This is a genomic window from Paenibacillus sp. FSL K6-0276 (genome assembly GCF_037977235.1).
Lineage (GTDB): Bacteria > Bacillota > Bacilli > Paenibacillales > Paenibacillaceae > Paenibacillus_AQ.
Genome location: NZ_CP150276.1, coordinates 5241566 through 5702938, shown reverse-complemented (window position 1 = coordinate 5702938; position 461373 = coordinate 5241566). Strand labels below are relative to the sequence as shown.

At 44.2% G+C, this 461373-nt stretch carries 407 protein-coding genes, 31 tRNA genes, 9 rRNA genes, 6 pseudogenes, 3 riboswitches and 2 other annotated features (2 of these 458 only partly in view); of the genes and pseudogenes, 391 read left to right on the top strand and 62 right to left on the bottom strand.

The annotated features are described in order from the left end of the window. From MHH52_RS26920 to MHH52_RS26655, 54 genes are all read left to right on the top strand, one after another. Positions 1–205, top strand: the 3' portion of a protein-coding gene (locus tag MHH52_RS26920; protein ID WP_042131350.1) for a hypothetical protein. 137 nt of this gene lie to the left of the window's left edge; the window shows 205 of its 342 coding nt (coding positions 138–342); its start codon lies beyond the left edge, outside the window; its stop codon occupies positions 203–205. A gap of 574 nt (positions 206–779) precedes the next feature. Continuing rightward, entirely contained in the window at positions 780–3554 is a 2775-nt protein-coding gene (locus MHH52_RS26915; RefSeq protein WP_340005414.1) for an Ig-like domain-containing protein, read from the top strand. Positions 3555–3641: 87 nt separating this feature from the next. After that, the gene (locus MHH52_RS26910) at positions 3642–4178 is read left to right on the top strand and encodes a hypothetical protein (RefSeq protein WP_340005413.1); all 537 of its coding nucleotides are present in this window, start codon (positions 3642–3644) and stop codon (positions 4176–4178) included. Positions 4179–4332: 154 nt separating this feature from the next. Continuing rightward, the gene (locus MHH52_RS26905) at positions 4333–4599 is read left to right on the top strand and encodes an alpha/beta-type small acid-soluble spore protein (RefSeq protein WP_340005412.1); all 267 of its coding nucleotides are present in this window, start codon (positions 4333–4335) and stop codon (positions 4597–4599) included. A 267-nt stretch (positions 4600–4866) separates the two neighbouring features. After that, positions 4867–6069 (top strand): methionine adenosyltransferase, encoded by a 1203-nt coding sequence (gene metK, locus MHH52_RS26900; RefSeq protein WP_313638577.1) that lies wholly within the window; start codon positions 4867–4869, stop codon positions 6067–6069. Positions 6070–6270: 201 nt separating this feature from the next. Further along, entirely contained in the window at positions 6271–10311 is a 4041-nt protein-coding gene (locus MHH52_RS26895; protein ID WP_340005410.1) for an Ig-like domain-containing protein, read from the top strand. 326 nt (positions 10312–10637) lie between these two features. After that, entirely contained in the window at positions 10638–13370 is a 2733-nt protein-coding gene (locus MHH52_RS26890; protein WP_340005408.1) for a stalk domain-containing protein, read from the top strand. 57 nt (positions 13371–13427) lie between these two features. Next, on the top strand, positions 13428–14588 hold the full coding sequence (locus tag MHH52_RS26885; RefSeq protein WP_340005406.1) for a histidine kinase: 1161 nt from the start codon (positions 13428–13430) through the stop codon (positions 14586–14588). 4 nt (positions 14589–14592) lie between these two features. Next, positions 14593–15315, top strand: coding sequence for a response regulator transcription factor (locus tag MHH52_RS26880; RefSeq protein ID WP_340005405.1), 723 nt, complete (start codon positions 14593–14595; stop codon positions 15313–15315). Between the two features lie 237 nt (positions 15316–15552). Beyond that, positions 15553–15999 carry a glycosyltransferase family A protein gene (locus MHH52_RS26875; protein WP_340005403.1) on the top strand — a complete coding sequence of 149 codons (447 nt, stop codon included), beginning with the start codon at positions 15553–15555 and terminating at the stop codon, positions 15997–15999. Between the two features lie 137 nt (positions 16000–16136). Next, a complete protein-coding gene (locus MHH52_RS26870; RefSeq protein WP_340005402.1) occupies positions 16137–18140 on the top strand; it encodes a helicase-related protein in 2004 nt (667 codons plus the stop codon). A 257-nt stretch (positions 18141–18397) separates the two neighbouring features. Then, on the top strand, positions 18398–18955 hold the full coding sequence (locus MHH52_RS26865; protein WP_340005401.1) for a ComF family protein: 558 nt from the start codon (positions 18398–18400) through the stop codon (positions 18953–18955). A gap of 168 nt (positions 18956–19123) precedes the next feature. Continuing rightward, positions 19124–19534, top strand: coding sequence for a TIGR03826 family flagellar region protein (locus tag MHH52_RS26860; protein ID WP_340005400.1), 411 nt, complete (start codon positions 19124–19126; stop codon positions 19532–19534). A 103-nt stretch (positions 19535–19637) separates the two neighbouring features. Next, positions 19638–19925, top strand: a complete 288-nt coding sequence (flgM, locus tag MHH52_RS26855; protein WP_340005399.1) for a flagellar biosynthesis anti-sigma factor FlgM — start codon at positions 19638–19640, stop codon at positions 19923–19925. Positions 19926–19937: 12 nt separating this feature from the next. Then, a complete protein-coding gene (locus MHH52_RS26850; RefSeq protein ID WP_340005397.1) occupies positions 19938–20447 on the top strand; it encodes a flagellar protein FlgN in 510 nt (169 codons plus the stop codon). A 35-nt stretch (positions 20448–20482) separates the two neighbouring features. Further along, positions 20483–22063, top strand: coding sequence for a flagellar hook-associated protein FlgK (flgK, locus tag MHH52_RS26845; RefSeq protein ID WP_340005395.1), 1581 nt, complete (start codon positions 20483–20485; stop codon positions 22061–22063). 19 nt (positions 22064–22082) lie between these two features. Further along, a complete protein-coding gene (flgL, locus tag MHH52_RS26840; protein WP_340005393.1) occupies positions 22083–22970 on the top strand; it encodes a flagellar hook-associated protein FlgL in 888 nt (295 codons plus the stop codon). A 38-nt stretch (positions 22971–23008) separates the two neighbouring features. After that, the gene (locus MHH52_RS26835) at positions 23009–23404 is read left to right on the top strand and encodes a DUF6470 family protein (protein WP_340005391.1); all 396 of its coding nucleotides are present in this window, start codon (positions 23009–23011) and stop codon (positions 23402–23404) included. Then, positions 23401–23826: a flagellar assembly protein FliW gene (gene fliW, locus MHH52_RS26830; protein ID WP_340005390.1), complete on the top strand. Its 426-nt coding sequence runs from the start codon at positions 23401–23403 to the stop codon at positions 23824–23826. The genes MHH52_RS26835 and fliW overlap by 4 nt, the downstream gene beginning before the upstream one ends. Beyond that, positions 23827–24066 (top strand): carbon storage regulator CsrA, encoded by a 240-nt coding sequence (csrA, locus tag MHH52_RS26825; RefSeq protein ID WP_340005389.1) that lies wholly within the window; start codon positions 23827–23829, stop codon positions 24064–24066. It begins immediately after the preceding gene. A 28-nt stretch (positions 24067–24094) separates the two neighbouring features. Beyond that, the gene (locus MHH52_RS26820; protein ID WP_340005388.1) at positions 24095–24469 is read left to right on the top strand and encodes a flagellar protein FlaG; all 375 of its coding nucleotides are present in this window, start codon (positions 24095–24097) and stop codon (positions 24467–24469) included. Positions 24470–24488: 19 nt separating this feature from the next. Further along, positions 24489–25913, top strand: coding sequence for a flagellar filament capping protein FliD (gene fliD, locus MHH52_RS26815; RefSeq protein ID WP_340009841.1), 1425 nt, complete (start codon positions 24489–24491; stop codon positions 25911–25913). Positions 25914–25930: 17 nt separating this feature from the next. Further along, positions 25931–26320, top strand: coding sequence for a flagellar export chaperone FliS (gene fliS / locus MHH52_RS26810; protein ID WP_340005386.1), 390 nt, complete (start codon positions 25931–25933; stop codon positions 26318–26320). Further along, positions 26313–26732, top strand: coding sequence for a hypothetical protein (locus MHH52_RS26805; protein WP_340005384.1), 420 nt, complete (start codon positions 26313–26315; stop codon positions 26730–26732). Before fliS ends, MHH52_RS26805 begins: the two co-directional genes overlap by 8 nt. Positions 26733–26846: 114 nt before the next feature. Beyond that, a complete protein-coding gene (locus tag MHH52_RS26800) occupies positions 26847–27662 on the top strand; it encodes a flagellin (protein ID WP_340005383.1) in 816 nt (271 codons plus the stop codon). A 162-nt stretch (positions 27663–27824) separates the two neighbouring features. Continuing rightward, the gene (locus MHH52_RS26795) at positions 27825–28640 is read left to right on the top strand and encodes a flagellin (protein WP_340005382.1); all 816 of its coding nucleotides are present in this window, start codon (positions 27825–27827) and stop codon (positions 28638–28640) included. 219 nt (positions 28641–28859) lie between these two features. After that, a complete protein-coding gene (locus MHH52_RS26790; protein ID WP_340005381.1) occupies positions 28860–29675 on the top strand; it encodes a flagellin in 816 nt (271 codons plus the stop codon). A gap of 129 nt (positions 29676–29804) precedes the next feature. After that, entirely contained in the window at positions 29805–30401 is a 597-nt protein-coding gene (locus tag MHH52_RS26785; protein WP_340005379.1) for a hypothetical protein, read from the top strand. After that, on the top strand, positions 30398–32290 hold the full coding sequence (locus MHH52_RS26780; RefSeq protein ID WP_340005377.1) for a 6-hydroxymethylpterin diphosphokinase MptE-like protein: 1893 nt from the start codon (positions 30398–30400) through the stop codon (positions 32288–32290). The genes MHH52_RS26785 and MHH52_RS26780 overlap by 4 nt, the downstream gene beginning before the upstream one ends. Continuing rightward, on the top strand, positions 32274–33293 hold the full coding sequence (locus tag MHH52_RS26775; RefSeq protein ID WP_340005375.1) for a UDP-N-acetylglucosamine 4,6-dehydratase family protein: 1020 nt from the start codon (positions 32274–32276) through the stop codon (positions 33291–33293). Before MHH52_RS26780 ends, MHH52_RS26775 begins: the two co-directional genes overlap by 17 nt. Before the next feature lie 16 nt (positions 33294–33309). Continuing rightward, a complete protein-coding gene (gene pseG / locus MHH52_RS26770) occupies positions 33310–34353 on the top strand; it encodes a UDP-2,4-diacetamido-2,4,6-trideoxy-beta-L-altropyranose hydrolase (RefSeq protein ID WP_340005373.1) in 1044 nt (347 codons plus the stop codon). A 13-nt stretch (positions 34354–34366) separates the two neighbouring features. Continuing rightward, positions 34367–34852, top strand: coding sequence for a hypothetical protein (locus MHH52_RS26765; protein WP_340005371.1), 486 nt, complete (start codon positions 34367–34369; stop codon positions 34850–34852). Next, on the top strand, positions 34833–35894 hold the full coding sequence (gene pseI / locus MHH52_RS26760) for a pseudaminic acid synthase (protein WP_340005369.1): 1062 nt from the start codon (positions 34833–34835) through the stop codon (positions 35892–35894). The genes MHH52_RS26765 and pseI overlap by 20 nt, the downstream gene beginning before the upstream one ends. Before the next feature lie 21 nt (positions 35895–35915). Next, on the top strand, positions 35916–36641 hold the full coding sequence (locus MHH52_RS26755; protein ID WP_340009839.1) for a glycosyltransferase family protein: 726 nt from the start codon (positions 35916–35918) through the stop codon (positions 36639–36641). Positions 36642–36685: 44 nt separating this feature from the next. Continuing rightward, positions 36686–37633, top strand: coding sequence for a GDP-mannose 4,6-dehydratase (locus MHH52_RS26750; protein WP_340005367.1), 948 nt, complete (start codon positions 36686–36688; stop codon positions 37631–37633). A 32-nt stretch (positions 37634–37665) separates the two neighbouring features. Then, on the top strand, positions 37666–38850 hold the full coding sequence (pseC, locus tag MHH52_RS26745; RefSeq protein ID WP_340005365.1) for a UDP-4-amino-4,6-dideoxy-N-acetyl-beta-L-altrosamine transaminase: 1185 nt from the start codon (positions 37666–37668) through the stop codon (positions 38848–38850). A gap of 32 nt (positions 38851–38882) precedes the next feature. Continuing rightward, positions 38883–40124: a flagellin lysine-N-methylase gene (gene fliB / locus MHH52_RS26740; RefSeq protein WP_340005363.1), complete on the top strand. Its 1242-nt coding sequence runs from the start codon at positions 38883–38885 to the stop codon at positions 40122–40124. An 11-nt stretch (positions 40125–40135) separates the two neighbouring features. Next, positions 40136–41200: a glycosyltransferase gene (locus MHH52_RS26735; RefSeq protein ID WP_340005362.1), complete on the top strand. Its 1065-nt coding sequence runs from the start codon at positions 40136–40138 to the stop codon at positions 41198–41200. A gap of 274 nt (positions 41201–41474) precedes the next feature. After that, complete coding sequence (locus MHH52_RS26730) at positions 41475–41672, top strand: cold-shock protein (RefSeq protein ID WP_340005361.1); 198 nt, start codon at positions 41475–41477, stop codon at positions 41670–41672. A gap of 319 nt (positions 41673–41991) precedes the next feature. Continuing rightward, the gene (locus tag MHH52_RS26725; protein ID WP_340005360.1) at positions 41992–43428 is read left to right on the top strand and encodes an S-layer homology domain-containing protein; all 1437 of its coding nucleotides are present in this window, start codon (positions 41992–41994) and stop codon (positions 43426–43428) included. 228 nt (positions 43429–43656) lie between these two features. After that, the gene (gene raiA, locus MHH52_RS26720; RefSeq protein ID WP_042131328.1) at positions 43657–44205 is read left to right on the top strand and encodes a ribosome-associated translation inhibitor RaiA; all 549 of its coding nucleotides are present in this window, start codon (positions 43657–43659) and stop codon (positions 44203–44205) included. Positions 44206–44487: 282 nt separating this feature from the next. After that, positions 44488–46995 carry a preprotein translocase subunit SecA gene (gene secA, locus MHH52_RS26715; protein ID WP_340005359.1) on the top strand — a complete coding sequence of 836 codons (2508 nt, stop codon included), beginning with the start codon at positions 44488–44490 and terminating at the stop codon, positions 46993–46995. Between the two features lie 418 nt (positions 46996–47413). Next, positions 47414–48527 (top strand): peptide chain release factor 2 gene (prfB, locus tag MHH52_RS26710; protein ID WP_313639238.1). Its coding sequence is split into 2 segments (ribosomal slippage): positions 47414–47485 and positions 47487–48527, totalling 1113 coding nucleotides; the frame shifts between segments, so codons are not numbered across the junction. A gap of 98 nt (positions 48528–48625) precedes the next feature. Next, the gene (locus MHH52_RS26705) at positions 48626–49510 is read left to right on the top strand and encodes a YitT family protein (RefSeq protein WP_340005356.1); all 885 of its coding nucleotides are present in this window, start codon (positions 48626–48628) and stop codon (positions 49508–49510) included. 182 nt (positions 49511–49692) lie between these two features. After that, positions 49693–50742: an N-acetyl-gamma-glutamyl-phosphate reductase gene (gene argC, locus MHH52_RS26700; RefSeq protein ID WP_340009838.1), complete on the top strand. Its 1050-nt coding sequence runs from the start codon at positions 49693–49695 to the stop codon at positions 50740–50742. Positions 50743–50762: 20 nt separating this feature from the next. Beyond that, positions 50763–51995 carry a bifunctional ornithine acetyltransferase/N-acetylglutamate synthase gene (argJ, locus tag MHH52_RS26695; protein WP_340005354.1) on the top strand — a complete coding sequence of 411 codons (1233 nt, stop codon included), beginning with the start codon at positions 50763–50765 and terminating at the stop codon, positions 51993–51995. Between the two features lie 42 nt (positions 51996–52037). Beyond that, positions 52038–52868, top strand: a complete 831-nt coding sequence (gene argB, locus MHH52_RS26690) for an acetylglutamate kinase (RefSeq protein WP_313639241.1) — start codon at positions 52038–52040, stop codon at positions 52866–52868. A 69-nt stretch (positions 52869–52937) separates the two neighbouring features. After that, on the top strand, positions 52938–54203 hold the full coding sequence (locus tag MHH52_RS26685; RefSeq protein ID WP_340005352.1) for an acetylornithine transaminase: 1266 nt from the start codon (positions 52938–52940) through the stop codon (positions 54201–54203). Then, positions 54200–55168 carry an ornithine carbamoyltransferase gene (argF, locus tag MHH52_RS26680; protein ID WP_313639244.1) on the top strand — a complete coding sequence of 323 codons (969 nt, stop codon included), beginning with the start codon at positions 54200–54202 and terminating at the stop codon, positions 55166–55168. Before MHH52_RS26685 ends, argF begins: the two co-directional genes overlap by 4 nt. Before the next feature lie 294 nt (positions 55169–55462). Next, positions 55463–56698 carry an argininosuccinate synthase gene (locus MHH52_RS26675; protein WP_340005350.1) on the top strand — a complete coding sequence of 412 codons (1236 nt, stop codon included), beginning with the start codon at positions 55463–55465 and terminating at the stop codon, positions 56696–56698. Between the two features lie 94 nt (positions 56699–56792). After that, a complete protein-coding gene (gene argH, locus MHH52_RS26670) occupies positions 56793–58208 on the top strand; it encodes an argininosuccinate lyase (RefSeq protein WP_340005348.1) in 1416 nt (471 codons plus the stop codon). 157 nt (positions 58209–58365) lie between these two features. Next, positions 58366–59565, top strand: a complete 1200-nt coding sequence (locus MHH52_RS26665; RefSeq protein WP_340005346.1) for a phosphoenolpyruvate hydrolase family protein — start codon at positions 58366–58368, stop codon at positions 59563–59565. Between the two features lie 199 nt (positions 59566–59764). Beyond that, positions 59765–60973, top strand: a complete 1209-nt coding sequence (locus tag MHH52_RS26660) for a Tm-1-like ATP-binding domain-containing protein (protein ID WP_340005344.1) — start codon at positions 59765–59767, stop codon at positions 60971–60973. A 42-nt stretch (positions 60974–61015) separates the two neighbouring features. Beyond that, entirely contained in the window at positions 61016–61846 is an 831-nt protein-coding gene (locus tag MHH52_RS26655) for a phosphoenolpyruvate hydrolase family protein (RefSeq protein WP_340005342.1), read from the top strand. An 88-nt stretch (positions 61847–61934) separates the two neighbouring features. Here the strand turns inward: MHH52_RS26655 and MHH52_RS26650 are convergent, their stop codons facing one another. Next, complete coding sequence (locus tag MHH52_RS26650) at positions 61935–62723, bottom strand: alpha/beta hydrolase family protein (RefSeq protein ID WP_340005341.1); 789 nt, start codon at positions 62721–62723, stop codon at positions 61935–61937. A 194-nt stretch (positions 62724–62917) separates the two neighbouring features. Between MHH52_RS26650 and MHH52_RS26645 the strand changes: the two genes are divergently transcribed. Continuing rightward, a complete protein-coding gene (locus MHH52_RS26645; protein WP_340005339.1) occupies positions 62918–63520 on the top strand; it encodes a DL-endopeptidase inhibitor IseA family protein in 603 nt (200 codons plus the stop codon). Between the two features lie 45 nt (positions 63521–63565). Here the strand turns inward: MHH52_RS26645 and MHH52_RS26640 are convergent, their stop codons facing one another. Together MHH52_RS26640 and MHH52_RS26635 are read right to left on the bottom strand one after the other, a co-directional pair. After that, positions 63566–63967 (bottom strand): CBS domain-containing protein, encoded by a 402-nt coding sequence (locus tag MHH52_RS26640; protein ID WP_340005337.1) that lies wholly within the window; start codon positions 63965–63967, stop codon positions 63566–63568. 150 nt (positions 63968–64117) lie between these two features. Continuing rightward, the gene (locus tag MHH52_RS26635; protein WP_340005335.1) at positions 64118–65545 is read right to left on the bottom strand and encodes a VanW family protein; all 1428 of its coding nucleotides are present in this window, start codon (positions 65543–65545) and stop codon (positions 64118–64120) included. A gap of 230 nt (positions 65546–65775) precedes the next feature. Here MHH52_RS26635 and ftsE point away from each other — a divergent pair, with 230 nt between their 5' ends. The 5 genes from ftsE to MHH52_RS26610 all read left to right on the top strand — a co-directional run bounded on the left by ftsE (position 65776) and on the right by MHH52_RS26610 (position 71885). Next, on the top strand, positions 65776–66462 hold the full coding sequence (gene ftsE, locus MHH52_RS26630) for a cell division ATP-binding protein FtsE (RefSeq protein WP_340005334.1): 687 nt from the start codon (positions 65776–65778) through the stop codon (positions 66460–66462). Further along, positions 66452–67366, top strand: coding sequence for a permease-like cell division protein FtsX (gene ftsX, locus MHH52_RS26625; protein WP_340005332.1), 915 nt, complete (start codon positions 66452–66454; stop codon positions 67364–67366). Before ftsE ends, ftsX begins: the two co-directional genes overlap by 11 nt. Before the next feature lie 30 nt (positions 67367–67396). Further along, entirely contained in the window at positions 67397–68704 is a 1308-nt protein-coding gene (locus MHH52_RS26620) for a peptidoglycan DD-metalloendopeptidase family protein (RefSeq protein WP_340005330.1), read from the top strand. Positions 68705–68829: 125 nt separating this feature from the next. Next, the gene (locus MHH52_RS26615) at positions 68830–70296 is read left to right on the top strand and encodes a S41 family peptidase (RefSeq protein WP_340005328.1); all 1467 of its coding nucleotides are present in this window, start codon (positions 68830–68832) and stop codon (positions 70294–70296) included. Positions 70297–70997: 701 nt separating this feature from the next. Further along, positions 70998–71885, top strand: coding sequence for a PDZ domain-containing protein (locus tag MHH52_RS26610; protein WP_340005327.1), 888 nt, complete (start codon positions 70998–71000; stop codon positions 71883–71885). A 67-nt stretch (positions 71886–71952) separates the two neighbouring features. Here MHH52_RS26610 and MHH52_RS26605 read toward each other — a convergent pair whose 3' ends face one another. Next, a complete protein-coding gene (locus MHH52_RS26605; protein WP_340005326.1) occupies positions 71953–72606 on the bottom strand; it encodes a response regulator transcription factor in 654 nt (217 codons plus the stop codon). A gap of 57 nt (positions 72607–72663) precedes the next feature. Then, positions 72664–73821, bottom strand: coding sequence for a sensor histidine kinase (locus tag MHH52_RS26600; RefSeq protein ID WP_340005325.1), 1158 nt, complete (start codon positions 73819–73821; stop codon positions 72664–72666). Positions 73822–73986: 165 nt separating this feature from the next. Here MHH52_RS26600 and MHH52_RS26595 point away from each other — a divergent pair, with 165 nt between their 5' ends. The 5 genes from MHH52_RS26595 to MHH52_RS26575 all read left to right on the top strand — a co-directional run bounded on the left by MHH52_RS26595 (position 73987) and on the right by MHH52_RS26575 (position 79080). Then, the gene (locus MHH52_RS26595) at positions 73987–74922 is read left to right on the top strand and encodes an ABC transporter ATP-binding protein (protein ID WP_340005323.1); all 936 of its coding nucleotides are present in this window, start codon (positions 73987–73989) and stop codon (positions 74920–74922) included. A 20-nt stretch (positions 74923–74942) separates the two neighbouring features. Then, the gene (locus tag MHH52_RS26590; RefSeq protein ID WP_340005322.1) at positions 74943–76112 is read left to right on the top strand and encodes an ABC transporter permease; all 1170 of its coding nucleotides are present in this window, start codon (positions 74943–74945) and stop codon (positions 76110–76112) included. Then, positions 76105–77265 (top strand): ABC transporter permease, encoded by a 1161-nt coding sequence (locus MHH52_RS26585; protein WP_340005320.1) that lies wholly within the window; start codon positions 76105–76107, stop codon positions 77263–77265. The genes MHH52_RS26590 and MHH52_RS26585 overlap by 8 nt, the downstream gene beginning before the upstream one ends. Positions 77266–77379: 114 nt before the next feature. Beyond that, complete coding sequence (locus tag MHH52_RS26580) at positions 77380–77703, top strand: L-rhamnose mutarotase (protein ID WP_340005318.1); 324 nt, start codon at positions 77380–77382, stop codon at positions 77701–77703. Between the two features lie 222 nt (positions 77704–77925). Beyond that, entirely contained in the window at positions 77926–79080 is a 1155-nt protein-coding gene (locus MHH52_RS26575; protein WP_340005316.1) for a cation:proton antiporter, read from the top strand. 63 nt (positions 79081–79143) lie between these two features. On the opposite strand, the gene MHH52_RS26570 is transcribed toward MHH52_RS26575, so the two are convergent. From MHH52_RS26570 to MHH52_RS26560, 3 genes are read right to left on the bottom strand one after another with little or no spacing between them, the layout of a single operon-like run. Beyond that, positions 79144–79941 carry an ABC-2 family transporter protein gene (locus MHH52_RS26570; protein WP_340005315.1) on the bottom strand — a complete coding sequence of 266 codons (798 nt, stop codon included), beginning with the start codon at positions 79939–79941 and terminating at the stop codon, positions 79144–79146. Positions 79942–79959: 18 nt separating this feature from the next. Then, a complete protein-coding gene (locus tag MHH52_RS26565) occupies positions 79960–80760 on the bottom strand; it encodes an ABC-2 family transporter protein (RefSeq protein WP_340005314.1) in 801 nt (266 codons plus the stop codon). Then, positions 80751–81797, bottom strand: a complete 1047-nt coding sequence (locus MHH52_RS26560) for an ATP-binding cassette domain-containing protein (protein WP_340005313.1) — start codon at positions 81795–81797, stop codon at positions 80751–80753. Before MHH52_RS26560 ends, MHH52_RS26565 begins: the two co-directional genes overlap by 10 nt. A gap of 339 nt (positions 81798–82136) precedes the next feature. On the opposite strand from MHH52_RS26560, the gene MHH52_RS26555 reads away from it, so the two are divergent. Continuing rightward, complete coding sequence (locus MHH52_RS26555; protein ID WP_340005311.1) at positions 82137–85184, top strand: efflux RND transporter permease subunit; 3048 nt, start codon at positions 82137–82139, stop codon at positions 85182–85184. A 314-nt stretch (positions 85185–85498) separates the two neighbouring features. On the opposite strand, the gene gcvPB is transcribed toward MHH52_RS26555, so the two are convergent. From gcvPB to gcvT, 3 genes are read right to left on the bottom strand one after another with little or no spacing between them, the layout of a single operon-like run. After that, complete coding sequence (gene gcvPB, locus MHH52_RS26550) at positions 85499–86959, bottom strand: aminomethyl-transferring glycine dehydrogenase subunit GcvPB (RefSeq protein WP_340005309.1); 1461 nt, start codon at positions 86957–86959, stop codon at positions 85499–85501. Further along, a complete protein-coding gene (gene gcvPA / locus MHH52_RS26545) occupies positions 86956–88308 on the bottom strand; it encodes an aminomethyl-transferring glycine dehydrogenase subunit GcvPA (RefSeq protein ID WP_340005308.1) in 1353 nt (450 codons plus the stop codon). Before gcvPA ends, gcvPB begins: the two co-directional genes overlap by 4 nt. Further along, on the bottom strand, positions 88308–89429 hold the full coding sequence (gcvT, locus tag MHH52_RS26540) for a glycine cleavage system aminomethyltransferase GcvT (RefSeq protein WP_340005306.1): 1122 nt from the start codon (positions 89427–89429) through the stop codon (positions 88308–88310). The genes gcvPA and gcvT overlap by 1 nt, the downstream gene beginning before the upstream one ends. Positions 89430–89613: 184 nt before the next feature. Then, a riboswitch (glycine riboswitch) is annotated at positions 89614–89712 on the bottom strand. Between the two features lie 179 nt (positions 89713–89891). Between gcvT and gcvH the strand changes: the two genes are divergently transcribed. Both gcvH and MHH52_RS26530 read left to right on the top strand, forming a co-directional pair. Beyond that, positions 89892–90284 (top strand): glycine cleavage system protein GcvH, encoded by a 393-nt coding sequence (gene gcvH / locus MHH52_RS26535; protein ID WP_340005304.1) that lies wholly within the window; start codon positions 89892–89894, stop codon positions 90282–90284. Between the two features lie 246 nt (positions 90285–90530). Continuing rightward, a complete protein-coding gene (locus MHH52_RS26530) occupies positions 90531–91646 on the top strand; it encodes an IS110 family transposase (protein WP_340005302.1) in 1116 nt (371 codons plus the stop codon). Positions 91647–92209: 563 nt separating this feature from the next. On the opposite strand, the gene MHH52_RS26525 is transcribed toward MHH52_RS26530, so the two are convergent. Together MHH52_RS26525 and MHH52_RS26520 are read right to left on the bottom strand one after the other, a co-directional pair. Continuing rightward, positions 92210–93040, bottom strand: coding sequence for a flagellar motor protein MotB (locus MHH52_RS26525; protein WP_340005300.1), 831 nt, complete (start codon positions 93038–93040; stop codon positions 92210–92212). Continuing rightward, complete coding sequence (locus MHH52_RS26520; protein ID WP_340005298.1) at positions 93037–93819, bottom strand: flagellar motor protein; 783 nt, start codon at positions 93817–93819, stop codon at positions 93037–93039. The genes MHH52_RS26525 and MHH52_RS26520 overlap by 4 nt, the downstream gene beginning before the upstream one ends. 179 nt (positions 93820–93998) lie before the next feature. On the opposite strand from MHH52_RS26520, the gene uvrB reads away from it, so the two are divergent. The 7 genes from uvrB (at position 93999) to galU (ending at position 107330) form a co-directional block, all read left to right on the top strand. Continuing rightward, entirely contained in the window at positions 93999–95990 is a 1992-nt protein-coding gene (uvrB, locus tag MHH52_RS26515; protein WP_340005296.1) for an excinuclease ABC subunit UvrB, read from the top strand. Between the two features lie 381 nt (positions 95991–96371). Further along, positions 96372–99245 (top strand): excinuclease ABC subunit UvrA, encoded by a 2874-nt coding sequence (uvrA, locus tag MHH52_RS26510; RefSeq protein WP_340005295.1) that lies wholly within the window; start codon positions 96372–96374, stop codon positions 99243–99245. A gap of 733 nt (positions 99246–99978) precedes the next feature. Then, positions 99979–100188 carry a hypothetical protein gene (locus MHH52_RS26505; RefSeq protein ID WP_313639467.1) on the top strand — a complete coding sequence of 70 codons (210 nt, stop codon included), beginning with the start codon at positions 99979–99981 and terminating at the stop codon, positions 100186–100188. A 152-nt stretch (positions 100189–100340) separates the two neighbouring features. Next, positions 100341–101450: a trypsin-like peptidase domain-containing protein gene (locus tag MHH52_RS26500; RefSeq protein ID WP_340005293.1), complete on the top strand. Its 1110-nt coding sequence runs from the start codon at positions 100341–100343 to the stop codon at positions 101448–101450. Between the two features lie 26 nt (positions 101451–101476). After that, the gene (locus MHH52_RS26495; protein WP_340005291.1) at positions 101477–103390 is read left to right on the top strand and encodes a stalk domain-containing protein; all 1914 of its coding nucleotides are present in this window, start codon (positions 101477–101479) and stop codon (positions 103388–103390) included. 214 nt (positions 103391–103604) lie between these two features. Further along, entirely contained in the window at positions 103605–106127 is a 2523-nt protein-coding gene (locus MHH52_RS26490) for a U32 family peptidase (protein ID WP_340005289.1), read from the top strand. 315 nt (positions 106128–106442) lie between these two features. After that, positions 106443–107330, top strand: a complete 888-nt coding sequence (galU, locus tag MHH52_RS26485; protein WP_340005287.1) for a UTP--glucose-1-phosphate uridylyltransferase GalU — start codon at positions 106443–106445, stop codon at positions 107328–107330. 73 nt (positions 107331–107403) lie between these two features. Here the strand turns inward: galU and MHH52_RS26480 are convergent, their stop codons facing one another. Next, positions 107404–110181, bottom strand: coding sequence for an O-antigen ligase family protein (locus MHH52_RS26480; RefSeq protein ID WP_340005286.1), 2778 nt, complete (start codon positions 110179–110181; stop codon positions 107404–107406). 142 nt (positions 110182–110323) lie between these two features. Here MHH52_RS26480 and MHH52_RS26475 point away from each other — a divergent pair, with 142 nt between their 5' ends. The 23 genes from MHH52_RS26475 to MHH52_RS26365 all read left to right on the top strand — a co-directional run bounded on the left by MHH52_RS26475 (position 110324) and on the right by MHH52_RS26365 (position 138524). Continuing rightward, positions 110324–111127, top strand: a complete 804-nt coding sequence (locus MHH52_RS26475) for an ABC transporter permease (RefSeq protein WP_340005285.1) — start codon at positions 110324–110326, stop codon at positions 111125–111127. 19 nt (positions 111128–111146) lie between these two features. Beyond that, on the top strand, positions 111147–112457 hold the full coding sequence (locus tag MHH52_RS26470) for an ABC transporter ATP-binding protein (protein ID WP_340005284.1): 1311 nt from the start codon (positions 111147–111149) through the stop codon (positions 112455–112457). Positions 112458–112472: 15 nt separating this feature from the next. Further along, a complete protein-coding gene (locus tag MHH52_RS26465) occupies positions 112473–114071 on the top strand; it encodes a methyltransferase domain-containing protein (RefSeq protein WP_340005282.1) in 1599 nt (532 codons plus the stop codon). Then, positions 114068–114979, top strand: a complete 912-nt coding sequence (locus MHH52_RS26460) for a glycosyltransferase (protein WP_340005281.1) — start codon at positions 114068–114070, stop codon at positions 114977–114979. Before MHH52_RS26465 ends, MHH52_RS26460 begins: the two co-directional genes overlap by 4 nt. A gap of 14 nt (positions 114980–114993) precedes the next feature. Continuing rightward, positions 114994–116100, top strand: a complete 1107-nt coding sequence (locus tag MHH52_RS26455) for a glycosyltransferase (protein WP_340005280.1) — start codon at positions 114994–114996, stop codon at positions 116098–116100. A 12-nt stretch (positions 116101–116112) separates the two neighbouring features. Further along, positions 116113–116799 carry a hypothetical protein gene (locus MHH52_RS26450; protein WP_340005279.1) on the top strand — a complete coding sequence of 229 codons (687 nt, stop codon included), beginning with the start codon at positions 116113–116115 and terminating at the stop codon, positions 116797–116799. A gap of 24 nt (positions 116800–116823) precedes the next feature. Further along, entirely contained in the window at positions 116824–117963 is a 1140-nt protein-coding gene (locus MHH52_RS26445; protein WP_340005278.1) for a DegT/DnrJ/EryC1/StrS family aminotransferase, read from the top strand. Continuing rightward, entirely contained in the window at positions 117960–118703 is a 744-nt protein-coding gene (locus MHH52_RS26440) for a sugar phosphate nucleotidyltransferase (RefSeq protein WP_340005276.1), read from the top strand. Before MHH52_RS26445 ends, MHH52_RS26440 begins: the two co-directional genes overlap by 4 nt. Positions 118704–118722: 19 nt before the next feature. Then, positions 118723–119274, top strand: a complete 552-nt coding sequence (gene rfbC / locus MHH52_RS26435) for a dTDP-4-dehydrorhamnose 3,5-epimerase (RefSeq protein ID WP_340005274.1) — start codon at positions 118723–118725, stop codon at positions 119272–119274. A gap of 30 nt (positions 119275–119304) precedes the next feature. Beyond that, positions 119305–120327 (top strand): dTDP-glucose 4,6-dehydratase, encoded by a 1023-nt coding sequence (rfbB, locus tag MHH52_RS26430; RefSeq protein WP_340005272.1) that lies wholly within the window; start codon positions 119305–119307, stop codon positions 120325–120327. 103 nt (positions 120328–120430) lie between these two features. Continuing rightward, positions 120431–121294: a dTDP-4-dehydrorhamnose reductase gene (gene rfbD, locus MHH52_RS26425; protein ID WP_340005270.1), complete on the top strand. Its 864-nt coding sequence runs from the start codon at positions 120431–120433 to the stop codon at positions 121292–121294. Between the two features lie 429 nt (positions 121295–121723). Continuing rightward, entirely contained in the window at positions 121724–122650 is a 927-nt protein-coding gene (locus MHH52_RS26420) for a glycosyltransferase family 2 protein (RefSeq protein WP_340005268.1), read from the top strand. Positions 122651–123165: 515 nt separating this feature from the next. Next, positions 123166–124593 carry a DUF6056 family protein gene (locus tag MHH52_RS26415; RefSeq protein ID WP_340005266.1) on the top strand — a complete coding sequence of 476 codons (1428 nt, stop codon included), beginning with the start codon at positions 123166–123168 and terminating at the stop codon, positions 124591–124593. Between the two features lie 58 nt (positions 124594–124651). Beyond that, positions 124652–125686, top strand: a complete 1035-nt coding sequence (locus MHH52_RS26410; RefSeq protein ID WP_340005265.1) for a glycosyltransferase family 2 protein — start codon at positions 124652–124654, stop codon at positions 125684–125686. Between the two features lie 103 nt (positions 125687–125789). Beyond that, a complete protein-coding gene (locus MHH52_RS26405) occupies positions 125790–126743 on the top strand; it encodes a glycosyltransferase family 2 protein (RefSeq protein WP_340005263.1) in 954 nt (317 codons plus the stop codon). Next, positions 126740–128146, top strand: a complete 1407-nt coding sequence (locus MHH52_RS26400; protein WP_340005261.1) for an undecaprenyl-phosphate glucose phosphotransferase — start codon at positions 126740–126742, stop codon at positions 128144–128146. Before MHH52_RS26405 ends, MHH52_RS26400 begins: the two co-directional genes overlap by 4 nt. Before the next feature lie 345 nt (positions 128147–128491). Beyond that, entirely contained in the window at positions 128492–129211 is a 720-nt protein-coding gene (locus MHH52_RS26395; protein WP_340005259.1) for a heptaprenylglyceryl phosphate synthase, read from the top strand. Between the two features lie 284 nt (positions 129212–129495). Continuing rightward, positions 129496–131835, top strand: a complete 2340-nt coding sequence (gene pcrA, locus MHH52_RS26390) for a DNA helicase PcrA (RefSeq protein ID WP_340005258.1) — start codon at positions 129496–129498, stop codon at positions 131833–131835. 77 nt (positions 131836–131912) lie between these two features. Next, a complete protein-coding gene (gene ligA / locus MHH52_RS26385; protein ID WP_340005256.1) occupies positions 131913–133925 on the top strand; it encodes an NAD-dependent DNA ligase LigA in 2013 nt (670 codons plus the stop codon). Between the two features lie 194 nt (positions 133926–134119). Further along, positions 134120–134824, top strand: a complete 705-nt coding sequence (locus MHH52_RS26380; RefSeq protein ID WP_313641820.1) for a response regulator transcription factor — start codon at positions 134120–134122, stop codon at positions 134822–134824. Between the two features lie 19 nt (positions 134825–134843). Next, positions 134844–135956, top strand: a complete 1113-nt coding sequence (locus MHH52_RS26375; RefSeq protein WP_340005253.1) for a HAMP domain-containing sensor histidine kinase — start codon at positions 134844–134846, stop codon at positions 135954–135956. A 64-nt stretch (positions 135957–136020) separates the two neighbouring features. After that, positions 136021–136620, top strand: a complete 600-nt coding sequence (locus MHH52_RS26370; protein WP_340005251.1) for a hypothetical protein — start codon at positions 136021–136023, stop codon at positions 136618–136620. Continuing rightward, entirely contained in the window at positions 136617–138524 is a 1908-nt protein-coding gene (locus MHH52_RS26365; protein WP_340005250.1) for a PBP1A family penicillin-binding protein, read from the top strand. The genes MHH52_RS26370 and MHH52_RS26365 overlap by 4 nt, the downstream gene beginning before the upstream one ends. A gap of 11 nt (positions 138525–138535) precedes the next feature. Here MHH52_RS26365 and MHH52_RS26360 read toward each other — a convergent pair whose 3' ends face one another. Continuing rightward, positions 138536–139792 carry an MFS transporter gene (locus MHH52_RS26360; protein ID WP_340005248.1) on the bottom strand — a complete coding sequence of 419 codons (1257 nt, stop codon included), beginning with the start codon at positions 139790–139792 and terminating at the stop codon, positions 138536–138538. A gap of 404 nt (positions 139793–140196) precedes the next feature. Here MHH52_RS26360 and MHH52_RS26355 point away from each other — a divergent pair. The 77 genes from MHH52_RS26355 (at position 140197) to MHH52_RS25975 (ending at position 205267) form a co-directional block, all read left to right on the top strand. After that, positions 140197–141752 (top strand): 16S ribosomal RNA (locus MHH52_RS26355). 101 nt (positions 141753–141853) lie between these two features. Then, positions 141854–141929 (top strand) — tRNA-Ala (locus tag MHH52_RS26350). 180 nt (positions 141930–142109) lie between these two features. Further along, a 23S ribosomal RNA gene (locus MHH52_RS26345) occupies positions 142110–145034 on the top strand. A gap of 129 nt (positions 145035–145163) precedes the next feature. Next, positions 145164–145280: ribosomal RNA gene (rrf, locus tag MHH52_RS26340) — 5S ribosomal RNA — on the top strand. The 16S, 23S and 5S rRNA genes sit together here with 1 tRNA gene alongside, the layout of an rRNA operon. Before the next feature lie 420 nt (positions 145281–145700). Next, positions 145701–146873, top strand: coding sequence for a GNAT family N-acetyltransferase (locus tag MHH52_RS26335; RefSeq protein WP_340005246.1), 1173 nt, complete (start codon positions 145701–145703; stop codon positions 146871–146873). Between the two features lie 384 nt (positions 146874–147257). Further along, complete coding sequence (locus tag MHH52_RS26330; protein ID WP_042131251.1) at positions 147258–147719, top strand: CtsR family transcriptional regulator; 462 nt, start codon at positions 147258–147260, stop codon at positions 147717–147719. A gap of 30 nt (positions 147720–147749) precedes the next feature. Further along, positions 147750–148274: a UvrB/UvrC motif-containing protein gene (locus MHH52_RS26325; RefSeq protein WP_340005244.1), complete on the top strand. Its 525-nt coding sequence runs from the start codon at positions 147750–147752 to the stop codon at positions 148272–148274. A gap of 28 nt (positions 148275–148302) precedes the next feature. Beyond that, on the top strand, positions 148303–149367 hold the full coding sequence (locus MHH52_RS26320; protein WP_313642061.1) for a protein arginine kinase: 1065 nt from the start codon (positions 148303–148305) through the stop codon (positions 149365–149367). Positions 149368–149402: 35 nt separating this feature from the next. Next, positions 149403–151871, top strand: coding sequence for an ATP-dependent protease ATP-binding subunit ClpC (clpC, locus tag MHH52_RS26315; protein WP_340005242.1), 2469 nt, complete (start codon positions 149403–149405; stop codon positions 151869–151871). A gap of 291 nt (positions 151872–152162) precedes the next feature. After that, a complete protein-coding gene (gene radA, locus MHH52_RS26310; RefSeq protein ID WP_060625849.1) occupies positions 152163–153530 on the top strand; it encodes a DNA repair protein RadA in 1368 nt (455 codons plus the stop codon). Between the two features lie 14 nt (positions 153531–153544). Then, a complete protein-coding gene (gene disA, locus MHH52_RS26305) occupies positions 153545–154621 on the top strand; it encodes a DNA integrity scanning diadenylate cyclase DisA (protein ID WP_340005240.1) in 1077 nt (358 codons plus the stop codon). A gap of 64 nt (positions 154622–154685) precedes the next feature. Further along, positions 154686–155423: a CDP-diacylglycerol--serine O-phosphatidyltransferase gene (gene pssA, locus MHH52_RS26300; protein WP_340005238.1), complete on the top strand. Its 738-nt coding sequence runs from the start codon at positions 154686–154688 to the stop codon at positions 155421–155423. Between the two features lie 181 nt (positions 155424–155604). Continuing rightward, positions 155605–156693 (top strand): PIN/TRAM domain-containing protein, encoded by a 1089-nt coding sequence (locus MHH52_RS26295; RefSeq protein ID WP_340005236.1) that lies wholly within the window; start codon positions 155605–155607, stop codon positions 156691–156693. 95 nt (positions 156694–156788) lie between these two features. Further along, on the top strand, positions 156789–157487 hold the full coding sequence (gene ispD / locus MHH52_RS26290; protein WP_340005234.1) for a 2-C-methyl-D-erythritol 4-phosphate cytidylyltransferase: 699 nt from the start codon (positions 156789–156791) through the stop codon (positions 157485–157487). Further along, on the top strand, positions 157484–157972 hold the full coding sequence (gene ispF / locus MHH52_RS26285) for a 2-C-methyl-D-erythritol 2,4-cyclodiphosphate synthase (protein ID WP_340005232.1): 489 nt from the start codon (positions 157484–157486) through the stop codon (positions 157970–157972). Before ispD ends, ispF begins: the two co-directional genes overlap by 4 nt. 53 nt (positions 157973–158025) lie before the next feature. Beyond that, positions 158026–159489, top strand: coding sequence for a glutamate--tRNA ligase (gltX, locus tag MHH52_RS26280; RefSeq protein WP_340005230.1), 1464 nt, complete (start codon positions 158026–158028; stop codon positions 159487–159489). A gap of 258 nt (positions 159490–159747) precedes the next feature. Further along, on the top strand, positions 159748–159903 hold the full coding sequence (locus MHH52_RS26275) for a hypothetical protein (protein WP_340005228.1): 156 nt from the start codon (positions 159748–159750) through the stop codon (positions 159901–159903). 81 nt (positions 159904–159984) lie between these two features. After that, a complete protein-coding gene (cysE, locus tag MHH52_RS26270) occupies positions 159985–160677 on the top strand; it encodes a serine O-acetyltransferase (RefSeq protein WP_042192199.1) in 693 nt (230 codons plus the stop codon). 52 nt (positions 160678–160729) lie between these two features. Beyond that, on the top strand, positions 160730–162136 hold the full coding sequence (gene cysS / locus MHH52_RS26265; protein WP_313641339.1) for a cysteine--tRNA ligase: 1407 nt from the start codon (positions 160730–160732) through the stop codon (positions 162134–162136). Continuing rightward, positions 162133–162567, top strand: coding sequence for a Mini-ribonuclease 3 (locus tag MHH52_RS26260; protein ID WP_340005225.1), 435 nt, complete (start codon positions 162133–162135; stop codon positions 162565–162567). The genes cysS and MHH52_RS26260 overlap by 4 nt, the downstream gene beginning before the upstream one ends. A 37-nt stretch (positions 162568–162604) precedes the next feature. Beyond that, positions 162605–163369 (top strand): 23S rRNA (guanosine(2251)-2'-O)-methyltransferase RlmB, encoded by a 765-nt coding sequence (gene rlmB / locus MHH52_RS26255; protein WP_042131237.1) that lies wholly within the window; start codon positions 162605–162607, stop codon positions 163367–163369. 2 nt (positions 163370–163371) lie between these two features. After that, positions 163372–163893 (top strand): NYN domain-containing protein, encoded by a 522-nt coding sequence (locus tag MHH52_RS26250; RefSeq protein ID WP_313641337.1) that lies wholly within the window; start codon positions 163372–163374, stop codon positions 163891–163893. A 158-nt stretch (positions 163894–164051) separates the two neighbouring features. Continuing rightward, a complete protein-coding gene (sigH, locus tag MHH52_RS26245; RefSeq protein WP_036680496.1) occupies positions 164052–164696 on the top strand; it encodes an RNA polymerase sporulation sigma factor SigH in 645 nt (214 codons plus the stop codon). Between the two features lie 391 nt (positions 164697–165087). Then, the gene (rpmG, locus tag MHH52_RS26240) at positions 165088–165237 is read left to right on the top strand and encodes a 50S ribosomal protein L33 (RefSeq protein ID WP_076099620.1); all 150 of its coding nucleotides are present in this window, start codon (positions 165088–165090) and stop codon (positions 165235–165237) included. A 20-nt stretch (positions 165238–165257) separates the two neighbouring features. Then, entirely contained in the window at positions 165258–165449 is a 192-nt protein-coding gene (gene secE, locus MHH52_RS26235) for a preprotein translocase subunit SecE (RefSeq protein ID WP_036680497.1), read from the top strand. Positions 165450–165470: 21 nt separating this feature from the next. Then, entirely contained in the window at positions 165471–166004 is a 534-nt protein-coding gene (nusG, locus tag MHH52_RS26230) for a transcription termination/antitermination protein NusG (RefSeq protein ID WP_036680499.1), read from the top strand. A gap of 75 nt (positions 166005–166079) precedes the next feature. Then, positions 166080–166505, top strand: coding sequence for a 50S ribosomal protein L11 (rplK, locus tag MHH52_RS26225; protein WP_313641336.1), 426 nt, complete (start codon positions 166080–166082; stop codon positions 166503–166505). Positions 166506–166587: 82 nt separating this feature from the next. Continuing rightward, the gene (rplA, locus tag MHH52_RS26220; RefSeq protein ID WP_313641335.1) at positions 166588–167280 is read left to right on the top strand and encodes a 50S ribosomal protein L1; all 693 of its coding nucleotides are present in this window, start codon (positions 166588–166590) and stop codon (positions 167278–167280) included. A gap of 67 nt (positions 167281–167347) precedes the next feature. Beyond that, positions 167348–167500, top strand: a sequence feature (ribosomal protein L10 leader region). A gap of 64 nt (positions 167501–167564) precedes the next feature. After that, a complete protein-coding gene (gene rplJ / locus MHH52_RS26215; protein ID WP_313641334.1) occupies positions 167565–168068 on the top strand; it encodes a 50S ribosomal protein L10 in 504 nt (167 codons plus the stop codon). A gap of 65 nt (positions 168069–168133) precedes the next feature. Then, the gene (gene rplL, locus MHH52_RS26210) at positions 168134–168493 is read left to right on the top strand and encodes a 50S ribosomal protein L7/L12 (protein WP_042131233.1); all 360 of its coding nucleotides are present in this window, start codon (positions 168134–168136) and stop codon (positions 168491–168493) included. A gap of 212 nt (positions 168494–168705) precedes the next feature. Further along, entirely contained in the window at positions 168706–169305 is a 600-nt protein-coding gene (locus MHH52_RS26205) for a class I SAM-dependent methyltransferase (protein WP_340005224.1), read from the top strand. Between the two features lie 423 nt (positions 169306–169728). Beyond that, positions 169729–173274, top strand: a complete 3546-nt coding sequence (gene rpoB / locus MHH52_RS26200; protein WP_340005223.1) for a DNA-directed RNA polymerase subunit beta — start codon at positions 169729–169731, stop codon at positions 173272–173274. Positions 173275–173389: 115 nt separating this feature from the next. Next, entirely contained in the window at positions 173390–177001 is a 3612-nt protein-coding gene (rpoC, locus tag MHH52_RS26195; protein WP_313639622.1) for a DNA-directed RNA polymerase subunit beta', read from the top strand. A 180-nt stretch (positions 177002–177181) separates the two neighbouring features. Next, entirely contained in the window at positions 177182–177433 is a 252-nt protein-coding gene (locus MHH52_RS26190) for a ribosomal L7Ae/L30e/S12e/Gadd45 family protein (protein ID WP_313639621.1), read from the top strand. A gap of 133 nt (positions 177434–177566) precedes the next feature. Next, a complete protein-coding gene (gene rpsL, locus MHH52_RS26185; RefSeq protein ID WP_036680518.1) occupies positions 177567–177986 on the top strand; it encodes a 30S ribosomal protein S12 in 420 nt (139 codons plus the stop codon). Positions 177987–178030: 44 nt separating this feature from the next. Beyond that, positions 178031–178501 (top strand): 30S ribosomal protein S7, encoded by a 471-nt coding sequence (gene rpsG / locus MHH52_RS26180; RefSeq protein ID WP_036680520.1) that lies wholly within the window; start codon positions 178031–178033, stop codon positions 178499–178501. Positions 178502–178548: 47 nt separating this feature from the next. Continuing rightward, positions 178549–180627 carry an elongation factor G gene (fusA, locus tag MHH52_RS26175; protein ID WP_234540263.1) on the top strand — a complete coding sequence of 693 codons (2079 nt, stop codon included), beginning with the start codon at positions 178549–178551 and terminating at the stop codon, positions 180625–180627. Between the two features lie 109 nt (positions 180628–180736). Beyond that, positions 180737–181927 (top strand): elongation factor Tu, encoded by a 1191-nt coding sequence (gene tuf / locus MHH52_RS26170; RefSeq protein ID WP_060625835.1) that lies wholly within the window; start codon positions 180737–180739, stop codon positions 181925–181927. 385 nt (positions 181928–182312) lie between these two features. After that, positions 182313–183572 (top strand): globin-coupled sensor protein, encoded by a 1260-nt coding sequence (locus MHH52_RS26165; RefSeq protein ID WP_340005220.1) that lies wholly within the window; start codon positions 182313–182315, stop codon positions 183570–183572. A 226-nt stretch (positions 183573–183798) separates the two neighbouring features. Next, entirely contained in the window at positions 183799–184107 is a 309-nt protein-coding gene (gene rpsJ / locus MHH52_RS26160) for a 30S ribosomal protein S10 (protein WP_017692074.1), read from the top strand. Positions 184108–184149: 42 nt separating this feature from the next. After that, on the top strand, positions 184150–184773 hold the full coding sequence (gene rplC / locus MHH52_RS26155; protein WP_076286852.1) for a 50S ribosomal protein L3: 624 nt from the start codon (positions 184150–184152) through the stop codon (positions 184771–184773). 25 nt (positions 184774–184798) lie between these two features. Beyond that, positions 184799–185422, top strand: coding sequence for a 50S ribosomal protein L4 (gene rplD / locus MHH52_RS26150; protein ID WP_036680536.1), 624 nt, complete (start codon positions 184799–184801; stop codon positions 185420–185422). Then, positions 185422–185715: a 50S ribosomal protein L23 gene (gene rplW, locus MHH52_RS26145; protein ID WP_036680537.1), complete on the top strand. Its 294-nt coding sequence runs from the start codon at positions 185422–185424 to the stop codon at positions 185713–185715. The genes rplD and rplW overlap by 1 nt, the downstream gene beginning before the upstream one ends. 27 nt (positions 185716–185742) lie before the next feature. Beyond that, positions 185743–186573: a 50S ribosomal protein L2 gene (gene rplB, locus MHH52_RS26140; protein ID WP_042192171.1), complete on the top strand. Its 831-nt coding sequence runs from the start codon at positions 185743–185745 to the stop codon at positions 186571–186573. Between the two features lie 76 nt (positions 186574–186649). Beyond that, a complete protein-coding gene (gene rpsS, locus MHH52_RS26135; RefSeq protein ID WP_036652940.1) occupies positions 186650–186928 on the top strand; it encodes a 30S ribosomal protein S19 in 279 nt (92 codons plus the stop codon). A gap of 33 nt (positions 186929–186961) precedes the next feature. After that, positions 186962–187294 (top strand): 50S ribosomal protein L22, encoded by a 333-nt coding sequence (gene rplV / locus MHH52_RS26130; RefSeq protein ID WP_036680546.1) that lies wholly within the window; start codon positions 186962–186964, stop codon positions 187292–187294. A gap of 13 nt (positions 187295–187307) precedes the next feature. Continuing rightward, complete coding sequence (gene rpsC / locus MHH52_RS26125) at positions 187308–187973, top strand: 30S ribosomal protein S3 (protein ID WP_042192169.1); 666 nt, start codon at positions 187308–187310, stop codon at positions 187971–187973. A 2-nt stretch (positions 187974–187975) separates the two neighbouring features. Beyond that, complete coding sequence (gene rplP, locus MHH52_RS26120) at positions 187976–188410, top strand: 50S ribosomal protein L16 (protein ID WP_036680552.1); 435 nt, start codon at positions 187976–187978, stop codon at positions 188408–188410. Continuing rightward, entirely contained in the window at positions 188400–188597 is a 198-nt protein-coding gene (gene rpmC, locus MHH52_RS26115) for a 50S ribosomal protein L29 (protein WP_019908232.1), read from the top strand. The genes rplP and rpmC overlap by 11 nt, the downstream gene beginning before the upstream one ends. Before the next feature lie 43 nt (positions 188598–188640). Then, positions 188641–188907 (top strand): 30S ribosomal protein S17, encoded by a 267-nt coding sequence (gene rpsQ, locus MHH52_RS26110; protein ID WP_042131223.1) that lies wholly within the window; start codon positions 188641–188643, stop codon positions 188905–188907. A gap of 38 nt (positions 188908–188945) precedes the next feature. Further along, positions 188946–189314, top strand: a complete 369-nt coding sequence (gene rplN / locus MHH52_RS26105) for a 50S ribosomal protein L14 (protein ID WP_036680556.1) — start codon at positions 188946–188948, stop codon at positions 189312–189314. A gap of 49 nt (positions 189315–189363) precedes the next feature. Beyond that, on the top strand, positions 189364–189717 hold the full coding sequence (rplX, locus tag MHH52_RS26100) for a 50S ribosomal protein L24 (protein ID WP_313639619.1): 354 nt from the start codon (positions 189364–189366) through the stop codon (positions 189715–189717). A gap of 31 nt (positions 189718–189748) precedes the next feature. Beyond that, positions 189749–190291 (top strand): 50S ribosomal protein L5, encoded by a 543-nt coding sequence (gene rplE, locus MHH52_RS26095; RefSeq protein ID WP_340005218.1) that lies wholly within the window; start codon positions 189749–189751, stop codon positions 190289–190291. A 49-nt stretch (positions 190292–190340) separates the two neighbouring features. Continuing rightward, positions 190341–190526: a type Z 30S ribosomal protein S14 gene (locus MHH52_RS26090; protein ID WP_013312154.1), complete on the top strand. Its 186-nt coding sequence runs from the start codon at positions 190341–190343 to the stop codon at positions 190524–190526. Between the two features lie 32 nt (positions 190527–190558). Then, positions 190559–190957, top strand: a complete 399-nt coding sequence (gene rpsH, locus MHH52_RS26085) for a 30S ribosomal protein S8 (protein WP_036680560.1) — start codon at positions 190559–190561, stop codon at positions 190955–190957. Between the two features lie 30 nt (positions 190958–190987). After that, complete coding sequence (gene rplF, locus MHH52_RS26080; RefSeq protein ID WP_036680562.1) at positions 190988–191530, top strand: 50S ribosomal protein L6; 543 nt, start codon at positions 190988–190990, stop codon at positions 191528–191530. Positions 191531–191614: 84 nt separating this feature from the next. After that, positions 191615–191983 (top strand): 50S ribosomal protein L18, encoded by a 369-nt coding sequence (gene rplR / locus MHH52_RS26075; RefSeq protein ID WP_042131220.1) that lies wholly within the window; start codon positions 191615–191617, stop codon positions 191981–191983. A gap of 27 nt (positions 191984–192010) precedes the next feature. After that, complete coding sequence (rpsE, locus tag MHH52_RS26070; RefSeq protein ID WP_036652980.1) at positions 192011–192508, top strand: 30S ribosomal protein S5; 498 nt, start codon at positions 192011–192013, stop codon at positions 192506–192508. A 14-nt stretch (positions 192509–192522) separates the two neighbouring features. Continuing rightward, positions 192523–192708 carry a 50S ribosomal protein L30 gene (rpmD, locus tag MHH52_RS26065; RefSeq protein ID WP_036680567.1) on the top strand — a complete coding sequence of 62 codons (186 nt, stop codon included), beginning with the start codon at positions 192523–192525 and terminating at the stop codon, positions 192706–192708. A gap of 40 nt (positions 192709–192748) precedes the next feature. Further along, positions 192749–193189 carry a 50S ribosomal protein L15 gene (gene rplO / locus MHH52_RS26060; protein ID WP_060625830.1) on the top strand — a complete coding sequence of 147 codons (441 nt, stop codon included), beginning with the start codon at positions 192749–192751 and terminating at the stop codon, positions 193187–193189. Beyond that, positions 193189–194487: a preprotein translocase subunit SecY gene (secY, locus tag MHH52_RS26055; protein ID WP_313639617.1), complete on the top strand. Its 1299-nt coding sequence runs from the start codon at positions 193189–193191 to the stop codon at positions 194485–194487. Before rplO ends, secY begins: the two co-directional genes overlap by 1 nt. Positions 194488–194583: 96 nt before the next feature. After that, positions 194584–195228, top strand: a complete 645-nt coding sequence (locus tag MHH52_RS26050) for an adenylate kinase (protein ID WP_313639616.1) — start codon at positions 194584–194586, stop codon at positions 195226–195228. A 4-nt stretch (positions 195229–195232) separates the two neighbouring features. Further along, a complete protein-coding gene (gene map, locus MHH52_RS26045) occupies positions 195233–195985 on the top strand; it encodes a type I methionyl aminopeptidase (RefSeq protein ID WP_313639615.1) in 753 nt (250 codons plus the stop codon). A gap of 11 nt (positions 195986–195996) precedes the next feature. Next, positions 195997–196305 (top strand): KOW domain-containing RNA-binding protein, encoded by a 309-nt coding sequence (locus MHH52_RS26040; protein ID WP_313639614.1) that lies wholly within the window; start codon positions 195997–195999, stop codon positions 196303–196305. 2 nt (positions 196306–196307) lie between these two features. Further along, positions 196308–196523 carry a translation initiation factor IF-1 gene (infA, locus tag MHH52_RS26035; RefSeq protein WP_036652996.1) on the top strand — a complete coding sequence of 72 codons (216 nt, stop codon included), beginning with the start codon at positions 196308–196310 and terminating at the stop codon, positions 196521–196523. A gap of 53 nt (positions 196524–196576) precedes the next feature. Continuing rightward, the gene (gene rpmJ / locus MHH52_RS26030; RefSeq protein ID WP_003322638.1) at positions 196577–196690 is read left to right on the top strand and encodes a 50S ribosomal protein L36; all 114 of its coding nucleotides are present in this window, start codon (positions 196577–196579) and stop codon (positions 196688–196690) included. A gap of 19 nt (positions 196691–196709) precedes the next feature. After that, positions 196710–197078, top strand: coding sequence for a 30S ribosomal protein S13 (gene rpsM, locus MHH52_RS26025; protein WP_036680583.1), 369 nt, complete (start codon positions 196710–196712; stop codon positions 197076–197078). Positions 197079–197097: 19 nt separating this feature from the next. Further along, positions 197098–197493, top strand: a complete 396-nt coding sequence (rpsK, locus tag MHH52_RS26020; RefSeq protein WP_019908251.1) for a 30S ribosomal protein S11 — start codon at positions 197098–197100, stop codon at positions 197491–197493. 130 nt (positions 197494–197623) lie between these two features. Continuing rightward, the gene (locus MHH52_RS26015) at positions 197624–198568 is read left to right on the top strand and encodes a DNA-directed RNA polymerase subunit alpha (RefSeq protein ID WP_036680585.1); all 945 of its coding nucleotides are present in this window, start codon (positions 197624–197626) and stop codon (positions 198566–198568) included. Positions 198569–198601: 33 nt separating this feature from the next. Next, complete coding sequence (rplQ, locus tag MHH52_RS26010; protein WP_019908254.1) at positions 198602–198967, top strand: 50S ribosomal protein L17; 366 nt, start codon at positions 198602–198604, stop codon at positions 198965–198967. A gap of 295 nt (positions 198968–199262) precedes the next feature. Further along, positions 199263–200057 carry a tRNA pseudouridine(38-40) synthase TruA gene (gene truA / locus MHH52_RS26005; protein WP_340009836.1) on the top strand — a complete coding sequence of 265 codons (795 nt, stop codon included), beginning with the start codon at positions 199263–199265 and terminating at the stop codon, positions 200055–200057. A gap of 217 nt (positions 200058–200274) precedes the next feature. Next, entirely contained in the window at positions 200275–200712 is a 438-nt protein-coding gene (gene rplM, locus MHH52_RS26000) for a 50S ribosomal protein L13 (protein ID WP_340005215.1), read from the top strand. A gap of 20 nt (positions 200713–200732) precedes the next feature. Continuing rightward, positions 200733–201125 carry a 30S ribosomal protein S9 gene (gene rpsI, locus MHH52_RS25995; RefSeq protein ID WP_020427048.1) on the top strand — a complete coding sequence of 131 codons (393 nt, stop codon included), beginning with the start codon at positions 200733–200735 and terminating at the stop codon, positions 201123–201125. A gap of 232 nt (positions 201126–201357) precedes the next feature. After that, positions 201358–202050 (top strand): phosphoadenylyl-sulfate reductase, encoded by a 693-nt coding sequence (locus MHH52_RS25990; protein ID WP_340005213.1) that lies wholly within the window; start codon positions 201358–201360, stop codon positions 202048–202050. A 37-nt stretch (positions 202051–202087) separates the two neighbouring features. After that, positions 202088–203257, top strand: a complete 1170-nt coding sequence (gene sat, locus MHH52_RS25985) for a sulfate adenylyltransferase (protein ID WP_340005212.1) — start codon at positions 202088–202090, stop codon at positions 203255–203257. Positions 203258–203335: 78 nt separating this feature from the next. Continuing rightward, positions 203336–204076: an N-acetylmuramoyl-L-alanine amidase CwlD gene (gene cwlD, locus MHH52_RS25980; RefSeq protein ID WP_340005211.1), complete on the top strand. Its 741-nt coding sequence runs from the start codon at positions 203336–203338 to the stop codon at positions 204074–204076. A gap of 90 nt (positions 204077–204166) precedes the next feature. Further along, complete coding sequence (locus tag MHH52_RS25975; RefSeq protein WP_340005209.1) at positions 204167–205267, top strand: Mrp/NBP35 family ATP-binding protein; 1101 nt, start codon at positions 204167–204169, stop codon at positions 205265–205267. Between the two features lie 58 nt (positions 205268–205325). Here the strand turns inward: MHH52_RS25975 and gerD are convergent, their stop codons facing one another. Next, on the bottom strand, positions 205326–205997 hold the full coding sequence (gerD, locus tag MHH52_RS25970; RefSeq protein WP_340005207.1) for a spore germination lipoprotein GerD: 672 nt from the start codon (positions 205995–205997) through the stop codon (positions 205326–205328). 129 nt (positions 205998–206126) lie between these two features. Between gerD and MHH52_RS25965 the strand changes: the two genes are divergently transcribed. Both MHH52_RS25965 and MHH52_RS25960 read left to right on the top strand, forming a co-directional pair. After that, positions 206127–206717 (top strand): KinB-signaling pathway activation protein, encoded by a 591-nt coding sequence (locus MHH52_RS25965; protein WP_340009835.1) that lies wholly within the window; start codon positions 206127–206129, stop codon positions 206715–206717. A 214-nt stretch (positions 206718–206931) separates the two neighbouring features. Further along, on the top strand, positions 206932–207753 hold the full coding sequence (locus tag MHH52_RS25960; RefSeq protein WP_340005205.1) for a PPK2 family polyphosphate kinase: 822 nt from the start codon (positions 206932–206934) through the stop codon (positions 207751–207753). Positions 207754–207802: 49 nt separating this feature from the next. Here MHH52_RS25960 and pdaB read toward each other — a convergent pair whose 3' ends face one another. Further along, positions 207803–208606, bottom strand: a complete 804-nt coding sequence (gene pdaB / locus MHH52_RS25955; protein WP_042192142.1) for a polysaccharide deacetylase family sporulation protein PdaB — start codon at positions 208604–208606, stop codon at positions 207803–207805. A 108-nt stretch (positions 208607–208714) separates the two neighbouring features. Here pdaB and MHH52_RS25950 point away from each other — a divergent pair, with 108 nt between their 5' ends. From MHH52_RS25950 to MHH52_RS25855, 20 genes are all read left to right on the top strand, one after another. After that, entirely contained in the window at positions 208715–209326 is a 612-nt protein-coding gene (locus MHH52_RS25950) for a stage II sporulation protein M (RefSeq protein ID WP_313639605.1), read from the top strand. A 252-nt stretch (positions 209327–209578) separates the two neighbouring features. Then, positions 209579–209809, top strand: a complete 231-nt coding sequence (locus MHH52_RS25945; RefSeq protein WP_036680631.1) for a hypothetical protein — start codon at positions 209579–209581, stop codon at positions 209807–209809. Between the two features lie 400 nt (positions 209810–210209). Further along, a 16S ribosomal RNA gene (locus MHH52_RS25940) occupies positions 210210–211768 on the top strand. Positions 211769–211892: 124 nt separating this feature from the next. Then, positions 211893–212009 (top strand): 5S ribosomal RNA (gene rrf, locus MHH52_RS25935). A gap of 37 nt (positions 212010–212046) precedes the next feature. Next, a tRNA-Ile gene (locus tag MHH52_RS25930) sits at positions 212047–212123 on the top strand. Positions 212124–212207: 84 nt separating this feature from the next. After that, positions 212208–212283, top strand: a tRNA-Ala gene (locus MHH52_RS25925). 171 nt (positions 212284–212454) lie between these two features. Further along, positions 212455–215383: ribosomal RNA gene (locus MHH52_RS25920) — 23S ribosomal RNA — on the top strand. A gap of 74 nt (positions 215384–215457) precedes the next feature. Beyond that, a 5S ribosomal RNA gene (rrf, locus tag MHH52_RS25915) occupies positions 215458–215574 on the top strand. A 6-nt stretch (positions 215575–215580) separates the two neighbouring features. Further along, positions 215581–215656 (top strand) — tRNA-Asn (locus tag MHH52_RS25910). Between the two features lies 1 nt (position 215657). Continuing rightward, positions 215658–215733 (top strand) — tRNA-Thr (locus tag MHH52_RS25905). A gap of 11 nt (positions 215734–215744) precedes the next feature. Then, a tRNA-Glu gene (locus MHH52_RS25900) sits at positions 215745–215819 on the top strand. 40 nt (positions 215820–215859) lie between these two features. Further along, positions 215860–215935: transfer RNA gene (locus MHH52_RS25895), tRNA-Val, on the top strand. A gap of 52 nt (positions 215936–215987) precedes the next feature. Further along, positions 215988–216062 (top strand) — tRNA-Gln (locus MHH52_RS25890). Between the two features lie 5 nt (positions 216063–216067). Beyond that, a tRNA-Lys gene (locus MHH52_RS25885) sits at positions 216068–216140 on the top strand. Positions 216141–216155: 15 nt separating this feature from the next. After that, positions 216156–216239 (top strand) — tRNA-Leu (locus tag MHH52_RS25880). A gap of 6 nt (positions 216240–216245) precedes the next feature. Continuing rightward, positions 216246–216320 (top strand) — tRNA-Gly (locus tag MHH52_RS25875). Positions 216321–216328: 8 nt separating this feature from the next. Beyond that, positions 216329–216405: transfer RNA gene (locus tag MHH52_RS25870), tRNA-Arg, on the top strand. Between the two features lie 31 nt (positions 216406–216436). Further along, positions 216437–216510, top strand: a tRNA-Pro gene (locus MHH52_RS25865). An 11-nt stretch (positions 216511–216521) separates the two neighbouring features. After that, positions 216522–216595: transfer RNA gene (locus MHH52_RS25860), tRNA-Gly, on the top strand. Between the two features lie 14 nt (positions 216596–216609). Continuing rightward, positions 216610–216683, top strand: a tRNA-Pro gene (locus tag MHH52_RS25855). Between the two features lie 101 nt (positions 216684–216784). Here MHH52_RS25855 and MHH52_RS25850 read toward each other — a convergent pair. After that, positions 216785–217198 carry an ImmA/IrrE family metallo-endopeptidase gene (locus MHH52_RS25850; protein WP_340009833.1) on the bottom strand — a complete coding sequence of 138 codons (414 nt, stop codon included), beginning with the start codon at positions 217196–217198 and terminating at the stop codon, positions 216785–216787. A 31-nt stretch (positions 217199–217229) separates the two neighbouring features. Continuing rightward, positions 217230–217658, bottom strand: a complete 429-nt coding sequence (locus tag MHH52_RS25845) for a helix-turn-helix domain-containing protein (protein ID WP_313637801.1) — start codon at positions 217656–217658, stop codon at positions 217230–217232. 284 nt (positions 217659–217942) lie between these two features. On the opposite strand from MHH52_RS25845, the gene MHH52_RS25840 reads away from it, so the two are divergent. From MHH52_RS25840 to MHH52_RS25725, 24 genes are all read left to right on the top strand, one after another. Further along, entirely contained in the window at positions 217943–218443 is a 501-nt protein-coding gene (locus tag MHH52_RS25840) for an ArpU family phage packaging/lysis transcriptional regulator (protein ID WP_340005204.1), read from the top strand. Between the two features lie 165 nt (positions 218444–218608). After that, entirely contained in the window at positions 218609–218869 is a 261-nt protein-coding gene (locus MHH52_RS25835; protein WP_340005203.1) for a hypothetical protein, read from the top strand. Then, positions 218869–219282: a DUF6838 family protein gene (locus MHH52_RS25830; protein WP_340005201.1), complete on the top strand. Its 414-nt coding sequence runs from the start codon at positions 218869–218871 to the stop codon at positions 219280–219282. Before MHH52_RS25835 ends, MHH52_RS25830 begins: the two co-directional genes overlap by 1 nt. After that, positions 219279–219458 carry a hypothetical protein gene (locus MHH52_RS25825; protein WP_340005199.1) on the top strand — a complete coding sequence of 60 codons (180 nt, stop codon included), beginning with the start codon at positions 219279–219281 and terminating at the stop codon, positions 219456–219458. The genes MHH52_RS25830 and MHH52_RS25825 overlap by 4 nt, the downstream gene beginning before the upstream one ends. After that, on the top strand, positions 219458–220780 hold the full coding sequence (locus MHH52_RS25820; protein ID WP_340005197.1) for a phage tail sheath family protein: 1323 nt from the start codon (positions 219458–219460) through the stop codon (positions 220778–220780). The genes MHH52_RS25825 and MHH52_RS25820 overlap by 1 nt, the downstream gene beginning before the upstream one ends. Before the next feature lies 1 nt (position 220781). Continuing rightward, complete coding sequence (locus MHH52_RS25815; RefSeq protein WP_283909203.1) at positions 220782–221252, top strand: phage tail tube protein; 471 nt, start codon at positions 220782–220784, stop codon at positions 221250–221252. Between the two features lie 119 nt (positions 221253–221371). Further along, positions 221372–221794, top strand: a complete 423-nt coding sequence (locus MHH52_RS25810; RefSeq protein ID WP_042131197.1) for a phage portal protein — start codon at positions 221372–221374, stop codon at positions 221792–221794. Positions 221795–221820: 26 nt separating this feature from the next. Next, positions 221821–221973 (top strand): hypothetical protein, encoded by a 153-nt coding sequence (locus tag MHH52_RS25805; protein ID WP_197071250.1) that lies wholly within the window; start codon positions 221821–221823, stop codon positions 221971–221973. Positions 221974–221984: 11 nt separating this feature from the next. Then, positions 221985–224018 (top strand): hypothetical protein, encoded by a 2034-nt coding sequence (locus tag MHH52_RS25800; RefSeq protein ID WP_340005196.1) that lies wholly within the window; start codon positions 221985–221987, stop codon positions 224016–224018. Position 224019: 1 nt separating this feature from the next. Further along, a complete protein-coding gene (locus MHH52_RS25795) occupies positions 224020–224772 on the top strand; it encodes a LysM peptidoglycan-binding domain-containing protein (protein ID WP_340005194.1) in 753 nt (250 codons plus the stop codon). 9 nt (positions 224773–224781) lie between these two features. Beyond that, positions 224782–225744 (top strand): hypothetical protein, encoded by a 963-nt coding sequence (locus MHH52_RS25790; protein ID WP_340005192.1) that lies wholly within the window; start codon positions 224782–224784, stop codon positions 225742–225744. A 5-nt stretch (positions 225745–225749) separates the two neighbouring features. Continuing rightward, positions 225750–226046 carry a DUF2577 domain-containing protein gene (locus MHH52_RS25785; RefSeq protein ID WP_340009831.1) on the top strand — a complete coding sequence of 99 codons (297 nt, stop codon included), beginning with the start codon at positions 225750–225752 and terminating at the stop codon, positions 226044–226046. Further along, complete coding sequence (locus MHH52_RS25780; RefSeq protein ID WP_340005190.1) at positions 226043–226474, top strand: DUF2634 domain-containing protein; 432 nt, start codon at positions 226043–226045, stop codon at positions 226472–226474. Before MHH52_RS25785 ends, MHH52_RS25780 begins: the two co-directional genes overlap by 4 nt. Then, positions 226467–227525: a baseplate J/gp47 family protein gene (locus MHH52_RS25775; protein WP_340005188.1), complete on the top strand. Its 1059-nt coding sequence runs from the start codon at positions 226467–226469 to the stop codon at positions 227523–227525. The genes MHH52_RS25780 and MHH52_RS25775 overlap by 8 nt, the downstream gene beginning before the upstream one ends. Position 227526: 1 nt before the next feature. Next, a complete protein-coding gene (locus MHH52_RS25770) occupies positions 227527–227940 on the top strand; it encodes a phosphoglucomutase (RefSeq protein ID WP_340005186.1) in 414 nt (137 codons plus the stop codon). Between the two features lies 1 nt (position 227941). Beyond that, positions 227942–228964, top strand: coding sequence for a DUF2793 domain-containing protein (locus MHH52_RS25765; RefSeq protein WP_340005184.1), 1023 nt, complete (start codon positions 227942–227944; stop codon positions 228962–228964). An 11-nt stretch (positions 228965–228975) separates the two neighbouring features. After that, complete coding sequence (locus MHH52_RS25760) at positions 228976–229311, top strand: phage tail protein (protein ID WP_340005182.1); 336 nt, start codon at positions 228976–228978, stop codon at positions 229309–229311. A 3-nt stretch (positions 229312–229314) separates the two neighbouring features. Continuing rightward, on the top strand, positions 229315–229926 hold the full coding sequence (locus tag MHH52_RS25755) for a putative phage tail protein (RefSeq protein WP_340005180.1): 612 nt from the start codon (positions 229315–229317) through the stop codon (positions 229924–229926). A gap of 11 nt (positions 229927–229937) precedes the next feature. Next, positions 229938–231299 (top strand): hypothetical protein, encoded by a 1362-nt coding sequence (locus MHH52_RS25750; RefSeq protein ID WP_340005178.1) that lies wholly within the window; start codon positions 229938–229940, stop codon positions 231297–231299. A gap of 18 nt (positions 231300–231317) precedes the next feature. Next, positions 231318–231707, top strand: a complete 390-nt coding sequence (locus MHH52_RS25745; RefSeq protein WP_340005176.1) for a hypothetical protein — start codon at positions 231318–231320, stop codon at positions 231705–231707. Next, on the top strand, positions 231707–231850 hold the full coding sequence (locus tag MHH52_RS25740) for a hypothetical protein (RefSeq protein ID WP_340005174.1): 144 nt from the start codon (positions 231707–231709) through the stop codon (positions 231848–231850). Before MHH52_RS25745 ends, MHH52_RS25740 begins: the two co-directional genes overlap by 1 nt. A 94-nt stretch (positions 231851–231944) precedes the next feature. Beyond that, entirely contained in the window at positions 231945–232349 is a 405-nt protein-coding gene (locus tag MHH52_RS25735; protein WP_094871759.1) for a hypothetical protein, read from the top strand. Further along, positions 232350–233039 carry a M15 family metallopeptidase gene (locus MHH52_RS25730; protein WP_340005172.1) on the top strand — a complete coding sequence of 230 codons (690 nt, stop codon included), beginning with the start codon at positions 232350–232352 and terminating at the stop codon, positions 233037–233039. Between the two features lie 10 nt (positions 233040–233049). Continuing rightward, complete coding sequence (locus tag MHH52_RS25725) at positions 233050–233334, top strand: holin (RefSeq protein ID WP_340005170.1); 285 nt, start codon at positions 233050–233052, stop codon at positions 233332–233334. Positions 233335–233437: 103 nt separating this feature from the next. Here MHH52_RS25725 and MHH52_RS25720 read toward each other — a convergent pair whose 3' ends face one another. The 4 genes from MHH52_RS25720 to MHH52_RS25705 all read right to left on the bottom strand — a co-directional run bounded on the left by MHH52_RS25720 (position 233438) and on the right by MHH52_RS25705 (position 238568). Next, the gene (locus MHH52_RS25720) at positions 233438–234748 is read right to left on the bottom strand and encodes an MBL fold metallo-hydrolase (RefSeq protein ID WP_340005168.1); all 1311 of its coding nucleotides are present in this window, start codon (positions 234746–234748) and stop codon (positions 233438–233440) included. After that, complete coding sequence (locus tag MHH52_RS25715; RefSeq protein WP_340005166.1) at positions 234745–236424, bottom strand: iron ABC transporter permease; 1680 nt, start codon at positions 236422–236424, stop codon at positions 234745–234747. The genes MHH52_RS25720 and MHH52_RS25715 overlap by 4 nt, the downstream gene beginning before the upstream one ends. Before the next feature lie 5 nt (positions 236425–236429). Further along, positions 236430–237509, bottom strand: a complete 1080-nt coding sequence (locus tag MHH52_RS25710; RefSeq protein ID WP_340009829.1) for an ABC transporter substrate-binding protein — start codon at positions 237507–237509, stop codon at positions 236430–236432. Positions 237510–237599: 90 nt separating this feature from the next. After that, the gene (locus tag MHH52_RS25705; RefSeq protein WP_340005165.1) at positions 237600–238568 is read right to left on the bottom strand and encodes an ABC transporter ATP-binding protein; all 969 of its coding nucleotides are present in this window, start codon (positions 238566–238568) and stop codon (positions 237600–237602) included. 166 nt (positions 238569–238734) lie between these two features. On the opposite strand from MHH52_RS25705, the gene MHH52_RS25700 reads away from it, so the two are divergent. The 16 genes and pseudogenes from MHH52_RS25700 to MHH52_RS25625 all read left to right on the top strand — a co-directional run. Next, positions 238735–239628, top strand: coding sequence for a LysR family transcriptional regulator (locus MHH52_RS25700; RefSeq protein WP_340005163.1), 894 nt, complete (start codon positions 238735–238737; stop codon positions 239626–239628). A gap of 236 nt (positions 239629–239864) precedes the next feature. Further along, on the top strand, positions 239865–242657 hold the full coding sequence (gene ppc / locus MHH52_RS25695; protein WP_340005162.1) for a phosphoenolpyruvate carboxylase: 2793 nt from the start codon (positions 239865–239867) through the stop codon (positions 242655–242657). A gap of 1267 nt (positions 242658–243924) precedes the next feature. Continuing rightward, the gene (gene sigW, locus MHH52_RS25690) at positions 243925–244491 is read left to right on the top strand and encodes an RNA polymerase sigma factor SigW (protein ID WP_036681288.1); all 567 of its coding nucleotides are present in this window, start codon (positions 243925–243927) and stop codon (positions 244489–244491) included. A 121-nt stretch (positions 244492–244612) separates the two neighbouring features. Then, positions 244613–245227, top strand: coding sequence for a zf-HC2 domain-containing protein (locus MHH52_RS25685; RefSeq protein ID WP_313637827.1), 615 nt, complete (start codon positions 244613–244615; stop codon positions 245225–245227). A gap of 214 nt (positions 245228–245441) precedes the next feature. Next, positions 245442–246272: a diadenylate cyclase CdaA gene (gene cdaA, locus MHH52_RS25680; RefSeq protein ID WP_340005160.1), complete on the top strand. Its 831-nt coding sequence runs from the start codon at positions 245442–245444 to the stop codon at positions 246270–246272. After that, positions 246265–247722, top strand: coding sequence for a CdaR family protein (locus tag MHH52_RS25675; RefSeq protein ID WP_313637828.1), 1458 nt, complete (start codon positions 246265–246267; stop codon positions 247720–247722). Before cdaA ends, MHH52_RS25675 begins: the two co-directional genes overlap by 8 nt. Positions 247723–247826: 104 nt before the next feature. Next, complete coding sequence (glmM, locus tag MHH52_RS25670; RefSeq protein WP_313637829.1) at positions 247827–249167, top strand: phosphoglucosamine mutase; 1341 nt, start codon at positions 247827–247829, stop codon at positions 249165–249167. 639 nt (positions 249168–249806) lie between these two features. Then, a complete protein-coding gene (gene glmS, locus MHH52_RS25665; protein WP_340005158.1) occupies positions 249807–251639 on the top strand; it encodes a glutamine--fructose-6-phosphate transaminase (isomerizing) in 1833 nt (610 codons plus the stop codon). Positions 251640–251798: 159 nt separating this feature from the next. Continuing rightward, positions 251799–252170, top strand: coding sequence for an iron chaperone (locus tag MHH52_RS25660; RefSeq protein WP_313637831.1), 372 nt, complete (start codon positions 251799–251801; stop codon positions 252168–252170). Positions 252171–253083: 913 nt separating this feature from the next. After that, positions 253084–253761, top strand: coding sequence for a hypothetical protein (locus tag MHH52_RS25655; protein ID WP_340005157.1), 678 nt, complete (start codon positions 253084–253086; stop codon positions 253759–253761). Between the two features lie 179 nt (positions 253762–253940). Beyond that, complete coding sequence (locus MHH52_RS25650) at positions 253941–254918, top strand: phosphotransferase (protein WP_313637833.1); 978 nt, start codon at positions 253941–253943, stop codon at positions 254916–254918. Between the two features lie 141 nt (positions 254919–255059). Beyond that, positions 255060–255308, top strand: a complete 249-nt coding sequence (locus tag MHH52_RS25645) for a hypothetical protein (RefSeq protein WP_340005155.1) — start codon at positions 255060–255062, stop codon at positions 255306–255308. A 243-nt stretch (positions 255309–255551) separates the two neighbouring features. Beyond that, positions 255552–256457: an NAD(P)/FAD-dependent oxidoreductase gene (locus MHH52_RS25640; protein ID WP_340005153.1), complete on the top strand. Its 906-nt coding sequence runs from the start codon at positions 255552–255554 to the stop codon at positions 256455–256457. A 100-nt stretch (positions 256458–256557) separates the two neighbouring features. Then, complete coding sequence (locus MHH52_RS25635; RefSeq protein ID WP_340009827.1) at positions 256558–257058, top strand: isochorismatase family protein; 501 nt, start codon at positions 256558–256560, stop codon at positions 257056–257058. A 402-nt stretch (positions 257059–257460) separates the two neighbouring features. Then, positions 257461–257649 (top strand): annotated as a pseudogene (locus MHH52_RS25630) (hypothetical protein); the annotation flags it as partial. Positions 257650–257802: 153 nt separating this feature from the next. Next, positions 257803–260977 (top strand): annotated as a pseudogene (locus MHH52_RS25625) (alpha-amylase family glycosyl hydrolase); the annotation flags it as partial. Between the two features lie 89 nt (positions 260978–261066). Here the strand turns inward: MHH52_RS25625 and MHH52_RS25620 are convergent. Then, entirely contained in the window at positions 261067–261528 is a 462-nt protein-coding gene (locus MHH52_RS25620) for a YdeI/OmpD-associated family protein (RefSeq protein ID WP_340009825.1), read from the bottom strand. Between the two features lie 76 nt (positions 261529–261604). Between MHH52_RS25620 and MHH52_RS25615 the strand changes: the two genes are divergently transcribed. From MHH52_RS25615 to MHH52_RS25570, 10 genes are all read left to right on the top strand, one after another. Further along, positions 261605–262486 (top strand): aminoglycoside phosphotransferase family protein, encoded by an 882-nt coding sequence (locus MHH52_RS25615; protein WP_340005152.1) that lies wholly within the window; start codon positions 261605–261607, stop codon positions 262484–262486. Between the two features lie 277 nt (positions 262487–262763). Next, positions 262764–263327, top strand: a complete 564-nt coding sequence (gene ahpC / locus MHH52_RS25610) for an alkyl hydroperoxide reductase subunit C (protein ID WP_313637839.1) — start codon at positions 262764–262766, stop codon at positions 263325–263327. A gap of 14 nt (positions 263328–263341) precedes the next feature. Continuing rightward, on the top strand, positions 263342–264871 hold the full coding sequence (gene ahpF / locus MHH52_RS25605) for an alkyl hydroperoxide reductase subunit F (RefSeq protein ID WP_340005150.1): 1530 nt from the start codon (positions 263342–263344) through the stop codon (positions 264869–264871). Positions 264872–266037: 1166 nt separating this feature from the next. After that, a complete protein-coding gene (locus MHH52_RS25600; protein ID WP_340005149.1) occupies positions 266038–266271 on the top strand; it encodes a hypothetical protein in 234 nt (77 codons plus the stop codon). Positions 266272–266418: 147 nt separating this feature from the next. Further along, on the top strand, positions 266419–267135 hold the full coding sequence (gene deoD / locus MHH52_RS25595) for a purine-nucleoside phosphorylase (RefSeq protein WP_340005148.1): 717 nt from the start codon (positions 266419–266421) through the stop codon (positions 267133–267135). A gap of 258 nt (positions 267136–267393) precedes the next feature. Beyond that, positions 267394–268404, top strand: coding sequence for a cation diffusion facilitator family transporter (locus MHH52_RS25590; protein WP_340005146.1), 1011 nt, complete (start codon positions 267394–267396; stop codon positions 268402–268404). Between the two features lie 74 nt (positions 268405–268478). Continuing rightward, positions 268479–268799, top strand: coding sequence for a metal-sensitive transcriptional regulator (locus MHH52_RS25585; protein WP_313637844.1), 321 nt, complete (start codon positions 268479–268481; stop codon positions 268797–268799). A 402-nt stretch (positions 268800–269201) separates the two neighbouring features. Beyond that, positions 269202–271634: a heavy metal translocating P-type ATPase gene (locus tag MHH52_RS25580; RefSeq protein ID WP_340005144.1), complete on the top strand. Its 2433-nt coding sequence runs from the start codon at positions 269202–269204 to the stop codon at positions 271632–271634. Between the two features lie 499 nt (positions 271635–272133). Continuing rightward, positions 272134–273132 carry a globin-coupled sensor protein gene (locus MHH52_RS25575; RefSeq protein WP_340005143.1) on the top strand — a complete coding sequence of 333 codons (999 nt, stop codon included), beginning with the start codon at positions 272134–272136 and terminating at the stop codon, positions 273130–273132. 67 nt (positions 273133–273199) lie between these two features. Continuing rightward, positions 273200–273784, top strand: a complete 585-nt coding sequence (locus MHH52_RS25570; protein WP_313637847.1) for a dihydrofolate reductase family protein — start codon at positions 273200–273202, stop codon at positions 273782–273784. A 56-nt stretch (positions 273785–273840) separates the two neighbouring features. Here MHH52_RS25570 and MHH52_RS25565 read toward each other — a convergent pair whose 3' ends face one another. Next, positions 273841–274011, bottom strand: a complete 171-nt coding sequence (locus MHH52_RS25565; protein ID WP_313637848.1) for a hypothetical protein — start codon at positions 274009–274011, stop codon at positions 273841–273843. Between the two features lie 137 nt (positions 274012–274148). On the opposite strand from MHH52_RS25565, the gene MHH52_RS25560 reads away from it, so the two are divergent. The 8 genes from MHH52_RS25560 to MHH52_RS25525 all read left to right on the top strand — a co-directional run bounded on the left by MHH52_RS25560 (position 274149) and on the right by MHH52_RS25525 (position 280704). Further along, complete coding sequence (locus MHH52_RS25560) at positions 274149–274475, top strand: PadR family transcriptional regulator (RefSeq protein WP_313637849.1); 327 nt, start codon at positions 274149–274151, stop codon at positions 274473–274475. A gap of 15 nt (positions 274476–274490) precedes the next feature. After that, positions 274491–275027, top strand: coding sequence for a DUF2812 domain-containing protein (locus tag MHH52_RS25555; protein WP_313637850.1), 537 nt, complete (start codon positions 274491–274493; stop codon positions 275025–275027). Between the two features lie 297 nt (positions 275028–275324). After that, positions 275325–275528, top strand: a complete 204-nt coding sequence (locus tag MHH52_RS25550) for a class I SAM-dependent methyltransferase (protein WP_313637851.1) — start codon at positions 275325–275327, stop codon at positions 275526–275528. A gap of 134 nt (positions 275529–275662) precedes the next feature. After that, positions 275663–276190: a DUF664 domain-containing protein gene (locus tag MHH52_RS25545; RefSeq protein WP_340005142.1), complete on the top strand. Its 528-nt coding sequence runs from the start codon at positions 275663–275665 to the stop codon at positions 276188–276190. A 17-nt stretch (positions 276191–276207) separates the two neighbouring features. Continuing rightward, the gene (locus tag MHH52_RS25540) at positions 276208–276351 is read left to right on the top strand and encodes a hypothetical protein (RefSeq protein ID WP_340005140.1); all 144 of its coding nucleotides are present in this window, start codon (positions 276208–276210) and stop codon (positions 276349–276351) included. 369 nt (positions 276352–276720) lie between these two features. Beyond that, positions 276721–278682, top strand: coding sequence for an ATP-binding cassette domain-containing protein (locus tag MHH52_RS25535; protein ID WP_340005139.1), 1962 nt, complete (start codon positions 276721–276723; stop codon positions 278680–278682). A 27-nt stretch (positions 278683–278709) separates the two neighbouring features. After that, complete coding sequence (locus MHH52_RS25530) at positions 278710–279378, top strand: response regulator transcription factor (protein WP_340005137.1); 669 nt, start codon at positions 278710–278712, stop codon at positions 279376–279378. Further along, positions 279379–280704 carry a HAMP domain-containing sensor histidine kinase gene (locus MHH52_RS25525; RefSeq protein WP_340005135.1) on the top strand — a complete coding sequence of 442 codons (1326 nt, stop codon included), beginning with the start codon at positions 279379–279381 and terminating at the stop codon, positions 280702–280704. 182 nt (positions 280705–280886) lie between these two features. Here the strand turns inward: MHH52_RS25525 and MHH52_RS25520 are convergent. Beyond that, positions 280887–281459, bottom strand: a pseudogene (locus MHH52_RS25520) (cupin domain-containing protein); the annotation flags it as partial. Between the two features lie 243 nt (positions 281460–281702). On the opposite strand from MHH52_RS25520, the gene MHH52_RS25515 reads away from it, so the two are divergent. The 5 genes from MHH52_RS25515 to MHH52_RS25495 all read left to right on the top strand — a co-directional run bounded on the left by MHH52_RS25515 (position 281703) and on the right by MHH52_RS25495 (position 288089). Further along, positions 281703–282485, top strand: coding sequence for a copper amine oxidase N-terminal domain-containing protein (locus MHH52_RS25515; protein WP_340005133.1), 783 nt, complete (start codon positions 281703–281705; stop codon positions 282483–282485). Between the two features lie 50 nt (positions 282486–282535). Further along, the gene (locus MHH52_RS25510) at positions 282536–284092 is read left to right on the top strand and encodes an SAM-dependent methyltransferase (protein WP_340005131.1); all 1557 of its coding nucleotides are present in this window, start codon (positions 282536–282538) and stop codon (positions 284090–284092) included. Between the two features lie 70 nt (positions 284093–284162). After that, positions 284163–284423: a binding site (T-box leader), on the top strand. Between the two features lie 180 nt (positions 284424–284603). Next, positions 284604–286283: a glutamine--tRNA ligase/YqeY domain fusion protein gene (locus MHH52_RS25505; protein ID WP_340005129.1), complete on the top strand. Its 1680-nt coding sequence runs from the start codon at positions 284604–284606 to the stop codon at positions 286281–286283. A 74-nt stretch (positions 286284–286357) separates the two neighbouring features. Continuing rightward, positions 286358–286558, top strand: a complete 201-nt coding sequence (locus MHH52_RS25500) for a DUF2933 domain-containing protein (protein WP_340005127.1) — start codon at positions 286358–286360, stop codon at positions 286556–286558. A gap of 223 nt (positions 286559–286781) precedes the next feature. After that, the gene (locus tag MHH52_RS25495; protein ID WP_340005125.1) at positions 286782–288089 is read left to right on the top strand and encodes an Nramp family divalent metal transporter; all 1308 of its coding nucleotides are present in this window, start codon (positions 286782–286784) and stop codon (positions 288087–288089) included. Between the two features lie 189 nt (positions 288090–288278). Here MHH52_RS25495 and MHH52_RS25490 read toward each other — a convergent pair whose 3' ends face one another. Continuing rightward, complete coding sequence (locus MHH52_RS25490) at positions 288279–289418, bottom strand: N-acetylmuramoyl-L-alanine amidase (protein WP_340005124.1); 1140 nt, start codon at positions 289416–289418, stop codon at positions 288279–288281. Positions 289419–289564: 146 nt separating this feature from the next. Between MHH52_RS25490 and MHH52_RS25485 the strand changes: the two genes are divergently transcribed. The 3 genes from MHH52_RS25485 to MHH52_RS25475 all read left to right on the top strand — a co-directional run bounded on the left by MHH52_RS25485 (position 289565) and on the right by MHH52_RS25475 (position 292188). After that, positions 289565–290572 carry a TIR domain-containing protein gene (locus MHH52_RS25485; RefSeq protein WP_340005122.1) on the top strand — a complete coding sequence of 336 codons (1008 nt, stop codon included), beginning with the start codon at positions 289565–289567 and terminating at the stop codon, positions 290570–290572. After that, positions 290569–290802 (top strand): hypothetical protein, encoded by a 234-nt coding sequence (locus MHH52_RS25480; protein WP_340005121.1) that lies wholly within the window; start codon positions 290569–290571, stop codon positions 290800–290802. The genes MHH52_RS25485 and MHH52_RS25480 overlap by 4 nt, the downstream gene beginning before the upstream one ends. A 270-nt stretch (positions 290803–291072) precedes the next feature. Further along, the gene (locus MHH52_RS25475) at positions 291073–292188 is read left to right on the top strand and encodes an IS110 family transposase (RefSeq protein ID WP_340005119.1); all 1116 of its coding nucleotides are present in this window, start codon (positions 291073–291075) and stop codon (positions 292186–292188) included. 648 nt (positions 292189–292836) lie between these two features. Here the strand turns inward: MHH52_RS25475 and MHH52_RS25470 are convergent. Continuing rightward, the gene (locus MHH52_RS25470) at positions 292837–293922 is read right to left on the bottom strand and encodes an LLM class flavin-dependent oxidoreductase (RefSeq protein ID WP_340005117.1); all 1086 of its coding nucleotides are present in this window, start codon (positions 293920–293922) and stop codon (positions 292837–292839) included. A 440-nt stretch (positions 293923–294362) separates the two neighbouring features. Here MHH52_RS25470 and MHH52_RS25465 point away from each other — a divergent pair, with 440 nt between their 5' ends. Next, positions 294363–295646, top strand: a complete 1284-nt coding sequence (locus MHH52_RS25465; RefSeq protein ID WP_340005116.1) for an ArsB/NhaD family transporter — start codon at positions 294363–294365, stop codon at positions 295644–295646. Between the two features lie 277 nt (positions 295647–295923). After that, entirely contained in the window at positions 295924–296067 is a 144-nt protein-coding gene (locus tag MHH52_RS25460; protein WP_340005115.1) for a hypothetical protein, read from the top strand. 110 nt (positions 296068–296177) lie between these two features. Here MHH52_RS25460 and MHH52_RS25455 read toward each other — a convergent pair whose 3' ends face one another. Next, positions 296178–296723, bottom strand: a complete 546-nt coding sequence (locus tag MHH52_RS25455; protein WP_340005114.1) for a glutathione peroxidase — start codon at positions 296721–296723, stop codon at positions 296178–296180. 342 nt (positions 296724–297065) lie between these two features. On the opposite strand from MHH52_RS25455, the gene MHH52_RS25450 reads away from it, so the two are divergent. The 12 genes from MHH52_RS25450 to MHH52_RS25395 all read left to right on the top strand — a co-directional run bounded on the left by MHH52_RS25450 (position 297066) and on the right by MHH52_RS25395 (position 311469). Further along, positions 297066–297260 (top strand): hypothetical protein, encoded by a 195-nt coding sequence (locus tag MHH52_RS25450; RefSeq protein WP_340005112.1) that lies wholly within the window; start codon positions 297066–297068, stop codon positions 297258–297260. A 142-nt stretch (positions 297261–297402) separates the two neighbouring features. Then, complete coding sequence (locus tag MHH52_RS25445) at positions 297403–298479, top strand: bifunctional 3-deoxy-7-phosphoheptulonate synthase/chorismate mutase (protein ID WP_060625754.1); 1077 nt, start codon at positions 297403–297405, stop codon at positions 298477–298479. An 87-nt stretch (positions 298480–298566) separates the two neighbouring features. Then, positions 298567–298896, top strand: a complete 330-nt coding sequence (locus MHH52_RS25440; RefSeq protein ID WP_340005110.1) for a hypothetical protein — start codon at positions 298567–298569, stop codon at positions 298894–298896. Between the two features lie 572 nt (positions 298897–299468). Beyond that, a complete protein-coding gene (locus tag MHH52_RS25435; protein WP_340005109.1) occupies positions 299469–300302 on the top strand; it encodes a prohibitin family protein in 834 nt (277 codons plus the stop codon). 485 nt (positions 300303–300787) lie between these two features. Then, a complete protein-coding gene (deoC, locus tag MHH52_RS25430) occupies positions 300788–301465 on the top strand; it encodes a deoxyribose-phosphate aldolase (protein WP_340005107.1) in 678 nt (225 codons plus the stop codon). Between the two features lie 299 nt (positions 301466–301764). Further along, on the top strand, positions 301765–303057 hold the full coding sequence (locus MHH52_RS25425; protein WP_313641700.1) for a homocysteine synthase: 1293 nt from the start codon (positions 301765–301767) through the stop codon (positions 303055–303057). A 392-nt stretch (positions 303058–303449) separates the two neighbouring features. After that, positions 303450–304901: an IS1182 family transposase gene (locus MHH52_RS25420; RefSeq protein ID WP_340005105.1), complete on the top strand. Its 1452-nt coding sequence runs from the start codon at positions 303450–303452 to the stop codon at positions 304899–304901. Positions 304902–305204: 303 nt separating this feature from the next. Then, the gene (locus tag MHH52_RS25415; RefSeq protein ID WP_340005103.1) at positions 305205–306272 is read left to right on the top strand and encodes a hypothetical protein; all 1068 of its coding nucleotides are present in this window, start codon (positions 305205–305207) and stop codon (positions 306270–306272) included. A gap of 351 nt (positions 306273–306623) precedes the next feature. After that, positions 306624–307673: a 3-dehydroquinate synthase gene (aroB, locus tag MHH52_RS25410; protein WP_340005101.1), complete on the top strand. Its 1050-nt coding sequence runs from the start codon at positions 306624–306626 to the stop codon at positions 307671–307673. A gap of 430 nt (positions 307674–308103) precedes the next feature. Beyond that, positions 308104–310068 (top strand): heavy metal translocating P-type ATPase, encoded by a 1965-nt coding sequence (locus tag MHH52_RS25405; protein ID WP_340005100.1) that lies wholly within the window; start codon positions 308104–308106, stop codon positions 310066–310068. Positions 310069–310224: 156 nt separating this feature from the next. After that, entirely contained in the window at positions 310225–311166 is a 942-nt protein-coding gene (gene trxB, locus MHH52_RS25400) for a thioredoxin-disulfide reductase (RefSeq protein ID WP_313641695.1), read from the top strand. Positions 311167–311235: 69 nt separating this feature from the next. Next, on the top strand, positions 311236–311469 hold the full coding sequence (locus MHH52_RS25395; protein ID WP_313641694.1) for a glutaredoxin family protein: 234 nt from the start codon (positions 311236–311238) through the stop codon (positions 311467–311469). Between the two features lie 145 nt (positions 311470–311614). On the opposite strand, the gene MHH52_RS25390 is transcribed toward MHH52_RS25395, so the two are convergent. Together MHH52_RS25390 and MHH52_RS25385 are read right to left on the bottom strand one after the other, a co-directional pair. Continuing rightward, on the bottom strand, positions 311615–311815 hold the full coding sequence (locus MHH52_RS25390) for a hypothetical protein (RefSeq protein WP_313641693.1): 201 nt from the start codon (positions 311813–311815) through the stop codon (positions 311615–311617). Positions 311816–312116: 301 nt separating this feature from the next. Then, positions 312117–313277: an ROK family transcriptional regulator gene (locus MHH52_RS25385; RefSeq protein ID WP_340005098.1), complete on the bottom strand. Its 1161-nt coding sequence runs from the start codon at positions 313275–313277 to the stop codon at positions 312117–312119. A gap of 277 nt (positions 313278–313554) precedes the next feature. On the opposite strand from MHH52_RS25385, the gene xylA reads away from it, so the two are divergent. The 6 genes from xylA to MHH52_RS25355 all read left to right on the top strand — a co-directional run bounded on the left by xylA (position 313555) and on the right by MHH52_RS25355 (position 319361). Next, positions 313555–314871 carry a xylose isomerase gene (gene xylA, locus MHH52_RS25380; protein ID WP_042131068.1) on the top strand — a complete coding sequence of 439 codons (1317 nt, stop codon included), beginning with the start codon at positions 313555–313557 and terminating at the stop codon, positions 314869–314871. Between the two features lie 417 nt (positions 314872–315288). Further along, a complete protein-coding gene (gene xylB, locus MHH52_RS25375; RefSeq protein WP_340005096.1) occupies positions 315289–316785 on the top strand; it encodes a xylulokinase in 1497 nt (498 codons plus the stop codon). A gap of 305 nt (positions 316786–317090) precedes the next feature. Then, a complete protein-coding gene (locus tag MHH52_RS25370; RefSeq protein ID WP_340005094.1) occupies positions 317091–317363 on the top strand; it encodes a hypothetical protein in 273 nt (90 codons plus the stop codon). Then, positions 317360–317533: a hypothetical protein gene (locus tag MHH52_RS25365; RefSeq protein ID WP_340005092.1), complete on the top strand. Its 174-nt coding sequence runs from the start codon at positions 317360–317362 to the stop codon at positions 317531–317533. Before MHH52_RS25370 ends, MHH52_RS25365 begins: the two co-directional genes overlap by 4 nt. Before the next feature lie 59 nt (positions 317534–317592). Continuing rightward, on the top strand, positions 317593–318081 hold the full coding sequence (locus MHH52_RS25360) for a glycoside hydrolase family 95-like protein (RefSeq protein ID WP_340005090.1): 489 nt from the start codon (positions 317593–317595) through the stop codon (positions 318079–318081). A 140-nt stretch (positions 318082–318221) separates the two neighbouring features. Then, positions 318222–319361, top strand: a complete 1140-nt coding sequence (locus MHH52_RS25355) for a transglutaminase domain-containing protein (protein ID WP_313640950.1) — start codon at positions 318222–318224, stop codon at positions 319359–319361. A gap of 76 nt (positions 319362–319437) precedes the next feature. Here the strand turns inward: MHH52_RS25355 and MHH52_RS25350 are convergent, their stop codons facing one another. Both MHH52_RS25350 and MHH52_RS25345 read right to left on the bottom strand, forming a co-directional pair. Beyond that, positions 319438–320883: an amino acid permease gene (locus MHH52_RS25350; protein ID WP_313640961.1), complete on the bottom strand. Its 1446-nt coding sequence runs from the start codon at positions 320881–320883 to the stop codon at positions 319438–319440. A gap of 235 nt (positions 320884–321118) precedes the next feature. Continuing rightward, positions 321119–321330: riboswitch (Lysine riboswitch) on the bottom strand. 103 nt (positions 321331–321433) lie between these two features. Further along, complete coding sequence (locus tag MHH52_RS25345; protein WP_340005088.1) at positions 321434–322570, bottom strand: virulence factor; 1137 nt, start codon at positions 322568–322570, stop codon at positions 321434–321436. A 243-nt stretch (positions 322571–322813) separates the two neighbouring features. Here MHH52_RS25345 and MHH52_RS25340 point away from each other — a divergent pair, with 243 nt between their 5' ends. Both MHH52_RS25340 and MHH52_RS25335 read left to right on the top strand, forming a co-directional pair. Further along, on the top strand, positions 322814–323779 hold the full coding sequence (locus tag MHH52_RS25340) for an MBL fold metallo-hydrolase (RefSeq protein WP_340005086.1): 966 nt from the start codon (positions 322814–322816) through the stop codon (positions 323777–323779). A 155-nt stretch (positions 323780–323934) separates the two neighbouring features. Next, positions 323935–325560, top strand: a complete 1626-nt coding sequence (locus MHH52_RS25335) for an ATP-binding cassette domain-containing protein (RefSeq protein ID WP_340005085.1) — start codon at positions 323935–323937, stop codon at positions 325558–325560. A 212-nt stretch (positions 325561–325772) separates the two neighbouring features. Here MHH52_RS25335 and MHH52_RS25330 read toward each other — a convergent pair whose 3' ends face one another. Next, entirely contained in the window at positions 325773–325958 is a 186-nt protein-coding gene (locus tag MHH52_RS25330) for a hypothetical protein (RefSeq protein WP_042131054.1), read from the bottom strand. Between the two features lie 226 nt (positions 325959–326184). Here MHH52_RS25330 and MHH52_RS25325 point away from each other — a divergent pair, with 226 nt between their 5' ends. Both MHH52_RS25325 and MHH52_RS25320 read left to right on the top strand, forming a co-directional pair. Continuing rightward, positions 326185–327054, top strand: coding sequence for a cation diffusion facilitator family transporter (locus MHH52_RS25325; RefSeq protein ID WP_340005083.1), 870 nt, complete (start codon positions 326185–326187; stop codon positions 327052–327054). A gap of 199 nt (positions 327055–327253) precedes the next feature. Next, positions 327254–328324, top strand: coding sequence for an SH3 domain-containing C40 family peptidase (locus MHH52_RS25320; RefSeq protein ID WP_340005081.1), 1071 nt, complete (start codon positions 327254–327256; stop codon positions 328322–328324). Between the two features lie 479 nt (positions 328325–328803). Here the strand turns inward: MHH52_RS25320 and MHH52_RS25315 are convergent, their stop codons facing one another. After that, positions 328804–328971, bottom strand: a complete 168-nt coding sequence (locus MHH52_RS25315) for a DUF1328 family protein (RefSeq protein ID WP_042131050.1) — start codon at positions 328969–328971, stop codon at positions 328804–328806. A gap of 189 nt (positions 328972–329160) precedes the next feature. Between MHH52_RS25315 and MHH52_RS25310 the strand changes: the two genes are divergently transcribed. The 9 genes from MHH52_RS25310 (at position 329161) to MHH52_RS25270 (ending at position 339646) form a co-directional block, all read left to right on the top strand. Continuing rightward, positions 329161–329667 carry a DUF948 domain-containing protein gene (locus MHH52_RS25310; RefSeq protein ID WP_340005079.1) on the top strand — a complete coding sequence of 169 codons (507 nt, stop codon included), beginning with the start codon at positions 329161–329163 and terminating at the stop codon, positions 329665–329667. A gap of 60 nt (positions 329668–329727) precedes the next feature. Next, the gene (locus MHH52_RS25305; protein ID WP_313640957.1) at positions 329728–330252 is read left to right on the top strand and encodes a hypothetical protein; all 525 of its coding nucleotides are present in this window, start codon (positions 329728–329730) and stop codon (positions 330250–330252) included. A 235-nt stretch (positions 330253–330487) separates the two neighbouring features. Beyond that, the gene (locus MHH52_RS25300) at positions 330488–331660 is read left to right on the top strand and encodes a fused response regulator/phosphatase (protein WP_340009824.1); all 1173 of its coding nucleotides are present in this window, start codon (positions 330488–330490) and stop codon (positions 331658–331660) included. Next, positions 331657–335325: a response regulator gene (locus MHH52_RS25295; RefSeq protein ID WP_340005077.1), complete on the top strand. Its 3669-nt coding sequence runs from the start codon at positions 331657–331659 to the stop codon at positions 335323–335325. The genes MHH52_RS25300 and MHH52_RS25295 overlap by 4 nt, the downstream gene beginning before the upstream one ends. A gap of 87 nt (positions 335326–335412) precedes the next feature. Continuing rightward, entirely contained in the window at positions 335413–336279 is an 867-nt protein-coding gene (locus MHH52_RS25290; RefSeq protein WP_313640959.1) for a protein-glutamate O-methyltransferase CheR, read from the top strand. A 21-nt stretch (positions 336280–336300) separates the two neighbouring features. Continuing rightward, a complete protein-coding gene (locus tag MHH52_RS25285) occupies positions 336301–337971 on the top strand; it encodes a response regulator (RefSeq protein ID WP_340005075.1) in 1671 nt (556 codons plus the stop codon). Positions 337972–338069: 98 nt separating this feature from the next. Beyond that, entirely contained in the window at positions 338070–338408 is a 339-nt protein-coding gene (locus MHH52_RS25280) for an STAS domain-containing protein (protein WP_340005074.1), read from the top strand. An 18-nt stretch (positions 338409–338426) separates the two neighbouring features. Next, positions 338427–338879 (top strand): anti-sigma B factor RsbW, encoded by a 453-nt coding sequence (rsbW, locus tag MHH52_RS25275; protein WP_340005073.1) that lies wholly within the window; start codon positions 338427–338429, stop codon positions 338877–338879. Continuing rightward, complete coding sequence (locus MHH52_RS25270) at positions 338876–339646, top strand: sigma-70 family RNA polymerase sigma factor (protein ID WP_340005072.1); 771 nt, start codon at positions 338876–338878, stop codon at positions 339644–339646. Before rsbW ends, MHH52_RS25270 begins: the two co-directional genes overlap by 4 nt. Positions 339647–339759: 113 nt before the next feature. Here MHH52_RS25270 and MHH52_RS25265 read toward each other — a convergent pair whose 3' ends face one another. From MHH52_RS25265 to MHH52_RS25255, 3 genes are all read right to left on the bottom strand, one after another. Beyond that, complete coding sequence (locus MHH52_RS25265; RefSeq protein WP_340005071.1) at positions 339760–340092, bottom strand: DUF5665 domain-containing protein; 333 nt, start codon at positions 340090–340092, stop codon at positions 339760–339762. A 151-nt stretch (positions 340093–340243) separates the two neighbouring features. After that, the gene (locus tag MHH52_RS25260; protein WP_340005070.1) at positions 340244–340765 is read right to left on the bottom strand and encodes a YtxH domain-containing protein; all 522 of its coding nucleotides are present in this window, start codon (positions 340763–340765) and stop codon (positions 340244–340246) included. A gap of 106 nt (positions 340766–340871) precedes the next feature. Beyond that, complete coding sequence (locus MHH52_RS25255) at positions 340872–342632, bottom strand: glycoside hydrolase family 13 protein (protein ID WP_340005069.1); 1761 nt, start codon at positions 342630–342632, stop codon at positions 340872–340874. 456 nt (positions 342633–343088) lie between these two features. On the opposite strand from MHH52_RS25255, the pseudogene MHH52_RS25250 reads away from it, so the two are divergent. Continuing rightward, positions 343089–343178, top strand: a pseudogene (locus MHH52_RS25250) (sugar ABC transporter permease); the annotation flags it as partial. A 386-nt stretch (positions 343179–343564) separates the two neighbouring features. Then, positions 343565–344569: an asparaginase gene (locus MHH52_RS25245; RefSeq protein ID WP_340005068.1), complete on the top strand. Its 1005-nt coding sequence runs from the start codon at positions 343565–343567 to the stop codon at positions 344567–344569. A 114-nt stretch (positions 344570–344683) separates the two neighbouring features. On the opposite strand, the gene MHH52_RS25240 is transcribed toward MHH52_RS25245, so the two are convergent. Beyond that, the gene (locus tag MHH52_RS25240; protein WP_042191840.1) at positions 344684–344908 is read right to left on the bottom strand and encodes a DUF1128 domain-containing protein; all 225 of its coding nucleotides are present in this window, start codon (positions 344906–344908) and stop codon (positions 344684–344686) included. A 144-nt stretch (positions 344909–345052) separates the two neighbouring features. On the opposite strand from MHH52_RS25240, the gene yyaC reads away from it, so the two are divergent. Further along, positions 345053–345580, top strand: coding sequence for a spore protease YyaC (gene yyaC / locus MHH52_RS25235; protein WP_313640729.1), 528 nt, complete (start codon positions 345053–345055; stop codon positions 345578–345580). A 90-nt stretch (positions 345581–345670) separates the two neighbouring features. Next, positions 345671–346477 carry an alpha/beta hydrolase gene (locus tag MHH52_RS25230; RefSeq protein WP_340005067.1) on the top strand — a complete coding sequence of 269 codons (807 nt, stop codon included), beginning with the start codon at positions 345671–345673 and terminating at the stop codon, positions 346475–346477. A 77-nt stretch (positions 346478–346554) separates the two neighbouring features. Here the strand turns inward: MHH52_RS25230 and MHH52_RS25225 are convergent. Then, positions 346555–347299: pseudogene (locus tag MHH52_RS25225) on the bottom strand (MFS transporter); the annotation flags it as partial. A 360-nt stretch (positions 347300–347659) separates the two neighbouring features. Between MHH52_RS25225 and MHH52_RS25220 the strand changes: the two are divergent. The 6 genes from MHH52_RS25220 (at position 347660) to MHH52_RS25195 (ending at position 354898) form a co-directional block, all read left to right on the top strand. After that, positions 347660–348331 (top strand): DUF6483 family protein, encoded by a 672-nt coding sequence (locus MHH52_RS25220; protein ID WP_340005066.1) that lies wholly within the window; start codon positions 347660–347662, stop codon positions 348329–348331. Then, complete coding sequence (locus tag MHH52_RS25215; RefSeq protein ID WP_340005064.1) at positions 348331–349140, top strand: PhzF family phenazine biosynthesis protein; 810 nt, start codon at positions 348331–348333, stop codon at positions 349138–349140. Before MHH52_RS25220 ends, MHH52_RS25215 begins: the two co-directional genes overlap by 1 nt. 82 nt (positions 349141–349222) lie before the next feature. Then, on the top strand, positions 349223–350413 hold the full coding sequence (locus MHH52_RS25210) for an SAM-dependent methyltransferase (protein ID WP_340009823.1): 1191 nt from the start codon (positions 349223–349225) through the stop codon (positions 350411–350413). Positions 350414–350778: 365 nt separating this feature from the next. Further along, positions 350779–351984, top strand: a complete 1206-nt coding sequence (locus tag MHH52_RS25205) for an IS4 family transposase (RefSeq protein ID WP_340004457.1) — start codon at positions 350779–350781, stop codon at positions 351982–351984. Positions 351985–352275: 291 nt separating this feature from the next. Then, positions 352276–352632 (top strand): hypothetical protein, encoded by a 357-nt coding sequence (locus tag MHH52_RS25200; RefSeq protein WP_340005063.1) that lies wholly within the window; start codon positions 352276–352278, stop codon positions 352630–352632. Then, positions 352604–354898 (top strand): O-antigen ligase family protein, encoded by a 2295-nt coding sequence (locus MHH52_RS25195; RefSeq protein WP_340005062.1) that lies wholly within the window; start codon positions 352604–352606, stop codon positions 354896–354898. Before MHH52_RS25200 ends, MHH52_RS25195 begins: the two co-directional genes overlap by 29 nt. Here MHH52_RS25195 and MHH52_RS25190 read toward each other — a convergent pair. Beyond that, positions 354887–355540: an SdpI family protein gene (locus MHH52_RS25190; RefSeq protein WP_340005061.1), complete on the bottom strand. Its 654-nt coding sequence runs from the start codon at positions 355538–355540 to the stop codon at positions 354887–354889. The genes MHH52_RS25195 and MHH52_RS25190 overlap by 12 nt on opposite strands. Positions 355541–355542: 2 nt before the next feature. Continuing rightward, positions 355543–355881 (bottom strand): autorepressor SdpR family transcription factor, encoded by a 339-nt coding sequence (locus MHH52_RS25185; protein WP_340005059.1) that lies wholly within the window; start codon positions 355879–355881, stop codon positions 355543–355545. 217 nt (positions 355882–356098) lie between these two features. Here MHH52_RS25185 and MHH52_RS25180 point away from each other — a divergent pair, with 217 nt between their 5' ends. The 19 genes from MHH52_RS25180 to MHH52_RS25090 all read left to right on the top strand — a co-directional run bounded on the left by MHH52_RS25180 (position 356099) and on the right by MHH52_RS25090 (position 371853). Continuing rightward, positions 356099–356857 (top strand): glucose 1-dehydrogenase, encoded by a 759-nt coding sequence (locus MHH52_RS25180; protein WP_340005058.1) that lies wholly within the window; start codon positions 356099–356101, stop codon positions 356855–356857. Positions 356858–357247: 390 nt separating this feature from the next. After that, positions 357248–357862 (top strand): DedA family protein, encoded by a 615-nt coding sequence (locus tag MHH52_RS25175; RefSeq protein WP_313641302.1) that lies wholly within the window; start codon positions 357248–357250, stop codon positions 357860–357862. Next, positions 357859–358425 (top strand): thioredoxin family protein, encoded by a 567-nt coding sequence (locus MHH52_RS25170; protein WP_340005057.1) that lies wholly within the window; start codon positions 357859–357861, stop codon positions 358423–358425. Before MHH52_RS25175 ends, MHH52_RS25170 begins: the two co-directional genes overlap by 4 nt. A 4-nt stretch (positions 358426–358429) precedes the next feature. Then, the gene (locus MHH52_RS25165; protein ID WP_313641300.1) at positions 358430–359059 is read left to right on the top strand and encodes an MBL fold metallo-hydrolase; all 630 of its coding nucleotides are present in this window, start codon (positions 358430–358432) and stop codon (positions 359057–359059) included. A 287-nt stretch (positions 359060–359346) separates the two neighbouring features. Next, complete coding sequence (locus MHH52_RS25160) at positions 359347–359562, top strand: hypothetical protein (RefSeq protein WP_340005056.1); 216 nt, start codon at positions 359347–359349, stop codon at positions 359560–359562. A 74-nt stretch (positions 359563–359636) separates the two neighbouring features. After that, positions 359637–360182, top strand: a complete 546-nt coding sequence (gene sigY, locus MHH52_RS25155) for an RNA polymerase sigma factor SigY (protein WP_313641297.1) — start codon at positions 359637–359639, stop codon at positions 360180–360182. Further along, positions 360169–360504 (top strand): YxlC family protein, encoded by a 336-nt coding sequence (locus tag MHH52_RS25150; protein WP_340005054.1) that lies wholly within the window; start codon positions 360169–360171, stop codon positions 360502–360504. The genes sigY and MHH52_RS25150 overlap by 14 nt, the downstream gene beginning before the upstream one ends. Continuing rightward, entirely contained in the window at positions 360501–360713 is a 213-nt protein-coding gene (locus MHH52_RS25145) for a hypothetical protein (RefSeq protein ID WP_313641295.1), read from the top strand. The genes MHH52_RS25150 and MHH52_RS25145 overlap by 4 nt, the downstream gene beginning before the upstream one ends. Before the next feature lie 52 nt (positions 360714–360765). Further along, a complete protein-coding gene (locus MHH52_RS25140) occupies positions 360766–360957 on the top strand; it encodes a PLD nuclease N-terminal domain-containing protein (RefSeq protein WP_042131020.1) in 192 nt (63 codons plus the stop codon). After that, positions 360957–361871, top strand: coding sequence for an ABC transporter ATP-binding protein (locus tag MHH52_RS25135; protein ID WP_340005053.1), 915 nt, complete (start codon positions 360957–360959; stop codon positions 361869–361871). Before MHH52_RS25140 ends, MHH52_RS25135 begins: the two co-directional genes overlap by 1 nt. Beyond that, positions 361868–362638 (top strand): ABC transporter permease subunit, encoded by a 771-nt coding sequence (locus MHH52_RS25130; RefSeq protein ID WP_340005051.1) that lies wholly within the window; start codon positions 361868–361870, stop codon positions 362636–362638. The genes MHH52_RS25135 and MHH52_RS25130 overlap by 4 nt, the downstream gene beginning before the upstream one ends. A 146-nt stretch (positions 362639–362784) precedes the next feature. After that, positions 362785–363168: an ATPase gene (locus MHH52_RS25125; protein ID WP_313641291.1), complete on the top strand. Its 384-nt coding sequence runs from the start codon at positions 362785–362787 to the stop codon at positions 363166–363168. Between the two features lie 150 nt (positions 363169–363318). Further along, positions 363319–363606 (top strand): Asp-tRNA(Asn)/Glu-tRNA(Gln) amidotransferase subunit GatC, encoded by a 288-nt coding sequence (gene gatC, locus MHH52_RS25120; protein WP_042131015.1) that lies wholly within the window; start codon positions 363319–363321, stop codon positions 363604–363606. 27 nt (positions 363607–363633) lie between these two features. After that, positions 363634–365091 carry an Asp-tRNA(Asn)/Glu-tRNA(Gln) amidotransferase subunit GatA gene (gene gatA / locus MHH52_RS25115; RefSeq protein ID WP_340005050.1) on the top strand — a complete coding sequence of 486 codons (1458 nt, stop codon included), beginning with the start codon at positions 363634–363636 and terminating at the stop codon, positions 365089–365091. Positions 365092–365114: 23 nt separating this feature from the next. Beyond that, on the top strand, positions 365115–366548 hold the full coding sequence (gene gatB / locus MHH52_RS25110) for an Asp-tRNA(Asn)/Glu-tRNA(Gln) amidotransferase subunit GatB (RefSeq protein ID WP_313641288.1): 1434 nt from the start codon (positions 365115–365117) through the stop codon (positions 366546–366548). 293 nt (positions 366549–366841) lie between these two features. Beyond that, complete coding sequence (locus MHH52_RS25105; RefSeq protein WP_313641307.1) at positions 366842–367306, top strand: GNAT family N-acetyltransferase; 465 nt, start codon at positions 366842–366844, stop codon at positions 367304–367306. A 46-nt stretch (positions 367307–367352) separates the two neighbouring features. Continuing rightward, positions 367353–369263, top strand: a complete 1911-nt coding sequence (locus MHH52_RS25100; RefSeq protein WP_340005048.1) for a DUF4097 family beta strand repeat-containing protein — start codon at positions 367353–367355, stop codon at positions 369261–369263. Positions 369264–369389: 126 nt separating this feature from the next. After that, entirely contained in the window at positions 369390–369821 is a 432-nt protein-coding gene (locus tag MHH52_RS25095; protein ID WP_313641286.1) for a Fur family transcriptional regulator, read from the top strand. Positions 369822–370131: 310 nt separating this feature from the next. Then, on the top strand, positions 370132–371853 hold the full coding sequence (locus tag MHH52_RS25090) for a glycosyl hydrolase family 18 protein (protein ID WP_340005047.1): 1722 nt from the start codon (positions 370132–370134) through the stop codon (positions 371851–371853). Positions 371854–371983: 130 nt separating this feature from the next. Here MHH52_RS25090 and MHH52_RS25085 read toward each other — a convergent pair whose 3' ends face one another. Continuing rightward, positions 371984–372349, bottom strand: coding sequence for a DUF2614 family zinc ribbon-containing protein (locus tag MHH52_RS25085; RefSeq protein WP_313641283.1), 366 nt, complete (start codon positions 372347–372349; stop codon positions 371984–371986). Between the two features lie 127 nt (positions 372350–372476). Here MHH52_RS25085 and MHH52_RS25080 point away from each other — a divergent pair, with 127 nt between their 5' ends. The 19 genes from MHH52_RS25080 (at position 372477) to MHH52_RS24990 (ending at position 380127) form a co-directional block, all read left to right on the top strand. Continuing rightward, entirely contained in the window at positions 372477–373355 is an 879-nt protein-coding gene (locus MHH52_RS25080) for a nucleotidyltransferase-like protein (RefSeq protein ID WP_340005045.1), read from the top strand. A 427-nt stretch (positions 373356–373782) separates the two neighbouring features. Beyond that, positions 373783–375340, top strand: a 16S ribosomal RNA gene (locus MHH52_RS25075). 270 nt (positions 375341–375610) lie between these two features. Beyond that, positions 375611–378539: ribosomal RNA gene (locus tag MHH52_RS25070) — 23S ribosomal RNA — on the top strand. A 61-nt stretch (positions 378540–378600) separates the two neighbouring features. Then, a tRNA-Asn gene (locus MHH52_RS25065) sits at positions 378601–378676 on the top strand. Positions 378677–378679: 3 nt separating this feature from the next. Further along, positions 378680–378772, top strand: a tRNA-Ser gene (locus MHH52_RS25060). An 18-nt stretch (positions 378773–378790) separates the two neighbouring features. Continuing rightward, positions 378791–378865, top strand: a tRNA-Glu gene (locus tag MHH52_RS25055). Positions 378866–378920: 55 nt separating this feature from the next. Continuing rightward, positions 378921–378996, top strand: a tRNA-Val gene (locus MHH52_RS25050). Between the two features lie 17 nt (positions 378997–379013). Then, positions 379014–379090: transfer RNA gene (locus MHH52_RS25045), tRNA-Met, on the top strand. Between the two features lie 26 nt (positions 379091–379116). Continuing rightward, a tRNA-Asp gene (locus tag MHH52_RS25040) sits at positions 379117–379194 on the top strand. 10 nt (positions 379195–379204) lie between these two features. Beyond that, positions 379205–379280: transfer RNA gene (locus MHH52_RS25035), tRNA-Phe, on the top strand. 27 nt (positions 379281–379307) lie between these two features. Next, positions 379308–379383: transfer RNA gene (locus tag MHH52_RS25030), tRNA-Thr, on the top strand. Positions 379384–379388: 5 nt separating this feature from the next. Further along, positions 379389–379474 (top strand) — tRNA-Tyr (locus tag MHH52_RS25025). Between the two features lie 6 nt (positions 379475–379480). Next, positions 379481–379554, top strand: a tRNA-Trp gene (locus MHH52_RS25020). Between the two features lie 24 nt (positions 379555–379578). Continuing rightward, positions 379579–379654 (top strand) — tRNA-His (locus MHH52_RS25015). Between the two features lie 45 nt (positions 379655–379699). Then, positions 379700–379775, top strand: a tRNA-His gene (locus MHH52_RS25010). Between the two features lie 19 nt (positions 379776–379794). Continuing rightward, positions 379795–379869, top strand: a tRNA-Gln gene (locus MHH52_RS25005). Positions 379870–379875: 6 nt separating this feature from the next. Next, positions 379876–379950: transfer RNA gene (locus MHH52_RS25000), tRNA-Gly, on the top strand. 10 nt (positions 379951–379960) lie between these two features. After that, positions 379961–380034 (top strand) — tRNA-Cys (locus tag MHH52_RS24995). Between the two features lie 14 nt (positions 380035–380048). Continuing rightward, a tRNA-Leu gene (locus MHH52_RS24990) sits at positions 380049–380127 on the top strand. A gap of 145 nt (positions 380128–380272) precedes the next feature. Here the strand turns inward: MHH52_RS24990 and MHH52_RS24985 are convergent. After that, the gene (locus MHH52_RS24985; RefSeq protein ID WP_313640638.1) at positions 380273–381022 is read right to left on the bottom strand and encodes an AraC family transcriptional regulator; all 750 of its coding nucleotides are present in this window, start codon (positions 381020–381022) and stop codon (positions 380273–380275) included. Positions 381023–381348: 326 nt separating this feature from the next. Between MHH52_RS24985 and MHH52_RS24980 the strand changes: the two genes are divergently transcribed. The 9 genes from MHH52_RS24980 (at position 381349) to MHH52_RS24940 (ending at position 391218) form a co-directional block, all read left to right on the top strand. Then, complete coding sequence (locus MHH52_RS24980) at positions 381349–382488, top strand: BMP family ABC transporter substrate-binding protein (protein WP_340005044.1); 1140 nt, start codon at positions 381349–381351, stop codon at positions 382486–382488. A 76-nt stretch (positions 382489–382564) separates the two neighbouring features. Further along, complete coding sequence (locus MHH52_RS24975) at positions 382565–384160, top strand: ABC transporter ATP-binding protein (RefSeq protein WP_340005042.1); 1596 nt, start codon at positions 382565–382567, stop codon at positions 384158–384160. After that, the gene (locus MHH52_RS24970) at positions 384153–385199 is read left to right on the top strand and encodes an ABC transporter permease (RefSeq protein ID WP_042131006.1); all 1047 of its coding nucleotides are present in this window, start codon (positions 384153–384155) and stop codon (positions 385197–385199) included. Before MHH52_RS24975 ends, MHH52_RS24970 begins: the two co-directional genes overlap by 8 nt. Continuing rightward, the gene (locus MHH52_RS24965) at positions 385196–386134 is read left to right on the top strand and encodes an ABC transporter permease (protein WP_313640641.1); all 939 of its coding nucleotides are present in this window, start codon (positions 385196–385198) and stop codon (positions 386132–386134) included. The genes MHH52_RS24970 and MHH52_RS24965 overlap by 4 nt, the downstream gene beginning before the upstream one ends. Positions 386135–386178: 44 nt before the next feature. After that, positions 386179–387135 (top strand): nucleoside hydrolase, encoded by a 957-nt coding sequence (locus tag MHH52_RS24960; protein WP_313640642.1) that lies wholly within the window; start codon positions 386179–386181, stop codon positions 387133–387135. Between the two features lie 3 nt (positions 387136–387138). Beyond that, positions 387139–388536: an ADP-ribosylglycohydrolase family protein gene (locus MHH52_RS24955; protein ID WP_340005039.1), complete on the top strand. Its 1398-nt coding sequence runs from the start codon at positions 387139–387141 to the stop codon at positions 388534–388536. Positions 388537–388908: 372 nt separating this feature from the next. Then, positions 388909–389670, top strand: coding sequence for an ATP-binding cassette domain-containing protein (locus MHH52_RS24950; RefSeq protein WP_340009822.1), 762 nt, complete (start codon positions 388909–388911; stop codon positions 389668–389670). Further along, positions 389663–390325 carry a methionine ABC transporter permease gene (locus MHH52_RS24945; RefSeq protein WP_313640644.1) on the top strand — a complete coding sequence of 221 codons (663 nt, stop codon included), beginning with the start codon at positions 389663–389665 and terminating at the stop codon, positions 390323–390325. The genes MHH52_RS24950 and MHH52_RS24945 overlap by 8 nt, the downstream gene beginning before the upstream one ends. 65 nt (positions 390326–390390) lie before the next feature. Further along, positions 390391–391218, top strand: coding sequence for a MetQ/NlpA family ABC transporter substrate-binding protein (locus MHH52_RS24940; RefSeq protein ID WP_313640645.1), 828 nt, complete (start codon positions 390391–390393; stop codon positions 391216–391218). 262 nt (positions 391219–391480) lie between these two features. Here the strand turns inward: MHH52_RS24940 and MHH52_RS24935 are convergent, their stop codons facing one another. The 4 genes from MHH52_RS24935 to MHH52_RS24920 form a co-directional block, all read right to left on the bottom strand. Further along, complete coding sequence (locus MHH52_RS24935; RefSeq protein WP_340005036.1) at positions 391481–394018, bottom strand: FtsX-like permease family protein; 2538 nt, start codon at positions 394016–394018, stop codon at positions 391481–391483. Further along, the gene (locus MHH52_RS24930) at positions 394015–394713 is read right to left on the bottom strand and encodes an ABC transporter ATP-binding protein (protein ID WP_340005034.1); all 699 of its coding nucleotides are present in this window, start codon (positions 394711–394713) and stop codon (positions 394015–394017) included. Before MHH52_RS24930 ends, MHH52_RS24935 begins: the two co-directional genes overlap by 4 nt. Positions 394714–394815: 102 nt before the next feature. Next, a complete protein-coding gene (locus MHH52_RS24925; protein ID WP_340005032.1) occupies positions 394816–395853 on the bottom strand; it encodes a HAMP domain-containing sensor histidine kinase in 1038 nt (345 codons plus the stop codon). After that, entirely contained in the window at positions 395850–396533 is a 684-nt protein-coding gene (locus MHH52_RS24920; protein ID WP_340005030.1) for a response regulator transcription factor, read from the bottom strand. The genes MHH52_RS24925 and MHH52_RS24920 overlap by 4 nt, the downstream gene beginning before the upstream one ends. Before the next feature lie 468 nt (positions 396534–397001). Here MHH52_RS24920 and MHH52_RS24915 point away from each other — a divergent pair, with 468 nt between their 5' ends. The 9 genes from MHH52_RS24915 to zwf all read left to right on the top strand — a co-directional run bounded on the left by MHH52_RS24915 (position 397002) and on the right by zwf (position 404520). After that, a complete protein-coding gene (locus MHH52_RS24915; protein ID WP_313640650.1) occupies positions 397002–397304 on the top strand; it encodes a hypothetical protein in 303 nt (100 codons plus the stop codon). 44 nt (positions 397305–397348) lie between these two features. Next, positions 397349–398026, top strand: coding sequence for a PspA/IM30 family protein (locus tag MHH52_RS24910; protein WP_313640651.1), 678 nt, complete (start codon positions 397349–397351; stop codon positions 398024–398026). A gap of 4 nt (positions 398027–398030) precedes the next feature. Then, positions 398031–398498, top strand: coding sequence for a PspC domain-containing protein (locus MHH52_RS24905; RefSeq protein WP_340005027.1), 468 nt, complete (start codon positions 398031–398033; stop codon positions 398496–398498). A gap of 3 nt (positions 398499–398501) precedes the next feature. Continuing rightward, positions 398502–399206 (top strand): PspA/IM30 family protein, encoded by a 705-nt coding sequence (locus tag MHH52_RS24900; protein WP_042191765.1) that lies wholly within the window; start codon positions 398502–398504, stop codon positions 399204–399206. Between the two features lie 157 nt (positions 399207–399363). Beyond that, positions 399364–400011 carry a cell wall-active antibiotics response protein LiaF gene (liaF, locus tag MHH52_RS24895; protein WP_313640652.1) on the top strand — a complete coding sequence of 216 codons (648 nt, stop codon included), beginning with the start codon at positions 399364–399366 and terminating at the stop codon, positions 400009–400011. Positions 400012–400041: 30 nt separating this feature from the next. Beyond that, the gene (locus MHH52_RS24890; protein ID WP_340005024.1) at positions 400042–401076 is read left to right on the top strand and encodes a sensor histidine kinase; all 1035 of its coding nucleotides are present in this window, start codon (positions 400042–400044) and stop codon (positions 401074–401076) included. Between the two features lie 18 nt (positions 401077–401094). After that, positions 401095–401748, top strand: a complete 654-nt coding sequence (locus MHH52_RS24885) for a response regulator transcription factor (protein ID WP_036685532.1) — start codon at positions 401095–401097, stop codon at positions 401746–401748. A gap of 199 nt (positions 401749–401947) precedes the next feature. Continuing rightward, the gene (locus MHH52_RS24880; protein WP_340005022.1) at positions 401948–402763 is read left to right on the top strand and encodes a YwmB family TATA-box binding protein; all 816 of its coding nucleotides are present in this window, start codon (positions 401948–401950) and stop codon (positions 402761–402763) included. 206 nt (positions 402764–402969) lie between these two features. Continuing rightward, positions 402970–404520, top strand: coding sequence for a glucose-6-phosphate dehydrogenase (gene zwf, locus MHH52_RS24875; RefSeq protein ID WP_313640655.1), 1551 nt, complete (start codon positions 402970–402972; stop codon positions 404518–404520). Between the two features lie 1218 nt (positions 404521–405738). Here zwf and MHH52_RS24870 read toward each other — a convergent pair. Next, positions 405739–406845, bottom strand: coding sequence for a transposase (locus MHH52_RS24870; RefSeq protein ID WP_340005020.1), 1107 nt, complete (start codon positions 406843–406845; stop codon positions 405739–405741). Between the two features lie 179 nt (positions 406846–407024). Here MHH52_RS24870 and MHH52_RS24865 point away from each other — a divergent pair, with 179 nt between their 5' ends. Further along, a complete protein-coding gene (locus tag MHH52_RS24865; RefSeq protein WP_340005018.1) occupies positions 407025–408623 on the top strand; it encodes a peptide chain release factor 3 in 1599 nt (532 codons plus the stop codon). 99 nt (positions 408624–408722) lie between these two features. Here the strand turns inward: MHH52_RS24865 and MHH52_RS24860 are convergent, their stop codons facing one another. Beyond that, on the bottom strand, positions 408723–408959 hold the full coding sequence (locus MHH52_RS24860) for a small acid-soluble spore protein SspI (RefSeq protein ID WP_340005016.1): 237 nt from the start codon (positions 408957–408959) through the stop codon (positions 408723–408725). Between the two features lie 235 nt (positions 408960–409194). Here MHH52_RS24860 and MHH52_RS24855 point away from each other — a divergent pair, with 235 nt between their 5' ends. Further along, complete coding sequence (locus MHH52_RS24855) at positions 409195–409854, top strand: TrkA family potassium uptake protein (protein WP_313641800.1); 660 nt, start codon at positions 409195–409197, stop codon at positions 409852–409854. A 305-nt stretch (positions 409855–410159) separates the two neighbouring features. Beyond that, positions 410160–410981 (top strand): RNA methyltransferase, encoded by an 822-nt coding sequence (locus tag MHH52_RS24850; RefSeq protein ID WP_340005013.1) that lies wholly within the window; start codon positions 410160–410162, stop codon positions 410979–410981. 893 nt (positions 410982–411874) lie between these two features. On the opposite strand, the pseudogene MHH52_RS24845 reads toward MHH52_RS24850, so the two are convergent. Continuing rightward, a pseudogene (locus tag MHH52_RS24845) lies at positions 411875–412045 on the bottom strand (IS5/IS1182 family transposase); the annotation flags it as partial. Positions 412046–412552: 507 nt separating this feature from the next. Here MHH52_RS24845 and MHH52_RS24840 point away from each other — a divergent pair. The 8 genes from MHH52_RS24840 to MHH52_RS24805 all read left to right on the top strand — a co-directional run bounded on the left by MHH52_RS24840 (position 412553) and on the right by MHH52_RS24805 (position 422855). Then, positions 412553–415210, top strand: coding sequence for a copper amine oxidase N-terminal domain-containing protein (locus MHH52_RS24840; RefSeq protein ID WP_340005011.1), 2658 nt, complete (start codon positions 412553–412555; stop codon positions 415208–415210). A 245-nt stretch (positions 415211–415455) separates the two neighbouring features. Beyond that, positions 415456–416382 (top strand): DMT family transporter, encoded by a 927-nt coding sequence (locus MHH52_RS24835; RefSeq protein ID WP_340009821.1) that lies wholly within the window; start codon positions 415456–415458, stop codon positions 416380–416382. Between the two features lie 220 nt (positions 416383–416602). Beyond that, positions 416603–417421, top strand: coding sequence for a Nif3-like dinuclear metal center hexameric protein (locus MHH52_RS24830; protein WP_340005009.1), 819 nt, complete (start codon positions 416603–416605; stop codon positions 417419–417421). A gap of 84 nt (positions 417422–417505) precedes the next feature. Further along, positions 417506–417679, top strand: coding sequence for a hypothetical protein (locus tag MHH52_RS24825; RefSeq protein WP_170880375.1), 174 nt, complete (start codon positions 417506–417508; stop codon positions 417677–417679). Between the two features lie 297 nt (positions 417680–417976). Then, positions 417977–418163: riboswitch (cyclic di-AMP (ydaO/yuaA leader) on the top strand. Between the two features lie 106 nt (positions 418164–418269). Continuing rightward, positions 418270–419079, top strand: a complete 810-nt coding sequence (locus MHH52_RS24820; protein ID WP_340005007.1) for an alpha/beta hydrolase — start codon at positions 418270–418272, stop codon at positions 419077–419079. A 481-nt stretch (positions 419080–419560) separates the two neighbouring features. Continuing rightward, on the top strand, positions 419561–420619 hold the full coding sequence (gene selD, locus MHH52_RS24815; protein ID WP_340009819.1) for a selenide, water dikinase SelD: 1059 nt from the start codon (positions 419561–419563) through the stop codon (positions 420617–420619). Positions 420620–420676: 57 nt separating this feature from the next. Then, on the top strand, positions 420677–421714 hold the full coding sequence (gene mnmH, locus MHH52_RS24810) for a tRNA 2-selenouridine(34) synthase MnmH (RefSeq protein ID WP_340005005.1): 1038 nt from the start codon (positions 420677–420679) through the stop codon (positions 421712–421714). Positions 421715–421742: 28 nt separating this feature from the next. Further along, entirely contained in the window at positions 421743–422855 is a 1113-nt protein-coding gene (locus MHH52_RS24805) for a cysteine desulfurase family protein (RefSeq protein ID WP_340005003.1), read from the top strand. Between the two features lie 148 nt (positions 422856–423003). Here the strand turns inward: MHH52_RS24805 and MHH52_RS24800 are convergent, their stop codons facing one another. Then, positions 423004–423885, bottom strand: coding sequence for an AraC family transcriptional regulator (locus MHH52_RS24800; protein ID WP_340005001.1), 882 nt, complete (start codon positions 423883–423885; stop codon positions 423004–423006). Positions 423886–424047: 162 nt separating this feature from the next. On the opposite strand from MHH52_RS24800, the gene MHH52_RS24795 reads away from it, so the two are divergent. The 4 genes from MHH52_RS24795 to MHH52_RS24780 all read left to right on the top strand — a co-directional run bounded on the left by MHH52_RS24795 (position 424048) and on the right by MHH52_RS24780 (position 430523). After that, positions 424048–425445 carry an MATE family efflux transporter gene (locus MHH52_RS24795; RefSeq protein WP_340004999.1) on the top strand — a complete coding sequence of 466 codons (1398 nt, stop codon included), beginning with the start codon at positions 424048–424050 and terminating at the stop codon, positions 425443–425445. 198 nt (positions 425446–425643) lie between these two features. Continuing rightward, positions 425644–426357 (top strand): hypothetical protein, encoded by a 714-nt coding sequence (locus tag MHH52_RS24790; RefSeq protein WP_340004997.1) that lies wholly within the window; start codon positions 425644–425646, stop codon positions 426355–426357. 132 nt (positions 426358–426489) lie between these two features. Then, positions 426490–427500, top strand: coding sequence for a ketoacyl-ACP synthase III (locus MHH52_RS24785; protein WP_340004995.1), 1011 nt, complete (start codon positions 426490–426492; stop codon positions 427498–427500). A gap of 227 nt (positions 427501–427727) precedes the next feature. After that, complete coding sequence (locus MHH52_RS24780) at positions 427728–430523, top strand: glycosyl hydrolase (protein ID WP_340009818.1); 2796 nt, start codon at positions 427728–427730, stop codon at positions 430521–430523. 86 nt (positions 430524–430609) lie between these two features. On the opposite strand, the gene MHH52_RS24775 is transcribed toward MHH52_RS24780, so the two are convergent. Continuing rightward, positions 430610–431626: a LacI family DNA-binding transcriptional regulator gene (locus MHH52_RS24775; RefSeq protein ID WP_340004993.1), complete on the bottom strand. Its 1017-nt coding sequence runs from the start codon at positions 431624–431626 to the stop codon at positions 430610–430612. A gap of 308 nt (positions 431627–431934) precedes the next feature. Here MHH52_RS24775 and MHH52_RS24770 point away from each other — a divergent pair, with 308 nt between their 5' ends. Next, positions 431935–436803, top strand: coding sequence for a carbohydrate binding domain-containing protein (locus MHH52_RS24770; RefSeq protein ID WP_340004991.1), 4869 nt, complete (start codon positions 431935–431937; stop codon positions 436801–436803). Between the two features lie 60 nt (positions 436804–436863). On the opposite strand, the gene MHH52_RS24765 is transcribed toward MHH52_RS24770, so the two are convergent. Then, on the bottom strand, positions 436864–437424 hold the full coding sequence (locus MHH52_RS24765; protein ID WP_340004989.1) for a GbsR/MarR family transcriptional regulator: 561 nt from the start codon (positions 437422–437424) through the stop codon (positions 436864–436866). Positions 437425–437683: 259 nt separating this feature from the next. Here MHH52_RS24765 and MHH52_RS24760 point away from each other — a divergent pair, with 259 nt between their 5' ends. The 7 genes from MHH52_RS24760 to MHH52_RS24730 all read left to right on the top strand — a co-directional run bounded on the left by MHH52_RS24760 (position 437684) and on the right by MHH52_RS24730 (position 446879). After that, complete coding sequence (locus tag MHH52_RS24760) at positions 437684–438880, top strand: glycine betaine/L-proline ABC transporter ATP-binding protein (RefSeq protein WP_340004988.1); 1197 nt, start codon at positions 437684–437686, stop codon at positions 438878–438880. Beyond that, on the top strand, positions 438880–439713 hold the full coding sequence (locus MHH52_RS24755; protein ID WP_340004986.1) for a proline/glycine betaine ABC transporter permease: 834 nt from the start codon (positions 438880–438882) through the stop codon (positions 439711–439713). Before MHH52_RS24760 ends, MHH52_RS24755 begins: the two co-directional genes overlap by 1 nt. Positions 439714–439728: 15 nt before the next feature. Continuing rightward, complete coding sequence (locus MHH52_RS24750) at positions 439729–440598, top strand: glycine betaine ABC transporter substrate-binding protein (RefSeq protein WP_340004984.1); 870 nt, start codon at positions 439729–439731, stop codon at positions 440596–440598. A gap of 263 nt (positions 440599–440861) precedes the next feature. After that, a complete protein-coding gene (locus tag MHH52_RS24745; RefSeq protein ID WP_340004982.1) occupies positions 440862–441473 on the top strand; it encodes a VTT domain-containing protein in 612 nt (203 codons plus the stop codon). Positions 441474–441817: 344 nt separating this feature from the next. Then, the gene (gene yunB, locus MHH52_RS24740) at positions 441818–442708 is read left to right on the top strand and encodes a sporulation protein YunB (RefSeq protein WP_340009816.1); all 891 of its coding nucleotides are present in this window, start codon (positions 441818–441820) and stop codon (positions 442706–442708) included. Between the two features lie 274 nt (positions 442709–442982). Further along, the gene (locus MHH52_RS24735) at positions 442983–443648 is read left to right on the top strand and encodes an alpha/beta fold hydrolase (RefSeq protein ID WP_313639432.1); all 666 of its coding nucleotides are present in this window, start codon (positions 442983–442985) and stop codon (positions 443646–443648) included. Between the two features lie 243 nt (positions 443649–443891). After that, positions 443892–446879, top strand: coding sequence for an alpha-amylase family glycosyl hydrolase (locus tag MHH52_RS24730; RefSeq protein ID WP_340004979.1), 2988 nt, complete (start codon positions 443892–443894; stop codon positions 446877–446879). Positions 446880–447201: 322 nt separating this feature from the next. Here MHH52_RS24730 and MHH52_RS24725 read toward each other — a convergent pair whose 3' ends face one another. Next, on the bottom strand, positions 447202–448233 hold the full coding sequence (locus MHH52_RS24725) for a LacI family DNA-binding transcriptional regulator (RefSeq protein WP_340004977.1): 1032 nt from the start codon (positions 448231–448233) through the stop codon (positions 447202–447204). Positions 448234–448354: 121 nt separating this feature from the next. Here MHH52_RS24725 and MHH52_RS24720 point away from each other — a divergent pair, with 121 nt between their 5' ends. Then, positions 448355–450055: an alpha amylase N-terminal ig-like domain-containing protein gene (locus tag MHH52_RS24720; protein ID WP_340004975.1), complete on the top strand. Its 1701-nt coding sequence runs from the start codon at positions 448355–448357 to the stop codon at positions 450053–450055. Between the two features lie 163 nt (positions 450056–450218). On the opposite strand, the gene MHH52_RS24715 is transcribed toward MHH52_RS24720, so the two are convergent. Next, entirely contained in the window at positions 450219–451529 is a 1311-nt protein-coding gene (locus MHH52_RS24715) for a M23 family metallopeptidase (RefSeq protein WP_340004973.1), read from the bottom strand. A gap of 66 nt (positions 451530–451595) precedes the next feature. Here MHH52_RS24715 and lipA point away from each other — a divergent pair, with 66 nt between their 5' ends. Together lipA and MHH52_RS24705 are read left to right on the top strand one after the other, a co-directional pair. Next, the gene (lipA, locus tag MHH52_RS24710; RefSeq protein ID WP_340004971.1) at positions 451596–452501 is read left to right on the top strand and encodes a lipoyl synthase; all 906 of its coding nucleotides are present in this window, start codon (positions 451596–451598) and stop codon (positions 452499–452501) included. Between the two features lie 277 nt (positions 452502–452778). Then, the gene (locus tag MHH52_RS24705) at positions 452779–453420 is read left to right on the top strand and encodes a YutD family protein (RefSeq protein WP_340004969.1); all 642 of its coding nucleotides are present in this window, start codon (positions 452779–452781) and stop codon (positions 453418–453420) included. Positions 453421–453654: 234 nt separating this feature from the next. Here MHH52_RS24705 and MHH52_RS24700 read toward each other — a convergent pair whose 3' ends face one another. The 4 genes from MHH52_RS24700 to ylbJ form a co-directional block, all read right to left on the bottom strand. Next, positions 453655–455094 (bottom strand): S41 family peptidase, encoded by a 1440-nt coding sequence (locus MHH52_RS24700; RefSeq protein WP_340004967.1) that lies wholly within the window; start codon positions 455092–455094, stop codon positions 453655–453657. 20 nt (positions 455095–455114) lie between these two features. Beyond that, positions 455115–456299, bottom strand: a complete 1185-nt coding sequence (locus MHH52_RS24695; protein WP_340004965.1) for a copper amine oxidase N-terminal domain-containing protein — start codon at positions 456297–456299, stop codon at positions 455115–455117. A gap of 157 nt (positions 456300–456456) precedes the next feature. Then, on the bottom strand, positions 456457–457260 hold the full coding sequence (locus MHH52_RS24690; RefSeq protein ID WP_313639423.1) for an NAD kinase: 804 nt from the start codon (positions 457258–457260) through the stop codon (positions 456457–456459). A 76-nt stretch (positions 457261–457336) separates the two neighbouring features. Next, positions 457337–458599, bottom strand: coding sequence for a sporulation integral membrane protein YlbJ (gene ylbJ, locus MHH52_RS24685; RefSeq protein WP_340004963.1), 1263 nt, complete (start codon positions 458597–458599; stop codon positions 457337–457339). 412 nt (positions 458600–459011) lie between these two features. On the opposite strand from ylbJ, the gene MHH52_RS24680 reads away from it, so the two are divergent. Together MHH52_RS24680 and MHH52_RS24675 are read left to right on the top strand one after the other, a co-directional pair. Beyond that, on the top strand, positions 459012–459395 hold the full coding sequence (locus tag MHH52_RS24680) for a globin (protein WP_313639421.1): 384 nt from the start codon (positions 459012–459014) through the stop codon (positions 459393–459395). Positions 459396–459431: 36 nt separating this feature from the next. Further along, positions 459432–460142 carry a DUF2225 domain-containing protein gene (locus tag MHH52_RS24675; RefSeq protein WP_340004961.1) on the top strand — a complete coding sequence of 237 codons (711 nt, stop codon included), beginning with the start codon at positions 459432–459434 and terminating at the stop codon, positions 460140–460142. 92 nt (positions 460143–460234) lie between these two features. Here the strand turns inward: MHH52_RS24675 and MHH52_RS24670 are convergent, their stop codons facing one another. After that, positions 460235–460465, bottom strand: coding sequence for a hypothetical protein (locus MHH52_RS24670; RefSeq protein WP_042130921.1), 231 nt, complete (start codon positions 460463–460465; stop codon positions 460235–460237). Beyond that, a complete protein-coding gene (locus MHH52_RS24665) occupies positions 460462–460653 on the bottom strand; it encodes a YycC family protein (RefSeq protein WP_340004959.1) in 192 nt (63 codons plus the stop codon). Before MHH52_RS24665 ends, MHH52_RS24670 begins: the two co-directional genes overlap by 4 nt. A 118-nt stretch (positions 460654–460771) precedes the next feature. Here MHH52_RS24665 and MHH52_RS24660 point away from each other — a divergent pair, with 118 nt between their 5' ends. Further along, positions 460772–461373, top strand: the start of a protein-coding gene (locus tag MHH52_RS24660) for a M3 family oligoendopeptidase (protein WP_340004957.1). It continues 1198 nt past the right edge of the window; only the first 602 of its 1800 coding nucleotides appear in the window; its start codon is at positions 460772–460774; its stop codon lies off the right edge, out of view.

Genomic DNA, 461373 nt, shown 5'->3' with positions numbered 1-461373 from the left:
GCTTGTGCAGGCTACAGGATTCCATGATTCATACAACGAACTTGTTGTTGCTGAGAACGCTCTGATCGAATGGTCTCATACTACAATTAAGCATGAGAAGAGCTACCGCGAGAACCGTGCGGCTATTGATGCAATGTATGACAATGTAAACTCCAGTCCTGAGAAGCGTCAGGAATTGATCCAGTTATCAATGAAGATTCGTTAGACCTTCTGTAATAGAAGCAAGCGCCGGTAACGGCGCTTTTTTGTTGTTGTAATAATGTTTGATTATCATGAAGTAGTGTTAATGATGCTTAGTAAATATTGCATAATGACGATTAGAAAGCGACTATGGTATACTGTTTTCCGTAGCGACCCATGATTAACAATAGTTAGTAGAATATACATATGTATCTTCTATTGGGATTGTACCGGAAAAAAATAAAAGAATAAATTATTTTTTGAAAAACCGCAACTTTTCCAAATCTTCTGCGTTTAAGGTGTAGAGTCATTTACACAGGCAGTTGAAATTAACCGGTGGTAAAGCAAATTTAACAAAATGGAAAAATTAGCTTTACGTGACTTGAGGCACATTGTATAATACTTAGGTATAATTAGGAATCTAGTATTGTCATGTCCTGATCATTGTTTACCAGTTTCTGTGATACCCGTCACAGACATTATTTATACTTAATTTGCTCAACTCTGGAAAGGGGGTGCATCGGCTAATGAGTGACACGAGCTACTCAACTAAAGAAAAATCTCAGTTTATGAACGTCCAAGGAGGAGAAAAAAAGGTTATGAAGAAAATTTTATCCGTAGCATTATCTACAGCAATGGCATTCTCGATGTTTGCCTCTGTAGCGTTTGGTGACGCAGCAACAACTCCGCAACAAAAATTTGATGCTTTGGCAGCGAAAGGTATTCTCAATGGGTACCCAGATGGTAAAGCTCACCTTGAAAAAGATCTTACTCGCGCTGAATTCGCGAAGATCGTTACTAAATTGTTCGATCTTACTGAAGTAACTAACAAATTGTCTTACAAAGACAAAGGTTACAACGCTAAGAACTGGGCAGTTCCTTACATCGAAGCTGTTACTGCAGCTAACTTGATGCAAGGTAAAGATACTGTTAAAGGTATCTTTGACTACAATGGTAAAGTAACAGTTGAAGAAGTAGCGGCTGTATTGTTCCGCGCTTTGAAACTTGAAACACCAGCTACAACTGACAACACTGCATCTGCATGGGCTAAAGGTTATGCTCAAGCGGTAATCAATGCTGGTCTGATTGCTAAAGACACTAACTTCAAAGCTAACGCTAGCCGTTCTTTGGTAGTTGAAACAGCTTATGCAGTTGATCAATTGACTGTAGCTCCTACTGTAGCTTCTGCAGACGCAGTAAGCCCAACTAAAGTAGTTGTTACTTTCTCTGATAAAACTACTACAACTGTTGAATTGACTACTGCTCTTGTAGCAGGCGTTGAAACTACAATTAACTTCAAACACAACAACCACGATTACACTACAAAAGTAACATTGGCAGCTCCTAAGGTTGTTTCTGTAGAAGCTCCAAATGCTAAGCAAGTGGTTGTTAAATTCAACCGTTCAATCGATACTGGTACTTTGGCTGAATCCAGCAAAGTTATCGATGGTGTTGTAAAAGTAACTAAGGTTGGCAACAAAGATGATGAAGCTGCTAATGCAAATGTTTCTTTCAACGCAGATAACACTGAAGCTGTAATCACTTTGCCAGGCGTTAAAGCTCTTAAAGGTAACTACACAGTTGTTGTAAGTGATGCTGTGACTACTACTGCTGGTGAAAAGATTCCTGCTTTCACTTCGTTGTTGACTGTAGCTGATACTGTTGCACCGACTGTTGCATCTGTTAGTTCTACAGCTAAAGCAACGACTAAAGATGTTTATGTTAAATTCAGCGAGCCGGTTAAAACAACTGGTATTATTGCTACCGTAAATGGTAAGAGTGCTTCTGTATCTGTTCAAAATGACACTTACACTGAGTTCAAATTGACTGCAGATACTTTGGAAAGTGGTAAGACTTATGACGTATCGCTTACAAACGTTACTGACTATGCTGGTAATGTAGCTAACCCTAACCCAATCAAAACTACAGTTACTGTAGTGTCTGATGTAGCTGCTCCAGTAATCAAGAGCGTAACAGCTATCAGCGACAAATTTGTCGAAGTTGAATTCGATAAAAACGTTGAGCGTGCTTCCCTAGTAGGTAATGTTCGTTTGCTTAACGCTGTAGGTGAAAGCCAAGGTACTTTCCGTGTAGTTACTTCTGACAATGGTAAGAAGTTCACTTTGGAAACTCCTTTGAGCAGCTTCCCTAGCTCTGGTACATTTACTGGATCAGTTCTTTTCGGAGCAACAGTTAAGGATACTCTGGGTAACATCCTAGGTACTGAAACTAAAAAAGATATCACCTTTACTAAGGATACAGTAGCTCCTACAGTAACTACTGCTACTTACACAACTACTGCAACTAATAAAGGTCTTGTTCTTAAATTCTCCGAAGATGTCGTTTATCTTGGTAAAGGTGATGTATACCTGATCAACGATAAAAATGGTAATTCCACTAAATTGACACACAGCGCTAGTAGCGTAGTGGGAAGCGGCAAAACATTTACATTGACTGGCGTGAATGTTCCTGCTGGATCGTACTCTGTACGTTTGCCACAAGGACTATTCAAAGATAAGTCCTTCTCGGGTAATGAGTCCACTGCAACTGTATTGACTGTTTCTATCGGTAGTGCTTCGAATGATACTACTGTACCAGCATTGTACAGCTTCAATGCTGATAATAGTGGCATCGTGTTCAAAGATAGCCAACTGACTGTAGGAACATCAACTTATAGCGATATCACAATCGAAGTCAATCTGTATGATGCAGGTGGCTTGAATAGTGCTTCTATGCAAGATATCAATAGTTACACATTAGGTAACAAAGGTCTACCTGCAGGATCTTTCGTAACAATCGATACGTTAAATGCTGCTGGTGTAAGAATCGAAAGTGCAACTAATCCAACTTATGCTCGTGCATATGTACACATTCCAAGCTCCAGTGTTGAGAAGACTGATAACTATGAATTCGTAGTTAATGGTGTTACTGATGTAGCGGGCAACCCAATCGATGGTTCCGCTTCTAAGAAAACAGGTAAGTTGACTAGCAGAATTGCTCCAGTCTTCACTTCTGCTGTAGTATCCAGCGGTAGTTCTACTGAACTGATCCTCGGATTCACTAAGGATCTGAACGATAAGACTACTGATGTTGATATGAAGAGAGATCTGAAATTCTTCATCAACTCCGATACAACTGCTGTTGATCAAAATGATATCTATTCAATCACTAAGATTGAGTATGGTTCTGACAAAGGCAAATGGTCTGTTAAGTTTAAGAAACATGCCATCGACAACAAAGTAACTACAGGTGAAGTACTTGATCTTAACAGTAATGATGTTAACAGAATCGTAATTAAAGTCGTAAAAGACGCTAAACTTACTGATACTGACAACAACGTTATCAAAGGTGAAACAGAAATCTCCGCTAAGTAATCTCCGATTACCGAAGCACAGAATAGCCTCTTCGGAGGCTATTCTTTTTTTATAGGCTTTTATCCCCACTCAGGAGGAGGAACTTCATTGAAATCGGTATGGAAAGTAACAACAGCTGCTGTATTGCTGGCTGGTGGCGTATGGGCTGGATCACTCCTAAATGTTACTGCTGAAGGTGCAGGTGTGGGTTCACAACCTGGAACAGCAGATGACCCAGTAGTTACCAAAAGCTACGTTGATCAGCAAATTCAGAAAGCACTCTCAGGTGGTGCAGTTACAACTCCAGTAGCTACAGCAACTCCGAGTCCAAGCTCAGCTCCAACAGCAACAACAAGTCCAACTACTAGCAGTAATGAATCCGTAATTGTCGATGTAAAACCAGGTCAAACCTTAATTGCTTCCGCAGGTGCTGAGTTTATTGTTCGCGCGGGTAAAGCAGTTATCTTCTCACAAGATGCAAATGGCGTTGCTGATTTAACTGACGGTAAAGATCTTCTTAATGGTGTAGCTGCACCGACTAACCATTTATTATCCTTCCCTCGTAATGGCCGTGGTATAACGGTTCAAGAGGGACAAACCCTTGGCCTTGTTGTCATGGTTCGCGGTGGATATACCCTAAAATAAGGTGTAATGATTTATATTCATAATGCCCTTAGAAGTGAATAATCATACCTACAAACTGAATTTCCAAAGTTACAAATCATTGGCGCGATTGAAGAGTGGATGTTGAACGCACAATATTCCTGTAATCTTACAAATTCACAGGAGGTGCTGTAACATGGCACGTAACAATCGTACAGTGGTACCGGAAAGTCGGGCAATGCTGAAGCAAATGCAATATGAAATTGCAGCTGAATTTGGTTTATATGGAGCTCATTATGGAGGCGGAGCAGACACGGAGTTTGCTTCTGAATTGGGAGCAATCGGAGGTAGTAGTTCTGGCCGTAGCCAGTATCTTGGACATCTTAGTTCAAGAGATAATGGCTCTGTTGGCGGAGAAATCACGAAGAGACTCATTAAGCAAGCCGAACAGTCTCTTCTTTAATAATATCGGGTGAAGGAACTCTTATTACTCCTATCTGATATTGCTTTTTAATACCGTGGAATCAATATTTATACTGTGATGGAGGGGTTTCGGAGCAATTGACACCACCTCCCAAATAAGATAATATGACTTTTGAGGAAAGCCTTAGACCTTTTCCATATGGGAAAGGTTCATTTTTTGCATTTATAGTTTTTTATTAATTTGGCCTGTGATTATTAAGGAACTCCTTATACATCGTCAGACTAACCATAAGGGAGGTTGTTATACTTGTCTATTAAAGGACGTCATTTGTTTACTTCCGAGTCCGTGACTGAAGGGCATCCGGATAAAATCTGTGACCAGATTTCCGATGCGGTATTGGATGCGTTTTTAGCTAATGATCCAAATGCACGTGTAGCCTGCGAAGTAGCAGTAGCAACTGGTCTTGTTTTGGTGATCGGGGAAATCAGTACCAAATCTGAGTATGTAGATATTCCTGCCATCGTACGCAATACCATTAAAGAAATTGGCTACACACGTGCAAAATATGGTTTTGATTATAATACCTGTGCAGTTTTGAGCTCGCTTAATGAGCAGTCGGCTGATATTGCTCAAGGTGTAAACTCTGCTCTGGAGCACCGTGATCCAGCTCAAATGGCTGAAGAAACGGCAAATATTGGTGCGGGTGATCAAGGGTTAATGTTCGGTTTTGCTACGAATGAGACACCTGAACTGATGCCGCTTCCGATCGCTTTATCACACCGTATTGCTCGTCGCTTATCTGAAGTTCGTAAGAACGGAACTTTGGAATATCTGCGTCCAGACGGGAAGACACAAGTTACGATTGAGTATCAGGATGAGAAGCCTGTACGCGTAGACGCTATTGTAGTATCTACACAGCATGCAGAGGAAATTTCTCTTGAACAAATTCAGGCTGATATTAAAGAGCATGTTATTTTGCCTGTTGTTCCTGCGGAGCTGCTTGATGCTGAAACCAAATACTTTATTAACCCAACAGGACGTTTTGTTATTGGTGGTCCTCAAGGGGATGCCGGTCTGACTGGACGTAAGATTATCGTTGATACGTACGGCGGATATGCTCGTCATGGCGGCGGCGCATTCTCTGGTAAGGATCCAACGAAAGTGGACCGTTCTGCGGCTTATGCTGCTCGTTATGTAGCGAAGAATCTTGTAGCTGCAGGTCTAGCTGATAAATGTGAGATCCAGCTTGCTTATGCCATCGGTGTGGCTACTCCTGTCTCGATTAATGTAGATACATACGGAACAGGTAAAATCAGTGAGGAAAAGATGGTTCAACTGATTAGCAACAACTTTGATCTTCGCCCTGCGGGTATCATCTCCATGCTTGATTTGCGTAAACCGATCTATAGACAGACTGCGGCATACGGCCATTTCGGACGTACTGATGTAGATCTTCCTTGGGAACGCGTAGACAAAGCAGAATTGCTAAGAGGTCAAGCAGAACTTTAATTTAATTATAGCTCTTATTATAGGTTAGCCCGCTAGTTGGCACTTGGTGTCAGCTCTGCGGGCTATTTTTCGTGTAATGGGCAGTAATGCTAGTGATTCTAAACCTAGAGAAGTAGACTACTAAACTTTGTAAGCCCTTTAACCGAAATATAAGAATATACATAAAGACGTTAGTATGGTTTGAGAGGAGTCTATTACGGCATGAAAAGAAAAATTTCAATATGGACGGCACTTATTCTAGCAGGAGAGCTGGTACTTGGATCGGGTTATCCTGCGATCGGAATAGGGAATTCAGCAGTGTACGCTGCATCAGAGTTTGGTATAACGGTCTCGCCAGCACCCGGAGCAACCTATGTAAATATAGGATCATCTCTTAAACTAAGCTTCGATCGTCAAGTAAACCCACAGGCTGGAGAAATTACCATCACAGGTCAGGGTGATAGTACACCTTTTGTGACGATTCCTATTGGTAGTTATGGTTTAATTGGTAGTTCAAAAGAATACGAGCTTAAGTTAGGGGCAAACCAACAATTCACTCCGAATAAAGCATACACGGTGACAATTCCAAAAGGATTATTCAAAGATAATGAGGGTAATGAATCAGGACTTACTTCATGGGCATTTACCACCGCTCCTGAGAGTAATACGGCTATCACGGCAGGCAACTTTACACCGGCTAGTAATGCAAGAGTGGATGCCGGGAGTTTAAAGGAACTTAGTCTGACACTAAATAAGCAGCTGTTAAAAGGTGGAGGCTCTATCCGAATCCTATCCTCAGCAGATAATACAACAGTGCAAGAGTTCAAAATCAAAGATGATGATACTAGAGTTAACGTTCTAACTGATGCTAACTCTACTACAGTTAAATTAACGTTAGAGAAAGCGTTGGCAGCTGGAGGAAATTATTATGTTCTTATCGATTCCTACGCTTTTAAGGATGTTGATAATCGAACGTTTTCTGGTATTTCTAGCGGGAATGTATGGAGTTTCTCTACGAAAGGTGTAGCTGAAATTCCGATGACCCCATCACCGGCTAACGGTGCAGGTGGTATATCTACCACAGGAGCGCTACAGCTCACTTTTGACCGTCCTATGATGCCTGCATCAGGTGTAATTACGGTGTCCCCAGGGGCGGCTAACGATGCTAGAACAAGATGGCTTAATGTGAACTCCCCAGCCGTTACTGGAGGAAGTAGCAGAACCATAACATTGAATCCAGCCTCAACAGCCTCACCGCTGCTAAACGGTACGCAATATACGGTTACGATCCCCCAAGGTGCTTTTTATGATCAAGACGGAAATATATTTCCTGCCTCGGGCCCGTACACTTGGACATTTACAACAGTATCTTTGACTGGACTAAGCATAAGTGCTTTGAATCCATCTGATCGAAGTGAATCTATAGCTAACAACAGATCCTTTTCGATCGCGTTTAATCGGGATGTGAATTACAACAGTGCATTGGCAAATGGTGTGGCTCTTTATAAAAGTGGAGGATCTCAGGTACCGGTTACCGTTACTCGGAGTACCACTACAGCTAAAGAGTATATAATCACACCTTCCGTAGCGTTAGATAGTGATTCAACTTATTACATTGACATCGCCAAAGGGTCTTTTGTAGATGCAAGTGATGCCAACGTTCTATATGACGGACTCAGTGGTAAAAATTCATGGAGCTTCAAGACCTTGTCTCTGGACAAAACAGCTCCACAGCTCACATCTGCACAGCTTGAGAATAACCGAACGATTCGTCTGAAATATAATGAGTCTCTCAATTCATCCATAGCGCTGTTGACCTCAAGCTTTGGAGTTACGGTGAATGACGAGAATCGAGCGATTGAAAGTGTCTATATTCAGGGAGACAGCGCCTATGTGGTGCTGAGTACAGGAGTTGCTGTTGGGCAGATTGTAAAGGTCAGCTATAATGGCGGACTGCGGACGATTCAGGATCCAAGCGGAAATGCGGCTAGCACTTTTAGCTCTAAACAGATCACGAATTCCATCGAGTCCTCCATGCCGACACCTAAAGACGGGAGAATCACGGGAAGATCCGTAGTATTAAATTTTAACGACACACTAAAGCCGGTTTCCTATTACGCTCATAACCAGTTCTCAGTGACTTCAGATGGAAGCTCACTTGGGGTCAACTCGATAAGTTCCAGTGGCAATACAGTATATTTAACATTGAGTAGTGAAGCTTCGAATGGGCAGAACGTTCGGGTGTCCTACTATGCAGGTTCTTATCCTTTGCAAAATTCTTATGGACAAAATATTGCGGACTTTACTGATTTTAATATCCGTAACAGTAACGATACGATTGCGCCAGTGTTTCAAAGTGCAACCGGAGGCGGCACTAAAATCATTCTGAATTATAATGAAGGCTTGTCTACAACAAATCTCCCGCTGAATAGCCAATTCTCTGTGTTAGTGGGCAGCACACCTAATTATGTGACTAATGTATCGGTCAGCGGCACTCAGGTTACTTTAACTCTTCAAACTGCGCTGAAAGTTAATCAGAATGTGAGCTTATCTTATGTGCCAGGTTCTGTCGGGTTAAGCGATCTGAATGGAAACCGTGCGGCATATATTAATCTGCAGCCTGTATCGATCTCGGAAAACAGCGGTACTACCATACCGGAGATTAATTCGGCGACCGTTTCAGGTGACGAGCTAACAGTTACCTTTGCCAAGAATATGCAGGCATCCGGTTCCCTCTACGCCAATCAGTTCGGAGTTAGAGTAGATGGCAGTAGCTTGGGAGTGCAATCCTACTATCTCTCAGGCAATATTCTAAAAATAACGTTATCCTCGGTTGTAAAGACCGGGCAAACTGTCGACCTGTCCTATATGTCTGGTACCGGTACTATTAAGGATTTGAGTGGTAATATACTGTCCTCATTCTCTGCACTATCCGTTCAGAATCTAACCGGCGTGACCACCGGATCTGGAAGTCGTCCATCTTATCTAGGAACACTTGCAACGAGTGAGTTTGGAAAAGAGTATGCACTACTAAAGAGCGATTCCTCACAAATTGTGGATGACCGTTCTTTATATAATCAATCTGTAAAAAGATATACTTTAAACGCAGACCGAATAGCTGCCAGTTATGAATATCTGTATAAGATGAACAATGATATATTAACCTTTGAGGTTCCTTCCACTGAGCAAGCAGCTTTTGTGACCGTTCCGCTAAAACCATTGCTTGACGCGGTAAATCGTAATAAAAATACTAAGTTTATGATTCGTCATGGAGATAATCTATTTAGCGTAGGGCTCGATGATATTGATATGAACGGGCTTGCGAGCAGCCTGATCTCAGACAGTAAAAATATTTCACTCGTGCTTCGCTTAGATAAAGTTCCAGCAGGTACATTTACACCTTTCGAGCAAAAGCTACAAACGATGGGTATGCGAACCATTACTAGTCTTATGGATGTCCGGGTGACGGCGATCGTTAGCGGTAATTATTCGAATGCTAAAGCATTGACTGTACCAGGAGAATATACCGTACGTACTACCTCTTCGTTAAATAGTGCGCAGACCTCTGCAGCTAGGTTAGACCTTTCCTATTACGATGCGGCTTATCTACCTACAAAAATCAGTACGGTAGGCAACTATACGATTATCCGTGCTCGTACCGCAGGCAATCAGGTGTTAGGGACCTTCTTGTCCACCCGAGCCTTTACGGATATGAGTAAGCATTGGAGCAATGCGATTGTAGCTGAGCTTAGCGCTAAGAATATTATCGATAATAGCTATGGTAGTGCGTTTAATCCGGAGAAAAAAATTACCCGTGCTGAGTTTGCTGTAATGCTTAGTCGCGGTCTGGGTTTGCTAGGAGATCGTGAGACAGCACAACGTTTCCGGGATGTGCAGCCTTCCACACAAACTGGAGACTACATTGGCGCAGCGGCAAAGGCTGGTATTATTACAGGGAATACGGATGGTACCTTCCGTCCAAATGACAATATAACACGTGAGCAGATGGCGATTATGATGATTCGTGCGATGGAATATACCAATCATCCTATTACGTTAAGCGGTAACTCTGCTTCCACACTAGCACGATTTAAGGATAAATCGAAAATTCAGAATCAAAGCGCTGAGTTCGTAGCGAAGGCAGTGCAATCAGGGATTATTTTGGGCATGACAGTAAGTGAATTTCAACCTCAAGGAAATGCCACCCGTGCTCAAGCTGCCGTGATGCTGCAGCGGATGCTGAAACAGGCAGAATACTTGTAAACAACTCTAGTAAACAATGAAGAAATTGGTAAAGTCCGGCAAATATGCCGGGCTTTTTTTGTCGAAATATAAGAATTTAAATGCTTACGCTATAAATTATCCTTCTATTTTTCGCAGAAACGATCATCGTCCCTGAGAGGACGCCGAAGGCGTTTCTTCTTATTTAATTATGACAGTTTTGACTCTATAAAGCTTGAAATCTCTCAATTTCGCAACTTTTTGGCATATTTTCAGTCTATTAAAAGAGTACTAGAAAAATAGGAACCAGTTTCCAGACTTTGATAATGACTTGAAGAGTACAAAAGAGATGGGAGAGTTACGTTGAAATGAATGAAGTTTTCATGGAGAAGAAGAGTAGCGAAGTTGTACGGGGAATAAAATTATCTTCCACTAAAAAGTGGATTGCTGCTTCATTGGCTGGTGTGTTATGGATTATGCCGGTAATCGGCAGTGAAGGTATGTTGCTGTTTGGTCAGGAGTCTGCACCAATCGCAGCTGCAGCCACAGCTCCTTTTAAAGTAAGTAAGCTGGGAGAAGAAGTGATTACTTCGGGAGCTATTATGATGAAATATAAATATACTACTACACGTTCTGGTGCGAGTGCTTCTGGGCTTGCGGATGTTATCCGAGTAGACCTCAACAATCCATATGTTTCTTTGGATGTCATGACTGGTAAAGGTGGAAACCTGACTACGCGGCAAAGTACTGGTGGAATGGCTAAGGAAACAGGGGCCGTGGCCGCAGTAAATGGCGATTATTTTAATACAGGTGGTGAGGGCGCTCCGATCGGTGGACAAGTGTCAGGTGGAGTAATGGTGTCTACCCCTTCACAATTGGATGGAATGTATGCCTTTGCAGTGACTAAAGATCGTAAACCTATTATTGATGAGTACAGCTTTGAGGGAATGGTAACCGCGCCAGATGGCGCACAGTTTGAGATCTCCGGTATCAATAAAGGTGCTTATAGTCCTGAAGGCGGAAGCTCGACTTATAGTCATGCTAATGCTATGTACATCTACACAGATGTATGGACTGCACTCGACCGTCCTAAAAATAGCTCTACCACTCCAACAGAGGTACTTGTTGAGAATGGTGTAGTTACTCAAATATCAGAAAATGCTGCACTCCCAATGGCGGTTCCGAAGGGAGCTTATATTTTGCGAGCACATGGCTTAGCCGCACGGTATGTTACTGCCCATTTGACGGTAGGACAACCTGTAACAAGTGTGTATTCCCTGAAATCCAAGACTACACAGCAATCGCTGGATCCTGCGAATCTGCAAACAATGATTGGCGGACATACGATTCTAGTAAATAACGGAAAAGCAGCAACGTTCTCACGTTCAACTAGCAGCATTGGGGGCTATCGTGCACGCACGGCTTTAGGATACTCTCAGGACGGACGTTATGTATATATCATAGCTGCTGAGAAAAATGGCAATAGTTCAGGGATGTCTCTAACCGAATTGCAATCATTTATGACGAATATTGGAGTCTGGAAAGGTCTTAATCTCGATGGAGGTGGCTCTACGACGATGGTAGACCGGCCCCTCGGTGAAACCTCAACTACACTCACATTTAATACGGAGTATGGCACAGAGCAACGTAGCATCGTTAACGCGCTTGGTGTTTACACTAACGCACCTCAAGGTGAAGTGAAAGGAATCAAGATTAGCGGAAGTTCCGTACTGCTAGTTGGACAGAAAGCAACATATTCTTTAAAAGGTTATGACACTTACTATAACCCTATTGATGTAGCAGCAGGTAATCCTACTTGGGTATCAAGCGGCGGAAGCGCAACTGTAAGTGCAGGTGAAGTAACGGCAGTGAAGCCAGGTACCGTTACCTTAACGGCTAAAAGCGGTGCTGCAAGCGCCTCTACAACCGTTACAGTTCTGGGTGGAGAAGATCTATCCAGTATGAGTGTAGGTACAGCTACAGCGCCACTGACAGCCGGAACGACTGTGTCTGTCCCTGTTACGGCAGCTACGAAGAGTGGAGCAACTATTAATGTTCCAGATTCAGCCCTGAAGTGGGAGTTTGTAGGCTTTAAGGGAGCCGTGAAAGATGGCAAGCTTACTGTAAACGCTGTAGATGCAGGGGTTACTACAGGTTATGCTATTGCTCGTTATGATGGATTTAGTGCAGTGGTTGTATTATCGACAGCAGCGGCTACAACATGGGAAGATTTCGAGAAGGTAAGCTATCCAATCGACTTTACTACCAATGTTCCAGCGGTACAAGGTACTGCAACAATAGTTGATGGAACGGCCGAAAGAGTAGGCTCCAAGGTGCTGTCACTCAGTTATGATATGACGGCTGGCAGCGGCAAAATGTATGCTTATGCTCAGCTTAATGGTACAAGCGGAAAAACAGTTCCAGCGCTTGCAACTTCGATGTCGGTTGATGTGATGGGCGATATGAGCTTGAATTGGCTGCGTGCTGAATTTGTAGACAACAGTGGGGCTACAGCATATGTAGATCTTGCAAAGATTATCGATTGGAACGGCTGGAAGAACATTAACATTGACTTGTCAGGATCAGGAATTAAATTCCCGGCTACGCTGAAGAGACTCTATGTAGTCAACGTAGAGGAAGGTCAAGACGAACGGGCGAAGACGGGGACAGTTGCCGTTGATAATATCACCTTTACAATGCCTTCACTTTCCAGTGATGCAGGATTACCGAAAGGTACGGCTTCCATGAGCATTGGCTCGAAAGCAATGACCGTAAATGGAACAAAGAAAGCTATTGATGTAGCTCCAATTGTAAAAGACGGCAGTACTTATGTGCCAATTCGGTATGTACTCGATGCTTTTGGAGGTAGTGCTACTTGGGATCAGGTGAATAAGAAGATCATGGTTTTACGCGGAGCCAAAGCACTGGATCTTACCGTAAACAAAAAGGAATATCTGCTGAACGGTAAACGTCAGAGTGCTGAAGTAGCACCTATCATTTTGCAAGGTAGGACTTTAGTACCGTTGAGACTAGTTTCTGAACAGCTAGGATTTACTGTAAAATGGGAACAGAAAACGAAGACCGTAACTATTGAATCGTGATATGTTAATATAAAGGAAAACCTTTAAAATGATTCGATAGAAAAGGGGCAAGCATCCGTGGAATTTCAAGCCGATGCGATTGATCGCGTCATTAAAAATACCATCGACGTGATGGAGAGCAGCAAGTATCAGATTTTTGAAATATTGCAGGTTGCACGCGATGAACTTGCAGCACTCAACAAAGAACTGCAGCGGGTCATGGACGAAACGGATGAGACATTGAAAAAAGTAGACAAGCTAGAGCTACAGTATCACCGCTCTAGAATCCGGCTGACTGAGGTCAGCCGGGATTTTGTCCGCTATTCTGAGAAGGATATCCGTATTTCTTATGAGAAAGCCACGGAGCTTCAGCTTGAACTCATGATGACGAGGGAGAGAGAGGTTTATCTTCGAACCAGGCGTGATGAACTACAAATGCGAGTTCGAAGTGTCGAAAACTCTGTAGAGCGTGCAGAGTCGATCGGTTCGCAAATGAGCGTAGTTCTTGAATATTTGTCGGGAGAACTAGGACAAGTGACGAGAATTGTCGAATCTGCGAAGAACAGACAGATGATCGGACTTAAGATAATCCTGGCTCAAGAAGAAGAACGGAAGAGAATTGCCCGGGAAATTCATGACGGTCCTGCTCAAATGCTGGCGAATCTAGTCCTTAGGACGGAAATTGTAGAAAGAATGCTGGTAAAGCAGGAATTTGGGCTAGTGCAGGACGAAGTATTAGATTTAAAAGGGCAGGTTCGTTACAGCCTGGAAGAAATGCGTAAGGTCATTTTTAATTTACGACCGATGGCTCTCGATGATTTGGGTTTAATTCCGACCTTGCGGAAATATGTGCATGATTTTGAAGAAAAGACGAAGATTCGGTCAACCTTGGAAACCAGAGGGCAGGAACATCGACTATCTTCAGCCATGGAGGCAGCGGTATACCGACTTGTCCAGGAAGCTTTGTCTAATGCAGCTAAACATGCCTACCCGAGTTTCGTATTGGTAGAGATTACTTACCAAGCGCAGTTAATTAAGATTGTGATTAAGGATAATGGATTAGGTTTTAATGTGCAGAAATTAAAGAATCCGCAGGGCAATCGTGAAAGCTTCGGGCTAGTAGGTATGCGGGAACGTGTAGAGCTGCTTGAAGGCAGAATGGAAATCATATCAGCCGAGAATCAGGGGACAACAATCGTGATCCACATTCCGACGAACGTGGAGAAAGGGAAGGAGTAATGTGATGGAGAACTTAAACTCTACTAAAACGCCCATTAAAGTTCTTTTGGCGGATGATCATCAGCTTTTTCGTGAAGGGCTGAAACGTATTTTGAATATGGAGGAGGATATTGAAGTCATCGGTGAATGTGGTGACGGAATCCAAGTATTAGAGTTCTGTAACGGAACTAAACCAGACATCGTACTAATGGATATTAATATGCCTATTGAGAATGGCGTGGAGGCCACTCAAAAACTGCGGGGAATGTTCCCGGAGGTTAAGGTTATTATTTTATCGATCCATGATGATGAGAGTTATGTGTTTGAAACCCTTCGTAAAGGTGCCAATGGATATTTGTTGAAGGATATGGAGGCCGAATCCCTTATTAATGCAATCCGTTCGGTTTGTGAGGGCCACGCTTTTATCCATCCAAAGGTTACCGGAAAGCTAATCAATCAATTGCGGCGTATGACTTACCTTAATGAGACTGGGGTAACTACAGATACAGTAGTGAAGGAAGCCGGTGTTAAATTTGTGGCCGGTGACAACAATCCTTTAACACGTCGTGAAGCAGAAGTACTGCGGCTAATGGCGGAAGGTAAGAGTAACAAAATGATCGGTGAGTATTTATTTATTAGTGAAAAAACGGTCAAAAACCATGTGAGTAGCATTTTGCAAAAAATGGAAGTTGATGATCGTACACAAGCTGTAATCAACTCGATCAAATATGGTTGGGTAACCTTATAACAATGTCTACAGATTTACGTTACATATAGGAATGAAATCAAGGAGAGCACAGCTTGTTTCTTTAAAATATAAGAAAGTATAAGTTTCACACCATACTTTATGTCTTATATTTCTCGCTTAAACGCTTACCGTCCTTGCAAGGACGCCGAAGGCGTTTATGCTTGATAGGAACTCTGGGCAGTCACCGACCTTTTAAAGCCGGCATATAGTGTTGGTATACAGAGGAGGTGCATCTCCATGGTAGCCCAGTTGATATGGATTGCGGCTGTTTATGTATCCGCTGCAGTGATTATTCATATGCTGCATAATCGGCAGAAGGTGCGGCAGACACCGCAGTCCGTGAAATGGATTCATTATATTTTCATTACCCGCAATCATGCTTCTGTTGTGGAATGGTACATTCGGGCGCTGACATTTCAAACTTTTCTAACCGGAAAACGATTTCGAGTAACGTTCATGGATGATGGCTCGAGCGATGGAACACTTGGAATTGTATCCAGGATGGCTGATACTGGCTGCTCTATCGATCTTGCAACATCTATGTATACTCTTCAGGTGAGTGAAGAAGAATTGCAGCATCAAGGGATTGTAGTAGACTTGCGGTTGTCAGGGCAGTCTTTTTCGTTGCCTTTTATGGGGATGGCAGGAAGTAGGGGATGCGAATCAAAGCGCAACAGATCTTAATTAAATATGTGAGTAACGGGTGAAGCACACTCTCCAAGAAATGGGGGAGTGTGCTTTTTGCGTTTACGGATGGTTGAGCCGTGTTATGCGAGTTATAAGAAGAATTAATTAGTAATGGCGAGAGGTGGGAGGATTTAATGCGAGTTGCTGTATATGCTTTGGAATGTAAGGGTATCTGGAGTGTTTGGATTTCTTTAGATCTTTCGGTAGATAGATGGTGGTGGTCTGGAGCTGGACCAGAGAGCCAAGATAGGCGCTTAGTAACAGTGGACAAGCTGGTCTTACTATCTCCTGCGCTATCGCTGGGGTGGGCGGTGAAGTTGCGCGATCGTTTTAAACAAAGAGACGGAATGAGGAACTGGGGGGCTAAGGAGTGGGGAGAATACGTGAGCAGTGTTCTTGAGCCTGAGTTGAAGGAGGAGAGGGAAGCAGGAGGAATGGGGGAGGAGGAACAGTGGCTTAGTGATGGGATTTCGCTATGGTGGTTTGCTGATCCAGGTTGGGAGATAGAACAGGCTAAGAAGAACAATGATTGCAGAGGAAATGATCTCGATTATGCTTTGCTTGAATCGGAGGTAGAACAATTCGTACATGCGGTGGCTGGCCGCTCTTTACTGCAGCCGGAGATAGAGGCGCTGCTGGCAGAAGGATTGCCAAAGCAGACAGGCCGTTGGCGCCAGGCGGCACAACTGGCGCATCTGCAAGGGCGGCTGCAGCTGACAGCCGCCGTGGGCAGTCCCGCCCCGGCTGCGCACGGTGCGCGGGCCCGCCAGCTCCCTGCGGGTGCTGGCGCTCTGGCGCGTGCGGCGGCTAAGTTGCCGCACGTGTTGTGGCGCGGCGCTGTCGCCCGCCGCGCCGTTGTGCGCTGCCTGCGCTGCGGCAGCGCACCGACCGGCCGCACGGCATGCGCCGCGTGCGGCCTTATGGGCTGCGCCTATTGCGAGGCCTGCCTCGCACTCGGGCGCAGCCGGGCTTGTGCGCTGCTGCTACGCAGCGCAGCGCTTCCGGCCGTACGGTGCACGGCCGCCCTTGACCCCACCGCGGCCGCAGGCCGGTGGGGGTTAAGCCCAGCGCAGGCGGGTGCCGCTGGCGCTGCGCTGGGTTTTCTGGCGGAGCGGCGTGAGCGCTCCGCCAAACCGTGCCCAGAGCGGTTCCTGCTCTGGGCGGTGACGGGAGCCGGGAAGACCGAGATGATCTTCCCGCTCCTAGAGGCCGTGCTCGCCGCCGGTGGGCGGGCGCTCGTAGCGACGCCGCGACGCGACGTCGTACTCGAGCTCGCGCCGCGGCTCGCCCGGGCTTTCCCGGCGGAGATTCTCGCCGTGCTTTACGGCGGCAGCGCAGAACGCTGGGGGAGTGGTCGCTTAACGCTCGCGACCACCCATCAGCTGCTGCGCTTCCATAGAGGTTTTGATCTCGTAATCATTGACGAGTTGGATGCGTACCCCTACCATAATGATCCTATGCTGGCTTATGCCGCAGAACAAGCCTGCAAGCTAGATGGTTCTTTTATCTACTTATCAGCCACACCACCGCAAGAAATGCAGCGGTTAGTCCGCTCAGGCAGACTTCCACATGCCAGAGTGCCTGTCCGCTTCCATGGTCATCCCTTGCCTGTGCCGCAGCATCTGACCATGACATCCATTCAAACATGCCTGAAGCGTGGGAATTTACCGAGACCGCTCATACATACGCTTCGTAAGTCGATCGAGCGAGAGGCACAAATCTTTTGCTTTGTGTCTCGTATTGCACATATTGAAGGATTACTGGTTCTGCTTCGTCGGAACTTTCCCGGCGTAGTTATTGATGGTACTTCCTCCAAAGATCCCTTCCGAGCTGAGAAGGTAACCGCTTTCCGCAGCCGCGTTATCTCCCTATTAGTAACTACTACGATTCTGGAACGAGGAGTTACAGTGCCACGCAGCGATGTATTTATTTTGGATGCGGACAGCGATCTTTTTGACGAAGCTTCATTGGTTCAGATGGCGGGGCGTGCCGGGCGATCTAAAAACGATCCTGCTGGGCGTGTAGTATTTGCCTCTCCCCAGTGGACCCGGTCTCAGCGTGGAGCCATCTCGCAAATCCGTACTATGAACATTATCGCTCGTCGTAAAGGATATATTAGCAAGGAGACGCTGAGATGAACGCTATGTTCTCATGGTTAAGTAAATTTCAGTCCCTCTTGTCCCCCTCTGTAACTCCATGCTTAACCTGCGGAAAACGTAACCCTGGATCCTCACAATTTCCTGGAGTTTGCAGGATTTGCGTAGAATCCATTCCTTGGATACGTTTCCCTCGTTGCCTGAAATGTGGCCGGCATGTGGGTTGTCCTGACTGTACCCGCAATAGTGAACCCTCACCGATTGTGTGCAACCGGAGTGCAGTAGCCTACACTAGTGTTATGCGGGAATGGCTGGGTCAGTATAAATATCGCGGAAATGAACGATATGCCCTTTTACTTGGTCTCATGCTAGATAGTGCTTATTTAACTCTGAAAAAAGAGAATCAGAGTGCTATTTTATCCCGGAAACCATCCATAATTCATCGCTCTTGGTCTGCTGATTTGTTAGTGCCAGTGCCTGTTAGTGATTCTCGGCTTATGGAGCGAGGATTTAATCAAGCGGAAAGATTGGCTGATGTACTGTCTAGACGTAGGAAGGTTCCACAGCTTCCGCTACTGATCCGCACACACCATACAGGAAAACAGAGCTTTAAGAGTCGGGCAGAACGACTAGCGGATATGAAGCATGCTTTTTCAGAGAATCCGGCAGTAACAACACAATTTGCGAATTGGCTGAAAAGGAAAGTACCTCTAAATCGTCCTCTTCAGATTGTTATTATTGATGATATTTATACAACGGGCAGTACTATTCGTGCGTGCGCTGCGATTATTAAACAAATGGTTTCAGATTATGGATATGCGGTAGAGGTCTATAGCTTAACTTGGGCACGTTCCTAAGGGGAGCGAAATGCATGATTGTGAACAGCCAATTCATTTTTTGAAGAGATTCATGCGCTTAATAGCGTTTCTCCCGTCCCATAGACGAATTCTCTGCAATCATGTAATCTAGGAGCATAAGAATATTATGCATTGTACAGAATGTACGGAGAGGAGCGGCTGCTTGTTATGAATCTAGACAATTGTCCAAGGTGCGGCCGGTTGTTTGTTAAGAATCTTATGGGGTTGTGCCAGCCCTGCATCAAAGAGCTGGAGCATGAATATGAGATCTGCGTGGATTATTTGCGGGAGAACAAAGGAACCAACATTCAAGAGCTGTCCGATGCTACGGAGATTTCTATTAAGGAAATAACCCGCTTTATTCGAGAAGGCCGGATATCTATAGCTAATGCACCTAATATGATGTATCCCTGCGAGGTGTGTGGAACGCTGATTCGTGATGGGCATATGTGTGAAAGCTGCCGTAGTCGGCTCAGGAAGGATCTCACCAATGCTGCCAAGGAAAGTGCTGATGTGGATACTACCAAAAAGACAACAGAAGGCGCATATCGCGCCATAGATAAGCTGCGTGGCCTATAAAATCTGCGAAATAACATTTGCAGCTATAAAGAATGATTCAATCTACGCCGATAAACTTAGTAAAGATTATCGGCTTTTTTATATTAGAAAGTAGGTGGAAGTTATGAAAATTAACGAGACCGGACGAATTAACGCGATTAATCCGTATCAACGCAGCGCGGATGCGCAAAGGCAGGAACTAATGAAGAAAAGTTCACGTAAGGATGAAGTCTCGATTTCTGATGAAGCAATTCAACTCTTACAAGCACAGAACACTGGCAAGACTGACGTTGAGCGTGCACTCAAGATCGAAAATTTGAAGCAACAGTTTTCTGCAGGAACCTATCAAGTTGATGCAAAAGATCTTGCTGAGAAGTTGTTACCGTATTTCAAAGAGTTTCAGGGAAATTAGGTGGGATTAGAAATGTCTATTCAACGTTTACTCGAATCGATGCAATCATTAATTGAGTTGCACGAGAAGCTTTTGGTGGTCGCAGAGCTTAAAAAGCAGGCCATCGTTAAGAACGATGTAAGTGAGTTAACGCTCACGATGTCTAAAGAATCCAGAATTCTTAAGGAAATTGAGAAGCAAGAAGCCGTCCGAGAGAGCGTTGGGCAAGAGCTGATGAAGGAGAAAGGCATTAAATCACGACTGGAATTAACTGTATCTGAATTATCGAGACTGGTATTTGATCCAGAGGATAAAAATAAACTTTTAGCTGCCCGACAAGAACTTGTTACCTTGCTTGAAAAATTAAAAGAAGTAAACGAATTGAATCAGATCTTAATTTCCCACTCCCTCTCTTTTGTCGACTACTCCCTTAACCTTTTCATTGGCGGGGACGAGGATGAAGCCGTCTATAAACGCCCCGATACACAATCAGCTACTGCTCGTGGACCTCAACGAAATGGGATTTTTGATGCCAGAGCTTAACATATAGTTAGATCTAAATAAGGAGTTGTTCCTCTATGACATCTACATTTCATACCCTTGAGACAAGTAAAAGGGCGCTATTCGTGACTACAGCAAGCTTACAAACCATGGGCCATAATATATCTAATGTAAACACAGATGGTTATACCCGTCAGCGAGTGAATATTTCAGCCGCAAGGCCAATATGGGCATTGGGGTTCACAAAAAGTGAAGCAGCTGGGCAACTGGGAACAGGGGTTCAGTATGATAGTATAACCCGTATTAGAAACAGCTATTTGGATCTTCAATTTCGACGTGAGAATCAGGAACTTGGTGCAGCTGAAGTTCTTAATACATCTATGGTAGCGATTCAGAACATTATTAATGAACCTTCAACTAGTGGACTCAGTACAGTAATGGATGATTTCTGGAACTCTTGGGAAACACTGAATCGTGATCCTTCCTTACTTAGTGCGCGAGTTGCCGTCGCAGGCACAGCACAGAATCTTGCAGATACTCTAAAGCACATCAGTGATTCCCTCACGAATTTAACAACAGATACTGCATCTAATATTGATAAGAAGATTGTTCAAGCAAATGATATTGTCGAAAACATTGCTAAGCTAAATAAGATGGTAAAAGACAACGAGAGTTTTGGTGATCATGCCAATGATTATCGAGATCAGCGAGATTTGTTAATTGATCAATTATCCAAAATCGTTAACGTCACGGTAACTGAGGATGAAACCGGAATGGTCAGCATTACTGCAGCAGGCGTTAATGTGGTTAATGGGCTTGATGCTACAACTCCATTAACAGCAGGGGACGCTCAAACTGCAACGGCTGGAGAACTAAAAGGATATATCATGTCCTTACAAGAGGCAGACACTATACGGAATCAATTGAACGGTATGATGAAAACACTAGTATCCGGTAAAATCACCGTTTCCTTGGATAATGGATATGTAACCTCTTCTCCAATGTCAGCACTGAATGATGTAACTTTGAAGGATGGATCGACGATTATCGCAGGACAGATGATCCCGGCGGGATCAGAAATAACTTCTCCTATGAAAGTAGAAGTTAATGGTTTCAACGGTTTGCATGCACTGGGCTATACATTGTCAGATCCCGCTACATCGGGACTTCCTTTTTTTGTCGCCAAGGACGGTGGTAATGAGATTACAATAGATAACATTACTTTAAATCCTGAGATTGCGAAGAATACGGATAAGATTGCTGCCTCTTCAAAATATGAGACAGTCAATGGAGTTAATAAGACTATTCGTGGTAATAGTGATATGGCAATTGCGCTGGTTGGATTGAGGGATGCGGTGTTTAAGTTTCCGGACAGTTTGACCTCACTTTCTCAAGGTACAACGGATGATTTCTTTAGAGCGCTAACCGCAGATCTTGGGCTTCGTGCTCAGAATGTTGAACGTAATTATAATAACGAAACAAGTCTTACAAATTCATTAGAATCTCAAAGACAATCTGTTAGCGGTGTCTCAATGGATGAAGAATTATCGGATATGATTAAATTTCAACAGACCTACAATGCTGCAGCACGTATGATGACGACATTTGATGAAATGCTCGACAAAGTAATTAACAGCATGGGAACCGTTGGTCGTTAGATACTAGGAGGGTGAAAAAATGCGTGTAACAGGATCGATGCAAAGTATGCAGCTGATGAATAATTTGCAGAAAATTAACCAAAGTCTAACCCAAGGTCAGAATCAGCTGGCAACAGGTCAAAAGATTACAAAGCCTAGTGATGACCCTATTGGTCTCGGTTACCAAATGCGATATGATACCGATTTGGCGCGAAGCGATGAGTTTCTGAGTAATACACAAACAGGTGGCGAAATTCTGAGTACTATGGATTCTCTGCTCCAGCAGTCAAGTGATGTTCTGAAACGTGCGCGGACGCTTACTTTGCAGGCCGCCAATGGTACTTATTCTGCTGAACAAAGATTAACGATCTCTGCTGAAATTAAGCAGCTTAAAGAACAGCTCGTGACTATAGGAAACAGCAAATATAATGGTAATTATTTGTTTAATGGACAAAAATCAGATCAAGCTCCCTACACGTCTAACGGTGCAGCGACTGATAGTACCGATACTGGTGTGCTTTATCTTTATGTTAGCCCAGCAGTGAAGGTCCCAGTAAGCATTACAGGGGAAGAGATATTCGGTGGTGCAGGGACTAATAATGCATTTAAGGTGCTTGACGATCTTGCTGCTGCATTGGATAGTAATAACAGTGCTGGGATCAGTGCTAGCTTAAGTGGAATTGATGCTGTGGCAGACAAGTTATCCGTCTCATGGGCTGAAATTGGTGCGCGTTCGAACCGTTTTTCACTTATGGAGACACGAATTACTAACGAACAGGTCAGTCTAAAAGAAATGCGAGCAAATGTTGCGGACGTTGATGTTGCACAAGCGATCACGGATTTGAAATCGAAAGAACTTGTGCTGCAATCTGCATTATCCACTGGTGCCAGAATTATGCAATCCTCTTTACTTAATTTTCTTAATTAATCGATTGAACCTTGATTTATGTTAAAGGAGAGGGTTGTGTGGGGATTAGCGGAATTGATTCAGGATCATGGGGCAAATATATTCCTGCAGAACTGACAGTCCAACTGCATCCTGCTGAATTGGTAACGGACTGGACAAGCGTATTCGATGATTTGGATCTCAAACGGCCGCAGTCATTAATGAGAGATTTGGAGAACCAGAATCGTAGCATAGCTATTGAAAATGTGGCCATTAAGGCACAAGAGGGAGATCGCATTGCGAATATATCTTCTGGAGAAAAAAATGTATTTGGTGCTATTGCACATGACCGATATATGAGAAAAGGGCAGAAGGAGATCACATTGGAAGCCTTACCTCGCCAAGGTGTATATATTGATTTTCGCATCCAGGCTCCTGAGATTCAGGTGGATGCAAGAGGAGCACTGCCAAGATGATGGAGATTAATAGTAAGACCTATGGTGTTCTTAAACTGAAAGAGGATCAAATTTATTCATTCGAAGCGGGACTCTTAGGTGTTTTAGACATTAAACAGTACGCTTTGTTTCCTATGGAGGGAACGTCCTTTTTCGTATTGCATGGACTCGATGAAGATGTGAGTTTTGTATTGTTGCCTGCTCAGTTGGCCATTGTCGATTATGGCTTTCGAATAACAGACGAGATTATTGAACTTCTCTCCTTAGAGACATCGGAAGATGTAGGCGTGATGCTGGTGGTTAATATCCAAGGAGAAGATTTATTTGTAAATCTCATGGCGCCAATACTTTTGTCTCCACACTCCTTAAAAGGATGTCAATATATTATTAAGGATCAAGAACTCCCAATTCGTTATCCGCTCTCTCGCAAGGAGGACGACTAAATGCTGGTGCTGAGGCGTAAAGTCGGTGAAACTGTTATGATCGGTGACAATATTCAAATTCAAATTTTGGGTATTGATGGTGATCAAATCAAGATAGGCTTCCTTGCTCCCAAAGATGTTCAAATTTTGAGGCAAGAGCTATATGAAGGTATTGTTGCCGAGAATATGGCAGCTAAGGTACAGAAAGAACAATTACAACCAGATCAAATCCTTAACCTGCTAAAGAATTTTAAAATGTAAATCATTTTGAAGAAGGTGGGTTAGGAATATGAATATTAACCGTATAGATGTAACACAAACGGATAAGGTCAGAGGTAATGGGGCTGTAAATCGAATAAATCCGGTACCATCCATAATTGACTCTAAATCGCAAGAAATAGAGAAAAAATCGACCATTTATAATGAACAGACAAAAGTGGAACAGACTAAGCTAGATGAGCAAATCAAGAAATTGAATGAATCCATAGCCAGCTCAGGTAAGGAACTTCGGTTTAAATATAATGATGAGGCGCATCAGCTTTATGTAGAGGTTCTGAATTCGGATACAAAGGAAGTTCTAAACAGTCTTCCCCCAGAATTCTTGATTGATTTGTCGTTGAAGATGAAAGAGATCGTGGGAATGTTTTTCGATAAGAAAATTTAATGAATTTGAGGTGACAGAAATGGCGTTAGGAATATCGGGACTATCAGGTTCAGGCTTGGATACCAGTGCATTAATTACTGCAATCATGAATCAGGAAAAAGTACCCTTAAATAGCCTTACAACTAAAAAAGAAGTTACGACGGCATATAAAGATTTCTTCACTGCACTTAATACTAAAACGACTACTTTAAGAGATGCGGCTACGGCATTGTCGGATCTTTCCACTTATAATGCTTTTTCTGCAACTAGTTCGAGCACTAGTACGTTATCAACCTCAACGGTTGGAGATAAAGCCTTAGCAGGGACTTACTCTGTTACAGTTGCCAACCTGGCCCAGAAGCATGTCGTAGCGAGCAAAAGTATAGATGTATCTACAACGTTTGCTGCGAGTGGGCTTCCTACTACATTCACAATTAAAGGTCAATCCATAGATTTGACAAGCATTGGAATTAAAAGTGATACAACAATGGGCGATGCTTTATCCCTTATCTCTAATGCGATCAATGGTTTGTCCGGTACAGGAGTAAAGGCATCTGTCATCCAAACTGAAAGTGGAAAAAAGAGTTTAGTACTAACTGCTTCTGATTTTGGTACAGCTAATAAAGTTGATATCGCTCAATTAGATTCAAATTGGGCATTCGCAGAAAAGCAAGAAGCGAAGGATGCAAAAATTACAGTTAATGGAGTTGATATCACTAGCTCAACCAATACTGTTGAAAATGCTATTGAAGGTGTGAAGTTAACACTTACAGGGGTAGGTTCTTCGACAGTTGAAGTTGGACAGGATATTTCCGGAATAACTAAAAAAATAGAGACTTTTGTTTCAGCATATAATGATATAGTCAACACCATTCGTAACAATACGAAGGCCTCAACTGAAAATAAAGATGGCTCACTTTCACTGACATTAATGGGTGATTCACTATTGCGTGATATGCAAACTCAGTTGGGCGGTTGGATGCAACAAGTAATAGGAAGTACTGATCCGAATAGAGATACTAAACTCCCTAATATTCTTTCGGATATAGGAATAGAGATTGATAAAGGAGTCACTTCAGCATCATTGATGACAGGTAATATCACTTTTAATAGTACTCTATTAAAAGAGAAGATGCTGGCTAATCCCGAAGCTGTAAAAAATTTGTTGACAGGTTCATCTTCCGGTTCCGTTGGAAATGTTGGAATGGCTGATTTGTTCAAAGATAACCTGAAAGTATGGACTGATAGTGTTGATGGACTCATCACTATGAAAGTTAAAGGATATAGCTCAGATATTACGTTTCTAAGTGAGCAAATTACCAGTATGAGTGATCGATTGGATATGAAGAAGGTAGCACTTGAGAAGAAATATGCAAATATGGAAGTAATGTTGTCCAGTTTGAAGAGTCAGTCAAGCTATGTATCTAACATTCTGAAAAGTATTACTGGCTCTTCAGATAAATGAGTAGGGGGCTAATTTGAATGGCATCACCCAATTTAGCTGGTTATCAAGCGTACCAGAAGAATAAATTCCAGACCGCATCTCCACATCGATTAACCCTGATGCTTTATGATGGGGCTATAAAATTTGCGGGCAAAGCAAAAGAATCTATCGATAATGGTGATATTGCAGGAACTAATTTCAATGTCATTAAGACACAAGATATAGTATATGAACTGCTTTCCTCTCTCAATGAGAAGCAGGGAGGAGAGATTGCTTCTAATCTTAAGAAATTGTATTTCTATATGATTGATCGATTAATAGAAGGTAATATTAAGAAACAATCAGCACCGATTAGTGAAGTGATAGTTTTATTAGAGGAATTACGCGTGGCATGGGTGGAGATTGGAAAGGGTGGTACTCTTGGGTGAAGTTGAAGAATACCGCTCGTTAATTCAACAGAGGCGTGAAGTATTGTTGGAATTAATCCAGTGTTCAGAATCTCAATTGTTAATGTTATCAGGTGAGGTGGATGATGACATGGCATCCTTATTTGATCAATCTATACAAACATGGAATCAATACACAGAAGACATGGATCGCGTTCAGAATCTTTTGAGTTCATCAGCACAATCAGATAATTCGGATGATTCAAAGGAACTCATTACACTCGTCCAAAAGCTAGCTTCAAATGTGGAACAATCGAAAAGCCTGCTAGAGCAGTCAGCAGGTCATGTGGGAACGGATCTAAAGCATGCCAGATCACAGCGTAAGCTAATGAATGCATACTATCACATGGAGAATACCGACCAGATTCCACTTTATTTTGATCAGAAAAAATAGTTCGATTTCGTTAGGATATTTCGAAAAAAAACTAAACAAAATAATGGATTCGCCGATATATACAATAGGCCACAAGGACGTGGCTACAAAACCAATCATGGAGGATGATTTCAAATGGGTATGTTTATTAACACTAACGTTGGCGCAATTAACGCTAACCGTAACCTGAGCTTCAACAATACGCAAATGGGTAAGACAATGGAAAAATTGTCTTCCGGCTACCGTATCAACCGTGCTGCTGACGATGCTGCTGGTTTGGCTATTTCCGAGAAAATGACTTACCAAATCAATGGTTTGAACCAAGCACAACGTAACGCTCAAGATGGTATTTCCTTCTTGCAAACCGCTGAAGGTGACTTGACAGAAGTTCACTCCATGCTACAACGTATGAACACACTTGCTAACCAATCTGCGAATGGTACGTATGTAACTGAAGATCGTAAGAAGCTTCAACTAGAAGTTTCACAACTGCTTACTGAAATTGGACGTGTAACTGATAACTCCAAGTTTAACGGTGTGAATTTGTTGAATACTGCAGCTACTGTTGATTTCCAGATTGGTGTTTCTAAAGCGGAAACTCTTACTGTAAAGTTGTCTAATAACGGTGTGAAGAGTTTGAATGTAAGCGGTATTTCTGTATCTAGTGTTGCGGGTGCTAAACTTGCAATGTCTGCTATTGCAGGGGCAATTGATACAGTATCGACTAACCGTGCGCAGCTTGGTGCGTACCAAAACCGTTTGGAACACACGATCAACAGCTTGGGTGTAACTTCCGAGAACTTGTCGGCTGCTAACTCCCGTATCAAGGATGCTGACATGGCAACAGAAATGACAGCATTTACGAAGAATCAAATCTTGGTTCAAGCGGGTACTGCAATGTTGGCACAAGCTAACTCCGCACCACAAGCAGTTCTTAAGCTGTTGGGATAATACTCTCGAAAATTTGTTCAATAAGCCTCCTGAGTCTGGGGGCTTATTTTTTTGTTTCAAATAGATTCTAATTAGAAAAACTAAACAAAATAATGAATTCACCGATATATACAATAGGCCACAAGGACGTGGCTAATAACCAATCATGGAGGATGATTTCAAATGGGTATGTTTATTAACACTAACGTGGGTGCAATTAACGCTAACCGTAACCTGAGCTTCAACAATACACAAATGGGTAAGACAATGGAAAAGTTGTCTTCCGGTTACCGCATTAACCGCGCTGCTGACGATGCTGCTGGTTTGGCTATTTCTGAGAAAATGACTTACCAAATCAATGGTTTGAACCAAGCGCAACGTAACGCACAAGATGGTATTTCCTTCTTGCAAACAGCTGAAGGTGACTTGACAGAAGTACACTCCATGCTGCAACGTATGAACACACTCGCTAACCAATCTGCGAATGGTACGTATGTAGCCGCAGACCGTGATAAGCTTCAACTGGAAGTAACACAACTTCTTGGCGAAATCAAACGTGTAACTGACAACTCCAAGTTTAACGGTGTGAACTTGTTGAACACTACGGCTGCTGTTGATTTCCAGATTGGTGTTTCTAAGACAGAGACTCTTACTGTAAAATTGTCTAATAACGGCGTAACCAGTTTGAAAGTAAGTGCTATTTCTGTATCTAGTGTTACCGGTGCTAAAGATGCAATGTCTGCAATTGCAGCGGCAATTGACACAGTATCGACTAACCGTGCTCAACTTGGTGCGTACCAAAACCGTTTGGAACACACTATCAATAGCTTGGGCGTGACTTCCGAGAACTTGTCGGCTGCTAATTCCCGTATCAAAGATGCTGACATGGCAACTGAAATGACAGCATTCACGAAGAACCAAATCTTGGTTCAAGCGGGTACTGCAATGTTGGCTCAAGCTAACTCTGCACCACAAGCTGTTCTTAAACTGTTGGGATAATATTACCGAAAGTTTGTACGATAAGCCTCCTGAGTCTGGAGGCTTATTTTTTTGGTTTTAAAAAGATTCTATACAGATATCACTTTAACTAGAATGGAAAAATAGTTCTATTTCCTCTAGAAAAATATTAAAAAAGACTAAAAAAAATAATGAATTGACCGATATATACAATAGGCCACAAGGACGTGGCTAATAACCAATCATGGAGGATGATTTCAAATGGGAATGTTTATTAATACAAACGTTGGTGCAATTAACGCTAACCGTAACCTGAGCTTCAATAATACACAAATGGGTAAGACAATGGAAAAATTGTCTTCTGGTTACCGTATCAACCGTGCGGCTGACGATGCTGCTGGTTTGGCTATTTCTGAGAAAATGACTTACCAAATCAATGGTTTGAATCAAGCGCAACGTAACGCACAAGATGGTATTTCCTTCCTTCAAACCGCTGAAGGTGACCTGACCGAAGTTCACTCCATGCTGCAACGTATGAACACACTCGCTAACCAATCAGCGAATGGTACGTATGTAACTGCAGACCGCCAGAAACTTCAACTGGAAGTAACACAACTGCTTACTGAAATCGGACGTGTAACTGATAACTCCAAGTTTAACGGTGTGAACTTGTTGAACACTACAGGTACAGTTGATTTCCAGATTGGTGTTTCTAAGACAGAGACTCTTAAAGTGAATTTGTCTAAGAATGGTACTACTGCATTGAAAATTGATAAGATTTCTGTAACAAATGTTACTTCTGCTAAAGCAGCAATGTCTGCTATTGCAGCAGCAATTGATTCAGTGTCGACTAACCGTGCTCAGCTTGGTGCGTACCAAAACCGTTTAGAACACACGATCAACAGCTTGGGTGTAACTTCTGAGAACTTGTCAGCTGCTAACTCCCGTATTAAGGATGCTGACATGGCTACTGAAATGACAGCATTCACGAAGAATCAAATTTTGGTTCAAGCAGGTACTGCAATGTTGGCACAAGCTAACTCTGCACCACAATCAGTTCTTAAGTTGTTGGGATAATAGTTTCAAGAGTACGAACGATAAGTCTCCAGATTTTGGAGGCTTATTTTTTTGTCCTTCTATACAATGCTATTGTTGTAAGACCGATATAAATGATAATAAGAATATCATAAATAAGGTGTGAAATAGATGAAGATAACAATCGATGAGCAACAAGAAATCATATCCTCTCCATTACAGGAAGAATTCAATAAAATTTGGTTAGAGTGTACAACTGAGATTTACCAAGCCGAACGTCTAATTTATTATGTAGATATCGATGGTCAAGTTCTATATAACCAATATGAGCAGTTTATACAAGACCACTTACAGATAATTGAAAACATCAAAATTCATACAATGTCGCGTTTTGATAGTATAAACGAAACAGAAGAGCAGCTTGTTCAATATTTAAATAAATTCATTCCTGGGATGACAGCTATAGTTGATCAGATGTATGGAGATATGTCTAATGAACTCTGGGGGGAATTAGCAACAGGTTTAGAAGGGTTACAATGGATTGCGAGTTCATTTGAATTTTTGAAAATATTGTACAGCTCGGATATATTGAACAATATTATCATTGGTAATTATTGTTCTGATCTGGAGAGTATTGTGAAGGATCTTGATACTAATCTCACTGAAGATGATTTGGTAGCTGTTGCGGATCTGTTTAAGTATGAATTATTACCTTTACTGGATAAATATAATGCTGAAATTGGAAAGTCGAAGGTTCAGCTATCATGAATATTATCGAAAAGAACTCAAAATTTTTAAAGGATAGTTATCCTGAATTTATGAAGATCGTAAAAGAAAATATTATGTATGATGGATCTGAACTCTGTGAAACTAGAAATCAAGAGCCTAATCTAGTTTTACTAAAGGATGATAAACAACATTATTTGCATAGTAAATATAATGCTACAGAAGAGGCTAAGCGTTGGGTATTATCTTTAGGACCTGAACAACTTCAGGTTGAACATCTTCTAATTATTGGGTGTGGGCTAGGGTACTACATAGAACAATTATTAGAGAATACGAAAGCAACTAGTATATATGTTTATGAGCCTGATGTTAGCATTTTTAATGCCTGGGTAAATTCTAGAGATGTTCAGAACGCTCTAAAGGATCAAAGAATTCGATTTGTTGTTGTTGGGGAGTTTGACTTATTTCAAACTCAGCTGACTATGCATATCTCTCAATATGCTAATAATTCTTTGAATATAATTGCTCCTCCGATATACAGAAAGTTATATGAGTCGATAATCAATAGCGTTCAAGCTAAGGTTAAAGAGGCACTTAGTACACAACTATCAAATCAAGCTACATTAAAATACTTCAAGAGTGAATGGGTACAAAATATTTTATTTAATTTGCCTTATGTCGTGATGAGTACTCCTGCTTCAAAGCTAAAAGAAATTGTCTTAGGCGTACCAGTCATTGTAGTGGGCTCAGGACCTTCTTTACAATATGACATTTCTTATCTTCGTGGATTAAAGTCTAAATGTTTAATTATTGCGGCAGGATCAAGCATACAAGCGCTTGAACATCATGGGATTATTCCACACATAGTCGTCTCTATTGATGGAGGACTACCAAACTACAGAGTGTTTGAGAATATAGATACAAGTAAAGTGACACTGCTTTATTCTCCGCAAATTAACTATAATATACTAGAACATTATCAAGCCCCATTAATTGCAGCAGGGCTAAGTTCAGATTCAATTACGTCAAATTTTGTCGACAAAGAGGATATTCCGGTATTTAGATCAACAACATCTGTAACAGGCACAGTACTTCAGATTGCTGAATATATGGGAGCATCTGAGATTATTCTGATTGGTCAAGACCTATCTTATCCGGACAAACAGTTTTATTCGTCAGGTGTGAAGCATATCTCTAAGGAGATAATCGCCGAACAACTTGAAGAGGCTAATGAATTGGTACCTAATGTGGATGGAGGATTTAACTCTACTTCATCGAAAATGAAAGTTACGTTAAATGATATGGAGCTTCAGATAAAATTAATAAACTTTAGTGGAGTTAAAGTGATAAATTCCTCAAGACATGGAGCACATATAGAAGGAACAGAGTGGATTCCTATGAATGAAATGCCCGAGAGATGGAACCATTTGCCCAACAGAGTTTTTGATGTCAATGAATTATTGTTGCAATTAACAAATGAAGATAAGTCAGCAAGGTTAGCTAAATTGAAAATGAAATATCGTACAATGTTTAAAGAAACCAATGATACTGGAAAGCGAATAAAGAAATTAATTCTACATTTAAATGCTTTGGCGGATATGTCAGCCAACAGTAGTATTAATACAATCTCGAGTAGATTAGTTGAGATCGATAAATTGTGGACTCGAATTACGCGTCAACAATCTTTTGAAACATTATATTCATTCTCACTAAAACATCATACTAACAACTATATGAAGTATGTATCTACGATCGTTGAAACTGAAAATGTACGTGATAAGTCCAGACTGATTGTGGAGCATTTGGGTGAATTAGTTAGTGCAATGGATGATTTTACCCCTGAATTGATAGGAACATTAAGCGAGGCTATGAAACGTTTAGATAGTATGATAGATGAAATGAGTGAGGCAGTAAATGAGCAGACAATTTAACGGTAAGAAGATTCTAATTGTTGGGGGCACAGGTACAATCGGACAAAGTCTCTTGGGTGAAATCCTTTTAGATGATCCAGAGGTCGTTCGTATTTTCAGTAGAGATGAATATAAGCAATTTATGCTGCAGCAGGAATATAAAGAATTTACTAATATTCGTTACCTCATAGGCGATGTTCGTGATTATAACCGGTTAGAAAGAGCAATGCAGGATATTGATTATGTGTTTCACACCGCAGCTATGAAGCACGTTCCTGCATGTGAATATAACCCTTTTGAAGCGGTACAGACAAATGTACTTGGCACGCAGAATGTGATTCAAGCGGCTTTAGCGTGTGATGTTAAAAAGGTTATTTTCACAAGTACAGATAAGGCAATTTCCCCTACCAATACCTACGGAGCTTCTAAGTTAATGGCAGAGAGGCTTGTTGCAGCTGCACAGTATCAAGCAGGCTCTAAGCAAACTAAGTTCGCGGCTGTCCGTTTTGGAAATGTAATGGGTTCGAGAGGATCTGTAATTCCGCTTTTCCAATGGCAAATTGAAGAAAAAAGAAAGATTACAGTGACTTGTAAAGAAATGACTCGATTTATGATGAGTTTAAAACAGGCTACAGAATTAACAATAAAAGCGATGGGATTGGCAAGAGGCGGGGAAATTTTTGTATTAAAGATGCCGATTGTTCGCTTAAGTGATTTAGCGGATATCATCATTAGTAACTCTGCTCAACACCTAAACATAGATCCTAATGATATTGCAATCGAAGAAATTGGAATACGGTCTGGTGAGAAGATGTATGAGGAATTGATGACCGCAGAAGAATCAGATCATGCATTGGAAACAGACGAAATGTTTATTATTCGGAATTCCTTCATGACAGTAGCGGCAAGCCTTTATCATCAAGCGAAAAGAACAGATAGAAAAAGTTACAGCTCCTCTAGTGAAGTTGCTATTAGTAATGATGAATTAAGGAGTTTATTAGTAGAAGATAATTTGTTATTTTGAAAAGGATTCTCAAACAATGAGATATTTTATCCGTGCTGATGCATCTGAACACTTGGGAACAGGACATATTATGAGATGTTTGTCACTTAGCGTTGAGCTTATTAGGAAAAAACATACTGTGGTTTTTGTTTGTAGATTATTGCATCCCTATCTACGGATATTAATAACTAATCAGGGCTGCGATATTTTAGAAATCGAATCGAAAGAACCCGTTGGAAGTACAGAAGAATCTGAATATGTTGTAAGTTTAATTAAGAAGGAATATGCAATTAATCAGACGGATTGGATAATTGTTGATCACTATTCAATTAGTTATAGCTATGAATCTATTCTTAGGAATTTGTTCAGTAATATCTTGGTGATTGATGATTTGGCTGACAGGCGGCATGATTGCGATATGTTACTAGATACTAATCTTAATAATGGAAATGAAAAATACAATAAATTAGTTGCTTCTTCTGTTACTCAATTAATTGGACCAAAGTATGCTTTACTTCGTCAAGAATTTTTGGATGAGCGTAGCAATATTAATGATAAGTTTCCTGAACATATTCAGAGCATTTTTGTATGTTTTGGTGGAACTGATCCTAGTAATGAGACTCTTAAAACAATTAAGGCATTAGAACCTGTCTTGAATGACATTACCAAAGTTAAAATTGTATTAGGAAGAACTAATCCTCATGTTGAGGAGCTTATAAACTTATTTGAGAATAATTCCAAACTTGAATTTCTGATTCAGCCAAGCTCAATAGCACAAGAAATGGTCTCATGTGACATGGCAATTTGTGCGGGCGGAAGTATGACTTGGGAAAGATATTGTATGGGACTTCCTGCAATTGTAATCGCGATAGCTGACAATCAAATAGAAGTCGCAAATTATGGACAATCAATAGGAATAGATAAATATATTGGAGTATCATCATTGGTTACTGAGGCAGATATAACTCGATCTATAAGACAACTAGTTCATCCTGCAACTTGGCTTCGAGAAGCTCGGGAACTTGCGATGGAGTCTGTTGATGGAAATGGTGTCTCACGAGTAGTAAATTATCTGATATAGAAAGAGGACTTACATGGAATTACGCGATGTTAAGCAAGACGATGTTAAATGGATGTGGGAATGTCGTAATGAAGTTGAGTCGCGTAACAACTCACTCCATATCGAAGAGATATCCTTGAGGGAGCATATCCTTTGGGTGGAGCAAAGTTTGTTTATGACTAATAGGAAATTGATGATTGCTTGGAATGAGGGTCAGAGAATTGCTGTTGTTAGATTAGATGGAATTGGTCATAAAGCTATTGTTAGTATAAATGTTGCTAAGGAGCACAGAGGTAAAGGTCACTCTTTGGAGATATTAAGTGAACTAGAGTATGCTTCTTTGACTTGGAATCCGAATATTCAATTCTTGCAGGCGAATATAAAAAAAGAAAACACTATGTCTATTAAGGCATTTATTAAGTCTGGATATAGGCAGTATAAAGATGAAGGCCAGTTGCAGGTGATGCAAAAACAAATAATCTTTGAAGAAGGTGTCGAAAATGAAGGAACAGCGGAATAATATAAATATTGCAGGTAGAGAAATAGGCCTCAATTGTCGACCCTTTATTATAGCTGAAATGTCAGGTAACCATAATCAATCTCTTGATAGAGCATTGGCTATTGTGGAAGCAGCTGCACAATCAGGAGTGGACGCGATTAAGCTGCAAACTTATACTGCGGACACAATGACCTTAGATATTAATTCCGGTGAATTTATGATTGAAGGTGCTGATAGTTTATGGAAAGGGAATTCTTTATACAATTTATATAAACAAGCGTATACCCCATGGGAATGGCATGCTGAGATCTTTAAGAGATGCAATGAGCTGGGACTTATCGCTTTCAGTTCACCTTTTGATGAGACTGCGGTTGATTTTTTGGAGAGTCTGAATGTACCTGCATACAAAATTGCATCCTTTGAGAATACAGATCTCCCGCTAATTAAAAAAGTAGCTAGTACTGGAAAACCTATGATCATGTCTACTGGAATGGCTACTCCTGCAGAACTGGATGAGGCAGTACGAACGGCGAGGGAATTTGGTTGTAGTCAATTAGTGCTTTTAAAATGCACAAGTACATATCCAGCTGAGCCTACGAATTCGAATCTTTCTACAATCCCACATATGAGACAACTATTTAATTGTGAAGTGGGGTTGTCGGATCACACTTTAGGAATAGGGGTTTCTATAGCTAGCGTAGCCTTGGGTGCAACCGTTATCGAGAAACATTTTACCCTTTCAAGAGCTGATGGAGGTGTGGACTCTGCTTTTTCCATGGAACCTCATGAAATGAAAAGTTTAGTTGAAGAGACTACAAAGGCTTGGCAATCGATAGGAGAAATATCCTATGGTGCTACTAAAAGTGAGCAGGAGTCTAAAGGCTTCAGAAGATCTATTTATGCATCTAAGGATATTAAATCGGGCGAGACAATTACTAAAGATAACATTAAAGTGATTCGGCCAGGATATGGCCTACCTCCAAAGTATTTAGACCAAGTAATGGGTAGAACCGCAAAGGTAGACATCCCACAAGGAACTGCGCTAAGTTGGGAGATTATTTAATATATTTTATTGGGGTGCATGATGAACTTTACTGTAATTATTCAGGCTCGTATGGGCTCTACCCGTTTACCTGGGAAGGTTCTATTGCCACTGGGTAAGCATAATACTCTTGGTTATGTTGTGGATAGATGTAGAGAGATTAGTGGTATTACTCAAGTTGTTGTGGCCACCTCTACACTAGAGCAGGACACTCCCATTGAAGAATGGTGCAAGGTCAATAAAGTAGATTGTTTTCGCGGCTCAGAAGAGGATGTTCTGCTGAGATATTATGAATGTGCAATAAAATTTAAAGCTGAGTATATATTGCGTGTAACAGCAGATTGTCCGTTCGTAGACTATGAGTTGGCAAGCATGATGGTAGAAACAATGATAGCTAATCCCTCAGATATTTTAGTGTATGAAGGAGAATTGCCGCGTGGATTGGCTGTGGAAGTCATTTCATTTGATGCACTTGAAAAGATTAATAGTATTGGAAATGAGTCTCGGCATCGTGAACATGTTACTTATTTTGCATACGAAAATATAGAGTTATTCACATCTGTTTCTATTAAGTTGCCTGAGAAATTGAATCAACCTCAGTTCAGGATTACTCTAGATACACAAGAAGACTATCTGGTATGTCAGGCGATCGCTGATGAGTTTGCTAACGATGTATTGATAAGCTCATCTGAAATCATAGAATATCTTCTGAGATCTCCTGAAGTATCAAAGTTAAATTCTCACATTTTGCAAAAGCCTGTAGAGTAAGTATTAGAAACATTGAAAGAGTCTGAACAGAAGGAGTGACTTTTATGAATATTTTACTCACCGGTGGAGCTGGCTTTATCGGCCGCTGGGTCGCGAAGAGATTGCTCAACGAAGGTCACAGGTTGTGGATTGTTGACGACTTGTCGAATGGGCGTGAATCGAATATTGAAGAGTTTCGGACACATCCGGGTTTGCAACAGTTTATTAAAGGTACAATTCTGGATGAAGCTTTGCTAGCTGATTTATTTGATAAACATAGATTTGAAATATGCTATCATCTTGGAGCTTCTATTAACGTTCAGGATTCAATTGATGATCCTAAGACCACATTCGACAATGATACCGTAGGAACGTTTATTATATTGGAACAGTGCCGTAAGTATAACACGAAGGTCGTTTTTATGAGTACCTGTATGGTATACGATCGTTGCAGCGATGAAGGTGGCATAACGGAGTTGCATCCAACGAAACCAGCTTCCCCATATGCAGGAGCTAAGGTTGCCGCAGAGAATATGGTACTATCTTACTTCTATGCTTATAATCTACCGACTGTAGTTATACGTCCTTTTAACACGTATGGTCCTTATCAGAAGACTGGTGGTGAGGGTGGGGTAGTTGCCATCTTTATTAACAATCACTTAAATGGAAAAGATCTCAATATTTATGGAGCGGGAACACAAACTCGTGATCTCTTGTATGTTGAAGATTGCGCAAAATTTGTAGTTGCCGCAGGTTTTTCGGATGAAGTTAACGGTGAGATTGTGAATGCAGGACTTGGTAGAGATATCTCCGTTAATGATTTAGCGCTTCAAATTACTGGGGACGCCACTCGGATTAAGCACGTGGAGCATATCCATCCTCAGAGTGAAATACAAAAGCTGTTATGTAACTCATCCAAAGCGAAAAATCTTCTAAAGTGGGAACCTGAAGTTACGCTGGAAGAAGGAATAGCACGTACTACTGAATGGATCCAATCTGGTGGTCTTAACTAAATTGGAATGCAAAAAGAGGGGGCATGACAACGATGTCTGATCAATCATCGCTTAATCCTGTTCGCGCAACATTGCTTCCTTATGGACAGCAGTGGCTTGACGAACAGGACATTGAATCTGTTGTAAAGGTTCTTAAGGGGGACTTTATTACCCAAGGTCCAGCGATCAACGCTTTTGAAACTAAGGTTGCAGATTATGTAGGCGCTAAATATGCTGTAGCATTTACAAACGGCACTGCAGCACTGCATGGTGCTTGCTTTGCTGCAGGAATTGAAGAGGGCGATGAAGTAATAACTACACCAATTACTTTTTTAGCTAGTAGTAATTGTGTGCTCTACCAGGGTGGGACACCGATATTCGCTGATATCAACATGGATACCTATAATATCGATCCTATTGATATTGAGAATAAAATTACAGCTAGGACTAAGGCGATTATTGCAGTTGATTTTTCTGGACAACCTGTGGAGATGGACCGAATAGCTATGATTGCTCGAGATCATAATTTGGTTTTGATTCAAGATTCGGCGCATTCCTTAGGAGCTAGCTTTGCAGGTCAAAAGGTAGGTTCTATTGCTGATATGACAATGTTCAGCTTTCATCCTGTTAAACATATAACAACTGGTGAGGGCGGAATTATTACAACGAATAGTGAAGAGTATTATCGTAAACTTCTAATGTTCCGCAGCCATGGAATGACTAGAAATCCAGAGGAACTCACAAGGAATGATGGTCCATGGTACTATGAAATGCATGAGCTAGGCTACAATTATAGAATGACAGATATGCAAGCTGCACTCGGTGTTAGCCAAATGGACAAGCTAGACTCGTTTGTAGAGAGAAGACGTGAAATTGCGGAAAAATACAATGAGTCCTTCTCTTCGTTACAGGGAGTAGTCATTCCCGCACAACACGCTCAGTCAGAATCATCGTGGCATCTCTACGTTGTTCGATGGCTCCCAGAATATTTTGTTGGGGACAGAAAAGATATATTCCAAGCTTTGAGAGATGAGAACATTGGCGTTAATGTTCATTATATCCCTGTGTATCTCCAACCTTTTTATAAAGAATTAGGCTATCAGTCAGGTCTATGTCCAAATGCGGAATCGTACTATGAATCAGCAATTTCACTCCCCATTTTCCCGAAAATGTCGGACTCTGACGTAAATGATGTTATTACGGCGCTGAAAAAAGTATATGAACGATTTAATAAATAATTACGAAGAGGTTGTAGGATCGGAGAGTACTCATGAATAAGCACGTATTAATGCCAACTTATATGAAGGACTTCGCTTGTATAGGTAGCGAGTGTGAGGATAGCTGCTGTACTGGATGGCAAGTTACCTTGGATAAAAAGTCTTATAAAGAATACAAAAATTTAAAACATCCTCAATTGTCAAAAACACTTCAGCACAGTATGAAACGCAATAAGAGTGATGCCGCATCTTCAGCTAATTATGCTAGCTTTCATTTAGATCAGCACGGACGTTGTCCAATGCTTAATGAACAGAATTTATGTGGTATTCAATTAAATTTCGGGGAAAAAATGCTCTCTCCCACTTGTAAAACGTATCCAAGAGTTGTAAATCTAGTAGATGAAACTTATGAGATGTCGGCGAAATTGTCTTGTCCTGAAATCGCAAGATTAGTTTTGTTGAATAAAGAGAAGATGGAGTGCGAAGAATTTGAGTTTACATTAGATCCATCGTGGTCCATGCTAGGCGTTATTGATACCCATAATCCTAAATTGGCGGAGCGCTACTTTTGGAATATTAGAGTGTTCACCATCGATGTTCTACAGAATAGAAATTGGTCTATTGAGGATCGGTTAGTTTTTCTAGGGCTGTTTATTCAGAAATTGGAGCAATTATTAGCGCAGAATCGTATTGAGCATATACCTGATCTAATTCATGAGTATATTGATAAGATGGAGTCCCCTGACATACAATCTAGTTTGGATATGATCAAAGGTAACGTTAAGATGCAGATGCATATCATTATGCATTTTGTGTCACTTCGTGCCAAATTAGGGGTCTCTAGCGAAAGATATGTTTCGATTTTTTCTGACATGTTGTCGGGATTTGGCTTAGATCAAGGTGATACGATTGATGTTAATCTACTAGAACAACAATATTTGAGTAATTATAAAATGTATTATGAGCCTTTTATGAGTGATCACTCTTACATGCTAGAGAACTATTTGGTGAATCATGTTTTTGAGAGTATGTTCCCAAGAAGTGGTGATTCGTTGTTCTCTGATTATATATTAATGGCGGTTATTTATATGATGGTTCGAATTCATTTGGTTGGGATATCAGGACACTACAAGGGATTAAACGAGGAGATCGTAATCAAAGTAGTACAGTCTTTTAATCGGGAGACTATGCATAGTTCTAATTATTTAGAGATGATCAAAACATACTTTAAAGAGAATGAGTTTGATTCGTTGGCTCATATTGTAGCAATCTTAAGTACTAGAGTCGCTGAGTAAGGGGTGCTCTGTTGAAGACAATTGCATTAGTTATGATTGTTAAGGATGAGGAGTCCGTCATTGATCGTTGTTTGAGAAGCGTGAGTCATATGGTTGATGAAATAATCATTCTAGATACAGGATCAACAGATCGAACAAAGGCCATCGCCGAAAGCTATGGTGCCAAGATATTTGACTGGACCTGGAACAACAACTTTTCCGATGCACGTAATGCTGCGTTAGATCATTCGACATGTGATTGGAACCTGGTGCTAGATGCGGATGAGTATATTGATAATGATTGCAGTGAAGTGATTCGTGAATTTATCAACAAGCATCATGCCATTGGCAGGATAAAGCTGATCAATCAATTTAAAGGTAATGATGGCGAGCTATCGTATGCTCATGGGTTTGTTTCACGTATGTTTCCGTCTGGTATTCGATATGAGGGTCATATTCATGAACAACTTAGCTCTGATCTGCCTAGAATCAACCTTTCTGTTGAAGCTTATCATGATGGCTATATGGAATCTAAAGCAGATCGCAATATACCTATATTACAGGCGGAAATTGATAGCAATCCACTAGACGTTTATTTTCTTTTTCAAATTGCAAAGGAATTTAGAGGGATTGGCGATCATATTCAAGCTTACGAGCATCTACACAAGGCGTACTCTCTTCTAGATAGAACGGAGAATTATGCCCCAAATGTTATTGTAAACGTGCTCTATGAGGTTATTGCGACAGAGAGATTTGAAGAAGGGCTTCCTATCATCAGTAGAGAACGAGAATGGTTAAATGATTTTACAGATTTCCACTTTGTTTGTGGTGTTCTTTACATGAAGCTTATTTTGAAAAATACCGCGAAGTATGTAGGATTGTTGCCTCTAATTGAGCAATCTTATCTAAAATGTCTACAAATCGGCGAGACAGACCAGTATGAATGTGTTTATGGGACTGGAAGTTTTTCGGCATTACATAACTTGGGGAGTCTTTATGAAGTAATGGGGAAGCTTGACAAGGCTAAGCAATATTACCGGGAAGCTTCTGAGAAGTTTGGCTACAAGCCCTCAAGTAGAAGATTGGAATTGCTTTGAAAACCTACCTTTAAGCTTACGAAATCAAAATAAATTAATATTATTTTCAGTGTTTCACTATAGGAGTAGACGGGTATTGAATACCGTCTGCTCTTTTTTGATCATTACGCCGCAACTTTTTCTTGATTATGGAAAATTAAATCTCCTATTTTACGTGGTAAATTATTGCATGTAAACATTTACTTTTCCAATTGACAATGAAGAAGTTACGGTGGTATAGTCGATTTGTGAGCAAGACTCACGTTCATCTGATGACGAAGGGAATGTTTAATCAATGGAAGGTAAAGTAAAATGGTTTAATGCAGAAAAAGGTTATGGTTTTATCGAGACTGTAGACGGTGGCGACGTATTCGTACACTTTTCCGCGATTCAAACTGATGGTTTCAAGACTTTGGATGAAGGCCAATCCGTAGAGTTCGATATCGTTGAAGGTGCACGCGGACCACAAGCAGCTAACGTAATCAAATTATAATCATACGGCTAAGCCGACCTACATATAAGTAGATGGTTAGCAATTTAGACAGCGCTAGCAAGGATCTTGGGAATTCTCCCAAGGTCCTTTTTTTATGCACTCATATATGCCTCTATCAAGGCAGTTAATAGAAAGAAAATGGCGCAATTTGTAAATTAATTTTATGGGGAATGTTAGAACTCTTCAAAAGGTGGGTAATAGATACACGTTGAGCTGTTTATCTTACCTTGACGCACACTATGTTAGCCTAGGCCAATACTTCTACGAAGAGATACATATAGCCTATGCTATCAAAACTTTTAGGAGGGTGATTAGCAGGATGAAAAAGATGTGGCGAGGTCTTATGACCGGAATATTAGGAATTAGTATGTTATTAGGATCTCTTGGCAGCGTATCTGCCGCTCCCGTGCCTAAGGATATTCAAGGTCACTGGGCCCAAGGTCAGCTACAGGAATGGCTAGATAGAGGATATCTTGGAGGATATCCTGATGGAACAGTGAAACCAAACAAGGCAATTACTCGTGGTGAGTATGTAACTCTGATAAATCGCCTGTTCGGTTTTACACAAAAAGCAACAGTAAGCTTTAAAGATATGAGAAGCACAAACTGGAACTACAGTGAAGTGGCTAAAGCCGTGGAAGCTGGATATATCGGGGGTTACGAGGATAATACATTCCGCCCTAATAACCCGCTAACAAGACAAGAAGCAGCTGTAATTACTGCGAAACTACTTAGATTGAACACGAATACGACTTCAAACAAATTTAAAGACAATGCACAAATTGCCGCATGGGCTAAAGGTGCAGTAGCCGCTGCAGCGGATAAGAAGATTATTAACGGTTATCCGGATGGAACCTTCGGTCCAAAGCGATCGTTAACACGTGCAGAGGCTGTAGGTATTATCAATACCTCAGTTATTTATTATCCAGGTAGTGGAACAGGTGGTGGTGTAATCCCTACACCAACGCCAACGGCAACTCCGACACCAACAGCTACACCAATGCCAACAGCTACTCCAGGTGGCGGTAGTGGTGGTGGATCTGGCGGAGGTAATGGTGGTGGCGGAAATGTCACAACACCAACCGTAAGTGGGGCAACCTATGGTAACGTTGGTTCGGTAACAGCTGATGTATACCTGACGTCCTCAGTAACGGGTGCAGTTTACTATGTTGTAGCTCCTTATACTGCTAATGTAAGTGCACCAAGTGCACTGCAAGTGGAAAAGGGACAAATTAGTGACGGAACTGCAGGCGTACATCATGGTAAAGCAGCTACTGTAGCTAACACTAGGGTTACATTCTCTGTTTACGGATTAAATCCTGGTACGGAGTATGCAACTTATATCGCGGTAGCTGATGCTTCGGGTAAACTATCTGATGTAACAACCGTTCGTTTAACTACCGCTCAGGCTACGGCTAGTTCGATTACACTTTTTGAACCGGGACAAGCAGGTACAGTCACAGCAGATGTATATGTTAAATATGGTGTGACAGGTGGCGCTATAGCTCCAGTAAGATATGTTGTATTGCCTGCAAATGCAGCAGCGCCTAGCGCAGCACAGATTGCTGCAGGACAGGATAGTACAGGTGCTGTATTGAATGCTCCATGGACTGGTACGCCTTCCATTACTCCAGGCGTAAAACATACGCAAACTTTGACTGGATTGACAGCGAATACTGCTTACAAGGTATACGTTATTACAGGAACAGGTACGCAATTGTCACCTGTAGAAATCATTCAAATTCATACCAAGTAACTCGATCTTATACTGTTTTAGTTAGGGAATATAAGAATGGAATTCGTACTATAATAGCGACAGGTTTACTTTTGGTCCGGTGAGGCGAATAGTGCTCTTACCGGACTTGTTTTATTTGTGAACACTAGGACAATATTTGTTAGCAAATTGTAAGGGCTGTAAGGAATTACTTTTTACTTAGCCTTAACAATTTGGTATAATGAAGGTGTAACTAAAGGAGGAGTGGCCATGCAATTCACCATTCGAGGTCAACAAATTGATGTGACCGACGCTTTGAGAGAGTATGTTGATAAGAAGCTCAGCAAACTTGAGAAGTATTTCGAAGCACCCCCTACCTCTGAAGGGTCTGTGACGCTTGGCGTAGTTCGCGGCCTTCATACGGTGGAAGTAACCATTCCGCTTGCTGGCGTGACGCTTCGTGCGGAAGATCGCAGCGATGACATGTATGCTTCCATAGATGCCGTTGTGGACAAGTTGGAACGTCAAATTCGCAAACACAAAACGAAGATTAATCGTAAATTCCGTCAAGAAGGACTCAAGACGCTGTTTGTGGATGGAGCTAGTACCGCTGTTGCTGTAGAAGAACAAGATTATGATGATTTAGAAGTTGTGCGGAACAAACGCTTTACCATGAAGCCGATGGATGTGGAAGAAGCAATTCTTCAAATGAACATGGTAGGACATAATTTCTTTGTGTTTTCCAATATCGATACTTCGGAAGTTAGCGTAGTTTACAAACGTGATGATGGTAAATATGGACTGATTGAACAGGGCTAAGATTCAATGATGCCAGTTATACTATTCAGTATAATGGGCCTCGAGATTTATTCAGATACTTAGAAATTTAAACCGAGCCCCTATTCGCTGCAAGCGAATAGGGCTCTTGTGCGTATAAACAGCTGTATTTGAAAAATGTGGCTGATATACCTTGTATTGCGGCATCTCTTACAAACTGTTACAATTTATGAAGCAGCGGAATCGAATTTATAAATGGCCCTTTCAATTTTTTGTGAGGATGGGCTCGGTTCCACCATCTGTGTTGCGTGAAAGGGGTTAACCATGCTAGGACTTGTAAAGAAAATATTCGGAGACACCAACGATCGTGATGTTAAACGTCTCATGAAGACAGTCGATGTAATTAATGGATTGGAACCGGAATTTGTAAAGCTATCTGATGAAGAGTTACAAGCTAAGACAGCAGAATTCCGTGCCCGTATTGAGAAAGGCGAAACTTTGGAAGAAATTCTTCCCGAGGCATTTGCTACCGTACGTGAAGCTTCCAAGCGGACACTTGGTATGCGGCATTTTGATGTACAGCTGATTGGTGGTATGGCTCTGCATGAAGGCCGAATCTCCGAGATGAAGACTGGTGAAGGTAAGACGCTAGTGGGCACATTGCCAGTGTATTTGAATGCTTTGCTAGGTAAAGGCGTACACGTAGTAACAGTAAATGACTATTTGGCTCAGCGCGACAGCGCACAAATGGCACAAATTTATAACTTCCTGGGCATGACGGTTGGGGTTAACCTGAGCGGTATGGACCATGCTGATAAACAAGATGCTTATGCCTGCGATATTACGTATGGCACGAACAACGAATTTGGTTTTGATTATTTGCGTGACAACATGGTGCTCTATAAAGAGCAAATGGTTCAGCGCCCTCTGTATTTCTGTATTATTGATGAAGTGGACTCTATTCTTATTGATGAAGCACGTACACCTCTTATTATTTCCGGACAAGCAGAAAAGTCTACAGAATTGTACTTTACAGCAGACCGGTTCGTGAAAAAGCTTAAGGCTGAAGAAGACTTCACGGTTGATATCAAAGTGAAGTCAGTAGCCTTGACTGAGAAAGGCGTAGCTACTGCTGAGCGCGCTTTTGGTATCGAGAACTTGTATGATCACAGTCATGTAACCTTGAATCACCATATCGTCCAAGCTCTAAAAGCAAATGTAATTATGCGTCGTGACGTAGATTACGTTGTGAACGATGGTGAGGTCGTTATTGTTGATGAATTTACTGGACGCCTAATGTCAGGTCGTCGCTATAGCGATGGATTGCATCAAGCGATTGAAGCGAAGGAAGAAATCGAAGTACAGAACGAGAGTATGACTCTTGCTACGATCACATTCCAGAACTACTTCCGTATGTATCGCAAACTTGGTGGTATGACTGGTACAGCGAAGACTGAGGAAGAAGAATTCAAGAAGATTTATGGTCTTGAGGTTCTTCAGGTTCCTACCAATAAGCCGAACAAGCGTGATGATATGCCGGATATAGTCTACAAGAGTGAGAACGGTAAGTTCAACGCTGTTGTGGAAGAAATTGTTGAGCGTCACAAAAAGAACCAGCCTGTACTGGTTGGTACAGTGTCGATCGAGAATTCAGAGCGCGTATCCGAAATGCTGAAGCGTAGAGGCGTTAGACACCAAGTGCTTAACGCGAAGCATCATGCTGCGGAAGCGGAAATCATTACACATGCAGGTCAGCCAGGTACAGTTACGATTGCTACCAATATGGCTGGACGTGGTACGGACATTGTTCTGGGTGAAGGTGTGATAGATCTTGGGGGTCTTCATATCATTGGTACAGAGCGTCATGAATCCCGCCGGATTGATAACCAGCTGCGCGGTCGTGCGGGTCGTCAAGGTGACCCTGGTTCTACACAATTCTACTTGTCGCTTGGCGATGAGCTCATGAAGCGTTTTGGCGCTGACAACGTTCTGAACATGATGGATCGTCTCGGATTCGAGGAAGATCAGCCGATTGAGAGCCGCATGATCACACGTGCTGTAGAATCTGCTCAGAAACGTGTTGAAGGTAATAACTTTGATATCCGTAAAGTCGTATTGCAATATGATGACGTGATGAATCAACAGCGTGAAATTATTTATAAACAACGCCGTGAGATTCTGGAGTCGGATAATATTAAAGATATCGTGCTTGAAATGATCAAGCCAGTGATTGAGCGTATCGTTCTCGCACACTGTAGCGATGATATTCCTGAGAACTGGGAACTACAAGAAGTTGCTGATTACGTAAACAGTAAGCTTCTTGAAGAAGGTGCTTTGACCCGCGATATTCTATGGGGCAAGGAAGCAGAGGAGATCATCGAGTTCATTTTCGAACGTGTGCTTGAGAAATATGCTGCCCGTGAAGAACGTCTGGGTTCAGAACTCGTACGTGAATTCGAGAAGGTAATCGTGCTTCGTTCCGTAGACAGCAAATGGATGGATCATATTGATGCAATGGATCAATTGCGTCAAGGGATTCACTTACGTGCTTACGGTGGTACGGATCCACTTCGCGAGTATCAATTCGAAGGTTTTGAGATGTTTAATACTATGACTGCTACGATTCAAGAAGAAGTAGCTACTTATATTATGAAGGCTCACATCGAGGCGAATCAGGAACGTCAATCCGTTATTGATGAAGACAAGATCTCTACAAACAGCGAACCTGTTGAGAAACGTCCGGTTCATGTTGAGGCTGTGACTGGCCGTAACGATCTTTGCCCTTGCGGAAGTGGCAAGAAGTACAAGAATTGCCACGGTCAAAACGCGTAAGACAAACGTTTAGTAACGCTCATATTTAACGGTCTAAGGTATAGATGAAATTGGCATTGGAGTGTGATTTTCTCTGATCTTGCCTTCTATCTAGTCCTTATCATCGCTTGTATGGGTATACTAACCATACAGAGCGGCTGGGCCCGGGGGTATCCCCCGTTTACGGCCCAGTCGCTTTTTTGGATATTTAGTAGTTAGGTGATCATAGAGCGGAGCAGCGGAATTGTTCTGTAGAAGCGTAGCGTTCGCCTTTGTTTCGAGATTCCAACCGCAATGCGGTTATCAATTCAAGGAATCTGGAAACAACAGCGATCGGAAGAATAATCCGCAAGCGTAAGCGAACTTTGATCACTATATCCCGCTAAATCTCCAATAGAGCGACGACCGTACAACCTATTTTGAAAGGTGAAGTGAACCTATGATAGAACCGAATGTAAAGCAAGATCTGCGTGAAATAGGCAAGAAACTAACTGACCTTAGGGGGTCTCTTTGACTTAGATCTTAAGCAAGAGATGATTTCTAACTTTGAAGAGAAAATGGCGGCTCCAGGGTTCTGGGATAATAGTGAGCAAGCGCAGAGCGTGATCGCCGAGATGAATGCTGTGAAATCTTCTGTAGATCAATACGAGAAGCTTCAACAGGAATACGATGATGCTGCGATGATGGCAGAGCTCGCTGATGAAGAGGGCGATGAGGATCTGGCAACAGAAATTGGGGAGACGATTCGTAGCCTAGGCAGTAAAGTAGATGAATTTGAGCTGCAATTGCTGCTTAACCAGCCGTATGACAAGTTAAATGCTATTCTCGAACTTCATCCTGGTGCAGGCGGAACGGAATCCCAAGACTGGGGACAAATGCTGCTACGTATGTACACTCGCTGGGCTGAGAAACGTGGGTTTAAGGTTGAAGTACTGGATTATTTACCGGGTGATGAAGCTGGAATTAAGAGTGTTACACTCCTAATCAAAGGCTTCAACGTTTACGGATATCTGAAAGCTGAAAAGGGCGTACATCGACTGGTGCGGATTTCTCCGTTTGACTCTTCGGGCAGACGCCATACCTCTTTTGTGTCCTGTGATGTCGTTCCGGAGATTACGGATGATGTAGAAGTTGAGATTCGTACCGAGGATCTTAAGATCGATACGTATCGTGCGAGCGGCGCCGGTGGACAGCATATCAATACCACAGACTCTGCGGTGCGGATTACTCACTTGCCTTCGGGTGTGGTGGTAACCTGTCAGAACGAACGTTCACAGATCAAGAACCGGGAACAAGCCATGAAGATGCTGCGTTCCAAATTGTATGAGCGCAAGCTGCAAGAGCAGCAGCAACAATTGGATGAGATTCGCGGCGAGCAGTCCGATATTGCTTGGGGCAGTCAGATTCGTTCCTATGTATTCCATCCGTATAACATGGTCAAGGATCACCGTACTTCCGTGGAAACGGGTAATGTTGGTGCGGTAATGGATGGAGACCTGGACGCATTCATTGATGGTTACTTGCGTAGCCAGATCAAGGTCGAGGCGGATTAAGGGATTTTTTAGGGGAAACGGATACCATTCTTTGATATGGATGGAATAGCCGTTTCTTCTTACGTAGAGCAAGATGACACTTTAAGGAGCGCCTTGAAATGCAAAAAATCAATTCACGCAATAAACCCCCGCTGATTCCTTTGAATGGACCAGCCCGCCATGTGGTGGATACAACGCTTATTCTGATTGGTTCGCTAATCACGGCACTGGGTTTTAATCTTTTTTTTCTGCCTAATCAGATTGCTTCTGGTGGTGTGTCTGGTCTGTCTGTATTGGCTGAAGCTTGGTTTGGGGCTGAGCCGGCGTTTACGCAGTGGGCACTTAATATCCCGCTGTTTGTGCTCGGGGTAATCTTTCTTGGTAAACAATATGGAGTTCGTTCGCTGCTCGGGAGCTTTGTATTACCACTCTTTATCTTGTTGACAAAAGATTTACCCATACCTACAACCAACCCACTTCTAGCCTGCATTTATGGCGGTATCTGTGTGGGGTTGGGTCTTGGCCTTGTGTTCCGCGGACGGGGCTCGACAGGTGGACTTACGATTTTGGCGCAGATTATTCAAAAGATATCCGGGCTTAGCTTCTCGATTTCCGTAGTTCTGCTGGACGGGACGGTTATTGTACTGGCTGCTTTTATACTTGGTATGGAGCAGGCGCTGTATGCGCTGATCGGATTGTTTGTAACAGGTAAGGCCATTAACGCGATAGAGGTAGGCTTCCGCTATACGAAGGTGGCGTATATTATCTCAGACAAGACAGATGAAATATCTGCAGCAATATTAAATGATCTGGATCGTGGTTTGACGAAGCTGGACGCACATGGCGGGTATACTGGCGATGCACGTACTGTTCTGATGGTAGTAGTAGGCCAGAATGAAGTTTCGAGACTGAAAGCGATTGTTCAATCGGTAGATACAAGCGCATTTGTTATTATTACCGATGCACATGAAGTGCTGGGCGAAGGGTTTAAAAGAGAAGTGTAATCTTTCCTACGGGGGAGGCGACGCTTCTCTTTTTTTTGTAAATAGATTTATATTTGGGATGAATAAAGTTTACACAATGTGTTGTATTTATATTAATAGGGATGTATAATAATACATATTTCTAAGACGGTATGCATTATATTAATTATTATATTCATGATAAGCAGGAAGTGGGGATGACAGTGGAAGGCAAGCTGAGGGCGGCGATTGTTGGATCAACGGGTTATGGAGGCGTAGAGCTGATTCGGCTACTACAAAGTCATCCTAAAGTAGAGATTACTTCGGTGATTTCCTCATCAAGTGCAGGGGCTGCTATAGAGGAAGGATTTCCGCATTTGACGGGTGTAATCGAGCGAAATCTGGATGGTGTTGACCCGGTTCAGATGGCTGAACGGGCTGATGTTGTTTTTACGGCTACGCCGTCGGGTGTGAGCGCTAAGCTGGTGCCGCAGCTGCTGGAAGCTGGACTCAAGGTCGTGGATCTGTCCGGTGACTTCCGATTGAAGGACGGTTCAGAGTATGAGCACTGGTATAAACATCCGGCTCCGGCTGATGAGTATCTAGAGCAGGCTGTATACGGACTTTGTGAGGTGTTCGGAGAGCGTGCAGCTGGGGTTGATTTTATATCTAATCCAGGTTGTTATCCTACAGCTACACTTCTTGGACTAATTCCTGCGATTCAGGCAGGTTGGATTAAGCACGATAGTATTATTATTGATGCCAAATCTGGGGTTACCGGAGCAGGACGCGGAACGAGCTTAATGGTGCATTATGCAGAGATAAACGAGAACTTAAAAACTTATAAAATAAATAAACATCAACATATACCAGAAATCGAGCAGACGCTCACGGAGATTGCTGGAGAAAAAGTAACAGTAACGTTCACCACACATCTCGTGCCGATGAGCCGAGGAATTATGAGTACGATGTATGCAGGAATGAAGGGCAATTATACGGAGCAGGATTTTGTGGATTTATACCGTGAATATTATGCGGGCAGACCGTATGTGCGGGTGCGCGATGTAGGTGTTATTCCAGCGACAAAAGAAGTTAGCGGCTCTAATTATTGTGATATCGGATTTGCGACTGATGCTCGTACAGGGCGTGTGACCATTGTCTCCGTCATAGATAACATTGTAAAAGGTGCGGCAGGGCAGGCAATACAGAACCTTAATTTGATGATGGGATGGGAGGAAACCCTTGGCCTCGGCTACACACCTGTGTATCCATAAGGTTCAGCGGTACAAATAACATGAGCGAGATTGAATTATTTACTACCTTGGAAGGTGGAAGCATTACTTCGCCTAAAGGATTTAAGTCCGGAGGACTGCACTGTGGATTGAAAAAAACAGACCGCAACGATCTCGGAGTGATTCTTTGTGAGGTTCCAGCTATGGCGGCGGCTGTGTACACGACGAATGTTTTTCAGGCGGCTCCACTGAAGGTGACGCGGGAAAGCCTTGCGAACGGAACGTTGCAGGCGGTAATCGTGAACAGCGGGAATGCCAATGCCTGCACAGGTGAACAAGGCGAAGCGGATGCTTATGAGATGCGCGCTGCTGCGGCCCAGCATTTGGGTGTAGATATTAATGATGTTGCTGTTGCTTCGACTGGTGTGATCGGTGAACTGCTGAAGATGGACTGCGTACGTAGTGGTATTGCAGCACTGCCAGAGAAGCTGGACGGAGGGGGTGCTGGAGCGGAAGAATTCTGCCAGGCCATACTTACAACTGATCTGGTCAAAAAAGAAATCGCCGTGAAGGTACTCGTCGGTGGCGTAGAAGTTACCATAGCTGGAGCCGCGAAGGGTTCCGGGATGATTCATCCTAACATGGCTACCATGCTCGGATTTATGACTACAGATGCTGATATTTCAGCGGAAGATTTACACAGTCTACTTCGTTCTGCTACGAATGTTACTTTTAATATGATTACAGTCGATGGAGATACTAGCACCAATGATATGTTAGTCTCGATGGCTAGTGGTCTAGCAGGTAATGAGAAGCTGACTCGGCTTCATCCGGATTGGAACGCTTTTGCTGCTGGATTCACGCATGTCTGCCAAACGCTTGCTAAAGCGATTGCTCGTGATGGAGAAGGCGCGACTCACCTGATTGAGGTTCAAGTGAATGGAGCCGTTCATGACGAGGCAGCGGCAGCGATTGCCAAGACAGTGGTTGGTTCTAGTCTAGTGAAGTCTGCTATTTTTGGAGCGGATGCGAACTGGGGACGGATTATTGCTGCGGTTGGACGCGCGGGTGTACCGGTATCGCCGGAGCGTGTGGACATTTCGTTAGGTGATATTGAGGTGCTGCTGCACTCGAAGCCAGTTATTTTTGATGAAGAGAAGGCTTTGGCTTATTTGCAAAAAAGTGAAACTGTGTTGATCACTGTAGATCTGCACGATGGAACTGGAAAGGCTACAGCTTGGGGCTGTGACCTAACTTACGATTATGTGCGTATTAACGCCGCATATCGTACCTAATTTGTGGCGTGCTTAAGCCCACAAGGGAAGGATACCGATCATATGACGCTAAATAGCGAGCTTGAACTTATAGATGCATTAGATGGTAGTGGATTGTTTGTGATGAAATGCGGCGGCAGTACGCTGGCGGCTCTTCCTGATTCTTTTTTTGAAGATTTGCGAGATTTGCAGCAGGAAGGCATTCAGCCTGTAATTGTGCATGGCGGAGGGCCAGCTATTTCGGAGAATCTAGCAAAACTGGGCATTGAAAGCAGCTTCGTAAATGGTTTGCGAGTGACTACCGAGGAAGTACTAGATGTCGTAGAGATGACGCTGGCAGGGAGTATCAACAAGGCTATCGTAAGACGAATTCAGGGTAGTGGCGGTCTAGCTTTAGGGCTGTCTGGGATTGATGGCAATATGATTATTGCTAAACCTGTAGCGAATAGCGCTGAAGTAGGTTTGGTAGGGGAAGTAACGGAAGTAAAGGCGGAGATTGTAACAGGGATTATTGGTATGGGATATATTCCTGTCATTGCACCTATCGGAGTAGATGCTGCAGGTCAGCGCTACAATATTAACGCGGATACGGCAGCAGGGGCAGTAGCTTCCTATGTAGAGTCACCCCAAATGATCGTAGTCACAGATGTACCAGGCATCATGAGTACGGTGGAAGGTCAAAAGGTTGTGCTTCCATCCGTTACTGTACAGGAAATTGAAGCCTTGATCGAAAGTGGAGAAATCTACGGTGGCATGATCCCTAAGGTGCGCGCAGCTATCGATTGCATTCAGGGTAGCGTATCAGAGGTTATCATTGTGGATGGAAAGGAACCGCGGGTGCTTAGTCGAGTCCTGCAAGGTGAAGCGATAGGCACACGTATTATTCGTTCGTAAGATTATAAATGAATACAAAATAGAGGTGCTATCTGATTACAGGAGCAGCCGAGGGGAGAGTGACTTAGAATGAGCAAGCTTACACAAGCGGGGACACAGCAGATCGATACAGTAGGATCAGGTACACCGGATGTTGCTACAGGCAAGCTGAGTGCAGTGTTCCCTTCTTACGCCAGATATGATATCAGCTTAGTCAAAGGTAAGGGCACCTGGGTATGGGATGATAAAGGGAATAAGTACCTCGATTTCACCAGTGGATTGGCTGTGACCAGTCTAGGTCATGCTCCTGAGAAAGTCGGCGCGAAGCTGAAGGATCAGATCGACACGCTATGGCATGTCTCGAATCTATTCCAAATTCCGGGTCAGGAAAAAGTTGCAACACTTCTTACAGAGAATAGCTGTGCAGACCAAGTATTCTTCTGCAACAGTGGGGCAGAGGCGAACGAAGCGGCAATTAAGCTGGCTCGCCGTTACCATCAGAAAGTAAAAGGTGCTGACCGTTATGAGGTCATTACGTTTGAGCAATCCTTCCATGGACGTACACTAGCAACACTGACAGCAACTGGACAGCAAAAGGTTAAAGAAGGCTTCCTGCCACTTCCGGCAGGCTTCAAGACTGTACCCTTGCATGATCTTCCTGCGTTAGAAGCTGCTATTGGAGATCATACAGCGGCTATCATGCTGGAGATGGTGCTTGCAGAAGGTGGCGTACTTGAGGTTGAGCCTAAGTTCTTGAATGCTGTGGTTGAACTGTGCAAGAAACATGGATTGCTTCTGATCGTAGATGAAGTGCAAACGGGCATGGGCCGTACGGGCAAGTTGTTCGCACATCAGCACTACGGAATCGAACCAGATATTTTTACATTGGCTAAAGGGGTTGCTAGTGGTTTCCCGGCAGGCGTAATGCTTGGCAAAGGTTACTTGCGTGAAGCGTTCACCGCGGGCAGTCATGCTTCCACCTTCGGGGGAACACCGCTCGCAACAGCGGTTATGGCAGCGACGATTGAGACGATGCTGGAAGATGAACTTCCACAGCGTGCTGAAGAAATGGGTAAGTACCTGACAGGTCTTTTGAAAGAGAAGCTGGCGGACTGTTCTTTTGTGAAGGATATCCGTGGTAAAGGGCTTCTAATCGGGATTGAATGTGAAACACCAGTGGGCGATATTGTACTGGCTGGACAAAAGAAAGGCCTGTTATTCGTGTCAGCCGGACCTAATGTCATTCGTCTACTGCCTAATTTATATGTAAGCAATGAGGAGATCGACCAAGCGGTGGACATCCTATCTGAACTCATTCATACTTATATACAAGCAAACGGGGAGGTAAGCTCATGAGTCAGGGCGTACAGAGTAACAAACACACCATTGCAGAGCAACTGAAAGGTCGTGATTTACTGGAGCTGAACGATTACAGCCCGGAAGAAATTACGTACTTAATAGATTCAGCGATTGAGCTGAAGAAGAAGCAGAAGAATGGCGAAGAGTTTCAGCCACTGAAGGGTAAGACAATTGGTCTTATTTTTGAGAAATCCTCTACACGTACGCGTGTGTCGTTTGAAGTTGGAATGTATCAGCTTGGAGGGCATGCCCTTTTCTTAAGCAAAAATGACATTCAGCTTGGACGCGGTGAAACCGTTGGAGATACAGCTCAAGTGATGTCACGTTATCTCGACGGAATTATGATCCGTACCTTCGGTCATGACAAAGTAGAGGATCTTGCTCGTTACGCTTCTATTCCTGTAATCAACGGTCTTAGCGACCTGGCACATCCTTGCCAAGTGTTGGCGGATTACCAAACGATATACGAGCACAAAGGAAAGCTCAAAGGCCTGAAGCTTGCATACATCGGTGACGGTAATAACATGGCGCATTCCCTGATGATTGGCGGCGCTAAGCTGGGCGTGGATGTATCCATTGCTGGTCCGGAAGGTTATGAGCCGGATGCAGCTGTTGTAGCAGAAGCTCGTGAGATCGCAAAGGAAACCGGAGCTAAGATTGTGGTCACTCGCAGCCCGCAAGAAGCTGTGCAAGACGCTGACGTTATCTACACGGATGTGTGGGCGAGCATGGGCTTTGAAGAGGAGCAATTGGCGCGTGAAGCAGCATTCAAGGATTATCAGGTCAACGAGGAGCTTGTAAAAGGCGCGAAGAGTGATTATCTCTTCCTGCACTGCCTCCCAGCTCACCGTGAGGAAGAGGTCAGTACAGGCGTGATTGATGGCCCTAACTCGGTCATTTTTGATCAGGCTGAGAATCGCCTGCATGCGCAAAAAGCCTTAATGGCTGCCCTAATGGGATAATGAATTTAAATAATATAAAATATAAATCACTATATAAATTGAATTAATGTTGAGCGAAGTTAGGTTTTTGGACGATGGAGTAATGGAGCGGAATTTTTGGAACTGTAGGAGCGTAGCGTTCGCCTTTATCATTAGATTTCATCCGCATAATGGCGGTTTGAAATAAAAGAAATCTGATGATAACAGCGACCGGAAGTCCAAACATTCCGTGTAGTTACGATTAATCGTTAAAGTGCTAGCGAGAGCACGGTTATTTTAATTTATATAGCCCACACGAAAGGAAGTAACCTCACCATGGCTAAAGAAAAAATTGTACTCGCCTATTCCGGCGGACTGGATACATCCGTTATTTTGAAATGGCTCAAAGAAACCTATGATGCGGAGATCATCGCCTTCACAGCCGATATCGGCCAAAAGGAAGAGCTAGACGGTTTAGAGGAAAAAGCACTTGCTACCGGCGCATCGAAAGTATACATCGACGACCTGCGAGATGAATTCGCTAGCGATTTCATCTACCCTATGTTCCAATCCGGCGCGCTTTATGAAGGCCAATACTTGCTCGGAACTAGTATTGCTCGTCCACTGATCGCTAAGCGCATGGTGGATATCGCTATCGCTGAAGGCGCAACGGCTATCGCGCACGGAGCGACAGGTAAAGGTAACGACCAAGTGCGTTTTGAACTTGGTGTAGCTGCTCTGGCACCAAACATTAAAGTAATCGCACCTTGGCGTTTGGAAGAGTTCCGCAATCAATTCCCAGGTCGTGCGGAAATGATCGCTTATGCGGAAGCTAATGATATTCCGGTACAAGCATCTGCGGCGAAGCCGTATTCGATGGACCGTAACCTGCTGCACATCAGCTATGAGAGCGGCGTATTGGAAGATCCTTGGTTCGATCCAAGTGCACCGGAGAACAAAGGAATGTTCCTGCTGAGCAACGCTCCAGAGGATGCTCCAGATGAAGCGGAATATTTGGAACTCGATTTCGTTAAGGGAGATTGTGTAGCTTTGAATGGTGAATCCTTATCACCACTTCAAGTCATGGAGAAACTGAATGAGCTAGGCGGTAAACACGGTATAGGACGTGTGGATATGGTAGAGAACCGTTTTGTTGGCATGAAGAGCCGCGGTGTGTATGAGACTCCGGGTGGAACAATCCTGTTCGTCGCTCATCGCAAAATGGAGTCCATCACGATGGACCGTGAAGTTATGAACCTGCGTGACAGCCTGATCACTCGTTACAGCACCTTGGTGTATAACGGTTTCTGGTTCGCTCCAGAGCGTATTGCACTGCAAGCTCTTGTAACACAGAGCCAACAAAATGTAACGGGTACTGTCCGTCTTAAACTGTACAAAGGCAACATCATCGGCGCTGGAGTGAAGAGCCCAGTCAGTCTGTACAATCCTGAAATTGCAACGATGGAAGCTGATCCTACACAAGCTTATGATCAAGGGGATGCAACTGGTTTTATCCACTTGAACGCACTGCGCCTTAAAGTTTCTACAGGTGTAACTGGAGCTTCGAAATAGAACGATAACATAAACTTAAACGGGCAATCCCGAAGGCCGTTCCTCCCGTCAGGATAGGAGCGGCCCTCTGGCGTCCAAGAGGAGGAAACTACAGGTGAGCAAGCTTTGGGGCGGACGGTTTACTAAAGGAACGAACAAGCTAGTGGAGGAATATACGGCTTCCATTGGGTTTGATAGGGCTTTGGCCAAAGAGGATGTACAGGGCAGTCTGGCGCATGTCACTATGCTGGGCAAATGCGGAATTCTTCCACAAGAAGATGTAGAGACGATCAAACAAGGTTTGAACAAAGTGCTGGACAAGGTTAACGCTGGAGAGGTTGTTTTCTCAGTAGCGGATGAAGACATCCATATGAATATTGAAAAACATCTAATCGAGGAAATCGGTCCAGTCGGAGGTAAGCTGCACACTGGACGTAGCCGTAACGATCAAGTGGCGACGGACATGCACCTTTATTTACGGGGCCGTGTAGTTGAGCTAGTTAGCTTGCTGCATGAATTGCAGGAAGCGTTGATTGAACAAGCCAAAGATAATGTAGAAACGATCATCCCTGGATATACGCATTTGCAACGGGCACAACCGATTCTGTTCGCTCATCACTTGTTGGCTTACGTATCGATGTTCCGCCGCGATGCAGAACGTCTGACGGACAGCTACAAACGGATTAACGTACTACCATTGGGCGCTGGAGCACTTGCTGGCACAACCTTCCCGATCGATCGCCACTTTGTAGCGGAACAATTGGGCTTTGACAGTGTGTATGAGAACAGTTTGGATGCTGTCAGCGACCGTGATTTCATCGTTGAGTTTCTGGCAAATGCAGCACTTGTGATGACACATCTGTCCAGACTCAGCGAAGAACTGGTGCTGTGGAGCAGCACAGAGTTCAGCTTTGTAGAACTGGATGATGCTTTCTGCACAGGCAGCAGCATTATGCCCCAGAAGAAGAACCCTGACGTGCCAGAACTGGTACGGGGCAAAACTGGCCGCGTATACGGCAACCTGATTGGCTTGCTGACGGTGCTCAAATCATTGCCGTTGGCGTACAACAAGGATATGCAGGAAGATAAAGAAGGCATGTTCGATACTGTCACTACGCTGACTGGTGCACTGCAATTGTTCGCGCCGATGATCTCCACGATGAAGGTGAACAAGGGACGTATGCGTGAAGCCGTGAACACGGACTTCTCGAATGCTACGGATATCGCGGACTTCTTGGTAGGCAAAGGTCTTCCTTTCCGCCAAGCACATGAAGTAATCGGAAAAACAGTGCTCTACTGCATCAACGAAGGCAAGTTCCTGCTGGATCTGAAGCTGGAAGAGTTCAAGCAATTCTCACCGCTGTTCGACGAGAATATCTATGCTGTACTCCAGCCGGAAGCGGTAGTGAACGCGCGTAACGTTTATGGCGGCACAGCCACTGTTCAGGTGAAGGCTGCAATTGAACGGGCTGAGCAGGCACTACACGAAGCTAATGAATGGGTAGTACAACACGGGGACGCTATTTTGTAAACCGTATAAATATTAAATCTCGCCTCAAACCTTAATAGGTGGCAGGCGGGATTTTTTTATAAAAAGATGGCGATATACAATGGCGATATACAACACGACTGGATTCGCAGTGTTCTTTACGGTTATCCTTAGATCAGGGATGGGAGGGGTCGTAAGTATGAGTAGAGAGCAAATCCTAGACGAGCTTAGATCGCAATTAAAACTGGGCAATCATATTATTGGAGTAGCCACAGGTACTGGAATAACGGCAAAGTATGCAAAGCAGGGCGGAGCAGATTTCATTCTGATGTTAAATTCGGGTAAATTTCGCCAGATGGGGAGAAGCTCTCTCGCTGGGATTTTGCCATTTTGTAATAGCAATAACATGGTTATGGACTTTGCATCTAGAGAAATCATACCTTTGGTAAGAGATGTTCCTATTATTTTTGGCCTCAATGCAACCGATCCGACAAAAGATATGGAAACCTATATAAGTGAAATAAAGAATAAAGGATTTTCCGGAATTAATAATTACCCCACGGTTGGATTAATAGATGGTCAATTTGGAGAAGCGCTCGAAGAAGAAGGGAATGGTTATCTACTCGAAGTAGAAGCTATAAGAATAGCCCATGAAAAAGATTTGTTTACCATAGCCTTTGTATTTGACGAAATCCAAGCAGCTCAGATGATCGAGGCTGGAGCAGATATTATTTGTGCACATTTAGGCTTAACCGAAGGGGGATTATTAGGAGCCAAAAAAGTATTCTCTCTGGAAGCTGCCAAGGCTAAAGCAGATAATATTTTTAATATATGTAATGAGCTAAAGCCAGATTTAATTAAACTGGTTTATGGTGGTCCTGTGAAAACGCCAATTGATGTGCAGTATATGTACAGTAATAATCAAAACTTGATGGGGTATATCGGGGGATCTGCTTTTGAAAGAATTCCATCGGAGAAGTCCATTACTAATATAACCAAAGCTTTTAAAGTATCGGGAACGCTTGATGAAGATGACTTTATGGTTAAAATGTTAGACGGAATAACAAAGCACTATGATTATGTTGAATTTGTAAAAGAATACGTTGCTCAAAATTATATGAATGAGATCTTGTTTGCAGATTTAGCTAAGGTGGCCCATATATCCCGAAGTTACTTAAGTAGTTTATTTTCGAAAAAAGTAGGCTGCAGCTTCCAAACGTATCTCGTGCAATTTCGGATGGATAAGGCAGCGGAAATATTACATAGAGACAATATCCAGTTATCTGAGCTAGCGCCATTAGTTGGCTACCAAGATTATGCGCAGTTTAGCAAAATGTTTAAGAAGTACAAAGGTTACTCTCCAAAACAATATAAATCTAACATAAACACAAAAACATAAGACATAAAAGCGTTTTCATTCAAAAATCAAAGAAGTATGATTAACTCATAAGTTGATCATGCTTTTTTTGAAATATATGAAAGTATAAGTTTCACATTATACATTATCCTTATATTTCTCGTTTAAACGCTTGGCGTCCTTGAAAGGGCGCCGAAGGCGTTTATACTTGTTGCAGATATTTGAAGAGGAGGTTGAAGAAATGAAGACGATTGCCATTGCCGGAACTTTTGACACCAAGGGTGAAGAATATCTCTACATTAAAGATTTGCTGGAAAGCTTGGAGCTGGGTACGTTTACGATTCATACGGGTGTGTTTGAGCCCACTTTTACACCGGATATCTCCAACCGAGAAGTAGCAGAAGCCGCAGGTGTAGGTATAGATGAGCTCGTTGCCAAGAAAGATAGAGCTTTAGCAACAGAAGTATTAGCAAAAGGTATGGAAAAATTAGTACCTGAATTATATAAGCAAGGCAAATTTGATGGAATTATCTCCTTTGGGGGCACTGGAGGAACCTCACTTGTAACACCTGGTATGCGGGCATTGCCTATTGGTGTACCTAAAGTGATGGTCTCGACCGTAGCCTCAGGGAATACCGCTCCATATGTAGGTACTAGTGATATTGTCATGATGCCATCCGTAGTAGACGTTGCAGGACTGAACTCCATTTCAACAAAGATTTTTACCAATGCAGCCTTTGCCATCGCCGGTATGCTTAAATTTGAGAATAAACAAGTCATAGAGAAAAAACCATTAGTTGCTACAACGATGTTTGGGGTAACCACACCCTGTGTAACAGCGGCACGTAACTATCTTGAGGCTAGAGGATATGAGGTGCTTGTATTCCATGCAACAGGTGTAGGTGGACAGTCCATGGAAGCACTGATTGAGGCTGGTTTTATTGAAGGCGTATTGGATTTGACCACAACAGAATGGGCGGACGAAATTATTGGTGGTGTGCTGAATGCCGGACCTCATCGGTTAGAGGCTGCTGGTAAACATCATATTCCACAGGTTGTATCCGTAGGTGCCCTTGATATGTGCAACTTTGGACCTTATGATACGGTACCCGAGAAATTTGCTGGACATAAGTTCTATAAGCATAACCCTACAGTTACTTTAATGAGAACAACGGTAGAAGAGAATGAAGCCATCGGTAAAAAGCTTGTCGAGAAATTAAATATGGCCAAAGAAAAAACAGTATTAATGTTGCCTCTTAAAGGGATATCCGGCATTGATGTTGCAGGGGAAGCTTTTTATGGCGTAGAGGAAGATAAAATGTTATTTGATACCTTAAGAAATGGTGTAAACAGAAATGTTGTAGAGGTTATCGAAATGGATTGTGCCATTAATGATATAGAGTTTGCAGAAGCAGCAGCGCAAAAACTAATAGATCTCATGAGCAAATAAGACTAATCACAAAACATTTAAATAATGATGGAGGAGTTACACATGAACAAAAATACCAGAACAGAAATCATGGCGAAGTTTAGAGAAGAAGTGGCAAATGGAAAGATTCTTTTAGGTGTTGGAGCGGGTACAGGGATTACTGCAAAAAGCAGTGAAGCTGGCGGAGCGGATATGCTGATTGTTTATAATTCAGGAAGATACAGAATGGCAGGTCGTGGATCACTCGCAGGGTTATTATCTTATGGAGATGCCAACCAAATCGTAGTTGAAATGGGCTCTGAGGTATTGCCTGTTGTGAAAAATACACCCGTATTAGCAGGCGTATGTGGAACTGATCCTTTTAGAGTGATGGAGGTTTATTTGAAACAACTCAAGGAACAAGGTTTCAGCGGAGTACAAAACTTCCCAACCGTAGGTTTGATCGATGGCGTATTCAGACAGAACCTGGAAGAAACGGGGATGGGATATGGTTTAGAAGTAAATATGATTAGAGCTGCACATGAATTGGATATGCTCACCACTCCTTATGTATTTGATCCTGAGCAAGCTAAAGCCATGGCGGAAGCAGGTGCAGATATTTTGGTGGCACATATGGGCTTAACTACCAAAGGTACAATTGGAGCCAAGACAGCTCTTACATTGGACGATTGTGTAGAAAGAATTGAAGCCATTATTAAAGCAGGGAAAGCAGTAAATCCCGATATTATGGTTATTTGTCACGGTGGACCGATTGCAGAACCAGAAGATGCGGCGTACGTAATTGAACGGACAGAAGGCATAGACGGATTCTTTGGTGCATCCAGTATTGAAAGATTTGCTGCTGAAAAAGGGATTATGGAACAGACTGGATTATTTAAAAAAATCACCAAATAAAAGAACCCTCCGAGGAGGGCTATCTGATTAGAACAGATATTAAGGGTGTAGCTTATGGCTGCACCTTTTTGTTGTCTATTAGAAGTAGCTAATTATTACTCAGGGGCAGCCAAGCCAATATATCGCGGATTTTGGCATCCCAGTAACCCCATTCATGTGAGCCAGGGCCTTCCTCATAGGTGAAATTAAGGGAGGTTTCTCGGCACGCATCGCGGAATTTTAAGTTATCTGTGTACAGGAAATCTTCTGTGCCACAGCATTGATACAGCGCTGGTTTCGGTCCTGTGGAGCGGTTCACTTCTTCAAGCAGCCATAAAAGATCTTCGGGGGTTCCGGCGATATCTTCTTTTCCGAAGATTATTTCGTATTCTTTGCTTTTGACGGTAGGGTCTTCTATGTTCATAAAATGATGTGCCATATCGAGTGCTCCCGATAGACTCGCCGCCGCTGCAAAAGACTCCGGTTTACGAAGCCCCAGTTTAATCGCTCCATAACCACCCATCGACAATCCAGCTACAAAGTTCTCCTCGCGTTTATCTGACAGTGGAAAAAACGAGCGCGCAAGCATCGGCAACTCTTCACTAATAAAGGTCCAATAACGACCGCCAACCGCCATATCCGTATAGAAACTGCGATGCACATTCGGCATAACTACAGCTATTCCCATTTCTGCTACATATCGTTCTATAGAAGTCCGGCGAAGCCAGATCGAATCATCGTCTGACAAACCGTGCAGCAAATACAGCGTAGGGTGAAGTTCACCTCTAGTTACGTTGCTCATCCCGATTTGTGTGGTTGTCTTTTGCGGCAAAATTACAGTCATTGAGGTGTTCAATCCTAGCACTTCTGAATAAAATTTGCACTCTAATAAAGCCATTTCATCCATCCCCTCTCCTTCCAAATGATAGCATAAAGCAAAAGTGAGATATTGTAGAAATATCTGAATTATAAGGGTTTTGAGGAAATGCGTTTTCATCCCCCTGTTTATTGGGTATTTTAGCTTGCGGGGTGCATAAGCTGGAACAGTGGCTATCGCCTTGTATTTTTCAGATGACAAAGGAGGAATTCCGGATGAACAAAAAGTGGATGATTGGTTCGTTGGCGCTTTCTATAGGCTTGATCTCAGCAGGTGGGGGAGTTATGGCAGCTTCACCGTCAGCAGGGAGTGCGGCAATTAAGAAGGTGGCTGTTTCTGCACCTGGGAAAGAGGGCCCTGCTACCATTAATAATTTGACGGTGAAAAGTATCATTCCGCTGGTAGTCCATGCAAGAGCCCTTTATTTCTATAGTAATCGAGGCGGGAATATCTTCCCGATAGAAACCTTCACGTATAAAGCGCAGGAGTACCGTTATCTTTCCAGTGACATTGGCACAAAGGCGAAGCTGATGAATTACATAAAGAAAGCTTATACTCACAATGCTGCAGCTTATTATGTACAGACACAGTTTTTGGAGCATAACGGAAGAATGTCGCAGGTTAATGCAGATTTGGGCAATTTATTGATGTATGAGAAGGCCACCGCCCGCATGCTCTCCAAGACTGCGACAACCGCTGAATTTGAACTGAACGTTCCTTATCCAGATGCGCAGGGAAGCAGTGAGTCGGTGTATGTGAAGCTGAAGAAGGTGGAGGGATACTGGAGAATCGACACATCGCCGGATATTCTTTTCTGAGGAAAGGGGTAGGCAGAAGAGGAAGGAAGATGGAAGGGGCTACAATTAACAGCGCTTCAGGTCAGAGGTATAAACAACACCTGCGAGTTTGCCTTTACGGGTAATAATGACACAATCATTCTTCATAGGTTCTGGGCGGCTCATAGCAGCAGCTAATACGGCATCAAGTGGAGTGGAGATATCAAAGATGAGTGGAGTTTTGTTCATAAGCTTCATGGCGGGTTCTCTGTAGAACAGATCTCCCCCTGATCTTCCTGTAGCTTTTAAAAAGAAACGTTCGCTCATTAACAATCCAAGCGGTTCATTCGTGGCGTTACAGACGACGATGCATTTAGATTCTGGATGCTGGAACATTACGCGAAGGGCTTCCCTGCAAGTACGTGAGGCAAAAATAGCAGGTGCACTGCGGACAATACTAGAGAGATCATTTACAAGAGCTGTTGTCATGGGGGGCATCCTTTCTGATTATAGGTCTACTTCTAATGTACCCCTGAATCGTAAATTTTAAAGGCAGTAAAGGTAATCTACAGGTAAAATAGCTCGATGTGCAAATAACCGATCAGACCTCACGGGCTCTGACCGGTTATTTGTTGTTAGCTATTCACTACGAACGCCGTCTTCCACCAACTGTTTTCTTGGGACATCAGGAATTACGGATTTACTAACGCCTCCACGATTAATAGCGATTAATCGTTTTTGTGCGTAATAAACATCGCGGGACAGTTTTTTTACCTCAGTGGATTTACCGTCAACAAACCGGGTAGTGTAGGTCTCCACAACATATCCGGTTTTCCCATTTTGAATAACGCGTGAGCCTCCTCGGGGGAGTGAGGGATCGTTTACGTACTTGTCAACTGGAGGCAGCACCTCTACGATTTGTGAATGGACTTTATAAGTAACATTTTGCGGAAAGGTACCAAAGAGCTTGATGGTTAGTGATCGGCCTTGGACAGCCGCTTTTATGACGAGATATTTGCCGGTCGTATTGCGAAAACGGAAGTTGATATAACCCTCAGCGAACGTCGCATCCTGGCCTTTGGGTAGATAGTTGACCGGCAAGGAGTGGTTGCGGCGCTCCACAATCTCCAGTCCGGTACGTAGGACCGCGTTGTAGAGAGTGCTCGATACTTGACAGATTCCTCCGCCGACACCCGCCTGAAGCTTTCCGTTCACAATCACTGGCGCTTCGCGGAATCCGTATTCTATCTTGGCTTTTTCAATAGCCTTGCCATAATCAAAGACGGCTCCAGGCGGGAGCACGGTACCGTTCACAGCTTTGGCCGCTGATTCAACGTTGTAGATTCGTCCAGGTCCACTTGCGCCGAGAGAGGTGCTGAATTGCATAATTTTTCGCTCAATGCCTTGCTCCTTTAGAGCGTTTAGGGTGATATCCGGTTGTAATATTGTTAAAGGTACTTCCAGTGTGATTCCTTTCTCCTGCAGCGCAATTAGACGATTAAAACGAGTGGGGGCAGCGGCCCATAGTGAAGTCACCATCCCTGTCCAGTCTACCTCGAGGGAAGTCTTCTCGGGCGTATACACTACACGATCATCCCCGGTAATTCGCCGCGTAGCATCCACTGGATCTCCAAAGGATTCTCTCTCCCAAGCGGGACTTAGGATGGTCTGTAATTGTGCGATATCCAGATGGGCTTCAAGACTCCAATTCTGGGGGAAGCTGTAACGGGCTTTTACCCGATCCCATAGCCGTCCTTCTGTGAGATCTTGTAGACCTTGCCCAAAAGCTGCGGCTTCATAGGTCATTCCAGCTTGTTTAAGATTGAGGGTAAGCTCAGAATTTCCTTCGACCTGCAGCACAAGGGGGACAGATTCAAGAGCAAGGAGCTTCTTCTCCAGCTCGGAACGAACCTCTGAGATGTTCAGCCCGCCCAACTCCCATCCGGCAAGGGTTGTACCCTTTGGAAGCGTGTTTTTGTTGCCATATAGATGAAGTCCCCCATATATTAATGAACCAATTAGAATGATTGCAGTAACTACTATGAGGGCAACATGGATTTTTTTCATGATTAATCTCCTTCCTGGATAGCATCTGCGAGCGAGTACCGTAGGTGCTTTTTCTATTTATATGTACAGACATTACAAAACTTTCGAATTGTGGAGCAGTTACGGGGTACTCAATCGGTTACAGATTTGTTACAATAGATACATTGCGGAAATATTGAAGTTTATGGAAACTTACGCTAGACCCTGTCGATTCACACAAGTGGAAAATGTCATAATTGGGAAGTGAGAAAATGATTGAAATGCAAGATGTATGGAAGACGTACCCTAACGGAACTCACGCACTGCAAGGAGTTTCAGTAAAAATCGACCGCAATGAATTCGTGTATATTGTCGGTCCATCCGGCGCGGGTAAATCTACTTTTATGAAATTGATTTATAGAGAAGAAGTGCCAACTAAAGGTCAAATTTCTGTGGGAGGCTTTAACATAGGGAAGCTTAAACAACGCAAAATCCCTTATGTTCGCCGTAATATCGGCGTTGTGTTTCAGGACTTTCGACTATTGCCAAGGATGACGGCGTATGAGAATGTCGCTTTTGCCATGGAGGTTATTGAAGCACCGAAGAAGGTCATCAAGAAACGTGTGAATGAAGTTCTCGATCTGGTTGGACTCAGAAGTAAAGCGAATCGTGAGCCCTCACAGCTCTCAGGTGGAGAGCAGCAGCGGATCGCTATCGCAAGGGCTATCGTTAACAATCCTTCTGTTATTATTGCGGACGAGCCTACGGGCAACTTGGACCCTGAGACTTCATGGGGCATTATGCAACTGCTGGACGAAATTAATTTTCGCGGAACAACGATTGTAATGGCTACCCATAATAGAGATATTGTGAACAAAATGCGCAAACGAGTGCTTGCGATTGAGAACGGAAACATTGTGAGAGACCAGGTGAGAGGGGAATATGGCTATGAGTTTTAAGACCTTCTTGCGACACATGCGGGAAGGCTTCAAAAGCGTATTCCGTAATGGCTGGATGTCGATTGCTTCTATCACTTCCATTGTCGTCTCTCTCTTTATCCTAGGCGTATTTATCCTTCTTGTTCTTAATGTGAATGCTTTAACTAAAGAGGCAGACAGTCAGGTACGGATTAATGTGCATTTGGCACTAAATGTAGATCAGAAGATGCGTGAGACTTTGCAGACTGAAATTGGCAATATGCCGGAAGTTAGCAAGATCGTGTTCGTCTCCAAGGACCAAGGACTTAAAGATCTCCGTGCAGATATGGGGAAAGATGCAGCCGAGCTTCTAGAAGGGTTCGATGAAGACAATAACCCTCTCCCTGATACACTTCAGGTAGAAGTTGTTGAACCTACTACGGTAGCATTTGTGGCTGAGAAGATTGAAGCACTCAACAAGACACATGCTGATCAGCCCATTTACAAAGTGAAATATGGCAAGGGCTCGATAGAAACCTTGTTCAAAATAACACGCGCCGTGCGCAACATTGGTTTTATTTTTGTAGCAGGACTGGCTCTTATGTCTATGTTCCTCATCTCCAATACGATTCGGGTCACGATTCTTGCCCGTCGTAAGGAGATTGGCATTATGAAGCTGGTAGGCGCGACAAATTATTTTATTCGCTGGCCTTTCTTTATAGAAGGGGCACTGATTGGATTGATCGGATCGCTCATCACCTCTGGTGTCTTATATTTGGGTTACAGCGGTTTGGAGTCCTCCGTACAGGGAGATCCTATGCTCCAATTGCAGCTGATTCCATTCAGTGATATTTGGATTTTGCTCATCGGTATGCTAGTTGGGCTAGGCGTGCTAATCGGCGTCTGGGGAAGTACGGTTTCAATTCGTAGGTTCTTGAAAGTTTAATATTAAATAGTGAAGGATGGGGAGTGCGAGTTGAAGAAGATTGCCGCCGGACTAGCCGTAATGTTACTAGCTGTCACTATATTCCAGCCCTCTGACGGATATGCCAAAAAAACAAGTGTTGCCGAAATCGACAAGCAGTTAAAGCAGCTACAAAAAGAGGTGCAGGAAGCTAAGACGCAGCAGGAGAAAGCGGCGTCCCAAACGCAGGAAGCACAGCATTATAAGAATAAGACGAATCTCAATCTGCAGTATGTATTGCAGCAAGTGGATCAAGTTAAGGGTAAAATGACCGACATCTCTACCAAAATTTCTGATACAGAACAATCTTTGAATGTTACGGCAACGGAATTGGATAAAGCAGAGGCGCGAGTTGCCTCAAGAGAAGAAGTCTTAGGGTCCCGTGTTCGGTTAATGTATACCGATGGAGCGGTTTCTTACTTGGATGTTTTGCTCTCATCGACAAGCTTCGCTGATTTTCTAGACCGCGCGGATTCACTTAAGATGATTGTGGATCAGGATCAGGAGCTGTTAGTTCAACATAAGCTGGACAAGCAGACGGTTATAGAGAAGAAACAGGAGCTTGAAGGGCAATATGCTCAAGCTAAGCAGCTGTATACTTCTTTGGAACAACAGAGAAGTCTGCTGAAAGAGAAAGAAGCTGAGAAGCAGGAGCTTATCGCATTCTACGATAAGCAAATTCAAGAAAGTGATGATTTAAGTGAAGAGCAGAATGAGAAGCTGGTCAAACTGGCAAGCGAACGCTCTGCGCTGGAAACGCAAAAGGATAAGATTAAGGCAGAGGAAGCGGCTCGTAGAGCAGCAGCGGCTAAGGCGGAAGCGGCTCGTAGAGCTGCGGCGGCTGCCAAGAAGGCTGCAGCTAGTAAGGGAAGCAGTAGTTCCAGCTCCAGTTCTAGCTCCAGTGATACGGGTTACTCAGGTGGAGATGGACCGTTTCTACTTCCTGTAGGATCAGCAAGAATCTCATCCCCTTATGGACCACGGACACATCCGATCACGGGCGAGAAGGGGAAAGTACACACCGGGGTCGACTTTGCGGTTCCACAAGGAACCAATATTCATGCGGCGGATTCCGGAACGGTTATCTTGTCTGAATGGTGGAGCGGTTACGGATATTGTGTAATTATTGATCATGGAGGCGGAGTTTGGACCCTCTACGGACATATACGCAAAGGCGGTCTTAGGGTTAGTGCTGGGGATAAAGTTAATCGCGGAGATGTGATTGCTGAATCTGGTTCCACAGGTAATTCAACGGGTCCCCATCTTCACTTCGAAGTACGGATTGACGGTAAGATCGTAAATCCTATGCCTTATCTCTAATTTTTAAAGAACTTATAACTCATATTATTTGATTGTACGGCATATACTGGAAGAGATACCGTACCTTTCAGGACGGACTTAGGGTGTAGTTTACAAGATGGACAAGAAGGGACGGTGGGAACATCATGTTAAAAAAAAGCACAGCGGCGTTTATGATTATCGCCGCCCTGCTATGCGGTAGTCTGGTGACCTTGGGTGTGACGGGTTATAGTCATGTTTTTGGACAAGCTGCAGGACAAGGCCTGGCCTCGGCGTTGCAGATTACTGGCCTACAGCAGAAGGAATCCCAGAAGCTTGGGACTGCTCTCAGTTTGATTGAGAGTAATTACTACGAGACGGTAGATCGGGAGAAGCTGATAGACGGTGCTGTCAACGGTATGATGGAAGCGCTGGGCGATCCCTATTCCAACTATATGGGTAAAGAAACAGCTGAGAAATTTGAAGAAAGCATTGAGGGTTCCTTTTCAGGTATCGGTGCGGAAGTCTCTTCGGATAACGGCAAGGTAGTCGTGGTCTCCCCGATCAAGGGCTCACCTGCTGAAAAAGCTGGGATTCAGGCCAAAGATATAATCTTGTCTGTCAACGGAGAATCGCTGGAAGGCGTCGAGCTGAATGCGGCTGTTGCCAAGATCCGCGGTCCGAAAGGCAGTAAGGCCACTTTAAAAATACAACGTTCCGGCTCTGTAGAACCTCTGGAGTTTGTCCTTACTCGGGATGATGTGAAGCTCGAAACGGTCTACGCAACAATGGAGAAGGACGGAGTAGGGGTAATCGAGGTGACTCAGTTCTCCCTGAATACCGCAGATCGATTTAAGGAAGAGCTTGGGAAGCTAGAGAAGCAAGGTATGAAGGGACTTGTCATTGACGTCCGTAATGATCCAGGGGGTGTGCTCCCGATTGTTATTGAAATGGCTGAAGAGTTCGTTCCAGCTGGAAAAAACATAGTGCAAATAGAGTATAAAGATAAAAAACGCGAAGTTAGCACCTCCAAAGGATCGAGCAAAGCTTATCCAGTGGTAGTGCTGATGAATAAAGGTAGCGCGAGCGCCTCGGAAATATTGGCGGGTGCCTTGCAGCAGTCTGCGGGAGCTAAGCTAATTGGTGATAATTCATTTGGTAAAGGCACGGTGCAGACGAGCTTTGACAAACAGCTCGGAGACGGCAGCTTGCTGAAGGTTACCATTGCTAAATGGCTTACACCGGACGGCACATGGATCCACGGCAAGGGGATTAAACCGGATATCGCGGTAGCGCAGCCGGATTACTTCTCAGTGGCTCCGATTAACAAGAGCGTGACGCTGCAATATAACATGAACAACGCTGATGTGAAGAGTGCACAGACGATGCTGGACGGCTTAGGCTACAAGCCTGGTCGCAAAGATGGCTATTTCGATACTGGCACTAAGAACGCAGTGAAGAAATTCCAGAGTGAAGCGAAGCTTCAAGTCACAGGCATGATTGATGCTAAGACAGCGGAGGCGCTGGAGCTGGCACTGATCAAGGTTATACAGGACCCTGCCAATGACAACCAACGGAATAAAGGGATTGCTGAAATTCAGAAGGAAATTAAGGCGGCAGCGTCGAAAAAGTAAGAAGGCTGAATTCAGCCTTCTTTTTTTCTGAAATATAAGAAAGTAAAAGCTTTGCATCTATACTTTGTTTATATTTCTCGCATATACGCTTACCGTCCTTATAAGGAAGCCGAAGGCGTTTATGCTTGTTAAGATTAGAAAGGGCCAATATTCAGGGCAGACAGACACAGTTCAATGCGCAGCAGAATCTTATGTCGACTCTAAAGGGTGACGAAGAAGCACCTGCTTGCTATAAACTTATCATTAACCGGAAGAAAAGGAGTGTGACGAACAGTTTGAATGTGATTCAGGAACTGTTAGGAAGCTTGGGCACTGCGTTCTTACACTTGTTGATCCAGCCATATTACTATATTGCTATTATATTTATTGCGTTGTATTATCGTCGGCAGGTGGCATTAGAACGTAAGCTGATTCATGTGAAGCTACATAGCTGGGGTCAAGAAACGTGGCGCACGGTGTGGAGCGGGCTAGTGATGGGACTAGTGGTTTCTATTGCAGCCATATTGTTAGGGGTATCCTTATCAGGTACAGCTGTGGCCTGCATTTGGGTAGTTAGTATTGTGTTATCGCTATTGCGTGTGAGGTACTTATGCTTCGCGTATTCAATAGGCTTGCTAGGCGTGATTCAATTTATACTGTCTTTCTTTCCGAATGCTTTACATAGTGGAACGGTCGGGAACATAACAACGGCCATACGTGAGATGGATATTCCCGCCTTGCTAGTGCTTGCTGCGCTACTGCACATGGCGGAGGCACTGCTGGCCCGCAGACAAGGGGCGAAGCTTGCGACGCCGCTCTTCTTGAAGGGCAAGCGCGGCATGGTTGTTGGCGGCTATCAGCTGCAGGCCTTCTGGCCGCTGCCGCTGTTCCTGCTGATCCCTTCGGGGGCAGGAACGATGGACTTGCCATGGCAGCCGCTATTAGGCGGCGGGCTTGGCATTGTCTCTTTGCCCGTCATCATCGGCTTTAGCGAGATGACGCAGGGCATGCTGCCCGGGCGCAAGGCGGCCCGTACTTCAGGACGGCTGCTGATATACAGCATCGTCCTGTTGGGCTTAAGCCTGCTTGCATCCTGGTGGAGCCCGCTGACCCTGCTCGCGGCGCTCGCAGCAATTGTGCTGCACGAAGGGTTAAGCTGGTACAGCGCTCTGGAAGAGCGCAGCATCAGCCCCATCTTCGTGCATCCACCGCGCGGCCGCAAGGTGCTGGCCGTGCTGCCGGGCAGTCCCGGGCAGGAGCTGGGCATCCTGCCCGGCGAGATCTTACTGAAGGTCAACGGGGTCCTGTTGACCGATGCGGCGCAGCTACATGAGGCGCTGCGCATGAATCCAGCGTTCTGCAAGCTGGAGGTGCTGAACCGTGAAGGGGAGAGCAAATACCTTCAGAGCCCGATTTACGATGGAGATCATCATCAGCTCGGCATCATTCTGGTGCCGGAGACAGATGGAGCGATTACTGCTGAAGCGAAGCCATCCAGCATCTTCAGCATCATCACGATGAAGACAGGTACTCGCAGCCGGAATCTTCCGGACGGTCGACTCAAACGGAACAAAGCCGCTGAAGCCAAAAAGGAATCGGCGGAAGGATAACTAAAGTTAAGCCCGGACTCTGGAAATAGAGTCGGGCTTTTTTTCAATATGAACCAACTACTTAGTGCTATCCCCGCCCATTCTTCAAATAAAAAATAGCGATTTGCGTACGATCCCGCAGCTCCAATTTGCTTAAAATATCCGTTATGTAATTTTTGACCGTACCCTCGCTTAAGAATAGCTGTCCAGCGATTTCTTTGTTGGTATGCCCTTCAGCGATAGAAGCGACAACGGCCAGTTCCATTTTGGTCAGTCCGAAAGATTCCAGCGGCTGTGCCTGTGGGGATTCGTGGCGGGTCGCAGGCTGTAGAAAGGTTGCTAGCTTGCGCGCGATATCAGGGTGGATCAGCATGTTACCTTCATAGACCGTTTTGATACCTTGTATGATACGGTCTGGCGGTATGTTTTTGAGTAAATATCCACTGGCTCCGTTGCGCAGCGCTTCAATGATATACTCATCGTCATCGAAGGTGGTTAGCATCAGTATCGAAACTTGCGAAAAAACCTGCTTAATTTTCTCTGTCGCTTCAACACCACCACAGCCTGGCATACGAATATCCATTAGAATCACATCGGCCATTTCCCCCGCTTGGAGCAAACTCAAGGCCTCGTTTCCGTCACTCACAGCTCCGATCACTTCAATATCCGGGTCCATCCCTATCAGCACTTGTAGACTTTGGCGAATAAAGGGATCGTCATCTACAATCATCACTTTAATCATTACCGTGGCTCCTTCTTCCTAATATAGATTTCTTCTTTACCTCAAGTCCTACGTTCCCTATACGATCTCTCCCTGCTTATAAACGGGCAACCGCGTAACCACTGTGAAATGAGGCTCCTGCCGCAGTTCCAGGGTTCCACCGATCAGATGTGTTCGCTCGGATATTCCTTTCATCCCGACGCCACCACTTCCCGGCAGTTTGGTTAGTTTATTGCCTTCGGGAAGTATCCCGTTGTTGCTAACCTCCATCGTAATCCCAGCATCACTGAATTCGATTTTAATCCAGATCGCCGTTGCTTTTCCGTGACGCAGGGCATTGGTTATGGCCTCACGGGCGTTCTTATACAAGATCACCTGAATACTAGGATACAGCGGGTAGGGAATGCCATGTACTTGGTATGAGGTCTCGATTCCCGTATCGCGGCCGATCTCTTCGAGCAGTCGATCTAGCGCGTAAGCTCCCTCTAATTGCGGGGTATAGTTGATACGTCTTACCGTGGAGCGCATATCGTCCATGCTGGCCGACAACTGATCTCGAATTAGTTCCATCATCTGCATTCCGCTCTCAGGAGAGGTTGGTAAGGTCTGCAGTGCGGCTTCCATCATCATTTTAATGCGAATCAGGCGGTGGCCGATATCGTCATGGAGTTGACGTGAGATTCGAATTCGTTCTTTGGACTGAGCTGCATCTTCGACTTGGGCGTTGAACTCCAGAAGTCGGTTGCGGGCTTCATCAAGCTCGAAATGCTTTTTGCGCAGCTCATCATATAAGTGTAGGGTATCCTCGCGTCCCCGGCCAGCTCTCTGTAATAGTTCGTTGAGATAGGCGATGAGCAGAAATGTAATGTTGATGAAAGTTACTAAGAGCTGTGGAGAATCCCAGAGCGCAACGTTTAAAGTAATCAGATGCACTATCGTAAACACGAGAGGCACTCCTTGAGGCTGAAGTCTGGAATAATAAAGTAATGCCGAAATCGCCGGAAAAATCATGATACTGCCGTACTGATAACATAACCAGGTAGTGAACAGCACTTCAATGATGCTTATCAAGGCATGAAAGGATCGGGGAAGCTTTGGGACCATGACCACAAGGAATAGCAGCATTAGAATATGCAGTGTGAAGATTCCATAATCGGCATATTGGTAGATATACATAGTAAAAAAAGCCGGAACTATGATGAGTCCATAACGCAATAGGTTTAGCTCTCTGGTCACGCCTGAGTCATCCTTTATGTTTTTTTCTAATCTTAGCATATTAACCCACTAGTTCAGGAGATGACTTTAGTCACCTTCAAAAGATGACCTTACGTACCTTTGCTGGAACTCACTTTAAGCTAAAATTGGAAATATAGAAGCACAAACGACAGGAGAGATGAAAAGATGGCGATCGCAGTGTTAACCGATGTGGTGAAACGATATGAAGGTAAATTAACAGTGGATCATGTGAATATGACGATACAAGAAGGAGAAATCTTTGGCCTACTAGGTCCGAACGGAGCCGGTAAAAGTACAACGATCAGTATGATCTGCGGATTGCTTAAGATTGACGGGGGAGACATTGTTATTGATGGTCTGCCTGTGACTTCGCAATCCCTCGAGGTGAAGAAAAGAATTGGATTGGTTCCACAGGATTTAGCCCTGTACGACACCATGACAGCGGCGGATAACGTCACCTTTTTCGGGAAATTGTACGGTTTGCGTGGCAAGCTCTTGAAGGAACGGGTAGAAGAAGCTCTTACCTTCACAGGACTTAGCGACCGTGCCAAAGAGAAACCCTCTACCTTCTCTGGAGGGATGAAAAGACGTCTAAACATTGCTTGCGCTATTATGCATCGTCCGAAGCTGATTATTATGGATGAACCGACCGTAGGGATTGATCCGCAATCTCGTAATCATATCCTTGAATCGGTCAAGGAGCTAAATCGACTCGGTTCAACCATTATTTATACGAGTCACTACATGGAGGAAGTCGCAGCTATTTGTGATCGGGTAGCGATCATGGATAAAGGGCATATCATTGCCTGTGGTACGGAAAAAGAACTTCGTGAAAGGGTCGCTCAGGAAGAGAAAATCGTCATCAAGGCCACTAATATCACTCCAGATCTAGTCCACGAGCTGAATCTTCATCCGAGAATTAGCCGCGTAGAAGTAAAAGAAGGTGTAGTCGAACTGTATCTGCCATCTTCGCAAGGTGAGCTGCAGGATATTCTTTTTATTTTTTCCAAACATGAGGGGATTATTGGATCTCTAAATATTGAAGAGCCCGATCTGGAGACGCTATTCCTAAGCCTGACCGGACGGACCTTACGTGATTAAGAGGGGGGAGGAACATTCTAATGAAGACATGGACGATTATGATCTACGAGCTGCGCAGGTTATTTAGCTCACGGTCGATGATATTAAATATGTTTTTGCTGCCACTGCTGTTAATCTTTCTACTAGGTGCTTCGCTCTCTAATGTCGTCGGTGATAAAGGGGCCTCCCAGATTGATCCGGTACGAGTGGGTGTAGTGAATCTTTCTGGAGAAGGCTATGAAAGCTCTGTAATGATGGATAGTTTTTTGAAAACAACCGAGCTTAAGGATATCATTACTCCGGTTATGGTAAATAGTCGAGAGGCGGCAGAAAGCGGTCTGCGGACAGGGAAATATGGTTATGCGGTCATTGTTCCTCTGGGCTTTGATAGCAAGGTACAGAGCGGTGAAACCGCACAGCTGGAGTTTATACTCGGCAAAAAACGTACAGACAATATGGTCGCAGGGACGGTATTCGATAATTTTCTGAACAATCTTAATTACAAGCAGTCAGTGGCGATGACGCTAGGTCCAGCAGCTTTGAACGTTACAGCACTAAGTACCAGTAATCAGCCTTCTGTTAAACTTGGAGAACTTAGCGAAGGAGGGTATTCCTATACTTCTTCCCAATTCTATGCGGTGTCCATGATGCTAATGTTCCTACTCTATAGTGGATTGACTGTAACAACCTCGCTTTTTAATGAAAAAGAAAATCATACGCTTTTCAGAATAAATTCAATGCCTGTCAAAGGCTCACAGCTATTCATTGGTAAAATGCTTGGTGTAGGAATTGTAAGTATCGTTCAATGCGCAGCGATTATTATTCTAACGAATGTGTTATTCGGTGTGAATTGGGGAAATCGTCCGGGCTTGCTACTCCTATTTTGTCTGCTAATGATTGTGGCATCTATGACGTTATCTATCGTTATTTCTATGTTTAGCAAGACTGGAGCAAGCGCAAGAAGTGTGGTTACGGTACTCACTGTGAGTATGACCTTCATTAGCGGAGGAATGGCGCCACTTCCAGAATCGTGGGTGAACTCTGTAGGGATCTTTACAATTAACCATTGGGCAATGCAGGCTATCTTGAAAATGATGCTACATGCCGATGTATCGCAAATCATGCCGAATTTGGGAGTTTTATCGCTGATCTGTCTAGTTTTGTTCAGTGCAGCGGCTATTTCGTACCGGAAGGTGGGTTATCATGGATAAAATCTTAACGATTGGCTGGAACATGGTGAAGCGAACCATTGGTACTAGGAAAGGTGTGCTCATATATATTCTGCTTCCTTGTATTGTACTTGCTGGTATTGTTTCTGTTACTGGAACGATGGGGGAGAACCCAGCTGTTGTGCTGTATTCCAATATGGATAACGGAGCTGCAGGTAAGCACTTGCTCACTGAACTAAAGAATTCTGGAGAATATAAATTTCTAGAAAAGTCTGACGAGACTGCCTTAATAGAAGGAGTTGTCGATCAGAATGGAGAAGCGGGGATTCTAATTCCAGCAGGCTTCACTTCAGCTCTACTTGCAGGGGAAGAGCCACAAATTAGTGTGTATGAGCTCAAGACGAATGAAACTTCCGTTATGATTAAATTAAAAGCAAGCGCAATTGCTGATGATATGCGGAATACCGCTGCCTTAATTGGAGCAGCTAATGAAGGATCCAGCGACTCCGCCGCACAGTTTACTACTGTCATGCAAAGAGCGGAACAGCACAGTGTAGGCAGTATACGAACCGATTATAATCTGTACCCACGGGAAGGATTAGGAGCCGTAACGGGCTTAACGTTAATGTTCCTGATGGGGCTAGTCACGAGTTCAGTGTCTCTTATTATGGATGACCGGAAAGGTCGCACAATGATGCGGATGTTCAGCGCTCCGGTCCGTTCTTACGAGATTGCTCTTGGTAATTTTCTGGGTAGTTTCATGGTTGGGCTGATTCAGATTGTCGTAGTTCTCGCCTTGGGACGCTGGGTGCTGCACTATGACTATGAAGTCCCAATGTATCTATATTTCCTAGTTCTTGCCGCATTTATGCTGGTGTCTATGGGGATCGCCAGTACAGTGGCAGGGTTAATTCGTAATCCTAATAATGCCGGGATGTTGAATGCCCTTATTCTAACACCGACTTGTATGCTTGGAGGCTGTTTCTGGCCTTTATCCATTATGCCGGACTATATGCAGAAGGCGGCTAACTTTGTTCCGCAAAAATGGGCCATCCAAGCGGTCGACATCGCTGCAAACGGCGGTGGCTGGAATGAGTTATGGTTACCTTTTGCCATTCTGGGTCTCATGGCCGTCGTACTGCTGGCGATTGGTTCTGCAATTCTCCGTCCGAGCGAAGCGGGAATTAACGCTTAGGAATCTTGCAGCGGAATTCATAGCTTGGACTGCTACCTTCAGGTACAATAATAGGTATCAAATGTCCTAATCCTTATTATGTACAAAAGAGGGCATTTCTAGGAGGATGAGCAGATGAGCAGCAATAAATTAGCTTGGACATGGCGGGTGAAGGAAGAATGTTTAGAAGAGTATATAGCTATGCATTTAAATCCTTGGCCGGAAATTTTGGAGGAGCATAATAAGGCTGGTATTTCTAACTACTCCATCTTTCAGAATGGCAATCAATTTTTTTATTGCTTTGAATGTGAGGATACTGAAGCGGCTTTCGATTACATTGCCAAAAGTGACGCCTGCAACCGATGGAATGCTATTACCTCAAAGATGGTTGAAGGGTCATTTGATTTCAATGATGAGGTGCCAATGTTGCCTTTACGCGAAGTGTTCTATCTAAAATAGTGAAGATGATACTTAATTGACTAAAATCTGCATAGTGTATATTATTGGCGCATCTTGTTTACAGGCTTTAATATTACGGGTATAATATAATTAATAATACTAAATTGAATAATTTTTTGTTTTTTGGAGGAGCCTGTCAACAAGGGCTCCTCTTTGTCTTTTTTTGGCTTGGAGAAGTCCCTGGTTGGCAGTTCTTATATACAACAAGGGAGTGGATGAAACATGGAGTTTGTTCTATATCTTATGCTGATTATTCTATTCACCAAGCTAGCTGGTGATTTATCTGTACGACTGGGACAACCGTCGGTACTGGGTAAGCTAATTGTGGGTATTATACTGGGTCCTGCGGTACTGGGTTGGATTCAGAATGGAGAGTTTATTCATTATTTTTCGGAGATCGGTGTTCTATTGTTAATGTTTATAGCGGGTCTTGAGACGGATCTGGATCAATTGCGCAAGAATTGGAAATCAGCTTTCGCAGTAGCCGTCGGAGGTATTATTTTACCTTTTATTGGTGGATTCGCCATAGGGGAAATGTTTGGTTTTGCTTATCATAATGCTATGTTTATGGGCGTCATTCTTAGTGCAACATCGGTCAGCATATCGGTTCAGGTGCTGAAGGATATGAATAAGCTGAACACACGTGAAGGTTCTACCATTCTGGGAGCCGCCGTTGTAGATGACATCCTGGTTGTTATCTTGCTCGCTGTATTAATGAGCTTTTTCGGCACAGGAGAATCAGCATCTATTGGTCTTTTGATTACAAAAAAGGTGTTGTTCTTCGCTGTAGCGCTTGTTGTGGGTTGGTTCGTTGTGCCTCGGGTTATGAAATGGATGGCTCCGCTAAAGGTGACAGAGGCTGTTATCGCAGCGGCGCTAATGATTTGCTTTGCGTTCGCGTATTTTGCTGAAATTATGGGGATGGCAGGAATCATCGGTGCTTTTGCAGCTGGGATTGCTATTTCACAAACCTCCTTTAAGCACGCTGTGGAATCTAAGATTGAGCCTATAGCGTATTCGATCTTTGTTCCGGTCTTCTTTGTCAGTATCGGACTTAGTGTTTCTTTTGAAGGGGTTGGAAGCCAAATCGGGTTCGTCCTCTTGCTGACGGTGGTTGCCATTCTGACCAAGCTGTTTGGTGGCGGTCTGGGTGCGCGTCTTACAGGTTTTAATAACCGTTCGTCGCTTATTATTGGTTCAGGGATGATTTCGCGGGGTGAGGTAGCATTGATCATCGCGGCAACAGGTCTGCAAAGCGGATTGTTGCAGCAGCAGTATTTTACTTCTGTAATTATTGTTGTCATTGTAACTACATTGGTAACACCGCCACTCTTAAAATATATATTCCGTGATCCAGTACGCGCGGAAGGGAAATAAACTATAGCAAGAGGGAGTCCTGTTGGCCATTTAAATGGCTTACGGGACTCCCTTTTTTATGTTCTAGTTCCCCGTGCTTTCGTAACGGGAAAGTCCGAATCGGAAAATACCATAAGCGGCTGCCGCACTCCCAATGGCGACGAGCGGAGCCAGCATCCACCAGCCATGCCACTCACTTTTGTCAAAGATATAGGTTGCCGGATAGAAACTGATAAAGGCATAGGGAAGAACGGTGGAGATAAAGATACGTACGGCTTGAGGAAACAGTGTAATTGGGTATTTCGCCAGATCCGCCAGGTTATGCACCATTAGAGGGAAGGCATTACCAGCATTACGAATCCAAAAGGCTGCTGAATTTCCGATCAAGTTGATAGATACACGGATAATTACGGCTGTTGCCAGCAACAACAAGGTGATCGCAGCTTTGCCTAGAGTCCAATGAAGCTGTCCATGGGTAAAGGCTTGCCAGATTATAACTCCACCAATCAGCAAATTGCCTAGACCGTTAATGCCGATCCCCGTACAAAAGATCTGTAAAATAACGGGCACTGGCCGAAGTAGATAACGATCTAACTCTCCTCGGTTCACTAGACCACTCATTCTCCAGGTGCCTTCAAAAAACAGGGAACCTATTCCTTCGGTTAGAAAGATCATCGCGTACATAAAAGCGACTTCCCAGAACTGCCAGCCATTGATATCCGGAATCCGGTCATAGATGACCCAAAGAAAAACAAATCCCAGTACCTGTGTTAATGCCGCAGAACACATTAATATGTAGAAATCTTTGTCATACTCTAGAATTGCTTTTAGCTGCTGAACATACATGCGTCTATATAGATAGATCATGCGTGAAACTTTCATTATGACTCCCCCTCCGCTTTAGCCTCCATGTATGGTCACCTGACGAACGGCCCAGTTCCACATGCATTTCCCGGCAATCCATAAAACAATGCCCCAGAAGCATTGAATACCGATTAGGCTAAGCGCTTCAGATACATCAGCCTGCTCCAAGAAGATCATAGATGGCGTGTGGATGATGCTTTGAAAGGGTAGCAATAAGGCCAGCTTTTCCAGCCAGTCTGGAAAAAAGGCCAAAGGAACCAAGGCCCCCGACAATAGATTCGTAACTGCAATCCGCGCCCATACAATGCCCATAGAGCCAGTAGACCAGAAACATAACAAGGCTGCTAGATAGACGATACCGAACTTCACCAGTATAGCGGCAAGTAAACTCACAGCGAATAAGACATAGACAAATGGAGAATGAGGAATGGTTATTCCCGAAGTGAACAGGACGAATATTCCAATCAGGATCGTACTCATGCCCCCCTCCAGAAGACTGGACCCCAACGTTTCTGCAAAACGAGCCGTCTGAAAGTCTATCGGCTTCAATAAATCAGCGGCTACACTGCCGTCCAGAATTTTTCCGGAGATAGAAGTCTCGGAATACCAGGAAAGAACGGAATTCGCCAAAAAGGTGACGAGTAAATAGGTCTTCATCTGATCCCATGTATAGCCGCCTAAGGAATCCCGCCCACTGTAAATTCCCTGCCATAAAAAATAAATAGCGAGTAAATTCACAAAATTAGATAAGAAGGTAATGACATATGAAGTCCGATAAGCCAATACATTTTGCAGGGAACGATTCGTAATACTGCTGTATTTTCTAATTACAGACATGGTTGTTCAACGCCTCTCCGCTGTCCGCTACCGTGGTTCAAATCCAAATTTCCGTCATACACGGCTTTGATGACCTGCTCAATGTTGGCATCTTCCATGCGAAAGTCCACGACTTCCCCGTATTTCATCACTTGACTTACAATCTCACTGGCGGTGTACTCATAGCGGTCGAATGACAAGGAGAATTCCAGCTCATTTTGAATATCCAATTGAACATCGGCAGATATATTAAAGTGTTGAAACAGGGCGGGGATGGGTGAGGCAATCTGGAAAAAGATGATCCGTTCGCGCGCAAAATTAGCTTTTACCTCCTGTAAGCTACCGTCATAGATAATAGCGCCGTGATCTGTAATAATCAGACGTTTACATAAGTCCTCAATGTCACCTAGATCATGTGTGGTTAGCATAACAGTTGTTTGTTGCTCCAAATTAATCTGTTTAATAAATTCGCGTATCTTCTGTTTGACGGAGACGTCTAGACCAATGGTCGGTTCATCCAAATATAAAATCGGTGGGTTATGTAATAAGGAAGCCGCTAGATCCGCACGCATCCGCTGACCAAGTGACAGCTTACGGGCGGATAAATGGATAAATTCATTCATGCCCAGCATTTCAACAAACATATCGAGATTATGCTTAAAAACGGACTCGGGGATATTATAAATATCCTTAAGTAAGGCGAAGGATTCCGTTATCGGAATATCCCACCACAGCTGTGTGCGTTGCCCAAAGACGGCGCCAATCTGCTGGGCATTTTCCATTCTTTTTTTATGAGGATTGATACCGTTCACAGAAATAGTGCCAGAAGAAGGCATTAGGATTCCGGTGAGCATTTTAATCGTTGTTGATTTTCCGGCCCCATTTGGACCTACATAAGCCACCGTCTCTCCCTTTTCAATCGTAAGATTCAGCGGCTGGACAGCCACTTTCTCGATATGTTTGGGAACAAACAGATGTTTCACTGCGCCTGATAACCCCGGCCCCTTCACGGCCTGCATGAATGATTTGGACAATTGCCTCGCTTCAATAATACTCAAGTGATTCCCTCCTAACTAATTCCAATCTCATAAAATCCAGTATTTTGTAAATGTAACATAAAAATGATGCTGCTAACTATCGAATTTTGCCGAATCAGCAGATTTTTTTAGCATTTTAACTGACTCTTCTCAGATTGGTTCATTAGGAAGGAAGAGGATGGGGATCTGGCTACAGAAGGGGAAAGTTCCCCGCCTTAAGACTGAGTACGAAACCAGCCGCAGGACTGTTTTGACTTTGGTCAAAAATGTCTAAACTAAATCTCGGGATGGAAAATAATACATAATGAGGCAGTCATAAGAGGAGTACCAGAAATATACGGGGTGGAAGGGGAAACGAAAATGAAGTGGTTAACCAAATGGTCGTTCGGTAACAAGGCTGCGGTGGGGCTTTTAGTTGTAATGGCTCTTGTAGTGGGAGGGATGAGCTATACTTCGCTACCGATGGAATTTATGCCAGAGGCAGATAATCCTCAAGTTACTGTAACGGTGCTCGGTCCGGGTCAGGATGCCCATGCGATGGAGACAAAGGTTACGAAGCCGATTGAGGCTGGGGCTGCTTTTGTAAAGGGGAAGAAAGAAATACTGTCTACTTCCGGAGATGGATACGCACAGGTGAACATCTTTTATGATTCGAAGACGAATATGAAGGATGCTGCGCAAGAGGTGCAAAAGGTTGTAGATTCGTTGCAGTTTCCTGAAGGGGTGATGGATCCTTTTGTACTTCAACTGAATACTTCCATGATACCCGTGTCTCAGATCACTCTTTCGTTTGACGAAGGTCTAACTAAAGAGAACCTTAAGCTTGCTGAAGAAACCATCATTCCAGAGATGCAAAAAGCAGAAGGTGTAGCCAATGTCGCCTTATATGGCAAAGTAACTCCGCAAGTGCGAGTGAAGCTAGATCCGAAATTAATGGCTGAGAAGGGAATTACAACACCTCAAGTACTAGGGTTACTTCAAGGACGTAATGTATCGGCATCCCTTGGGGAGCAGACGATTGGTGGCCAGACAGGTAACGTTAACGTGGTTTCTACAATTGATAGTATCGATACCCTAAAAAAGCTACCCGTATCCTCGGGTGTTAAGCTGCAGGATATTGCTGCCATCGAATTGAAGCAGGATCAAGAAAGCGTTAGCCGTTCGAACGGGAAAGATGTTCTTTTCGCCATAGTGACCAAAGAGGCCAACGCAAATGCAGTAAGTGTCGGAGATCATATACAGGATACCGTAGCTCATATTAATAAAACGATTCCTAACGCAGAAGCAGCAGTGGTGTTCAGTACATCAGATATGGTGGTTACCTCTGTAAACAGTATGATGCGTGAAGTATTGCTCGGCGCATTGTTTGCGACGATCGTGATTCTGTTGTTCCTGCGCAACCTGCGGGCAACACTGATTACGGCGGTTTCTATCCCGCTTTCTCTAGCAGTTACCTTATATCTGCTTGATATATCTGGCATAAGTCTAAATATTATTACACTCGGAGGTGTGGCTGTTGCGGTCGGACGTCTGGTGGATGATAGTATCGTAGTCATTGAGAACATCTACCGTAGGCTGCAAAAAGAACCCTTCTCCCGGGAAATGATTATAAGCGCTACTGGGGAAGTGGCTAGAGCAATTACTTCATCAACGATTGCAACAGTAGCTGTGTTTCTGCCTATGGGTCTTTTGCGTGGTAGTTTACAGGCTTTCCTGCTTCCGTTTGCCTTAACTGTCACGTATTCATTGCTTACTTCACTCGTTGTAGCTTTGACCGTGGTACCTCTGTTAAGCGCATGGCTGCTCAGAAGAACCTCTATGAAAGAACACGAGCCATCTAAATGGTTTACTCGATTCCTTGATTGGAATCTGCGCCGGAAATGGATCACCTTATCGCTAGGTCTTCTACTTCTGATTGGCTCTATCGCGGCCTATGTAACTATGCCGAAAGGTGCGCTTGATGCTTCAGATGCTAGCTATGTCTCTGTTCAGTTGAATTATCCTAAGGATGTTCCTGTTAAAGAGATCTTGGAAAAAGGAAAGCAGCTAGAGCAGGATCTGATGAAACAGCCAGAAGCGGAAACGGTGATTATGCAGTCAGGGAATAGTGCGGATGCGGCTCAGTGGGGCACTGTCAGTTCGGAGACCTTGGTGGATTATACCGTTGTTATGAAAAAAGGTGCGGATGCTGAGGCATTCATCAATCATGTTCGTGATGTGAAGGATTCCTACGCTGGTGCAACACTCGTTGCCAATGAAATGAGTATGATGGGCTCAAGCTCTACCAGTGAGTATATTGATATCGTTGGGGATAATCTTACAGATATTACTGCTGTTGCAGCAACAGTTACGGATAAGTTGAAGACTGTGGAGGGTATTCAGAAGGTCAGTAGCAATATGGAGGATACCAAACCTGTATTTAGTTTCAAGGTAGATCCAGCGCAGACGAATGCGCAAGAAATCACCATGCAATTGTCGGCTATGCTGAATCCGATCCCGATGGGGCAAATCGAACTTGACGGTACTCCTGCTGGAGTAGTGTTAGATCCTATGGCTCAGCCGAAGTCGGAGCAAGATTTAAAAGCAATGACGCTCATGACTGCTGAAGGACCAAAGCCGCTGTCTCAACTCGCAACTTATGAGGTTCGGAATGAACCCGCCTTGTTGTTCCATAAAGATGGGAAGCCATATGCGAGAATTACAGCAGAAGTTGATCCGAAGAAGGTGTCTGAAATCGGAGCGGATATTAAAAAGCAAACCGATAGCCTTACCCTTCCGAAAGGTGTCACCTTGTTTGCAGGAGGAGCCTCGGTCGATCAGTCAGAGGATTTCAACGACCTTGGCATGACGGCGCTAATCTCCATCGGGTTGGTGTATCTGATCATGGTCCTCACCTTCAAAACCCTTCGTGCTCCGCTGGCGATCATGTTCTCCTTACCGCTAGCAGCGATTGGAGCGATTGTTGGACTTATCGTATCCGGCGTAACACCTGACTTCACTGCTCTTTTCGGGGCTCTGATGTTAATAGGTATCGTCGTTACGAATGCGATTGTGCTCATCGACCGCATTAAGCAGAATGAAGCGCATATGAGTATCCGCGAAGCCATTCTGGAAGCGGCCGGAACACGGATGCGTCCGATTCTGATGACAGCTATTGCTACCATTTGCGCCATGACACCACTGCTGTTCGGCCATGCCGAGATGGGCAGCATTGTCTCGCAAAGCTTGGCGATTGTAGTTATCGGGGGATTAACTGCGGCAACACTGCTTACGCTAGTTGTAGTGCCGGCGATTTACGAGCTGTTCTACTTCCGTAAATCAGCTAAGGAGCGCAAAGGCGTGGCGAAAGTAGAAACTCCGACGCATGGTGTAAATAATGATTTTCACAACGATATACAAAGCATTTAGCATAATTAATATGAAGGGGATGAGAGAGAATATTCTATGGGACGAAGACCAGGCAGATAACATTAATAATGCAAGGAGCAAATAAGGAAGGAACAATAAATACTTTCTGTGGAATACATTATGGACAAATTCAAATTTCATAAGGAATACAATCCTTTCTAATGGGAAAACGCTACCCTCGAAATTAGAATAGCATAACTCCTGATCTTTGCGAAGGTGTAGACCGAGTTAATCATAGTGTTGATTTTTATGTAAAAAGCAGGCCGACGATAACCGATATCGTGGCCTGCTTTTTTAATACTGCTCATTATCTATTAACCGCAAGAACAATTCAATACCGGCTTACGCGCGGCTTGGGTTTCATCCAATCGGCTAATTTCTGTGGTATGTGGTGCATTGATTACGATCTCCGGTGTCTCCTGCGCTTCTTTCACGATCTGGATCATCGTATCGATGAAGCCATCTAGCGTTTCTTTACTTTCGGTTTCCGTCGGCTCGATCATCATGCATTCCTCTACAGTCAGCGGGAAGTACACGGTTGGCGGGTGGTAGCCGAAGTCGAGTAATCGTTTAGCAACATCCAAGGTGCGGACACCGTATTGCTTCAGATTTTTGCCGGACATTACGAATTCATGCTTACATACGCCTGGATATGGGATTTCAAAATATGGCGCCAGACGGTGCATCATATAGTTCGCATTCAGCACGGCATTTTCCGATACTTCACGCAGTCCGTCTGGACCATAGGTGCGGATGTAGGCATAGGCACGAACAAGAATACCAAAGTTGCCGTAAAAAGCTTTCACGCGTCCAATTGATTCAGGTCCGCCGAAGTTGAGCGAGAAGCTGCTATCTTCGTTCTTCACCACGGTAGGCTGTGGCAGGAATGGAACTAAGATCGATTTTACGCCGACAGGTCCGGCTCCAGGACCACCGCCACCATGCGGGGTGCTCATTGTCTTATGCAAGTTCAAATGCACAACGTCAAAGCCCATGTCACCAGGGCGGGTAATGCCCATGATCGCATTGGAGTTCGCTCCATCGTAATAGAGCAAGCCGCCTGCTTCGTGTACGATCTCAGCGATCTCGACGATTTGTGTCTCGAACAAGCCGAGTGTACTCGGGTTGGTCAGCATCAGTGCAGCAGTGTCGCTGCCGACCGCTGCTTTCAGTGCTTCAAGGTCGACCATCCCTTTGTCTGTGGAAGGGATCGTGATCGTTTCAAGTCCTGCTGCTGAAGCACTAGCAGGATTGGTGCCGTGCGAGGAATCCGGCACGATAACCTTCGTGCGAGTCTCCCCGCGGCTTTCATGGTAGGCGCGAATCATCATGAGACCGGTCCATTCACCGTGAGCACCTGCGGCAGGCTGCAGGGATACAGCATCCATACCTGTTAGCGCGGACAAGTCATTTTGCAAGGTATACATTAATTCAAGTGCCCCTTGAATGCTTTCTTCCGGTTGGTACGGGTGGATCTTAGCTAGGCCGGAGAAGCGGGCAACATCTTCGTTAATCTTCGGATTGTATTTCATCGTACATGAACCGAGTGGATAGAAGCCGTTATCTACACCAAAGTTGCGGCGTGACAAGGAAGTGTAGTGGCGAATGACGTCCACTTCGGATACTTCCGGAAGCACGACGGGTTCGCTACGGAGTAAACCTGATGGAATCAGAGATTCTAAGGTTTCTTCCTGCGGCACATCGCATAGTGGCAAGGAATAGGCCGAACGGCCGGGACGACTTAATTCAAAAATTAGACTTTGTTCCGGTTTCATAAACAGCCCTCCAGTGCGCTAGCAAATTGATCGATTTCGTTTTTGCTTCTTTTTTCCGTTACGGCTACCAGCATATGACCAGCGAGTTCTGGATAATCCCGGCCCAGATCATAACCGCCAAGGTATCCTTCCTTCAACAACTTAGAATTAATTGAGCTTACGCTGCTTCCTTCAGGAAACTTCACTACAAACTCATTAAAGAATGGGGAAGAGAAGGTAAGTTCAGCACCGGTTAGTTCGCTGAGCTTCTTAGCGGCGTAATGGCTTTTGCGAATGTTCAGTTCACCGACTTCACGCATGCCTTCCTTACCCATTACGGACAAGTAGACGGATGCGCAGAGGGCGAGTAGTGCTTGGTTGGAGCAAATGTTCGACGTCGCTTTTTCACGACGGATATGCTGTTCACGGGCTTGAAGTGTCAGAACGAAGCCGCGTTTCCCATTGCGGTCCACGGTTTGGCCAACGATTCGGCCTGGCATGCGACGCATCAGGTGTTCAGCTACGGCGAAGAATCCACATGTTGGACCGCCGAGGGAAGCAGGAATACCGAGTGGTTGAGCGTCACCGACTACGATGTCGGCTCCAAGCTTGCCCGGAGTTTCGAGTACACCAAGGGCGATCGGGTTCGCACTGACAACGAGCAAACCTTTAACAGCATGGATCAGCGGTTCAACGGAGCGAAGATCTTCTATGCTGCCAAAGAAGTTAGGCGATTGCATCAGTACTGCGGCAGTATCAGCATCAATGGCTTCAGCAAGCTTAGCCTGATCGGTAAGACCGTCTTTATAGTCAATCTCCACCACATCAAGACCCCAAGCATTAGCCGATGTGCGCAGTACTTGGCGGGCTTCAGGATGAACGGTGCGGGAGACAATTAATTTTTTGCGTTTGGTAGCACCAGCTGCGAGGACCGCTGCTTCGGATAAAGCTGTAGCGCCATCATACATACTGGCATTGGCTACTTTCATACCGGTTAGTTCGCAAATGTAAGATTGGAATTCGAAGATCGCTTGCAGTTCGCCTTGGCTGATCTCTGGTTGATAAGGAGTGTAGGCAGTGTAGAATTCAGAACGGGAAATGACATGGTTGATCACCACAGGGATGTGATGGTCGTATAATCCGGCGCCGAGGAAACTGGTATGAGAATCAAAGTCGGCATTTCGGTCAGCCAGACCTTTCATGTGGCGTAGCAGGGCGTATTCATCGAGTGGTTCAGACATCGGCATAGTGCCTTGATAACGGACTGCTTCAGGAATATCGGAGAACAGCTCATCTATGGACTGAATCCCGACAGCTTCCATCATCTCTACGCGGTCCTGTGCTGTCATGGGCAGATAACGGTGCTTCATTAAGGTTTCACTCCTTGGCTTTTTTTATAAAAAGGGGCCTTAATCACGACAGCCTTAAGCTGCTTGCCGCGTATCTCTACGAAAACCTCTGTGCCTATTTCACTGTAAGTTGTATCAAGCAATGCCAATCCCAGGTTACGCTTTAGCGTTGGAGATTGTGTTCCTGTTGTGACCTCTCCGATTTTAACGCCGCCTACATAGACTGGGTAATGGGAGCGCGGAATGCCTCGATCAATCATTTCTAGGCCGACAAGGCGGCGGGGAAGACCGGCTTCTTTTTGTTGTATCAGCGCATCACGTCCGATAAAATCTGCTTTGTCCAGCTTCACGAAGAACTGAACTCCTGCTTCTAGGGGAGTGATGTCAGCTGACAGCTCCTGACCGTACAGTGGCAATTTTGCTTCAAAACGCAGTGTATCACGTGCGCCAAGTCCAGCAGGCGTTAATCCGTGTGGAGAACCAGCTGCGAGTAGACCGTTCCATAACGATTCTGCCCCATCCAGCGGAGCGTAGATTTCAAAGCCATCTTCGCCGGTATAACCCGTACGGGAGATCAGTACTTCTACACCGCAAACGGTAGCGCGCTCGATGAAATGGAAAGGCTTAAGTGCATCGATAGGAGCATCGGTGACTTCGGCAAGAATGGTCTCCGCCAGCGGACCTTGCAAGGCGAGCAAAAGCGTCTCGTCAGAGACATTAGTGAGCGTGACTTCACCGAATTCAGAGGTCAGATGCTCTTGCAGCCACTGGAAGTCTTTGTCGATGTTGGAGGCATTTACGACGAGCATATAACGTCCTTCGCTTAGTCGATATACGAGTAAATCGTCAACGACCCCGCCGTTTGGATAACAGAGCAGCGTATATTGTGCTGCACCGTCTGTGAGGCGGGTGACATCGTTAGTCGTCATCTTTTGCAAAAAGGTTTCTGCACCGCTCCCGATCACCATGATTTCACCCATATGCGATACATCGAACAGTCCAGCCTGCTGGCGAACGGCTTCATGCTCTTTCACTATACCTGTAAACTGTACCGGCAGCTCCCAGCCGCCGAAATCAATGCACCTGGACTCCGTATAAGCGGAATAGAGATCATAAAAAGGCGTTCTTTTCAAAGTATCCATGTCGTCACTCCCCTTGTCTGATTACATACAAAAAAGGACAGGCGGAAGCAATCATGCATAAATGCACAAATTGCTTTCCGCTCTGTCCTTTGTACCTGAGAGTTACCCTGCCGTAACTAACCTGCAAGTTTCCCCGTTGGTGACCTGACGCACTCAGCCTTGCGTCTGATGCTCTCCAGAGATGCGTCCGGCAAAGGTCCTTTTGCCTGAGAGATTCACCCCTGTTAGGGCTTACTCCTTCGGCGCCGTCTTCAAGTGAGACAGTCTCTCCCTATGCCATCATTCGCAACTGTATTTGTTTCTTATGTCTCCATTAAACGGGTATAGGGAGACGCTGTCAACAAGAAAAAGTCAAAAAAACGACAAATTTATTTTTCCTCTTAGTAACATTGACATTGTGAACCGAGATCACTTAGGCTATAACTAAATTTAGAACTCCAATTTGGAAATGAGGCGACTTGAATGAGTGAAGTTTTAGATAACCTTCTTTACAGCGAAGAACATGAGTGGGCACAGCAAGTGGAAGGACGTGTAGTACGTGTTGGGATTACGGATCATGCTCAGCATTTGTTAGGCGATATCGTATTTGTGGAATTTCCAGAAGTAGGCTCAGCCATTTCAGCTGGCGACAGCGTTGGTAGTATCGAATCCGTTAAGACGGTATCGGAATTGTATTCACCCGTCTCTGGGAAGGTTACCAGGATTAATGACGGTTTAGAAGCTAGTCCAGAGCTAATCAACGATAAGCCGTATGGTGAGGGATGGATTTTTGAAATTGAAGTTGACGGAGAGTATGCTGATGCTATAAAAGGTCTGCTAGATGCAGCCGGTTATAGTGCGTTGGTAGGAGAATAATTGGGGATACCCTCGAAATAATAATTCATCTCGTGTGATATTTGTAGCAGCAAGTTTCTGTTTTTGGAGACTTGCTGTTTGTTTTTTTTTGTGTTGATAACGGTGGGGATTTTTGCGTTAAATCTAATCTAATGCTTATGAAATTAGTTATGATGAACGAAAGGCAGCCCCTGTTCGCACACCGTAAGTTAAAATGGAAGTTGAAGGACAACCATTTCAGAGCTAAATGCGAAAGGAGCTGTTACTATGAAGAATACCATAAAATACATAGGTTTGGATGTGTCAAAAGAAAAAATTGCGGTGGCAATTGCAGACGAAGGTCGAGAACCAGCACGATATTATGGAGCCATTCCCCATACCCCGGATGCAGTGGCTCGAATGATTCGCAAACTCAAAGGTTCAGGGATTACGCTAGAGGTCTGCTATGAAGCCGGGCCTACCGGATACGACTTATATCGCTGGCTGACGAAGATGGGGATTTCCTGCGTGGTGATCGCACCTTCGCGTATTCCACAGCGCCCCGGCGATGCCATAAAAACCGATCGACGGGATGCAGAAAAACTGGCTCAGCTTCACCGAGCAGGAGAATTGACCGCGATCTATGTGCCGACTCCAGAACTCGAAGCCTTACGAGATCTCATTCGTGCGCGAGAAGATGCTAGGGAAGATCTACATCGTGCCCGGCAACGGCTCATTCATTTTCTGTTGCGCCACCAAATTCACACACCAGAAGGTATGAAAAAACGCTGGACCAAAAGGTACCGGGAATGGCTGTCCATGCTGAAGTTTAATTATGCCGCTCAAGAACGGGTTTTCACCGAATACCTGCAACAGCTTCGGGAAGTGGAGGAGCGAATCAAGCGACTTGAATCCGCAATGCGAGAAGAAGCACAGATCTGTCCGTACGCACCTGTCATTCAAGCGTTGCAAGGTCTGCGGGGAATCGCTCTGCTGACGGCTATGACATTAGTTGTCGAGATTGGGAATTTTGAGCGTTTTAGTTCACCGGCTCAGCTCATGAGTTACCTAGGACTAGTGCCACGGGAGTATTCATCGGGAGCAAGTACTAAAAGAGGTCGTCTTACAAAAGTTGGGAATTCAGGAGTGCGGCGTGCACTGGTGGAGTCTGCATGGAGTTACCGTCACCGTCCTGCTGTTAAGGGAGATTTAGCAGTGCGCCTGGAGGGGCAGAGTGCTCATGTCCATGAAACGTCGTGGAAAGCCCAAGAACGGTTACACAGTAAGTATCTAAAGTTAGTCAGACGTGGGAAACACCGAAATTTAGCCATGGCTGCGGTAGGTCGTGAGTTAGTTGGATTCATCTGGTCGATTGCGGTAGATGCAGAACAAAGAATGGCATAATCCGAATAGGAAAACGTAAAAATATCCTGAGAGATTTGAATCCTTGGGGCATGGAGACAAAGAGAAAGGTTCGAGGAGAATCCGTGAATTCCCTGTGCACAGGATCCATGATCTGACGTGCGAAATTAGTTTGCGGAAGCTCCTTCGACGTAGGCATAATATGTGGTAACCAACCCACGGATAGCAGATTGCCAGCCGACGACTCGCATTTTGTCTCTGTGCCCAAGGGATTGAAAACCCTTTGGTTTAAAGGGGAATTGACTAATTCGTTCATAGCAGGGAAAACCTCCCTCATCTTAGACGATCATAGCTCGAAATCAAGGGTTTTAGGGAAAACCTCCCTATAAATTTCGGGAAAATCGCTATTTCTCACTAAATAAGGTATTAATCAGGGAGGGATTCCCTAATTCTGCGACTAGATACGATAATAGGCAGATAATCAGGGAGTATTTCCGTAATTACTAGCATAGGGCCTATTTTGGTAATGTTGCTAAGCAGTACAAAAGATACCCAACATCCTCATAGGCTTAAGCTAACGGACTTAGCTCTGAGCACAACTATATTTATTCTCCCTCTTGAAGCTGCCGAAGCACAATGATCTCTACACGGCGGTTCTTCTGCTGACCTGCTGCCGATGTATTATCCGCGGTGGGCTGGGTATCAGCATAACCTGCATATTGAAAATTGTCGGGGTTCAATCCTTCACGATCTAAGAAAAAGCGCAGCACAGACAGAGCCCGAGCACCAGACAGCTCCCAATTGTCGTTATAGTGAGAAGCCGAAGATACTGGGGTATTGTCGGTGTGTCCTTCAATGCTAATCTTTGCGCCAATATCGCTGAATAATCCAGACAACTGCTGAAGAGCAGGAAGGGCTGGTGATTTCAGGTCTGCCTTACCTATATCGAAGAGAAAACGGTCACTGAGTGTGATTTCTATCCCCTGCGGTTTGTCGGCAACAAAAATTTGTTCTTCGAGATTATTTTCCTCCACATAGTGGGTGATCACACCCATTAATTCAGAAAGTTTCGCTTCTTGTTCCCGAAAAGCCAGCTCACGTGTCGAAGGTGTTTCATTAACGGTTTTATCGTCAGCGTTTTGGCTTTGTTCCACTGTTGTATTTAAGTTTGTATCTGTATTTTCTGGTTTGATCACAGGGGTTTTTCCAGCATCTAAAATGCCGTCCCCACCCTCAAGGACAGTGCTGCCAGACTTAAAGGTCTCGGATAACGAGCCCGTCACAATATTATATTTGTCAGTGTCCAGGCTGCTCATCGCATACAATATAACGAAAAATATAAGTAAAAGTGTAATTAGATCAGCATAAGTAATCATCCAGCGGTCGCGGTTTTCCTGAGTCTCTACACGCCGCTTGCGCCGGTCTCTTTGTCTCATAGAAGACCTCTAGTTTCTGCGCGGTCATTCGTGTCCGTGTCTGAGATGAATGAGTTCAGTTTTTTACGCACCAGCAGGGGATGATCCCCGTTCTGCAGAGAAAGAATGCCGACGAGCAGCATTTCCATACTATGTAGCTGGCTTTGACTGCGGGATTTGATTTTGGAAGCGATGGGTAAAAATATTAAATTGGCGATGGCGACACCATACAGTGTTGCGGTAAATGCAACTGCGATAGAGGTACCTAGATTTGACGGATCTGTAAGATTACCTAGCACACGAATGAGACCCATCACCGTACCGATAATTCCCATCGTTGGGGCATAACCACCTGCGGCTTCAAAAATCTTAGCATAACTCTCATGCTTCAATTCCTTAGCGTCCATTTCTAATTCTAAAATCTGCCGAACTTGCTCAGGATCTGTGCCGTCGACAATAAGAAGTAGACCTTCACGTGTAAAAGAATCTGGATGTACTTCAGCTTGTTTTTCTAACATTAAAACGCCGCCGCGCCGGGCCACTGTTGCCATGGAGATGAGTTCTTCTGCCTTCTCTACATCACGATCAGGGTTGCTGCCGAAGGCCATGCGTAGTGCTGTTGGAATGGAGCGCAACTTAGATGCTGGGAAGCTGATCATAACGGCGGCAAATGTACCCCCGAATACAATTAAAGCTGCGTTAAGCTGCAGCAGTCCTGACAGGCTTCCGCCTTCCCAGAGATAGCCGCCGATTAACGCAGCCAGTCCAGCCACAAGGCCGATTATTGAGGTAATATCCATGCTTCAAGCTCCTAACATTTCTATGTTTTATGGTTTGCATCGATCTAGTCAACACTGTATAATGAACGGGAACACATATTCTTATCTTCCATATTTTTCACTATCGTATGGAGAGAGAACATTCAGACAACAATTATAATATATTAATCTAGTTTAGACGATAGAGGGGAGACCGGCAAATGAGTGATATTGTCGTCAGTACGAAGACTTTTGAATTGGAGTCCGAGTATACACCCCAGGGCGATCAGCCTCATGCCATTGAGGAATTATTACAAGGCATCCGGCAGGGCAAGAAGCACCAGACGCTGCTGGGCGCGACGGGTACGGGAAAGACGTTTACCGTTGCACAAGTCATTTCCAAATTAAACCGCCCTACGCTAGTTATTGCGCACAACAAGACTTTGGCTGCTCAACTAGCAAGTGAGTTTAAGGAGTTTTTTCCGCATAATTCGGTAGACTATTTCGTCAGCTACTACGACTATTACCAACCAGAGGCGTATATTCCCTCCTCCGATACTTATATCGAGAAAGATTCCAGCATTAACGAAGAGATTGATAAACTGCGCCACTCCGCGACCAGCTCCTTGTTCGAACGTCGTGACGTTATTATTGTGGCGAGTGTGTCTTGTATTTACGGCCTCGGTTCGCCGATGGAATACGGAAGCTTGCTATTGTCATTGCGGGTTGGGATGGAGAAGCCGCGTAATGAGATGTTGAGTAGACTAGTGGATATCCAGTACCAGCGTAATGATATTAATTTCGTACGCGGAACCTTCCGTGTTCGTGGTGATGTGGTTGAGATTTTCCCAGCCTCTCAGGGAGAACATGCCATTCGGGTAGAATTGTTCGGCGATGAAATTGAGCGAATCACTGAGATTGATGTACTGACGGGTGAACTGATCGGGGAACGCGATCATGTCGCTATTTTTCCGGCGTCTCACTTTGTTACCAAGGAAGAAACGATGCGAGTGGCAATCGTCAACATTGAAAAAGAGCTGGAAGATCGCTTAACTGTGCTTCGTGACGCAGGAAAGCTTCTGGAAGCTCAGCGTCTGGAACAGCGGACACGTTATGATATTGAGATGATGAAGGAAGTGGGCTTCTGTTCGGGGATCGAGAACTATTCCGGACCGCTCACCTTCCGTGAGCCAGGAGCAACTCCTTATACATTAATGGATTATTTTCCGGATGATATGCTGATTATTATTGATGAGTCTCACGTAACTCTTCCACAGATTCGGGCGATGTATAACGGTGACCGGGCACGTAAGACGGTGTTGGTAGAGCATGGTTTCCGTCTACCGTCTGCGTTAGATAACCGTCCGCTACAGTTCGAAGAATTCGAAGAAAAAGTGAAGCAGATCGTATATGTTTCAGCTACTCCGGGGCCTTATGAAATGGAGCACTGCGACACCATGGTGCAGCAGATTATCCGGCCAACAGGTCTATTGGATCCTATCATTGAGGTTCGTCCTACAGAAGGACAGATCGATGATCTGATTAGCGAAATTCGTGACCGGGTTGAACGAGATGAACGTGTACTCGTAACAACGTTGACGAAGAAAATGTCAGAGGACCTGACGGATTACTTTAAGGAAATCGGGATTAAGGTTCGTTATATGCACTCCGATATTAAGACTCTTGAACGGATGGCGATCTTACGGGATCTTCGTCTCGGAACGTTCCATGTTCTAGTGGGGATTAACCTATTAAGAGAAGGTCTCGACTTACCGGAAGTATCGTTAGTGGCTATTCTCGATGCCGATAAAGAGGGTTTCCTTCGTTCCGAACGTTCGTTAATTCAGACGATTGGTCGTGCGGCCCGTAACTCTGAGGGGCGTGTAATCATGTATGGTGATCGGATCACCGATTCGATGGAAAAGGCGATGAGCGAAACATCGCGCCGTCGCGCCGTTCAGATCGCTCATAATGAGAAACACGGTATTACCCCAACCACCATTAACAAAAAGGTGCGTGACATTATCGAGGCAACTAAGGTTGCCGAGTCCAAAGCCGATTACCTCACGGGTATTGGTGGCAAAATGAATAAGAAAGAGAAACAAAGCCTGATGCAGCGTCTGGAAGCCGAGATGAAAGACGCCGCCAAGAACCTGCAATTCGAACGTGCGGCAGAGCTGCGTGATGCGTTGCTGGAGCTTCGGGCTGAGTAATAAACAAACTCAAATGCATCACCGATATTTAATATATGTAATTGAACGGTGCTGTCCCAGGCCGTTCTTTTTGAATAATAGATGGTCGAATATACACGTAGATGTTGTGCTTTCTTGTCAGTAGTGCGTATCCCGGAGGGACAGCATCAGGCAACGTATACAATAGTTGCGTACCTGATCTAACGTCCAAGCGGTCCCGTAGGGATAAGCGCTCCGAACGCCGTAGTCACTAAGTCCCGTCCCCCCAACCTCCTTCGCCAAAAAATGCGGGTGTTCAGAGGGTGCAACCCTTGGGGCCCTCCCTTGGAAGGGAGGGTTTGGGAGGGATCGAAAACGCTTTTGATAAAGCTTTGATATTTGATTCATTAAGGAGAGGTTCCGTTGGCGAACGAAAGTATTGTAATTAAAGGCGCGAGGGCGCACAATCTCAAAAATATCGATGTGACGATTCCACGTGACCGTTTCGTCGTGCTGACGGGACTGAGCGGCTCGGGTAAGTCGTCGCTTGCATTTGATACCATTTATGCCGAAGGACAGCGGCGTTATGTTGAATCTTTGTCTGCTTATGCACGTCAGTTCTTGGGTCAAATGGAGAAACCGGATGTGGATTCCATAGACGGGTTGTCCCCGGCGATATCTATTGATCAGAAGACAACAAGTCGCAACCCACGTTCCACAGTAGGTACGGTAACTGAGATTTATGACTATCTGCGGTTGCTTTTTGCACGGATCGGTCACCCTCATTGTCCAGAGCATGGAATTGAGATTACCTCTCAAACCGTTGAACAGATGGTAGACCGGATTATGCAATATCCAGAGAAGACTCGTTTGCAGATTCTGGCACCAATCATTTCAGGACGCAAAGGTGAGCACAAAGGGCTCTTCACAGATATTTCTAAGCAAGGGTTCGTACGTGTACGTGTGGACGGTGAACTGCGAGATCTGTCTGAAGATATCGAACTAGAGAAGAATAAGAAGCATACCATAGAAGTTGTTGTGGACCGGATTGTCGTTAAAGATGATATGGAGACACGGCTGACAGATTCCTTGGAGACAGCCCTGAAGCTTTCAGGTGGTAAAATCCTTGTGGATATTATCGGGCAGGAAGAGCTACTCTTCAGCTCTAACTTTGCTTGTCCTGTGTGTGGATTTAGTATTGAAGAGCTGGCACCGCGTATGTTCTCGTTTAACAGTCCGTTCGGAGCCTGCACGGAGTGCGATGGGCTTGGTATGAAGATGGTAGTCGATCCAGACCTGCTTATTCCTGATGCTGAGAAGTCTATTGAAGAAGGTGCTTTTTTAGCTTGGACTGGAAGTACCTCCAATTACTATCCGCAATTTTTGAAATCCGTGTGTGAGCACTTTAATATTCCACAGAACGTTCCAGTGAGCAGTTTAACACCTGATCATATGAATAAACTACTGCATGGTACAGGCAGTGAGAAGGTTCGCTTCAAATATGAGAATGATTTTGGTCAGAAGAAAGACGCGATGGTTGCTTTTGAAGGGATTATTCCCAATCTGGAGCGGCGTTACCGGGAGACTGCATCTGATGGTATCCGTGAGTTTATTGAAGGATTCATGAGTGCTAAACCCTGCCATGTATGTAAAGGCAAACGTCTGAAAAAAGAAATATTAGCGGTGACGATCAACGAACGTAACATTTCGGATATTACCGATCTCTCGATTGGAGATTGTCAACGTTGGTTTGAACAAATAGAGCTTAGTGAAAAAGAGACAGCTATTGCGAATCTCATTCTTAAAGAGATCTGCAGTCGACTTGGGTTTCTGGTGAATGTAGGATTGGACTATTTGACGCTTAGCCGTGCAGCAGGTTCGCTTTCTGGTGGTGAAGCGCAGCGTATCCGGTTGGCTACTCAGATTGGGTCGAGTTTGATGGGTGTATTATACATTCTGGATGAGCCAAGTATTGGACTGCATCAACGGGATAATGATCGCCTGATCTCCACGCTTGCGCATATGCGTGACCTAGGCAATACGCTGATTGTTGTAGAGCATGACGAAGACACGATGATGGCAGCGGACTATATTATTGATATTGGCCCGGGTGCGGGTATTCATGGTGGACAAGTTATGGCGCAAGGAACGCCGGAAGAAATTATGAACGATCCGAATTCCCTAACTGGTGAATATTTAAGTGGGCGTAAATTTATTCCGGTAACCGCTAAGCGTCGTGCTACCGATGATCGTTGGATAGAAATCCGTGGTGCTAAAGAGAATAATCTGAAAAATGTGAATGTGAAGATTCCATTGGGTGTTTTTACGGCGGTGACTGGTGTATCGGGCTCCGGTAAATCTTCACTTATTAACGAAATTCTGTACAAGAGCTTGGCACGACAACTGAATAAGGCTGTGAAGGTTCGGCCGGGTCAGCACAAAGAAATCCGCGGCTTGGAAAATCTCGATAAGGTTATTGAAATCGACCAATCACCAATCGGGCGTACACCGCGCTCTAACCCAGCGACTTATACGGGTGTGTTCGACGATATTCGTGATCTGTTCTCCAAGACGAATGAGGCTAAGGTACGCGGATTCCAAAAGGGCCGGTTCAGCTTTAACGTTAAAGGTGGACGCTGCGAAGCTTGCCGCGGAGACGGGATTATCAAGATTGAGATGCACTTCCTACCGGATGTATACGTTCCTTGCGAAATATGTAAGGGCAAACGCTATAACCGGGAAACATTAGAAGTGAAGTATAAAGGGAAAAATATTTCCGACGTGCTGGAGATGACGGTAGAGGATGCTACAGAGTTCTTCGTGAATATCCCGCGTATTCATCGTAAAATGCAAACGCTGATGGATGTAGGGCTTGGTTACATTAAGATCGGTCAGCCAGGCACGACATTATCCGGTGGTGAAGCACAGCGGGTGAAATTAGCTTCCGAGCTATACCGTCGTAGTACGGGTAAGACGCTCTATATTTTGGATGAGCCTACGACAGGGCTACATGTGGATGATATTGGTCGTTTACTAGAGGTATTGCACCGCTTGGTGGATTCCGGAGAATCGGTCCTTGTTATTGAACATAATCTGGATGTTATAAAGACTGCGGATTATATCATCGATATGGGGCCTGAAGGCGGCAGTGGTGGCGGAACCGTACTGGCAACAGGAACACCAGAGAAGCTTATTACCGTTACGGAGTCTTACACAGGCAAGTATCTGAAGCCGGTTCTGATTCGTGATACGGAGCGTACTGAGGCGCTTATGCTTGAGACGGCGGAGACCACCTAAGATATAAAGTGGATAGTATAGCTAATAAATAATAAAGGCCACGGCATTTCGCTGTGGTCTTTATTATTTATTGTCCGTAATCATTATTTTGGGAAAACAATTGATAGATATAATTGCTGGTGGGCACCGGTAAATCCAAGCGGATGAGTAACTTTAAGCTCAAAAGCAACTTCTAGCATGGAGTCAAAGCATTTATGGTGTGGTGTTCGAAAATCGTGCGAAAAAGATCTCTTGGACATCTGGACTGAAGTGAGTTTTCTAGCAAAAGTTATACGACTCCTATAAAAGGACTAAATAATAGACGAGATAGGCATATGTAAGGCATGTCCGTCGTAAGATTTAATGAGGAGCATACTGTTGCTGTAGGTATGCTTAATGGTTCCTTGAAAAATAAATAACTAGTTATACATTTAGCTCTATCAAACGCTTGAGTTACTAGATTGGGGAAAACCTCCCTATTTATCGGGGGAATTCATTCATAACAAGGGTATTCTCATGTTTTTTACGGAGGAAATCCCTAATAGCAGCAAATTGAACCGATGATCGAAACAGCACACGTCAATAAACAAAATCATCAATTCATACGATTTTGCAGGGAAAAAATATATTTTTTACGACAAATACATAATTTTTCTACAAAACCTATTGCATCGCCCAAATGGTAGCGATAACATAGAAGAGGATATGGGCAATACTGGATCTCGCTTGACAACATTTTTGAGGAGGTAAGGTAATGCTACTTGCAGAAGTTGCCGCGCAAGGACCGTCTAAATTTCATACCTTTGATGTTTTCATGATTTTATTCACCATCCTAATCTTGGTCGGAGTCGTTCGGTTACTGAGGGCTCCCCAGAAGAACAAGTTCGCCATTGGTTTCGGAGCAGTTAGTTTGCTGGTCTTTGTGATCTCTGACTATGCCATGGTGATGCATTGGTTGAGTTAACGAAAGAACTAAATTGAACAGCTTTGCACCAAAAGACTCCTTTAACGCCGTGGGCGCATTGAAGGCGTCTTTTTTCAAATTATATAATGTAAAATTTATCCATGGGCAGAGAGAGGGTCTGGTGAAGGTTGATGAGGATTGGGGAGAAGCTGGTGAAGAAAGGACTGGGCCTACTGCTATTCGGTGTGCTGCTGTCAGGAGTATGGAGTGAGTCGGTTTTTGCGTTTGGCAGTACGCCTAAAATGGTTAGCGCGGTGACGACAACCCAGAGAAACAAAATTAAAAATTCAACAGCGGCAGAAGACGCCGTACCAGGGATTATTAAGAGTCTCACCCCCTCCGTGGTGGGCATTATTGGCAAAGACGATAGTGGCGGGAACAGTGGACCGGATGATCGGTACAATCTGACGCATGGTTCTGGCATTATTGTGAAATCGAACGGATGGATTGTAACCAATGCACATGTCATCAAGGACCTGCAAAATGCATTAGTGGTGACTTCGGACTCCAAAACCTACAGCATTAAAGAAACGTATCTGGATGAAGTAAGTGATCTGGCCCTGATTAAAATCAATGCCACCTCGCTTAAACCTGCAAAGTTTATTCTATCGACCGGCAAAACAGTAGTTGGTGAGAAAGTGATCGCCATCGGAACACCGATTAGTTTTTCTCTAAGGAATTCAGCAACGGTAGGGGTCATAAGTGGCCTTAACCGTGAGGTAGATGCGGCTTATCGCCTTATTCAAAGTGACACAGCCATTAATCCCGGAAATAGCGGGGGGCCGCTAGTGAATATGAAGGGTGAGGTGCTCGGACTAAACAGCCTGAAATACTCAGCGGTGGGTGTGGAGAATATAGGTTTCTCAATTCCGGCAGATACCGTGCAGTACATTATGAATCAGCTTTTTAAGTTCGGTGAAGTAAAACACCCGAGTCTAGGGCTAGAACTAGAGCCGAGTTGGTCTACGATTGTAGGATTGCCAACGTTGGATCCACTGACCGTAACCAAGGTGGTTTCTGCTGAAGCGCTCAAGGCAGGTATTGCCGAAGATGATGTACTGTACAGCATTGACGGCCACCGTGTGGTCTCATTAGTCGATATAAATGAATTGTTCAAAAGCTATTCTCCAGGTAGGACGGTACGACTGGTTATGCAAAGTGATGGGGATATCGTCATCCGCAAGCTCGTGCTCACTCAGGGGGATCCCCTGCTAAGTAAAGAGGGTTCAGGATCTGATGGGGACGAGCACACGGAAGAGTGACAGGAAACTCGAGAGGGGGACGGGATATGGGTTTTAAAGTTTTAAAACAAGGATTGTACGGTATGCTGGCCTTATTACTGCTATTTTCTATATTACCCATTCAAACAACACTGGCAGCAGAAGCAGACAAGCTACAGCTGAGTCTTAAAGTTGGCAGTACTTCAGCTACGGTGAATGGGAAGAAGGTGGCTATTGAGCGGCCTTTTATGGAGAACGGAACAGTTATGGTACCGCTCGGGGTTTTTAAAAAGACATTTGGTAGCATGGTCTCCTTAGAGGGAAATGACGTAGTGAAAGTAACGTACGGCTCTCACATAGGGCTGATGACGATTGGTAGTACTATCGCTTGGGAAAATGGGGTCAAAGTTAAGCTCACCTCATCGCCTGAGATGGTTTCAGGTGTGCTGATGGTGCCTCTGCGTTTTGTGGCGAGTGTACTGGGTGCAACCCTCTCTCGAGGTAACGGCGGTGAGCTAATAATTACCCTAGTTTCTGCAGACAATGAAGGAGACGTGCCAGTGGGTACTGGCATTGACAGCGATGTTGGTAAAACCCGAATTGGGAACAGCTATTTTCAATGGACACTGAATTATCCGTCTGGGCTGATTGCTGGAAATAGCGGTGGAGATGAGAGTGTGGCTACTTTTTCTAGTGCGGATAATCTTTATTATTTGGAGATCCATGTAAGTGATCAGGCGGTTTCGGTGGATGCAGATGGACTTTTAGAACAACTAGTTCGGGAAGTCGAGGAAGGCAATGAGCTGATTTTAGATCGGGAGTCGTTCCCCAAAGCCTCTGTACCCTATGCACGGTTGGTCAGTAAAGATTCCAGTGGAGCGCTCTGGGAAAGTAGACTGTTATATGCTGGTGGTAGACTTTACGAGATTTATTTGACCGATGAAAAAGCCACTCATTATAAAGACTTAGCCAAATATGCGGGTTTGCTGAGTTCTTTTCGACCTTCTTTTGACACCAAGGATAATAAAATCCGTGATCTCTCTACCGTAAAGGACGGCCTGCGTGAAGCCTACAATGAAGACTATGGCATTTCACTACAGGTTCCTGCCGCTTGGAGTAAGGATGACCAGCATTTTTATTATGAGAGTAAACAAGGAAGTCATCTGAGTGTGGCGGTCACGTCGGCACCTGCTGGTTCTACACTAGAGAGCTGGGCAGAAGACTTGAAGATGAAAACGCAAGAGAACTTTGTAGCGGACGCTTATGTCATTAAGGATAGCATGAAGTCTGAAATCTCCGGCGTACCTGCACAAATAAGTGAGACACAGTTAAATTTCGGCAACGGGTGGACGACAGAATATCAGGCGCTCGTGCTCAAGAATGGGTACCATTATTATTTTGAATATGTAACACCTGCTGAACAAGAAGACGATAAGGCCAAATTTAAAGCTATTATATCCTCTATTGATATTGATTTTGATCTGATGAAGGAGAACTTCGGGCGACTCGCTAGCGATGATTATAAGACGCTCAAGAATAAAACAGTAACCAAAGTATCCAAAAGATATGGCTATGCCATCGACATTCCGCGTTTATGGACGCCTTATCAGGATGTATTCGAGACACAGTCGGTAGAATATTGGTTCATCGGAGGACGTTTCCAGATCAATTCGAAACCCGAGGGTTCAGTGGATTATGCAGTTAATGTACTCAAAGAATATTATCAGAATAAAAATAATGATCCAAAAGGTCCTCGCATTGAAAGTATAGTGGAATCTACCATGGCAGGTGTTCCTGCCACGATCATTACTGTGCATCAAATCAAGAATGGTGTTCCTCAGCGCAGCAAGCAAGTTGTTTTTGGCAAAAATGAGGTGATCTACATGATTACTCTTACGCTGAATGATGCCAATGCTACTGCAGAACAGCAAGTTGTGCTGGATAAAACGCTGCAATCGTTTCGATTTACGGGGAATGAGTAGTTTAGAGTTGTGTGGAGTGTATGGAGTTCATGACTAACTAATAGTAGAGTGTAATTCAATCTGACGAGAACGTCCTTGTTGCCAAATTGGCGTGGGGCGTTCTTTCTTTATATAAATGTTGGTAAACACATGGCGCTGAGATGTGATATTTGATACAATTATCAAGTTAATCAACTAGAAATGACCCGCCAATTGGCGGTTTAGGAGGATATAAATGAAAGAGCAACAAATACGCAGAGAAGACGTGGAGCTGTTGGCACCTGCGGGTGATTGGGACTGCATGCGTGCGGCGGTAGCGAACGGAGCGGATGCTATCTTTTTTGGCGTAGAGAAGTTTAATGCACGGGCGAGAGCGAACAACTTTCGCATGGACGAGCTGCCGGAAATTATGGCGTTTTTGCATAGTTATGGTGTGAAGGGCTTTCTGACCTTTAATATACTTGTGTTTGAAAATGAATTGTCTGATGCAAAAGAACTGATTGACGCTTGTGTAGATGCTGGCGTGGATGCGGTGATTGTACAGGATTTAGGTTTGGTCAAAATGATCCGCGAAATTTCACCGGATTTCCCGATTCATGGTTCGACGCAAATGACGATTACTTCACCGGAAGCGGTCGAGTTTACTAAGCCTTTCGATTTGGAACGTGTGGTATTAGGTCGTGAGAACAATCTAAAGCAAATTAAGACGATTGGGGAGCAGGCTCGCCTGCCGATGGAAGTATTCGTGCACGGAGCTCTGTGTGTCTCTTATTCGGGACAATGCCTGACTTCGGAAATGTGGGGCGGACGTTCCGCAAACCGCGGAGAATGCGCTCAAGCTTGCCGCCTGCCTTATGATCTGATGGTGGATGGAGAAGTTAAACCGATGGGTGATGTGACTTATTTGCTCTCCCCTAAGGATTTGGCAGCTATTGATCTTATGCCTGAGCTGATCGAGGCGGGCGTAACTTCTTTCAAAATCGAAGGTCGCCTCAAGAGCCCAGAATACGTTGCGAATGTGGTTAGTAAGTACCGTAAGGCAATTGATCGGTATTTTGATGGCGATCTGTCCAAACCATCGAAGGAAGAAGTTCGTGAACTGCAACAAAGCTTCTCCCGCGGGTTCACGCATGGTTTCTTAGACGGAACGAACAATAAAAAGCTGGTAGACGGGACTTTCCCGAAAAGCCGTGGTGTATATCTCGGAACAGTTGAACAAATTCTTCGTGATGGCGTGGTCTGCCGCATTCATGCACCGCTTAAGCGGGGAGACGGAATCGTATTTGATGCAGGGGATCCAACGAAAAAAGAAGAAGGTGGACGCGTATACGATCTTCGTCGTAAAGGCGTGAAGCTCGAAGGCGAAGCCGGAGAAGGCTGGATCATCGACATCGTAGCGGGTCGTAATGATGTGGACCTTCGTCGTCTAAATGTCGGTGACCGCATTTGGAAGACGAATGACCCTGCGCTAGATAAGGCGCTGCGTCAGACTTATGAAACCGAGAAGCCGTACCGTGTATTCCCGGTACATGTGCGAATACAGGGCTGCGTCGGCGAGAAACTGACCACTTGGTGGACGGATGTTCAGAAGAACGTTACCGTCCGTGTGGACTCGGAGCTCGCGCTGGAAACAGCGCAAAAGCGTCCGATGGATGCCGCGCTGCTGGAAGAACAATTCGGCCGCCTGGGCGGAACCGTGTTCCAGCTTGACGCGCTAGAGTCGCATCTGCAAGGCGACGTGATCGTCCCTATGCGCGAGCTGAACAGCATCCGCCGCCAAGCGGTGGAGCTGCTTGCGGGCGAGCGCCCGAAACCGCCCGTTTACGTGAAACGGGCGATCGAGGTCTACGGCGACGCTACCCGCAGGGGCGTCGCTCCACAGCGCGCTGGTGAAGCGGAGCTCACCGCGCTGTGCCGCAGCCTGCCGCAGGTGCAGGCTGCGCTCGAGGCCGGCGTGAGAAACATCTACGCCGACTTCGAGTTTATCAAGCAGTTCCCGGCAGCGGTAGATGCGGTACGGGCTGCAGGGGCCAGCATCGCGCTGGCCACGCCGCGCATTCATATGCCGGGCGAGAACGGCTACCACGCCAATATCCTGCGTCTGCAGCCTGATGCCGTGTTGGTGCGCAACACCGGCGCGCTGTATTATTATCTGCGCCGCCGCCAGGAGCAACCGGATGCTGTGCATCCTCGTCTGATCGGCGATTTCTCACTGAATATCGCCAATCATAAGGCAGTGGACCTGTTCCTTGAGGCAGGCTGTGATATTGTTACACCGTCCTATGATCTAAATATCCAACAGATGGTCGATCTGCTTGAACACAGCGATACTTCTCGTATGGAGATCGTAATCCATCAGCATTTGCCGATGTTCCACACAGAGCACTGCGTATACTGTACCTTTATGAGTGAAGGCACAGACTTTACGAACTGTGGGCGCCCTTGTGAAGAACACCGTGCTTCTCTGCAAGACCGTATTGGAATGTCTCATCCGGTTCGTGTGGATGAAGGCTGCCGTAATACCGTTTATAACGCAGTAGAGCAGTCCGGTGCAGAGTATTTGAACAATTTCCGTGATCTAGGAGTATCCTCGTATCGGGTAGAGTTCCTGGAAGAGACACCAGAGCAAGTGGTTGAGGTAATTAGTTTATACAGTCGCGCACTTCGTGGAGAAATCTCTGGTACGCAGGTATGGAAGAGCCTGAAGGCTACCAACCAGCTGGGGGTTACACGGGGACAATTGGTTAATGCGAAGTAAAATGGTTAAAGAAATTGGGCTAGGTGACTACCAGAGGGTACTCTGGTGTTGCTTGGCCCTTTTTTATAGATACCATCTCGTCCTCTTCGTAATTTGCATATACTAGATAATATATAGGTGAGAGTTAGCACAGAGTTTAATCTTGTGAAAGAATTATTATAATTCTTCCCTCTCTGATTTGATTGGAATTGATATACAAATATAACAAACACTCTGACATTAGTCTGCTATAACTGCTATAATTGAAGCAAATATGCCATTTTACTATACAGAGTATTTAAGATGGAAGAGTAACTGACAGAAGGAGTTAATGTTATGAAGATCCGTAAAGCCATTATCCCCGCTGCAGGGCTTGGTACCCGTTTTTTGCCTGCAACTAAAGCAATGCCTAAAGAAATGCTACCGATTGTAGATAAACCGACGATCCAATACATTGTTGAAGAAGCGGTTGCTTCCGGAATTGAGGATATTATTATCGTGACGGGGAAAGGAAAACGTGCGATTGAAGACCACTTTGATAATTCTTTTGAACTGGAATTTAACTTAGCTGAGAAGCAGAAGTGGGAACTTCTTGAATCCGTTCGTAAATCTTCCGAAATGGCTGATATCCATTACATTCGCCAAAAAGAACCAAGAGGTCTTGGACATGCAATTTGGTGTGCACGTAAATTCATTGGAAATGAGCCGTTTGCTGTTCTGCTAGGTGATGATATTGTTGAAGCAAACAAACCATGTCTCAAACAAATGATAGATGTGTATGATGAATATAAATCTTCCGTTGTTGGTGTACAGCCTGTCCCATGGGAAGAAGTGTCACGGTATGGCGTTGTAGATGCTTCGCCTTTGGCAGAGCGGGTGTATAAGGCCAACCGCCTTGTAGAGAAGCCGAAGAGAGAAGATGCTCCTTCCAACCTGGCTATCCTGGGACGGTATATCCTGACTCCGCGTATCTTTGATATGCTTGGCGAACAACAGGTGGGCGTAGGTGGAGAAATTCAGCTTACGGATGCCATCTCCCGCTTAAGTGAAGTGGAGCGGATTATTGCTTATGACTTTGAAGGCAAGCGCCATGATGTGGGTGAGAAGATGGGCTTCATCCAGACCACTATACATTATGCACTTCAGCATGAAGAGTTAAAGGATGATTTACTTCGTTATATGAAAGAGCTTGTAGATAGTGAAGTTGCCAAGGCAGGGCTTTAAGGAGAACTTATATCATCGAAAAATAGCACGCTACTGTAATCACAGTGGCGTGCTATTTTCATTTCTTTCTTTTTTAAAACTGTGAATTAGCGATTGTCTCGATCTGTGCTGCTTCCGCAGGATCTGCTGCGATCAACTTATCATAGATAGGTTGATCCTCATTGTTTGTTTTCTTCAGTGCAGCAAGATACCAGCGGGCAATTTCGCGATTCGTCGTATTTGTATAATCGTCGCTCAGACCAAGCTTCAAAGTTCCGATAGCATTTTGTAACTGTCCAGACATCAACTGAATTCTGCCCGCATTCAGAGCAATACTTGGTGTGACGGTTAGCGATTGTCCCTTTTGCTCTTCTGCTGGAAGAGTCTTCAGATAATTAAGGTCGCCAACCACTTGGTTATAAGCTTGAAGCCCAATCTTGAGATTAAGCAGTTTACTTGCATCATCTTGCCCGGCACGAGCTTGTTCTGTCAGCTCGTAAGAACGGCTGATGAGCGCATCATACCAGTTCATATCCCAGAGTGTTCCGCTGTTAATGATATCTGCGTAACTTTCATTAAAGCCAAGCTTCAAGGTTGCAGCAGCATCTTCAGCCTGCCCAGAGATTTGCTGCATTTTGGCGACGTTTAGTGCAATCGTTGGTGTAACCGAGAAAGGACGTCCTTGCATTTGTTCAGGTGGAAGAGTCTTCAAGTGCTCTATACCAGCAATGACATGTTCATAAGCTTCAAGCTCAGTTTTGAAATATTCCTGTTTCTTAGCCTCATCCTTTTGTACAAAAGCTTGTTGCCCTAGCAAGAAAGAACGGCTAATGAGTGTGTCGTACCACTCTATATCCCAGTTGAACTTATCGGCATTGTCACGGTAAACACCGTAAGCAAGATCACTTTGGCCTTTTAAGTCATAATAGCTTACTAATTGAGCTAGAATATTTTTATTGTATGGCTCATCTTTTAGTGCGCGAGTCAGTGCACTATAAGCCTCATTTAGAAATTGCTCATCTTGATTCTGACTAAATACCTGTTGATCTAAAGAGGATAGGTACAAGACTGATTCTGGATGACCTGGACGTGTTTTTAAAGCCTCAGTTAATGGTTTCTTAATCTCTTCGTAAGAAGTACTGACCCCGATCAGATTTTTACCTTTTAGGGCTGCATTACTGGAGCCTATATAGCTAATCGACAGGAATAACAGGAACACGGTACCGACCGTGAGTACAGCGAAATATCCAACCCGTACCCCGGTTTTATTCCAACTTTTACGTAGTTGTTTGCTATCCATGACAACTGCCATGCCCGCCAGTCCGAGGAAGACGAGTATTCCCATAAAGGCATAACTCATATTGAAATCGATTAGGCTGTGCACAAGGATAGATAGAGCAATGATTAGATAAAAGAAACCATTCTCAAAATCATTTTTATCCCGTTTCACATACCCACGAATGTATTTATAGAAGATATACAAAATGAATCCCATAAATACGATGAAACCAAGGATCCCAACCTCAATCAAGTATTGTAAAAAGAAGTTATGCACTTGACGGCTAGTGTAAGGGTTGTTCTGATAATGCTCATATAGTGAGGACCATCCACCACCACCAGCACCAAGGATTGGATAGTCTTTAACTACCTTCAAGGCATCCTTATAAAAAGTAATCCGCTCGAGTACGCTATGTTGTTGGAAGTTGATGTTCTCGAGACGAGTCGCCATATTGCTAGGTAAGATATTTTTTGCGCTTGTGCCTATCAGCAGGAAAGCTACAATTCCGACAAGTGCAACAGAACCAAGTGGAATCCACAGACCTGTCAATTTACGTGACGACCAATTGCTGAGCTTCTCCTCCAGCCAAGGTGCGACAAAACGCTGAATGACCCAAGATAGCGCAGCCACAGCTAGTGAAGCTCCAAGCAGGTATCCCCAGCCTTTCAAAGCGCCAGAAGAAGTGAAATTCGTATTTAACTCTAATCCTAGGTTAGTCACTGGAGTCGTGATGAGCAACGAAGCAATGCCAGCAACACCAAGATGTAGAATCCAGAGAATTTGCTGTGCTGGTTTCAAGAACAACAGAAGTAATATAAATACGACAGGTAGCAATACTAGACCACCGCGAGACAATGTTAATAAGATCGATACAATGATGGGAACTAACATAAAGCTGTGTGTCAACGTTCCATACCATTTCTTAGAGCGAATAAGTGCGAATATTGCTACAAACAAAAAGGCCATCAAGAAGGCAGCGTAGGTATTTGCGTATTGAAAGATCGAAGTCAGTCGAAGTCCATTAGAGTCCGTCATAACTGCATCTAAATAAATGCCATTTCGAACCGTGTTTGAAAACCATCCTACTAGAACTCCTGCTAGTTTGCTGCTACCTAGCCAATTTAGGAGTCCAAAACCAACTATGAAATAAGTAATTGCTAATATAGCATTTTGAATGACAACATTTACTTGCTTTTGCTTCAAGAGATAAAAGGCTATAATGAAGACTGCAACATACATGCTCTGAATAAACAACATATTCATCGCCATATAATGCGAAACTGCGACAAACAATGATAGAGCATAAGTCAGAGGCAGTAATATTGAAGCTGAAGCTACTAAGTCCCTCTGTTCATCTAATTTGAACTTTTTGTAGTATAAGCCAATGCAGACTAGCAGCAAAAGGCCACTTACTAGAGCAGACACATATATGGGCTTCTCGAAGTCTATCTGCTGTCCGTTAAATAATCCCACTTGAAATGGGGCCCAACATAAAAATAAAATAAATGCTACAACCAAAGCCCATATCGGACTTGCTATCTTTTCAACATTTCTCGACTGAGCGGCGTTTTTACCGTATACTGGTTTCGACACGTTATAATCTCCTTTTCCTGTAGGTACGACAATATTTTAGCATATGTAAGGTTGTCTAACTACTTTTTATCATTAATTTCATTATCATTAATAATAATAAATGCATTACAAATATATAAGATTCTACTAAGGAGATACACAAATGAGGAAAGAACCGTACATGAAAAGGATAAAAGATATATGTTCATTAACTAAAAGTTTGGCCATCAATGATTTTAAATCAAAATATGCAGGTTCATATTTTGGGTTATTATGGGCATTGCTAATGCCGTTAGTTACTATAATGGTTTATTGGTTTGTTTTTGAAAAGGGTTTGAAGGTTAGCGCTTCAGCTGATTTGAATGCACCTTTCGTTTTATGGTTTGTATCAGGTATTATACCTTGGTTCTACTTTTCTGAGGCATTAACAACAGCGACGCATAGCTTTTTAGAATATAATTATTTAGTTAAAAAGGTTGTTTTTAAAATAGAATTATTACCATTAGTTAAGATATTCTCAGCATTTTTAGTGCATCTATTTTTTATTGTAATCTTATTCTCTTTCTTTATTAGTTATGGTTATCCAATCAGTTTTTTTGCAGTTCAAATTGTATATTACACCATATGTAATATACTTCTCATTTCTAGTATATCTTGGTTAACTGCTGCGATAACTCCATTTTTCAAAGATTTCTCTTACGTATTGTCTATCATTTTGCAGTTCGGGATGTGGTTAACACCAATTCTTTGGTCTGTAGATGTTTTATCCCCGCATATGATTTTTTTATTTAAATTGAATCCATTTTATTATATTGTAGAAGGTTTTCGAGATTCTATGATTAATAAAATTTGGTTTTATGAGAAATACAAATTAACACTTTACTTTGCTTTTGTAGTAATGGTTAATTTTGCTATATCGATTAAAGTATTTAGAAAACTTAAACCACATCTCTCTGATGTGCTTTGATAATGAAGGTGGTTTGGAAATGGGAAATATAGCGATTAGCGCTCAAAACGTCAGCAAGACTTATAAACTATATAAATCTCCTATGGATAGGCTGAAAGAGTCTTTGTTTTATCGAAAAAAGACATTGCATTCTGAACACCATGCTCTTCAGAACCTTAATTTCACTATAGAAAAGGGAGATATTGTAGGTATTATTGGTGAGAATGGATCTGGTAAATCAACTTTACTTAAAATTATAACTGGAGTATTGACGCCTTCTAGTGGTGTCTCAGAAGTGAATGGTAAGGTGGCCGCGCTTTTGGAACTAGGTGCCGGATTTAACTTTGAATATACAGGTATTGAAAATATCTATTTGAACGGTTTGATGATGGGGTTTAAAAGAGAAGAAATAACAGAGAGACTGGATCAGATCCTTGCATTTGCAGAACTTGGAGAGTATATTTATCAGCCAGTTAAAACATATAGTAGTGGTATGTTTGCTAGATTAGCTTTTTCTGTTGCCATCAATGTACAACCTGATATATTAATAGTCGATGAGGCCTTGAGTGTAGGAGACATGTATTTTCAGGCGAAATGCATAACAAAAATGAAAGAATTATTTCTTCAAGGAGTTACAGTTCTATACGTAAGTCACGACTTGAATTCTGTAAAATCTTTGTGTCAAAAGGCTATATATTTAAAAAATGGAACACTTGAAGCCTACGGAGAAGCTGAAAAAGTAGTGGATATCTATGCTAAATTTGTTAGAGATCAAATGAACAATAACACGAAAGGGAGAATAAACTCGGAAGATAAACTTTACAATCTCGATGAAGTTTCTCTCAACGATAACCTTGTCTTCAAAGAAAATTCTGAGTTCATGGAGAAAGTGGAATATTTCAGACAGGGAACTCGTGATGCAATATTGACAGAACTTGAAGTGCTTGACTACAACAATAGTCCAGTTTTAACAGCTGATTTCAATGATAAAATTAAAATTAGAATGCACGTAAAATTTTATAAAAAATGTCAAATATCTGTTGGTTATCATATTAGAGATAAACAAAATATTGAATATTTAGGTAGTAATACCTTAATTGAGGATATTGGCGAAATATCAGGTGAGGCGGGCCAGAAGTTAATCGTTGAATTTAGAACAAGGTTACCTTTAGTAGAAGGTATGTATAATTTTTCTACTGTTCTATCTACTTCAACAATAAAAAATAGAACATCGATATTTGTAGACTATACAGAGAATTCATATATATTTGAAATGCGCGAAAGAGATCCATATAAGATTTGGAACAAGCTTTATATACCAAATGAGATAGAAATAAACAGGGTTAACTAGGAGGTGATATTTGGTATGATCCCATTTCATCAGTTTCAACGATACAAGATGATAGAAATTATTTTTGAATTGTTAGGTTTAAAAGAACTTGAACATACTATTTTAGAAGTAGGAGCAAATGAACATAAGAATCTGGAGAAATTTATTAAAAATAAAAAGATAAAATATTTAGATTTACTACTACCTCCGGAATTATTAAATGATCCATCTTTTATAGAGGGAGATGCAACTAATCTTTATTTTGAAAATGATCAATTTGATTTCGTCATTGGGTTGGATGTTCTTGAGCATATTCCTGCGGAAAAGAGAGATGATTTTTTATCTGAAATAGAAAGAGTTTCTAAGTATGGATTTATCATTTCAGCGCCATTCACAAATAATGGAATTGAAGATGTAGAAAAAAGGTTAGGTGCAGTTTTCAACTATTTATATAATGATGAAATACTATGGAGTAAGGAACATCAAGAAAATGGTTTGCCTGATTTTCAATTGATTAAAGATAAAATGAATGAATTTATCGGGGGATGGAATCATTTTAATCATGCTTCAATTTTTCTGTTTGAGAAATTCATGCAAATGGAATTTAAGACGGGAATACATCCTGATATATATGATTACTGGGAAACGGTTAATAGCTTTTACAATGAAAAATTATTTTATAAAGATTTTAACGACGAAGAATCAATTCGTACATTTATTATCTATGGAAAAAATGGATTTGAGAATAGTATTACTAACTTGCCTTCGCTTTTGAAAGACATTAGTACAGAAATGACTACAGAAGAGTATAGAATGATATCACATCATGAAAATATTATTAATTTCATGTCTACTCATAAAATAAGTGGAGATAACATCAAACATAGAGAAGTGATTACTGATGGTAATAATTCATACATCCAAATATACTGGGATAATGGCCAGGGGTACAGTGAAACTAAAAGTGAATCTTTTAAAGTAGAGAAGTCACAGAAAGTATTTCAAATAGATTTCGACCTTCCTATCCTGTCAAATAGAATTAGAATAGACCCTTCCCCCAATAGATGTGTTGTTGAAGTTTTAGACATAGTTCTAATAAATCAAGATAATTCAAAAAATAAAGATTATAAACTGAGTTCAAATGCTTTTTCTACAAAGGGTAATGAACTTATGTTTCTTGAAAATGACCCTCAAATAGTTATTGAAGCTAGGCAGGGAACTTATATTAAACGAGTTTCATGCATTCTTAAGTATACTACCCCTGTTTTAGATATCTCTGAGGATTTGATTTCTGGATTACAAGCAAATAGTGATTGGGAATTTACGAAACGAAAGTATTTGAGATTAATAAATAAACTATGGATAAGAAATCAAAGTCTAAAAAGAAAAATAAAAAATATAAAAATAGCAAATGAAGATCTGACAGTGGAAAATACAGAAATGCAAGAAAGGTTTAATGTTGAGTTTACAAGAAGAGATGAGGTCCTTAAAATATCGGAATTGAATAATTTGGAAATCTTGAATTACAAAAGGGATTTGGAAAAAGAAATTGAAGCTATCAAGAATAGAAAGGCTTATAAGTTAATAACTAGATTAGATCGAATCATATGTAAAATAAGGAGAAAAAATAAATGAACGATGCAATTACGAAATGTAGCATTCTATTGGTAACGTACAACCACGAGAATTATATAATTCAAGCGATAGAAAGTATTTTAGAGCAAAAAACAACCTTCGGTTTTGAAATTGTAGTAGCAGATGACTGCTCGAATGATAATACACTGAGTATAATTCAGCAATATGCTCAAGAATATCCTGGGAAGTTTAGAATATTAGAAAAAGAGAGTAATCTGGGAATAACGCTAAACTATAAGAGAGGGTTTGCTGCTTGTAAGGGAGAGTACATAGCAATTCTTGAAGGTGATGACTTTTGGACGGATCCCCTAAAAATACAAAAGCATGTTGATTTTTTAGAATCTAACAAAGCCTGTGTTATGACTTTTAATCAATTTGTTGTACATGACATGAAGAAAAAAAGATATAATGTGCAACCTTGGAATTGGGATCGCAGTTTTCAATTGATTACAGTCTCCGAACTTGTATTGGATAATTTCATAGGTAATTTTTCTACCTGCGTTTATAAGGCTCAGTATTTGAAACAACTCGATAATTCTTTGTATGAGTTGACAGTTTATGATTGGATGACGAATATAATGGTAGCTCAGCATGGTTTAATAGCCTATCTACCGGAAGTGATGTCTGTTTATCGCTTACATCCCAACGGAACTTGGAGTCAAAAAAAAGAATTAGAAAAATTAAAAGATACTATTAACCTAATAGATCAATATGATAAATATCTGGACGGTTTATATCATGAAGAGTTCAATGCTCATAAAACAAAACTTCAAGCAAGAATTGCTGTTATAGACGGACCTTTGGTTATTACCAGCAAGGAGAGTGTTAAGCAAAAAGTGAAGAAATACCTACCCCCATTTGCAATTTACTTATTAAAAGGAATAATACCTCCAAAATTCTATAAATAGAGCAGGTGCTATAATTGAAACGTACTAATCCGAAAGTTTCTATAATAATTCCGTCCTATAATCATTCAAAATTTATTGGAGAAGCTATAGATAGTATTTTGAGCCAAACGTATAGCGATTTTGAATTATTAATCATTGATGATGCATCACCTGACAATTCTGTTGAAGTAATTAAAAAATATAATGATCCAAGAATCAGATTTTATGGTTTCGAAAAGAATCAAGGGGCAGTTGATACACTTAATTATGGAATAATTAACTCATCATCAGACTACATTGCCTTACTTAACTCAGATGATTATTGGGAAATAGATAAGTTAGAGAAACAAGTGCTTTATTTACAAGAACATAATGAAGTGGATTGTGTTTTTTCAGACGCTAATTTTATTGATGAAACAGGAAAAGTGTTATCAAAAACAGATTATTTTTGGGCCGATGCATTTACTCAGATTAATAAGTCTTCTGGACATTGGTTAAACCAACTATTCTTTAAGCTGAATTGCTTTTGTCATCCTTCGATGCTTATTAAAAAAGGGGTTTATAACGAAGTTGGATTGTATAATCCAAGTTTAAGACAATTGCCGGATTTTTCAATGTGGATAAATGTTATAAAAAAATTCAATATACATGTGATGGAAGAAAAGTTAGTTAACTTTAGAATATTATCAAATGAAATGAATACTAGTTCAGTTACTTACGAAAATAGAATTAGAAATAAAAATGAGCTCTTTGTTATTATGAGCAGTTTCTTTGATGAAATGAAAGATGAAGATTTTGTTGAAGGTTTTCTGGATGGGAGGGGCTCTGTATATACCAAAGAAGAAATTGAATGTGAAAAAGCTTTTGCATATTTGAAAGAAATATCCCCTGATATAAAACCTATCTACGTTCTAATTGGTTTGCGAAAACTTAGTGAACTTCTAAATAGTGAAAACACAAGAGATGTTTTAAGAGAAAAGTATGGTTTTAGTGCGAATGATTATTTTAAATATACTGGTAAACTAGATATCATTGATGTGTTTGAAACTTCTTTTCATCAGGTAGTGGTGGAGAGTGCTAAAAGAAAAATTCAAAAGGATACAAATCTATATTCAACCATACGGAAATTCTTTAAAAAATAGGAGACGTTAAGCATGTCAAATGTATGGAAGGGATTACCGATTGTTGTTTATGGTACTGGAGGTTGTGCTAAGGAGATTAAGGCTTTAATAGATGAAATAAATGATTATTCGCATACAAATATATATCATTTAGTTGGTTTTGTGACTAATAATCCAAATGAAATCGGTAACTATATTGAAGATGTTGAGATTGTTACTTCTAATAATGATATTTTAAAATTTTGTGACAAATTCACAGTAATTGGTGTGGTAATAGGTCTTGCGGATCCAATTATTAAAAAGAAAATATTTCAAGAAATTATGGCTTTAAATAAACCAAATATAGTTTTTCCAAATTTAATCCATCCTCTTTCTAACCTGTCTAAAAGTTTTAATAATAGTATGGGGCTAGGGAATGTAATATGCTCAGGGGTGAATCTTACTGTTAATGTGAATCTGGGTAATTTTGTATTATTGAACCGATCCTGTAATATTGGTCACGATTCAACTATTGGGGATTTTTGTACGATTAATCCTGCGGCAGTTATCTCAGGTAATGTATCTATCGGTGAGTTATCATTAATCGGTGCGGGAGCTTGTGTTAGAGAAAAAACTAATATAGGTGATAAAAGTGTAGTTGGCTTAGGGGCGATTGTAATTAAGGATGTTGAATCTTCTACAATAGTTATTTCTAAAGCCGCAACAAAAATGTCTACATGATTTCTAAGTGGAGGGCAACTTATAATGAATGAATTAATCAAATTGGAAACACCAGTGAATGTAACGAAGACGTATATGCCTCCTTTCTCTGAGTTCACTGCAGAAATCGAACGACTATGGAATAATTCTTGGATTACGAATAATGGAGAGTTGCACCAGGAATTCGAAAAAAAACTAATTGATTTTTTATCAATTAAGAATGTTAGTCTTCTTGTAAACGGACATTTGGCTTTAGAGACAGCCATTAAGACTTTAGGGATCACTGGTGAAGTAATAACTACTCCATTTACATTCGCTTCAACTACTCATGCCATTGTCAATAATAATTTAAAACCAGTTTTCTGTGATATTGATTTAAGTGACTATAATATTGATTGTACAAAAATAGAGAGTCTAATTAATGAAAACACGAGTGCAATTATGCCGGTTCATGTTTTTGGAACTCCATGTAATGTAGAAGCAATTGAGAAGATTGCTCAGAAATACAATTTAAAAGTATTATATGATGCTGCACATGCATTTGGGGTTGAGATTAATGGTAACCCCATAAGCCAGTATGGAGATATTTCGATGTTTAGCCTGCATGCTACGAAACTCTTTCATTCAATTGAAGGTGGAGTATTAGTCTATAAAAATGACGAATATAAAAGAAAAATTGATCTTTATAAAAACTTTGGTATAAGCGGTCCTGAGACTGTTGAAATTGTGGGGTATAATGCAAAAATGAATGAGTTTCAAGCTGCAATGGGACTTGTGAATTTAAACCATGTTCAGGATAATATAAAAAAGAGAAAATTGATAACAGAAAGATATGTAAACTTGCTTGAGGAGATTCCAGGGATAAGTCTTCTCGATTACAAAAAATCTAATATAGTTTATAACTACTCTTATTTTCCTATCGTAATTGATAAGGAAAAGTACGGTGTATCTAGAGATACTCTATTTGATATTCTTCGGGATAATAATATTTTCACTAGAAAATATTTTTACCCATTAGCAACTGATTATGATTGTTTTAAAAAGGAATATTCGAATATTGAATTACCGAATGCGAAGAAAATAAGTGATAATGTCCTAACACTACCTATATATCCTGAATTAAGTTATGAGATTGTTGATTTGATATGTAAGAATATAGATATAATTCACAGGAGGTCTTTATGAAAGGCATAATTCTTGCAGGTGGTACTGGTTCTCGTCTATTTCCCTTAACTAAAGTTACTAATAAACACTTGCTTCCAGTAGGTAAATATCCAATGATATTTCATTCAGTATATAAGTTAAAAAAAGCTGGAATAAATGATATCCTCATTGTAACTGGTAAAGAGCATATGGGGGATGTAGTTAACTTATTGGGTAGTGGCCGTGAAATGGACGTGTGCTTTACATATAAAGTACAAGACGAAGCAGGTGGAATTGCACAAGCTTTAGATTTAGCTGAACAATTTGTAGGCAATGATCAAATGGTTGTCATACTTGGAGATAATGTTTTTGAAGATGATATTACTCAATACACACAAAATTTTGTTGCTCAAAAACAAGGGGCTAAAATATTGATTCAAGAAGTATCTGATCCTAAAAGATTTGGTGTTCCAGAGCTTCATAACGGGCGAATTGTTTCGATTGAAGAGAAACCGGCTGAACCAAAATCGAATTATGCAGTAACCGGTATTTATATGTTTGATAGTAATGTATTTGAAATTGTTAAAACCTTAAAGCCATCTGCACGTGGTGAATTAGAGATCACAGATGTAAATAATGCATATATTGTAAGAGATGAGTTAACTTATGATATTTTGCAAGGTTGGTGGACAGATGCAGGTACACATGTATCCTTAGCTAAAGCGAATGAATTAGCACAATCAGTTGTGTTTGGAAATGAGTTTGGAAAGCTGAAATTATAATAGTGAAGGAGGAGAGGGTATGAAGGTAATTCCTCTTCAACTCGTTGGTGCAAATTTAATAGAGCCTGTGGTTCATGGTGATAACCGCGGTTTTTTCATGGAAAGCTACAACGAAGAAATAATGCATAAGATCGGTATTACCTACAATTTCATTCAAGATAACCAATCCCTCTCCGCAGAGGTTGGAGTACTGCGTGGTTTACACTACCAATTGAATCCCAAAGCTCAAACTAAACTGATTCGCGTTCTGTCCGGAGTCATTTACGATGTAATCGTCGATATACGTCGTAATTCGCCTACATTTGGTCAATGGGTCGGAGTAATTCTTAGCGAATATAACAAACGCCAACTGCTTGTGCCTAAAGGCTTCGCACATGGCTTCTGTACAGTGGTTCCTAACACCCAAGTATTATATAAGGTGGATGAATACTATTCCCCTGAGAATGATCGTGGCATATTATGGAATGATCCTGCACTGGGTATTAATTGGCCGACTTCTAGTCCAATATTATCGGATAAAGATCAGTATCACCCAGAACTAAAGGACGCGGAGCTAAACTTCGAAATATAAACATCTCATTGAATAAAAGGTGGGCTATAAATGAAATTGCTAGTTACCGGCGGAGCCGGATTTATCGGCAGCAACTTTGTATTATATATGCTGCAACAATATCCTGATTATAAGATCGTTAACGTAGATGCGTTGACGTATGCAGGCAATCTGGAGAATTTGAAAACGATTGAGAATCATCCTAACTACACTTTTGCCAAGGCCGATATTACAGACGTACAGGAAATGGAAGCTTTGTTTAGCCAAGGTGTTGATGTAGTTGTGAATTTTGCTGCTGAATCGCATGTGGATCGGAGTATTTTGGAGCCGGAAGTTTTTGTGAAAACGAATGTGCTCGGAACACAGGTGCTTTTGGATGCTGCCAAAAAATATAGTGTCACTAAGTTCGTTCAGGTATCTACGGATGAGGTATACGGATCACTTGGAGCGACCGGGTTGTTTACCGAGGAAACTCCGTTGACTCCTAACAGTCCTTATTCGGCAAGCAAAGCAGGTGGAGATCTACTTGTACGTGCATACCATGAGACGTTCGGACTGCCAGTGAATATCACCCGCTGTTCAAATAATTACGGCCCGTACCAATTCCCGGAAAAACTAATTCCGCTTATGATCTCTCGCGCACTTGCTGATCAAGCATTGCCTGTTTATGGCGATGGGATGAATATCCGTGACTGGTTGTATGTTGAGGATCACTGCAGCGCGATTGATTTGGTTATTCATGAGGGCGTGAATGGTGAAGTCTACAACATTGGTGGCAATAATGAGCGTACGAATGTGCATATTGTAAACACGGTATTGCAGGAACTTGGCAAACCCGATTCTCTAATTACTTATGTTCAAGACCGTCCTGGTCATGATCGCCGCTATGGTATAGATCCAACTAAGATTATGAACGAACTGGGTTGGAAGCCGAAACATACTTTTGAAACAGGTATTAAAGAAACCATCCAATGGTATCTCAATAACCGTGAATGGTGGTCTCGCATTCAATCTGGGGAATACCAGAAGTATGCTGAACTGCAATATGGCACTCGCTTGGGTGATTCATTGTAAGTTTGCTACTGCTAGTAACCAAAGAAGGAAGGATTTTCGCACAGATGCCGTAATCTCTATATAGAATCAATTATAAGATATTATGGTTACACGGAGGTTTGCTATGAAGGTACTTGTTACAGGCGCAGCCGGACAACTGGGCCAGGACGTAGTTTTACTACTCCAGAATCAAGGTCACGAAGTGCTGGGTTGTGACCGTCAGGAGATGGATATTACTGATCTAGATCAATGTACTCGGGTTATTGGTGAGTTCGGACCGGATGCGGTCATTCACTGTGCTGCTCATACGGCAGTAGATGCAGCAGAAAGTGACATCGATGCAGCTTATTTAATTAATGCGACGGGCAGTCGTAACGTAGCAATTGCTTCTGAAAAAGCTGGGGCTAAGCTGGTCTACATTAGTACGGATTATGTATTTGATGGTTTGGGAGTACTGCCTTACCATGAGTATGATAATACAGACCCTAAGAGTATATATGGAAAATCGAAACGTGCGGGTGAAGTGCTGGTTCAATCTCTTTCATCTAGATTTTTCATCGTACGTACATCATGGGTTTACGGCAAGTACGGAAATAACTTCGTCAAAACAATGCTGAAGCTCGGTCAAGTAAAGCCTTTGCTACAGGTTGTGGACGACCAAGAGGGTTCACCAACCTATACAGTCGATTTAGCTCGATTTTTGCTTGAACTTATCCAAACTGAGAAATATGGTGTGTACCATGCGTCAAATAGCGACTCTTGTACCTGGTTTGAATTTACAAAGGCTATTTTTGCAGAGGCTGAGGATATTTTGGGATTGAGATTCACTGCCAAGCTTGAACCGTGTTCTACGGAACAATTCCCACGTCCTGCACCACGCCCTCGTAATTCGGTGATGGAGCATTTGTCGATCCGCACGAATGGTTTTCAGGATTTACGTAATTGGCGTGAAGGCTTGAAAGATTTTCTGTTGGAGCTTAAAAAGTAATAGTGGTAGTTATCCCCGCTTATTAATATGACAGGGACTATATCATTCAACAGTCCTTGTTTAGTACCTGGTACTAAACAAGGACTGTCGCTCATTAATAAAGAAATGTTGAAATATCATCCTGAATCGATTTCTAGAAGTTTAAAGTGTCTGCTTTAGCTAACCTAATAACAATTCGTAATAAAGTTAAATTATTGAGCATCTTAAAAACGATAGATAACTAATTGCTTTTATGAATAATATTCAATTAACTACGTGTTTTTCTAAGATTATCTTATTTAGGTGATATATATAATTATGAATAGTATTAGAGCAATATAATTATAGTTGAGTTAGAAATAATGGGATTTGGATCTATGGTAGTTAATATTAGGTGAGAATGTTGAATTACCATAGTGGTATTAAATATAAAAGGATGAGTTATGAATTATGGAGATTATAAGCATTTGTATCCCTTGTTATAATGAAGAGAAAAGTCTTCCTATTTTTTATAATGAAATAATACGGATTGCTAAACTAATGAACGAGATTGAATTTGAATTTGTTTTTGTGGATGATGGGTCTTCTGATAACACATTAAACATTATTAAAGATCTTGCTAAAGCAGATAACCGTGTTAGATATATATCTTTCTCACGGAATTTTGGAAAAGAAGCAGCTTTGTATGCAGGTATTAAATATTCCAAAGGCGATTATGTTGCAGTAATGGATGCAGATATGCAGGATCCACCAGCACTCCTTCCTAACATGCTTAGTGCTATTAAGGAGGAAGGATACGATTGTGCTGCTACAAGAAGAAATTCAAGAAACGGTGAACCGGTAATACGTTCTTTCTTCGCAAGAATGTTCTATAGAATCGTAAAAAAAATATCAAAGGCTGAAATTATTGATGGAGCCCGAGATTTTCGACTAATGACTCGTCAAATGGTTAATGCAGTATTATCAATGGGAGAATACAACCGCTTCTCAAAAGGTATCTTTGGTTGGGTAGGTTTTAAAACCAAGTGGTTTGAATTTGAAAATATTGAAAGGGTGGCTGGGGAGACTAAGTGGTCTTTTTGGAAGCTCTTTATTTACTCGATTGAAGGAATTGTCGCATTTTCTACTGTCCCGCTTGCTCTTTCTTCATTAATAGGTTTGTTTTTTTGTTTTGCTTCTTTTGTACTGATTGTGGTTATTATCTCTAAAACTTTATTGTGGGGGGATCCTGCAACTGGTTGGCCTTCGTTAGCATCTATAGTTTTTTTTGTTGGAGGGATTCAACTTTTTTGCACTGGAATTATAGGGAATTATTTGGCTAATATTTATCTTGAAACAAAAGGGCGTCCTATATATATAGTAAAACAAGAAGGATAGCTTGAAAGATTTACGTAAATAAATTACGTTGGATTATTATTATTTTTTTTATAACAAAAGTCATGGAAAAGATATACGAGGTATATATGAAACTAACTAACAATAAGCTTATAAGGTTCTTAATCGTTGGAGTATTTAATACGATTTTGGGGGCATTTACAATGTTCCTGTTGTATAACTTTTTTGAATTTGGGTATTGGAGTTCGAGCGCATCGAGCTATTTATTTGGTGGGGTTATAAGCTATTTTTTAAACAAAACCTTTACTTTTAAATATGGTAACTTCGACTATAAATCATTCGTTCAATTCTTTTTAGTAAGTTCAGTATCTTACTTGGTTGGTTTTCTTATATCTAAGCGCTTAATACTAGAGATTATTAATTTACTTTCTTTAAATTTTTCAGTAGAAACTAAAGAACAACTCGCAATGTTATTCGGTATGGGGTTATATACAATTTTGAACTATTTAGGTCAGCGTTTATTAGTATTTAGAAAATAATCGTAAAGGATTTGACATATGATAGATCGTATAAAAAGATTTTCCAATAAATACAATGTTACATTACTGTTTATATGTTTCTCGATTTTAATGTTTATAGTAAATTTACATGTTAATAGTAATATTTCAGACGATATTGAATTTAAAAAGGCTCTAACAGATATGAGTTCTATTGAATTTGTGAAAAATTACTATTTAAATTGGAATGGTAGAATTATGATCAATTATTTTCTCACCAGTATAATAGTTCTAGACCCACTTGTTTGGAAAATACTCAATACAATGATCTTTATCTTGCTATTTTTTACTATGTATAAGATTGTATCAGCCATAACTGGAGATAGAAGAGAGAAAAATGTGTACTTGATCATATCTATTTGCCTGTCAATTTTTTTATTGCCTGATGCAGTTTTTTGGAGTGGTAGCATTTGGGTTACAGGATCTTTTAACTATCTTTGGCCTACTGCTCTTGGTTTATTTAGTTTAATACCTGTTATTTATAATTATTTCGAGAAGGAGTATAATAATAAGCTAATAATATTAAATTTAATGGCTGGGATATATGCTGCTTACTCAGAGCAAATAGCTGCAATTATGATTACCTTTAGCACAATTCTAATTTTACTCTCTGCTCTTAAGAAAAAGAAAATACATATACCTTCAGTACTTGTTTTAGCAGTTGTCATTATTAATGCTATTATAGGTTACACAGCACCTGGGAATGTCAAAAGATTTGCATCAGAAGTTACATTCTTTCCGGAATATGAAACATTTTCTGTTTTTCAGAAGTTATTTTACGGGTTATTCTACAGCCTATGGCACCTTGTTAATGAGGCTAGTACAATAATGTTTATAATCACATTACTCATAACAATTTTGATGTTTACGAAAAGTAAAAGAACAATGTATAGAATAGTATCCTTAATACCTGTGACATATTTCGGTATACGTATAATTTCCGCTATAAGCAGACCAGGGAATGTTACCACGGCATTTGATCAAACTCTTGAAATGTTTATTAAAAGCAATAAAGTTTCTATGTTTGATAATTTATATGATATCCCAAAAATTTTCAGTGATTATAATTTGAAATCTGTAAGTATGAATGTTTCCATATTATTAGGTTTACTAGTTTTTCTATGTATTGCCTTGTCTATAGTGAAATTGTTTGAAAATAGTAGGTTAAGCATTGTAAGTTTTCTCTTTTATATGGCTGCTTTAGCCTCAAGTATTGTTATTAGTTTTTCACCAACCATATATGCCTCAGGGCATAGGGTTTTCTACGCGACAGATATTCTCTTATTAATACTATTAGCGACATTACTCTCTGAATTATTAAATACTATTACAGAATCAAAAGTTTTATTTAGAATTTGGATTTATTATGAAGCCATTTTAGTTTTTTTGGCACTGAGGCATCTAACTTTTTATATTGTTCTTTATTGATATTAACAATTTAAAAAGTTTTGAATAATGTCAACAACATAAAGATCTGAGGATTATTATGCCCACCAAAACCGTTAGTGTACAATTAGTTACATATAATAGTACGAATGATATTGTAGACTGTTTAAAGGCAGTCCTTACACAGGATTATCCACTAGAATATATCGTAATTGTGGATAATGACTCTAAAGATGATACTATAGAGAAAATAAGAGAAGTCTCAAGCCGTGTTGATCCTGTTGTTAAACCCATTATGGCTATCTTTCCGGATGAGGGAATCGTAAAGATTGATAAAAAAACATCTGAAATCACTGACTTACAATTGATTGTATATCAAAACTCATGTAACACGGGCTTCGCACATGCTCATAATAAGGCTATCGTTGCTACAGATACAGACTACGTGCTTGTCCTTAACCCTGACCTAACGCTGGCCCCAGACTATATCTCCAGACTAATCGCACGAATGGAGAATAATCCACTGATTGGTAGCGCCACAGGTAAGCTTTTGCTGAAGGCCGATCATGGGCTGGTAGACAGCACAGGTCTCCGAATGAACAGAGCACGGCGTGCTTTTGATCGCGGAGCACGCGAGCCAGCAGACCAATGGACACAGTCGGGTACTGTATTCGGCGTATCTGGAGCGGCTGCGATGTATTCTCGGCGGATGATCAACGACATTAGTGTTGATGGCGAATTTTTTGATGATGATTTTTTCGCTTACAAGGAAGATGTGGATGTGGCTTGGAGGGCGGAGTTATTCGGCTGGCAGGGGTATTATGATGCTGAGGCGATCGGGTATCACGAACGTGGCTGGAAAACGTCTGGTCGTAGCACCAAAGCGATGTTCATCCGACGAATATCTTACATTAACCGCTACAAAATGATCTACAAGAATGAACCGGCTCGAACGATGCTGAAGACAATCTTAATTTCTCTTCCCTATGAGCTTGCCGCACACGGCTATATGCTTCTTAGAGAGCCGCAGCTAATTGTGGCATGGAAATCCTTTTTCAATCAGCTCCCTGCATTAATAAAGAAGCGGAAGTATATACAAGCCACCATAAAAGAGAGGGAAAAACACAAAAACTAAACTAAATCTGGAAAAACCTCCCTGAAACGTCACCTCCTCTCAGGGAGGTTTTATGTTATAATAATTGTCGGTAGATTACTATATTTGTCAGGAGCGTTACGCAGTGAATGTAGATGTAAGTATACTTATTGTTAATTACAACACGTGTCGCCTGACGATGGACTGTCTCAGGTCGGTATATGACTCAGAAACGAACTTTTCCTATGAGATTATTTTGATAGACAACAATTCCCATGATGATTCGGTAGAGAAGATTAGCAGTGAGTTTCCAAGTGTAATGTTGATTGCAAATAACGACAATGTCGGTTTTGCCCGTGCTAATAATCAGGGGATGGAAGCTTCATCCGGACGGTATGTGCTTCTGCTTAATTCAGATACGGTAGTTCGTAAGGATACGCTGGAAACAATGATCTCTTTTATGGACAGTCGGCACGATATAGGAGCGTCAGGATGTAAGATCATTTTACCAGATGGCTCGCTAGATAAAGCTTGCAAGCGGGGGTTTCCTACACCGTCAGCTTCCTTCTATTATGCTTTTGGTTTTAGTAAGTTGTTCCCAGATCGTCCGAGGTTTAACGGTTACCAGTTAGGTTATCTAGACCCTGATCTTGATTACCCGATAGATTGTCTGGTTGGTGCGTTTATGCTGCTGAGGCGGGAGACGATTGATCAGGTGGGCGGATTAGATGAAGAATTCTTTATGTACGGTGAGGATTTGGACTGGTGCTATCGTATTAAAGAGGCTGGATGGGGGATTTATTATTATCCGAAGACCTCTATCGTGCATCTTAAAGGCGGCAGCGCAAGACGTAGACCATTCAAGATCGTGTACGAGTTCCACCGAGCAATGATTTTATTTCATCGTAAGCATTATAGTAAGAAGTACAACAGTATGATAAATGGAACAGTATATGCTGGTGTTGGCGTGAAGTTTGCCCTGTCACTTTTGCGGAATGCCTTAATCTCTCCGAAAAAAGTTCCATCACCTGCTCAGAGCCTTAATACAGCCAGTGAAGCAGGTAGTCGTAACGATAAAAATACTGAGGTGAGATTATGATTCGGCGGAATCAGAAATTTTTGACACAGCTCTATATGGTTGCTGACTTTATTGTCATCCAGTTCTCCTTTCTAGTAGCCTGGTGGCTAAAGTTTAGAAGTGGATGGATGGTGTTTGAAAACCCGTTACCTGTAGAGTCATACGCTTACTGGAGTTTGATTTATGGCGGAGTGGCCGTCCTAATCGGTATACTGCTGTCGCTGTATTTGCCTAAGCGTAAGAAACGGTTTGTCGATGAATTCATTAAGATTTTCCAAGTGCATATTATGGGCATTTTCATCCTGCTCGGTCTGATGTTTTTCGTGAAAGAAATAAATATCTCCCGAACATATCTAGCTCTTTATATGGGATTTAACATTCTTTCCATTATGCTGTACCGTTATGTGCTGAAAAAGATGCTTAAATCTTTACGTGAAAAAGGTCTCAACCGCCAGTTCGTACTTATCATTGGCGCAGGCACACTAGGCAAAAGATTCTACAACAATTTGGAGCAATACCCAGAGCTAGGATATGAAGCGATTGGTTTCTTGGATGACTATCATACTTGGGATGGAATTGAAGAACAACGATATAAACCGATCTTAGGGACGGTTGACGAGTTGTCCGGTATGCTAGAGATGCTGCCTGTGGACGAGGTTATAATGGCGCTACCACTTGATGCGCATTCGAAGTACCCTTCAATTATTGCGGCTTGTGAAAAAGCAGGCGTACGCACATTGATTATCCCTGACTTTTTCGACTACTTACCAGCCCGCCCTTACTTTGATAATTTTGCAGGCATGCCAATGATTAATGTTCGTGATATTCCTCTAGATATGACGGGTAATAAGATGGCAAAGCGTTTGTTTGATATTGTGTTCTCTTTGTTCGCGATTATTATGATATCTCCTGTGATGCTTATTGTGGCTCTTGGTGTCCGACTGACCTCTCCAGGACCGATTATATTCCGTCAGGAACGTGTGGGATTGAACCGTCGTAATTTTATGATGTATAAGTTCCGCTCGATGAAGATGCAGCAGGACGGTGAAGAGGATACAGGCTGGAGCACACCAGAAGATCCTCGTAGAACAAGATTTGGAACCTTCATCCGCAAGACAAGTCTCGATGAGCTTCCGCAATTCTTTAATGTACTGATGGGACATATGAGTGTTGTTGGTCCTCGGCCAGAACGCCCATATTATGTGGAACAGTTCCGAGATGAGATCCCGAAGTATATGGTAAAGCATCATGTACGTCCTGGAATTACAGGTTGGGCACAGAGCAACGGACTTCGTGGGGACACTTCCATCGAGGAGCGGATCAAGCACGATATTTTCTATATCGAGAATTGGTCTTTACTGTTCGACATTCGAATTATTTTCAAAACAATTCGCAACGGCTTCGTCAACAAAAACGCTTATTGATTCCTGCACTTATTCAGATTTGCTAAAACTTTAATTGGATCCCCGTTCTGCCACTGGTAGAGCGGGGTATTGTTTTTCTATTGTTTTTCTAATCTAAACTTCGCAAAGGGAACTCTCGACAATGGATAAGAAAAAGATTGTTGCAACCGTAATTGTAATTGGGGCCCTTATAATGCTACTTGTAATCTTTGACCACTCATTACCACTAAAAAATACGAAAAAACGTTCGCATTTTTACCCTCTTTAAATTGACACACCTGCTGTGCTGGCATAGACTAGATCTATATCTTTTGCGGCGGCAGGAGTGTCTTTGTCTTGCCCAAATGACTATTAAGGATGATTCTCATGAAATCAGTGCAGCAAATGATCAAACCTTGGCGGCATGTGTTTAAGCTGGACCCGGACCGGATGATTTCTGATGAGGATTTGGAGGCCGTTTGCTTATCAGGCACGGATGCCATACTGATAGGGGGCTCTACAGGAGTGACCTATGAGAATACAGTGGATCTCTTATCAAGAGTAAGACGTTTTGAGTTACCCTGTGCACTCGAGGTATCCGAACTTGAAGCTGCTGTGCCCGGATTTGATCTTTATATGATTCCAATGGTGCTCAATACTCCGGATCCAGCTTGGATTGTAGGCCATCATCGCCGAGCTATTGAACGCTATGGATTTATGATTCCATGGGATTTGCTACTAACGGAAGGCTATATTGTGCTGAATAGTGACTCTTCTGTTGCTCGGATTACAGGGGCTGAGACTGCCATTGATGCTGAAGAGGCGGCTGCTTATGCTCAGGTTGCGGACAAGCTGATGTCACTGCCAATAGTATATCTTGAGTATAGCGGGATGTTCGGGGATATGGAGACGGTACGAACAGTGCGCGAAATGGTAGAACGGGCCCAGCTTTTTTATGGAGGGGGCATTACTTGTGAGGCGGAGGCTGAGCAAGCGGCAGCTCTGTGTGATACAGTAGTGGTCGGCAATATTATTTATAGTGATGTACAGCAGGCACTGCTAACAGTTGAGGCTGTGAAGAAGACTCAGCAAGAACAGTTCGATTAGTGGTTAGTTTTAGGACTACTTATGATAGCTCAATCTAAAAATTAGAGGTTGACTTGACGTGCGGACAGAGCGGAGGGTCGGAGGGATTCTGGAGAAACGCCAGTGGTCGCCTTTAAAGACTAATTTCAACTGATAATCTTTTGAAAATTCAGAAATTGGGCTTTAACAGCGATCGTAAGAACCCTCCGAACCCGTAGCGGCTTGTTCACAAACGGCCAACCGCTAATTTTGGTTTTGAGCTCTTATGATCTGTAATTATATATTTAGAAAGGAGCATGTTACACATGCAACTTATTAGCATACAAGACGCGGTAAGCCGACTGAACCCTCCACAAAGGCAGGCTGTCGAAACGACCGAAGGACCGCTTCTCATTATGGCTGGTGCGGGGAGTGGAAAGACGAGGGTGCTTACTCACCGGATCGCCTGGCTGATAGCCAATCGTATGGCGCCACCTTGGGCGATTTTGGCGATTACGTTTACGAATAAAGCCGCAAGGGAAATGCAGGAACGTGTATCTAAGCTCGTTGGACCTGAGGGAAGAGACATTTGGGTATCCACCTTTCACTCTATGTGCGTTCGGATTTTGCGGAAGGATATCGAGCGGATTGGTTTTACCTCCAACTTCTCCATTCTGGACTCTACAGATCAGTTATCCGTAATACGTAACTGTATGAAGGAACTGAACATCGATACGAAGAAATTCGAGCCAAAAGCTGTACAAGCTGTAATCAGCGCATCCAAAAATGAATTGATCACTCCGGCGCAGTATGAGCAGAAGGTCGGCGACTATTTTGAAGGCCTTATTGCTAAGGTATATAAGATGTATCAAAAGCGTTTGAGAAGCAATAACTCGCTCGACTTTGATGATTTGATTATGAAGACTATCGAATTATTTAAGGAAGTTCCTGAGGTTCTGGATTTCTACCAAAAGAAGTTCAAATACATCCACGTGGATGAGTATCAGGATACGAATAGAGCGCAGTACATGTTGTGCCGTATGCTCGCTGACAGCCACCACCGGATTTGTGTGGTAGGGGATAGTGACCAGTCGATTTATCGCTGGCGCGGAGCGGATATTACGAACATTCTTAATTTTGAAGAGGACTATCCAGAAGCGAAGACGATTCTTCTAGAGCAGAACTATCGTTCGACCGCTAATATCCTGAATGCAGCCAATGGCGTGATCGCTCTCAATAGTGGACGGAAGCCGAAGAAGCTGTGGACCGACTCCGAAGAAGGCGCCAAGATTAAGGTGTACCGGGCGGACTCCGAGCATGACGAAGGGTATTTTGTAACCGGGGAAATCAGTAAGAACGTGAAGCAAGGCCAAGCTTACCAGAATCACGCGATACTGTATCGCACGAATGCCCAGTCACGGGTAATCGAGGAAATTCTAATTAAATCTGATATTCCGTATCAAATTGTTGGCGGGATTAAGTTCTATGATCGTAAAGAAATCAAGGATCTGCTCGCGTATTTACGCCTGTTGTCTAACCCTGATGATGATATCAGCCTGACGCGTATTATTAATGTTCCTAAGCGGGGATTAGGCGATACAACGGTTGGCAAGCTGGCAGCTGCGGCTGGTGAGCGTGGTGTTTCTATTTTTCGCGTACTGCAAACTGTAGATGATTTGGGCTTTGCTGGGCGGACACGGAATATGCTAGTAGAGTTCTACGATATGATTGAAGCTCTACACCGTATGGTGGAGTTTCTGTCTGTAACTGAACTGACGGAAAAAATACTAGAGATGTCGCAGTACCGTTTGGAGCTGCAAAATGAAAACACACTCGAATCTCGCTCGCGACTAGAGAATATCGATGAGTTCTTGTCCGTGACTATGGAGTTTGAAAAGAATAACGAGGACAAGTCGCTGGTCTCCTTCCTCACAGATCTTGCACTTATCGCAGATATTGATAGTGTGAATGATGATGAAGAGGACCGTAGTGACGCTGTTGTCCTGATGACGATGCACAGCGCCAAAGGTTTGGAGTTTCCAACGGTATTTATTGTCGGGATGGAAGAAGGCGTGTTCCCGCATAGCCGTGCCTTCCAGGACAACGACGAGCTCGAAGAGGAACGCCGGCTTGCGTATGTAGGAATCACCCGCGCTGAGAAACAACTGTTTCTCTCCTGCGCGCGGATGCGTACGCTCTTTGGGCGGACGACGGCGAACCAACCGTCCCGCTTCTTGGAGGAGATTCCGGAAGAACTGAAGGAAGATACCGTTAAGACTCAGGACCGCTTCCAACGCGGAGGCGCGGATGTAGGCGGTGCTTACGGCGGACGCGGCTTTAGCGGCGGTGGCCGTGGGAACTTCGGTGGCCGAAGCGGAGTCGCCGGAGCTACGCCGGCGGGCGGCGGAAGCACAGCGTCAGCGGCGACAAGCAAGAGCAGCGTGACCGTAACCTCCGGAGGCGCACAGCGTGCTCCCGGAGCAGGGGCTGCAGCTACTGGCGATTACAAAGCGGGAGACAAGGTTTCCCACGGCAAATGGGGCACTGGCACCGTTGTGGCCGTTAAGGGCACCGGGAATGACACGGAGTTGCAGATTGCTTTTCCAGCACCAGTGGGTGTGAAACGACTGCTTGCAGGGTTTGCACCGATTACCAAGGTGGAATAAAAGTAGGGAACGATTAACGAACGGATATTTAGCCCACGCTAACCGTGGGACACTTATTGACGGAGGGATGTACCTGCATGGATGCTATGCATGTGATGGAAGAGCTTGTTGCAGAATTAAATAACTATAATTACCACTACTACACGCTGGATGCACCGCTAGTCAGCGATAAGGAATACGATGTTTTATACGACAAGCTTGTAGCGCTGGAGAGCGAAAGTGGCTTCGTGTTACCGGATTCTCCTACACAACGTGTAGGAGGAGAACTGCTTAAGGGCTTCACGCCGCATCGGCATCTGGCTCCGCTTTGGAGTCTGGATAAAGCACAGAATATTGAACAGCTTCGGAGCTGGAATACGCGGGTACTTCGCTTAGTGAATGAGTACAATCTTAAGAACCCTGATAAACCTCTTCCTGATCCGTGTTATGCAGTAGAACTGAAGTTTGATGGCTTAACGCTGAATCTAACCTATCGGAATGGTGTTCTCGAACAAGCATCGACGCGCGGCAACGGTGTAGTGGGTGAAGGAATACTTGCACAAGTGAAGACCATTAAGTCTGTTCCATTAACGATTCCTTTTAAAGAAGGGGTCATTGAGGTCCAGGGTGAAGGGATTATGAATCTGTCTGTGCTAGCAGATTATAATACACGGGCTGCAGAGCCGCTTAAGAATGCGCGTAATGCGGCGGCAGGTGCTCTGCGCAATCTAAATCCGAAGACTACTGCAGAACGTCGTTTGAATGCTTATTTCTACAATGTAGGTTTTGCAGAAGGGGTAGAGTTCGCTGATCATCAGGAGATGATGGATTTTCTGCGGAATAACAAATTCAAAGTGAATCCTTATCTGACTTACTGTAATGATTTCGATGATGTGACGGAGCAGCTTGCGGGAATCGAGGAGAGTCGTTCAGGACTTGATTACCTCATTGATGGGGCTGTGATCAAGGTGACGGATTTCCGTATCCGTGAAGTACTTGGTTACACTGATAAGTTCCCACGCTGGGCAGTGGCTTATAAATTTGAGGCCGAAGAAACAACGACCGTGCTTGAGTCTGTTAGCTGGAATGTAGGACGTACAGGTAAAGTGACTCCGCTGGCTCGTGTTGAGGCGGTAGAACTTGCCGGGGTTACTGTACAAAACTGTACATTAAATAATGTGGGCGATATTGAGCGTAAGAACTTGAAATTCGCACTAGGCTCACGAGTATTTATTCGGCGTTCTAATGATGTTATCCCTGAGATCCTGGGTAAAGTGACTGAAGAAAATGACGGCGGAGAGATTATTTTCCCTGAGGACTGCCCGTCTTGCGGATATCCACTGGAAATGCGCGGTGCGCATCTTTTTTGCAACAATAAGCTGAATTGTAGACCGCAAATTATCAGTCGGATTACCCATTTCGCTTCGCGTGATGCGATGGATATCGAGACGTTCAGTGAGAAGACGGCAGGTCAGCTCTACGATGAGCTTAATGTACATGACTCTGCGGATCTGTATGAATTGACCTTTGATCAGCTTGTGGAGCTGAACCGTTTTGGTGAGAAAAAAGCACAGAATTTGCTGCAAGCTTTAGAAGATAGCAAAGAGCGCGATCTCGCCTCGTTCCTGTTTGCACTAGGTATTCCCAACACTGGAAAGGCAACAACCAAAATGCTGGCTGATCATTTCCGCGATTTGGATGCTGTGATGCAGGCGAATGCCGAGGAGCTTGCTGGATTACCGGACATTGGTGGAATTGTTGCCGAGAGCATTGTTAACTTCTTTGCAGATCCTGTTGTAGTGGCGAACGTTGCTCGGTTGCGTGAGCTTGGGATTGAAGCGAAGGCTCCAGAGGCACAACGGCCTATTAGCACGGATTCCTTCTTTAGTGGCAAAACCGTAGTGTTGACCGGTTCATTACAAAAGCTTACGCGCGAAGAAGCGGCTGAACGCTTAGAAGCACTCGGAGCGAAGGTATCCGGAAGTGTATCCAAGAAGACGGATTTGGTTATTGCCGGCGAGAAGGCAGGTAGCAAACTGGCCAAAGCGCAGCAACTAGGCATTCAGGTCATTGAGGATGAAGATGAGCTGATTCGACTGCTGGAGATGTAAGCATAGTTATTTTGATTCCAAAAGGGGCCAGCTCCATTTCGTTTAAGTACGAGAGGAGCTAGGTCCTTTTTTGCGTAAACCACTTATGGCACCCGATTATAAGTAAGAATATCTTTTTAAGGAAAATCGTTCGATTGATCTGCTAATATATAAGCTATAGATATTATTACTATATTTGAAAGGAAACCCCTCCTGTGAAGAGAGAAACGATATTGTTAGTAGATGATGAGAAGGAAATTGTAGAGCTGTTATCGATTTATCTCTGTAATGAGGGCTATCGGTTGCTTAAGGCTTATGATGGGATGCAAGCGCTGGAGTGTCTACAGAAGGAAGAAGTAGATTTAATTATTCTTGATGTCATGATGCCTAAGATGGATGGACTAGTAGCATGTATGAAGATCCGTGAAGAGCGGAAGATGCCGATTATCATCCTTTCAGCTAAAAACACGGATATGGACAAGATCTCCGGACTTAGCATTGGAGCGGATGACTACGTGGGCAAACCTTTTAATCCTCTAGAGATTGTTGCACGTGTAAAGTCACATCTTCGTCGTTATCACGGATTTAATAAGGATAGTAATATCTTGAACGATAGCAAGCTGAGCTTTGAAGATTTAACTATAGATACGTCTAAGCATGAGGTGTATGTAGACCAGCAGAAGATTAAGCTGACCCCGCGGGAATTTTCTATTTTAGAGCTTTTGGCAAGGCACCAAGGTCAAGTGCTCAGCTTAGAGCAGATTTACGATAAAGTGTGGAATGAACCATTTTTAGATGGAGGTAATACTGTTATGGTACATATTCGTAACCTCCGCGACAAAATTGAAGTGGATTCAAAGCGCCCCCGTTACATACAGACTGTCTGGGGAGTCGGATATAAATTAGATGGACCTTCCTGAAAGGATTAGGTGAGGCTTCTTGAATTCCAAATATATAACAACGATTCGCTGGAAGTTTATATTCGCTTTTTTGCTTAGTGTGCTTTCAGGTGGATTACTGCTGTTTGCTGGCTACCAGCTCGTTAACTTCATGATCTATCTAAACCCAGCCTCAGAATCAGCTCCTTATTCTTTTATCCTGCGCTGGATTATTAATCATATTGGATCTATGCCACTACTGACTGCAGCTGGTATTGTTAGCTTTTTGCTGTTCTTTTTTATCTATACTCGTAAAGTGGTGTTGTATCTGGAGGAGATCACAAAAGGGATTCGAGAAATCACAAGCTCAGGGATGTCGCACCGAATTGAGGTCAGAACATCGGACGAGCTGGGTGTGTTGGCTGAGAATATTAATGAAATGGCTGAGCGTTTGCAGCACTCCGTGGAGGAGGAACGTAAAGCCGTGAATGCGAAAAATGATTTGATCACCGGCGTTTCACACGATTTAAGGACCCCACTTACCTCAGTCCTCGGCTTTCTAGAATATATCGAACAAGATCGATGTCAGGAAGAAGCAGAAATAAGATATTACGTGAGTATAGCCTATACCAAATCCCTTGTACTGCGTAAATTGATCGACGATCTTTTTGAATACACACGTGTTAATAGTGGAGAATATCCTCTGGTTCTGGAACGATTGGATTTAAAAGCATTTATACGGCAGTTAGCCGAGGAGTCGGTTCCCGAACTAACAAAGGCTGAAATGACCTATGAGATCGATGACCAAGCTGATGAGTTATGGATAAAGGCTTCCCCTAAAGAGCTAGTTCGTGCTTATGAGAACTTGATTACGAACGCGATCCGTTACGGTAGAAGCGGTGGGAAAGTAGAGATTGGTTTCAGTAAAAAGGGAAATGAAGCGGTTGTCCGCGTTAGCAATTTTGGAGAAATGATTGCGGAGAGCGATATTTCGTTTATTTTTGAACGATTCTATCGGGCAGAGAAGTCTCGTTCACAGCATACAGGCGGTTCAGGCTTAGGTCTTGCCATTTCAAAAAGTATTATCGAACGCCACAATGGCGTTATTTATGTAGAAAGCTCACCTCTTCGGACGGATTTCATTACCTGTTTCCCATTCTTCATAGAATCTTAAGAAAACTCATGGCAGGTTCTTAAGATTTGGAAGATATCCTTGTGAGCACAAGGAGGGAACTACAATGCATAGACTTCAGACGGTTCGCATCAGCTTTCTATATATTTTCATGGGGAGTGCTCTCTTGAGTGCTGCCTTTCTTTTTGCTGTCCTACGGGTAGTTACTTTGCTGTATTCTCATTATTCAGGGCAATCAGGAGTCTTTTTTGTCCGTCTTATCCACTGGATCATTAACCATATTGGCAAAACCCCCTGCGCCATTGTTTTATTTGTTCTAATCTTCAGTGGGTTGTTTATTCTCCGTTCACAGAAGATTGCCGACGATCTGCACACGGTATTGGTTGGGACCTCGGAGTTAGCAGTCAAGGGGACTACACAAGAAATCAAGGTCCTCTCTGGAGGAGAATTGGGCCAAATCGCTTCTAACCTGAATCGCATGCAAAGAATTGAAGTTCCAGATAGAGGCGAAGCACCGGGGACGTTGGAAGAAACGCCAGCTGTAGCTTTATTGATAAGGACTCGGGCAATTCTCCGTACACTCCGTGAGGTGGAAGAGGCTGATAATACGGATAATGGGATGGAAATCCAAGTACTTCTTGAAGCAGCGAATGTTGAAGCTCGTAGTATGGAGCGGTTCCTAGAGAACCTGATTATTGAATCATGAGTACCGTTACCGAAAAAAAACAAAGTGTAGCCCGTTCAGACAATGATCGCATATGGATTGTGCGCACCCGTATACTCCGTCTGGGGTATTTATTATTTGATATGAGTGTCATCGGAATAATAATAGCGCTCGTGGGTTTGCTTTATGTCTTTCAATACGGCGGACAAGTGGTTAAACAGCAAGAGGATAAACTTCAACTGCCGGAATCGAGCATCATTAAGGCCTCGGATGGGACGATATTACGGATGATCCCTTTACCGGGCTCTGGGTATAGACTTTCAGCGGAGCTGGAGGAGATGCCTGCATTACTAATAAATACCTTTCTAGCAGTGGAGGACCGCCGTTTTTACAACCATCAGGGACTGGATTACAAAGGGATTTCTCGCGCTTTTTTAAATAATATTGTGGATATGGATCTCTCTGAGGGCGGAAGTAGCATCACTCAGCAGCTTGCTCGCAATCTTTATCTGAACAGAAATAAGAATGTAATACGCAAGCTAAATGAGGCATCCATTGCTCTTGCATTGGAGAGGCAGCTCACTAAACGTGAGATTCTTGGACTTTACCTCAATCAGATTTATATGGGACGAGGACAATATGGAGTAAAGGCAGCTGCGGAGCGTTACTTCGGCATATCAGATTTAAATAAACTAGAGATATGGCAAATAGCTACCCTAGCGGGAATCCCTAAAGGACCGTCTATTTATAATCCGATAGATAATAGTACATTATCCAAAACAAGAAGGAATCTCGTTCTACAGATCATGCTAGATCAAGGACTTATCACTGATGAACAAATGATTGAGGCTAGAGATAAGCAGTATCAAGCTCCCGCTGCGAACAAAGAAGAAGTCATTGGCGTGCATTATGTGGATGCTACGCTTAAAGAAGCGGCCCAGATCACCGGAAAGTCAGTGGAAGAGCTTCGAACGGGTGGATACACTATCGTTACAGGGTTGAACATCAAAGCACAGCAGGCGATGGAGCAGGCTTTTCTTAATGGTGCTTCTTTCCCCCCTGACGGAAAAGATCAGCAGGTGGAAGCGGCTATGACCATAATGGATCATCGTACAGGTGAAGTAGTGGCACTGATCGGTGGGCGCGAACAAAACGAGGGGAGCTTGAACAGGGCTACTATTGATGCGCGGCAGCCAGGCTCCAGCTTTAAGCCTATCATTGATTTTGGACCTGCACTCGAGAGCGGAAAGTATAGCCCAAACAGCATATTGTCCGACCGTAAATACGCTTATGGCAACTATGTACCTGAGAACTTGAATGGTGTGTACCAAGGTCAGATCACAATGAACACCGCATTGCAAAAATCCATAAATGCGCCAGCAGTATGGCTTTTGAAGCAGGTAGGGATCACTTATGCGCGACAATTCGCAGCCAAATTAGGAATTGTACTGACGGAGGAGGATAACCACTTATCGATAGCGTTGGGAGGGCTTCATAACGGAGTATCTCCACTTAAAATGACACAAGCCTACGGCGTCTTTGCCAATGGCGGTAAATTCTATGACGCCCATATGGTTCGCACGATAACGGATGCAAAAGGAAAAGTCGTATACACACATCCCACTGAATCACGTCAGGTAATATCGCAAAGAACCGCGGACGCAATGACGATTATGCTACGTAATGTGGTCAATGAAGGAACAGGCAAAAAAGCGCAAATGAACAGACCTGTAGCGGGGAAAACCGGAACAACCCAATTGGACCTGTCAGGCGTAAGCAAGAAAGCCAATCGGGATCTGTGGTTTGTTGGTTATACTTCGGAATGGACAGCTGCGGTGTGGATGGGGTTTGATCGTACCAATAAGGATAATCATATGACTGAGGGCAGTGGGAAGGCTGCCGCTCTATTTTCAACAGTAATGAGTAAGGCTTTAAGTGGTTATTGATGTTATTGATGTTATTGAGCCGCCCATTCTTCTAGTTTCTCATCTCGAGGAAGCAGGAGGGTCAGGAAACCAAGAAGAGGTAGGAAACCACAAGCAATAAATACTTTTGAAATGCCTATGCTGTCTATTAGATTGCCGAGTACCAAGGAGCCAATTCCGCCGAGCCCAAAAGCAAGACCAGTGATTAACCCTGAGACCGTTCCGATATTGCCTGGATAAAGCATTTGAGCATAGATCACTGTTACAGAGAAGCTAGATAGAAGGATGAAACCACCAAAAAGCAGTAGTATGGCTACCCACATTTGGCTCACAAAGGGTAGAGCCAGCGCGAAGGGCACTGTTCCGACCATAGAGAGAAGAATGAGATTACGCCGTCCGAAGCGGTCCGCCAGTGGGCCTCCGAAAAATGTACCGACAGCTCCAGCTGCCAGATACATAAAAATATAGATTTGGGCGTTATCGAGCGACATTTGATATTTGTCCATTAAATAGAAGGCATAATAACTGCCGATAGAAGCGCCGTACCAAGACCTCACAAAAACTAGGAACACAAGGATGATCGTTGCTTTTCGAATACTTTTGCGGCGGGCAGGATCGATTGCGCGAGCCGTTGATTTCTTATGAAACGTATATCCAGCATCCAGCATCTCCCGATACCACCGAGCGACATAGGTCTGAACGGCGATTCCTGCAGCAGCGACAATAGTGAAACCCAGTGCTCCAATCTGCCCAAAGGGGATGAATATCCATTTCGTAAGCATTGGACCTAAAGATTGCCCAGCATTACCGCCGACTTGAAAAATAGATTGCGACAGTCCCTTCCGTTGACCAGCGGCCATATGAGCAACACGCATGCCTTCTGGATGAAAGGTGGCAGAGCCGAAGCCGATAAGCATGACGGAGAACAATACAAGGATATAGTTGTTGGCATAAGCCAATAAAAGTACGCCTAAAAATGTGCTGCACATACCCAGCGGTAACAATATAGGACGAGGCTTGCGATCAGCCGCATACCCGATGACTGGCTGAATAACTGAGGACGTCATGTTTAGGGCAAAGGAGATCCACCCAATCTGAGCAAAGGAGAGCATTAAGTTATCTTTGAGAATAGGGAAGATTGCAGGGATGACTGCCTGAATAGAATCGTTAAATAAATGAACAAAGCTGACTGCCAGCAAAATCTTATAGATTGTTGCTTGCTGCAGATTACGCTGCTCCTTGTCCTTGGTGTTTATTGGGGTCGCAGCAGATGTAGGATTGTTTTTCATTCAGACTCCTCTCTGTACTAATAAGTAGAAGGTAATACATGGGATTTCGATAAATCTATTTAGCCATAAATCAAGTATTATTGGAATCAATTTGTGTTGGTTTGAAAGTATTTATACGTTGATTATTTTTATTTGAAAAAAAGCTTGCAAACACAATGACAGCATGGTATATTATCTCTTGTGCTTATGACGCATCGAACAAACGAAACACAAACGATGAAAAAAATAAGTTGACAAGAAATACGACAACATGATATACTATAATTCCTGTGCAAGAGACATTGAATGTCGAAATGCCAGGGGCAAGTTCTTTGAAAACTGAACAAATGGAACGCGTTAATTTTTAAAAAGATTCATTTAATGAATCGTCAGTTTCAAAATGAGCATATCGCTCTTTTCAATACTAATTGGAGAGTTTGATCCTGGCTCAGGACGAACGCTGGCGGCGTGCCTAATACATGCAAGTCGAGCGGAGTTACTTTGAAAGCTTGCTTTCAAAGTAACTTAGCGGCGGACGGGTGAGTAACACGTAGGCAACCTGCCCCTTAGACTGGGATAACTACCGGAAACGGTAGCTAATACCGGATAATTTCTTTTTTCTCCTGAAGAAAGAATGAAAGACGGAGCAATCTGTCACTGAGGGATGGGCCTGCGGCGCATTAGCTAGTTGGTGGGGTAACGGCCCACCAAGGCGACGATGCGTAGCCGACCTGAGAGGGTGAACGGCCACACTGGGACTGAGACACGGCCCAGACTCCTACGGGAGGCAGCAGTAGGGAATCTTCCGCAATGGGCGAAAGCCTGACGGAGCAACGCCGCGTGAGTGATGAAGGTTTTCGTCGTAAAGCTCTGTTGCCAGGGAAGAACGTCCGGTAGAGTAACTGCTATCGGAGTGACGGTACCTGAGAAGAAAGCCCCGGCTAACTACGTGCCAGCAGCCGCGGTAATACGTAGGGGGCAAGCGTTGTCCGGAATTATTGGGCGTAAAGCGCGCGCAGGCGGCTATTTAAGTCTGGTGTTTAAACCTTGGGCTCAACCTAAGGTCGCACTGGAAACTGGGTGGCTTGAGTACAGAAGAGGAAAGTGGAATTCCACGTGTAGCGGTGAAATGCGTAGATATGTGGAGGAACACCAGTGGCGAAGGCGACTTTCTGGGCTGTAACTGACGCTGAGGCGCGAAAGCGTGGGGAGCAAACAGGATTAGATACCCTGGTAGTCCACGCCGTAAACGATGAGTGCTAGGTGTTAGGGGTTTCGATACCCTTGGTGCCGAAGTTAACACAGTAAGCACTCCGCCTGGGGAGTACGGTCGCAAGACTGAAACTCAAAGGAATTGACGGGGACCCGCACAAGCAGTGGAGTATGTGGTTTAATTCGAAGCAACGCGAAGAACCTTACCAGGTCTTGACATCCCTCTGAATCCACTAGAGATAGTGGCGGCCTTCGGGACAGAGGAGACAGGTGGTGCATGGTTGTCGTCAGCTCGTGTCGTGAGATGTTGGGTTAAGTCCCGCAACGAGCGCAACCCTTAACTTTAGTTGCCAGCAAGTAATGTTGGGCACTCTAGAGTGACTGCCGGTGACAAACCGGAGGAAGGTGGGGATGACGTCAAATCATCATGCCCCTTATGACCTGGGCTACACACGTACTACAATGGCCGGTACAACGGGAAGCGAAACCGCGAGGTGAAGCCAATCCCATCAAAGCCGGTCTCAGTTCGGATTGCAGGCTGCAACTCGCCTGCATGAAGTCGGAATTGCTAGTAATCGCGGATCAGCATGCCGCGGTGAATACGTTCCCGGGTCTTGTACACACCGCCCGTCACACCACGAGAGTTTACAACACCCGAAGTCGGTGGGGTAACCCGCAAGGGAGCCAGCCGCCGAAGGTGGGGTAGATGATTGGGGTGAAGTCGTAACAAGGTAGCCGTATCGGAAGGTGCGGCTGGATCACCTCCTTTCTATGGAGAATCGTCTTCTGCAATGAAGACATTCAAATCGGAAGTTTAACTTCCACAATCATTTAACGCGTATCCATTTGTTCGGTTTTGATGGAATTTGCGGGGCCATAGCTCAGCTGGGAGAGCGCCTGCCTTGCAAGCAGGAGGTCAGCGGTTCGATCCCGCTTGGCTCCACCAACAAACTTCATCTATTTGTTATGTCTAGAATAGTTTTATCTTGATCCTTGAAAACTGGATACCGAAACGAATTTGCGTTTTAGAACATCTTTTAGCAACTTGTGCAAACAAGTAAATGTTATTAGTGAGATGATTCCAAAAGAAATGTCATTGTATGATATTTTCCTGCGGAAAAATCAAGGTTAAGCTAATAAGAGCACACGGAGGATGCCTAGGCGCCAGGAGCCGACGAAGGACGTGGCGAACAACGAAACTGCCTCGGGGAGCTGTAAGCAAGCTTTGATCCGGGGGTGTCCGAATGGGGAAACCCAGCTGTGGTAATTCGCAGTTACTCATCTCTGAACACATAGGAGATGTAGAGGCAGACCAGGGGAACTGAAACATCTAAGTACCCTGAGGAAGAGAAAACAATAGTGATTCCGTTAGTAGCGGCGAGCGAACGCGGAACAGCCTAAACCTAAGAGCTTGCTCTTAGGGGTTGTGGGACGTCTCACATGGAGTTACAAAGGAATATGGTAGGTGAAGAGGTCTGGAAAGGCCCGCGATAGAGGTAAAAGCCCTGTAGCCTAAACTGTGTTCTCTCCGAGACGGATCCCGAGTAGTGCGGGGCACGTGAAACCCCGTATGAATCCAGCAGGACCATCTGCTAAGGCTAAATACTACCTGGCGACCGATAGTGAAACAGTACCGTGAGGAAAGGTGAAAAGCACCCCGGAAGGGGAGTGAAATAGAACCTGAAACCGTGTGCTTACAAAAAGTCAGAGCCCTATCTATGGGTGATGGCGTGCCTTTTGTAGAATGAACCGGCGAGTTACGTTTAACATGCAAGGTTAAGTCGAGAAGACGGAGCCGCAGCGAAAGCGAGTCTGAATAGGGCGATTTAGTATGTGGACGTAGACCCGAAACCGTGTGATCTACCCCTGTCCAGGGTGAAGGTGCGGTAACACGCACTGGAGGCCCGAACCCACGCATGTTGAAAAATGCGGGGATGAGGTGGGGGTAGCGGAGAAATTCCAATCGAACTCGGAGATAGCTGGTTCTCCCCGAAATAGCTTTAGGGCTAGCCTCGGTATAAGAGTAGTGGAGGTAGAGCACTGATTGGTTGCGGGGCCCGCAAGGGTTACCAAGATCAGTCAAACTCCGAATGCCATATACTTATTGCCGGGAGTCAGACAGTGAGTGCTAAGATCCATTGTCAAGGGAAACAGCCCAGACCATCAGCTAAGGTCCCCAAGTGTGTGTTAAGTGGGAAAGGATGTGGAGTTGCACAGACAACCAGGATGTTGGCTTAGAAGCAGCCACCATTGAAAGAGTGCGTAATAGCTCACTGGTCGAGTGACTCTGCGCCGAAAATGTAACGGGGCTAAACACACCACCGAAGCTATGGCTAGATACGTATGTATCTGGGGTAGGGGAGCGTTGTATGTGGGTTGAAGGTGTACCGTAAGGAGCGCTGGACAGCATACAAGTGAGAATGCCGGTATGAGTAACGAAAAGATCAGTGAGAATCTGATCCGCCGAAAGCCCAAGGTTTCCTGAGGAAGGCTCGTCCGCTCAGGGTAAGTCGGGACCTAAGGCGAGGCCGAAAGGCGTAGTCGAAGGACAACAGTTTGAAATTACTGTACCACCGTAATCCGCTATGAGCGATGGGGTGACGCAGGAGGGTAGTGACGCGGACTGATGGATATGTCCGTCTAAGCAGTGAGGCTGATGTGTAGGCAAATCCGCACATCGTTAAGGCTGGGCTGTGATGGGGAGCGAAAATTATAGTAGCGAAGGTCATGATCTCACACTGCCAAGAAAAGCCTCTAGCCAGGAGAAGGTGCCCGTACCGCAAACCGACACAGGTAGGCGAGAAGAGAATTCTAAGGCGCGCGGAAGAACTCTCGTTAAGGAACTCGGCAAAATGACCCCGTAACTTCGGGAGAAGGGGTGCCCCGGTAGTGTGAATAGCACGAGGGGGCCGCAGTGAAAAGGCCCAAGCGACTGTTTAGCAAAAACACAGGTCTGTGCGAAGCCGCAAGGCGAAGTATACGGGCTGACGCCTGCCCGGTGCTGGAAGGTTAAGGGGAGTGGTTAGGGGTAACCCGAAGCTATGAACCGAAGCCCCAGTAAACGGCGGCCGTAACTATAACGGTCCTAAGGTAGCGAAATTCCTTGTCAGGTAAATTCTGACCCGCACGAATGGCGTAACGACTTGGGCGCTGTCTCAACGAGAGATCCGGTGAAATTTTAATACCTGTGAAGATGCAGGTTACCCGCGACAAGACGGAAAGACCCCATGGAGCTTTACTGCAGCTTGATATTGAATTTGGGTACGATCTGTACAGGATAGGTGGGAGCCGTAGAAATCGGAGCGCAAGCTTCGGTGGAGGCGCCGTTGGGATACCACCCTGATCGTATCTAGGTTCTAACCTAGTACCCTTACCGGGTACGGGGACCGTGTCAGGCGGGCAGTTTGACTGGGGCGGTCGCCTCCTAAAGAGTAACGGAGGCGTTCCAAGGTTCCCTCAGAATGGTTGGAAATCATTCGAAGAGTGCAAAGGCATAAGGGAGCTTGACTGCGAGACCTACAAGTCGAGCAGGGACGAAAGTCGGACTTAGTGATCCGGTGGTACCGCATGGAAGGGCCATCGCTCAACGGATAAAAGCTACCCTGGGGATAACAGGCTTATCTCCCCCAAGAGTCCACATCGACGGGGAGGTTTGGCACCTCGATGTCGGCTCATCGCATCCTGGGGCTGAAGTAGGTCCCAAGGGTTGGGCTGTTCGCCCATTAAAGCGGTACGCGAGCTGGGTTCAGAACGTCGTGAGACAGTTCGGTCCCTATCTGTCGTGGGCGCAGGAAATTTGAGAGGAGCTGTCCTTAGTACGAGAGGACCGGGATGGACGTACCGCTGGTGCACCAGTTGTTTCGCCAGAAGCATGGCTGGGTAGCTACGTACGGACGGGATAAGCGCTGAAAGCATCTAAGCGTGAAGCCCCCTCAAGATGAGATTTCCCAATTAGTAAGACCCCTTGAAGACGACGAGGTAGATAGGTTGGAGGTGGAAGTGCAGTAATGCATGGAGCTGACCAATACTAATCGGTCGAGGGCTTATCCTATATTTAAAACGCAAATTCAATTCGGATTCAGTTTTCAGGCATCAAGCCTGTAACACGCTAAGAAATTCATTCACACTTCTGGTGATGAACGAAATTTCACGCGGGCAGCGTCTGTTTCACAGACGCATGTTTGGTGGCGATAGCGGAGGGGTTCCACGCGTACCCATCCCGAACACGACCGTTAAGCCCTCCAGCGCCGATGGTACTTGGACCGAAGGGTCCTGGGAGAGTAGGACGCCGCCAAGCAAATTTAGACCACTGTTGAGTAATCGACAGTGGCTTTTTTGCGTTTATTATAATCTGTGGAAAACTTGTGGATAATGTTATTATTTTTCAGAAAAGTTACGCACATGTGGATAGACGAACGAAAGAGAAATAATCCCTAAATAGTGTGGATTAAATACATATTTATGTGGATCTGTCAACAGAAAACCTAAGTAATACACGGGTTGCTGTGGATATAGCCGGGATTATGTGGATAGCGCTATTGATAAGTGGATAACTATTTTAACTTGGATGGGACAAGATTTCAAGACTATTTTTAAAACCGCATAGAGCTGTGGATAACTAAAAATAAAGTTATAAATAATGCAATAGATTAGCGCACAATAGGCGCTCTTGTTATACTTATCCTAAATGTAATTTAATAAAGGATGAGGTGAGTTTGTGGTAATAAGACAACTACGTCCAGAAGAGTTCGATGCCAGCATGAACTTGTCAGAATATGCTTTTCAATACAAGTTACCTAGTGAAAAACGGGAAAGTGCTAAGAAAAGTTTCAAGCCAGAACGGGTATGGGGTGCTTTTGAGGACGGGACATTGGAAGCTAAATTGACGATTATTCCTTTCCAAGTGTACATACAGGGCAGAGTGGTACCTATGGGTGGTATTGCCGGAGTAGCGACATGGCCAGAGAACCGTAGACAAGGACATGTGGCAAATCTACTTTCTCATGCGCTGCATACGATGAATGAGGCGGGTCAAACGCTCTCTTTTCTACACCCGTTCTTGATTCCGTTTTATCGTAAATTTGGCTGGGAGATCTACTGTGAATATAAGAAATACTCTATTCCTGTAGCGAAATTTCCCAAGAAAGTTGAAGTTGAGGGTAAAGTTAAACGGGACATAAAAGATATTGAAGTATTGGATAGTTTATATAATCGATTCGCTGTCAGATATAACGGGACACTAAAGCGAGATTTGGACTGGTGGGAGAACTCTGTTTTGAATGATGAAGGAAAAAGTGCAGTGTTTTACTCCATGAGTGGTGAACCAGAGGGATACGTGCTGTATAAGGTAGAGAACAGAGAACTGGTCATTGATGAATTTGTTTTTTTGAACGAACAAGCTCGGCAGGGGCTGTGGACATTTCTTGCGAACCACGATTCAATGGTGACTGGTGCATCGTTAAAGCTGGTGCCTTCGGACGACATGTTACCCTTCTTTTTGCCAGATCCGCGTATAGGGCAGGAGAATTATCCTTATTTTATGGGGCGCATTGTTAACGCCAAGGCATTCATTGAAAGTTACACCTTTAGAGGACACGGTAGCCAGAAGAAACAGGTTATATATATCGAAGACAAATATGCACCTTGGAATGATGGATTGTGGGAATGGAATATCTCTAATGAGGGATCCGCTACTTTGATACGATTTGAAGGGGAACGGACAGAAGCAGACTTAAGCTGTGACATAGGCACATTGACGGCCTTGATGCTTGGATACAAACGTCCAATTGAAATGGTTCGTTATGGAAGTGTCACAGGCCAGCCAGCGGCACTGGAGTGGTTCGAAGAAATTCTACCTCGAGCAGAGACCGCATTATTTGATTATTTTTAAAAATATAAGAAAGTATAAGTTTCACGCTATACTTTATCTTTATATTTCTCGCTTAAACGCTTATCGTCCTAATAAGGACGCCGAAGGCGTTTATACTTGACAAAAATTAGGCTCTCCCTTCGAAAGATGTTGGGAGAGTTCTTTATTTCCGAATACATTAGCCGAAAAAAGTGAAAAATAAGAGAATCCACTTGGAATTAGTACAGAATATGTTATAATATTAAAAAGTCAAAGAAAGTCAAAGTCAACGCAACATAATGACATTGATCCGATCCTCTGAACGTGTGGATTATCCGCAATGTTTAAGTTCAATTAAAGATTATTGTTTTTATGAATGCAAGCCGCAAGCGATATAATAAAGCTATAAGCACTGGAGGATGAGTGATGCGCAATATCTCTGATATTATTGAACAATATCTGAAGAATATTTTGCATGAAAGTCCCGAAGGTACGGTGGAAATCCAGCGAAATGACCTGGCGGACCAGTTCTCATGCGTACCGTCACAGATCAATTATGTCATCAGTACACGCTTTACTCTGGAAAAAGGTTATGTGGTGGAAAGTAAGCGTGGTGGCGGGGGATATATTCGTATTCAACGTTTTGAATTGCCACCAAACGTGGCACTGCATGCCCATTTAAACCATACAATAGGTGGCGGGATTGATCAGAACGCTGCTGAAGGTTTGATTTATCAGCTGGAGGAAGCTGGTTTTCTTAGTAAGCGTGAAGCGTGTCTTATGCGCGCTGCTGTTTCTCGGGAATGCCTAACGGTTAAGATTCCATACCGGGATGAGATTCGTGCCAAGATTATGAAGGCGATGTTAATCTCTTTGTTAGGCAAATAATTGTCAACCATAAGGGAGGGGCTTTCGCTTATGCAATGCCAGGAATGTGGCGTCAAGCCGGCAACACTCCACTTCACTAAGATCGTGAATGGAGAGAAGACGGAGTTTCATATCTGCGAGAGCTGTGCACGGGAGAAGGGTGAACTGATTCCCGGAACTGCTGGGGGATTCTCCATCCACAGTCTTCTGTCAGGACTGCTTGATCTTGAAGGCGCTGGCAAGGAGAAGTCCGCTGCAACGAAGACTACGCAGAGTCTGCAATGTGAGAATTGTGGGATGACGTACTCCCAGTTTAGTAAATTAGGCCGTTTTGGTTGTAGCTCCTGTTATAAATATTTTAACAGCGCACTGGACCCGCTTTTTAAGCGAGTGCATGGCAATACCTCACATGTAGGTAAGATTCCTAAACGTGCAGGAGCCCAGATTGTGTTTAGACGCCAAATTGATGAACTCAAGCAGGAATTACAGCAAAGTATTGTACAGGAAGAATTCGAGACAGCAGCGGAGCTGCGGGATCAGATTCGCCGACTTGAAAAAGAAATAGTACAAGAGTAAAGTCTTTGATATATAGGGGGGATATGACATGTCAAGTCTCCGATTTACTGAACAAGCGCTTAGTGATTGGATGCGCTCTGGAGGTAGTCACTCCGAGATTGTAATTAGCAGCCGTATGCGTATTGCCCGTAATCTAGAGCATCTTCCGTTCCCTATGATAGCTTCCTTAGAGCAATCGGAAGAGGTATTAGAGCTGCTGGCCCCTGTGTTTCATGAGGAAGTAGCTGCGGATTTCGGATCTTTTCAGCTTCTAAAGCTTGATGAAGTGAATGAACTGGACAAAAAGGTACTGGTCGAGAAGCATCTAATCAGTCCTAATTTAGCTAATGATTCACGTGGCGCGGCTGTATTATTAAATGAAGATGAGTCGGTCAGCATCATGATTAACGAAGAGGACCATCTGCGAATCCAATGTCTGTTTCCTGGTCTTCAAGTTAGAGAAGCATGGGAACGTGCGACAGCGATCGATGATATATTCGAGGCAGCTGTCAATTACGCTTTTGATGATAAAAGAGGATACTTGACCAGTTGTCCCACCAATGTTGGCACTGGGCTTCGTGCATCGGTGATGCTGCATCTACCAGCGCTTGTAATGACTCATCAGATCAATCGCATTCTGTCCGCAGTGAATCAAGTGGGATTGACTGTAAGAGGAATTTACGGTGAGGGTAGCGAAGCAGTAGGGAACATCTTTCAAATTTCAAATCAGATCACCCTCGGTCAAACGGAAAGTGAAATTATAGAGAACCTTCACAGTGTAGTCACCCAGATTATTGAGCATGAGCGAAATGCCCGTGAACGGTTGCTTGTTGATTCCGCACTGAGAATTACGGACCGAGTGAAGCGTTCTTATGGGATCTTGTGTTATGCAGCTCTTATGGAGCTTAAGGAATCTGCACAACGGCTGTCTGATGTGAGACTTGGGGTTGACCTTGGCATTCTGGAAGGCCCTTCGATTTCAGTGCTTAATGAACTTAACGTTAAGACACAGCCAGGATTCCTGCAAAAGATGTTCGGTGATGAGTTGAACGCCACTGAACGAGATATGTATCGGGCGAAACTGCTCCGAGAGACACTGGGAACACAACATTAATATAGATATTTATTATTCATGGAGGTGCAGGAGATATGATGTTTGGAAGATTTACGGAACGCGCACAAAAAGTGCTAGCGCTGGCGCAGGAAGAAGCTGTTCGTTTAGGACACAACAATATTGGCACAGAACATATTTTGCTCGGACTTATTCGTGAAGGAGACGGCATTGCTGCTAAGGCGTTAATTGCTTTGGGTCTGGGTCTTGAGAAAATCCAGGACGAAGTGGAGACACTGATTGGCAGAGGCCAAGAACAGCCTACGAACATTGCTTATACTCCTCGCGCCAAAAAAGTTATTGAGCTGTCGATGGACGAAGCCCGCAAGTTGGGTCATACGTATGTCGGCACTGAGCATATTCTGCTTGGACTTATCCGTGAAGGGGAAGGTGTCGCGGCTCGTGTGCTTAATAACCTCGGCATCAGCTTGAACAAAGCTCGTCAACAGGTGCTACAGCTTCTGGGAAGCAGCGAGGCTGCCTCTAGTCATAGTGGGACTCCGGCTAACGTCAGCACACCGACCCTAGATGGTCTTGCGCGCGATTTGACCGCCTATGCTAAGGAGGGTAATCTAGATCCAGTTATCGGCCGTAGCAAGGAAATTGAACGTGTTATTCAGGTGCTGAGTCGCCGGACTAAGAATAACCCGGTACTGATCGGTGAACCTGGGGTTGGTAAAACAGCTATTGCTGAAGGACTTGCACAAAAGATTATCAATAATGAAATCCCAGAAACGCTGCGCGACAAACGCGTAATGACGCTCGATATGGGCTCTGTAGTGGCTGGTACGAAATATCGCGGTGAGTTTGAAGACCGCCTCAAGAAAATAATGGATGAGATTCGCCAAGCAGGTAATATCGTGCTCTTTATTGATGAGCTGCATACTCTGATTGGGGCAGGTGGCGCAGAAGGTGCAATTGACGCTTCTAACATTCTGAAGCCGGCTTTAGCTCGTGGAGAACTTCAGTGCATAGGCGCGACTACGCTTGACGAATATCGTAAATATATTGAAAAAGATGCTGCATTGGAGCGTCGTTTCCAACCGATTACGGTGGATCAGCCGTCTCCGGAGGAAGCGGTCCAAATTTTGTTCGGACTTCGCGATCGTTATGAAGCGCATCACCGCGTGAAGATTACCGATGAAGCTATTGTGGAAGCAGTGAAGCTGTCCGATCGTTACATTCCAGATCGTTTCTTGCCAGATAAAGCGATTGACCTTATCGATGAAGCGGGATCTAAAGTAAGGCTTCACTCTTACACCATACCACCAAATCTGAAGGAACTGGAAATGCGCTTGGATGATATCCGTAAGGAGAAAGATTCCGCAGTTCAGAGTCAAGAGTTTGAAAAAGCGGCTGCCTTGCGTGATACAGAGCAAAAGATCCGTGAAGAACTTGATACGACGAAGAACCAATGGAAAGAAAAACAAGGTCGCACCGATTCTGAGGTTACACCTGAAGATATCGCACAGGTCGTAGCTAGCTGGACAGGGATACCTGTAAGCAAGCTGAAGGAAGAGGAGACAGACCGTCTGCTTAACATGGAGGCTTTACTACATGAACGAGTGATCGGTCAGGACGAAGCCGTTAAGGCGGTTAGCCGTGCGCTGCGCCGTGCGCGTGCGGGTCTTAAAGATCCGAAACGCCCAATGGGTTCCTTCATTTTCTTGGGCCCAACGGGTGTAGGTAAAACTGAGCTGGCTCGTGCTCTGGCTGAAGCCATGTTCGGCGATGAGAATGCGGTCATCCGCATTGATATGTCGGAATACATGGAGAAGCACTCCACGTCCCGTTTAGTCGGAGCCCCTCCTGGGTATGTTGGCTATGAAGAAGGTGGCCAATTAACGGAGAAGGTACGCCGTAAACCATATTCTGTAGTGCTGCTTGATGAAATTGAAAAAGCGCACCCAGAAGTATTCAACATTTTGCTGCAAGTTCTTGAAGATGGTCGTTTGACTGACTCTAAAGGACGGGTAGTCGATTTCCGTAATACATTAATTATTCTGACTTCTAACGTAGGTGCACAGGCGATCAAGAAGAATTCGACACTTGGATTCACAGCTGTACAAGATGCCGGAGCAGAATACGGTAATATGAAGGGCAAGGTTATGGAAGAGCTTAAGAAGAGCTTCCGTCCTGAGTTCTTGAACCGGATTGACGAAATCATCGTCTTCCACTCCCTTGATGAGAAGCATATTGCTGAAATTGTTACGTTGATGTCTGATGAACTGCGCAAGCGGCTACGTGAATATGATGTTGATTTCGTACTCACAGATGCAGCGAAGGCTTTCTTAGCTAAGGAAGGTTACGACCCAGCCTTTGGTGCACGTCCATTGCGTCGTGCGATTCAGAAGCATATTGAGGACCGTCTCTCTGAGGAATTGTTGAGAGGAAATATCCAAAAGGGTGATTCACTCAACATTGATGAAGTTGGCGGAGAACTTGTAGTGAATAAAGTGGATGCTCCAGTAGCGCCATTGCTTGAAAAAGAAGTAGAAACCGAATAAAAAACGGAATAAATAAAGCTTTCGCTCCTCAGTTTATAGAGGGGCGAGAGCTTTTTTTAAATATAAGAAAGTATAAGTTTCACACAATACTTTATTTCTTATATTTCTCGCTTAAACGCTTACCGTCCTTATAAGGACACCGAAGGCGTTTATACTTGTTGTAAATTAATCTCTTTAAAATATACATTTAGTACAAATTCCGAATGACCTTTCGTTAAAGGGGCAGAAATGGTAAACTTTCATTAGAAGAAAATATCCGCAATTTAAAAGTTCGGACCGTAAGGAGAACAAATGGCTAAACCAAAAACTAAATTTTTTTGCACCGATTGTGGATACGAATCGCCAAAATGGTTCGGTAAATGTCCTGGGTGCCAAGCTTGGAACTCCATGGTGGAGGAAACAGAAAGCGTAGTCAAAACACAGGGAATGAATGCCCCTATTTTTCATAGTAAAGAAAAGGCACAATCAATCATAAGTATAGAAAGTGACAAGGAACCGCGCATACTGACAGGTATAGGTGAGCTTAACCGTGTTCTCGGTGGGGGGATCGTGCCAGGATCGCTGGTGCTAGTAGGGGGAGACCCAGGAATCGGTAAATCTACGCTCTTATTACAGACGTCGCATGCACTGACAACTCAGGGATTGCGAGTACTGTACATTTCGGGCGAAGAATCGGTAAGGCAAACTAAGCTACGCGCGGATCGCCTCGGTGCGTTGTCAGCTGAGCTATATGTACTATGTGAGACGAATATGGAAAGCATAGAAGAAGCGATTGAACAAATTCAGCCGCAATTTCTCGTGATCGATTCGATTCAGACTGTATTTATGCCAGAAGTAACCAGTGCGCCAGGCAGTGTGACCCAGGTTCGGGAATGTACGACAAGATTTATGCGTATCGCTAAGATTCGGGGAATTGCTACAGTTCTCGTTGGGCATGTCACCAAGGAAGGAGCTATTGCAGGCCCACGGATGCTTGAACATATGGTGGATTGTGTGCTGTATTTTGAGGGAGAGCGGCATCATACGTATAGACTTCTGCGGGCTGTAAAAAACCGCTTCGGTTCTACGAATGAAATCGGCATTTTCGAAATGGGTGAAGTGGGGCTAACAGAGGTAGAGAATCCTTCTGAACTCTTCTTGTCGGAACGTCCACTCGGCGTAGCCGGATCTACCGTCGTGGCCAGTATGGAAGGAACTAGACCAGTGCTCGTAGAGCTTCAGGCTCTTGTCGCTGCCACCCATTTCCCCTCCCCGCGGCGGATGTGTACAGGTATGGATCACCAGCGGATGGCGCTCATTATCGCTGTACTGGAGAAGCGGATGGGCATGTTCCTGCAGAACCAGGATGCTTACCTTAATGTTGCTGGAGGAGTAAAGCTGGATGAACCGGCGATTGATTTAGCAGTAGCTATTAGTATCGCTTCCAGCTTTCGTGATATTTCAACAAAACCTTACGATGTTTTCTTCGGTGAAGTAGGGCTTACAGGTGAGGTAAGAGGTGTTTCGCGCGCGGAAATGCGTGTAAAGGAGGCCGCAAAGCTAGGCTTCCGGCGGGTGATCATGCCAGAAAAGAGTTTGAAGGGCTGGAAGCACCCGCAAGATATCCAGATTATTGGCGTCAGTACCGTAGCAGATGCACTATCGGTCGCGTTAGATTAGGGGGCACAGGGATTATGAAAGAATATAGCCAATTAGAGAATATGAATGATCTGCTCAGACTGGCGGCACCGGGAACACCTTTTCGGGAAGGTCTGGAGAATGTGTTGCGCGCTAAGACGGGAGCACTTATCGTCGTTGGGTATAGTCCTGAGGTGATGGAAGTAGTGGATGGAGGATTCTCCATTAACTGCGATTTTTCGCCCAATTATTTATATGAGCTCGCCAAAATGGACGGTGCCATTATTCTTAGTGAGGATTTGAAACGCATTTTGTATGCTAATACACAGCTTATTCCGGATTCCTCCATCTCTTCAATCGAGACAGGCATTCGTCACCGGACCGCGGAGCGCGTAGCGAAGCAAACGGGGAAGCTGGTGGTTTCCATTTCACAACGCCGCAATATCATTACTTTGTATCAAGGCTCAATCCGCTATGCTTTAAAAGAGATCGGCGCTATTTTGGCTAAGGCTAATCAAGCGATTCAGACCCTCGAAAAGTATAAAGCGGTTCTTACACAAGGGCTGACTAATTTATCTGCTTCGGAGTATGAGGGGATCGTAACTGTCGCCGAAGTGGTTGGGGTTATTCAGCGGGTAGAGATGGTTCTGCGTATCAAAATGGAAATTAAACGGTATATCAATGAACTGGGTAACGAAGGACGCTTAATCAGCATGCAGATGGAAGAACTGGTTGGAAATACAGAGGAAGAAGCATGGCTCCTTTACAGAGACTATGCTAAGGAAGAGCAAGAAGACAAAATTCGTGAAATTATTGCCGGTCTCAAACGTATTAGTGATGATGATCTAATGGATGACAACCATATCGCTCGATTGCTGGGCTACTCTTCTACGGCAATTTCTTCCGAAGAAGTGGTTACACCACGTGGATATCGTCTGCTTAACAAAATTCCGCGGCTTCCAAATGTGATCATTCATAATCTGGTGGAGCGGTTTGAAATGCTGCCTAATTTGATGTCTGCAAGCATAGCTGAACTGGATGAAGTGGACGGAATTGGGGAGGTGCGGGCTCGTAATATTCAGGATGGGCTCAAGCGTTTACAGAAGCAAGTTCTTATTGACAGGCAAATGTAAATAACATACAATCACGTAATATTGGAGCTGTTGAAGGCCAATGTGAGAAAATTGAGGTGAAGAAATGATACAAAAATCAATTCCGAGTCTTTTTACCATAGGTAACCTGATGCTCGGAATGTTTGGTATCATGATGGCGTTTGACGGTAAAGTTAGCATGGCCGCTATCATGGTTATTATTGCTATGCTGTTAGACGGATTGGATGGCCGGGTTGCTCGTGCACTTAAATGTGAGAGTGAATTTGGTAAGGAACTGGACTCTTTGTCTGATGTCGTTTCTTTTGGAGTAGCACCGGCTGTTATTATGTACGTCTCAAGCCTGCATGATTTAAATTCTGCATTAGCCTGGACAGTAACTGCAATTTTCCCGGTGTTTGGTGCATTGCGCCTTGCTCGGTTTAATGTTCACCCAGGGGTTCCTGGTTATTTCATCGGTTTGCCAATCCCTGCTGCTGGTGGTGTACTTGCCACATTAGCTCTTTTTAATAAAGATGTTTCTGCTCCGTTTATGATCGTGGCTACATTGCTCTTATCGTATTTGATGGTCAGCACTGTTAAATATCCTAATTTTAAGAAGGTCGGATTGCCTAAAAAAGTGGTTGTCGGAGCACCAGTAGTTATTATTGTTGCCGTGGCAGTTGCCGTTGTGTTCCCAGAGGAAATCGCTAAGCTAATCTTCGTCTTACTCGGAATTTACGCATTATATGGTTTTAAACAAAACATCGATCGATTGACAGCCAGACGCCGTCACCGTCGTAGAAGACGTTCAGAAGATAAAGTGTATCACTCGAAGAACGGTTAAAGCAGTCTCTTGTAGTAAGGTTAAACCAATACAAATATAGCTAAAGGCTTTGTCGTCCCTCGAGGATGGCAAAGCCTTTTTGCAATTACAGCGCGAACTCAAGTTTATCGTCTTGGAAATTGGAACATACTGGTGAGGAATAGATCATTCAAGGATGAATAAAAAGGAGGTGCGTTAGGTTATGTGGAAAAAAGTGATTTTGTCTTTTGCTTTAATATGTGGAGCTTGGTCTGGTTTTTCGCTGTACCATGCGCTCGAAAGAGGATTCCCCAAGGGAATGGAAAAGCTGGGTGAAAGTTTACCTGTAGAGGGAAGCATTTTATTTACGGTGCTGGGTGCCATTATTTTTTTGTTTGCGGGGTCTTTATGCGCGGAATGGGGAGGTTCAAAACTGCGGGAGGCGGTTCTGTACTGTTCGCGTATACCAATGAATGAATTGGCTGCCGGTGCAGCTGGGCTTACAGGGGGGCTGCTGCTGTCTCTTCTGTTATATCCTGCGATGATTTGGCTTGGAAAAGCTGGGCAGTTGCTGCAGGTACCGGTTACGTTAGCTTTCGGATATATGGGGCTGCGGATCGGTCTTGAGAAAAAAGAGGAACTAGCAGCACTTTGGACAACTGGACGCTGGGGGCAAGCGGCTGAGCCGGAAGGCCGTGGGCTGGAGGAGCATAAAATCCTCGATACAAGCGTTATTATTGATGGCCGGATCGCTGACATTTGTAAAACTGGATTTATTGAGGGAACGATTGTTATACCGGAATTCGTACTTGAGGAGCTCCAGCATATCGCAGATTCTTCAGATCTACTGAAACGAAATCGCGGACGGCGTGGACTTGATATTCTCAATAAAATTCAAAAAGAGCTCGATGTGAAGGTGTTAATCTATGAGGGGGATTTTGAAGAAATCTCTGAGGTGGATAGTAAGTTGGTGAAGTTAGCGAAGGTACTGCGAGGTAAAGTAGTTACCAATGACTTCAACTTGAATAAGGTATGCGAATTGCAGGGAGTCTCTGTCTTGAACATTAATGATCTTGCAAATGCCGTGAAGCCCGTAGTGCTGCCTGGAGAAGAAATTGTAGTACAGGTCATTAAGGATGGTAAAGAGCATGGACAAGGCGTAGCCTATTTAGACGATGGAACAATGATCGTTGTGGAAGGCGGACGGGAATATATCGGGACTACGATGGAGGTTCTCGTCACGAGTGTGCTTCAAACTTCAGCTGGACGGATGATATTTGCTAAGCCAAAGCTCTTGGAAAAAGCACAATAAGCAAAGATAAAGTATTCTGCAACTGTCCTATGGGTTGGAAATGCCCGCCAAACACGTTATGATGGGAATATACGTGAAAGACAGGAGCCAGAGTAATGTCAAACAGTGTGGGCGTCGTCATTGTGGCGGCAGGCAGAGGAACGCGAATGGGGACTGCGGAGAGCAAGCAATATCTGTTACTGCAGGGTAAACCGATTATCGTTCATACGCTGGAGGTATTTCAGCAGCACGAATTGATTTCTGAAATCGTGCTCGTAACCGGTCAAGAGGATATTGAGCGCTGCCGGGAATGGATACAGCTCTATAAGCTGGACAAGGTTAAGGCTATAATACCTGGTGGATCTGAGCGTCAGCATTCCGTGCATAAAGGATTGTTGAAACTTACGACACACTGGGTAATGGTGCATGATGGTGTTCGTCCGTTTGTGCAGCCGAATGAAATTGAGGCATGTTACGAGCGAGCGAGGCAGATCGGTGCTTCAGTTCTTGCTGTACCAGTCAAAGATACGATCAAACAGGTGGATAACGAAGGCAAAGTAATGTCTACGCCGGATCGGCGAAGTCTGTGGGCGATTCAAACCCCGCAGACTTTTCGTCTTTCTGAATTGCTGGAAGCCTATGTGGCGGCGGAGCGGGATGGGTTTCTAGGTACCGATGATTCCAGCTTGGCGGAGCGTGCCGGTATTCAGGTTTCTGTGGTGGAGGGAAGCTACAGAAATATTAAGATTACGACACCTGATGATTTGGATTTTGCAGAATTCACAGAAAGAAACAGGGGAGAGGGACAATCATGATCGCTGTAGGACAAGGATTTGATGTACATCAACTGGTAGAGGGAAGGCCTTGTATTATTGGAGGAGTTACGATTCCTTATGAAAAAGGATTAGTGGGACATTCCGATGCAGATGTGCTACTGCACGCAGTAAGTGATGCGATTCTAGGCGCGCTTGGACTCGGTGATATTGGCAGACATTTTCCGGACACAGATCCAGCGTTTAAGGACGCTGATAGCTTGAAGCTATTAGAACAGGTGTGGACGCTTGCTCGCGAGCGTGGTTATAAGCTTGGAAATATCGATTCAACGATTATCGCCCAGAAGCCAAAGATGGCGCCATACATTCCGCAAATGACTGAGATTATCGCTCGTGCGCTTAATGCAGACCCGTCCAAGGTGAACGTTAAAGCTACGACTACTGAGCAACTCGGATTTGCTGGACGCGGTGAAGGAATTGCCGCACAATCTATTGTCTGTCTACTCCAAGATGTGATATCATCTTGAGATGGTCTAAGTAGTAAATCTAAGTTTTAACCATATGAAGCGGAGGGAATACAATGACGGATCAAGTCCGGGTGCGCTACGCACCGAGCCCTACGGGACATTTACATATAGGTAACGCCAGAACGGCGCTGTTTAACTATCTGTTCGCCCGTAATAAAGGCGGTAAATTCATTATCAGAATTGAAGATACAGACGTGAAGCGCAATGTCGCAGGCGGCGAAGAGAGCCAGCTTAAGTATTTAAAATGGCTCGGTATGGATTGGGATGAGAGTGTTGATGTTGGCGGAGAGTACGGACCTTACCGCCAGACTGAACGTCTGGATCTTTATCGTGTATACTGGCAGGATTTGCTGGATAGAGGTTTGGCTTACCGCTGCTACTGCACAGAGGAAGAACTAGAAGCGGAACGTGAAGAACAGACCGCTCGCGGAGAAACCCCTCGTTATTCCGGCAAACACCGTAATTTGACGGAAGAGCAGCGCCTTGCTTTTGAAGCTGAAGGACGAGTTGCGAGCATTCGCTTCCGTGTGCCCGAAGATCGTACGTATGCGTTTGATGATCTCGTAAAAGGCAGCATTTCTTTTGATACGAAAGAAATGGGTGACTTTGTTATTGTGAAGAAGGACGGAATTCCGACCTACAACTTTGCGGTAGCTGTTGATGATCATCTGATGGCTATTACCCATGTATTGCGTGGAGAAGATCATATTTCCAACACACCGCGCCAACTTATGATCTATGAAGCACTTGGCTGGGAACCACCTTTATTTGGTCACATGACACTTATTGTTGGCGACAACCATAAGAAGCTCAGTAAACGGGATGAATCGGTTATTCAGTTTATCGAGCAGTATGACGAATTGGGCTATTTGCCTGAGGCTTTGGTCAATTTCATTTCTCTCCTAGGCTGGTCGCCAGAGGGTGAAGAAGAAATTTTCAGTAAAGAAGAACTTATTTCTATTTTTGATGCGGACCGTTTGTCCAAAAGTCCGGCTGTATTCGATAAGCACAAGCTGGCGCATCTAAATAATCACTATATTAAGCATGCTGATCCTAAGCGGATCTCTGCGCTGGCTATTCCACATCTACAAAAGGCAGGAAGAATACCGGCCGAACTCACTGAAGAACAGCAAGTCTGGGCTGAAAGCCTTGTGGCGCTGTATCAAGAGCAGATGACATCTGCATCTGACATCGTGGAGCTATCGGAATTATTCTTCCGCAGTCATCTGGAGTTAGAAACGGAAGCGGCACAGGTTCTGGCTGAAAGCCAAGTGCCTGAAGTCTTGTCTGCTTTCCTAGCTAAGGTTGAAGCTTGTCAGGATTTCAGTGCTAGCAATATGGCTGTTCTGATCAAGGAAGTGCAGAAGGAAACAGGGCACAAAGGTAAAGCACTCTTTATGCCGATACGTGTGGCTTTGACCGGACAAACGCACGGACGTGATCTTAATATAACGATTGCTTTGCTCGGCCAAAACCGTGTCATCGAACGTTTGAAATCACAAATTAAAGGAGCTTAAGGTAGTATTACTTATCATTAAGCCTCTTGTCAGTCCCTTAGCTTTTACGCTAAGATAGAACCATATGATAATAGCTGTGATCAGGAGAAGTACGTCCATGAAGGCAATTGCCAGAGAGAATAACCGAGAAAGGGATACCCTTTCGGGCTGGGAGTTATTCATTTGTCCGGGGCAGAACATGCGCCTGTGAGCTGCACGGTTGAACGATCCTAAAGGCTCGTTAGATCGCGCCGGGTACATCGCCGTTAATGATGCCAAGTGGAACGAAGGAACTCTGCCGATGGTAACAACAGCAGTCTGTTTGATTCGTTCAAGCAGAGTGGAACCGCGGTTAAACGTCTCTGCAGCTTTATGCTGCAGGGGCGTTTTTTGTCTATATTACAAACCAAGCAAACACCCACAGCATATGTATGATAAGAATGATGGAGTGGAGACAATACCTTCCTTGTGCACCTGTAAACAGGAGATGGGGGAGTCAAGAAGAGAGGAACCGTGATGTTTAAGCATATTAAGTCGGACATTCGGGCTGTATTTGATAACGATCCTGCTGCCCGCAGCTGGTTCGAGGTTGTCTTCACATATGCAGGGTTGCACGCCATTTGGGGTCATCGGATTGCCCATTCTTTTTTCAAACGCCGCTGGTATACAATGGCCCGTATGGTCTCACAGTTTAGTAGATTTATGACCGGTGTTGAGATCCATCCCGGAGCCGTCATCGGAAACAGGCTGTTTATCGACCATGGTATGGGGATTGTTATTGGAGAAACCTGTGAAATCGGTGATGATGTTATTATCTATCAAGGCGTTACGCTCGGGGGAACAGGGAAAGAAAAAGGTAAGCGCCATCCCACAGTTGGCAACAATGTAGTTATTGGTTCTGGTGCGAAGGTATTAGGATCGTTTCGTATCGGCGACAATTCAAATATAGGTTCTAATGCGGTTGTGTTGCGTGAAGTACCGAATAACAGTACGGTAGTAGGGAATCCGGGTCGTGTAGTAAAACGTAACGGTGAACGTGTATCCGATCGTTTGGATCATACCAAGATGCCAGACCCGCTTGTGGATTCACTTCGCTTTCTGCAGAAAGAAATCGAAGAGATCAGAGAGAAGCTTGGCGAAGAAGATAAGCAAAAGACCGCACAGCGGCTGGTTGAAACTCAGCAGTATATTGGTGATTACGAAATCTAAGCATATCCGGTACTTAAGAAATCGGAAAGCGACAGAAAGGGTTGGGAATAGGATGGCTTTACAAATTTACAACACAATGACACGCAGCAAGGAGCAGTTTGTGCCCCAGGAGTCGGGCAAAGTGAAAATGTACGTATGTGGTCCAACTGTTTATGGATATATGCATATCGGAAATGCTAGACCTATTATTGTCTTTGATATGGTCCGGAATTATTTGGAGCAACTTGGCAATGAAGTACGTTATGTTACGAATTTCACGGATGTAGATGATAAACTGATACGCAAAGCAGAAGAAATGAACACTTCAGTAGCTGAGGTTGCGGAGATTTTCATTGATGCCTATCGTGAGGATCTCGAAGGGCTTGGAGTAAAACCAGCGACTTTGAATCCGCGGGTAACTGAAAGCATGGAGCTGATCATTGAATTCATAAAAGAGCTTGAGGAAAAAGGGTATGCATACGAGAGTGGTGGCGATGTATACTACCGTACTTCTAAATTTGAAGACTATGGTAAACTGTCTCGTCAGAATCTAGATGAATTGCAGTTTGGTATTCGCGTGGAGGTTGATTCACGTAAAGAGAAACCTGAGGATTTTGTGCTGTGGAAAGCAGCAAAGCCAGGTGAAGTGTACTGGCAGAGCCCGTGGGGAAATGGACGCCCAGGCTGGCATATTGAATGCTCGGCCATGGCAAGAGAGTTCTTGGGAGATACGATCGACATCCACGGTGGTGGACAAGATTTGCAGTTCCCGCATCATGAATGCGAATGCGCTCAGACAGAAGCGCTGACAGGTAAGCCACTCTCTAATTACTGGATGCATAATGGATTTATCAACATCGGTGATGAGAAAATGTCAAAATCACTTGGTAACGGTTGGCTTGTTAAAGATATTCGTAAGCAATTTAAAGCAGGAACCATTCGCTATTTCATGCTATCGACACATTATCGCAATCCGTTGAACTTCTCGGTGGATTCAATGACTTCAGCCGAAAAGAGCGTAGAACGTATCTCATTTGCAGAAAGTAACGTTAAGCATCGTCTTGAACTTGCTGCTGAAGGTGCTAAAGGTGAGGTGAGCTTAGAGATTAATGATAAGTTGTCTGCTATTGTGGCTAATTTTCATGCTAGAATGCAGGATGACTTTAATACCCCTGATGCGATCACCGCTATGTTTGATTGGGTGAGTCTTGCCAATCATACCCTTGCGAATAATGAGGCAGCCCCTGCTGATTTTGCTGCGCTGCTGCAAGCTTTTGGGGAAATGAATGCTGTGCTGCGTTTGACACCTGAGCTTGAAGAAGAGATAGCGAGTGAAGAAGTTGAACGGTTGATCGCGGAGCGGGTTGAAGCGCGTAAGAATAAGAATTGGAGCCGGTCTGATGAGATCCGTGATGAATTAGGTCGCTTGGGCATATTGCTTGAGGATACTCCCCAAGGAATGCGGTGGCGGCGTAAATGAGCGAGGAACGCAATTTTCAGAACGGATGGTTTCCTTACGAACCTTCCAAACCTGCGCGACTCCTCTCGCCAATCGTGCTTGCCTATGTAGGAGATGCTATTTACGAAGTTTCGGTTCGCCAGTATTTAGTATCTCTTCCGAATTTGCGCCCAAACCATTTGCATCGCTCTGCTACAGGACTTGTATCCGCTAAGGCACAGTGTGCAATTCTGGTTTTTTTGGAGCCAATTCTCACAGAAGAGGAAAAAGATGTCGCCCGTCAGGGGAGAAATGCTAAATCGGGAAGTATTCCTAAGAATGCGGATGTGCTTGAATACCGTCATGCTACTGCTTTTGAGTGCCTGATTGGTTACTTGTACTACACAGGTCAACAGGAGAGAATACAAGAAATTGTACACAGTGGAATACAGTTTATGTTGAATCAGCCTTGATAAGGCTTTTGCGAAATAGAGAATAGGAGAAGTGAACATGGAAGAAGATTTGAAGACAGAAGAGGAAATATTGGCTGGGAAGCATTCAGTGCTTGAGGCGCTTCGTGCTGGTCGTACATTAAATAAAATATGGATTGCAGAAACGGCTCAGAAGCATCTGACAGCACCAATCGTCGCCGAAGCACGTAAGGCGGGGATTGTCATTCAACATGTGGACAAGCGTAAGCTGGATCAACTCGCTCCAGGAGTGCAACATCAAGGGGTAGTTGCTCAAGCGGCACCTTTTGCCTATGTTGAGGTGGATGATCTGCTGGCTGCAGCAGAAGCCAAAGGAGAGCCCGCATTCTTAATTTTACTGGATGAGATTGAAGATCCACATAATCTGGGCTCCATTTTGCGGACAGCAGATTGTACTGGAGTACATGGGGTAATCGTACCTAAACGCCGTTCGGCTCAAATTACTGCTACCGTGTCCAAAACATCTGCAGGTGCCGTGGAATACGTTCCAGTTGCACGGGTCACAAATCTGGGTCAGACCATTGACCGTCTTAAAGAACAGGGAGTCTGGGTAGTAGGTACGGATGTGGATACAGATCAGAATCTGTTTGGATCTAATATTTTCACAGGACCGGTAGCTGTTGTAATCGGTAATGAGAATAAAGGGATGGGACGCCTGATTCGTGAGAAATGTGATGTGCTGCTCAAGCTGCCGATGGCCGGAAAGATCAATTCATTAAATGCCTCTGTCGCCGCAGGAGTCATTATGTATGAAGTGGTACGCCTTCGGCAACAGCAGGGATAACTATGGCCGACTGGCGCGATGTGCTGCTTGTGGACGGGTACAATATGATCGGTGGCTGGCCGGAACTTGCGGCACTGTCCCAGATTGGTATGCAGGAAGCACGCGACCGCTTGATGGATTTGCTGGCTGATTACCAGGCTTACTCTGGACGACGAGTTATTGCTGTCTTTGATGCATATCGCGTTCCGGGATTGGGAAGGTCATTTGTCCAGGGCAAAGTCCAGGTGTTTTTCACCAAGGAAAAAGAAACCGCAGATGAATGCATCGAGCGGCTGGTTGGGGAATTTAGCAACCGGCGCCGGCAGATCTATGTTGCAACGAGTGACTTTGTGGAGCAGCATATTATTTTTGCCCAAGGTGCACTGCGGATTTCTGCAAGAGAACTACTCCTAGAAATTCAGGAGAACCAGAAACAAGTAAAAAAGGCTATCGAACCGGGGAGTATCAGTTCTACACGTCATTCTTTGGGAGACAAGCTGCCTCCTGATGTGCGGAGTAAGCTGGAAAATTGGCGTAGGCAGTGACAAGTGGGAAGATTTAGGTAAAATTTTTATTCCATTTTATGCTATTCTAGATTGTTTTTGGACAAATCCGGTTGACGGTGTAAGGTAACATAATATATACTGATCCTATATTTCGCGAAGTAACGATGTGTCTTGCGTTGCAGCCGGGGGGATTCTTGGTGAGTGTCGACCTCAAGGAAATAATGCTGTCTGAGTATGATTTCATAAGTGATGAAGATATTGTCGAGGCTTTCCGTGGTGGCGACAGTGGCGCATTGGAACACTTAATTAATAAATACCGTAATTTTGTACGTGCTAAGGCCCGCTCTTATTTCTTGATCGGGGCAGACCGTGAAGATATTGTACAAGAAGGAATGATTGGTCTATATAAGGCTATTCGTGACTTTAAAGGTGACAAGCTCTCTTCATTCAAGGCATTTGCTGAGCTCTGCATTACACGACAGATTATAACCGCTATAAAGACGGCCACTCGTCAGAAGCATATTCCGCTCAATTCTTATGTTTCTTTGGACAAGCCCATTTATGATGAAGATTCCGACCGAACGCTTATGGATGTCATTTGTGGAACTCAGGTTCTAGATCCAGAAGAGCTAATTATTAATCAAGAAGAATTCATCGGACTTGAAGATAAGATGGCGGAGATTTTAAGTGACCTAGAGCGCAAGGTTCTGATGTTGTATTTAGACGGACGATCTTATCAGGAAATTGCTGAAGATCTTAAGCGGCATGTGAAGTCTATTGATAACGCTTTACAGCGAGTAAAGCGGAAATTAGAAAGATATCTAGAAGTACGTGACAATTAATGATATAATGTACACAAGAGGGCTCGGACATCGAGTTCTTTTTTTTAGTCTCATGAAATTGCTCGGATAGAATTAGGAACTAACACCATAAATTCCTATTTGAGTCGATTTTAGTCGTTGCCGTTGAGGGTAGGTTTATACACAGTCGGAATGCCCCATAATGATTAGGAAGACAGCGAAGTGTGAGGAAGAGATAGACCCAAAGACAGGGTACGGCCATATGACTATAACACCCGAAATTACCCAGTGCAGAACGGAATTCTTTCGTTGACACAGACCTTGACATTATGCTAAAGTGTTTTAGGTAGGCCTAAATTCGCGGCTTTTTTTAGGATCAATATTTACGTCTTCTAATTGTTTAGTTAGAAGGACGTCTCGGGAGGTGCACATCATGCGGGTAATTATCACTTTGGCTTGTACAAGTTGCAAACAAAGAAACTATGCGACTACCAAAAACAAGCGAAATCACCCCGACCGCATGGAGATGAAGAAATTTTGCAAGTATTGTAACTCGCAAACTCCTCATCGCGAAACCAGATAGTCTGTGGAGGTGTAGTCGGCATGAAACGTAGTTTCAAGTCTATGTTTTCCTTTTTCACTGAGAGCTGGAGTGAACTCAAAAAAGTTCGCTGGCCAAGTCGTAAAGAATTGACCAACTATACATTGATCGTTCTCGGTACAATTGTAGTTGTCGCTATTTACTTCTGGGTTCTGGACATCGGTATTTCCGCTGTGATTGAAGCGATTATTTAGAGAGGTCCCAGGTGGCTTGATATGGAAAAAAGATGGTATGTCGTTCATACCTATTCTGGGTATGAGAATAAGGTCAAGGCCAATTTGGAAAAGCGCGTTGAGTCCATGGGCATGGAAGACAAAATATTCCGCGTTCTTGTTCCTATGGAAGAAGAAATCGTAAACAAAGACGGTAAGAAAAAAACCGTTATGCGTAAAGTTTACCCGGGTTATGTTTTGGTGGAAATGGTTCAGACTGATGATTCCTGGTATGTTGTCCGCAATACTCCGGGCGTTACTGGATTTGTTGGTTCGACAGGCTCAGGGTCTAAACCAACAGCTTTGCTTCCGGAAGAGGTAGAACAAATTCTGAAGCATATGGGCATGGTTGAACCTAAAGCGAAGATTGATTTCGAAATCAAGGAATCCGTACGTATTATGGTTGGTCCGTTTGCGAATTTTGTGGGTTCCGTGGAAGAAATTTTGGCTGACAAGAGCAAGATTAAAGTGCATGTTAACATGTTTGGACGGGAAACCCCGCTAGAGTTGGATTTCACTCAAGTGGAGAAAATATAACATAAGCTAAGGGTTTCTTGTGGGAGAGCGCTAATGGCGTTCGAAGACCACTATTTTTGCAAGGAGGTGTCACTCATGGCTAAAAAAGTTATTAAAATGGTGAAACTGCAGATTCCTGCAGGGAAAGCGAATCCAGCGCCTCCAGTAGGTCCGGCGTTAGGTCAAGCAGGTGTCAACATCATGGCATTCTGTAAGGAATTTAATGCTCGTACTGCCGACCAGGCTGGCTTGATCATTCCGGTTGAAATTACAGTATTTGAAGACCGTTCCTTTACTTTCATCACTAAAACTCCTCCGGCTGCTGTTCTGCTTCGCATCGCTGCTAAAGTAGAAAAAGGATCCGGTGAACCAAACAAGAAAAAAGTAGCAAAAATCAACCGCGCAGCGGTTCGTGAAATTGCTGAAACAAAAATGCCCGACCTTAACGCTGCAACTGTAGAAGCTGCAATGCGTATGGTTGAAGGTACTGCTCGCAGTATGGGTATCACAATCGAAGACTAGTAGTTTTCGAAGAATCGGTCATTCGTGACCCGCAAGTATGTGGGAGGAATTTCCGCTAACACCACAAAGGAGGAACATTTTCATGGCTAAACATGGTAAGAAATACCAAGAAGCTGCTAAGCTGATCAACAGCGAAGCAACTTACGAGCCTTCAGAAGCTGTAGAGCTTGTGAAAAAGGCAGCGACTGCGAAATTCGACGAAACCGTTGAAGCAGCAGTTCGTCTGGGTGTAGACCCGCGTAAACAAGACCAAGCAGTTCGTGGTGTTGTTGTCCTGCCTCACGGCACAGGTAAAACACAACGCGTGCTTGTATTTGCAAAAGGTGAAAAAGCGAAAGAGGCAGAAGCTGCTGGCGCGGATTTTGTTGGTGATCAAGACATGATCAACAAAATTCAACAAGGCTGGTTTGAATTTGATGTCTGCGTAGCTACACCTGACATGATGAGTGAAGTCGGTAAATTGGGTCGTCTGCTTGGTGGTAAAGGTCTTATGCCTAACCCTAAAGCTGGCACAGTTACATTCGATGTTTCCAAGGCTGTGCAAGAAATCAAAGCCGGTAAAATCGAATACCGTCTCGACAAAGCAGGTCAAATTCACGCGCCAATCGGCAAAGTGTCCTTTGATGCTGCGCAATTGAACGATAACCTTAAAGCTCTTATCGATGCTTTGAACCGTGCGAAACCAGCTGCTGCTAAAGGTGTATACCTTAAAAGCATCTCGATTTCTTCCACAATGGGACCTAGCGCTCGTGTGAACACAACCGTCTTCAGATAAATAAAGGTTGACTCTTTGAGTCGATTTTGATAATCTATAGTAGTTGTGAAACTTAAGGTATCAATCTTAACCTTGAATATGCTTACCGTAGACAGTAGGTGCCTTAGTGCTTAATTCCCTACCGAGGTGTTGTGATAGAAACAAGAAGTAACGAGTTCGCTCGTATAACTTTCGTTTTATCAAGCCTTCGTGATTCTGCGGAGGCTTTTCTAATGCCTGCGTAGGAGCGGTGATGCTTTCCTTGGAAAGAACGCCGACACATAAATTTTCAGGAGGTGTATACATTGGCAAATACAAAAGTAATTCAAGCAAAACAGGATGCGGTTGACGTCGTTACTGCTAAACTGCAAAACAGTCTTTCGACTGTTGTAGCGGACTACCGTGGATTGAATGTTTCCCAAGTGACTGAACTGCGTAAGCAACTTCGTGAAGCTGGCGTTGAGTTTCAAGTCCTGAAGAACACATTGCTACGTCGCGCAACTGCTGCGGCTGAGTTGAGTGAGTTGGATGAAGTTTTGACTGGTCCAACAGCTATCGCATTCAGTACAACTGATGCGGTAGCTCCAGCTAAAATTTTGAACGATTTCGCCAAGAAAAACGACGCTTTGAAATTGAAAGGCGGCGTTGTAGAAGGTCGTGTCATTGACGCGGACCAACTGAAAGCACTGGCTGAGCTTCCATCCCGCGATGGTTTGCTGTCCATGCTGCTTAGCGTACTTCAAGCTCCAGTGCGCAACTTCGCGCTTGCAGTTAAAGCTGTTGCTGAAAAAGAAGAACAAAGCGCGTAAGCCTTTGACTCTTGCAGCATAATCAATACCAAAAACAAATTTAAATATAAAATGGAGGTTCAATCATGAGTAAAGAAGCAATCTTGGAAGCAATTAAAGGCATGAGCGTATTGGAACTGAACGACCTGGTTAAAGCAATTGAAGAAGAATTCGGCGTAACAGCAGCAGCTCCAGTAGCAGCTGGCGGTGCGGTAGCAGCAGTTGCTGAAGAGCAATCCGAATTTGACGTAATTTTGACAGGCGCTGGCGCTTCCAAAATCAACGTTATCAAAATCGTTCGCGAAATCACAGGCCTTGGCTTGAAAGAAGCTAAAGACCTTGTAGACAACGCACCAAAAGCAATCAAAGAAAAAGTAAGCAAAGAAGAAGCCGAAGCTACTAAAGCAAAATTGGAAGAAGCAGGCGCAGCTGTAGAAGTGAAGTAATTCCTTCTATACTGAAAACCCCTTGAACTTGTTCAAGGGGTTTATTTTATAAAAATATAAGGATAAAGTATAAGTTTCACACTATACTTTATCCTTATATTTCTCGCATGAACACTTACCGTCCTTATAAGGACACCAAAGGCGTTTATGCTTGATAGAGTTAGTAGGGTTGTAAATACAAACTATTAACATAAGGGAAAGGGAGGATAGAGATGTCGCAACATTATTATTCGCAGCAACCGGAAGTGCGTCATGACAGACGTACCATCGACACCGTTCTAAGAGGCAAAAGCTTTCGTTTTACGAGCGATGCGGGTGTGTTCTCTAAAGGAGACATCGACTACGGTAGCCGAGTTCTCATTGAAGCTATAATTATTCCAGACGGTTCAGCAGTACTTGATGTGGGTTGCGGATATGGACCGATAGGCATTAGTGCAGCATACCTAGCCCCCAAAGGGCAAGTAACGATGATTGATATTAACAGTCGTGCGGTAGAACTGGCGCGTGAGAATGCTCAGCACAATGGAATCCGGAATGTTACGGTAATGGAAAGCGATGTGCTCGGCGCATTGAATGAGCAGCAAAAGTTCGATGTGATTCTTACCAATCCTCCGATACGTGCGGGAAAAGCTGTCGTGCATCAGATTTTTGAAGAAGCTTATGATCATTTAAATGAAGGTGGCTATCTGTGGATTGTAATCCAGAAAAAGCAGGGCGCTCCGTCAGCGGTAGCTAAACTTGAAAGCTTGTTCCGGGTGGTGGAAGAAGTGGGGAAAGACAAAGGTTATCGGATTATTAAAGCTCAAAAATAAAAATCAATAGGTTATTGACATGTGATAGTGATAATGGTATTATTATAAAATGTCAGTATTAAGATAGGCTCCATGTCTTTAGTTTGCTGAAAATGTCAAGCGATATATTGTCGCCGGCTAGCGCATGCCGTACGGCAAGTTTTTTGCGAATTGGTTCTCTATGCTCTGGCGTAGCGGGTGCTACGCGGTAATAGATAATAGCGCATAAACTGTTGCTTGGTGACGTATAATATGTACGTTTTGGGCAAATCTACTGGATAAGGAGTATTTTGGTCATGGATAAGTGCGCTCTTTTTTCGAAGATTTCGATAAGGGCTTTTCTTTTATTTATGACTGAATCCTTGTAGTATGGTTCCATTATACGGTTCCAAACAAGGGTTCGCAATCAATTTTTAAGTGAGTAGACATGAGGGGTGAGTAAAGTTGGCAGGACATCTTGTTCAGTATGGTCGACGCACTCGGCGGAGCTATGCGAGAATTAACGAGGTACTCGAGGTCCCGAACCTGATCGAGATCCAACAAAAATCTTATGATTGGTTTTTGGAGGAAGGATTGCGGGAAATGTTTCAGGACATCTCGCCGATCCAGGATTTCACAGGTAATTTGGTACTAGAGTTCATTGATTACAGCCTGGGTGAACCGAAATATACGGTTGACGACGCTAAAGAGCGGGACGTAACGTATGCGGCTCCTCTGCGTGTAAAGGTGCGGCTCATTAATAAGGAGACCGGTGAGGTCAAAGAGCAGGAAGTGTTCATGGGAGATTTCCCGCTGATGACGGAGACCGGCACTTTTATTATTAACGGTGCGGAACGGGTTATTGTCAGCCAGTTGGTTCGCTCTCCAAGCGTCTATTTCAGCACAAAAGTGGATAAGAACGGCAAAAAAACCTACACCGCCACAGTAATCCCGAACCGCGGAGCCTGGTTGGAACTTGAGACCGACGCTAAGGATATTATGTATGTTCGTATTGATCGGACTCGTAAAATTCCTGTTACCGTACTTTTGCGTGCTCTCGGTTTCGGTAGTGATGCCGAAATTCTGGAATTGCTTGGCAATGATGAATATATTCGCAATACGCTGGATAAAGACAACACGGACTCCACGGAGAAGGCGCTTATTGAAATTTACGAGCGTTTGCGTCCGGGCGAACCGCCGACACTTGACAATGCCAAAAGTTTGCTGGTCGCGCGTTTCTTTGATCCAAAACGCTACGACCTAGCTAATGTAGGCCGTTACAAAATCAATAAAAAGTTGCACATCAAGAACCGTCTTTTCAATCAACGTCTTGCTCAGCCTTTGGTTGACGAATCTACAGGAGAAATCCTGGCAGAATCCGGCCAAATGGTCGATCGCAGACTGCTTGATGAATTGATTCCTTATTTTGAAAAGAATGTTGCCTTTAAGAACTACCGTGTTACTGGCGGGGTTATGGACAGTGAAGATATTCCGCTTCAAACGATTGACGTATTCTCACCAATCGAAGAAGGTCGAGTTATTAAGCTGATCGCTAATGGCAATATCGACAAATCTGTTAAGCATATTACTCAAGCTGATATTATATCCTCGATCAGCTACTTTATTAATTTGCTTCACGGAATTGGTAATACCGATGATATTGACCACTTGGGTAACCGTCGTCTGCGTTCTGTAGGTGAACTTCTGCAGAATCAGTTCCGTATCGGTTTGTCCCGTATGGAACGCGTTGTACGCGAGAGAATGTCGATTCAGGATGCTAATGCAATTACGCCTCAGGCTCTGATCAATATTCGTCCAGTTATCGCGTCCATTAAAGAGTTCTTCGGTAGCTCCCAGTTGTCTCAGTTTATGGACCAGACGAACCCACTTGCGGAACTTACGCATAAACGTCGTCTGTCTGCACTCGGACCTGGTGGTCTGACGCGTGAACGCGCGGGCTTTGAAGTTCGTGACGTCCATCACAGTCACTACGGCCGGATGTGTCCAATTGAAACGCCGGAAGGTCCGAACATCGGGTTGATCAACTCCTTGTCTACCTTTGCTCGCATCAATGAATACGGCTTTATTGAAGCGCCGTATCGTTGGGTAGATCCAAAGACAGGTAAGGTAACTGAACAAATCGATTATCTGACTGCTGATGAGGAAGATAATTATGTAGTTGCTCAGGCTAATGTATTGATCGATGAAGAGGGTTCCTTTAAGGAAGACATGGTAATCGTTCGTTACAACAAAGACTCAGACAACATTACAACGATGCCAAGTAATCGCGTAGATTACATGGACGTTTCGCCTAAACAGGTCGTATCCGTCGCTACGGCGCTCATTCCGTTCCTTGAGAACGATGACTCCAACCGCGCACTGATGGGATCAAACATGCAACGTCAAGCCGTTCCGCTTCTAATTCCTAAAGCTCCGCTGGTCGGAACAGGGATGGAACATAAATCCGCTAAGGATTCTGGCGTATGTGTTGTTTCCAAGTATGACGGTATTATCGAACGTTCTTCAGCTAATGAAATTTGGCTACGCCGGGTTGAAACTGTCGAAGGCAAGGAAGTTAAAGGCGATATCGTAAAATATAAATTACACAAATTTATGCGTTCTAACCAAGGTACCTGTATTAACCAACGTCCTCTAGCTAAAAGAGGGGACATTGTTAAGAAAGGTGATATCCTGGCAGATGGTCCTTCCACAGAAATGGGCGAACTCGCTCTTGGTCGCAACGTAGTCGTTGCGTTCATGACTTGGGAAGGTTACAACTACGAGGATGCGATCCTGTTAAGTGAGAAGCTTGTTAAGGAAGATGTATACACTTCGATTCATATCGAGGAATACGAATCTGAAGCTCGTGACACTAAACTGGGACCTGAAGAAATCACACGTGATATTCCGAACGTGGGCGAAGAGGCTCTGCGCAATCTTGATGAGCGCGGAATCATCCGTATCGGTGCGGAAATCAGCGCTGGTGACATTCTGGTTGGTAAGGTTACTCCGAAGGGTGTAACAGAACTAACAGCAGAAGAACGTCTCCTTCACGCTATCTTTGGTGAGAAAGCACGTGAAGTACGGGATACCTCTTTACGCGTTCCTCACGGTAGTGATGGTATTATCGTAGACGTTAAAGTATTTACGCGTGAGAATGGTGATGAACTGCCTCCAGGTGTAAATCAATTGGTTCGTGTCTACATCGCTCAGAAACGTAAGATCTCTGAAGGTGACAAAATGGCCGGACGTCACGGTAACAAGGGTGTCGTTGCCCGTATCTTGCCAGAAGAAGATATGCCGTTCCTTCCGGACGGTACGCCAGTACAGGTTGTTCTTAACCCTCTAGGCGTTCCTTCTCGTATGAACATCGGACAGGTGCTTGAGGTCCATATTGGTATGGCCGCATTGCGTCTGGGTATTCACATTGCAACGCCGGTATTCGACGGAGCACGTGAGTATGACGTGTTTGATACGATGGAAGAAGCTGGCATGCAGCGTAATGGTAAGACTATATTGTACGATGGCCGGACAGGCGAACGCTTCGAACGTGAAGTTACTGTCGGCGTCATGCATATGATCAAACTTGCGCACATGGTTGATGATAAGATTCACGCCCGTTCAACAGGTCCTTACTCACTAGTTACGCAACAGCCACTGGGTGGTAAAGCTCAGTTTGGTGGACAGCGTTTCGGGGAGATGGAAGTGTGGGCGCTTGAAGCTTACGGTGCTGCATATACATTGCAAGAAATTTTGACCGTAAAATCCGATGACGTGGTTGGTCGCGTGAAGACGTACGAATCCATTGTCAAAGGTGAAAATGTACCGGAACCAGGTGTTCCTGAGTCGTTCAAGGTATTGATCAAAGAACTGCAGTCCCTAGGTATGGATGTTAAGATCCTTAGCGGTGACGAGCAGGAAATTGAAATGAGAGAATTGGACGATGAGGACGAGACGTCAGGCGACAAACTAAGCCTCAATTTGGAAGGCTCAGAAGTCGGAGTAGAATAATCACGCCAGGAGCTTTAGAGTTCCATTTTATAAAGGACCGCGCCCTCTCTTGATGTAAGAGTCAGGGGAGGGCATTGCGGTACTAAATCAGGATTAGGTTAAGGAGGGTTGCTCCTTGTTGGACGTTAACAATTTTGAATTTATGAAAATCGGACTCGCTTCTCCGGAGAAGATTCGTTCATGGTCCCGCGGAGAAGTTAAGAAACCGGAAACCATTAACTATCGTACATTGAAACCGGAAAAAGAGGGTCTTTTCTGCGAGCGTATCTTTGGGCCTCAAAAAGACTGGGAATGTCATTGCGGTAAATACAAACGTGTCCGTTATAAGGGCGTAGTCTGCGACCGTTGTGGCGTTGAAGTTACTCGTGCTAAGGTTCGTCGTGAACGTATGGGTCACATTGAATTGGCTGCTCCGGTATCTCATATCTGGTACTTCAAAGGTATCCCAAGCCGTATGGGTTTGGCGCTAGATATGTCTCCAAGATCTCTTGAAGAGATTATCTACTTCGCTTCTTACGTTGTAACTGACCCAGGTGAAACACCACTGGAAAAGAAACAACTTCTGTCCGAGAAAGAATATCGTAGCTACCGTGAAAAATACGGTTACGGATTCCAAGCCGGCATGGGTGCTGAAGCTGTTAAGAAGCTTCTTCAAGACATCGACATCGATAAAGAGCTGGAATTCCTCAAAGAAGAACTGCGTACAGCCCAAGGCCAACGTCGTAATCGGGCGATCAAACGTCTGGAAGTCATTGAAGCGTTCCGTAACTCCGGCAACAAACCTGATTGGATGATCATGGATGTTCTTCCGGTAATTCCACCGGAGCTTCGTCCGATGGTTCAATTGGATGGTGGCCGTTTTGCTACGTCTGATTTGAACGATCTTTATCGTCGTGTTATTAACCGGAACAATCGTCTGAAAAGATTGCTTGATCTCGGTGCTCCTGACATTATCGTGCAGAACGAGAAACGGATGCTTCAGGAAGCTGTCGATGCTCTCATCGATAACGGCCGTAGAGGACGTCCGGTAACTGGTCCTGGTAACCGTCCACTTAAATCGCTCAGCCACATGCTGAAAGGTAAACAAGGACGTTTCCGTCAGAACTTGCTCGGTAAACGGGTTGACTACTCTGGACGTTCCGTTATCGTTGTAGGACCGTACCTCAAGATGTATCAGTGCGGACTTCCTAAGAAAATGGCTCTAGAATTGTTCAAGCCTTTTGTCATGAAAGAATTGGTTAACAAGGGCCTCGCCCACAACATAAAGAGCGCGAAACGTAAAGTTGAGCGTGTAAGTCCTGAAGTATGGGATGTACTTGAAGAAGTAATCAGAGAGCACCCAGTACTTCTAAACCGCGCACCAACACTTCACCGTCTCGGTATTCAAGCTTTTGAACCGATTTTGGTGGAAGGTCATGCTATTCGTCTTCACCCACTCGTATGTACGGCTTATAACGCCGACTTTGACGGTGACCAAATGGCGGTGCACGTTCCTCTGTCTGCAGAAGCTCAAGCGGAAGCACGTATTCTTATGCTTGCATCTGGTAATATCTTGAACCCTAAAGACGGAAAACCGGTTGTAACACCTTCCCAGGATATGGTCCTTGGTACTTTCTACTTGACTATGGACAACAAGGAAGAAAAGGGTTCAGGTATGATTCTGCGTACCGTAAATGAAGCTGTATCAGCTTACCAACGCGGAACTGCAGGTCTTCATGCTCGTGTAGCTATTCCAGTTAAAGCACTTGGTAAAACTTGCTTTACGGAAAAACAACAAGGCGCAATGTTGATTACTACGATCGGTAAGATTATCTTTAACGAAATTTACCCAAGTAGTTTCCCTTATATCAATGAGGCGACTAAGACTAACTTGCTGCATGGCACGCCAGAGAAATACTTTATCTATGAAAAAGGCGCAGATATTCGCGAGTTGATTGAATCCGCTCCAGAAGCCAGCGCAGTAGGTAAAGAATATCTGGGTCTGATTATCGCTCGTTGCTTTGAAACTTATCATACAACCAAAACCTCTATGATTTTGGATAAAATTAAACAACTCGGCTTTACTTACTCCACACGTTCCGGTGTTACGGTTGCTGTGTCGGATGTTATCGTGCCTGAGGAAAAAGTTACGATCTTGAAAGAGTCCGAAGCTAAGGTTGATGTGGTAGCAAACCAATATCGCCGTGGTCTGATCACCAATGACGAACGGTACGACCGTGTTATTGAGATCTGGTCGAAGACTAAGGATGATCTTACGAACATCCTGCTTAAATCGATGGACCGTTTCAACTCTATCATGCTCATGGTTGACTCCAAAGCACGGGGTAACAAATCGCAGATCACTCAGCTGGGTGGTATGCGTGGTCTGATGGCAACACCTTCGGGTCGGATTTTCGAATTGCCAATTAAAGCGAACTTCCGTGAAGGCCTTACAGTCTTAGAGTACTTTATCTCCACTCACGGAGCGCGTAAAGGTCTTGCCGATACCGCACTTCGTACTGCTGACTCTGGTTACTTGACTCGTCGTCTCGTTGACGTGGCTCAGGACGTTATCGTTCGTGAAGAAGATTGTGGAACTGATAAAGGGTTCACAGTTAGTCGTATTCAGGATGGTAAAGAGGTTATTGAGGATCTGTATGACCGTATTGAAGGTCGTTACTGCTTCGAAACTGTTCGTCATCCAGAAACAGGCGAAATCATTGTTCACCGGAACGATTTGATTGACTCCGATAAAGCGGAGGCGATCGTAAACGCTGGTGTAACTAAGCTGCAGATCCGCTCTGTACTAAGCTGCCGTGCCCGTCACGGTGTTTGTAAGAAATGTTATGGTCGTAACCTGGCAACTGGTAAACACGTTGAGATCGGTGAAGCTGTTGGTATTATTGCTGCACAATCCATCGGTGAACCAGGAACCCAGCTTACCATGCGTACGTTCCATACCGGCGGTGTTGCCGGTGATGACATCACGCAAGGTTTGCCGCGTATTCAGGAGTTGTTTGAAGCCCGTAACCCTAAAGGTCAGGCTACAATCAGTGAGATCGATGGTGTAATCAAGGAAATCCGTGAAACTAAGGACCGTCGCGAAATCGAGGTTCAAGGTGAAGCAGAATCCAAGACTTATTCCATTACTTATGGTTCACGTCTACGTGTCAGCGAAGGCCAAGAGATCGAAGCTGGCGATGAGCTGACAGACGGTTCAATTGACCCTAAAGAAATGCTGCGTATCAAAGGGATCCGTGGGGTACAAAACTACATTCTACAAGAAGTTCAGCGTGTATATCGTAACCAGGGCGTTGAGATCAATGATAAGCACATTGAAGTTATGATCAAGCAAATGCTTCGGAAGATCCGTATCATTGACGCGGGTGACACAAGTCTGTTGCCAGGCGCATTTGCGGACATTCATGAATACGAAGCTGCTAACAAGGAAGCTATCTTGTCTGGTAAGGAGCCTGCAGTTGCTAAGCCGGTCTTACTCGGTATTACCAAGGCGTCTCTTGAGACAGATTCATTCTTGTCAGCTGCATCTTTCCAAGAAACTACTCGTGTCTTAACAGACGCTGCTATCAAAGGCAAAGTAGATAAGTTGCTTGGATTGAAAGAAAATGTTATTATCGGTAAGTTGATTCCTGCAGGTACTGGCATGAATCGTTACCGTAATGTTAAGCTAAGTGATCCAAATGCAGAAAGCGCGCTTGAGTCTTTAGAGACGGTTCCTGCTGAATAAATTAGCAACCATGGTAGTGTACTCGTGTCATACCTATTTCATAGGTGTGGCACGAATATCTGCTGTGTATAATATTCATAAGAATTATTGCTGAATTTCTTGACACCATCTATTGATAATGCTAAAATGTCTAAGGTGCGTGAGTAGCCATGTTATCCTTGTTCATTGGAGGTAATGATAATGACTGATGATAGAGGACTACAGGATGCTCAGGTCAAGATCGGTACCAAACAAACCGTCAAGGCGGTAGAGTTGGGCCAAGCCACAGAAGTCTATGTGGCAGAGGACGGAGATCAAAGGCTTACTTCCAGGATAGTTATGCTTTGTAACAAACAAGGTGTTAAGATCACATATGTGGATACGATGCTGAATTTGGGCAAGGCCTGCGGAATAGAAGTTGGCGCTGCGATGGCAGCCGTCTTAAAACAATAGCTACGGAAATGTTTTTGTACTGGGGTGAACTCCAGCGGCAAGAACTTTTCATTTGTCTTTTTATGAACCGCCTGGGTCTGTGGGCTTAGAGTTCTTAAATCGGCTATCATTTCAGGAAGGGGGTGGCAACAACATGCCAACAATTAACCAATTGGTTCGTAAAGGCCGTCAAGCCAAAATCGAAAAATCTAAATCTCCCGCTCTTCAAAAAGGGTATAACGCCCTCAAGCGTGAGGCTACAAATTTGAGCGCTCCGCAAAAACGCGGTGTATGCACTCGTGTTGGTACAATGACTCCACGTAAACCAAACTCAGCGCTTCGTAAATATGCCCGTGTTCGTTTGACGAACCGTCTCGAGGTAACAGCTTATATCCCGGGTATCGGACATAACTTACAAGAGCACAGTGTTGTATTACTTCGCGGAGGTAAAGTAAAGGACCTTGCAGGGGTTCGTTACCATATCGTTCGTGGTGCATTGGATACAGCAGGTGTAGCTAACCGGATGCAAGCTCGTTCTAAATACGGTGCTAAACGTCCTAAAGCTAAGAAATAAGAAAAAATATTAGAATAATAAACATTTAAGAAAGGGGGATATCCATGCCACGCAAAGGTCCAGTTACTAAGAGAGACGTATTGCCAGATCCGTTGTATAATAGCAAGTTGGTTACTCGTTTGATTAACCGCATTATGCTGGGTGGTAAAAGAGGTGTCGCTCAAAGCATTCTGTACAATTCATTCAAATTGATTGAAGAACGTACGGGTAAAGATCCGATGGAAGTTTTCGAAGCTGCCATCAAGAATATCATGCCGGTTTTGGAAGTCAAAGCTCGTCGTGTCGGTGGTGCTAACTATCAAGTACCTATCGAGGTTAAACCAGAGAGACGTACTGCTCTGGGATTACGTTGGCTCGTAAACTACTCTCGCAACCGCGGTGAGAAGACGATGGAAGAGCGTTTGGCGGCTGAGATCATCGACGCTTCCAACAACACAGGCGCTTCTGTTAAGAAACGTGAAGATACGCACAAAATGGCTGAAGCAAACAAAGCGTTCGCTCACTACCGTTGGTAGGATAAAGGTCATTCAAATAACTTATATTTTGAAGGGAGATCCATTTCATGGCTAGAGAGTTCTCCTTAAAAAATACACGTAACATCGGGATCATGGCGCATATTGATGCTGGTAAAACAACTACCACAGAGCGGATTCTTTTTTATACAGGCCGTACGCACAAAATCGGTGAAGTTCACGAGGGTGCTGCTACAATGGACTGGATGGAGCAAGAACAAGAGCGCGGAATCACGATTACGTCCGCTGCTACGACTGCTGCGTGGAAAGGCCACCGAATCAATATCATTGATACCCCAGGACACGTTGACTTCACTGTTGAAGTTGAACGTTCCCTGCGTGTATTGGATGGGGCAGTTGGTGTATTTAGTGCAAAAGAGGGCGTTGAGCCTCAGTCTGAAACCGTATGGAGACAGGCTGACCGCTATAACGTTCCACGGATTGCATATGTAAACAAAATGGACATTATCGGTGCGGATTTCCTTAACGTAATCGAAACTATGCGTGATCGTCTTCAAGCCAATGCAGTTGCTATTCAATTGCCAATCGGTGCAGAGAGTGATTTCACTGGTATTATCGACCTAGTTGAGCAAAAAGCACACATGTTCAGAGATGATCTGGGCCAAAACATCGAAGTAACGGATATTCCGGAAGAATATTTGGCCAAAGTTGAGGAGCTGCGTCTCGAGTTGATCGAGAAAGTTGCTGAACTTGATGAAGATCTGACTATGAAATACCTGGAAGGCGAAGAAATTACAGTTCCGGAAATTAAAGCTGCACTACGCAAAGGCGTAGTTGAAGTTAAATTGTTCCCTGTAATTGTTGGATCCTCCTACCGTAACAAAGGAATTCAGCTTATGCTGGATGCTGTTGTTGATTACTTGCCATCTCCTCTTGACGTTCCAGCTATCACTGGACATCTTGATGATGGAACTGAAGCGATTCGTCATTCTTCGGATGAAGAACCGTTTGCAGCTTTGGCATTTAAAATCATGACTGACCCTTATGTAGGTAAACTTACGTTCTTCCGTGTATACTCTGGTGTTCTAGAGTCCGGATCTTACGTAGTTAATGCTACTAAGAACAAGCGTGAACGTATTGGTCGTATCCTTCAAATGCACGCAAACAGCCGTCAAGAGATCTCCATCGTGTATTCTGGTGACATCGCTGCAGCTGTTGGTTTGAAAGACACCAGTACAGGTGATACATTGTGTGATGAGAAGCATCCAGTAATTCTGGAATCAATGAACTTCCCTGATCCAGTTATCGAAATCGCTGTTGAACCAAAAACAAAAGCTGACCAAGATAAATTGGGCGTTGCTCTCGGAAAGTTGACTGAAGAGGATCCAACTCTTCGTGCTCATACTGATGAAGAAACAGGCCAAACTATCCTGGCTGGTATGGGTGAACTTCACTTGGACATCATCATCGACCGTATGCGTCGTGAATTCAAAGTAGAAACCAATGTGGGTAAACCACAGGTTGCTTACCGCGAAACGTTCAAGGCACCTGCTCGCGTCGAAGGTAAATTTGTACGCCAATCTGGTGGTCGTGGTCAATATGGTCACGTATGGGTTGAATTTGAACCCCTCGAGCCAGGTACTGGTAGCAAATTCGAAAGTAAAGTAGTGGGTGGCTCGGTTCCTAGAGAGTACATCGCTCCTGCACTTGCGGGTATCGAAGAACAAATGAAAAACGGCGTACTTGCAGGCTTCCCGCTTGTAGACGTTAAAGCTACCATCGTTGATGGTTCTTACCATGATGTCGATTCCAACGAAATGGCATTTAAAATTGCCGGTTCGATGGCACTTAAAGCAGCTAAAGACAAGTGTAAACCTGTCCTGCTTGAGCCAATCATGAAAGTAGAAGTAACTGTTCCTGAGGAATACATGGGTGATGTTATGGGTATGCTGAACTCCCGCCGTGGCCGTATCGAAGGTATGGATTCCCGTGGTGGAGCGCAAATTATCCGTGCTAAGGTGCCTCTTTCCGAAATGTTCGGATACTCTACAACTCTTCGTTCTGGTACTCAAGGACGTGGCGTATTCTCAATGGAGCTTTCTCACTATGAAGAAGTTCCTAAATCCATTGCGGAAGAGATCGCTGCTAAGAACAAAGGCGGAGAATAATTACTAGTTTTAACTTGCCGTCCGGGTATAACCACTCAGTCATCTAAGATAAACATATATGCGGGCGGCTCAAATATAAGGAACCCCACATTAAGGAGGAACTGTTCAAATGGCAAAGGCAAAGTTTGAACGTAACAAACCGCACGTTAACATCGGTACTATTGGTCACGTCGACCATGGTAAAACGACTCTGACTGCTGCAATCACTACTGTATTGTCCAAAACTTACGGTGGCGCAGCTATCGCATTCGATCAAATCGACAAAGCTCCTGAAGAGCGCGAACGTGGTATCACAATCTCTACTTCCCACGTTGAATATGAAACTCCTAACCGTCACTACGCTCACGTAGACTGCCCTGGTCACGCCGACTATGTTAAAAACATGATCACTGGCGCAGCGCAAATGGACGGAGCTATCCTGGTTGTATCCGCAGCTGATGGCCCTATGCCACAAACTCGCGAGCACATCCTGTTGTCCCGTCAAGTAGGCGTTCCTTACATCGTTGTCTTCTTGAACAAATGCGACATGGTTGAAGACGAAGAGTTGTTGGAATTGGTTGAAATGGAAGTTCGTGACTTGCTGAGCGAGTATGACTTCCCAGGCGACGATACTCCAATCATCCGTGGTTCTGCTCGTGAAGCTCTGCAAAACCCTGATGGCGATTATGCTAAAAAAATCATCGAGATGTTTGAAACAATCGATGAGTATATTCCACTTCCTGAGCGTCAAACTGACAAACCTTTCTTGATGCCTGTCGAAGATGTATTCTCCATCACTGGCCGCGGTACTGTGGCAACTGGTCGCGTAGAACGCGGAACAGTTAAAGTCGGAGAAGAAATCGAAATCGTTGGTATTCACGAAGATACTAAGAAATCCGTAGTTACGGGCGTAGAAATGTTCCGTAAATTGCTGGATTCCGCTCAAGCGGGCGACAACATCGGAGCTTTGCTTCGTGGTGTAGACCGTAACATGATCGAGCGTGGTCAAGTATTGGCTAAGCCGAACTCTGTTAAACCACACACTGAGTTCACTGCTCAAATCTACGTTTTGACTAAAGAAGAAGGCGGACGTCACAAACCATTCTTCACTGGTTACCGTCCACAGTTCTACTTCCGTACAACTGACGTAACTGGCATCATCAACTTGCCAGAAGGTACTGAAATGGTTATGCCTGGTGACAACATCACTGTAACTGTTTCCTTGATCTCCCCTATCGCTATTGAAGAAGGTACTAAATTCTCCATTCGCGAAGGTGGCCGTACAGTTGGAGCAGGTAGCGTAGCTTCTATCCAAAAATAATTCGTCTCTATCCGAACGGGTAGATTCTGAATCAAAAAGACCCGGATTCTTCGTGAGAAGAATCCGGGTCTTTTTTTGTTTTAATTCATTTCTTACTTTGTTCGAACGACAGTTTTTTTAGTTTTTCTATTTGAGCATAAATAGTTTATATTTCGACAATAACCGATAAATAATAGATTGTAATTTGAATCTATTCTACAAAATTCAACAAAAACCAACGATAAATTGTTTACAATTTTAATAATCATAGAGTAAAATGAAAGAAGGTTATATTGTAAAATTATAGGAATTTAGGGAGAGTGGTAATATGGGAAAATGTCCTTTTTCCTACATGCACGCTTTAAAATCACGTAATAATAATGTGGATTCTCCCGCCCCCCATTCCATGGACTTTAAATCAGCTGAGGAATCATTTCATACTCTTGAGGGTCATGGTGAACTTAATGAGCAAATGAGAATGATTGATCTGACTGAATCAGATTTGAACTTATTACGTAGGGTGAAGTCTATCGTTGAACAGCATATAGACTATATCACAGATCAATTTTACAATTCGGTATTAGGTGTGAATAAACTTGAAGCCATTATCTTGGAGCATAGTAGTATAGAAAGGTTAAAAAAAACACTCCGTGAGCATATCATTGAAATATTTGATGGCAAGGTTGATGATGAATACATAGCTAAGCGTCTTAAGATTGCTAATATTCATAAAAGTGTAGGACTTGAGCCCAAGTGGTACTTATCCGCTTTTCAGAATCTTCAGAACGTATTTATAAACGTTATTTATAATGAAACACACGATGACAATGCGCGCCTTCAAGTCGTTCAGACGGTGACTAAGTTGCTTAACCTTGAGCAACAACTCGTCCTAGAGGAATACGAGAAGGAGAACGTTAGAGAGAAGGAACAACAGTACTTACTGGTTAAAAATGAATTAAAGCAGAAAATTGCAGAATTCAGCAGTGAGCTAATAGATTTTAGCATCGATACTAATGCTGCTGTGAAGCAGCTAGTGGCTAGTAGCAATGAAGTGAATAGAACATTCCAACGTACAGCTGCATCCGCTGTAGACTCACAGGGATTGGCTACAGATGGACATGAGCACTTGGACAACTTGACAGGGCAAATTAATCTTATTTATCGAAGTACTAGCGAGATGGAACACTCAGTTATCGAATTAAGTAACTCCTCTAAACAAATTCAGAAAATAGTAAACTCAGTTAAAGATATTGCAGATCAAACTAAGATTCTCTCTCTTAATGCGACGATAGAAGCCGCTAGAGCCGGAGAACACGGTAGAGGCTTTAGTGTTGTTGCCCAAGAAGTCATTCGGTTGGCAGAGGATACAAAGAATACTGTAATTCAGATCGTAGAACTAACTAATAAATCGGGGAATCTTACACAGTTGGTCGTTGAAGAGATTCGTAAGGTACAAGAGTTAACCAAGAGTGGGAAGCATCAATCCGTTGAGACTAGTCTTTTGTTCTCTGATATTGTAGAGGCGATGAGAAGTAGCACACAGGAGATTGTTGTAGTAGAAGAAGAAATAAGAACATTGATCCAAACTATAGAGGGAATTGGTACAGCAACAGCTCAGACAGCGGAGTCAGCGGAGTTTTTTAAGTCTGCTACTGAGAATCTTTAACCTATATAATAGTAATAAACCAGCGTATGAAAAAAATATGCGTTGTTTTATTATTTTAGCTTGCAATACTGCTGCCTATTATATATAATAATAAATGTTGTTCTGAGACGTTGCGATGATGTGAGAGGTTACTGACACACCCGGCCCCTTTGCCATGGGGACGAGGTCAGAAAATTTTCACGGAGTATGTCCGATAATAAATTGGGCGATAGAAGGAGGGACTAAAATGGCAAAGCAAAAAATTCGTATTCGCTTGAAAGCATACGACCACAGAATTCTTGATCAATCCGCAGAGAAAATCGTTGAAACTGCAAAACGTTCGGGTGCTGGTGTATCTGGACCGATTCCGTTGCCAACTGAGAAACAAATCATTACTATTCTCCGTGCGGTACACAAGTACAAGGATTCCCGTGAACAGTTTGAACAACGGACTCACAAACGTTTGATCGATATTGTGAACCCAACACCACAAACTGTGGATGCCTTGATGCGCTTGGATCTACCGTCCGGTGTAGATATCGAAATCAAATTGTAATTCTATTATTAGTAACTTAGGAAAAGAAAAGAGGTGTCAACATTGAAAGGTATCTTAGGAAAAAAACTCGGTATGACTCAAGTGTTTACTCCAGAAGGTAACGTAATTCCAGTTACTGTTATCGAAGCAGGACCTTGTGTAGTACTGCAAAAGAAAGACCTGAATATCGACGGATATGAAGCAGTGCAATTGGGCTTTTCTGATAAAAAAGAAAGTCGCTCCAATAAGCCTGAACAGGGTCACGCCAAAAAGGCAAATGCAACACCTAAGCGCTACGTTCGCGAAATTCGCGGTGTTGATCTCGGGTCTCTCGAGGTTGGACAAGAGCTGAAGGCTGATATCTTTGCTGAGGGCGAATTTGTTGACGTAACTGGTACATCTAAAGGTAAAGGTTTCCAAGGTAACATCAAACGTTGGGGACAAAGCCGCGGACCAATGGCACACGGATCGCGTTACCACAGAAGACCGGGTTCCATGGGTTCTATCCAAGCTAACCGTGTTCCTAAGGGCAAACGTCTTCCAGGACATATGGGTCACACGACTATCACGGTTCAAAAGCTTGAAATTATCAAGGTTGATGTTGAACGTAACGTATTGCTGGTTAAAGGCGCTATCCCAGGTCCTAAAAACAGCTTCGTGAAAGTTAAACAAACCGTTAAGAAATAATTACCTAAGAAAGGAGGAACATGAAATGCCAAAAGTAACACTTTTTAATATTAGTGGCAACGAAGTTGGTGAAGTAGAACTTAGCGACACAGTATTCGGTATTGAACCGAATGAGCACGTTCTACACGAAGCTGCGCTTATGCAAAGAGCTTCCCTACGTCGTGGTACACACAAAGTAAAAGGACGTTCTGAAGTTCGTGGCGGTGGACGTAAACCTTGGAAACAAAAAGGTACAGGTCGCGCTCGTCAAGGCTCCATTCGTTCACCACAATGGAAAGGCGGCGGCGTTGTCTTCGGACCAACACCACGTAGCTATTCCTGGAAACTGCCTAAGAAGGTTCGTCGTTTGGCGATCAAATCCGCTTTGTCCTCGAAAGTACTCGAGAATGACATTATCGTATTGGATAGCTTGACAATGAATGCTCCGAAGACGAAAGAATTCGCAGCAATCTTGAACAATCTGAAAGTAGATCGTAAAGCGTTGATCGTAGCTACTAGCTATGATGATAACGTAGCACTTTCCGCTCGTAACATCCCTGGGGTGAAATTCGTAGCGGCTGACGGCATTAATGTTCTTGACGTACTAACGTACGACAAACTGATCATCACTAAAGAAGCAGTTCTGAAGGTAGAGGAGGTGTTCGCGTAATGAAAGATCCTCGTGATATTATCAAACGTCCGGTGATTACGGAACGTACTTCCGACTACATGAGCGAAATGAAATACGCTTTTGAAGTGGATATCCGTGCTAACAAAACCGAAATCAAAAAAGCTGTCGAGGCTATTTTCAAAGTAAAAGTAACTAATGTGAACACAATGCGCGTACCTGGTAAACTGAAACGTTATGGTAAATATTCTGGTTACACTCCAGAGTGGAAAAAAGCCATCGTTAAGCTTAGCCCGGACAGCAAACCGCTCGAATTCTTTGAAGCGGTAGAATAATACTCTTAAAGTAAGGAGGAAACTATAGTGCCAATCAAAAAGTACAAACCGACCTCTCCGGCAAGACGCCATATGTCTGTGTCTACGTTTGAAGAAATCACAACAAACCAGCCAGAGAAATCGTTGCTCTCTCCGCTATTCAAACATGCGGGACGCAACAACCAAGGTAAAATTACGGTTCGTCACCACGGCGGCGGTCACAAACGTAAATACCGTATTATCGACTTCAAGCGGACTAAAGACGGCATACCAGGTAGCGTTGCTACAATCGAGTATGACCCGAACCGCACATCTAATATTGCTTTGATCCACTATGCTGATGGAGAGAAACGTTATATCATCGCTCCTAAAGGCCTTAAAGTTGGGGATAAAGTAGAGTCAGGCCCAACAGCCGACATCAAAATTGGTAACAGTCTTGCGCTGGAGAACATCCCAGTGGGTACAGTTATCCACAACATTGAGTTGAAACCAGGTAAAGGCGGACAATTGGTTCGTGCAGCTGGTACAGAAGCTCAATTGCTTGGTAAAGAAGAAAAGTACTGTTCCGTTCGTTTGTCATCCGGTGAGGTTCGCAAGATCCTTAGCGTATGTCGTGCAACTATCGGTTCCGTAGGTAACGAAGATCATGAATTGATCAAAATCGGTAAAGCTGGACGTAGTCGCTGGCTGGGCCGTCGCCCTGAAGTACGCGGTGTAGTAATGAACCCGAACGATCACCCACACGGTGGTGGTGAAGGCCGCGCTCCAATCGGACGTAAATCGCCTATGTCTCCATGGGGTAAACCAACCCTTGGTTACAAAACGCGTAAGAAAAACAAGGCATCTGATAAATATATCGTTCGCCGCCGCACGAAATAAGACGCTTCTGGCAAGTTAATAAAGCGCGAAGCGTCGATTCGCGGTTTGAAGAACCGGATGAAGGGAGGATTCACACATGGGTCGCAGTTTAAAGAAGGGGCCGTTTATCGATGGCTACCTGCTTAAAAAAGTTGAGGAACTGAACGAGGCTGAAAAAAAGGTTGTAGTTAAAACTTGGTCCCGTCGCTCAACTATTTTCCCTCAGTTTATCGGACATACGTTTGGTGTATATGACGGCCGTAAACACGTGCCTGTATACGTAACAGAAGATATGGTAGGTCACAAGTTGGGCGAGTTCGCGCCAACACGTACTTACAAAGGCCACGCGGGTGACGATAAGAAAACAAGAAGATAATAATAAGGTCTCTGTTTGAAAGGAGGTTAAACAATGGAAGCAAAAGCACATGCAAGATCGGTGCGGATTTCCGCTCGTAAAGCGAAACTGGTTGTTGACTTGATTCGTGGTAAGCAAGTGGGGGAAGCAATTGCTATTCTTCGCCACACTCCGAAATCCGCTTCTCCGGTCGTTGAGAAGTTGCTTAATTCGGCAATTGCGAATGCTGAGCATAACTATTCTTTGGACGTGAACAGTTTGTTCGTTAGCGAGGTTTTCGTTAACCAAGGACCTACTATGAAACGTTTCCGTCCGCGCGCCATGGGTCGCGCAAGTCGGATCAATAAACGCACGAGCCACATTACACTGGTGGTATCTGAGAAATAAGGAGGGATAACACGTGGGTCAAAAGGTAAATCCAATCGGACTCCGGATCGGGATCATTCGCGATTGGGAATCTAAATGGTATGCAGGAAAAGATTTCGGTACTCTTCTGATGGAAGACGTCAAAATCCGGGAATACCTTAAAGGTAAGTTGAAGGATTCCGCTGTTTCCCATATCGAGATCGAAAGAGCGGCTAACCGCGTGAATGTTACAATTCATACTGCTAAACCAGGTATGGTTATTGGTAAGGGCGGAGCAGAAGTAGAAGTACTTCGCAGCGCAGTTACAGCAATCGCTGGTGGCAAAAAAGTACACATCAACATCAATGAAATCAAGCACCCTGAATTGGATGCGATTCTTGTAGCTGAGAGCATTGCTCAACAATTGGAACGTCGTGTATCGTTCCGTCGTGCACTCAAACAAGCGATTCAAAGAACTATGCGTTCTGGCGCAAAAGGGATTAAAACTCAAGTAGGCGGACGTCTTGGCGGAGCTGAGATTGCTCGTTCAGAAGGTTATAGCGAAGGAACAGTTCCACTTCATACGCTTCGTGCCGATATCGATTACGGAACGGCTGAAGCACATACAACTTACGGTCTTATCGGCGTAAAAGTATGGATCTACCGTGGAGAAGTTCTTCCCCCAGCTAAGAAACAAGCTGCTCAGGAAGGAGGCAACTAATCATGTTGGTACCAAAACGCGTAAAACACCGCAAGCAACAACGCGGACACATGAAGGGTATGGCAAAAGGCGGTACTGAATTGAACTTCGGCGAATTCGGCCTGGTTGCATTAGAACCTTCTTGGATCACTAACCGTCAGATCGAAGCTGCTCGTATCGCAATGACACGTTATATCAAACGTGGCGGTCAAGTTTGGATCAAGATTTTCCCAGATAAGCCTATTACTCAAAAGCCTCTCGAGGTTCGTATGGGTAGTGGTAAAGGTAACGTTGAGAAATGGGTAGCCGTAGTTAAACCGGGCAAGATTATGTTCGAACTCGGAGGCGTGTCGGAAGAAATCGCTCGTGAAGCGATGCGTCTTGCCGCTCACAAGCTGCCTGTAAAGACTAAGTTTGTGAAACGTGAAGAATTGGGTGGTGAAGCAAATGAAAGCTAATGAACTTCGCAACTTAACCACTGCTGAGATTGAACAAAAGATCGCTGGATTCAAAGAGGAACTTTTTAATCTCCGTTTTCAATTGGCAACTGGCCAACTGGACAACCCAACTCGGATTCGTGACGTGCGCAAGGAAATAGCTCGTGCTAAAACCGTGATCCATCAAAGAGTGCTTGGGATTAGTTAAGTGAGACGGATCTCAGATCCGTATTCAGGAAGGAGGCTAACTAATGAGCGAAGAACGTAATGCGCGTAAAGTGCTAATCGGTAAAGTGGTCAGTGATAAAATGGATAAAACCATCGTAGTCGCTGTTGAAACCTATAAGAAACACAACTTGTACCACAAACGCATCAAGTCTACGAAGAAATTCAAAGCACATGATGAGGAAAACGTTGCGAAAATTGGCGATACCGTAAAAGTCATGGAAACTCGTCCGTTGTCCAAGGACAAACGTTGGAGACTAGTTGAAGTGGTTGAAAAAGCGGTTATCATCTAAGATAATCAAGAGAGTTTTTCCGGAAGGAGGAAATTATAATGATTCAACCATTTACACGTTTGCATGTGGCTGACAACTCTGGTGCGAAGGAACTGATGTGTATCCGCGTACTGGGTGGTACTGGACGCCGTACAGCAGCAATCGGTGATTTGATCGTTTGTTCCGTTAAACAAGCAACACCAGGCGGCGTTGTCAAAAAAGGTGATGTTGTTAGAGCGGTAGTTGTTCGTACGAAACGTTCCGTTCGTCGTAAAGATGGATCTTACATCGCATTCGACGAAAATGCAGCTGTTGTTGTTAAAGACGACAGAAGCCCTCGTGGAACACGTATCTTTGGACCAGTTGCTCGCGAACTTCGCGATAAAGACTACATGAAGATCGTTTCCTTGGCACCGGAAGTTATCTAATAAACACGAGCACCAATAAGTTGAAGGTTAGTTATAGGAGGTGTAATAAATGCCTAGAGTGAAAAAAGTTCTGGAATCCCATAACAATAAACTGCACGTGAAGAAAGATGACGTGGTGCTTGTGATTAGTGGTAAAGACAAAGGTAAAAAAGGCCGTGTCATCGCTGCTTATCCTCGTGAAAACCGCGTTCTGGTAGAAGGCGTCAATATGGTGAAGAAACACCAAAAGCCGAACCAGCTGAATCCACAAGGTGGAATTATTGAGCAGGAAGCTTCGATTCATGTGTCCAACGTAATGCACATCGATCCGAAGTCCGGTAAAGTAACCCGTATCGGTTACAAAGTATTGGAAAACGGTAAAAAAGTTCGGATTGCAAAACGATCCGGAGAGATTATCGACTAATCTAGCCCTTAAGAAAGGAGGTTAAATCTTCATGGCAGCAAGAATGAAAGAACGTTATCTCAACGAAATAACACCTGCTTTGATGCAGAAGTTTAACTATACAACTGTTATGCAAGTGCCTAAGATCGAGAAGATTGTCATCAACATGGGTGTGGGTGACGCTGTTCAAAACTCCAAAGTACTTGATGCTGCAGTTAACGACATGCAGTTGATCGCTGGTCAAAAACCAGTAATCACTAAAGCAAAAAAATCCATCGCTGGTTTCAAGCTACGCGAAAATATGCCGATTGGGGTTAAAGTAACACTGCGCGGCGAGCGTATGTATTACTTCTTGGACAAATTGTTCAACGTAACGCTTCCACGCGTACGTGACTTCCGTGGTGTTTCCTCTAAAGCCTTTGATGGCCGTGGTAACTACACACTGGGTCTTAAAGAACAATTGATCTTCCCCGAGATCGAATATGACAAAGTGGATAAAGTCCGCGGTATGGACATCGTTATTGTAACGACTGCTAAGACGGACGAGGAATCCCGCGAGCTGCTGGGTCAGCTGGGAATGCCTTTCGCAAAATAAAGTCGGTTAATCCATTTTCTCCGAAAATGTTTAGGAGGTGTCAGGCTAAGTGGCAAAAACTTCAATGAAAGTTAAACAACAACGTACGCCTAAGTTTAAAGTACGTGCATATACACGTTGCGAACGTTGTGGTCGTCCACATTCGGTACTGCAAAAGTTCAAAATTTGCAGAATTTGTTTCCGTGAATTAGCTTATAAAGGCCAGATCCCTGGCGTGAAAAAAGCAAGTTGGTAAGAAGTTTATAAACGGGAAGGAGGTTTACACACATGACTATGTCTGATCCTATTGCAGATATGCTTACTCGTATTCGTAACGCTAACATTGTGCGTCACGAGACGGTAGAAATGCCTGCTTCTACTATGAAGAAACAAATCGCTGACATTTTGAAGCGTGAAGGTTTCATCCGCGATGCGGAATTCGTTGAAGATAGCAAACAAGGGATTATCCGTATTTTCTTGAAATACGGCCCTAACCAAGAGCGTGTTATCTCTGGTTTGAAAAGAATCAGTAAACCAGGCCTTCGCGTTTACACGAAGAGCAATGAAGTGCCTCGTGTACTCGGTGGCCTAGGAATCGCGATTATCTCCACATCTAAGGGAGTTATGACCGACAAAGAAGCTCGTCAATCAAAATCTGGCGGAGAAGTTGTCTGCTACATTTGGTAATAAACGTCACAAGATAAGGAGGTGCAACACATGTCTCGTATTGGTCGTAAACCAATCGCAGTACCTAGCGGTGTAGATGTCACTTTGGACAACGCCGTTATTACAGTAAAAGGTCCAAAAGGTTCTTTGACTCGTGAGCTTCATAAAGACATGAAGGTTACAGTTGAAAATAACGAAATTACCGTTGTTCGCCCGTCGGATAACAAATTGCATCGTTCACTTCACGGCACAACCCGCTCCGTTGTCAACAACATGGTAGCAGGTGTGACTGAAGGTTTCTCGAAATCTCTGGAACTGGTTGGGGTCGGATATCGTGCAAGCAAATCCGGAGATAAAATCGTTCTGAACGTTGGTTACTCCCACCCGGTTGAAATTACACCGGAAGCAGGTATCGAGTTCGAAGTTCCTGCGAACACAAAGATCATCGTTAAAGGTATCGATAAAGAACGCGTTGGCGCATACGCTGCTAAAATTCGTTCCGTTCGTGAGCCAGAACCGTATAAAGGTAAAGGTATCAAATATGAAGGCGAGCGTATCATCCGCAAAGAAGGTAAAGCTGGTAAGAAGAAATAACCGGTTTGAACTTAATTGTAAGATACCCCGTGCATCTTAAAGTGAAGCTGTTTACGGCAAACTGAAGGGAGTGAAAGGGAAGTCATGATTACAAAAGAAGATAAAAACAAGGCTCGTCTCAAAAGACACCTGCGTGTTCGTAAGAAAATCCAGGGAACTACTGAGCGCCCACGTTTGAACGTGTTCCGTTCTTCGAAACACATCTACGCTCAATTGATCGATGATGTTAAAGGGGTTACTATCGTATCCGCTTCTACACTTGATAAAGAACTGAGCGCTAACATCGGTAATGGCGGTAGCGTTGAAGCTGCAGCAAAAGTTGGCCAATTGGTCGCTGAGCGCGCCAAAGAAAAAGGTTATGCAGTGGTCGTATTCGACCGCGGAGGTTACTTGTACCATGGACGGATTCAAGCATTGGCTGACGCAGCTCGTGAAGCTGGTCTTGAATTCTAGAATAATTCTTAAAAGGAGGTTAACGACTTGCGTGTAGATCCGAACAGTTTAGAACTGACAGAAAGAGTTGTACACATTAACCGTGTAGCAAAAGTTGTAAAAGGCGGACGCCGTTTCAGCTTTAGTGCACTCGTTGTTGTGGGCGATGGTAATGGCTACGTCGGTGCTGGTATCGGTAAAGCCGGCGAAGTTCCGGATGCCATCCGTAAAGGCATTGAAGACGCCAAGAAAAACCTGATTCACATTCCAATCGTAGGAACTTCGATTCCCCATCTCGTTACTGGCCACTTCGGCGCAGGACGCGTGTTGCTGAAACCAGCATCAGAGGGTACTGGCGTTATCGCTGGCGGTCCAGTTCGTGCGGTATTGGAATTGGCAGGCGTTGGCGACATTTTGACAAAATCACTGGGTTCTTCGAATTCCATGAATATGGTCAATGCAACTTTGGAGGGACTTTCCCGTCTGAAACGCATTGAAGAGGTCGCGAAACTTCGCGGCAAATCTGTCGAAGAATTGCGCGGTTAAGGAGGGGAACGTCAATGGCAAAATTGCAAATTACCCTCGTACGTAGCGTAATCGGACGTCCAGAAACACAACGTGTTACTGTTAAGACGCTCGGCCTGCGTAAACTCAACACGACAGTGGTTCACAATGACAGTCCTGCAATTCGCGGAATGATCAATAAAGTGAGTCACTTGCTATCTGTAACTGAAATTGAAGGCTAAACGCCTCGCATAAATTAACAAACATAAGGAGGTGCAAACGATGAAGTTACATGAACTTGCTCCGGCTCCTGGTTCCCGTAAAGAACGCAATCGCGTTGGTCGTGGTCCTAGTAGCGGAAATGGTAAAACATCCGGTCGCGGTCACAAAGGTCAAAACTCACGTTCTGGCGGTGGTGTTCGTCCGGGCTTCGAGGGTGGACAAAATCCGCTCTATCGTCGTCTGCCTAAACGTGGTTTCACTAATCCTACCCGTAAAGAGTATGCGATTGTGAACCTGGAAGATCTGAATAGCTTTGCAGAAGGAACAGAAGTGACTCCGCAGTTGTTGCTTGAAACTGGTGTTGTCAAGAATTCCAAAAGCGGCATTAAGATTCTCGGCAATGGTGAGTTAACCGTTAAATTGACTGTACAAGCAAATAAGTTCTCTCAATCTGCGGTAGAGAAAATCGAGGCTGCCGGCGGTAAAACCGAGGTGATCTAATGTTCAAGACGCTTAAGAATATCTGGCATGTTGAAGATTTGCGCAAAAAGATCCTGTTTACCTTGTTCATTCTGATTATCTACCGTATCGGTTCGTTTGTTCCGGTTCCTGGTGTGAACAAAGATGTACTGCAAACAGCAAATCAGAGCGGTGACGCTTTGATGGGACTCTTGAACACCTTTTCGGGCGGAGCGCTCAAAAACTTTTCGATATTTGCGATCAGTATTTACCCGTACATTACAGCATCCATCATCGTGCAATTGCTGTCGATGGATGTTGTTCCTAAGTTTGCTGAATGGGCTAAACAAGGGGAGCACGGTAAGAAACAACTGGCGCAAGTCACTCGTTACGGTACAGTGATATTAGCCCTGATCCAAGGTTTTGCTACGTCGATAGGGTTTAACCGGATTTATGGAACTCAAATGATGCCGAATGCGACATTTGCTGACTACTTACTGGTTGCCATTATCTTGACGGCTGGTACTTCTTTCCTGATGTGGCTTGGTGAACAGATTACCGAAAAGGGAATCGGGAACGGGATTTCGATCCTGATTTTTGCGGGAATCGTAGCCGCCATCCCGGGATATATCACGAGTACGGCTAACTCAAGTTTTATTCAGCCGGATCAAGTGTTCCTGAATATTCTTAAAGTCGTTATTGTGCTGATTGTGATTGTAGCGATTATTACAGCAGTTATCTTCGTACAGCAAGGTATTCGGAAGATTCCTGTTCAATACGCTAAACGCGTTGTCGGCAACAAAATGTACGGTGGACAGAATACGCACATTCCGCTGAAAATTAATGCGGCTGGTGTAATTCCGGTTATCTTCGCCGTATCACTGCTTCAGTTCCCAGTTGTTCTCTCCAGTTTCTGGTCAACACATGCCTGGGCTCAATGGATTGCCAAGTATTTGGCAACTGATGCACCACTTGGTATGCTTCTGTATGTTGTGATGATCATCGGGTTCACGTTCTTCTATACGTTCGTGCAGATGAATCCTCAACAGATGGCCGATAACATGAAGAAGAATGGTGGTTACATTCCGGGTATCCGTCCTGGTAAGGCTACTGAGAAGTATTTGACTAGAGTAATGTCTCGTCTGACTATGTCCGGCGCATTGTTCCTAGCTTTGATCTCTGTATTGCCGATGTTCTTCGGTGCTTTATCTGGATTGCCTAAAGAAGTTCGAATTGGTGGTACTTCACTGCTAATCGTAATCGGTGTGGCATTGGATACAATGAAGCAGATCGAGAGCTCATTGATCAAACGCCATTACAAAGGCTTCATCAATAAATAGGCGATAGGTTCCGGTGAAGCTTAAGATTTTATTCTTCCCGGCACCTATTGTGCTGTTTCTTGCTTGGTGGCGAACTTTTGGGGGGAGAGAGAAATCGTGAACATTTTATTCATGGGCCCTCCTGGGGCAGGCAAGGGAACACAAGCGGCAGAAATCATAAAAGAGTTTGGTATTCCTCATATTTCGACAGGAGATGCTTTCCGTTTGGCAATCAAACAGGAGACTCCAGTAGGATTGAAGGCCAAATCATTTATTGATCAAGGTTTGCTTGTACCAGATGATGTGACCATAGGTATAGTTGAAGAACGGCTGCAGCAGTCCGATTGCGAAAAAGGATTTCTATTGGATGGTTTTCCAAGAACTCTTTCGCAAGCGGAAGCGCTGGATGATATTCTTAGCCGTTTGAATACTTCTTTGGATCATGTCATCAACTTGAATGTTGACCGTGGACTGCTGATGGCGCGTCTTACTGGACGTCGTATCTGCACAGTTTGCGGAGCATCCTACCATTTAATCTTCAACCCGCCGAAGCAAGAAGGCATTTGCGACATTGATGGCGGTGAATTGTATCAACGTCCGGATGACAACGAAGAAAGTGTAGGCAAGCGTCTGGATGAGTATGATAATAAGACAGCGCCGCTGCTTGCGTTTTATGATAATAAAGGTCTTTTGCGTCAGGTAAATGGGGAAAACGAAATCAATGTCGTTTCTTCTGAAATCGTATCTTTATTGCGGGGTTAATGTAATGATCATTTGTAAATCCGAACAGGAACTTACCTTTATGAGGGAAGCTGGTCGAATTGTTGCCGAGAGTCATCGTCTTATTGCTGAGGCCACCCAGCCTGGCATTACAACGGGGGAGCTCGACAGAATCGCCGATCAATACATTCGCAGTCAAGGTGCTGTGCCGTCTTTCAAAGGCTACAACGGTTTTCCTGCCAGCATTTGCGCTTCAGTCAACGAACAATTAGTGCATGGATTTCCAGGTAAACGCAAACTGATCGAAGGCGATATAGTTACGCTGGATATCGGTGCAGAGTACCGCGGTTATCACGGTGATTCCGCCTGGACCTACGGTGTGGGCAGCATTTCCGAAGAGGCTCAGCGTTTGCTGGACGTTACGGAAGGCTCCTTGTACGCGGGACTGGCGTTAGTTAAGCCGGATGTGCGCTTGTTTACAATCTCCCATGCTATCCAGCAATACATCGAAGAGGCTGGTTTCTCAGTCGTACGTGAGTATGTTGGTCATGGCATTGGGGCAAAACTGCATGAAGAACCGCAAATTCCGAATTATGGCATAGCGGACCGCGGACCACGTCTGAAACCGGGTATGGTACTCGCGATTGAGCCGATGGTAAACGTAGGGAAGAGACATGTCAGAACGCTGGAAGATAACTGGACTGTCGTTACGGTTGATGGCTCACTATGTGCTCATTTTGAGCATACAGTAGCAGTTACTCCGGACGGCATGGAAATTTTCACAAAACTGAATGCGTAGGTGATCTCCTCTTGAATACTGTGAGCAGCCCGCAGGTTGGTCAATTAGTGAGAATTCTCAAAGGCAAAGATGCCGGAGAGGCAGCCGTTGTTATCGCAGTTGTTGATAGCAGATTTGTATACATTGCAGATGGAGACAAACGTAAGTTTGATGGGCCAAAGAAGAAGAATATTCTTCATCTAGAGCTCATACCCTTCATCAGCAGTGAGGTTGTGAACAGTTTGGAAGAAACTGGGCGGGTAACAAACGGAAAGCTGCGTTTCGCAGTCATGAAGTATGCTGGACCCACCGGAATAAGTGCTGATGAGAAAGGAGACTAACTGTGGCTAAGGAAGATGTCATTGAAGTAGAAGGTACTGTCCTTGAACCGTTGCCAAATGCAACGTTTAAGGTTGAGCTTGAGAACGGTCATCAAATACTTGCCCATGTATCCGGTAAATTGCGGATGCACTTTATCCGTATTTTGACCGGAGACAAAGTGGTCGTGCAGTTATCGCCTTATGATTTATCAAAAGGTCGTATAACTTACCGTAAATAGATGGGAACTACGAAAAAAGTTTTGCTTCGCAAAACTTTGAGGAGGTAATTAACATGAAGGTAAGACCTTCTGTAAAGCCCATTTGCGAGAAATGTAAAGTAATCCGCCGCAAAGGGACTGTTATGGTGATTTGCGAAAATCCGAAACACAAACAAAAACAAGGTTAAGAAGGGGGTGTAGCGTAAAATGGCTCGTATAGCTGGAGTGGATTTGCCACGTGACAAACGCGTTGAGATCGCCTTGACTTATATTTTCGGAATCGGTAAAACGACTTCTCAGAAAATTCTTAATGAAACAGGCATTAGCGCTAATACACGTGTCCGTGATTTGACGGAAGATGAAGTCAGCAAACTGCGTGAAACGATCGACAAAACGGTTAAGGTTGAAGGTGACCTGCGTCGTGAAATTTCCTTGAATATTAAACGTCTTACTGAGATCGGCTGTTACCGCGGTGTTCGTCACCGTCGTGGATTGCCTGTTCGCGGTCAACGTACTAAAACGAATGCCCGTACCCGGAAAGGCCCGCGTCGTACGGTAGCAAACAAGAAGAAATAATAAGGGGGGATAAGAGACAATGGCTAAACCGAAAAAAGTCGTACGTACCAAACGTCGCGACCGTAAAAATATCGAATCCGGCGTGGCACATATTCGTTCCACGTTCAACAATACCATCGTTACCATCACGGATCCTCACGGAAATGCAATTTCCTGGGCAAGCTCCGGCGGCCAAGGATTTAAAGGTTCCCGTAAGTCGACTCCATTCGCAGCGCAAATGGCAGCTGAATCAGCAGCTAAAGCAGCTATGGAGCACGGCATGAAGTCGGTTGAGGTTATGGTTAAAGGACCGGGCGCGGGCCGCGAAGCAGCCATCCGTTCCCTTCAAGCTGCAGGGCTTGAAGTTAACCTTATTAAAGACGTAACTCCGGTTCCTCACAATGGATGCCGTCCGCCGAAACGTCGTCGCGTATAGTGAAATCAGTATTGTAAATGTGGTATAATTCTGACGCATCTGCTAATAATAGGTGTTTAGGCATACTACATGATGCACCTGATGGGGTGACAGTTTCATATAGGAGCGACGTTGAAGGAGGGGTAAACTCGTGATAGAAATCGAAAAGCCGAAGATTGAGACCGTAGAAGCTAATGATGAAGGTACCTATGGGAAATTCGTAGTTGAACCGTTGGAACGTGGGTATGGCACGACTCTGGGGAATTCGCTTCGCCGGATATTGCTTTCTTCGCTTCCAGGAGCCGCAGTGACTTCGGTCCAAATTGACGGCGTTCTGCATGAGTTCTCGACCGTTCCAGGCGTAATGGAAGATGTGACGGAGATCATTCTGAACCTTAAAGCCTTGTCCCTGAAGATTCATTCAGACGAGGAAAAAGTGTTCGAGATTGATGCCGAAGGGGAAGGCATCGTTACCGCAGGTGATATCCGTGCGGACAGCGATGTCGAGATCCTGAACCCGGATCTTCACATTGCAACGCTGGGACCTGGTGCGAGACTTCACATGCGTATTTTTGCAGGCCGTGGTCGCGGCTACGTCCAAGCGGACCGGAACAAACGCGACGATCAGCCAATTGGCGTTATCCCGGTTGACTCCATCTACACTCCTATTTCACGCGTTAACTACGGCATAGACAATACACGTGTTGGTCAAGTGACTAACTACGACAAATTGACGCTTGAAATTTGGACAGATGGCAGTATTAGACCGGAAGAGGCTGTAAGCCTCGGAGCCAAAATTTTGAACGAGCACCTCGTTCTGTTCGTAGGTCTTACGGACGAAGCGAAAGACGCCGAAATTATGGTTGAAAAAGAAGAAGACAAAAAAGAAAAAGTGCTAGAGATGACAATCGAAGAGCTTGATCTTTCTGTCCGTTCCTACAACTGCCTCAAACGTGCTGGTATCAATACCGTACAAGAGCTAACCACGAAGACTGAAGAAGATATGATGAAGGTGCGTAACCTTGGTCGCAAATCTTTGGAAGAAGTTCAGGAAAAGCTTGAGGAGCTTGGTTTGGGACTCCGTACAGAAGAATAGCTACAGATTGCTATAGTAAAGGAGGGAAAACACATGGCATACCAAAAATTGGGCCGTGATTCCAGTGCGCGTAAAGCGTTATTTCGCGACATGGTAACGGATCTGTTTTTATACGAGCGCATCCAAACAACGGAAGCTAAAGCGAAGGAAGTTCGTTCCATCGCTGAAAAGTTGATCACTAAGGCTAAAAAAGGCGATCTTCATGCTCGTCGTCAAGTAGCAGCATTTGTTCGTCGCGAGACTGTTGATGGTGAACAAGATGCAATTCAAAAATTGTTCTCTGACATTGCTCCTCGTTACACAGAGCGTCCAGGTGGATACACTCGTATCCTGAAACTCGGACCTCGCCGTGGCGACGCTGCGCCTATGGTCTATCTTGAATTGGTAGATCGCGCGTAGTATCACAAGTATTGATTTCCGATGATTCCCTTTCATCCGGCCCTCTTTGGAGTAAAGATGGGGGAAATATCAGCGTTATTGTGCTGCAGAGGCGCAAGGCTCTGCTGTACCAATAACCGTGGGAATCACCTTGGTTCAATTGAAGGAGCTCCCACAGGGGCTCTTTTTTTTGAAGTAATGGAGTGGTTAGTAAATGGATGCCGTCCTTCTAAGGACGACAAAGCCATTTCTTCAAATAAGATCAGCCAGTGCTTCGATCGACGTTTCTGCTGAACGGTTTAAAAAGGAGAACGGAATGCGTAATCTATTGATGAAAGTCAATTATGACGGAACAAATTATGATGGCTTTCAGACCCAGCCTAAGGGCAATACGATTCAGGATCGGCTGGAGCAAGCTATACTCCATCTGACGGGTGAGGAGCTTAAGATTACTGCTTCTGGCCGCACAGATGCCGGAGTACACGCCTATGGTCAGCCTTTTAACTTTACGACCTCCTCTCGAATCCCACTTGAACGTTGGTGTCTGGCGCTTAATGCCCGGCTGCCGCAAGACATCGTGGTTACAGAGGCTAGGGAAGTACCGCTAACGTTTCACTCTCGTAGAGGAGCTAAGCGTAAAACTTACCGATACACGATTAACGGCAACAGGTTTCCGGATCCGTTTCAGCGGCGCTGGCAGCTTCACCATCCGGTGAAGTTGGACATTCCTGCTATGCAGCAAGGATTAACGCATATTTTAGGGACACATGACTTTACTTCGTTTGCTTCACGACGGTCTACCAAGACTTCTCATGTACGAACGATCTTTGAAGCTCATATGGAAGTAGATCGCAGTATGTGCCGACCCTCTTCATTAGATCAGGGAGTTATCCAAACTTATATAACGGGTAGTGGATTTCTTCAGCATATGGTTCGCATTATTATGGGGACTTTGATCCATGTGGGGGAAGGCAAAATACATGCTGATAATGTTGTTGAGATATTGTCAGCTTGTGATCGATCAGCTGCTGGTCCAACAGCTATGGCCATGGGGTTGGCTTTGTGGAGTGTTGAATATGACGAGACCGAAAGTGAATCGTTTTTTCTATAAAATTCATCCTAAATAATAGGCTGAATGTTTAAAAATCACTTGCACTTGTTATGTTTATACTGTAATATAAAAGTTGTGTTTTCTTGATGGCTATCCCACAGCCCCGATCAAGGAAATGCCAAAAAAATGCTTTGCTTAACTCACATAATTGTAATTCAATGAGAAACAAGATATACGAAACAGAAGATTTTCGTACGAGAACAAGGAGGAAACATTCATGCGTACCACCTATATGGCGAAGCCGAACGAAGTTGAACGCAATTGGCACATTATTGATGCCGAAGGCAAAACACTCGGTCGTTTGGCCAGCGAAGCCGCTGCTTTGATCCGTGGCAAACACAAACCGCAATTCACTCCACACGTTGACACAGGAGATTTCGTTATTGTAATCAACGCTGAGAAGATTCATTTGACTGGTAAGAAATTGCAAAACAAGAAATACTACCGTCACTCGATGCACCCAGGTGGCTTGAAAGTTACTAATGCTGAAACTCTGCTGAATACTAAGCCTGAACGCGTAATTGAATTCGCTGTTCATGGTATGATTCCTAAGACTCGTCAAGGGGACCACATGAAGCTGAGATTGAAAGTATATGCAGGCGTCGAGCATCCACATGCAGCACAAAAACCTGAAGTTTACGAACTTCGCGGATAAGAATAGAGGAGGACAGTTTCATGGCACAAGTACAATACTATGGGACAGGTCGTCGTAAACATTCGGTAGCACGTGTTCGCCTTGTACCGGGTGAAGGACGCATTGTCATTAACAAACGTGAGATGGACGAATATTTCGGTGTGGAAACACTGAAAATGATCGTAAAACAACCTTTGAACCTGACTGAAACACTGGGCAACTACGATGTAATCGTTCTTGCGCATGGTGGCGGCATTTCCGGTCAAGCTGGAGCAATTCGTCACGGTATCGCCCGTGCATTGCTTAAAGTTGATCCTGAATATCGTGGTTCCTTGAAAAAAGCTGGTTTCTTGACTCGTGACCCTCGTATGAAGGAACGTAAGAAATACGGCTTGAAGGCTGCACGTCGTGCGCCTCAGTTCTCGAAACGTTAATATTTATCAAATTCAACCCTTGGCCTTTATGGTCGAGGGTTTTATTTTATATATAGCCCCTTTCGAACAAGAAATGGGCTCTTTTTGCATCCATTTACTAATTCTGAGGGATGAAATGCATTGACTTCCTCAGCAAAAGTTATATACTATTTCATATAGAAATAGTTGGTTTTATTACTTATTTTACCTCATTTATTCATACGATTAATATTTTGGATGGAGGAATACCTTAATGAACCTACTCGAGAAAGAAGATTTGATCAGAATAAAGGCCGAAGAATTAGAGAGTGCTTCACCCGAGGAAATTATCCGCTGGGCTATAGAAACATTTCCCAACATTACTTTTGCCTGCAGCTTTGGTGCCGAAGATGTAGTGCTTGTTGATATGCTTCACAAAGTTAGTCCGTCTACTGACGTCTTTTATCTCGATACAGATTATCATTTTAAGGAAACCTATGAAACCAGAGATTTGATGGCAGACAAATACGGATTAGAGTTTGTACGTGTGTCTCCGCAACTAACAACGCAGGAGCAAGCACTTCAATACGGTGATGCGCTATGGACGGTTGACCCTAACCAATGCTGTGGAATTCGTAAAGTTGAACCATTGACTCGTATATTATCTCAATATGAGGCTTGGATTACTGGAATTCGTCGTGACCAAGCGCCTACCCGTGCTAATGCTAAAAAAGTTGAGTATGATTATAAATTTGGTTTAGTGAAGTTTAATCCTATTGCGGATTGGACGACAGAAGATGTATGGAACTATATTCGTGAAAATGACGTAATCTATAATCCTCTACATGACCGTAACTATCCAAGTATCGGTTGTGAGCAATGTACACGTCAGGTTATGCCAGGTGAAGATCCGCGTGCTGGACGTTGGTCTGGATCAGAGAAGACAGAGTGCGGATTGCACAAGTAAGACATATCCCTGTGGGAACATAGAAGGAGAGACTAAGATGACTTCGATACGTCCGCATGGCGGAACTTTGGTTAACCGGGTAGTAGAGGGTACTGAAAGAGAAGAATTGCTAAATCTCGCACGTGACAGCAAGGCAATTGCCTTGAATACCTGGACTTTATCCGATTTGGATCTTATAGCTGTAGGTGCATTTTCGCCACTGACTGGCTTTTTAAATGAGCAAGACTATCATTTAGTAGTAAAAAGTATGCGTTTAGCAGATGGCACAGTGTGGAGCATTCCAATAACACTGGCTGTAGAAGATGATGTGGCTGCCGGATTATCAATTGGGGATAAAGTTTCTCTAATCGGTGAAGACGATGGCGAGATTTACGGTTTATTGGATATTGAGAGTATTTATACTGTTGATCAAGCGCTTGAAGCACAGAATGTGTTCAAAACAACAGACCCTGAACATCCAGGGGTGAGTAAGCTGTTAGCTCGTCCTGCTACCTATGTAGGTGGACCGATTACAGTATTGAACCGCCCACAGAAAGAAAAGTTCGGAGAATTTTATTTTGACCCATCGGATACAAGAAAGATATTTGCTGAAAAGGGCTGGAGAACGGTTGTAGGCTTCCAAACCCGTAATCCTGTTCATCGTGCTCATGAGTACATTCAGAAGTGTGCTATGGAGGTTGTAGACGCTCTGTTCTTAAATCCACTTGTAGGTGAGACCAAATCAGATGATGTACCGGCAAATGTGCGGATGAAGAGCTACCTTGCTCTTTTGGAGAACTATTATCCTGCAGATCGTACATTCCTTGGCGTTTTCCCGGCAGCGATGCGTTATGCTGGCCCGAGAGAAGGCATCTTCCATGCTATGGTTCGTAAAAATTACGGCTGCACCCATTTTATTGTAGGACGTGACCATGCTGGTGTAGGAGATTATTACGGAACTTACGAAGCACAAGAAATTTTCTCTAATTTCACGGCTGAAGAACTTGATATTACTCCATTATTTTTTGAACATAGCTTCTTCTGTAAAAAATGCGGAAATATGGCTTCCAGTAAAACTTGCCCTCATCCTAGCGATGATCATATGACATTGTCGGGTACAAAGGTACGGGCTTTGCTACGTGATGGTCAATGTCTTCCGCCTGAATTCACGCGACCTGAGGTTGCGCAGATTCTGATTGAAGGTATGACTCAAGAAGTAACAGCTTAATCATTGTCAGCTAGTACTATTTGACCTTCTTGTCCCATATAGATGAGTATTATCTATCGGGACGAGGGGGTCTTTGTTATGTCTGGCCGAAAGCAGAGTAAAGTCTCGGTCTGGATCTCATGGAGCAGTATCAAAAAAAGTATGCTTGGCGCGACACTGCTAGCTATAATGATCGGAATTATAGCGTATGACATGCCTACCGCTAAAACATTAAATTATTGGAGTCTGCCCTTGTCAGGGAAAGTTATTGCTATCGATGCCGGGCATGGCGGAGCTGACGGAGGAGCGGTTAGCCGGGAGGGGTTAATTGAGAAAGATATTAATCTCGCGGTATCGCTTTATTTACGTGATTATCTGCAGCAGGCAGGGGCTATTGTAGTAATGACTCGTGAAGGTGATTATGATTTGGCTCAGGAAGGCACTAAGGGCTATTCTAAGCGCAAGACAGAAGATCTTAAACAAAGAGTAAGAAGCATCGAAGAGAAAGGCGCAGACCTTTTTATTAGCGTTCACATGAACAGTGTACCCTCAAATCGTTGGAGCGGAGCACAGACCTTTTATTACCCCAATAATAAGGATAATAAAGCGATTGCGGAGTTTGTGCAGAGTGAGCTGAAGACTACGCTGGAGAATACCGATCGTGTGGCTAAGACAGTGAATACTGTGTATCTGTTAAAAGCATTGAAAATACCAGCAGTACTTGTAGAAGTCGGTTTCTTATCACACCCCCAGGAATCAGCTCTACTCGGAAATGATGTCTATCAGCGTAAGGTAGCGACTAGCATTTATCGTGGTATTCTTCGGTATGCCTCCGAGTAGCCAGGACTACTCATGGGGAGACAGGTAATGCTATAATAGACAAAAACTCCGGAGGATTTCTTATCCGGAAAGGAAACAGAGGTGCTTCCCATGCTGACTAAGGAACAAATTCAGGAAATACTGCAGCCATTAACAGACCCGGAAACCGGAAAAAGCCTTGTGGAACTACAGCTGATCCGTGACATTATGATTAAAGAAGATCGAATTTCATTATCTATCGTATGTCTGAATCCTGAAGAGCAAAGTCGCATGGATCTAGAACAACGGGTTCGTGAATTGCTTGAAGCAGGTGGAGCCTCTAATGTACATATCCGGCTTCGTGATGCAACCGATTATGAACGTGCTCTTCTTCGCGGAGAGAGCGCCGAGGAAGTTGATGAGCCTGGGAAACTTAAGGGGCATGCAGCAGGCCTTGATGGCCATGAATTAATTAGCGAGAGCTCTGGTGTGAACTTTATCGCCGTGGCTAGCGGCAAAGGTGGGGTTGGTAAATCTACTGTAACAGTGAATTTGGCCGTAGCCCTTGCAAGAAAAGGTAAAAAGGTTGGTCTTGTCGATGCCGATATTTATGGTTTCAGCATCCCCGATATGATGGGGATCGAAGAGGGGCCAGTTGTTGAAGAAGGCACCATTATTCCTGTGGAACGTTTCGGAGTGAAGGTCATGTCTATGGGCTTCTTTATCCGTGAGAATAGTCCGGTTATTTGGCGGGGACCTATGCTTGGTAAAATGCTGCGCCAGTTCTTCAATGATGTCGGTTGGGGAGAACTTGATTATATGCTGCTTGATCTTCCTCCAGGTACAGGTGATGTGGCGCTTGACGTGCATCAGATGCTGCCCCACAGCAAAGAGATCATAGTTACGACACCTCACGCTACCGCAGCGTTTGTGGCGGCTAGAGCGGGCTCTATGGCTTTACAGACAGATCATGAGATTATTGGAGTCATTGAGAATATGGCTTATTATGAGTGTAAAGACTGTGGTAAGAAGGATTATATCTTTGGCAGAGGTGGAGGAGCGAGGCTTGCAGAGACGCTTCATACGGAGCTGCTTGCACAAGTGCCACTGGGTGCTCCGGACAACCATATTTCTGAACTGGATTTCTCACCTTCTGTATACAAAGAAGAGACACCAACAGCACTATTGTTTGCAGAAATCGCTGATAAACTCATTGCAAAATATGAGCACTAATTATTGTGCATGAAAAAGAGGCCGTCCCACATTTTATTAGTGGGATAAGGCCTCTTTTTTAAGAACTTGAATTATCACCGCTGCCGCCGCCACTGCCTTCCTGTTTGGCGCCACCTTCGCTGCCCTTATCCTTTTTCTCCTTTGGTTCAAGTTCTTCTTGTACGACCTTTTTAAGTAAATTTAATACTTCCATACGGAATAATGGAGTTTGCATAGATTCCTGCATGGTTTTCATGGATTGCTTTCGGTAATCAGGTGTTTTGGTGAGATTTAAAAACATGGTCATCATTTCTGGAGACTTCATAATTTCTTCGACTGATTTCTGGTAAGTGGGATCTTTAATTAGCTGAAGGTGCAGCTCCTTACTTTGCGATTGAATGGCTTTAGCAAAATCGCCCGCGAACTTGGGATCAGTCATTATTTTCTCAATTTCCTTTTGATATTCCGGAGCAGTGAGGGTATTCTTAACAGCGGTCTTAATCTCCTCTGTTGTTTGAGGCGTCATCATCTTCATATTCATTCCACTGCTGCCACCAGAACTGGAACTTGATAATGATTCCTCAACCGCTTTTTTTCCTTCGTCGCTTTTCAATATATCAATAACCATGGTCTTCATTTCTTTATAACTGCCCTGTCCGGAAGAAGAACTGCTCTGCTCACCTCCGCAAGCCGTTAAGGCCATAACAAAACCCAATGCCAAACCTACAGAACCGATAAATCTCCATTTCATTGGCGCTGCCCTCCTTTATAGGATTCTCTAGATGTATTATGCCGCATTAGAACACATTTATGTTGTGGGTGTAATGGTGTTTTGTCGGTATCCTTGGTAAAATAAATCTGACACGGGGAGGTGAATTGGCTGAGTATAAAAAAATGGTTTCATTTATTTTGGACTACCCTCCTTATAGGAGCGGGCGGAGCTGTAATCGCTGGTCTGGCACTGCAATTCGTGAATGGTAGGATTGATTTCAAAAGTGTCGGAGATTTCTTTTTATACCCGCTGATTCTGCTTGGCTACGGTATGCTTGTAAGCGTTTATTCGCAACTTGGTTTTTTTGCCTATTTGATTTTGAATTATATGGGCAATGGCGTTTTCCCACAAAAGGTTTGGAAATACATACAACTGGTGCTTTCTGTGCTTGCATTGCTTGAACTGATTTTTTTGCGTACCGTCGTTGGCGGGGAAAGAAATGTTATGTCTGATCTAATATTAGGAATCGTTATTTTGTTAGCTGCTATTATTGTGTCTTATTTCAAAGTGAAAAGTACAAACATCTCAGCTTTGATTCCAACCCTCTTTTTTATGACAGCTATTTCAATTGTGGAAGTTATCGGCGTGCTTCGTATAGGTGTCGATAGTGCGACGGTATTTATTGTTGTTCCGCTTATCGCTTGTAATGCATTCCAAATTTTGATGCTTCACCGTATTCTGAAGCCGGCAGCCGGATAATGAATGAGGAAGGCACTAAACAATGAACCCCGTGCTCTGATCTCAGAAGACGGGTTTTTTTGCTCTTGCTGTATCTTAACGATTAAAATCTGGTTGTGAAGGTTAATCTTAAAGAACGATACGCTCTCAAAACTAAGCGAATGCTTCCGATGCGAGTTTTGTACGAAGTAATACAAGTGTAGTAACGCTTACAAAACTTTTAGGAGGGGAATATATGGACATCAAGCGCTATATGATAAAAGACACAAATGAAATCCGGCTTAACAAGCTGGATCCGGACGATACAGGTGTTTTTAAATCCAAAAAAGAAGTAGAAGCCAAAACAGAAGAGCTTAAAGCACGTTTGGCAGAGCTGCAAGATATTTTGTTTGCTCAGAAAAAGCATTCGCTGCTTGTTATTCTGCAAGGAATGGATTCCAGCGGTAAGGATGGAACGGTTAAGCATATTTTTTCAGGCATCAATCCACAAGGATTCATAGTTACCAGCTTCAAGAAACCATCTCTTGAGGAAGAGGCTCACGATTTTTTATGGAGGGTACATCAGAAGACACCCCCTAAGGGCTATATCTCTGCATTTAATCGCTCGCACTATGAAGATGTATTGGTACCACGGGTACACGGAGGGTTAAAAAAGGATGACTTAAAGCGGCGCTTTCGTTACATACGGCAGTTCGAGGAAATGCTGGTGGAAGAGGGGACGACAATTATCAAGCTTTTTCTGCACATTTCTAAAGAGAAGCAGTTAAAGAAAATCAAGGAACGGCTTGAAGATCCCAAAAAACACTGGAAATTCGATGCAAGTGATCTCCAGGAGCGGGAGTATTGGGATCATTACCAAGAAGCATATGAAGATGTTTTTAAGGAAACTAGCATAGATAAAGCACCCTGGTACTGGATACCCGCCAATCATCAATGGTACCGCAACTATTTGACCTTATCCATCGTTGTAAAGACACTGGAGAGTCTGGATCTGAGATATCCGAAGTTGAATACCTCCACACCCGACATATCGGAACTCATTTCTCCACGTCATTAATTCTTTGGGCAGATCAACATCATTACGGCACCGGAGATTGAAAAGTGCCTTACAGTCCAGCAGCGTCCTCTATGGCATTACTAAGTGAAGCTGAGTCGCGGACTTCTTTACCTTCGGTGTTGCTTTGACTAATCAGCTCAGAGACGGTTACGAATTCATAACCCTGTCTGCGGAGCTCGTCGATAATGAGTGGAAGTGCTTCATGCGTTTGTTTGCAGGAATCACTAGCATGTAGAAGGACGATATCACCTGGATGCGCTTTTGTCGTCACACGCTTCACGATATTGTCTACGCCGATGTTCTTCCAGTCCAGAGAGTCTGTATCCCATTGAATGACCTTGTAACCGAGATCGCTGGCAACCTGAAGGACTCTTTTGTCAAAATCTCCATTAGGCATACGAATCAAATTGGGCTCAGTGCCGGTTAATTCGGTAAGTACGGTGTGAGCCGTTGAGATCTGTGTACGAATTTCTTCGTTGCTTAGTGTGCTGTAATTGACGTGTTTATGACCATGACTTCCAATTTCAAAACCTGCATTCTTGATGTTGGTTACAATGTCTGGGTGAGTCTTACTCCATGGTGACGACAGGAAGAAGGTGGCTTTGTCCACTTTCTTGTCTTCAAGTACCTTCAAAATTGGTTCGGGTCTTTTCTCCCCCCAGCTAATATCGAAGGTCAGGGCAATCAGCTTCTTCTCTGTTGGTACACTGTAGATCGCGGAAGGTCCGGATTCAGAAAAAACGGTTATGTTTCCCCTCTCGACATAGACAACTCCAGCAGCAAGAAGCACAGCGGCGAAGATATAGATGAATCGTTTAATCTTTTTGCCGCTGAATACATAAAAAGAATTCATAATGACAGCGCTCCTCTCCCATGCGAAATGCTTGTTTGTTCTAAATGTATGCTCGTACCGCACGGTTATGACCTAAGAAACAGAGATCACAATTTCAGGAGGGTATTTATGTTGTCGTTCTTCACGTTTGTTAAAGATCTAAAAACGATCCGGAAGGCTTTATTGCTATCCTGTCTGCTCTTCGCAGTAGGAACGGTTATAGGGTGGGTAGCTACTAGCAGTCTGGAAAAGCTATTGGTTCAGCAATTAGAGGGGCTCAGTGAAATCAGTGGCAACCTTAGAGATTCTTCTAATCCGCAATGGAGCTTCTTTGTATTTATATTTTTGAATAACAGCATCAAGGGTGTTCTTATCATTTTTTTAGGGGCGTTGTTCGGTATACTGCCAGCCATATTCTTATTTATTAACGGAGCGGTTATCGGCTATTTGATCCATTTATCGGCACTGCAAGGGCAGGATTTGTTCGAACTAATAGTAAAAGGACTGCTGCCACATGGGATTATAGAGATTCCAGCAATCATTATTGCTTGTGCATTTGGACTGCAATTCGGCGGGAAAGTACTTTCAAGTATATTTCGTTCATCCACTAAAAAAGAGGACAGAGGTGTTGACTGGTCTTCGTTCATGCGTCAAACGATTACGGCATCCATTTGGACAGTAATCCTGCTATTTGTTGCAGCCATCATTGAAAGCACAATAACTTTTTCGCTTTTATCATAAAACTTCCGGGAATGGAGCATAACATTAAAACCATTCATCCAAGGATTGCCTAAAGATCTGAGGTATATAATCGTGACGAAACCATAAAGGGAATTTTTAATAATTATGGTTATAAAAAGAGTACTCCGGTTAATCTAGTGTAAGAGGATCTTAAGGCAGCTTTCTCCATGAGATGGACTAACTAATTATGTACAAGGGTTTTGTGGTTTTAGTGAATGTGTTACTTGCAACTTCATGAAGGAGGCCAAGCATATGTTGGGAATGTTATTTAACGAAAAAGAATGCAAGGAACTGGATTATGTTTTGCGGAAAGAACTTGATGAGATGCTGTTAGATTTGAGCGATCAGCGCTTGGACCAAAATATCAGGCATGCCATCGCCAATAGATATAAGACTGTATTCCGTATGTATGCTCGTTTTGCTCCTCAGAAAGAGCTTTCCAAGTATGCATGGGGTGGACGTTCTTCTCAGTATAAACACTGAGGATAGGTGGTAAATGCAAGAGTCTTATGTGGATTTAAGATTTTTTAATAAAATAGCTTGACTAAAAAGGAGTGCTCATGATAAATTATATCTCGCGCTCCTTTTGCTTGTGTAAAAGGGAAGCGGAAGGCAAGAAAAATCGAAAAAAACTTTTTCAAAAAAAAGACTTGCCAAACATCGAAACACTGTGATATATTATAAAGGTCGCCGCTGACAAACAACGACGACGAAATGAGAGACATTGATCTTTGAAAACTGAACAACGAGTGAGTGGGAAATCACGAAAGTGAAATCCAAAACTGATGAGTTTCACAGCGTATTTTACGCTTTTGAAATTTCATCGTGAGAATTAATTTTCTCGTCAGATGTTTCAAAATGAGCATATCGCTCTTTTCAATACTAATTGGAGAGTTTGATCCTGGCTCAGGACGAACGCTGGCGGCGTGCCTAATACATGCAAGTCGAGCGGAGTTATTTTGAAAGCTTGCTTTCAAAATAACTTAGCGGCGGACGGGTGAGTAACACGTAGGCAACCTGCCCCTTAGACTGGGATAACTACCGGAAACGGTAGCTAATACCGGATAATTTCTTTTTTCTCCTGAAGAAAGAATGAAAGACGGAGCAATCTGTCACTGAGGGATGGGCCTGCGGCGCATTAGCTAGTTGGTGGGGTAACGGCCCACCAAGGCGACGATGCGTAGCCGACCTGAGAGGGTGAACGGCCACACTGGGACTGAGACACGGCCCAGACTCCTACGGGAGGCAGCAGTAGGGAATCTTCCGCAATGGGCGAAAGCCTGACGGAGCAACGCCGCGTGAGTGATGAAGGTTTTCGGATCGTAAAGCTCTGTTGCCAGGGAAGAACGTCCGGTAGAGTAACTGCTACCCGGAGTGACGGTACCTGAGAAGAAAGCCCCGGCTAACTACGTGCCAGCAGCCGCGGTAATACGTAGGGGGCAAGCGTTGTCCGGAATTATTGGGCGTAAAGCGCGCGCAGGCGGCTATTTAAGTCTGGTGTTTAAACCTTGGGCTCAACCTAAGGTCGCACTGGAAACTGGGTGGCTTGAGTACAGAAGAGGAAAGTGGAATTCCACGTGTAGCGGTGAAATGCGTAGATATGTGGAGGAACACCAGTGGCGAAGGCGACTTTCTGGGCTGTAACTGACGCTGAGGCGCGAAAGCGTGGGGAGCAAACAGGATTAGATACCCTGGTAGTCCACGCCGTAAACGATGAGTGCTAGGTGTTAGGGGTTTCGATACCCTTGGTGCCGAAGTTAACACAGTAAGCACTCCGCCTGGGGAGTACGGTCGCAAGACTGAAACTCAAAGGAATTGACGGGGACCCGCACAAGCAGTGGAGTATGTGGTTTAATTCGAAGCAACGCGAAGAACCTTACCAGGTCTTGACATCCCTCTGAATCCACTAGAGATAGTGGCGGCCTTCGGGACAGAGGAGACAGGTGGTGCATGGTTGTCGTCAGCTCGTGTCGTGAGATGTTGGGTTAAGTCCCGCAACGAGCGCAACCCTTAACTTTAGTTGCCAGCAAGTAATGTTGGGCACTCTAGAGTGACTGCCGGTGACAAACCGGAGGAAGGTGGGGATGACGTCAAATCATCATGCCCCTTATGACCTGGGCTACACACGTACTACAATGGCCGGTACAACGGGAAGCGAAACCGCGAGGTGAAGCCAATCCCATCAAAGCCGGTCTCAGTTCGGATTGCAGGCTGCAACTCGCCTGCATGAAGTCGGAATTGCTAGTAATCGCGGATCAGCATGCCGCGGTGAATACGTTCCCGGGTCTTGTACACACCGCCCGTCACACCACGAGAGTTTACAACACCCGAAGTCGGTGGGGTAACCCGCAAGGGAGCCAGCCGCCGAAGGTGGGGTAGATGATTGGGGTGAAGTCGTAACAAGGTAGCCGTATCGGAAGGTGCGGCTGGATCACCTCCTTTCTATGGAGAATCGTCTTCTGCAATGAAGACATTCAAATTGGAAGTTTAACTTCCACAATAGAACCCTCGGGTTCGAACACTCACTCGTGTTCAGTTTTGAAAGAGCAAGTCTCTTTCATATGCGTTTGGTGGCGATAGCGGAGGGGTTCCACACGTACCCATCCCGAACACGACCGTTAAGCCCTCCAGCGCCGATGGTACTTGGACCGAAGGGTCCTGGGAGAGTAGGACGCCGCCAAGCGAACAATCAATTATTTGGTTGATTCACAATGTTATATGGGCTTTTAGCTCAGTTGGTTAGAGCGCACCTCTGATAAGGGTGAGGTCGGTGGTTCGAGTCCACCAAGGCCCACCATATAACTTTATAAAGTATGAGGCCTCCGAAAAGTAATCGGAATTAGCTTCGAAGCTACACTTCACTTTTTGGAGTGAATTTTATGGGGCCATAGCTCAGCTGGGAGAGCGCCTGCCTTGCAAGCAGGAGGTCAGCGGTTCGATCCCGCTTGGCTCCACCATAATTTTTAAAATTCAATATCTTCTTTAACATTGATCCTTGAAAACTGGATACCGAAACGAATTTGCGTTTTAGAACATCTTTTAGCAACTTGTGCAAACAAGTTAAAGTTATTAGTGAGATGATTCCAAAAGAAATGTCATTGTATGATATTTTCCTGCGGAAAAATCAAGGTTAAGCTAATAAGAGCACACGGAGGATGCCTAGGCGCCAGGAGCCGACGAAGGACGTGGCGAACAACGAAACTGCCTCGGGGAGCTGTAAGCAAGCTTTGATCCGGGGGTGTCCGAATGGGGAAACCCAGCTGTGGTAATTCGCAGTTACTCATCTCTGAACACATAGGAGATGTAGAGGCAGACCAGGGGAACTGAAACATCTAAGTACCCTGAGGAAGAGAAAACAATAGTGATTCCGTCAGTAGCGGCGAGCGAACGCGGAACAGCCTAAACCTAAGAGCTTGCTCTTAGGGGTTGTGGGACGTCTCACATGGAGTTACAAAGGAATATGGTAGGCGAAGAGGTCTGGAAAGGCCCGCGATAGAGGTAAAAGCCCTGTAACCTAAACTGTGTTCTCTCCGAGACGGATCCCGAGTAGTGCGGGGCACGTGAAACCCCGTATGAATCCAGCAGGACCATCTGCTAAGGCTAAATACTACCTGGCGACCGATAGTGAAACAGTACCGTGAGGGAAAGGTGAAAAGCACCCCGGAAGGGGAGTGAAATAGAACCTGAAACCGTGTGCTTACAAAAAGTCAGAGCCCTATCTATGGGTGATGGCGTGCCTTTTGTAGAATGAACCGGCGAGTTACGTTTAACATGCAAGGTTAAGTCGAGAAGACGGAGCCGCAGCGAAAGCGAGTCTGAATAGGGCGATTTAGTATGTGGACGTAGACCCGAAACCGTGTGATCTACCCCTGTCCAGGGTGAAGGTGCGGTAACACGCACTGGAGGCCCGAACCCACGCATGTTGAAAAATGCGGGGATGAGGTGGGGGTAGCGGAGAAATTCCAATCGAACTCGGAGATAGCTGGTTCTCCCCGAAATAGCTTTAGGGCTAGCCTCGGTATAAGAGTAGTGGAGGTAGAGCACTGATTGGTTGCGGGGCCCGCAAGGGTTACCAAGATCAGTCAAACTCCGAATGCCATATACTTATTGCCGGGAGTCAGACAGTGAGTGCTAAGATCCATTGTCAAAAGGGAAACAGCCCAGACCATCAGCTAAGGTCCCCAAGTGTGTGTTAAGTGGGAAAGGATGTGGAGTTGCACAGACAACCAGGATGTTGGCTTAGAAGCAGCCACCATTGAAAGAGTGCGTAATAGCTCACTGGTCGAGTGACTCTGCGCCGAAAATGTAACGGGGCTAAACACACCACCGAAGCTATGGCTAGATACGTATGTATCTGGGGTAGGGGAGCGTTGTATGTGGGTTGAAGGTGTACCGTAAGGAGCGCTGGACAGCATACAAGTGAGAATGCCGGTATGAGTAACGAAAAGATCAGTGAGAATCTGATCCGCCGAAAGCCCAAGGTTTCCTGAGGAAGGCTCGTCCGCTCAGGGTAAGTCGGGACCTAAGGCGAGGCCGAAAGGCGTAGTCGAAGGACAACAGTTTGAAATTACTGTACCACCGTAATCCGCTATGAGCGATGGGGTGACGCAGGAGGGTAGTGACGCGGACTGATGGATATGTCCGTCTAAGCAGTGAGGCTGATGTGTAGGCAAATCCGCACATCATTAAGGCTGGGCTGTGATGGGGAGCGAAAATTACAGTAGCGAAGGTCATGATCTCACACTGCCAAGAAAAGCCTCTAGCCAGGAGAAGGTGCCCGTACCGCAAACCGACACAGGTAGGCGAGAAGAGAATTCTAAGGCGCGCGGAAGAACTCTCGTTAAGGAACTCGGCAAAATGACCCCGTAACTTCGGGAGAAGGGGTGCCCCGGTAGTGTGAATAGCACGAGGGGGCCGCAGTGAAAAGGCCCAAGCGACTGTTTAGCAAAAACACAGGTCTGTGCGAAGCCGCAAGGCGAAGTATACGGGCTGACGCCTGCCCGGTGCTGGAAGGTTAAGGGGAGTGGTTAGGGGTAACCCGAAGCTATGAACCGAAGCCCCAGTAAACGGCGGCCGTAACTATAACGGTCCTAAGGTAGCGAAATTCCTTGTCAGGTAAATTCTGACCCGCACGAATGGCGTAACGACTTGGGCGCTGTCTCAACGAGAGATCCGGTGAAATTTTAATACCTGTGAAGATGCAGGTTACCCGCGACAAGACGGAAAGACCCCATGGAGCTTTACTGCAGCTTGATATTGAATTTGGGTACGATCTGTACAGGATAGGTGGGAGCCGTAGAAATCGGAGCGCAAGCTTCGGTGGAGGCGCCGTTGGGATACCACCCTGATCGTATCTAGGTTCTAACCTAGTACCCTTACCGGGTACGGGGACCGTGTCAGGCGGGCAGTTTGACTGGGGCGGTCGCCTCCTAAAGAGTAACGGAGGCGTTCCAAGGTTCCCTCAGAATGGTTGGAAATCATTCGAAGAGTGCAAAGGCATAAGGGAGCTTGACTGCGAGACCTACAAGTCGAGCAGGGACGAAAGTCGGACTTAGTGATCCGGTGGTACCGCATGGAAGGGCCATCGCTCAACGGATAAAAGCTACCCTGGGGATAACAGGCTTATCTCCCCCAAGAGTCCACATCGACGGGGAGGTTTGGCACCTCGATGTCGGCTCATCGCATCCTGGGGCTGAAGTAGGTCCCAAGGGTTGGGCTGTTCGCCCATTAAAGCGGTACGCGAGCTGGGTTCAGAACGTCGTGAGACAGTTCGGTCCCTATCTGTCGTGGGCGCAGGAAATTTGAGAGGAGCTGTCCTTAGTACGAGAGGACCGGGATGGACGTACCGCTGGTGCACCAGTTGTTTCGCCAGAAGCATGGCTGGGTAGCTACGTACGGACGGGATAAGCGCTGAAAGCATCTAAGCGTGAAGCCCCCCTCAAGATGAGATTTCCCAATTAGTAAGACCCCTTGAAGACGACGAGGTAGATAGGTTGGAGGTGGAAGTGCAGTAATGCATGGAGCTGACCAATACTAATCGGTCGAGGGCTTATCCTATACTTAAAATGCAAATTCGATTCGGATTCAGTTTTCAGGCGATCAAGCCTGAGCATTTACGCTGTAAATGCCCGTTTGGTGGCGATAGCGGAGGGGTTCCACGCGTACCCATTCCGAACACGACCGTTAAGCCCTCCAGCGCCGATGGTACTTGGACCGAAGGGTCCTGGGAGAGTAGGACGTTGCCAAGCGGATATTCCCTGATAGCTCAGTTGGTAGAGCACTCGACTGTTAATCGAGTTGTCACAGGTTCGAGTCCTGTTCGGGGAGCCATGCTCTCATAGCTCAGCAGGTAGAGTGCTTCCATGGTAAGGAAGAGGTCACCGGTTCGAATCCGGTTGAGAGCTCCACAGATTTGCAAGGCCCGTTGGTCAAGGGGTTAAGACACCTCCCTTTCACGGAGGTAACATGGGTTCGAATCCCATACGGGTCACCAACTTTTACTTATCCTTACCCCTTGAGGGTCCCATAGATATGGAGGCTTAGCTCAGCTGGGAGAGCATCTGCCTTACAAGCAGAGGGTCGGGGGTTCGATCCCCTCAGCCTCCACCATAATCTTCTTGATATTCGAAGAGATTATGGGCAACATAGAGGAATCCATCAATGGGGATTAGCCAAGCGGTAAGGCAACGGACTTTGACTCCGTCACTCATAGGTTCGAATCCTATATCCCCAGCCAAGTGCGAGCCATTAGCTCAGTTGGTAGAGCACCTGACTTTTAATCAGGGTGTCGAAGGTTCGAGTCCTTCATGGCTCACTTTTATTATTACATGCGCGTGTGGCGGAATGGCAGACGCACCAGACTTAGGATCTGGCGTTTCACGACGTGGGGGTTCAAGTCCCTTCACGCGCACCACTTATTGCGGACGTGGCTCAGCGGTAGAGCATCGCCTTGCCAAGGCGAGGGTCGCGGGTTCGATTCCCGTCGTCCGCTCCATAATTTTTGCGCCCTTAGCTCAGCTGGATAGAGCGTTTGACTACGAATCAAAAGGCCGGGAGTTCGAATCTCTCAGGGCGCGCCATTTTTTTTATTAAGCAATTATAGTATTTTAACGGGATGTAGCTCAGCTTGGTAGAGCACCTGGTTTGGGACCAGGGGGTCGCATGTTCAAATCGTGTCATCCCGATTTTCACCTTTGCGGGTGTAGTTCAATGGTAGAACTTCAGCCTTCCAAGCTGATAGCGTGGGTTCGATTCCCATCACCCGCTCCATAATTTTATAGTAACGGGATGTAGCTCAGCTTGGTAGAGCACCTGGTTTGGGACCAGGGGGTCGCATGTTCAAATCGTGTCATCCCGATACTTAGCTTAATCGCTCTTAGAAAGCTCTTACTTCGGTAAGAGCTTTTTTTGTTATGTATTAATTAAAAACACGCATATATTCATGAAAGGTATGTTCTATCATTCTTCCAAAAGAAATCGGACTTCCGGTGGAATGCCAATCCGTAGATAATAACTTTTCCATGATTCTTCTTGCTCAGGATTGCTGCCTGTTGACAGTAGCTTTACGGCAAAGAGATTAGCTTGACGTTCAAGCTTCCCAGGAGAGAAGTAGGAGCTTTCCTCCAGGAAAAAACGGTTAATCCCCTTATGAAGGCGATCATGTCCTAATTCATGCGCACAAACGAAGCGCTGCCACTCAACTGGCAACTCATTATGAATGACGATAAATCTTCTTCTTAGTTTTCGGTAATATAATCCCTTTGTGCCTGTCCCAAGGTTCATGAAACGAATGTGAATACCTAGCGCTGAGGCCAGCTCGAACGGGCAGTTGGTTTTATATTTTTTAATCAGATTATTGATCAGTTCATCCATATTCTTCACCTGCAGCATGTTAGTGTAGTTATTAAGTGTTGTTGGATTTATTTCTCTTATTCATCTGTTTGGCTTCCCAGAATAAGCCGGTCAATACATCTTTTATCCTCTGCTTGTCTTCCTTGTCTAATGGAATCCCATCAAACATCAGCTCGCCATCATCCTCTAGCATTTTACGAAAGTCACGCTTATCCTTGCTTGTAGCCCACTCTGGGACAACCTCTTCGCTTGGAAGGGCCTGTTCCTGCAAATACCCTGCTTGATCCATTAGCTCTTCGTACGGGACGCCTGTAGCCTCTGCTATTTTGCGTAATGTAGTTGGCTTAGGAACTCCTCTTAGACCATTTTCAATCCGTGAAATCTGTGATCCGCTAATACCCGCTGCTGCTGCCAATTGATTAATAGTGAGTCCCTTCGTTTCGCGAAGTTGCTTCATGTAATCCCCAAATTCTAGTTTCATCTCAACCACTCCTTATAGACTGAAGCTTATGATATTAATATAAGACAATTATGCCAATTGGTAAACAACAAAGAACATATTATTGCCAAAAGGCAAGATAAACGGTGGATTTATACTTTATTTCGCCCAAAACAGACTAAAATGGGGTTTTACGAGATTGGTAATGAAGTGGTATATTATAGAAAAATACGAACAGAATACGAACACTTTTTTTATTTTAACACAATGGTCTGGAAACTTCCGCATATTTAATCTCATTCTGTCAAACCAAAAGGAGTGCATAAATGATGAACTTATCAGCTTTACCAGAGTTGGACCGTCGCCGAACCCAGGTCACTATAGAGAGCATGTTGGAGAAATACCGTATTTTTAAGACCGTTACATTTGAGGCTAAGGAAGCTAGCACTACGTATTCTTATACAGAAAGATTTCATGGTCCTACCAATACTGTTACTGATCAGACTGCTGCGATAGCTTCTTATAATGTGGATATACCGGCTGCTAGAAGGGCTTTTTGTTCGGCGATAGACTCTGTGGTAGAGAGACTCGATACGAGGGAGCAGCAGCTAGTAAGGGAACGTTATATGAAAAGAGACGAAACGTACGATTATACGATTTACAATCATGTGTTTGATCCACCGGTAAGTAAGGATACTTACGTGAAGATACGCTCGAAGGCTTTTTATAAGATGGCATTGGCTTTAACGGATCTCGGATTACTGTCTCTCCATACCTTAGTAACTACAGCGCCCAGAGTGAAGAAAGAGAAGATTAGCATTACCTAAGAGATATAGATTGTTACTAAAGACTATGTCGTCCGAATGGATGATATGGTCTTTTTTAATCGAGAGAACGATCCTCCGAAAAACCGCTCTATACCATCCCTAAGTCAGCCGAAACCTCGTCCGTTTACCATCTCCGCAAGGAAAATATGGAGGTATGATTATAACATGGCAAATGAAGCAAAAAGAACACCGCAAGAGCATGAATGCTCTGCTAATAGTTCCGCCCTAGTGGTGATGAGAACAAATCTAGCGGTGAAAGATTCTTTTGGCATTGGCCTAGTGCAGAAGGGTATTATCCAACCTCGGATAGTATCCTTTTTTGTTCTTAAATTTAGTAGAGGGGGTGTCTTCTTAATGTTAATGCAATTGAAGGTTAACACCATCAAAGATCGGCGAACCGCCGCAGTTCAGAAAGGAATGGAGTGATGTCGGTACAACAATTACGAGAACACATTACGAGTGCGCTGGAGAGGTACTTTCCAGATGTGCCTGTATATGTGGAGGGGGAGAAACCTCAGACGGCTTATTTTTATCCCGGACTGATCACAGCGACTCTGGATCGGCAGCGGGAAGGCAGATATTTAGCGGTCTATCGCCTTGGTATCCGTTATGAACAGGGAAGTCTGCTGGAGGCCGAAAGAATGGCTGATAAGCTAAGTGAAGCAATGGCAGGGATGGAGCAAGAGGGTGGCTCCTTTCGTGTAGTTAGGCAAGCCTGGGAAGCTGGAGTAGAGGGGCATGGGCCGCTTTTTACGACGGACTATATGGTGTATTTGCAAAGTGAGAAGCCTGACTCTATTAGAATGGGCCAAATGATTGGAGGAGAAAGATTGAAATGAGCACAAAGGTGAGTAATGGAGATCGTTTTGGTAAAGAGCAGATTGTGAATTCATCGCTTTTTACGGCTAAGGAAAAGGATGTGCTGAACGTTATTTTGCAGGATGACAAAAGTTATACGATCGAAGAAGCGAAGCAATCTGTGGGATTGTTTATTAATAAGGAGGTTTTGAACTAATGGCAGGCGGAACATGGACAACTCAAAACAAGGTGCGCCCCGGGGTGTACGTAAATGTAGCATCAAATCAAGGTGCCATCGGTAAAATGGGAGAACGCGGCATTACTGCTTTGGCTCTTGCCCTATCTTGGGGAGAACCTGGAGTGATGATGAAGATTACCCCGCAGGACGATGTAAATAAGCTACTAGGTTATGATTTGGAGCATCTAACATTGCTGCCAGTACGCGAAGCGCTGAAACGTGCAGGAACGTTACTGCTCTATCGTCTGAATGATGGCGTCAAAGCAGCAGTTACGAACAATGGTCTGCAGGTAACTGCTAAATACGGCGGTGTACGCGGAAACGATCTTTCTGTTGTTATTGAGAAGAATATTGAGAATAATGCTCTTTTTGATGTAAAGACACTGCTGAATGGAACTGAACTGAATAAGCAAACAGTTGGAACGGCTGAGGAGTTAGTCGCCAACGATTATGTTCAATTTCAGAAAAATGGTGCAGAAGGCTTGAAGCTGATCGCAGGCATGCCGCTTACAGGCGGGGCGAATGGTACGGTGACGAACGGAGCGCACAGTGATTTCCTGTCTGCTCTTGAGGTACTTGAGTTCCAAACGGTTGGACTAGTATCGCAGGATAGTACGCTTAAGGCGCTGTATAGCTCCTTTGTGAGACGACTGCGGGATACTGAAGGTAAGAAAGTGCAGGCTGTACTATCGGATTATGCGACTGCGGGTCATGAGGGTGTGATCAGCGTGAAGAATGGGGTAGTACTAAGTGACGGAACTACGATTGACAACAACAATGCTGTTGCTTGGGTAGCCGGTGCTACGGCTGCTGCTGCGGTGAATCAATCGCTTACTTATCAGGGATATGACGACTCGGTTGACGCTGATGTGCGGCTTAGCCATTCTGAGACGATAGCAGCTTTGTTGCAAGGAGAACTGCTCTTTACTTACAGTGGAGGTCGGGCCGTGGTGGAGCAGGATATTAACACGTTTACGGCATTCTCTCCGGATAAAGGCAAAGCGTTCTCTAAAAATCGTGTGCTGCGCGTGCTGGATGGGATTGCGAATGATTTGAAGCGTATTTTTGAAAACTACTATATCGGTAAGGTAGCGAATAATGAAGATGGACGGGCTTTGTTCTGGTCACAATGTGCGACTTACATGAATGAGCTGCAAGATATTGGGGCGATTGAAAGCTTTAATGCGCAGACCGATGTTGTCGTTGTGGCAGGTGCGGATAGCGATAGCATTGTGCTCGACGTGGCTGTGAAGCCGGTAGATTCCGTAGAAAAAGTATATATGAAAGTGAAGGTGGTTTAAGATGGCATTTTTAAAAGCTAGCGATACGATTTCCGGCCAGGAGGGCCGTGCGTATGCCGTGATTGGTACGCAAACTGAAGAGATGTTCTATGTGAAAACACTTGAAGCAACGGTAGAAAAAACAAAGGCAGAAGTGAAGACACTGGGCCGCCGTGGTGTTCAGCATAAAGCGACAGGATGGTCGGGCAGCGGTTCGATGACGATTTTTTATATGACTAGTCGTTTCCGCCAGATGATGCTCGATTATATGAATACAGGTGTCGATCAGTACTTCGATATTGAAGTTACGAACGAAGATCCATCATCTAGCGTGGGAGCACAACGCATTATTTTAAAAGGAGTGAACCTTGATAGTGTCATCATGGCCTCTCTGGATACAGAATCAGATGCGCTGGAAGAAGAAGTGAGCTTTACGTTTGAAGATGTGCAGATTGTGCAGGCTTTTGGCGCTCCGGCAGGCTCTGGAAATTAATGAAGACAACAAGATAGGAGCAAGTAAGGCCCGGGCGTGCAGGTGAGCGGCGGGTCTCTTCTCTGTCTATTTAGTATTAGTAGTACTAGAAGAAACTAAATTATTTTAGGAGGAAGACAATGAGTGAATTAAGTTTGTTTTTTGCGCAAAATGTAGCATGTGACACGACCGAGGAGTTTGTGGTATCGCAGCGTTTTAAGGATAAGGAAGGGAATGCAGTTGCTTGGAAGCTGCGCAGCATGAACGAGGATGAGAATCAGGAATGTCGTAAAGCGGCTACCCGTAAGGTCAAAGGTAAGAACGGAGTATATACCTCCGAGATTGAACCGAATGATTATATGGCTAAGCTTATGACTTCAAGTGTGGTGCATCCGGATCTGAAAAATGCTGAGCTACAGCGTTCTTATGGTGTGCTAGGTGCTGAAACGCTGCTGCGTAAAATGCTGCTTCCGGGCGAATTTGCGGCACTTGGTGAACGGGTGCAAGCTTTGAATGGCTTCGGCACAGATATGAACGAGCTGGTGGATGAAGTAAAAAACTAATCAACGAGGGCGACAGCGAAGCCAACTTGGCTTACTACGCCCTCCACGAGCTGCACATTTTACCGCATGAGCTGATGAAGCTGTCTTCACGTGAACGTGCCGCAATTTATGCGATGATCGCTGTTCGGGTGGAGAAGGAGAAGCGGGATCAGGCACGGAGTAAGGCGAGGAAGAGATAGGGGGTGAATGAATGGCAGGTATGCAAAACAATATAGCGGGTATACAACAAGTCTCCAATCAATGGATCAATGATATAACCAATCAAATTACAACTCAGGTCTCAGCGAATATCTCTAATTCCTTTTCCGCAACCTTGAACAGAATCAGTATGAAGATAGTCAATAAACCCGTGTACAACATCACTAACAATTACAGTGCAGCTTATACCAGAATTCAAGCTTCTATTGGAGGCGCTGTACAGGCACAGGAGAGACTGAACGATGCAGCAGAACAAGGAGCAGCAGGTGCTGAACAGCAGGCGGGTACATGGGAAAAGATTACCGGTGCTTTTGGGAAAGCCAAGGGTGTGCTGGAAAAAGTTAAAGGAGTTATGGAAAAGGTGCTTGCGCCTGCGGCCGAACAGCAAAAGTGGGAAGATCTTTTTAAAGTCAAAACCGGAAATGCTGATGTTGGGGTGGCTATGTTCGATAAGTTCAAGAAGAGGGCACTAGAAACCGGGCAGGATGTAAACAAGTCCATGGAAAGTGTCTTGTCGTTTTATCCTAAAACTCAAAATACGGATCAGTTAGATAAGCTTATGGATTATTCCACAAGGTTAAGCATGATGTCTCCGGAGGGGAAAGATATTGGTGATACTTCATCGGCGATTACATCTGCTTTTGAGGGGGATTCTAGTGATTTAGCATCCATGCTACAGGTGGATAAAGAGGATCTGGGTGGACTTGATCTAGTGGCCGGAACGGGCAATATGGAAGCCTTTTTGAGTACTTTGGGAGATATTATGACAACGTCAGGTATGACGAGTGATTCGCTGCAAACCATGATGGATTCGCCCGTTAATCAATGGCAAGCTCTTCTCGGAAACTATAACAACTCCCTGGCTGGCATGGGAGAAGGCGCTCTTGCAGCATTTTCACCGCTATTAGGCATTCTTAACGAGGCATTCTCAGATGGAACCTTTCAGCCTATTATCGAAGGGATAGCTATCGGACTTGCTTTGATTGCACAAGGATTCTCACAAGTCGTACAAGGTGCATTGTATCTTTGGAGTGTTCTTAGTAACCCTGTAGTTTTGCCGATTATTTTGGGAGTTGTTGCCGGAGTTATAGCCTTACAAATCGCGATGAATGCATCAGCAATTGCTACTCGAATTTCAGCAATTGCTACCGGAATTGCTACCGCAGCCCAAGGGATTTTCAACGCTGTGATGAGTGCCAATCCAATTGCACTAGTAATTGGGCTTATAGTTGCACTTATTGTAGCCTTTTTAGGGATAGTAGCTGCACTTCAACCGGTTAGAGATTTTCTGGCCAATATGTTCAGGGCACTGGGGCAGATTGTTGCTGAATTCGTAGGCTTTGTTATCGATCTTTGGACCGGATTTATTAATGGTGTTATTGGTGCCGCCAACTTTTTGCTAGGTAGTATAAATAAAGTAGTTGGAGCTATTGGCAAATTTATTGGTATAGAGTCGGAGATCAATCTTCATATTGAAGAGGTTGATAGCAGTCAGTTCAAAAAGAATTTGCAAATGGATATTGGGAATTCCTTTGATGCAGCTGCGGAAGTGACACAAAGTTTTGATATCAATAAGTTTAAAGAAAAATTGAATGTAGGTGGAAATAAGAGTAATAACACCACATTAAATCAGTGGAATACCTCCCATCCAGGAGATTTGTCAAAGCCTCCGAAAACGCCAACCGTACCTGATATTCCAGTAGTTCCTACGACGCCTGCGTTAAATACACCTTCAGCTACAGGTTCTTTTCAAAATGCAGGGGTTCCGGGTAATCTAAACACCGTTAACCGTGTAAACGAGCTTGGCTCCATCAACGACACCGTAGATATCTCCAGTGATGATCTGAAAATGCTGCGGGAGCTGGCGGAGATTCAGGCGATCCAGAATTTTGTGGAGCTTACGCCGACGGTGCAGGTGACGACCGGGAATATTAACAATGCTGGAGACATTGATACGATTATCAACAAGATCGGGCAAAAGCTGAACGAGGAGTTTGTCTCTACAGCGCAGGGGGTGTATACGTAACGTGGAAGAGTACGGGATTTTTCTTGGTTTTAATAATCAGGCGGAAGCATTCCGGCTGCCAGTCAACCCGGAGACCTTGGAGATTAAGGAGAGCGGGGATGGAAAATGCTATACTATTATCGATCTGGGTGAGATCAATACGATTGCTTATCCGAAGCTGACGGAGATCACAATTGAAAGTATCTTTCCGGCACAAAGGTATCCATTCGTATTGGTACAAGAGGACGGGCTGAAGAGACCCTTTGAATATGTGGAGCTTATTAAGAAGTGGATGATGAGTCGCAGGCCTATTCGTTTTGTATTCTCCGGGGTGAGCTATGCGGATGACACGAAAAAAGCTGGGGGGAAGCTAAACGACGCGAAGAAATGGTTAAAGCAATCATCGACTAGTGAGGATAAATCCATAGAGATTGATTTTGGTGTGAATATGGCTATGAGTATCGAAGGCTTCACTTGGAAGCTCAGTGCGGGTACTTCAGGGGATATTGAATATTCGTTGTCTCTCAAAAAGTATGTATTCTATCAGGCTATAGCTGTAAAGGTTGTCAACGATGAAGTGAAAGTAGAGCAGAAGCGGGCGAACGAAACTCCCAAACCTACTACGTATACCCTGATATCTGGAGACAGCCTATGGAAAGTTGCTAAAAAAATGCTGGGGGATGGCGGAAGGTGTGAAGAAATTCAGAAACTTAATGGCATTAAAGATAGTGAGCTGAGGAAGCTTCCCATCGGTAAGGTCATTAAGCTGCCGTAGGAGGATGTTATGGAACTGCTCGTGAAGAATAAGGAAGGTAATCTATGGGATATTTCTGGCATTGTCTCCGATATTTCTTGGAAAACGGCCCGCTCAGGAAAACCGGCAACGCTAGAGTTAACACTTGTGGACAGTGGAATCTATCAGCATCCCAAGTTCGGCATCAGCAACGGTGATATTATTCAGTTCAGCAAAGATAATGTGGATGTATTCTACGGGTTTGTGTTCAGCATTGATACAGGCTCGGATCAGGAGATTAAGCTGACTGCCTATGATCAGATGCGTTATTTGCTGGGCAATGGCAGTTATGTTTTGCAGGATGTTACGGCTAGTGATGTTATCAAAAAAATAACACAAGATTACGGACTACAGACAGGTGTGCTGGAGGAGACGGAGTACCGCATTCCCTCTTTAATCGAAGATGACAAAAAACTGATGGACATCATTATGGGAGCGATCGGCAGTGAGCTTCAGTATAAGGGGCGGTTGATGGCTTTTTATGATGACTTTGGTAAGCTAACGCTGCGAAAACCGGAGTCTATGCTGCTTAACCTAGTGCTGGGAGCGGGGCATTATCTGTACGATTATTCGCTCAAGAAGAGTATTGATGAAGATACGTACAACACGATCTTTCTATACAAGGATAATGAGAAGTCTGGTAAGCGTGATTTCTTTCCGGTTAGCGATAAGGACAATGTGAAACGCTGGGGTATCCTGCACTTGTATCAGAAGGCTGATGATAAAGCGAATGCTGCACAAATTCAGGAGAAGGCAAACAATCTGCTGAAAATGCACAACCGTGAAAAGCTTAGTCTCTCTGTACAGGCGATTGGTGATATGCGCGTAAGGGCTGGTAATTTCATTTATGTCCTGCTTGATGAATTTAAGACTCAGGTGTTTCTGGTGGATCAATGCAGTCATAAGATCTCCGGTGGGGAGCATACGATGTCCCTCGATATAAAGGTGGTGTAGAAATGATGTTGGATATTATAAAAAAAGCAAGCTTAGGAGCCGTGGGAAATACAAATCCCGTGGCTTTTTCTTATGGGACGGTAACGGAGGCAGCTCCTTTGCAGATCCAGGTGGATCAGCGGTTTATTTTATCGGGGAATGCGCTAGTGCTGCCTGAATCGGTAATGGAAAGCAAAATTGAGCTAGAGGGTAGAGAAGTAGTAGTGCGTCGAGGACTTGCCTCTGGTGATCGGGTTCTGATGGTTCGGATGCAGGGCGGACAAAGCTATATTGTTCTGGATCGGCTGGTGAACCCGATATGATTCCTGCGATTGGAAAAGCTGGACCGATAACTGCCCTTCTTGAAAGTGAAGTCAACCTTGAGCGTGGGGAAAGCCCCAGTCTAACATACCGAATGGATTGGGACAGAAAAAGGATTACAGGCCAATCGGATGGACTTGAGGCAGTGCAGCAGGCAGCGGCCAAAATTCTGCGAACCGATAGATTTGAACATCTGATTTACAGTTCGGATTACGGAACAGAGTGGCAGCTGGTTCTAGGTAAGGATCGGCTGTTAGTGAGAGCTGAAATTAGACGTGTCGTTAGTGAGGCCCTACTTCAGGATGAACGAATCCTTAGCTTAGAAAATATTGAGATTTCTTTTAACGGAGATAATCTAACTTTTGACTGCAAGGTGGTCACACGTTACGGGAATTTTCAGCTGAGAAAGGAGTGGAATGAGGATGTATGAGGATCAGACGTATGAGGCTCTTTTGGAACGGATGCTGGACCGGGTTCCGTCAGGTCTGGATAAACGCGAGGGCAGTATCATATATGACGCGCTGGCACCAGCAGCCGCAGAGTTGGCGCAGATGTATATCGAGCTGGACGTGAATAATAATCTTTATTTTGCAGATACGGCTTCCGGTGAGTACTTGGAGCGAAGTATCTCCTGGTCAGGAATTGTAAGACGTGAAGCGAGCAAGGCGCAGCTGAAAGGGATTTTTTATAAAGCGGATGGGGGATTTATGGATGTTCCACTCGGCAGCCGCTTCTCTCTCGATATGCTGAATTATACGGCTATGGAAAAGTTATCTCCTGGAGTGTATCGGCTGGAGAGTGAAACCGCTGGAGAAGAAGGGAATCGATATTTTGGCTCTTTGCTTCCAGTAGATTATATTTCAGAGCTCGCGCGCGGAGAAATAGCTGCCCTTCTGATTCCTGGAGAGAACGCCGAAAGTGATGAATCGCTACGCCGGCGTTATTTGGATTCAGCCAGACGCCCAGCTACTAGCGGTAATAAATATCACTACATGGAGTGGGCGATGCAGGTTGCAGGGGTGGGTGGGGCGCGCATTTTTCCATTATGGAATGGTCCTAAGACGGTGAAGGTGATTATCGTAGATGCCGAGAAGCTTCCTGCTTCTGAGCTGCTGGTAACTAAGGTTCAGCATTACATTGATCCGGTCTCTGGAGCGGGTGAGGGGCAAGCCCCTGTAGGTGCAGTTGTAACTGTGGCGTCGGCAACGGGCAAAAGCATTAGTATAAGCGCAAAAGTAACCCTTGCTTCAGGCTATGCACTGCAAGCTGTAAATGATGAATTCAAGGCGATTCTTGAGAGTTATCGCAAGGAGAAGGCTTTTTCAGCAACCTATATTAGCCAGTCTGTAATCGGTGCACTATTGCTAGCTACTGAGGGAGTCGCGGATTACAGTGAGCTGAAGCTTAACAGTGGAGCGGGCAACGTAATGTTGAACGAAGAAGAAGTACCGTTGTTCGGTAATGTTTTACTGGAGGTGTAGCATGGGTTACCCAGAGCAAATTGATATTTTTCAAGAAAAGCTTAATAAAAAAGCAAACGGTGGCAGCTATGTTATTGAAGAGAGATTACCGCTTGTAAATGGTGTTTACAGTGGCCCTCTAGCACATGACAACATTAATAACCAGACTATTGCGGTGTACACGGGGTCACAGTATTCCGGGATCGAGCTTCGCAATTTCACTGTGTCTTTTCCGGATGAGGCGCCCTGGCGGCGGTTGATTAAGATTTTTGCTGAGGTACCAGAGGTATATGTGACTTACGAAACCCCCGGCGATACGGTTGAAGCAGAGGATATTAACGGTCTGCAGGTGAGTCTTACCGCTGTCCAAACTGAAATAGAGCGTTATAAGAACAAGGGCCAGATTGACGGAGGATCATTCAGAAGAGAGGTGTAAAATGGCACAGACCATACAAATAAAGCGGGGGATGAAGGCTGAGCTAACGAGTTATGGAGTGTTGAAGGCAGGCGAGCTTGGTTTTTGCAGTGATACTAAAGAGGTTTATATTGGTGACGGTACTTCCAATTCCATGGTCGGAAGGGCGCTGTCCGGGCCAGAAGCCTCGCGTCCAGTTGCAGGATCCGTTGGCCGTTTGTATTACGTGACTACGGGTACGAATAGCAGATATTTATATTTTGATGATGGGGCAGCTTGGCGGCGAGTGAATGCGCAGAAGCTTAGCGATCTGACGGGTACCTTCGACGATATCGCCGATGGAGCAACCTATGCGAAGGTGCTTAAAGCGGATATTAGTGCGGGACATATCAACAAAGTATCAGATGGCACGAACGTAAAGACTGCGGCTGAGATCAAGACTCACATTGACGATGTGACCAAGCACCGGACGATCAATGATGCTGGGACTACGATTACAGACTTGTGGTCAGCGCAAAAGATTAAGAATGAAATTGAGCTGGCCAAGCATAACATTGAACCGCAAGCGTCGGTAAAAGATCAGAACTTGCTGGCTCCACCTGCCAGTCCGGTTGAGGGTGATCGATATATTATTCCAGCGGGAGCAACCGGGGCATGGGCTGGGAAAACGAATCAAATCGTTGAGTACCAATCTACTGCTTGGGTATTTTATGTTCCTGCCGTAGGCTGGACCGCTTACGTCGATGATGAGCAGAAGATTTATAGCTGGAACGGTAGCGCATGGGTTCGCACGGGTGGTGCACTACAGACCATTACAGCTGGGAACGGGCTGATTGGTGGTGGTCAAGCTGATGCTGTGACGCTGAATATTGGTGCAGGCAATGGGATCACGGTTACTGCAGACGCGATTGCGGTTACGGCTGGAAAAGGGATCACCGTGGACGCGGCTGGTGTAGCCGTAGGTGTAGATGGAAGCAGCATCGTTTACGACGCAGCGAATGGCAATAGACTTACCGTAGCCAGTATTGATGGCGGAACATTCTAGGGGGCGGGACAATGGCTTTAAAGACATTGATTCAAATACGCCGCGGATTGGAAAGCGCGATTGGAGTACTGGCTATTGGTGAGCTTGGCTACTGTACAGACACTGGGAAGCTATACATTGGCTCTGCTGGTGGGAATGTCTTGCTTGTTGCCGCGCAGAGTACCGGGGATATGCTGAAAAGCATTTACGATACGAATAACAATGGCAAGGTAGATTTCGCTCAACAAGCGGATAGTGTAGCTTGGGCGGGGGTAGCGGGTAAACCAGCGGTGTTTCCTCCGGCGGCACATACACATGATTATTTGCCCAAAGGCCCCCTAACCTGGAATCAACTGAAGGGGGTGTAGAGGATGAGTTACGGCAGCTCTTTATACAGCGAATTGCAATATTCCGCAGATAAAGATTCGAACCATCCGGGTGAAGTCGAGGCGCCTGATCTAATGCAGTATTTACCGGACTATTATAAGGATGTCCGCGAAATGGAGAAGCTTCAGGAGACCATCGGGCTAGAAATTGGTGGACTGAAGGTAGGCACTATAGATGTACTGGATCAGGCATTTGTTGAAACGGCAACGGTAAGTCTTGGACGTTGGGAGGCTGAGCTTGGACTAAATATCGATTCATCCAAGTCATATGCCACACGCCGAGAGATGATTAAGGCGAAGCTACGTGGAAACGGGACGACAACGCCGGAGATGATCCAGCGGACAGCGTCCGCTTTTTCAGGTGGAGTGGTTGAAGTTAAGGAAGTGCCTGATGAGTATCGTTTTGAGATTCATTTTGTGAGTACGCTGGGCATTCCTCCGAATATGGCAGGGTTGATTCAAATTATTGAAGAGATTAAGCCCGCGCATTTAGCTTATGAATTTGTGTTCAGCTATACGTGGTGGGACTCCGTTAAAGCTTTGACCTGGGAGAATGCTCACAGTAAGACATGGAACGAATTAAGAACTTATAGATAGGAGAGTGACACATGCAAACCACAGGGAATTTGGGCTTAAAAAAGCCAGAGGGAACAGATATTGTTGATATTGCCGATTTAAATGGGAATATGGACATCTTGGACAATGCCGTTACTGGCAAGGTAGATAAAGTTACTGGGAAACAGCTGTCCACGAACGATTACACCACGGTAGAGAAAACGAAGCTGGCGGGTGTTGCTACGGGAGCAACGAACTATACTCACCCAGCTACCCATCCACCAGCTATTATTGCTCAAGACGCTAGTAATCGGTTTGTTACTGATGCTGAAAAAACGGCGTGGAATGCTAAAGCCGGTACAGCCGTAGCTACAACTGCTATGAATGGCTTGATGTCTGCTGCGGACAAGACACTACTGAATAACAACACTGGATTCGGTACTACGGCTGGTACAGCCACCGCATATACCCTTACACTTAGCCCAGCACCTACAGCGCTGGTAGCAGGACTGAAATTTAGTTTCAAAACACATATTGCTGGCGGAGCTAATCCTACACTCAATCCTAATACTTTAGGGGCCAAAGCAATCAAGAAACCCAATGGAAATGGGGCAACACTTGCCCTGAACGGAGTTTACACGGTTGTATATGATGGCACGGCTTTTATCTTACAGGGTGAAGGGGGTGATTATGGTACAGCCGTAGCAGCGGACGTAATAGCGGGTAAGACGATAGGAACAGAGAATGGCCTTGTTACGGGCGCTATCGTTCAAAGGGCAAACGATTTAACCGCAGTTAGATACAACCCAAACAGCGACGGCACCGTATCCGCCGGAATTTCCACGGGCGCATATATCACAGATAGCGGTTTTGGTGCGGGCATAGCTTCTGTTAAAATATCCGACCCGAATTTAATACCCGCGAATTACCTACAAGGCAAGCCGATTTTTGGCGTGGATGGCGCTATTCCCACACATAGCGGTGATTTGGCTTTAACAATAAATGAGTCGCGGGAGACTTTATTTCTAATGAATATGCCTGTTACCTATTGGGCGGGTGGGCGGCCATATGTTGTAGATGGTAACTTCAGATCGGGTAATATCCGCGCAGGAACATCTATTTTTGGACAGGTGGGGATATTGCAGCCTAAACTATACGCGTCCGGTTCTTGGCCCGAATCGAACTACGCCCCACAAGTTTCTGGGTTGGGGTTCACGCCTAGGGTCATTATTTGCTGGCATGATAGCCTCGGTATAGACTACTGTACGTATTATTTTGCGGCTAAATCGACCACTACATTTTTTAGCAATACAAAAATAGTTATAAATTTGGGCGATAGCGGAACATATGTAAATGGCGACGGATTTAAGCTACACGCTGGTAACGGCGTAAAGTATTGGGAAGCTTGGGCATAAAGAAAGGGAGCGGTACAGATGGAAATAGGAATGAAAATTTATTATGACAAGTATACAGGAAACGTCCTAGTCAATACTGGAGAGCGATCCGGTGATGTGGTGGAGTCCACGCAAGAATATGACTTTGAGGTCTATAAAGCCCTAGCGGAGCGTGTACCGGAGACAATCGGAGTTATCGCGCTCGAATACGGCGAGTATGCGCAGGACTTTAGAGAGTGCAGCGGCTACAAGGTGGACGTCAAAACGGGAAAGCTAAAGTTTAGCTATCCAGATCCTAACGAAACTCCTGAGCAGCTAAAAGAGCTGCAATACGTCGAGCCTTTGACGGAACAGATGGAGAGCCTAAAGCAATCCCAGGCGGAACAAGATTCTTTGATTATGAGCTTACTACTAGGAGGAGAAATCTGATGTTGAGTAGCGCATACAATAACTTGTTTCTACGTAACTGGGTGAATAACACAGCTACCGAAGCAGATATTGATAAGGCCGTAACAAAGGGGTATATCACAGAGGAACAAGCCGAAACGATTAAAAATATGGATAAAGTATAGTAAGTAAACCGTAGCGCCTATGATGGCGTTTTTATTTTGCCCTCGTATCTCTACGAGGGCTATTTTATTTATCACTTTAGAAGGGGGCTGTTATATGACCATTGTGGGAGTGAATTCAGGAGGAGGCGATGCTGAAGCAGCGCCCATTGAGCACCGTTTAGAAGATGTTGAAAATAGACTAGTAGTCATCCAAGACGAGATTTTTAGATTTGGAACGGAACATCTAAGTTTTAGTAATGAACTTCTAATATTAAAAGAAAAACAATCGCGTCATGAGGAAGATGTGAAACAAATTAAACAATCAACGATAGAAATGAAAATTCAATTTAACGAGATTATGAGGCGTTGGGATACTTTAGACTCACGTGTGTTTCAGCTATTGCAACAATCCCAGACGGACAGCAAGAGCGAACGAAAAGTGTTTGTTGATCTACTTAAATACGTTCTGGCTGGTACTATCTTTGCTATTATTGCCTTTTTATTTAAAGGAGGGGTATAGATGCTCACTTTGTCCCAGATCAAAGAAAAATCAAGTAAACGCCTAACCAACCTACACCCCGTAGTCCTTGCCGCTGCTACTGTGCTAATTGAACGCTGTTACAAGCTCAACATTCCGATTCTCATTACGCAGGGTCTTCGCACAATTGCCGAGCAGGATGCTCTTTACGCACAAGGACGTACCAAGCCTGGAGCGATTGTTACCAATGCGCGTGGCGGGTATAGCTACCACAATTATGGATTGGCCGTAGATTTTGCTCTTTTGCTACCGAATGGATCGAGTGTGTCATGGGATATGCGCCGGGACGACAATAACAACCGGATCGCAGATTGGCAGGAGGTTGTAAAAGAGGCTAAGGCACTTGGATTCGAATGGGGTGGGGATTGGACTAGCTTCAAGGACTACCCTCATTTTCAAATGGCGTTTGCCTTAACGCTCACTCAGTTACGAGCAGGGGCAAGCCCCTCAACATCCGCAGTGGAGGCAGCTTACAAGACCATCAATCGGAAGGAGGAGGACTTGAAGGGTGACGCAATTGCAGTCGTAAAGGTTAACGGGGTTAAGATTGCAGATGGAGTACTTGAAAAAGGCATCACTTACGTTCCCGTACGTATTATTGCAGAAGCGCTAGGCGCACAGGTAGGTTATGATTCCGCAACTCGAACGGTTGAGATTACAAGTACTCACTAAGGAGGAATAAATGATGGAAACAGGAAAAATTTTAGATGATGTTATGGCGTTCGCCTCTATATTAGCAGTATTCGTACTGGCACTGGTTCAATTGGTCAAAAATAGCATCAACATCCCGCGTAATGCAGTCCCAATTATCGGACTATTGATAGGTTTGCTCATCGGTGCGGTAGCGTATCCTTTTACCGAACTGGATATCGTTCTTCGCCTTTGGGCTGGTGGCCTGGCTGGTTTATCTGCGACGGGGTTGTTTGAGCTAGTTTTTAAGGATCGCCCAGGGACGACGAAAGAGTAAATGGATAAGAGGTTCGAATCATAAAAAAGGGCTGTTCCAAAAAGTCTGAATAGACCTAAGGAAGAGCCCCATTGTTTTTCTCACGAGATTACATAGTTAAGCTTCAGAACGAAAGTGTGCTTCCAGGCAGCAAAGAGTACAGCCCTGCAAAACCTTCTCCATTTAATATAGAAGTGACCTGGTCGATATGCGATTTGGGAGCATGAACGAGCACCGACCGGCGGCTGGGAACCGTTTGGAGCATTTCTCGAATGTCCGGTAAGCCTTGGTGGACTTTATAGCGGATAAGTGAGATTGTACATTCCGTGTCGCTAGATTCTTCTTCCATATATTGTTTAACGAGACGGTGCCCGAAACTACCCGCCGCCAAATGTCCCGTAAAAATCACATGATTATCAGGAGAAGCAGAGAGATGATGAAAGTACTCTTGTGCTTTTGCCGACTGCATCATCCCGTCATTGGTAAATATGATTGCGCCTTTAAGATTCAACGATGCCTTTGCGCGTTCATCCGAATTAGATACAATACACAAGTTCTTTCTGTTAAAAAGCGTATCCACGCGCTGAATAGCGCCCTCTTTCAGCCATTCGGCCTTATCGCTCAAACCTCTTAAAGGTGCCATGAGCTCTTCTTCTACGATCAGCTGATCATCGGGGAAACACTCGCTTGCCCATGCGATCAATTCCTGGCTTCTGCCATGGATAGGCACTGGAAGAAGGATTGAACCCCCTTTTTGCAGAGTGTTACAGATCGCTGACTCTAATTGCTGTAACTTTACAAGCTGCTCATCAGGATCCGCGCCGTAGGCGGCATCGATAATGGATAGATCGACGACATCTTTAGCTCCGGCTTCCATAATTGTAGGTGAATCTGCCATGAGCAGCAGCGACTCCTTCGTATAATCCCCTGAGAAAAATACGACTCTCCTGTCCCATTCGAGGATCAGCCAAACCGAACCTGCTAAATGTCCGCTACGTCCCCATTGTACTCGAAGATTAGGCGCAATCCTCAGCCAAGTCTGAGGGGGAATATGCTCCTCTAAATACATGAACTGGATAGATTGCTTATCTATTTCTCCATAAGGTAGTGATGCGGACTGAGCAGCCACGTATTTATCCCATGCTTCGAAATAATCGGGAAGCTGTTTAACGGTAGCTTTCGTTGCCCATACCTTACCTGAATATCCGTATTTATATAGTAGGGGAAGTGCTATGGAATGATCCTCATGCGCATGAGACAGAAACACTGCCTGCAAATGTGGGATGATGTCTGTATCTAGCAGGGGGTATTCACCGGGGCCTTCTTTTTTGACACCACAATCGAGTAGAATACCAGTCTGCCCATCCTTGTCCTGCAAAAGATAGGAGGAACGGCCATGCTCTCCGGCCCCTCCCCAAATCGTTAGTGTGCTCATTGTTGTCTCCGCTTTCTATCTGGGCTTAAATATTCTAATACTAATAGTAATATAGTGGTAACTCCTACAGAGATTACTGCCATGGCCATCCCCATCGCTACTGCACCTTGTTCAAACTGAGCAAAAATATAGGTCGCCGATGTCTGCATTGAAGGTGGAAGAATGAGTAAGGAGGCTACCAGCTCCCGATTGGAAATGGTGAAGGTCATCATCCAGCCAGCCACCATCCCCGGAAGGATGAGGGGGAGCAGGATACGGCGAAACACATACAGCTTGCTTCCTCCGAATACTTGTCCCGCTTGCATAAGGGAAGAATCAATCTGCCCGTAGCTTGCTTTTACATACTGAACAGTATAAGGAAGGAAAAGTACGACATAGCTCAGTACAACCATCCAGTAGGTATTATAAAGCGGGATAGGCATCCAACGAGCATTCCACAGCAGGATTAGCCCTACTACAATTACAATTCCAGGGACTGTGTTTGGAAGAAAACTGAACAGATCTGTGATTTTTTGCTTGAATGTAGCCCCTTTTCCTACGGTTAAGGCAAACCAAGTCCCAAGAATAACAGCGATACTGGAAGCGACGATGGCTAATGTGAAGCTATTCAATAAGGCCTCAAGACCTTGAGAACCCGGTGATAGCAGCTCTGCATAATGTTTTAAGGTTAAATTGCTCCAAGATACGCCTTCTCCTCTTAGCTTCAATAATGAGGCTGTTATGATTGAGAAATAAGGAATGCCGATAGATGCTAGAAGTAATAGAACAACATACCCCCAACTAAGAACTCCTACGATTCCCGTACTTTTATAACGTTTTGTGCGCGTTCCTTTTCCGCCAATTAGGCGATAAGAGAAGTGGCTGCTAATTAGAGTCTGGATGTACCACATAACTAGACAAACCCCGAGCAGCAAGGAAGCTAGTGAAGTAGCCTTTCCAAAATCTATCGGCCAACTAGAGATATACTTATGGATCTCAGAGGTCAGAACGTAAAAGCCGATCCTACGACCAAAGGTCGCAGGAGTACCAAATTCGGCAATCGTTTTGACGAAGATGAGAAGGGCGCCAAGCCCATAGCTGGATAACAGCAAGGGAATGATCACTCTTTTGAATCTGTAAAAGAACGGAGCGCCATGAACAGAGGCTGCTTCCTCCAGATTACCCCCAATCTGCAAAAGCGCATTGTGCAGCAGCAAATACAGGAATGGGAATAGATGCAGGCTCATGATCAGCACCATCCCTCCATAGCTAAAGAAAGACGGAGTCAGCACGGAGGATGCGGGCAGAAACTGTTCCATATACCCACCCGTCTGCATAAACAACATCCAACCCATTGAACCAATGTATGGCGGCGTCATAAAAGGGATTAGTAGCACAACATCCAGCCAATTATGATGTCCTAAGTCCGTCTTAGCCATAATCCAGGCCAGAGGTAGTGCAAAAAGCGTAGTTAGTAGAATAACGCTTACCCCGAGCCCGATAGAATTCAGCAGTACTTCTAACAGATCATGACTACCCATAATGGTCCGTAGTGGCGCGGCTATATCCAGCTGCTCATTCGGATAAATACTGGTCCAGAAGATGAGCAGGAGTGGCAGCAGTACGAGCACTGTCAGTATAAATAAAGCAAGTCCGCCACTCACCCATTTAAATGAGCGCAAAGAGTTAATATTCATTACGCTTATTTGAAAATTTGTGTGAAGGTCGAGGAAACTTCGTCACTGTGTTCGTTCATCCATTCCCATTTCACATCAAATGTCTTAATTTCTTCGAGATTCGCACGATTCTCTGCTTTCACATCGGTTCTGCCTGGCAATAAGTAGGCTTTAGCAACTAGCGCTTGAGCTTCATCAGATAGAAGATAGTCGATAAAAGCCTTGGCATTATCCACATTCGGACTTGTCTTAATAATCGCGGCTGGACGTGGGCTGATTACCGTTCCTTCGGCAGGATAAACGATATCAACTGGTTCTCCTGCAGCTTTTGCTTTATAAGCCATGTAATCTACGCCTGCGGCAACGACAGATTTAGCGCCGGTGATTACGGGATCGAGAGCCTCCTGATTGGCACCCGCCATCGCTACGTCATTACTCTTATATTGTTTAAAAAGATCCCAGCCACTGTCCCCTTTAGCGCTTAAATATCCAGTCATGAAATCTAGAGCCGAACCAGAAAGCGAAGGATCTGGAATATTGACTGCACCTTTCCATTCCGCTTTAGTGAGGTCATCCCATGTGGTCGGAGGTGTGCTAACTTTTTTAGTATTGTAGACAATCCCCAGTGCGGATGCACTATAGCTAAAATAATTGCCATCTGCTGTGTCTGACCAATCGCTAACGAGTTTATCTGCATTAACCGCCTCTTTATATGGAAGTAATAATCCATCGTTCTTCATTCCTTGCATGGATGGAAGGGAGGCAAGAACGACAACATCGACTACTGGATTGGACTTCTCTGCTTCCATACGGGCTAATATTTTTCCAGTAGTGCCTTGGAACATTTCGACCTTAACGCCGGTTTTGGCTTCAAAGCCTTCTTTAATCTTATTGGCTAGGCCTTCAGGGCCTGCACTGTAGACGACAAGATTGCTACTCAGAGCTTTATCTGTTGGTTGTGGTACTTCAGTTTGAGCTGTAGTGTTAGCGTTTGAAGTTGGATTGCTTGCGTTAGCTGCAGGAGTGTTAGAGGAGCTACAGCCGGCTAGACTTGCACCGATTATAGTTGTTAGAAGAAGTTTACTAAGTCCTTTAGTGTTATTCATTGGTTTCAATGTGAATGCCTCCCTAATATTTTTGTGTGCATCTTGCTGCATGGAACAGCATCATATGGAGCTATTCCATGCAGTGGACGCTTAATTCAGATGATGGATCTGGTGCTCAGAAGCGTAGACCTGGATCGTTTCTCCAACAGGTAGACGTTGATCATGATAAGCGGTCCAAGCGGTTCGGTTCTCCATGTCCAGAATGACCTCATAGCGATCACCCATATAGCTCACATGTCGAATAGTCCCCGTAAAAGGAAGAGAGGAAGCATCCTCCTGAGACCAACGTAAATGTTCCGGACGAAGCATTTGCTTATCGGGAACGATCCAGTTGGATTTTCCAATAAAGTGGGCTACAAAAGGATGGTTTGGTTTCTGATAAATCTCCTCAGGAGAGCCTGTTTGTAAAATAGTGCCACCTTGCATCACGACTACTTCATCTGACATAGACATCGCCTCGGTTTGATCATGGGTAACATACAGAGCGGTAATGCCCATGTTCCTCACCAAGGAGGTTAACTCCAGCCTCATTTCATCTCGCAAGACCGCATCCAGTGCACTTAAAGGCTCATCGAACAATACGAGTTGTGGCCTAGTAACTACTGCTCTGGCAAAAGCAACCCGTTGCTGTTGTCCACCGGACAGCTGATGGGGAAAGCGTAGCTCGAGTCCTTCTAGCTTTACAGATCGAAGGGCCTGCTGAACCCTAATCCGTAAATCCTTCTTCTGCTTAGAGGCACGAAGTCCGAAGGCGACATTCTCGAAGACAGTTAGATGCGGCCAGAGTGCGAAATCTTGAAAGACCATGCCAAAGTTGCGGCTATGAATGGGGCGACTAATTCTTTTGTTACCTGAGAAAATAAACTCGTCATCCATTAGGATTTCTCCCGCATCCGGTGTTTCTAGCCCAGCAATCAGACGGAGTAGTGTCGTCTTTCCACAACCTGAAGGACCGAGTAATGTCGTAAAGCTTCCAGCGGGAATCTTCAGATCTGCAGCCTTCAAGGCATGCACATCCCCGAATTTCTTTTCCAATCTGTGGATTGTAATTTCCTTCATCTCTATCTACCTGCCTGTTCTTAAGCTTGTTCTTAGTGTAAAGGAAAAGAATTCCCGCTATATTTTCTGAATGTAACTGTGATATTAACTTTTTTGCCGATTTATTTTAACATTCATAGAATTCTTCTATGTTACCGTTTAGTGAATAGGCGAGGGAGTGAAGATCATGAACCTTAATTTAATCAAGCTGGAAATCGTAGAACTGCTAAATAAACATAAGAAAATAACCACAGTGGCCGATAAACTCGGGCTGAAGCAGCCCACCGTTACGTATCATTTGAAGAATTTAGAGCAGCAATTGGGGGAGAAGTTATTCGAATCCAGAATGGATAAAGTGATTCTTACGGAGAGCGGGAAAGCGTTTCTTCATTATGCTACTAAAATCAATGCACTAGCTGCAGAAGCGGAGCGGGTTGTAAAAGAGTTCAGTCAGGCGGGTCGGGGAACGCTTAAGATTGGTGCCAGTTACGTTCCAGCTACTTATATTCTTCCGAAAATATTGGGGCTGTTTGGAGAACAACATCCGGGGATTACGATCTCTTTATCGGTTAAGCCTTCACCTGTGATCAAAGATATGCTGGCTAGCCATGAGATTGACCTTGGTATTTTGTCTACAGAATCTTTTTATCTACCTGATCTGCATACCCAAGCCTTGTGTGAGGATGAGCTTGTGCTTGTTTTTGCACCATCCCATGAATTTGCCGCATTTTCTAATTTAAACCCAGCTATGATTGCGTCAGCGAGTTTTATACTACATGACAAGGAATCAAGTACACGCCAACTGACGGATAAATGGTTTGAGCGTGAGGGGAATGAACCCAGAACCTTTATTTTACTGGATTCATTGGAGGCCATTAAGCAATCGCTTATGAGTGGAAAGTACGTTTCTTTTGTATCACGGCTTGCTGTGGAGGATGAGGTAGCCAGGGGAAGATTGCTAATGCGCACCATTCCAGATTATAATTTTCAAAGATATATTTATTATTCGTATAACCGCGATCGTCATTATTCTCCGCTAATTGGCTTGTTCATCGATCAGATTCGAACGATTCGTATTTAAATACACATAATGAAGGTATGCTAGGGCCATTATATATAAGAAAGAATACATAAAATATAAGGACTGTATAAATTGAGAAATTGGTGTATAATCTTAGATACTGTGTCGCTTTACAGCGCAAAAAAGTTGGAGATTTTCATGCGGTTTTATTGTATGATATGAGGAAAGCTTTAATAGACGATATTTAGCCAGACAATAATTAACACATTGATCCGGAAGAGAATGGGGGGAGCAGCATGACCGAACTTACGACTACCGTCAGCAAAAGCAACTCTAACAATCTGCTGCGACGGGACGTACGGTTCTTGGGGAACATATTAGGTGAGGTCTTGGTTCACCAAGGCGGTAACGAACTACTAGAGATCGTGGAGAAGATCCGCGAAACCAGTAAATCGCTGCGCTCACTATTTTTACCTGAACTGCACAGTGAATTTAAGGAGTTAATCAATTCTTTGGATCCGGAGAACCGCCATCAGGTAATAAGAGCGTTCGCCATCTATTTTCAGCTCGTAAATATTGCCGAACAGAACCACCGGATTCGCCGCAAACGTGACTATGAACGTTCAGCTGGGGAGACAGTCCAACCCGGTTCTATAGAAAGCGCGATTAAAGAGCTTCGTGAACGTGATTTCTCTCATGAGGAAGTTAACGAGATTATTGAAGGATTATCTCTGGAACTTGTAATGACGGCACATCCAACGGAGGCTATGCGCCGTGCTATTCTCGATATTCATAAGCGGATATCCGATGATGTTATGGGTCTGGATAACCCTACCTTAACCTTCCGGGAGCGTGAACAGCTCCGTGAGAAGTTATTAAATGAAGTGATTACGCTATGGCAAACGGATGAACTGCGTGACCGCAAGCCTACAGTACTCGATGAAGTGCGTAATGGGATGTACTATTTCCATGAGACGATTTTTCATGTCTTACCAGACGTTTATCAAGAACTTGAACGTTGTCTGAGTAAATACTATCCAGGACAGAACTGGCATGTGCCTACGTACTTGCGTTTTGGTTCGTGGATTGGCGGAGACCGTGATGGTAACCCTTCGGTAACTTCGACAGTCACTTCACAGACCTTGCGTATGCAGCGGAAGTTGGCGATTCGGGAATATCAGCGGATTATGCGTGAACTCATGCAATATCTAAGCTTTAGCACAAGTATTGTTAAGGTAACGCCTGAGCTAATTGAATCCATTGAAGCTGATCGTGAGATCATTAATCTTGGCAAGATGGAAGAATGGCGCAATGACAATGAACCTTACCGTATTAAGCTTAGCTATATGATCTCCAAGACACAAAATGTTCTGGATGATGAGAAAAAAGGTACTCCTGAGCGTTACTCTACTCCTGAGGAGTTCATCGATGATTTGAACGTGATTGACCGCAGTTTACGACATCACTATGCCGATTATGTGGCCGACACTTATATTAAGAAGTTGATCCGCCAAGTGGAGCTGTTCGGTTTCCACACGGCGACACTTGATGTGCGTCAACACAGTCAAGAACATGAGAATGCCATGACTGAAATTCTGGCGAAGATGAACATTACGCCGGATTACTCCAAGCTGACTGAGAATGAGAAGATTGAGCTACTGGAGAAACTGCTGAATGATCCACGTCCGATTACTTCTTCTTATCAGACGTATAGTGAAGGTACGGAGGAATGTCTTGCCGTGTACCGGACGATCTTCGCTTCGCAGGAAGAGTACGGAAAACAATGTATCACCAGTTACCTGATCAGTATGGCGGAAGCGGCAAGCGACATTCTGGAGGTTATGGTCTTCGCCAAAGAGGTAGGACTATTCCGTAAGGATAATGACGGTACAGTCGTATGTACCCTGCAAGCTGTGCCACTTTTTGAAACGATTGATGATTTGCATGAAGCACCGCAAATTATGAACACACTGCTCAGCATGCCTATCTACCGTGATGCGGTAAGAGCAATGAACGATTTGCAGGAAATCATGCTTGGTTATTCAGATAGTAACAAAGATGGCGGTGTGGTTACTGCTAACTGGGAACTACGTGTTGCATTGAAAGAAATTACAGCTACAGCCGATGAGTTTGGAATCAAGCTGAAGTTCTTCCATGGACGTGGTGGAGCGCTCGGACGTGGCGGCATGCCGCTTAACCGCAGCATTCTTGCTCAGCCAGCCTCAACGATTGGCGGCGGCATTAAGATCACCGAGCAGGGAGAAGTTATCTCCTCCCGTTATTCGATGCAAGGGATTGCTTACCGCAGTCTAGAGCAAGCGACATCTGCGCTTGTGACAGCAGCGATCAATGCGAGAATTCCACAAGCAGATCTATATGAAGAGAAGTGGGAAGAGATTGTTGCCCGTATCTCTGAAGTTTCGCTTCACAAATATCAGGATTTGATTTTCCGTGATCCGGACTTCCTGACTTACTTTAAAGAGTCTACACCTCTGCCTGAGGTTGGAGAGCTAAATATTGGTTCACGTCCTTCCAAACGGAAGAACAGTGACCGCTTTGAAGACTTGCGTGCAATTCCGTGGGTATTTGCATGGACACAAAGCCGTTATTTGCTTCCAGCGTGGTATGCTGCTGGAACCGGACTGCAGAGTTTCTATGAGGGTAAGGAAGAGAATCTGAAGGTTATGCAGCATATGTATGAGAACTTCTCATTCTTTACTACACTGATAGATACGCTGCAAATGGCTATTTCAAAAGCGGACTTGATCATTGCTAAGGAATATGCCAGCATGGGCAAGAACGAGGAAGCGCGTCAGCGGATCTTCGGCCAGATTGAAGAGGAATTCAAACTGACCTCTGAGCTGATCCTGAAGATTACTGGCCAGCAGGATATTCTGGATAACGTCCCTGTGATTCAGGAGTCGATCAGACTCCGCAATCCTTACGTTGATCCACTTAGCTACCTGCAGGTTCAATTGCTATCCGAGCTTAGAGCGCTCCGTGAAGTAGATGGAGACGATAGCGAATTGCTGCGCGAAGTGTTGCTTACCATCAATGGCATTGCCGCTGGTCTTCGGAATACCGGCTGATCTCTTGACTTAGCATATTTATTTATAGAAAGTTCGCCCTTTATTGGGGCGGACTTTTTGTGCTTGTATAGGAAATTATGCAGTATCCGGCAGATTCTAAAAGATCACTTTCATGGATTCATGGAAATGCACGGTCATCATCTGCCCAAGAGACTCCATAGCAGCATCATAGATTGAGAATAAAGCGATGCGCTGTGGCGCACGAGTTATGGGCTTTGCCAGAAATGAGTGCAAAGGATGCACGTAGGAGCGCCGGAGCCCGTGTTTATTTGCTTCTTTATAGGAGTTACTGTCTGCTCGCACACATAAACTTTTTAATGTTTTTTATTTCTCTGCTTCAGGGTCAAACTGCTGAATTATAGGGAATTATTACCTGTAATTCGATGTTTTAAGGTCATTTCGATAAAATATAGGGAATTGTTCCCTATATTTCAGCTGAACTTGGTGTAATTAATTGAAATTGGCCAATATACAGGGAGAAATTCCGTATAACTTGGTCATAAAACAGCTGTGACCTAATATATAGGTAGGTTTTCCCTATAACTCGTTCCACCAAAGCAAAATCCTCCACCTACACTGGAGTTATTATTCGCAAAATCACCGAAAACCTTGCGGAAAGTACAACGATGTCTGCTCCGTATGCGACAAATTTAAACTAACAGAAGCCTATTCATCCGACGGAGTGATTTTGTGCAAATATAAGAATTTATAGGCTTACGCTATAAATTATCCTTCTATTTTTCGCAGAAACGGGTACCGCCCCTAAAAGGACGGCAAAGCCGTTTCTTCTTACTAATACGAGCTACTTCGCTCATAGACTAAATATTGTGCTGCGAAAATAACGGTCTTGATAGTAATGTGAAAATATTGTGGCAATGTGCCCAATATTGATCTTTCTTGCCCCTTCCCAAGTAACCGAAATGCAATCGGACGTAAATGATAGGTATATAGGAGTCGGGTGAAAGAGGGCATGGAGAAGAATTTTGGAACTGTAGGAGCGTCAGCGTTCGCCTTTATCCTCAGATTTCGACCGCTATATGCGGTTTATAATCAGGAAATCAGAGGATAACAGCGACCGGAAGTCCAACATTCTTAGGAATGCTGTCGTGTTCACCTTATCTTTTATTCCTAGAAATTAACTCAGTTTACAGAGGAGGTTACAATACAATCCTTGATTTTTACACAAACTTGAATTACGATTTAATTGCTTGTACCGTGGATATTTGAGAATAAGTACCAAGGGCGGCAAGTCTGGGGGAGTTAACAGGTGGAGAATTTGGAAGGCAGATTGACAAAGCTCGCCTTAAAAGGCGACCAAAGGGCGTTTGCCGAGCTTGTGGAACTATATAAAGACAAAATATATCATCTGGCGTACCGAATGCTGAACAATCGCCATGAGGCGGAGGATATAGTTCAGGAGACCTTTTTGCGTGTGTATAGAAACTTGGATCGTTATGATGATAAACAGAAGTTCTCTACCTGGATTTATCGGATTGGAACGAATCTCTGTATTGATAGATTACGCAAACGGAAACCAACCTATTCGCTCGATGCAGAAATGAACGATCAGGAGGGCCTTGACGGCTATTCATTGATTCCAAGCGATAATGTGACACCAGAGACCGAATTACTGCTCTCTGAGACGCAGGGGCTAATCTACGAGGCGATTGACAGTCTACCTGTGAAATACAGGTCTGTTATGATTTTAAGATACCTGCAGGATTTATCGCTTCAGGAGATAAGTGATGTGCTGGATATGCCTGTAACCACGATTAAGACGCGTGTACACCGCGGCCGTGAGTTTTTGCGTAAAAAATTAGGCCCGAAAATGTAAAAATAGATTTTTTTTATGAAACATCTTTTGGAGAGCGACGTATGTAAGTTAAGCAAGTCTTATGTGTCCTGACCCTTTGTCTAAGGATAATTAAATAGCTCTCATGAAAGGATTGGCTCCTATGGAATGCAAACTGGCCGTCTCTATGATGCACGACTACTTGGATGACGACTTGCCCGATCAGCAGCAGAGGGAATTGAAGGAGCATCTTCTATCCTGTCCAGATTGCCGTGCAAAGTTTAAAGAATTAGAACAGACAGATATGTTGATGTTCTCCCTCATGCATCAGAATCCTGTTGCCTCAGATGATCTTGTGAGCCGGATAATGAGTTCATTGCCAAAGGCCAAGAAAGAAAAGGCTTTTGTTACCTGGATCAAGAGACACCCTGCACTTACAGCGGCATCTCTGTTTCTTGTCGTAATGCTGATGAGCTCTGTAACTTTTTGGAGTCCAGATAGACAACTTGTAGTTAGAGGTGCAGATCTGGATCAAGTGGTTATCAAAGGGGATACTGTAATCGTACCTTCTGGCAAGATTATTACCGGAGACCTTACCATAGAGAATGGTAAAGCACAGGTATATGGAGAAGTGAACGGCAACGTAACAGTCATCGACGGCTCTCTGTATCAGGCTTCAACAGCTCATATTTCTGGGCAAGTCAAAAGCATAGACCAAGCGGTAAGTTGGTTCTGGTATAAAGTGACGAACATGTTCTCTGAAGTTGCCTACCGTTAAAGCGACAGTGGTTACCTTGAGCTGGAATATTATTTTGCGCCTCTTTTTCCGGAAAGATGGCGCTTTTTTGTTGCCTTAAATTAGAAAATATCGAAAATGATGATGGGACTAAACTTGCAACTGGAGCCCGAACGTTATAACCTAGATATTGATACAGATCTAACAGACATTTTACATAAACCCAGCTAATATGAAATGACGGGGGTTTTAGGCAATGAGTTATTTTACAGACTTAACATGGAAAGATTCCATTAAAGATATAGTTGATATCCTGATCGTCAGCTACATTATTTATAAAGTGCTTAATATGGTACGCGGGACTCGGGCGATTCAGCTGCTGAAGGGGATTCTGGTACTGGTTTTGATTTGGGCTGTGAGTACCATCCTAGATCTGTATACGCTCAAATGGCTAATGAATCAAATGTTTACATTCGGTGTGCTGGCAGTCTTTATTATCTTTCAGCCGGAACTACGAAGGGGACTGGAGCAGCTTGGACGAGGTAGATTTTTCGGACGGGCTGGGGAAAGTGATGAAGAGCTAAGTAAATTAATCGGTGAAGTGATTAAAGCCGTAAATTATTTATCACATAGAAAAATAGGGGCATTAATCGTATTCGAGCGAGAGACAGGCCTCAATGAATATACGGAATCGGGTATCGCCATGCGTTCTCTAGTCAGCTCTGAGTTGCTGATTAACATCTTTATACCTAACACCCCTCTGCATGACGGAGCCCTTATTATGCAGAGGAACCAGATCGCTGCTGCTGCTTGTTATTTACCTTTGTCCGAGAATCCTTTTATTAGCAAGGAACTGGGGACACGGCATCGTGCGGCTATCGGGATTAGTGAGGTTGCGGACTCTGTGTCTGTCATTGTCTCGGAGGAGACAGGACAGATTTCTCTGGCCATTAATGGTCAAATTGTAAGAGACATTAAGGAAGAATCAATGATTTCGAAGCTCCATCAAGAGCTGAGTGTAAGTTCATCGCTGAAGGAGAAAGGTTCAACTTTCTGGAAACGGAAGGGGGACAAAAATCATGGATAAGTGGATGAGCAATAACAATTTCAATAAGATTCTAGCCCTTGCGTTTGGGATCATACTGTTTACTATGGTTCGTATCGACACTGCACCTGTTGGACAGACCACGGTCGATACTAAATCGAAGATTATTGAGAATGTGAAGATCGAAGAGATCGGTCTAGATAAAGATAAATATGTACTGGAATACAAGGATGTAGATAGTGTCAGTATGGAGGTTAAGGGGAAGAATTCCGATATCTCCTTTCAGTTCTCGGACGATTATAAAGTGACTCTTGATCTAAGCAAGGTTGAGCCTGGAGAAAATACGTTGCCACTCTCTTATTCATTACCCAGAGGTGTAACCCTTGTCAGAATGACTCCTAAAGAGGTTAACGTACATGTAGAGCTGCGAAATACAAAGTCTTTTCCCATAACATTGGTTACCAAGGGAGAACCAGCAGTGGGTTATCAATTAGGTACCCCAGTCTTGCAGCCTACGGATACTGTTGAGGTTACGCTGCCAGATAATGAGTTAAGCAAAGTGGTGAAGGTACAAGGCACCATTGAGCTAAATGGCGAGAACGAAACCTTTAAAGAGAAGAAATTGAAGCTGCATGCTTATGATAATGAAGGAAAAGAAGTGAAGGATGCCGTCATTGAGCCTGCTACCGTTTCGGTGGAATTGCCAATTACCTTGCCTTTTAAGAGCTTGCCGCTGGATATCGGCTTTACCGGACAACTTCCAGATTCTCTCGTCTTATCGAATGTGACACCTGAGCTGGAATCAGTCGTGGTATATGGTCAAGCAAATGCATTAGCTGCATTATCTACCTATGAAGCGAGTGTCGATCTTAGCGCTATAGATTCTGCAGGAACGAAGCAGCTGAAGGTAGTACTGAAACCTCCGGCAGGAACTGAGAAAGTAATGCCTGAAACCGTGAACGTTTCATTAACGATCTCAGAAATTGCCGAACGGACGGTTGAAGCTGTACCCATTAAGTTACAGGGTGTGGGTGAAGGGTTAGAAGGAAGTATTGTTAATCCAACAAGCAAGGATATAGCCCTCACCTTAAAAGGTGCACCTACTTTGCTAAATCAACTAAATAAGGACGATATAAGTGTTGTGGCTGATGTGACTGGCCTTACTGCCGGGACTCACGAGGTTTCTTTACGGGTATCACTGCCTAAATTCATCGCACTGGCTAATTCAAGTGTGCCTCTTACGGTAACCGTACAGTTGCTATCACCTGCAACGCCGGTGCCTACGCCTCATCCAGACACGGGTAGTGTAACTACTCCTGAGCCAAGCTCTGAACCTGTTATAGGTGATGAAGGGGCCACTGAGAAGCCCACCCATAGCGGAGAGGCTGGAGGTACAGCGACGCCTGTTCCGACGGATAGCAATTCAGAGAATAACGGCACAGCTAACACAAGTACGAATTCCGAAAATCCTGTAGGTACAGGGGGAACGTAACCTTTTATTGAATTTTAGGATATGTCCCAAAGGTACACCAAAATAGTATTCAAATCATATGATAGAACATTAAGCTAATGTAGCGTATTCAAAGGAGAAAAATAATGGGGAAGTATTTTGGAACTGACGGTGTGCGGGGAGTAGCAAATCGTGAATTAACTGCAGAAATGGCTTATAGCATTGGTCGCTGTGGAGGATATGTACTAGCGGGTAACGTGCATAAACCAAAGGTTGTCATTGGGATGGACACACGTATTTCCGGTCCTTTGCTTGAATCGGCTCTTATTGCTGGTTTGCTGTCTATTGGGGCAGATGTAATCCGTATAGGTGTAGTGAGTACACCTGCTGTTGCTTATATCACAAGATTATTAAAGGCAGATGCAGGGGTCATGATTTCGGCTTCGCACAATCCGGTTGAAGATAATGGCATTAAGTTCTTTGGCGGAGATGGTTTCAAACTTACGGATGAAACTGAGCTGCGTATTGAAGAACTTATGGATGCTGAGGTAGATGAATTGCCACGTCCTATCGGCTCAGGTTTAGGTATGGTTACGGTTGATAATGACGCCAAATACCTCTATCTGGAGTATTTGAAGACGACCATTTCTCAGGATTTTAAAGGGATCAAGGTTGTACTCGACTGTGCTCACGGCGCAGCGTATGAACTTGCACCAAGATTGTTCAGAGAGCTTGGCGCTGAGGTTATTTCTATTGGAGCTGAGCCCGATGGATTGAATATTAATGCTGGATTTGGTTCTACACATCCAGAGACTTTGCGTGAGGAAGTATTGCGTCAAGGAGCGGATTTGGGACTTGCTTTTGACGGAGATGCTGACCGATTGATTGCGATCGACAATAAAGGTGATGAAGTTGACGGAGACTTTATTCTCTGCATTTGTGGGGATGCAATGAACCGTGCTGGCAAGCTGAAGGATAGCACGATTGTATCAACGGTTATGAGCAATATCGGATTCTACAAAGCCACGGAGAAATTATCCCTGAACACTGCTAAAACAGCTGTAGGCGACCGGTATGTGATGGAAGAAATGCGCCGTGGCGGTTTTAATCTAGGTGGAGAACAGTCTGGACATGTTATCTTCCTTGATTATAATACAACAGGTGATGGTATTCTGACGGCTATCCAGCTGGTAGATACGCTTAAAGCTTCAGGTAAGCAGCTTAGCGAGGTTAAGAGCATGATGACGAAATACCCGCAGGTGCTGGTCAATGTTCGTGTACAAGATAAGACCAATTATCCTAACAACCAGGCTATCGAAGCAGCTATCGCTGAAGTAGAAGGAAAGCTAGGCGACAATGGTCGTGTGCTTGTACGTCCGTCGGGTACGGAGTCTCTAATCCGTGTCATGGCAGAGGGACCTGATAAGGCAGATCTAGATCTTTATGTGAATCAAATTGTAGAAGTTGTTCAACGCGAATTGGTATAATTCATTGTCATAACTATATATCCGGTGTAGAGAGTACGATCGATTCGGACTTCTTACACCGGTGTTTATTATTTTTGAATGGATCGTCTGAATAGGAATTTGTGAAATTTAGGTTGGTGCAGCATTGCCAAAGTAATGTAAGGTGCATATAATAGATTAAGTGTCATTCTAGAAGGAAAGCGGGGATTGTGAGGTTTGCAATAGCAAGCGCCAGAGCTTGGTCGAGCGCGGGGGAGAAGGGAAAGCTACTACATGGTTATGTAGACAAGGGCTTGAACGGATCACGGCAGACGTAAGCTGACGAGGTGGAGGTGTTCGAAATGTTCGGCGGGGACCTCCCGGTGATGCACCAGAGCCGTAAATGGAGACGGAAAATGGAAGGGCGACCTTTCACACAACGTTTTCATGGGTGCATAAGAAATATAAAAATTCATGTGTGCGCGCATCGTAAAGAAACACGATAGTTCTGCCACGGCAGAGAAGAAGGCTGTGCATTTCATGAACATAAGATGTAAGTGACAGTTTATTTTGTTGATCCAAAATACAACAGAATATTTGCTTTTTCTCAAAAACATGCCGCACGGCACGTTTCTTTCCTTATGCCGCCACATTACGATAACTCGGACGGGGGAAATTATAATGTGTGGTATTGTAGGATATATTGGTAATCAGAATTCGCAGGGGATCTTGGTTGAAGGATTGAAGAAGCTGGAGTATCGGGGATATGATTCCGCTGGTATTGCTGTATTCACTGGGGAAGGACTGCAAGTAGTGAAAGCACAAGGCCGTTTGGCGAATCTGCAGTCGAAGCTGGAAGGCAGCCCACTGGCAGGTAGCGCAGGTATCGGACACACACGCTGGGCAACTCACGGTAAACCATCCGATGAGAATTCCCATCCGCATACGGATAACAGCATGAAGTTCTCGGTCGTTCATAACGGTATTGTCGAAAACTATCTGGATCTGAAAGAAGAGCTGATCGCTGGCGGATGCCACTTTGTCTCCGAAACAGATACAGAAGTTATTTCACATCTGATTGCTCGCGAATATGATGGGGATATCGTGAAAGCTGTGCAAAAAGCGATTACCTTCATGCGCGGTGCGTTTGCATTAGGCGTCCTGACTGAATATGAACCAGATAAATTGGTGGCTGTGCGTCAAGCAAGCCCGCTCATTATCGGTCTTGGCGAAGGAGAAAACTTTATCGGGTCAGATATTCCTGCATTGCTTGAATATACCCGTAACGTATATATTTTGAACGACGGCGAAATGGCAGTCTTGACAAGAGATGCTGTCGAACTGATGACAATTGAAGGTAACTTTATTTCTCGGGAAATGATTACTGTCGATTGGGATGCAGTAACCGCAGAAAAAGGCGGCTACGAGCATTTCATGTTGAAAGAAATCCACGAGCAACCTAAGGCTTACCGCGACACTATGCGTGGTCGTATTAATGCCGAAGGTAACAAGGTTGTTTTGCCTGAATTGAACATGACCGAAGAACAAATCAAGAACATCCGTAACATCCAAGTTGTTGCTTGCGGAACGGCATACAACGCTGGTGTGGTAGGACGTACTATGATCGAATCTTTGGTTCGTATTCCAGTTGAGAATGACATCGCTTCGGAATACCGTTATCGTTCACCAATCGTGACGCCAGAAACTTTGGTTATCGTTGTCAGCCAATCCGGTGAGACTGCAGATACATTGGCAGCTCTTCGTGAAGGGCAAGCTAACGGTGCACATGTACTGGCAATCACTAACGTAGTGGGTAGCTCTATTGCTCGCGAAGCGAATGATGTCTTGGTAACCTTGGCAGGTCCAGAAATTGCCGTAGCCTCGACCAAAGCCTACACTTCACAATTGGTCGCATTCGGATTGTTTGCTCTTTACTTGGCTGAAGTTCGTGGTACACAAACCGAAGCTCAAGTGGCTAAGATTCTAGCAGCTATGCAAGCTCTACCAGAGCAAGTAGAAGAGATCCTGGCTCAAAAAGAAGCAATCAAAGGTTATGCAGAACAAATTTCTGAGCACAAGAACTTGTTCTTCATCGGCCGCGGCGTAGATTACGCTGTTGCTCAAGAAGGTTCCTTGAAGTTGAAAGAAATCTCTTATATTCACTCCGAAGCTTATGCCGCCGGTGAATTGAAACATGGTACGTTGGCTCTGATCGAAGAAGGTGTTCCGGTTATTGCCCTGGCAACTCAGGAAGCTGTACTTGAGAAGACCGTCAGCAACATCAAAGAAGTGAAAGCCCGCGGCGCAGACGTGCTTGCGATCACTCACCAAGAGCATTTGACTGACCTGCTTAGATCAGTGGATCAAGTGTTTGTTATTCCTAAGACATTGCCAATGCTGACAGCAGCGTTGTCTGTAGTACCTCTGCAATTATTGTCTTATTATGCTTCTCTTGCACTGGGTCATGATGTGGATAAACCACGTAACTTGGCGAAGAGCGTTACTGTGGAGTAGGATGTTGGGATTAGATAATGTATAACTCTTAAATAAAGTCGCACCGGTTATGAAAAGTTGCACCGGTTCACCCCGTTGGATATGATTATCCAACGGGGTGTTTTTTTGTATACAAACTACGCCTGAACAAAGGTGATTTTGAAGTTAGGAGTGATCGACATGGAAGTTTTTGCAGAATATTTAGCGCAAATTGATAACCCACAACATCGGGAGCGAGTGGAAGAGGTGTTGGCGTGGGTAACTAAGAAATTCACAGATTTAAAACCAAAAATTGCGTGGAATCAGCCAATGTTCACCGATCACGACACATATATTATTGGCTTTAGCGTATCTAAACAACATATGGCTGTTGCGCCTGAAATCGCAGGGATTAATCATTTTTCTGATGCAATTGTACAGGCTGGCTATGATCACACCAAGCAGTTGTTACGGATCCGGTGGGATAGTCCGGTTGATTTCTCATTACTTGAGAAAATGATCGAGTTTAACATTTTGGATAAGGCAGATTGTTCAACTTTTTGGCGAAAATAAAAAATGAACAAGTTGTTAGCCTCGATGATGAAAACATCATCGGGACTTTTTTATTTAGACTTCAGTGTTTCATCTACCATAGGTGATTTACGGTTGAAGCGTTTAGCTTTTGAAAAGTTCCTGGAAATGTAACTAATGGCCTCGCCGTTGTTTAGGGTGAGGATATTAGTTATTTTTGGCGAATCCACAATTCTCCCTTAGCGGATCATAAACAAACATGCTAATATAATGACTGAAAATGTTGAAAGCCCTTACTTTTTCCGGCTAGGGGCGATCATTCCTTGCTTATATGACGAAGAGGGGAAGAAACTGCATGCGCGTGGACCAAACGCTGTATGAAATTCCATTTCAAGTTCATATGGACATGTCAGAACTGCAGACATTGCTGAGTGCTTACATGGATAGCTTAGATCTCTTGTTTGAAAAATAAAAAGATATATCTTTCTAAAGCGTCCCGGAATCCATATTGGATTAGGGACTTTTTTGTTTAAATAGTACGTAATAAGGCATGTCCATCATTTAATACTGAATTCACGTTGTAGGGCTATCGCCCTATGGATGGCAGATGTATAATCATGGAATAAAGCGTAAAGGATTTGAAGCGATGAAATTCTATTTGTTAGTTATTCAAGCCTTTTATTTATTATCGCTAATTCCTTGGTTCATAATTTGGGGATTATCTTTTATGGTTTTTGACAATGGAATCTCAGCATGGGGAATATCAATAATGATAATTGTTTCTTTGTATCCAGTTGCTGTTATAAGTTGTTCGATTTTGTCTTGGCTCTTTAGGGGAAGATTTAAATCTTTAATTATCTTTTTTATTAGTGCGATTCCGTTACTGTGGGTGATTACGTTCGGAACTATATTAATTGGTTATTAAATTGGTCAGAAAGATCATGAGGGGAAAATCATGATGAAATTATTTAAACATAAGACGGTAACTCAATTGAACGAATGTAATATGGAAACATTGATTACTACCCCATTAGGTATAGTTGGTCTGTCGCTTTATAACGATAACCTTGATATTCTATCGCAGACACCCCAATTTAGTAAGTGTCTACTGCATGGAGGACAAGCTTATGGATGGGAAGAAAAAAATATTATCGTTGAAATCGTTATTTCAAAACCTCCAATTCGTATTCCGGAAACAATGAAAATAGAGAATAGCAGAGGAATTTTAATACGATTATTTTGTAAAACAGATAATATGACGTTAAGCTTTTTAACCTACTGGTCAAAACGAGAGTGGGAAGATGGAGGAAGCGATACAGGACAATTTTTACAAGCATCAACTTGGAATAAAGGATCAATGCGTTTATCTATAGGAACTGAGGATTCAGAATATTTGGAACAAAGAATGATGAATAATTGGTTAATGCCTATAAGAAAAAGTGACTCCTATAATTTGACTGGCAGTAATGAAGATGGTTTAGAAATCGATCTTCCTAATATTAGAGCTAATGAATTATGCCAATTTCATGTTTTTATTGCTTGGGGTTCTAGTTCTGATAGATATGATGCATCTACGTGGTACGCTGTGGATCAGGATTCAAAACAGATACTTGAATTTGAAGATTTACTATAGTAACTCATGGAGATTCTACAAATGGCTATCCTTAGCACACAGCCAGATGCTATTACCTCGATTTACCGTGATCGGCATATGATCCCTTACCCAGAAATCGAAGCAATAAATACGATTTTTTAGGATTATATTAGGAAAATGTTACATCAGTTAAATCCAACCCAGATTGGAGAATGAAAATGTCGCTAACCGATGATCAATTAGTAGAGCTATTAAGAGGTCATGGTATTCCTGAGATTCTTGAAATTAAAAGAACAAAACACGAAGCTCGCAATCGAGCAGTACTCAATAAAATAGAAATATATACGAAGGACAATAAGATTTTGTCATTATTAGAGAAAATCACGATGTCAAAGTATACTCCATATGAAAATATTATTTATAACCACTACTCAAGCAAGGAAGTATCCATTCCGAAAGTTTTTATCAATAAGTATGATACAGTCAGCCAAGAAGGTATATTGTTGATGGAAGACCTGACTCCGACACATAACAATCTAGCCGATTGGGAAGTGCCTATTGCTTCCGAAAAATTAGCTAACATAATTGAAGTGATCGCACAGTTTCATGCTGCATCTTGGGAGACTAGCGAGTTAGCTCTTCCGGAGCATTTAAAAAGTGTGGAAGATTATTTAATACATATTACTTACTTAGAGAGAGATTATCTGGATTTTAGAAAGCAACAGACTTATAACTTTGGGGAAGAACAATTTCGAATATACGAGAAGAGCTTATTTAGTTTGCGTGAAAATGCCCAACAACATATTAAACGCATATCAAGATATCAGAATACCACTTGCATTCATGGAGATTTAAATGTTGGCAATTTATTATATCCGGTATTCAATAGTGCAAAACCATGCATCATTGATCTTGAAGCAGTGAAGGTTGGGCTTTGTACTGAGGATCTTGTTATGCTATTTATCCATGATTTGTTTTATGGCAGTGAGGAGACCTCACGGATCTTTGATCTTTATTTTCATTCAATTAACAATAAAATCAGAAGCGAATACACTTACACGCAATTTGTGGAGGACGTCAGATTATCAATAATGGAAGGAATCTTTTTTCCACTAAAGTTATTTGTTCATGATGGGATTAAGGATGAAGAGCTGATATGGAAGTCGATAGCTGCGTATAAGAATTTCGGAGACTAATTAAATCTTGAACTTTTTGTTGTGGGTAACGATCATTATAATGACTATACTACTATCTATATTGTCTTACCCCAAGAATATGGGAAAGGAATAGACAGGACTTATTACTAGATTTTTTCAAAAGAAAGCAGAGACGTTGTTATGAGTAAATACGGAGAAGCGGCTGTGAAAACAGTTCAATACCTAAAAGAAAATCAACTAGAAAGTCCAAAAACAGCTTGGGAGGTCATCACTAAAGAGTTCTTCTGGGAAGGAACTGCATCACAAAAAAACAAAGCATATGGCTTGAAAGCCTTAGAATTAATTAGGAAGAACCCGGATTTGATAGAGGATAAGAAAACCTTATGGCTAGAAACGATTGGACATGAAAAAAAGGCACCTAACTCATAGATCGATGTAGTAATAGAACTTTGGAAGAATGAAATGACTGAATAATTTGCAGGAATTTAAATGAGGGTAATGATTGAATAGAATAAATCCTTGCCTTTTAAATATATTAAAGTTATTATGGACTCGTAAAGTCGTTAATAAATACGGAGTGGAGTGATATCCGTTCTTTTTTTGGGATAATAACAGATAACAAAAGTCTCTAATATCTATAATATAAATTGAAAAGTGAAAGGGAGAATTTGAATGATTTACGACTGTGCTATTATCGGTGGAGGACCGGCAGGTCTAAATGCTGCTCTTGTGTTAGGCAGAGCAAGAAAAAACGTAGTTGTTATTGATGAAGGACGCGCACGTAATAGGGTTACTCGTAAAACGCATGGCTTTCTTACTAGAGATCGTATAAGTCCAAGCGATTTTAGGCGAATTGCCAAGGAACAGATTAGTGCCTATCCATCCGTTACCTTTTCGGAAGATACCGCCATATCGATTACGGGAACCGATGGCGATTTTAAAATTACGACGGTTCAGGGTCAGACTTATCGAAGCAAAAAACTGCTCTTTGCCATAGGGATGAAGGATCTTCCGATGGATATTAAGGGGCTCTCAGATGTGTATGGTAGAAGCGCCTTTATCTGCCCTTATTGTGATGGATGGGAACTAAGAGATCAACCGCTTGTCGTAATTGTTAAGGGAGCCGATGCAACGCATATGGCCCAAGTGATATCTGGTTGGACGAATAACATTACCATATGTACTAATGGACCTGATGACTTGACGGAAGCACAACGCAAGGAACTTCAACAACATAACATTCCTGTCTTTGACTCACCGATTCAGTCGATCGAATCTAACGAGGGTATGTTGCAGCAAGTTGTTCTTAAGGATAGTACTAGTATCAATTGTACAGGGATATTTTTCAGACCGAAGCTTATGATCGGATCAGACTTGCCACAAGCTATCGGTTGTGAGATCACAGAAGCTGGAACAGTCATCGTCGATAATCTCGGTAAAACGAACGTTCCTGGCGTCTTTAGTGCTGGTGATGCAGCAACACATCTTCATCAAGCCATTATTGCCGCTTCTATGGGCTCATTAGCTGGGGTGGGCATTAACAACGAACTAAATGAAGAGGAATGGCGTAACGTATGATGCCATCGTACAAAACAGATTAATTTATTTATTTCCTTGAGCTGAATCTACATCCAGATTAATATAGAAGCTATATTCGTTCTGAAAGGGGTAGTTCAAAATAAAAATTGGATTCCTAATTATTGATATGCAAAACCTTTTCTTACACAATCATATGGAGAAGTTAAATGTAAGTGAGGCTTGTGAATACATTAATCATGTGTCTGGGTTACTTCGTGCGAAAGACCAAATCGTCGTCCATATACAAGACATGGAAGGGGCGGATGCGGATACGGATCCAGAAGCAAGAAATATTATACCGGAAATTACAGTAGCACCGACGGATATCCAGATGGGGAAAGAGTTCTCTAATGCTTTTTGGAAAACGGATTTAGAACAGCTGCTACGTGAACATGGTGTTGAATTCGTCATCGTTGCTGGCTTCGCCGCAGAACATTGTGTAACCTTTACTATTAACGGTGCACTAGAAAGAGGCTTTCAAGCAGCCCTTCTACAGAAGGGAATCCTTAGCACACGGCCAGATGCTATTACCTCGATTTACCGTGATCGGCATATGATCTCTTATCCGGTGATCGAATTTCTAATGGAGACTATTGTTTGAGATTCTGCTAAAATAACACGCTAGTTCCATCATTTCAGCGGTAGTCAAGGGGGACATTAACTCAAAAGACTGCCGCTGCTTCTATTAGTGGATTCAGTCTTTATGAAAACGATTGAACTTACGTATTTAGACCATTAAATTTTTATGGTTTTAGCCTAAAAGATGCATTGACCCGGAAAAGGTTGGAGCCTATAATCATAAACAGGGAAAATTCATTAGATATGGAGCTATCTGTAACCTGAGGATTTCTCAATAGTCCTATTTGTAAACGCATACAATGAGGTTTTTCCATGATTTTCAAGAAGGAGGAGATTGGAAAAGTTAGATTATTTCTTTTTTTCTCATTTTGCAAACGTTTGCACAACGTAATTTGCACTTAAAATTAAGGATGAGGTTATTTAATTGGTACGAAAACAATCTAGGCGGTTTGTTTCTTGGTTGATCATTTTTTCGCTTATCTTTAGTTTATTCGGTTTATCCGGCGGGGCTTCAGCCAGCAACACTGATTATACAGTCTCCTATACAAACTCCACAGCATCTGCTGTAACACTGCATTGGACCACGAATAACTGGACCAATATCACGGATACGGTCATGTCCAAAAATGGGACTACGTTTACGGCCAACCTCAATGTTCAAGAGGGAGCCACACTCATTTATTGTTATCACATCACAGCCCCGACGGATAGTTGGGACAGCAACGGAGGGAAGAACTGGACGGTAGTTATTCCGGTTGCTGGGAAATATGAAGCTGAGAGCGCAGCCTTGTCAGGTGGCGCAAAAATAAATACGAATCACACCGGATATACTGGCACCGGTTTTGTTGATGGATATACAACCACAGGAGCAACAACGACCTTCAATGTTCAGCCTTCCGCTGCAGGTGCTTATAATGCCACGCTCCACTACGCCAATGCGACCGGCAGTGCCAAGAAAGTTTCCATTTATGTTAATGGAGCAAAGGTAAAACAGACTACTCTGGCCAACTTAGCAAACTGGGATGCATGGGGTGATCAAACAGAAACGCTCTCCTTGCAGGCAGGAAATAATACGATCGCTTACAAATATGACTCCGATGATACTGGAAATATCAATATCGACTATGTGACCCTTTTAGCCACGGCAACGCCAACACCAACGCAACACCAACAGTGACTCCTACACCAACACCAACAGTGACTCCTACACCAACGCCAACAGTGACTCCTACATCAACACCAACCGTAACACCAACACCAACGCCAACAGTGACTCCTACGCCAACACCAACAGTAACGCCTACTCCAACACCTACTTCGGCTGGCTTAACGGTTCATTTTAAAAAACCATCAAGCTGGAGTTCATAGATCCGAATCCATTATTGGAATTTGAGTCCGTCAACTGTTCCAACAAGTGGAGCTTGGCCAGGAATTCTGATGAAATCGGACGGGAACGACTGGTACAGCTATACTATTGCCAACGCCACTGGTGCAAGCCTTATTTTTAATGATGGCAACGGCAAACAGACGGCCGACTTGTCCCGCAGTGTAAAAGAGGGCTGGTATTCCGCGGATAACGTGTGGTCTGACGCTAATCCGGACATTCCGAAGATTCCCGTGATTTCAGTCTCGCTAGCGCCGAAAACATATGATTCTGCCCAAACCGTGAAGCTTTCCAGTCTTTATAGCGACGATAAAATTTACTATACGACAGACGGGACGACACCTACGACATCTTCTACCTTGTACACCACTCCAATCCAAGTAGCATCTACTATGACTATCAAGGCTTTTGGTGTTAACTCCATCGGTCAAGCAGGCAATGTAGGCACTTTTGCATATGTTATTGACCTAAACATCGACCTGCAAGCCCCAACCATAACAGCAAATTTGCCTGTTGGGAATTCAAGTTCTGCGGTTACCGTATCTTTTAATATAAAAGATAACAAAGCGGCAACGACCACAGCATACTACACGGATAATGGTACGGAGCCAACGACTAACTCAAATGTCTATATCTCTGGAAATGCTTTAACTGCTCTGCCAGGACCGTCCATTCTTATTAACAAGACGACGACACTGAAATTTCTAGTAATCGATGGTGCCGGAAATGAAACGAAACAGAGCTTTATCTACACGATTGGAAATAAAGGCGATTTCCGTGAAGACACCATTTATTTCGTGATTACTTCTCGATTCTATGATGGTGATCCTAGTAACAATGTGCATTCATGGGAGGATGCCAAGGCAGGAAATCCGGATTCAGACCCAGCTTGGAGAGGTGACTTTAAGGGACTGATCCAAAAGCTCGACTACATCAAAGCCCTCGGATTCAGTGCCATTTGGATTACGCCAGTTGTACAGAATGCCAGCGGGTATGATTATCATGGTTACCATGCGATAAACTTTGCCAAAGTAGATCCAAGGTATGAATCAGCGGGAGCCTCTTATCAGGAATTGATCAATGCGGCTCATGCCAAAGGCATAAAGGTTATTCAGGATGTCGTCGTGAATCATACCGGTAATTTTGGGGAAGAGAATCTGTTGCCTATGTTCAAAAAAGATCCAACTGCAGCGGACACCGTGAATAACATGATCAAAATTACGGATAAGCTGCCAGCTAACTATGATACTATGACCCCTGATCAGCAATATCAGGTAAGACTCGCAATCATGAAAAATGCGGAGACCAACAATAACATTTACCATACCGAAAAAAGTCTTTCCTGGGAATCTTACACCGTACAGACAGGACAGATTGCAGGAGATGCTGTGGACTTGAATACGGAAAATCCAGTAGTTAATCAGTATCTAATTGACAGCTATAATCAGTATATTGATATGGGTGTTGATGCTTTCCGGGTCGATACTGTGAAGCATGTGAGCCGGTATATTTTTAACAAGTACTTTGTTCCTGCTTGGAAAACAAGAGGGGGCTCAAACTTCTTTGTCTTTGGTGAAGTGGCTACTCGGTACAGAGATGTATGGAACAGTGGGATTCCGGCAATATCGACTCCATTCTATACATGGAAAAGCTCGAAAGCCTATCCGGGTGATGGACAAAATCCAACAAGCTGTCTGTGGAACAAGAGTGGGCAGATAACTCTACTACAGCAGGGCAGCCAACCTCGAACAATGCTTTTTTAATAGGTAATAATTATCACGCGCCTGACTATTCGATGAAATCGGGGATGGACGTTATTGACTTTCCGATGCATTGGGCGTTCAAGACTGCACAGGAAGCATTCAGTATGAAGAGCGGTGATCAATTCTATAACGATGCTACCTGGAATGTAACTTATATTGATTCTCATGACTATGCACCTGACCAAGCACCAGAAAATCAAAGATTTGCAGGGACACAAGACACATGGGCTGAGAATCTAGCTCTGATGTTCACCTTCCGAGGAATACCTGCGATCTACTATGGTTCTGAAGTTGAATTCAAAAAAGGATCAGTCATCGATGTAGGTCCAAATGCACCGCTCAGCTCAACCGGGCGTGCTTACTTCGGAGATCACATTGAGGGTAGTGTTACGGTTCAAGGTTACGGTAAATATACCAATGCTACCGGCACTCTTGCCGATTCGTTGAATTATCCTTTGGCCAAACATATCAGACAACTCAATTTAATAAGAAGAGCTGTGCCAGCCTTGCAAAAAGGCCAGTATTCCACAGAAAATGTATCAGGTGATTTGGCATTTAAAAGAAGATACACCGACAGCTCCAAAGGGATCGATAGCTTTGCATTAGTTACGATCTCAGGAAATGCGACATTTACCGGAATTCCGAACGGAACCTACGTGGATGCGGTGACTGGCGATACCAAAACCGTTACCAATGGTGCGATCACAATAACCTGCTCCGGAAAAGGAAACGCACGGGTATATGTATTGAACGGTAGCGGTGGAATTGGAGTGACAGGAACCTACCTGAAGTAAAATAAAGTCTGTCTTATTTAAAAGAGAAGAAGCAACCTCAGTTCGGAATTTCCACCGTACTAAGGTTGCTTCTTCCTATTAAAAAGCTCCTAATCATTTAATCCTTTTCCACCCAGAATTTGTGGCATCCATTTTTCAACCCTAGACACTCGAGTTTTGGATTGCTTAGGCTCAGAAAAATGATGAAGGTAAGCTCTTTGCCGCCCGGGTGTCAAGGCTTCAAAAGCAGTTTTCAAGGCAGGCATTTCATCGAGTTTATTTTGAAATTCATCAGGAATGATGAAATCTGTATTCTTTTTAAATTCCACTTCCAAACCAGCTTTTTCAACTTCAATGGCTTCATAAATATAGTCTTTTATGATGTTTTCTTTTTCAATGATCTCTTGAGCATTGGTGAACCGAATCTGGCGCGCTGCCTGTACATTCTCCGTTTGTTGAATTAGAATCCCATGGGCATCCTTTAACAAGGTGCCTTTATGAAACAGTAGTGCACAATATTCTTTAAATCCATGGCCTTTTCTGGCTGATCTAATTGTATAGTTTGCATACAGACAACAGTAAGGCTAACATAATAGTAGATGTCTCTTCTGAAAATGGCTAGTAAAACTTATGGTAGAGAGGTGTTTTATGAATACAATAACCGTCGATTTAGTTGCAAGATTAATAAATGAACAATTTCCAGAGTGGTCCGATTTAGAGATTAGACCTGTAAAATTCAGTGGGAATGATAATCGAACTTTTCATTTAGGTGAACATATGAGTGTGAGGTTACCAAGTGCAGCAGCTTATGCTCCACAAGTAGAGAAAGAGCAACTATGGTTGCCCATATTAAGTAAAAAACTCACGTTACCTATTCAAGTACCCTTAGCCAAAGGGAAGCCTAACGAAGAATATCCATTGCCTTGGTCTATCAATAAGTGGGTAGAAGGAGAGACATTAACACACCAAAATATTAATGATCTTAATCAGTTTGCAAGAGATTTGGGGGCATTCTTATTAGAATTACAATCCATTGATGCTAGTGGGGGACCTTTAGCAGGAGAGCATAATTTCTTTAGAGGCGGATCTTTAGCTGTTTATGATGAAGAGTCTAGACATGCCATTGAGCATAATAAAGATATTTTTAATGAAGACATAATACAAGAAATGTGGGAACTGGCACTAGAATCTGAATGGAACTCCAAGCCAGTTTGGGTTCATGGAGATATCGCACTAGGGAATTTACTAGTTAAAGATGGAAAGCTATGTGCAGTCATTGATTTCGGAATCTTGGGTGTAGGCGATCCTGCTTGTGATGCGGCAATGGCTTGGACTTTTTTTGATAAGGATAGTAGAAAGGTATTCAAGGATGTATTAAATATGGATGAAGAGACTTGGAACAGAGCAAGAGGGTGGGCTTTGTGGAAAGCGCTGATCACATACAATGGAAATAAAAATTCCAACCCAAAAGCAGCCGCAGAATCATTTAATATAGTTAACCTAATCGTGGATGATTACGAATCGGAGTAAATGAACTACATAAAACGCGTGAACTAAACCATAATAGTTAATAAATGCGTTCGAACCATATTCTAACTACAATGTTTGTTTAAATCCGAAAGAAAGGAATTTCTATGAACATTTGATGACTGACAACGATTATCATATTAGAATTATTATAAATAACTTGACAGGCCTTAATTTGGTTAATTATAATAATTATAAATAGTATTCAGATATGTGATGATTGCAGATCTTGAATATTCTATTCACTAAAAAAATAAAACTTAAAGGAGATTTAAATAATATGTCACTAATCGGAACAGAAGTCCTACCATTCAAAGCAAGCGCATTTCAAGATGGGAAATTCATCGATGTTACAGAAGAAAACTTTAAAGGTAAATGGAGTGTAGTTTGCTTCTACCCAGCTGACTTCACATTCGTATGCCCAACTGAACTAGAAGATTTGCAGAACCAATATGAAATACTGAAACAATTGGGTGTTGAAGTATATTCCGTTTCTACAGATACACACTTTACACATAAAGCATGGCATGAGAGCTCTGCAGCCATTGGCAAGGTAAAATACATTATGATCGGCGATCCTTCTCATGTAGTTTCCCGTAACTTTGATGTTCTGATTGAAGCTGACGGTCTTGCTGATCGTGGTACATTCATCATTGATCCAGACGGTATTATCCAAACGGTTGAGATTAATGCTGGTGGCATTGGTCGTGATGCTAGTGCTCTTGTTAACAAAATCAAAGCAGCACAATATGTACGCAATCATCCAGGTGAAGTTTGCCCAGCGAAATGGTCTGAAGGTGCTGAAACACTTAAACCAAGTCTCGATCTTGTAGGTAAGATTTAAGGAGCGAAAGCTATATGAAACTAGATCAAGAAATCAAAGCTCAACTAGCCCAATACCTAGAACTCTTGGAAGGCGATGTAGTACTGAAAGTCAGTGCAGGCGCTGACGAGGCATCTCAAGAGATGGCCCAACTGGTTGATGAAATTTCTATAATGTCAACTAGGATTACAGTGGAAAAAACTGAATTACCTAGAACCCCAAGTTTTAGCGTAAACCGTGTTGGTGAAGATACAGGCGTAACCTTTGCTGGAACTCCGTTAGGGCACGAATTTACTTCATTAGTATTGGCACTATTGCAGGTTAGCGGAAGAGCTCCTAAGGTTGAGCAAAGTGTAATTGATCAGATCAAAAGCATTCGTGGCGAATACAAGTTTGAATCTTATATCAGCCTGAGCTGTCATAATTGCCCTGATGTCGTACAAGCATTGAACCTAATGAGTATCTTTAATCCTGGTATTACCCATACGATGATTGACGGTGGAGTATTCAAAGAAGAGGTAGAAAGCAAAGAGATTATGTCTGTACCAAGCGTCTACCTCAATGGTGAATTCTTCGAAAGTGGTCGTATGACGGTTGAAGAAATTCTAGCTAAAATGGGTAGTACTGTGGACGCATCAGAATTTGACAATAAAGCTCCATATGATGTGCTTGTTGTTGGCGGTGGCCCAGCAGGTGCAAGTGCAGCAATTTACGCGGCACGTAAAGGGATTCGCACAGGTATTGTTGCTGAACGCTTAGGCGGACAGGTTAACGACACGCTTGGCATTGAGAACTTTATCAGTGTAAATTACATTGAAGGTCCTCAGCTCGTAGCTAAACTCGAAGAGCAAGTGAAAGAGTATGGCATTGATGTGATGAAATTACAGCGTGCTACACGTTTAGACAAGAATGACTTGATTGAAGTTGAACTTGAGAACGGCGCTGTTCTAAAGAGTAAGACGGTCATTCTGTCGACAGGCGCTCGTTGGCGGAATATGGGTGTGCCTGGTGAAGCTGAATTCAAGAATAAAGGTGTAGCCTACTGCCCACACTGTGATGGTCCTTTGTTTGCAGGTAAAGATGTTGCCGTTGTCGGCGGCGGTAATTCAGGGATTGAAGCAGCTGTTGACCTTGCGGGTATAGTGAAGCATGTAACGGTTCTGGAATTTGCTCCAGAGCTCAAAGCTGATGCTGTACTGCAAGACCGTCTCTACAGCTTACCTAACGTTACTGTACTTAAGAACGTGCAAACGAAAGAGATTACCGGAACAGATAAGGTAGATGGTATTTCTTATATCGATCGTGCGACAGAAGAAACTCACCATATTGAATTGCAGGGTGTATTTGTACAGATCGGTCTGGTTCCAAACACAGATTGGTTAGGTGACATGGTTGAACGTACTCGTGTAGGCGAGATTGTTGTAGATAGCCATGGCGCCACCAACGTACCAGGAGTCTTTGCTGCTGGCGATTGCACTAATAGTGCTTATAAACAAATCATCATTTCGATGGGGTCTGGTGCAACTGCAGCTTTAGGTGCATTTGATTATCTGATCCGCAATTAATCGATACAAGAATCAAATAAGGGTTCCACATATTAGGTAAGACTAATATGTGGAACCCTTTATTTTTATTATCACCTCTCGTTTAGTTGACTCTGATACGCACTCCTCAATTCTAGTATTTATTCAATGCTAGACCATTCGCCTGAGTTGGTGAAATTCAGTCACTGGAATAAACAAGGAATTATGATAGAGTTGCTGAAGGAATATTCCAAAAGGGTGATTTTGTAAAATAAAAAAGAAAAGGTGGGTTATATGTTTGAATGTAGGTGGTTACATAGCCTTTATATAAAGGCCAATCCTATAAAAAAAGGTAGTGAATGAGTGGCACACATTTGAGGATAATGGGATAGACCGTGAGAGATTGTATGAGTTCAATTATGGAACTAAGGAATTAAAGTTATTAAGAGAGTCCACTTTGCAAAAGAAGCTGCCGCCTATCACTTTTTCCTATGTTACTGATATAAAAACGAAAGAGAAATATAAAACGATGGATTATTGGGATTATACATACTCAGGCACTAATATGGGTGAACTCTTTATATGTGGTAACAGTTCCTTTTAACTCAGAAGGGTTGCTAAGTACAAAAAGTTTGAATTTATGTAATCGCGGTAATAACTGTTTCAAATCGGATGAGAGCACTTCAATCAATGATAATGTCGTGTTTGGGACTACATTATCAGTACCGATAACAATAAGGTGAAAAAAATATCCGAACGTTATACTTTTGTACGAGATGTAACTGTCTCAACTGACCATAAATATTTAGCCATCTTCGAGGCATCTTACAATAAAGAGAAATCGAACCATCCATATGAAGAGGAACAGTTACGCATTTATGATATTAATAAACAAAAAGACATCCGAAAGATAAAACTGCCCTATCGTGATACAGCACCCCAGAACATAATTTGGTAGTCAAATACCGTACTTCAATATAGGCCATTCTCATCACGTAATGAGTTCTATATAAGAAATGTGAACATATGAAATTCTTTCGGGAATTATCACCAAAGACCTTATTGAGGCATACGACGACAAGGAAGAATACATCATTGACGTCGCAGATAAAGATAAATATTTTACATTTGTAAGACCGCTCGAGATCCGTTATCAAGGGAAACCAATCAAGTATACAAAACAACCGTCTTTTGAAGGAGAGAATGGATTGGTCTATTGTTCTCTTAAGGATCTGGCGAATGGGATTGGAGCAGGTATTAAAGTTGAATCTGGGACAGTTAAACTCACCTTAAACGGGAAAACAGCAACTGTTGATTTAAGAGATAAGCAAGTTTTTACATATGATGGGACGGCCTATGCACCGATAAAAAGTATTGTACTTAAGTTGGGGCTTCAATACAAACGGGAAGATCTCTTTGCGACGCATATTAATTTGGATTAATTCAGGGATAGTAACAGTTCCAATAAACAAAGATAAAAGCATCTGTTTTTTTATTGTCGAAACAAAAGAATATTTTAAACGTATATTTAAATTCATGGATGGTATAGTAAGATAGTAGTTGAGTAACAAAAATAGGAGGAATAAATTATGTCAACACCGCACAATGCAGCACAAAATGGTGAAATCGCCAAAACAGTATTAATGCCAGGAGATCCTTTAAGAGCGAAGTATATCGCAGAAACCTATTTGGAGAACCCAACCCAATTTAATACGGTACGGAATATGTTTGGATATACAGGCACTTACAAAGGTAAAGAAGTGTCAGTAATGGGTTCGGGAATGGGAATGCCAAGTATCGGTATTTATTCTTATGAACTATACAAAAATTATGGTGTGGAAAACATCATTCGCATCGGTAGCGCAGGTGCCTACACAGATAAATTGAATTTATTTGACGTGGTGCTAGCGGATAGTGCGTGGAGTGAATCTACATACGCCTATGTGCAAAGTGGTGTAGAAGGAGACGTGCAGCTGCCAAGTAAAGAATTGAACGAAGTCATTGAAGCAGCAGCTAAACGTATTAACAAGCCAATTTTGACTGCAAGAATTCATTCCAGCGATGTATTCTATCATGAAGACAACGTGCCTGGCCACAATGAGTTTTACAATGAACATGGCTGTGTATGTGTAGAAATGGAGAGCTATGCATTGTTCCACAATGCGAAAGTATTAGGTAAACAAGCGGCATGTATTCTTACCATTTCAGATTCATTAGTCACTCACGCGGTAACCTCGGCAGAAGAAAGACAAAATTCTTTCAACAGCATGATGGAAGTTGCTCTAGAAGCAGCGATTTCTATTTAAGATTAAGAAGTGAAAGATAATCTAAAACATCTTTATACAGAAATTGTATAGAGATGTTTTTTTGTGTTTTCAAGATTCACAAGAATTATACACTTCTAGTTGAGGCTATACCCTCAGGTTCGTTATTGACAAGAAGAAAAATCCAGATCATAATAACATATGAGCACTTGTTCATATGTTATTATGATCCGGATTTTTTGAATACCACTGCGCGCGCATACAAATACTATCTTGCTGAGGGCGAATAGGAGGTAAATCATGAAGAACAAGAAGAATAATCACAATCATCAGGCAGAGCACGTACACGACCAACACTCCGATCACGATCACGGTAGCCACGATCACTCTCATGAAGAACACGATCACTCGCATGGCCCTCACGGTCATCATCATTTTGATCCTAGTGGAAACAAAAAAGGGCTTTTGATTGCATTAATAATTACGGTTGGAATTATGTTTTTGGAGTTTTTCGGCGGACTGATTACCAACAGCTTAGCGCTGCTATCGGACAGTGGGCATATGCTAAACGATGCAAGCTCCTTAGCACTAAGTCTAGTAGCGGTCTGGTTTGCAACTAAACCAGCGTCTCCCAATAAAACTTATGGATTTCATCGGTTTGAAATTTTGGCGGCACTCTTGAACGGGGTCACTTTATTTGTAGTTGCTGGTTTTATCATCGTGGAAGCCTATGGGCGATTTTTCGAGCCGCCTACGGTTGCAAGTGGTTCTATGATGCTGATTGCATGTATAGGTCTTTTAGCCAATGTCGCTAGCGCTTGGTCTCTTATGAGAAAAGGGGATGTAAAGAATAACATTAACCTTCGTAGCGCTTATCTTCATGTGCTTGGCGATGCTTTGGGCTCGGTAGGGGCCATTGTCGCAGGTTTAGTTATGATGATTTTTGGCTGGTATATTGCAGACCCGATTATAAGTGTACTAGTTGCTCTATTAATTCTTAGAGGAGCTTGGGGAATCATCAAACATACCGTTCATGTTCTTATGGAAGGCACACCGATTACAGTCAATCCATCTGAGGTGAAGGCAGTTCTAGAAAATATCGAGGGCGTTATAAATGTTCATGATCTTCATATCTGGACGATTACTTCGGGCTTAGATTCACTCAGCTGTCATCTCTTAATCGAAGATCAGGCAGATGATCAACGCATTCTTCAGCAAGCCATTCAGTTAATAGCGGATCGCTTTAAAATTCAGCATACTACTATTCAAGTTGAAACTTCGGCTATATCCCATGAGGATATGAAAGTCTAATCATCATTTAAAATTTTGTATAGAATAGGAGGGCTATAGTATAATAAAACTATGAGGAAAGGAGTGATTGGTACATGGAAAATCATACGCACGAGCACGAATCATGTAGCACGGGTGAACGAAAAAGTCATCACTCTGAGAAGACTAAAAAAAACCTAGTTAGCCGACTCAATAGAATTGAGGGACAGGTAAGAGGACTAAAAGGATTAATCGAAAAAGACACCTATTGTGATGATGTGCTGCATCAAATCTCTTCGGTCCAATCTGCTTTGAATGGCGTAGGTAAGCTTTTGTTAGAGCATCATATGAAGAGTTGCGTCGTGGAACGTATCCAAGAAGGCGAGAACGAAGTCCTAGATGAATTGTTAGTGACGATCAATAAATTAATAAAATAATCGATAATATAAAGGGTTCATAAGAATCCTTTTTTGTTTGCGTCAAATATAGTATAGAGTAGGGGACTATCCTAATACACCTCTTGAGAGGAGCTCTTATGATGTCACATCAAAATTACAAAGCGTGTATTGAAGAGTGTATGCTAAAGCTTTATGTTTCGCTTGTGCGAAAATTTGTCGTGAAATGGCCGCTTAACCTAGCAAAGTGTTCTTCTAAGCGGATGAATTTAAGAAGGAGTTTTCTCAGAAACAGGAGTTCTGTTACTGAGAGGGCTCCTTTTTAGGTGCATTGAGTAGAGCTTGTCGCTTGACGTAATATAGGATAGGGGGGTATACTAACATCAAGAAGAGGATGATACAAACAATAGAAATCATAACAAAAGTGGAAGAGGAGTTTATATAATGACTACTGCTGGGGCGGGACAATCACAAACGTTACTACAAATCACAGGGATGACATGTGCTGCTTGTGCAAACCGCATAGAAAAAGGTTTGAACAAGCTAGAAGGTGTAGCAGAAGCCAACGTAAACTTTGCAATGGAAAGGGCCACAGTGACTTATGATCCGAACATAGTGGACGTAAGTAAGATGGAAGCAAGTATACAGAAGCTTGGGTATAGCACAGCTAAAGAAGCTGTAGATTTACAGCTGGTAGGTATGACATGCGCTGCTTGTGCGCTGAAAATTGAAAAGACTCTGAATAAGTTGCCGGGCGTAAGCACGGCCAATGTGAACTTTGCGATGGAAGCGGCTCATGTCGAATATAATCCGGTTGAAGTTTCTATATCTGACATGCAGAAGCGGGTGGAGAAGCTTGGATACAAGGCTATTCCCAAACAAGAGCAAGGTGACCCAGCGGAACAGCGACAACAAGATTTATCCAAGCAAAAACGTAAGCTTCTGATCTCCGCAATCCTATCGTTTCCGCTACTGTGGGCGATGGTGAGCCACTTTTCGTTCACTTTATGGATATGGCTGCCTGATCTCTTTATGAATCCATGGTTCCAATTGATTTTGGCAACACCGGTTCAATTTTATATCGGAAAACAATTTTACATCGGTGCTTATAAAGCGCTACGTAACGGCAGTGCGAACATGGATGTTCTAGTTTCACTTGGGACCTCGGCGGCCTTTTTTTACAGCCTGTATCTAACAATTGTTTGGGCTGTCGATGGTGGGAGCGCGCATCATGGACCAGAAATGTATTATGAAACGAGTGCAGTATTGATTACTCTAGTTCTAATGGGAAAATTGTTCGAATCTTTGGCAAAAGGACGGACATCGGAAGCTATTAAATCTTTGATGGGACTGCAAGCCAAGACGGCTTTGGTTGTCCGCAACGGTGAAGAATTAAGCATTCCTGTAGAGGAAGTTATTGTAGGTGATATAGTTCTTGTTCGTCCAGGGAATAAAGTACCTGTGGATGGTGAAGTTCTGGAAGGGATCTCGTCGATAGATGAATCCATGCTGACTGGCGAAAGCCTCCCTGTTGAAAAGAAAGCCGGAGATTCCGTCATTGGAGCGACGATTAATAAAAACGGTATACTTCGAATCAAAGCAACAAAAGTAGGTAAAGAAACCGCTCTTGCGCAGATCATTAAAGTAGTAGAAGAAGCACAGGGTTCGAAAGCTCCTATTCAACGGGTCGCTGACGTCATCTCCGGTATCTTTGTTCCTATAGTTGTTGGGATTGCTGTTGTTGCATTCTTAGTATGGTACTTCTTCGTAACACCGGGTGATTTTGCAGGGGCCTTGGAAAAAGCAATCGCCATTCTGGTTATCGCTTGTCCTTGTGCTTTAGGTCTGGCCACGCCAACCTCCATTATGGCTGGTTCCGGACGTGCAGCTGAACTGGGAATCCTGTTCAAAGGCGGAGAGCATTTAGAGCAAACGCATAAAATTGACACGATCATCTTAGATAAAACAGGTACAGTAACAAAGGGGAAACCTGAGCTTACCGATATTTTGGTCGAGGGAAACGAGACAGAATTTCTTAGACTGGTGGGTGCAGCTGAGAAGAATTCAGAACATCCACTTGCAGAAGCTATTGTCGCAGGCATCTTGGAAAGAAATATTGAATTGCCAGCGACTGAATCTTTTGAAGCTATACCGGGTTTTGGGATCAAGGCTGTCGTGGAAGGCAAAGAGCTGTTAATTGGTACTCGGCGTCTCATGGACAAATACGGAGTAGAGGCAAGTCATGCCTATAACACTATGTCTGCTCTAGAAGAATCCGGAAAAACAGCGATGCTTGTTGCTATAAATAAAGGGTACGTGGGTATGGTAGCTGTAGCAGATACGATTAAAGAAACCTCTCAGGCTGCTGTCAGTCGCTTGAAAGGAATGGGAATCCAGGTCATCATGATTACCGGAGATAACGAACGTACGGCAAAGGCAATCGCAGCCCAAGTTGGTATTGATCATGTACGCGCTGAAGTGCTTCCAGAAGGAAAAGCGGAGGAAGTGAAAAAATTACAAGCGCAAGGGAAGATAGTAGCCATGGTCGGTGATGGCATTAACGATGCTCCAGCCCTTGCTACTGCAAATATTGGGATGGCAATTGGTACCGGTACGGACGTGGCAATGGAAGCTGCGGATGTTACTTTAATGCGTGGCGATCTATCCAGTATTCCAGATGCCATCTACATGAGCCGTAAAACGATGACTAATATTAAACAAAATCTATTCTGGGCACTTGGCTACAACTCACTTGGCATTCCGATTGCAGCACTTGGTTTCTTGGCTCCATGGGTAGCGGGTGCGGCAATGGCTCTCAGTTCAGTTTCCGTTGTTCTTAATGCACTTCGTCTGCAACGTGTGAAGATCCGTAACTAAATCGGTAGAGGAATGGAGACGGAGATAAGGATATGGAAGAGATAACGAGAATCGCAGTTGCGCCTCCAATTCAAGTGGACCTAAAGGGCTTAAGACTTCAATCGCACAATCCCTTAGATCAGGGCTTACTGAAGATCAACTCATTCCAGTGATTTTGTCATTGATTAATTACTATAAGGCTAACGCCAAAGGGAAAGAGAAATTCAGGAAATTCATTGATAGGATGACGATAGAATTGCTGCAACAAGTGGTTGCAGTGTAGGGTAGGGTAATAATTTTAAGAGGGGCTTCCTTTATAGGAGCTCCTCTTTTTAGTGTGATTAAAGAATAATGTACGAAATACAAAGTTTGTAAAATTAATAAACTATTTAAGTAAATAAAGTGTTAGAATTTATACAAATAATACCTTTGTTATCAAGATAAATAGATGCCATAGGGGATGGCATGGAAGATGCGATGATCATTATATAAACAGAATGAGAGGGTAGTTGATCAAATTATGATCAATCTTAGTTCAGAACGACAACAGCAAGTTAGCTATATTGGGATTACTGAGGCTGATTTAAATGTATTGAAAAGTAAGGAAAAAGAATTTAACTTAATCGTAAGCTCCCTTGTAGATGAATTGTATAAGCAGATGATAGAGGAACCTGAGCTACTCCACATCATTGAACAACACAGTACACTAGACCGATTGAAAGAAACGCAACAGTGGTATTTTTTATCCATAGCATCGGGTGTGATTGATGAAGCATTTATTGAACGACGACTGCTTATAGGTAAAATTCACTCGCGTATTGGTCTGACAACAAATTGGTATTTGGGAACGTACATATTATATTTGGATCTCGCTACAGCTCATTTTGAACGGATATTACCGACCGAGTGGCAACCTGTCATTCATGCGTTAACCAAGATGTTCAATCTCGATTCACAGCTGGTTCTTGAAGCCTACGAAGTCGATGAAAAAGCAAAAATCGAAAACTTACTAGAGAAGCAAAATCACATGCTTACAGGTGTTAGTTCTGCTGTTCAAGAATTAGTATCTTTAATGGTTCAACTAAAAGATAGCAGTGAATCGATAGAGGATTTAGCCAGTAAGAATGCTGATTATCAAGAGAAAACGAATCAAAATGTGTTATATCTCGACAATGAGGTAGAGTCAATTCATCAAGTGGGTACAATGATTAGGGAAGTGGCAGATCATACGCATCTTTTAGGTTTAAACGCGGCGATTGAAGCTGCAAGAGCAGGGGAGTACGGAAGAGGTTTTGAAGTCGTTGCGAACGAAGTCCGGAAGTTAGCTCGTCGCTCTAAAGATTCATTAGGAACGATTGATGAGAAGCTGAATAATATCAATTCCACTCTGTCCAAGGTGAAAAAAGACTCGGAACACAACTCCATGTATTCCAGAGATCAGGTTAAAGGCTCTCAAGAACTAGCTTCCTTCGTGAAGTTGATTGAGAAAGTAACCGTCGAGTTAGAAAACTTGAAATAAACTAGAATGTCTTACATATTGCAGATCGGAATTTAATTATCCATTTCTGGTACAAGGAGCGATGGGCGTGCCTGTAGATCAACATGTGCAAGAAGTTGAAACTTCGACTAGAAAGATTGTGGCAGGATTATTCATGTCGCTGGATGGGGTGGTAGACTCGCTGGAAGCCTCACCTAAGAAGTGGGGCAACGCTGAAATGAATGAGACGATTGCGGCAGGTGTCGCACAGGCAGATGCTGTTCTGATTGGACCACGTACTTACAGGATGTTAGCCCAGTTCTGGCAGCATCAGAGTGATGAACTACCTATGGGAAGATTTCTAAATCATTCTGCCAAATATCTGGTCTCAAGTACAATTACGGAGGACATGCTCGAATGGCAGCCTGCGACACTGATCAAGGGCAAGCTCTTCGAGGAGATTACGAAGCTAAAGCAACAGCCTGGAAAGAACATTCAGATCCCTGGCAGTCCAAGATTAGTGCGATCCCTACTACAGAACGGACTGTTAGATGAGCTTAGGCTTAATATCTGCCCTGTAGTCGTTGGCTCTGGAATGCGTCTTTTTGACGGGGTCACGGATCAAGTCTCTCTTCATCTTGTGGACTCAAAAGCTTACAGCAACGGTGTGGTAGGCTTAACGTATCGCATATAGCATTGAAACACTCCTTCAGAAAATTCTGAGGAGTGTTTTTTGTTTAGCTGTGTTACTTAGACATCGGTTTTGGAGACACCGTTTAAGCTAGGGACATAATCAGCAGCTTTATCGATGTTTACCATCTGAGCCGCTTCGTTGAAATTATTGTTATTCTGTGCATTGTTTTTCTTACTTGGTTGATGTTTTCCCGGTGCTCCTTTGGGACTGGCATCATTTTTGGGCATTACATTCACCTCCATATTCTCATCATAGTATGAGAAGGTTGTTTGAATTTTATGCCAGCCGTTGACAAATGTATCATTAAAAGATATAGTTCATTTAATGATATATCTTTTAATGATACATATAAGGAGGTGACGAAGTGTCAAGAACAGACTCATTGGAAATGGGAGAGCTCACAGACACTGCCTTTTATATTCTCTTGTCTTTGGTAGAAGCGAAGCATGGGTATTTAATTATGAAATCGATCGAAACGATGACGAACAACCAATTTTCAATTGGGCCTGCTTCCATGTATACGACGATCAAGAAGCTGTTAGCCGCTGAATTTATCGAGCTTTTTAAAGAAGAAGAGAATGATGATAAACGAAAGACATATATTGCAACGGATAAAGGGATTGAACTTTTAAGAAAAGAAGTGGAACGCAGAAAAGAAATGATTAGACATGCAGAACAAATTCTCAAATAAAGGTGGGGAATAGGCATGAAGAATACAAAATATGTGACTAGCGGGGGCTTAGCTTTTACGGAAAAAGGTGATATGAAGAAATTGAGTAAGTATGCGAAGAAGGGCTGGCTGTTGGAGAGCTTTGCACCTTTTGGTTATAAGCTAAGAAAAGGCGAGCCACAAAACCTTGTGTACAGTGTGGATTTTCAAATGAATGTCGATGAAGAGTATTATTTGATTTTTGAAGATGCCGGATGGACCTATGTCTGTACTGCCGGAGATGGCTTTCATATCTTTCGGGCAGCCGCTGGTACAGCACCTATCTATACGGACACAGGAACTCTGATCGACAAATATGAACGTGAAAAGAAGACGATGGTCACTGCGGCTTTGCCATTACTTATAGCTATGATTGTCTTTATAATCCTTGGAATCTTAAGCGCGAACGGGTGGTTGCCTGAGATTGTTGGGGACATTAGTTTGTTCCTAGGCATTGCCTCACTGATTATTCTGGTCTTCCCAGGTCTTCCGTACATTGCGTATCGATTCAAATTGAATAAATTACGACAATAGCCAGAACAACTGGAACCAAGAATTAGGGAAGCGAAATCGAGTAGTGTGATCAAATAGAATACGAAGGAAGCATCGATTAGTGGGAAGAATAGCCTGAGCAGCTATGTATAGTAAAGGCGTGTAAATAGGTATCATTAAAGAGGATGTTCTAATGGCCATGAAGGAAAAGGCTGTAGGGCATTCTTTTTTTGGTAGGAGATTTGTTTTGGAAAATAATGACTTTATATACAAATGGCATTATGATAATGGTATCTGATGTACCTGATTAGCGTAGGCGAAATTGAGGGGAAAGTGAAATTGGAGAATAGACATAGCAATTCCGAGGAATATGATGATCCTATTTTGTATGATCAAGAAAATGAAATGCACAAAGAGGAGTTACCCTTTTTATTGAAATGGGCTTCAACATTGGGAGGCACTATCATTGATTTGGCCTGTGGAACAGGTAGAGTAACTATCCCGTTAGCAAGTAAAGGGTATAGAGAATCTTCGAGAAGTTAAGTGTACATTCTAGGTCCGAAGCAATCGTGGAAGGGAAGCGACTGGGACTTGTCAGAATGGAGTCTTTTTGAGCTGAACAATACATAGTTTTGTTAGATTTATTATTCCGAAGTAATGAAGGAGAGAAACTTATTATGATCAACATGGACAAAATATATCTGATAACAGATATCCCCGGTTACTCCCCACAAATCAGTCGTCTTTTATCTATGATGAACTACGCAAGACACACAACATTAGAGGATGTTAAGGATCTGGGCGTAGACCAACTAGATTTTTTAATGGATTCAAAGAGTAATTCTATTGGAGCGTTATTATTGCACTATGCTGCAGTAGAATATGCGTATCAAGTGGCCACGTTTGAAGGAAGAGACTTAACCGAAGAAGAGATATCGATATGGGGGCCAGCACTGAACCTAGGAGACGAAGGAAGAACGATTATTATAGGGAATAATCTGAGCTATTATTTGGACCGACTAAATGAAGTAAGACAAAGAACGTATGAATTGTTCGCAACCGTGGATGACGACTGGTTATATACAGAAGAGGCATTCTGGTATAACAAGCCAGCCAACTACTATTTCATGTGGTTTCACGTATTCGAAGATGAAATCAATCATAGAGGTCAAATTAGACTGATACGAAAAAGAGCGCTAGCTTAAAGAAAGAAGGGACATGAATGGAGTTCATAGAGAAGAGTATAAAGCCTTTATTTAAGAAGCATCCGCTGCTCTCGAAAGTTATCTTAGCAGTGCTAATCTTCGATATCGTTTATTACGCAGGTAAAGAAATTGGGCAATTAGCTTTTAATTTGACTCACTAAATACATATAAAATGTGCCTAACAGAAAAAGGCGAATTCCACTCCATTCTGAGTGAGAGTTCGCCTTTTTATATTACTTGATCTGAAAATAAACGGAGGAGAGTTACGAAGGGGAAATTTGGAACTGAAGGAGCGATAGCGACCGCCTTTGTCTCCGAATTTCATCCACTAACAGCGGTACAATTCAGGGAATTTGGAGACAACAGCGGCCGGAAGTCCAAATGTTCTCCGTAGTTACAACTCCCTCCTTAAATGTATTGTCTCAAGATGATGAGTTCTCAAGTTCATTATCAGTTCACATACATTTGTTAGGATAGGAAACATCAAAGGAAGAGACAAAGAGCGTGACCCAGGAGAGGAAGAGAACGGAATGAAAATATTAGAGGTTAAGAATGTAAAAAAATCGTATACTTTGTATGGTAAAGAAAAGGTTCCTGTACTCCATGATGTGAATTTAAGCTTTGAGACAGGTGAATTTGTCTCCATCCTCGGTGAGTCTGGTTGCGGTAAGTCCACACTAATGAATATCATTGGTGGAATGGACTCTGATTATGAGGGCGATGTCCTTGTTCGCGGAAAGAACTTAAGCAAGATGACCGAAAAGGAAATGGATGATTATCGCAAGAACAATATTGGCTTCGTGTTTCAAAACTTCAATCTGATTCCCCATTTATCAGTCTTGGAGAATGTTACGGTTGCGATGCAGATGACGAATACAAGCGAGAAGGAACGTAATAAGCGTGCTATAGAGATTTTGACTGAGGTAGGATTAAAGGATCATCTGAAAAAACGTCCGAATCAACTGTCCGGTGGACAGAAGCAACGGGTATCCATTGCACGCGCATTGTCGAATAATCCAGACATTATTTTGGCAGATGAACCTACGGGTGCGCTGGATAAAGATACAGGCGATCAAATCTTAGTTTTGTTGGACAGCATTGCGAAAAGAGGAATCTTGGTCATTACCGTGACCCACTCGCAAAAAGTAGCTGATTACGGTAGCCGTATCGTTAAGCTTGAAGAGGGATTGGTTAAAGACGATATTCATTTGAAGGAACGTTCCATGGCTACCTACGATGGGGGAGATGGTTCAGCCCGAAACCTCAGTTTACTTGCTTCTTTCAAAATGGCCCTTCAAAATATGAAGCTCAACGCCAAACGTAATGTATTGGTAGCATTGGGTGGATCGATAGGTATTTTGAGTGTACTCTTGATGCTTTCCTTAGGAAATGGGATCACGAGCTATATTAATAATGAAATTAATTCAAGTATGGACCCTTTACTGGTGGATATCACTAAGCCAAATCCAGAAGCCAAGGACATGAAAGGTCCAGAAGCGATGATGTTACCAGGCGTCACGTTTACAAAGGCCGATGTTGAAACGATTCGTAACTTTCCAAATGTAGATCATGTGGAGACCATAACAACCATTACGGGCAAATCTACTACAGTTTTTGGAGAACAAACGGGTAGTATCACACAATTAACCACCTTAAATGACACGTTTGATAAAGAGACGATTAAAGTAGGGGATTTACCGAAAGAAAATGAAATGTTATTACCAATGAAAACGGCAAGTCAATTAAGCGGAACTGACCAACCGGAATCTATGGTAGGGAAGTCTATTCATCTGTATATTAATGAAATGGATGCTCATCATAAACCGATAACGTTGGAAAAAGAAATTACTATCTCTGGTATTTATGAAACAACGGATCCAAGAGCCCAAATGGCGCCAACAGGATATATTCCAACACAGACACTAGAGCATATGTATACTGATAAAGGGATTACCATTGGCCCGATTCAGGTTAATGCTTTTGCAACCGATATGAAATATGTGAATGGTATTAATGCAGCTGCTGTTGATACGGGCTTCTCAGGCTCCCAAACGGCAGCAATCATGGAGCGTATCACGACTTATGTGGATATGGCTACTATCGTTCTATCTGGTATTGCAGGGATTTCGCTCATTGTATCAGGGATTATGATATTGGTTGTGCTTTATATTAGTGTAGTGGAACGGACTAAGGAAATTGGGATCCTGCGTGCGATTGGAGCAAGAAAGAAAGATATCAAGCGGATATTCTTTTCCGAATCTGCATTATTGGGAATATTTAGTGGTATTTTCGCGATAATCTTTGCAGCGATCATTAGCTTTGGGTTAAATATACTTCTGGAGAATGCCTTTGGAGTAAAGCTTATTAACTTATCTGGGTCTTATATCGTATTCGGATTAGTTGTAAGTACAGGGATTAGTATCATCGCTGGTTTGATGCCTTCATCGAAGGCTGCTAAGCTGGATCCAATGGAATCTCTACGATACGAATAAATACAATGTTGGAAAGGAAATGGATGTATGAGCACAATTCTAGTGGTTGATGATGATTCCCATATCCGCAAATTAATACGATTATATCTTGAAAAAGAACAGTTTTCCGTAGTGGAAGCGGAAGATGGTCAAATTGCATTAGACATTCTAGCGCATACGAAAATTGATTTAGCAATTGTGGATGTGATGATGCCGCATGTAGATGGTATCGAACTGACAGAAGATATTCGATCTTATATCGATATGCCGATCCTAATGGTTACAGCCAAAGGAGAGTCTAAGGATAAAGTCATGGGATTTAACGCAGGGTCAGACGATTATTTGGTAAAGCCGTTTGATCCCGTAGAATTGGTTCTGCGTGTGAAATCGTTATTGAAGAGATATCATGTGACCCCTTCGAATGTTATTCAATTAGGGGGAGTAACGATTGATCTAGGGAATCTAACAGTAACTAATGCCGATCAAACGGTTGAATTAAAAAAGAAGGAATGTGAATTGTTATTTGCTTTGGCGGGTTCGCCAAGGCAAATCTTCACACGTACTCAGCTAATAGAAAATATATGGGGAATGGATTATGAAGGTGATGAGCGGACGGTTGATGTGCATATCAAACGCTTAAGAGAACGTCTTGAGCCTATCCCTCAGTTCATCATTTCTACAGTAAGAGGACTTGGATATCGTCTGGAGCTAGCCTAGATGGTGAGAAAAAGTCTGCGTCTTCGAATCGTTGCTACATTCATTGGTATTGTTTTAACCAGTTTAATTTTATCCTTTATATTATTTATGCAGTTTTCAGAGAACAATAATACCCCAAACCATATGTTCATTAGTATTGCTGAAGATATAGCAAAGGTGATAAATCTAATAGATGACCCGGAAAAAGTAAATGCGTTTCGAGATCTTCTTAATAGATTTAGTATAGATATAGCAATCGTTAATGAGCCGAGTGACGCTGTCTTTTCGTTAGATAAGGAAAAAATATCTACCTTATTCAATACAAACACAACGGATGCGGTTTTTCTATCTGGTAAGGGCGGACTTGCTATCGTAGGGATTCCCAAGATAGATGATGAGAAAGGTGCATTCATTATCAAAATTGATTTTTCATCGATTGTAAGGGGGGTGAGAATTACGCTCCTGTTTACACTATTAGCTGTACTAGTCATCGGAAGCTTGCTTATCCTGTTCATGTCCGGGTACATTGTGAAGCCGATCAAAAAGCTGACTGTTGCAGCTAAGGAAATGGCATCAGGCGATTTATCTGTCCGATTGACTTATCGTAATAAAGATGAATTTGGTGAACTGATGGAGAGCTTTAATCGTATGGCAAGTGAGCTGCAGAAAATGGACTCTGTTCGTGACGATTTTGTCAGCAATGTTTCCCATGAAATGCAGTCACCACTTACATCGATTAGAGGGTTTACAAGAGCGCTGCAAGATGGTGTCATCCCATTAGAAGAGCAAAAAGAGCATTTGGATATTATCTATGAGGAAACATTGCGCCTATCTAGACTTAGTGATAATCTGCTCCGATTAGCCTCACTCGATTCGGAACACCATCCGGTTAATCTCACCACATTCCAATTAGACGAACAATTAAGAAGAACGATCGTATTAGCGGAACCTCAGTGGGCACGGAAAGATATTATGATTGAATTGGATTTATTACCTTGCGGGATTACGGTGGATAAAGATTTATTTGATCAGGTCTGGCAGAATTTAATAAATAATGCCATAAAATATACGGGGCAAGAGGGCACCATTCATGTTGAAATTGAGATGTCCGCGCAATTTGTGAAGGTATATATTAAAGATTCTGGAAAAGGCATACCTGAGGAAGCACTTCCGCTTATCTTTGATCGATTCTATATGGTGGAGAAGGCGCGGAGCAGCGCTCTTAAAGGGAATGGACTTGGACTTTCCATTGTGATGAAAATTCTAAAGATACATGATTGTAAAATTGAAGTGGAGAGTAAAGTCGGAGAAGGAACCCAGTTTATTGTAACGATCCCTAGACCCTAAACCACATACTAAGCAAGCCAAAGTTATTATAACGATGGCTTGTGTTAATAAATAGAAATAGATAGGACTAATGGTTCTCGTAAGAGAGGCTGTTAGTCTTTTTTTAACCCATAGATATGATTTGAAAGATCTGCGCGCATTATTAAACCATATGAATGGTTAATGGGCTGAAGAGATGCGCTGTTAGCCGAAAGAACTTCTTTTGGAGTATGGGCAAACCAATCGGAAATAGATAAGGTATTCAGATCAGAGAAGCTTCCGCTGTCGAAGATAAGCAGAAATTCACAGCCTTCTTCAAGACCTTGTATAGAATGGGGGATACCTGGTGGGAAATACCGTAGATCACCTGGCCCCACATCTGCAATGAAGTTTCGACCATTTTGATCCATGGCAGTTATTCGAGCGCGGCCTAACAGCATATAGGACCATTCTGCTTGTTGATGCCAATGGAGTTCACGCACTCCACCAGGTGTTAGGCTCATGTTAACGCCAGCTAGTGTAGTGGCGATGGGGAGGTCCCGGACCGTCACTTCTCTCGACCAGCCACCATGACTAAGTTGCATGTGTGCATCAGAGAAAGAAAATTTTAGATTGGGAAGAAGACCTGCATCGGTCACAGGAGGGACAAACATGTCTGGATTCTCCAAATCCCGCATGATACCACGTGGTCCTTTATCTAATCCCCCTGCGCCATCGCTTCGAATGGGCTGGGGGATGTTTGTCTTTTTTGGCGAATCCTGTCCAGCTGCAGTCATCCAGCGCACTCCTTTCCTGATTCTTAATAACTTAATGAAAATATATGTGGAATGCTGTCTTTTATGATGAATAGCAAAAGTGGAACAAGTTGACATGTGCAAGGGGATCATTGATTATTACTAATAGAGGTTAAAGGTTCTAGACGGAGTATAAAGGGAGAGGGGTTTGAGATCAATCAGATCAAGGAGTCCTTACAACGATTAGGAAAGATAAAGGCTTATCTAATAGGTTTGTTAGTGGTTATGTTTGCCGCCGGTTCTGCTGTTATACCTTCATCGGTATCGGCAGCTGCCCAGTTAGGGACTCAGGTAATGCCATTGTCATACGGCGGGTATTACGTCCTTTTTCCAGGTAAACTCGCCCCTTATTTTAAATCAGGTAAATTAATGCTGCCGATTCGGGCTTTCTCCAATGCGATTGGTGCAGATTTGCTCTATGATGCACTAACGAAGAGTATTACTGTTTCACTACTGGACCGATCGGTAGGGAAGATTAAAGCAGGGCAACTCGAGGCAGAATTTAATGGGGAGACAGAAGATTCGTTAGGGATTGCCCCAGAGATAAAGGACGGAATCCTGTTTGTTCCAGCGTCCCCTATTCTAGAGGGGTTAAAGTCGTTTCGCTGGGAAACTCAGTTCAATAACGTGAATAAATTAACCCTTGGCATTGGCGCTAGAAAAGGGGAGGAATGGGCGAAGCCAGAGGCGGATCGTGCGCTTGCCCCTTACCCAGTGGAAACGACAGCACATCCGTATCCGTTATATCCTTTTATGCTAACACAGGCTCAATCTGGGAAAGAATATAGACTAACCTTAGGTGTGCAAAATACCTCCGGATTCGTCATCCCTAAAGGAAATGCGGAACTGGAGCTGGTGAGTGTGGACAGTAAAGGGAATTCTTACTACCAAACGTTGAAAGGACCCGATTCGCTGACCTCGAAGGCTGCATTGTTATCATTTTCTGTTTCCATTCCCGCAGAGGCTGAATATGTCATTTTCAGGTCACGTACATTGAGAACAGAATAAGTATCATAGAGTGTTCTAACAAGATATACAGAGAGCAGGTTAAAAAATAGATGACAGGTAACGAAGTGCAGAAATATCGCTTCAGTGAAGCACCCATTTGGGAATTGCAGCGGGCTTATTATGAAGAACAGGGATTAAAGGCTTGGAATAATGATCAGGTCCCACAGTATATTACGAGTAATCCTATGATTGCGACAGCATATGCAGAAATGATCTTCGGATTCCTTCAAGATCGGGCTGGACAAGGACATCTCTCTGAAACAGTCACCATACTGGAACTGGGAGCGGGAGCGGGCCGATTAGCGTTCCATATCCTTAAGAATCTATGCGAAATCATTGATTACGCGGGGATTCAGCTTCCTCCTTTTCGTTATGTAATGAGTGATTTGCCGACTAAAAATATAACCAGCTGGCAGCAGCACTCGAGCTTACTTCCATTCGTAGAGCAGGGGATACTGGATTTCGCACGTTTTGATGCTGTACAGGATACTGAACTGCATTTAGTTCACGCTAAACTCAGCATCAGGCCCGGTGATTTACAGCAACCGCTGCTGCTTGTAGCGAATTATTTTTTTGACAGTATCCCACAGGAATTGATTTATGTGGATGAAGGGAAGATATATGAATGTGAGGTATCGATTCAGTATTCAGAGGATGCAGATTCGGATAACCCTTCAGATGTACTTGGCAAAATCATCCCACAGTATCATTATCGTCGTGCGGCTAGTTACGAAAAAGAGACCTATCCTTATCACGATGTTATAAAGCTCTATCAGCAGAAGCTGGAGGATTCGCATATTCTGTTTCCGGTCGTGGGGCTTACTTGTCTGGAGCGGCTTGCGAGGTTGTCTACAGAAGGTTTCGTTCTACTTACAGCGGATAAGGGAGATCACCGTATAGAGAATTGGGAATTTGCGGAGCCGCCTATGCTTATTCATCACGGAAGTTTCTCCTTAACGGCGAACTATCATGCGATTCAGTATACGTTGGAGCAAAAAGGGGCTCACTCCTTATTTACCGCTCATCATTATAAAAACTTGAACATCGGATGTATTCTTATGCTGGATTCGCCGATGAAATATACGAACACTCGGTTAGGTTACAAGCGATTTATAGAGCGTTTTGGCCCGGACGATTTCTTCAGTATGAAGGAATGGATGGATCAGCAATTAGAAACAATGGGGCTGCAGCAAATTTTGGCCTTTTGGCGATTAGGCGGGTACGATGCGGAATGGTTTATCCACAGTGCTGAACAGATTTCGGAGCTGCTGCCCGATGCCAGTGATGAAGAAATGCTGGATCTTCAGCGAGGCATACAGTTAATGTGGACAGGCTACTATCCGATGGAACAAAGTTATGACCTATCGCTAGACGCTGGATTACTGCTGTATGAAATGGATAAGTTCGAGGATGCGTTAGTCTACTTAGAGCGGTCTATGCATGCCAATACGGAAGAACCTATAGCCGCCGTGCTGTATAGTATGGCGATTAGTAACTACGAGCTTGGAGCTGAAGCTGCTGCACTGGAATACGCGCGTAGAGCTTTGGCTGTAGAGCCGGATAATGAAGTAGTGTTGGAACTGATAACGGCTCTGAGCGAGGAATAGAGAACACGCCTGTTCGGAGAACAAGCACCATTTACACAGGACCATCTATTTGGTATCCTATACAAAATAATTAAACGCGATGACGAGAAGAGTAAATAAAATCATTCCTTCACAGAGAGCCCTGGATGATGAGAACGGGGTAAGGGGGATTTTATCGAAACAAGCCTCTGAGCGGCATATCGGAACCGGAAGAAGGGGATGGTATGACGGGAGCTCCTGTTATAGAGCTAGAGTATAAGCACTGTGTAAGATGCATTGCCGTACTTGATGAGATTAATATGGCGACATATTAATGAACCTGGGGTGGTACCGCGAGAATTTCGTCCCCAAGACCATAAGTCTTGGAGGTGGGGTTCTTTTTATTTAAATATAAGAAAGTATAAGTTTCACACTATACTTTATCCTTATATTTCTCGCTTAAACGCTTATCGTCCTTATAAGGACGCCGAAGGCGTTTATGCTTGTGCAGAATAATCAGGCGGATATCACTTATAAACAGGAGGTAACACCAATGAACAAAACATCAGAAGTAGTGTCAGAAAGTTACATCGACAGATTTATTCAAGAAGAACTTGAGGCGGGAGCTTACAGTAGAGACATTTGCACCAGATTCCCACCAGAACCTAACGGATATCTGCATATTGGCAGTGCGTATGCCATTCACACGAATTATACAACTGCGAAAAAGTATGGCGGAAAGTTCCACTTGCGGTTCGATGACACCAATCCTTTAAAAGAGGATCTAGAGTACGTAAATGCTATTCGCGAAGATATGCTATGGATGGGCTACCCACCAGACCATACTTTCTACGGATCAGACTATTCGGAAAAAATATACAATAGCGCGGTAAAGCTAATCCGAAAAGGAAAAGCCTACGTCTGCGATTTATCACCTGAAGAGGTGTCAGCTTATAGAGGAACGCTTACGGAGCCGGGAAAAAACAGCCCTTATCGGGAGCGTTCTGTGGAAGAGAATTTGAAGTTATTCACGGAGATGAGGAATGGAGCCTATCCGACGGGAGCCAGAGTATTACGGGCCAAAATAGATATGAGCTCACCTAATATCAACTTGCGTGACCCGGTGATTTATAGAATCATTCATGCGGAGCATTATAGAACGGGCAACGATTGGTGCATCTATCCGATGTATGACTTCGCCCATCCTATACAAGACGCTATAGAAGGCATTACGCATTCCTTATGCTCGATTGAGTTCAAGGATCATCGACCACTGTATGAGTGGGTGCTGAATGAGCTGGATACCCCTGAGGCTCCTAAGCAAAGGGAATTCGGACGGGTGAACATCACAGGCGTAGTCACTAGCAAACGGTATATCAGACAACTAGTTACAGGACAATATGTGGACGGATGGGATGATCCAAGACTTCCAACGCTTCGCGGACTCCGGAGAAGAGGTTTTACGCCTGAGAGTATTCGGAATTTTGTGAAGGAAATCGGATTTGTCAGACATAGCACCATTGTGGATATTGCGATGTTAGAGCATGCGCTTAGACAAGATTTGAAGGCGAAAGCACCTAGCGTGATGGCCCTTCTCAAGCCTTTAAAAGTGGTCATTACTAACTATCCTGAGGAACATAGCGAATGGCTGACGATTGAGAATAACAGCGAAGATAAGATGTTTGGGGATAGAGAAGTTCCTTTTTCACGAACGCTTTATATTGAACAAGAGGATTTCATGGAGGAGCCACCTAAAGGTTATCACAGGCTTACTATTGGTAACGAGGTAAGGCTAAAGGGTGCTTATTTCTTGAAGTGCAATGAGGTGATCAAGGACGAAGCAACCGGAGAAATTATAGAGCTTCGCTGCACCTACGATCCGAGAACGAAGAGTGGAAGTGGATTTAATGAACGTAAGGTCAAAGCGACCATCCACTGGGTATCGGCAGAACACGCTATCAAAGCGGAAGTTCATCTATATGAGCGGCTGCTAAAAGATAACGATGGTCCTAAAGAAGACGATGAGCGCTGGGACGCGTATCTTAATCCGGACTCCCTAACGGTCCTGAAGGATTGTTTGCTTGAACCTTCCATGGGAAGCGCGCTTCCAGAAGATAAATTTCAATTCATCCGGCATGGATTCTTCTGTGTGGATAAGAAGTATACCACACCAGATAAGCTGGTACTGAATCGAATTGTGCCGCTGAAGGACACATGGAAGAAGAATTCGTAATCCACAGCACATCCTTTCTCCACAATTATTCTTTATGATAAAGAGGTCATAATGAATTTCAAGGAGGTAAAGCTATGAATTGGTCTTGGTTAATCACATTGATCTGCCCTTTAATGATGCTATTTATGATGTTCGGACTGGGCGGGAAACATGGACACGGACATGGATCAAGAAAGCAAGCGTCACCTGATTATCAGGAGATTCAGAAAGAATTGAATGATCTGAAAATACAGAATGAACAAATGAGAAGAGATATTCAAAGTCTCACTTCATAAACAGGTCGTAATCATGGACTTAAAAACTTAAGCTGGGCGAAGATCGGGTAATTTCCTGATCATCGTCCAGCTTTTTTGTCGAGCAGAAGTGTACAAGCTTATGAAAATCCTGAATGAAACATATTTACATTTTTCAGAAATGAGCATATACTTTAAATATAAGTTGCATCAGGGAAACTTTCGTGTGTGCAGACAACTTTTTAGGGCAAGAGGAGGAACTGAGATGCTTGAACAAACTTTAGTAGAACAACCACATATAGAACAGCCACATATAAAACGACATAAGAACTCCATTTCAGCACAAGCCGTACTTAATGGGGAGATCAAAGGGATTAGAAGATTACTTCCTTTCTTAGGTCCAGCGTTTATCGCAGCGGTTGCTTATCTGGATCCAGGTAATTTTGCCACCAACATTACGGCGGGTTCAAAATATGGCTACCTCTTATTATGGGTGATTGTAGCCTCGAATTTAATGGCCGTTCTTATTCAGGCGTTATCTGCCAAGCTTGGTATTGCTACAGGCAAGAACTTGCCTGAGATCGCTCATGATCGATTTCCGAAGAGTGTATCTATCTTCTTATGGATTCAAAGTGAACTGGTGATAATAGCTACGGATCTGGCGGAGTTTATCGGGGCGGCATTGGGACTTTATCTATTGTTTGATATTCCCATGCTGCCGGCAGCACTCATCACTGCGGTGGGTTCTTTTGCTATCTTAGAGCTTCAGCGCCGGGGATACCGCTCACTTGAGGCCGGAATCGCTGCAATGATTCTTATCGTCGTTTTAGCATTCGTCTTTCAAGTTATTGTAGCTAAACCGGATATGGGTGCGGTTGCTGTAGGTATGTTCACACCTAAGTTTGAAGGGGTGGACAGCATCCTTTTGGCCGCAGGAATTCTAGGCGCAACAGTAATGCCACATGCCATTTATCTACATTCATCACTTACACAGAACCGTGTCGTAGGGGTGAATGAAGCGGAGAAAAAACAGATCTTTAAACTGGAATTCATAGATATTATTATTGCGATGATTATTGCAGGTGCGGTTAATCTGGCGATGGTCATTGTCTCCGCGGCATTGTTTTTCAAAAATGGTCTCGTGGTTGAGGATTTGGATGTTGCGTTTCAGCAATTTAGTCACTTAGCTGGGCCAGTAACGGCGATCTCCTTTGGCTTAGGACTACTCGTTGCAGGACTATCGAGCTCTTCTGTAGGGACTATGGCTGGCGATGTGGTGATGCAAGGCTTCATTAACAAAAGAATTAACCTGTACTTACGCCGTGCGATTACGATTATTCCACCTTTGGCTATCATCGGCTTTGGTGTAAATCCAACGAAGGCGCTCGTTATCAGTCAGGTGATCTTGTCCTTTGGAATTGCGTTCGCTCTGATCCCACTTGTTGTATTTACAAGCAATCGCCAAATAATGGGTGGGCTAGTGAATCGTAAGATTACAGCTACTCTCGGCTGGATAATCTCCGGATTAGTTGTATCGTTGAACTTGTTTTTGGTGTATCAAATATTTGTATAAGCAAGCAGTCAAAAGAGCCCGGTCAACGGATCTCCTCAGGTCATACTTGAGGGATACCTTGGACCGGGTTTTTTGAAAATATAAGAAAGTATAAGTTTCACGCTATATATTATCCTTATATTTCTCGCATAAACGCCTTCGGCGTCCTTATAAGGACGCCGAAGGCGTTTATGCTTGACGGATCCTGTCTTATTTAAAATAATCAGCTACGCCATCGGCGATGGATTTGGCTGCTCTTTTCTGATAGGTGGATTTGCGGACAATGGACTCGTCTGTAGGATTGGTAAGAAATCCAAGTTCAACTAAGCTAGCTGGAATTTGGTTCTCTCTCAGAATGTGGTAATCGCCAAAAGATAATCCGTTGCTCTTAAGACCGATGCCTTGCCCCAGCCGGTTTTCAATCGCCCGTGCCAGCTTTAAATCATCCGATTCGGAGTAAAAGAAGGTCAGTGTTCCGGACACTTTTTTCGGAGAAGAATTATAATGAATGCTTACAAATGCATCTGCACGTAGGGCCTCGCTCATCTGAACACGACGAGCAAGAGTCGGTTTCTGATCCTCACGAGTACGCGTCATCTCAACCCGTGCACCTTTAGCTACAAGGGCATCGCGAACATAAAGTGCTGTTTGCAGATTCAAATCTTTTTCCATGGTGTTATATGTAGTGCCAAGCATCCCCGGATCACTGCCGCCATGACCGGGATCTATGACGATCAGCTTGCCTCGCAGATTTCCTGTGTGCGAAACAGTATTTGTACTGCTTGGCGTGGCTCCGCTTCGGATATACTGCGCTGCGACCCAACCAATTTCACCGCTTGTTGTTCGAATTCGCGCCCAATCGTTCTGACGAAGGAGGAGGGCAACAGTATCCTTAGCCTTTAAAGAACCGAGCACCTTATATTGTGTTCCCGGACCGCTTCGGATGCGCAGAGAATCAGCCGTAACTGTAGCCTTTGCGGTTCTACTAGGAACACTGGCTGAGGTGGAGGAGCTAACAGTAGCATTGGATGCTCCAGATGTTCCAGAAGCTTCTGATCGCGGGGAGGTGCTGTTCACCTTTTTAAGGTAATAACCAGCTACCCAGCCAGAGGTGTTCCCTGCCTGCACCTTTAACCAACCGTGCTGCGCATCAGTCACAGTTACCCTAGCTCCGTTCTTAATAGATCCTACAACAGTTGCATTCTTAGCCGGCTCATTGCGTACATTTAAAGAGTTCGCGTATACCTGAGCCGTATAACCTCCCGCTACTGTTTTAGCTTCAGCAGTTTGTGGTGCTGCCATACCCAAAAGGCATGCCGCAAGCAGTGTGACACCTATCATTTTGTTCATAGTATCCTCGCTTTTTTAAAGTAGTCGTAATTTTTTACCCACTTTACGAGGTTTAGAATAATATTTTTTGAGAACATGGACTCTTTTCCGGTGGCCTAAAGACTTGTATAATTATTACATATCGGGAAGGATGAAGGAGCACTGCCGTGACTAAACCAAAGCTATTCATTGGATCTTCCAGGGAATCCATACGTTATGCAAGAGCGATTCATGAGCAGCTGAAGAGGGATGCTGAAGTACATCCTTGGTATGCCAATGCCTTTCGAGCGAATGAATACACGATGGAGGCATTGGAGAGAAATTTGGATGAGAGCGATTTTGCCGTATTTGTGTTCTCGCCAGATGATGTCGCCAAAATACGCGGTAAATTTTATTATGTAACTCGCGATAATACGGGGTTTGAAATGGGCTTGTTTTGGGCCAGATTACGGCGTAATCGCGTCTTTTGCTTAGTGCCGGATCAGGTGACTGCCCGTGATGATTTGATTCCTGGGGAGAATGTTGAAGAGTATCATCTTTTGTCCGATTTGTCGGGAATTACATCTTTAGAGTATGAGGTGCATCATGATAATCCTACGGCTGCTGTGGATGTGAGCTGTGGTAAGATTATTGATAGTATTCAGGAGCGTGGAAGATTCCGTGACCCGGTTAAAGATTTAGAGCAGCTAAAGATGGAAATAAGGCGCAAAGAAAGTATCCTTCATTTTTTTTGGCAATATAATAGTAATGTGACCATCTCTGAGGATGGAGAGAAGTATCACGCACTAAGCGACGCGATACGCAATTCCTTTTTACCTCCGAAGCATTGTCGTGTAATCGGTGCAGCCATCTGGCAGGCTCAAGAGAAAGAAAGACTTGTTCAAGTGGGAGGGAATGTTGGACGTGGTCACTCCTATCCCTTGTCTGTAACGAAAGGGAATGAGAAGCAGCCAAGTGTGGTGGATGCATTTTTATCGAGTAAATGGACTTTTTTTCAACGCACAGAAGTTGCGGAGGTATATATCCTATGCTATCCTCTAGGTAAGAAACATGTTCTTTCCGTACATTTTTCAGGGAGTGATGGGTTATCTGCGGATGATCTTAAGGCGGTAGTTGGGCATAATCAGGATTTATTCCGTACCATCAATCATTTAGTAGGGGAGGATTCAGCATGAAGAGAATAAAGGGAATCAATAACTTATCCGGTGCTGTTCTCCGAACTGCAAGTGCTGGAAGCAGGAGTTCAGAAGATAAGAGTGCCACAAGTAAAGCAGGTTCGAGCCATTCCGCTCAGCAGCCAGCTTCAGCCCAGATCTATACTGCCCCTTCTTTAGAAGGTGGAGACGATGAATATAAGAAGCTTATTAGCGGGAAGGTAGATAATAACAAACCATCCTTTGCTTAACAAACATAAGAGGCTGTCTCAAAAGTAGTGAATGCTACTTATGAGGCAGATTTTTTTATGTAAATGTAAGGATCGATTAAGGGAATAAACAGCACAGTGTAGGGAATAACATTTTCATTGTGGGATTTGATGTGAGCCGAGGGTTCATGAAAGCATATTGAGAATAATTAGTTATGATGAACGAAAGGCAGCCCCTGTTCGCACACCGTAGGTTAAAATGGAAGTTGAAGGACAACCATTTCAGAGCTAAATGCGAAAGGAGCTGTTACTATGAAGAATACCATAAAATACGTAGGTTTGGATGTGTCAAAAGAAAAAATTGCGGTGGCAATTGCAGACGAAGGTCGAGAACCAGCACGATATTATGGAGCCATTCCCCATACCCCGGATGCAGTGGCTCGAATGATTCGCAAACTCAAAGGTTCAGGGATTACACTAGAGGTCTGCTATGAAGCCGGGCCTACCGGGTACGACTTATATCGCTGGCTGACGAAGATGGGGATTTCCTGCGTGGTGATCGCACCTTCGCGTATTCCACAGCGCCCCGGCGATGCAATAAAAACCGATCGACGGGATGCAGAAAAACTGGCTCAGCTTCACCGAGCAGGAGAATTGACTGCGATCTATGTGCCGACTCCAGAACTCGAAGCCTTACGAGATCTCATTCGTGCGCGAGAAGATGCTAGGGAAGATCTACATCGTGCTCGGCAACGGCTCATTCATTTTCTGTTGCGCCACCAAATTCACACACCAGAAGGTATGAAAAAACGCTGGACCAAAAGGTACCGGGAATGGCTGTCCATGCTGAAGTTTAATTATGCAGCTCAAGAACGGGTTTTCACCGAATATTTGCAACAGCTCCGGGAAGTGGAGGAGAGAATCAAGCGACTTGAATCCGCAATGCGAGAAGAAGCAGAGATCTGTCCGTACGCACCTGTCATTCAAGCGTTGCAAGGTCTGCGGGGAATCGCTCTGCTGACGGCTATGACATTAGTTGTCGAGATTGGGAATTTTGAGCGTTTTCGTTCACCGGCTCAGCTCATGAGTTACCTGGGACTAGTGCCACGGGAGTATTCATCGGGAGCAAGTACCAAAAGAGGTTGTCTTACAAAAGTCGGGAATTCCGGAGTGCGGCGTGCACTGGTGGAGTCTGCATGGAGTTACCGTCACCGTCCTGCTGTTAAGGGAGATTTAACAGTGCGCCTGGAGGGGCAGAGTGCTCATGTCCATGAAACGTCGTGGAAAGCCCAAGAACGGTTACACAGTAAGTATCTAAAGTTAGTCAGACGTGGGAAACACCGAAATTTAGCCATGGCTGTGGTAGGTCGTGAGTTAGTTGGATTCATCTGGTCGATTGCGGTAGATGCAGAACAAAGAATGGCGTAATCCGAATAGGAAAACGTAAAAATATCCTGAGAGCTTTGAATCCTTGGGGCATGGAGACAAAGAGAAAGGTTCGAGGAGAATCCGTGAATTCCCTGTGCACAGGATCTATGATCTGACGTGCGAAATTAGTTTGCGGAAGCTCCTTCGACGTAGGCATAATATGTGGTAACCAACCCACGGATAGCAGATTGCCAGCCGACGACTCGCATTTTGTCTCTGTGCCCAAGGGATTGAAAACCCTTTGGTTTAAAGGGGAAAACAGGGGAATTGACTAATTCGTTCATAGCAGAAAGCTCCCTGAAAATAGCTGATAATTACTCTAAATGAATGAAATCAGGGAATTCCTCCCTAAAAATCGGGGGAATATCTATATTTACCATCGAATCGGGTAAATTATAGGGAGGTATTCCCTAATTATTAGTCTGATGAGCAGAAATCTCAGAATTATAGGGAGATATTCCCTAATTTTTGAGCAGAGATTCCGTCTCGCATCTTCAGTACCTGTTTATTGAGTAGGATCAATGTCGTCATTGTGAGGACGCTCTGCATAACGTGCTGCAGCAATCCACAATGTTGCAACAGCACAAAATAGTGCTTCTACATTAACGGGAAAAGCGCTATTTTGCTTATTGGGACAACCCCTCAATTTTAACGGTTGTTCTTCTTGGCAATCTCGCGCCGTACGACAGGGGCGACCTCTGTTGCCAATAGTTCAATAGCTTTGGCTACCTTGGCGTAAGGAAGGCCGCCGATATCGAGCTGAGTCATAAAGCGGCTATGGCTGAATAGCTCATGCTGATAGAGGATTTTTTCGATAATCTGCTGCGGGCTACCCACAGCCATTGTGTTATCAGCAGATACATATTGCCCAAAGGCATCACGAGAGACTCTGTATTCTTGTCCAGGTTTTGGACTGATGGAATTACGATAGCTATAGTAGTATGGGTAATATTCATCCAGCGCCTGCTGTGAGGTTTCGGCAATGTAGCCGTGGCTAGTGATCGCAATCTTTAGATCCTCAGGTGCATGCCCCGCCTGAATTCCAGCGCGTCGATAAGTTGCGGCAAGCTCTTGGAAAGGTTCTGGACTACCGCTAAGAATGGCGATGGCCATTCCAGTTCCGAGTACGCCGGCTTTCTCCGCGCTTTCAGGAGAACCACCTACGCCAATCCATACCGGAAGGCTTTGTTGAAGAGGGCGTGGAGCAATCTCCGAATCCTTCAGGGATGAACGGAAGGAGCCCTCCCAGTTCATAATTTCATGCTTATTAAGCTCGAGAAGCAGATTGATATTCTCGGAGAATAGACGATGATAATCTCCAAGTTCATATCCGAAAAGTGGAAATGATTCTACAAAAGCACCACGTCCCGCAATGATCTCTGCACGGCCATTTGACAGTAAATCAAGTGTGGCGAAATCCTCAAATACGCGCACGGGATCAATGGTGCTTAATACGGTTGTTGCGCTCGTGAGTTTGATTCTATTAGTAACCTGAGAAATGGCTGCCAGAACTACTGGAACCGAAGAAATCACAAAATCAAGTCGATGATGTTCACCGACACCGAATACATCAAGCCCCGCCTCATCCGCCAACTTAGCCGCAGCTACAACTTCGTCCAGTCGTTGTTTCGGGCTGATCTTGTTGCCGGTATGACAATCAGCAACAATGTCTCCTAAGGTGTAGATACCAAACTCAAAATCGGATGATGGTGCTGCGGTTACGTCGTTACTCATGGTCACAAACCCCTTGTTAATCATATATTTGATAAAGCTTGTCCGTTGATGGAGGAATGTGATTATTATAACATAACAACTTACAAATTGTAAGTTTATGAGCAAATGTTTTTTGGTTTGCCTAGGACCCATAATTGTTCAAGACTTCGGGCAGTCCTTAGTATTATATTTGATCTTAAGGTTCTATCCAAATGAGAGGACAATTGCGGAACAGCTTTTGGGATTGGGAACAGGAATATGAGGATGAGATGGCTTATAAGAGGAATAATATAGGCTCGAGCTTTGATTGCTCGCTTCGATCTAACGAGTCGCCGATGAATGTCAGACAGAGCCGTTTTCTGTGAATTGGACCCTAAAATCCCAGTGCGAAAAATACAAAACTAATTTATAATTAATGGGTTATAGATTTAAGAAATTAGAGAGAAGGACCGGGGGACATTATGGAACAGCAAGCGATTTGGGCGATAGGTATTTTCCTGCTGATTTATGGACTTATTATTTCCGAGAAAATTCACCGTACGATCCTAGCCATGTTAGGAGCTATTGTTATGGTAGCCATGGGCATTGTGGATCAGGAGACGGCACTGCATCACATTGATTTTAATACCCTTGGACTACTTGTAGGGATGATGATGATTGTAGGGATTACTGCAGAGACAGGACTCTTTAAATATGCGGCTGTGAAATCAGCTAAACTGGCGAAGGGGAAGCCAAGAAGAATACTCATTGCCTTGTTTATTATCACAGCAGTGGCTTCTGCTTTCTTGGATAATGTTACAACAGTGCTGCTTATGGTACCCGTTACCTTCAGTATTACAAGGCAACTGCGCATTCATCCGCTGCCTTTTTTGATGTCACAAATTATCGCATCGAATGTCGGTGGAACGGCAACATTGATTGGAGATCCGCCTAATATTATGATTGGCAGTGCTGTGAAAGAGTTGACTTTTATGTCCTTTATCAACAATCTGGCACCCGTGATTATCATCATTATGTTGGCGTATATCCCGCTTCTACTACTGATGTTTGGTAAGCAAATTAAATCCACTCCGGAATTGCAACAGAGCATTATGGACATGGATGAGAAGGCAATGATTACGGATCATAAGCTGCTACGAAAATGTCTAATTGTACTGGGAATTACGATTTCAGGTTTCTTTTTACATCAGGCGTTACATTTGGAGTCCGCAACGGTTGCATTAGCAGGTGCTTTTTTGCTGCTTTTACTAACCGGAGGGGAGCACATGCTGGAAAAAGCTTTTCGTAGTGTGGAATGGATTACGATATTCTTTTTTATCGGACTGTTTGTTCTGGTATCAGGACTCGTTGAGACGGGTGTCATCGCGGAGCTGGCTGCCAAGGCGATCGAATTAACTGGTGGGGATGTTCTCATGAGCTCGATGATGATCTTATGGGTGAGTGCAATTGCTTCTGCGTTTCTCGATAACATTCCTTTTGTTGCAACGATGATCCCTTTGATTCAGGAGATGGGGCAAATGGGGATCACGAATCTGGAACCTCTTTGGTGGAGTTTGGCTTTGGGTGCTTGCTTGGGTGGTAATGGTACATTGATCGGTGCCAGTGCCAATCTGATCGTGGCTGGATTAGCTGGAAAAGAGGGCTACCCGATTACGTTCATGAAGTATTTGAAGGTGGGCTTCCCTTTAATGATACTGTCCATTGTGATCTCAAGCATATATTTGTATTTAAGATATTTGATCTGAACAAGTGTGTCTGAAATAAGTTTTATTGTTGACAGCTTTTCAAATGGATGATATTTTAAATATTACAATTCCAATTGATTTACTTTGAATAATTACCGACTGTTCCTACAGAGGTATTGCGAATGTAAAAGCGCAATACCTCTGTTTTTTTGTAGATATAAGAAAGTATAAGTTTCACGCTATACATTATCCTTATATTTCTCGCATAAACGCTTATCGTCCTAATAAGGACGCCGAAGGCGTTTATGCTTGACTCAAACTAGAAGGAGGGGTTTCGGTGGGAGAAGTGTTGCTGTCTATCTCAAATCTAAATAAACGTTTTGAGTCTACCGGAGGGCATGTTCAGGCACTGCATAATGTAGATCTCCATGTACAGGAGGGTGAATTCATTACAGTCATCGGCCACAGTGGCTGTTTTTGAAGTGTTTACTGAGCAGTACCGTACATGAAAAAGCCGCCCAGAGTAGAAGTCTCGGCGGCTTTTCGGTCTGTTATTGTAGCGATTTATTTCACATCTTCTACTTTAAAAAACTATAGCAATGCTTCGATCGCTGGCTCAATATCCAGCGGATCTACAGTAGATTCGAATCTTGTAACTACATTGCCTTCGCGATCAATTAGAAATTTAGTGAAGTTCCATTTGATTTCGTCATTGTTCAGTGCTTCCGGATCTTTGCTCTCAAGCATGCTGTGTAGTAGCTTTCCTGAAGAATGGTTCATGTCGAAGCCTTCAAATCCAGCCTGCGCTGTAAGGTGAGTGAAGAGTGGATGTTTATTTTCGCCCTTTACTTCAACCTTCTCAAAGAGAGGAAACGTAACGCCGTAATTGATTTGGCAAAATACATTCACTTCTTCATTGCTACCAGGTTCCTGCTCCCCAAATTGATTGGAAGGGAAACCGAGGATTTGGAAGCCACGATCTTCGTATCTCTCATAGAGTTTTTGCAGGTCGGAGTATTGGTGGGTAAACCCACACTTACTTGCTGTATTCACAATCAAAAGTACTTTACCTTTGTATTGCTCCAGTTCGATCTCTTTTCCACGAATACTGCGTGCTGTATATGGATAAATGCTCATGCTGCTACATCCCTTCAGTTATGTAATGTAAATGCTAAAGCTGTCAGTGAATAAGAACAGGGAATATTTTCAATTATTTAATTGTAAACAATCAAAATATCGCTGTCAACTTCATACATAGAAAGGGATTGGAACCTTTAAAGCAGTGGTAGAATAGTATGGATATGGGTTATTTCATACTTCAAAGCCTATTCAAGCGAGTTGTTATAAGAATAATTGTACCTCATATGATTTTAATGCGTTAAAGCTGCTCAGCGTTACATTATTATCTTGCATCGGAAACATTTTTTGATTAAGATAGCAGAAATAAGCGCAAAAGACGCGCTGACATAAATAAGGACTATGACGAAGAGAGTAAGCATTATAGCGGATCTTAACAGGGAAGGCGTGCCGGAGACTGAGAGCACCCTCATGAGACGATTAATGCCGAAGTTCACTTCCGAGTCGGCCCCTGAAGTATTGTCACAGGATGTGACAGGTATGAGTAGGGAGGCCCGCGCCCCGCGTTACCGGGTGAAAGACAGAGTTAACCTTTAGTCAAGGGAATCCGATATTCTATTCCTTTGTGCTAGTATTCGGGTTAATTCTAAATAAGGGTGGTACCACGGCTCCTCGTCCCTTGCGACGGGGGGTCTTTTTGCGTTTCAAATTATTAATAAGAAGAGGGAGTGGAAGGGTAATGAGTAACGTGGAATTGGATGTTCTTAGAGGTCGTCTGGATGAAATTAATGGGCAATTGCTGGAGCTGATCTCCGAGCGGGCTAAAATTGTGCAGGAGATTGGCGTAGTTAAAGAAAAGCAAGGTGTGCCTAAATTCGATCCGGAACGTGAAAAGAAAATGCTGGATCAGCTCGTAGCGAGCAACAAAGGACCTTTCACTAACGGAACCATCCGCAGCCTCTTCAAACAAATTTTTTCAGCATCTCTGGACTTACAATCCGATGAACATAAAAAAACTTTACTAGTAGCGCGTAAGAGTCACAAAGAAGACACAGTGATTGTTCTACCGGGAGATGTTACCGTTGGTGGTTCTTCTTCACTGATGGTGGCCGGTCCTTGTTCCGTGGAAAGCGAACTACAGACCCGCACCGTAGCTGCTGCCCTGCAAAAAGCTGGCGTACGTGTAATGCGTGGAGGTGCCTTCAAGCCGCGGACTTCCCCTTATGATTTCCAAGGTCTAGGTATGGACGGCCTAAGAATATTGCGCGAAGCAGCGAATGACTATGGACTGCTGACCATCAGTGAAATAGTAGATCCAAGACATATTGAAGAGTCCTTAGATTATGTGGATATCATCCAAATCGGTGCACGGAACATGCACAATTTTGAGCTGTTAAAAGCGGTCGGAGAAGTCAATAAGCCAGTGCTGCTGAAACGCGGATTGGCTGCCACACTCGATGAATTCATACATGCAGCGGAATACATTATGTCTCGTGGTAACACACAGATCATGCTGATTGAACGCGGAATTCGTACCTATGAAAAAGCAACCCGCAACACGCTCGATATCTCAGCAGTGCCTATTCTCAAGCAGGAATGCCATTTGCCAGTATTAGTCGATGTTACTCACTCCACAGGACGCAAAGATATCCTTATTCCTTGCGCAAAAGCCGCACTCGCAGCCGGAGCCGATGGCATCATGGTAGAGGTGCATCCTGATCCTGCAACCGCGTTGTCCGATGCCGCGCAGCAGTTGAATATTGATGAATTCAATACCTTCTTTAACGAAGTGAAAGCTTCCGGACTGTACCGTTAATTTAAAAATATTGAATTTGAATGAAAATCCCAATGGACGCACTCGTCTTTTCCATCGGCGTTCTGTGTGGTTGTTCTACTTAGTGCTTTGAGAGCTTTGACCTTTGCTTGGAGAATAGCCTTTATCCGCTTGACTTTCAGGGAGCTGCCTCTTACCAAAACGTATGCGGATTATGGTCAGCTGTTCTTCGGCACAACAAGTTACTTCATTTATGAATTTGCCTATGATAGCGATCCGGATCATATTTTTATCGAGTTCCCTCACTCTCATGCGTGGGACCAATCCGCTGTCCATCCCATAGCCAAAACGATGAGTAAATACGCTGAACTTGGAAAAAAGGTCACGATTACCAGACTAAATGAAGATAGCTCACGGCTGGTTCAGCGGGTGGGTTGTCATGATCGACGTGAGTTATAGGTTGTTGTAGCAGCTTTCTCTTCGGGGAGGGCTGCTTTTTCAAATCAACGGTAAAAATCCCATACATTTGGGTGACGAGGCTGAAAAAGTACGAAAGAGCGGTAAAAATCCCGTACATATGGCTGATGAGGCTGGTAAAGCGCGAAACAGAGGCAAAAGTGCCTCACATAATGCTAAAAAGCCGAAATTCCTCGAATCAGGGGCAAAAGTACCCTACATAAGGCTGACAAGGCACAACAAATTTCCCGCGAATTCCTAATGAGGTGAAGGGAGGGATACCCGAGTGATCCTATCAAGTTTTTAGTCGAATTTAGATATTTGTGGAGAACCAGCAAGTAGTAGACTTTGTCCCAATTTACTTTACTCCGGTTTACTTTACTCCGGTTTACGTTATTCCTGTTTCCTGAGCTCATTTTATACCTGTTTAGCTTCCTTTCAAAAAAGATAATAAATAACCGCTTAGCTTCTATGGACCTCTCCCCAAAAGATAATTCCTTGCGACCTTTTTCCAGAAGCTTCCGTATAGACGGTTAGATAGGAAGGATTATCCATAATACAGGAGGCGTATTTAGATGAATATGCAAATGAATCCGAAATTGAAGCAGTTGCGTCCGGGAAAAATAGTTAGTGGTATTGCAGCAGTTCTCATTGTACTGTTGATCGGCGCGAACTCATTTGTATCTGTAGAGTATGGGCACGTAGGATTGTACAAAACTTTTGGGAAATTAAATGACAATACATTGTCACCGGGTATGCATTTTAAAATTCCATTTATCCAGACTGTGATCCAGGTCAATACGCAGGTAACCAAGGCGGAGACAGATACGTCGGCATCTTCAAAAGACCTCCAGCCCGTATCCACACATGTGGCAGTTAACTATTCGGTGAATAAAGCCTCTGCCTATAATCTAATGAACAACATCGGTGGTAATTTTGACAATATAATTATTAATCCAGCCATACAAGAAATCGTCAAGGAAGTGACAGCTAAATATCCAGCAGAAGATTTGATTACGCGTCGTGATGTAGTCTCGGGTGAGATTAGTCAGCATTTAACTACTAGGCTGGCAAAATATGACCTTATCGTCAACGATATTAACATCGTTAACTTTAAATTCTCGGAGGCGTTCAATCAGTCGATTGAAGCGAAGCAGGTCGCTCAGCAGCAGGCGCTAAAGGCGGAGAACGATCTCCGGCGGATTGAAATCGAAGCGAAGCAAAAGATCGCACAAGCTCAAGCAGAAGCGGAATCTTTAAGACTTAAGAAGCAGGAGGTTACACCTGAGCTGGTGCAGCTGAAGCAAATAGAGGTCCAAGAGAAGGCGCTAGAAAAATGGAACGGCGTGCTGCCGTCAGTAACAGGGGGAGCCACTCCGTTTGTGGATATTCAATCCCTGACTAAGTAATTTATGATTGGATTTATGAACATATAGAAGAGCTCTCCTTCAATAGAAGCAGGGCTCTCTTCTATATTAAGAAGGGATTTGCCAGCAAGCGCCAACCGACTAGAAAAAAGCATAATCCTCACGGTTGATTCGCCCGTCTGCGACTCCACGTTGAAAAGCGATAAAAGGACTATAAGTACCTGTGTAGGATTCGCTTGATGTACTTGCCCATAATATGGAAATTCTATGAACAATAATCTTTAGATACGACATGCTCCGGATAGTAATAAGTAGATTGGCGGATGGTATGTGTCCTAAATGAATAAACGCTTACTATCTTTGAAAAGATAATGCAGGGAATATAACCTACTCCAAGTCTGTTCATGCGAGTAAACCGAGGCTTGAGGAGAGTGTGATCGTCCTGTCGACTTTGCAAAGCAGAGTTCTATTGGTATGATTACAGAGATGAAAAATTCTAATATCCAAATCATGGAGGAATGACAAAAATGAGTGAAATTACACTATCGGGGATCATTGATCATACACTGCTTAAAGCAGATGCACGGAAAGAAGACATCATTAAATTGGCAGAGGAAGCGAAAGCCTATAAGTTTGCCTCGGTCTGCGTAAACCCTGCGTGGGTAGCTACTGCCCATGAAGTGTTGAAGGATACGCCTGAGGTTAAAGTATGTACAGTGATCGGCTTCCCGCTCGGATCCTCGACAACAGAGACCAAAGCATTCGAGACTACCAACGCAATCGCTAATGGTGCGGGCGAAGTGGACATGGTCATCAACATCGGAGCACTGAAAGATGGTGACGATGAACTAGTTAAACGTGATATTGCAGCAGTTGTAGAAGCAGCTCGTGGCAAAGCATTGACTAAGGTCATCATCGAGACCTGTTTACTAACGGAAGAAGAAAAAGTCCGTGCCTGCAAGCTTTCTGTTGAAGCTGGAGCAGACTTCGTAAAAACATCCACAGGATTCTCTACAGGTGGGGCAACGAAGGAAGATATCGCGCTAATGCGTGCAACAGTTGGACCTAATGTGGGTGTGAAGGCTTCCGGTGGTGTGCGTAGTGCGGAAGACGCACAAGTAATGGTACAAGCAGGTGCAAGCCGTATTGGTACTAGCGGCGGTGTATCGATTGCTAAGGGAGAAACAAGTCAAAGCAATTACTAAAAGACGATAAGTAAATCGGTAGCGGTGAGATAAGGTGGACAAGCTTTATCCGCCGCTATTCTTTTTTTATTGCGTAGACGTGCTCTACAAGATACATATGGTTATGTCTGCTTAAAGACTTCTATTGAAGCGTTATCTGATTTTGTCGGACGCTGTTTAGTTCATAAAATTTAAATATAATAATTCGCACCGGAATGATGAGATTTTTTTCTTTTCAAATGATGTCGTTTATGAGAGAATGGGTACAATTCTTATTTGTTAAAGATTTCTATTCTTATTTATAAAGGGAGGAAATACCTATGTCAGAAGACCGTAAGCTGTCATTTGAAACTTTGACTGTTCATGCAGGCCAGGAAATTGATCCAACTACTTTCGCACGTGCTGTGCCGCTTTATCAGACCACGTCTTATGGGTTCCGTGATGCTGATCATGCAGCGGATCTATTTGCTCTCAAAGAATTCGGTAATATTTACACTCGGTTGATGAATCCGACTACAGATGTATTTGAGCAGCGCCTGGCAGCACTAGAAGGTGGTGCAGGTGCACTTGCTACAGCTTCCGGGGCAGCGGCTATTTCTTTTTCCATTCTAAATATTGCGGGCGCTGGGGATGAAATTGTATCTGCAGCAAGCCTTTACGGCGGAACTTATAATCTTTTTTCTACAACGCTGCCTAAGCTTGGTATTAAGGTGCATTTTGTGGATTCAGATAATCCAGAGAACTTCCGTGCTGCAATCACGGATAAAACCAAAGCCTTGTATGCAGAAACCATTGGTAATCCGCAGGGGAATGTACTAGATATTGAAGCCGTTGCAGCGATCGCTCATGAACATGGAATTCCTCTTATTGTAGATAATACGTTCCCAAGTCCATATTTACTGCGTCCGATTGAGCATGGAGCTGACATCGTTGTCCATTCGGCAACCAAATTTATCGGTGGACATGGTACATCCATCGGCGGAATTATTGTGGACGGCGGTAAGTTTGATTGGAAGGCAAGCGGTAAGTTCCCAGGACTTACAGAGCCTGACCCAAGTTATCATGGCGTTGTTTACACTGAGGCAGTGGGACCCATCGCTTATATTATTAAAGCCCGCGTTCAATTGCTTCGCGATCTAGGTGCATCTATTTCACCATTTAACTCTTGGATGCTGTTGCAAGGGTTGGAAACACTTCATTTGCGTATGGAACGCCATAGCCAGAATGCGCTGACGGTTGCGCAATATTTGGAGGCACACGCAGATGTGGAATGGGTAAGTTATTCCGGACTTCCTACTCATCCATCTCATGAATTAGCGCAAAAGTATTTACCTAAAGGCCAAGGAGCGATCCTTACCTTCGGTATTAAAGGTGGAAGTGCGGCGGGACGCAAGCTGATTGAAAATGTGAAGCTGTTCTCGCATTTGGCGAATGTCGGTGATTCCAAGTCATTGATTATCCACCCAGCAAGCACAACACATGCGCAGCTGTCGGATGAAGAGCAAACCACAGCCGGAGTAACTCCGGAATTGCTCCGTTTATCGATCGGTACAGAATCTATTGATGATATTATTTATGATCTGGAGCAGGCAATTGCCGCCAGTCAACAATAGGACAATAAAGTTCAAGAAAGGCATCTGCTGCTATGCGGGAGGCCACTGAAAAAGTCCAGTTACTAATTTAACTTAAGGCTATACATTTAAGGAGTAGGTTTAAATACGGGGAATATTTGGACTACCGGCCGCTGTTGTCTCCAGATTTCTTGATTAAATCGCTATTTGCGGTTGAAATCCGGAGACAAAGGCGGTCGCTATCACTCCTACAGTTCCAAATTTCCCCTTCGCTACTCGCCTCTAATGTTTTTTAAGTTCAAGTTATACAGGCGTATTTTGGAGGCCCGTGAAAACTCAATTTCGATTAACAGGACACCCTTCCTCGATCTTTTCGAGGAAGGGTGTCCTGTTTTGCTGTATAATGATTGTATTAATTTCAGGTGGTGTCTCGGATGATTTCAAACCAACAATCCCTTAACCTCAGTCCATTTATGGCTATTTACGATATCGTCGTACCTAAAGATAATATGCTACGACAAATAAATGACCTCGTAGATTTTTCCTTTGTTCATGAAGAATTACAGAATAAATATTGCCTGGATAATGGTCGCAATGCCGTGCCTCCCATTCGTATGTTCAAGTATTTATTACTAAAATCGATCTTTGATTTATCAGATGTCGATGTCGTAGAACGTTCTAAATATGATATGTCCCTCAAATACTTCTTAGATATGGCGCCTGAAGATGAGGTCATCAATCCTAGTTCACTCACGAAGTTTCGTAAACTCCGGTTGAAAGACGTGAACCTGCTCGACATGCTGATTCAAAAAACAGTGGAAATCGCATTGGAAAAAGAAATCATTAAGAGCCGATCAATTATTGTGGATGCTACCCACACAAAATCACGATTCAATCAACAATCACCAAAAGAAATTTTGATGGAGAAGTCTAAGCTATTGCGGAAGGCAGTTTATCAGATCAATGAAAACATGAAAGATAAATTCCCGCCAAAAACAACGACAAACGAATTAGTGGATGAACTGGACTATTGCCAAAAAGTAATTGACGTCGTGGAAAAAGAAGAAAGCATCCGCGAATACCCAAAGGTAAAGGAAAAGTTGAACTACTTAAAAGAAATCGTAGAAGATCACGTGGAGCACCTCCAATTCTCAAATGATCCAGATGCACGTGTAGGTCACAAAACGGCAGATTCCTCTTTCTTTGGCTATAAAACACATCTTGCAATGAATGATGAACGTATTATTACAGCTGCAGTAATTACAACAGGTGAAAAAAGTGATGGAAAACAACTTCAATCCTTGGTTACTAAAAGTCGTAAAACGGGTATGGAAATCGATACGATCATTGGAGATACAGCCTATTCTGAGAAAGAGAATATCCAATATGCCCATGAAAATGGATTGCAATTAGTATCCAAATTACACCCATTAATTACGCAAGGAAAACGTAAAAAAGAAAATGAATTTGAGTTTAATAAAGATGCAGGAATGTACGTTTGTAAAGCCGGACAGATGGCAACTCGCAGGGCACGTACGGGGACAAAAAATGTAGGAGCAAATCAAGTAGATACCTATTACTTTGATATCGATAAGTGTAAGCAATGCCCCTTAAAAGAAGGTTGTTATAAAGAAGGAGCAAAATCGAAAACCTATTCAATCAGTATCAAATCAACGGAGCATAGCGAGCAGCACGCGTTCCAAGAAGGAGAATATTTCAAAGAAAAGTCAAAAGAGCGCTATAAAATTGAAGCGAAGAATAGTGAATTAAAACACCGACATGGGTATGATGTGGCAACTTCCTCAGGTCTTGTTGGCATGCACATGCAAGGGGCAATGGCCATATTCGCTGTCAATCTCAAACGAATATTGACGTTAATAAAGTAAAAAACATGAAGAAATCATAAAATAAAGGCGAAATCTTACTCGGAATGGAGTGAAATTTCGCCTTTATCTATTTAGGTACATTTTACAGATTCTTAAAGCATACGTTTTTCAGTGCCCTCGCTATGCGGCGATGTCTTTTTTTTTTGTGCTTCAAAAAGGCTAAATTATTCACCTTGTTGGCAACGCTTGCATATTTCATGGGAGGTTACCGTATTTATAAGTGAGGTAATAAAATGTCGGTGGCACTATGTTCATTAACTTGGCGTACCGGCAGCAATCCAAAGATAAAGGGTGGGTGCGAAGATGAAGGGTGAACGTCAGCAGGATGGTTTTCGGAGTAGTGAAGAGCGCCCGTTCAAGTTCATGTATAAGGCTGGTGATCGGGCTGTAGGGATGGAAATGAGCCAAGCCGGATCCGTAGCCTCTGCTGCCGCAGAATTTATCGCCGGAGTAGAGCAGAGAGATGTCGTAGAACCTTTGAACCGTTCTTATTTTAAGCGGCCCGGGGAACAGTCGGCATTCTTAGTGCTGCGCGAAGGACGAGAAGAACGCCCTACTGCACGGGAAGATGCAAGATCCGTTCAAGCCGGTCCTTGTCTGATACGAAGTGAGGAATGGCTGCTCGAACCTGAACTGTTCTGTCTTTATGAAAACTGGTTATCCAGTGAAGATGAACTGCAGGCTAGTCGAATTCTGCAGCGAATTTATTATCGATTACAAGCAGCGACTGAAGCGCTGCTGGAATCACCGGATGGTGAATGGGCAGCGGTCACCCTGCTGCATCCAGAGGAGCTTGCGGCGCAGCCCGCAAAGCTCGCCGCGCTTCAGGACGCGCAGCTCGAAGCGCTTTTCACTGCGGTGGCGGAGAGCCAGCGGCAAGGCGGCGATTGCCGCCTGGACCTGCTGGCAGCCTACACCGCAAGCGGAGCCGAATTCGCGGCGAAGCGCGAATTCATCGAAGTCGTGGCCGATCAGACGCTCGGCCACGCTTATGCGGCGGCGTGCCGCATCGGGGCGCTGATCGCGCCCGATGTGGAGCCCTCCGCCGCCGCGGAAATCGCGCGCATCGCCGATTTCCTAGTGCTCGACGGCGCGGCGAGCGAGCTCGCGCCGGAAGGGACCGCCGCAGAGGGCTTCGCCCTGGCGGCGGGAGAGATCTTTGCCGCCGTGCGGAGCGTGAAGCCGGCGGCGGTAGTTCTCGCCGCGGGGACTCCGGCGGCGTCGGCTTTGGCCGATCTGTATCGGATCGGCCTGAGCGGGATCTTTTGCAGCGCGGGTCAGCGGACCGAAGCGCTACTTAGAGCAGCCTGCCTGATCTGGATCGCCAGGCAGCAGGAAACACTGGATACTGCCGCCGGTGGAAGGCAGTAACACAATAACGAAGTGGCTGTCTCATAAGCCGCTTTCTCTTATGAATGAGACGATCCGTTTCATTTAGAATCGGAAAAAAGAGCAGTGATTCTCCATTAATGGAGGATCACTGCTCTTTGCCTGCTTCAACAGTGAAATCATCATCCGCTGAGGCATACGGACCCAGATGATGTTATTTGCATGTTTTATGCTTTTGGAGCATAGTTTCGGACTCCAATGACGTTATTCCTTAGGATAAGGTTCATAATTGGTGTTTTTCATGTTTCAGCATCTCTATTAATTTTACATAAAAAGGATAATCGAATTGGCGGCTCGAATCTATTAGCATCCTACTGAAATGAGGCGCTGCACATGTCCGCAAATTTTAGAGTTGCCCTGAAGAAGGTTGTTGATTATTCCTACGACATTGAGATCGGAGAAACTTTATTTAACTCATTAATAGAGGACTTAAAACGAGGAATCGTAGAGAATGTTAGCAAATTCGCGGTAATTACGGATTCTAAAGTTGAAGCGCTTTATGGACAAGCCTTGCTGGAACAGATGATTCAGAATGGTTTCCATGCGGAGCTTTTTTCTTTCCCTGCCGGAGAAAAGTCCAAAACCCGTGAAACGAAGGCACAGCTTGAGGATCAGCTATTAAGTCGTTCTTATGGACGAGATTGCTGTATCATTGCGGTTGGAGGCGGTGCAGTAACCGATTTGGGAGGTTTTCTTGCGGGTACGTTTGGCCGTGGAGTGCCGAGTTTGAACTATGCAACTACCCTATTAGCGGCAGCAGATGCATCCATTGGTGGAAAAACAGGCGTGAATACTCCGGTGGCCACCAATCTTATCGGTGTATTTCATCAACCTAAAAAGGTGTATATCGACTTGGCAGCTTGGAGAACACTTCCGGTTCGTGAGCTCCGCAGCGGCTTGGCTGAAACGATCAAACATGCCTGCATCGCCGATGCGGGATTTTTCGAGTTTTTGGAGCGAAATATGGATAAAGTAGTCTCCTCGGAAGGTGAACTTGTTTTAGATCGAGAGGTTTGCGAACAGATTGCACTTCATAATTGTGAGATCAAATATAGTGTGGTAGAAAAGGACGAGCTAGAGAACAATCTGCGCCAAATTCTTAATCTGGGGCATACCGCAGGTCGAGCACTAGAGGCTTTAAGTGGCTATGAATTGTTGCATGGTGAAGCAATTGCAATAGGCCTTGCTATTCAGGTACGGCTGGCAGAGCAAATGGGATTTGTATCTTCTGATGAGAAGCTGCGTGTGATTGCATTACTACAGAAAGCAGGTCTGCCGACCGAAATCCCAGCAACTATTACAGACAGAATGCTAATCGACAAAATGTACACAGATAAAAAGTGCGTAATGGGCTTATACGGTTTGTGTTCCAAGAGGGAATAGGCTCAATGAAACGTTTTGAGGATGGATCTTATTCGACTCCAGTTGAAGAGCAAGTCCTAACAGAACTTTTAGAAAAAGTTCGCCACTAAGCGGGCACCTACACCTATTTTGAAATTTATGGTGGTTAGCCGAATAGATAGGCTTTACTTTTTCATTCCTGGTGGTATGATTAAAATATAAGTTGCACTAAGGAAATATAGTTGTACTATTGCAACAATGATTATCATTCTCATCACCTATAGTTATCAATCATGCTGTCCCGGCTAAGCCGGGGCAGCATGTGTCATTTTAGGGGTCTTAATAATGGCTCTCATTCTCACTTGGCAGAAGTAATCCTTCACAAAACAAAGCGTATGCTCACGAGGCGAGTTTTGTTGCGAAGAGAAGACAATGAAGTTATCCTACAAAACTTTAAAGGACGGCGATTATTATGCAAGCAACATCAAAACATCTACCCCAACAGACATCAATCTCTGGCAGCATGAAGAAGCCAGGCGCTCCAAAGCGCCGATTCGATCCACGTGCCATGCTGAGCAACTCCGAAATGCAGGCTGCTCTGGGCAGCGGGTTGCTTATGCTTCTTGCTTGGGCTGTTGGTGGCTGGTCCGAAATACTATCTACAGCACTCTATGTCATTTCTTATACAATTGGTGGCTGGAACAAGGCAAAGGAAGGCGTAGAAACGCTCGTCAAAGAACGTGATCTCGATGTGAACCTACTGATGATTGCAGCCGCACTGGGCGCAGCCTCCATCGGGTACTGGAATGAAGGAGCCATGCTCATTTTTATTTTTGCGCTAAGTGGTGCATTAGAGAGTTATACGATGGAACGTAGTAAAAAGGATATTTCCTCGCTGATGGCCCTCAAACCGGCCACGGCCATGCGGATTGAAAAAGGAAGCATGAATGAAGTAAATATTGACCAGTTGGTAATCGGAGATCTGCTGCTTGTGCGTCCAGGGGATTTGATTCCTGCAGACGGCAAGGTTTCTCGGGGGGAATCGGCAGTAGATCAGGCCTCCATAACGGGAGAGTCAGTACCTGTCGAGAAAACTGCGGGTAGCGAAGTATTTGCAGGCACTGTGAATGGAGAAGGACCACTTTATATTGAAGTAACGAAAGCTGCTGAGAACACCCTTTTTGCCAAAATCATCAAAATGGTAGAAGAAGCAGAAACGGAAGTTCCCAACTCGCAGCGTTTTATTAAAAGACTTGAAGCCATTTATGCTCGGGTAGTCGTAGCCTCGACAGTGGCACTCATTCTCCTTCCACCGTTTCTGCTGGACTGGAGCTGGAGCGCAACCTTTTATAAAGCAATGGTCTTTCTAGTAGTCGCTTCGCCTTGCGCATTAGTCTCGTCCATTATGCCAGCGATGCTGTCGGCCATCTCCAAAAGTGCGCGAAAAGGGATTCTGTTTAAAGGCGGGGTTCATCTAGAAAATATGGCACGCACAACGGTTGTGGCTTTTGATAAGACAGGGACACTTACAGAGGGAACCCCACAGGTCACTGATTTTATTGCGGGTGAAGGGTACAGTCGACAAGAATTGCTGGCAGTTAGTGCATCCATTGAGAACATGTCCCGTCATCCACTGGCGGAAGCGATTGTACGTAAGGCTGAAGATGAAGGCCTAGAGCTACGGGGAGTGCGGGACAGTAAAACCATTACAGGCTGGGGGATTGAAGGTCAAATCGACGGACACCTCTGGAAAATCGGAAAGTCCAATTTGCTGGATGAGCTGACTTCGTCTGCGATGAACCCTGAACTGGAGTTTTGGAGACTTAAGCGGCAGCAGTTGGCGGAAGAGGGAAAGACAGTTTCTATTATTCTGGATGGTGAGCAGATTGCGGGGATGATAGCCTTGCAGGATACGGTTCGTCCACAAGCAGAAGCCGCTGTGCGGAAGCTGCAGGAGCTTGGGATTAAAGTAGCAATGCTTACCGGTGACCGTGACGCTACGGCTCAGGTTATTGCAGGTGCAACTGGAGTAGATATGGTATTTTCCGACCTTTTACCAGAGGATAAAGTGAAGCATATCAAGGCACTACGTGAAAAGTATGGTCACGTTGTTATGGTGGGTGATGGTGTGAATGATGCACCTGCTTTGGCGACAGCAACCGTAGGGATGGGTATGGGCATGAAAGGGAGCGGAGCAGCGCTCGAAATAGCCGATGTAGTGCTTATGAATGATAATATAGAAGAGATTGCTTCAACGATATCATTGGCACGTCGTTCGCAGCGTATTGTGAAACAAAATATGATTTTTGCAGTGACTGTGATCGCAGTGCTTATGATCAGTAACTTTGTGCAGGGGATCGCACTTCCTTTTGGCGTGATAGGTCATGAAGGCAGTACGATATTAGTTATTCTAAATGGACTAAGATTATTGCGATAATATTTTTTGAAATTAAATTGTTCACGAAATAGTTCTGGAACGAGGGAGTCTGGCATATTGACATATTTGCTTTCTGTTATCATAATTAACACTACATTATAATTATTTTAAATAAGAAGCGACGTCATTGCCGTCTAGCTCAAGGAGGACATAGATATGTATAAATCAATAATTGTTGGTACCGGACCGGCAGGATTAACCGCCGCTATCTATTTGGCTCGTGCCAATTTGAACCCACTAGTAATCGAAGGACCCCAACCCGGTGGACAATTGACCACTACAACAGAAGTGGAGAATTTCCCTGGATTTCCTGAAGGAATCATGGGTCCTGATTTGATGGATAATATGCGTAAACAAGCTGAACGTTTTGGTGCGGAATTCCGTACGGGCTGGGTGAACAGTGTAGAACTTGGAGAACGTCCTTTTAAGCTGAATGTTGAAGGAATGGGCGTTCTTACCACAGATACATTGATCATTTCCACAGGCGCTACGGCAAAATATCTCGGTATCCCAGGGGAGCAAGATAACGTGGGACGCGGTGTGAGTACCTGCGCTACCTGTGACGGATTTTTCTTCCGCAATAAAGAGATCGTGGTTGTTGGCGGTGGAGATTCCGCACTTGAAGAAGCTGGCTTCTTGACTCGTTTTGCTTCCAAAGTAACTTTGGTGCACCGTCGTGGAGAACTGCGTGCTTCGAAGATCATGCAGGATCGCGTTCGCGCTAATGTTAAAGTAGACTGGAACCTGAATCGCACACCTCTCGAAGTTACTTCCAGCGACAAAGGTGTGAATGGACTAAAAGTGCTTAACAATGAGACCGGAGAAGAAGAAATTATCGAAGCAAGTGGCGTGTTTGTTGCAATTGGCCACCATCCTAACACCTCTTTCTTAGGTGGACAGATTACAACTAATGCGGATGGTTATATCATGACGAACCCAGGCACTTCCGAAACCAATATTCCAGGCGTATTCGCATGTGGCGATGTGCAGGATACTCGTTACAGACAAGCGATTACTGCAGCAGGTAGTGGATGTATGGCAGCTATGGATGCTGAGAAATATATCGAAAGCTTGGAGCACAGTGCAGTCATTCTGTAATTTGGTTTGAAAAGCTCCCAATGCTACAATAGATATCATTACTGTATATCTTTTATAGGAGGTCATACCATGGAAAATGTAATTGTTTATACCTCAACAAATTGCCCGCATTGCCGTCAGGTGAAAAGCTTTCTGAGCGAGAAAGGCGTATCCTATGAGGAGCGCAACATCGAGCAGAATGATGATTTTGCACAGCAAGTATGGGACATGGGAATGAGAGCTGTTCCTGTAACTGTAATCGGTGAGCACAAAATTGTTGGCATGAACAAAACTCAATTCGACAAAGCACTCACGACTGTTTAATTAAATAAGATTTCCGCAAGGAAATTGTAATGGGCCGCTTCCGATCAGGAGGCGGTCTATTTTGCAATCTCTTTAAGCATACAAAAAATAGTCTGACGCTTCTGTGCGCAGACTATTTTTATGAAAGTAGATCTAGAAGTAGGGTTTAGGTTTGAGTAAAAGATGCAATGATCTGAAATAGTACGTATACAGCAGCGCCGCTGCCAATAAGAATAAATCCTGATTTCTTTTTAGCTTGAAAAAAACGGAGCACACCGAGGCTGATCAAAGGGGCAATAATGAGCAGAAAAAGCAACACAGTGATGAACATCTGTGCTGAGATATCAGACGTATCAACATAGGTCATGGACTCGCTCTCCATTTCAAAAAAAAGGGTTGTAGTGATAAATGTCACACTAGCTTGACCTTTATTATATAGGATTTCTGTTCTTTTTACTGCACTTTTGATCCACCCAAATGCGTCAATTTTACGTCAATTATTTCAAAATATAAGAATGTATATGTTCCACGCTATAAATTATTCTTATATTTCTCACATAAACGCTTACCGTCCTTATAAGGACGCCGAAGGTGTTTATACTTGTCCTATGAATTTTCGCCTATAAAGATGCTTAGCAATGAACACAATTCGTCCATCGAACTATGGATTATAGGGTCACTCGAATGTCGCCTAGGAAATGCATAACGGCAGAGAAACCTGCACCGATCATCGTTCCACGGCTACCGAGCTTGGAGAATGTAATTTCGAGTTGCTGCTTATGGTAAGGAAGAGTACGCTCGGCTACAACCCGGCGTAGTGGATCACCTAGCCATTCTTCAGCCTCAGATAATGCTCCACCGATAACAATAAGCTCTGGATTGAAGCTATTGATTAAATTTGTCACTCCGATACCGAGATATTCGCCCATCGTTGAGAAGTGATGCAGGGCGTCTTCTTGTCCTCCAGCCGCATAATGAACCAGCTCTGGCGTATTATGGGCAGGGAGGGAGAGGTCGGGATTATCATAGGTTTTCTCAGAGGCATATAACTCCCAACAGCCACGACTGCCGCAACTGCAGGGCTTGCCTTGTGCTTCAATCGTCATATGTCCGGTTTCGCCGGCATATCCTCTTGCACCCTTGTAGAGCTCTCCACCAATAATAATTCCTGAACCGATCCCTGATCCCGCACTGATGTAAAGGAGGTGCCTTACCTCTCGTGCCGCTCCAAAGTTGAGTTCACCCTGAGCGCCCGCGTTAGCTTCGTTATCAATGGTGACTGGGACAGAAAATTCAACTTCCAGTATTGCTCGCAGATCGACCATTTCCCAACCAAGGTTAGGAGCAAAGAGTACAACACCATTTTCATCCACCATGCCGGGGACACCTACTCCGATGCCGACGATACCGTAAGGGGATTCAGGAGCGCTGACAATCAAGTCAGAGATAAGCTTATTCATTTGTTCCAGGACGTAAGGGAAATCATGATTGTCTAAGGAGAAATCGCTTTCGTAAAGAATGCCCCCACTCAGATCACATAAGACCGCTGTTAGCTGCTTTACCCGTAATTCTATGCCAATTACACTGCCGGCCATCGTGTTAAAATGCAGCATTAACGGTTTGCGGCCACCGCTTGATTCCCCAGGTCCGACTTCAGTTACCAATTCTTGAGTGCACAGCTCGGCTACCAGATTGGACACAGTAGCTTTATTCAATCCGGTCATCTCTGAAACCTTCGCGCGAGAGAGTGGAGAGTGCCTTCGAATGGTATGTAGTACGATCGATTTATTTATTTTTTTGACCAACGCTTGGTCTCCAGTAACCTTCACAAATCACACATCCTTCTTAGCATAGTTCCCATTTGTTGTATGCCACTTAGTCTAGAGTGATGTGCTGGAAATTGCAATACATAGCGGATAGAGGAAATTTTCCATCATTCATCCTTTATATTTGGGAGGAGGCGAGGGAAGGCTAGTCAGGGCTCCAAAAAATGGACATAAAAAACTTATCAAAACTTTGTTTAACCAATACACAAAGTCCGAAAGATGTGTTAAGATGATCCTGTAAACGCTTGCGGGCGAAGCACAATTTGAGGAGGATTACACAATGGCTTATTTTGAGACAGTGAACAAAATCTCTTACGAGGGAAGCCGTTCCACCAACCCTTTTGCATTTAAATTCTACAATCCTAAAGAAGTCGTAGCCGGCAAAACAATGGAAGAACATCTGAAATTTGCAATGGCTTATTGGCATACATTAACTGCTGGCGGTTCTGATCCGTTTGGCGCTGAAACTGCAATTCGTAGCTGGAACAAATTGAACGGTCTGGACAAAGCTAAAGCTCGTGCAGAAGCAGCTTTTGAATTTATGGACAAGATGGATCTGCCTTACTTCTGCTTCCATGATGTGGACATCGCACCAGAAGGCGCATCTTTGCGTGAATTCTATAGCAACATCGACACCATCGTTGACATCCTTGAACAAGGCATGAAGACTTCCGGAAAGAAATTGCTGTGGAATACAGCTAACATGTTCACTAACCCACGTTATATGCATGGTGCAGGCTCCACTCCAAATGCTGATGTTTTCGCACACGCAGCAGCACAAGTGAAGAAAGGTCTGGAAGTAGGTAAACGTCTAGGCGCTAGCAACTATGTATTCTGGGGTGGTCGTGAAGGCTACGAAGAATTGTTGAATACAGATATGGGTCTTGAACAAGATAACATTGCTCGTCTGTTCAGCATGGCTGTAGATTACGCTAAGGAAATCGGCTTTGATGGTCAATTCCTGATCGAGCCTAAACCAAAAGAGCCTACGAAACATCAATATGATTTCGATGCAGCAACAACGATCTCTTTCTTGCAAAAATACAACCTCGACAAGCACTTCAAGCTGAACCTTGAAGCTAACCATGCTACACTTGCAGGTCATACTTTTGAACATGAGCTTCGTGTAGCTCGTATCAACGGCATGCTTGGATCGCTTGACGCTAACCAAGGTGATACATTGCTTGGATGGGATACTGATGAATTCCCAGTTAACATCTACGATGCAACACTCACACTGTATGAAGTACTCAAGAATGATGGTCTTGGCAAAGGCGGAATCAACTTTGACTCTAAAGTACGTCGTCCTTCCTTCGAGCCTGAGGATCTGTTCCTAGCACATATCGCTGGTATGGATACTTATGCAAAAGGCTTGAAAGTAGCTGCTAAATTGATTGAAGATCGCGTATTCGAAGATTTCGTCGAAAAACGTTACAGCAGCTTCAATGAAGGCGTTGGCGCTGACATCGTATCCGGCAAAGCAACTCTGGCTTCCTTGGCTGAATATGCTTTGAACAATGAGAACCCACGTCCTAACCAATCCGGACGTCAAGAATACCTGAGAGCTACACTTAACCAATACATTTTGGCTGAGTAGGATTTACAGGGAGCTTAAGGCATACGCCTTGAGTGCAGTATCAAGCATAAACGCCATTGGCGTCCTTTAAGGACGGTAAGCGTTTAAGCGGGAAATATAAGGATAAAGTATAGTGTGAAACTTATACTTTCTTATATTTGAACAAATGCAACGGGGGTTGCTGAAGAGAGCATTCTTCGGCAGCCCCCTTTTTTGTAGCCGAAAACTAAGCAGGATGCTTACGAAGCGAGTTTTGCTCGAAGTAATCCAACGAAGTATATGCTCACAAAACTAAGCAGGATGCTTACGAAGTAAGTTTTGCTCGAAGTAATCCAATGAAGTCTATGCTCACAAAACTAAGCAGGATGCTTACGAAGTAAGTTTTGCTCGAAGTAATCCAATGAAGTATATGCTCACAAAACTTTTAGGAGGTCAAATATGAAATACGTTATAGGTGTAGATTTGGGCACTAGTGCAGTGAAGACTGTTCTAGTGGACCCACAGGGTAAGGTGGCTTTTGAGCATTCCGAGTCCTATCCGCTAAGCAGACCACAGCCGAACTGGAGCGAACAAAATCCAGAGGACTGGGTCAAAGGGACGCTGGTCAGTCTTCGACGCCTGATTGAAGTATCGGGCATTGACCCATCACAAGTGGATGGTCTTAGCTTCTCCGGGCAAATGCACGGATTGGTACTAGTGGATAAGGAAGGTCAAGTGCTTCGTCCGGCCATTCTTTGGAATGATACTCGTACTACTGCACAGTGCAGAAGAATAGAGAAGACGCTCGGAGCAAAGCTTATTGAGGTCGCTAGAAACCGTGCGCTGGAAGGCTTCACGCTTCCTAAAATTCTATGGGTACAAGAGAATGAACCTGAGGTATTATCACAAGCGTATCAGTTCCTGTTGCCAAAAGACTATGTGCGTCTCCGGTTGACCGGTGATTATGCTATGGATTATTCCGATGCTGCAGGAACACTTCTATTAGATATAGGTTCTAAAACGTGGAGTGCTGAAATTGCTGAAGCTTTTGAACTGCCACTTTCCCTTTGTCCTAGACTGGTAGAGTCCTTTGAACAGACGGGAACGTTATTGCCGGATATTGCTGAAGCGTCAGGTCTTTTATCATCAACAAAGGTATTTGCTGGTGGTGCGGATAATGCATGTGGCGCACTCGGAGCAGGTGTCCTTGGTGAAGGCCGGACGATGTGCAGTATTGGTACATCTGGTGTAGTTCTTTCCTATGAGAGCAACAAAGATTTAAATCTCGAAGGAAAAGTCCATTTCTTCAACCATAGTGAAAAGGATGCCTACTATATCATGGGCGTTACTCTAGCTGCTGGTCATAGCCTTACATGGTTCAAAGAAACCTTTGCGTCAGACAAAAGCTTTGATGAATTGTTAAGTGGGGTGTCCTCCATTCCAGCGGGTAGCGGCGGACTACTCTTTACACCTTATATAGTAGGGGAACGTACACCACATCCAGATGCGAATATTCGCGGTAGCTTTATTGGCATGGATTCAGGGCATACGTTGACTCATTTTACACGTTCCGTATTAGAAGGCATTACCTTTTCGCTACGTGAATCCATCGAGATTGTACGTGATTCAGGCAAAGAGATCACAGAAATCATTGCGATCGGTGGCGGGGCTAAAAATGAGGCATGGCTCCAGATGCAAGCAGATATTTTCAATGCATCCATCGTGAAGCTCGAGAGTGAGCAAGGTCCAGCAATGGGAGCGGCGATGTTGGCAGCTTACGGTAGCGGCTGGTTCGCATATCTTAGTGCATGTGCAGAAGCTTTCATCCGTCCTGCTGATGTGTATAAACCAGATCCGAAGCAAGTGGCAATCTATGATGGCTTATTCAACCTCTATCAGGAAGTCTACGGTCAGACCCGTGAACTGAATAACAAGCTGGCAGCATACCGCCAATAAAGTGCCATTTTATTAAAATATAAGAAAGTATAAGTTTCACGCAATACTTTATATCTTATATTTCTCGCATAAACGCTTACCTTCCTTATAAGGACGCCGAAGGTGTTTATGCTTGATATGTCTTATAAAAAAGGTCTTTCGCATATGGCGGAGGACCTTTTTATAACTATCTCTTCTATTCATGTGAGGATAGGCTATGTTCGAAGATGTTGCCGTTCCTATTTTTCTTCTGTAAAGTATGGGGTATCTCCAGGGCAGAGACAAGCTCTGCATGAGATAGTGAAGGTTCCGGGGGGCGGAAGGCCATGTTCCACTGGTTGGTTAAGCTGTTGCTTGCTTTCTTACTGACTACGATACTTCCGGTATTACTGGTAGGAGGTTATCTTACAATTGAGATGAGGACCATGGCGTTCAAGAGCGCACTGGAACAAGCTTCGATCAACGTAGATCGGGTCAAGAAAAGAACGGAAGAAGTCATCGGTGTGTCTCAAGATATTGCATACCGCTTGAGCAATGATGCAAGGTTGAAGAGGCTTGCTACCCGCCAGTATGTCAGTACCTATGATGTGTATTCTTGACTGTTGATGGCACACCGTGCAGCGTCTCAGCAGGCTCAGCTATGGATTTAGCGCTGATCGCTGAGTTGTTCAAGCACTGTATTCAGGCTGCTGAGATTTTAGATACCGATGCCCAGCTGCGTCAGGAGCTCAGGCAGAAACAGGAACTGCTCGCTCATCCGGGAATGTAATTAGCCCTTCCTCAACACCGGAGCTAGCGGAGGCAGCGTCATTATCGCTTAAAAAGCGCTTGGAAGGTGGAGGTGGTCACACGGGCTGGAGTGCAGCTTGGCTGCTTAATCTGTATGCACGTTTGAAGGATGACGAGAGTGCGTTTAGCTGTTTACGCCGTATTTTGCAAAACTCCAGTCTGTCGAACCTGTTCGGTAATCATCCTCCGTTTCAGATTGATGGTAACTTCGGAACTACGGCCGGGATTGCAGAGATGCTCTTGCAGAGTCATCAGGAGGGGCTCGAATTATTACCCGCTCTTCCAGAAGGCTGGTCTGAAGGTAGTGTAAAAGGGTTGGTAGCACGTGGTGGATTTATCACGAATATAGAATGGCGTGAGGGACGCATAACAAAAGCGGAACTGACTTCAACTCATGGAAAACTATGCGGAATTCATAGTCGTCAGCCTATGCTCATTCAAGGGTCCGATGGTTCACGGATAGGGATAGAGATGGAATTTGAAACCGTAATAGGAGAGACCTATATCATTACACCACTAAGCGAATAAAACACATCGGTCTAGCATATAGGCTGTTCTCAGAGTAGAATTATTCTACAGGGAGCAGTCTTTTTTTGCCTAAACGCTCATTATCTATTAAATGGTAGGGTTCATTATAAGTCTATAGGAGCCGGAGGAACGGAATATATATGTGGAAAAAACGCTTCACATTAGTAAAGATCATTCTGGGAGGAGTGATTATATTCGCTGCTATTCCACCGATGATTTATTGGGGCTGGGGTCATGCTTATGCGGCTTCGAGTTCACCCACCCTTCGTTCTGTAAATGAAGTAGCGCAGAAACTAACGGGTGCAATGAACAACCGTAGGGAGACGATTACTTTTACTTATGAGAGCAAAGCTTCAAATTTGAAAACGAAAATACAAGCGGCCCTGGATCAAGCGATGGCTAGTGATCCTTATTTGTACTACATTATAGACAGCTACGGATATACTTATCGAGGGAGCGCAAGCGCTGTAAAAGTTACGGTAGAAGTGAAATATCTGGAGACACTGGAGCAGACGGCTTTTGTGAACAAAGAAGTGAAGGCTGCGCTGAAGAAGGTTATAACGCCAGGTATGAACAATCATCAGAAGGTGAAGGCTATCCACGACTGGGTTGTGCTTCATCTGAAATATGATACTTCGTATCGCAAATATACGGCTTATGAAGGTCTGAAGAGTGGCAGCGCCGTTTGCCAAGGCTATTCGCTGTTGACCTATAAGCTACTTAAAGAAGCTGGATTCACGAATAAAATCGTTGAGGGTACAGCAAGACAGCCGGGAGGACGCAGTCAGTCGCATGCCTGGAATCTTGTGCTACTAGATGGACATTGGTATCATCTCGACACGACTTGGGATGACCCGACACCCGATAAAGCTGGTGTAGTCAGCACCGCGTATTACTTGAAGACGGATGCACAGATGCGTCAGGACCATAGCTGGACGAAGTCTTATCCAGCAGCCTCAGTCGGCTATCATAAGACCTTGTCTGCGCTTGTGGATCGTGGAGGACAGAGTGTGGCCGTGTATAAACAGCTTCAGAAGGATCTCAATTATGAGCTATATGCCGAGGAGCAAATTGTACGCTCGGTAGAAGATCTGACCCGGCTAGCCAATAAGGCAATCACCTCCGGTGAGGTGTCCTTATTATTCCGTTATCATGGGAGTGGAACACAGCTTAAGAATGACCTGCAGGAATTATATAAGCTTGGACTAGAGGATGTGTCTTATTCTAGCTCATCTTTTGATAATACGGGCGACCTCAAAGTGTATGTGACTTGGGAATAGAAGGACATAAAAAAGGGATATCCCAGAAGCCTAAATGGCTACGGAATATCCCTTACTTGTTTTTTAACGAGTCTATTTATTCTGGGTGAGTACTTAGATCGCATTTATCCAAAGGAATAATACTACTCTTTCGGAACCAGCGATAGCCGACCCAGATTAAGACGAACAGAGGCAAGCTGATATAAGAAACGGCGATGCCATACCAGTCGATATTTCCACCTGAAAAGGAGCCCATATTCTGACCAAGTATAGCTACAATACAAAGTGCTAAGGCAAAGATAGGTCCGAATGGGAACCATCTAGCTCGGTAAGGAAGTTCATCTAGTGAGTGGCCTTGTGCTATAAAAGCACGTCTGAAACGGTAGTGGCAGACCGCAATGCCCAGCCAGTTAATAAATCCACACATACCAGAGGCGTTCAATAGCCAGTTATATACGGCACCGTCACCAAAGAATGAAGCGAGAAAGGCGAGCATTCCAACAGCTGTAGTTACTAGCAAAGCGCCAACAGGGACACCACGGCGATTGAGCTTGCCCAGTGCGCGCGGAGCCATGCCATCCTTAGCCATTGCATACAGGACACGGGTGGAGGCATACATTCCGGAGTTGCCGGCTGACAGTACAGAGCTGAGAATGACGGCATTCATTACGGATGCGGCAATTGCAAGCCCGGCTTTATTGAACACGATCGTAAACGGACTGACTCCGATATCATCGATGCCACCGCGTAGCAGATCTGGATTCGTATAAGGAATCAGCATTCCGATTACAAATATGGCAAGGATATAAAAGATTAATATACGCCAGAATACTTGGCGGATCGCAATTGGGACGTTGCGACGAGGGTTCTCACTCTCACCAGCGGCAACGCCGATTAGCTCGGTACCCTGAAAGGAGAATCCGGCTGCCATAAAGACCCCGACGAAGGCAAAGAAGCCACCGTGGAAGGAGCTACCCCCGATTTGGAAGTTGCTGAAGCCTACGGCTTCTCCACCCATAATGCCGAATATCATGAGGACCCCGACCACGAGGAAGGCGATAACGGTAATGATTTTGATAATGGCAAACCAATATTCTGATTCCCCGTATCCACGGGCAGATAAGAAGTTTAGGCCGAACATCAGCAGTAGGAACACCAGACTCCAAATAAAGGAAGGGCTGTCCGGGAACCAGTATTTAATGATGACGGTAGCCGCTGATAACTCTGCTGCAATCGTAACCGCCCAGTTGTACCAGAAGTTCCAACCGATGGCGAAGCCAAAGGCGGGGCTGACGAAACGAGTGCCGTAAGTACTGAAGGACCCGGAGTCCGGTAAATAGGTGGCGAGCTCCCCCAGACTAGTCATGAGAAAATAAACCATTACACCCACAGCCGTATAGGCGAGAAGGGCCCCACCAGGTCCTGCTGAAGCGATCGCGCCGCCACTGGCCAGAAACAGTCCAGTACCAATAGATCCGCCAAGCGCGATCATGGTCAAATGTCTTGCTTTGAACGATTTTTTAAGCGCGGGCTCTTGATTCATATTGCCCTGCGCTGGGTTTAGCTGCTTGCCCTGCATGATTATGACACTCCTTATGATCTAATCTTTCTGTTCATGAACGGGGAGTGCTGAGCTGCAGCCTCCCGAGATCGGGAGGTATACTTCGTGATTTCCAGAACGTTATGGATGAATGACGAAACATACAAATTCTGTAAACGCAAAGAAACCGCAGACTATGTCTGCGGTTTCCATCTATACAGCTCCGCATCATACTCCCTGTGAAGATAGCGCAACACACTGCAACCTGCTACTTCTACTCACTCAGGTTATACAATGTGACAGTTCCGTGCCTTTCGGCAACGGCCCCAGCCTGCACCGCTGTAAGAGCAACAGTGCAAGCTTCGGCAGATATCCCTTTCGGCGCGATTCATAGACGGCTCTAACGTCTCCACACGCTTACTCTTTATATCCGCGACCTCTACCTCATCTTAGTATGACGAGGCTATCTTTACTTCATTCATTTATAAACAACAGGACTTAGTATAAAGCAAGTTCACTGTTCAAAGCAATGACAAAAACAGGTAGGTACGTGTTAAGTACGTCGGCGTTCTGACATCTGCTGCCAGACGGTGCCTGCCGCTGCTTCTCCGGAGGCAATCCGCTCCAAGGCCATCTTGGCCTGAAGACCAACCTCGAATTCTGGATCGTCCGCCGCAAGTGTTAGGGCATCTTGGGCCTCGGATGTCCCAACTTCGTAAAGGAAGCGAGCTGCGCGCCAGCGGACAAGCTTACTCTTATCCGTTAATGCCGCCGTCATCACCGGCGTGGCGGCAGGATCGCCGATGTCGGACAGGGTATCGCCAGCCGTACGTCTTACGGCTGGCGCGCTGTCAGCCATCGCCTCATAGAGCAGCTCCATCGCCTCGGGCGTGCGGAGGTCGCCCAGATACACGACCGCAAGCCTGCGAATGTGCAGCTTGGGATCGTGTAGCGCCGCCTTAAGCTCCGGCAGGAGCTCCACCGTCGGCGTAAGATCCTCTAGCGCGGCGTAGCGCACGCGCCAATCCTCATGCTTCAGGTCTCGCAGCAGCTCATCCTGACTGCGAGTTCGTCTTTGCTCGACGAACTCACCTTCGGTTCCGTGCGCAGTGGCTTGCTGCACGAGGGAGTCGAGGCGATTCTGTGGATACGCCGCCTCGATCTCTTGCTCGACCTCGCGTGCAATATCCGCGGGCTCGCCATAACGCACGCCGTAATCGGTGAGCTTGCGCTCTTTGATCATAACGGCGCTAGCCACATCCATAACCGCTTTAGTAAAGCGGTTGGCTAAGGATATGCGCTCCTCATTCGCGCCCGTTTTTACGCGGATTTGCATCGGAATTCCGCGGAACATTTGGACGAAGACTTGTGCTTCCCCAAAATGAGTGCCGGCATTCTCGTCGGCTAGGCTCCAATCCCCAGTTAAACCTTCACTGCTCCCGAAGCGGCTTTGAACCTCTCTTAGAATCGCCGCCCAATCGGCGCTACCCTTGCGTTCGAGTGCTGCGAAGTCAGCAGCATGATAAATGCTTGTAACGCCTGGTATCGTTAGCATTTCACGTGCCCAAGCAGGTGCAGAACGCTCACTTTCTGGAGTATAGGTTCTGCGAATTCCGGGGTCTAAACTTTCGTCCAAATGAAGCTTCATCGTATTTGGACTTGGAGTCGGTTCAATAAATGTAATCTTCATACGTAGCTCCCCCTTGAACGGTACGTGCACCGTGGTCTTTACACGCATTTTACCTCATTTCTGGCGTGAAACACAAAAGATCTCTCCTATTATTTCGCTAAAGTCTGCATTATTGTGGGAGAAAAGGGCGAACCTTTATCATGCCAATTGTATATTTTGCAAAATACGCTTCTGTTCAATATAGTTGTAGTATATTCGCTAAAGCCAGGATTGCTCGGCAAACTTCTGCAGAAGAGGTGTTGTATGCCTAAAACTCGTTACCATAACGTCGACAATGTAAGTACCGATAAAACACTAAAAGAATTTCGCCAGTGGCGTGAGGAGCGTCGTCGGAAGCAGAAGGACTATTCATACGTTGTTCCGAATACGCCGCCCAGATTGTCTTATCTGTCGGAGAATAAGCAGGAGTCTACCATTACGTGGATTGGGCATTCAACATTTTTCCTTCAATATGAAGGGATGAATATTATTACGGATCCCATCTGGGCGAGAAGGCTAGGTTTTGAGAAAAGACTGGGACAACCTGGGATTCCGCTCAGCGAAGTGCCGCCGATTGACCTGATTCTGATCTCGCACTCTCATTATGACCACTTGCATATAGCGTCCATCCGTAAATTATATCGGGCAGGGACAACCCTGGTTGTTCCTATAGGTCTAAAACGCAAAATGCTCCGCAAAGGGTTCCGCAGCTGTGTGGAGATGGAATGGTGGCAGGAGATTAAGCTAGGTAAGATCAAGCTTAGTTTTGTGCCTACCCAGCACTGGACGCGGAGGACGCCTTGGGATACGAATACTTCTCATTGGGGTGGGTACATCTTGGAGCCCGCCGAATCCGGAAATCAGAAGCTTTCTCCGAACCTTTATTTCGCTGGGGATAGTGGTTATTTTCAAGGTTTTAAGGAGATCGGAAGCCGTTATAAGATTGATATCGCGCTTATGCCGATTGGGGCTTATGAACCGGAGTGGTTCATGACCTCTCAGCATGTGAATCCTGAGGAAGCCATACAAGCTTTCCTAGATGTAGGAGCGGAGACCATGATTACGATGCATTATGGTACCTTCAGACTTGCCGATGATACGGCCCGGGAAGCGCTGGATCGCATGGAGAGCGCCAGAATTAAGCATGAGATTTCTGAGGACCGAATTCGTACACTCAGTTATGGAGAAACACTGGTCGTACAACCGGAGAATCGCACATCTGGGGAATAATTGAAAAAATTCCTCCTTAAAGAGGGCGCCGTAAAACAGTTGGAATAAGTTTCGTAGGAGAGAGATCAGCTTAAATGCCTATTTCACGGGATTTTTGCACTGATTTTATGCTATAATGAGCCGAAACCCTAAAGTGAAAAGGATGGTAATGCGTAATGATTAGCACAAGCGGCGTAACACTCCGCTACGGAAAACGAGCTCTCTTCGAAGATGTAAACATAAAATTCACCCCTGGTAACTGCTACGGCTTGATTGGTGCCAATGGTGCTGGTAAATCAACCTTTCTGAAAATTCTGTCCGGGGAGATCGAAGCGAACACGGGTGATGTTCATATAACACCTGGTGAACGCCTTGCAGTTCTGAAGCAGAATCATTTCGAGTATGATGAATTCCCAGTGCTTGAAACAGTTATTATGGGTCACACTCGTCTTTATGAAATCATGAAAGAAAAGGACGCGCTTTATGCGAAGTCTGATTTCACGGAAGCAGATGGTCTTCGTGCCGGTGAGCTTGAAGGCGAATTTGCTGAACTTAATGGCTGGGATGCAGAGCCGGATGCGGCTGCTATGCTGATCGGTCTTGGAATTATGCGTGAACTGCATGACAAGAAAATGGCCGAACTGAGCGGCAATGAGAAGGTACGGGTACTCTTGGCACAAGCCTTGTTTGGCCGTCCAAATAACCTTCTGCTCGATGAGCCTACCAACCACTTGGATCTCGAATCTATTGGCTGGTTAGAGAACTTCCTCATGGATTATGAAGGTACTGTTATCGTCGTATCCCATGACCGTCACTTCCTAAACAAAGTATGTACGCATATTGCGGATATTGATTTTGGCAAAATCCAGATGTACGTTGGTAACTACGACTTCTGGTACGAGTCCAGTCAGCTTGCTCAAGCTTTGCAGCGTGATTCGAACAAGAAGAAGGAAGACAAGATCAAGGAACTGCAAGCCTTTATTCAACGTTTCTCGGCTAATGCTTCCAAGTCTAAACAAGCGACATCACGTAAGAAACAACTCGAGAAAATTACGCTGGATGACATTCGTCCTTCCAACCGTAAATATCCGTTCCTTAACTTCAAACCTGAACGTGAAGCGGGTAAGCAGCTTCTGACAATCAGCGGATTGACCAAATCGGTTGATGGTGAGAAGGTTCTTGATGACATCAGTTTTGTAGTTAACAAAGGGGATAAGATTGCCTTCGTGGGTCCTTACTCCCAGCCTAAATCACTTTTGTTTGATGTGATCATGGGTGAGCAGGAAGTGGATGCGGGTGAATATGCATGGGGAGTAACTACAACTCAAGCTTATTTCCCGAAAGACAACTCAAGCTATTTCGATGGCGTGGACTTGAATCTCGTAGAATGGCTGCGTCAGTATTCTAAAGATCAGGATGAGACGTTCCTGCGCGGATTCCTGGGACGGATGCTGTTCGCCGGAGAAGAAGCACTGAAGAAAGCTAGTGTGCTGTCCGGGGGCGAGAAGGTTCGCTGTATGTTGGCGAAGATGATGCTCAACGGTGCGAACGTGCTTGTATTCGATGAACCTACCAATCACTTGGATCTGGAATCCATCACGGCACTGAATAACGGGCTGATCGATTTCGACGGCACCATTCTGTTCACTTCCCATGACCATCAGTTCATCCAAACGATTGCTAACCGTATCATCGAAATTACACCTACTGGTGTAATTGATCGCACGATGACTTATGATGAGTATTTGGAGAATCCTGAAATTAAGGAAATGCGCCAACACATGTATCCTGTAGAAGTATAATTCATTCATGTTTTCCGCTTGCGGAGAGCATTCAAGAAGCAGCTGCTCTAATCCTTAGCGGATTAGGGCAGCTGTTGTCTTTATGTATAACAACTTAAAATCAGTTATGAATTTGATGAGTTCTAACCCATCCTTTAAGGCGGACGAACGTATAAATGGCTGCGTTGCCCCTGAGGGATACGCAGCCATTTATGTTTAAATATAAGATAGTACTAGGATCCGCCGGTACGACGGCGCTGGTTGTTAGGCTTTTTGTTATTCTGACTTTTTAGCGGTTTGGCGGAGCCGGCTTGAAAAGTAGATCCAGGTTTGGAGGAAGATTGTTGTTTCTTCTGCTCCAGCTTTTGCCGGATAGCTTCGGCTAAATTGATTTTTCCTTTTTCGTTGCTTTCGCTCATTATGATAACCTCCTTCGAAGCAAGTCCTTCACTTTATTCTAATTGTTTTTAAATGTTGCCACAAGGGCAAGAATAATTGAAAGAATTCTTTTCTGGAAATATAAGAACGTATAAGTTACACACTATACATCATCCTTATATTTTTACGAGAAACGGTGGTCATCTTTAAAGGATGACAACGTCGTTTCTTCTTTAAACAAAACGGAAAACGAGGAGACAGCCAAAAATGGTTGATATTTACGAAGATATACGTAAAGGCGAGCGTGGAGCTTGGGTTAGCATAGCGGCTTACCTCATTTTATCGACATTCAAGCTGGTTAGTGGATATTTATTCGCATCTAGTGCACTGGTCGCAGACGGGGTTAATAATTTAACCGACATCGTAGCATCTGTAGCCGTGTTGATTGGTTTGCGGATTTCGCGGAAGCCACCTGACTCTGACCATGCTTATGGACATTTCCGGGCAGAGACAGTTGCTGCATTGTTGGCCTCTTTTATTATGGCGGTAGTAGGTATTCAAGTTATTGTGGAGGCGGTGCGGTCCTTTTTCGATCGCGCAAAGGAAACACCGCAGCTGTGGTCAGCCGGTGTGGCTCTAGTGTGTGCAGTGGCAATGATGGGAGTATACATATATAACAAAAGGTTGGCTAAGCAAATTAATAGTGGGGCACTAATGGCAGCGGCCAAAGATAATTTTTCTGATGCTATGGTTAGTATAGGTGCTGCTGTTGGGATTGTGGGTGCTCAGTTCGGACTGCCATGGATTGATTCTGCGGCGGCAGTAGTTGTCGGACTGATTATCTCTAAGACGGCATGGGACATTTTCCGTGACTCGACCTACCGACTTACGGATGGCTTTGATGAAGATAAGTTGATGGATCTACGTAGTACGATTGCTCGAACGCCGGGAGTAGAGGGGATTAAAGATGTGAAGGCACGGGTTCATGGTAATCATGTGCATGTGGATGTCGTAGTGGAGGTAGACGCGAACATTACAGTGGTGGAAGGTCATAAGATCAGTGATTCCATTGAAGAGAGAATGAGCAAGCTACACAATATTATGAATGTGCAGGTGCATGTGGAACCTAAAGATTAAATTTAAAATTCTATTTTAAGGAAAAAACAAACATATTCAAGGAGGAATCAAGACTTTAGTCCTGTATTTTACCATAAAGTGGCATGATTATATGTGCAATTTGGAGCATGTTCCAAATCCCGGGCAAGCCTATAATGAGGGCATAAAGGAATGAAGTACACACCTTTGTTGAAATCTCATCATGGTATTGGGGGAACGTATGATTAAATCACATAAGCAATTAACAGCATCCTTGTTGGTTTCAGCTGTAATTGTTGCAGGTTTAGGAGTATCTGCTCCTGGAAATGCAGCAGCAGCCTCAAGTCCATCAAATTCAGTCATGGTGGCAGCAGTTGGTCAAACAGCAGTCATCGAGGCAAGTGTTCGCCTTCGCAGCACACCTTCTACAAATGGAGAAGTAGTAAAGTACTTGCAAAAGGGAGATCAAGTGCAGATTCTGGCGCAACCGAATAGCTATTGGTTTCAAGTGAAAACAGCAGATGGATCCGTAGGTTATACAAGTACGGGAGATAAGTATATCAGCGTAATATCATCTTCAGTAGATACACCAACAGCACCAACAGCACAAACGGGAACTATTAAGTACGGAGTGAATCTTCGAATTACTCCTTCTACTAGCGGAAAAGTACTGAGACTTCTGAAGAAGGGGGAACAAGTACAACTTCTGGCACAGCCGAACAGCTATTGGTATCAAATCCTAACATCTGATGGTAGCATTGGATATATAAGTTCAAGTGATCAATATACTTCGTTCGCTGGTATTAACGGGGGAACTGGGACACCAACGCCACCACCAGCACCAATACCACCTATTTCAACGCCTGGGGCTTCCGCCCAAATCGAGAGTGTAATCTCTGCCGGTATGGGTTATCTTGGAACACCTTATGAGTTTGGATCCAGCAGATATAATACAAGTACCTTTGATTGTTCTGATTTTATCCGGCAAATTTTCATTGATGCTGTGAATCTAAAACTCCCTGCTGATTCCCGTCAACAGGGAGATTGGGTGAAATCGAATAGTACGGTGGTTACGTCTATTTCAGGTTTGAAACGCGGCGATTTAATGTTCTTTATGGATTATAAAGGGACCTCAGCATCTGCCTATGAAGGGATTGATAAATCCAAGGCAAGAATATCGCATGTTGCTATTTATTTGGGAGATGGACAAATTCTACATACGTATTCCGTAGCTTCAGGCGGGGTAAAAGTAGATAAATTAAGCGCTTCTTGGATGAATCGTTTTCTCTACGGGGGCTCGGTCATTCGCTAATTATATAGGTACGAAGGAAGCGACAGCATCGCATGGTTGTGACGGGTGAACAAAGGCGGGCGTAAGCGCAGGGGCTACCCCCTCAGTAGAATTTTCTACTGAGGGGGTAGCCTTTTCTTTTATCGTCTGTTTGGTACAACTGCACTTTCCGCAAAAAAAGAGGATGCATCAACGGCCACTTAATGGCTGCTTTGGCCACCCCCTTCGTATTCAAATCATCGCATAATTAAATTGGCAGCTACAGGAACCTTAACCCACGCTTTTCCTAGCCAAGTGTAAATTTCTCTCCATTCATTGCCCCAAGTATCTGTAATGACTTCACCTGTGGTGTCGCTGGAACAATATCCGATGGCGTAATGATCGTTTCAAAAGAATTAGTGTAAGTATACTTTTTCTTATTTTCTCAAGTGACATCCGTGTGGGAATGACCTATACTTTCTGCATGATGAATAAGATATATGGATAGATATGGGAGGAGGCTACATCGATCTACCTCTGCGTCCCGTGAAGAGGGAAACAACAAACAGAACCAAGAAGACGAAGAATAGTATCTTTGCAAGACCTGCGGCGGCTGCCACAAGATTGAAGAAACCAAAGATTCCAGCGATTACAGCGACAACTAGTAGAATTGCGGACCATTTTAACATTACATATCACCAATCCTTTTTTGATCAATGTAGTCATTGTATAAACGGGGACTTTGATTCTGAAACAAAGGGGAGCAGGGAGTTTTGACAACGCTCGACAAGATGTTTCGGCTTATGGGAGTAGGGGTAACTATGCAGTATACAAGGCTGATTAGCCGCTATTTATGAGATTTGGAAGGGGTTATGAATATGATCATTGAACTAAGTGTAGCTCTAGTTGCTATCGCATTCGCAATACTTGTTTTCTTTCTAATTAAGACCTTGCAGTCAGCGAAGGAATCTCTCGACAAAGTTAGCCAGACCTTGGTGGAAGTTCAGAAGACGATGGATGAGCTTACTTATGAAGTGAAGACTACAGTCAGACATGCAAATGAAATTACAGCCGATGTACAGAACAAGATCCAAAAGATTGATCCTGTCATAGATTCTGTAAAGAATCTGGGGGATGTTATGAATGAGTTAACTCTAACTGTCAAGCAAGTGTCGGTAACTGTGATTGAGAAATATCGTAAATCGCATGAACTGAGGGAGAAGCGTAAGGGAGTATCCATAAAAGAGGCTCCGCTGACGCCAGCTGAGGAACGTACGGTTAACTCCTATGACGCCGTAAATGCTGATAAAGCACCGGGGAAAATAGCTACTGTGTTAAAAGGTGTAGATGTAGCTGCAACTCTTTGGAAAAAAATCCGTCATTAAAGTTAAGGCAGCAAGGCTTCTGTAAATGGCGGCTGCAGATAAGAAAGGTGGGATAACAACATGAACATTATCATTCTTTTGTTTAGTCTACTTTCCCCATACTTTGATGCGTCTCCACAGTTGACGCCTATCTCGACTTTTAGTGATCAGCCTAAGACAGTTCTCACATTTGAACATGCCTCAGAAACCAGCCCTTCTATAAATCGATTTGATTCACTACAAGGAGTCGCTTTATATGCCACGAAGGAAGAACTGCTTCTGACCAAGGGCAATCCGCTTACGGTAACAAATGATCCATTGCAAGGGACAGAGGAGTACCAATACGCAGATGTGACAGTGGGTGTTGGTGATGGGTTTGTACTGTATGTGCATGTCTCACCTTCTCAAGCGCAGCAGTTTGGCCTACATGTGAATGGAGTAGAGATTGATCCCGTGAAGGATAATCTGCAATCGACCTTGGGCAAACCGCACTTTGTAGCTGAAGATGGTGACGTATATATGAGAGGAAATAATGCGCTCAAAATATATTGTAATTTGGGTGGAGAATTTGAAGGCATTGATTTATTTGATAGCATTTCTTCTTAATGTGGTTCACTTTTGATTATTCGGGTTAATAAACAGAAGCTGTCTTTACCATAGAGTAACCTCCCGAACCACTAGCTGTAGTGGTTCGGGAGGTTACTTTGCTGAAGACGTAAATGAACCTATTACTATTTTTACATATTATGAAAATAAAATTAACAGCTTCAAATAGCGTATGATATTGGTATTAAGTCGCAGAATTTTACGTTCGTAATACTATTTGTGTGAGGTGAAGATGATGAGAATCTTAATCGTAGATGACAATCCGACTAATGTTATCATTATCCGTGAAATCCTGAAAAAAGAAGATTACCGAAATTTCGTAACCGCATCCTCTGCAAAAGAGATGTTTGAGCGGCTGGGTATCGGTTCTGTGATTGAAGATGGACGTCTTCGGATGTCAGATATTGATCTGATTTTACTGGATATGATGATGCCAGAGATGGATGGAATCGAGGCATGTCGTGTTGTACAGCAATACGAACACCTTAAGGATATTCCAATAATAATGGTTACAGCTGTTGGTGATTCCAAGAAGCTAGCAGAAGCACTGGATGCAGGTGCAGTAGATTATGTTACGAAACCCATTAATAAAGTGGAGCTGATGGCCCGAATTCGGCTCGCGCTGCGGCTGAAGCAAGAGAAAGATTGGCATAAGGAACGAGATCAGCGAATTCAGGAGGAATTGAGACTGGCAGCACTTGTTCAGAATGCTGTATTAAGCCTGCCACTACAGGATGAGAATTTTGAGGTCAATGCCATCTATCAGCCTTCTTCAGAGCTGGCTGGTGATTTATATGCGTGGTACCCCCTTGGTGATGGCCGATATGGAGTGATCCTGCTGGACATTATGGGACACGGAATATCGTCATCTCTTTTTTGTATGTTTCTGGCCTCAGTGCTAAAGGATACGGTAACTACGTATGTAGAGCCGGAAAAAGTAATTCAGGAGCTCAATCGAAGGTTTAACCAACTCTATATTGAGAAAAAGTTGATCCAATACTACTTTACGACCATTTATCTAGTGATAGATACCCGTCTGAAGCGTATTGACTATGTCAACGCGGGACATCCACCTGCGCTGTTTTTTGAGGGCAAGGCTAAGACTCCGGTCTTGCTGGAAAGTAACTGCCACCCTGTGGGCCTGTTTGAACGGATCGATATTCAGACACAGAGTTTAACCTATGAAGATGAAGGGCATCTAGTTCTTTATACAGATGGTCTACTGGAACTGGTTGAGGGCGAACAAGAGGAGCAGCTGGAATTTATGATTCAACATTTAAATGTTGAACATGAATGGAACGAAGAGGCTATTCGGCCTACCTTTTTCAATGTTGAGGTTCCAAAAGAGCGTGATGATGATAAATGTTTAGTGTGGATCTCACTGAAGAAGGGAACAGATAGAGAATGAAGATAAAGGCTAAGCTCTTAATTGGCTTCGGTGCTATGTTAGCGATTATGCTTGCACTTACGATGATAGGATACGACCGGTTAAATTATATGAATAACCAACTGCAAGGGTATCAGGATAGATATATGAAGGGGCGTTCTTCTTCAGGGATGCGTGGAGAAGTTAATGATATGGCGCGAATATTGACCACGACCATGTTAAGTGCAGATGCATCATCGGTAGAATCTCAAAAGAATGAGATTGAAAAAAAGATTACTAAAGCGAATGAGCATTATGAGAAAATAAGAGCGTCGATGACCAGCGCTGAAGAAATGCAAACGGTTAATCAAATAGACGATGCGTATACCACCTATTTAAATTATCAGCAAAAGGTATTGAAACTGTTATCGGCAGGTTATTTTCAGAATGCTAGCACGTATTCCAACACAGAGGGACAAGCGATTCAGAGTGCAGTGTTAAACGCTCTGAATAGTCTCTCTGATTATAATGCTTTTATTATGAACGAAGAGAGTACGAAGGCCAACGAAGCTTATAAAAGTTCGACTCAGATGGTAGTCCTAATGATGATTCTAGGCTTACTTCTCGGACTTGGCGTGGTTCTATGGATCATCCCAAGTATCACTCGGGGGCTTAATGTCGTTTCAATGATGATTACTAGCTTTGGCAACGGTAGAGTAAGGGCTATACGGCGCATAAAGGTTACTACTAAAGATGAGATTGGTGAGGTTGCCCTTGTCTTTAAGAAAATGGCTTTAGATCTTGAACAGAAACAGCAGATGGAACAGGCCTATGCGCAAGCGCAGAATGATCAATCCTGGCTGAATGCGAATATTGCCCGGGTGACGGAACTATTGCGAGGTGTTAGCTCCTTGGATCAGGTCTCACAGACCTTTATCAACGAGTTTACTCCTGTGCTGGGAGCCCAGTTCGGAGCTGTATATTTGAAAGATGCCAATCGTCCCGATTTTTTACGAAGCAGTGGTTATTATGCAGTAGATAGTGATAAGAAACCTAAGGAAGGGTTTGTGATTGGAGAAGGACTCGTAGGACAAAGTGCGCTCGATATGCATCCGATCAGACTGGAGCAGGCTCCTGAAAACTATACATTCGTTAAGTCCGGATTCGTGGATGCACAACCAGGATATATTTCTATTCATCCGCTCATTTTTGAAGACGAACTGCTCGGCGTGGTAGAATTCGCTTCATTCCAACCGTTTAGCAGTCTGAAAAATGATTTGCTGCAACAACTCGCGAATAATTTAAGTATTATTTTTAATAATATTAGCCGTCGTCTGATCGTGGAGAAATTATTGCGTGATTCACAAGCTCTTACGGAAGAGCTACAGTGTCAGTCAGAGGAATTACAGACTCAGCAAGAGGAATTGCGTCGTTCCAATGAGAATTTGGAGGAGCAGACGGATGCGCTTAAACGGTCGGAAGAACTGCTCCAGCGTCAGCAGGAAGAACTGGAACATTATAATACAGAACTTATTGCCAAGACCCGCGCTTTAGAGGAACAAGTGCAGGAGGTTGAGGAGAAGAAAGATGAAATTGAGCATGCAAAAGTTCAATTAGAGAAACAGGCCAAGCAATTATCCGTTACTAGTAAATATAAATCTGAGTTCCTAGCGAACATGTCCCATGAATTACGAACCCCGCTCAACAGTCTCTTGATCCTATCTCAGCTACTTACGGAGAATAAGGATGGCAATTTATCAGAGAAGCAGGTTGAATTTGCACATACGATTTATATGTCAGGTGCTGACTTGCTTAAAATGATCGATGAGATTTTGGACTTGTCCAAGGTTGATGCAGGCAAAATGGAACTGAACCAAGAAGAAATTAGATTGACCGAGCTGAAGAGCTTTGTGAAGCAGAATTTTGCTCCGCAAGCACTCAAAAAAGGACTTTCTTTACAGATTACCTTTAACGATCCGCTGCCAGATAGCGTCATTACCGATGGTCATCGATTGAAGCAGGTGCTAAGAAATCTGCTTTCTAATGCATTTAAATTTACTATGGAAGGATTCATCGAATTTTCGGTTAGCCAAGCAGATACCAATCTTCTTCCGCTAGATCTGCCAAGAGAAGTTGAATATATTGCTATTGCTGTGAAGGATAGTGGAATTGGTATTCCGGCGGACAAAACCGATATTGTGTTCGAAGCCTTCCAACAGGTAGATGGTACAACCAGCCGTAAATTTGGGGGTACAGGCCTAGGCTTGTCCATTAGCCGTGAGTTAGCACGTTTAATGGGCGGAGCTATTGTGCTGGAATCACGTGAGGGCCAAGGTAGCACCTTTACTATGTATTTGCCGGTTAAAGGGAATTATAATAGGCAACTTGCAGCTATAGAAGCTGCTGCTTCTAAAGAGGATGCAACCTTCGAGGAATATATTAGAGATATGCTTCCAACCCTTGTACCAACGCCGGTCCATGCACCTATCCCACAATTGGTGATAGATGATGACCGTGAACATTTGACTGCAAATGATAAGGTTCTGCTTATTATTGAAGATGATGAGAGCTTCGCTAAAATATTGCTGGATATGGCACATGCCCGCAAATTTAAAGGACTGGTAGCCCTCCAAGGTGATACTGGATTGCAGATGGCGAAGACTTATCTGCCTGATGCAATTATTCTTGATATTCATCTGCCGGTTATGGACGGTTGGACCATTCTTAGAGAGCTGAAAAGTGCATCACAGACCCGTCACATTCCTGTCCATGTCATCTCTGGGAATGATGAAGTGAAGCAGGGGCTTATGATGGGGGCTATGGCATATTTAAGAAAACCATCTTCTAGAGAGGCCCTTGAGCGGGCGTTCTCGCAAATTGAGAACTATACTTCCAGTACAGTGAAGTATTTGCTGATTGTAGAGGATGATGAGATTCAACGTCGTTCCATCATGGAATTGATCGGTCATGACGATGTGGCTATAACCGCAGTTTCAACTGGCGGTGAGGCACTGAATGAGCTGCGGAAGCAGAGGTATGATTGTATGGTTCTGGATCTGATGCTTGAGGATATGACAGGTTTCGATCTGCTGGATCAGATTCGTGATGATGAGGAATTAAATGATCTACCTATTATTATTTATACGGGTAAGGATTTAGATGGTAAAGAAGAGACGCAACTGCGCAAATACGCGGAATCAATCATTATCAAGGATGTACGTTCTCCAGAACGGTTATTGGATGAGACAACGTTGTTCTTACACCGGGTAGAAGCCAATCTTCCGGAAGATAAACGTAAAATTCTGCAGAAGCTTCATAATAAAGAAGAATTGTTCGAAGGAAAGAAGATATTGCTCGTCGATGATGATATTCGCAATGTCTTTGCGCTCTCCAGTGTTCTCGAAGAGTATCACATGGAAGTGAAGTTTGCGGAGAATGGACGTGAAGCGCTGGAAATGTTGGTAGAGCAAGAAGATTTCGATCTTGTGCTTATGGATATGATGATGCCGGAGATGGACGGATACGAGGCTATGCGCCGGATCCGCAAGATGCCGCAGTATCAGAAACTGCCTATTATTGCGCTTACCGCCAAAGCAATGAAAGAGGATCGTGCCAAATGTATTGAAGCTGGAGCCTCTGACTATATGAAGAAGCCAATCGCAACAGGTCAACTTCTATCTTTAATGCGAGTCTGGCTGTATTCGTAACCTCAATATTGGGGTAATACTTTAAAAGAACTAACAAAAAGCCATTCTTTAAAAGTACGGCGTGTTGATAAGGGAGTCGGGATAACAATGAAAGCAATAGAACACGGATATGAGGAGCAGCCCGTCATGGCGGGAAGTGATGAATTGGAGCAAATAGAGATTGAGCTGCTTCTTGATGGGGTACACCGTTTATATGGCTATGATTTCCGGAATTATGCGTTGCCTTCATTGAAGCGACGTATCTGGCATCATGTCCATGCGGAGAATGTACTCAGCATATCCGCGTTACAAGAGAAGGTGCTGCATGATCGCGCCTGTTTTGAACGATTTGTCTACAGTCTCTCTATTCCTGTTACTGAAATGTTCAGGGATCCGGGATTATTTCTAACTTTTCGCCAGAAGGTAGTTCCTTTGTTAAGAACTTATCCCTATATTCGTATCTGGCATGCCGGATGCTCCACTGGGGAAGAAGTATATTCTATGGCCATTCTGCTACATGAAGAAGGGCTTTATGATAAAGCTCGAATTTACGCCACAGATATGAATGAGCGTTCTTTACAGCAGGCTAAGGAAGGCGTTTATGATATTAGTAGAATGAAGCAGTACACAAAGAATTATATGGAGGCAGGAGGTACCCGGGCATTCTCCGAATATTATACTGCGAAGTATAACTCGGTAATTTTACAACCTTATTTACGCAAAAATATTATTTTTGCTGAGCATAACTTAGCCACTGACACTTCTTTTAATGAATTCAATGTTATTTTCTGCCGAAATGTAATGATCTATTTCAATGATGAGCTTCGAGATCATGTTCACGGGTTGTTTCATGAAAGTCTAAGTCGCTTTGGAATCCTTGTTCTGGGCTCTAAAGAGTCCATTCACTTTTCGAAATATAGCGATTGCTATGAATCTTTAGACAGAGTGGAGAAAATATACCGTAACATAAAATAACGCATGTAGGAGGGTGGTCCTATGGGGTTTCAAGAACCAATTCATATACTACTAGTAGACGACCGTCCTGAAAATTTGCTGGCGCTGGAGGCGGTGCTTGAGAGTCAGCATTATGAGCTAATTAAAGCTACCTCCGGTGAAGAAGCGTTGCGCTGTTTGTTAAGGTATGATTTTGCTGTCATTGTACTAGACGTACAGATGCCGGGTATGGATGGAATTGAAACCGCAAAATTGATCAAAGCCAGAGAAAAAACTAAGGAAATCCCGATTATTTTTATCTCTGCCAATAGCAAAGAAGCAGAGCATTTATTCGCAGGCTATTCGGCAGGGGCTATTGATTATATGGTCAAGCCTTTCATTCCACAAATTTTGAAGTCTAAGATACAAAGCTTTGTCGAAATGAACATCACGAGCAAGAAGCATCAGACTCAAACCATGCTGCTGCAGCAAAAGACGAAAGAACTGGAAAACATTAATAGTGAACTTATCAAGGCAAAGGAAGAGGCGGAGATTGCCTCTAAAGCGAAGTCGGAATTCCTAGCCATGATGAGTCATGAGATTCGTACACCTATGAACGGCGTAGTTGGCATGATTGATCTGTTAATGGAGACCAATCTTACGCCAGAGCAAAAGGAATATTCGGAGATCATTCGGAAAAGTGCGGATACGTTGATTACGGTTATAAACGACATTCTTGATTTCACTAAAATGGAATCCGGAAAAATGGAAGTCGAAGAGCATTTGTTTGAACTCCGAAATTGTATTCAAGAGGTGTTCAGCCTTTTTTCGATGGAAGCGGGAAAGAAGAACCTGGAGCTCGCTTATTTTATTGATCAGAAATTACCTAGACTTTTATATGGGGATATGGCTCGTTTACGCCAAGTTTTAATCAATTTGATCGCTAACGCTGTTAAATTTACAAACCAAGGTGGGGTCTATTTAGTCGCCTCGGTCAAGAACGCTGCTGATCATAAGGTGGAAGTTGAATTCACAGTCATGGATACGGGGATTGGTATTTCTCCTGAAAAATGCGACCGATTATTTGAGCCCTTCTCGCAGCTTGATTCTTCCATGACACGGAAATATGGGGGGACAGGTCTGGGGCTAGCTATATGTAAATCTCTTGTGGGAATGATGGGCGGAGAAATTCGGGTAGAATCGATGGAGGAAAAAGGAGCCACCTTTATCTTTACGATTCAGGCCTCCGTGCCAGGAGAAGATTTGATAGGCGGATATCAAGAAGAGGAATCAACTCATCCTGTTCCCAATCAAGAGGGGAGAAGTAGAATCCTTGTTGTGGATGACCATCCGATCAATCAGCGTTTAATGGTTAGCATGCTGGATAAGCTGGGCTATGCGGCGGATATGGCTGAAGATGGTCAACAGGCTGTGGATATGGCGATTAAGCAGCCTTATGATTTTATCTTTATGGATCTTCAAATGCCGGTGATGGATGGCTTGGAGGCGACCGCCCAAATTCGTCGAGACGGTGGTCCTGATGCCAAGAAGACCGTTATCATTGCAATGACTGCGAACGTCATGGATGGGATTCAGAATCGCTGTAAGGCCTCAGGAATGGATGATTACATCAGCAAACCTCTGAAGATGAGTAGTATAAAACAAATTATTTCTCGATATTCTAGCAACGACAATCTGATAATTGAACCTGACATGTCTATTTTTCAGGCGTAATCTAGTATTTACCAATCCGTTTTTTTACGTTGTTTGATTCAAGGGTATGTCATCAAGGTTATTAAAATAGAAAATATTTGTTCAGGAGAGATCGTCTAATGAATACGCATAAAAGTAATAAGTTCCATGCTAAGACAGAAACCAAAGGAAATATATGTACAGTTTTCCTGAGCGGTGAACTTGATTTGTCAGTTGCTTCCGATTTCCGCCTGGTGATGGAGCCGCTTGTGGGAGATACAAAACTAGATCTAGTTATTAATCTAAAAGAATTAAAATACATCGATAGCACAGGGATTGGTATTCTACTTTCGATCCTGAAATCAAGACAAGGAATGGACGTTAAGTTTATGGTTGAGGATGTTCCTCCACAAATTCAGAAGCTGTTTGACATGACTGGTATTTCCAAGTTTTTTGCCTCCCAAGAGAATTCCCACTAGGAAAGGATAGAACAAAGAATGAGTGATGATGTGCAAAAAGTAATTCTTCAGTTGCCTGCTAGCGCAGAGTATGTGGATATTGTTAGGTTGAATTTATACGGCATTGCCTCGAAAATGGGTTTCACCTATGAGGATATAGAAGACATGAAAGTGGCAGTATCAGAGGCGTGTAACAATTCAGTATTATATGCTTATGGTCAAAAAGACGGAGTAGTAGATGTTATTTTTGAGGTAGAAGAAAGCTCCTTATCCATTACAGTCAAAGACGAGGGGGAGAGCTTTGACGGCTTGGACAAGTCTAATGAACGTATGACACTGCATGATAAGGAGTTAAGTGACGTTCAGGTTGGCGGGTTAGGGTTCTACTTAATGCAAGCGTTGATGGATGACGTTAGTGTCGTATGTGAAGCCGGAAAAGGGACGGTGGTAACTTTGAAGAAGCACCTTAATTTTAGCGAGGAGAAAGTATGAGTGAAAAGGTGACTCCCCCCGAGTCCATGAATGAAGCAGTCACCCAAATTTGGGAGTATCAGCAGACCAAGGATAACGATCAGGCGACGTTGCTGATACAGAAATATGAGCCTATGGTAAAAATGGCTGCTGGGAAAATTTCCCGTAATCGCCCCGACTTGTATGAGGATTTATATCAGGTCGGGCAAATGGCGCTCATCCGGTTACTGCAGCAATATGATATCAGTCTCGGAATCCCTTTTGAGCCCTATGCGATGAAAAGCATGATTGGACATATGAAAAATTATCTGCGTGATAAATCTTGGTACATACAGGTTCCTAGACGGATTAAAGAAAAGGGAGCGCTTGTTCAACACGCTATTGATGAATTAACAGTTAAGCTGGAACGTTCTCCTGCGGTGGATGAGATTGCTCATTATCTTGAACTGTCTGTTGAAGAAACTGTAGAAGTGCTGGCAGGCAGAGAATGTTACCATTACGTATCTCTAGATTCGCCGCTTTCCCAAGAGGAGACCGGAGCTACGCTAGGAGAGCTTATCAGCTCTGACGCGAACGACTACGAGACTGTAGAGAAACAAATGGATCTGCAGCAAGCACTAGGGCAATTGAAGGAGCAAGAGCAGCAAGTGTTGCTGTTAGCCTTCCAAGATGGTCAATCCCAGCGGGCAATCGCCCAGAAGCTGGGGGTTTCACAGATGAGCGTTTCACGGATACAGAAGCGGGCCACTGAGAAGTTAAAGCAGATTATGGCCAACTCATCCTATTGAGCTCCTTTATAAGTAGTATACATTACTTGGATTTGATTTCGTTTAGTCGACGATAAGGACATGCCTCTCTCCGCTGCTTGGAGAATTGCATGTCCTTTATTTGTGTTCTACAGTTAGCTATTAGCATCGATGTATTTTTTGATTTCGCCAAGGTACTCTCCGATCACGGGAACATCAAGAAACAGACTAAGAATGTAGCCTAGTACACCAAGGACTACGAACGTTCCAAGAGACAGTCCGAGACCTCGGGATATACCGGCCATCAAGTTTGTGATAATTCTTTTTTTCGGATCTGAGTAATTATCGAGAATGTCTTTGAATTCTGATTTTTCCAGTGATTCAGCAATCTTATCGAGGCGATTGTTTAAGCGTTTTACTTCATGTCGTAGCTCGAAAGGATGTTCATCAATTTCAAATGCTTTTGTTTGGCTGTTTGATTCTCCCATGCAACATCCCTGCTTTCTGTAGCCCGAACGGGCATTCATTAAGTATCAGTTGAATCCGCTGAAACGTTATAAAGGATATAACTAAACAACAGCCAGCTGTGTGAACAGCTGGCTGTTGTCGGATGAAATGATAGCTGTATTATGCCGCAGATTAGTAACTGGATTTATAGGAGGATTTCACATCCTCTTTCGCATCTTTAGCCTCATCGGCGACTTCTTTAGAGGATGCTTTGGCTTCGTCAGCCACATCTTTAGAAGCGTCTTTAACATCAGAGGCGACATTATTTGAGGCTTCACTTACAGTGTCACCAATTTTTCTGCCTACGTCTTGAAGAGTAGCGGCAATTTGCTGCTTGCTGTCACTGACAGTAGTATAGATATCAGAGGCTTTAACTGAAACCGTACTAGCCAGATCGGTTGCTTTTTCACCTACCGTTGTGGCAATGGCTTTGGTTTTGTCGGTTACGACGCCAGCAACTTCTTTGGTTTTGTCAGTAGCAAGCGTAAGTTTATCGGACAGATCACTGCGCATTTCACGACCAGGCTTTGGTGCAAATAACAGGGCTGCAGCAGCACCTATTAAGCTACCAATAAAGATGCCTTTGAAAAAGTTGCTTCCGTTTTCTACTTCATGCTCTACTTCATGCTCTACTTTATGTTCTACGTTACTCATCACCAATCACTCCTTATAAGTTATCTTACTTCGTATTTAAACTTTGGCGTATAGGCTGAAACAATTGATGAGCAAGGCGTAGATTGCGAGAGACTCTTGTTATGGACTAATTATTAACAGCTTGGAATACCGCATAGCCGAATTCGGGCAGATTCAGATGTAGTAATGATGTGAAGGTTTCTGTTCGCTTCTGCGTCTCTAGGTTTAGCCATATAGCGTCCGTCCCGGGCACAGGAATGTTGGCGCCGACTAATACCTCTTCATTGTTGAGCACGATTAAGAAGCGGTTGTGTTCGTCCCACCGTTCATATACAAGCAGCCTTGGGTGGTCCGGGATCTCCAGCGATTTAAACCCGCTACTACGGAATGCAGTATGCGACTTACGAAGACCGATCATCCAGCGATAGTATTCGAACAGTTCCCTGTTCTGTTTCTGGATGTCCCACTCCATACATTTTCGGTTATCTGGGTCATAGCTACCTTCCATACCGATTTCATCGCCATAGTAAATACATGGTGCTCCCTGAAAGGTCATTTGGAACAAAACGGCTAGCTTTAATCTTCGAATATCACCACCGCAAAGGGTTAGGAAACGAGTTGTATCATGGCTGTCTAATAGATTGAAGGTAGCCTCTGTAATTTGCTGCGGGTAATTCGCTAACATAGTAGCAATCGATAGAGAAAATTGTGCAGCATTGATTTGTCCGTGAGCGAAGAAATTAATCTGAATATTGGTTAGCGGGTAATTCATAACGGCGTCAAATTGATCGCCAAGTAGCCACGGCAAGGGATCATGCATGATTTCTCCTACGAGATAGGCTTCTGGATTAATGCTTTTGATCGTATCACGGAATTGTCGCCAGAACGTATGAGAGACTTCATTCGCGACATCAAGCCGCCAGCCGTCTATACCAATCTCCTCAATCCAATAGCGACCAACATTCAGCAGATATTCTTTGACTTCAGGATTCTCAGTGTTGAATTTTGGCATGATAGGCTCAAATGCAAACGTGTCATAGGTGGGAATTCTGTCGATAACCTGTGGTGGCCACTCACGTACATGAAACCAGTCAGCATAACGAGAAGATTGCCCATTGGCGAGCAGATCAACAAATGGCGGGAAGGTATGGCCGCAATGATTAAAGACACCGTCAAGAATGACGCGGATGCCTTTGGAATGACAGGAATCCACAAGTTCTTTTAGCAATGCGTTGGTTCCCAAATGAGGATCCACCAAGAGATAATCCTTTGTGTCGTATTTATGATTGGTGGTTGCCTCGAATAGAGGATTGAAATATATGGCAGTGATGCCCAATTCACAGAGATAATCCAAATGATCTAGTACACCCTGCAAGTCGCCTCCGAAGAAATTCCGGGGACTCGGCGTGCCGCCCCATTCCAGCACATCTGCCGGATCATTGGTAGGATCACCATTTGCGAAACGCTCCGGGAAAATTTGATAAAATACTGCATCCTTCACCCATGCTGGAGGGGAGTGTACATCTTCACGGTTCAAGAAAGGAAAGTCGAATAGGCCCTCATATATTATGACTGGAGGCTCTGAGAAGAAGCCTTTTTCCAAATAATAAAGGACCTCATCTCCATCATAAAGTCCAAAGTAATAAGCGAGTCTGCGATAAACAGGACGGACCGCGGCCTGCCAATAATCGAATAAGCTGTCAGAAGCCAGGTGCTGCATTGGAAGGACTTCATGAGTTTTGTCCCACCCGTATTTATCTCCACAGAAAAGTTCGATCCGTGATACATTGTCCCGTTTAGTTCTGATGCGAATGTGTAGTGTAGACTCATCGTAGGCATATGACCAATTCTGTCCCATTCGGTGATAAACGGTTTCCTGTTGAATCATATTCAATTTCCATCCCTTCGTGGCATGTAAACGCAAAAAAGGGCCAACCTCATGATTTTCGGAGGTTGAACCCTTGGCGGTTTCATTGCCTTTAAATTTTGTCTGAATCTTACCATACCCCTCAAGATCAAAGCAAGAGATTATTTCGCGTGAATTTTCGATATGGAATATTTAGTTTGCAATTGAAATAAAGAGAAAATATAAGGATGATCAAGAAAAACATTATTAATTCGTCCCGTTTGGGTCCATATTCTGATTGTAATCCAAATTATGGGCATTATAGAATGAGGGCGAACGAACTTGATTTTTCGTAATACGCATACAAAATAAAGGCACTGTTACCTGAAAAGGTACAACCTCGGCACTTTGTGCAAATGAGGTTGTACCTTTTTTGTATGCTTCTTTTTTCTATGCGTGTTAGGTCTGATCACTCATGAATAAAGGGGAGATGAGCAAATGCTGGTTGCACTTCCGGTCACGTTGCTGTTCATTTTTCTTCAGTGTTTCCTGGTGGACGGTCTGACCGCGGGTGCAAGCAAAGGTTAAAACAGATAGTGCACTCATTGTAAACCAGTGCTGAATTCCATAAAAACTACTTCCTTTTCAGAAGAGCAAGAATCTGAGGAGGAAGTGGTTTTTATTAAAATATCAGAAAGTATAAGTTTCACACGTCTACTAATATTCTGATATTTCTCGCACAAACGCGCTCTGTCCTTTAAGGACGCCGCAGGTGTTTATGCTTGTTTGAAAGCTTCATGATTGAAGAATGATGAAAATAGGAGTAAAATTCCTCATGGAACTAACACTTAAGGGAGTATGTGGCGTACAAAAAATCCCCGGAGCACGGGGTTATTTTCTAGCATTCATTAAATGTAGAATACTAATAAATCCTTGTGAGTTATAGAGCATCTAGAGAAAAGAGGAGAGATATCATGGAAACAGTATTAGTACGAGAGTATCGGTCGGATTTACTGGAATGTGTCCATAGTGGACATATTGCTATCGTAGGAGAAAACGGGAACGTAAAGGGATATGCAGGTGATCCTGAGTTTGTATCCTTTACTCGTTCTGCGGCCAAACCACTACAGGCTATACCAGGCATACGTGGAGGAATCGTGGAGCATTATGGATTTACACCCGCTGAGATTGCCTTAATGACTGCTTCGCACCGAGGAGAGAGCTATCATGTTGCCGCGCTAGAGAGTATATCCTCAAAGATTGGCATCGATGAGCAACAAATGATATGTGCCACTAGCTACCCACTGGATTATACGAGTAGAGAGAATGCCATTCGCGGTGCGGGCAAAAGAAAGTTCTATCATAACTGTGCGGGCAAGCACATGGGGATATTATCGTATAGTAAGCTCAAAGGAATGCCACTTGAAGAATACTCACAGCCCGAGCAAACGGTTCAGCGTGAGATTATAGATACCATTGCTTATATGGCTGGTGTAGCACCAGACAGTATTGGCCTAGGTACGGACGGATGTGGTCTGCCGGTATTTGCCATGCCTTTGACAGCCTTGGCGACTGCGTATTTGAAATTAGCCAATCCTGATTTAATTGCTGACGAGGCAACTCGTAAAGCGGTCACTACGATCACTGCGGCAATGAATGCTCATCCGGAGATGGTTTCTGGTCATGGACGACTCGATTCAATTCTTTTGGAAGATGATAATATTATTGCTAAGGGTGGATTTAAGGGTGTATATTGCTTCGGTTTGCGCCGCGAGCGACTGGGTATTGCCTTCAAGATTCTGGATGGATCAGAAGAAGAGTGGGGACTTATTGTACAGGGGATTCTAAATCAGATTGGATACAGTCAGAAAAATACTTTGGAAAAGCTGCATCATGCATTTTCAGGTGTGATCTACAATGACGGTGGTACACGGGTAGGCCATGCGGATACAGAATTTCAGCTTCATTTCATGAAGTAAGAACATCATAAAAGAGCCTCTCGACTTACGTATCCATCCTCTGGATACGTAGCGAGGGGCTCTTTTTTAAATAGATAAATTATCCTAATATCTCTACTTGTACGCGCAGAACAATTATTTCTGACGTAGACGGCCGAGTTCGGAGACGAGCGCTTCCACCTGAGAAATACTGAGTCTATCGCTGCCCATGGCTACCTCATAGACATCGAAGATATCTTCATATTTGTCTACTGAAAAAGCTGAGGCTTGCATCGCAGCAGCACTTGCCATCTTCAGTTTGTTCTTGATGGCCTCGATCATATATTCAACATTTTCCTGACTAGGTTGTGTTAAATCCATAGGGTTATTAACATCCTCTCTGTATACTGATCCATGTATTTTACCATGTTTGTGAGCTTGATCACCATTTTTTTGTCGGGCCCACAGAAATCATGTTAAATTAAAGGCATGAAATCAAAAATATCATCGAGGGGAGGAAAGGTATTGGCAATTAGAGAACAGGGAAGCGGAAAACGAAGCAAAATGGACGATGTAGGATTGGTGTCTTTTTTTATGGAAATTGCTGCGCTGCATTCAGCTGAGAAAGTGACGTTTCTGTGTATCGGAACGGATCGTTCTACAGGTGATGCTCTCGGTCCATTAACAGGCAGCAAACTTCTGGAATATGGCTTTCCGCACGTGATCGGTACGTTGCCATCTCCTTGCGATGCAGATAATTTGGTGGCCAGAGTCACTGAGATTCCATCTGAGCATATCATTATTGCTGTGGATGCTTGCCTAGGACCTCCAGTAGCTCTTGGATATTACTTCGTTTCGAATGAGCCGCTTCAGCCAGCACAATCGGTGGGGGTATGCCTTCCCGCAGTGGGGCATTATAGCTTGGCGGCGATTGTAGATATCAATGGTCCAAAGCCCTATCGGACGCTGCAGACTACTCCACTACATAGAGTTATGGTTATGGCTGAACAAATTGCCGCCGCAGCAGCAAAAGGGTTTGGAATCGGGCGTTAAGAATAGGATGCCGGTTTCAAGGAGAGCTGTTTTGCTTAATAATAGATATTAGTTAATATATCTTAGTATTTTGGAAAGAGGGAAGCAGCCATGGAAAGAGTACGTTGTGACGGAAGCAATATTTGCTACAGTGATCAGGGGAAAGGCGAGGTTATTGTATTACTGCATGGCTTTTGTGGAAGTGCTGAATACTGGGAACAAGTCATCCCCATTTTAAGCAACAACTACCGAGTGATTGCTCCCGATTTACGTGGTCATGGAGCTTCAGAGGCTCCACTAGGACCCTATACTATTGAAAAAATGGCAGATGATGTTCTGGGCTTGTTAGATACACTTGAAATTTCTGAATGCACCATGCTGGGACATTCACTTGGTGGATATATTACACTTTCGTTCGCGCAGCGGTATGCCTCTAGGTTGAAGGGCTTTGGATTAATCCATTCTACGGCATATCCGGATAGTGAAGAAGCTAGGGAGAATCGATTGAAAAGTGTCAGCAGGATTCAAAATGAAGGCATTACTCCTTTTGTGGACAGCTTCGTCCCAGGAATTTTTGCTAAAGCAACCGCTTCTGCATCACCGCAGCTGCTGGAACGAGCAAAAGAAATTGGCTACAAAACGCCTCCACAAGGAGCAACGGGAGCTGCACTGGCGATGCGCGAGCGTCCAGATCGACGTGATGTGATCACAGCTACCACGCTGCCAGTACTACTTGTTGCTGGCGAGCAGGATGGACTGATTCCTGCGGAGCGCACCTTTACTTCGGATAAACCAAACATAACGCAAGCTACGATTTCTGGAGCAGGCCACATGAGCCTCTTTGAAGCTCCGGAACGGTTAGCAGAGGTTATCAAGGAATTCGCCCAAGCTACGGTTAGTATTAACAGCCATGTGTGATCGCTGAAATAATAATTCAAAAAGAGGCAGCTCCGCGTCAAAGTAACTGGCGTGGGCTGCCTCTTTTCTAGGAGACAATTGAAATTGCGGATGGATGGAACACTTAATACGATCCCAATACATGTCATTCCCAGTCCGGCAAAGATAGCTATGGTTGTTACGCCTCCAATGAGGTCAGCCAACTCACCCACAAGGATATACCCAATAGGTAGCAGTGCGAAGGAGCCTAGCAGATCTAAACTGGCAACACGACCGAAGGCTTCCTGAGGCACGAGCTCTTGTAGACTAATCTCCCAAATGAGGCCAAAGATCATTAGACCGAAGCCCTCGAGAGCAAATAGGGCAATTGCGCTAATGGCGTTTGGAGCAAAGGGGAGAAACAGTAGCGCCAGACCGCTTAGGAAAGCACCTCCGTAGGCCATAAACCCTCGATGATTCCACTTGGGTCTCATGCCGAACAGCAGTCCTCCGATAATCGCACCAACTCCTGAGAAAAGTGACTACAAGTCCATAAATGTAGGGCTCCCAGCCATGGTGTACTTTAAAAAGCCAAGGTACAAGAATACTTGTAATACCGGCATAACAAATGTTGATGAATGAAAAAGCCAAAATCGTAATCCACAACCAGGGCTGACTTCGCAATACCGCTATCCCCTTCATGAAATCCTGCTTCCAATTCGGAGAAGATTTCAAGGGTTGTATATCAGATGATGTAGCGGACTTGGCTATTTCAGACTTTGATTTGATGAGTAGTACTTTTCGTAAATAGATCAGACAGACTAAGGACATTAAGTAAGTAAAGGCATCTATCCCAAATCCTACACATGGTAACTGAGCTTCCTAGAAATGAAATCAGGTGACCTAGCCATAGAAAAGGAAAAGCACGTGATTCAGCAAATGGATCAGTGAATCCCAGGAAGGGGTTACGGCTGTTAGATTCAGTAGTATTTGCGGGGATCATGAGTAGGGATTGCCTCCTATGTATTCATCCTTGATTGGTGGGGTCAAGTATATTTTAACTTGGTATTTTGTGTAAATAAGAAGAAGGATTATGTTCATTCTTTTTCCTATAATTGCTTTGGTGGCATAGCGTAATGCAATGGTTTAAGATAAATGAATAGAGCACATATAATAGCCAGATACACAAGCCTTACAGTTACAGTATGGAAAAGGGGGAAGTTCATGTTCCGAAGAGACTATATTGTCCGAATGATCGAAGATATGACGGCGATGGTTGCCAAGGTTCTAACGCTCAAGCAAGAGCGGAAGACAACGGAAGCCTTATGGGAAATTGATGAGCTATTGAACCGACATTTTCCGCTGAACTCACGTCTTTTAAATTCACTATCTGTAGAAGATATCATAGATATGTTCCGTTTTAACGGTGTGTTGGAGTCTGATAAGCTTCAAGGTGTAGCCAAACTGCTTAAGGAAGAGGGCAGCATTTATGCTGCAAGTGGCGATCATGATGCAGGACTATTCAAAAGTATGAGGGCACTGCATTTATATTTGTACGCAGGTTTGCACGGCGCTGATCGAGAAATGCTGCAGATGACAGAGGATATCGATGGACTTCTGGAGGAAGTCAAAGCGTATCGTCTTCCAGCCAAGACGGAACGGCTGCTGCTAGTTTATATGGAGTCGATTGGACATTACAGTAAAGCGGAGGACAGTCTGTATCGACTATGGGAGCAGGAGGAAGATGTCTCGCTGGAAGGTGATAATCTGTACAGACGGCTGCTGCTTAAATCACCTGAAGAATTGGAACAAGGCTCGCTTCCTATACATGAAGTGGAACAAGGATGGAAAGAGTGGAGCCGGATCACAGAAGTTCGGAGGGAGTCGGAAGCCTAATGAATACCCCGTTATTTATTATTGATGCCTTTGCAGAGAAAGCTTATTCAGGAAACCCGGCGGCAGTATGCTTGCTGAAGCATACTGTCGACGAGGCATTTATGCTGAAGACAGCAGCAGAAATGAATTTGTCAGAGACGGCCTTTCTCTGGCCGGAGAATGATGGATATCGCCTGCGTTGGTTCACGCCCAAGGCTGAGGTTAATTTGTGTGGCCATGCTACACTAGCAAGTGCACATGTATTGTGGGAGGCTGGATTGCTGGATCCCGATGTGGAAGCTAGATTCTATACACGCAGTGGGTTGCTTAGAGCTTCTCGTGCAGGTGACCTGATATCACTATACTTCCCACCTTATGAGCTTAGACCTTCTTCTACAATTCCGGCTCTTACAGAAGCACTTGGTATTACAGAAGCAAATGTGGTGGAAACTATGCTATATGCTGACAATGTGCTTGTACGACTCGATCAGGAATCCCTAGTTCGCGAATTTACTCCCGACTTTGGGGCTTTATCCCGACTTGAAGGGAGAGCCTTCGCGGTTACTGCTGAAAGCTCCACCGAAGGCATTGATTGTGTGTCACGGTTCTTTGCACCGAAGATGGGAGTAAATGAGGATCCGGTCACAGGCTCAGCGCATACTGCGCTAGCACCTTTTTGGGCTAGTCGACTCAACCGTACGCAGTTGACCGCCTATCAAGCTTCCGAACGTGGAGGCTTGCTTCAGCTTGAGGTATGCAAAGACCAAATTAAGATGTCTGGCCGAGCAATAACTATTGTTAGTGGAGAGCTGCATGTGAAGCCCTGCTAGGATACCTCTTGTAAAGCCGTGATATAATGGAACGATGATGGTTAGGAGACATAGATTCTCCATTTTTAATCCCGAAAGTGAGATGTGCGTTGTGGAATCTTTAAAAGCTCTTATTGAACAACTGATTAATGACCGTACCTTGATTATGGCTACCTTAAGCCAAGTGCGTAACAAAGGGGAGACCTGTACGAAGGTACAGATTAAACCTGTCGAACTAAAGGGGAAGTTGCATTATCAGTTTGCGTCCTATATTGGTACAAAGGTTGAACATCGCAACGTACCGGCAGAATTAGCAGCGGAGGACATGACTCTTTTATTTAGAGAATCATATCGACAAGGCTTGTTATGCACCGTGGAAGCGGATTATCAGGTGCTGATTAGCAAGAAATTCAAAGTATCAATCCTTACCAAGTCTCCAAGTAAAGAAGAAGAGCCGGATCTAGCACACAACCGCCGCAAGCGTTATGTGCTGGAGGATGGAGAACCTGTGCCATTTCTTGTGGAGCTCGGCATAATGAATAGAGAAGGAAAGGTGCTGGCCAAGCGATACGATAAGTTCCGGCAGATCAACCGTTTCCTGGAGATGGTGGAGGATGTGCTTGCCGATCTGCCAACGGGTCGACCATTAACGATTGTGGATTTTGGCTGTGGCAAATCGTATTTGACCTTTGCCCTTTATCACTATCTGACCGTCCGCAAGAAGCGGCAACTTAATATTATTGGACTTGATTTGAAAGCTGATGTAATTGAGCATTGTAATGAGCTTGCTGCGAAGATCGGTTACGATCACCTGAAGTTCCTTGTGGGTGACATTGCCGAGTACAATGAGCTGGATCAGGTAGATATGGTTATAACGCTTCATGCCTGTGACACGGCTACAGATGCTGCACTCGAAAAAGCAGTACGTTGGGGGGCCTCCGTCATTTTGTCTGTGCCTTGCTGCCAGCACGAATTATTCGCGCAGATTGAGAATGAAGTAATGAGTCCGATGTTGTCGCATGGGATACTGAAGGAGCGGTTCTCAGCCTTGGCTACGGATGCCATCCGTGCCAAATTGCTCGATATGATGGGCTATAGTAGCCAGCTGCTGGAATTCATCGACCTGGAAAATACACCGAAGAACATTTTGATCCGCGCCGTAAAGAGCACGGGTGGTGATAACTCCGTCAAATGGCGTGAATATACCGCATTCCGCGATTTTATAGGGGCGAAACCTTACCTTGAGCGCGTATGCGCTGACCTGCTTCCGAGTGAAAGTTCGGTGGAGGAGTAGCACGACATTTTAGGAGCGGTAAGTTGGTTTAGTTGTATTTTGTGCAGTTAAATACCCTCTGAAGTTGCTTTACTGTGAATTAGTTGCACTCTGTACACTTAAAAACGAACAATTCTCCTCATCTGGTGGGATTCTCGGAAATTAGTTGTACATTATGCAATTACACTAGGACGCAGTAGCGAATATCAGAGCTTAGTTGTACTTTTTGCACTAGACATGCGCAAAAGCTGACATGAGAAAAAAGTTTTAATAAATTACTAAATATGGAGTATATTGATTTGTTTTCACTTCTCAATCCATAAAAAAACTCCTATTGTAGAAAGTGTAGGCGTGTTACCCACATCCCTCTACAAAAAGGAGCATCCATGGGTAATTTAACGCAAAATTCTGTTTTACGCAAGTGTTTAATTCGCTTAAAACTTTGTTCGTTTCGGTGTCCGCTGACCGACCATTATACCAAAAGGCTTTCTGTCGGCTCAGCGATCGCCCTTTTGGTCGAGGCCCAACTCCAGCAACGGGAATCGTTGGCTGACATCGTACTTAATCTGGAAACGAACTTAGATCTTCAAGCATTCACGGGCCTTTCATCCATCCATGAGTCCACCTTAAATCGCAAACTGAATGCCATTCCTCTAGCCTATTTAGAGTGGCTGTTTGCTCAGTTGACTCAAGAATTGAAAGCACACCAACGTGGAGCCAAAGGCATCAAGCACTTTGGAAAATTAGCTCCAGTGGATTCCACCACGTTTTCTCTACCTAAGGTATTAGGGGACTGGGCCTTTTATCAAGATAAAACCAAAGGGGTAAAGATTCATACTCGGTTGCTCTCCTTAGAGTCAGGCTGCCATTTCCCGGATGAAATTGTGCTTTCTACTGTCGGTGTGTCGGATCAACAAGCCGTTAACCGTTTGGTCACGAAGCAGGATACGACGTACATCTTTGACCGTGGCTATGTCAATTACGGTAATTTTAGACGGTGGGTAGAGCAGGCCATACTCTTTGTTGCCCGTTTGAAAACCAAGACGAAATATACAGTGCTTCGGGAACGAGAGATCCCTAAGGAAGGCCTGATTACCCGAGATGCTGACGTGGAGATTTTGGACAAAGTCTCAGGACAACTCTTTCAGGTTCGTCTTGTACAGTTTTCAGATGACGAAGGTAAGGTGTACGAAGTCATTACCAATCGCCAAGAACTAACCGCACAGGATATCGGAGAAATCTATCGCTGTCGCTGGCAAATTGAGCTATTTTTTAAGTGGATTAAACAGCACCTGGCGACCGTTACATTTCACAATCATCATCCGAACGCGATTTGGGTCCAATGCTACATCGGGATGATTACGGCCTTGCTGTGCCAGCTAATTCAACGGGAAACACAGACATTGCTTAGCCCGTGGAACTTTCTGCGAAAGATGCGATATTACTTCGCGAGAGACTGGGATTCTTTCGTCCAGACTCTGGATATTGAGCCGACACGGCGTTCGAAAGGAAGACAAAAAATACCGAAGCCTGCGGAGGCTCCCCCACGAACGGGTGACAAGCGAGAAACCGTAAAAATCATCGTGAGCTAACTCCATACCAAATTACTTTTTCTGGTAATTACTCCTACGCTTAAGAGCCCTTTAGTTTTTTTTCTTAATTCGAAAAGTAGAACTGTAAAATTATTACTTTTTAATATCTTTCGATTTCATGTAAGGTTCTATGCATGTTTAGTGTACTTTTTGCAACTATATAGCTTTTTTAATGAGAATTGGGACGGTGCAGCTCCTTCGTGGAGAGGTATCGTCTTTTTTGCATTCTAGTTTTGCGAAGGGTAAATGTGGAAAGGATAGAGATAACTTAACGAATACAGGGGTATCTAAATGTGGAGCGTTAACAAAGAGCGGAGTCTGGATTTATTAATCGTATATTTTAGTGCAACCTTAGTAATCGCAGCCGGAGTAGGAGCCTGTTTGTTGCGGGGATTTTTTTTTACGGAGGAGATGTATCCCTTTCTGACCCTATGGTTTGTGATGTGTTCTGCGGTTCTGCTTTATTTGTACATTGGAGTGGGCAAGTGGAGAAGCAGTACAGGGGGAGTAAGTGGAGTACGTAGAGCTGTGAAAATAATGTTGATCGCACCTTTGCTAGTTCTATCACTCTATCTGATTCATTGGCTAAGGGAACCTCTTTCGGCACAGGGAACAATAAATGAAATATTGCGGTGGGGCTTGTACTAGCTTTGCATTTTTGGTTTGTTTTTGCGCGTTAAATCGGGTGGGGCGTCAGCTTATCATTGCCGCGTGGTCCATTTTGGGTATGTTCTTAAGCATGAGTGCTTTGCTAGCAGTGTGCGGGGTGGTAGAGTTACCTTTCGCTATTGCTTACAGCAATTCGCCTGAAGTAAGCATTACAGGTGCCAGATTAGCAGGGGTGATGGAATATCCTAATGCCTTTGGTGCTGTGATGGCTGTTTTTCTATTGGAGCGGCTATTTGCTGTCGCTGCTTATGATGTAAAACCGCAAAAGAGCGTGAAGATGTGGGGAGCAGGAGGTTGTGGCATTGGGCGAGAGTGTGAAAAGACAGAGATAGAGTATGCTGGGTTGGAACGTGGAAGCGAAAAGACAGGGTCAAGATGCGTAAAGGTAGAACGAGGGAGTGACAAGACAAGAGCAGCGTGCATAAAGGTGGAACGAGGGAGTGAAAAGATAGGGTCAAGATGCGTAGATGTGAGAGTAAACAGAGGGAATGGATGCGAAGGAGTGGAGCGGCGAGAAGCGGGAAGCACGGCCGCCGCGCTGCTGCGCTTGCTGCCGCTGTTCCCGTACGCCGCCGCGCTGCTCCTCAGCGAGTCGCGCGGCGCGTGGCTGACGGCGGCTTGCGCCTGCGCCGCCGTCTTGCTCTGGAAGCGGCAGCTTATCGCGCCGCTTCTTGCCGCTGGCGCCGCGCCCGTGGTCGCCGCGGCGCTGTTCTACCGCCAACTGGCTCGTGCCGAGTTGGCGGTAGAGCCTTTGCCCGGCCTGCTGTTGCTGGCCGGGCTTTGGGCCGGCGCGTTGCTAGCCGGCCTATGGCTGTGCCGCCGCCAGCGCAGCGCGGCGGGCAGTGCCCGAGCCGCCATGCTGGCATTGGCGGTGGCAGGTTGGACGGCGGCGGGAACCGCCGTTCTCCTGCACGTGCGCGAGCGGATCACCGGACCGTCATCGACGGTATCCGCGCGTGCTCTTTTCTACCGCGACGCTTGGCGGCTGGCGGTAGAGGCACCTTGGCTGGGGCGCGGGGGCGAGACTTGGCGGAGCTCATACCTCGCCGCCCAATCTCGCCCTTATGTAGGCAGCCAGGTGCATAGTGGTTATCTCGACATCCTGTTGAACCTAGGATTTGTCGGCCTAGCAGCCATACTGCTTATGCTGCTAGCAGCAGGCTGGCTGCTGGCTAAGAGATTGCCGCGGCTGTTGCCGCCATTTTTGGTTATCTTTTTGCACAGCGCAGTCGATTTTGACTGGAGCTACGGATTAATCTGGCTGCTGCTTTTCTGGCTGCCAGCACTTGCCCTGGCTGAACATGAGCAGGAATATCAATCTGCGACTACCAGCTTTACGTCCAGAAGTTCGCTCACCGCTCATTTCGCATCCGCGAACCCGCAGCCCACTCACTCGACATCCGCGAACCCGCAGCCCACTCACTCGACATCCGCGAACCCGCAGCCCACTCATTCGACATCCGCGAACCCGCAGCCCACTCATTCGACATCCGCGAACTCGCAGCCCACTCATTCGACATCCGCGAACTCGCAGCCCACTCATTCGACATCCGCGAACCCGCAGCCCACTCATTCGACATCTGCGAACCCGCAGCCCACTCATTCGACATCCGCGAACCCGCCAATTCCCGTGCACCCATATCTCCGCCGACTATCCATTACTGTCGCATGTTCCCTTTGTCTCATGCTATCCGTGTTCTCCTTTCAGGCCGCCCAAGGAGAGAGGTACTACCGGCAAGCTGTTCAGACGGTTGATCCCTCGGTGAGGGTAGGTTTGCTACAGCAATCGCTAGCGTGGAATCCCCGATCACCTAAAATAGCTGTAGTATTATCCAGGCTGCTCACAGGCGAAAAGAGCGTGAGTATTCTCCAGCAGAGTTTGCTATATTCTCCGGAGAATGCAAGTTTAAGCTGGGAAATGGCTAGACGATGGATGTACAGTGATGATCCGGTAGCTGCACTATATTGGATACGTCAAAGTATTCAGCTGGATAAATACAACAACGCTAAGTGGGTCAAAGGGATTGAAGGCATGCTTATGATAGGCCGGAAAAAGTTAGCGGAAGGGAATCGAATGGAGGCCATAAACTGTGTTGCCTCAGGGAATGAGCTTTTGCGGCAGTATAGAGTGTTGGCGGAATACGAGGCTAGTAGAGGTGAGCAGCATAATGACCGAAAGTTCTATATGACAGAACAAGCCGACGATCTGAGTCGGCGGCTTAGTGTATTAGCTTCACGATTTTAACTGACGCGAGATGATCCAAGAGTACAGAACAGGAACGATAATAGCAAGCACAAGAGCTGTAATAATAAGGGCCTGAGACAAGACTCCGCTCAAAAAGGCTCCTCCAAATATAAGCAAACCACCGATCATCCACATTCTTCCGGAGAGGCGATGTGTTTTTCGCCACACCTCTGGGTTGGAGAGTGTCCATGCTGTACGAACACCGAATAAATAATTATCTTTTACCTGTGGCATGTAGTTACCGAGCGCAATAAACATCACTCCAACGGCTCCTATAGCAATTTTGCCCACATTAATATCTTTACCCAGACCGTAAGCAACCGTGAGCACAAGCATGAGGTTAAAAAGCACCCCAATAGCGAGCCTGCTCATGGCATAGGCATTTTCGAACTTCTTGTAATTTTCCCGCTTAGGGTCGATGCTGCGTGTGAACTGCATGATCAGCGGAAGCACAATACCCAAAATACCGCACATGGGAATAGCTATGTTTTTATCCCAATACCGGTTGACTTTACCCGTAATTCCCCACTGCGCGGGCAGCTCCTGTGGCAGCTTGCCATAATTGATTAAAGCGTAGGATAGCGAGGCTAAACCTAATATTACAATTAGTGTGTCTTGCCATCTCCATTTAAAATCCTTCATCGTCAATCAGCCTCCTTCTCAGAATCGATATTCTGACGGCTTTGCTTTCCGTCCAACGATTTGCTTTTAGTCTCCGTTTGCTTTCCAGTACCTGTTAGCTCGAGCAGCCAGCCAAGAACCTCTTCGAGAACCGTCGTATTTAATGAATACATAATGAATTGACCTTTTCGTTCATCCTGTACGAGATCGGCATGCTTCAGTGCATTCAGATGGTGAGAAATGCTTGGCTTAGACATGTTGAAAAAATCGGCAATTTCACCTGCGGTTCGGTCTTTCTCCCTTAGTAACCGAATGATTTGGCGACGGGTAGGGTCAGCTAATGCTTTGAAAGACTCATTCATGTTCCACCCAGCCTTTCGATATTTAGGTAATTATCTAAATATATAATAGTCGTTCGTTTTCTTATCTGTCAATGCGTATTTTCCTCATTTTGACTGAGAACAAAAGTGTCACCGAATCTTTGGATTTAACGACGTTCGAAGCTCTGGCATTGCCAATACTAACTGTGGGCATGTACTCGGTGAGTGGACCGAAATAAAGAAGCGAAGGAGAGAACTTATGATACTAACTAATAAAGTTGCAGTTGTTACAGGTGCCGGTTCTGGGATAGGGGAAGCAATTGCTCTCCTTTTTGCCCAGCAAGGGGCTATGGTTATTGCTGCAGACATCCATCTGGAGAATGTTGAAGCGGTGGCCAAGAATGCAGAACAAGGTAAGGGCAACGGGGTGGTTTATCCTGTAGAGGCAGATGTCTCGAAGGAAGAGGATACCCAGCGAATGATTGATGCCGCGAGTACACAATTTGGCGGACTCCATATACTCGTTAACAATGCGGGGATTATGGATAAAATGACGCCGGCTCATGAAATCACAGATGACTTATGGGAGAAAGTGTTTGCGGTTAACGTCACCGGTCCCATGAGAGCCATTCGTAAGGTGCTGCCGATTTTTATGGCACAGGAAAGTGGATGTATCATCAATGTAGCTTCTATTGGTGGCTTAGAAGGATCTCGTGCAGGGGTGGCCTATACTGCCTCCAAGCATGCTGTCATCGGTATGTCCAAGAATATAGGGTTTCAGTACTCGAAGCTTGGAATTCGCTGCAATGCCATAGCGCCGGGTGGAGTAAAGACTAATATTGATTTGTCTAATCCGAGTGCTTTTGGTAGTCAAAAAGCCGGAGAAGGTATGGCGTCGATGCCACGAACAGGGGAAAGCAGCGAGATCGCATCGATAGCTTTATTTTTGGCTTCAGATGCTGCGAGCTTCGTGAATGGAACGGTAATAACGGCGGATGCCGGATGGACCGCTTATTAACAACTTATTTTTTTCTTGAAATTCATATACTTGTTAGCATTTTAGATTTTAGCTAAAGAGGTGTCTACTTTCATCTTCATTGGTGGAAGTGCACACCTTTTTTGGTTATACGGATTGTTCCAACTCTTTTTTAGAGAGGATCGAAATAGGGTGACGGCCTTGCCGCTGTAAGTAGATGTGATAAGGTTGCTTGTGCTAGAATAGGCTAAGAGAAACTGGAAAATAGAGCAGAGCGGCAGTGCTTTTGAAAATATAAGAAAGTATAAGTTTAGCATCTATACTTTATGTTCTTATATTTCTCGCTTAAACGCTTAGCGTCTTTATAAGACGCCAAAGATGTTTATGCTTGATACATAGCCATATTCTGCGGAAAAGGGAGGAGGAGTACGGTTGCATGTTATTTCTGATCTGATCTCGACATTGTTTGAATGGATTCAGAGTCTTGGTTATTTTGGGATTATGATCGGACTTATGATTGAAGTCATTCCGAGTGAAATTGTACTGGCTTTCGGCGGGTTTTTAGTATGGAGTGGAGATATTAATTTTTTTGGTGCCGTATTATTCGGTACGATCGGCGGAGTCATTGCACAGATTTTTGTATATTGGATTGGCCGTTATGGTGGCAGACCTGTTCTGGAGAAATACGGGAAATATATTCTTATTCAAAAGAAGCATATTGACCATTCCGAGGAGTGGTTCAATAAGTATGGGACTGGCGTAATCTTTACAGCACGTTTTATTCCCGTTGTTCGTCATGCCATTTCCGTTCCAGCCGGGATATCGAAAATGCCTTTAGGTAAGTTCACTTTGTTGACTACGCTTGCTGTTATTCCATGGAGTGCTTTGTTTGTATATCTGGGTATGACCTTGGGGAATAAATGGGAAGATATTGACAAAGTAGCAGCTAAGTATACCAACGAAATTATACTTGTAGCGATCGCTCTGATCATCATTTACTTTGTGTTTAAATGGTACAAATCCAAGAAAAAGGGGACTACAAAATGAAGCAGAATGTAGCTCATAAGTTTGGAAAAGGCCTAACACCGCGCCAATTCGTAGAAAGTATGACGAAGAATCAACAGGATTTTGAATCCTGGTATGAGAAGTTTACTTGGGAAGATGAGAGCGATAAGGAATATTTCGAAAGTCTGAACCATCGCGACGATATGCGGGTACTTATCCTTGCAGCGGATTGGTGTGGAGACGTGATACGCAACGTTCCTGCTGTATTCCGTATTCTGGAGACGGCTGGAATGAAAACAGAGGTATTCATTTTGGAAGAGAATCCGGAGCTTATGGATGATTTCTTGACCATGGGTGGAAGATCTGTCCCAGTCGTGATTTTTGCAGATACTGGCGGATATGTGCTCGGACATTGGGGTCCTAGACCAGAGCATGTGCAGAGTATAATGAGAGAGTTCAAACGTGAGAATCCTGATCGTGAGGCCGCTGATTACGACAGCAAAATCGCAGAAGCACGTAAGGCCATGGGGCAAGCCTATGGGGAAGGAACGGAATATCAGATAGTTATCGCAAAAGAACTGCGTAGTCTGATTTCCGGATTCTAGACCGATGCTAAATATACGTTCATTTAATCTAGGTCCGCTTCAGACGAATGCCTACTTACTGACAGGTGCGGATCCTGCGAAGGGTATCATTATAGATCCCGGTATGAATCCTGCTGCATTAGTGCGGAGTATCGAAGGGATGGAGATCGAAGCTATTTTGTTAACACATGCACATTTTGACCATATGGGCGGTGTAGACGAAATTCGTAAAGCTAAGAAATGCCCTGTTTATTTACATCCACTTGAAAGTGAATGGCTAAGTAGCCCCAAGCTGAACGGTTCGCTAATGTGGCCGGAAGTGTCACCTCCTTTAACTACAGATCCTGCGGAATATGATCTGGCAGAAGGACAAGTTCTGCAGTTCATTGGACACACCTTCCGTGTGTACCATACACCTGGTCACTCTCCAGGCAGTGTAAGTTTCCTTTGTGGAAATGATCTATTCTCCGGAGATGTACTGTTTAAGATGGGGGTTGGACGCACAGATTTGCCTGGTGGTAGGGAACGAGATCTGTTCGATTCAATTCGGGGCAAGCTATACAAAATGGATGATGAAGTGAAGGTTTATCCAGGTCATGGCCCACGGACAACCATTGGATTTGAAAAGATTCGCAACCCTTATGTTCAAATATAAGAAAGTATAAGTTTAGCACCTATACTTTATGTCTTATATTTCTCGCTTAAACGCTTATCGTCCTTATAAGGACGCCGAAGGCGTTTATACTTGCTCAATAAATGTTGGTTCTAGTAGAACCGACAAAAACCGAGGAAGTTTTGATAGACAAAAGACTACAAAAGGACTACAATGAGGTTAATTAAATGTAACATTTACCTCGCGAAGCACGCAGACTGCGGAATTAATCCCGGTTTGCGTTCTTTTTTTGTCTTCATATAGGCTTAAAAGCATGGGGGGGAAGTAGAATGGAGAAGAATATATATTACCCGTTGGACTACAGTTGGTATGATTCCAAAGCTAATTGCGGTGAATCCTTGCTCCAAGAGGGCAGTGTGGATTATATGGAAGTGCAAGTGAATTCAGGGGGCGAGTGCAGAAGTGCGCGTCTTTTTTGGCGTTTTCCGGCAAGGCAAGGGATAATTCAGCCCTGGCGACGCAAGCTGTGGGAGCTCAAAAAATAATTATTAGCGGAATGAACGATTCGCAATACATATTCGTACTACAAATAGGAACGAAATCATGGATGGAGGGGCAGATGAGCGATCAGTCGCTGGAGAGAATCAGACGGGCACAGCAGGGAGATACTTCAGCACTGTCTTCACTGCTGCAAGAACACTATACCTTTTTATTCAAATATTTAATCAAGGTGACCATGGACCCGTTGCTGGCAGAGGATCTTGTACAGGACACCATGGTCAGATGTATGGAAAAAATCAATACCTATAACGGAACTTCTTCATTCTCCTCTTGGTTAATCACAATTGCTACCAGAATATTTATTGATCGAAAGCGACGATGGAAGCGTGAAGCGGAATGGAAGCAGCGGGAGCAACAGGAACAGGGGATCCGTTCGATTCGTTGGCGGTTTGAGAGCAGGGGGGAGGAATGGAGTGAAGTGCTGGATTCCCTCTCCAGACTACCTTCTGCGCAAAGAGTAGCTGTGCTACTGAAGCATTATTATGGCTATAGCTACGACGAAATTGGCGAAATCATGCGAGTTCCTTCAGGCACAGTCAAGTCGCGTGTATCCCTTGGTCTTAACCAACTACGAAAGGAGCTGAATGAGGATGGAGAGGGATAAAGATAAGGAGTCTGAGTTGTATTTGCACAAGCTTTCAGATGAGCTTGACCGGTTAGATGCACAATATAATGACATCACACCACCTTCATTACAGGAACTGGAGAGGTTAATGGCTGATGCCTCTGTGCATAGAAAGAGCACGGAACGTAAAGAGCTGCTGTTATTCTGGGGGATATCGTTGATCCTGATCTGCGCATTTCTGTCCATTCTCGGTTCTGCGCCGATGATCTATTGGATTATTCAAGCGATTATTCCTATTGCGGGACTCAGTGCTCTAGGAATAGCGAGGATCAGGAGGAATAGAGAAGGTGCACAAGAATGAATGAACTGCAGGATGTGCCTATATGGTTATGGTTATTGCTAGCAGCCCTATTAATGCTGCAAGGGACTCTGCTGTTCCGGGACGCAAGACGACGCGGAAGAAAAGCCTGGTTCTGGGGATTATGGGCTATTACTACAGTTCCGTCACCCGCTTTGGTTTATTTACTTGTTGTCATTCTACCGGAAAGACGTAGGAGAAAGAAGCTGTAAGGGTCCAGAATATGAGCTCGTTCCTTTCATAACACAAAAGGAGTGGTACTTCATGGAAGATGTAAATTGGGGTTTAATTATGCCGTTGATCATTTTACAGGCTTTACTGGCTATTATCGGTTTGATTTCTTTAGCCAAAGCCGATAGCGTGCGTGGCCCAAAATGGATGTGGATCATCATTATTATTTTTGGAAATATGCTTGGCAGTATAGCTTATTTTACGATAGGAAGGAAAGATGTCTAATGTCACTCCTTCAAGTTACAAATTTACGCAAAAGCTATGGGGCGCATATTTCCGTACATGATATAAGCTTTGAGATTGAAAAAGGACGGTGTGTAGCTCTACTGGGGCCTAATGGTGCTGGAAAGACGACCACACTACGTATGCTGGCTGGACTTTTAGAACCTACCTCTGGAATGATTTCTTTTGAGGGGAGCCGCCCTGGAGCAGAATATCGCAAGGGATTAGGATATGTACCCCAGTCTCCAGCCTTTTACGGGTGGATGACTGGACAGGAGTATGTAGTATTTGCTGCAAAGCTTAGTGGAATGGGGACCAAAGAAGCGACAAGCAGCGCATTAGAATCGCTTAAGCGTGTAGGTCTCAAAGACGATGCTCGTCGCAGGATTGGTGGTTATTCCGGGGGGATGAAGCAGCGGCTGGGTCTCGCACAGGCGCTTGTGCATCGCCCTCGACTTCTTTTGCTGGATGAGCCTGTATCTGCACTTGATCCGATTGGCCGCAGGGATGTGATGGAATTGCTACGAGAAATACGTGAAGAGACAACAGTAGTTTTCTCCACGCATGTGCTGCATGACGCAGAAGAGATTTGTGATGATATTATTTTAATGAATCATGGAATAATTGCAGAGCAGGGGTCTTTGTCGCAGCTTCGTTCACAATACAGCCTTCCTGTTATTCGTTTACGTACCGAGAAGCACAAAGAAGCTATTCAGTGGCTGGAATCTCTTTCCTCCAAGCCGTTTGTACTGGAGTCTCAGTTGTCCGGAGATCATGCGGTCTTCAATGTGAACGATGTAGAAATGGCCCGCCGGACGATTTTGCACGAAGCGACACAGCTTGAAATTCCATTGCTGCAATTTGAAGCAGGCTCTTCCACATTAGAGGATTTATTTATGAAGGTGGTGGGCGTATGAGCAGCACCTGGGTCCTTTATCGAAAAGAAATGCTCGAGATGGCTTGTAGTTATAAGCTAATCTGGATACCTGTCGTGTTCATCATTTTAGGCATTATGCAGCCGTTAACCACTTATTATTTGCCGGAAATATTAAAAGCTTCAGGAGATGTGCCCCCAGGTCTGCTGGAGGGGTATGAAATACCGAGTGCCGCAGCTGTGATGGCGCAAGCTCTGGGACAGTATGGAACGATTGGAATGCTGGTGTTGGCGCTTGGCTCTATGAACACTTTAGCTGGTGAACGGTATAGCGGAACTATGGAGTTAATTCTAGTAAGACCCGTTTCTCCGGCAGCAATAGTAATCGCTAAATGGACAGCTCAACTTACACTGCTTATTGTTGCTCTTGGACTGGGTGCAGCGGGTGCTGCTTATTACACAGAGCAGCTGATTGGTTCACTATCATGGGGCGATGTTGTCGTAGCTTCTGGAGTGTATGGTTTGTGGCTATTATGTGTTGTCTCGGCAACGCTGTTGTTCAGTGCTTTTTTAAGACCTCCTGTAGCTGCTTTTTTAGCGCTGGCGCTAATGGCTGGGTTGTCTTTAGGCCAAAGTTTATTGCCCTCATGGTTTGAATGGACACCAGCGGGGCTTTCCGGTTTGTCAGCAGGAATTCTTACAGATGGAGAAGGCTTTAGAACAGGTCCATATCTTTCAGCGGGCTTACTGATCTTACTAAGCATCATCGGTGCCTCACTTTTGACAAGAAAAAATAACTTGCCTGATTAAATATTTACTTATGCTGTATCGAATATAGTATATTTTCGTAGAATTTTCAGGATCGTTAGGCCTTCTGCTAGACAGTTCTATCTTTTTTTAGTAGACTGTTGAAATAAGCAAAATCATGATAGATTTTGGGGTCAGGAGGTAGGGCGATGCTGCGTTTAGGAGAGAAGATTGTCATTGTTGCGGACGCTTTCGAGCAGAGTCTTCCTATCGGGGAATACGGCTACCTAATTGCTTACGACCGCAATCCCGATAATGCGTTTGACTATGTTATACGTGTACCGGAGGCTAATAGGAACTTTTATGTTCCGGCTGAGGACATTGAGGCGGAAGAACATTTATTAGTAGCTGAGGCTGAGAGAGCAACGCATGAAGCGTTAATTGATTATGCTTTGTCCACGTACAATGAGAAGCTGTTCCATCATTTGATGAACGGTGAAGATATGGATACAGAAGAGACGGAATCAACGTCAAGCGAAAGCATGTCCCAAGCAGATTTCATTAAACAGGTGAATCTTAGAGCTTGGATTTAAGGAAGGCCGGCGAAAGCCGGCTTTTTTGTTATATTATAAAGAGTAATTCCTCACCCATATAAGCGCATCATTGAATTGTCCAAGTTTCTACAATATAATTAAAAACGTTATCCGGGCGCTTTAGCCCTTTAAACAGGAGGGATTTATCTTATGAGCATTACCGTTAAAGATGTGCAGCATGTGGCCAAGCTGGCTCGTCTGCAATTGAGCCCGGAAGAAGAGGCAACCTTTACAGAACAAATGAATGCTATTTTACAATATGCTGAAAAGTTGAATGAGCTAGATACGGAGAATGTGAAGCCGACCACGCATGTACTGCAGGTTAGTAATGTGATGCGTGATGATGTTGTGAAGGAAAGCCTAACGCAAGAGGAAGCACTTCTTAACGCGCCGGATGATGAAGACGGACATTTCAAGGTTCCAGCTGTTTTGGAATAACTACATAATTAGAAAGGGGGAAGAATCTTGAGCCTGTTTCAAAATCGATTGCCTGAAGTACACCGTATGTTAACTTCTAAAGAAGTATCGGTCAGTGAACTGACTGAAGAATCGCTGGCGATTATCGCTGAGCGGGATAAGAAAGTAAATGCGTTTTTGACCTTGAACGAGGAGGGCGCTCGTGCGTCTGCACGCACTTTGGACGACAAACTGGCATCTGGAGCAGCACGTGGGTTGCTGTTTGGTCTTCCTGCCGGAATTAAGGATAATATTGTAACTAAAGGACTGCGTACGACCTGTGCCAGCCAATTTTTGAAGGATTTTCAACCGATTTATAACGCAACTGTAGCTTCTAAACTGCAACAGGCAGACGCTGTAACGATCGGTAAATTGAATATGGATGAATTCGCGATGGGCGGATCTAACGAGAACTCAAGCTTTGGGCCTGTGCGTAACCCTTGGGATCTTGAACGTGTTCCTGGAGGATCAAGTGGTGGATCTGCTGCAGCAGTAGCTGCGGGTGAAGTGTTCTTCTCACTTGGTTCGGATACTGGGGGTTCAATCCGCCAGCCTGCTTCCTATTGCGGCGTTGTAGGTCTCAAACCTACATACGGCCTTGTATCACGTTACGGACTGGTGGCCTTTGCTTCCTCTCTTGATCAGATTGGCCCACTTACGCGTAATGTAGAAGATTCTGCATATGTGCTTCAAGCGATTGCTGGTTATGATGCACAGGACTCTACTTCAGCTAAGGTAGAAATTCCTGATTATTTGAGTTCACTGACTGGTGATGTTTCCGGACTTCGCATTGCTGTACCTAAGGAATACTTGGGAGCAGGTGTCGATGCTTCTGTGCGTGAGACAGTCTTGTCTGCACTTAAGGTGCTGGAAGGAATGGGCGCTGTCTGGGAGGAAGTTTCATTACCACATACGGAATACGCAGTAGCGGCTTATTATTTGCTTTCCTCTTCGGAAGCTTCATCTAACCTTGCCCGGTTTGACGGTGTGCGTTATGGCGTACGTGTAGATGAAGGCGGAGGATTACTTGATCTGTACCAAAACTCCCGCAGTCGCGGCTTTGGCCCTGAGGTAAAACGTCGTATTATGCTAGGGACTTATGCGCTAAGCTCCGGGTATTACGATGCTTATTATTTAAAAGCACAAAAAGTGCGTACTTTGATTAAACAGGATTTTGATGACATCTTTAAAAAATATGATGTGGTCATCGGCCCAACAGCGCCTACGACAGCATTCAAATTAGGTTCACAGACTGAAGATCCGCTGACCATGTATCTGAACGATATTCTCACGATTCCTGTGAGCTTGGCAGGTATTCCTGCAGTTAGCGTTCCTTGTGGCTTTGCGGAAGGCATGCCAGTAGGTCTGCAAATTATCGGTAAAGAATTTGACGAGAGCACGATTCTGCGTGTTGCTCACGCTTTTGAACAACATACTGATCATCACAAGCAGCGTCCACAGCTGTAGTAAAGGAGGGAATGGGATTACTTATGTCTAAATACGAAACGGTCATCGGCTTGGAAGTTCACGTAGAGCTTCATACCAACTCCAAAATCTTTTGCGGATGCTCCACTGAATTTGGAGCCCCACCTAACACTCATACCTGTCCTGTCTGCTTGGGTCATCCCGGCGTATTGCCAGTGCTCAACAAACAAGCGGTAGATTACGCTATGAAAGCAGCGATGGCACTGAATTGCACCATTGGTGATGTTAGTAAATTCGACCGCAAGAACTATTTTTACCCGGATTCACCGAAAGCTTATCAGATCTCACAATTTGATCAGCCTATCGGTTTGAACGGCTGGATTGACATTGAAGTTAATGGAGAGACGAAACGGATCGGTATTACCCGTCTTCATTTGGAAGAGGATGCAGGTAAGCTCACTCACGTAGATGGTGGTTTTGCGTCGCTTGTCGATTTCAACCGAGTAGGAACACCGCTTATCGAAATCGTATCTGAGCCAGACTTGCGCTCCCCAGAGGAAGCTCGTGCATATCTGGAGAAAATCCGTGCCATCATGCAATACTGCGACGTATCCGATGTCAAGATGGAAGAGGGATCGATGCGCTGTGACGCGAACATCAGTCTACGACCAGAAGGGCAAGAAGAATTCGGCATTAGAGCAGAGCTTAAGAACATGAACTCCTTCCGTGGTGTGCTTCGTGGTCTGGAGTATGAACAATATCGTCAAGCTGAGATTCTGGATGATGGTGGAGTGGTTGTTCAGGAGACTCGTCGCTGGGATGAAGCACAAGGGAAAACTTTATCCATGCGTGGTAAAGAAGAAGCACATGATTATCGTTATTTCCCAGATCCGGATCTGATCGTGCTGCACATTGATGATGCCTGGAAAGAATCTATTCGCTCGACGATTCCGGAACTACCGGACGCAAGACAAGCTCGCTATAGTGAAGAACTGGGTCTTACAGCTTATGATGCTGGCGTGATCACGTCCTCTAAACCGTTAGCGGACTTTTTCGAAGGATGTCTTGCTTATACGCAGGATGCCAAGGCTGTAGCTAACTGGATCATGGGTGATCTGCTTGCTTATTTGAATAGTAATAACCTGGAATTGCCTCAGGTCAAAATTACGCCGCAAGGGCTCGGAGAAATGATCGGCCTCATTACAGGTGGGACGATCAGCAGCAAGATCGCTAAAACTGTATTTAAAGAAATGCTAGAGAGCGGTAAATTGCCTGCTGCAATCGTCGAGGAAAAAGGTTTGGTACAAATCAGCGATGAAGGTGCCATTAAAGGAATTGTGGAAGCCGTTGTAGCAGCTAACCCACAATCTGTAGAGGATTATAAAGCAGGAAAACAGAAAGCCATTGGTTTCCTAGTGGGACAAGTTATGAAGGAAAGTAAAGGCAAGGCGAATCCAGGTTTAGCGAATAAACTTCTGATCGAGGTATTGAGCAACTAAGCCTTTATCTGAAATATAAGAAAGTATAAGTTTGTTTTACACTATACTTTCTTATATTTTACGAGAAACGGTTATCGTCTTTAAAAGACGACAACGTTGTTTCTTCTTAAAATATAAGAAAGTATCAGTTTCACGTTATACATTATTCTTATATTTCTCGTATAAACGCTTGTCGTCCATAAAAGGACGCCGAAGGCGTTTATACTTGGGGTAATATACTTATGTAATAAGCTAAGGGCTTGTCGACAACGGCAGGCCCTTAGCGGCATATAAGGGGACTAGTAGGGATGAATATAATTATTAAGCTAAACCTGCAGGATGATAGTACCGTTAATGAACTATGGAGCCTCCAGCATAAGGCCTACCGACTGGAAGCCGAGTTAATAGGGTTTCGTGAGATTCCGCCGCTTATGGAGACGAGAGAGATGCTCAGCCATTCTAAAGAGGACTTTTACGGCTGCTTCGATGAAGATGAAGAGCTGATGGGTGCGATTGCTATAGAGGAAGAATCCCCGGGCAAACTTACGATTACGCGGATGATGGTGGGTCCGGATTTTTTCCGTAGAGGTATTGCAAGCAGACTCTTGGAATATGTGTTTGAACATTTTTCAGGGATGGAGCAATACATCGTATCTACGGGGAAACTAAATTTGCCTGCGGTTTCTTTGTACAGAAAGCATGGTTTTGTAGCTACTGGGTCGCAGGAAGTTGCTCCCGGTGTAGAATTGATTGAATTTTATCGGAGTGGTTCACTTTGAAGAATCATATGTACAGAAAGTACTTACGAAAGGAGGAGCCGAGAATATGACAAATGACTCTGCAACGCGCCCAGAGCAGGAAGAGCAGCAGGGTTCTGCCGATCTTGAGACCACGGAGAAAGAGATTCAGAAGAAAATAATCCCTCCCCGTCCGAAGCGGCGCCCCCGAAAACGCAAATTTATCGCTGGACTATTGGCAGCTCTCATCCCAGGAACTGGGCACTTGTACTTTGGGTTTCTCCGAAAAGGGATCACCTTTATCTTCCTGATACTATTGGATATTTCGGCTTTATTGTATTTCTCATCTATAGGGATGCAGATTAATGTTCCGCTACTTATTTTACTTGCACTAATTATTCCGGCAATTTATTTCTACAACGTATATGATGTACTGCAATCGGCAGACAAGCTTCTTCGTTACCCCGAAGATCAAGAGCTTGATGATACTGTGGCAAAAGTAACCTCACCTCCTAAGCGTCGTACTATCGTCAGTGAGCCTGGGATATCCTTTGGACTTCTACTTCTTTTAGGGGGAGCGTTACTCATTTTGTTTCGCCAAAAACCAGCTTGGTTACAATTCTTTATCGAGAACTATACCGAGGTAGCCGTGGCTGCAGTTTTATTATGTGGTGGTCTATTCATAGGATCGCGAGAGATTGTTAGAGGAATCGTTTGGCGCAAAAAAAATGAGTCTCACAACCGGCGTGTAGGAAGATACACAGCATCGGTCTTGCTTATTGCTATTGCCATCCCGTTGTTTCTGGATTGGAAAGACGGAACCGACTATATGCTCTTACTATTGAAGTGGTGGCCAGTCATCCCAGTGTTATGGGGGATTGAGTTCCTGTTTATGTATTTCTTCTCTGGTCGTTCAAGCTCTGTACAAAAAGGAACAAGAATAAGATTGGATTTACGTGGCCTTTTATCTGCTATATTGCTTGCTGCAAGTGTGTTTATCGTTGCCGAACAAGAACATTATTTATATCTGTGGAAAAATGTCAGTCTCAACCTTACAGCAGCGGCAGTGGACTATGGCGAGGCTAAGGGAAGTAAATTTCAGAAGGCTCCGCTCATTGTTCCGGTGGAATTAAATACAGCCAAAATATCCGTTGATGGTATTAATGGGGATATTTTATTGCATCGTGCACCAGTAGATAATATTCAAATTACTACTACAGTCTGGGTAGATCAGTTGGAGGGTCCGATGGCTGAAGCCATTTCTGAACAATCCTTTGTGGATGTTGTTGAAGGACCAACCATAAAAATCACTTCAAACACTAAGGCGTATGGAGAATCAGGTAAGCGTCAGCCGCGAATGGATTTGGACATTTCCTTGCCGGAAGATCGTCGGTTTAACCTCGATGTTCGTACAATGAACGGCGGAATCACCTTGCAGAACATTGAAGCGATCGAAGATATTTCACTGGAAACGGGGAATGGTGAGCTTATTCTTCATCGTATCTTTGGTAATGTGAAGGGGAAAACACTGAATGGAGCTGTGCGTGCTAGGTCCGTCCAGGGCAGTGTTGAATTATCGACAAGCGGTGGCAACATGAATGCTTGGAACGTTACAGGGGCCTTGAAATTATCAACGGCTGTTGGCAATATCAGTGCAATCGGGAATGAAGACGAGATCGATATTTCTAGCAAAAACGGGAATTTAGAGATTGATGGGGCCAGATCGAAGCTGCGTGCAGAATCCTTGAATGGCATCATTGATGTTCGTTCACATGAAGTCGGAGGAGACTGGGACATTTATAGTGCAGTTGGCGATATCCATATATATTTGCCATTGTTAGGGAACTATACGTTGAATGGCTCCAGCGGATATGGCGATATTACTTCAGATTTACCTAGCTTAATGATTGATAAGAAGAAGATATCCGGTGAAGTGGGCACAGGTGATTTCAAGCTTCACGTTGAGGGGAACAGTAACTTAAATGTGAAGGGATATTGAAAAAAGTAATTTTTCTTATATAATAATGAATATAATGTACCGACTTCGTTGACAAGATTGAAAACCCAGTCTTACAATTATAAGAAATATTTCTTTTATTTTTAAATTTAAAAGGCGGTGACAGTCATGGGGAGTGGCGTACAACATGCATTGGAACAATTAAAAACAACAGGTGTCCGTATAACACCCCAGCGTCATGCGATTCTTACGTATTTGATGGAAGCAATGAATCATCCTACAGCTGACGATATATATCGGGCATTAGAGCCTAAATTTCCGAGCATGAGCGTGGCAACCGTATATAATAATCTCAAGATGTTTATGGAAGCTGGCATGGTTCGTGAGTTGACCTATGGGGATAGCTCCAGCCGTTTTGATGCCAATGTGTCTGATCATTATCATGTTATCTGTCAGCAATGCGGTAAGATTGAGGATTTCAGTTATCCTTCGCTTAGGGATGTAGAGCTGCATGCTGAGCAAGCTACAGGCTTTAAGATCACAGGATTGCGTATGGAACTGCATGGAATTTGCAAATGTTGTAGAGAGCAGCAGCATTAAGACTAGAATAGAACGGTATCAAGGCCAAATGCCAAGTTACCACAATAAACGTGCGAAATCCGAAAGCGGAGGACTCACGTTTTTATTTTTTTGGAAATATAAGAACGTATAAGTTTCACGCTATACATTATCCTTATATTTCTACGAGAAACGGTTGTCATCAATAAAGGATGACAACGTCGTTTCTTCTTGGATATAACAAATTGTAGGATAAATGACTATCTTCTACTTGTTATACGAAACCGAGTAGATGTTATAATCGTATTGTTAGACTCTACTAAAAAATCATTTAATATCTGGAGGATATATTTTGGACAGAAGACAGGGACAGAGACGCATCAAAAAGCGCGGAGGTTTTTTTAGGCGCTTGTTTGGACTTTTAATCATTGCAGCAGCAGCTTACTGGGTTGTATTTTATGTATTACCAAATCGTCAGCATATAGATGTGGACTGGAAAGCTCAAGAGCATCCCATCTTTGTAAAAGGAGAGCACACAGGTTATTCTGCCACGGGGACCGGGGATAGCATGCTGTTACCATTACCGTTGTTGCAAAAGTATGTGGACACGTCCATTCGTTATGAAGAGAAGACGAAATCGGTCATATTATCAACGGATATCGAACTTCTATACATGCAGGAGGATAAAACCGATGCCAGTCTGAACAATCGTCCACTGCAGCTGCGGTTAGCACCTGAAGTAAAGGATAAAGTAACCTACCTTCCTGCGGATGTGTTAGAAGACTTGTATGGGTTTGAAATTCAGGAGGATACAAATACTGGAGCAGTTCTTTTAATGACAGCAGGGGAGACTGTCTCGCTAGGAAAAGTTAAAGGTGAACAAGGAGACAAGTCAGTAGCTCTACGCAATGAGGCGTCAATTCACGCGCCTATAGTTGCGGATATGTCTCCTGGGGCAATCGTGAATATTTGGAATGAGGAAAATAAGGACTGGCTGTTTGTGCAGTTGAGCAGCGGGTATGCAGGTTATGCCAAGGCAAGTGACATTATCCAGGATGGTCAAAAGACAGTGGAACCGAAAAAATCCACACCTACACGGGCTGAACGGAACTGGAAAGGGAAGTCAGTTAATTTGTATTGGGAGGCTGTTTACCAACGTAAACCTAATCCGGATACATTCGGCGAGCTACCAGGCGTTAACGTGGCTAGTCCAACCTGGTTTAGTATTATAGATGGTGATGGCAATGTGCGTAGTCAGGCCGACAGTGCGTATGTGCAGTGGGCGCATGAGCGCGGTATAGAGGTATGGGGACTGTTTAGCAATAGCTTCGATCCAGACATAACCACTGAGGCATTGTCCAGCTATGAGAAACGGATGAACGCAATCGTTCAGATCCTTGAGTATTCAGATTTATACAATCTGGATGGAATTAATATCGACTTTGAGAATGTATATACAAAAGACGGAGAGAATGTCACTCAATTTATGCGAGAGCTAAAACCGATGGCTCAGGCTAAGAATCTAATCGTCTCCATAGACGTGACCCCTAAATCCAATAGCGAGATGTGGTCAGCGTTTCTTGATCGTAAGGCTCTTGGAACACTAGTCGATTATCTAATGGTGATGGCTTATGATGAACATTGGGCGGCTAGTCCAATCGCTGGCTCCGTTGCTTCGTTACCTTGGGTAGAGAATTCAATAAGTCGGATCATAGAGGAAGACAATGTACCGCCGGAGAAGATGATTTTGGGGATCCCATTGTACACCCGTATCTGGACTGAGGCTGAAGTAGATGGAAAGACTAAGGTAAGCTCTAAATCGGTTAGTATGAATGCAGTTGAAAAAATTATCAAAGAGAAGAAACTAACCCCGACATTTGATAAGGATGCTGGGCAGAATTACGTTGAGTATAAGGAAGATGGCGCTCTTAAGAAAATATGGATAGAAGATAAGGACTCCTTAAAATCTAGAGTTGAGCTTGCTAAGTCCTTTGGGCTTGGAGGCATTGGATCGTGGAATCGCAGCTTTAGTAACCCGTCCGCATGGGAGGTTCTACAAGGAATTCATAAGTAATTTTATTTATCATTCAGAACAGACAAAGGGGCTCCCGTATTGGGAGCCCCTTTGTCTGTTCTAGGTAATGCTTTGTGTAACATTATAGAGTACATATACTTCGCTAGTAATGAACTTTTGTAAGGTGTTTTTAGTGGTTAAGTTGCTGACTCTCAAGCTGTTCTGCAGTGATATTGGCTTCAGCCGGATCCATAGTAAGAATGGTATGGCAGAACATACAGCGGTCTGTTTTGCCAAGCATTTTGGTTAGCTTGTGACACTCCGGGCACTCCAGCTGAACTGCGCTCGTTGACAGCATGCCAGCCCAGAAATAGATCGCAAGACTTGCCATCATGGAAATTAAACCGATTACAAGTCCAATTCCAGCGAATACTTTTCCAGTCGATCCCCAGAATACGATGCCTGCTGTACCCAAAACCATAAGTCCCATTCCGAGCATTGTGAGCAGTAATCCCCATGTGCGAAAAGCATTAATTTTGGCCGTTTTAAACTTCATGAGTGTTTGCTCCTTACTAAAATATAGTTCGGTTGTTCAGAAGGAACTGTCATGCATATGTAGAATAATATTATAACTGAATTATAACTGACTGGACGCAAAATCGCCAAATTTAATGGAGGGAAGCATGGAATTGTCCAATGTAACTTTGTTGAGTGGAGAAACGTTTGAAGAGAATGTTTTAGGAGCTGTCGCTTTGCGGCAGAAAGGGAATACTCCATTTCAAAGCGCGCTACTTAACGATTTTGATATGGTTGTATTAGTTTTGCATGAGGAACAGGATTTAGAACATATTGTTCGCCACACCATTGCCGGTGACAAACGGACCCAGTCAGTCCATATTGGCCTTTCCGCGTTGGAGCGGGCTGTCATGGCGGGAGATAATAACGAACTCCTTACTAGTTTGATGACAGGGGAAGTGATATGTGATCCCAAAGGAATACTAGAGGATATGCGCCGAGAGATTTTGCAATTTGAAGGGCCTCTTAAGGAACGTGTTGAATTCATGGAGTTTGCTCGTTTCTTGCATTTGTATGTGAAATCCAAGCGGTATATAGAAGCTGGTTGCAATATGGATGCGTATAACTGTGTATTGATGGCTCTATATCATTGGGCAAGAATAGAAGTGAGTGAAGCAGGTGCATTTCCAGAGCCGGCTGTTTGGGAACAGGTTAAAAGCATGAACACATCGGTTCACAAACTATATGAGGAACTAACTGTAAGCACTGAGACCTTAGAGCAACGAGTTGAGCTTGTTCTTCTAGCGTGTGAATTTGGAATTATGTCCAAAATGACGGATTGTTGTGCTTTGCTCTTTAATATTTTGAATAGTCGTAAGGAAGCATGGAGCATAAAAGAATTACTACAGCATTCTGGTCTGTGTCAATTAGAGGCTGAGTTACCTCTGGTATTACGAAAGCTTGTTTCTCGTTCGCTAATCCGTGAGATTACTTCATGGGCCGACGGTTACAGGGGAGAGGGGCATGCGATCCGATATACATTATAGAGATGAATTAGATGCAGTATATGGTGATTAACTATAGAGAAGATAAGTAAGGATAGGGAGGGCTGAGCACTCTCTTTTTTGTTTGCTTACTAATATGAAACACTCATATTTATTCATTAAAATTAATGGTTGACTCTTTCCTAGTTCATGTGTTAAATTATAACTCGTCCCTCTGACACAGAGATATGCTTTCGAAAACATTCGAAAGACAACCGAAAAAAGAAATCAAAAAAAAGGTTGACTAAAACGAGGACGCTGTGATATATTATAAAGGTCGCTGCTGAACAACGACAACGGCGAAATAAACAGCTTGATCTTTGAAAACTGAACAACGAGTGAGTAGGAAATCACGAAAGTGAAATCCAAAATTAGAGAATTAATTTTCTCGTCAGATGTTTCAAAATGAGCATATCGCTCTTTTCAATACTAATTGGAGAGTTTGATCCTGGCTCAGGACGAACGCTGGCGGCGTGCCTAATACATGCAAGTCGAGCGGAGTTATTTTGAAAGCTTGCTTTCAAAATAACTTAGCGGCGGACGGGTGAGTAACACGTAGGCAACCTGCCCCTTAGACTGGGATAACTACCGGAAACGGTAGCTAATACCGGATAATTTCTTTTTTCTCCTGAAGAAAGAATGAAAGACGGAGCAATCTGTCACTGAGGGATGGGCCTGCGGCGCATTAGCTAGTTGGTGGGGTAACGGCCCACCAAGGCGACGATGCGTAGCCGACCTGAGAGGGTGAACGGCCACACTGGGACTGAGACACGGCCCAGACTCCTACGGGAGGCAGCAGTAGGGAATCTTCCGCAATGGGCGAAAGCCTGACGGAGCAACGCCGCGTGAGTGATGAAGGTTTTCGGATCGTAAAGCTCTGTTGCCAGGGAAGAACGTCCGGTAGAGTAACTGCTATCGGAGTGACGGTACCTGAGAAGAAAGCCCCGGCTAACTACGTGCCAGCAGCCGCGGTAATACGTAGGGGGCAAGCGTTGTCCGGAATTATTGGGCGTAAAGCGCGCGCAGGCGGCTATTTAAGTCTGGTGTTTAAACCTTGGGCTCAACCTAAGGTCGCACTGGAAACTGGGTGGCTTGAGTACAGAAGAGGAAAGTGGAATTCCACGTGTAGCGGTGAAATGCGTAGATATGTGGAGGAACACCAGTGGCGAAGGCGACTTTCTGGGCTGTAACTGACGCTGAGGCGCGAAAGCGTGGGGAGCAAACAGGATTAGATACCCTGGTAGTCCACGCCGTAAACGATGAGTGCTAGGTGTTAGGGGTTTCGATACCCTTGGTGCCGAAGTTAACACAGTAAGCACTCCGCCTGGGGAGTACGGTCGCAAGACTGAAACTCAAAGGAATTGACGGGGACCCGCACAAGCAGTGGAGTATGTGGTTTAATTCGAAGCAACGCGAAGAACCTTACCAGGTCTTGACATCCCTCTGAATCCACTAGAGATAGTGGCGGCCTTCGGGACAGAGGAGACAGGTGGTGCATGGTTGTCGTCAGCTCGTGTCGTGAGATGTTGGGTTAAGTCCCGCAACGAGCGCAACCCTTAACTTTAGTTGCCAGCAAGTAATGTTGGGCACTCTAGAGTGACTGCCGGTGACAAACCGGAGGAAGGTGGGGATGACGTCAAATCATCATGCCCCTTATGACCTGGGCTACACACGTACTACAATGGCCGGTACAACGGGAAGCGAAACCGCGAGGTGAAGCCAATCCCATCAAAGCCGGTCTCAGTTCGGATTGCAGGCTGCAACTCGCCTGCATGAAGTCGGAATTGCTAGTAATCGCGGATCAGCATGCCGCGGTGAATACGTTCCCGGGTCTTGTACACACCGCCCGTCACACCACGAGAGTTTACAACACCCGAAGTCGGTGGGGTAACCCGCAAGGGAGCCAGCCGCCGAAGGTGGGGTAGATGATTGGGGTGAAGTCGTAACAAGGTAGCCGTATCGGAAGGTGCGGCTGGATCACCTCCTTTCTATGGAGAATCGTCTTCTGCAATGAAGACATTCAAATCGGAAGTTTAACTTCCAAAATACTCACTCGTTGCTCAGTTTTGAGAGTTTAAGCTCTCATCTTTAAACTTGATCCTTGAAAACTGGATACCGAAACGAATTTGCGTTTTAGAACATCTTTTAGCAACTTGTGTAAACAAGTAAAAGTTATTAGTGAATACAATGGAATCCGAAAGAAGTAACGTGTGTTGAATTCATTCAATGTACAATATTTCTCCTCCGGAGAAAATTGAGGTTAAGCTAATAAGAGCACACGGAGGATGCCTAGGCGCCAGGAGCCGACGAAGGACGTGGCGAACAACGAAACTGCCTCGGGGAGCTGTAAGCAAGCTTTGATCCGGGGGTGTCCGAATGGGGAAACCCAGCTGTGGTAATTCGCAGTTACTCATCTCTGAACACATAGGAGATGTAGAGGCAGACCAGGGGAACTGAAACATCTAAGTACCCTGAGGAAGAGAAAACAATAGTGATTCCGTCAGTAGCGGCGAGCGAACGCGGAACAGCCTAAACCTAAGAGCTTGCTCTTAGGGGTTGTGGGACGTCTCACATGGAGTTACAAAGGAATATGGTAGGTGAAGAGGTCTGGAAAGGCCCGCGATAGAGGTAAAAGCCCTGTAACCTAAACTGTGTTCTCTCCGAGACGGATCCCGAGTAGTGCGGGGCACGTGAAACCCCGTATGAATCCAGCAGGACCATCTGCTAAGGCTAAATACTACCTGGCGACCGATAGTGAAACAGTACCGTGAGGGAAAGGTGAAAAGCACCCCGGAAGGGGAGTGAAATAGAACCTGAAACCGTGTGCTTACAAAAAGTCAGAGCCCTATCTATGGGTGATGGCGTGCCTTTTGTAGAATGAACCGGCGAGTTACGTTTAACATGCAAGGTTAAGTCGAGAAGACGGAGCCGCAGCGAAAGCGAGTCTGAATAGGGCGATTTAGTATGTGGACGTAGACCCGAAACCGTGTGATCTACCCCTGTCCAGGGTGAAGGTGCGGTAACACGCACTGGAGGCCCGAACCCACGCATGTTGAAAAATGCGGGGATGAGGTGGGGGTAGCGGAGAAATTCCAATCGAACTCGGAGATAGCTGGTTCTCCCCGAAATAGCTTTAGGGCTAGCCTCGGTATAAGAGTAGTGGAGGTAGAGCACTGATTGGTTGCGGGGCCCGCAAGGGTTACCAAGATCAGTCAAACTCCGAATGCCATATACTTATTGCCGGGAGTCAGACAGTGAGTGCTAAGATCCATTGTCAAAAGGGAAACAGCCCAGACCATCAGCTAAGGTCCCCAAGTGTGTGTTAAGTGGGAAAGGATGTGGAGTTGCACAGACAACCAGGATGTTGGCTTAGAAGCAGCCACCATTGAAAGAGTGCGTAATAGCTCACTGGTCGAGTGACTCTGCGCCGAAAATGTAACGGGGCTAAACACACCACCGAAGCTATGGCTAGATACGTATGTATCTGGGGTAGGGGAGCGTTGTATGTGGGTTGAAGGTGTACCGTAAGGAGCGCTGGACAGCATACAAGTGAGAATGCCGGTATGAGTAACGAAAAGATCAGTGAGAATCTGATCCGCCGAAAGCCCAAGGTTTCCTGAGGAAGGCTCGTCCGCTCAGGGTAAGTCGGGACCTAAGGCGAGGCCGAAAGGCGTAGTCGAAGGACAACAGTTTGAAATTACTGTACCACCGTAATCCGCTATGAGCGATGGGGTGACGCAGGAGGGTAGTGACGCGGACTGATGGATATGTCCGTCTAAGCAGTGAGGCTGATGTGTAGGCAAATCCGCACATCATTAAGGCTGGGCTGTGATGGGGAGCGAAAATTACAGTAGCGAAGGTCATGATCTCACACTGCCAAGAAAAGCCTCTAGCCAGGAGAAGGTGCCCGTACCGCAAACCGACACAGGTAGGCGAGAAGAGAATTCTAAGGCGCGCGGAAGAACTCTCGTTAAGGAACTCGGCAAAATGACCCCGTAACTTCGGGAGAAGGGGTGCCCCGGTAGTGTGAATAGCACGAGGGGGCCGCAGTGAAAAGGCCCAAGCGACTGTTTAGCAAAAACACAGGTCTGTGCGAAGCCGCAAGGCGAAGTATACGGGCTGACGCCTGCCCGGTGCTGGAAGGTTAAGGGGAGTGGTTAGGGGTAACCCGAAGCTATGAACCGAAGCCCCAGTAAACGGCGGCCGTAACTATAACGGTCCTAAGGTAGCGAAATTCCTTGTCAGGTAAATTCTGACCCGCACGAATGGCGTAACGACTTGGGCGCTGTCTCAACGAGAGATCCGGTGAAATTTTAATACCTGTGAAGATGCAGGTTACCCGCGACAAGACGGAAAGACCCCATGGAGCTTTACTGCAGCTTGATATTGAATTTGGGTACGATCTGTACAGGATAGGTGGGAGCCGTAGAAATCGGAGCGCAAGCTTCGGTGGAGGCGCCGTTGGGATACCACCCTGATCGTATCTAGGTTCTAACCTAGTACCCTAATCGGGTACGGGGACCGTGTCAGGCGGGCAGTTTGACTGGGGCGGTCGCCTCCTAAAGAGTAACGGAGGCGTTCCAAGGTTCCCTCAGAATGGTTGGAAATCATTCGAAGAGTGCAAAGGCATAAGGGAGCTTGACTGCGAGACCTACAAGTCGAGCAGGGACGAAAGTCGGACTTAGTGATCCGGTGGTACCGCATGGAAGGGCCATCGCTCAACGGATAAAAGCTACCCTGGGGATAACAGGCTTATCTCCCCCAAGAGTCCACATCGACGGGGAGGTTTGGCACCTCGATGTCGGCTCATCGCATCCTGGGGCTGAAGTAGGTCCCAAGGGTTGGGCTGTTCGCCCATTAAAGCGGTACGCGAGCTGGGTTCAGAACGTCGTGAGACAGTTCGGTCCCTATCTGTCGTGGGCGCAGGAAATTTGAGAGGAGCTGTCCTTAGTACGAGAGGACCGGGATGGACGTACCGCTGGTGCACCAGTTGTTTCGCCAGAAGCATGGCTGGGTAGCTACGTACGGACGGGATAAGCGCTGAAAGCATCTAAGCGTGAAGCCCCCCTCAAGATGAGATTTCCCAATTAGTAAGACCCCTTGAAGACGACGAGGTAGATAGGTTGGAGGTGGAAGTGCAGTAATGCATGGAGCTGACCAATACTAATCGGTCGAGGGCTTATCCTATACTTAAAATGCAAATTCGATTCGGATTCAGTTTTCAGGCGATTAAGCCTGGTATGAATATTCCCTGATAGCTCAGTTGGTAGAGCACTCGACTGTTAATCGAGTTGTCACAGGTTCGAGTCCTGTTCGGGGAGCCATATGGAGAGGTGTCCGAGTTTGGCCGAAGGAGCACGATTGGAAATCGTGTAGGCGCCACAAGCGTCTCGAGGGTTCGAATCCCTCTCTCTCCGCCACAAATTTTTAATTAGTATGGCCCGTTGGTCAAGGGGTTAAGACACCTCCCTTTCACGGAGGTAACATGGGTTCGAATCCCATACGGGTCACCAAATTTTCACTTGATTTTACCTAGTGAACTTTGGTACAATAACAATTGTTGTTTACGGAGGCTTAGCTCAGCTGGGAGAGCATCTGCCTTACAAGCAGAGGGTCGGGGGTTCGATCCCCTCAGCCTCCACCATATTGTATTACTAACGACGCGGGGTGGAGCAGCCCGGTAGCTCGTCGGGCTCATAACCCGAAGGCCGCAGGTTCAAATCCTGCCCCCGCAACCAATTTTACTTAAGCAATTATATCTTTTGGAACCGTGGTGTAGTTGGCCTAACATGCCTGCCTGTCACGCAGGAGATCGCGAGTTCGAATCTCGTCGGTTCCGCCATTTTTATCTTGGCTCGATAGCTCAGTCGGTAGAGCAGAGGACTGAAAATCCTCGTGTCGGCGGTTCGAATCCGTCTCGAGCCACCATGATTTTCACAAAAGAATGAGTGCCATGCCGGTGTAGCTCAATTGGTAGAGCAACTGACTTGTAATCAGTAGGTTGGGGGTTCAAGTCCTCTCGCCGGCACCATCCTTGGAGGATTAGCGAAGTGGCCAAACGCATCAGACTGTAAATCTGCTCACGTAAGTGTTCGGTGGTTCGAATCCATCATCCTCCACCAGTTTTTAGGGGCATAGTTTAAAGGTAGAACAACGGTCTCCAAAACCGTTGGTGTGGGTTCAATTCCTGCTGCCCCTGCCAAGTTCTTTTATAAAGTTTAATATGGCGACCGTGGCGAAGGGGTTAACGCACCGGATTGTGGTTCCGGCATTCGTGGGTTCGAGACCCATCGGTCGCCCCATTTACTTTAACAAAGAAGTATGGCATCAAAATTCAGTATCATATGGCGACTGTGGCGAAGGGGTTAACGCACCGGATTGTGGTTCCGGCATTCGTGGGTTCGAGACCCATCAGTCGCCCCATTTTACTTTAAAATGTTATTGGGGATTAGCCAAGCGGTAAGGCAACGGACTTTGACTCCGTCACTCATAGGTTCGAATCCTATATCCCCAGCCATTTTATGCGGACGTGGCTCAGCGGTAGAGCATCGCCTTGCCAAGGCGAGGGTCGCGGGTTCGATTCCCGTCGTCCGCTCCATATTTTACATGGCGCCATAGCCAAGTGGTAAGGCAAAGCTCTGCAAAAGCTTTATCCCCAGTTCAAATCTGGGTGGCGCCTCCATTAATTTCATATGTGCCGGCGTGGCGGAATGGCAGACGCGCTCGACTCAAAATCGAGAGGGAAACCGTGGAGGTTCGAGTCCTCTCGCCGGTATATCAAAAAGGTTTGTAAAGTCGCTTGTATAAGCAACTTTACAAACCTTTTTTCTTTATGTCTCTGAAGTTTCATTCATAAGCCGTTGAATTAGAGTAGTCTCTAATCAACGGCTTTTTTATGTGAAGTGGAGTGAATTGTAGGTTTAGTGACTGCTTAGTCGGAATGCTCGCGGTGTGAGACCAACTTCACGTTTAAACATATTGCAGAATTGAGCGTCATTCACAAACCCAGCAGCAGCAGATACTTCAGAAATATGCATTTGGGTATGTCGCAAGAGAGACTTCGCATAATCCAGACGCTTCAATAGTAGATAGCGTAGAGGTGAAGAACCGAATCGCTCTTTAAATAAATGGCGGAAATGATCATAGCTGTATCCAGACATCTCAGAGAGTGCTGCAACCGATAGTTTATTGCGGTAGTGCTCATTCATATAGTTTAGAACATATTGTATTCTGTCTTCAGTTGGAGACTGAAAACCAGAAGCGCTAAGAAGTCGTATCAGATGAACAGTAATTTCGCTCATTTGCAGGTTCAATAGTTCGGAGAATCCATCTTGCTTGCGCGTAAACTCTGCTTTCATTCGAAGCAAGATTTGTAAAACAGTATGGTCTTTATCATCTTCAAATACACCTAAAAAATTCTTCATATTCGGGTGATTTGAATGGAAACCTACAAATAATACATCTGCATTCTCACGATGATGTTCGTCATGTTTATGATTGGGTGGCACAAGCGCGAATGAAGATGAACGAAAATGATAACTTCGCGGGCCCACATTGGTTGTTCCTACTCCCTGTATATAATAGACCAGTTCATAGCATTCATGCTGATGGGGAGGAATATAAGTGTTTAGCTCATGTGTTGCGCTTACAATATATAGAACACGATCCATGATGACCCTCCCATATTTGTATTTTAGCCGAATCATACAAAAATGTAACCGAAATCATATAATTATTTTCAATAATATTTGTTATGATCGTATCAATAAATCCGGAAGTTCGCAACCTGACTGGCCACCTCGTTCGGGAATTGAACGGATTATAGGATAATTTAACAATATTATCACTTTTTTTAGCGAAATCCTTAAATTTATTAGATTTAAGATGCTTTGATTTGCAAAAAGTGAGTTTCTAGGCTTAATCGTGAATTATACAATGGACTAAGATGGGGATTTTGCGAGTTACTAACCAACTATAAATAGGGGTGAATAGAAAAATGAAAAAGAAAGTTCTCTCTTTGTTGTTACTTGTAGTAATGGTAATGGTCACAGCTTGTGGAAATAAAACGTCTAATAACGGCTCTGCTGCGAATGCAGGATCAAATGCGGCTGAAGGTGGAGAAACAGGTTCAGGGGATAAACTCAAGGTTGTATTGCTGATTCCGGGAACACTTGGGGATAAATCATTTTTTGACTCCGCAAATAACGGTCTGCAAAAGGTTAAGAATGAACTAGGTGCAGAAACAAAGGTTGTTGAAATGGGCGTTGATAAAACGAAATGGGAGCCTACGTTTAACGATATCGCCGCTGAGGATTGGGATGTTATTATTTCTGGCGGATCAGAAATTACAGAGATGTTTAATGCAACGGCTGAATTATATCCAGATAAAAAATTCATTAACTATGATACCGATATCGATGAAGCACCAGATAATATGTACAACATGTCTTATGCGACAAATGAAGTATCTTTTCTGGCAGGTGCTGTAGCGGCGCTAGCTACACAATCTGACATGCCTAATGCTAATCCTGAGAATGTGATCGGTTTTGTAGGCGGCATGGACATTCCAGGGATTAACGCTTTCTTGGTGGGTTACATTCAAGGTGCTCAATATGTTGATCCTGATGTGAAGGTGGCTGTGTCGTACGCTGGTGATTTTGTTAACCCGGCTAAAGGCAAGGAGCTTTCGCTAATTCAATATAACTCCGGTGTGGATGTTATTTTTAACGTAGCTGGGGGTACAGGCCTAGGGATCTTTGATGCAGCTAAAGAGAAGAAGAAATATGCTATCGGTGTAGACTCCGATCAGGCGATGTTACTTAACGATACGGATAGCGAAAAAGCGAATTTAATCGTTACTTCTTCTATTAAAAAGATTGATACAGCTATTCTAGGTGCAGTGAAGAAATTACAAGAGGGTACGCTTGAAATGGGCAAACGTGATGTTTTGAGTTTTGTAGATGATGGTGTAGGTATTGCCGAGAATGATATCTATAAAAATGTATTTCCAGCCGATCTTCAGGCCAAAGTTGAAGAAGTGAAGCAGAAGCTGATCAATAAAGAAATTAAGGTTGATAATGCGATGGGTATGGAAACCACAGAGATAGAAACTATCCGCAACGCAGTTAAACCTTAAGCCTAAGATCAGCATTATAGTGATAAACCTACAGTTGGAGATTCTTCTAGGTCAGAGGAATTCCAGCTGTATATTTTTGCAGACCTCCAAGTCGAAAGGCGTTGAGACTATGAACAAAGCTCTGCTGGAAATGCGAGGAATTACCAAGGTGTATCCCAATGGCGTCGTTGCAAATAAAGACGTGCATTTTTCTTTACGTGAGGGAGAAATTCATGCGATTGCGGGCGAGAACGGCGCTGGTAAATCAACTTTAATGAAGATTATGTTCGGCATGGAAGAGCCTAGTGAAGGTGAAATCTATATCAAGGGTGAAAAAGTGAAGCTGCAATCCGCTCAGGATGCCATTGATAGAGGGATCGGTATGGTTCACCAGCATTTTATGCTGGTCCCTTCTTTTACGGTAGCAGAGAACATGGTGCTGGGTATGGAGCCTCGTAAAGGCGTCGGCATCAATTATGCAGAAGCTGTACGCATGACCGAAGAGACTGCAAAGAAATACAATCTAGCCGTCGATCCTAAAGCAAAAGTGGAGGATCTCACTGTTGGTATGAAGCAAAAGGTTGAGATTCTGAAGGCGCTGCTGCGTGGAGCGAAAATCCTAGTTCTGGATGAGCCGACCGCGGTGTTGACCCCACAGGAAACAGAGGAACTGTTCCGAGAGCTTAAACAATTAAGAGAGCTGGGTCATACGATAGTTTTTATATCACACAAGTTGAAAGAAGTTAAAGCGATCTGCGACAGAATTACGATTATGCGTAGTGGACGTAGTGAAGGGGTCTTCCAAACGAAGGATGTCACGGAGCAAGAAATCTCGCGACTCATGGTGGGCAGAGATGTCGTGTTGAAATATGACAAGGAGATGCTGTCTATTGGCGAGCCGGTACTCACTGTGCAGGGTTTAGGTGTAAATGATGCACACGGCAAAGCGTTGCTATCAGATATCAACTTTGCGGTACGCGGGGGACAGATTGTCGGGATTGCTGGCGTAGAAGGGAATGGGCAGACACAGCTCATTGAGGCTCTTACGGGTAGCCTAAGAGGGGTCTCAAGCCAGGGCTCTGTGCTAGTGAAGGGAAAGGATATTCGTGAATCGGATATTTTGGATATTCGTAAGCTAGGCGTTTCCTATATCCCAGAGGATCGGATGCATCAAGGGATAGCCAGTGATGCGAGTATAGCGGATAATCTGCTGTCCACTCAGTATCGTACAAAAGCTATGAATAAAGGTCCTTTTTTAAATGGATCACGAATTGCCAAGCTTGCAGTATCACTTATAGAGGAATTTAAAGTCCGCTGTTCGGGACCTTCTCAGCCAATAGGAATGTTATCAGGTGGTAACATGCAGAAGGTTGTCGTAGCTAGAGAGTGTTCTACTGAACCGCAATTGCTTATAGCAGAGCAGCCGACGCGGGGTGTGGATATAGGCGCGGCGCAGTTCATACATCAGAAGCTATTGGAGCTACGCTCAGACGATTGCGCCATTTTGCTAGTGTCAGCAGATTTAAATGAGATTTTAGAGATCAGTGATAGTCTACTAGTGATGTATGAAGGAAAGATTGTCGCCTTTTTCGAGGAGCCTTCTAAGGTTAGTGAAGAAGAATTAGGGCTTTATATGCTAGGGATTCATCGACAGGACGAGGAGCAAATCAGGAGGGCCGTAAATCATGTTTAAAGTAAAATATTTTGAATACATTCGAACATCGGCAGTAATCGTAATTGCACTCGCTATTGCTTTTCTGATCATCTCATTGGTCAGTAATCAGCCGGTGAAGACGATTGGTATATTCCTATTTGAGCCGCTATCCAGTAAAGGACATATCGGTAATGTGATTGAGATGGCCATTCCGCTCATGTTCACAGGGCTAGCAGTTTCCTTGTTGTTCCGGGCAAATATGTTCAACTTGGGAGCTGAAGGGATTTTCTATTTCTCCGGTGTTGTAACTTCCGTGTTGGCTATTCATTTGACGCTGGACGGCTGGTTGCATCCGATAGTAGCTATTGCTGCGGGTTCTATTGTAGGTGCGTTGCTCTCCGCAATACCCGGGATCCTCAAAGCCAAATGGAATGCCAATGAGCTCGTTACATCCTTGATGTTCAATAATATTTTGTTTGGAGTAGGTTTATATCTACTGAACTATCACTTACGTGATGCCAAAGCGTTCGCCAATGTATCCTACAAATTCGAGAAAACGGCACTGCTGAGCAAGATGGTACCTGGCACCCGTATTCATACCGGACTGATCATCGTGATCGTGCTTATTATTGCAGCACATTTATTCCTATACAAGACTAAATGGGGATACGAGCTGAGAATGACAGGCATCAACCGGAACTTTGCACGTTATTCAGGCATGAAGACAGCGAAGGTTATTATACTGGTTCACTTGATTGCAGGTTTTATCGCGGGGATGGGTGGTTCCGTAGAAGTGCTAGGGATGTATAACCGATTCCAATGGACTTCGTTACCAGGTTATGGCTTAGATGGTGCCCTTGTAGCGATGTTAGCCAAGAATAATCCGCTATCCGTAATCGGTGCTGCATTGTTCCTTGCGTATATCCGGATCGGAGCCGACATGATGGCACGTCTATCTGATGTACCTTCAGAGATGATTTCTATCATACAGGCGATTATCATTCTTCTGATTTCGGCTGAGCAATTCCTGAAGTTCTGGAAAAATCGGATGCTCTTGAAGGAGGCGAAGGAAGCGTGAACAGCTTGTTTGATGTGATTTTTACGACTGACTTTGCCTTCTCTGTCCTTCGAGTGACGACACCGATTCTATTCGCTGCACTGGGAGCGCTAATCTCTAATAGGGCTGGAATCATCAACATCGGTATGGAAGGCATCATGCTTGTCGCGGCTTTAGCTGGTGTCATTGTAAGCAGCTACACGCATAGCGCGTGGGTAGGTTTACTTGGGGCTGTGATGTCTGGAACATTGATCGCTGGAATATTAGCTTTTTTCACACTGAAATTCAAAACACATATCATTCTCGGTGGCATAGCTATTAATATGTTCGCTTCGGGGGGAACCGTGTTTATTCTTTATCTACTTAGTGGAGACAAGGGATCTTCTACTTCTCTTGCGAGTAAAGTGCTACCAAGTGTAGAGATTCCTTTGCTTAAGGATATTCCGGTACTTGGGCCTATTCTATCAGGGCATCACATTTTGACATATGTATCTATCATTGCTGTGTTTGTTGTCTACTATCTCTTAAACCGTACACCGCTTGGTCTTCGCATTCGTTCAGTGGGTGAAAATCCTCATGCGGCTCAATCCGTGGGTGTAAGTGTTGTGAAAATACAGTATATGGCTTTGCTGCTTAGTGGATTTTTCGCTGGTTTAGGTGGTGCTTACATGTCGATGGGTTACCTGTCACTCTTTACCCGCGATATGATCGCTGGTCGGGGCTGGATTGCGATTGCCGCAGAGTCTATGGGTAGAAGTACGACAGTGGGTACGGCGCTGACCTCTCTATTATTTGGTACGGCAGACGCGTTATCGAATGCGCTACAGGTCCTGAAGATTCCTGCTGAACTGATCGCGACGCTTCCTTATGTAGCAACGGTAATTGGACTTGTGATCTATGCCGTATCTGAGACACGGAAAAAGAACAAAAAGCTTAAAAGTCCGCTAGTGAAATAGCGATAGGAGTAACGAGGATCTATACAACTAAGGAGTGAATTACTATGCGAACACCTATTATTATTGACTGCGACCCAGGGCATGATGACGCAATCGCTATCCTGCTTGCAATAGCAAATTCGGAGAAGCTGGATCTGCGCGGGATTACAACGGTCGGTGGAAATCAGATTCTGGACAAAATCACGGAAAACGCACTTAAGGTAATCAGCTTTGTGAATGCTGAAATTCCTGTAGCCAAAGGGGCTGCTGGTCCGTTGTTCGGCAAGCTTGTTACAGGTGAGGAAGCGCATGGTGAATCTGGCATGGACGGCCCACTATTGCCACCAAGTAAATTCCGGCCTGTAGAAGAAGGTGCTGTAGAATTTATGCTGAATATCATCCGTTCCTCGGAGGAGAAGATTACACTCGTACCGATGGCTCCCTTAACAAATATCGCTCTGCTAATCACAGCTTATCCAGAGATTAAGGAAAGAATTGAAAAGATTTCGCTGATGGGCGGCGGAATTTCTTATGGGAATGTAACCTCTACTGCGGAGTTTAATATCTATGTAGATCCTGAAGCGGCTCGTATCGTATTTGAATCGGGTATTCCGATCACGATGAGTGGTCTGGATGTGACCGATAAGGCAGCAATTTTCGAAGATGAGATCGTAGCATTGAAAGAGCGTGGTCCTGTATCAACTATGGTCGGAGAGCTGCTAGATTTCTATTCGATTTACGGGAAGAAAATGGGCTATGTTGGCAGTGCGCTACATGATCCATGCGCTGTTGCTTGGCTGCTGCACCCAGAACTGTTTGAATCCGAGCATCTGTATGTAACGGTGGAGACCGAAGGCAAGATGACGCGGGGAATGACGGTTGCGGACAAAAGGAAGAAGACGGATCGTCCAGCGAATGTAGAAGTGCTGGTTGGAGTAGACCGGGAAGCGTTTATGAAGTTGATCTTTGACTCACTGGAAAAGCTTGATCAAGAACTGCTGCTTGCGGCTGAAGGGAAGTAACTTATGGCAGGATGGGAGAGACTTCAAGAGACGGTTCAGTTTGAATTGGTTCAACGTGGAGAAGAAGGCTGCCAGATCGATGGCTTCGCGGAAAAGCTAACTGCTGCAGGAGAAGACGAGATTAAGCTGATGCAAGTATACAACGAGCTAATGGAGCTCACCATTGCTGAGGACTTTCCTTATGAAGAGCCTTCTTCACTGGAGGAGATTCGTCGTCTACGTCCAGAAGGTCCACGCAAGCTGCATGCTGAATGGAGCGAAGCGGAGTGGAGAGACAAGTTCTATGGAGCTTGGCTGGGTAGAAGCGTCGGTTGCGCACTCGGAAAACCACTAGAGTATTGGGACTACTTATACGGTAAAGATGGACGTCCGGGCTGGGAGAATATTGAGCTGTGGTTCCGGGGTGCCGATGCATGGCCAATTACTGGCTATACGCCTGGGCATTCACGGGCAGAGGCAGAATATGGTCTTGGCTTAAGTGAATGGACATACGCTAGTACCCAAGAGACTATTAAGTTTATGGAAAGTGATGATGATATTCGTTATACGGTTCTGGGCCTTATGCTGCTGGAGCAGAAGGGGCTGGACTGGGATTCTTGGGATATCGGGAAGTTATGGCATAAACATCTGACATACGCTCAGGTGTGTACGGCGGAGACACAGTCGTATATGAATTTTGCGCAGGAGACGTCTCATCTGCATGGGGAGAAGCCTGCGGATTGGCTGGTGCGGCAGGAAAGAGTACGGATACACTTAAATCCGTACCGGGAGTGGATCGGTGCGGCTATACGCGCAGATGGACTGGCTTATGGTGCGGCAGGCCATCCTGAGCTTGCGGCGGAGTTAGGCTGGCGCGACGCTTCTTTTTCACATGTGAAGAATGGGATCTATGGCGAGATGTTTAATGCGGCGATGATTTCGGCAGCTTTTGCTGAAAAAGATAACGAGCGTATTCTTGAGATTGGTCTTAGTGAGGTCCCTAGTACTAGTCGTCTGGCAAGTGACGTTCTACGAGGCATAGATATTGCGCAGAAAGCCAAGAGTGAGCGAGAGTTGGTAAGTAAGATTTGGGATACATTCGGCCATTATGATGCGGTGCACACCAATAATAATGCTGCTCTTGTAGCTGCTTCGCTGGTCTATGGCGGGAATGATTTCGAAAAGGCAGTCGTTACTTCCGTATACGGAGGAATGGATACAGACTGCAACGGGGCTACTGTGGGCTCTATTATGGGAGCGAAGCTTGGAGCAAGTGTGTTGCCAGCTTCGTGGATTGAACCGCTCAATGATACGTTATATGCGGATCTTCCCGGATTTCATCCGATAGCGATTTCGGAATGCGCGGAGCGCAGCTATCAGGTTTTCTTAAAGATTCGTGGGGAGCTTGGCGGAAAGTCTTAGATCAGGGAATACGAAAAGAATTAAAGGATGTCTTAAGCTACCGAGCTTAGACATCCTTTTTTTCGTGGCGACCTAGTTCTTGAAATAGATGTAACAGGGGGTTAGGAGTTAGATAACAGGAGAATCCTGATTTGAAGAGGGATTAAGTAAAGTAATTTATTGGGAGATACACACATAAAAATAGCATGGTATAAAGGGATTTATGCTTTCACTATTATTTCCTGATATATCATTTCAAGAAAAATGATGACACAGAACATAAAATGCCTTATTATTTAAAGAGATTTTTAGTGAAACAGTTTTTAAATAATTATAGTACAAACCTTGTCTTAGAAGGTTTCAGTATATCTGGAAAGGAAGGGGGAGTTTGCGATCCTATCGCTGAGTCGGGTGAGTAAAGGATTCAAGCTGAAGGACGGTATTTATCAGGCGGTTGATGATGTATCGCTTGAGGTTAAGAAGAGATCGATTCACGGTATTATTGGTGAAAGCGGGGCAGGGAAATCTACACTGCTGAGACTGATTAATCTGCTGGAAAAGCCGGATCAAGGGACGGTTACCGTAGAAGGGCAACATTTAACCGAAATGCCAAGTAAACAGCTACGGAAAGCTAGGGAAAAGATTGGGATGATTTTCCAACAATTTAATCTGGTCAATAACGTCACGGTTAAACGAAATATTTCGATTCCGCTGGAATTAGCAGGGGTGCCGAAGCGTGAACGGATGAAGCGAGTGAAGGAATGTCTCGATTTTGTCGGATTGGCTGATAAGGCAGAGCAATATCCCGCACAGTTAAGCGGAGGACAACGACAACGTGTAGCGATCGCCCGGGCGCTTTCGAATAGTCCAGGACTATTGCTATGTGACGAACCAACATCCTCACTCGACCCAGGAACAACTGCGGATATTCTGGACGTCCTGAAGCATATTAATTCAAGCCTTGGGGTTACGGTAGTGATTGTTACGCATGAGATGGATGTTGTCAAAAGCATATGCACTCATGTATCTGTGATGGAAAATGGTCAAATCGTAGATTCCTTCTCTCGAGAAGATGGTGATTTCCGACCTGCTGCAGTTCGTACCGGCTCGTACCGGGATCAAATTCTGGGTAAAGCGGGGGAAACTCATGTTTGATAGTGTACTTCAATATCAGGCACAGATGTGGGAATCGATCGGGGAAACTTTTGTAATGGTCGGCATTTCTGTTGGGGCCGCACTGCTGCTGGGGCTTCCGCTCGGGACATTGTTGTTTTTTTGCCGAAAAGGGCAGCTCTATGAGAATAAAACATTGTCACTGGTGCTCAACAGCATCGTAAATATTATCCGTTCGTTTCCATTCCTGTTGCTTGTCGTTGCACTCATTCCAGTCACTCGTTTCCTTGTCGGAACTGCGATTGGAACAATGGCAGCCACGGTTCCGTTATCCATTGTTGCCATAGCTTATTACTCTCGTCTGGTGGAGCAGTCTTTGCTGGAGGTTCCTAAAGGAGTCATAGAAGCGGCGTTGTCTATGGGAGCTTCGAAGCTGGGGTTGATCTTTAAATTCCTATATGTAGAGGCTCGTTCGGGTCTAGTGCTCGGACTTACTACCTCAACCATTAGTTTTATCTCTTACTCGACCGTAATGGGGGTTGTTGGAGGGGGCGGGGTTGGCGATTTTGCGATCCGTTATGGATATCAGCGTTTTGAGACTGAAGTGATGATCTATGCGATTATTGTGATGATTGTATTGGTTCAGTTGGTTCAATTCACAGGAGGGACGATCTCACGGCTGTTAGATAAGCGTTGATCCTGTACTTCAAATATATGTAATACAAAATGGTTGAATATATAAACTGGGGGTTAGTTGTAGTAATGAAAAAATCAATGATACTTGTGCTTATGTTAATGGTATTGGTCGTAGCGGGTTGTGGATCTAATAAAGCAGCCGAGAACAATTCTGCAAAAGGTAGCGATGAGCTAACCAAATTAAAGATTGCTACTTTGATTCCACCAATGACGGAAATTCTGGATATTGTGAAGCCACTTCTAAAGGAAGATGGTATTGATCTTGAAATCGTTGTTCTGTCTGACAATGTGCAGCCTAATGAGGCTTTGGCGAATAAAGAGGTAGACGCTAACTTTTTCCAACACGTTCCTTATATGAAGCAATTTAATGAAAGCAAAGGCTCTAATCTGGTAGAGGTACAGCCTGTTTATGACGCTATTTACGGTGGGTACTCGAAGCGTTACAAGAATATAGCTGATCTTCCTGAAGGTGCAACGCTAGTTATGGCTAATGATCCTTCGAATATCGGTCGTTCATTACAAATGTTCGCTGCTGCCGACCTCATTAAGCTGAAAGAAGGTGTTGGTATTCAAGCTACACAAGCAGACATTACTGAGAATCCAAAAAACTTTAAGTTTGAGGAAGTAGATCTGTTGATGTTGGCTCGTATGCTGGATGATGCCGATCTGGTAGCCATGACTCCGGCTTATGCTAGCCCGCTTGGATTAACACCAAAGAAAGATGCGCTGATTACTGAAGGAAAAGATTCAGAATTCACGATCACCTTGGTTGCGCGTGAAGATAACAAGGACTCTGACGCGATTCAGAAGCTAGCTAAACGGATTAGCGGTCCTGAAGTGAAGAAATTCCTTGAAGATAATTACGCGGATATCGCATTACCTGCTTTTAAATAATATAAAAAATAACTGATTATTATAAGAAAAGGGCAAGTCCTGCCGCGTTGGCGGTGGCTTGCCCTTTTTTTAACGTATCAGAGAGTATATATTTGGGGCCCCCACAAAGTACATGTGTACGCATCGAAGAAAAGCTACACTTTGAGGGGATATTTTAAAATATAGAAAGTATAAGTTTCACGCTATACAATATCCTTATACTTCTCGCATAAACGCTTACCGTCCTTTAGGGACGCCGAAGGCGTTTTTGCTTGCTGTGCTGCTACTCTATCTCTCTTAACCGTTCCACAATTGTTGCTTGGGATATTGTTTTATATGCTCTCAGCGTCACTGCGAAAGCAATGATTAACATAACAGGAACGGTGAAGATAAACGGCAACCAGCTCATTCGGAATACCGTAAAGGCTATAACTTCTGTGATGCTTTTGGAAATCTTATAGGTCAGCAGCACACCTAATGTTGACGTTATGAGCACAGTACAAAGCACATTGTAGAGTCCTTCATAAATTAACATACGTTTTAATTGCTTTTTGGTCATGCCGATGCTCTCCAGCATGGCAAATTCATTTCTGCGGGAGATGACTCCAGTAAGTACGGTATTAACATAATTCAACACGCCGATGAGAGCAATGACTAAACTAAGACTATAACCTATGGTTTGAAAAATGCGAATAAATCCGCCAAGCTCCTCCTTGTAATCCTCCCTGGATTTCAAGGTTAATTCATTTGTCGAATCTGTTAGAGCTTTGGCAGCTTGTTCTACCTGGTCCAGCTTAGTCGGATCGACGTGCAGTGTGGCTGAAACGATATAGGCCGGATCGGTGCCTTGCGGTATTTCCTTCTGCAGTTCCGGAGCAGGGAGGAAGGCATTATAGCCTAACACGGAGAAAGCTTTTGTTGTTGCAGCATATACCGCATCATTTTTTAATACCGCCATCACCTCATAAGACTTCCCCGACTTCCCGAAAGTGATTGTATCTCCAGGATGATAATAGGAGCGGTAGCTATCTTCTTCCATTAGATTGGCCTCGGTTATGATCACATATTTTCCTGAAGAAAACTTCTGCCTGTTAAACTCACCTTCGATAATATCCTTGTCCAAAAGATCATACCAACCTGGATCTAATCCATATAGTTTAATGTAGATCATTCCCCCCTTATCTAGAGTGGAGAGAAGATAAGGATGTGGGTCAGCAGCAGCGGCCGATGGCTCTAAAATAGCCCGGACCGCATCATCGACAGGATATGGAACATACCTGTAGTAAACCTTATCTACACTTTCTACACCGTCAATTTTACTTAGATTGTTGGCGAATTCCTCCGAAAGCTTATAAGGATCACCGTCTCGAGCTCCTCTAATACTGACTAACACTTCATTCTGAACCACAAAATCTCCGGAGATAAAAGCACGCAGATATTTATTCACATCCAAAGAGGAGATTACTGTAAAAATGGTGCTGAATAAGATGATACTCAAGGAGAGCGAAGAGAGCATCAAGATCAGCTTTTTTTTGCTTCTGAGCAGGTTGGAGAACGCCATGTTGTGAAGTTTTGCTCCATGTTTTGATTTCTTGGTTTTCCGTTTTCCGATGCTGCTGACTCCAGCAAATTTTACAGCCTCTACTGGCGAGGTTCGCGAGGCCATCCGACCCGGTTTGCTTGCGGCGATCCATACTGTCATAAACGAGAATGCTGCTGCGCCAATAAATATCCACGGGCTAGCAGAATAGACATTACCGGAAGTATTGCTTGAGATTGAGTTGGCCATGGGGAGAACCAGTAAGCCTAGCAGATATCCAAACCCTAATCCAAAGGGCAGCGCGACGAGATAAAGTGAGCGAGCCTGAATGGAGATGATTTTTTTCAGTTGTCGAGGTGTGGTGCCGATGGTCTTTAGCAGTCCATAAAATTTCACATCCCGCACGACGGAAATAAAAAAGATATTGTAAATCAGCAAATAGCCGCTCAGCATTGTGATTAGAATGACAACTGCATAAGGAATGATATTCACTAGATTTTCAGAGAGAGAGACACTCGTATAAGCAGGATTTACACCATAGGGCACATCCAGGCCGGTGTCCGCCAAAATCTTTTGTACCTTCTTTTCAATATTATAAGAATTATTAAACATCACCGCCAAATCTGAGGTGTTCACATAAGAACCCGTTGCTTCAGAGAGGTCCGGATCAATTTGGGAAATGTTCTTCTGTGTGAAAGCTTCTGATACAAAAGCCAATCCTGACATTGCTAAATTTTGATCGGTTTCGTAAAATCCGGAGATCTTAAAGTCTTGGCTTATGACTTTTTCACCCGTGTCTATATCCAGCTTCACAATCTGGCCTAACTCATGTTTTGCTCCAAGCATGTCAAGCGCCCAAGTATTTAGGACGATTTCATCCACACGGGAAGGCAAACCACCAGCTATAAAGTTGATAAATCCATGTTTGACATAATTCTCGTCAACACGAAGTACCTCTACGCGGTTATTCTTGAACAGACTGGTGCTTATATCGCCAACCTTAAGGAAAACGCCATATTCTTTGATGGATGGATGATTCTTCAGCTTCTCCAACTCGGCAGGATTCAGATATTTGAAGCTTCCATGATAATCGCTACCGGTAGTCTGCATTTGTGCGTGTTGCATCGATTTGTTAATACTGAGCGCCATGGTAAACACGGCGGTGATCAAAACGGTAGTCAGTACAATGGCACAGATGATAGTAAAATTGCGAGCCCGGTTGGCTTTGAGGCTTTTTTTGGCTAAAGCAGCAATGGTCTTGCGATTATTCGTACTGATCATGGCTGGCTCACTTCGGAGCTGCGGGGTTGACCAGTGAAAATGATGCCATCTTCAATACGGATAATGCGGTCAGCAGTTTGAGCAATTTGTTCATTGTGCGTGATCATCACGATAGTTTGGTAGAATTTCTCACTCATCTGCTTCAGCAGAATCAGTACTTCCTGGCTTGTTTTACTATCCAGATTACCTGTGGGCTCATCCGCCAAGATAATTGATGGCTTGGTTGCCAATGCTCTGGCAATCGCCACCCGCTGCTGCTGCCCACCAGACAGATTAGAAGGTAGAGTATTCACTTTTTCCTGCAAGCCCAAGGTGCGGATGATCAGATCAAGATAAGCCTCATCTATTTTGCCACCGTCCAGCTCAATAGGCAGTACAATATTCTCCCGCACATTTAATATGGGCACCAAATTATAGTTCTGAAAAACAAACCCCACCGATCTGCGCCGAAAAATGGTCAGCTTCTCGTCACTCATCGCAAAAATATCGTTCCCGTCCACGTAAACCTTGCCCTCAGTTGCCCGATCCAATCCACCTAGCATATGAAGAAGAGTGCTTTTACCGCTGCCGCTAGTACCGACGATAGCGACAAACTCGCCTTTTTCCACCGCCAGTGATACACCGTCCAGAGCCTTAACACCAGAGCCGATCTTTCCATAGTGTTTTTTTAAATTTTCAGTCTGTAAAATAGGCATAACTTTTCCCCTCCAATAAGATCGTTTTGTCCATAATCTAAGGGTAACAAATCAATCTGACAGGAGAATGTCTGAATTCTGACCATAATGACACATTCTATTTTATCGCTGGGGCAAGAAAACGGAGAATGTTGTACCTTTTCCGGCTTCAGAACTGACTTTGATATGACCACCCTGCGCCGTGATAATCTCTTTGGACAAAAATAACCCGATGCCGACCCCCTCGAATTCACGCGCCTGCTTCCCCCGGTAGAACCGCTTAAAGATGTGATGGATTTCTTCGCTGGGGATTCCAAGCCCAGTATCGGTAATGTGAATACAGGTAAACATCTCATTGCTTTCAGCAAGAATGGAAATTTGTCCGCTATGCGGTGTATATTTCACAGCATTCTCCAGCAGGTTGAATAGTGCTTCACTTGTCCATTTAACATCGTGGCTGGCTACGATGTGTGACCTACAGTCAATATTAATGGTAATTTGTTTGCTTTCCGCTTGGGTATACACCTGGGATAATGCCTTCGTCAGAGTCTGAATGAGCGGTTTCGCTTCAAACTGCTGCAGGGAGATCATTCCTGTTTCCAGCCGTGATAATTTGATTAGAGACTGGATTAGCCAATCCAACTTATCCGACTGCGTTTGAATATGCTGCACGTAGTATCGGACATTCTCATTTAGTCCGGGCATCTCCTCCAGCAATTGACTGAATACCATGATATTAGAGAGAGGTGTCTTGGTTTGATGGGAGATATCCGATAACAGCTCTTTTATTTTGTTTTTCTCCGTCTGAAGATTCCGCTCATTCGTCTTAGCAATCCCTATGTAGCGTTTTAGTTTATGTTCCATCGAAGACAGAGCTGTTTCTTCATAGTTAGTGAGTGGTGGCTGGTCATGCATAGCCCGCTCAATCGCTGTATCCAAGGTCTGCATATAGTTTGCGATCTGGCGGTTCCATAACCATACCCATACGGCTCCTGTTGCTAATAGACAGATGATGAATAACGAAGTGAGTTGGAGCAGAGTGGGGTCGAACCCGTACAGAAACATTATTCTACCGATAAAGCAGGCCACGAGGACAATGATGATCAGCAGAAAGAGCCTATGTACTTGCTTGAAATGGGGAGGGACTCCATTTTTATTCATGGCTTTTGTCCTTCAGTCCACATGTATCCCAGTCCGTAGATGGTCTTAATATATTTAGGCGCTGCCGGGTCGTCCTCAAGTTTAGCACGCAGCCGTTTGATGGCTACAGTCAATGCGTTTTCATCTACGAATTCAGCATCCTGGCTCCAGATCTTGTCTATCAGCTGCTCTCTGGTCAGAATGTTGCCCGTATTCGTCACCAGCAGCCGCAGCAGTTTTTGCTCGGTTTTGCTCAGCTGGAGCGGCTGTTTATGTTTGCAGTACTCCAACTTCTCAAAATCGAGTTCTAACGGACCCAGTGTTATTTTGCCAGCGCCTTGCGAGTCCGTCCTCCTGAGCAGTGCCATTACTCTGGCACGTAGAACCATCAGGCTGAACGGTTTGGTGATATAGTCATCGCCTCCCAATCCAAAGCCGGTAATAATGTCGGACTCCATATCATTCGCGGTTAGAAAAATAATGGGTACACGTGAGGTCTTGCGAAGTTGTTCGCAATAATCTAGCCCACTCCCGTCCGGCAAATTGATGTCCAGAATGATGAGATCGATAGGGTGAACTGCAACAATATTTTCCGCCGCAGCAATGTCATAGGCTTGATGGATCACCACATCGTTTTGAGAAAGAGTAAGAGCGATTCCTTTGTTTAAGCTACGGTCGTCTTCAACGATCAGTATGTTCATGGTAATTCTCCTTTGTTTCTTATTTGATCATTATACATTTTTGGGATTTATTCGAAAGTGAGAATTTATTTAGTAGGCACTTGAAAGTAGAGTTTTTCCTTATAATCATTAAAAATGTTTACTGTATATTAAATGTAGTCTTCTAGAATAAATAGTTAGTGTAGTCCTCAAAAATAACATAGTAAACGATTTGTTTTATATAAAATAGTTAGTTTTGGGATAAGGATAATACAAACGTACATCATCCATTTAGGGTGATGTCCGTTCAATTTTTGATGGGTTCGTACCCAATTTATATGTGGATAGGTTGGTTATCTCTTGCAACTAGCCCTGTAATGGTCTGCAGTCGCACACCTACCTCGACTAAGGTCCAGTACCAAAAACCGTCGTTGGTCTGTTTTGAAAGTCTGAGAATTGCTCTAGAATAAGGCTATAAGGTTAAGGACAACGAAAGGCGGTGAGAAAATAATGCAAAGAAGACAAGGAAACGGATTGGCGGTTGTACTGATTGTGATTGGTGCGGTAATGCTGCTCGGTTTAGCGCTTCCTCTGATTCACGGTATTTTCCGACTACTGTTCCCAGTATTGCTGGTTGTTCTCGGGTACTATGGGATTAAGAGTGGACGCAAGATTATCGGTTGGGTATTAATGTTCATTGGTGTCATGAGCTTGATCGCGAAGCTTTCCTGGATCATCGGACCCCTTCTGGGTGTGGCGTTGATCGTATGGGGCGTGTCAGCTTTAAAGGGTAGAAGAAATGGTACTTATTAAGAAGAATTGTACTTAAACAAGAAGCAGGGAGGGAGCAGGAGATTATGAGTGTTTTTCGTCGCATGAGGGATATTACGGTAGCTAATCTAAATGAACGTCTGGAGCAAAGCCAAGATCCTGTGAAGCTAATTGATCAATTTCTACATTCAACCCGTGAGGAAATCAGTGAAGCTGAAAGATTGTATCAGCAATACGCTTCCCATACGAAGCAATTGCAGCAGCAAGTGAACCAAGCGACTGCCATGAGAAACAAACGTGAGGAACAGGCGCTACTTGCGCTAAAAGCGGGCGAGGATCATCTCGCAAAGCTGGCTTTACAAGAAAAAATTATTCACGAGGAAAAATTGGAGCAGTACAGCGGGCTACTTGAACAAAGTAAGCAATCCTTGTTTGAACTTGAAGGACAGCTGAATGAGCTGAAAATAGAGTATCAGACGGTGTACAGCAAACGTCAGTATTATGCAGCACGGATGGAGTCGCTGAGACTACAGCAACGTATGAATCAAAGAGCCAGTACTTATGGTAACGGCGGTGATGTTCCCAAAATGTTCGGACGTCTGGAAGATCGGATGTCAGATTGGGAATTAGAAGCGAAGAGCCTGCGCGATTTACGGCGCATGGGACAGGAATATGCGGTGCAAGCAGGTGAGACCGTAGCAACCGTACTCGAAAGAGAAATGGCTCGCCTAAAGGAGAAACTGAACAATGGTGGAAAGGAGTAGCGCTATGAGTCGATTATATCGTTCAACCAGAGATAAAGTGATGACGGGTCTTGCGGGTGGATTATCTGAGACACTCGGTATTGATTCCACGCTATTCCGGATTCTGTTACTGGTCAGCATTCCGTTTACAGGAGGTGCCGTGATTCCAGTATACTTCATTGCAGCGCTGGTCATTCCGAAGGAGCCTACGCATTATAATCCTTTCGGACCAGGCCCTGGCGCACCGGGTGGCCCATTCGATGGTACTTACTCAGGTAGACCGGAACATGGACACGGACCGCATGCCAATGGTGGACATGGACCTTATGGACGCCAGCCTAATTACAATCCGAATTTTGAGAAGAACAATGCATATTCCGCTCCGGACTCCGGTTTGGATGCGATGATGAAGGATATTGAGAAGAAGGCTCTGCAAAAAGAAGTAGAAGAACTCAAACAAAAACTGTCTAAATATGAGAAAGGGGAATTGTAAATCATGGGAGTATTTCAAAGAATTAAAGATATGACAAAGGCGTCGGTAAATGACTTGTTGGATAAGGTAGAGGACCCAATCGTAATGCTAAACCAATATCTGCGCGATATGGAGGCTGAAATTCACGAAGCGGAAGTTACAGTTGCCAAGCAAATGGCGAACGAGCGTCGCATGAAACAACGCGTGGAAGAAGCAGCGAAAATGTCCGCACAGCGTGGAGCGCAAGCTGAATTGGCACTGAAAAACGGTCAAGAAGAAGTGACTCGCAAGTTGTTGGAGGAAAAAATCTACTTCGACCAAAAACAAGCGGAATACAGCGATCTTCACGCTCAAGCCGAAGTGCAAGCGAAGGAATTGGTTGGGCAGCTGCATGATATGAAGGATGAATTCTACAAGCTGCGCAACAAGCGTAACGAGCTCGTATCCCGCGCTCAAATGGCTAAAGCGAAGAAACAAATGACGCAAATCAGCAGCGTACATTCCATCGAAAGTGGCAGTGCGTCACTCGGATTCCACCGGATGGAAGAGAAAATTATGCAGCTTGAAGCAGAAGCAGATGTAATGCGTGCACCTTACAGCCCATCCGCTGCTTACACTAAACCAGTCGATGTTGAGAAACAACTGAAAGTGGATGAGCAACTAGCTGCGCTGAGAAGCAAGCTGAATGATACACCAGCTGCTCCTTCTTTAAACAAAAAAGAAGAATAAATCCTGTTCCTAAAACTTAAGTAGATATGATATGCTGGACAAGAAGAAGCCATACGGTATGGATCTCCATACCGATATGGCTTTTGTAGCGGCTGGCTATAATATATTTATGAGTAAAGTTTTCCGAAGCAAAACTTAAACTTTAAGGAGGTGCGAAATGGATAAACGAAACCGTTTGATTGCCATCGGACTGATCGGTGTTGGCTGCATGATGATTTTTGGTAGATGGCTCGGCTTTTTCTCCATTGTCGCGCTTCTATTCCTGCTCCTAGGGGTCTACCGCACGACGTCAGGCAAAGTGAAGCAGGGTTATAAGCTGCTCGGAATTGGCGCTGTGTTGCTTTTGCTGGATCATCTTGTGCTAGTGCTGGGGATTTGCTTGATCTCACTGGGAATGTTTTTTACTAAATCCAAAAGGGTTCAGCGTAAGGAAGGGTTCATGCAGAAGCAGAACTTTTCATCTAGATTTGACTGGGATCGCTCACCCTGGGTGATGCATAGCCTCAGCTCATGGCATATCCTTGGAGAGGCCGATCTTGATCTTTCACTGGCTATGGCGGAGCAAAAGGAAACGGTTATGCTATTTCAGGGGATCTTTGGTGATATGGACATTCAATTGTCAGAGGATTATGGTATAGAAATTGAGGCCTTTGTGCTTTTTGGATCGATTGAATTCGGTAATGGGCGTGATACAGGTATGCTAAACCGTCTAAATTGGAAGTCCCCTAACTACGATAGCAGTGAATATAAGGTGAAATTTAGTGTTTCTTATTTGATGGGAGATTTGGATGTGCGATTATCCTGATTAGTTTGATACAGAAGGGAGGGTCCCCGTATGGAAAAAAAGAACAAAAACATGATGTCACGCAGTATGGGTGAGGGGGCTCTGTTCTCTTTTGTCATGCTGCTTGTGATATTGTACACCATGTATACATATGGCTATTTAAAGCCTTTTGAAAGCTGGGCGATTGGATTACGCACGGCATTTACTCTAATTCTGCTACCGATAGGGTTCGGGGTTGGCTTTGGTTTCTATCAGAGCTTTCGTGTAAAGCGAAAGTTGGAACGCCTGAGGGAAACTCTCGTATTGTGGGAGAAGGGGAACTTGACGCTATCTATGCCTGACTTAGGAGACGATGAGCTGGGAAGGCTCGGAGAACAATTGGGCCGAATCAGCGGTAAATGGGAAAACCAAGTGACGACGCTGCAACGATTGTCTACGAATAACGCGAAGCTCGCGGAGCAGGCGCGGGTATCTGCTATTATGGAGGAGCGTCAGCGGCTTGCGCGTGAATTGCATGATGCCGTCTCTCAGCAGCTGTTCGCGATCTCCATGACCGCCACGGCTGTAGGTCGGACACTGGAGAAGGATTTTGACAAGGCGCAGCGGCAAATTGCACTTATAGAAGAAATGTCTGCTGTAGCTCAATCAGAGATGAGAGCACTGCTACTGCATTTGAGACCTGTTTATTTGGAAGGTAAGGGATTAGCGCAGGGTCTGCAGGAGTTGATCAAGGAACTTGAGGTCAAGGTTCCGATCGAAATTGTATTCGAGATGGATCCTGATGTGCAATTGCTAAAAGGGGTAGAGAATCACTTATTCCGAATTGTACAGGAGGCAATCTCCAATACGCTTCGTCATGCGAAAGCGGAAAAGATGGAAATCAAGCTGCATCGGCGAGGAGATACGGTTCGCTTGACGCTGCGTGATGATGGGATTGGCTTTGAATTGGACGATAGTAAACAAACTTCCTACGGTTTGTCGAACATGCAGGAGCGGATGAATGAAATCGGAGGTTCCATTCAGTTTATTACTGCTCCGGGTAAAGGAATGCGGATTGAAATTACCGTTCCATTAGTCAATGAATAATAGGAGGAAAGAGTGACCATGGAGATGGAGGAAGCCATTAAGGTATTACTTGTAGATGATCATGAAATGGTACGGATCGGACTAGCTGCTGTTCTGGGTACTGAGGACGGAATTGAAGTTGTAGGTGAAGCTGGAAGTGGAGAAGAAGGTATCCGCCTGGCACAAGAGTACAATCCTGATGTAGTCCTGATGGATCTCGTAATGGATGGTATGGATGGGATTGAAACAACAAAACAGCTAATGAAGCAGTATCCCGAAATCAAAGTCATTGTGTTAACAAGTTATCTGGACGATGAAAAAATGTATCCAGTTATTGAAGCGGGTGCGTTCAGTTATCTACTAAAGACCTCACGAGCTAGTGAAGTGGCGGATGCAATACGCGCAGCGGCAAGAGGGCAGTCTGTACTCGAGTCACAGGTGGCATCTAAAATGATGAACCGTTTTCGAAACAATGCAAAGGGTGAATCCCCTGCTTATAAAGAGCTTACGGAGCGCGAGATGGAAGTATTACGTCTGCTGGCGCAAGGTAAATCGAATCAGGATATCGCTGATCAACTAATAATTGGGATCAAGACCGTGAAATTTCATGTGACGAATATTCTCGCGAAGCTGGGTGTGGAAGACCGGACCCAAGCAGCAATTTATGCATATAAAAATGGACTAGCTGAATAGAAACCAAAGGACTGAAGCCTCTTGCTTCAGTCCTTTTTTTTAAAATGTAAGAAAGTATGTTTTGGGGCCCCCGCAAAGTACCTGAGTACGCATCGAAGCATAAAACCTCACTTTGTGGGGATATTTCAGGTATAGAATCTCCTAATTGGAACATACTGTCTAGTAGATTGCTAGAGAGACTCGAAAGGGAGAATGAATCATGCTGAAGACAATGTTGAACAACGGAACAAAAAAAGGGACTCTTTTTATATTATTATTCGTGTGCTGCACTGTAGCTCTACTGGTAAACTTTCAAAGCGTTAAAGCGAAATCAATCGCCCTTGACGAGGTTGTTTCTCAAGCTTCTGTAACATCAGAACTGAATGGTTCTCTGATGAGTTTAATAGATCTCGGAAAAAAGACAACGGTATCCGATTCTCCACTGCATATCGTCTTAAAATGGCAAGGGGCAATCAGTGGGTACAATGATCCTTCTGTTGAAGTGGCTAAGCTTTGTGCCCGTCTTGGATTGACTGTGCCATCAGGTATAGAGGAAGAAGGGCGTATGACCTATCGTTCAACAGCGGCAAAACCATATGAATCGCGTCTTTCCTTATTTTGGAGCGAGCTTGAAGAAGGAAATAGTTATGTTATCGTGACGTTAGATACGGCTGATTTACAGAATGAAGCCAGCTTTCAGGTGATTGCCGATGAAGTAAGTACAATGCTAGAACAGAGTAACATCAAGGCAGAATGGAATGTATCCCTTCAAGGAATCGCTGAAAAGCAGGGAGGACCTGAAGAAGTGTTTTCTCAAACGGAAGGGTTACTCAAAGAGCAATTTGAAACTGTAAGTGAGAAAGAGAGCTATAAGGATGTCGCAACAGTCAGCCGTACGTATTCGATTCCTGATTTGAAACGTTCAATAGTTAGCGGAATTCATTCGGTTTCAGCACAAATCGCAGTGCATAAAGAAGATCAACAGGGGACGAATCGCATAACCATAGGCTTTCCTTTAATAACCATCGAATACTGACAAATTACTCTTTTTTAAGCGGAGATTTAGTTAATAATAAGAAATATTAATTGAAAATTGCGAAATCCCGAGAGTATTTGTCAGGAATGTGATAGCATCCTTTTTAGGAATATGCTAAAATGACATAACGTCGTCAATCATCATGTTTTAGTACACGACGCTGAAAATGTCAATAAACTATATTACATACAGAAAGATGAGGAGCCATGGCTGAAAATCAAACCCTTGATGCACTGCACACACCCGGTGCTGTATTTTTTATCTTTGGGGCAACCGGAGATTTAGCCCGGCGTAAGCTTTTCCCGGCGATTTACAGCTTGTACCGTGAAGGTAAGCTGGCACATGATTTTGCGGTAATTGGCGTGGCGCGACGCCCGCGTACTCAGGAAGAATTTAGAAGTGATGTGAAGGAATCCATCCTTGAATTCTGCCGATATAAAGCGGGAGACGAGAGTGAATGGAACGAGTTTGTACAGCATTTTGAATACAAATCTCTAGACATCAACAATATTGATGGCTTCCGCGAATTAAGAGCTCAAACAGAAGTTCTTGAAGAGAAGTTCAGAATTCCGGGTAATCGGATGTTCTATCTTGCGCTGGCACCTGAATTGTTCGGCAGTGTCTCGTTCAACCTTAAGGCTGGCGGCATGCTGGATGGCACGGGATGGAATCGCCTCGTAATCGAGAAGCCTTTTGGATACAATCTGGAGTCAGCTGAGCAGCTGAATGAGCAGATCCGTGAGGTATTCAAGGAAGAGGAGATCTACCGGATCGATCATTATCTTGGTAAAGAAATGGTTCAGAATATCGAAGTCATTCGATTTGCTAATGCTTTTTTTGAACCGCTCTGGAATAATAAGCATATTGCCAATATTCAAATTACACTTGGCGAAACCGTAGGTGTTGAAGAGCGTGGTGGTTATTATGACCATGCTGGAGCCTTACGGGATATGGGCCAGAATCATATATTGCAACTGCTGACTATGATCGCAATGGAACCACCAAGTCGTCTGCTTGCAGAAGATATTCGTGACGAGAAGGTGAAGGTACTTCGTTCACTTCGTCCTTATGGTACATCTGGCGAGGTTCGTGAGAATGTCGTGAGAGCACAGTATATTCAAGGCTTGCACAATGGAAAGACCCTTCCTGCTTATCGTCAGGAAGATAAGGTTGATCCTGAATCAAGTACTGAGACGTATTTTGCTGCCCGTGTATTTGTAGATAACTTCCGCTGGGCTGGAGTTCCTTTCTATATTCGTACAGGTAAACGTCTGCCGGTGAAAACAACGGAAGTGGTAGTTGAGTTCAAGGGAATGCCAACCAATGTTTATTTGGGACAAAAGCATACGCTGGAGCCTAACCTGCTTGTTATCCGTGTGAACCCAATGGAAGGCATTTATGTAAAGATTAATGCCAAGAAGCCGGGTTCCGAGTCTGAGATTCAACCGCTCGCTATGGACTTCTGTCAGAGCTGCTTGGTTGGAATCAATTCTCCAGAAGCTTACGAGCGCTTGCTTCATGATGCGGCACGCGGAGATTCCACTTATTTCACCCGTTGGGATGAGGTATCGTCAGCATGGTCGTTCGTGGATCGTATTGCGAAGGCTTGGAAGGAAGAGTCGAGTGACCTATCTTCTTATCCTGCTGGCACTTGGGGTCCGGTTGAAGCGGATCAATTGCTCGCTCAGGATGGTTTCCATTGGTGGCCTGTGAACGGTCAGGAAGAAGATAATGTAGTATGGCTGAAGAATAACTAAACTTTGAGTTAATGCTATCTCCCTGCAGAGGATGCGGGGAGATTTTTTGTAATGCTGAGATCCAGACGCCCAGACTCCCCAGGCCGCTTGGGCCAACAAGGCCACTCAGCCTCCCAAGTCCACTCTGAACTCCAAATGCCGCTCGGGCGAACTTGAGCATTTTTCAAATAACTGCACTTTGTACAATTAAAATCATATATTGGGTGGAAATTAGTCTTTTAAGTGTATTCTCTGCAACTATATTCTCCGTATAGGGCCGAAAAGCGAGCAAATTGTATTTTTAATTGCATCAAATACAACTAAAGGTTGTTGAATATGCTAATACTTCATATAAGTGTAGGAAATACAACTATATTACTATAAGAGACTGCGGAGAAATGTGAAACGAATTCAAGGGAGGAGCCTATATTCAACGGGTGGCCATGGGGAGCCCTGTTTTCAATTAACACACACCTCTTTGGGATGGACCGAGCGGACCTTATCCTCCGAAATGCATGTTTTAGTCGTGCTTACGGACAAATGTATGCGAAAAACCGATTACATTGTGCCGCCAGTAACGTAAACGAGCCAGCGCTGTTATCCGCCCTGAATCACCCGTAATGGGCTTGTTATTAGGGAATAAATGCAATACGGTCCGTAAGCGGAACCTCACTACGAAGGTGCATATGGATACGAGTATGGAACGGATGTACTCAGCTTGTAACTCTACCTCCAAGGACGCCGTCAGGCGTTTTTCTTGTTGAGCTATAGAACTGGTGAACATTATGTAGATCTGAATTGGGAGATATTTTGCTGCAAAAGCTTTTTTGTAGATAATGACTGCCTTGTTTTGTTATACTTTAGAGGATGCTTTCACTTGAAGCGAACTGGAGCTAGACCTAAGATAGCTATTCATTCAGAAATGAAGGGGTATGAACAATGAGCAGAGCACCGATTTGATGATAACCCCAGTGTAATTGATTGAAGCAAAAGCATGAATTTTATATATGAAGGGATATGTGTAGTCAACTACTCTCACTTAGCTAACCCTAAGGGTCTTAAGCTTGAAGTGAGAGCTTGTGTAGGTTTGTTACAAGCCCCAACACCAATACTCATTGTTGCTGTTTACACTTATTCCTCTCCAGTAGTGCGAACGCACGAGGTGCTCCTACCTTAACTTGAGGGAATATCCGAGTCATGCAACTCGTAGGACGGTTGACTTCGCCCTTGCCACAGCAGTCATGCTGGTGTGGCACCGATACGGATGGCTTCAAGGCCTGTTCGGTGTAGGTTCATGGCACCAATACGGTCATCGTTTGATGTGTAGTGGCACTGCTTACAACAGAATATGTGCAGCTTCTTGTTGCGATTATTTTTTTCTCGATGCCCACATTTAGGGCAGGTTTGCGAAGTGTATCCTGTCATTACTTTTTGTCCATTGAGTCCAGCTTTGTATTCGAGCATTTGACGAAATTGATAGAAGGCCCAAGAGACTTGCACATATCTGTCTTTTACGCGTACTCTTTCCGTTGCATGACGCACACTTGATAAGTCTTCAAGGACAAAACAAGTTCCTAGCGGATATTGTTCAACGAGTGCCTTTGTTACTTGATGATTTACATCAGTTACATAACGGTTTTCTCTTGAACCTACGGCTTTGATTCTCTTACGAGAAGCGGATGTTTGTTTCACTTGAAGCTGTTTGCGTAAAGCCTTGTATTGTCCTCGCTTGTGTTTTACTTCTCGCCCACTGTAAAAAGCCGTCTTCCCACGGCTATCATAAGTGGTTGCTAAGAAGTTAATGCCAAGATCAACACCGACAACATGATTTACATCCGACAGATCTAATTCAGCGAATTCTTTAGTCATTGGGATATGTAAGAACCATTTGCCCGATTTATGTATGAGTTTAGCTGTACCAAATGTCCAAGTGGCATCAAAGTATCGCGTCATGGCTTTCTTCTCAAACCTAAATTTCAAACGACCGCCCAGTGTGTTGACTGAAAACAAATCTTGATGGAGAGAATAGTCACGGTTCCATACAAGATCGTACTCCGGCCGTTTAAATTCAATTTGTGTCCAAGGATGGCCGTTTGACTTCGCTGCTTTGTATTTTGCAATCACGGTTTTCATTGCAGATTGTGCCATCTGACTCTTCAGACCGAAAATACCACGAATCTCATAGTAGTAGAGGTTATTCAGTTTGCTCTGATTAAGCTCTTTCGTGTGAAAGACTTTTTCACTTAACCAGTTGCATGTTCTACGATAAGTGCTTGCTGTTATTTTCAGGTTTTCTGCATCTGCTCGTGGAACATAGATTTGGATTTTAGCTGTAATCGTTGCCATGAAATCCCACCTCTTTTTACTAGAATAATCATATCATTTTTAAGGTAAAACATGCGAACGAATTACGAACATACTACGAACAAAAAAGGAGGATGGCAAGGATGGAAGGCATTCGCTCTGTGAGCGATCGGCAATTCCTTCCCCATTTATAGAAGTGGGAGTATCCTTGTCGAAATTTAATGAACAAAGCAATAGATCAGAAGCTGCAAAAGGAAGTGGACAGACGCAGAACCTTTGCGATCATTTCCCACCCGGATGCGGGTAAAACAACTTTAACGGAAAAACTACTGTTATTTGGTGGCGCCATCCGTCTGGCGGGAACGGTTAAAGCCCGTAAGGCGAACAAGCATGCAACGAGTGACTGGATGGAAATTGAGAAGCAGCGGGGGATTTCTGTTACTTCCTCTGTGATGCAGTTTGATTATTTGAATCACCGTGTGAATATTTTGGATACTCCGGGTCACCAAGATTTCAGTGAGGACACCTACCGTACACTGACAGCTGCTGATAGTGCGGTCATGCTTATTGACGTGGCAAAAGGTGTGGAAACCCAAACGACCAAGCTGTTTCAGGTTTGTGCTAAACGTGGGATTCCGATCTTTACATTTATTAACAAGCTGGACCGTGAAGGACGCAGTCCGTTTGATCTAATGGAAGAGCTGGAGCAGGTACTGGGGATTCGCTCTGTGCCTATGAACTGGCCGATCGGTAGTGGACGTGAGCTATGCGGCGTATATGACCGGATGAAGAATCAGGTAGAATTATTCCAAGGTGACGATCACTCCGTAATCAAGGTACAAAAGGTTGACGGATATCGTGATCCAATCATTCGTGAAATGGCTGGAGATTATCTGCATGATCAACTGTGTCAGGATCTGGAGCTGCTGGATGTAGCAGGCGACGCTTTTGACTATGAAAAAGTACTAAATGGTGAACTTACGCCTGTGTTCTTTGGTAGTGCGATTAACAATTTCGGCGTACAGACCTTCCTCGATAATTTCTTGGATTTGGCACCGAAGCCTGAACCACGCCGCAGTACTTCAGGTTTGATAGAGCCATTGAATGAGAAGTTCACGGGCTATGTGTTCAAAATCCAAGCCAATATGAACCCGGCTCACCGTGACCGGATTGCTTTCCTGCGTATTGTGTCTGGGAAGTTCGAACGGGGTATGAGCGTGAAGCATGTACGTGCGGGTAAGGACATTAAGCTGGCCCAGCCGCAACAATTCTTGGCGCAAGACCGTGATATCGTAGAGGAAGCTTATCCGGGAGATATTATCGGGTTGTTTGATCCAGGTATTTTTAGAATTGGAGATACACTGAGTCAGGCTGGAGATTTGGAATTCGATGAGCTGCCAACATTCTCACCAGAGATTTTTGCTAAAGTGAGTATTAAAAATGCTTTGAAATCGAAGCAGTTCCAAAAGGGTGTCGATCAGCTAACCGAAGAGGGAATGATTCAGGTGTTCCGCACGGTTAACTTTGACGATATTTTGCTCGGCGTAGTTGGACAGCTGCAGTTTGAGGTGTTCGAGTACCGCATGAAGGGTGAATATGGTGTTGATGTTCAGTTGCAGCGTATGCCATACCAGTTCGCACGTTGGATCGTAGATGATGCTAAGCCGGATGCGAGCAAGTTCCGTATTAACTCTACGCTGGTTACAGATAAGAAGGGCAATTTTGTCGTGTTGTTCGAGAATGAATATGCTATGCGGACATCGATGGATAAGAACCCGACAGCTAAGTTCCTGGAGATGGCTCCAAAAGCATTACTATAGTAAGGAAGCCACATCTTCCTGATTGTTAATAAAAACCTCCGCCTCCATTGGTGATGTTTCGCCATGGAGAAGCGGAGGTTTTTGACTAGTTGCGGCTAGTTATAAAGTGATATTCCCAGGAGTAATCGTCTCCAGGTGATCATGCAGCATAGAAACCAAATTATCTTGCTTAACGGTATCTAAATCCTTCCATATCATTTCGAATACGGCGCCAAGTCCTGGGAGTGCTGCCTCCGGTCCGTCTACAGAACCTTCAATCATATGCCGCAAATCTTCTTCAGATTGCCCATGCACTTTATGAATAATCGCCTGGCGTAAGTCAATAGTAACCGGCATAAAGTACCTCCTTTTTGAAATGTAGTGATATTCACTTCGTTTTAATGTACCCTGTATAGGTACTGGAAATTCAAGTTTTTGTTCGAATATAAGATAGTATAAGTTTGACACTATACATCATCCTTATATTTCTACGAGAAACGGTTGTCATCCATAAAGGACGACAATGACGTTTCTTCTTGGCTTATGCTATACTGTTTGAGATATAGAAATGCTACGGGAGGTACATATAGACATGGCCAAAAAACAATATGCCATCATTGGCATGGGACGTTTCGGATCCAGTGTTGCAAGAGCGCTCAGCGGTATGGGGTTTGACGTACTTGCGATTGATGCGGACGAGCAGCGGACACAGGAGATTTCAAATATAGTAACACACGCCGTATCTGCAGATTCAACGGATGAGGAAGCGCTACGCGCACTTGGGATTCGCAATTTTGATGTGGTGGTTGTGGCTATTGGAGAGGACATCCAAGCAAGTATTCTGACAACTTTAATCCTGAAGGATCTTGGTGTGCCAGCAATTATCGCGAAAGCCAAAAGTGAGCTCCACGGCAAAGTATTAGGTAAAATTGGTGCGGACAAGGTGATTTATCCTGAACGGGATATGGGCATGCGGGTTGCTCATCATTTGGCTTCGCCTAATATATTGGATTATATCGAGCTGTCGCCTGATTATAGTATTTTGGACATGAAGGTATCCGGATCGATGCTCGGGAAAAATCTACAAGAGCTCGATATCCGTGCAAAATACGGCTGTAACGTAATGGCTATTCGCCAAGGTGAAGAGATGAACATCTCCCCCCGTGCAGAGGATCGCTTGGTCGATGGAGATATCCTTGTTATCGTTGGGCATAAGGACAACTTGACGAAGTTGGAGATTGAGTATCAGTAGGTGAGGGGGCCTGATGATAAGCGTTATTGCGAGGAAAGTTTGACTTCCGGTCGCTGTTGTCTCCAGATTTTTTGATTTGAACCGCTTGCTGCGGATAAAATCTGGAGACTGCTTATGCTTTCGAAGCGAGCTTTACTACGTAAAGCTTTCGGGCGAACGCTACGCTCCTCCAGCTCTAAATTTCCTCTCCATAACGTAATCATCAGGTTTATAGGGGAGTAGAAGAGAAGAAGAACAAAGACAATGATAAAGAGCAAAGATGTAAGAACAAGAATAAATGGCAAGGCATAAGAAAGGAAGACTTTATGGAAATCATGTCTCCGCAAAATACGCGGGTTAAAGAGTGGGCCGGTCTGCAGGAGAAAAAGCAACGTGACAAGGCTCGTAAATATATCGTAGAAGGTGTCCATCTGGTACAGGAAGCGCTGCTGGCTGAAGCAGATGTGGAATGTCTGGCTTATGACCTCGACAAAGGAATGCCCGCTGAACTTAAGGGGCTTCTTCAGTCCGTTCAGGGCATGGAAGTGATTGGCGTCTCGGCGACGATCATCTCGAAATGCAGCAGCACCAATACGCCGCAGCCGGTGTTCGCAATCGTACGGAAGGAACAGCAGGCGGTAGATGCTATCCTTGCGAAGAAAGATAGTCTGGTGGTTGTTCTGGACGGGGTTCAGGACCCCGGTAATGTCGGCACCATCATCCGCAGCGCGGATGCTGCGGGAGCAAATGGAGTGATCCTCGGCCAAGGCTGTGCCGACCTCTACAACCCGAAGACCATCCGTTCCACGATGGGTTCGATGTTCCATCTCCCGGTGGTGGAGGGAGATTTAAGTGAGATTTTGCCACAGGCCCGGGAACGCGGGGCATTGCTGGTGAGCACTTCGCTACAAGGAGAAGAATCTTGCTATACACACGATTTTCACGGCAGCCAGTGGCTGCTTATTGGCAGCGAGGGCAAGGGCATCTCAACGGAAACCGCGCGACTTGTGGACAAGAGTATCATTATCCCGATGGCAGGCAGAGCTGAATCGCTGAATGCAGCGATGGCGGCGACGATTTTGCTGTTTGAGGGAATGAGACAGCGGGGATTTAATCAAACAATAATTCCTGTCTCCGCCCCTAAATAACTGTCTTTCACTCAAATAACTGTCCTCAACTCACCAAAGACTGGAAACTGGTTGGCTAAACCCCGATCAAACCTCCAGTCTTTTTCTCTATTTTATAAAGCCCTTCTCAATCTTTTCCTCAATTATTCATTCAATCATAAACTCAGTCATAGCAAGGATTTCTCCGATTATTGACTCGGTTTTCACCGATCTTTCACTCGATTCATTTCCTATCATCGATCTTTCCCCAGCCCTTCCCCTGGTTTTGCAGGACACCAATTATTATCTCTTTTCGTTCACAATTGACCCAGTTTAATTCCAGTTTTCAGCCTGTTTTACCTCACGTGAGAGGACACTAATTATTATCTCAGAAATAGGGTTGAGGGCAGGTGGGAGTAGGGAAGTCGGGTTTTGCGGTCGAGGACAGTTATTTTTATCTTTCTACAGGGGATAGATCGTAAATAAACACATTCGCTGTGAGTTGTAATTCAGATTGTCACCGATTTGGAACGTAGTTTTGTCACAACAAAGTCAGTCCCGATGTGTCTGAAAGCCTTGGTACATCGGGATTTTTTTGTTTTTATTTTTTTAGTGAGTTATCTTTTATAAGAAAATAAAGAGAAGATAGGCGGGAAAAAACATTGAAAAATCTCTGTAACAACCTTTGACACAATTCGTATTCATGGAGGGGTATTTTTTTGAATGTCATTGGAGAAAACGTAAAAGACTTAGAAAGATACATAACTATAATCAAATTGAGTTTGCTAAGTTAATCGGAATATCACAAGGCGGAATTATCCTGGCAACTATGACATTTATAGAGTGAATGATTCTACAGTAGTTATGATTAAATTTGATCCACGAAAATCTGAATTCGCTTTTCTAATAAAGATCTAGTTCGATGCTTCAAACAATGGCACGGCATTGCGACCATTATCCAGGCAATATTTATTCTGTAATTCTTCATGAACAAAGGAAAAATCTACGAGGTCATTTATTTGTCGTAGCATATTATCTTTAGGTACGACGATATCGTAAATAGCCATAAATGGACTGAGGTTAAGGGATTGTTGGTTTGAAATCATCCGAGACACCACCTGAAATTAATACAATCATTATACAGCAAAACAGGACACCCATCCTCGAAAAGATCGAGGATGGGTGTCCTGGAATGGAGTTTTCATGGGCCTCCAAAAGGCGCCTTTATAAACTTGAACTTAAAAACATTAGAGGGGCGTAGCGAAGGGGAAATTTGGAACTGGAGGAGCGATAGCGACCGCCTTTGTCTCCGGATTCTAACCGCTAACAGCGGTACAATTCAGGAAATCTGGAGACAACAGCGGCCGGAAGTCCAAATATTCTCCGTAGTTACGACTGACTCCTTAAATGTATGATCTAGAAAGAACTTTTTCAGTGGCCTCGTAATACCGCTCTCTCTTTTTTTTCTCTGAGTGCTTAGCTCGTCTTCCATCATGGATTGATGGGGGTCTAGATTATTTTTTTGTAACCTATTAATCATGAAACTTTTGTATAGTTAGAAGCGTCAAATGAGTAGGTAAAAAATGTATTCGTCATTCCAGGAGGGTGGATCTGTGAAGAAGTTATGGATTTCAATTTTAGTAGTTTTAGTAGTCTTTCCGATGATGTTTCAATCTTCTGTGAAGGCTGCTACTCCGATCAGTATTATTATTGACGGGGTTCGATTGTCTACAGATCAAGCACCAGTGATGGTGAATGGGCGGACGATGGTGCCGTTGCGGGCTATTTTTGAAGCCTTTAATGCCACCATCAAGTGGAATCAAAAAGCACAAACTGTAACTGCAACTAAAGATGATACAACGATTATGTTAAAGATTGGCTCAAAGACAGCCACCATTAACAATAAGGCTGTAACTCTAGACGTGCCTGGTTTGAATCTGAAGGGGAGAACAATGGTCCCAACAAGGTTCGTCAGTGAAGCACTGGGCCATGAAGTGGGATGGAACCCCAAGACACAAGTTGTAACTATAACGACTTCAGCCTCGAACGTTGGAAATGCAGGCCCAGTATCCAACGTAGTAGCGCAGGATGTAAGTGATTTCGGTGATGGTCGTGATCTTCAGGCTAGCTTCACTCGAGCGGCAAATGAGTCATTAGTGGATCATTACCGTGTTCTGATTGTGAAATCAGGGAATATTCTCAACTTGTCGTCCGCACAAACGATAGCCTCTTACAATTATTCTACTGTATTACCAACAGGTACTAATCCTTCGATTAAATTGACGTCTGCTTCGAGGACTGTTGATGGTGATTTAATTAAGAGTAATCAAGGATATGTGGCTTATGTCTTGACGGTTGGCAAAGGAAGTAATGCCAGTGCACTTTCTAGTGGGTCCTCTACTATGACACTAGTGAATAAGACTGTAGCAGTAATCAATAATGTACAAGTAAATGATATAAGTGATTATGGCGATGGAAGAGATTTATCGGTAAGCTTCAATAAGCTGTCAGATGAGTCGAAGATAAGTTCTTATCGGATATTCGTTGTCAAAGCTACTAATTATTCAAATTTTAATTTAGCGACAGCAAATAATGTATCCAGTGCTAATTACACGCTAGTCAGCAAGACGGGGAATAATATTACCCAAATTTTATCTTCAGGAGCCAAAGATGTGGACGGAGCTCTTGTTAAAACAGGCGTCAGCTACAGAGTGTTTGTCATGGCGATTGACAGCAGTAATTCAGCTAATAATGTGTTGTCTTCTGTTTCATCTGCAATTATGCTGTCCAGCATAGGTATTTCTAACTTAAGTGTTAGCGACGTTAACAACTATAATGATGGCCGAGATTTGAGGGTGTCATTTACTCATGCGACGGACGAAACCTACATTAGCCAGTACCGAATCATGGTAGTTCCGACGTCATATTACAGTAGCTTTAGTTTAGCCGAAGCTAATAATGTATCCAGTGCCTACTATACAGCGGTGAGTACAACTGGAACAACAACCAATCAAGTATTGACTTCGTCAACCAGAGATGTACGTGGAGCTTTGATAAAGAATGGAGTCAACTATAAAGTATATATCTTATCTATTGGAAGTGGCAGTAATACTGGAGGCAATGTACTTTCGTCACCTTCATCGGTCATTACGTTGTTGAATGATTCTAGTGTGAGTATCGTCTCAAACTTGAGTGTCAGCGATGTTAACGACTATGGTGATGGCCGAGATCTGAGAGTGTCCTTCACTCATCCGACGGACGAAACCTATATTAGCCAGTATCGGATTATGGTAGTACCCACATCCTATTACAGTAGCTTTAGTCTAGCCGAAGCGAATAATGTATCAAGTAGCAACTATACATCGGTGAGTACATCTGGGTCTTCTACCAGTCTGACTTCGTCAACTAGAGACGTTCTCGGAGCTTTGATTAAGAATGGAACTAGCTATAGAGTGTATGTGTTGTCCATCGGAAGCGGGATTTATTGGGATTCGAATGTACTCTCTTCCGCTTCATCGGTCATTACTTTGTTGAATGATTCTAGCGTAAAAGCCGTTACAAACTTGAGTGTTAGCGATGTTAACGACTATGGCGATGGCCGAGATTTGAAGGTGTCGTTTAGCCATGCCACAGATGAAACGTACATTAACCAATACCGAATTATGGTGGTGCCTACGTCATATTACAGCAGCTTTAGCTTATCCGAAGCGAATAATGTATCCAGTTCCAACTACACTTTGGTAAGTACATCAGGAAACAGTACCAGTCAAGTATTAGACTCTTCAGCAAGAGATGTACGTGGCACTTTGATAAAGGATGGAACCAGCTATAAAGTGTATGTGCTATCTATCGGTAGTGGGAATTTTTCGGGTCCAAATGCATTGTCCTGGGAGTCGTCGGCCATTACGTTGTCGACGACCAAGAGCCCAGTGATCTCTGTAACAAATGTAACGTATAAAGAGGACAATGGTAGAATCCTGATCAGTTTCGATAAATCAGCCAATGAGACCAATATTTTAGAATACCGAGTATTGGTGGTTCCGTCCAAACAAGGGTTTGGTTCGGCGGATGCTATTGGGGTGAAATCCTCGTATTATACGTCGGTGACCCCTAACGGAACGAATCCTTCAATATTCACTGCGACAAGGGATGTTAACGGAGATTCAATTGTTAAAGGTGTCAAATATAAGGTGTATGTTCTTGCTGTGGCCAATAATAGTGGTGTACAGAATGGTGGTCTTTCAAATTCGACGGAAGAGTTTGAAATATAACTGAAATGAATTAAATGTGTAAACATTTCAAGTTGACACCCTGTGTGATTTGTCATATTATAATTCGTGTTGTTATAAGTGAATAAACCAAACTCTATCCTGTGGATGGAGTGGCGGAATTTTGTCAAAGATGTATTCTTTGGTTTCAGTCGCCCCTTGTCATTTCGATGACAAGGGGCTTTATTATGTTATTTGGACTGTTCAATAGGATTGTTCAATAGGAAGGAAAGAGGTTTACAATGAATATGAAGTTGATCAAATATGCTTTACTAGTATTTATAGGTGCATGTAGTTATGGATCGCTCTCCACGATCGTCAAGCTTGGAATGAATGATGGATTTAGAATGCAGCAATTGGTCGGGTCGCAATACTTTTTTGGATGGTGCATGCTGCTGCTGTTAGTTGTATTGTTTTCTCGAAAAAAATTGGGGTTAAAGGTAGGTCTTTCGTTATTAAGCGCGGGGATTACCATTAGTATGACGGGTATTTTCTATGGGTTTGCCGTTGAACAATTACCTGCTTCGATTGCGATCGTTCTCTTATTCCAATTTACTTGGATTGGTGTGATTCTGGAGGCTGTTGTAGATAGAAAATTGCCAAGTCGAGAGAAATGTATTTCGATGGTTATCCTTCTGATAGGAACAGTGTTAGCTGGGGGGATTCTAGAACCTAGTGTCGGTGAAATGACTACGAGTGGTATTGTTTTCGGTTTAATGTCTGCGGTGTCGTTTGCCTTTTATATTTTTGTCAGTGGGAGAGTGGCTACGCAGGTACCTGCTGTGAATAAAAGCTTGTATATGACTACAAGTGCAATGATTATTATTATGGTTGTTTTTTCGCCTTCCTTTATTTATGACGGAGCGCTTACAGATGGACTTTGGAAGTACGGTCTTCCTTTAGGGCTGCTTGGTATAGTTATTCCTGTGCTTTTCTTTTCTATTGGTGTTCCGAAATTGGGTTCAGGTCTGGGAACGATTCTTGGTGCGGCGGAGTTGCCGGCAGCTGTAGTAGCCTCCGTGTTAGTCCTGCAAGAAGAAGTATCCCTGCTTCGCTGGGTTGGAATTTTCGTTGTTCTGATTGGAATTGCTGCTCCACAAATCATACCGATGTGGACAGAGAAAAAGTCACCCAAACAATCATCCCAACAATCACTCCGCAAGGTAGAGCTATAAACTTGAGAACTGACATCGATCGTATGATGGGATCCTGACTAGGATGACATCATTCATCGGTGTTTTTTTTCAAAATATAAGAATTTATATGTTCCACGTTATAAATTATCCTTATATTTCTCGCATAAACGCTTACCGTCCTTATATGGACGCCGAAGGCGTTTATGCTTGTGCATGAAAAAAAGATTGGTGTTAATTTTTCTGTTGGTAGATCAGGAGAATGGAACTCAAAAGGATGATTACAGTGATTACCACGATTAGAACGATTCTGGAAGATTTAATGGGAACTGAGGAACAGATAGATGGGACTGTGGAGACTCTTAAGCCGGGCAATCCAGAAACTGAGATTACAGGGATTGTTACTGCGTTCTGCGCTACGCAATATGTTGTGGAACGAGCTATCGCTATAGGTGCTAATTTGCTGATCACGCATGAAGGTGTGTTTTACAGTCATCATGAGACGAGCAAGTGGCTAGAGGATGACCCTGTTTATCGCGCGAAAATGAGTTTGATCAAGCGATCCGAAATGGCTATTTTTCGTTATCATGATTATTGGCATCGGCATAAACCGGATGGAATCATGGTGGGTTTGCTGCGAGAACTTGAGTGGTCAGCCTATGTGGATGAGCAGCAACCCGCTGCTACAATCCTAACGATTCCCGCCATGACAGTAAGTGAAGCGGCTCAGTATATAAAAAGAAAGCTAGGCATCTCCTATGTACGTGTTGCCGGCGATCTATCTCGGACATGCAGATATGTGGGGATATTAGTAGGTTACAGAGGGGGCGGGACGATGGCTATTCCTCTTTTTAATCAGCACAATCTTGATTTAATTATTGCTGGCGAGGGACCCGAGTGGGAAACCCTGGAATATGCGAGGGATGCAGTGCACCAAGGAAGATCGAAAGCTTTGATCATGTTGGGTCATGCGGAGAGTGAAGCCCCAGGGATGAAATATTTTGCTGAAATCCTAGCAGAGAAATACCCCATGATTCCTACCTGTTTCATTGCTGAACAACCGATCTCTCAGCTAGTTTGATCCGTCGAAATCAAAAATGAAGAATAAATTTGCATATTATGGAGAAAATGATTGGAAACAGGTCACTGAGAAAGGAGTGTTTCAATGGAAATTCCTTTGGAGGCTGATGAAGTGTTAAGTCGCATCAAAAAGCTTCAAACCGACGGAAGCTCGATCAGCAAAAAACAAGTGAAGCAAAGCGACCCTGACCTCATGAGAAGTGCGCTGTTCTTTTTTCCGAGCTGGGAGCATGCATTGAAAAACGCCGATCTTTTGTAGCCGCATGATTGTATGAAGGAGCCGAGTGGTTCAGGGATTGATCTCTGAAGACCGCTCGGCTTTTTTTAAAATATTAGAATTTATATGCTGCGCAACTATAAAAATCCTTATATTTCTACGAGAAACGGTTGTCGTCTCTTCTTGATATAGCGAGTAAACAAGAGCAAAAGAAAGAGAGAATGACGAGTTTACACAATATGAAATGAAAAGCACTGCATTCCACATTATTTTGCCCAGATCCATCCTTTACAAGGAAACCTTACACGGGGTATGATTCATCACATAACCGATAATTACATAAGAAATCCGCTTAATTTCCGTTAAGGAAAGCGGGGGAACCAACAACTGGAAATCGATATGACAGTCGGTACTAGTTATGGGGTGAATCCTGTTACAGGTGCATAGTAATGCATCCATGCAGGTAGGGCAACTCTCACTGCCCGAATCCGACAGCTAACCTCGTAAGCGTATGGAGAGAGGATGAATGGCGTATTTGAAGATGAATAGCCACAGAGAATCCCTCTGTGGTTTTTTGCTGCGTTCAAAAGCAGATATAGTTGTAGAACCTATTTATGAAAGAGGTGTTAACTTTGCCTATTGCTAAACTGAATGGAACTTCGCTCTATTATGAAATTAATGGTACAGGGACTCCGGTTGTGTTTATCCATGGACATGGATTAACACATACTATGTTCAAGCCGCAGCTGGAGTATTTTTCTGATAAATATAAAGTGATTCTGTGCGATTTACGGGGGAATGGCAAGTCAGGTGAACTGCTGCAGGCCCCAAACGAGATTATTGAAACTCAATGTCTAGATCTGATTATGCTATTGAATGATTTGGGCATCCGCGAAGCGGTTTTTGTCGGGATCGCCTATGGTGGTCTGGTTGTTCAACATATTGCGAAACAATATCCTGAGCGGGTAAAAGCAATTGTTATCGTGGATAGTTTCTGTAGAAGTCAAGCGTCGACCATTATAGGTAAAATCCAGCTTATGGCTGCTTATTGTAGTTGGTTAATGTATTACGCTCCAAGTGAGCTGGTGTTACCTTCGATTCGTATGATGTACCGAGAACGTTGGAACCTTGCTTATAACGAGATTAGAAGAGGACTTCTGGAGAAACGTCCACGGGAATTGTATCGGCAAAGGCTGGCTACGAGCCATGTGGATTACACTAGATGCTTAAAGTCTTTTAAGCGTCCTGCGTTATGTATTGTCGGTGACTTTAGTGAATTTGGAGTAAACTGTATGAAGGATATGGTGTCTCAGTTACCACAAGCTCAGTTAGCGATTATTCCTAACGCATTAGATCCTAGTAATCTGTGTCAGCCGGAGAAATTTAATGATATTCTTCAGCGGTTTTTGGAGAAGCAGCAGGGAACTCAGCAGATTAGTTGATCTATTGGAGGATTGACGACGGGCGTTTATACGAGAAAAGAGGGCGTCCCCATAGCCGGGAAGAATGAACAGGCTGTGGGACGCCCTTTTGTATAGAACTATAGGGAAAACCTCCCTAAAGTATTAAAGGTTATGTCTTCTAGAACATGATATAGGGAAAATCTCCTTATAAGTAGGATGTATTTAGCCATAAACGGGTATTTACCCTAATTTATAGGGAGGATTTACCTAAAGACCTCATTTTCGAGCGATTATCGATGAATTATAGGGAGGTTTTCCCTAAAGTACTGGATATCAAACTAAAGGCTGGCTCAAAGGTATTGAATTCTACGAATGAGCCAGCCTTAGCCTTTGATACTACTATCAAGGTTCCAATTATAGCATAATGAAATCAAATCAGTAGCTTTGTATTTTGTACAATGCTGTCAACTGATGTAAGATTAAAGATATTCGACATTTCTATTAAAGGAGCTGAGTCATGATGTCTCAAGCCGAAACCATAAAATTGACTTCATTATCTTCAAAAGGGGGCTGCGGTTGCAAAATCGGTCCTGCCGATCTCATGCAGGTTATTCGCAGTCTGCCACCAACCGTTCCTAACCCGGATCTACTTGTAGGTCTGGATACCAGTGATGACGCAGGGGTATACCGTTTAAGTGATGATCTAGCGTTGGTGCAAACTGTTGATTTTTTCACGCCGATCGTGGACGACCCTTATTCCTTTGGTCAAATTGCAGCAGCCAATGCGTTAAGTGATATTTATGCTATGGGCGGAAAGCCGCTTACGGTGCTTAATATTGTGGCTTTTCCTATCTCTGTTCTGGACAAAAGCATTCTCGGTGACATTTTGCGCGGTGCAGCGGATAAAGTGCAGGAAGCAGGAGCGACGCTTGTAGGTGGACATTCCATCGATGATAAGGAGCCTAAATTTGGATTGGCCGTTACGGGCCTTGTGCATCCGGACAAAGTAAGAACCAATGCGGGTGCGCAGGTGGGGGACAAGCTGATTTTGACAAAACCTATCGGTGTGGGCATCTTAACGACTTCTATTAAAAAGGATCAGCTATCCCCTGAAGAAACCACACGCCTTACGACAGTAATGTCTACACTGAATAAAAAAGCGGCTGAGATTATGGAGCCTTATAATGTACATGCTTGTACAGATGTTACTGGATTTGGGCTGCTGGGACATGCTTCGGAAATGGCAAAGGGGAGCAACCACGGACTGATAATTCGTCAAGCATCCGTACCTATGCTTCCGAGAGTTAGAGAACTCGCGGAACAAGGATTTGTTCCAGGCGGCACTAAGAATAACTTTGCCCATTTAGAAGGCAGCATTCTGTATCCGGAAGAAATGGACCAATTGAGCCGTTATATTCTGTGTGACGCTGTAACTTCTGGCGGACTGCTGATCTCTATTGCTCCTGAACAAAGTGAAGACTTGTTAAAAGAGTTAGTAGATGCTGGTGTAGAGGCAGCATTGATCGGAGAGGTAACGGAAGACCATCCGGGTCAGATTGCAGTTATAGCAGCGCAATAACGATTGAGTCCAGCTTAGAGGCAACCTAAGAAGTTAGCTACCAGAGGAGAGAGCGCATTGTTTCAGGATATTACACTGGAAGAACTAAGAGTGTTAAAGAACAAGAAGCAGATCACGGTTATCGACGTTCGATCTCCTTCTGAATATAAAGATTCGACACTGCCGGATAGTCTGAATATTCCTTTTTTTGATGATGAAGAACGGGCTGAAGTAGGTACCTTGTATAAACAGACAAGTGTTCAGGCTGCTAAAGAACGCGGTTTGGAAATTGCTGCGGCGAAGCTACCTTCCTTTGTTAAAGAATTCGCTGCGATTCAAGGAGACAAGGCTGTGTTTTGCTGGAGGGGAGGTATGCGTAGCCGTACAACAGCGACGGTACTCTCTTTAATGGATATTCACGCTTACCGACTGATTGGCGGCTATAAAGCTTACCGTAAATGGGTACTCGACGAACTGGAAACGTATGATTTCAAACCGAAGTCTTTTGTGATTCATGGAAATACCGGTACAGGCAAAACAAACCTGCTGCACCGCCTGAAGGCACAGGGTTATCCTGTTCTAGATTTGGAAGGGATGGCTGGTCATCGCGGTTCTATCTTTGGTGAGATCGGACTTCATGCAAACAATCAGAAAACGTTCGATAGCCTTCTTTTGGAGGAGTTAATTAAGATCGAGGATGCTCCTTATGTACTTTTTGAAGCGGAGAGTAAAAAGATTGGTAAGGTAGTGATGCCCCCATTCATGGCTGAGCAAAAAGAGACCGGAACGCAGATTTGGATTGAACTACCTTTGCAAGCCAGAGTGCAGCAAATCCTTGAGGACTACCGACCGGAAGAATACAAGGAGCAGTGCATCTCAGCGTTTCGGCGTATCAAATCCCGGATTCATATCCCCATTGCGGTAGAAATCGAGCGGTGCTTGCAAGCCGATTTGTTCGGGGAGGCTGTGGCGCTGTTGTTAGAATACTACTATGATCCTAAATATGACTATTCGTCCAATCAGTATGATGAAATCGAGAAGGTTACCTTTAAGGTGAACAATATGGATGAAGCTGAGATTGCGGTGCGCTCTTTCTTAGCCAGTCGTAATGTATGAGGGGTTAAGGGAGGTTTGGCGTAACCATATGATCTACTTAGATTACAACGCTACAACGCCTGTAGATAAAGAAGTAGCAGAGGTTATGATTCCTTATCTTTATGGTCATTTTGGGAATCCCTCAAGCAGTCATTCTTTGGGGCGAGAAGCTAAACTCGGAATAGAGCAGGCAAGAACACAGGTGGCTGATTTCTTGAATTGTGCGCCGGGAGAGGTGCTTTTTACAAGCGGGGGCAGCGAATCGAATAATACGGTCATTAAGGGCGTCGCCCAAACGTATCGACATAGAGGCAATCACATTATCCTGTCTGCTGTGGAGCATCCGGCGGTGATTAAACCCTGTCAGTATCTGGAGCAGATGGGCTATACGATTACTTATGTACCTGTTGACTCGTACGGAATGGTGCATGTAGACGATGTGAAAAAGCAGCTTACGGACCAAACTATACTGGTCTCCATTATGCACTCTAACAACGAAACAGGTACGATCCAGCCGATCAAGGAAATAGCCGAGGTTTGCCACGAACGGGGTGTTCTTGTTCACACCGATGCTTCACAGTCCGCTGGAAAAGTAGTGCTCGATGTGGCTGATTTAGGAGTGGATTTTCTAACGCTGGCAGGCCATAAATTATATGCGCCGAAAGGTATTGGAGCACTTTTTATCCGAGATGGCATTCACATCGAACCTTTGATTCACGGAGCGGGGCACGAGCAGGGGAGACGAGCGGGAACCGAAAACACACCCTACATTATTGGCTTAGGAAAAGCTTGTGAGCTAGCTGCGGATTCCACTTCCAGAGAACGTGTGAAGCAAGTTACAGATTATTTCTATGAAAGACTACAGGAGACTTTTGGCGACAAGATTCACCTGAACGGCCACATGCATAAGCGATTGCCTAACACTCTTAGCGTTAGTTTTCTTGGAGCAGTGGGTCATGAGATCATTGATTCACTGGAAGATGTGGCGGCCTCTACAGGATCGGCATGTCATTCTGGTGAAACGTTGATTTCGCCTGTTTTAAGGGCTATGAATGTCTCTGCGAGTATTGGGCAGGGAGCGGTTCGATTTAGTGTGGGACGGTATACGACGATTGCTGAAATTGATGTGGTTATAGATAAATTAAAGAATAGCGGCATATAAGTCCGAAAGATCAGAAAGTTGAATCATCATTAGTTTTCAAACAAAGCATCTGCCACTCCTTTGATGGAATGGCAGATGCTTTTGTTTGTATTAGTGATTTATTCAATAGTATAGCTAGCACTTGCATAACATTTTGTATTCTAGGGGATTACGAGAAGCGCTGGCGGAATTCCCGCGGAGTGGTTCCCTCAATGCGGACGAAGCTGGAGCTGAAGTAAGGCGCCTGGTTGAAGCCGACCTCCTCGGCGATCCGGGCGATCGTATAACTGGTCTGCATCAGCAACAGTTTACTCTGCTGAATCCGGTAGTGCAGCAGGTAATCCATTGGTGCACAGCCGTACTCCTTCTTCATGCAGCGAGCGATATATACAGGGTGAAAGTTCAGGTTCTCCCCTAGCTGCTGTGCTGTGATGTGCTCACGGAAATGGCTGCGCAAATAGGAGGCAGCTTGCTCTGCACATATTTTGGAAGGTGAGGGGCGTTCATGGCTCAGGGAGGCGGTTAACTGCTGAAGAACCTCTTGGAATAGCAACTGCTGCTGAAATGGAGTATCGCTCAAATGGGAATTAGGAACTAGTTGATTGAGCTGCGAGAGCAGTTCTTCCATCTTTGATGGTTGTAGCAGAGTGGTATATTGGGGCAGGCGTAAGGTAAAAGTGCGTATATTAAATTCGTCAGAATGAAGTGGGTGCTCCAATCTGCCGTTTTCTGTCTCTAGTGCTGTAGTCGTAGCCTCAGAGATATTCCAATCGCCTACTGTCTGAAAATGCAGCCAATAATAAGAGGTGGGTTCCTTGCAGCTGTCCGTACTGAAATGATGGCTATCTGGACGAAGAAGCAGTGCCTGACCTGCCCGTACCTGAAAGGTGAGACCTCCTTCACTCATATATAAGCAACCCTGCTTGACTACAAGCAAGTCGAATACCCTGATATTGTGGCGGCTCATGTGGTAATGACCTGGTGAGAAGGTGTGCAATCCACTAACGATATAGTAGAGCATTGGCGGGACGGTGAAATTCAAAATGTTCATGGGGGTACCTCCTTTTATGAGGTTGGAATAATGAAATTATAGGTTTGAAATCTGTACCACCACTAAAAGTATATCATCTATAATTTATTCTGACCTAAAGAAAAAAACATGCTGTTTCTCAGGTCCAGTCTGTATGTTTGGTTTAAGAGGAGGGTTTGTTTAGTGAAAAAAGAAAGACAGGGCTTTGGACTATGGGTATTGGCTTGGCCTATATTTATAGAGGTATTTCTTCAGACCCTGCTAGGTACGGTGGATACGTTGATGGTCAGCCGTATTTCTGACGATGCAGTCGCCGTAGTCGGCATTTCCAATCAATTGTTCGGTGCGTTGACCACACTCTTTACCACCTTTGCGGGCGGGGCGGGTATCCTGATCGCGCAGAGAATGGGTTCAAAGCGTTTCGGTGAAGCGCGTACGATTGCAATTATGGGCGTATCGGTTAGTCTCATACTTGGTATTGTCGTGAGTATCATACTGTTCTTCTATGCGGGTCCAATAGCGGGAATTCTAAATATATCGCCTGAGCTATTATTACTGTCCAATGTCTATATCTCGTATGTCGGCGGCGGTCTGTTTTTGGTTGGGATGATTGCTTCCCTAGGCACAGCGATCCGTAATACAGGGAATACTAGAGGACCGATGTACACAGGGATCATTATAAATGTCATCCATATTATTCTGAACTATACCTTTATATTCGGGATGTTCGGTCTGCCACAGCTAGGACTTGCAGGAATTGCGATCTCAAGTATCATCAGTAGACTGGTCGGAGTGATCATGCTGTATACCATGTTTAGAGGTTCCTTCGAGATTAAGATTAGACTTAGGGATTTCCGTATATTCAACGGTAAGCTATTCAAGGAAATTATAAAGATTGCTTGGCCACTTGGAATTAATTCTTCCTGCTGGGTGTTCTCTCAGCTGATTGTGTATTCCTTTCTAGCCGCACTGGGAGCTGAAGCGTTAGCAGCACGGACTTATCTCAATACCTTAGAGTCCTTTTGCTTCACGTTAGGGTATGCAATCGCGCTAGCCGGACAGATACAGATCGCGCATTTGTTCGGGGCAGGCAAACTGAAAGAGGCTTACCGTAGTGCATATCGCACACTGTATATCGGCTTGGCCATTGTAACAGCGAACATGTTACTGCTTTTTCTTTTCGGCAGGAATCTGTTAGGTTATTTCACTTCCGACCCGCGGATAATTGCTATCGGGATTTCCCTGTTGGCTCTAAATCTCCTGCTGCAGCCTTGCAAAATGCTGAATATGGCCATGGGTAATTCGCTGAACGCCATCGGGGATACTCGTTATACGATGTATACTTCTATCGTATCTATGTCCATCATTGGTGTAGGCTGTTCCTATTGGTTTGGAATCAGCTTAGGCTGGGGGCTTACCGGGATCTACTGCTGTATGATAGCTGATGAATTTGTGAGGGGCATGCTAGTTCTTATGCGTTGGAGGGGGAGAAAAGTTCTCCGTCAGGCGGATACTTTAAAAAGCGAAGAGAATGCCTCTATCCACAGAGGTGGCAAAAGAAGAGCCTCTCTAACCATATAAGGGGCTGAATAGAATACAGGCAGCGATTTTGTTCTTGTATTTTTGGAGAAAGAGGCTACCTCATGAGTAGAATTTATTACTTTTGAGATAACCTCTTTTTTTATTCATATTAAATTTGATTCAAAGGTATAAATGAGTTAGCCTTTATAACATGGGGAGCTGTTTTATAAATACATACTACTGAAGGGTTTGAGGGAAATGCTGTTGAAATGGAGAGGTTTGTCGATCCTAGCACTGCTCTTAATGATTATACTTATATCGGGATGCTCTAATGGTACGGTTCACGTCACGGTGAATAAAAATCAAAGCGTAGATCTGACAATGAATGTGAAATTGGATTCCCGTACTGAAGCATTGATCAGCGATAAAATGGAGAAAAGCCTGACAGACAAACTGAAGGATGAAGGGATTCAGCTAGAAAAAAGACAAGAAGGAAAGTCTACAGTTTATCAAATCCAGAAAAATTACACTTCATTTGGGGATATAAGTTCAACCTCTATGGGGCTGGATATTGTGAATCTACAGCTGAATACTAAAGAGAATTGGTTGTATACCAGATATGACGTTGAGGCGCAGCCTAAATTTAATAGCTACATGGATACCATCATGGATAATATGGGGACGCTGAGTCTATCGAAGCCGATTATCCAGGCGGTTTTGAAGAACTTGGCATTTGATTTTAAACTAACGTTGCCTATAGATCTATTTGGTGAAAATAATGCAACTGTTGAGGAAGGCAGAACACTTACCTGGAATGTTACGCTGGGGGATACAGAGCCGATCAAAATGCAGGTTTATGTGCCGAATGTATGGAATATTGTGATCGTGTTAATCATCCTAGTGGTGGTTATAATTACTACGATAATACTTTTCATCAGAAAAAGAAAACACCGCAATGTAAAACGTACTTAAGTGTGTTCGAAAGTGGATTGAGAGTGCCGGGAAGCAATGATGCTTTACCGGCTTTCTTTACTTTATAGCAAGCGTAGAGTTATAATTAGTACCAAGTGCTAATATCAGATGCTAAAAGAAGAGGTGATTTGAATGGCAGGTGCAAAAATTACAGCTATCGGAACTTATGTCCCGGAAAGAAGACTGACTAATGCTGATCTAGAGCAGATGGTGGATACTAATAATGAGTGGATTGTTCAGCGGACTGGAATTCGTGAACGCAGAATTAGTCGACAGGATGAATACACGAGTGATTTATGTGTAGCCGCAGTGCAGGATCTAATGAAACGTTATGGAAAAATCGTTCAGGATGTGGATATGGTCCTAGTAGCTACTAGTACACCTGATTTTTCATTTCCCTCTGTAGCTTCTTTGATTCAAAATCGCTTAAATATTCCGCAGACAGCTGGAGCTATGGATTTGAGTGCAGCGTGCGCGGGTTTTGTATATGCACTTCATACGGCTCATAGCTATGTTGCATCAGGGATGCACCGTAAGGTTCTGGTTATTGGTGCGGATACGATCTCCAAGATTACAGATTACACCGATCGCAGTACATGTATCCTTTTTGGGGATGGAGCCGGAGCAGTGCTTGTGGAGATTGATGAGCAATCGACGGGATTTTTGGGCTTTCATCTAGCTAGTGATGGCGGTGGGGCGCATCATGTGTATCGCACAGGTCTAGCCCACACTGTAAACAATATTGAATTAGTAGATACTCAAATGCTGGTACAGAATGGTCGCGAGGTATTTCGCTGGGCAGTCAGAACGGTTCCTCAAGGTGTACAGCAGCTGCTTGAAAAAGCGAAAGTGAGTCTGGAGCAAGTAGACTGGTTTATTCCGCACAGCGCGAATATGCGGATGATTGAGCCGATTTGCGAACGAATGAACTATCCGATGGAGCAAGTGCTGTACAGTCTTGTGAATTTTGGGAACACTTCTGCTGCCACAATTCCCTTAGCCCTTGATTTGGGGATTCGCGAGGGCAAAGTACAGAATGGGCAAAAGATTCTGATGTATGGCTTTGGTGCTGGCTTGACACAGGCGGGTCAACTTGTAGAGCTGAACTTAGATGAGCAGGTTGGGAATCCTACTCCTTATTAAAAAAATATCCAAAATCAGAAAAATATGTATTGAAATGCTAAAGAGGATGGGACATAATATCATCGAAAGCGATTTCGATAAAAACGGATTATCTCTCAGTGATTTTCGAATTCCGAGGGTTTTATCGCCTATTTTTACGAAATTCGCTTTCAATCCCATTCCTTAAGGAGGGTTTCAAAATGAAACATAGGTTTCGATTTGGATTAGTATTCCTTCTTTTGCTTAACATGCTGCCGGGCATAGGCCATGCTTTTTCCGGTGAGGTACCACTAGGCGCAGGAAGTTATTCGACGGTGCTACCACCGGGTGCTGTGGATGTACAATCTCAGATCTACAAGACTAGTAATGTAACTGGGAAAATGCCGACGAATGACTGGTGGAGCAGCCTTGCTTGGACGCAGTATTCCAATGCACAATTCCCGCATCCACTGGCACTCAAGAATCAAAGTGATGGAATGCGGATTTATTATCCCGGTAATCGGATTACTGCGAATGAAGCCGCTATTGCTGGTTGGATGAATGACATTCATGATTTTACCGTAGGCCATTCTGCTTCAGCAACGTTTCCCGATGCCAAAGTAGATGGTTTTAATGACTGGTTTGTGAAAGCGATTTATCAAAATGGTTCAAGCTCCATGACAGCAACTTACGGCCATGGTTCGCCATTTATTTACTACACTTATGGAGGCGGAAATCCCGTCCTGAAGTTTTACACTCCACCAACTATATGGTCCGGAACCGCGACTAGCCCGGTACTAGGAATTACAATGGAAGGTGCACATTATGCACTGTTCGGTCCGACAGGTAGCACCTGGTCCGGAATCGGGACGACTGCTTTGACGAACAATCTGAATGGAAAAAACTATTTTTCGATAGCGGTGCTCCCCGATAATACGGTGGCAACGCTAAATAAATTCAAGCAGTACGCATACTCCCACGTTACCGACTCTAAGATCAATTACTCCTATAACGCTGCGAGCAGCGAGGTATCCACTACCTTTACTTACACCACAACAGCCAAGGAAGGCAGCCAAAACGGCACTATTTACGCCCTCTATCCACACCAATGGAAGAATACGACACAAACTTTACTACCCTACACTTATAACTCCGTACGTGGCACGATGAAGACTGGGGAAGGCACTTCTTTTACTACTAATATGAAGTTTACAGGTGTATTGCCCTCTCTTCCTGATAAAGGAAGCTACAACAAAACAACGCTAGGTAGTTATGTGAATGAAGAGGAAGCCTTAACTTACACCGGTGGCACTGACACCTATATCTTAGGCAAAAGATTGGGCAAGTTAGCGGTCCTGGCACCCATAGCAGATCAGGTAGGAGATACCACTGCAGCGAACCAGTTCCGGGGTGAAATCAAGAGCCGATTACAAGATTGGCTAAAGGCGAGCAATAGCAGCGGAAATCTGAAAAGTGAGAATCTTTTTTATTACAACAATAATTGGGGCACCTTGATTGGCTATCCGGCCAGTTTCGGAAGTGCGGATGAGCTGAATGATCATCATTTCCATTACGGTTATTTCATCAAAGCAGCCGCAGAGGTGGCACGTACCGATAAGACTTGGGCGGCCAACAATGCGCCAATGGTGAACCTGCTGATCCGCGACATCGCAAATTGGGATCGCAGTGATACGATGTTCCCATTTCTGCGTAACTTTGATCCGTATGCAGGACATTCCTGGGCTTCGGGTCATGCCAAATTTGATGATGGCAACAATAACGAGTCTTCATCTGAAGCGATGAATGCTTGGACAGGATTGATTTTATGGGGGGAAGCTACAGATAATACAACCATTCGTGACCTCGGCATCTATCTTTACACTACAGAAATGAATGCAATTAACGATTATTGGTTTGACGTTCAGGACAATACTCATCCGGTTTCTTACACACCTTCAGTTGTAACGATGATTTGGGGCGGCAAAGGTGCTAACGGAACATGGTTCACCGCTAATCCAGAGCAGGTGCACGGTATTAACTGGTTGCCGATTACAGGTGGATCACTATATCTGACTCATTATCCAAGCTATACTAACAAAAATTACAATGCCATGCTTGCGGAGAATGGCGGCAGTAACTGGGATATGTGGAGAGATCTGATCTGGATGTACAGGGCAATATCAAATCCAGCGGATGCTAAGGCTCAGTTCAGTTCAGGAATCGGCTCGATGGTTACCGGAGCCCCTGAAGGATCAGGGGGAACAGAGGGGGGCAACTCCAAAGCGAATACGTATCACTGGATTTACAATCTGGATGCGATGGGGAATGCGGATGGGGCGATAACAGCTAACTCCCCAACAGCAGCGGTGTTTAACAAAGGTGGAGTGAAGACCTACGTTGCATACAACTATACCAATGCTGAGAAGACAGTTACTTTCTCTGACGGTACAAGTGTTACAGTTCCAGCCAACAGCTTCAACACTGGGAACGGTGGCGGAGGTGATACGTCGCCTCCTACAGCTCCAGCGAATCTTGCTTCTACCAGCAAGACATCTAGTAGCGTATCTCTGTCCTGGTCAGCTTCCACCGATAATGTGGGTGTGACAGGTTATACCATCTATTACAGCGGGGGTTCTCTTCCTGTGAATGGAACCACAGCGACGGTAAGTGGTTTATCATCAAATACAGCTTACACCTTTACAGTAAAAGCCAAAGACGCGGCGGGTAATGAGTCTAGTGCTAGTAATGCCGTAACTGTGACAACAGACAGCAGTGGCGGAGGTGGCGGGGTGATCACTACGCCAGATTATAGTGTGCTGGTTACGAAGACGGGGACGACTGCTGCCAAAATTTCTTTTACCCCAACTACTTCCGCGCTCTATGTGGATGTTCACTATACAATTAATAACGGCCAGCAGCTTAACTTGCGCATGACGTTGAATGGAGCAGCCTGGGAATACACGGTTAATGGAATTAGCTCCGGTCAGAGCTTGAAGTATTGGTTCACCTACGAGAAATCCGGTCCGCAGTACGATTCACCTCAATATACATTTACGATGGAATAAAAATTAGAAACGAAGCAGCGCCATCAGCTGAGTAATCAACTGACGGCGCTACTTGTGTTGCTCTATGTAATCATTTGTATTGTTCTTTAAGCGTTCAATAGACTTCCACAGGATTCACGTACAACAAGTACGGGCTCTACCACGAATGAACCGCCACCTGACTGATTGTGAATCAAATCATAGAGCATACGGGCAGCGAGGATACCAAGACGTTCTTTGTTCTGGCGGATGGTCGACAGTTTTGGACTGGTATATTTGCAGGCTTCAATGTCGTCACACCCGATAATGGCAATATCTTCAGGAACACGGAGACCGTGTTCTTTCAAAGCCCGGATCGCTCCAAGAGCCAGCATATCAGAAGCCGCAAAAATGGCTTTTGGTAAATTTCCGGTCTGAATTAATTGCTGCATGGCTGCATAGCCGCTAGGCTCAAAGAAATCATCGCCATGAACAAACCACTGACGGTTTAAAGTGAGGCCGAAGCTTTCAATGGCTTTGACATATCCTGATTCCCGCAGGTTGGAGATATCCGAATCAGCGGTACTTCCAATGAATCCAAGCTCTCTATAGCCGAGTAGATAAAAATGCTCCACAACCTTGGATGAAACCTGAAAGTTATCCGACATCACAAAACCGGATTTTTTCCCCTTTAGCTCGAGATCTACCCCAATACAAGGGATGCTGCTCATATCCAGATCGCGGATGGTAGGCTCCATCTTTTGTCCAGAAATAATGACACATCCATCCACATTAAAATGAACAGATCGGGCGAAGTAATCACCGCTACTGATAAATTTCTCGTTGGAAAAGAAAATGAGATCGTAGCCCAGAACTCCCATCTGCTTCTTAAAGGAATTTAGCACTTCTACGAAAAAGGGATGCGTAAATTCGACATTAAGCTCGCCAGCGAAAATAACCCCGATCAGATTCGACTTCTTAGTTGCGAGTGTCTTGGCGGAGTTGGAAGGTGAATATCCGGTTTGTTCGATGATCTCCAAAACCCTTTGCTTGGTCTTTTCGGAAACATCGCTGTAATTGTTCATAATTTTCGAAACGGTCGAGACAGAAACGCCTGCCATTTCGGCAATCATTTTGATATTCATATGTAATATAAGCCACCCTCCGCTTAATAGTTGGAATATGGGGAAAAGACTGTAGTAGAGCGGTTATTTGTGAGTTTTTTTGAATAGAGTGAAGAAAAAAATCAGTTATTTCAAGTCTATTCTTATTGCCGAAACAAGTCAAACGGATATTTTAACGATGAGAAATATTCCGAAATATCAAATGTAAAAAAATTCAAAATTATGTCTTTACAAAAATAGAAATTTAAGTAACAATATCTTTGTCGAAACCGATTTCGATTTTTGACTTGAATTACGAATATTACGAAATTCGAGGAGTGATGTTTAGGATGAAGAGGAATTTCACAGCAGCATTAGCTGCTATGCTCCTTGTCACCGGGGTGCTATCACCGGTTGGGAGCATGAATGCTTCAGCGGCAACGAAAGTGGAAAATGCAGCAGTCGATGTATTGAAAGCGTTTACGGATGTATCTCCAAGCCATTGGGCAGCAGGTCCATTACAACGTTGGAGCGCAAATGGGATTATAAGCGGATATGAGGACGGGTCGTTTCGACCAGGCAAGGAAGTCACGAAAGCAGAATTCGCAGTTTTTATGAATCGTATTTTTAATTATCAGGAGCAATCGGGTAAGGTCCCAGCCGATGTCCTGGCTACAGACTGGTATAAAAGTGATATTGCCAAAGGGATTGCAGCTGGATATTTTAGCAGTGATCAGAACAACAATATTTATCCTTCACGCACGCTTTCGCGAGCTGAGGCGGCGTTAGCCTTGGAGAAGGTATTTCGATTCAATACGGACAAAAGCAGCACAGCAGCATTCACCGATCTGAACGGAGTCAATGATGAAACTGCGAGAGCGATAGCAGCACTATCGAGTGCTGGCTTTATTAAAGGTTATCCTGGAGGTTTGTTCAAGCCTGAGGGAGGGATCACACGTGCAGAGCTAGCTCAGCTGGCTGATCGAATGGTTTCGGGACTCATCCTGAAATCAGGAGAGACTTCGCTTGGAACAGTAAAGGGCAATGTAGTCATTAATCATGCCGATGTGATTCTTAAAGATACGGTCATCCAAGGCAATCTTTATTTAACCGAGGGGATTACCGAAGGGAATGCGAAGCTTGAGGGTGTGAAGGTAACAGGGACTACGTTTGTCCGCGGGGGCGGTGAGCAGAGTATTGGCTTACAGAATGCTTCTCTTGGGCAGATTCAAGTAGCCAAATCTAATGGCAAGGTGCGAATTTATGCCAGCGGTTCAACAGCTGTGGGTACTGTACAACTGCAATCCGGGGCAATCTTGGAAGAAAGCAGCGATCTTACGGGGGCAGGCTTTGGGGATGTTGTGATGAACGCGGTTCCCCATAATATCTCACTTCGAGGGGTATTTGCAGCGGTTAGCTCAGCAGACTCAGCAGTCAGCGGTTCTTTGTTAAGAATCTTTGGAACTGTCGGCAGTCTTACTGTGGGCAGCCCGACCCAATTGATACTGGAGAACAATGCACAGGTTGCCGCGCTAATCCTAACTGCGAGTGCTGGAGGAACAGCGATTCAAGGCAGCGGAAGCGTAACCTCTATTGATAACAAGGCCGACGGAGTCACGATTGGCGGCGCACCAGTGAAAAAAGGAAACACTGGTAAAACGACACTGCCAGCAGCAACTTCAGCTTCTAGCAGTTCAGGTAATACACCAACACCAACACCAACACCAACACCTGATCCGTGGACGCTGGTGTGGGGAGATGAATTCAATGAGGGGACCATTGATCCTACGAAATGGACGTATGACCTTGGAGACGGTTCGCAATTTAACAATCCAGGTTGGGGCAACAATGAGAAGCAATGGTATACCTCTGATGAGAAGAATGTAAAAGTACAGGACGGTAATCTAATCATTACCGCTCGCAAAGAAGCAAAAGCCGGGAAGGAATACACTTCTTCGCGGATTAAAACCAAAGGCCTGTTCAGTAAGAAATATGGGAAATTTGAGATTAGAGCCAAAGCTCCTACTGGAAAAGGGTACTGGCCGGCGATCTGGATGCTGCCGGAGAACTACAAGTATGGTAGTTGGGCTTCCTCCGGTGAGATCGATATTATGGAAGGCTGGGGTAGTCGCCCTAATACGGTTGCAGGTACGATTCATTACGGTGCTGAATGGCCGAACAATGTATATTCCGGCAAAGAGTATGTATTTCCGGGAGGTTCTACAATTGAGCAGTACCATACCTACTCCATGGAGTGGGAGCCAGGCGAAATTCGCTGGTATGTAGATGGTGAATTGTTCTCGACCAAAAATGACTGGTACAGCCTCAGCAATGGGCAGCCAGCGAATAATGCTTATCCTGCACCGTTCAATCAGGAGTTCCATTTGCTGTTAAATCTGGCCGTAGGCGGCAACTTTGATGGTGATCCGACACCTGAGACCGTATTTCCAAAATCGATGGAGGTTGATTATGTTAGAGTCTACGAGCTGACAGGACGCGAGTATCGTGAACCCGTGCCCGTTACTCTAGATAAGGAACCTTACTTGGAAGGTTCTAAGCTTGCGCTTGCCGATGGCAATCTTGTCTATAACAGCAACTTCTCGGAGCAGATTCCAGGAGATGCCGGAATGGGTATTCCGAATACTGCACACTGGGCATTCTTTAAAGAAGCTGGGGCTGATGCTACAGTTTCTACTGTACCGATGGATGGGAAAAATTATCTCAAGGTGAATATCAGTAGTGCTGGCGGCAATGCCTATTCCATTCAACCTCAAGCCATCATATCGGTCGCTAAAGGTAGATTCTATAAGCTCAGCTTCGATGCCAAAACAGATATATCGCGTAATATGAGCGTACGATTAACGGGTGGAGAGTCGCGTGGATTTGCTGCTTATTCACCGGGCCTCAAGGCAGAGCTGACTTCAGCGATGACGCATTACGAAACCATGTTTCAAATGAAGGAGAACTCTGATATTGCAGCACGGATAGAGTTTAACATGGGCACTAACGCTTCGCCAGTATGGCTTGGGAATGTCCGTCTCGAAGAAATAGACAGTATCCCATTCGATCATGATGGCCCGAAGGCTCCGCTTGGCAGCGGCAATCATCTGTACAATGGCACTTTCGATCTCGGGGAGCCAAATCGGATGAGCTATTGGCACACTGAAGCAGCTAATGGTGCAATTGTCACTGCTAATGTAGACGACGCAGGCCAGCTGAAGCTGCAGATTGGTGGCGACGAAAATGGTGAGATTAGATTGCTTCAGAAGGGAACTCAGCTCATCCAGGGTCGGAATTATGAGCTTACCTTCAAGGCTACGGTTTCCTCTGATCGTACAGCGACCGTTCAACTGCTAGGAAAAGACGGCAGTGTGCATGCACAACAAACCGTTAACCTAATACAAGGCGAGCATGTCGTTAAAGCAGTCTTCACCAATCTTGCAGGTGCTACCGATCATGAAGGACAATTCGTATTGCTGTTAAATGGCGCCGCGGATACAATTACGCTGGATAATTTCCAGCTGCTGCGTACCAGCTTTTATTATGATCCTTCACTCGTATATTACCCACTCCTGAATGGTGAGTTCAACTTCGGATTTAACGCTTGGGATCGTCTTTTGACAGAGCAGGGTGGTCAGAGTAGTGCTACGGCTGCGGATGGAGCAGCGAAATTCAATATTACGAATACCGGCAGCCAGCCTTATTCTGTTATGTTGTTTCAAAACAATTTGAAAGCTGCCAATGCTACGGATTATGTGCTGGAGTTTGATGCCAGTTCAACTGTAGCCCGAAAAATTGGGGTGAATGTTGAAAATGCGTCATATCAGGCTTCTTTTAGCAATATTGTAGAGCTTAAACCGGAAACGAATCATTACAGATTTGAATTCCGTCAAGGCAGCAAGGATACACTGTCTCTTAAATTCCTGCTGGGTAAGGTTGAGGGTGTTAGTATTGCCCAAGGGCATGATATTATCATCGATAACGTGAAATTTGAGATCAAAAATGCACCAGCCAAACCGCAGGAGCTGTTAAGCGACAGCAGCAATAACAGAGTTTCGCAGCCGATTGAGCTTACTTTTATAGACAATGTTGATTGGCGAAATAAAATTGTTGCGGTGAAGGTTAACAGTACAACACTTGATGCGGGGCAATATAGCCTTGAACCAGGCAAAATTACTATCGACGCAGCAGTATTTCCAGTCGAGGGAAGCTATACAATCACTGTAGAAGCTGACCATTATGTTAGTGCAACTGTCGCACAAACCATTCTAGTTAATGATAACAATCTGATCATCAATGGCTCGTTCGGCAGTGGTAAGACGGGTTGGTCTACATGGTCTGGAGAAGGTGGTGTTTCTGCGTTTGATGTGAAGGATGGTGTGGCAGAAATCTTGATTACGTCAGCCGGATGGGAAGCGTGGCATACACAATTCTTCCAAGAGGGTATTCCACTGGAAGGTGGAAAAACATATGAGGTGAGCTTCAAAGCCAAATCAACGGTTCCGCGTCAAATCGTCCTAGAATACTCCAATACTTCAGCGGCTTCGTCGCAAGCTAAGTTTGATATTAGTGCCGATTGGGCGACTTATACTGCTCAATTTACGGTGTCGAACAGCAACCCGCTGAAGCTTAATTATCTGATCGGCAAAACGCTGGGCGCTGATCCTGCGGCTAACAGTACGCCGCATACAATTTCTTTTGACGATATTGTGGTCAGTGAAGCTCGAGGGGGTCCGCCAGTGACGCCACCAAGTGGTACCCTGGATAATGGAACCTTCGATGTAGATTCTAAAGGCTGGAGCCAATATTTTGACGGGATAGGCTCTGCTAAAGTGAAGAATAGAGAATTCGCAATAGACTTAACAGGTACAGGGCAAGCTTCCTACAGTGCGCAAGTAGATTACGAAAATCTGAAGCTTGTTCAGGGAAAAACTTACACTTTGAAGTTTAAGGCTCGTTCTACAGTAAACCGAAATATTCAGGTTGCTGTGGAACATAAGGGCGGTGACTACACGAAGTATATGGAAGCCGAGCTAGTAGCTTTAACTGAAAGTATGGCCGATTACAGCTACACTTTTACAATGAAAGGCGCGACTGATGCAGGTGTGCATCTGGTATTTTTAATAGGGCTCATAGACGGGAACAGCGCAGAGACAAACAGTGCTATTAGCGCCGGAAGTACGATTTATTTGGATGATGTAAGCTTAATCGAGGGTTAAACGAAAAAAAACGGCAGTGTTTTCCTTTTTACAGGAGCACTGTCGTTTTTTTGCTTGGAACTAAGATTCTTCTTTAGGGATAAATTCGAAGATCTTACCATTCTCAAAAGATTCTATTAATTTCAGCAACCAGCGGTAGTAATTAATGGATTCTGCAATCTTTTCTTCATCTGTATTTAAGAGCTGCATAAGTTTACTATCGTCACTATATTCTTTTTTCATATTGTTAATTTCTGCAAGTGATTTCGCTAGTGAGATCATATTTCCTTCGACGGCTTTTCTCCATTTAATAGAGAAGTAATCACTGAAGTTCTGATGCCAGTCTGGCACAGTGGTGAACAGGTCTTTGCGAGTCCCTCTCCCCCAAACTTTATCGATCATTTTCAGATCTAGGAGGGTACGGACTCCAGTACTCATGGACGTCTTGCTCATTCCCATTGTTTTGCTAAGTTCATCCAGTGTCACTGGACCTTGATTGAAATACATATAACCGTATAAATGCCCAATAGATAAGGTGATGCCGTATAGGTCCATGTTTTTACCGATAGAGTCTATCACACGTTCACGGGCCTTACTAATCTTCTCTATTTGTTCGGGTGTTAACCCTTCTAAATCGTTCATGATGTCCCTCCTGAGGAATAGGTCGATAGACTGCTGCAACCTTATACAATGTATTGTAATCAAATCCCCCTCAAGAAGTAAAGAAATCATGAAGAAAGGAATTTGGTGTAAAACAGAGTATTCTATACGTAAAGTACGTAAAGTTAAAACTGTACACTAAATTTTATCCGATTATGGTGTTTGCATGAATTTTCAATAGTCCGGTACACTACTATAAGTGAACTAAACCCGGATAAAACTTCGGGAGAAGGAGGACGGCATGGCTATTATAGAGGTGAAAAAGCTAACCAAAGTATTCGGTCATGATGCGGGACGGGCGATTCCATTATTAGAGCAAGGGTGGTCGAAGGAAAAGATCGCTCAGGAATTAAAGTTGACTGTCGGAGTCAACAAAGCCGAATTCAGCATTGAAGAAGGAGAAATATTCGTCATTATGGGATTGTCCGGTAGCGGTAAGTCAACGTTGGTTCGTTTGTTGAACCGTTTGATTGAGCCTACAGGGGGACAAGTCCTTTTTAAAGGGAAAGACGTCGTCAAAATGAACCCGGAAGAACTGCGGCAATTTCGGCGCAAGAACATCGGTATGGTGTTTCAGAAGTTCGCATTGTTTCCACATCGGACGGTACTGGAGAATGCGGAATACGGACTTGAGGTTCAGGGCGTAGATAAAAAGAAGAGAACTGAACGGGCCATGGAGGCATTGCATTTAGTAGGTCTGAAGGGTTGGGAGAACCATCGCCCGGATCAACTCAGTGGAGGTATGCAACAGCGTGTTGGCTTAGCAAGAGGACTTGCTAACGACCCTGATATCCTGCTCATGGACGAAGCATTTAGTGCACTGGATCCGCTTATTCGTAAAGACATGCAGCAGGAGCTGCTGGAATTACAGTCCAGAGTGAAGAAGACCATTGTGTTCATTACTCATGATCTAGACGAGGCCTTGCGGATTGGTGATCGGATTGCACTGATGAAGGACGGTGTCATCGTGCAGATTGGTACACCGGAAGAGATTCTCATCCAACCTGCTAATAAATATGTAGAGCGGTTCGTGGAGGATGTGGACTTGTCCAAAGTGTTGACTGCAGCTCATGTGATGCGTCAACCGGAAACCGTTAGACCTGAGCGCGGACCTCGTGTAGCTCTTCAATTGATGCGTGATAGCGGCATATTCAGCCTGTATGTGGTGGATAAGGAAATGAAATTGCTGGGTGTTGTTACAGCTGAGGATGCAGCACAGGCACTGAAAGATAATAAATCCATACTGGAGGTTACGCGGAGAGAAATTCCACGTGTACATCCAGAAACGCTGCTCAATGATTTCTTTGAATTAATATCTGAGACACATTTGCCTGTAGCCGTCGTAGATGAAGCGGATAAATTAAAAGGCATTGTGATTAAGGGAGCCGTTCTTTCCGCACTCGCGGGTAACGCGGTACCGGAAGGAGAAGGATCATAATGGACATTCCAAAACTGCCTTTGGGAAAAGCACTCGAGTGGTTGGAAAACTGGCTAACGACGTATTGTGACCCCTTGTTTGATTTTATCGCTACGATTATCGGTGGGATGGTTTCTGCGATTGAAGGTGCGCTCACCTTTCTGCCTGCACTAGTGCTTATCGTACTTATTGCAGCGTTGTCTTATTGGATTGGGAAATGGCGCATGGCATTATTTGCGTTAATTGGACTACTTTTAATCGATAATCTCGGATTATGGGGACCTTCGATGCAATCCTTGGCCCTTGTTCTAACCGCCTCGATATTGGCTGTAGTAATCGGCGTACCGATTGGTATTCTATGTGCGCAGCGAAATGCGGTTAGAAATACAGTTACGCCTATTTTGGACTTTATGCAGACGATGCCGGCGTTTGTGTATTTATTGCCAGCAGTATCTTTTTTCTCACTTGGCGTAGTTCCAGGTGTAATTGCATCGATTATTTTTGCGATTCCACCAACGATTCGTTTGACCAATCTCGGTATTCGTCAAGTTTCAGAGGAGCTAGTAGAAGCAGCCGATGCTTTTGGTTCAACACCTACTCAGAAACTGGTTAAATTGCAGTTGCCGATTGCTCTGCCAACGATTATGGCAGGCGTCAATCAGACGATTATGTTGTCACTCTCGATGGTTGTCATCTCATCTATGATTGGTGCGCAAGGTGTGGGTGCTTATGTATACCGTGCGGTATCACAGGCTAAGACAGGAGATGGGTTCGAGGCGGGAATTGCTATCGTTATTATTGCTATTCTACTTGACCGTTTGACACAGAACGCACTAAAACCAAAACAAAGATAGGGGTTTTAAATATATATGAAGAAAAAAAATATAGGTTTGTCCCTTTTAGTGATCATGATGATTACTGTTATAGCTGGATGTTCATCCGCAAGTAATGGGAAGGTAAAACTGGCTTATGTGGCATGGGATTCGGAAATTGCAAGTACTTATGTAGTTAAAGAAGTACTTGAAACTAAGCTTGGAGCTACCGTTGAAATGCTGCAGGTGGATGCAGGCCCAATGTGGGCAGGAATTGCTGACGGTAGTGCGGATGCTATGGTCGCTGCTTGGTTACCAAGCACGCATGCAGCTTATTTAGAGAAGTATGGTTCGAAAATCGAAGATCTAGGACCTAATTTGAACGGGACTAAAGTTGGTTTGGCTGTTCCAGCTTACATGGATATCAATTCTATTGAAGACTTGAAGAACAGTGACCTGGCAGGAACATTGAGCAATCGAATTATCGGGATTGAGCCGGGTGCTGGTATTATGACGACAACCGAAAAGGCTATAGCAGAATATGGTCTTAGTGATTATACACTTCTTGAAAGTTCATCGGCAGCGATGGCTCAGGAGCTGCAAAAAGCTTATGACAACAAAGAACCTATCGTTGTAACGGGTTGGACACCACACTGGATGTTCGCCAATATGGACCTGAAATATCTGGAAGATCCAAAAGGTGTATACGGTGCGGACGAGCAAATCCATACTATGGTTCGCCAAGGTCTGAAAGATGACATGCCAAATGTCTATAAATTCTTGGATCAATTCGAGTGGACAGCTGAAGATATGGCAAAAGTAATGGTTGAGGTTCAAGGTGGGAAGTCACCGGAAGAAGCTGCTAAGACTTGGGTAGAGAACAACCCAGATAAAGTGAATGCATGGACTCAAGGTGTAGAATTGTAAGTAGATAGAATTCTGTGGTATGATGTGAAGAATCAATGGATTACAAAAGTGTAACTTGACGCTAACCACTGTTCTTTACAAATGCACTTTATAAGCAACCTCATTCAATAAAACACCCCGAAAGGGGTGTTTTTCTTGGGAATATAAGCAAAGTAATAAAAGTTATAGATGTGCTTTTCTTATATTTTAATGCTTACACTTATGCTTTAGCGAAGTAAATCAGGAGGCAGCTGCTGCAAGGAGTCAAGAAAGGAGACTGCTTCATGACAGAGACCATAAACACCTGGATAGATTGGCTGCTGCAAACGCTAGGCCTTAGTGGACCCTCTATTTTATTTGTGACGATTCCATTGGCGCTTTTGCAGAGTATATTAGGATTCTTTCCGTTCGTAATTTTGATTGTCCTCCATGTTTCTGTATTTAACGTTATTGGAGGTATGCTGATCAGTTGGCTGGCTTGTAATCTAGGTGGAATACTGATGTACTTCCTCATTCGGCGATACCTGTACAATTGGTTTGATCGAAAATGGAGGTCCAAGCTGAAACGGTATGACAAGTGGCAGCGTTACTTGGATCGATATGGAATATGGACTTTAGTGCTTCTACGTACCATTCCTATTATTCCGAACAATGTAATTAATTTTATGTCCGCTGTTTCACCGATAAAAGCTTCTTCGTTTATCTGGGGAACTATTCTTGGGAATTTGTCTTATATATGGCTATTCGGTACGATCGGCTCAACCTTAATTGTCCTGAGAGAAGAATGGAATGGCTATCTTACTTGGTATGCTGTGTTTATTGCTATTCTAATCGGTATCTTTATTCGGCGGCACTGGGATCATTTGCAGGAAGATAAACGGAGTAGAATGCACTAATTTTATATTTTCAATTTATCTTCAAATGAATGAAGAACGTTTCTTGGCATCATCCGCCGGAGGGAACGTTCTTCTTTTTTGCTTTCTTTCCGAATACCTTAAACTAAGTGGAGGTGGCTTGACCTCTACGTAAGGTGGGAGGGACTATCGCAATGGGTAGATTGAAAAAATGGGGGAACCGAGGGCTGAGACTACCTGATCTAGGCCAACTTCGGCTGCCAAAAATAAATGGGAGCGGGATGTCGAGATTCTCTGGGAGAAGCTCTGCGTTCAAGTCAAAACCTAGCAGGGCAGCGGCTAGACCACAGAGTGCACGATTTGAAGCCAAACGAAGCAGAAGCCATATGAGGTTATCTAGTAGGGCAGAGAGAAAGCTGACTGTTTCCGGCGGGAACACGCGCAAGCCAAGAAGCCGGCGCAAATTTTGGTTGATTGCATCCTTAGTATTGATAGTGCTTGTGCTACAGGCCCTGCGATATGTGGAGCTGCACATGAAGCCGCCTATCTTGCATTTAGCTCAAATTCGTGTGAAGCAAATCGCTACAGAGTCGATAAATAAGGCGATTACTTCACAAGTTGCGAATGGAGGAAATGCAGAGGAACTGATTGATTGGAAGACCGATAAGAATGGGAAAATATCTGGCTTTATGCTTAACTATGCGGAGCATATGCGTATTACTTCACAAGCAGCAGAGGTGATTCAGACTACGCTGCAGGATTTGCATAATCAGACAGAATATATTCCGCTGGGTCAGGCGCTTGGTAGTCCTCTCATCGCCTCTTATGGACCTGATATCCCGATCAAGATTGAGCCGCAAGGTGCTGTTAAGGTTGAACTCAACACCCGCCAGCAAAATGCCGGAATCAATATGATTCTAGTGGAGGTCTATATCCACATTGTGACGGAGGTCGCTGTGGTCATTCCTTTTGACATGGAGCCGCAAGTAGTGGATACGGAAATTCCTGTGTCTTATTTGATGGTCGTCGGAGACGTGCCTATGTATTACTACGATAATCAGGGTCAGCCTGTCGGAGCCAACGGAAATAGTGCCCCGGGAATTGCTATTCCTGCACCTTCAGTAAGCGGGGATAAGAACGGAGTATCGGATCAGAGCAAGGATACTACTGACAATAGCCAGAAGGAAAGCAACCAGTCTCCAGCTGCATCCGATTCTTTGAATACAGGTGCGGATCATACAGAAGAAGGCGATAAAGGTGTAAACGGAGGAAATTAAGGGGTACTTTTTCTCGAAAATGGATCATCATGTTCTTAGACTCCCGCTCTCCTATCATGGATTGCGGGTATTCTTGCTGAGCAGCCAACGAATAATATCCTTGGAAGCTCGGCTACCAGCGGGATGACCTTTCAACAACCTATAACAGTGCTGAACCTTGACATCATTTGGGTTAAGCTTTTACATAAAAGGATGGAATGCATAGAAAATAAAGGGGATTGGCATTATACAATAAAGTTGCAAGTCAGATTGGAATGTGAAAAGAGGGACAATTATGGAAAGTTGTTTATTTATTCATGGCTTTACCGGAGGTGAGCATGAGATCTCTCCCTTGTCCCAGTTTATGGAGCAGCATAATTACCGTTCCAGAACGTTTACCCTGAAAGGGCATGGGGGCAGTAGGAATGATTTACTGCATTCGGATAGACATGATTGGCAGCAGAGTGCTGAAGATGAATTGACAGAGCTGTTAAAGACGGATGAAGGCGTTCATCTGATCGGCTTTTCAACCGGTGCTCTTATTGCTTCTCATCTTTCTGTACGGTATAAACCCTGGATCAAATCTCTTACTTTATTGTCCACTCCCGTATTTCCGCTGAATCCCGTGGAAATTATTAAGACTCTTACGAGCATCTCCATGCTAAAAACTTATATTAGCAAATTCACTTCAACGCCCCCAAAGGCGACGAGAGAGTTTCAACGACTGGTCCGGGAGAGTTTTTCAATCTATCCGCATATTGAGACTCCAACCCTGATCGTGCAGGGTAAGCGAGACCATCTGGTAAAGACTAGAAGCGCTGACTACCTGCAGCATACGATCCCTACGACCCGAAAACAGGTGCTGATGGTGGATAACAGTGGTCATATGGTCTGTCATTGTGAAGATAAGGACCGAATCATGAATGAAGTATTGCATTTTATTCAGAGTGTAGGAAGCTGAGCGTAAAAGGTGAATAATCAACCCAAAAGAGCCCCAATTATGGAGGCTCTTTTTCTTGTGAAGTTTAATTTTATGCCTTGACAACGTATTCACAATCATGGTAATTTTTAGTTGGGAAACCGGTTTCCCTAAAATTATTGGTTTTTGTGTTAAAGACATCACTGGGCAGGGTTGGTTTTTAATCAAGGAAGTAAGTTTTAGAGTGTTGTGAATACGCTTTAATAAGAGAGGGAGATGCACGCAATGAAACGTAAGTTATGGTATGTACCCGTTCTAATTACATCTATTCTTCTTTCTACCGTGATTAATTTGTTTGTCTTAACACCGCAAAAGGCTGAAGCGGCCAGCATCGGCACGATTAATGAGAACGACACTATTTATCAGATTATGGTTGACCGATTTAATGATGGAGACACTTCCAACAATGCTACTGGTGCGGCAATTCGCTATGGAGAAAACTCTGAAGAAGATTTCCGTTATATGAAAGGCGGAGACTGGCAGGGGATTATCGACAAGCTATCATATATTAAAAATATGGGCTATACCGCGATTTGGATTTCCCCAGTGGCTGAGCCACAAATGACTAACCGGGAAAACAATGGTACTGGTAAAAATACAGCCTATCACGGATACAACGTTAAGAACCCTAACGCTGCCAATCCATACTTCGGAACTAAGGAGAAGCTGAAGGAGCTTGTAGATTCCGCACATGCGCTTGGCATCAAAGTAGTGATTGACGTTGTGCCAAACCACATCGGTGATTATATGCTTGGTACCCAAGCCTATTATGATATCCCATCATTGCAGCCAGTGGCTCCGTTCAATAATCCAGCATGGTACCACCATAATGGAGATATTAACTGGTCTCTAGCGGATGGAAGATATGATCAGTGGGCGCAGGATTACTTAGAAAATCATGATTTGGGCGGGCTAGATGACATTGATTTCGATGTTCCTGCGGCTAAGCAGGCGATATTCGATTCTATCAAAGGCTGGTTTGATTATACAGGCGCTGACGGTGCGCGTGTGGATGCTGCCAAGCTGATGAAGCCAACAGATATTGGTGAACTACAAAATTATCTGGGCGTTAATACATTTGGCGAGAATTTCGACGGTAATGCTGAATTTGTCTCACGTTGGGTCGGAAACAACAAGGAGTGGGGCATGCTCGATTTCCCAATGTTCTTCTCCGTACTTAACAGCTTTGCTTATGGGCAGTCTTTTGAGTCCAATATCAAAAGCACCTTGGCACAGGATTCCTACTACAACGGGAATGCCAATCACATGGTTACCTTTATTGATAATCATGACCGCAACCGTTTTCTCACGGAAGCCGGGGGAAGCGTAGATAAGCTGCAGAACGCTTTGACCTTTATTTTTACCGTTCGAGGAACACCGGTTGTCTTCCAAGGGACAGAGCAGAACAAAGGCAATGGCAACAGTCAGATTATGACGGGCGGTATTGCTGATACTTGGAACCGTTGGTCTATGGTGAAACGGGATGCAAGCGGAAACGTGATCGAGAACTATTTTAATGAAAATGCCAGCACCTACAAACACGTAGCCAAACTTAATGAGATTCGTAAAAATAACCCAGCACTACGTACAGGTACTCAACGTGAAATGTGGGCTGCACAGAACTTATATGCTTTCTCACGTCGTATCGACAGTGGAACTAATCAAGGCCAAGAAGCTATCTCCGTATTCAGTAATCAATCTAATGGTTCGCAAACGGTAACCATCCCACTGCGCGCTGAGAGTAGTTTGACCGCAGGGACAGTTTTGTACAATCAGCTGAATACTGCAGATACAGTGACCGTACAATCGGGCGGAGTAACTGGCAAGCAAATTATTGTAACCGTAGGTGCGAATTCAGCCAAAATCTATGCGAAACAACAACAGCCAACAGAAACAGTTCCTCCAACTACGCCAACCAACGTAACCGCAACTGTTCAAAATGCATCTAGCGCTTTGATCAGCTGGACGGCTTCTACCGACAACGTAGGCGTAACTGGATATGAAGTTTATCGTAATGGTATCAAGGTAGGCACAACGGCAACCACTTCCTATACGGACAATGGATTATCCGCTAGCACTACCTATAACTACACGGTAAAAGCATTTGATGCCGCAGGCAATCTATCTCTTCTTAGTGCGATTGCATCTATTACAACACCAGCAGGGAACAGTGTCACGATTTACTATAAGCAGGGTTATACCTCGCCTTATATTCATTATCGCCCTGTAGGAGGAACATGGACGACAGCTCCGGGTGTAGCTATACCTGTATCTGATGTAGCAGGATACAACAAAATAACGATTAATATCGGTTCAGCCAGCCAGCTTGAAGCATGCTTTAACAATGGCAGTGGCACATGGGACAGTAACGGGGGTAGCAATTATCTATTCGGTACTGGAACCTGGACTTATACGCCTACAGGAAGTATTACGTCGGGTGGACCAGTGACACCAACGTCGACACCAACACCAACGCCAACGGTAACGCCGACACCAACACCGATACCGACAGTAACGCCAACGCCGACACCAACACCAACACCAACACCAACACCAACGGTAACGCCAACACCAACGCCGACAGTAACCCCAACACCAACGGCTACACCGACTGGCAACACGGCAACGATCTATTATAAGAATACGGCTTATAGCAGCTCGTACATTTATTACAAGCTGGACGGATCGACAGTCTGGACGACGGCTCCTGGTGAACAGCTTCAAGCTTCTACTTTCCCAGGATACAAGGCGATCACAATTCAGCTCGGCACTGCAGCCGGACTGAACGCAGCCTTTAATAATGGCAGTGGTACATGGGATAGCAATGGCGGCAGTAATTATTATTTTGCTGCTGGAACCTGGAGTCTGGTGAACGGTAGTATCAGCGCAGGGGAACCTCAAGCAGACAGTGTTACGTTCCGTGTAAACGTTCCAACGGCTACTCCGGCGAGCGGACCTGTGTATCTTACGGGTACCTTCAACAGCTGGAATGCAGCGGATCCAGCCTATCAACTGACTAAAGGTAGTGATGGGGTGTATTCCATCACACTGAGCTTACCAGCAGGAACAGCGGTGCAATATAAGATTACACGGGGCGCTTGGACTAATGTGGAGGTAAACTCGAACGGATCGGACATTTCCAATCGAACGCTAACTCCAGCAGGTGGCGCTCAAACAGTGAATCTGACCGTACAGCGTTGGAAAGATCTATGAGTTGCTATTCAAGTGGATCATAATATCTTTCAGATGACAAGGAGCGGCTCCCGTGTGGGGCCGCTCCTTGGTAAGTAGTACGAAGCTTTTTCATTGCAGAAGGTACAATAGAATTTCTCTATTAGAACTGAAAGAATGAATTTACTGTACTTTGTGCAATAGAATTGAATTTGATCCATTTTACAACGAATTCTATTGCATCAAATGCAATCAAACTCATCAAGTTTCATCAAACTCGATCAAGCTCCATTGGTCTGCTCTCCACCAAATGCAATGAAACCAATTCAGCCTTTCTTAGCAGACCTAATTCTAAGTAGTCCAATTACGAAGTTCCCCCAAAGAATTTGGTTCTCATCGTAGATTGACGGGGAATTAGTTCTGGCTCCATTAGCAAATGCTTGTGGGGCATATCATTGCCACGAATGCGTTCCATCAGCAGCTGCCCTGAAGATACACCCAGCTTGAACGTGTCAATATTAAGCGAAGTTAAAGGAGGTGTTGTATAACGGGACAGAGGATATTCATCGAAAGCGGCGATGCCGAGTTGCGACGGAACATCAAGTCCCAGTGTTTTTGCGGCTTGAAGCACCCCAAAGGCTACATAACTGTTCATGCACACTACTGAGTCTGGTCGTTCTTCGCGCTGCAGAAGCTCAAGTGCAGCATGATAGCTGTCATGTTCATCTGCCTTGCAGTTAATAATCCATTGCTGGTGAACGGTAAGGTCAGTCTGCTGTAATGCGCTTAAGTATCCACCTAGGCGATGGGTATAAATCTTTTCCTGCTGCTGCCCGCCTATGAAGGCTATTTTAGAATAACTCTGTTCGACGAGATGCTCGGTCAGCATGCTGCCGCCTGCTTCATTATCGAAATCAACCCAACTTCCGGGGGCTATAATCTCTCCAATGGAGATGTAAGGAAACTTCAGTTGGTTCAGTTCTTCAGATAGCTCTTCTGTCAGCACAGAGTTGTTGGCAATAATGCCGTCGACACGTTTGCTAAACACAAGTCTATTTAGAAAATGCCCTTCCGGACTACTATGTTGCACATTGGAAATGGTCAGCTCATATTTTAAAGGTGCAATTACGCTCTCTACTCCACCAATAATGTTGTAGAAGAATTGGTTTAGAAACTCACTTTCTTTAGACATATCGACCAGTAGACCGATATTGCAGCTGCTTTGTCTGGCTAACCCAGTAGCAATACTGCTTGGTGTGTAGTTCATTTGCTTCATAATCTCTCGAACCTTTTGTTTCGTATCCTGTGATATTTTTGGGGAATCATTTAGTACTTTAGATACAGTAGATTTGGCCACATTGGCTGCTTTAGCAATATCAGAAATCGTTACTTTCATCGTCGTCCCTCATAACTTGAAAACGGTATTTGTAACCATAATAACACAAATTTAGCAGTCTCTCTAATGATGTAAGATCAGATAGATAGAACGATAAAAGTATAGAAGGAGTCCATAAGTTATGTCTCAATCATGGTTTTTATATCATACGAGTGAAGATCCATTTGCCTATCCTGTAGGCATGGGTATCCTGAAGCTCAGACTATTCACACAAGCTGGCCAGCAATTATCCTGTACCGTTATCCACTCAGACCGTTATGATTCTCCAGGACAGGAAGTTCCTTTGCAGATGGATCGGATCGGATCGGCCGGTATTTATGAGATTCATGAAGCAATTATTCACACCAGCACTAGAAGATGCAGATATCTATTTCATATAGCGAATGCCGCGGGACAGTATGTCTGGTATGGAGAGAGGGGCTCATCTGAGAATCGGGAACGTGCGGGTTCTTTTCAATATGCATACCTTCACCATTCTGAGGCTTTGAAGTTACCTTCATGGAGCCAGGATGCGGTGACCTATCAAATTTATCCTAGCAGCTATAATGGTGGAACAATAAAGGGCATTACGGATAAAATACCCTATCTGCAGCAGCTTGGTGTGAACTCTATTTACATGACGCCTGTATTTGAGTCTCCTTCCGAGCATAAATATAACACCTCCGATTATTATAAGATCGACCCTGCATTCGGTGATGTAGACGGATTGAAGGCGCTGGTCAGTGAGGCGCATCGTCATGGAATTAAGGTCATTTTGGATGCCGTGTTTAATCATTCGGGAGATCACTTCTTTGCTTTTAAAGATGTGATGGAAAAAGGTGAGCAGTCTTCGTATAAAGATTGGTTCTTTATTCGTTCTTTTCCCGTTACACAGACGCCTGCGCCGAATTATGAGACATTCGCTAAAGCTGAAGCGCATATGCCAAAGCTGAATATGGATCATCTTGAGACGGCTAATTATATGATTGAAGTTGCCAAGTATTGGATTCGTGAAACAGAGATCGACGGCTGGCGTCTTGATGTAGCGAATGAGGTCAACCCAGCTTTTTGGTCCCGATTTCGGCAAGAACTCAAGTCTGAATTTCCTGAAATCCTACTCATTGGAGAGATAATGCATGCTTCTGGGCCCTGGCTTAGAGGGGATCAATTTGATGGTGGTATGAATTATGTGCTTCGGGATGCCATGCTGGAATTCTTTGCAGAGCAGTCAACAGGGCCAGATCGCTTTATGGAGCAATTACTCCATCAGGAGGCGTTGTATAATGACCAGGCGAATTCGGCTATGTTTCAGTTGATTGGCAGTCATGATACGTTGCGTTTTCTTACAGCATGTAAGGAAGGGGGACGTGGCTGGGACCGCGAGAGCACCGCAATACAGCGCATGAGGTTGGCAGTTTTTTTTCAGATGACCTATATCGGTATTCCAATGATCTATTATGGGGATGAGGTTGGGATGGAAGGGGCCACGGACCCTCACTGTAGAAAAGCTATGGTATGGCAAGAGCAAGCTCAGAATACAGCGCTGCTGAAATGGTATCAAGAACTGATCTTCTTAAGAAAAAGCTGTGATATTCTACGAAAAGGCACGTTTCGTCCTTGGTTCACAGATGAAGTCCGTAATGTGCTCGGTTATACGCGGGGTGTGGGTCAAGAGAAGATTGGGTTAATTATCAATAATTCTCCGAACGCGTACGAGCTTGAGCTTAATGCATATCGTTCGGATAAGAATGTGCTAACCGATTTACTGTCAGGAGCAACTTTTAAAAATACTAACAAGCTTATAGTGAGCATTGAACCGTTTGGCTGTTTAATGTTGTATTAAATTAGTATAAGGCCTCTCTCCAAAGAAGGGGCCTTATTGTTCATCAAGAAACGGGTGTCATCTCAAAAGGATGGCGAAGCCGATTCTTTTTAAAAATATAAGAAAGTATAAGTTTCACGCTATACATTATCCTTATATTTCTCGCATAAACGCTTACCGTCCTTTAGGGACGCTGAAGGCGTTTTTCCTTGTTTGTAGCACTCTTTTTATTTTTGTTCTTTAGGTCTCTATACTCCTGATTCTCCCATTGTTTTAGCAACGGAAAAGGGTCAAAAGCCCATTCAGTAATCCCTCGGTCACGGTAGATGCCAAAATGTAGATGTGGCGGGAATTTCCCTTGTGTTCCTGGATTTCCGTAGCCTGAGCTGCCAACCCAGCCAATGATTTCACCTGGTGAGACGATATCTCCACGCGAAATAGATTTGTTATACCCGGATAAATGGGCGTAATAATGGTAACGGTTCTCGATATCGCGAATCCCAATTCTCCAGCCACCATAGCGGTTCCAGCCTTTAGTTTCCACTAGGCCAAAGCAGGTGCTGCGTACCGGCATGCCTTGAGGTGCAAAGAGATCAGTCCCTTCGTGGATACGAGCTCCACCCCAGTTTCTGCCGGTTCCCCAAGTGCTGCGATAAGAATAAGAATTACTTAAGGGAAGTGGAAAAGCATTACCTGATAGGTCAAGCCGCCCAAAATGTTCATATAGCCTGGCGAACTGAGCTATGCGCTGAGAGGCACGGCCATTGTGATAATACTCCCAAATACCGATACTGAAATCATTAGCTGAATCACCATATTTCAGCAAGTGTCTAGCCATACTATATAGAACGTCAGCATCATTCTCTGGATCAGCGATTGCGTCTCCTGATCCATCACTGCCAAAGCCGTCAAAGAAGCTGATGGATTCCGGGGAAGTATCCTCCTGATCCGGGTTGAGTGGACCGGACCATACGGGTGATGGAATCTTGATTCCTGTAAGACGGTTGGAAACGGGCTTGTCTGAGGACCCTTTTTTGGCGATGGTGCGTTCATATTGATCAATGGCTGCGAATCTAAACCAAGGGATTCCAGTGGCTGCACTCAGTTGATCATAAATCCCCCTACGGGCAGACCATATGGATTCCTTGCTAGCATTAACGGGATTGCCGCTGCTTTCCACCGGTTGGACTGTAGCCTGTACTGCAGCTGCTGGAACGGGAAGGTCTAAACCACCCCAAAGGATAGCAGCCGCGGACAGACACAACATGGTTCTCCGGTTATTAATATTCTTAAATAGGGCCAGCAAGATAACAGCCTCCTTTTGTCCGGGCGTAGAATTGAATGCAGGCACTTCGGTTGAAGCTTTTGTTATAGATTGAAGCAAAAAGCTACTTTTTATCCGTTCTTGTCTAAAGGTACCAGTAAATTCTCCGCCGGAATCTAAGTTGGCATGCCTTGCATATTTCACAAAAACAGGCAATTGTAAAGCGCACATGGTATAATATGATGCAGCATCTTTCATCTGCAGCATCACATTCAGGAGGAAGCGGGGTTTATTATTTTGACGAATAAAACAGCAAAGCAACCTAAGCCGGATTGGATTAGAATCAAGCTAACTACCGGTGATAACTATCAGGAAATCAAGAGCATGATGCGTTCTAAAACTTTACATACCGTATGTGAAGAAGCTAGGTGTCCAAATATATATGAATGCTGGGCAAATCGAACGGCTACCTTTATGATTCTTGGTGATATATGTACTCGCGCATGTCGTTTCTGCGCTGTGAATACAGGGCTGCCGACAGAGCTGGACCTGCAGGAGCCTGAACGTGTAGCAGAAGCTGCAGAGGGAATGAACCTTCGCCATTGCGTGGTGACCAGTGTGGCCCGCGATGATCTTGCGGATGGTGGCGCCCAGATTTTTGCTGAGACGGTAGCGGCAATCCGTAAACGCCTTCCGTTATGTAGTGTTGAAGTACTTATTCCAGACTTCTTGGGAGACCGGAATAGTCTAGAGATTGTTATGAACAGTAATCCGGACATTCTTAATCATAATATCGAGACGGTGGAACGGATGTCAGATCGTGTCCGGGCTAAAGCGAAGTATCGCCGTTCGTTGGAGCTGCTGCGCAGAGCCAAGGAGATTAAGCCTGACATTCCTACCAAATCAAGCATTATGCTTGGAGTCGGTGAAGAGTGGGATGAGATTTTACAAGCCATGGATGATTTGCGAGCCGTAAATTGTGATATATTGACTTTAGGACAATACTTGCAGCCTTCTCCAAAGCATTTGAATGTGGAGAAATATTATCCACCAGAGGAATTTGCGCTGCTTAAGGAAGAGGGATTGAAGCGTGGCTTTAGCCATGTGGAGTCAGCCCCGCTTGTTCGCAGCTCTTATCGTGCGCATGAGCAGGTGAAGTCTGCCGCTCAAGTTCGTGAGGAGCGTGCGGTTTCTTCTAGTTAATTTTTTATTTTTCAAGGTAGCAGGGGGCAGAAGGAGCGGAGCGATCTGAGGCTCCCCACCCCTAGGTTACACATAAAAAAACGTTGATTTGAGTCATTGGAGAGAAATGTTGGAGCTGTAGGAGCGTAGCGTTCGCCTTTGTTGATTAATTTCAACCGCTGAATGCGGTTCAAATAAAAGAAATTAATCAACAACAGCGACCGAAAGCCCAATTTTTCTCGCAAATGACGGCATAATCAACGTAAAGACCCCCAAAGAAAGGCAGGCGACAAAAGGTTTGATCGTTATAGGCGGAAAAGGCTACGAACTTATGTTAGATCATAAGGATGGTTGGAATCCGGAGGCGTTTCGCGGAAGATATAGCGAGGTGCTGGAAAGATACGACTACATTATTGGTGACTGGGGTTACAGTCAGTTGCGTTTGAAAGGCTTTTACCGGGATAACCACCCTAAGGTGAATCGGGATACAGCGATTTCTGGCATGGTCGATTATATTAATGAATACTGCAATTTTGGCTGCGCATATTTTGTGTTGCATAAGTTAAAAGAGGTACCACAAGAAGGCTTGTTCAAGGATATTCTGATCAAAGAAATACCAGAGCCGAGTGAGGAAGACGATTCGGAGCTAGAAGCTGAAGATAATGATGGAGCGGCTACAGAAAAAGAGTTCTCCTCTAAAGAAACGTCATCTAAGCAAGGTTCGAATTCATCTGCTGCATTTAAAGAGATGACTTCTGCTAAGGATAGACCCTTGAGAGAACATCAAAGCCGAAATCATCGGGGTAAGGATTCGCAGGGGAAGAAATCCAAAAAGGAATTTCAAAGCAGACCGCCACAAGGTCAGTCCCAGAAGCCCCAAAACACACAAAAGCCTCAAAATAATCAAAATACTCAAAACGCAGAAAATCCACAATCTTAATGATGAAAGCTGAACCATAAGTAGAGTCCTTCTACGAATGAGGCAGCTTTTTTCTAAATATAAGAATGTATAAGTTTCACGCTATACATTATCCTTATATTTCTCGCATAAACGCTTACCGTCCATTTGGGACGCCGAAGGCGTTTTTGCTTGTTTGAAATGGATATCGTACAAAACATAAAAGCAGCAAACCTCCCTCTCTGGAGAATTGCTGCCTTTTCATGTTGTTATGGATTATTTTACAGATAATTTCAACTGTTTCTGTGCAGTATTGTAACTCCACACAAGTGCCGGGAACTTCTTCTTAAAGGCATTTAATTCAATGTAGGTCTCACCATTCTGGGAAAGCGCCTCTTTGGAGGAAAGCGTAAAGCCGGTGGCGGTGCCTGTTCCGTTCTTTACGATAACCTTCTTGTTCTTAGCATCCCACGTGATCTCGCCTTCGACAAGCGCAGCCAGCACAACCGAAGAAGCATAAATCTTATCACCCTGCTTCACCAGACCGACATTACCAGCAAAAGGAACGCCATTGATATTCAAGATATGATGATCTCCGGTGACTTCTAAAGTCTTCATTCCAGCAATCTGCAGGGCGGTAATCAGCTGTGCAGTTTTGCCTTTAACCTCAATATCCGGTGCAAGACCGATGTGATTAAAGTCTTCTTTCTTAGGGGTTAGATATTTCTGCGTGGTCAATTTCAGCATGTCGCCATTAGACACCTTAAGTAGGCTTTGAATACGCGCTTTGCCGTAAGAACGAGTGCCTACGACAGTAGCCAGTTTGTTGTCACGTAGGGCGCCAGTAAGAGCTTCAGATGCACTTGCAGTGTATTCGTTGGTTAGAATTACAACGGGTACACCGATTTTACTGCCACTAGTAATCGTTACAGGAGTTAGTGCGCCACTTTGATCAGAGGTATACATCATGATGCCTTTATCCATAAAGTTAGAGGCAATGTTGTATGCCGAATCCATATAGCCACCCAAGTTATCACGTAAATCAAGCACTATGGATTTCATTCCCGCTGCACGCATCTTCTTCAGCATAGCGGCGAATTCTTCATCAGAATTCTGGGTGAAACCACTGAGCGAAATATAGGCAATCTTCGGTCCGATAAGGGTTCCAAAAACGGAAGTCGAGTTCAATTCATTTCGGGTGACAATATAATTTTTAGAGACGCCATTTCTGAGAATCAATAGGGTGACCTTGGTGCCTGCGGCTCCACTCAGTTCGGAATCATCCGTTTCGTCAACAGGTATTCCATTGATTTTGAGAATCGTATCGCCGCGTTTCAGGCCTGCCTTTTCAGCAGGAGAACCTGGAGAAATTTCTTCGATGTAGAGTTCTGTCGGCGTATATTGTAGTTTAACACCGATGCCAACGTATTCGAGATCAACAGCATGTTCAAATTGTGCGGCTTCCTCGGAGTTGAAGTATTGGCTGTATGGATCGTCCAGTGTGTTCACCATGCCGTCAATGGCTCCGCGAATCAAAGTATCCTTATCTACATCTGAAAGGTTGTAGTTCTCCAATAACTTCATCACTTCATTGATAAGATCACTGTTGTCTGTGGAAGCTTTAGCGGCATCAGCAGCTGAAGCTAGTGGAGCAAATGTAATAGATAAAGCTAGACAGCTGGTTAACAGTGCACTTATTACTTTTTTGGATTTCATGGAATCAAACACCCTTTTTATTAGGATTTCACAAGTTTATTGTAGACGTTATATGTGGTATCGATTGTCCATACACCGGTATCCGACTTGGATAGAATATAGATAAGACCCTGCTCGTAAGTCTCCTCTTCACTAGCTTCCTTGTCTTTGCTTTCTACATATATCGCTGCTTCTTTGGCACTGTAAAAATAGACATTTGAAATGCCTGGAGTATAGGTAATATCGTACGAAGCGAAGAAATCATCCAAATCTGCCTTGAGAGAGGAATCATATTCTTCACCATAAGAAGTCATCGTGGTAAGAACTGCGGTAGGATTCTCTTCGTTCATTGCTTGATAATATTTGGTAATAGTTCCTTTAATGGCATCCGTATCATTTTGAGGGATGTTGGCTGCTGGTTTTAGGGCTTGTTCACGAGTAAGGAGAATGGTCGAGCTTTGGGATTCCACGGATGATATCTTCCAGCTTCCGTTCTTGCGGACCAGGGTATATACGTATTCATCCTCTGTATCTGGAGTATAGGCCCCACCTATTCTGCGAGAACTTTCCAGCGTATACACAGTGGCTTCGTCAGCTTTAAAGTCGAGGATTTCCAAACTATCAATAGTATTTTTTATGTCGAAAGCTTTAAAAGATTCATTGAGCTCGGCCACTGATTCCGTGTAAGAGGACTCAGAATCCATAAGGGAGTAGAAGCTAGTAGCTTTTTCTTCATTGAAATACTGATTAGACAAACGGATTAATGCTGTAAAGGCTGCTTCGTCCTTATCTTTGGAGACAGGAGTAGTAATCTGTACACTTCTACTGGTGGAATTCCAGACGGCTGTGCCTCCTGTTGCCTCGGCGATAAAACGCAATGGGATGTATGTAGTGCCAGCTGAGGAGACTGGTGCGGTGGTTAGTTTTTTTACGGTTCCGTTAACAGTAGCGCGGTTGCTGCCAATTTTGAGGGTAATCGCAAGATTTGAACTTTTACCTGTCACCGTTCCAGTCTTGGCATCCCAGAGGACTTGAAGTCCAAGCTTCTCAAAGACGACCCGAAAAGGTACAAGTACAGAATTGTTCGCTAAGTATGGGGATCCAGCAGTGAAGGAAACCTTACTACCGTTGATATAAACATCAATCGGTTTCGAAGCTGCAAAAGCCGGGACCGCAAGTATGAGGGCCAGTAGACTTATGCTAAAGAGGGAAAATAATCTTTTCAACAGTACTCTCTCCTTTTATGTAACTCTTTGTAAAATAGCCTCATTATACCATTTGGCTTCTCTCTCAGTCTATCAGCTGGTGTTAGTTTTGTCACACAAAAAAGCCGGAGAAATAGATATCTCCAGCCACTGAAAAACGTTGGATCGAAGGTTAATCTTAAACCAAAAAAGCTTCACGAACACGGTTCCAGAACGGGAAAGGACGGTATCTGGCGAAACTGACTTTCTTGTCCGATACTTGGCAGCGTACTGAAATTAGGTCGTCTACTGGGATATTGTTATGATCTATCGTCAGTAGTAAGCGCTGATCTTTACATGAAAGAATATCGCAATGATGATGCTTCGGCAGTAGTAATGGCGATCCCATTGTTCGGAATACACGGTTGTTAATGGAGGCGATTTCGGCAATCTGCAGCGCTTCTATAGATGGGTGAACCATGGCCCCCCCAAGGCTTTTGTTATAGGCCGTGCTACCAGAAGGCGTAGAAATACAAAGTCCGTCGCCCCGGAACATTTCGAAGGTAACATCATTGATGTCAACTTGAATCATTATAGTTCCATCTACCCCTTTAAGAGTAAATTCATTTAGGGCAATGTGGGACGAAGAACCGGATTTCTTGTGAATTTCCAGCTCTATTAACGGATATTTCACGATGCGGGGTTTCTGCGGTCCAGCGTCACCAGTTCCGCACATATAGTCGATTAAAGTGGGCAGCTCTTCCGCTTGCCAGTCCGCATAGAAGCCTAAGTGTCCAGTGTGCACACCTACGAAGGCTAAATTGGGGATTTGATCGATAAAGGTATGAAAAGCGTGCAGCATTGTGCCGTCTCCGCCAATAGAGATGACGATTTCGGGAGACTCGGCATCCAGTTGCAGGTCCCGCTCCGCCGCCAGCTTGTGAAACTGCTCGGCAAGTTTGATTGATAGTTCATCACCGCGGTCCAGAACATAATATCTCAAGATGTACAGGCTCCTTTTGTATAATTCAGTCATACACCGATCATAATCAATCTTGACCCGGAACACAATATGTTAATCAACTTCGCCGTATCCATCGAATCATTGCCATGAAAGCAGGGATAAGCAGTGAGACTAGAATTGCAGCAGTTAATAATAGGCTGAGCAGAGCGAGGCTAGCCGTGATCCCTGTGGCAGAAGGTGTAAAGGCAACAGAGGCCGGTAATGATATCCATGCAGTAGACAGTCCTGTGTTCATCACAGGGTTCCAGAGCAGCAAGACCAATCCTGATGCGAGTAAGGCGTGAATTAGACGTGCAGTTAAAAATGGCAGATACCGCAACCCGGTACCGTTCAGAATACTAGCCACCTGGGCATGTACAGATAAGCCACCCCAAGAAAGAATGAAGGCAGCTGCCGCTACCTTGAACTGGAGCGGGATGGAAGAAGCGGCTTCACCCGCTGAACGAGCGCCGATAGTGACCTCGAAGAATCCACTTATCAGGGCCTGAGCCAGTTCGGGAGGTCCACCTACAAGGGACACAAGATGTCCGGTCATGCTAAAGAGTGAGGATAGGATTCCGGCTCGGGCTAACAGTTCCATTAGAACATTGAAGAATACAACCAAACCACCTACGACAATAATAAGCTTTAACGAGGACTGGATCGCCCCCTTTAATAGCTCCCCAAAGCTCCGTCCATCTTTGCGCCGAGCCTCTTCCATTGCAAGAAGTGCTGCATGGATTCTTCCGAATCCTTGTTTTGATGGAGTAGAGGGGGCGGCAGAACTAGTTTTTGATAGGTCTTGGGTTGGAGGGCTCTGTTCCTTGCGTCCATGGAATGACATTAGCAAGCCAACAATCAAACCGCTTCCGTAGTGGGCTAGGGCTAGTATGAGCCCCAATGATGCGTCTCGAAAGAATCCGACAGATACTGCACCTAACAGAAAGATTGGATCGGAGGAGGTTGTGAAGGCTACTAAACGTTCGCCCTCGACTCTGCTAATCAGATTCTGTTCCCGCAGCTTGGCGGTTAATTTAGCGCCAACAGGATATCCTGATACATATCCCATGGCAGCGACGAACCCACCGCTACCTGGTATACCGAAAAGGGGACGCATCAACGGATCAAGTAGAGCGCCGAAGAGATGAACAATACCTAAGCCTAGCATGATTTCGGAAATGACGAAGAATGGAAATAGGGAGGGGAATAGCACATCCCACCAGATGGCTAGGCCGCGTAAGGCTGCGCCAAGGGATGCCTCCGGATGAAACAGCATCAGCAGCATACAGCCCGCCAATGTTAATCCCAGCAGTGGGCCGCCAATCTTTTTAAAAATCATAATTAACGCCTCCTGGTCTATGGTTAGATGTATGCGAAAAGAAGGACAAACAGCACAAAAAAATAAAGGAAGCGGTTACATTAATCTGTGCTTTTTCGCTCGAATTATGATATTATGTAAATAAGAAATGCACCCTCTGTTACAAGAATAAATGGGATGGAGTGATGGCGATGAGCGTTGTAGCCGGAGTTCTCGTTTGTGCTTTTGTATATGTGATCCGGATCTCTCTCGTCCCTGCAGGTGATGAGGAATTTCGGACCTACTGACAATAACCTCCAGGCGCTAAACTATGGTTTAGCGTCTTTTTTCTGTCGTTTAGGGGCACTTTCGACGGATATCCGAGTAGTGCTTTTTTTTGGTATAATAAATATAAGAAACGTTTCATTAATATGGAAGAAAGCTGGTAACCTCAATGAATCCAAATGAGAGTATATATGAGAACCTAGGGGGAGCTGAGGCGCTACATCGATTGGTGGAAGTATTCTATGCCAAAGTGCAGCTTCATCCGCAGCTGGGTCCGTTATTTCCTGAAGACATTTCTCCTGTTCTGGAGAAGCAATATCAATTCCTGACGCAGTTTTTTGGCGGTGGTCCACTTTATTCAGAACTACATGGACATCCCATGATGAGAGCAAGACATATGCATATCCCCATTACTCCTGAACGTGCTGAAGAATGGCTGCAGTGTATGAAAGAGGCGCTCATGGAGACTGGAGTAGAAGAGCCGTTGCGTTCTTTCGTGCTTAGTCGCCTTGCAGGTCCCGCACATCATTTTGTTAACATGCCCCAGGAATAATAAGGGACAGGTTGATCCTGAAAGGAATGAGAGTACTTGCCAGACTTAATACCCCTATATTCTATTAAGGTCAAATGTTGTAATTGTGAACATGAATTTTCAACCTCTCGCGTACGCCCTAGCCTGAAAAAGGCTGTTCGCCGCGATGCTGATTTCTGCGCATATTACAAAAACGAGAATCCGGATTATTATGTTGTACGTGTCTGCCCGAGTTGCGGGTTTGCCTCTACAGAAAATTCAGCGGACAAGCTGACGGAGTGGCAGCGAAAGGCATTTAATGAACAGGTAGGAAAACGCTGGAAGAGTCGTGATTTTGGGGATAAACGAAGCTGGGAAGCTGCACTTGAGACCTATAAGCTGGCGCTTCTATGCGCTCAGAGTATTAACGATAAGGATCGAATTATTGCGAGTCTGCTGCATCACATTGCCTGGCTGTATCGTTACCAAGGGAATACTGAGCAGGAACAACGCTTTTTGCGTTATTCACTGGATGAATATGTGAAGGTGTACGAAAGAGACGGAATTGGTGGTAATGATGCCCGGCTCATGTATCTTATCGGCGAGCTTAATCGGCGCATCGGAGAATTCTCTATGGCTGTAATGTGGTTCTCCCGCCTTATTAATGATCAGAAGATTATGGATGCCGCGATGATTCGAGCCGCTCGGGAGCAGTGGGTTGTGCTAAGAGAGCAAATGCGCGGCGAAGCTGTAGATGTTGATGTCGATGGATTGCCTTCAGGTTCTTAAAGCTTTACGAACAACAAAAAGCGCAGAAGAGAGTAATGCTCTCGTCTGCGCTTTATAAAAATGTTAATATTGGGATTTAGATGACCTTCTACTTATCGGACTGCCCGATCGAATAGGAGGTAATCCCCGTCGTTATCTACAACTGTGGGGCTGGCGCTGCAACATGGGAAGACAAGCAGTTTTTTCTTGCCGTCACGAACGATTTGCAATTCTTTTGGCTTCATAGGGAGAAGGACATTCTCCGAGTTGCAGAACGGGCAGTACTGCACATACATATCGCCTAAAATAATATCATAAGGCCAGGTATGACTAAAGGGAATCATTGTGAATCCTTCCCAGAAGGAGACTCATCATTTCCACCCTCAGCTTGCGGGGAATTCTGCTTCTTGGATAGCTCCGCTATTTTTTGCAGCAAAATATGTTGGGGCATATGCATCAAGTGTTCCAGAGGAACGCCTAGTTGCTTGGATAACGTTATGGCTGTTTCCGGTGAAATTTGTAGTGGCTTCATATGGATGCCCTCCTAAAGTTTATCGGCTATGAATGTTCCGGTATCGTTATTCACTTTACCATGGTGTTAAGTCAATTACAAAGAAAACCAAATGAGAGCAAAGGAATGGTGAGTACACATGAAACAACCATTATCACTGACTTGGGAACTCGATTCCATATTTCCCGGAGGATCCTCCTCTTCTGAATTAGAAAGATTTTTGAAGAATCTTGAGCAAGATATTGCAGCTTTACAGGGGCTGGTGAAGAATGCTGTGTCGCCAAAGGATGTTGAGTCTACAAAGGGGCTGGACGAGGTTATAGAACTGCTTCAGAGCTGCTCAGGAAGACTTGTAGAGGTATCATCATTCGCAGGTTGTCTTGGAGCGCAGAATCAGTTAGACAAAGGTGCTGTTCGATTGTCAGCGAAAGTGACGAGTATGCGCGCTGGATTCGAGGGGATTAGCTCTCAATTCGATAATGTGCTTCGTCAGACTTCGGACAAGGTGTGGGCGGAGTGGATGGCACGGCCGGAGATTGCCCCTCTAACATTCGTGCTAAGCGAAAGCCGTGATCTGGCCCGTGAGAAGATGAGCCCTGAGCTAGAAAGCTTAGCTTTGGAGTTAGCTGTTGATGGATATCACGGATGGAGCGAGCACTATGATACGATTGTAAGCTCGATTAAGATCCCATTTGAGGATGAAGAAGGAACGAAGCTGCTCTCTGCGGGTCAAGCTTCTAA

Coding starts and splice junctions, on each gene's coding strand:
- trxB (WP_313641695.1), top strand. CDS start 310,225: ATGTATAAATCAATAATTGTTGGTACCGGACCGGCAGGATTAACCGCC.
- pseG (WP_340005373.1), top strand. CDS start 33,310: ATGAGATATTTTATCCGTGCTGATGCATCTGAACACTTGGGAACAGGA.
- MHH52_RS25650 (WP_313637833.1), top strand. CDS start 253,941: ATGTCGCTAACCGATGATCAATTAGTAGAGCTATTAAGAGGTCATGGT.
- MHH52_RS25285 (WP_340005075.1), top strand. CDS start 336,301: ATGGGGTTTCAAGAACCAATTCATATACTACTAGTAGACGACCGTCCT.
- deoD (WP_340005148.1), top strand. CDS start 266,419: ATGTCAACACCGCACAATGCAGCACAAAATGGTGAAATCGCCAAAACA.
- MHH52_RS26915 (WP_340005414.1), top strand. CDS start 780: ATGAAGAAAATTTTATCCGTAGCATTATCTACAGCAATGGCATTCTCG.
- clpC (WP_340005242.1), top strand. CDS start 149,403: ATGATGTTTGGAAGATTTACGGAACGCGCACAAAAAGTGCTAGCGCTG.
- MHH52_RS25535 (WP_340005139.1), top strand. CDS start 276,721: ATGAAAATATTAGAGGTTAAGAATGTAAAAAAATCGTATACTTTGTAT.
- MHH52_RS25355 (WP_313640950.1), top strand. CDS start 318,222: ATGTGGAAAAAACGCTTCACATTAGTAAAGATCATTCTGGGAGGAGTG.
- cdaA (WP_340005160.1), top strand. CDS start 245,442: ATGAGTTATTTTACAGACTTAACATGGAAAGATTCCATTAAAGATATA.
- MHH52_RS25705 (WP_340005165.1), bottom strand. CDS start 238,568: ATGAAGGAAATTACAATCCACAGATTGGAAAAGAAATTCGGGGATGTG.
- MHH52_RS25195 (WP_340005062.1), top strand. CDS start 352,604: ATGAAATATTGCGGTGGGGCTTGTACTAGCTTTGCATTTTTGGTTTGT.
- MHH52_RS26730 (WP_340005361.1), top strand. CDS start 41,475: ATGGAAGGTAAAGTAAAATGGTTTAATGCAGAAAAAGGTTATGGTTTT.
- MHH52_RS25820 (WP_340005197.1), top strand. CDS start 219,458: ATGGCAGGCGGAACATGGACAACTCAAAACAAGGTGCGCCCCGGGGTG.
- MHH52_RS26635 (WP_340005335.1), bottom strand. CDS start 65,545: ATGAAAAAAATCCATGTTGCCCTCATAGTAGTTACTGCAATCATTCTA.
- MHH52_RS24865 (WP_340005018.1), top strand. CDS start 407,025: ATGAACAAAGCAATAGATCAGAAGCTGCAAAAGGAAGTGGACAGACGC.
- MHH52_RS25085 (WP_313641283.1), bottom strand. CDS start 372,349: ATGAAGTTTAAAACGGCCAAAATTAATGCTTTTCGCACATGGGGATTA.
- MHH52_RS26590 (WP_340005322.1), top strand. CDS start 74,943: ATGAAGACATGGACGATTATGATCTACGAGCTGCGCAGGTTATTTAGC.
- MHH52_RS24855 (WP_313641800.1), top strand. CDS start 409,195: ATGGCCAAAAAACAATATGCCATCATTGGCATGGGACGTTTCGGATCC.
- yunB (WP_340009816.1), top strand. CDS start 441,818: ATGAGGTTATCTAGTAGGGCAGAGAGAAAGCTGACTGTTTCCGGCGGG.
- liaF (WP_313640652.1), top strand. CDS start 399,364: ATGGATAAACGAAACCGTTTGATTGCCATCGGACTGATCGGTGTTGGC.
- MHH52_RS25215 (WP_340005064.1), top strand. CDS start 348,331: ATGAATACCCCGTTATTTATTATTGATGCCTTTGCAGAGAAAGCTTAT.
- tuf (WP_060625835.1), top strand. CDS start 180,737: ATGGCAAAGGCAAAGTTTGAACGTAACAAACCGCACGTTAACATCGGT.
- gatB (WP_313641288.1), top strand. CDS start 365,115: ATGTCTAAATACGAAACGGTCATCGGCTTGGAAGTTCACGTAGAGCTT.
- pseI (WP_340005369.1), top strand. CDS start 34,833: ATGAAGGAACAGCGGAATAATATAAATATTGCAGGTAGAGAAATAGGC.
- MHH52_RS26505 (WP_313639467.1), top strand. CDS start 99,979: ATGCTACTTGCAGAAGTTGCCGCGCAAGGACCGTCTAAATTTCATACC.
- MHH52_RS26675 (WP_340005350.1), top strand. CDS start 55,463: ATGGCTAAAGAAAAAATTGTACTCGCCTATTCCGGCGGACTGGATACA.
- rplA (WP_313641335.1), top strand. CDS start 166,588: ATGGCTAAACATGGTAAGAAATACCAAGAAGCTGCTAAGCTGATCAAC.
- MHH52_RS26470 (WP_340005284.1), top strand. CDS start 111,147: ATGGGAAATATAGCGATTAGCGCTCAAAACGTCAGCAAGACTTATAAA.
- MHH52_RS26610 (WP_340005327.1), top strand. CDS start 70,998: ATGGATATTCCCGCCTTGCTAGTGCTTGCTGCGCTACTGCACATGGCG.
- MHH52_RS24930 (WP_340005034.1), bottom strand. CDS start 394,713: ATGCCTATTTTACAGACTGAAAATTTAAAAAAACACTATGGAAAGATC.
- MHH52_RS25960 (WP_340005205.1), top strand. CDS start 206,932: ATGGACATCAAGCGCTATATGATAAAAGACACAAATGAAATCCGGCTT.
- MHH52_RS24915 (WP_313640650.1), top strand. CDS start 397,002: ATGCAAAGAAGACAAGGAAACGGATTGGCGGTTGTACTGATTGTGATT.
- gcvH (WP_340005304.1), top strand. CDS start 89,892: ATGAGTGAAGTTTTAGATAACCTTCTTTACAGCGAAGAACATGAGTGG.
- MHH52_RS25280 (WP_340005074.1), top strand. CDS start 338,070: ATGAATACGCATAAAAGTAATAAGTTCCATGCTAAGACAGAAACCAAA.
- MHH52_RS24925 (WP_340005032.1), bottom strand. CDS start 395,853: ATGAATAAAAATGGAGTCCCTCCCCATTTCAAGCAAGTACATAGGCTC.
- MHH52_RS25645 (WP_340005155.1), top strand. CDS start 255,060: ATGAGTAAATACGGAGAAGCGGCTGTGAAAACAGTTCAATACCTAAAA.
- MHH52_RS24770 (WP_340004991.1), top strand. CDS start 431,935: ATGAAGAGGAATTTCACAGCAGCATTAGCTGCTATGCTCCTTGTCACC.
- uvrB (WP_340005296.1), top strand. CDS start 93,999: ATGAGTGATATTGTCGTCAGTACGAAGACTTTTGAATTGGAGTCCGAG.
- MHH52_RS25100 (WP_340005048.1), top strand. CDS start 367,353: ATGACAAATGACTCTGCAACGCGCCCAGAGCAGGAAGAGCAGCAGGGT.
- MHH52_RS26525 (WP_340005300.1), bottom strand. CDS start 93,040: ATGAGACAAAGAGACCGGCGCAAGCGGCGTGTAGAGACTCAGGAAAAC.
- MHH52_RS25815 (WP_283909203.1), top strand. CDS start 220,782: ATGGCATTTTTAAAAGCTAGCGATACGATTTCCGGCCAGGAGGGCCGT.
- MHH52_RS25800 (WP_340005196.1), top strand. CDS start 221,985: ATGGCAGGTATGCAAAACAATATAGCGGGTATACAACAAGTCTCCAAT.
- MHH52_RS25415 (WP_340005103.1), top strand. CDS start 305,205: ATGAAGGGTGAACGTCAGCAGGATGGTTTTCGGAGTAGTGAAGAGCGC.
- MHH52_RS25495 (WP_340005125.1), top strand. CDS start 286,782: ATGCTTGAACAAACTTTAGTAGAACAACCACATATAGAACAGCCACAT.
- MHH52_RS25150 (WP_340005054.1), top strand. CDS start 360,169: ATGGAGAGGGATAAAGATAAGGAGTCTGAGTTGTATTTGCACAAGCTT.
- MHH52_RS25405 (WP_340005100.1), top strand. CDS start 308,104: ATGCAAGCAACATCAAAACATCTACCCCAACAGACATCAATCTCTGGC.
- zwf (WP_313640655.1), top strand. CDS start 402,970: ATGGCTGAAAATCAAACCCTTGATGCACTGCACACACCCGGTGCTGTA.
- MHH52_RS24745 (WP_340004982.1), top strand. CDS start 440,862: ATGACAGAGACCATAAACACCTGGATAGATTGGCTGCTGCAAACGCTA.
- xylB (WP_340005096.1), top strand. CDS start 315,289: ATGAAATACGTTATAGGTGTAGATTTGGGCACTAGTGCAGTGAAGACT.
- MHH52_RS26450 (WP_340005279.1), top strand. CDS start 116,113: ATGTCAAATGTATGGAAGGGATTACCGATTGTTGTTTATGGTACTGGA.
- MHH52_RS25345 (WP_340005088.1), bottom strand. CDS start 322,570: ATGAAGATTACATTTATTGAACCGACTCCAAGTCCAAATACGATGAAG.
- MHH52_RS25790 (WP_340005192.1), top strand. CDS start 224,782: ATGGAACTGCTCGTGAAGAATAAGGAAGGTAATCTATGGGATATTTCT.
- rplR (WP_042131220.1), top strand. CDS start 191,615: ATGATTACAAAAGAAGATAAAAACAAGGCTCGTCTCAAAAGACACCTG.
- MHH52_RS26880 (WP_340005405.1), top strand. CDS start 14,593: ATGGAGAACTTAAACTCTACTAAAACGCCCATTAAAGTTCTTTTGGCG.
- rpsL (WP_036680518.1), top strand. CDS start 177,567: ATGCCAACAATTAACCAATTGGTTCGTAAAGGCCGTCAAGCCAAAATC.
- MHH52_RS25245 (WP_340005068.1), top strand. CDS start 343,565: ATGGAAACAGTATTAGTACGAGAGTATCGGTCGGATTTACTGGAATGT.
- MHH52_RS25745 (WP_340005176.1), top strand. CDS start 231,318: ATGGAAATAGGAATGAAAATTTATTATGACAAGTATACAGGAAACGTC.
- MHH52_RS26750 (WP_340005367.1), top strand. CDS start 36,686: ATGAATATTTTACTCACCGGTGGAGCTGGCTTTATCGGCCGCTGGGTC.
- MHH52_RS24945 (WP_313640644.1), top strand. CDS start 389,663: ATGTTTGATAGTGTACTTCAATATCAGGCACAGATGTGGGAATCGATC.
- aroB (WP_340005101.1), top strand. CDS start 306,624: ATGTCCGCAAATTTTAGAGTTGCCCTGAAGAAGGTTGTTGATTATTCC.
- ligA (WP_340005256.1), top strand. CDS start 131,913: ATGGATGCTATGCATGTGATGGAAGAGCTTGTTGCAGAATTAAATAAC.
- MHH52_RS26530 (WP_340005302.1), top strand. CDS start 90,531: ATGAAGAATACCATAAAATACATAGGTTTGGATGTGTCAAAAGAAAAA.
- MHH52_RS26410 (WP_340005265.1), top strand. CDS start 124,652: ATGCCCACCAAAACCGTTAGTGTACAATTAGTTACATATAATAGTACG.
- MHH52_RS26705 (WP_340005356.1), top strand. CDS start 48,626: ATGCAAAAAATCAATTCACGCAATAAACCCCCGCTGATTCCTTTGAAT.
- MHH52_RS24870 (WP_340005020.1), bottom strand. CDS start 406,845: ATGGCAACGATTACAGCTAAAATCCAAATCTATGTTCCACGAGCAGAT.
- MHH52_RS25565 (WP_313637848.1), bottom strand. CDS start 274,011: ATGCCCAAAAATGATGCCAGTCCCAAAGGAGCACCGGGAAAACATCAA.
- MHH52_RS24960 (WP_313640642.1), top strand. CDS start 386,179: ATGCGAACACCTATTATTATTGACTGCGACCCAGGGCATGATGACGCA.
- MHH52_RS24755 (WP_340004986.1), top strand. CDS start 438,880: ATGGACATTCCAAAACTGCCTTTGGGAAAAGCACTCGAGTGGTTGGAA.
- galU (WP_340005287.1), top strand. CDS start 106,443: ATGAAGATCCGTAAAGCCATTATCCCCGCTGCAGGGCTTGGTACCCGT.
- MHH52_RS26795 (WP_340005382.1), top strand. CDS start 27,825: ATGGGTATGTTTATTAACACTAACGTGGGTGCAATTAACGCTAACCGT.
- MHH52_RS25515 (WP_340005133.1), top strand. CDS start 281,703: ATGTTTGCCGCCGGTTCTGCTGTTATACCTTCATCGGTATCGGCAGCT.
- MHH52_RS25340 (WP_340005086.1), top strand. CDS start 322,814: ATGCCTAAAACTCGTTACCATAACGTCGACAATGTAAGTACCGATAAA.
- MHH52_RS26465 (WP_340005282.1), top strand. CDS start 112,473: ATGATCCCATTTCATCAGTTTCAACGATACAAGATGATAGAAATTATT.
- MHH52_RS25835 (WP_340005203.1), top strand. CDS start 218,609: ATGGCAAATGAAGCAAAAAGAACACCGCAAGAGCATGAATGCTCTGCT.
- MHH52_RS25590 (WP_340005146.1), top strand. CDS start 267,394: ATGAAGAACAAGAAGAATAATCACAATCATCAGGCAGAGCACGTACAC.
- MHH52_RS26415 (WP_340005266.1), top strand. CDS start 123,166: ATGATAGATCGTATAAAAAGATTTTCCAATAAATACAATGTTACATTA.
- MHH52_RS25640 (WP_340005153.1), top strand. CDS start 255,552: ATGATTTACGACTGTGCTATTATCGGTGGAGGACCGGCAGGTCTAAAT.
- MHH52_RS26460 (WP_340005281.1), top strand. CDS start 114,068: ATGAACGATGCAATTACGAAATGTAGCATTCTATTGGTAACGTACAAC.
- MHH52_RS26645 (WP_340005339.1), top strand. CDS start 62,918: ATGAACAAAAAGTGGATGATTGGTTCGTTGGCGCTTTCTATAGGCTTG.
- rplK (WP_313641336.1), top strand. CDS start 166,080: ATGGCTAAAAAAGTTATTAAAATGGTGAAACTGCAGATTCCTGCAGGG.
- nusG (WP_036680499.1), top strand. CDS start 165,471: ATGGAAAAAAGATGGTATGTCGTTCATACCTATTCTGGGTATGAGAAT.
- MHH52_RS25295 (WP_340005077.1), top strand. CDS start 331,657: ATGAAGATAAAGGCTAAGCTCTTAATTGGCTTCGGTGCTATGTTAGCG.
- rlmB (WP_042131237.1), top strand. CDS start 162,605: ATGGAAGAAGATTTGAAGACAGAAGAGGAAATATTGGCTGGGAAGCAT.
- MHH52_RS24760 (WP_340004988.1), top strand. CDS start 437,684: ATGGCTATTATAGAGGTGAAAAAGCTAACCAAAGTATTCGGTCATGAT.
- MHH52_RS25475 (WP_340005119.1), top strand. CDS start 291,073: ATGAAGAATACCATAAAATACGTAGGTTTGGATGTGTCAAAAGAAAAA.
- MHH52_RS25265 (WP_340005071.1), bottom strand. CDS start 340,092: ATGGGAGAATCAAACAGCCAAACAAAAGCATTTGAAATTGATGAACAT.
- MHH52_RS26640 (WP_340005337.1), bottom strand. CDS start 63,967: ATGACAACAGCTCTTGTAAATGATCTCTCTAGTATTGTCCGCAGTGCA.
- MHH52_RS25145 (WP_313641295.1), top strand. CDS start 360,501: ATGAATGAACTGCAGGATGTGCCTATATGGTTATGGTTATTGCTAGCA.
- cysE (WP_042192199.1), top strand. CDS start 159,985: ATGTTTAAGCATATTAAGTCGGACATTCGGGCTGTATTTGATAACGAT.
- MHH52_RS26570 (WP_340005315.1), bottom strand. CDS start 79,941: ATGAAAGTTTCACGCATGATCTATCTATATAGACGCATGTATGTTCAG.
- MHH52_RS25775 (WP_340005188.1), top strand. CDS start 226,467: ATGTATGAGGATCAGACGTATGAGGCTCTTTTGGAACGGATGCTGGAC.
- MHH52_RS25585 (WP_313637844.1), top strand. CDS start 268,479: ATGGAAAATCATACGCACGAGCACGAATCATGTAGCACGGGTGAACGA.
- MHH52_RS24910 (WP_313640651.1), top strand. CDS start 397,349: ATGAGTGTTTTTCGTCGCATGAGGGATATTACGGTAGCTAATCTAAAT.
- rpsJ (WP_017692074.1), top strand. CDS start 183,799: ATGGCAAAGCAAAAAATTCGTATTCGCTTGAAAGCATACGACCACAGA.
- fusA (WP_234540263.1), top strand. CDS start 178,549: ATGGCTAGAGAGTTCTCCTTAAAAAATACACGTAACATCGGGATCATG.
- MHH52_RS25425 (WP_313641700.1), top strand. CDS start 301,765: ATGTCAGAAGACCGTAAGCTGTCATTTGAAACTTTGACTGTTCATGCA.
- MHH52_RS25755 (WP_340005180.1), top strand. CDS start 229,315: ATGAGTTACGGCAGCTCTTTATACAGCGAATTGCAATATTCCGCAGAT.
- MHH52_RS25740 (WP_340005174.1), top strand. CDS start 231,707: ATGTTGAGTAGCGCATACAATAACTTGTTTCTACGTAACTGGGTGAAT.
- MHH52_RS24780 (WP_340009818.1), top strand. CDS start 427,728: ATGCTGCCGGGCATAGGCCATGCTTTTTCCGGTGAGGTACCACTAGGC.
- MHH52_RS26190 (WP_313639621.1), top strand. CDS start 177,182: ATGACTGATGATAGAGGACTACAGGATGCTCAGGTCAAGATCGGTACC.
- MHH52_RS26800 (WP_340005383.1), top strand. CDS start 26,847: ATGGGTATGTTTATTAACACTAACGTTGGCGCAATTAACGCTAACCGT.
- MHH52_RS26790 (WP_340005381.1), top strand. CDS start 28,860: ATGGGAATGTTTATTAATACAAACGTTGGTGCAATTAACGCTAACCGT.
- MHH52_RS24805 (WP_340005003.1), top strand. CDS start 421,743: ATGATCTACTTAGATTACAACGCTACAACGCCTGTAGATAAAGAAGTA.
- glmS (WP_340005158.1), top strand. CDS start 249,807: ATGTGTGGTATTGTAGGATATATTGGTAATCAGAATTCGCAGGGGATC.
- MHH52_RS26895 (WP_340005410.1), top strand. CDS start 6,271: ATGAAAAGAAAAATTTCAATATGGACGGCACTTATTCTAGCAGGAGAG.
- MHH52_RS25455 (WP_340005114.1), bottom strand. CDS start 296,723: ATGAGCATTTATCCATATACAGCACGCAGTATTCGTGGAAAAGAGATC.
- MHH52_RS25700 (WP_340005163.1), top strand. CDS start 238,735: ATGAACCTTAATTTAATCAAGCTGGAAATCGTAGAACTGCTAAATAAA.
- fliB (WP_340005363.1), top strand. CDS start 38,883: ATGAATAAGCACGTATTAATGCCAACTTATATGAAGGACTTCGCTTGT.
- MHH52_RS26775 (WP_340005375.1), top strand. CDS start 32,274: ATGAGCAGACAATTTAACGGTAAGAAGATTCTAATTGTTGGGGGCACA.
- MHH52_RS25945 (WP_036680631.1), top strand. CDS start 209,579: ATGTTGGGAATGTTATTTAACGAAAAAGAATGCAAGGAACTGGATTAT.
- rpmD (WP_036680567.1), top strand. CDS start 192,523: ATGGCAAAATTGCAAATTACCCTCGTACGTAGCGTAATCGGACGTCCA.
- argF (WP_313639244.1), top strand. CDS start 54,200: ATGAGTCAGGGCGTACAGAGTAACAAACACACCATTGCAGAGCAACTG.
- MHH52_RS26360 (WP_340005248.1), bottom strand. CDS start 139,792: ATGAAAAACAATCCTACATCTGCTGCGACCCCAATAAACACCAAGGAC.
- MHH52_RS26725 (WP_340005360.1), top strand. CDS start 41,992: ATGAAAAAGATGTGGCGAGGTCTTATGACCGGAATATTAGGAATTAGT.
- flgL (WP_340005393.1), top strand. CDS start 22,083: ATGCGTGTAACAGGATCGATGCAAAGTATGCAGCTGATGAATAATTTG.
- MHH52_RS26860 (WP_340005400.1), top strand. CDS start 19,124: ATGAATCTAGACAATTGTCCAAGGTGCGGCCGGTTGTTTGTTAAGAAT.
- MHH52_RS24765 (WP_340004989.1), bottom strand. CDS start 437,424: ATGAACGATTTAGAAGGGTTAACACCCGAACAAATAGAGAAGATTAGT.
- MHH52_RS26850 (WP_340005397.1), top strand. CDS start 19,938: ATGTCTATTCAACGTTTACTCGAATCGATGCAATCATTAATTGAGTTG.
- radA (WP_060625849.1), top strand. CDS start 152,163: ATGGCTAAACCAAAAACTAAATTTTTTTGCACCGATTGTGGATACGAA.
- MHH52_RS25505 (WP_340005129.1), top strand. CDS start 284,604: ATGAACAAAACATCAGAAGTAGTGTCAGAAAGTTACATCGACAGATTT.
- MHH52_RS25710 (WP_340009829.1), bottom strand. CDS start 237,509: ATGAATAACACTAAAGGACTTAGTAAACTTCTTCTAACAACTATAATC.
- MHH52_RS26660 (WP_340005344.1), top strand. CDS start 59,765: ATGAAGACGATTGCCATTGCCGGAACTTTTGACACCAAGGGTGAAGAA.
- MHH52_RS25950 (WP_313639605.1), top strand. CDS start 208,715: ATGTTGTCGTTCTTCACGTTTGTTAAAGATCTAAAAACGATCCGGAAG.
- rplL (WP_042131233.1), top strand. CDS start 168,134: ATGAGTAAAGAAGCAATCTTGGAAGCAATTAAAGGCATGAGCGTATTG.
- MHH52_RS25310 (WP_340005079.1), top strand. CDS start 329,161: ATGATCATTGAACTAAGTGTAGCTCTAGTTGCTATCGCATTCGCAATA.
- MHH52_RS26865 (WP_340005401.1), top strand. CDS start 18,398: ATGCGGGAATGGCTGGGTCAGTATAAATATCGCGGAAATGAACGATAT.
- gcvT (WP_340005306.1), bottom strand. CDS start 89,429: ATGGATACTTTGAAAAGAACGCCTTTTTATGATCTCTATTCCGCTTAT.
- MHH52_RS24835 (WP_340009821.1), top strand. CDS start 415,456: ATGAAGTTGATCAAATATGCTTTACTAGTATTTATAGGTGCATGTAGT.
- MHH52_RS26755 (WP_340009839.1), top strand. CDS start 35,916: ATGAACTTTACTGTAATTATTCAGGCTCGTATGGGCTCTACCCGTTTA.
- MHH52_RS25765 (WP_340005184.1), top strand. CDS start 227,942: ATGGCACAGACCATACAAATAAAGCGGGGGATGAAGGCTGAGCTAACG.
- MHH52_RS25350 (WP_313640961.1), bottom strand. CDS start 320,883: ATGAATCAAGAGCCCGCGCTTAAAAAATCGTTCAAAGCAAGACATTTG.
- gatC (WP_042131015.1), top strand. CDS start 363,319: ATGAGCATTACCGTTAAAGATGTGCAGCATGTGGCCAAGCTGGCTCGT.
- MHH52_RS25300 (WP_340009824.1), top strand. CDS start 330,488: ATGAGAATCTTAATCGTAGATGACAATCCGACTAATGTTATCATTATC.
- MHH52_RS24800 (WP_340005001.1), bottom strand. CDS start 423,885: ATGAACATTTTGAATTTCACCGTCCCGCCAATGCTCTACTATATCGTT.
- rpsS (WP_036652940.1), top strand. CDS start 186,650: ATGGGTCGCAGTTTAAAGAAGGGGCCGTTTATCGATGGCTACCTGCTT.
- MHH52_RS25170 (WP_340005057.1), top strand. CDS start 357,859: ATGAAGCAGAATGTAGCTCATAAGTTTGGAAAAGGCCTAACACCGCGC.
- MHH52_RS26495 (WP_340005291.1), top strand. CDS start 101,477: ATGGGTTTTAAAGTTTTAAAACAAGGATTGTACGGTATGCTGGCCTTA.
- MHH52_RS25525 (WP_340005135.1), top strand. CDS start 279,379: ATGGTGAGAAAAAGTCTGCGTCTTCGAATCGTTGCTACATTCATTGGT.
- MHH52_RS25850 (WP_340009833.1), bottom strand. CDS start 217,198: ATGGATGAACTGATCAATAATCTGATTAAAAAATATAAAACCAACTGC.
- MHH52_RS24790 (WP_340004997.1), top strand. CDS start 425,644: ATGCTGTTGAAATGGAGAGGTTTGTCGATCCTAGCACTGCTCTTAATG.
- MHH52_RS26650 (WP_340005341.1), bottom strand. CDS start 62,723: ATGGCTTTATTAGAGTGCAAATTTTATTCAGAAGTGCTAGGATTGAAC.
- MHH52_RS25545 (WP_340005142.1), top strand. CDS start 275,663: ATGATCAACATGGACAAAATATATCTGATAACAGATATCCCCGGTTAC.
- MHH52_RS25335 (WP_340005085.1), top strand. CDS start 323,935: ATGATTAGCACAAGCGGCGTAACACTCCGCTACGGAAAACGAGCTCTC.
- MHH52_RS25555 (WP_313637850.1), top strand. CDS start 274,491: ATGAAGAATACAAAATATGTGACTAGCGGGGGCTTAGCTTTTACGGAA.
- MHH52_RS26400 (WP_340005261.1), top strand. CDS start 126,740: ATGATTCGGCGGAATCAGAAATTTTTGACACAGCTCTATATGGTTGCT.
- MHH52_RS26870 (WP_340005402.1), top strand. CDS start 16,137: ATGCGAGTTGCTGTATATGCTTTGGAATGTAAGGGTATCTGGAGTGTT.
- MHH52_RS25990 (WP_340005213.1), top strand. CDS start 201,358: ATGAACCTACTCGAGAAAGAAGATTTGATCAGAATAAAGGCCGAAGAA.
- MHH52_RS25675 (WP_313637828.1), top strand. CDS start 246,265: ATGGATAAGTGGATGAGCAATAACAATTTCAATAAGATTCTAGCCCTT.
- pdaB (WP_042192142.1), bottom strand. CDS start 208,606: ATGAATTCTTTTTATGTATTCAGCGGCAAAAAGATTAAACGATTCATC.
- MHH52_RS24985 (WP_313640638.1), bottom strand. CDS start 381,022: ATGGATCGTGTTCTATATATTGTAAGCGCAACACATGAGCTAAACACT.
- MHH52_RS25315 (WP_042131050.1), bottom strand. CDS start 328,971: ATGTTAAAATGGTCCGCAATTCTACTAGTTGTCGCTGTAATCGCTGGA.
- rplO (WP_060625830.1), top strand. CDS start 192,749: ATGAAGTTACATGAACTTGCTCCGGCTCCTGGTTCCCGTAAAGAACGC.
- rplV (WP_036680546.1), top strand. CDS start 186,962: ATGGAAGCAAAAGCACATGCAAGATCGGTGCGGATTTCCGCTCGTAAA.
- MHH52_RS26440 (WP_340005276.1), top strand. CDS start 117,960: ATGAAAGGCATAATTCTTGCAGGTGGTACTGGTTCTCGTCTATTTCCC.
- MHH52_RS25140 (WP_042131020.1), top strand. CDS start 360,766: ATGGAAGATGTAAATTGGGGTTTAATTATGCCGTTGATCATTTTACAG.
- flgM (WP_340005399.1), top strand. CDS start 19,638: ATGAAAATTAACGAGACCGGACGAATTAACGCGATTAATCCGTATCAA.
- MHH52_RS26395 (WP_340005259.1), top strand. CDS start 128,492: ATGAAATCAGTGCAGCAAATGATCAAACCTTGGCGGCATGTGTTTAAG.
- MHH52_RS25615 (WP_340005152.1), top strand. CDS start 261,605: ATGAATACAATAACCGTCGATTTAGTTGCAAGATTAATAAATGAACAA.
- ahpC (WP_313637839.1), top strand. CDS start 262,764: ATGTCACTAATCGGAACAGAAGTCCTACCATTCAAAGCAAGCGCATTT.
- MHH52_RS25190 (WP_340005061.1), bottom strand. CDS start 355,540: ATGAAGGATTTTAAATGGAGATGGCAAGACACACTAATTGTAATATTA.
- MHH52_RS24730 (WP_340004979.1), top strand. CDS start 443,892: ATGAAACGTAAGTTATGGTATGTACCCGTTCTAATTACATCTATTCTT.
- MHH52_RS24980 (WP_340005044.1), top strand. CDS start 381,349: ATGAAAAAGAAAGTTCTCTCTTTGTTGTTACTTGTAGTAATGGTAATG.
- MHH52_RS26260 (WP_340005225.1), top strand. CDS start 162,133: ATGAGCGAGGAACGCAATTTTCAGAACGGATGGTTTCCTTACGAACCT.
- MHH52_RS26765 (WP_340005371.1), top strand. CDS start 34,367: ATGGAATTACGCGATGTTAAGCAAGACGATGTTAAATGGATGTGGGAA.
- MHH52_RS24885 (WP_036685532.1), top strand. CDS start 401,095: ATGGAGATGGAGGAAGCCATTAAGGTATTACTTGTAGATGATCATGAA.
- MHH52_RS26655 (WP_340005342.1), top strand. CDS start 61,016: ATGAACAAAAATACCAGAACAGAAATCATGGCGAAGTTTAGAGAAGAA.
- rfbC (WP_340005274.1), top strand. CDS start 118,723: ATGAAGGTAATTCCTCTTCAACTCGTTGGTGCAAATTTAATAGAGCCT.
- rpsH (WP_036680560.1), top strand. CDS start 190,559: ATGACTATGTCTGATCCTATTGCAGATATGCTTACTCGTATTCGTAAC.
- MHH52_RS25160 (WP_340005056.1), top strand. CDS start 359,347: ATGGAGAAGAATATATATTACCCGTTGGACTACAGTTGGTATGATTCC.
- rfbD (WP_340005270.1), top strand. CDS start 120,431: ATGAAGGTACTTGTTACAGGCGCAGCCGGACAACTGGGCCAGGACGTA.
- selD (WP_340009819.1), top strand. CDS start 419,561: ATGTCTCAAGCCGAAACCATAAAATTGACTTCATTATCTTCAAAAGGG.
- MHH52_RS25480 (WP_340005121.1), top strand. CDS start 290,569: ATGAAGAGAATAAAGGGAATCAATAACTTATCCGGTGCTGTTCTCCGA.
- flgK (WP_340005395.1), top strand. CDS start 20,483: ATGACATCTACATTTCATACCCTTGAGACAAGTAAAAGGGCGCTATTC.
- MHH52_RS26205 (WP_340005224.1), top strand. CDS start 168,706: ATGTCGCAACATTATTATTCGCAGCAACCGGAAGTGCGTCATGACAGA.
- MHH52_RS24725 (WP_340004977.1), bottom strand. CDS start 448,233: ATGAAAGTAACGATTTCTGATATTGCTAAAGCAGCCAATGTGGCCAAA.
- MHH52_RS26325 (WP_340005244.1), top strand. CDS start 147,750: ATGCAATGCCAGGAATGTGGCGTCAAGCCGGCAACACTCCACTTCACT.
- fliS (WP_340005386.1), top strand. CDS start 25,931: ATGGCATCACCCAATTTAGCTGGTTATCAAGCGTACCAGAAGAATAAA.
- MHH52_RS25220 (WP_340005066.1), top strand. CDS start 347,660: ATGTTCCGAAGAGACTATATTGTCCGAATGATCGAAGATATGACGGCG.
- MHH52_RS25810 (WP_042131197.1), top strand. CDS start 221,372: ATGAGTGAATTAAGTTTGTTTTTTGCGCAAAATGTAGCATGTGACACG.
- MHH52_RS25165 (WP_313641300.1), top strand. CDS start 358,430: ATGCTAAATATACGTTCATTTAATCTAGGTCCGCTTCAGACGAATGCC.
- MHH52_RS24830 (WP_340005009.1), top strand. CDS start 416,603: ATGGAACTCAAAAGGATGATTACAGTGATTACCACGATTAGAACGATT.
- MHH52_RS24825 (WP_170880375.1), top strand. CDS start 417,506: ATGGAAATTCCTTTGGAGGCTGATGAAGTGTTAAGTCGCATCAAAAAG.
- MHH52_RS25540 (WP_340005140.1), top strand. CDS start 276,208: ATGGAGTTCATAGAGAAGAGTATAAAGCCTTTATTTAAGAAGCATCCG.
- MHH52_RS26365 (WP_340005250.1), top strand. CDS start 136,617: ATGAGTACCGTTACCGAAAAAAAACAAAGTGTAGCCCGTTCAGACAAT.
- rpsG (WP_036680520.1), top strand. CDS start 178,031: ATGCCACGCAAAGGTCCAGTTACTAAGAGAGACGTATTGCCAGATCCG.
- xylA (WP_042131068.1), top strand. CDS start 313,555: ATGGCTTATTTTGAGACAGTGAACAAAATCTCTTACGAGGGAAGCCGT.
- MHH52_RS25720 (WP_340005168.1), bottom strand. CDS start 234,748: ATGAGCACACTAACGATTTGGGGAGGGGCCGGAGAGCATGGCCGTTCC.
- rplQ (WP_019908254.1), top strand. CDS start 198,602: ATGGCATACCAAAAATTGGGCCGTGATTCCAGTGCGCGTAAAGCGTTA.
- MHH52_RS25750 (WP_340005178.1), top strand. CDS start 229,938: ATGCAAACCACAGGGAATTTGGGCTTAAAAAAGCCAGAGGGAACAGAT.
- argB (WP_313639241.1), top strand. CDS start 52,038: ATGACGCTAAATAGCGAGCTTGAACTTATAGATGCATTAGATGGTAGT.
- MHH52_RS25530 (WP_340005137.1), top strand. CDS start 278,710: ATGAGCACAATTCTAGTGGTTGATGATGATTCCCATATCCGCAAATTA.
- rplE (WP_340005218.1), top strand. CDS start 189,749: ATGGCAGCAAGAATGAAAGAACGTTATCTCAACGAAATAACACCTGCT.
- MHH52_RS24890 (WP_340005024.1), top strand. CDS start 400,042: ATGGAAAAAAAGAACAAAAACATGATGTCACGCAGTATGGGTGAGGGG.
- MHH52_RS25825 (WP_340005199.1), top strand. CDS start 219,279: ATGAGCACAAAGGTGAGTAATGGAGATCGTTTTGGTAAAGAGCAGATT.
- MHH52_RS24940 (WP_313640645.1), top strand. CDS start 390,391: ATGAAAAAATCAATGATACTTGTGCTTATGTTAATGGTATTGGTCGTA.
- csrA (WP_340005389.1), top strand. CDS start 23,827: ATGCTGGTGCTGAGGCGTAAAGTCGGTGAAACTGTTATGATCGGTGAC.
- gltX (WP_340005230.1), top strand. CDS start 158,026: ATGACGGATCAAGTCCGGGTGCGCTACGCACCGAGCCCTACGGGACAT.
- ispD (WP_340005234.1), top strand. CDS start 156,789: ATGTCAAACAGTGTGGGCGTCGTCATTGTGGCGGCAGGCAGAGGAACG.
- secE (WP_036680497.1), top strand. CDS start 165,258: ATGAAACGTAGTTTCAAGTCTATGTTTTCCTTTTTCACTGAGAGCTGG.
- MHH52_RS25330 (WP_042131054.1), bottom strand. CDS start 325,958: ATGAGCGAAAGCAACGAAAAAGGAAAAATCAATTTAGCCGAAGCTATC.
- MHH52_RS25420 (WP_340005105.1), top strand. CDS start 303,450: ATGATTTCAAACCAACAATCCCTTAACCTCAGTCCATTTATGGCTATT.
- MHH52_RS25325 (WP_340005083.1), top strand. CDS start 326,185: ATGGTTGATATTTACGAAGATATACGTAAAGGCGAGCGTGGAGCTTGG.
- MHH52_RS25095 (WP_313641286.1), top strand. CDS start 369,390: ATGGGGAGTGGCGTACAACATGCATTGGAACAATTAAAAACAACAGGT.
- MHH52_RS25840 (WP_340005204.1), top strand. CDS start 217,943: ATGATGAACTTATCAGCTTTACCAGAGTTGGACCGTCGCCGAACCCAG.
- MHH52_RS25780 (WP_340005190.1), top strand. CDS start 226,043: ATGATTCCTGCGATTGGAAAAGCTGGACCGATAACTGCCCTTCTTGAA.
- MHH52_RS25290 (WP_313640959.1), top strand. CDS start 335,413: ATGAAAGCAATAGAACACGGATATGAGGAGCAGCCCGTCATGGCGGGA.
- MHH52_RS25580 (WP_340005144.1), top strand. CDS start 269,202: ATGACTACTGCTGGGGCGGGACAATCACAAACGTTACTACAAATCACA.
- rplX (WP_313639619.1), top strand. CDS start 189,364: ATGCCTAGAGTGAAAAAAGTTCTGGAATCCCATAACAATAAACTGCAC.
- MHH52_RS26250 (WP_313641337.1), top strand. CDS start 163,372: ATGGCCGACTGGCGCGATGTGCTGCTTGTGGACGGGTACAATATGATC.
- disA (WP_340005240.1), top strand. CDS start 153,545: ATGAAAGAATATAGCCAATTAGAGAATATGAATGATCTGCTCAGACTG.
- rplN (WP_036680556.1), top strand. CDS start 188,946: ATGATTCAACCATTTACACGTTTGCATGTGGCTGACAACTCTGGTGCG.
- ftsX (WP_340005332.1), top strand. CDS start 66,452: ATGAGTTTTAAGACCTTCTTGCGACACATGCGGGAAGGCTTCAAAAGC.
- MHH52_RS26665 (WP_340005346.1), top strand. CDS start 58,366: ATGAGTAGAGAGCAAATCCTAGACGAGCTTAGATCGCAATTAAAACTG.
- MHH52_RS25240 (WP_042191840.1), bottom strand. CDS start 344,908: ATGGATTTAACACAACCTAGTCAGGAAAATGTTGAATATATGATCGAG.
- pseC (WP_340005365.1), top strand. CDS start 37,666: ATGTCTGATCAATCATCGCTTAATCCTGTTCGCGCAACATTGCTTCCT.
- MHH52_RS26295 (WP_340005236.1), top strand. CDS start 155,605: ATGTGGAAAAAAGTGATTTTGTCTTTTGCTTTAATATGTGGAGCTTGG.
- MHH52_RS24735 (WP_313639432.1), top strand. CDS start 442,983: ATGGAAAGTTGTTTATTTATTCATGGCTTTACCGGAGGTGAGCATGAG.
- MHH52_RS26575 (WP_340005316.1), top strand. CDS start 77,926: ATGGAGTTTGTTCTATATCTTATGCTGATTATTCTATTCACCAAGCTA.
- MHH52_RS25725 (WP_340005170.1), top strand. CDS start 233,050: ATGATGGAAACAGGAAAAATTTTAGATGATGTTATGGCGTTCGCCTCT.
- rfbB (WP_340005272.1), top strand. CDS start 119,305: ATGAAATTGCTAGTTACCGGCGGAGCCGGATTTATCGGCAGCAACTTT.
- sigY (WP_313641297.1), top strand. CDS start 359,637: ATGAGCGATCAGTCGCTGGAGAGAATCAGACGGGCACAGCAGGGAGAT.
- MHH52_RS25305 (WP_313640957.1), top strand. CDS start 329,728: ATGAACATTATCATTCTTTTGTTTAGTCTACTTTCCCCATACTTTGAT.
- MHH52_RS25575 (WP_340005143.1), top strand. CDS start 272,134: ATGATCAATCTTAGTTCAGAACGACAACAGCAAGTTAGCTATATTGGG.
- pssA (WP_340005238.1), top strand. CDS start 154,686: ATGATACAAAAATCAATTCCGAGTCTTTTTACCATAGGTAACCTGATG.
- MHH52_RS25830 (WP_340005201.1), top strand. CDS start 218,869: ATGTCGGTACAACAATTACGAGAACACATTACGAGTGCGCTGGAGAGG.
- rplW (WP_036680537.1), top strand. CDS start 185,422: ATGAAAGATCCTCGTGATATTATCAAACGTCCGGTGATTACGGAACGT.
- rplM (WP_340005215.1), top strand. CDS start 200,275: ATGCGTACCACCTATATGGCGAAGCCGAACGAAGTTGAACGCAATTGG.
- MHH52_RS25685 (WP_313637827.1), top strand. CDS start 244,613: ATGGAATGCAAACTGGCCGTCTCTATGATGCACGACTACTTGGATGAC.
- MHH52_RS26320 (WP_313642061.1), top strand. CDS start 148,303: ATGTCAAGTCTCCGATTTACTGAACAAGCGCTTAGTGATTGGATGCGC.
- rpsK (WP_019908251.1), top strand. CDS start 197,098: ATGGCTAAACCGAAAAAAGTCGTACGTACCAAACGTCGCGACCGTAAA.
- MHH52_RS25730 (WP_340005172.1), top strand. CDS start 232,350: ATGCTCACTTTGTCCCAGATCAAAGAAAAATCAAGTAAACGCCTAACC.
- MHH52_RS24665 (WP_340004959.1), bottom strand. CDS start 460,653: ATGAAGCCACTACAAATTTCACCGGAAACAGCCATAACGTTATCCAAG.
- MHH52_RS25465 (WP_340005116.1), top strand. CDS start 294,363: ATGGAACAGCAAGCGATTTGGGCGATAGGTATTTTCCTGCTGATTTAT.
- MHH52_RS25260 (WP_340005070.1), bottom strand. CDS start 340,765: ATGAGTAACGTAGAACATAAAGTAGAGCATGAAGTAGAGCATGAAGTA.
- MHH52_RS25770 (WP_340005186.1), top strand. CDS start 227,527: ATGGGTTACCCAGAGCAAATTGATATTTTTCAAGAAAAGCTTAATAAA.
- MHH52_RS26580 (WP_340005318.1), top strand. CDS start 77,380: ATGAGCAGCAATAAATTAGCTTGGACATGGCGGGTGAAGGAAGAATGT.
- MHH52_RS25135 (WP_340005053.1), top strand. CDS start 360,957: ATGTCACTCCTTCAAGTTACAAATTTACGCAAAAGCTATGGGGCGCAT.
- ftsE (WP_340005334.1), top strand. CDS start 65,776: ATGATTGAAATGCAAGATGTATGGAAGACGTACCCTAACGGAACTCAC.
- MHH52_RS25735 (WP_094871759.1), top strand. CDS start 231,945: ATGACCATTGTGGGAGTGAATTCAGGAGGAGGCGATGCTGAAGCAGCG.
- rpmG (WP_076099620.1), top strand. CDS start 165,088: ATGCGGGTAATTATCACTTTGGCTTGTACAAGTTGCAAACAAAGAAAC.
- MHH52_RS26605 (WP_340005326.1), bottom strand. CDS start 72,606: ATGATTAAAGTGATGATTGTAGATGACGATCCCTTTATTCGCCAAAGT.
- MHH52_RS24955 (WP_340005039.1), top strand. CDS start 387,139: ATGGCAGGATGGGAGAGACTTCAAGAGACGGTTCAGTTTGAATTGGTT.
- MHH52_RS24880 (WP_340005022.1), top strand. CDS start 401,948: ATGCTGAAGACAATGTTGAACAACGGAACAAAAAAAGGGACTCTTTTT.
- rplD (WP_036680536.1), top strand. CDS start 184,799: ATGCCAAAAGTAACACTTTTTAATATTAGTGGCAACGAAGTTGGTGAA.
- MHH52_RS26165 (WP_340005220.1), top strand. CDS start 182,313: ATGGACTTTAAATCAGCTGAGGAATCATTTCATACTCTTGAGGGTCAT.
- MHH52_RS26475 (WP_340005285.1), top strand. CDS start 110,324: ATGAGGAAAGAACCGTACATGAAAAGGATAAAAGATATATGTTCATTA.
- MHH52_RS25715 (WP_340005166.1), bottom strand. CDS start 236,424: ATGAATATTAACTCTTTGCGCTCATTTAAATGGGTGAGTGGCGGACTT.
- cysS (WP_313641339.1), top strand. CDS start 160,730: ATGGCTTTACAAATTTACAACACAATGACACGCAGCAAGGAGCAGTTT.
- glmM (WP_313637829.1), top strand. CDS start 247,827: ATGGGGAAGTATTTTGGAACTGACGGTGTGCGGGGAGTAGCAAATCGT.
- MHH52_RS26905 (WP_340005412.1), top strand. CDS start 4,333: ATGGCACGTAACAATCGTACAGTGGTACCGGAAAGTCGGGCAATGCTG.
- MHH52_RS26330 (WP_042131251.1), top strand. CDS start 147,258: ATGCGCAATATCTCTGATATTATTGAACAATATCTGAAGAATATTTTG.
- fliD (WP_340009841.1), top strand. CDS start 24,489: ATGGCGTTAGGAATATCGGGACTATCAGGTTCAGGCTTGGATACCAGT.
- MHH52_RS24680 (WP_313639421.1), top strand. CDS start 459,012: ATGAATCCAAATGAGAGTATATATGAGAACCTAGGGGGAGCTGAGGCG.
- MHH52_RS24970 (WP_042131006.1), top strand. CDS start 384,153: ATGTTTAAAGTAAAATATTTTGAATACATTCGAACATCGGCAGTAATC.
- MHH52_RS24935 (WP_340005036.1), bottom strand. CDS start 394,018: ATGATCAGTACGAATAATCGCAAGACCATTGCTGCTTTAGCCAAAAAA.
- MHH52_RS25370 (WP_340005094.1), top strand. CDS start 317,091: ATGTTCCACTGGTTGGTTAAGCTGTTGCTTGCTTTCTTACTGACTACG.
- MHH52_RS26820 (WP_340005388.1), top strand. CDS start 24,095: ATGAATATTAACCGTATAGATGTAACACAAACGGATAAGGTCAGAGGT.
- MHH52_RS25785 (WP_340009831.1), top strand. CDS start 225,750: ATGTTGGATATTATAAAAAAAGCAAGCTTAGGAGCCGTGGGAAATACA.
- MHH52_RS25320 (WP_340005081.1), top strand. CDS start 327,254: ATGATTAAATCACATAAGCAATTAACAGCATCCTTGTTGGTTTCAGCT.
- MHH52_RS24920 (WP_340005030.1), bottom strand. CDS start 396,533: ATGAACATACTGATCGTTGAAGACGACCGTAGCTTAAACAAAGGAATC.
- MHH52_RS26520 (WP_340005298.1), bottom strand. CDS start 93,819: ATGGATATTACCTCAATAATCGGCCTTGTGGCTGGACTGGCTGCGTTA.
- raiA (WP_042131328.1), top strand. CDS start 43,657: ATGCAATTCACCATTCGAGGTCAACAAATTGATGTGACCGACGCTTTG.
- rsbW (WP_340005073.1), top strand. CDS start 338,427: ATGAGTGATGATGTGCAAAAAGTAATTCTTCAGTTGCCTGCTAGCGCA.
- MHH52_RS24720 (WP_340004975.1), top strand. CDS start 448,355: ATGTCTCAATCATGGTTTTTATATCATACGAGTGAAGATCCATTTGCC.
- MHH52_RS25200 (WP_340005063.1), top strand. CDS start 352,276: ATGTGGAGCGTTAACAAAGAGCGGAGTCTGGATTTATTAATCGTATAT.
- ahpF (WP_340005150.1), top strand. CDS start 263,342: ATGAAACTAGATCAAGAAATCAAAGCTCAACTAGCCCAATACCTAGAA.
- MHH52_RS25760 (WP_340005182.1), top strand. CDS start 228,976: ATGGCTTTAAAGACATTGATTCAAATACGCCGCGGATTGGAAAGCGCG.
- rpmJ (WP_003322638.1), top strand. CDS start 196,577: ATGAAGGTAAGACCTTCTGTAAAGCCCATTTGCGAGAAATGTAAAGTA.
- gcvPA (WP_340005308.1), bottom strand. CDS start 88,308: ATGAAGCACCGTTATCTGCCCATGACAGCACAGGACCGCGTAGAGATG.
- MHH52_RS25395 (WP_313641694.1), top strand. CDS start 311,236: ATGGAAAATGTAATTGTTTATACCTCAACAAATTGCCCGCATTGCCGT.
- MHH52_RS24715 (WP_340004973.1), bottom strand. CDS start 451,529: ATGTGCGCTTTACAATTGCCTGTTTTTGTGAAATATGCAAGGCATGCC.
- rpsQ (WP_042131223.1), top strand. CDS start 188,641: ATGAGCGAAGAACGTAATGCGCGTAAAGTGCTAATCGGTAAAGTGGTC.
- rpsM (WP_036680583.1), top strand. CDS start 196,710: ATGGCTCGTATAGCTGGAGTGGATTTGCCACGTGACAAACGCGTTGAG.
- MHH52_RS26565 (WP_340005314.1), bottom strand. CDS start 80,760: ATGTCTGTAATTAGAAAATACAGCAGTATTACGAATCGTTCCCTGCAA.
- MHH52_RS25655 (WP_340005157.1), top strand. CDS start 253,084: ATGATGAAATTATTTAAACATAAGACGGTAACTCAATTGAACGAATGT.
- MHH52_RS25845 (WP_313637801.1), bottom strand. CDS start 217,658: ATGAAACTAGAATTTGGGGATTACATGAAGCAACTTCGCGAAACGAAG.
- argJ (WP_340005354.1), top strand. CDS start 50,763: ATGAGCGAGATTGAATTATTTACTACCTTGGAAGGTGGAAGCATTACT.
- MHH52_RS24670 (WP_042130921.1), bottom strand. CDS start 460,465: ATGATTCCCTTTAGTCATACCTGGCCTTATGATATTATTTTAGGCGAT.
- MHH52_RS26490 (WP_340005289.1), top strand. CDS start 103,605: ATGAAAGAGCAACAAATACGCAGAGAAGACGTGGAGCTGTTGGCACCT.
- MHH52_RS26875 (WP_340005403.1), top strand. CDS start 15,553: ATGGTAGCCCAGTTGATATGGATTGCGGCTGTTTATGTATCCGCTGCA.
- MHH52_RS25435 (WP_340005109.1), top strand. CDS start 299,469: ATGAATATGCAAATGAATCCGAAATTGAAGCAGTTGCGTCCGGGAAAA.
- rpmC (WP_019908232.1), top strand. CDS start 188,400: ATGAAAGCTAATGAACTTCGCAACTTAACCACTGCTGAGATTGAACAA.
- MHH52_RS24905 (WP_340005027.1), top strand. CDS start 398,031: ATGAGTCGATTATATCGTTCAACCAGAGATAAAGTGATGACGGGTCTT.
- MHH52_RS26615 (WP_340005328.1), top strand. CDS start 68,830: ATGTTAAAAAAAAGCACAGCGGCGTTTATGATTATCGCCGCCCTGCTA.
- MHH52_RS25210 (WP_340009823.1), top strand. CDS start 349,223: ATGTGCGTTGTGGAATCTTTAAAAGCTCTTATTGAACAACTGATTAAT.
- MHH52_RS24860 (WP_340005016.1), bottom strand. CDS start 408,959: ATGCCGGTTACTATTGACTTACGCCAGGCGATTATTCATAAAGTGCAT.
- MHH52_RS25450 (WP_340005112.1), top strand. CDS start 297,066: ATGACGAAGAGAGTAAGCATTATAGCGGATCTTAACAGGGAAGGCGTG.
- MHH52_RS26595 (WP_340005323.1), top strand. CDS start 73,987: ATGGCGATCGCAGTGTTAACCGATGTGGTGAAACGATATGAAGGTAAA.
- ispF (WP_340005232.1), top strand. CDS start 157,484: ATGATCGCTGTAGGACAAGGATTTGATGTACATCAACTGGTAGAGGGA.
- deoC (WP_340005107.1), top strand. CDS start 300,788: ATGAGTGAAATTACACTATCGGGGATCATTGATCATACACTGCTTAAA.
- MHH52_RS25230 (WP_340005067.1), top strand. CDS start 345,671: ATGGAAAGAGTACGTTGTGACGGAAGCAATATTTGCTACAGTGATCAG.
- MHH52_RS24750 (WP_340004984.1), top strand. CDS start 439,729: ATGAAGAAAAAAAATATAGGTTTGTCCCTTTTAGTGATCATGATGATT.
- MHH52_RS25445 (WP_060625754.1), top strand. CDS start 297,403: ATGAGTAACGTGGAATTGGATGTTCTTAGAGGTCGTCTGGATGAAATT.
- MHH52_RS25510 (WP_340005131.1), top strand. CDS start 282,536: ATGACAGGTAACGAAGTGCAGAAATATCGCTTCAGTGAAGCACCCATT.
- MHH52_RS26420 (WP_340005268.1), top strand. CDS start 121,724: ATGGAGATTATAAGCATTTGTATCCCTTGTTATAATGAAGAGAAAAGT.
- MHH52_RS26445 (WP_340005278.1), top strand. CDS start 116,824: ATGAATGAATTAATCAAATTGGAAACACCAGTGAATGTAACGAAGACG.
- MHH52_RS25470 (WP_340005117.1), bottom strand. CDS start 293,922: ATGAGTAACGACGTAACCGCAGCACCATCATCCGATTTTGAGTTTGGT.
- MHH52_RS25205 (WP_340004457.1), top strand. CDS start 350,779: ATGGGTAATTTAACGCAAAATTCTGTTTTACGCAAGTGTTTAATTCGC.
- MHH52_RS25390 (WP_313641693.1), bottom strand. CDS start 311,815: ATGACCTATGTTGATACGTCTGATATCTCAGCACAGATGTTCATCACT.
- rplF (WP_036680562.1), top strand. CDS start 190,988: ATGTCTCGTATTGGTCGTAAACCAATCGCAGTACCTAGCGGTGTAGAT.
- MHH52_RS26685 (WP_340005352.1), top strand. CDS start 52,938: ATGAGCAAGCTTACACAAGCGGGGACACAGCAGATCGATACAGTAGGA.
- fliW (WP_340005390.1), top strand. CDS start 23,401: ATGATGGAGATTAATAGTAAGACCTATGGTGTTCTTAAACTGAAAGAG.
- MHH52_RS25975 (WP_340005209.1), top strand. CDS start 204,167: ATGCTGACTAAGGAACAAATTCAGGAAATACTGCAGCCATTAACAGAC.
- MHH52_RS24785 (WP_340004995.1), top strand. CDS start 426,490: ATGGCAGGTGCAAAAATTACAGCTATCGGAACTTATGTCCCGGAAAGA.
- MHH52_RS25080 (WP_340005045.1), top strand. CDS start 372,477: ATGGAATTGTCCAATGTAACTTTGTTGAGTGGAGAAACGTTTGAAGAG.
- ylbJ (WP_340004963.1), bottom strand. CDS start 458,599: ATGATTTTTAAAAAGATTGGCGGCCCACTGCTGGGATTAACATTGGCG.
- MHH52_RS25125 (WP_313641291.1), top strand. CDS start 362,785: ATGCTGCGTTTAGGAGAGAAGATTGTCATTGTTGCGGACGCTTTCGAG.
- sat (WP_340005212.1), top strand. CDS start 202,088: ATGACTTCGATACGTCCGCATGGCGGAACTTTGGTTAACCGGGTAGTA.
- gerD (WP_340005207.1), bottom strand. CDS start 205,997: ATGAAATGGAGATTTATCGGTTCTGTAGGTTTGGCATTGGGTTTTGTT.
- MHH52_RS25130 (WP_340005051.1), top strand. CDS start 361,868: ATGAGCAGCACCTGGGTCCTTTATCGAAAAGAAATGCTCGAGATGGCT.
- MHH52_RS26585 (WP_340005320.1), top strand. CDS start 76,105: ATGGATAAAATCTTAACGATTGGCTGGAACATGGTGAAGCGAACCATT.
- map (WP_313639615.1), top strand. CDS start 195,233: ATGATCATTTGTAAATCCGAACAGGAACTTACCTTTATGAGGGAAGCT.
- MHH52_RS25660 (WP_313637831.1), top strand. CDS start 251,799: ATGGAAGTTTTTGCAGAATATTTAGCGCAAATTGATAACCCACAACAT.
- MHH52_RS25180 (WP_340005058.1), top strand. CDS start 356,099: ATGATACTAACTAATAAAGTTGCAGTTGTTACAGGTGCCGGTTCTGGG.
- MHH52_RS26555 (WP_340005311.1), top strand. CDS start 82,137: ATGAAGTGGTTAACCAAATGGTCGTTCGGTAACAAGGCTGCGGTGGGG.
- rpsI (WP_020427048.1), top strand. CDS start 200,733: ATGGCACAAGTACAATACTATGGGACAGGTCGTCGTAAACATTCGGTA.
- MHH52_RS25270 (WP_340005072.1), top strand. CDS start 338,876: ATGAGTGAAAAGGTGACTCCCCCCGAGTCCATGAATGAAGCAGTCACC.
- MHH52_RS24700 (WP_340004967.1), bottom strand. CDS start 455,094: ATGAAATCCAAAAAAGTAATAAGTGCACTGTTAACCAGCTGTCTAGCT.
- gcvPB (WP_340005309.1), bottom strand. CDS start 86,959: ATGAAACCGGAACAAAGTCTAATTTTTGAATTAAGTCGTCCCGGCCGT.
- MHH52_RS26890 (WP_340005408.1), top strand. CDS start 10,638: ATGAATGAAGTTTTCATGGAGAAGAAGAGTAGCGAAGTTGTACGGGGA.
- MHH52_RS25255 (WP_340005069.1), bottom strand. CDS start 342,632: ATGATTCAACAGGAAACCGTTTATCACCGAATGGGACAGAATTGGTCA.
- cwlD (WP_340005211.1), top strand. CDS start 203,336: ATGTCTGGCCGAAAGCAGAGTAAAGTCTCGGTCTGGATCTCATGGAGC.
- MHH52_RS24775 (WP_340004993.1), bottom strand. CDS start 431,626: ATGAATATCAAAATGATTGCCGAAATGGCAGGCGTTTCTGTCTCGACC.
- MHH52_RS26785 (WP_340005379.1), top strand. CDS start 29,805: ATGAAGATAACAATCGATGAGCAACAAGAAATCATATCCTCTCCATTA.
- MHH52_RS26370 (WP_340005251.1), top strand. CDS start 136,021: ATGCATAGACTTCAGACGGTTCGCATCAGCTTTCTATATATTTTCATG.
- truA (WP_340009836.1), top strand. CDS start 199,263: ATGCGTAATCTATTGATGAAAGTCAATTATGACGGAACAAATTATGAT.
- MHH52_RS25490 (WP_340005124.1), bottom strand. CDS start 289,418: ATGAACAAAATGATAGGTGTCACACTGCTTGCGGCATGCCTTTTGGGT.
- MHH52_RS24850 (WP_340005013.1), top strand. CDS start 410,160: ATGGAAATCATGTCTCCGCAAAATACGCGGGTTAAAGAGTGGGCCGGT.
- MHH52_RS24900 (WP_042191765.1), top strand. CDS start 398,502: ATGGGAGTATTTCAAAGAATTAAAGATATGACAAAGGCGTCGGTAAAT.
- pcrA (WP_340005258.1), top strand. CDS start 129,496: ATGCAACTTATTAGCATACAAGACGCGGTAAGCCGACTGAACCCTCCA.
- ppc (WP_340005162.1), top strand. CDS start 239,865: ATGACCGAACTTACGACTACCGTCAGCAAAAGCAACTCTAACAATCTG.
- secA (WP_340005359.1), top strand. CDS start 44,488: ATGCTAGGACTTGTAAAGAAAATATTCGGAGACACCAACGATCGTGAT.
- secY (WP_313639617.1), top strand. CDS start 193,189: ATGTTCAAGACGCTTAAGAATATCTGGCATGTTGAAGATTTGCGCAAA.
- MHH52_RS25500 (WP_340005127.1), top strand. CDS start 286,358: ATGAATTGGTCTTGGTTAATCACATTGATCTGCCCTTTAATGATGCTA.
- MHH52_RS25185 (WP_340005059.1), bottom strand. CDS start 355,881: ATGAATGAGTCTTTCAAAGCATTAGCTGACCCTACCCGTCGCCAAATC.
- rplP (WP_036680552.1), top strand. CDS start 187,976: ATGTTGGTACCAAAACGCGTAAAACACCGCAAGCAACAACGCGGACAC.
- MHH52_RS26780 (WP_340005377.1), top strand. CDS start 30,398: ATGAATATTATCGAAAAGAACTCAAAATTTTTAAAGGATAGTTATCCT.